The 461,373-nt window shown below is 56.4% G+C and carries 400 protein-coding genes, 6 tRNA genes, 1 pseudogene and 3 riboswitches (2 of these 410 cut by a window edge); of the genes and pseudogenes, 231 read left to right on the top strand and 176 right to left on the bottom strand.

The genetic code is table 11. The features are described from left to right. The 9 genes from CFT68_RS15250 to CFT68_RS15210 form a co-directional block, all read right to left on the bottom strand. Window positions 1–208, bottom strand: partial view of a murein hydrolase activator EnvC family protein gene (locus tag CFT68_RS15250; RefSeq protein ID WP_245815405.1) — the 5' portion only. The gene continues 1,160 nt to the left of window position 1, outside the view; 208 of the gene's 1,368 nt are visible here — the first part of the coding sequence; the start codon lies at window positions 206–208; its stop codon lies off the left edge, out of view. 13 nt (window positions 209–221) lie between these two features. Next, entirely contained in the window at window positions 222–992 is a 771-nt protein-coding gene (locus CFT68_RS15245) for a DUF4292 domain-containing protein (RefSeq protein WP_088844396.1), read from the bottom strand. Next, entirely contained in the window at window positions 985–2,811 is a 1,827-nt protein-coding gene (locus CFT68_RS15240) for a tetratricopeptide repeat protein (RefSeq protein ID WP_088844395.1), read from the bottom strand. The genes CFT68_RS15245 and CFT68_RS15240 overlap by 8 nt, the downstream gene beginning before the upstream one ends. A 114-nt stretch (window positions 2,812–2,925) precedes the next feature. After that, a complete protein-coding gene (locus tag CFT68_RS15235) occupies window positions 2,926–3,936 on the bottom strand; it encodes a sugar nucleotidyltransferase (RefSeq protein WP_088844394.1) in 1,011 nt (336 codons plus the stop codon). A 143-nt stretch (window positions 3,937–4,079) separates the two neighbouring features. Next, the gene (gene dut, locus CFT68_RS15230) at window positions 4,080–4,514 is read right to left on the bottom strand and encodes a dUTP diphosphatase (protein WP_088844393.1); all 435 of its coding nucleotides are present in this window, start codon (window positions 4,512–4,514) and stop codon (window positions 4,080–4,082) included. Window positions 4,515–4,640: 126 nt separating this feature from the next. After that, window positions 4,641–6,143, bottom strand: a complete 1,503-nt coding sequence (locus CFT68_RS15225) for an oligosaccharide flippase family protein (RefSeq protein ID WP_088844392.1) — start codon at window positions 6,141–6,143, stop codon at window positions 4,641–4,643. A gap of 147 nt (window positions 6,144–6,290) precedes the next feature. Next, window positions 6,291–7,079, bottom strand: a complete 789-nt coding sequence (locus CFT68_RS15220) for an enoyl-CoA hydratase/isomerase family protein (protein ID WP_088844391.1) — start codon at window positions 7,077–7,079, stop codon at window positions 6,291–6,293. A gap of 84 nt (window positions 7,080–7,163) precedes the next feature. Next, window positions 7,164–8,102, bottom strand: coding sequence for a hypothetical protein (locus tag CFT68_RS15215; protein WP_141106585.1), 939 nt, complete (start codon window positions 8,100–8,102; stop codon window positions 7,164–7,166). A 14-nt stretch (window positions 8,103–8,116) separates the two neighbouring features. Continuing rightward, entirely contained in the window at window positions 8,117–9,535 is a 1,419-nt protein-coding gene (locus tag CFT68_RS15210; RefSeq protein WP_088844389.1) for an MBOAT family O-acyltransferase, read from the bottom strand. 302 nt (window positions 9,536–9,837) lie between these two features. Between CFT68_RS15210 and mscL the strand changes: the two genes are divergently transcribed. Together mscL and CFT68_RS15200 are read left to right on the top strand one after the other, a co-directional pair. After that, window positions 9,838–10,260: a large conductance mechanosensitive channel protein MscL gene (gene mscL, locus CFT68_RS15205; protein ID WP_088844388.1), complete on the top strand. Its 423-nt coding sequence runs from the start codon at window positions 9,838–9,840 to the stop codon at window positions 10,258–10,260. A 274-nt stretch (window positions 10,261–10,534) separates the two neighbouring features. Beyond that, a complete protein-coding gene (locus CFT68_RS15200) occupies window positions 10,535–10,990 on the top strand; it encodes a hypothetical protein (RefSeq protein WP_088844387.1) in 456 nt (151 codons plus the stop codon). 128 nt (window positions 10,991–11,118) lie between these two features. Here CFT68_RS15200 and CFT68_RS15195 read toward each other — a convergent pair whose 3' ends face one another. The 5 genes from CFT68_RS15195 to CFT68_RS15175 all read right to left on the bottom strand — a co-directional run bounded on the left by CFT68_RS15195 (window position 11,119) and on the right by CFT68_RS15175 (window position 20,842). Further along, on the bottom strand, window positions 11,119–11,640 hold the full coding sequence (locus CFT68_RS15195) for a hypothetical protein (RefSeq protein ID WP_088844386.1): 522 nt from the start codon (window positions 11,638–11,640) through the stop codon (window positions 11,119–11,121). 421 nt (window positions 11,641–12,061) lie between these two features. Further along, complete coding sequence (gene infB, locus CFT68_RS15190; protein ID WP_088844385.1) at window positions 12,062–15,172, bottom strand: translation initiation factor IF-2; 3,111 nt, start codon at window positions 15,170–15,172, stop codon at window positions 12,062–12,064. A 123-nt stretch (window positions 15,173–15,295) separates the two neighbouring features. Continuing rightward, complete coding sequence (gene nusA / locus CFT68_RS15185; protein WP_088844384.1) at window positions 15,296–16,594, bottom strand: transcription termination factor NusA; 1,299 nt, start codon at window positions 16,592–16,594, stop codon at window positions 15,296–15,298. A 145-nt stretch (window positions 16,595–16,739) separates the two neighbouring features. Beyond that, entirely contained in the window at window positions 16,740–17,213 is a 474-nt protein-coding gene (locus tag CFT68_RS15180) for a ribosome maturation factor RimP (RefSeq protein ID WP_245815404.1), read from the bottom strand. A gap of 131 nt (window positions 17,214–17,344) precedes the next feature. Further along, a complete protein-coding gene (locus CFT68_RS15175) occupies window positions 17,345–20,842 on the bottom strand; it encodes a DUF7948 domain-containing protein (protein ID WP_088844382.1) in 3,498 nt (1,165 codons plus the stop codon). A 129-nt stretch (window positions 20,843–20,971) separates the two neighbouring features. Between CFT68_RS15175 and CFT68_RS15170 the strand changes: the two genes are divergently transcribed. The 3 genes from CFT68_RS15170 (at window position 20,972) to CFT68_RS15160 (ending at window position 25,134) form a co-directional block, all read left to right on the top strand. Next, window positions 20,972–22,090, top strand: a complete 1,119-nt coding sequence (locus CFT68_RS15170; RefSeq protein WP_141106584.1) for an endonuclease/exonuclease/phosphatase family protein — start codon at window positions 20,972–20,974, stop codon at window positions 22,088–22,090. Between the two features lie 335 nt (window positions 22,091–22,425). Next, entirely contained in the window at window positions 22,426–23,973 is a 1,548-nt protein-coding gene (gene cysS / locus CFT68_RS15165) for a cysteine--tRNA ligase (protein ID WP_088844380.1), read from the top strand. A gap of 129 nt (window positions 23,974–24,102) precedes the next feature. Continuing rightward, complete coding sequence (locus CFT68_RS15160) at window positions 24,103–25,134, top strand: M28 family peptidase (RefSeq protein ID WP_088844379.1); 1,032 nt, start codon at window positions 24,103–24,105, stop codon at window positions 25,132–25,134. A gap of 164 nt (window positions 25,135–25,298) precedes the next feature. Here the strand turns inward: CFT68_RS15160 and CFT68_RS15155 are convergent, their stop codons facing one another. Both CFT68_RS15155 and CFT68_RS15150 read right to left on the bottom strand, forming a co-directional pair. Continuing rightward, window positions 25,299–25,814 carry a GNAT family N-acetyltransferase gene (locus CFT68_RS15155; protein ID WP_088844378.1) on the bottom strand — a complete coding sequence of 172 codons (516 nt, stop codon included), beginning with the start codon at window positions 25,812–25,814 and terminating at the stop codon, window positions 25,299–25,301. Window positions 25,815–25,829: 15 nt separating this feature from the next. Beyond that, window positions 25,830–26,735, bottom strand: coding sequence for a S66 peptidase family protein (locus CFT68_RS15150; protein WP_088844377.1), 906 nt, complete (start codon window positions 26,733–26,735; stop codon window positions 25,830–25,832). 151 nt (window positions 26,736–26,886) lie between these two features. Between CFT68_RS15150 and CFT68_RS15145 the strand changes: the two genes are divergently transcribed. Next, window positions 26,887–28,116, top strand: a complete 1,230-nt coding sequence (locus CFT68_RS15145; RefSeq protein WP_088844376.1) for an alpha/beta hydrolase — start codon at window positions 26,887–26,889, stop codon at window positions 28,114–28,116. A gap of 17 nt (window positions 28,117–28,133) precedes the next feature. On the opposite strand, the gene CFT68_RS15140 is transcribed toward CFT68_RS15145, so the two are convergent. From CFT68_RS15140 to CFT68_RS15120, 5 genes are all read right to left on the bottom strand, one after another. Continuing rightward, complete coding sequence (locus CFT68_RS15140) at window positions 28,134–28,721, bottom strand: HPP family protein (protein ID WP_088844375.1); 588 nt, start codon at window positions 28,719–28,721, stop codon at window positions 28,134–28,136. 161 nt (window positions 28,722–28,882) lie between these two features. Next, window positions 28,883–30,160 carry a homoserine dehydrogenase gene (locus CFT68_RS15135; RefSeq protein ID WP_088844374.1) on the bottom strand — a complete coding sequence of 426 codons (1,278 nt, stop codon included), beginning with the start codon at window positions 30,158–30,160 and terminating at the stop codon, window positions 28,883–28,885. After that, a complete protein-coding gene (metX, locus tag CFT68_RS15130; protein WP_088844373.1) occupies window positions 30,150–31,187 on the bottom strand; it encodes a homoserine O-acetyltransferase MetX in 1,038 nt (345 codons plus the stop codon). The genes CFT68_RS15135 and metX overlap by 11 nt, the downstream gene beginning before the upstream one ends. Before the next feature lie 320 nt (window positions 31,188–31,507). Further along, the gene (locus CFT68_RS15125; RefSeq protein WP_088844372.1) at window positions 31,508–32,896 is read right to left on the bottom strand and encodes an O-acetylhomoserine aminocarboxypropyltransferase/cysteine synthase family protein; all 1,389 of its coding nucleotides are present in this window, start codon (window positions 32,894–32,896) and stop codon (window positions 31,508–31,510) included. Between the two features lie 393 nt (window positions 32,897–33,289). Then, window positions 33,290–33,403, bottom strand: a riboswitch (SAM riboswitch). Between the two features lie 360 nt (window positions 33,404–33,763). Further along, window positions 33,764–34,063 (bottom strand): LysM peptidoglycan-binding domain-containing protein, encoded by a 300-nt coding sequence (locus tag CFT68_RS15120; RefSeq protein ID WP_088844371.1) that lies wholly within the window; start codon window positions 34,061–34,063, stop codon window positions 33,764–33,766. A 232-nt stretch (window positions 34,064–34,295) separates the two neighbouring features. Here CFT68_RS15120 and CFT68_RS15115 point away from each other — a divergent pair, with 232 nt between their 5' ends. Further along, on the top strand, window positions 34,296–34,712 hold the full coding sequence (locus CFT68_RS15115; protein WP_088844370.1) for a lipocalin family protein: 417 nt from the start codon (window positions 34,296–34,298) through the stop codon (window positions 34,710–34,712). 190 nt (window positions 34,713–34,902) lie between these two features. Continuing rightward, on the top strand, window positions 34,903–37,503 hold the full coding sequence (locus tag CFT68_RS15110) for an erythromycin esterase family protein (protein ID WP_088844369.1): 2,601 nt from the start codon (window positions 34,903–34,905) through the stop codon (window positions 37,501–37,503). A gap of 13 nt (window positions 37,504–37,516) precedes the next feature. Here CFT68_RS15110 and CFT68_RS15105 read toward each other — a convergent pair whose 3' ends face one another. Further along, window positions 37,517–38,602 (bottom strand): lysylphosphatidylglycerol synthase transmembrane domain-containing protein, encoded by a 1,086-nt coding sequence (locus CFT68_RS15105; RefSeq protein WP_088844368.1) that lies wholly within the window; start codon window positions 38,600–38,602, stop codon window positions 37,517–37,519. Window positions 38,603–38,859: 257 nt separating this feature from the next. On the opposite strand from CFT68_RS15105, the gene dxs reads away from it, so the two are divergent. Next, on the top strand, window positions 38,860–40,803 hold the full coding sequence (dxs, locus tag CFT68_RS15100; protein WP_088844367.1) for a 1-deoxy-D-xylulose-5-phosphate synthase: 1,944 nt from the start codon (window positions 38,860–38,862) through the stop codon (window positions 40,801–40,803). Window positions 40,804–40,907: 104 nt separating this feature from the next. On the opposite strand, the gene CFT68_RS15095 is transcribed toward dxs, so the two are convergent. Beyond that, window positions 40,908–44,381 (bottom strand): PAS domain S-box protein, encoded by a 3,474-nt coding sequence (locus tag CFT68_RS15095; RefSeq protein ID WP_141106583.1) that lies wholly within the window; start codon window positions 44,379–44,381, stop codon window positions 40,908–40,910. Between the two features lie 280 nt (window positions 44,382–44,661). Here CFT68_RS15095 and CFT68_RS15090 point away from each other — a divergent pair, with 280 nt between their 5' ends. Continuing rightward, entirely contained in the window at window positions 44,662–45,210 is a 549-nt protein-coding gene (locus tag CFT68_RS15090; RefSeq protein ID WP_088844365.1) for a YceI family protein, read from the top strand. A 185-nt stretch (window positions 45,211–45,395) separates the two neighbouring features. Continuing rightward, window positions 45,396–46,151: an alpha/beta fold hydrolase gene (locus tag CFT68_RS15085; RefSeq protein ID WP_088844364.1), complete on the top strand. Its 756-nt coding sequence runs from the start codon at window positions 45,396–45,398 to the stop codon at window positions 46,149–46,151. Between the two features lie 78 nt (window positions 46,152–46,229). Here the strand turns inward: CFT68_RS15085 and CFT68_RS15080 are convergent, their stop codons facing one another. Together CFT68_RS15080 and CFT68_RS15075 are read right to left on the bottom strand one after the other, a co-directional pair. Beyond that, complete coding sequence (locus CFT68_RS15080; RefSeq protein WP_088844363.1) at window positions 46,230–47,411, bottom strand: TonB family protein; 1,182 nt, start codon at window positions 47,409–47,411, stop codon at window positions 46,230–46,232. 95 nt (window positions 47,412–47,506) lie between these two features. After that, window positions 47,507–48,505 carry an aspartate-semialdehyde dehydrogenase gene (locus CFT68_RS15075; RefSeq protein WP_088844362.1) on the bottom strand — a complete coding sequence of 333 codons (999 nt, stop codon included), beginning with the start codon at window positions 48,503–48,505 and terminating at the stop codon, window positions 47,507–47,509. 144 nt (window positions 48,506–48,649) lie between these two features. Between CFT68_RS15075 and CFT68_RS15070 the strand changes: the two genes are divergently transcribed. The 3 genes from CFT68_RS15070 to CFT68_RS15060 all read left to right on the top strand — a co-directional run bounded on the left by CFT68_RS15070 (window position 48,650) and on the right by CFT68_RS15060 (window position 54,170). After that, a complete protein-coding gene (locus CFT68_RS15070; protein ID WP_088844361.1) occupies window positions 48,650–51,247 on the top strand; it encodes a lamin tail domain-containing protein in 2,598 nt (865 codons plus the stop codon). Window positions 51,248–51,301: 54 nt separating this feature from the next. Further along, on the top strand, window positions 51,302–52,828 hold the full coding sequence (locus CFT68_RS15065; protein WP_088844360.1) for a DUF1800 domain-containing protein: 1,527 nt from the start codon (window positions 51,302–51,304) through the stop codon (window positions 52,826–52,828). Between the two features lie 130 nt (window positions 52,829–52,958). Beyond that, on the top strand, window positions 52,959–54,170 hold the full coding sequence (locus tag CFT68_RS15060; protein ID WP_088844359.1) for a DUF1501 domain-containing protein: 1,212 nt from the start codon (window positions 52,959–52,961) through the stop codon (window positions 54,168–54,170). 235 nt (window positions 54,171–54,405) lie between these two features. On the opposite strand, the gene CFT68_RS15055 is transcribed toward CFT68_RS15060, so the two are convergent. From CFT68_RS15055 to CFT68_RS15045, 3 genes are all read right to left on the bottom strand, one after another. Next, complete coding sequence (locus tag CFT68_RS15055) at window positions 54,406–55,263, bottom strand: transporter (protein WP_088844358.1); 858 nt, start codon at window positions 55,261–55,263, stop codon at window positions 54,406–54,408. A gap of 55 nt (window positions 55,264–55,318) precedes the next feature. Beyond that, a complete protein-coding gene (locus CFT68_RS15050) occupies window positions 55,319–57,787 on the bottom strand; it encodes a TonB-dependent receptor (protein ID WP_088844357.1) in 2,469 nt (822 codons plus the stop codon). An 89-nt stretch (window positions 57,788–57,876) separates the two neighbouring features. Next, window positions 57,877–59,256, bottom strand: coding sequence for an Nramp family divalent metal transporter (locus tag CFT68_RS15045; RefSeq protein WP_088844356.1), 1,380 nt, complete (start codon window positions 59,254–59,256; stop codon window positions 57,877–57,879). A 162-nt stretch (window positions 59,257–59,418) separates the two neighbouring features. Here CFT68_RS15045 and CFT68_RS15040 point away from each other — a divergent pair, with 162 nt between their 5' ends. After that, a complete protein-coding gene (locus CFT68_RS15040) occupies window positions 59,419–60,423 on the top strand; it encodes a cation diffusion facilitator family transporter (protein ID WP_088844355.1) in 1,005 nt (334 codons plus the stop codon). Between the two features lie 86 nt (window positions 60,424–60,509). Here the strand turns inward: CFT68_RS15040 and CFT68_RS22275 are convergent, their stop codons facing one another. Together CFT68_RS22275 and CFT68_RS15035 are read right to left on the bottom strand one after the other, a co-directional pair. Further along, on the bottom strand, window positions 60,510–60,632 hold the full coding sequence (locus CFT68_RS22275) for a hypothetical protein (RefSeq protein WP_262490720.1): 123 nt from the start codon (window positions 60,630–60,632) through the stop codon (window positions 60,510–60,512). Window positions 60,633–60,732: 100 nt separating this feature from the next. Next, window positions 60,733–62,133 (bottom strand): PQQ-dependent sugar dehydrogenase, encoded by a 1,401-nt coding sequence (locus tag CFT68_RS15035; RefSeq protein WP_170934818.1) that lies wholly within the window; start codon window positions 62,131–62,133, stop codon window positions 60,733–60,735. A 144-nt stretch (window positions 62,134–62,277) separates the two neighbouring features. On the opposite strand from CFT68_RS15035, the gene CFT68_RS15030 reads away from it, so the two are divergent. From CFT68_RS15030 to CFT68_RS15010, 5 genes are all read left to right on the top strand, one after another. Then, window positions 62,278–62,712 (top strand): GNAT family N-acetyltransferase, encoded by a 435-nt coding sequence (locus CFT68_RS15030; protein ID WP_088844354.1) that lies wholly within the window; start codon window positions 62,278–62,280, stop codon window positions 62,710–62,712. Window positions 62,713–62,838: 126 nt separating this feature from the next. Further along, window positions 62,839–63,486, top strand: a complete 648-nt coding sequence (locus CFT68_RS15025) for an HD domain-containing protein (protein ID WP_088844353.1) — start codon at window positions 62,839–62,841, stop codon at window positions 63,484–63,486. A 620-nt stretch (window positions 63,487–64,106) separates the two neighbouring features. Then, window positions 64,107–65,129, top strand: coding sequence for a neutral zinc metallopeptidase (locus CFT68_RS15020; RefSeq protein ID WP_141106582.1), 1,023 nt, complete (start codon window positions 64,107–64,109; stop codon window positions 65,127–65,129). A 200-nt stretch (window positions 65,130–65,329) separates the two neighbouring features. Then, entirely contained in the window at window positions 65,330–67,780 is a 2,451-nt protein-coding gene (locus tag CFT68_RS15015) for a prolyl oligopeptidase family serine peptidase (RefSeq protein ID WP_088844351.1), read from the top strand. A gap of 6 nt (window positions 67,781–67,786) precedes the next feature. Further along, window positions 67,787–69,058 carry a hypothetical protein gene (locus CFT68_RS15010; RefSeq protein ID WP_141106581.1) on the top strand — a complete coding sequence of 424 codons (1,272 nt, stop codon included), beginning with the start codon at window positions 67,787–67,789 and terminating at the stop codon, window positions 69,056–69,058. A gap of 7 nt (window positions 69,059–69,065) precedes the next feature. Here the strand turns inward: CFT68_RS15010 and CFT68_RS15005 are convergent, their stop codons facing one another. Then, entirely contained in the window at window positions 69,066–70,505 is a 1,440-nt protein-coding gene (locus CFT68_RS15005; protein WP_088844349.1) for a hypothetical protein, read from the bottom strand. A 259-nt stretch (window positions 70,506–70,764) separates the two neighbouring features. Between CFT68_RS15005 and metK the strand changes: the two genes are divergently transcribed. Next, on the top strand, window positions 70,765–72,027 hold the full coding sequence (gene metK / locus CFT68_RS15000; protein WP_088844348.1) for a methionine adenosyltransferase: 1,263 nt from the start codon (window positions 70,765–70,767) through the stop codon (window positions 72,025–72,027). Between the two features lie 103 nt (window positions 72,028–72,130). Here the strand turns inward: metK and hpf are convergent, their stop codons facing one another. The 4 genes from hpf to CFT68_RS14980 all read right to left on the bottom strand — a co-directional run bounded on the left by hpf (window position 72,131) and on the right by CFT68_RS14980 (window position 74,997). After that, entirely contained in the window at window positions 72,131–72,430 is a 300-nt protein-coding gene (gene hpf / locus CFT68_RS14995; RefSeq protein WP_088844347.1) for a ribosome hibernation-promoting factor, HPF/YfiA family, read from the bottom strand. Between the two features lie 33 nt (window positions 72,431–72,463). Then, window positions 72,464–73,351 carry a tyrosine-type recombinase/integrase gene (locus CFT68_RS14990; protein ID WP_088845096.1) on the bottom strand — a complete coding sequence of 296 codons (888 nt, stop codon included), beginning with the start codon at window positions 73,349–73,351 and terminating at the stop codon, window positions 72,464–72,466. 150 nt (window positions 73,352–73,501) lie between these two features. Continuing rightward, the gene (gene rpsU / locus CFT68_RS14985) at window positions 73,502–73,699 is read right to left on the bottom strand and encodes a 30S ribosomal protein S21 (RefSeq protein ID WP_088844346.1); all 198 of its coding nucleotides are present in this window, start codon (window positions 73,697–73,699) and stop codon (window positions 73,502–73,504) included. A 158-nt stretch (window positions 73,700–73,857) separates the two neighbouring features. Continuing rightward, entirely contained in the window at window positions 73,858–74,997 is a 1,140-nt protein-coding gene (locus tag CFT68_RS14980) for an acyl-CoA dehydrogenase family protein (RefSeq protein ID WP_088844345.1), read from the bottom strand. A 240-nt stretch (window positions 74,998–75,237) separates the two neighbouring features. Here CFT68_RS14980 and CFT68_RS14975 point away from each other — a divergent pair, with 240 nt between their 5' ends. The 11 genes from CFT68_RS14975 (at window position 75,238) to CFT68_RS14925 (ending at window position 87,959) form a co-directional block, all read left to right on the top strand. Next, window positions 75,238–76,197: a polysaccharide biosynthesis/export family protein gene (locus tag CFT68_RS14975; protein ID WP_088844344.1), complete on the top strand. Its 960-nt coding sequence runs from the start codon at window positions 75,238–75,240 to the stop codon at window positions 76,195–76,197. Window positions 76,198–76,239: 42 nt separating this feature from the next. Continuing rightward, entirely contained in the window at window positions 76,240–78,684 is a 2,445-nt protein-coding gene (locus tag CFT68_RS14970; protein WP_170934817.1) for a GumC family protein, read from the top strand. A gap of 17 nt (window positions 78,685–78,701) precedes the next feature. Beyond that, entirely contained in the window at window positions 78,702–79,472 is a 771-nt protein-coding gene (locus CFT68_RS14965) for a tyrosine-protein phosphatase (protein WP_088844342.1), read from the top strand. A gap of 37 nt (window positions 79,473–79,509) precedes the next feature. After that, on the top strand, window positions 79,510–80,526 hold the full coding sequence (locus CFT68_RS14960) for an NAD-dependent epimerase/dehydratase family protein (protein WP_088844341.1): 1,017 nt from the start codon (window positions 79,510–79,512) through the stop codon (window positions 80,524–80,526). A gap of 190 nt (window positions 80,527–80,716) precedes the next feature. Next, window positions 80,717–82,114, top strand: coding sequence for a tetratricopeptide repeat protein (locus CFT68_RS14955; protein ID WP_088844340.1), 1,398 nt, complete (start codon window positions 80,717–80,719; stop codon window positions 82,112–82,114). A 189-nt stretch (window positions 82,115–82,303) separates the two neighbouring features. Beyond that, on the top strand, window positions 82,304–83,134 hold the full coding sequence (locus CFT68_RS14950) for a phosphosulfolactate synthase (protein WP_088844339.1): 831 nt from the start codon (window positions 82,304–82,306) through the stop codon (window positions 83,132–83,134). Between the two features lie 103 nt (window positions 83,135–83,237). After that, window positions 83,238–84,134: an alpha/beta hydrolase gene (locus CFT68_RS14945; protein ID WP_212590418.1), complete on the top strand. Its 897-nt coding sequence runs from the start codon at window positions 83,238–83,240 to the stop codon at window positions 84,132–84,134. Window positions 84,135–84,245: 111 nt separating this feature from the next. Beyond that, window positions 84,246–85,583 (top strand): PQQ-dependent sugar dehydrogenase, encoded by a 1,338-nt coding sequence (locus CFT68_RS14940; protein ID WP_088844337.1) that lies wholly within the window; start codon window positions 84,246–84,248, stop codon window positions 85,581–85,583. Between the two features lie 95 nt (window positions 85,584–85,678). Further along, window positions 85,679–86,347, top strand: a complete 669-nt coding sequence (locus tag CFT68_RS14935; RefSeq protein ID WP_088844336.1) for a spermidine synthase — start codon at window positions 85,679–85,681, stop codon at window positions 86,345–86,347. A gap of 85 nt (window positions 86,348–86,432) precedes the next feature. Continuing rightward, window positions 86,433–87,071: a DedA family protein gene (locus tag CFT68_RS14930; protein ID WP_088844335.1), complete on the top strand. Its 639-nt coding sequence runs from the start codon at window positions 86,433–86,435 to the stop codon at window positions 87,069–87,071. Between the two features lie 150 nt (window positions 87,072–87,221). Then, a complete protein-coding gene (locus CFT68_RS14925; RefSeq protein ID WP_088844334.1) occupies window positions 87,222–87,959 on the top strand; it encodes a shikimate dehydrogenase family protein in 738 nt (245 codons plus the stop codon). 279 nt (window positions 87,960–88,238) lie between these two features. Here the strand turns inward: CFT68_RS14925 and CFT68_RS14920 are convergent, their stop codons facing one another. Continuing rightward, on the bottom strand, window positions 88,239–90,731 hold the full coding sequence (locus CFT68_RS14920; RefSeq protein ID WP_088844333.1) for a TonB-dependent receptor domain-containing protein: 2,493 nt from the start codon (window positions 90,729–90,731) through the stop codon (window positions 88,239–88,241). Between the two features lie 428 nt (window positions 90,732–91,159). Here CFT68_RS14920 and CFT68_RS14915 point away from each other — a divergent pair, with 428 nt between their 5' ends. Then, window positions 91,160–92,299, top strand: a complete 1,140-nt coding sequence (locus CFT68_RS14915) for a sensor histidine kinase (protein WP_088844332.1) — start codon at window positions 91,160–91,162, stop codon at window positions 92,297–92,299. 167 nt (window positions 92,300–92,466) lie between these two features. Then, window positions 92,467–93,213, top strand: a complete 747-nt coding sequence (locus CFT68_RS14910; protein WP_088844331.1) for a LytR/AlgR family response regulator transcription factor — start codon at window positions 92,467–92,469, stop codon at window positions 93,211–93,213. Between the two features lie 212 nt (window positions 93,214–93,425). On the opposite strand, the gene CFT68_RS14905 is transcribed toward CFT68_RS14910, so the two are convergent. The 3 genes from CFT68_RS14905 to CFT68_RS14895 form a co-directional block, all read right to left on the bottom strand. Beyond that, on the bottom strand, window positions 93,426–96,017 hold the full coding sequence (locus CFT68_RS14905; RefSeq protein ID WP_088844330.1) for an outer membrane beta-barrel family protein: 2,592 nt from the start codon (window positions 96,015–96,017) through the stop codon (window positions 93,426–93,428). A gap of 186 nt (window positions 96,018–96,203) precedes the next feature. Next, window positions 96,204–97,046, bottom strand: a complete 843-nt coding sequence (locus CFT68_RS14900; RefSeq protein ID WP_088844329.1) for an ABC transporter permease — start codon at window positions 97,044–97,046, stop codon at window positions 96,204–96,206. Beyond that, window positions 97,043–97,972 carry an ABC transporter ATP-binding protein gene (locus tag CFT68_RS14895; protein ID WP_088844328.1) on the bottom strand — a complete coding sequence of 310 codons (930 nt, stop codon included), beginning with the start codon at window positions 97,970–97,972 and terminating at the stop codon, window positions 97,043–97,045. Before CFT68_RS14895 ends, CFT68_RS14900 begins: the two co-directional genes overlap by 4 nt. Before the next feature lie 273 nt (window positions 97,973–98,245). On the opposite strand from CFT68_RS14895, the gene CFT68_RS14890 reads away from it, so the two are divergent. Beyond that, window positions 98,246–99,478: a sensor histidine kinase gene (locus tag CFT68_RS14890; RefSeq protein ID WP_212590417.1), complete on the top strand. Its 1,233-nt coding sequence runs from the start codon at window positions 98,246–98,248 to the stop codon at window positions 99,476–99,478. Window positions 99,479–99,664: 186 nt separating this feature from the next. Next, a complete protein-coding gene (locus CFT68_RS14885) occupies window positions 99,665–100,414 on the top strand; it encodes a LytR/AlgR family response regulator transcription factor (RefSeq protein WP_088844326.1) in 750 nt (249 codons plus the stop codon). 248 nt (window positions 100,415–100,662) lie between these two features. Here CFT68_RS14885 and wrbA read toward each other — a convergent pair whose 3' ends face one another. Then, entirely contained in the window at window positions 100,663–101,274 is a 612-nt protein-coding gene (gene wrbA, locus CFT68_RS14880) for an NAD(P)H:quinone oxidoreductase (RefSeq protein WP_088844325.1), read from the bottom strand. Window positions 101,275–101,678: 404 nt separating this feature from the next. Here wrbA and CFT68_RS14875 point away from each other — a divergent pair, with 404 nt between their 5' ends. The 6 genes from CFT68_RS14875 to CFT68_RS14850 all read left to right on the top strand — a co-directional run bounded on the left by CFT68_RS14875 (window position 101,679) and on the right by CFT68_RS14850 (window position 107,925). Continuing rightward, window positions 101,679–102,380 (top strand): RNA polymerase sigma factor, encoded by a 702-nt coding sequence (locus CFT68_RS14875; protein WP_088844324.1) that lies wholly within the window; start codon window positions 101,679–101,681, stop codon window positions 102,378–102,380. After that, window positions 102,343–103,989 carry a PorT family protein gene (locus tag CFT68_RS14870; protein WP_141106580.1) on the top strand — a complete coding sequence of 549 codons (1,647 nt, stop codon included), beginning with the start codon at window positions 102,343–102,345 and terminating at the stop codon, window positions 103,987–103,989. The genes CFT68_RS14875 and CFT68_RS14870 overlap by 38 nt, the downstream gene beginning before the upstream one ends. 112 nt (window positions 103,990–104,101) lie before the next feature. Continuing rightward, window positions 104,102–104,464, top strand: coding sequence for a DUF6970 domain-containing protein (locus CFT68_RS14865; protein WP_088844322.1), 363 nt, complete (start codon window positions 104,102–104,104; stop codon window positions 104,462–104,464). A 139-nt stretch (window positions 104,465–104,603) separates the two neighbouring features. Then, entirely contained in the window at window positions 104,604–106,640 is a 2,037-nt protein-coding gene (gene uvrB / locus CFT68_RS14860) for an excinuclease ABC subunit UvrB (protein WP_088844321.1), read from the top strand. 69 nt (window positions 106,641–106,709) lie between these two features. Next, window positions 106,710–107,252 (top strand): hypothetical protein, encoded by a 543-nt coding sequence (locus tag CFT68_RS14855; RefSeq protein ID WP_088844320.1) that lies wholly within the window; start codon window positions 106,710–106,712, stop codon window positions 107,250–107,252. Between the two features lie 148 nt (window positions 107,253–107,400). Continuing rightward, window positions 107,401–107,925: a hypothetical protein gene (locus tag CFT68_RS14850; protein WP_141106579.1), complete on the top strand. Its 525-nt coding sequence runs from the start codon at window positions 107,401–107,403 to the stop codon at window positions 107,923–107,925. A gap of 28 nt (window positions 107,926–107,953) precedes the next feature. Here CFT68_RS14850 and CFT68_RS14845 read toward each other — a convergent pair whose 3' ends face one another. The 3 genes from CFT68_RS14845 to CFT68_RS14835 form a co-directional block, all read right to left on the bottom strand. Then, window positions 107,954–108,457: a DUF421 domain-containing protein gene (locus CFT68_RS14845; protein ID WP_088844318.1), complete on the bottom strand. Its 504-nt coding sequence runs from the start codon at window positions 108,455–108,457 to the stop codon at window positions 107,954–107,956. Window positions 108,458–108,643: 186 nt separating this feature from the next. Next, window positions 108,644–110,188: a DUF6056 family protein gene (locus CFT68_RS14840; RefSeq protein WP_141106578.1), complete on the bottom strand. Its 1,545-nt coding sequence runs from the start codon at window positions 110,186–110,188 to the stop codon at window positions 108,644–108,646. Between the two features lie 127 nt (window positions 110,189–110,315). After that, window positions 110,316–110,388 (bottom strand) — tRNA-Gly (locus CFT68_RS14835). Window positions 110,389–110,567: 179 nt separating this feature from the next. Here CFT68_RS14835 and CFT68_RS14830 point away from each other — a divergent pair. The 3 genes from CFT68_RS14830 to CFT68_RS14820 all read left to right on the top strand — a co-directional run bounded on the left by CFT68_RS14830 (window position 110,568) and on the right by CFT68_RS14820 (window position 112,535). Continuing rightward, entirely contained in the window at window positions 110,568–110,810 is a 243-nt protein-coding gene (locus tag CFT68_RS14830; RefSeq protein ID WP_088844316.1) for a hypothetical protein, read from the top strand. Between the two features lie 41 nt (window positions 110,811–110,851). After that, on the top strand, window positions 110,852–111,388 hold the full coding sequence (locus CFT68_RS14825; RefSeq protein ID WP_088844315.1) for a GNAT family N-acetyltransferase: 537 nt from the start codon (window positions 110,852–110,854) through the stop codon (window positions 111,386–111,388). A gap of 103 nt (window positions 111,389–111,491) precedes the next feature. Next, entirely contained in the window at window positions 111,492–112,535 is a 1,044-nt protein-coding gene (locus CFT68_RS14820) for a dienelactone hydrolase family protein (RefSeq protein ID WP_088844314.1), read from the top strand. Window positions 112,536–112,551: 16 nt separating this feature from the next. On the opposite strand, the gene CFT68_RS22160 is transcribed toward CFT68_RS14820, so the two are convergent. The 3 genes from CFT68_RS22160 to CFT68_RS14800 all read right to left on the bottom strand — a co-directional run bounded on the left by CFT68_RS22160 (window position 112,552) and on the right by CFT68_RS14800 (window position 117,201). Further along, window positions 112,552–114,936 (bottom strand): B12-binding domain-containing radical SAM protein, encoded by a 2,385-nt coding sequence (locus tag CFT68_RS22160; RefSeq protein ID WP_245815403.1) that lies wholly within the window; start codon window positions 114,934–114,936, stop codon window positions 112,552–112,554. A gap of 78 nt (window positions 114,937–115,014) precedes the next feature. Further along, a complete protein-coding gene (locus CFT68_RS14805) occupies window positions 115,015–116,511 on the bottom strand; it encodes a hypothetical protein (RefSeq protein ID WP_088844313.1) in 1,497 nt (498 codons plus the stop codon). Window positions 116,512–116,628: 117 nt separating this feature from the next. Further along, complete coding sequence (locus CFT68_RS14800; protein ID WP_088844312.1) at window positions 116,629–117,201, bottom strand: AraC family transcriptional regulator; 573 nt, start codon at window positions 117,199–117,201, stop codon at window positions 116,629–116,631. Between the two features lie 631 nt (window positions 117,202–117,832). Between CFT68_RS14800 and CFT68_RS14790 the strand changes: the two genes are divergently transcribed. Beyond that, window positions 117,833–118,108: a hypothetical protein gene (locus CFT68_RS14790; RefSeq protein WP_088844310.1), complete on the top strand. Its 276-nt coding sequence runs from the start codon at window positions 117,833–117,835 to the stop codon at window positions 118,106–118,108. A 97-nt stretch (window positions 118,109–118,205) separates the two neighbouring features. Here the strand turns inward: CFT68_RS14790 and CFT68_RS14785 are convergent, their stop codons facing one another. Further along, window positions 118,206–119,303 (bottom strand): YncE family protein, encoded by a 1,098-nt coding sequence (locus CFT68_RS14785; protein WP_088844309.1) that lies wholly within the window; start codon window positions 119,301–119,303, stop codon window positions 118,206–118,208. Window positions 119,304–119,334: 31 nt separating this feature from the next. Further along, window positions 119,335–121,239, bottom strand: coding sequence for a TonB-dependent receptor (locus CFT68_RS14780; protein WP_141106577.1), 1,905 nt, complete (start codon window positions 121,237–121,239; stop codon window positions 119,335–119,337). 226 nt (window positions 121,240–121,465) lie between these two features. Beyond that, window positions 121,466–121,689, bottom strand: a riboswitch (cobalamin riboswitch). A gap of 93 nt (window positions 121,690–121,782) precedes the next feature. Between CFT68_RS14780 and CFT68_RS14775 the strand changes: the two genes are divergently transcribed. Then, window positions 121,783–122,382, top strand: a complete 600-nt coding sequence (locus tag CFT68_RS14775; RefSeq protein ID WP_088844307.1) for a DNA-3-methyladenine glycosylase — start codon at window positions 121,783–121,785, stop codon at window positions 122,380–122,382. Between the two features lie 242 nt (window positions 122,383–122,624). On the opposite strand, the gene CFT68_RS14770 is transcribed toward CFT68_RS14775, so the two are convergent. Continuing rightward, on the bottom strand, window positions 122,625–123,812 hold the full coding sequence (locus CFT68_RS14770; RefSeq protein ID WP_088844306.1) for a class I SAM-dependent methyltransferase: 1,188 nt from the start codon (window positions 123,810–123,812) through the stop codon (window positions 122,625–122,627). 156 nt (window positions 123,813–123,968) lie between these two features. Continuing rightward, window positions 123,969–124,580 (bottom strand): hypothetical protein, encoded by a 612-nt coding sequence (locus tag CFT68_RS14765; protein WP_088844305.1) that lies wholly within the window; start codon window positions 124,578–124,580, stop codon window positions 123,969–123,971. Between the two features lie 176 nt (window positions 124,581–124,756). Here CFT68_RS14765 and CFT68_RS14760 point away from each other — a divergent pair, with 176 nt between their 5' ends. Both CFT68_RS14760 and ahcY read left to right on the top strand, forming a co-directional pair. After that, window positions 124,757–125,476: a DUF4397 domain-containing protein gene (locus tag CFT68_RS14760; RefSeq protein ID WP_088844304.1), complete on the top strand. Its 720-nt coding sequence runs from the start codon at window positions 124,757–124,759 to the stop codon at window positions 125,474–125,476. 152 nt (window positions 125,477–125,628) lie between these two features. Then, complete coding sequence (gene ahcY / locus CFT68_RS14755) at window positions 125,629–126,948, top strand: adenosylhomocysteinase (RefSeq protein WP_088844303.1); 1,320 nt, start codon at window positions 125,629–125,631, stop codon at window positions 126,946–126,948. A gap of 153 nt (window positions 126,949–127,101) precedes the next feature. Here the strand turns inward: ahcY and CFT68_RS14750 are convergent, their stop codons facing one another. Next, entirely contained in the window at window positions 127,102–127,656 is a 555-nt protein-coding gene (locus tag CFT68_RS14750) for a hypothetical protein (protein ID WP_088844302.1), read from the bottom strand. A gap of 139 nt (window positions 127,657–127,795) precedes the next feature. Between CFT68_RS14750 and CFT68_RS14745 the strand changes: the two genes are divergently transcribed. From CFT68_RS14745 to nadD, 7 genes are read left to right on the top strand one after another with little or no spacing between them, the layout of a single operon-like run. Continuing rightward, on the top strand, window positions 127,796–128,557 hold the full coding sequence (locus CFT68_RS14745) for a glycosyltransferase family 2 protein (RefSeq protein ID WP_088844301.1): 762 nt from the start codon (window positions 127,796–127,798) through the stop codon (window positions 128,555–128,557). Continuing rightward, window positions 128,554–129,606, top strand: coding sequence for a glycosyltransferase family 9 protein (locus CFT68_RS14740; protein WP_088844300.1), 1,053 nt, complete (start codon window positions 128,554–128,556; stop codon window positions 129,604–129,606). The genes CFT68_RS14745 and CFT68_RS14740 overlap by 4 nt, the downstream gene beginning before the upstream one ends. Further along, window positions 129,606–130,925, top strand: a complete 1,320-nt coding sequence (locus CFT68_RS14735; RefSeq protein ID WP_088844299.1) for an O-antigen ligase family protein — start codon at window positions 129,606–129,608, stop codon at window positions 130,923–130,925. Before CFT68_RS14740 ends, CFT68_RS14735 begins: the two co-directional genes overlap by 1 nt. A 60-nt stretch (window positions 130,926–130,985) precedes the next feature. Then, window positions 130,986–131,624, top strand: coding sequence for a sigma-70 family RNA polymerase sigma factor (locus CFT68_RS14730; RefSeq protein WP_088844298.1), 639 nt, complete (start codon window positions 130,986–130,988; stop codon window positions 131,622–131,624). Between the two features lie 20 nt (window positions 131,625–131,644). Further along, entirely contained in the window at window positions 131,645–131,929 is a 285-nt protein-coding gene (locus tag CFT68_RS14725; RefSeq protein ID WP_088844297.1) for a hypothetical protein, read from the top strand. A gap of 9 nt (window positions 131,930–131,938) precedes the next feature. Further along, the gene (gmk, locus tag CFT68_RS14720; RefSeq protein ID WP_088844296.1) at window positions 131,939–132,523 is read left to right on the top strand and encodes a guanylate kinase; all 585 of its coding nucleotides are present in this window, start codon (window positions 131,939–131,941) and stop codon (window positions 132,521–132,523) included. Between the two features lie 17 nt (window positions 132,524–132,540). Next, the gene (gene nadD / locus CFT68_RS14715) at window positions 132,541–133,113 is read left to right on the top strand and encodes a nicotinate (nicotinamide) nucleotide adenylyltransferase (RefSeq protein WP_088844295.1); all 573 of its coding nucleotides are present in this window, start codon (window positions 132,541–132,543) and stop codon (window positions 133,111–133,113) included. 76 nt (window positions 133,114–133,189) lie between these two features. Here nadD and frr read toward each other — a convergent pair whose 3' ends face one another. The 3 genes from frr to CFT68_RS14700 form a co-directional block, all read right to left on the bottom strand. After that, window positions 133,190–133,753, bottom strand: coding sequence for a ribosome recycling factor (gene frr, locus CFT68_RS14710; RefSeq protein WP_088845095.1), 564 nt, complete (start codon window positions 133,751–133,753; stop codon window positions 133,190–133,192). 97 nt (window positions 133,754–133,850) lie between these two features. After that, on the bottom strand, window positions 133,851–134,639 hold the full coding sequence (gene pyrH, locus CFT68_RS14705) for a UMP kinase (protein WP_088844294.1): 789 nt from the start codon (window positions 134,637–134,639) through the stop codon (window positions 133,851–133,853). Window positions 134,640–134,742: 103 nt separating this feature from the next. Next, on the bottom strand, window positions 134,743–135,246 hold the full coding sequence (locus CFT68_RS14700; RefSeq protein ID WP_088844293.1) for a biotin/lipoyl-containing protein: 504 nt from the start codon (window positions 135,244–135,246) through the stop codon (window positions 134,743–134,745). 98 nt (window positions 135,247–135,344) lie between these two features. Here CFT68_RS14700 and CFT68_RS14695 point away from each other — a divergent pair, with 98 nt between their 5' ends. From CFT68_RS14695 to CFT68_RS14435, 53 genes and pseudogenes are all read left to right on the top strand, one after another. Beyond that, window positions 135,345–137,945: a M1 family metallopeptidase gene (locus tag CFT68_RS14695; RefSeq protein WP_088844292.1), complete on the top strand. Its 2,601-nt coding sequence runs from the start codon at window positions 135,345–135,347 to the stop codon at window positions 137,943–137,945. A gap of 249 nt (window positions 137,946–138,194) precedes the next feature. Then, window positions 138,195–138,274 (top strand) — tRNA-Tyr (locus CFT68_RS14690). A gap of 71 nt (window positions 138,275–138,345) precedes the next feature. Continuing rightward, a tRNA-Gly gene (locus tag CFT68_RS14685) sits at window positions 138,346–138,418 on the top strand. A gap of 85 nt (window positions 138,419–138,503) precedes the next feature. Then, a tRNA-Thr gene (locus CFT68_RS14680) sits at window positions 138,504–138,575 on the top strand. Between the two features lie 167 nt (window positions 138,576–138,742). Continuing rightward, window positions 138,743–139,930, top strand: a complete 1,188-nt coding sequence (gene tuf / locus CFT68_RS14675; RefSeq protein ID WP_088844291.1) for an elongation factor Tu — start codon at window positions 138,743–138,745, stop codon at window positions 139,928–139,930. 118 nt (window positions 139,931–140,048) lie between these two features. Continuing rightward, window positions 140,049–140,122: transfer RNA gene (locus CFT68_RS14670), tRNA-Trp, on the top strand. Between the two features lie 53 nt (window positions 140,123–140,175). Next, on the top strand, window positions 140,176–140,370 hold the full coding sequence (gene secE / locus CFT68_RS14665) for a preprotein translocase subunit SecE (RefSeq protein ID WP_088844290.1): 195 nt from the start codon (window positions 140,176–140,178) through the stop codon (window positions 140,368–140,370). 21 nt (window positions 140,371–140,391) lie between these two features. Continuing rightward, window positions 140,392–140,958, top strand: a complete 567-nt coding sequence (nusG, locus tag CFT68_RS14660; protein ID WP_088844289.1) for a transcription termination/antitermination protein NusG — start codon at window positions 140,392–140,394, stop codon at window positions 140,956–140,958. 187 nt (window positions 140,959–141,145) lie between these two features. Beyond that, window positions 141,146–141,589, top strand: coding sequence for a 50S ribosomal protein L11 (gene rplK / locus CFT68_RS14655; RefSeq protein ID WP_022822113.1), 444 nt, complete (start codon window positions 141,146–141,148; stop codon window positions 141,587–141,589). 19 nt (window positions 141,590–141,608) lie between these two features. After that, window positions 141,609–142,304 carry a 50S ribosomal protein L1 gene (rplA, locus tag CFT68_RS14650; protein WP_088844288.1) on the top strand — a complete coding sequence of 232 codons (696 nt, stop codon included), beginning with the start codon at window positions 141,609–141,611 and terminating at the stop codon, window positions 142,302–142,304. Window positions 142,305–142,323: 19 nt separating this feature from the next. After that, window positions 142,324–142,878 (top strand): 50S ribosomal protein L10, encoded by a 555-nt coding sequence (gene rplJ / locus CFT68_RS14645; protein ID WP_088844287.1) that lies wholly within the window; start codon window positions 142,324–142,326, stop codon window positions 142,876–142,878. 63 nt (window positions 142,879–142,941) lie between these two features. Next, window positions 142,942–143,319, top strand: a complete 378-nt coding sequence (rplL, locus tag CFT68_RS14640; RefSeq protein ID WP_088844286.1) for a 50S ribosomal protein L7/L12 — start codon at window positions 142,942–142,944, stop codon at window positions 143,317–143,319. Between the two features lie 223 nt (window positions 143,320–143,542). Beyond that, window positions 143,543–147,481 (top strand): DNA-directed RNA polymerase subunit beta, encoded by a 3,939-nt coding sequence (gene rpoB / locus CFT68_RS14635; protein WP_245815402.1) that lies wholly within the window; start codon window positions 143,543–143,545, stop codon window positions 147,479–147,481. A gap of 343 nt (window positions 147,482–147,824) precedes the next feature. Then, the gene (rpoC, locus tag CFT68_RS14630; RefSeq protein WP_088844284.1) at window positions 147,825–152,180 is read left to right on the top strand and encodes a DNA-directed RNA polymerase subunit beta'; all 4,356 of its coding nucleotides are present in this window, start codon (window positions 147,825–147,827) and stop codon (window positions 152,178–152,180) included. Between the two features lie 139 nt (window positions 152,181–152,319). Further along, the gene (locus tag CFT68_RS14625) at window positions 152,320–152,667 is read left to right on the top strand and encodes a DUF3467 domain-containing protein (RefSeq protein WP_088844283.1); all 348 of its coding nucleotides are present in this window, start codon (window positions 152,320–152,322) and stop codon (window positions 152,665–152,667) included. Window positions 152,668–152,783: 116 nt separating this feature from the next. Further along, window positions 152,784–153,665, top strand: a complete 882-nt coding sequence (locus tag CFT68_RS14620) for a hypothetical protein (RefSeq protein WP_088844282.1) — start codon at window positions 152,784–152,786, stop codon at window positions 153,663–153,665. 216 nt (window positions 153,666–153,881) lie between these two features. Continuing rightward, a complete protein-coding gene (gene rpsL, locus CFT68_RS14615) occupies window positions 153,882–154,310 on the top strand; it encodes a 30S ribosomal protein S12 (protein WP_088844281.1) in 429 nt (142 codons plus the stop codon). A gap of 86 nt (window positions 154,311–154,396) precedes the next feature. Further along, the gene (gene rpsG, locus CFT68_RS14610) at window positions 154,397–154,864 is read left to right on the top strand and encodes a 30S ribosomal protein S7 (RefSeq protein ID WP_044003258.1); all 468 of its coding nucleotides are present in this window, start codon (window positions 154,397–154,399) and stop codon (window positions 154,862–154,864) included. Between the two features lie 106 nt (window positions 154,865–154,970). Beyond that, window positions 154,971–157,115, top strand: a complete 2,145-nt coding sequence (gene fusA / locus CFT68_RS14605; RefSeq protein ID WP_088844280.1) for an elongation factor G — start codon at window positions 154,971–154,973, stop codon at window positions 157,113–157,115. 21 nt (window positions 157,116–157,136) lie between these two features. Continuing rightward, window positions 157,137–157,442 (top strand): 30S ribosomal protein S10, encoded by a 306-nt coding sequence (gene rpsJ, locus CFT68_RS14600; RefSeq protein ID WP_022822123.1) that lies wholly within the window; start codon window positions 157,137–157,139, stop codon window positions 157,440–157,442. 615 nt (window positions 157,443–158,057) lie between these two features. Further along, window positions 158,058–158,903 carry an O-antigen ligase family protein gene (locus tag CFT68_RS14595; protein WP_170934816.1) on the top strand — a complete coding sequence of 282 codons (846 nt, stop codon included), beginning with the start codon at window positions 158,058–158,060 and terminating at the stop codon, window positions 158,901–158,903. Between the two features lie 274 nt (window positions 158,904–159,177). Beyond that, entirely contained in the window at window positions 159,178–159,798 is a 621-nt protein-coding gene (gene rplC / locus CFT68_RS14590; RefSeq protein ID WP_088844278.1) for a 50S ribosomal protein L3, read from the top strand. Between the two features lie 8 nt (window positions 159,799–159,806). After that, window positions 159,807–160,445, top strand: a complete 639-nt coding sequence (rplD, locus tag CFT68_RS14585; protein ID WP_088844277.1) for a 50S ribosomal protein L4 — start codon at window positions 159,807–159,809, stop codon at window positions 160,443–160,445. Continuing rightward, on the top strand, window positions 160,445–160,732 hold the full coding sequence (gene rplW / locus CFT68_RS14580; RefSeq protein WP_088844276.1) for a 50S ribosomal protein L23: 288 nt from the start codon (window positions 160,445–160,447) through the stop codon (window positions 160,730–160,732). The genes rplD and rplW overlap by 1 nt, the downstream gene beginning before the upstream one ends. A gap of 40 nt (window positions 160,733–160,772) precedes the next feature. Continuing rightward, window positions 160,773–161,600: a 50S ribosomal protein L2 gene (rplB, locus tag CFT68_RS14575; protein WP_088844275.1), complete on the top strand. Its 828-nt coding sequence runs from the start codon at window positions 160,773–160,775 to the stop codon at window positions 161,598–161,600. A gap of 3 nt (window positions 161,601–161,603) precedes the next feature. Continuing rightward, the gene (gene rpsS / locus CFT68_RS14570; RefSeq protein WP_088844274.1) at window positions 161,604–161,882 is read left to right on the top strand and encodes a 30S ribosomal protein S19; all 279 of its coding nucleotides are present in this window, start codon (window positions 161,604–161,606) and stop codon (window positions 161,880–161,882) included. After that, the gene (gene rplV, locus CFT68_RS14565) at window positions 161,818–162,369 is read left to right on the top strand and encodes a 50S ribosomal protein L22 (RefSeq protein ID WP_394340114.1); all 552 of its coding nucleotides are present in this window, start codon (window positions 161,818–161,820) and stop codon (window positions 162,367–162,369) included. Before rpsS ends, rplV begins: the two co-directional genes overlap by 65 nt. Window positions 162,370–162,374: 5 nt before the next feature. Then, window positions 162,375–163,238 (top strand): 30S ribosomal protein S3, encoded by an 864-nt coding sequence (rpsC, locus tag CFT68_RS14560; protein ID WP_088844272.1) that lies wholly within the window; start codon window positions 162,375–162,377, stop codon window positions 163,236–163,238. A 39-nt stretch (window positions 163,239–163,277) separates the two neighbouring features. After that, window positions 163,278–163,703 (top strand): 50S ribosomal protein L16, encoded by a 426-nt coding sequence (rplP, locus tag CFT68_RS14555; RefSeq protein WP_088844271.1) that lies wholly within the window; start codon window positions 163,278–163,280, stop codon window positions 163,701–163,703. A 1-nt stretch (window position 163,704) separates the two neighbouring features. Continuing rightward, on the top strand, window positions 163,705–163,917 hold the full coding sequence (gene rpmC, locus CFT68_RS14550; protein WP_088844270.1) for a 50S ribosomal protein L29: 213 nt from the start codon (window positions 163,705–163,707) through the stop codon (window positions 163,915–163,917). Window positions 163,918–163,919: 2 nt separating this feature from the next. Continuing rightward, a complete protein-coding gene (gene rpsQ / locus CFT68_RS14545; protein ID WP_088844269.1) occupies window positions 163,920–164,210 on the top strand; it encodes a 30S ribosomal protein S17 in 291 nt (96 codons plus the stop codon). A 1-nt stretch (window position 164,211) separates the two neighbouring features. After that, entirely contained in the window at window positions 164,212–164,580 is a 369-nt protein-coding gene (rplN, locus tag CFT68_RS14540) for a 50S ribosomal protein L14 (RefSeq protein ID WP_044003245.1), read from the top strand. Between the two features lie 3 nt (window positions 164,581–164,583). Continuing rightward, a pseudogene (gene rplX / locus CFT68_RS14535) lies at window positions 164,584–164,832 on the top strand (50S ribosomal protein L24); the annotation flags it as partial. A 29-nt stretch (window positions 164,833–164,861) separates the two neighbouring features. Then, complete coding sequence (rplE, locus tag CFT68_RS14530) at window positions 164,862–165,416, top strand: 50S ribosomal protein L5 (RefSeq protein WP_088844268.1); 555 nt, start codon at window positions 164,862–164,864, stop codon at window positions 165,414–165,416. Continuing rightward, entirely contained in the window at window positions 165,416–165,685 is a 270-nt protein-coding gene (gene rpsN, locus CFT68_RS14525; protein WP_088844267.1) for a 30S ribosomal protein S14, read from the top strand. The genes rplE and rpsN overlap by 1 nt, the downstream gene beginning before the upstream one ends. Window positions 165,686–165,876: 191 nt before the next feature. After that, window positions 165,877–166,275, top strand: coding sequence for a 30S ribosomal protein S8 (gene rpsH / locus CFT68_RS14520; RefSeq protein ID WP_088844266.1), 399 nt, complete (start codon window positions 165,877–165,879; stop codon window positions 166,273–166,275). A gap of 20 nt (window positions 166,276–166,295) precedes the next feature. After that, window positions 166,296–166,850 carry a 50S ribosomal protein L6 gene (rplF, locus tag CFT68_RS14515; RefSeq protein ID WP_088844265.1) on the top strand — a complete coding sequence of 185 codons (555 nt, stop codon included), beginning with the start codon at window positions 166,296–166,298 and terminating at the stop codon, window positions 166,848–166,850. A gap of 9 nt (window positions 166,851–166,859) precedes the next feature. Further along, window positions 166,860–167,210, top strand: a complete 351-nt coding sequence (gene rplR / locus CFT68_RS14510; protein WP_044003239.1) for a 50S ribosomal protein L18 — start codon at window positions 166,860–166,862, stop codon at window positions 167,208–167,210. 6 nt (window positions 167,211–167,216) lie between these two features. Beyond that, the gene (rpsE, locus tag CFT68_RS14505) at window positions 167,217–167,825 is read left to right on the top strand and encodes a 30S ribosomal protein S5 (RefSeq protein ID WP_088844264.1); all 609 of its coding nucleotides are present in this window, start codon (window positions 167,217–167,219) and stop codon (window positions 167,823–167,825) included. A gap of 6 nt (window positions 167,826–167,831) precedes the next feature. After that, window positions 167,832–168,011 carry a 50S ribosomal protein L30 gene (gene rpmD / locus CFT68_RS14500; protein ID WP_088844263.1) on the top strand — a complete coding sequence of 60 codons (180 nt, stop codon included), beginning with the start codon at window positions 167,832–167,834 and terminating at the stop codon, window positions 168,009–168,011. A gap of 13 nt (window positions 168,012–168,024) precedes the next feature. Further along, on the top strand, window positions 168,025–168,471 hold the full coding sequence (gene rplO, locus CFT68_RS14495; RefSeq protein ID WP_088844262.1) for a 50S ribosomal protein L15: 447 nt from the start codon (window positions 168,025–168,027) through the stop codon (window positions 168,469–168,471). A gap of 12 nt (window positions 168,472–168,483) precedes the next feature. Next, window positions 168,484–169,797 (top strand): preprotein translocase subunit SecY, encoded by a 1,314-nt coding sequence (gene secY, locus CFT68_RS14490; protein ID WP_088844261.1) that lies wholly within the window; start codon window positions 168,484–168,486, stop codon window positions 169,795–169,797. A gap of 5 nt (window positions 169,798–169,802) precedes the next feature. Next, the gene (map, locus tag CFT68_RS14485) at window positions 169,803–170,573 is read left to right on the top strand and encodes a type I methionyl aminopeptidase (RefSeq protein ID WP_088844260.1); all 771 of its coding nucleotides are present in this window, start codon (window positions 169,803–169,805) and stop codon (window positions 170,571–170,573) included. A gap of 4 nt (window positions 170,574–170,577) precedes the next feature. Next, window positions 170,578–170,796 carry a translation initiation factor IF-1 gene (gene infA / locus CFT68_RS14480; RefSeq protein WP_022822146.1) on the top strand — a complete coding sequence of 73 codons (219 nt, stop codon included), beginning with the start codon at window positions 170,578–170,580 and terminating at the stop codon, window positions 170,794–170,796. 9 nt (window positions 170,797–170,805) lie between these two features. After that, complete coding sequence (rpmJ, locus tag CFT68_RS14475) at window positions 170,806–170,922, top strand: 50S ribosomal protein L36 (protein WP_044016053.1); 117 nt, start codon at window positions 170,806–170,808, stop codon at window positions 170,920–170,922. Window positions 170,923–171,035: 113 nt separating this feature from the next. Next, window positions 171,036–171,413 carry a 30S ribosomal protein S13 gene (gene rpsM, locus CFT68_RS14470; RefSeq protein ID WP_044016055.1) on the top strand — a complete coding sequence of 126 codons (378 nt, stop codon included), beginning with the start codon at window positions 171,036–171,038 and terminating at the stop codon, window positions 171,411–171,413. Between the two features lie 73 nt (window positions 171,414–171,486). After that, window positions 171,487–171,879, top strand: a complete 393-nt coding sequence (gene rpsK, locus CFT68_RS14465) for a 30S ribosomal protein S11 (RefSeq protein ID WP_022822149.1) — start codon at window positions 171,487–171,489, stop codon at window positions 171,877–171,879. 128 nt (window positions 171,880–172,007) lie between these two features. Continuing rightward, complete coding sequence (gene rpsD / locus CFT68_RS14460; protein WP_088844259.1) at window positions 172,008–172,613, top strand: 30S ribosomal protein S4; 606 nt, start codon at window positions 172,008–172,010, stop codon at window positions 172,611–172,613. 149 nt (window positions 172,614–172,762) lie between these two features. After that, complete coding sequence (locus CFT68_RS14455) at window positions 172,763–173,752, top strand: DNA-directed RNA polymerase subunit alpha (RefSeq protein WP_088844258.1); 990 nt, start codon at window positions 172,763–172,765, stop codon at window positions 173,750–173,752. Window positions 173,753–173,969: 217 nt separating this feature from the next. Beyond that, entirely contained in the window at window positions 173,970–174,542 is a 573-nt protein-coding gene (rplQ, locus tag CFT68_RS14450) for a 50S ribosomal protein L17 (protein ID WP_088844257.1), read from the top strand. A gap of 343 nt (window positions 174,543–174,885) precedes the next feature. Beyond that, window positions 174,886–176,157 (top strand): phosphopyruvate hydratase, encoded by a 1,272-nt coding sequence (gene eno / locus CFT68_RS14445; RefSeq protein WP_088845094.1) that lies wholly within the window; start codon window positions 174,886–174,888, stop codon window positions 176,155–176,157. 154 nt (window positions 176,158–176,311) lie between these two features. Then, window positions 176,312–176,629, top strand: coding sequence for an FtsB family cell division protein (locus CFT68_RS14440; protein ID WP_088844256.1), 318 nt, complete (start codon window positions 176,312–176,314; stop codon window positions 176,627–176,629). Window positions 176,630–176,748: 119 nt separating this feature from the next. Next, on the top strand, window positions 176,749–177,117 hold the full coding sequence (locus CFT68_RS14435; RefSeq protein WP_141106576.1) for a hypothetical protein: 369 nt from the start codon (window positions 176,749–176,751) through the stop codon (window positions 177,115–177,117). Window positions 177,118–177,204: 87 nt separating this feature from the next. Here CFT68_RS14435 and CFT68_RS14430 read toward each other — a convergent pair whose 3' ends face one another. From CFT68_RS14430 to hscA, 4 genes are all read right to left on the bottom strand, one after another. Beyond that, a complete protein-coding gene (locus CFT68_RS14430; protein ID WP_141106575.1) occupies window positions 177,205–178,545 on the bottom strand; it encodes a RagB/SusD family nutrient uptake outer membrane protein in 1,341 nt (446 codons plus the stop codon). A gap of 30 nt (window positions 178,546–178,575) precedes the next feature. Further along, the gene (locus CFT68_RS14425) at window positions 178,576–181,545 is read right to left on the bottom strand and encodes a SusC/RagA family TonB-linked outer membrane protein (RefSeq protein WP_245815401.1); all 2,970 of its coding nucleotides are present in this window, start codon (window positions 181,543–181,545) and stop codon (window positions 178,576–178,578) included. A gap of 192 nt (window positions 181,546–181,737) precedes the next feature. Beyond that, the gene (locus tag CFT68_RS14420; RefSeq protein ID WP_088844253.1) at window positions 181,738–182,946 is read right to left on the bottom strand and encodes an anhydro-N-acetylmuramic acid kinase; all 1,209 of its coding nucleotides are present in this window, start codon (window positions 182,944–182,946) and stop codon (window positions 181,738–181,740) included. Between the two features lie 204 nt (window positions 182,947–183,150). Continuing rightward, the gene (gene hscA, locus CFT68_RS14415) at window positions 183,151–185,010 is read right to left on the bottom strand and encodes a Fe-S protein assembly chaperone HscA (protein WP_088844252.1); all 1,860 of its coding nucleotides are present in this window, start codon (window positions 185,008–185,010) and stop codon (window positions 183,151–183,153) included. Window positions 185,011–185,303: 293 nt separating this feature from the next. Between hscA and CFT68_RS14410 the strand changes: the two genes are divergently transcribed. From CFT68_RS14410 to CFT68_RS14375, 8 genes are all read left to right on the top strand, one after another. Further along, a complete protein-coding gene (locus tag CFT68_RS14410; protein ID WP_088844251.1) occupies window positions 185,304–186,167 on the top strand; it encodes a murein L,D-transpeptidase catalytic domain family protein in 864 nt (287 codons plus the stop codon). A 708-nt stretch (window positions 186,168–186,875) separates the two neighbouring features. Beyond that, window positions 186,876–187,247 carry a metal ABC transporter substrate-binding protein gene (locus CFT68_RS14405; RefSeq protein WP_088844250.1) on the top strand — a complete coding sequence of 124 codons (372 nt, stop codon included), beginning with the start codon at window positions 186,876–186,878 and terminating at the stop codon, window positions 187,245–187,247. Window positions 187,248–187,254: 7 nt separating this feature from the next. After that, the gene (locus tag CFT68_RS14400) at window positions 187,255–187,851 is read left to right on the top strand and encodes a YceI family protein (RefSeq protein WP_245815400.1); all 597 of its coding nucleotides are present in this window, start codon (window positions 187,255–187,257) and stop codon (window positions 187,849–187,851) included. A gap of 67 nt (window positions 187,852–187,918) precedes the next feature. Then, window positions 187,919–188,842, top strand: a complete 924-nt coding sequence (locus CFT68_RS14395; RefSeq protein ID WP_088844249.1) for a DUF5777 family beta-barrel protein — start codon at window positions 187,919–187,921, stop codon at window positions 188,840–188,842. 34 nt (window positions 188,843–188,876) lie between these two features. Next, a complete protein-coding gene (locus CFT68_RS14390; protein WP_088844248.1) occupies window positions 188,877–189,323 on the top strand; it encodes a CHRD domain-containing protein in 447 nt (148 codons plus the stop codon). Between the two features lie 101 nt (window positions 189,324–189,424). After that, window positions 189,425–189,859 carry a heavy-metal-associated domain-containing protein gene (locus CFT68_RS14385; RefSeq protein ID WP_088844247.1) on the top strand — a complete coding sequence of 145 codons (435 nt, stop codon included), beginning with the start codon at window positions 189,425–189,427 and terminating at the stop codon, window positions 189,857–189,859. Between the two features lie 79 nt (window positions 189,860–189,938). Next, complete coding sequence (locus CFT68_RS14380; RefSeq protein WP_141106574.1) at window positions 189,939–190,430, top strand: globin domain-containing protein; 492 nt, start codon at window positions 189,939–189,941, stop codon at window positions 190,428–190,430. A gap of 402 nt (window positions 190,431–190,832) precedes the next feature. Continuing rightward, window positions 190,833–191,681 (top strand): murein L,D-transpeptidase catalytic domain family protein, encoded by an 849-nt coding sequence (locus CFT68_RS14375; protein ID WP_088844245.1) that lies wholly within the window; start codon window positions 190,833–190,835, stop codon window positions 191,679–191,681. A gap of 77 nt (window positions 191,682–191,758) precedes the next feature. On the opposite strand, the gene CFT68_RS14370 is transcribed toward CFT68_RS14375, so the two are convergent. The 3 genes from CFT68_RS14370 to CFT68_RS14360 form a co-directional block, all read right to left on the bottom strand. Then, complete coding sequence (locus tag CFT68_RS14370; protein ID WP_088844244.1) at window positions 191,759–192,826, bottom strand: Ldh family oxidoreductase; 1,068 nt, start codon at window positions 192,824–192,826, stop codon at window positions 191,759–191,761. Between the two features lie 96 nt (window positions 192,827–192,922). Then, window positions 192,923–193,882, bottom strand: coding sequence for a Ppx/GppA phosphatase family protein (locus CFT68_RS14365; protein ID WP_245815399.1), 960 nt, complete (start codon window positions 193,880–193,882; stop codon window positions 192,923–192,925). A gap of 123 nt (window positions 193,883–194,005) precedes the next feature. After that, on the bottom strand, window positions 194,006–194,890 hold the full coding sequence (locus CFT68_RS14360) for a class I SAM-dependent methyltransferase (RefSeq protein WP_088844243.1): 885 nt from the start codon (window positions 194,888–194,890) through the stop codon (window positions 194,006–194,008). 205 nt (window positions 194,891–195,095) lie between these two features. Here CFT68_RS14360 and dapF point away from each other — a divergent pair, with 205 nt between their 5' ends. Then, on the top strand, window positions 195,096–195,896 hold the full coding sequence (gene dapF / locus CFT68_RS14355) for a diaminopimelate epimerase (protein WP_088844242.1): 801 nt from the start codon (window positions 195,096–195,098) through the stop codon (window positions 195,894–195,896). A 177-nt stretch (window positions 195,897–196,073) separates the two neighbouring features. Here dapF and CFT68_RS14350 read toward each other — a convergent pair whose 3' ends face one another. After that, the gene (locus CFT68_RS14350; protein WP_088844241.1) at window positions 196,074–197,093 is read right to left on the bottom strand and encodes an aldo/keto reductase; all 1,020 of its coding nucleotides are present in this window, start codon (window positions 197,091–197,093) and stop codon (window positions 196,074–196,076) included. A gap of 134 nt (window positions 197,094–197,227) precedes the next feature. Here CFT68_RS14350 and CFT68_RS14345 point away from each other — a divergent pair, with 134 nt between their 5' ends. From CFT68_RS14345 to CFT68_RS14295, 11 genes are all read left to right on the top strand, one after another. Beyond that, window positions 197,228–197,752 (top strand): GNAT family N-acetyltransferase, encoded by a 525-nt coding sequence (locus CFT68_RS14345; protein WP_088844240.1) that lies wholly within the window; start codon window positions 197,228–197,230, stop codon window positions 197,750–197,752. A gap of 161 nt (window positions 197,753–197,913) precedes the next feature. Beyond that, window positions 197,914–199,152, top strand: coding sequence for a glycosyltransferase family 1 protein (locus CFT68_RS14340; RefSeq protein WP_088844239.1), 1,239 nt, complete (start codon window positions 197,914–197,916; stop codon window positions 199,150–199,152). Between the two features lie 59 nt (window positions 199,153–199,211). Next, window positions 199,212–200,399: a UDP-galactopyranose mutase gene (gene glf, locus CFT68_RS14335; RefSeq protein WP_088844238.1), complete on the top strand. Its 1,188-nt coding sequence runs from the start codon at window positions 199,212–199,214 to the stop codon at window positions 200,397–200,399. Between the two features lie 191 nt (window positions 200,400–200,590). Continuing rightward, window positions 200,591–201,634: an acyltransferase family protein gene (locus tag CFT68_RS14330; protein ID WP_170934815.1), complete on the top strand. Its 1,044-nt coding sequence runs from the start codon at window positions 200,591–200,593 to the stop codon at window positions 201,632–201,634. A gap of 141 nt (window positions 201,635–201,775) precedes the next feature. Beyond that, window positions 201,776–205,183: a preprotein translocase subunit SecA gene (gene secA / locus CFT68_RS14325; RefSeq protein WP_088844236.1), complete on the top strand. Its 3,408-nt coding sequence runs from the start codon at window positions 201,776–201,778 to the stop codon at window positions 205,181–205,183. Between the two features lie 162 nt (window positions 205,184–205,345). Further along, window positions 205,346–206,017, top strand: coding sequence for a deoxyribose-phosphate aldolase (deoC, locus tag CFT68_RS14320; RefSeq protein WP_088844235.1), 672 nt, complete (start codon window positions 205,346–205,348; stop codon window positions 206,015–206,017). Further along, complete coding sequence (locus CFT68_RS14315) at window positions 205,998–206,549, top strand: DUF3558 domain-containing protein (protein WP_212590416.1); 552 nt, start codon at window positions 205,998–206,000, stop codon at window positions 206,547–206,549. The genes deoC and CFT68_RS14315 overlap by 20 nt, the downstream gene beginning before the upstream one ends. Before the next feature lie 56 nt (window positions 206,550–206,605). Beyond that, window positions 206,606–207,805 carry a M20 metallopeptidase family protein gene (locus CFT68_RS14310; protein WP_088844234.1) on the top strand — a complete coding sequence of 400 codons (1,200 nt, stop codon included), beginning with the start codon at window positions 206,606–206,608 and terminating at the stop codon, window positions 207,803–207,805. Window positions 207,806–207,889: 84 nt separating this feature from the next. Continuing rightward, on the top strand, window positions 207,890–208,663 hold the full coding sequence (locus tag CFT68_RS14305; protein WP_088844233.1) for a hypothetical protein: 774 nt from the start codon (window positions 207,890–207,892) through the stop codon (window positions 208,661–208,663). 370 nt (window positions 208,664–209,033) lie between these two features. Next, window positions 209,034–209,480: an Hsp20/alpha crystallin family protein gene (locus tag CFT68_RS14300; protein WP_170934814.1), complete on the top strand. Its 447-nt coding sequence runs from the start codon at window positions 209,034–209,036 to the stop codon at window positions 209,478–209,480. Window positions 209,481–209,749: 269 nt separating this feature from the next. After that, a complete protein-coding gene (locus CFT68_RS14295; protein WP_245815398.1) occupies window positions 209,750–211,252 on the top strand; it encodes a Do family serine endopeptidase in 1,503 nt (500 codons plus the stop codon). 85 nt (window positions 211,253–211,337) lie between these two features. Here CFT68_RS14295 and CFT68_RS14290 read toward each other — a convergent pair whose 3' ends face one another. After that, window positions 211,338–211,748 (bottom strand): hypothetical protein, encoded by a 411-nt coding sequence (locus tag CFT68_RS14290; RefSeq protein WP_088844231.1) that lies wholly within the window; start codon window positions 211,746–211,748, stop codon window positions 211,338–211,340. Between the two features lie 376 nt (window positions 211,749–212,124). On the opposite strand from CFT68_RS14290, the gene amaB reads away from it, so the two are divergent. Beyond that, a complete protein-coding gene (amaB, locus tag CFT68_RS14285) occupies window positions 212,125–213,720 on the top strand; it encodes an L-piperidine-6-carboxylate dehydrogenase (protein WP_088844230.1) in 1,596 nt (531 codons plus the stop codon). A gap of 83 nt (window positions 213,721–213,803) precedes the next feature. Here the strand turns inward: amaB and CFT68_RS14280 are convergent, their stop codons facing one another. After that, the gene (locus tag CFT68_RS14280; protein WP_088844229.1) at window positions 213,804–214,337 is read right to left on the bottom strand and encodes a hypothetical protein; all 534 of its coding nucleotides are present in this window, start codon (window positions 214,335–214,337) and stop codon (window positions 213,804–213,806) included. 318 nt (window positions 214,338–214,655) lie between these two features. Between CFT68_RS14280 and CFT68_RS14275 the strand changes: the two genes are divergently transcribed. The 5 genes from CFT68_RS14275 to CFT68_RS14255 all read left to right on the top strand — a co-directional run bounded on the left by CFT68_RS14275 (window position 214,656) and on the right by CFT68_RS14255 (window position 218,626). After that, window positions 214,656–215,225, top strand: coding sequence for an RNA polymerase sigma factor (locus CFT68_RS14275; RefSeq protein ID WP_088844228.1), 570 nt, complete (start codon window positions 214,656–214,658; stop codon window positions 215,223–215,225). 129 nt (window positions 215,226–215,354) lie between these two features. Continuing rightward, window positions 215,355–216,116 (top strand): hypothetical protein, encoded by a 762-nt coding sequence (locus CFT68_RS14270; protein ID WP_088844227.1) that lies wholly within the window; start codon window positions 215,355–215,357, stop codon window positions 216,114–216,116. Window positions 216,117–216,120: 4 nt separating this feature from the next. Continuing rightward, window positions 216,121–217,371, top strand: coding sequence for a DUF4097 domain-containing protein (locus tag CFT68_RS14265; RefSeq protein WP_141106573.1), 1,251 nt, complete (start codon window positions 216,121–216,123; stop codon window positions 217,369–217,371). 195 nt (window positions 217,372–217,566) lie between these two features. Then, entirely contained in the window at window positions 217,567–218,040 is a 474-nt protein-coding gene (locus CFT68_RS14260; protein ID WP_245815397.1) for a PPC domain-containing DNA-binding protein, read from the top strand. Between the two features lie 73 nt (window positions 218,041–218,113). Continuing rightward, window positions 218,114–218,626, top strand: a complete 513-nt coding sequence (locus CFT68_RS14255; protein ID WP_245815396.1) for a DUF4442 domain-containing protein — start codon at window positions 218,114–218,116, stop codon at window positions 218,624–218,626. A gap of 6 nt (window positions 218,627–218,632) precedes the next feature. Here CFT68_RS14255 and CFT68_RS14250 read toward each other — a convergent pair whose 3' ends face one another. From CFT68_RS14250 to CFT68_RS14240, 3 genes are all read right to left on the bottom strand, one after another. Beyond that, window positions 218,633–219,253 carry a hypothetical protein gene (locus tag CFT68_RS14250; RefSeq protein ID WP_088844224.1) on the bottom strand — a complete coding sequence of 207 codons (621 nt, stop codon included), beginning with the start codon at window positions 219,251–219,253 and terminating at the stop codon, window positions 218,633–218,635. A gap of 171 nt (window positions 219,254–219,424) precedes the next feature. Beyond that, the gene (locus CFT68_RS14245) at window positions 219,425–220,987 is read right to left on the bottom strand and encodes a DNA integrity scanning protein DisA nucleotide-binding domain protein (protein ID WP_088844223.1); all 1,563 of its coding nucleotides are present in this window, start codon (window positions 220,985–220,987) and stop codon (window positions 219,425–219,427) included. Between the two features lie 162 nt (window positions 220,988–221,149). After that, window positions 221,150–221,944 carry an energy transducer TonB gene (locus tag CFT68_RS14240; protein ID WP_170934813.1) on the bottom strand — a complete coding sequence of 265 codons (795 nt, stop codon included), beginning with the start codon at window positions 221,942–221,944 and terminating at the stop codon, window positions 221,150–221,152. Window positions 221,945–222,055: 111 nt separating this feature from the next. Here CFT68_RS14240 and CFT68_RS14235 point away from each other — a divergent pair, with 111 nt between their 5' ends. From CFT68_RS14235 to CFT68_RS14210, 6 genes are all read left to right on the top strand, one after another. Next, the gene (locus CFT68_RS14235; RefSeq protein ID WP_088844221.1) at window positions 222,056–222,487 is read left to right on the top strand and encodes a RidA family protein; all 432 of its coding nucleotides are present in this window, start codon (window positions 222,056–222,058) and stop codon (window positions 222,485–222,487) included. Window positions 222,488–222,828: 341 nt separating this feature from the next. Next, window positions 222,829–224,673, top strand: a complete 1,845-nt coding sequence (locus tag CFT68_RS14230) for a MutS-related protein (RefSeq protein ID WP_141106572.1) — start codon at window positions 222,829–222,831, stop codon at window positions 224,671–224,673. Between the two features lie 252 nt (window positions 224,674–224,925). Further along, entirely contained in the window at window positions 224,926–225,894 is a 969-nt protein-coding gene (locus tag CFT68_RS14225; protein ID WP_088844219.1) for a bestrophin family protein, read from the top strand. Between the two features lie 79 nt (window positions 225,895–225,973). Continuing rightward, window positions 225,974–227,530 carry an FAD-dependent oxidoreductase gene (locus tag CFT68_RS14220; protein ID WP_088844218.1) on the top strand — a complete coding sequence of 519 codons (1,557 nt, stop codon included), beginning with the start codon at window positions 225,974–225,976 and terminating at the stop codon, window positions 227,528–227,530. Between the two features lie 65 nt (window positions 227,531–227,595). Then, window positions 227,596–228,486, top strand: coding sequence for a cyanophycinase (locus CFT68_RS14215; protein ID WP_088844217.1), 891 nt, complete (start codon window positions 227,596–227,598; stop codon window positions 228,484–228,486). A gap of 153 nt (window positions 228,487–228,639) precedes the next feature. After that, window positions 228,640–230,811: an FUSC family membrane protein gene (locus CFT68_RS14210; RefSeq protein WP_088844216.1), complete on the top strand. Its 2,172-nt coding sequence runs from the start codon at window positions 228,640–228,642 to the stop codon at window positions 230,809–230,811. A 38-nt stretch (window positions 230,812–230,849) separates the two neighbouring features. On the opposite strand, the gene CFT68_RS14205 is transcribed toward CFT68_RS14210, so the two are convergent. The 3 genes from CFT68_RS14205 to CFT68_RS14195 all read right to left on the bottom strand — a co-directional run bounded on the left by CFT68_RS14205 (window position 230,850) and on the right by CFT68_RS14195 (window position 236,396). Then, a complete protein-coding gene (locus CFT68_RS14205) occupies window positions 230,850–232,751 on the bottom strand; it encodes a sensor histidine kinase (protein WP_170934812.1) in 1,902 nt (633 codons plus the stop codon). Window positions 232,752–233,000: 249 nt separating this feature from the next. Beyond that, on the bottom strand, window positions 233,001–234,107 hold the full coding sequence (locus CFT68_RS14200; RefSeq protein WP_141106571.1) for a hypothetical protein: 1,107 nt from the start codon (window positions 234,105–234,107) through the stop codon (window positions 233,001–233,003). A gap of 234 nt (window positions 234,108–234,341) precedes the next feature. Further along, window positions 234,342–236,396 (bottom strand): S9 family peptidase, encoded by a 2,055-nt coding sequence (locus tag CFT68_RS14195; RefSeq protein ID WP_088844213.1) that lies wholly within the window; start codon window positions 236,394–236,396, stop codon window positions 234,342–234,344. A 248-nt stretch (window positions 236,397–236,644) separates the two neighbouring features. Between CFT68_RS14195 and CFT68_RS14190 the strand changes: the two genes are divergently transcribed. Then, window positions 236,645–237,556, top strand: coding sequence for a LysR substrate-binding domain-containing protein (locus CFT68_RS14190; RefSeq protein ID WP_088844212.1), 912 nt, complete (start codon window positions 236,645–236,647; stop codon window positions 237,554–237,556). An 83-nt stretch (window positions 237,557–237,639) separates the two neighbouring features. Continuing rightward, on the top strand, window positions 237,640–238,665 hold the full coding sequence (locus tag CFT68_RS14185; RefSeq protein ID WP_088844211.1) for a YeiH family protein: 1,026 nt from the start codon (window positions 237,640–237,642) through the stop codon (window positions 238,663–238,665). 78 nt (window positions 238,666–238,743) lie between these two features. On the opposite strand, the gene CFT68_RS14180 is transcribed toward CFT68_RS14185, so the two are convergent. Then, window positions 238,744–238,929, bottom strand: a complete 186-nt coding sequence (locus CFT68_RS14180) for a hypothetical protein (protein ID WP_088844210.1) — start codon at window positions 238,927–238,929, stop codon at window positions 238,744–238,746. 149 nt (window positions 238,930–239,078) lie between these two features. Here CFT68_RS14180 and CFT68_RS14175 point away from each other — a divergent pair, with 149 nt between their 5' ends. From CFT68_RS14175 to CFT68_RS14160, 4 genes are read left to right on the top strand one after another with little or no spacing between them, the layout of a single operon-like run. Continuing rightward, on the top strand, window positions 239,079–239,324 hold the full coding sequence (locus CFT68_RS14175; RefSeq protein ID WP_088844209.1) for a hypothetical protein: 246 nt from the start codon (window positions 239,079–239,081) through the stop codon (window positions 239,322–239,324). Window positions 239,325–239,366: 42 nt separating this feature from the next. Next, window positions 239,367–240,095: a glutathione S-transferase family protein gene (locus tag CFT68_RS14170; RefSeq protein WP_141106570.1), complete on the top strand. Its 729-nt coding sequence runs from the start codon at window positions 239,367–239,369 to the stop codon at window positions 240,093–240,095. Between the two features lie 25 nt (window positions 240,096–240,120). Further along, on the top strand, window positions 240,121–241,311 hold the full coding sequence (locus CFT68_RS14165; protein ID WP_088844207.1) for an SHOCT domain-containing protein: 1,191 nt from the start codon (window positions 240,121–240,123) through the stop codon (window positions 241,309–241,311). Window positions 241,312–241,369: 58 nt separating this feature from the next. Further along, on the top strand, window positions 241,370–242,437 hold the full coding sequence (locus tag CFT68_RS14160) for a DUF3089 domain-containing protein (protein WP_088844206.1): 1,068 nt from the start codon (window positions 241,370–241,372) through the stop codon (window positions 242,435–242,437). Window positions 242,438–242,511: 74 nt separating this feature from the next. On the opposite strand, the gene tsf is transcribed toward CFT68_RS14160, so the two are convergent. The 9 genes from tsf to recA all read right to left on the bottom strand — a co-directional run bounded on the left by tsf (window position 242,512) and on the right by recA (window position 250,489). Then, entirely contained in the window at window positions 242,512–243,351 is an 840-nt protein-coding gene (gene tsf, locus CFT68_RS14155) for a translation elongation factor Ts (protein WP_088844205.1), read from the bottom strand. A 162-nt stretch (window positions 243,352–243,513) separates the two neighbouring features. Next, window positions 243,514–244,281, bottom strand: a complete 768-nt coding sequence (gene rpsB, locus CFT68_RS14150; protein ID WP_088844204.1) for a 30S ribosomal protein S2 — start codon at window positions 244,279–244,281, stop codon at window positions 243,514–243,516. Window positions 244,282–244,302: 21 nt separating this feature from the next. Then, on the bottom strand, window positions 244,303–244,689 hold the full coding sequence (gene rpsI / locus CFT68_RS14145) for a 30S ribosomal protein S9 (RefSeq protein ID WP_088844203.1): 387 nt from the start codon (window positions 244,687–244,689) through the stop codon (window positions 244,303–244,305). Between the two features lie 40 nt (window positions 244,690–244,729). Next, window positions 244,730–245,182: a 50S ribosomal protein L13 gene (gene rplM, locus CFT68_RS14140; RefSeq protein ID WP_088844202.1), complete on the bottom strand. Its 453-nt coding sequence runs from the start codon at window positions 245,180–245,182 to the stop codon at window positions 244,730–244,732. A gap of 182 nt (window positions 245,183–245,364) precedes the next feature. Beyond that, window positions 245,365–246,078 (bottom strand): RluA family pseudouridine synthase, encoded by a 714-nt coding sequence (locus CFT68_RS14135; RefSeq protein WP_088844201.1) that lies wholly within the window; start codon window positions 246,076–246,078, stop codon window positions 245,365–245,367. A gap of 120 nt (window positions 246,079–246,198) precedes the next feature. Next, the gene (locus CFT68_RS14130; RefSeq protein WP_088844200.1) at window positions 246,199–247,269 is read right to left on the bottom strand and encodes a sensor histidine kinase; all 1,071 of its coding nucleotides are present in this window, start codon (window positions 247,267–247,269) and stop codon (window positions 246,199–246,201) included. Between the two features lie 134 nt (window positions 247,270–247,403). Further along, window positions 247,404–248,105 (bottom strand): response regulator transcription factor, encoded by a 702-nt coding sequence (locus CFT68_RS14125; RefSeq protein ID WP_245815395.1) that lies wholly within the window; start codon window positions 248,103–248,105, stop codon window positions 247,404–247,406. A gap of 261 nt (window positions 248,106–248,366) precedes the next feature. Continuing rightward, window positions 248,367–249,194 (bottom strand): DUF3108 domain-containing protein, encoded by an 828-nt coding sequence (locus CFT68_RS14120; protein ID WP_088844198.1) that lies wholly within the window; start codon window positions 249,192–249,194, stop codon window positions 248,367–248,369. 203 nt (window positions 249,195–249,397) lie between these two features. Continuing rightward, on the bottom strand, window positions 249,398–250,489 hold the full coding sequence (recA, locus tag CFT68_RS14115; protein ID WP_088844197.1) for a recombinase RecA: 1,092 nt from the start codon (window positions 250,487–250,489) through the stop codon (window positions 249,398–249,400). A gap of 193 nt (window positions 250,490–250,682) precedes the next feature. On the opposite strand from recA, the gene CFT68_RS14110 reads away from it, so the two are divergent. Then, complete coding sequence (locus CFT68_RS14110; protein ID WP_141106569.1) at window positions 250,683–251,852, top strand: hypothetical protein; 1,170 nt, start codon at window positions 250,683–250,685, stop codon at window positions 251,850–251,852. Window positions 251,853–251,885: 33 nt separating this feature from the next. On the opposite strand, the gene CFT68_RS14105 is transcribed toward CFT68_RS14110, so the two are convergent. After that, on the bottom strand, window positions 251,886–252,464 hold the full coding sequence (locus CFT68_RS14105) for a GNAT family N-acetyltransferase (protein WP_141106568.1): 579 nt from the start codon (window positions 252,462–252,464) through the stop codon (window positions 251,886–251,888). 196 nt (window positions 252,465–252,660) lie between these two features. On the opposite strand from CFT68_RS14105, the gene CFT68_RS14100 reads away from it, so the two are divergent. After that, entirely contained in the window at window positions 252,661–253,545 is an 885-nt protein-coding gene (locus CFT68_RS14100; protein ID WP_088844194.1) for an SDR family NAD(P)-dependent oxidoreductase, read from the top strand. 96 nt (window positions 253,546–253,641) lie between these two features. Here CFT68_RS14100 and CFT68_RS14095 read toward each other — a convergent pair whose 3' ends face one another. From CFT68_RS14095 to guaB, 8 genes are all read right to left on the bottom strand, one after another. Further along, the gene (locus CFT68_RS14095) at window positions 253,642–254,079 is read right to left on the bottom strand and encodes a hypothetical protein (RefSeq protein ID WP_088844193.1); all 438 of its coding nucleotides are present in this window, start codon (window positions 254,077–254,079) and stop codon (window positions 253,642–253,644) included. An 88-nt stretch (window positions 254,080–254,167) separates the two neighbouring features. Further along, window positions 254,168–255,136, bottom strand: a complete 969-nt coding sequence (locus CFT68_RS14090; RefSeq protein WP_394340113.1) for an AAA family ATPase — start codon at window positions 255,134–255,136, stop codon at window positions 254,168–254,170. Between the two features lie 118 nt (window positions 255,137–255,254). Next, entirely contained in the window at window positions 255,255–256,643 is a 1,389-nt protein-coding gene (locus CFT68_RS14085; RefSeq protein WP_088845087.1) for a peptidylprolyl isomerase, read from the bottom strand. 272 nt (window positions 256,644–256,915) lie between these two features. Then, window positions 256,916–259,225, bottom strand: coding sequence for a peptidylprolyl isomerase (locus CFT68_RS14080; RefSeq protein ID WP_088844192.1), 2,310 nt, complete (start codon window positions 259,223–259,225; stop codon window positions 256,916–256,918). Between the two features lie 184 nt (window positions 259,226–259,409). Next, the gene (locus CFT68_RS14075) at window positions 259,410–259,823 is read right to left on the bottom strand and encodes an ATP-binding protein (RefSeq protein WP_088844191.1); all 414 of its coding nucleotides are present in this window, start codon (window positions 259,821–259,823) and stop codon (window positions 259,410–259,412) included. 27 nt (window positions 259,824–259,850) lie between these two features. Beyond that, the gene (locus CFT68_RS14070; RefSeq protein WP_088844190.1) at window positions 259,851–260,180 is read right to left on the bottom strand and encodes an STAS domain-containing protein; all 330 of its coding nucleotides are present in this window, start codon (window positions 260,178–260,180) and stop codon (window positions 259,851–259,853) included. 14 nt (window positions 260,181–260,194) lie between these two features. Continuing rightward, the gene (locus CFT68_RS14065) at window positions 260,195–262,261 is read right to left on the bottom strand and encodes a GAF domain-containing SpoIIE family protein phosphatase (protein WP_170934811.1); all 2,067 of its coding nucleotides are present in this window, start codon (window positions 262,259–262,261) and stop codon (window positions 260,195–260,197) included. 244 nt (window positions 262,262–262,505) lie between these two features. Next, complete coding sequence (gene guaB, locus CFT68_RS14060; RefSeq protein WP_088844188.1) at window positions 262,506–263,978, bottom strand: IMP dehydrogenase; 1,473 nt, start codon at window positions 263,976–263,978, stop codon at window positions 262,506–262,508. A gap of 226 nt (window positions 263,979–264,204) precedes the next feature. Here guaB and CFT68_RS14055 point away from each other — a divergent pair, with 226 nt between their 5' ends. Further along, a complete protein-coding gene (locus CFT68_RS14055; protein WP_088844187.1) occupies window positions 264,205–265,050 on the top strand; it encodes an oxidoreductase in 846 nt (281 codons plus the stop codon). 83 nt (window positions 265,051–265,133) lie between these two features. Here the strand turns inward: CFT68_RS14055 and CFT68_RS14050 are convergent, their stop codons facing one another. The 3 genes from CFT68_RS14050 to CFT68_RS14040 form a co-directional block, all read right to left on the bottom strand. After that, window positions 265,134–265,835, bottom strand: coding sequence for a hypothetical protein (locus tag CFT68_RS14050; RefSeq protein ID WP_088844186.1), 702 nt, complete (start codon window positions 265,833–265,835; stop codon window positions 265,134–265,136). A 179-nt stretch (window positions 265,836–266,014) separates the two neighbouring features. Then, the gene (gene hrpB, locus CFT68_RS14045; protein ID WP_088844185.1) at window positions 266,015–268,543 is read right to left on the bottom strand and encodes an ATP-dependent helicase HrpB; all 2,529 of its coding nucleotides are present in this window, start codon (window positions 268,541–268,543) and stop codon (window positions 266,015–266,017) included. 89 nt (window positions 268,544–268,632) lie between these two features. Beyond that, window positions 268,633–268,956 carry a rhodanese-like domain-containing protein gene (locus tag CFT68_RS14040; RefSeq protein ID WP_088844184.1) on the bottom strand — a complete coding sequence of 108 codons (324 nt, stop codon included), beginning with the start codon at window positions 268,954–268,956 and terminating at the stop codon, window positions 268,633–268,635. Window positions 268,957–269,076: 120 nt separating this feature from the next. On the opposite strand from CFT68_RS14040, the gene pnuC reads away from it, so the two are divergent. Genes pnuC through CFT68_RS14020 form a run of 4 tightly spaced genes read left to right on the top strand, consistent with a single transcriptional unit; the run spans window position 269,077 to window position 271,654 of the window. Then, the gene (pnuC, locus tag CFT68_RS14035) at window positions 269,077–269,751 is read left to right on the top strand and encodes a nicotinamide riboside transporter PnuC (RefSeq protein ID WP_170934810.1); all 675 of its coding nucleotides are present in this window, start codon (window positions 269,077–269,079) and stop codon (window positions 269,749–269,751) included. Then, the gene (locus tag CFT68_RS14030) at window positions 269,751–270,305 is read left to right on the top strand and encodes an AAA family ATPase (protein WP_088844182.1); all 555 of its coding nucleotides are present in this window, start codon (window positions 269,751–269,753) and stop codon (window positions 270,303–270,305) included. The genes pnuC and CFT68_RS14030 overlap by 1 nt, the downstream gene beginning before the upstream one ends. A gap of 26 nt (window positions 270,306–270,331) precedes the next feature. Beyond that, window positions 270,332–271,207 carry an aldose 1-epimerase family protein gene (locus tag CFT68_RS14025; RefSeq protein ID WP_088844181.1) on the top strand — a complete coding sequence of 292 codons (876 nt, stop codon included), beginning with the start codon at window positions 270,332–270,334 and terminating at the stop codon, window positions 271,205–271,207. Window positions 271,208–271,222: 15 nt separating this feature from the next. After that, window positions 271,223–271,654, top strand: a complete 432-nt coding sequence (locus CFT68_RS14020; RefSeq protein WP_088844180.1) for a GNAT family N-acetyltransferase — start codon at window positions 271,223–271,225, stop codon at window positions 271,652–271,654. A gap of 176 nt (window positions 271,655–271,830) precedes the next feature. Here CFT68_RS14020 and CFT68_RS14015 read toward each other — a convergent pair whose 3' ends face one another. After that, the gene (locus CFT68_RS14015; protein WP_088844179.1) at window positions 271,831–272,076 is read right to left on the bottom strand and encodes a hypothetical protein; all 246 of its coding nucleotides are present in this window, start codon (window positions 272,074–272,076) and stop codon (window positions 271,831–271,833) included. Between the two features lie 196 nt (window positions 272,077–272,272). Further along, window positions 272,273–272,381: riboswitch (TPP riboswitch) on the top strand. Window positions 272,382–272,441: 60 nt separating this feature from the next. Here CFT68_RS14015 and CFT68_RS14010 point away from each other — a divergent pair. Beyond that, window positions 272,442–274,925, top strand: a complete 2,484-nt coding sequence (locus tag CFT68_RS14010; protein WP_088844178.1) for a TonB-dependent receptor — start codon at window positions 272,442–272,444, stop codon at window positions 274,923–274,925. A gap of 263 nt (window positions 274,926–275,188) precedes the next feature. Here the strand turns inward: CFT68_RS14010 and CFT68_RS14005 are convergent, their stop codons facing one another. Next, on the bottom strand, window positions 275,189–276,928 hold the full coding sequence (locus tag CFT68_RS14005; RefSeq protein WP_088844177.1) for an APC family permease: 1,740 nt from the start codon (window positions 276,926–276,928) through the stop codon (window positions 275,189–275,191). A gap of 686 nt (window positions 276,929–277,614) precedes the next feature. Between CFT68_RS14005 and CFT68_RS14000 the strand changes: the two genes are divergently transcribed. The 3 genes from CFT68_RS14000 (at window position 277,615) to CFT68_RS13990 (ending at window position 280,163) form a co-directional block, all read left to right on the top strand. Continuing rightward, a complete protein-coding gene (locus tag CFT68_RS14000; protein WP_245815394.1) occupies window positions 277,615–278,847 on the top strand; it encodes an acyl-CoA dehydrogenase family protein in 1,233 nt (410 codons plus the stop codon). 70 nt (window positions 278,848–278,917) lie between these two features. Then, entirely contained in the window at window positions 278,918–279,550 is a 633-nt protein-coding gene (locus tag CFT68_RS13995; protein ID WP_088844176.1) for a hypothetical protein, read from the top strand. 382 nt (window positions 279,551–279,932) lie between these two features. Next, a complete protein-coding gene (locus CFT68_RS13990) occupies window positions 279,933–280,163 on the top strand; it encodes a hypothetical protein (protein ID WP_088844175.1) in 231 nt (76 codons plus the stop codon). 5 nt (window positions 280,164–280,168) lie between these two features. Here the strand turns inward: CFT68_RS13990 and CFT68_RS13985 are convergent, their stop codons facing one another. Next, complete coding sequence (locus CFT68_RS13985) at window positions 280,169–280,630, bottom strand: DUF4268 domain-containing protein (protein ID WP_088844174.1); 462 nt, start codon at window positions 280,628–280,630, stop codon at window positions 280,169–280,171. A 127-nt stretch (window positions 280,631–280,757) separates the two neighbouring features. Between CFT68_RS13985 and CFT68_RS13980 the strand changes: the two genes are divergently transcribed. Then, complete coding sequence (locus tag CFT68_RS13980) at window positions 280,758–281,093, top strand: HIRAN domain-containing protein (RefSeq protein WP_088844173.1); 336 nt, start codon at window positions 280,758–280,760, stop codon at window positions 281,091–281,093. A 16-nt stretch (window positions 281,094–281,109) separates the two neighbouring features. Here CFT68_RS13980 and CFT68_RS13975 read toward each other — a convergent pair whose 3' ends face one another. Beyond that, a complete protein-coding gene (locus CFT68_RS13975) occupies window positions 281,110–282,090 on the bottom strand; it encodes a hypothetical protein (RefSeq protein ID WP_088844172.1) in 981 nt (326 codons plus the stop codon). 105 nt (window positions 282,091–282,195) lie between these two features. After that, window positions 282,196–282,891: a DUF3575 domain-containing protein gene (locus CFT68_RS13970; protein WP_170934809.1), complete on the bottom strand. Its 696-nt coding sequence runs from the start codon at window positions 282,889–282,891 to the stop codon at window positions 282,196–282,198. 207 nt (window positions 282,892–283,098) lie between these two features. On the opposite strand from CFT68_RS13970, the gene ruvB reads away from it, so the two are divergent. After that, on the top strand, window positions 283,099–284,142 hold the full coding sequence (ruvB, locus tag CFT68_RS13965; RefSeq protein ID WP_088844170.1) for a Holliday junction branch migration DNA helicase RuvB: 1,044 nt from the start codon (window positions 283,099–283,101) through the stop codon (window positions 284,140–284,142). 162 nt (window positions 284,143–284,304) lie between these two features. Then, window positions 284,305–285,258, top strand: a complete 954-nt coding sequence (gene queG / locus CFT68_RS13960; protein WP_088844169.1) for a tRNA epoxyqueuosine(34) reductase QueG — start codon at window positions 284,305–284,307, stop codon at window positions 285,256–285,258. Between the two features lie 125 nt (window positions 285,259–285,383). On the opposite strand, the gene CFT68_RS13955 is transcribed toward queG, so the two are convergent. The 5 genes from CFT68_RS13955 to CFT68_RS13935 form a co-directional block, all read right to left on the bottom strand. Beyond that, window positions 285,384–285,572: a hypothetical protein gene (locus tag CFT68_RS13955; protein ID WP_088845085.1), complete on the bottom strand. Its 189-nt coding sequence runs from the start codon at window positions 285,570–285,572 to the stop codon at window positions 285,384–285,386. A 273-nt stretch (window positions 285,573–285,845) separates the two neighbouring features. Then, window positions 285,846–286,730 (bottom strand): ferritin-like domain-containing protein, encoded by an 885-nt coding sequence (locus tag CFT68_RS13950; RefSeq protein WP_088844168.1) that lies wholly within the window; start codon window positions 286,728–286,730, stop codon window positions 285,846–285,848. Window positions 286,731–286,742: 12 nt separating this feature from the next. Continuing rightward, entirely contained in the window at window positions 286,743–287,465 is a 723-nt protein-coding gene (locus CFT68_RS13945) for a ferritin-like domain-containing protein (protein ID WP_088844167.1), read from the bottom strand. Between the two features lie 206 nt (window positions 287,466–287,671). Then, entirely contained in the window at window positions 287,672–288,481 is an 810-nt protein-coding gene (locus CFT68_RS13940) for a ferritin-like domain-containing protein (RefSeq protein ID WP_088844166.1), read from the bottom strand. Between the two features lie 27 nt (window positions 288,482–288,508). Continuing rightward, window positions 288,509–289,234: a ferritin-like domain-containing protein gene (locus CFT68_RS13935; RefSeq protein ID WP_088844165.1), complete on the bottom strand. Its 726-nt coding sequence runs from the start codon at window positions 289,232–289,234 to the stop codon at window positions 288,509–288,511. Window positions 289,235–289,485: 251 nt separating this feature from the next. Between CFT68_RS13935 and CFT68_RS13930 the strand changes: the two genes are divergently transcribed. From CFT68_RS13930 to CFT68_RS13920, 3 genes are all read left to right on the top strand, one after another. Further along, window positions 289,486–290,976: a BatD family protein gene (locus tag CFT68_RS13930; protein WP_088844164.1), complete on the top strand. Its 1,491-nt coding sequence runs from the start codon at window positions 289,486–289,488 to the stop codon at window positions 290,974–290,976. 145 nt (window positions 290,977–291,121) lie between these two features. Beyond that, complete coding sequence (gene aroC / locus CFT68_RS13925; protein WP_088844163.1) at window positions 291,122–292,201, top strand: chorismate synthase; 1,080 nt, start codon at window positions 291,122–291,124, stop codon at window positions 292,199–292,201. Window positions 292,202–292,410: 209 nt separating this feature from the next. Continuing rightward, on the top strand, window positions 292,411–293,043 hold the full coding sequence (locus CFT68_RS13920; protein WP_088844162.1) for a NifU family protein: 633 nt from the start codon (window positions 292,411–292,413) through the stop codon (window positions 293,041–293,043). Window positions 293,044–293,136: 93 nt separating this feature from the next. Here CFT68_RS13920 and CFT68_RS13915 read toward each other — a convergent pair whose 3' ends face one another. The 12 genes from CFT68_RS13915 to CFT68_RS13860 form a co-directional block, all read right to left on the bottom strand. Continuing rightward, window positions 293,137–293,589 carry a CHRD domain-containing protein gene (locus tag CFT68_RS13915; RefSeq protein WP_088844161.1) on the bottom strand — a complete coding sequence of 151 codons (453 nt, stop codon included), beginning with the start codon at window positions 293,587–293,589 and terminating at the stop codon, window positions 293,137–293,139. A gap of 42 nt (window positions 293,590–293,631) precedes the next feature. Further along, entirely contained in the window at window positions 293,632–294,543 is a 912-nt protein-coding gene (locus CFT68_RS13910) for a DUF5777 family beta-barrel protein (protein WP_088844160.1), read from the bottom strand. A 12-nt stretch (window positions 294,544–294,555) separates the two neighbouring features. Next, entirely contained in the window at window positions 294,556–295,143 is a 588-nt protein-coding gene (locus tag CFT68_RS13905) for a YceI family protein (protein WP_088844159.1), read from the bottom strand. Window positions 295,144–295,150: 7 nt separating this feature from the next. Next, the gene (locus tag CFT68_RS13900; RefSeq protein ID WP_141106567.1) at window positions 295,151–295,540 is read right to left on the bottom strand and encodes a c-type cytochrome; all 390 of its coding nucleotides are present in this window, start codon (window positions 295,538–295,540) and stop codon (window positions 295,151–295,153) included. A gap of 41 nt (window positions 295,541–295,581) precedes the next feature. Continuing rightward, window positions 295,582–296,472, bottom strand: a complete 891-nt coding sequence (locus CFT68_RS13895; protein WP_170934808.1) for a hypothetical protein — start codon at window positions 296,470–296,472, stop codon at window positions 295,582–295,584. Between the two features lie 148 nt (window positions 296,473–296,620). Then, entirely contained in the window at window positions 296,621–298,042 is a 1,422-nt protein-coding gene (locus CFT68_RS13890; RefSeq protein ID WP_088844156.1) for an outer membrane beta-barrel protein, read from the bottom strand. Then, window positions 298,017–298,613: an RNA polymerase sigma factor gene (locus tag CFT68_RS13885; protein WP_088844155.1), complete on the bottom strand. Its 597-nt coding sequence runs from the start codon at window positions 298,611–298,613 to the stop codon at window positions 298,017–298,019. The genes CFT68_RS13890 and CFT68_RS13885 overlap by 26 nt, the downstream gene beginning before the upstream one ends. A gap of 146 nt (window positions 298,614–298,759) precedes the next feature. After that, complete coding sequence (secDF, locus tag CFT68_RS13880) at window positions 298,760–301,732, bottom strand: protein translocase subunit SecDF (RefSeq protein ID WP_088844154.1); 2,973 nt, start codon at window positions 301,730–301,732, stop codon at window positions 298,760–298,762. 171 nt (window positions 301,733–301,903) lie between these two features. Beyond that, window positions 301,904–302,272, bottom strand: a complete 369-nt coding sequence (locus CFT68_RS13875; protein WP_141106566.1) for a hypothetical protein — start codon at window positions 302,270–302,272, stop codon at window positions 301,904–301,906. Window positions 302,273–302,490: 218 nt separating this feature from the next. After that, window positions 302,491–303,120, bottom strand: a complete 630-nt coding sequence (locus CFT68_RS13870) for a uridine kinase family protein (protein WP_088844152.1) — start codon at window positions 303,118–303,120, stop codon at window positions 302,491–302,493. A gap of 101 nt (window positions 303,121–303,221) precedes the next feature. Next, on the bottom strand, window positions 303,222–303,809 hold the full coding sequence (gene rdgB, locus CFT68_RS13865; RefSeq protein WP_088844151.1) for an RdgB/HAM1 family non-canonical purine NTP pyrophosphatase: 588 nt from the start codon (window positions 303,807–303,809) through the stop codon (window positions 303,222–303,224). Window positions 303,810–303,868: 59 nt separating this feature from the next. Next, on the bottom strand, window positions 303,869–304,258 hold the full coding sequence (locus CFT68_RS13860) for a hypothetical protein (protein WP_088844150.1): 390 nt from the start codon (window positions 304,256–304,258) through the stop codon (window positions 303,869–303,871). Between the two features lie 201 nt (window positions 304,259–304,459). Here CFT68_RS13860 and CFT68_RS13855 point away from each other — a divergent pair, with 201 nt between their 5' ends. The 4 genes from CFT68_RS13855 (at window position 304,460) to hemC (ending at window position 308,503) form a co-directional block, all read left to right on the top strand. After that, window positions 304,460–304,705, top strand: a complete 246-nt coding sequence (locus tag CFT68_RS13855; protein WP_088844149.1) for a type B 50S ribosomal protein L31 — start codon at window positions 304,460–304,462, stop codon at window positions 304,703–304,705. Between the two features lie 202 nt (window positions 304,706–304,907). Continuing rightward, a complete protein-coding gene (locus CFT68_RS13850; protein WP_088844148.1) occupies window positions 304,908–306,146 on the top strand; it encodes a GlmU family protein in 1,239 nt (412 codons plus the stop codon). Window positions 306,147–306,158: 12 nt separating this feature from the next. Next, complete coding sequence (locus CFT68_RS13845) at window positions 306,159–307,295, top strand: DNA polymerase III subunit (protein WP_088844147.1); 1,137 nt, start codon at window positions 306,159–306,161, stop codon at window positions 307,293–307,295. Between the two features lie 260 nt (window positions 307,296–307,555). Further along, on the top strand, window positions 307,556–308,503 hold the full coding sequence (gene hemC / locus CFT68_RS13840; RefSeq protein WP_088844146.1) for a hydroxymethylbilane synthase: 948 nt from the start codon (window positions 307,556–307,558) through the stop codon (window positions 308,501–308,503). 89 nt (window positions 308,504–308,592) lie between these two features. On the opposite strand, the gene CFT68_RS13835 is transcribed toward hemC, so the two are convergent. After that, on the bottom strand, window positions 308,593–309,225 hold the full coding sequence (locus CFT68_RS13835; RefSeq protein WP_088844145.1) for a DUF2238 domain-containing protein: 633 nt from the start codon (window positions 309,223–309,225) through the stop codon (window positions 308,593–308,595). A 119-nt stretch (window positions 309,226–309,344) separates the two neighbouring features. Here CFT68_RS13835 and CFT68_RS13830 point away from each other — a divergent pair, with 119 nt between their 5' ends. From CFT68_RS13830 to CFT68_RS13820, 3 genes are read left to right on the top strand one after another with little or no spacing between them, the layout of a single operon-like run. Next, a complete protein-coding gene (locus CFT68_RS13830) occupies window positions 309,345–309,938 on the top strand; it encodes a GNAT family N-acetyltransferase (protein WP_088844144.1) in 594 nt (197 codons plus the stop codon). A gap of 36 nt (window positions 309,939–309,974) precedes the next feature. Then, window positions 309,975–310,616, top strand: a complete 642-nt coding sequence (locus tag CFT68_RS13825) for a peptidylprolyl isomerase (RefSeq protein WP_088844143.1) — start codon at window positions 309,975–309,977, stop codon at window positions 310,614–310,616. A gap of 18 nt (window positions 310,617–310,634) precedes the next feature. Continuing rightward, window positions 310,635–311,543 carry an SDR family oxidoreductase gene (locus CFT68_RS13820; RefSeq protein WP_088844142.1) on the top strand — a complete coding sequence of 303 codons (909 nt, stop codon included), beginning with the start codon at window positions 310,635–310,637 and terminating at the stop codon, window positions 311,541–311,543. A gap of 152 nt (window positions 311,544–311,695) precedes the next feature. Here the strand turns inward: CFT68_RS13820 and CFT68_RS21545 are convergent, their stop codons facing one another. From CFT68_RS21545 to CFT68_RS13800, 5 genes are all read right to left on the bottom strand, one after another. Next, complete coding sequence (locus CFT68_RS21545) at window positions 311,696–311,917, bottom strand: hypothetical protein (protein ID WP_141106565.1); 222 nt, start codon at window positions 311,915–311,917, stop codon at window positions 311,696–311,698. A 274-nt stretch (window positions 311,918–312,191) separates the two neighbouring features. Beyond that, complete coding sequence (locus tag CFT68_RS13815) at window positions 312,192–313,112, bottom strand: ABC transporter permease (RefSeq protein ID WP_170934807.1); 921 nt, start codon at window positions 313,110–313,112, stop codon at window positions 312,192–312,194. A 68-nt stretch (window positions 313,113–313,180) separates the two neighbouring features. Further along, a complete protein-coding gene (locus CFT68_RS13810) occupies window positions 313,181–314,245 on the bottom strand; it encodes an ABC transporter permease (protein ID WP_088844140.1) in 1,065 nt (354 codons plus the stop codon). After that, window positions 314,245–315,777, bottom strand: coding sequence for an ABC transporter substrate-binding protein (locus CFT68_RS13805; RefSeq protein ID WP_170934806.1), 1,533 nt, complete (start codon window positions 315,775–315,777; stop codon window positions 314,245–314,247). The genes CFT68_RS13810 and CFT68_RS13805 overlap by 1 nt, the downstream gene beginning before the upstream one ends. Before the next feature lie 292 nt (window positions 315,778–316,069). Beyond that, complete coding sequence (locus tag CFT68_RS13800; protein ID WP_088844138.1) at window positions 316,070–316,456, bottom strand: hypothetical protein; 387 nt, start codon at window positions 316,454–316,456, stop codon at window positions 316,070–316,072. A gap of 399 nt (window positions 316,457–316,855) precedes the next feature. Here CFT68_RS13800 and CFT68_RS13795 point away from each other — a divergent pair, with 399 nt between their 5' ends. Further along, window positions 316,856–318,367, top strand: coding sequence for a hypothetical protein (locus tag CFT68_RS13795; RefSeq protein ID WP_141106564.1), 1,512 nt, complete (start codon window positions 316,856–316,858; stop codon window positions 318,365–318,367). Between the two features lie 99 nt (window positions 318,368–318,466). Here CFT68_RS13795 and CFT68_RS13790 read toward each other — a convergent pair whose 3' ends face one another. The 4 genes from CFT68_RS13790 to CFT68_RS13775 all read right to left on the bottom strand — a co-directional run bounded on the left by CFT68_RS13790 (window position 318,467) and on the right by CFT68_RS13775 (window position 322,694). Beyond that, a complete protein-coding gene (locus CFT68_RS13790; protein ID WP_088844136.1) occupies window positions 318,467–318,847 on the bottom strand; it encodes a hypothetical protein in 381 nt (126 codons plus the stop codon). 227 nt (window positions 318,848–319,074) lie between these two features. Continuing rightward, a complete protein-coding gene (locus CFT68_RS13785) occupies window positions 319,075–321,111 on the bottom strand; it encodes an OmpA family protein (protein ID WP_088844135.1) in 2,037 nt (678 codons plus the stop codon). A gap of 79 nt (window positions 321,112–321,190) precedes the next feature. After that, window positions 321,191–322,255 carry a tetratricopeptide repeat protein gene (locus tag CFT68_RS13780; RefSeq protein ID WP_088844134.1) on the bottom strand — a complete coding sequence of 355 codons (1,065 nt, stop codon included), beginning with the start codon at window positions 322,253–322,255 and terminating at the stop codon, window positions 321,191–321,193. Window positions 322,256–322,400: 145 nt separating this feature from the next. Next, complete coding sequence (locus tag CFT68_RS13775) at window positions 322,401–322,694, bottom strand: hypothetical protein (RefSeq protein WP_088844133.1); 294 nt, start codon at window positions 322,692–322,694, stop codon at window positions 322,401–322,403. A gap of 294 nt (window positions 322,695–322,988) precedes the next feature. On the opposite strand from CFT68_RS13775, the gene CFT68_RS13770 reads away from it, so the two are divergent. Then, window positions 322,989–323,411, top strand: a complete 423-nt coding sequence (locus CFT68_RS13770; RefSeq protein WP_088844132.1) for a BrxA/BrxB family bacilliredoxin — start codon at window positions 322,989–322,991, stop codon at window positions 323,409–323,411. A gap of 132 nt (window positions 323,412–323,543) precedes the next feature. Beyond that, entirely contained in the window at window positions 323,544–324,260 is a 717-nt protein-coding gene (locus tag CFT68_RS13765) for a GNAT family N-acetyltransferase (RefSeq protein WP_088844131.1), read from the top strand. 82 nt (window positions 324,261–324,342) lie between these two features. On the opposite strand, the gene recQ is transcribed toward CFT68_RS13765, so the two are convergent. Then, entirely contained in the window at window positions 324,343–326,532 is a 2,190-nt protein-coding gene (gene recQ, locus CFT68_RS13760) for a DNA helicase RecQ (RefSeq protein ID WP_245815393.1), read from the bottom strand. A gap of 175 nt (window positions 326,533–326,707) precedes the next feature. Here recQ and CFT68_RS13755 point away from each other — a divergent pair, with 175 nt between their 5' ends. Together CFT68_RS13755 and CFT68_RS13750 are read left to right on the top strand one after the other, a co-directional pair. Continuing rightward, entirely contained in the window at window positions 326,708–327,685 is a 978-nt protein-coding gene (locus CFT68_RS13755) for a KpsF/GutQ family sugar-phosphate isomerase (RefSeq protein WP_170934805.1), read from the top strand. 172 nt (window positions 327,686–327,857) lie between these two features. Then, window positions 327,858–328,985 carry a mannose-1-phosphate guanylyltransferase gene (locus CFT68_RS13750; protein WP_088844130.1) on the top strand — a complete coding sequence of 376 codons (1,128 nt, stop codon included), beginning with the start codon at window positions 327,858–327,860 and terminating at the stop codon, window positions 328,983–328,985. A 118-nt stretch (window positions 328,986–329,103) separates the two neighbouring features. Here the strand turns inward: CFT68_RS13750 and rlmB are convergent, their stop codons facing one another. The 5 genes from rlmB to CFT68_RS13725 form a co-directional block, all read right to left on the bottom strand. Then, window positions 329,104–330,063, bottom strand: a complete 960-nt coding sequence (rlmB, locus tag CFT68_RS13745) for a 23S rRNA (guanosine(2251)-2'-O)-methyltransferase RlmB (protein WP_317044114.1) — start codon at window positions 330,061–330,063, stop codon at window positions 329,104–329,106. Continuing rightward, window positions 330,027–331,289 carry a GWxTD domain-containing protein gene (locus CFT68_RS13740; RefSeq protein WP_141106563.1) on the bottom strand — a complete coding sequence of 421 codons (1,263 nt, stop codon included), beginning with the start codon at window positions 331,287–331,289 and terminating at the stop codon, window positions 330,027–330,029. Before CFT68_RS13740 ends, rlmB begins: the two co-directional genes overlap by 37 nt. A 267-nt stretch (window positions 331,290–331,556) precedes the next feature. Then, window positions 331,557–334,544: a glycosyltransferase family 117 protein gene (locus CFT68_RS13735; protein WP_088844127.1), complete on the bottom strand. Its 2,988-nt coding sequence runs from the start codon at window positions 334,542–334,544 to the stop codon at window positions 331,557–331,559. 300 nt (window positions 334,545–334,844) lie between these two features. Next, a complete protein-coding gene (locus CFT68_RS13730; protein WP_088844126.1) occupies window positions 334,845–335,369 on the bottom strand; it encodes a T9SS type A sorting domain-containing protein in 525 nt (174 codons plus the stop codon). A gap of 287 nt (window positions 335,370–335,656) precedes the next feature. Further along, window positions 335,657–336,418 carry a biotin--[acetyl-CoA-carboxylase] ligase gene (locus CFT68_RS13725; protein WP_170934804.1) on the bottom strand — a complete coding sequence of 254 codons (762 nt, stop codon included), beginning with the start codon at window positions 336,416–336,418 and terminating at the stop codon, window positions 335,657–335,659. Window positions 336,419–336,460: 42 nt separating this feature from the next. Here CFT68_RS13725 and rsfS point away from each other — a divergent pair, with 42 nt between their 5' ends. After that, complete coding sequence (gene rsfS / locus CFT68_RS13720) at window positions 336,461–336,853, top strand: ribosome silencing factor (protein ID WP_088844124.1); 393 nt, start codon at window positions 336,461–336,463, stop codon at window positions 336,851–336,853. A 100-nt stretch (window positions 336,854–336,953) separates the two neighbouring features. Beyond that, on the top strand, window positions 336,954–339,074 hold the full coding sequence (ftsH, locus tag CFT68_RS13715) for an ATP-dependent zinc metalloprotease FtsH (protein ID WP_088844123.1): 2,121 nt from the start codon (window positions 336,954–336,956) through the stop codon (window positions 339,072–339,074). 74 nt (window positions 339,075–339,148) lie between these two features. Here the strand turns inward: ftsH and CFT68_RS13710 are convergent, their stop codons facing one another. The 3 genes from CFT68_RS13710 to CFT68_RS13700 form a co-directional block, all read right to left on the bottom strand. Continuing rightward, the gene (locus tag CFT68_RS13710) at window positions 339,149–340,177 is read right to left on the bottom strand and encodes a hypothetical protein (protein ID WP_141106562.1); all 1,029 of its coding nucleotides are present in this window, start codon (window positions 340,175–340,177) and stop codon (window positions 339,149–339,151) included. Between the two features lie 186 nt (window positions 340,178–340,363). After that, on the bottom strand, window positions 340,364–341,356 hold the full coding sequence (locus CFT68_RS13705; protein ID WP_088844121.1) for a sulfatase: 993 nt from the start codon (window positions 341,354–341,356) through the stop codon (window positions 340,364–340,366). Window positions 341,357–341,514: 158 nt separating this feature from the next. Next, window positions 341,515–341,958, bottom strand: a complete 444-nt coding sequence (locus CFT68_RS13700) for a hypothetical protein (RefSeq protein ID WP_088844120.1) — start codon at window positions 341,956–341,958, stop codon at window positions 341,515–341,517. 103 nt (window positions 341,959–342,061) lie between these two features. Here CFT68_RS13700 and CFT68_RS13695 point away from each other — a divergent pair, with 103 nt between their 5' ends. From CFT68_RS13695 to CFT68_RS13680, 4 genes are all read left to right on the top strand, one after another. Then, entirely contained in the window at window positions 342,062–342,724 is a 663-nt protein-coding gene (locus CFT68_RS13695) for a LutC/YkgG family protein (RefSeq protein WP_088844119.1), read from the top strand. Continuing rightward, complete coding sequence (locus tag CFT68_RS13690; protein ID WP_088844118.1) at window positions 342,699–343,490, top strand: UDP-2,3-diacylglucosamine diphosphatase; 792 nt, start codon at window positions 342,699–342,701, stop codon at window positions 343,488–343,490. Before CFT68_RS13695 ends, CFT68_RS13690 begins: the two co-directional genes overlap by 26 nt. Next, window positions 343,441–344,427 (top strand): hypothetical protein, encoded by a 987-nt coding sequence (locus CFT68_RS13685; protein ID WP_141106561.1) that lies wholly within the window; start codon window positions 343,441–343,443, stop codon window positions 344,425–344,427. Before CFT68_RS13690 ends, CFT68_RS13685 begins: the two co-directional genes overlap by 50 nt. A 337-nt stretch (window positions 344,428–344,764) precedes the next feature. Then, window positions 344,765–347,398, top strand: a complete 2,634-nt coding sequence (locus CFT68_RS13680) for a S8 family serine peptidase (RefSeq protein WP_088844116.1) — start codon at window positions 344,765–344,767, stop codon at window positions 347,396–347,398. A 354-nt stretch (window positions 347,399–347,752) separates the two neighbouring features. Here CFT68_RS13680 and CFT68_RS13675 read toward each other — a convergent pair whose 3' ends face one another. Next, window positions 347,753–348,556: a M57 family metalloprotease gene (locus CFT68_RS13675; RefSeq protein WP_088844115.1), complete on the bottom strand. Its 804-nt coding sequence runs from the start codon at window positions 348,554–348,556 to the stop codon at window positions 347,753–347,755. Window positions 348,557–348,936: 380 nt separating this feature from the next. Here CFT68_RS13675 and ricT point away from each other — a divergent pair, with 380 nt between their 5' ends. Further along, complete coding sequence (ricT, locus tag CFT68_RS13670; protein WP_317044113.1) at window positions 348,937–350,496, top strand: PSP1 domain-containing protein; 1,560 nt, start codon at window positions 348,937–348,939, stop codon at window positions 350,494–350,496. Window positions 350,497–350,499: 3 nt separating this feature from the next. Further along, a complete protein-coding gene (locus CFT68_RS13665; RefSeq protein WP_088844114.1) occupies window positions 350,500–351,006 on the top strand; it encodes a gliding motility lipoprotein GldH in 507 nt (168 codons plus the stop codon). A 287-nt stretch (window positions 351,007–351,293) separates the two neighbouring features. Here CFT68_RS13665 and CFT68_RS13660 read toward each other — a convergent pair whose 3' ends face one another. Further along, window positions 351,294–351,485, bottom strand: a complete 192-nt coding sequence (locus CFT68_RS13660) for a cold-shock protein (protein WP_088844113.1) — start codon at window positions 351,483–351,485, stop codon at window positions 351,294–351,296. Window positions 351,486–351,631: 146 nt separating this feature from the next. On the opposite strand from CFT68_RS13660, the gene CFT68_RS13655 reads away from it, so the two are divergent. Beyond that, entirely contained in the window at window positions 351,632–352,648 is a 1,017-nt protein-coding gene (locus tag CFT68_RS13655) for a hypothetical protein (protein ID WP_088844112.1), read from the top strand. Window positions 352,649–352,725: 77 nt separating this feature from the next. Here the strand turns inward: CFT68_RS13655 and CFT68_RS13650 are convergent, their stop codons facing one another. Beyond that, entirely contained in the window at window positions 352,726–353,592 is an 867-nt protein-coding gene (locus CFT68_RS13650) for a hypothetical protein (RefSeq protein ID WP_088844111.1), read from the bottom strand. 167 nt (window positions 353,593–353,759) lie between these two features. Between CFT68_RS13650 and CFT68_RS13645 the strand changes: the two genes are divergently transcribed. After that, window positions 353,760–354,566, top strand: coding sequence for a phosphatase PAP2 family protein (locus CFT68_RS13645; RefSeq protein WP_088844110.1), 807 nt, complete (start codon window positions 353,760–353,762; stop codon window positions 354,564–354,566). A gap of 11 nt (window positions 354,567–354,577) precedes the next feature. Here CFT68_RS13645 and CFT68_RS13640 read toward each other — a convergent pair whose 3' ends face one another. After that, window positions 354,578–355,627, bottom strand: a complete 1,050-nt coding sequence (locus CFT68_RS13640) for a ComEA family DNA-binding protein (RefSeq protein WP_088844109.1) — start codon at window positions 355,625–355,627, stop codon at window positions 354,578–354,580. Between the two features lie 368 nt (window positions 355,628–355,995). Between CFT68_RS13640 and CFT68_RS13635 the strand changes: the two genes are divergently transcribed. Next, the gene (locus CFT68_RS13635; protein WP_088844108.1) at window positions 355,996–356,589 is read left to right on the top strand and encodes a DinB family protein; all 594 of its coding nucleotides are present in this window, start codon (window positions 355,996–355,998) and stop codon (window positions 356,587–356,589) included. Between the two features lie 85 nt (window positions 356,590–356,674). Here the strand turns inward: CFT68_RS13635 and CFT68_RS13630 are convergent, their stop codons facing one another. Together CFT68_RS13630 and CFT68_RS13625 are read right to left on the bottom strand one after the other, a co-directional pair. Continuing rightward, complete coding sequence (locus CFT68_RS13630) at window positions 356,675–357,442, bottom strand: fatty acid desaturase family protein (protein WP_088844107.1); 768 nt, start codon at window positions 357,440–357,442, stop codon at window positions 356,675–356,677. Window positions 357,443–357,509: 67 nt separating this feature from the next. Then, window positions 357,510–358,010, bottom strand: a complete 501-nt coding sequence (locus CFT68_RS13625) for a DoxX-like family protein (protein WP_141106560.1) — start codon at window positions 358,008–358,010, stop codon at window positions 357,510–357,512. A gap of 190 nt (window positions 358,011–358,200) precedes the next feature. Here CFT68_RS13625 and CFT68_RS13620 point away from each other — a divergent pair, with 190 nt between their 5' ends. Then, window positions 358,201–364,464 carry an alpha-2-macroglobulin family protein gene (locus tag CFT68_RS13620; RefSeq protein ID WP_141106559.1) on the top strand — a complete coding sequence of 2,088 codons (6,264 nt, stop codon included), beginning with the start codon at window positions 358,201–358,203 and terminating at the stop codon, window positions 364,462–364,464. A 219-nt stretch (window positions 364,465–364,683) separates the two neighbouring features. Continuing rightward, window positions 364,684–365,133 carry a hypothetical protein gene (locus tag CFT68_RS13615; protein WP_141106558.1) on the top strand — a complete coding sequence of 150 codons (450 nt, stop codon included), beginning with the start codon at window positions 364,684–364,686 and terminating at the stop codon, window positions 365,131–365,133. 172 nt (window positions 365,134–365,305) lie between these two features. Here CFT68_RS13615 and CFT68_RS13610 read toward each other — a convergent pair whose 3' ends face one another. The 5 genes from CFT68_RS13610 to CFT68_RS13590 all read right to left on the bottom strand — a co-directional run bounded on the left by CFT68_RS13610 (window position 365,306) and on the right by CFT68_RS13590 (window position 368,411). After that, complete coding sequence (locus CFT68_RS13610; RefSeq protein ID WP_088844103.1) at window positions 365,306–365,632, bottom strand: 2Fe-2S iron-sulfur cluster-binding protein; 327 nt, start codon at window positions 365,630–365,632, stop codon at window positions 365,306–365,308. 90 nt (window positions 365,633–365,722) lie between these two features. Then, window positions 365,723–366,736 (bottom strand): NAD(P)/FAD-dependent oxidoreductase, encoded by a 1,014-nt coding sequence (locus CFT68_RS13605; RefSeq protein WP_088844102.1) that lies wholly within the window; start codon window positions 366,734–366,736, stop codon window positions 365,723–365,725. Window positions 366,737–366,884: 148 nt separating this feature from the next. After that, a complete protein-coding gene (locus CFT68_RS13600; protein WP_088844101.1) occupies window positions 366,885–367,292 on the bottom strand; it encodes a hypothetical protein in 408 nt (135 codons plus the stop codon). Window positions 367,293–367,479: 187 nt separating this feature from the next. Further along, window positions 367,480–367,556 (bottom strand) — tRNA-Arg (locus tag CFT68_RS13595). Window positions 367,557–367,700: 144 nt separating this feature from the next. Beyond that, a complete protein-coding gene (locus CFT68_RS13590) occupies window positions 367,701–368,411 on the bottom strand; it encodes a TVP38/TMEM64 family protein (RefSeq protein ID WP_088844100.1) in 711 nt (236 codons plus the stop codon). Between the two features lie 185 nt (window positions 368,412–368,596). Between CFT68_RS13590 and CFT68_RS13585 the strand changes: the two genes are divergently transcribed. From CFT68_RS13585 to CFT68_RS13565, 5 genes are all read left to right on the top strand, one after another. Next, window positions 368,597–369,736 carry a cystathionine gamma-synthase gene (locus tag CFT68_RS13585; protein WP_088844099.1) on the top strand — a complete coding sequence of 380 codons (1,140 nt, stop codon included), beginning with the start codon at window positions 368,597–368,599 and terminating at the stop codon, window positions 369,734–369,736. A gap of 171 nt (window positions 369,737–369,907) precedes the next feature. Beyond that, a complete protein-coding gene (locus CFT68_RS13580; protein ID WP_088844098.1) occupies window positions 369,908–370,621 on the top strand; it encodes an SGNH/GDSL hydrolase family protein in 714 nt (237 codons plus the stop codon). A gap of 55 nt (window positions 370,622–370,676) precedes the next feature. Beyond that, on the top strand, window positions 370,677–371,708 hold the full coding sequence (locus CFT68_RS13575) for an MBL fold metallo-hydrolase (protein WP_088844097.1): 1,032 nt from the start codon (window positions 370,677–370,679) through the stop codon (window positions 371,706–371,708). 512 nt (window positions 371,709–372,220) lie between these two features. After that, window positions 372,221–375,001, top strand: a complete 2,781-nt coding sequence (locus tag CFT68_RS13570; protein ID WP_088844096.1) for a TonB-dependent receptor — start codon at window positions 372,221–372,223, stop codon at window positions 374,999–375,001. A gap of 336 nt (window positions 375,002–375,337) precedes the next feature. Then, window positions 375,338–378,181, top strand: coding sequence for a TonB-dependent receptor (locus tag CFT68_RS13565; RefSeq protein WP_088844095.1), 2,844 nt, complete (start codon window positions 375,338–375,340; stop codon window positions 378,179–378,181). Window positions 378,182–378,260: 79 nt separating this feature from the next. Here CFT68_RS13565 and CFT68_RS13560 read toward each other — a convergent pair whose 3' ends face one another. Next, window positions 378,261–379,688: a hypothetical protein gene (locus tag CFT68_RS13560; RefSeq protein WP_141106557.1), complete on the bottom strand. Its 1,428-nt coding sequence runs from the start codon at window positions 379,686–379,688 to the stop codon at window positions 378,261–378,263. 99 nt (window positions 379,689–379,787) lie between these two features. Further along, window positions 379,788–380,792 (bottom strand): OmpA family protein, encoded by a 1,005-nt coding sequence (locus CFT68_RS13555; protein WP_245815391.1) that lies wholly within the window; start codon window positions 380,790–380,792, stop codon window positions 379,788–379,790. Between the two features lie 166 nt (window positions 380,793–380,958). On the opposite strand from CFT68_RS13555, the gene CFT68_RS13550 reads away from it, so the two are divergent. From CFT68_RS13550 to CFT68_RS13525, 6 genes are all read left to right on the top strand, one after another. Then, the gene (locus CFT68_RS13550; protein ID WP_088844093.1) at window positions 380,959–382,011 is read left to right on the top strand and encodes a class I fructose-bisphosphate aldolase; all 1,053 of its coding nucleotides are present in this window, start codon (window positions 380,959–380,961) and stop codon (window positions 382,009–382,011) included. Between the two features lie 306 nt (window positions 382,012–382,317). Continuing rightward, window positions 382,318–383,208, top strand: coding sequence for an acetyl-CoA carboxylase, carboxyltransferase subunit beta (accD, locus tag CFT68_RS13545; protein WP_088844092.1), 891 nt, complete (start codon window positions 382,318–382,320; stop codon window positions 383,206–383,208). A 252-nt stretch (window positions 383,209–383,460) separates the two neighbouring features. Beyond that, entirely contained in the window at window positions 383,461–384,171 is a 711-nt protein-coding gene (locus CFT68_RS13540) for an OmpA family protein (RefSeq protein WP_088844091.1), read from the top strand. Between the two features lie 381 nt (window positions 384,172–384,552). After that, window positions 384,553–385,272, top strand: a complete 720-nt coding sequence (locus CFT68_RS13535; RefSeq protein WP_088844090.1) for an OmpA family protein — start codon at window positions 384,553–384,555, stop codon at window positions 385,270–385,272. A gap of 127 nt (window positions 385,273–385,399) precedes the next feature. Beyond that, entirely contained in the window at window positions 385,400–386,161 is a 762-nt protein-coding gene (locus CFT68_RS13530; protein WP_088844089.1) for an endonuclease III domain-containing protein, read from the top strand. A gap of 97 nt (window positions 386,162–386,258) precedes the next feature. Next, on the top strand, window positions 386,259–387,242 hold the full coding sequence (locus CFT68_RS13525) for a radical SAM protein (RefSeq protein WP_088844088.1): 984 nt from the start codon (window positions 386,259–386,261) through the stop codon (window positions 387,240–387,242). A gap of 26 nt (window positions 387,243–387,268) precedes the next feature. Here the strand turns inward: CFT68_RS13525 and CFT68_RS13520 are convergent, their stop codons facing one another. Next, on the bottom strand, window positions 387,269–387,691 hold the full coding sequence (locus CFT68_RS13520) for a nuclear transport factor 2 family protein (protein ID WP_088844087.1): 423 nt from the start codon (window positions 387,689–387,691) through the stop codon (window positions 387,269–387,271). Window positions 387,692–387,853: 162 nt separating this feature from the next. Here CFT68_RS13520 and CFT68_RS13515 point away from each other — a divergent pair, with 162 nt between their 5' ends. Next, window positions 387,854–388,375 carry a gamma carbonic anhydrase family protein gene (locus tag CFT68_RS13515; protein WP_088844086.1) on the top strand — a complete coding sequence of 174 codons (522 nt, stop codon included), beginning with the start codon at window positions 387,854–387,856 and terminating at the stop codon, window positions 388,373–388,375. An 85-nt stretch (window positions 388,376–388,460) separates the two neighbouring features. Here CFT68_RS13515 and CFT68_RS13510 read toward each other — a convergent pair whose 3' ends face one another. Next, entirely contained in the window at window positions 388,461–389,792 is a 1,332-nt protein-coding gene (locus tag CFT68_RS13510; RefSeq protein ID WP_088844085.1) for a hemolysin family protein, read from the bottom strand. 217 nt (window positions 389,793–390,009) lie between these two features. Between CFT68_RS13510 and CFT68_RS13505 the strand changes: the two genes are divergently transcribed. Further along, complete coding sequence (locus CFT68_RS13505) at window positions 390,010–392,229, top strand: protein-disulfide reductase DsbD family protein (RefSeq protein ID WP_088844084.1); 2,220 nt, start codon at window positions 390,010–390,012, stop codon at window positions 392,227–392,229. Between the two features lie 621 nt (window positions 392,230–392,850). After that, complete coding sequence (locus tag CFT68_RS13500; RefSeq protein ID WP_088844083.1) at window positions 392,851–393,315, top strand: AsnC family transcriptional regulator; 465 nt, start codon at window positions 392,851–392,853, stop codon at window positions 393,313–393,315. A gap of 78 nt (window positions 393,316–393,393) precedes the next feature. On the opposite strand, the gene CFT68_RS13495 is transcribed toward CFT68_RS13500, so the two are convergent. Continuing rightward, the gene (locus CFT68_RS13495) at window positions 393,394–393,699 is read right to left on the bottom strand and encodes a hypothetical protein (RefSeq protein ID WP_088844082.1); all 306 of its coding nucleotides are present in this window, start codon (window positions 393,697–393,699) and stop codon (window positions 393,394–393,396) included. A 154-nt stretch (window positions 393,700–393,853) separates the two neighbouring features. Between CFT68_RS13495 and CFT68_RS13490 the strand changes: the two genes are divergently transcribed. Next, complete coding sequence (locus tag CFT68_RS13490) at window positions 393,854–394,822, top strand: energy transducer TonB (protein WP_170934803.1); 969 nt, start codon at window positions 393,854–393,856, stop codon at window positions 394,820–394,822. 82 nt (window positions 394,823–394,904) lie between these two features. Here CFT68_RS13490 and trxA read toward each other — a convergent pair whose 3' ends face one another. The 3 genes from trxA to dnaE form a co-directional block, all read right to left on the bottom strand. Beyond that, a complete protein-coding gene (gene trxA / locus CFT68_RS13485; protein ID WP_088844080.1) occupies window positions 394,905–395,237 on the bottom strand; it encodes a thioredoxin in 333 nt (110 codons plus the stop codon). A gap of 208 nt (window positions 395,238–395,445) precedes the next feature. Then, entirely contained in the window at window positions 395,446–396,903 is a 1,458-nt protein-coding gene (locus tag CFT68_RS13480; protein WP_088844079.1) for a hypothetical protein, read from the bottom strand. Between the two features lie 96 nt (window positions 396,904–396,999). After that, a complete protein-coding gene (gene dnaE, locus CFT68_RS13475) occupies window positions 397,000–400,683 on the bottom strand; it encodes a DNA polymerase III subunit alpha (protein WP_088844078.1) in 3,684 nt (1,227 codons plus the stop codon). Between the two features lie 261 nt (window positions 400,684–400,944). Here dnaE and CFT68_RS13470 point away from each other — a divergent pair, with 261 nt between their 5' ends. The 3 genes from CFT68_RS13470 to CFT68_RS13460 all read left to right on the top strand — a co-directional run bounded on the left by CFT68_RS13470 (window position 400,945) and on the right by CFT68_RS13460 (window position 404,625). Next, the gene (locus CFT68_RS13470) at window positions 400,945–402,129 is read left to right on the top strand and encodes a DUF4249 domain-containing protein (RefSeq protein WP_088844077.1); all 1,185 of its coding nucleotides are present in this window, start codon (window positions 400,945–400,947) and stop codon (window positions 402,127–402,129) included. 63 nt (window positions 402,130–402,192) lie between these two features. After that, window positions 402,193–403,377: a DUF4249 domain-containing protein gene (locus tag CFT68_RS13465; protein WP_170934802.1), complete on the top strand. Its 1,185-nt coding sequence runs from the start codon at window positions 402,193–402,195 to the stop codon at window positions 403,375–403,377. 60 nt (window positions 403,378–403,437) lie between these two features. Then, the gene (locus CFT68_RS13460) at window positions 403,438–404,625 is read left to right on the top strand and encodes a DUF4249 domain-containing protein (RefSeq protein ID WP_170934801.1); all 1,188 of its coding nucleotides are present in this window, start codon (window positions 403,438–403,440) and stop codon (window positions 404,623–404,625) included. A gap of 141 nt (window positions 404,626–404,766) precedes the next feature. Here CFT68_RS13460 and CFT68_RS13455 read toward each other — a convergent pair whose 3' ends face one another. The 5 genes from CFT68_RS13455 to CFT68_RS13435 form a co-directional block, all read right to left on the bottom strand. Then, window positions 404,767–405,474, bottom strand: a complete 708-nt coding sequence (locus CFT68_RS13455) for a LysM peptidoglycan-binding domain-containing protein (protein ID WP_170934800.1) — start codon at window positions 405,472–405,474, stop codon at window positions 404,767–404,769. Between the two features lie 114 nt (window positions 405,475–405,588). Next, window positions 405,589–407,757, bottom strand: coding sequence for a LysM peptidoglycan-binding domain-containing protein (locus tag CFT68_RS13450; protein WP_088844073.1), 2,169 nt, complete (start codon window positions 407,755–407,757; stop codon window positions 405,589–405,591). A gap of 267 nt (window positions 407,758–408,024) precedes the next feature. Next, window positions 408,025–410,988: a TonB-dependent receptor gene (locus CFT68_RS13445; protein ID WP_170934799.1), complete on the bottom strand. Its 2,964-nt coding sequence runs from the start codon at window positions 410,986–410,988 to the stop codon at window positions 408,025–408,027. Between the two features lie 128 nt (window positions 410,989–411,116). Next, a complete protein-coding gene (locus CFT68_RS13440) occupies window positions 411,117–411,761 on the bottom strand; it encodes an O-methyltransferase (protein ID WP_088844071.1) in 645 nt (214 codons plus the stop codon). Window positions 411,762–411,800: 39 nt separating this feature from the next. Further along, entirely contained in the window at window positions 411,801–412,256 is a 456-nt protein-coding gene (locus CFT68_RS13435) for a YDG/SRA domain-containing protein (protein ID WP_088844070.1), read from the bottom strand. A 428-nt stretch (window positions 412,257–412,684) separates the two neighbouring features. Between CFT68_RS13435 and kaiC the strand changes: the two genes are divergently transcribed. Genes kaiC through CFT68_RS13415 form a run of 4 tightly spaced genes read left to right on the top strand, consistent with a single transcriptional unit; the run spans window position 412,685 to window position 416,806 of the window. Then, entirely contained in the window at window positions 412,685–414,421 is a 1,737-nt protein-coding gene (gene kaiC, locus CFT68_RS13430) for a circadian clock protein KaiC (protein ID WP_088844069.1), read from the top strand. Window positions 414,422–414,439: 18 nt separating this feature from the next. Continuing rightward, window positions 414,440–414,766: a circadian clock KaiB family protein gene (locus CFT68_RS13425; protein ID WP_088844068.1), complete on the top strand. Its 327-nt coding sequence runs from the start codon at window positions 414,440–414,442 to the stop codon at window positions 414,764–414,766. Beyond that, window positions 414,756–415,094 (top strand): circadian clock KaiB family protein, encoded by a 339-nt coding sequence (locus CFT68_RS13420; RefSeq protein ID WP_088844067.1) that lies wholly within the window; start codon window positions 414,756–414,758, stop codon window positions 415,092–415,094. The genes CFT68_RS13425 and CFT68_RS13420 overlap by 11 nt, the downstream gene beginning before the upstream one ends. Continuing rightward, window positions 415,091–416,806: a sensor histidine kinase gene (locus CFT68_RS13415; RefSeq protein WP_088844066.1), complete on the top strand. Its 1,716-nt coding sequence runs from the start codon at window positions 415,091–415,093 to the stop codon at window positions 416,804–416,806. Before CFT68_RS13420 ends, CFT68_RS13415 begins: the two co-directional genes overlap by 4 nt. A 77-nt stretch (window positions 416,807–416,883) precedes the next feature. On the opposite strand, the gene CFT68_RS13410 is transcribed toward CFT68_RS13415, so the two are convergent. Further along, window positions 416,884–418,116 (bottom strand): M16 family metallopeptidase, encoded by a 1,233-nt coding sequence (locus tag CFT68_RS13410; protein ID WP_088844065.1) that lies wholly within the window; start codon window positions 418,114–418,116, stop codon window positions 416,884–416,886. Between the two features lie 370 nt (window positions 418,117–418,486). After that, on the bottom strand, window positions 418,487–419,530 hold the full coding sequence (locus CFT68_RS13405) for a glycosyltransferase family 9 protein (RefSeq protein ID WP_088844064.1): 1,044 nt from the start codon (window positions 419,528–419,530) through the stop codon (window positions 418,487–418,489). A gap of 292 nt (window positions 419,531–419,822) precedes the next feature. On the opposite strand from CFT68_RS13405, the gene CFT68_RS13400 reads away from it, so the two are divergent. Together CFT68_RS13400 and CFT68_RS22335 are read left to right on the top strand one after the other, a co-directional pair. After that, window positions 419,823–421,118 (top strand): aminopeptidase P N-terminal domain-containing protein, encoded by a 1,296-nt coding sequence (locus tag CFT68_RS13400; RefSeq protein ID WP_088844063.1) that lies wholly within the window; start codon window positions 419,823–419,825, stop codon window positions 421,116–421,118. A gap of 588 nt (window positions 421,119–421,706) precedes the next feature. Continuing rightward, window positions 421,707–423,173 (top strand): OmpA family protein, encoded by a 1,467-nt coding sequence (locus CFT68_RS22335; RefSeq protein WP_088844062.1) that lies wholly within the window; start codon window positions 421,707–421,709, stop codon window positions 423,171–423,173. Between the two features lie 428 nt (window positions 423,174–423,601). On the opposite strand, the gene CFT68_RS13390 is transcribed toward CFT68_RS22335, so the two are convergent. The 5 genes from CFT68_RS13390 to CFT68_RS13370 form a co-directional block, all read right to left on the bottom strand. After that, complete coding sequence (locus CFT68_RS13390) at window positions 423,602–424,162, bottom strand: DUF4252 domain-containing protein (RefSeq protein ID WP_170934798.1); 561 nt, start codon at window positions 424,160–424,162, stop codon at window positions 423,602–423,604. 138 nt (window positions 424,163–424,300) lie between these two features. Next, on the bottom strand, window positions 424,301–425,881 hold the full coding sequence (locus tag CFT68_RS13385) for a hypothetical protein (protein ID WP_088844060.1): 1,581 nt from the start codon (window positions 425,879–425,881) through the stop codon (window positions 424,301–424,303). 193 nt (window positions 425,882–426,074) lie between these two features. Continuing rightward, window positions 426,075–426,482: an EVE domain-containing protein gene (locus CFT68_RS13380; protein WP_088844059.1), complete on the bottom strand. Its 408-nt coding sequence runs from the start codon at window positions 426,480–426,482 to the stop codon at window positions 426,075–426,077. Window positions 426,483–426,516: 34 nt separating this feature from the next. Further along, window positions 426,517–426,894, bottom strand: coding sequence for a hypothetical protein (locus tag CFT68_RS13375; RefSeq protein WP_088844058.1), 378 nt, complete (start codon window positions 426,892–426,894; stop codon window positions 426,517–426,519). Between the two features lie 71 nt (window positions 426,895–426,965). Further along, on the bottom strand, window positions 426,966–427,361 hold the full coding sequence (locus tag CFT68_RS13370; protein WP_088844057.1) for a hypothetical protein: 396 nt from the start codon (window positions 427,359–427,361) through the stop codon (window positions 426,966–426,968). Between the two features lie 213 nt (window positions 427,362–427,574). On the opposite strand from CFT68_RS13370, the gene CFT68_RS13365 reads away from it, so the two are divergent. From CFT68_RS13365 to CFT68_RS13355, 3 genes are all read left to right on the top strand, one after another. Further along, window positions 427,575–429,326: a DNA polymerase/3'-5' exonuclease PolX gene (locus CFT68_RS13365; RefSeq protein ID WP_088845081.1), complete on the top strand. Its 1,752-nt coding sequence runs from the start codon at window positions 427,575–427,577 to the stop codon at window positions 429,324–429,326. A gap of 84 nt (window positions 429,327–429,410) precedes the next feature. Next, window positions 429,411–430,460 (top strand): glycosyltransferase family 9 protein, encoded by a 1,050-nt coding sequence (locus tag CFT68_RS13360; RefSeq protein ID WP_088844056.1) that lies wholly within the window; start codon window positions 429,411–429,413, stop codon window positions 430,458–430,460. A 124-nt stretch (window positions 430,461–430,584) separates the two neighbouring features. Then, window positions 430,585–431,241, top strand: a complete 657-nt coding sequence (locus CFT68_RS13355) for a hypothetical protein (RefSeq protein WP_141106556.1) — start codon at window positions 430,585–430,587, stop codon at window positions 431,239–431,241. Here CFT68_RS13355 and CFT68_RS21825 read toward each other — a convergent pair. Then, complete coding sequence (locus CFT68_RS21825) at window positions 431,231–431,377, bottom strand: hypothetical protein (RefSeq protein WP_170934797.1); 147 nt, start codon at window positions 431,375–431,377, stop codon at window positions 431,231–431,233. The genes CFT68_RS13355 and CFT68_RS21825 overlap by 11 nt on opposite strands. Before the next feature lie 56 nt (window positions 431,378–431,433). Here CFT68_RS21825 and CFT68_RS13350 point away from each other — a divergent pair, with 56 nt between their 5' ends. Continuing rightward, window positions 431,434–431,889, top strand: coding sequence for an OsmC family protein (locus tag CFT68_RS13350; protein WP_088844054.1), 456 nt, complete (start codon window positions 431,434–431,436; stop codon window positions 431,887–431,889). A 29-nt stretch (window positions 431,890–431,918) separates the two neighbouring features. Next, a complete protein-coding gene (locus CFT68_RS13345; RefSeq protein ID WP_088844053.1) occupies window positions 431,919–432,185 on the top strand; it encodes a UBP-type zinc finger domain-containing protein in 267 nt (88 codons plus the stop codon). A 171-nt stretch (window positions 432,186–432,356) separates the two neighbouring features. Here CFT68_RS13345 and serS read toward each other — a convergent pair whose 3' ends face one another. Further along, window positions 432,357–433,631, bottom strand: a complete 1,275-nt coding sequence (gene serS, locus CFT68_RS13340) for a serine--tRNA ligase (RefSeq protein ID WP_088844052.1) — start codon at window positions 433,629–433,631, stop codon at window positions 432,357–432,359. A 675-nt stretch (window positions 433,632–434,306) separates the two neighbouring features. On the opposite strand from serS, the gene rho reads away from it, so the two are divergent. Next, window positions 434,307–436,523 carry a transcription termination factor Rho gene (gene rho / locus CFT68_RS13335; protein ID WP_088844051.1) on the top strand — a complete coding sequence of 739 codons (2,217 nt, stop codon included), beginning with the start codon at window positions 434,307–434,309 and terminating at the stop codon, window positions 436,521–436,523. Window positions 436,524–436,807: 284 nt separating this feature from the next. Here rho and CFT68_RS13330 read toward each other — a convergent pair whose 3' ends face one another. Next, window positions 436,808–438,085 carry a T9SS type A sorting domain-containing protein gene (locus CFT68_RS13330; RefSeq protein WP_088844050.1) on the bottom strand — a complete coding sequence of 426 codons (1,278 nt, stop codon included), beginning with the start codon at window positions 438,083–438,085 and terminating at the stop codon, window positions 436,808–436,810. Window positions 438,086–438,415: 330 nt separating this feature from the next. Next, window positions 438,416–440,677: a T9SS type A sorting domain-containing protein gene (locus CFT68_RS13325; protein WP_170934796.1), complete on the bottom strand. Its 2,262-nt coding sequence runs from the start codon at window positions 440,675–440,677 to the stop codon at window positions 438,416–438,418. A gap of 291 nt (window positions 440,678–440,968) precedes the next feature. On the opposite strand from CFT68_RS13325, the gene CFT68_RS13320 reads away from it, so the two are divergent. Beyond that, window positions 440,969–441,625 carry a DsbA family protein gene (locus CFT68_RS13320; protein WP_088844048.1) on the top strand — a complete coding sequence of 219 codons (657 nt, stop codon included), beginning with the start codon at window positions 440,969–440,971 and terminating at the stop codon, window positions 441,623–441,625. 27 nt (window positions 441,626–441,652) lie between these two features. Here the strand turns inward: CFT68_RS13320 and CFT68_RS13315 are convergent, their stop codons facing one another. The 5 genes from CFT68_RS13315 to CFT68_RS13295 form a co-directional block, all read right to left on the bottom strand. Then, window positions 441,653–442,261: a hypothetical protein gene (locus CFT68_RS13315; protein ID WP_088844047.1), complete on the bottom strand. Its 609-nt coding sequence runs from the start codon at window positions 442,259–442,261 to the stop codon at window positions 441,653–441,655. A gap of 83 nt (window positions 442,262–442,344) precedes the next feature. After that, window positions 442,345–443,226, bottom strand: a complete 882-nt coding sequence (locus CFT68_RS13310) for a UbiA family prenyltransferase (protein WP_088844046.1) — start codon at window positions 443,224–443,226, stop codon at window positions 442,345–442,347. Between the two features lie 67 nt (window positions 443,227–443,293). Then, entirely contained in the window at window positions 443,294–444,094 is an 801-nt protein-coding gene (locus CFT68_RS13305) for an NUDIX hydrolase (protein WP_088844045.1), read from the bottom strand. A 39-nt stretch (window positions 444,095–444,133) separates the two neighbouring features. Beyond that, window positions 444,134–444,556 (bottom strand): hypothetical protein, encoded by a 423-nt coding sequence (locus CFT68_RS13300; RefSeq protein ID WP_141106555.1) that lies wholly within the window; start codon window positions 444,554–444,556, stop codon window positions 444,134–444,136. A 140-nt stretch (window positions 444,557–444,696) separates the two neighbouring features. After that, complete coding sequence (locus CFT68_RS13295) at window positions 444,697–445,209, bottom strand: hypothetical protein (protein ID WP_141106554.1); 513 nt, start codon at window positions 445,207–445,209, stop codon at window positions 444,697–444,699. Between the two features lie 224 nt (window positions 445,210–445,433). On the opposite strand from CFT68_RS13295, the gene CFT68_RS13290 reads away from it, so the two are divergent. The 8 genes from CFT68_RS13290 (at window position 445,434) to CFT68_RS13255 (ending at window position 451,144) form a co-directional block, all read left to right on the top strand. Continuing rightward, a complete protein-coding gene (locus tag CFT68_RS13290; RefSeq protein ID WP_088845080.1) occupies window positions 445,434–446,102 on the top strand; it encodes a hypothetical protein in 669 nt (222 codons plus the stop codon). 91 nt (window positions 446,103–446,193) lie between these two features. Continuing rightward, entirely contained in the window at window positions 446,194–446,493 is a 300-nt protein-coding gene (locus CFT68_RS13285; protein ID WP_088844042.1) for a winged helix-turn-helix domain-containing protein, read from the top strand. A 54-nt stretch (window positions 446,494–446,547) separates the two neighbouring features. Next, window positions 446,548–448,194 (top strand): DUF4153 domain-containing protein, encoded by a 1,647-nt coding sequence (locus CFT68_RS13280; RefSeq protein ID WP_088844041.1) that lies wholly within the window; start codon window positions 446,548–446,550, stop codon window positions 448,192–448,194. Window positions 448,195–448,245: 51 nt separating this feature from the next. Continuing rightward, on the top strand, window positions 448,246–448,491 hold the full coding sequence (locus tag CFT68_RS13275; protein ID WP_088844040.1) for a hypothetical protein: 246 nt from the start codon (window positions 448,246–448,248) through the stop codon (window positions 448,489–448,491). Next, complete coding sequence (locus tag CFT68_RS13270) at window positions 448,488–448,862, top strand: hypothetical protein (protein ID WP_088844039.1); 375 nt, start codon at window positions 448,488–448,490, stop codon at window positions 448,860–448,862. Before CFT68_RS13275 ends, CFT68_RS13270 begins: the two co-directional genes overlap by 4 nt. 41 nt (window positions 448,863–448,903) lie before the next feature. Then, the gene (locus CFT68_RS13265) at window positions 448,904–449,248 is read left to right on the top strand and encodes a hypothetical protein (protein ID WP_088844038.1); all 345 of its coding nucleotides are present in this window, start codon (window positions 448,904–448,906) and stop codon (window positions 449,246–449,248) included. 461 nt (window positions 449,249–449,709) lie between these two features. Then, on the top strand, window positions 449,710–450,351 hold the full coding sequence (locus tag CFT68_RS13260) for a phosphatase PAP2 family protein (protein ID WP_141106553.1): 642 nt from the start codon (window positions 449,710–449,712) through the stop codon (window positions 450,349–450,351). A gap of 76 nt (window positions 450,352–450,427) precedes the next feature. Beyond that, complete coding sequence (locus tag CFT68_RS13255) at window positions 450,428–451,144, top strand: phosphatase PAP2 family protein (RefSeq protein ID WP_088844036.1); 717 nt, start codon at window positions 450,428–450,430, stop codon at window positions 451,142–451,144. A gap of 274 nt (window positions 451,145–451,418) precedes the next feature. Here CFT68_RS13255 and CFT68_RS13250 read toward each other — a convergent pair whose 3' ends face one another. The 3 genes from CFT68_RS13250 to CFT68_RS13240 form a co-directional block, all read right to left on the bottom strand. After that, window positions 451,419–454,580, bottom strand: coding sequence for an efflux RND transporter permease subunit (locus CFT68_RS13250; protein WP_088844035.1), 3,162 nt, complete (start codon window positions 454,578–454,580; stop codon window positions 451,419–451,421). A gap of 168 nt (window positions 454,581–454,748) precedes the next feature. Beyond that, on the bottom strand, window positions 454,749–455,699 hold the full coding sequence (locus tag CFT68_RS13245; protein ID WP_170934795.1) for an efflux RND transporter periplasmic adaptor subunit: 951 nt from the start codon (window positions 455,697–455,699) through the stop codon (window positions 454,749–454,751). Window positions 455,700–455,762: 63 nt separating this feature from the next. Further along, window positions 455,763–457,073 (bottom strand): TolC family protein, encoded by a 1,311-nt coding sequence (locus CFT68_RS13240; protein WP_141106552.1) that lies wholly within the window; start codon window positions 457,071–457,073, stop codon window positions 455,763–455,765. A gap of 166 nt (window positions 457,074–457,239) precedes the next feature. On the opposite strand from CFT68_RS13240, the gene CFT68_RS13235 reads away from it, so the two are divergent. The 3 genes from CFT68_RS13235 to CFT68_RS13225 all read left to right on the top strand — a co-directional run. Beyond that, entirely contained in the window at window positions 457,240–457,917 is a 678-nt protein-coding gene (locus tag CFT68_RS13235; protein WP_088844032.1) for a response regulator transcription factor, read from the top strand. Further along, window positions 457,914–459,161 carry a sensor histidine kinase gene (locus tag CFT68_RS13230; protein ID WP_088844031.1) on the top strand — a complete coding sequence of 416 codons (1,248 nt, stop codon included), beginning with the start codon at window positions 457,914–457,916 and terminating at the stop codon, window positions 459,159–459,161. Before CFT68_RS13235 ends, CFT68_RS13230 begins: the two co-directional genes overlap by 4 nt. Window positions 459,162–459,520: 359 nt before the next feature. Continuing rightward, window positions 459,521–461,373 carry the 5' portion of a transglycosylase domain-containing protein gene (locus CFT68_RS13225; RefSeq protein ID WP_245815390.1) on the top strand. It continues 523 nt past the right edge of the window, so the window shows 1,853 of its 2,376 coding nt (coding positions 1–1,853); the start codon lies at window positions 459,521–459,523; its stop codon lies beyond the right edge, outside the window.

Raw genomic sequence — 461,373 nt, 5'->3', positions numbered from 1 at the left:
CCACGGAAGCCTGCTTCTGCTTCTGGGTCTGCTCCAGAATGCGGCTGGCTTCCTTGATGCGCAACAGAGTTGCCCGCCGTTCCCGCTCCAGTTGGGCCTTGGTTTTGGTAGTTCTGCCGGTACCTGATGATTTAGAAGAGGTGGTGCGCTTGCGCTGCTGGCCTACCGCCGTACTGGCAGGCCCGGCAAGCACAACAAGGAGGGGCAACAGTAGCCACGGCTTACTTCTTCCGCGCATAGCCTTTGGGTACCGAAAAGGGGAAGGAAAGCCGCTCTTTGTCCAGATCGACGTTGCGGTAGTTAACCGTAACGGAAGAAGGCGCGCCTTTCGCCTGCTGTACTTTCAGCAGTGTAGTATGCGCGAAAAGCTGGCTCTGCGGAGTGAGTGGCTGAAAATCGGAATAGTCTACGTTGAGGTTGTTCTGCGTCTGCTGATCCTGGACAGTCAGCTGCTGCACCCTGGACTTCGCCAGATCAATGAGCTGCTGCACCAGCACGCCGCTTTGTTCATACTGCACGCGTTGCGTTCCACCATCAGTACTAATAGTTGGGACGGCAGCGCTGGAAGGGCTGGCCGGCAGATAGTCGCCGAGCAGCAATGCCTGCACCCGCTCAAACGTAACGGGAACGTTCAGCACGCGGCTCAGGTAAGCGTAGTCGCCGGTATAATATTCGCGCTGCAGCGGGAAAAGCACTTTTACTGAGTCGCGGGTGATGTAGGCCCGGAAGCCCTCAATGCCCAACGAAGCCGACATCCAAATAACACTGTCCTTGCGGATGCGCACGTTCAGGTTGGCTGTTTGCTGCACCCCCGGAAAGTCGATGGATACTTTGCCTTTGGCTTTGAGGTAGCTGAACTCAACGTTCGTTGCCTTCACCATTTCTGGTGCTTTAGCCGAACCGGTTTTGGCACCAGTGGGAGCCAGTTTGCGGTGGCAGCTTCCCAATAGCAAAACGGCACTCAGCAGAACCAGCGGAATATATTTACTCATACAGTTTCTTGTCTTTAATCTTGCGGTCAATCAGAGCAGAAGCGCCGCCCTGTTTCTGGGCCCGCTGCCACTCCGCCAGGGCTTTATCCCGCTCGCCCAATTGATAGAGTACGTCGCCGTAATGCTCGATTACGGTTGCATCTTTGGTTGTTTTGAGCGCTAGCTCAAATTGCTGACGAGCGCCAGCATAGTCTTTCATTTTATAGAGCACCCAGCCATACGTATCGAGGTAGGTGTCGTTGTCGGGATTCTGCTTCACGAGCTTCCCGGCCATTTCCTTTGCTTTTGCCAGCTTCTCGCCGCGCAACGAAAGGTAGTAGCTGTAATTGTTGAGCGCCTGGGCGTTGTTGGCGTCAAACACCAGAGCCGCCTCGTAGGCCGCGTCGGATTTGGCGTACTCCTTCACCTCGTGGTAGGCATCGCCAAGCTGGGTGTCAAACTGGGCCAGCAGTTCTGGGTTATCTGTTGCCAGCTTGCGGCCGTATTCCAGCGACTTGATACCTTTCGCGGGCTGCTTCTGCAGCATGTAGGCCACTCCATTGTAGAACCACAGCGACGCCTGGTTCGGGAACAGCTCCAGGGCCTTGTTGGTGTGCTGGAGCATCCCCTCCACATCATTCAGCTCGGCATCAATCAGTACTACCTGCTGCCAGATCTGGAATTTGGTGTTATCCAACTCAATGGCTTTCAGATAGCTGGCGCGGGCATCCTTTTTATGGTCAGTAATGGTCTGGATGTCGCCGGCAATGGAAAAGGCCTTGGCCTCTTTGGGATGCGTGCGCGTGGTGGCCTCCGCCAGCTCCAGCGCCGATTGGTTCAGGGCTGGGTTTGGCAGCTGTTTGATGTAGTCAATTAGGATGCGGACCTTGTTATCGATGTCTAGGCCAGGGTTCTCGAAGGCCAGCTTGATTTGCTTCTGCGACTCCTGCGGATTGTTCTGCTGCCGGTACACGTCGGCCAGAATCATGCGGGCCTGCGGGTTTTCGGGGTCCTGCTTAAGGGCCTGCTGCGCCACCCGAATGGCATCGGGAAAGCGATTGTTTGCGGCGTACATCTGGGCCTGAGCCAGCACGTAGCGCACTTCTTCGGGGTTGGAGGCAATCAGCACTTCGCCTTCCTGCAGGGCCTTGTCGAGGTTGTTCTGCTTGAGGTAAATCTGCTGTTTCTTGAACGATACCTCATCAATGGTCCCGAACTTCTTCTCAGCCTGCTCAAATGTGCTTAGTGCCTCATTGAGCTTGCCCTGGGCCATGTACAGATCGGCCAGGTTAAACAGGTAGTTGCCCGAGTCCGGGACGTCCTTGATAAGGGTTGTGTAGACCTTCGCGGCTTGGTCGTACTGCTTCTGCGAGGTATAGATTTGCGCCAGCAGCAGGTAGTAGTACGCATTCTTGGGGTCTAGCTTTACCGCCGACTGCGCGAAGTTCGTGGCGTCGCTGAGGTTACCGCTGAGCAGGTTGGTTTCAGCTATCTTATAGTTGATAGCGGCATTGGCAGGGCTGAGCGCGTAGGCCTTGAGCAGGCGTTCCAGCGCTTTATTGTAGTCCTCCAGCATGAGGTAGCGTAGGCCATCTACAAAGAAGGCCTCACTCATTTCCTGATCTTTCTCTGATAATGGCCGCTTCTGCAGCTGCATAGCTTCCAGCTCGGCGCGGCGGGAAAGTGCTTTGCGCTCTTTGCGGCTGAGCTTCTTGGCTTTTGGTGGCTTTTCAGTCTTTACAGCGCTTTTGCCAAGCACTTGTGCAGGCTGTTGGGCATGGCCTAGCTCGGCCACCGACAGGCCTAGCAACAGAAGAATAAAGGCACCTTTTCGACTCATGAACGCAGTAGCGCGGGCCCGTAGGCCATAGTTAGGGAAAGCAAGATACACCCTAGCACAACAAGGCAGGCCTAAACAGGTCCGCGCTACTGCAACTTCAGGAGGCGCAAATTATCACACGCGCAATGTGTTGTAATCACCCAGGCTCAAATCGTCTGGCGTACCCGTGACGGTGGCAAAGTTGCCGATCATGGAGTTGGTAACGTTGGCGTGCAGCACCGAAGCCGACTGCTGCACGATGCTGTTCGATACCACTGAGCTGCGCACGTTGCTCTGGTTGCCCAACGATACGTGCGGCCCCACTACCGAATCGGTAATCACGACGCCTTCACCCACATAAACCGGCGGAATCAGTACAGAGTTCGTGACTTTCGCGGATTCTGCTACCAGGTTTTCGCCACGCTCCTGCAGGTACTCCAGGTAGCGCTGGTTAGTAAAGACGGTGGCATCCTTGTTGCCGCAGTCGAGCCACTCCGTAACGCGGCCGGGCACAAACTTAGTACCCTTGCTCTTCATGTTTTCAAGGGCATTGGTGAGCTGGTACTCGCCTTTGTCCTTGATGTCGTTATCGAGCAGGAACTGGAGCTCCTGGCGCAGGTATTCGCCGTCTTGGAAGTAGTAGATGCCGATAATGGCCAGATCCGATACAAACTCCTGTGGCTTCTCCACGAAGTCCGTGATTTCGCCGGCTTCGTTGAGCTTTACTACACCGAAGGGCTTGGGGTCGTCCACGCGCTGCACCCAGATGGTGCCGGGCACGGAGCTATCCAGCGTGAAGTCGGCTTTGAACAGCGTATCGGCGAAGGCCACTACTACCGGGCCAGTCAGGGCCGACTGGGCGCATAGAATAGCATGGGCCGTGCCCAAGGGCTCATCCTGGTAATGGATAGTGCCTTTAGCGCCTACCGATTCGGCAATTTTAACGAGGCTTTTCTCTACCTCCGCACCAAAGCGACCGATGATAAAGGCTACTTCATCTACCTGCTCCCCGCAGACTTTGGCAATGTCTTCTACCAGCCGCTGCACAATGGGTTTGCCCGCAATAGGAATAAGTGGCTTAGGAACTGTGAGCGTGTGGGGGCGCATGCGCTTGCCCATGCCAGCCATCGGGACGATGATTTTCATAAGGAGTAGGTGAGTTTCGGATTTGTGATGTCTAGTACGGAAGGAAAGGCAGCCTGTTTACCCTGACTAGAAAGAACTCAGAATAGAAGCTGATAATCTGTGATTTATGCTGTTGAGAGTGGCCTGGCACTGGTTCTAGGCCACTACTGTACGCCGGTGCTACCGTAGCCGCCGGCACCGCGCTGGGTTTCACTTAGGGTTTCTACAGGTTGCCACTGCACCGTTTCGTGGCGGGCCACTACCAGCTGCGCAATTCGCTCGCCGTCATGCACCACGAACTCCTGGTCAGACAGGTTCACGAGTAGCACTTTCAACTCGCCGCGGTAGTCGGCATCAATGGTGCCAGGGCTATTCACGATGCTGATGCCGTGCTTGTAGGCCAGTCCGCTGCGGGGGCGCACCTGCATTTCGTAGCCCACCGGAATTTCCAGGAACAGGCCCGTTGGGATGAGGGCGCGCTGCAAAGGTTTCAGCGTGATAGAGGCCTCCAGGTTGGCGCGCACATCCATACCGGCGGCGTGGGCCGTCTGGTATTCCGGCAGCGGATGGTGGGAGGTGTTGATGATCGAAATCTGCATGAGAAAACAGCTAGCACAGTCTGGGCGCAAAGATAGGCCTAGGCCTATCTTTGCAGGTGCCTGGTGTAAAAATGTAGGGGTTTTTTTGAAATTTCCAAGTAAGCCCGCCGTGAAATACGGGCTAGGCTAGGCTGTCTGCAACCTATGCGGCCGCTCCACCAGCACCAACAAGGCAATGAACCCTAGGGTGAGCAACGCATGGAACGCATGACGGGTCCAGTACTCCGAGAGCGGCACAAACCAAGCTACGGCCACTACCACGGAGGCCAGGCCAATCCACGTCAGGAGGCGGGCAATGGGGTAGGGCACGGGGAAGTGGTGGTTGCCGAGCCACCAGCACACTGCTGCCATCATGAAGTAGCAGGCCAGCGTAGCCAGTGCCGAGCCCATGTAGCCGAGCACCGGAATCAGCAGGAAGTTGAGGGCAATGGTAAGGATGGCGCCGCCGAAGCCAATATAGGTGCCATAGTACGTTTTGTCGGTGAGCTTAAACCACACCGAGAGGTTCCAGTACACCCCCAAAAACAGGTTGGCCAGCAATAATATGGGCACCACCACCAGGCCTTCCAGATATTCAGCGCGGTGCAGAAACAGGCGGCCGAAGTCCTCCACGTTCACGCTCACCACCACAAAAATTACGGCGCAGCTCAGTGTGAACCACTTCAGCACCATCGCAAACACGCGTGGCGAGTTTTTCTCGGTGCTTTGGGCGAAGAAGAACGGCTCGGCGGCATACTTAAAGGCCTGCGTGACAAGCTGCATGAAAATGCTGAGCTTGTAGCAAGCGCCATATACGCCCACAGCCGTAAGGCTGCTCTGGCCCGGATAGAAGTTCTCGGGCAGCCACTTGGGCAGCAGAATACGGTCGAGGGTTTCGTTTACCATGCCGGCCAGGCCCATCAGCATAATGGGGTAGGCGTACTTCAGCAGCGGCCGCAGCGGCTCCAGCGAAAGGCGGAACCGGAAGTCGGTCAGCTCCCGGCCCAGCAATACCAGCGTCAGAAAGCTGGCCACCAAGTTGGAGAGGAACACGTAGCCCACGCCCATGCTGGGGTCATACACGCGCTCAACAAGGGGCTGTAGGCCAGTCAGGTATTTGCCCGCCAGTACATCGGGGCAGAACACGATGAAAAACAGGTTCAGCACGACGGTAAGCAGGATGTTGGCCATCCGGATGCTGGCAAACTTCTTGGCTTTGTTCTCTAACCGAAGCCGGGCAAACGGGATGGCGGCCAGCGCATCCATGCCCAAAATCAGGGCAATCCAGAACGCATACTGCGCGCTGCTTGCGGGCAGGCCTAGCAGATCCAGCAGCAACGGCGCCTGCCACAGCAGCAGGGCCGTGAGCAGCACGCTGGATACCAGCAGCAGGCTCAAGACCTGGTCGTAGAGCAGGCGGCGGTCGGTACCGGGGCGGTTGGCAAAGCGGAAATACGTCGTCTCCATCCCGTAGGTGAAGATGACGTTCAGGAACGAAACATAGGCGTACAACCCCGTCACGATGCCGTACTGCGCCGCCGCAAAACGCGCGGTATATACCGGTACTAGAAAGTAGGTCAGTATCCGGCCCACAATGCTACTGACGCCGTACACAGCCGTTTGCGAGGCCAGGCGCTTGGCAATACTCATTCAATAAGCGGGTAAAGTGAAAAAGGAAACGGCTAGGCCACTACAAGCCTGGCACAGTGCCACGAAGGACCTTATCAGACCAGAACGATAAATGCTCCAGCTTGATAAGGTCCTTCGTGGCCTGAAAAGTATGGTTAGGCCAGTAGCTTACTTGCCGGTGAATTGCGCCGGGCGCTTCTCCAGAAAAGCACTGCTCCCCTCGCGAAAATCAGCAGTACCGAAGCAGTGCGTGAAGGCATTAGCCTCGGCCTGATAGCCGTTGCGCTCCTTATCGTAATAAGCATTTACGGAATCAATGACCATCCCTAGCGCCAATGGGGCTTTGGTAAGGATGCGGCTCAGAAGCTGCTCCGTGAAGGGCAGCAGCTCCGCCAGCGGCACCACGTGGTTCACGAGGCCCAGGCGCAAGGCCTCATCGGCTTTCACCATGTCGGTGGTCAGCATCAGCTCCAGGGCTTTGCCTTTACCGATAAGCTGGGTAAGGCGCTGGGTGCCGCCGTAGCCCGGTATCAGGCCCAGGTTTACTTCTGGTTGGCCAAAACGGGCGTTTTCGGAGGCGATGCGTATGTGGCAGGCCATAGCCAGCTCGCAGCCACCACCCAACGCAAAGCCATTTACAGCGGCAATAATGGGTTTGGTGCTTCCTTCAATCATGCTGAAGGTTTCCTGGCCGCTCTCAGCCACGTGGCGTGCCGTAATTTCATCCTGGGCTGTCAGCTCCGCAATATCGGCTCCAGCCACAAACGACTTCTCGCCGCTGCCCGTCAGGATAATGCCACGCACGGCTTGGTCGCCGAGGGCCTGCAGCACCGCCACGCGCAACTCCTGAATGGTGGCTACGCTCAGGGCATTGAGCTTGGTGGGGCGGTTGATGGTGAGGCGCAGGATGCCGGTGGCGGCATTCAGCTCATACAGCAGATTATCGAAGGAAGCCATAGAAACCAGAAACGAAGGGGTCAGAGATGGACGCAAAGATAGGAGCAAAGCTACGCCTTCGTATTCGTTGGGGTGGTGAGTGGCCTAGCGAGGCTGGAGCGGCAGTTGTTGGAGCTGCTGCGCTAGCTGCTGGGAAAAGCGCAGGGCGCTGGCATCGGTGAGGTGCAGCCCATCGGTGGTGTAGTATTGGCTGCAGTCGGGGGCAGGCAGGAAGGTGTAAGCTCCAGGTGGGCAAATGGCTTCTACGCGCCGCCGGATGTACTGCATCTTGGCGCCTTCGCAAACCCCGGCATCAACGGGCATCTGAAAGAACACAACGTGGCTACCCTGCTTAGTGAAATAGCGCGCATAGCGTTTCAGAAGCGCCATATTGGCCCCGAACCCCGGTTCCATAGGCAACTCGTTGCCTTCCAGTCGGTTTTGAGCTACTACTTTGGGATTAAGGCTCAGATCTTCGGGTTGCTCCTGCGTAGCTAACGGGACTAGCGGTGTGGTGCCGGCGGCCCGCACCCCCAGCTTCTCCCGGATGTGGCCGGCCGATTTGGGTCGCAGACGCTCTAAGCCAGTGAACCCCAGTGTCAGGAGCTGGTTGAGCGGTTGGTGCCGCTCCTGGAACGCCGGCACCAGGCTCCGCAAGGGGTGCAGCGTAGGGTTGAACAGGTTTTCTATGGTACTGCGGTTAGGCTCCCGGTCCAGCACATCCAGCTCCACCAGTATCAGACGGGGGTGCTGCCCGGAGCGCTTCAGAATTTCAAACCCCTCAAATGCACTTTGGCCACGCAGGGCCAGGTTGTACACGGTGGGCGGCAGTGCCTGGCTACGTAGCTTCGCGGCCAGCGACGAGCCCAGGATAACGGTGCTGTACTGCGAGGCAGGTGCATAGATATACTCCTGCATTTTGATAACATTGTCCTGGTTAATGCCTTGGGGTACTGCTACCTCGCCTGGGTTAAACAGCAGCCAGGTATGGTAGGCCAGTAGCAGCAAGACCGCCGCCAGTACGGAGCGTATAAGTAACCTCATATCGGTTGGCGCAGCTAAAACTGGAAATAGATAAAGTCGCCCGAAGGCCCGGCGTTTGTCAGAATAAGGAACAGCATAAGTGCGTAGGCCAGGTAGGCGTATCGCCGAACCCGTACAGCCCACCCGGACTGGCGCAGCAGATACCAGGCGTGGTAAAGCAAAACCGGGATGGAGTACACCACAATGCACAGCATAGTCAGGTAGCTGAGGGCAGGCGTAGGCAGCTGGGTGTTCTGCCCAATATGCTGCACATAGCTAACGGCCTGATCGAACTGCGGAAGCTTGAACAAGAGCCAGGCCATTGAAACGAATGTAAAGGTGGCCAGCACCGCCAGCGTTTTGCCCGCCCAGGAACGCGGCGCCTGCATGTGCGGCTTCGCAAGGCGCTCAACTGCTAGCGCCAAGCCATGGAAAGAGCCCCACACGGCGTAGCTCCAGGCGGCACCGTGCCATAGGCCACCCAGAAACATTACAATCATCAGGTTGAGGTAGGTGCGCAGATTGCCGTGGCGGTTGCCCCCCAGTGGCACATATAGATACTCGCGCAGAAAGGAGCTGAGCGAAATGTGCCACCTTCGCCAGAACTCCGTTACGGACTGGCTGATGTAGGGAAAGTTGAAGTTATCGGGGAGGCGGTAGCCAAACAGATGCGCCACGCCAATGGCAATGAGCGAATACCCCGCAAAATCGGCGAAAATCTGCATGGAGTAGCCTAGCAGCATCATGAGCAGCAGCGAGGTACTCTGGGTTTCGAAGTATGGGTATGCAATCCAGAAAGTCTGCTCCTTGAGGTTGTCCGCCAGCACCATCTTCAGGAAATAGCCTACCACCACGGCCCTGAAAAATGCCTCCCAGTTGATATCGCGGAAGTATTTTGGCGTAATCTGCGGGATAAAGTCGTGGGCTTTGAGAATAGGCCCGGCAATAAGATGCGGGAAGAAGGCCACGAAGAAAGTAGTGTTGCGCGCATGCTCTACAAATTGGCGCGGCACCAGCTCCTGCTCGGCGTGCATGTCACGCCCCTTATAGGCATCTACCAGCAGGGTAATGCCCTCGAAAGTGTAAAACGAGATGCCAATGGGCAGAGGAATCTGCAGCAAAAACTGCCCTATGCTATCTGTAGGCGCGAATAGTGTGCGGCCTAGTAGCGGGCTGTACTTGAAAAAAGCGAGGATAGCCAAATTGATAACTACCCCAAGCGTAGCATACGCTTTGCGCCGTTCTGGGCGGCCATGCACCACGCCATAACTAGTCGTTACATTAATGGCTGCCGATGCCAGAAATAGCAGCAACAGATTCGGATTGCTCCAGGCATAGAATACCAAGCTGCTGACAATCAGCAGGGGAACTTGCCATCGGCGCATAAAAGGAAGATAATACAACACCACAGTCACCAGCACCAGAATGAGAAACTCAAAGCTGTTGAAGAGCATCTTTTTACAGAATAAGCGTGAGGGAAGATAGAGAATGGATGCAGCGCAGATTCAGCAATGTATAGAATTTATTCATTGATTAATCATAATAAATTGGAAATAAATACAGCTTATGGGCTAACGCTCTTGAGTAAATTCCTATTGGTTTGTGCAGCTGAGATAAGGAGCCAAACTGCAACTCAACAGTCATCTAGAGGCTTTTAGAGATAATGTTCTCCTAAGAATAAATGGTTTGCCAGGATTATAAAAATTATATATTTACTCGGTCTTATTGTTCACCTTCAACTGTACTCTATCTGCTTATGGGATTCATCTCCGAGTTTAAAGAATTCATTTCCAAGGGCAATGTGCTTGATCTAGCAGTTGGGGTAATCATTGGAGGGGCGTTCGGTAAGATCGTCACCTCCCTGACGGATGATATTCTGATGCCTATTCTAAGCCTGCTTACGGGTGGCCTAGATTTCAAGGACTGGTTCCTATCGCTGAATGGTACCACCTACAGAACACTGGAAGAAGCCAAGAAAGCGGGAGTAGCCACTGTCAATTATGGCTTGTTTCTGAATGCTATTATTGTTTTCCTATTGATGGCGTTTGCTATTTTCTGGCTCGTGAAAATTGCTAACCGCTTCAAAAAGCCTCAGGAAGTAGTAGCTGTAGATCCAGGTCCAACCAAAGACCAAGTGCTACTGGCCGAGATTCGGGACAGTTTGCGCAGCCGCGCATAACTCTCAAGCTCAGCCCCGTATTGCTGGCCGACCTTCACAATACGGGGCTGAGCTGAAGTGTACTTACGACTTCGGTTATGTGTAGCTGTAGGAATGCTTTACCGGGTGTAGAATAGGCGCGTAAGAAGTGGCCTACTGGCCTCTATCAGTTCCAGGAAATTTGAACTAACTTAGGTGCCAGCCCGTTGCGGCGCAGTAACTGGTTGAGTTGGCTACATTCTTGTGAGGGCAGATCTGCTCTACCAGATTTCGGCTAAGCCCCCTTTCCGCCTGTATGAAAAAGCTGTTTGTCGTCGCACTATTTGCTGGAGCCGGTTTACTGGCTTCCACTTCTGTTCATGCGCAAGAGGCGCCTCGCGCGGAGTATGCCGGGCAGGTGCGCCAGGGGACTGACACTAGCCCCAAGAAAAAACGCAAGTCGTCAGCTACCGATATTGCGCGTATGCAGCAGCGGATGAGCATGAACCCAAATGAGGTGAAGCGCGACCAGCAGAAGGAAATTCTGGAAGCGCGTTCGGGCGCGGCTACGGCCAACACCAGCTTCGGGCGCTCTGCAGGGCCTAGCCGGCAGTATGAGAAAGGGTCGGGCGGTTTCACGGTCCGGAAGTTCAAAGACAAACGTTTAGGCACGGCCAAACAGAAGCGTGGCCAATCCCGCGCTGGCGGATATGTGAACCCTAAAGGCAAACCTCTTAAGCACAAAAAAACGAAGCACTTTCTGTTCTTCTAAGCGCTAGGCCACTTGGCGCCACAACAACATCAAAAAAGCCTTGACGCAACGCGTCAGGGCTTTTTTGATGTTGTTGTGGGGTTATTCTGTTCTTTACTCATAATCTTAAACCTAATTCTCTTACTCGGCTAAAAGCGACCTGTGAGGCCTAGTTTCAGATAGGTCATATCGTAGCCAGCTTCCAGAAAGCCACCAATATTCTTCGTTAGGAAGTAGCGCCCTCCTACAAATACACCAGTCTCTAGGTGAGCTCCACCGTATTCGGTATCTGTATCGTGCAGTTGCACGCCATCAGAGTCATTATTGCGCGTCTCTATGCGTAGGCCTGCACTGATGCCGGCGTACGTATCCAGCTGAGGAATCTGTAGCAGATCGTAGTGGTACGTGCTACGGGCCAGTAGCATAATGGTGTTCCAGGTCGCTTTAGTGTCGGAGTTTGGAAATTGATAGGAGTAGCCTTTATACCCAATCATGCCGCCCACACCCACCGTACCGGGTCCAATGCCTTCCAACACCCCTTTCTCTGCCGATATGCTGATGGCTGGGCTTGAGTCTAGGCCACTCCCAAAGCTGTAGCCATAGCCAAGGCCCAGCCCCACATTGACCATGGTAGTGCCTTTGTGGTAGAGCCCATCCTGCACGGGCGCCAAAACAGGTGGCCTAGAAGAAGCTTGTGGCGAAGTACCTGCTGGCTCCGTGGCGCGGGGAACTGCAGCTGGCCTTTTCGCCGCCGCTCCGGCGCTTCCTGTTGAGGTAGCAGTACGTGAAGTACTCGTTGACGACGTTTTGGACGTTGACCGGGAAGCTGGCGCTTTTGACTGGCCTACAGCAGAAAATCCTGCGAGTAGGAAAGGCAGGAATGCAAAATGGTAAACACGCATCTTCATGAAGCAGATGAAACAACGGAAGCCCTAGACGCTAAGGGCGTCCGGCAGAAGTCAAGGTAGGGAAAATAGAAATTGCGGTGGCCATCAGCATACGGCTGATAGAGTGGACGCAGTCATACCGGGCCTAACGAAAAAGCCCTGACCTTAGTAGGCCAGGGCTCTTTTTTATTTAGCAACGCAGCCGTTACAGCGTGCGCTTGATTTCCTTCTCTTCGAAGCCTTCAATGTTGTCACCTTCTTGTAGGTCACTGAAGCCTTTCACCGAAATACCGCACTCATAGCCCTGGCGTACTTCCGACACATCGTCTTTGTAACGCTTGAGGTCTTGAATTTCGCCGGCGTACACCACGATACCGTTGCGCACCACCCGAACACGGGTCTTGCGGGTGAAGGTGCCTTCCGTCACCATACAGCCGGCAATAGTGCCCACTTTGGTGATGTTGAACACCTGACGTACCTCGGCGTTGGCTACTACAACTTCCTGCACTGTTGGGGCCAGCATGCCTTCCATGGCATCCTTCACCTCATTGATGGCGTTGTAGATGATCGAGTAGAGGCGGATATCAATCTGCTCCTGCTCAGCTAGCTTACGGGCGCTCAGCGAAGGACGAACCTGGAAGCCGATAATGATGGCGTCGGATGCCGAAGCCAGCAACACATCGGATTCGGAGATGGCACCTACACCTTTGTTGAGGATATTCACGGCCACTTCCGGCGTGCTCAGCTTCAACAGGGAGTCGGCGAGTGCTTCTACCGAGCCGTCCACGTCACCTTTCACAATCACGTTCAGTTCTTTGAACGAACCGATAGCCAGACGGCGACCAATTTCATCCAACGTGATGTGCTTCTTGGTGCGCATGCTCTGCTCACGGGCCAGCTGCTGACGCTGGGTGGCCAGTTCGCGGGCTTCGCGCTCGGTATCCATCACCTGAATCTTATCACCAGCCTGTGGAGCGCCAGTCAGACCAAGCACCTGCACCGGAGTAGCCGGGCCGGCTTGCTTCATCTTCTTGCCGCGGTGGTCCGTCATGGCTTTCACACGACCAAAGTGCGGTCCTGCCAAAACGATATCACCAACTTTCATGGTACCGGTCTGCACCAGAATGGTGGTTACGTAGCCACGTCCTTTATCCAGGGAGGCTTCGATAACGCTACCAATGGCGTTGCGGTCAGGGTTGGCTTTCAGATCCAGAATCTCGGCTTCCAGCAGGACTTTCTCCAGCAGGTCATCGATGCCTAGGCCAGTCTTGGCCGAAACCTCCTGGCTCTGATACTTACCACCCCATTCTTCTACCAGGATGTTGATCACCGACAGCTCCTCACGGACTTTGTCGGGGTTAGCACCGGGCTTATCAATCTTGTTGAGGGCAATTACAATCGGAACGCCAGCTGCTTGCGCGTGGTTGATGGCTTCCTTCGTCTGCGGCATCACCGAGTCGTCGGCGGCTACCACGATGATGGCAATGTCCGTCACCTTGGCACCACGAGCACGCATAGCGGTAAACGCTTCGTGACCCGGCGTATCCAGGAACGTTACGCGCTTGCCTGATTTGGTCATCACGTCATACGCACCGATGTGCTGGGTAATACCGCCGGCTTCGCCTTTGGCCACCGTAGCACTACGGATGTAGTCAAGCAACGACGTTTTACCGTGGTCGACGTGACCCATGATGGTCACAACAGGGGCACGCGGCTGCAGATCCTCTTCAGCATCTACAATCGTAACCTCAGCTTCATCTTCCTCAGCGCTCAGGAATTCAACATCATAGCCGAACTCATCGGCAATAACGGTGATGGCTTCGGCATCCAGACGCTGGTTGATCGAGACGAACATGCCCATGTTCAGGCAGATCTTGATTACCTCGTTCACCGATACGTTCATCAGCGAAGCCAAGTCGTTGGCCGAAATGAACTCGGTTACTTTCAGCGTTTTGGCGTCGAGCTCGTTCTGAGCGCGTTGTGCCTCGCGGTCTTCCGCAACACCAGCTCGCTTGTCGCGGCGGTATTTAGCACGGTTATTCTGGTTGCCACCACGACCACCGCTGAGTTTCGCCAGCGTAGCCTTGATCTGCTCCTGAATCTGCTTTTCAGTTTGCTCTGGCGTAGAAGCCGGTGCGGGAGCTGGGCGGTTGCCACCAGGGCCACCACCGGGACGGTTCTGATATCCACCAGTACCCGTAGGACGGTTGCCACCTGGGCCACCATTTTGACGGTTGGCTGCCTGGCCAGTACCCGTCACCCGAGGGGCTGCCGGAGCACCAGTTTGGCCACCTTGGCCTTGTTGGTTGGAGCCAGGGCCACTCATCGGAATGCGCTGGCGCTTCTTCTTGTCGGCGCCAATGCCGCTCTTGCGAACATCAGAGGAGGCTACGGGGCGTGCACCACGTCCGCCACCACCCCGCCGCGACGAATCGAGGGGAAGTTCAATTTTGCCGAGCACCGTTAAGCCTTTCAGCTGGTCAGCTTTGGCTACAATTGTACCCGCAGCTTCTTCTGAAGAGCCTGCCGAAGCGTCGTCTCCCGAAGCAACTGGTGCTTCAGCTGGCACCGGGGTTGTTGGAGGTGTAGCAGGAGCAGCAGCTACAGGAGCCGCCGGTGCTGGTTTTGGAGTTGGAGCCACTGGCTGCGGTGCTGGAGCTGGCTTAGGGGCTTCCGCAACAGGAGCAGGCGCAGGAGCTGGTTTTGGAGCTTCCGCAACAGGCGCAGGAGTTGGAACTGGAGCAGGAGCCGGCTTAGGGGCTTCTGCAGCAGGTGCTTCAACAACAGGCTTGGGAGCTTCCGGCTCAGGTGCTTTTGGCTGAGGTGCTGGGGCGGCTGCAGCAGGCGCCCCAGCCGCTGGTTTTGGCGGTACCGGGCGTCCCTTGGCATCCAGCTCAATACGGCCCAATACTTTCAGGCCCGGCACACGGCTAGGCTCCTCAACAGGGGCTGCGGGTGCTGGAGCAGCCGCTACGGGAGCAGCAGCTGGGGCCTCGACGGGCTTGGGTGCCGGGGCGGCGGGAGCGGGAGGTGCCGGAGCTGCTTTTGGCGCAACCGGCTCAGCCGGACGTGCCTGGGCAGCGGTTTCCTGCTCAGTCTGGCGCTTGGCCTGGCTGAGCTTTGCGGCTTCCATCTTATCGTGCGCCGACGACTCAAAAGCTTTGTTCAACAGGGAAACCTGTTCCCCCGTCAGCTTTGTCGTAGGTTTATTTTCGATGATATGCCCTTTTCCCGCCAGAAAATCTACAATTGTAGATAAGCCAACGTTCAGGTCTTTGGCCGCCTGATTCAGCCGTTTGGTTGCTGCTTCCGCCATTCTATGCTCGCGAACGATACTCGTATTCAGTTGCAAAGGTACTATATTAAATCTTGCCGGGCGACGTTAAATCGAGCCACCCGGCTCTGATTTAACGCCCTTGCCGTACCGGCCGCCGCGCACTCATTGCGCGTCGCCGGAATTTTGAGTTTCTGCCTGCTCGTCTTCCTCTTGTTCCTCCTGCTCTTCAAACTCCTGGCGAATCACACGGAAGAGATCTTCCACGGTTTCTTCTTCCAGTTCTGTCCGACGCACGAGGTCCTCTTTATTAACGGCTAGTACAGCGCGGCCAGTGTCAAGCCCAATCTTCTTGAGCTCTTCAATAACCCAGCCTTCGATTTCATCGGTGAACTCGCTAAGTGCGATATCCTCTTCAAAATCTTCAGCTTCGCGGAATACGTCGATTTCCATACCTACCAGCCGTGAAGCTAGCTTGATGTTGGCACCGCCGCGGCCGATGGCCAACGAAACCTGGTCTGGCTTCAAGAACACAGAAACCCGGCCAGTTTGTTCGTTTATCTTCATGGAGCCAATCTTCGCCGGCGACAACGCCCGCTGGATATACAGCTCCAGGTTGTTGGTGTAGTTGATGATGTCGATGTTCTCGTTTTCGAGCTCACGCACCACCGCATGAATGCGGGAGCCTTTCATGCCCACGCAGGCACCTACCGGGTCAATACGGTCATCGTAGCTTTCTACGGCTACTTTGGCTCGCTCGCCGGGTTCGCGCACAATATTCTTGATGGTGATGAGGCCATCGAAAATTTCGGGCACTTCCTGCTCCATCAGGCGCTCCAGGAAAGCGGGAGCAGCGCGGGATAGGATAATTTTGGGTGTGCCATTGATGACCTCTACGCGATGCACAACGGCACGCACAGTATCACCTTTACGGTAGCGGTCCTTCGGAATCTGCTCAGCTTTCGGCAGCACCAGCTCGTTCTCATCCTTATCCAGAATGAGCGCTTCGCGGCTCCACACCTGATATACTTCGCCCACAACTACTTCCCCAACCTGGTCCTTGTAGGCCTGGTAGAGGTTGTCGCGCTCTAGGTCCTTCACGCGCTGAATCAGCGTCTGGCGAGCCATAAGCACGGCCCGGCGACCAAAGTCTTCGAGCTTGATTTCCTCAGCCACCGATTCGCCTACTTCATAGTCGGGCTCGATTTTCTGCGCTTCGGCCAACGGAATTTTGTCCAGGTCCCAAATATCTTCCGAGTTGTCGTCCACGATTTCGCGGTTTCGGTAGATTTCCAGGTCGCCCTTGTCCACGTTCAGGATGACGTCGAAGTTGGAATCGTCGTCATATTTCTTGCGAATCATCGTACGGAACACCTCCTCCAGGATGCTCATCATCGTGGGGCGGTCAATGTTCTTGGACCGGGCGAACTCGGCAAATGATTCAATCAGGACGTTGCTGTTCATAAACGCTGATTTTGAGCTGATTTTACTGATTGCGCTGACTTTTCAGGGACTGATTCTGTTAGGCTTCGGCTGCTATAACGGAGGAGCTCAACAAGTGGCCTACGCTACGCAAAAGAAAACAACGGAATGAGGTGAAGATCAGGAATTATTTAAACGAAATGACTACCCGGGCCTCCTGAATATCCTGGAAAGGAATCAGGGTAGTGGGCAATGTTTTCTTTTTGGATTTCTCTTTGATTACTTCCGCCAACTGAATGCCATCGGTCTCAATAGCCTCGAGGGCTCCGGTTTTCTCGGTGCCGTCGGTCATCTTGAGGCTGAGTGTGCGGCCTACGTGGCGGGTGTACTGCCGTGGATCGCGCAGGGGCTGGTCGGCACCGGGGGAGGTGACTTCCAGCGTATAGCTGGCTTCTTCGCCGTAGGCCTCCTCAATGCGGCGGGCAAACCGGCGGCTTACCTGCGCGCACTCGTCAATACCAAAGCCCTGCTCCCCATCCAGAGTTACGGTCACTTTGGGCCGGATGGCATCCGAGACGGTCAGAGACACTACGAACAGACTCCCATCAGTGGGTAGGCTGTCGCGGAGCATTTCGGAAAGTTGTGCTTGGTCGAGTTGCATGAATAGGGTGGCAAAAGAAAGAGGGGACTATCCGTCCCCTCTGTCGTGTTTGTAGTTTGCTGGTGCAAAGATAGGATAAAAACTCGTCGAATCCAACAGGCCGGCCAACTGATAGGCCTAGCGTGAGTGGCCTAGCGCTTCACCTGTACCCACCCTTTTACGGAACGGCCTTCCGCATCGCGCAAGTGATAGTAATACATGCCATCGGGCAGGTTCTCGCCGCGCCAGTCGTTGCGGTAGTTGGCGGTTTCATACACCTTATTACCCCAACGGGAAAAGATGCGCAACGTGGCGGGCTGGCAGCTGAAGCGCGGGATAAACGTATCGTTCTTGTTGTCGTCGCCGGGCGTGATGATGTTGGGGACAAATACGTCGCCGACTACTACCGGTACAAAGCCGGTTTCTACCGTGCAATTGGCGTAGCGTGCTACCAGCTTGACGTTGTAAGTGCCAGGTTGCTCAAATACATGACTGGGCGAGGCCTCCGTGGATTTAGGAGAACCATCACCGAAGTCCCACTCATAGATGCCTCCTGCTAGTACCGGCTCAAACTGGTGGGTGAAGGGGGCTAGGCCAGTGTACTGTGGGGCAGAAATGCATTCTGGCACATTCAGCGGAAAACTGCTCGTGGGAGACGGCGCTAGCACTATCTGCTTAGTGGCTGTTGCCACGCACCCATTCTGATTATAAGAATAGGTAAGTGTGATGTTTGCGCCTTTCAGGTTGGTGTTGGGTGGCGTAAACAAACCGCTAGGCGTCACGCCGGGGCCGCTCCAGGTGCCACCCGCCGGGCTAGCTCCCAAGAGCTGAATAGCCTGCGTTTCGTAGGCGCATAGCGTGAGAGGGGCACCAGCTGTTACCTGCGGGAGGGCACGTACTATGATCTGCCGGGTGGCCACGCCGCAACCCAGCGTATCGGACATGGTATAGGTAATGGTGTGCGTACCGACCCCGGCTTGGCGCGGACTGAATATATTGCCCAGTACACCGGGGCCGCTCCAGGTGCCCCCCGTGGGTGTAGCCTGCACCGTTATATTGGTAGCATCAATGCACAACTCGGGAATTGGCGCAATGCTAACCGCTACATCTGGCAACACGGTAATGCGCAATGGGCGCCGACTGACGCAGATACCCGTGGAGGCTACGGCATAGGTGAGCACCTGGCGGCCTACCAGACCGGCGGTGGGGGTGAAGCGGAAACCGCCGCCGGGGTTGGCCGATACGCCGGGGCCGCTCCAGGTGCCGCCGGCCGGGCTGCCGCCCAACACAATGGGCGCGCTACTGGCGCACACGTAGCGCGCTAGGCCAGGGTCGGCTACTACAATCCCAAAATCCATCTTGAAAGCCGCATTGTTGCAGTTAAAGCTGCCATTGCGGGTGCTGTAGTAGGAAGCGCCGGGCGGAACCGGAAAGCCTTGGGTGCCACTACAGCCACCGCACACGGCCTGATACACCATGCCCCGTTTATCGAAGCGGGAGGTGCCGCCATCTACGTGCTCCCCGCGGCCGCCATTCTCTCCGAAGAATGTAGCGTATTCGAGGCTGGCCATGCCGGGCGTAAACTCGGCCAAGTAGAAATCGGAGCCGTCGGTGTTGCGCTGTACTGCATCGTTGGTGACGGGTAGGCCAGTAGTAGAGCTGCTGCCGAGGCCGTAGCCAGCATTGGTGCTTCCGCCCCAGCCGCACACGTAGATTCTCTCGCAGTCATCAACCAGGAAAGCAGTGGGAGAGAAGTCGTAGGAAAGTCGGCCGGTACCGAATACAGTGGAGTAGGCCGTTTGGCTGAGCGTCGGGTTGAGCTTATGGATGAACTGGTGGCTGCCCGCCCGCGAGTAGCGCCCAGCCGTGACGGGGTAGTTGCCGGAGCTTTGGCCCAGCAGGTACACGTTGTCATCGGCATCAAGCTGCGCAAAATACGCTTGGTCGTTGCCAGGGGTACCGATGTAGGTGGCCTGGGTAATGGAGTTGCCGGCCGGCGCAATGCGGGCCACAAACCCGTTTACGCCCGCCGGAGCCGTGGTCATGAGGCTGCCGGCCGTGACGGGGAAGTTGGTGCTGGTGGTGCCGCCTGCTACTACTACGGAGCGGGCCGGGCCCAGCTGAATGGAGTAAGCGGCCTCAGCACCACTGCCGCCCAGATAGTTGCTCCACACCAAGGTGCTCAGATCGGCTGTAAGCTTGCTCACCACCGCATTCGCGCCTACTGGGGCGGTAGTGCCAAAGCCATTGCGGGTCGGGAAGTTGGTGCTGAGCGTGGTAGACGCCAGGTACACGTTGTTGTCCGAGTCGGTAATGACGTCGCCCCGAAACTGGTCGCCGTAGTTGTTCACGAGGCTGCCCGTTAGGTTCAGGCCGTCGTTGGCGCTGCCGCCCAAATAGGTAGAGGCCACCAGCGTGCCACCGTTGGCGCTGAGCGTCGAGATAACCAAGTCGGAGCCGTTGGCATATTGCAGGTACTCTGCGCTGCCCTCATTGAGTGGGTCCGTGAACTGGCCACCACTGAAGCTGCGAGCAAAGGCCTTAGTCGTTACCGGGTAATTGTTAGAGCCCGTGGTGCCCAGAATCACCAGTTCGTTGCGGTTATTTACTACCAAGCTGTGTGGCACCTCTACCTGGCCCCCGCCTAAGTAAGTGGCGTACAGACGAGAGGTACTGCCGGCCACGGCTGTATTGTACTTAATGATGGCAATATCGGCTATGCCCGCGAAGGTAGTTTGTACTGCCCCGGTGGTAGTAGGGTAGCCCAGACTAAAGGCTACGCCGCCCGAGTACATATTGCCCTGGGCATCGTAAGTAGCCGTGAAGCCCCAGTTATCGGCCGTAGAACCCGTGAACGAGGAGAAGACCACAGTCGGGTCGATGATTAGCGGCAGCTTCCGGTCGTAGTTGCCTAGGCGGAAGGAAAGCACATTGTCGCGGAGCTGAAAGGCGCACTCTACGGGCACCTGCTCACCATTGGGGCGGATTTGCCAGGCCTTCGGCGCCTGTTCCAGCACGTCGCCCACCGAAGTCCGGATGCGTAGGCCACCTTCCGGCGTCAGGCTTACAGACTGAGCGCCTTGGTAGCGCAACCGGATGGCTTCCGGCTTGGCGCCAGCGCGTACGGTAAAGTCGTATTCCAGCGTCTGGGACGCGTTTTCATACAGATGCACATCAATGCCCGGATACACAGCGCGGTACCGCACCTGCCGGAAGCTGCCTACCTGGCTGGCCCAGTGGCTGGGGTCTTTGCCCAGGAAATAGTTGCGAACCTCAGCGGTGGCTTCTTCTCCTTCAATAATAGCCTTGGAGTTGCCGCCCTCGAAGCTCACTCGGTACGAATGGGTGCGTAGGCCACGCTGGCCAGGGGGGGTAGCGTCGGTGCGCTTGTGCTCGTGATAAGCACGAAGGGCAACCGGGTCGGCGAAGGAGTAGCTGAAGCCTGTGCTGGTCAGGAACAGACGACCGGCGGGCAGATCGGCCGCGAAGTGCGCCTGGGCATCCCACTGGCCCTTGTTCTGCACAAACTCCAGGCCCTTAGGCGCAGGCGCAACGGCTGAGGTAGTGGGTTTGGCCTGAAGGGTAGTGGAAAGTGCCGGTAGGCCTAGTAAACCGAGTAATAAGTAAAGGCGAAACGTAAAAACGGGCATAGGCGAGGTAGAAAAAATAAACGGAGGGAAAGATACTCAGAAAGCAGCCTAACTTCCGTAGGAACTGGCGCCCTACACCGGAACTTCTACCTTTGCCCACGAGGCTTCTTCACGGGATAAAATTTGGCTGTGCGTCGTTCGTTTGCTTTCAAGTGTACTGTACTCGTAATTCTGTGGCTGCTGGCGGCCATTGCCTGCGTGCAGATTCCGGGGTACGCGTTCTGGCCAGCTGCTTTCGGCGCCCTCACGCTGCCGGCGGCTCTGGTCCTCAATCTGCTGCTGGCTTTCTACTGGCTCCTGCGCGACTGGCGGGTAGCAGCGCTACCCTTGGCCGTGGCGTTTCTTACCTGGCCCCACTTCCAGCGTGGCCTGGCGGTGCACCCGTTGCGGGTAGTATCGGCCGCCGAAGGCCAGCCGGGCCAGAAGGTGCGCGTGCTGTCTTCCAATGTGCGCATCTTTAATGTGTACCCACAGCTGCGCGATGCCGGCCTGAAATCCTCCCGAAACATGGTGAAATTTCTGGCCGAGAGCCCCGCCGATGTGCTGTGCCTGCAGGAGTTCTATAATGAGCCCGCCGGTACTCGTTCGCAAGACGGCAACGTGTTCCGGACCGTAGAGAAAATTGGGAAGGATGCCGGTAGGGAATCTTTCCTCTCAAAAACGCTCACGAATACTGCCGGTGCCGAATTTGGAATGGCCATTTTCTCGCGTTTTCCCATCGTTAATAAAGGCACCATCCAATTCGGTAAGCTCAGCCAGAACCACGCCATGTGGGTTGATTTGCGCCTGCCTTCCCAGGATACTATTCGGGTGTACAACTTCCATTTGCAGAGCATGAGCATGGATGAGCGCGACATCGTGGATAGTTACTCCAGCAAGGCCGGGCTCCGACGCAAGGGCGTAGGCCTGTTGCGCCGCTTCAAGCGGGGCCTGGTGGCTCGCAATGCCCAGGTCGATACACTGATCAATCGGTTTGAGCTTTGTCCGTACCCCATCCTGATGTGCGCCGACCTCAACGACGTGCCCTACAGCTACAGCTACGACCAGCTGGCCGACCGTTTCCAGAACGCCTGGGCTACGGTAGGAAACGGCGTGGGCAGCACCTACAACGGAAAGCTCCCCTTCGTACGCATCGACAACCAGTTTGCTGGCCCCGAGTTCCAGGTTGACGATTTCTGGGTGCATTACGAAATTCCCTACTCCGACCACTTTCCAACCATGGCGAGCTACCGGCTGGTGAAGAAGTAGGAGGCCTAATCTGTCATCCCGAGCGAAGCGAAGAATCTGGGGTTGCTTCTAGGCCAGTACCCAGATTCCTCGCTCGGCTCGGAATGACTCTTATAGTTATATACTGTCAGCCCTCTGCTTTGTACCCCTAAGGGAACTTTATAAACTGGGCTAGCCAGGTTTTGTGCCCTCCGTTGAACCTTTTGTACTTGGTTACGCAAAATTCGGGCGCTTTTGCAGCCATTTCGTTGAGTTATGTGTTGAAGACAACTCCATGAGTGGCCTAGGCTGCGTTTGCGTTACAAAATCTGCGCAATCCGCTGAAGCCGTCTTAATCCGTGATACTTTTGTCTCCTATGCAGCACCCACTCTCGCTCTACAACACCCTCACCCGCCGGAAAGCCCTGTTTGAACCGCTCCACGCTCCTTTCGTGGGAGTGTACCTGTGCGGACCAACGGTGTATAACGAAGCCCATATTGGCAACGCCCGCGGACCGGTGGTGTTTGATGTGCTGACGCGCTACCTGCGCCACCTAGGTTACACTGTGCGCTACGTGCGCAACATCACCGACGTAGGCCACTTGGAAGGCGACGCCGACGAAGGAGAAGACAAAATCGGGAAGATTGCTCGCGCCCGTCAGGTAGAGCCCATGCAGGTAGCTGAAGGCTATACCAACCTCTACCAAACGCACGTGGAGGCCCTAGGCTGCTTGCCCCCCGATATTACGCCCCGCGCCAGCGGCCATATTATAGAGCAGATTCAGATGATTGAGGAAATCATCGGGAATGGCTTTGCCTATGAGTCCAATGGCTCGGTGTACTTTGATGTACCGGCCTACAACGCCGCCGGCCGTGGCTACGGCAAGCTCTCCAACCGCGTGGTAGAGGAACTGCTGGCTGGCTCCCGCGACAATCTCGCTGGCCAGGAAGAGAAGCGCAGCCCCCTTGATTTTGCCCTTTGGAAGAAGGCCGATGAGCGCCACCTGATGCGCTGGCCCTCGCCTTGGAGCGACGGTTTCCCGGGCTGGCACCTCGAGTGCTCGGCCATGAGCCGCAAGTACCTCGGCGCCGAATTCGACATTCATGGCGGTGGTCTAGACCTGATGTTTCCACACCACGAGTGCGAAATTGCCCAAAGCCAGGCCTGCAACCACCCCACCAACGAGGCACAGGTGTGGATGCACAACAACATGATTACGGTGAATGGCCAGAAGATGAGCAAGTCGCTCGGCAACTTCATCACCATCAGTCAGCTGTTCGAGGGCTCCAACAACACCCTGGCACAGGCCTACTCGCCCATGACGGCCCGTTTCTTCCTGCTCCAGGCCCATTATCGCAGCACCGTGGATATCACGGATGAAGGCTTGCAAGCTGCCCGCAAAGGCTACCGCAAGCTGATGAATGGCCTACGCCTCCTCGAAAAGCTCGACGAAGCCAGTCTGTCGCCGGAAGTTATCAAGGCCCGCACCGTGCAGCCACTCACGGAAGGCCAGGCCCCTGATACCACAAAGGCCGACGACGAGCTGCGCAAGCTGGTAGCCGACTGCTTTGCGGGCCTTAATGATGACCTGAACACCGCCAAGGCCATTGCCAGCCTGTTTAATCTGCTGCGCAAGCTCAATGGTTTCGCGGCTAACCCCGCCACATTGGCTACGGTAAGCTCGGCGGCTTTGCAGGAAGCCACTCAGGCCTACCAGACCCTTGTGCAAGATGTGCTAGGCCTAGTAGACGAGCCCCGCGCCAGCGCCGAAGACCTACTGCGCCTCACGCTGGAGTTCTATCAGGAAGCCAAAGTCACGAAGGCCTACGATAAAGTAGACCAAATTCGGGCGGCACTCAAAGAGCAAGGCATTGTGGTGAAAGATACCAAAGCCGGCATCGACTGGGCCTACAGCGAAGAGTAAATTGGTAGCCCGAAGCTCCAGCTTTGGGCCTCGTTGAACGAGCGGAAACGCCTCCGTCGCAACGAGCATCGTTCAACGTCAGCCACGAGTCGCGAAGCTGGAGCTTCGCGCCACCTGTCACTCTCCTCCATGTACCTCTCCCGTCTTGCTCCTGCCGCGCTGGCTGCTCTCCTGATGCTTACCGGCTGTCCGGAAAAGAAAAGCACCACCGAAACGGCCGAAACGCTCGAGCAGCCCGCCGTGCCGAAAGCCCCGGCCTTCAACGCCGACTCTGCCTATGCCTTCACGGCTAAGCAGGTGGCCTTTGGACCGCGCGTGCCCAACACTCCAGCGCACGTAAAAACCGCCGACTGGATCATTGCCAAGTTCAAGGCCCTGGGCCTATCGGTGAAGGAGCAGCCGTTTCAGGCTATGGCGTTTGATGGCAAAATGCTGCGCTCCCGCAACATCATTGCCCAATACCAGCCGCAGGCTACGCGCCGCGTCGCCATTTTCAGCCACTGGGATACGCGCCCCTTCGCCGACAAAGACAAGACCAACAAGAATGCCCCGCTCGATGGCGCTTCTGATGGCGCCAGCGGCGTGGGTATTGCTCTAGAAATGGCCCGCGTGCTAGCCGCCCAAAAAGATAGCCTTGCCCCAGGCGTGGGTGTCGATTTTATTCTCTTCGACTCTGAAGATTACGGCTACGACGGCAGCACGCAAAGCGAAAAGGAGAACCTGCTGGCTCGCCAGGAGGCCGCTGGCGAATCGAGCTGGTGCCTGGGCTCGCAGTATTGGGCCAAAAACATTCTGCCCGTTGGCTACAAGCCCAGCTACGGCATTCTGCTGGATATGGTAGGAGCCAAAAACGCCAAGTTCAGCCGTGAAGAACTCTCCCGCCAGCAGGCCCGCGACGTGGTGGATAAGGTCTGGAATACGGCCTCGCAGCTCGGCTTCTCCGACTACTTCCTCTTTAACGACAGCTACGGCATCACCGATGACCACGTGTACACCAACAAAGCCGGCGTGCGCACCATCGATATCATCGACCACGTGCCGGTAGGAGAAGAGTACTTCCCCGCTTACCACCACACCACGCAGGACAACATGAGCATCATCGACAAACGGACGCTCAAAGCCGTAGGCCAGACCGTGCTCACCACCATTTACGGCGAGTAATAAAAAACTGTCATTCCGAGCTGAGGGAGGAATCTGGTTCAGATTTTAGGTCCTAGGCCAGTAACCCAGATTCCTCCCTCAGCTCGGAATGACAGTTTATTACGTAACCAAAAAGGCCCCGGCAACATGCGTTGCCGGGGCCTTTTTGTATGTCAGAAAACGTGCTAGGCCAGGAGCTTGTAGTACACCACCGTTGGCTCTAGTGCGCCGCTGGCCACGCGGGCAAAAGCTGGAATAGCGCCTGCTGCCGTGTAGCCTAACTGCTGATACAGCAGTTCCGACGGCTCACCTTGCAAGGTGTCCAGCACCAGTGTGGTGCGCTGCAGCCGTTGGGCTTCTGCTTCCAGGGTCCGCATGAGTTGCTGGGCAATGCCTTGCCGCCGGGCTTGCGTGTGCACGAGCAGCTTGGCGACTTCGGCGCGGTGCAGGCCGTTGGGTTTGGTGGCTAAATCTAGCTGTACGGTGCCCAGCGCGCGGCCATCTTGCTCGGCAATCCAGAGAAGGCGGTGGCCGGTTTGCAGGGCATCGGCTACGCCGTTCCAGAAATCAGTAGCTACTGCTGGGGCAAGTGGCGGCAGAAACCCGACAGAGGCGCCGGTGTCTACGGCATCTTGTAGCAGCTGCGTCAGGCTTTCCAGGTACCGCGGCAGCTCGTCGGCAGATATCGTTCGGATAGTCATCGTGTTAGAATAGACCTAGAGGTAAGTGAGGTGGGCGCCCGTTTCCTCTACCACCAGCCGCGCTTCGCGGCCACAGATGAGGGCCATGTTCTGGGGCTCGTGGCCTACGGGGAAGTGATGGGCAATGGGGAAACCGTATTTGCCGGCGTAATGGTCGATGATTTCGTTGGGCGTCTGGCCGTACGGAATAGTGTTATCCTGGGGGTTAGTGAAGTGGCCTACGAGCAGGCCGGCCAGGTGCTGGAGCTTGCTGGTACGCTCCAGGTGCACCATCATGCGGTCGATGGCATACAGGTACTCATCGATGTCTTCCAAAAACAGGATGCGGCCGGCGGTGGGACATTCGGAGCGGGTGCCGGTGAGGGTTTGGAGCAGGCTCAGGTTGCCTCCCGTCAGCTCGCCGGTAGCGGTGCCCAGGCGGTTGAGGGCGTGGGCCGGCGCGCTGTAGGCCACCTCCTCGCCAAACAACGCCCGCCGCAGGCTCTCCAACGACTCTTCGCCACTTTCCTGATGAAACAGCATCGGCATCACGCCATGTATGCTCTGGTGGCCTAGGGCCAGCAAATGGCTGTTGAGGGCGGTGATATCAGAGAAGCCGGCTACCCATTTGGGGTCTTGTGCGAAGCGCGAAAAGTCCAGCTGATCAATGATGCGGGTGGTGCCGTAGCCGCCGCGCGCGCACAGAATCGCCCGGATGCTGGGGTCGTTGAGCTGGCGCTGCAGGTCGCGGGCACGCACCTCATCGGAGCCTCCAAACTGATGCTGCGCGGCGGTAGTGCTTTCGCCCAGCACCACCTCTAGGTCCCAGCTTTGCAGGGTGGCTACGGCCGCGGCCAACTCCTCAGCCGAGGCTTTTCGGGCCGGACAAACAATCGCGACTTTGTCGCCGGAACGAAGGGGAGCGGGGGCAGTAGTGGCCATGCGTGGTCGGGGAAAGTGAAAATTTTCGCCGGTAAACCTACACAACTTCGGCAACCGTTGCAGCCGAAATCAACTCAAAGAGCAGTGGCCTACGGAGTATCTTTGTGGTGGCTGCCGCTTGATATGGGCTGGCCGAGTTAATAAACCGGACATGAAATACTTCTGGCTGCTGGCAATACTGGGGGCGTTGCTGACATCGGTGGCCGCGCAGGCACAAATTGATACGACACGAGGCCGCTACTACCAGCCGCGCTTCCGGCAGGTGACAGTTCAGCGGGGCGTAGAGTTTGGGCAGGCCACTACGTTCCTAGGCCAGACCCAGACGCTTTACATGGATGTATACCAGCCTACCAGCGACACCGTGCGTCGCCGCCCGCTGATTGTGCTGGCCCACGAGGGTGGCTTCCTGACCGGCACCCGCGACGATGCCGTGATGACGGCCCTTTGCACCCGCCTGGCCCGCCTGGGCTACGTCACGGCCAGCATCGACTACCGTTTGTATTTCTTTCCTTTTGATACGGTGGGCATCGGCCGGGCTGCTTTCCGGGCCACGCAGGATATGCGGGCGGCCATCCGTTTCTTCCGCCATGATGCCGCTACGGCCCGTAAGTTTCGGGTGCATCCGCAGTACATTTTTGTGGGTGGCAGCTCAGCCGGGGGCTTTATGTCGCTGCTCACCGCTTACATGGATAAGCCCGCTGAGGTGCCCGCTTATCTGGACTTAGCCAGCCTGGGTGGCCTAGAAGGCAATGGGGGCCACCTGCGTTACAGCAGTCGCCCGAGAGGCGTGGTAAATATGTGCGGCGCCCTGGCCGACGTGCGCTGGCTCCAACCCAGCGACATTCCCGTTTGCAACATCCATGGCACCCGGGATGGACTAGTGCCTTACGGCCGCGGCCGGGTAGGAACACCTTTGCCCGCGCAACGCGTAGGTGGAGGTGGCGCCATTAGTACCCGCGCTACAGCAGTGGGCGTGCCCAACGTGCTGCGTCGCCTGCGTGGCGCAGGCCATGTGCCGTATTCGGTAGAGCCAGTTTATCTGGATACTGTATTCACCACTGCCCGCGACTTTCTGCGGCCCTTATTAGGTGCTGGCCAGCCGGGCCCTCTGCTGGCGGCTGCCCTGAAACCGCAGCCTAGGCCAGTAGCCTTTCTGAAGCCCCGGTTGGTTATGCCCTTCAGGCCCGATATACCAGCCGGCTTGCCACTGCAACTCGCGCAGTTTTCTCCTGCTGCACCAGATAGTACCCAGCTGACTGGTAAGCCAGTAACGGAACCGCAGAGCACAGCGGACAGTCCGCCAGAGCCGGGTTTGCCGGCTCAGTCCGCAACAGCTACACCCATACCAACTACTACCTCTACGCCTGGCCAGCCGAAGTAAGCAATAGGCCTAGGCGGCTAGGTTCTGCCATAGCCGCGTTGCCAGACTTTATACCAGTATTTATTGGTTGGGTAGCGGCGACTGGAAGTAGCATTGTTGAAGAGGAGGGCTACCAGCAACAGGATACTAATGCCCGACAGCACTGGCATTACCATATACCAATAACCCAGGGCCTTCAGCTGCGGCGAGCCGATGGTGGCAATAAGTGCCGTAGCGCCACCCGGCGGGTGCAGTGTTTTGGTTATTTGCATCCCGATGATGGACAAGGACACCGCCAGCGCGGCTGCCAGCCATAGCTCCCCCGGCACCAGCTTGTACACCGTCACGCCAACAAATGCACTCAGCAAATGGCCCCCAATCAGGTTGCGTGGCTGAGCCAGCGGGCTATTGATGATACCATATATCAGCACCGACGACGCCCCAAAGGAGCCTACCAGCAGCATCGTATCATTAGCGCCCAGAAAGTAGCGGTTCAGTAGCCCAATAAGGGCAATACCAGCGAAGGAGCCCAGAAAAGTCCAGACGTGCTCCTTGAAATCAAACAGGGTTTCCTGATATAGAATGTAGCGCGCCTGCCGCGCATGTTTCCGCAATTTTTGTCGCATGCTATGCTGATAAATTCTGAGTAGCACCTATGCACAGCTACTCAGCACTATAGGCCTAGTAGGGCCCAAAAAGGCTGCAAAGGTACTCCAAACAGAAAACCCCTTATCCGGCAGGAGCCAAACAAGGGGTTCTGTACAGAGCTTACGATGGCCGCCAACTGTTAAAAGGACTCCTCTTCCACCACCGCCGCTACAGCCGTGCTGATGGGCCGTAGCTGCCCGGTACGCACAATAAAGGCGCCGTACTTGCGCAGCGTGTCGCGGTGACGGATGAGGTTTTCCAGCGCCACAAAACCTACCACGTACTCATCCTCGTCGGCTTCTTCTGAAATCTCGCTGAAGTCAAGCAGGTCGATGATGCGTTCTTCGTCAGTGCGCAGGTAGATTTCCACTTCCAGATCGGAAGCGTAGGCCGGAGTGGTGGCGTTGGCTTTGGGATACTGATAGGCAAAGCCCTGGCGCAGCGCGGCCAAATCGGCCAGCACAGCCGAGCCGGTGGGGTGGCCGCCCGCGCCCCGGCCGCGCAGAAACTGCTCACCCGCAAAATCAGCCTCTAGTACCACGCCGTTGAACTCATTGTCCACCGTGTACAGCGGCGACTCCGGCCCCACAAACTGCGGGGTTACCAAGGCCGTTACGCGACCATCGGGGAGGCGCTGTAGGCCTGCCACTACCTTGATTTTCTGGCCTAGCGTGGCAGCAAACGCAATATCAACGGCACTGATGCCCTCAATGCCCAGGTTCAATACCTGCTCTAGCTGCAGAAAAGCGCCATACGCATGAGCCGCCAGCAATACCGCTTTGGAGCGCGGGTCGAAAGCCCCCATATCCAACGACGGATCGGTTTCGGCGAAACCTTTTGCCTGGGCCTCGGCAAGGGCCAGGGCATAGTCGGAGGCGTCCTCGCCCATGCGCGTGAGCACGTAGTTGGAGGAGCCGTTGAGAATGCCCGTGAGGCGGCGCAATGGCTCCACTCCGAAGTAGGCGTCCAGCGTCCGGATAACCGGAATGCTGCCGCACACGGCCGCCTCATATAATAAGGTGCCGTGGCCTTCGTGCTGCAGCTGCACCAGCTCGGGGAGGTGGCGCGCCAGCATAGCTTTGTTGGCCGTAACCACCCGGCGGCCCCGCCGCAGGGCTTCCGCTACCAACCGGAAGGCTTCATCGGCATCATCAATAACTTCTACCAGCACGTCCAGCGTGTCGTCGGCCAGCAGATCATCGGCGTTAAACTCAAACCGATTAGCGGGTAACGGCCGTTCTTTCGTGTGGTTTTTCACCACGATGCGGCTAATGTCGAAACCGGTTTGCGGCTGTTGCTGCAGGATATCGTATAGCCCCTGGCCTACGCAGCCGAAGCCAATCAGGCCCACGCGCCACGGCTGAGCGGCCGTAGTAGCAGGAGTAGCTTGGGAGGTTGTTGGCAGGTTAGTGGACATAAGTCTGGACGTAAAAGCGTTCGAGTAAATGGGTGATTTGCGCCGTTTCAATCAGGAAGCCATCGTGGCCGTACTGCGAATCCATTTCGGCATACATGGCGCCCCGAATGTGGCGGGCCAACAGCTGCTGCTCACTCGTTGGGAACAGCACATCGGAGGTGATACCGATAACCAGCGTCCGCGCCCGAATTCGGCCTAACGCAGCCTTCACGCCCTCCCGGCCCCGGCCTACGTGGTGCGAATCCATAGCCCTCGATAGCGTGACGTAGCTGTGCGCATTGAACCGAGCCACCAGCTTGTCGCCCTGGTAGCGCTGGTAAGAGCTGGCCCGGAAATCCGTGATTACGGCATCATCGGGCTCGGTTTGCGCGCTTTCGTAGGCCTCATAGCTGCGGTAGCTGAGCAGGGCCACGGCGCGGGCGGCCCGTAGGCCAGTTGCGCCGCTATCCGGTGTGGCGGTGTAATAAGTTGGGTCGGCCTGAATGGCGAGACGTTGGGCTTCGTTGAAGGCAATGCCCCAGGCTGAGTGCCGGGCGCTGGTGGCCAGCAACACCAAGTTCTCAAATAGCTCGGGGCGCTGAATAGCCCATTCCACAGCTTGTTGTCCGCCCAATGAGCCACCAATTAGCGTATGAATACGCGTCAGGGCCAGGTGTTCCCGCAGCGCCTCGTGCGCCGAAACCAGGTCGCGGATGGTCAGCAGCGGAAAATGCTGGTAGGACACTTTCTCGGTTACAGGGTTTGGCGTGAGTGGGCCGGTGCTGCCGTAGCAGGAGCCCAACACGTTGGCGCACACAATAAACCAATCGGCAGGGTCGAAGTAGGTGTCTTTCCCAAACAAGCCGGGCCACCAGCTTAGCACGTCTGCGTTAGCCGTGAGGGCGTGGCATACCCATACCACGTTGTCGCGGGAGGCATTAAGACGTCCGTAGGTGTGGTAGGCCACTTCCACGTGCGGCAGCACAGCGCCGCTTTCCAGCCGGAGTGGCCTAGGTAACCGAAAAATTTGTTGGTCGATGTCAGACATAGGGCAAAAGCAAAAGCGGAGGCTGGTCTAGGCCAGCCTCCGCTTCGCTGGTCATGCAGTACTAATAAGTATGATTGAGGTATCGCAATTCGCGTTGCTCAATCCATGCGAAGCCGAAGCCTCACATTATTCCTGTTCCAAAGCCCGCGGGCTGAACCAGCAGACGCACTGGTTCAGCCCCGGCTATGGGCGGGCAGCTTAGTTCAACGGGTTCCTCTCTCACAAAAAATCCGTCGGGCTGCCCGCATTACGCCTGCTGAAGGTCAAGTTCTGGCTGTCCCCACGAAGCAGCAGCCACTTGTTCAACCCCTCTCTTGGTCTTAGACCTCCAGCGTAGCGGCGTGTTCTGGTTCCGGCTCGGGCAGCAGCGTGCTGCCATTAGCCTCGGCAGTGAGCGGGGCGGCGTTGCGCACCGCGTCAAAGGCCTGCTGCAAATCGGCGCGGATATCATCAAAATGCTCAATGCCCACCGAAATGCGCAGCAGCGTAGGCGTTACGCCGGCCGAAAGCTGCTCCTGCTCGGATAACTGCTGGTGCGTGGTGGCCGCGGGCTGAATGATGAGCGTTTTGGCGTCGCCTACGTTGGCCAAGTGGCTAATGAGCTTCAGGTTGTCAATGAATTGCGAGGCGGTTTCCTTACTGCCTTTGATGGCGAAAGTCAGCACGCCGCCGTAGCCGCGCTTCAGGTACTTCTGGGCCAGCTTGTGGTAGGGGCTGCTGGGTAGGCCAGGGTAATTCACGGCCTCTACCTGCGGATGCTGCTCCAGCCAGGTAGCTACGCGCAGGGCGTTTTCCACGGTGCGCTCCACGCGCAGGCTCAGCGTTTCGAGGCCCTGAATCAGCAGGAAGGAGTTGAAAGGGCTCTGCGACGGCCCGAAGTCGCGCAGACCTTCCACGCGGGCCCGGATGATGAAGGCGATGTTGCCAAACGGTCCATTCTTGCCGAAGACATCATTGAACACCAGCCCGTGGTAGCCTTCGGATGGCTCCGTGAATTGCGGGAACTTGCCGTTGCCGAAGTCGTATTTGCCGCCATCCACAATCACGCCGCCGATGCTGGTGCCGTGTCCGCCAATCCATTTCGTGGCCGATTCTACCACAATGTGGGCGCCGTGCTCCAAAGGGCGGAACAAGTAGCCACCAGCACCAAACGTGTTGTCTACGATCAGAGGCAGATCATGCTTGTTGGCAATGGCCGCAATGCGCTCAAAATCCGGAATGCTGAAGCTGGGGTTGCCGATGGTTTCCAGGTAGATAGCCTTCGTTTTGTCGTCGATCAGCTTCTCGAACTGCTCGGGCTGGTCGCCATCCGCAAAGCGAACTTCAATGCCCAACCGCTTGAAGGCCACCTTAAACTGGTTGTAGGTGCCGCCATACAAGTGCGAGGTCGAGACGAAGTTGTCACCGGCCTGCAGGATGTTGTTCAAGGCAATGAACTGCGCCGCCTGCCCCGAGGAAACCGCCAAGGCCGCCACACCGCCTTCGAGCGCGGCAATGCGCTGCTCAAACACGTCGGTGGTGGGGTTCATCAGGCGGGTGTAGATGTTGCCGAATTCCTTCAGAGCAAACAGGTTGGCGCCGTGCTCCGCATTCTTAAACACGTAAGAAGTGGTCTGGTACAGCGGAACGGCGCGGGCACCAGTTACGGGGTCGGGCTGCTGGCCAGCGTGGAGTTGCAAAGTCTCGAAGTGAAGGGCTGGAGTTGACATGACGATCTGGTCAGTAAGGAGTTATCGGAAGAAGGATAGAAGTCTGGAAGGGGAGTTGAGGTCACGATGAGACGTAGCGCAGACCGCCCAAAACCGGCTAAAAGTGGCGGTTAGGATGCGATGGGGCCTGTTGAGAGTGGCCTAGATGGCACAAACACTCTGAGGGCAGAACCAGGAAGAGGGGGAGGGGAGTTGTGCGGAGAAACCGGCCTACGGGCGGTTAGCTACAGCAACAACAGGCGCTGCAACAGCAGCGCATTCGCGCAGCAACGGGAGCGGCCACCGAAACGGCGGGAGCAACACAGAAACCCATCGGCGAGGCGGCGTGCAGCAAGGCAGCCGGGGCGGATGAGGTCAAACGGGCGAAAGCGGGGGTGTTTTCCATGGCACTCTGAGTTATATGCCCCGCCAGCAAAAGCTTGGTCGGGCAGGAATTGGCACCTTTCGCGCGGTCGAAGGTTGCCAGCGGGTCAGGGAGCCTGTTCTCTCGCCGCTTCTGTATAAATCCTATGAAAACTACTCTGCCGCGAGCAGAGGAGTACCGTGTTGGTGTTGCAAATGTATAGCCGGATTTGATATCTGCAATAGATTGGTAAAATATTTTTTCGCAGCGGCGGGTAGTGGCCTAGGCCACGAGCGAGTAAATGCCAGGGTGTGGTAAGTTGTTAGAAATGAGGTTTTAGTAGTTAATATTCGCGTTATGGTTGCTCTCGGCAAGTGCTGCATGCCACTGATCTTAACGGCTTCAGTGACTGCAAAGCCAAGCGAAAAACTTTTTTATTTTCAGTAAAATCGTCTGTTAAAGCATAAAAAAAGCTGCCTTTTGTGAAGGCAGCTTTTAGGATATTTCTAAGGAGGGCGAGTGGCCTAGAGCTTGGGTAGCGTCAGGACTTGGCCTACTTCAATGAGGTCGGGGTTGGAGCCGATAACGCCTTTGTTGGCGTCATAGATCTGGTGCCATTTGGCGGCATCGCCATAGTGGTGCTTGGCAATTTTGGAGAGCGAATCGCCGCTTACTACGGTGTAGGTATCGCCGGCGGCAGCGGTATTGCTGGCTGCGTTGGCATTGTTGCCGAAGAAATCGGTACCACCGCCAGCAGCGGGCTTATTAGCAGGCTCAACAGGTTTTTTATCGCCTTCGTTGGAGAGAAAATCAAACAGTCCCATAGCTAGTGCAAGTTAAAGGTGAGGAGAGGAAAAGGCCGGTTATCAAGCAGATGCAGGATGTCGGTAGTGCGTCTTACGCTAAGGCCTTTCAATAAGTTGTAAGGTTATGGAGGAGCTTAAGCTTAGTTGAACATCTTGGCGTAGGCTACCGTAAGAAGCGCAGTATTCGAACTCTCGCTGTCGGGCCTTATACCAGTCTGGCAGTATTCTTTTCATTCATCTCCCTACACCCATGAAAACGCAGTCCATTACCCTCCGCTATCTGGCCAGCCTGCTGATGTTGCTCGCCATTTTTACCACTTCCTGCGGCAGCAAAGAAGGCAAAGTAGAAGGCGTGAATATGCTCTATGGCAAAGACAGCAAAGTCTGGAAAACGGATAAAGAGCTGAGTTCAGCCGGCGACAAGGTGAAGCAAACAGATGCGCAGGAAGATGAGCGCATCACGTTCTTCGCTAACGGCCAGTACAATATGGCTGCACCAACCGGTACGGTAAACGGCAAATATGCCTTCGACCAGACGGCTAAAACCATCACGATGACGCCCGAAGGTGCTGCCGAAAGCAACACGTTCAGTGTAGTAACGCTCACCGATGACAAGCTGACGCTGAAAAGCGCGGCCGGTGCCGAGCTGCGTCTGGAAAAAGAATAGGGTATTGGCTGGAAAAGCCACTCCGAAAAAACACCAAGAGGCCCTTCTGCTACCAAGCGGAAGGGCCTCTTGGTGTTTGTGGCAACGGCTATATGCTGGTGAGGTAGTGAAACCAGAATCTTAATATCTGAGGAATACTATACCTTGCTCAACAGTTACGGTAGTAACAATAATTATCCAAGTAGATTATATGGTGAAGAATTTTCGGCGCTTGCTGGCGTCTGGCTTGCTAGCAGTAAGTGCTATTACAACGGGTCTAGGCCAGTCGGCTATTACAACTACAACCACTCGGTCGAAGCTTCCGGTACATGCACTCCGCAGCATCAGCGCCACCGATACCAACTTTTCTGATCTGGAATTTTTGGTGCAGGAAATAGGCAGCGCGCGGGTAGTAATGCTGGGCGAGCCCACCCACGGCGAGGGCAATGTAACGGAGGCTAAAATCCGCCTCCTGCGCTTCCTGAAAGAGCGTATGGGCTTTACCACCGTGGCCTTTGAAAGCGGGTTTTATGAATTGGACAGAGCGCAGCGCGATATAAATGCCGGAGTGACAGTGCCGGAAGCACTGGAAAACAGCGTTTTTCCCATCTGGACTAGCACACAGGAGTTTCAGGGTATTCTGCCGCTGCTGGGCAAAGGTGGCCTACGCGTGGCCGGCTTTGATGGGCAGCTGGGCGGCGACTATCGCGACGAGCTGGTGGAGGAATTACAGGAGTTTCTACGCCCAGAAAAAGGTGCCAACACTATTGGCTACGACTATTTAGAGGAAGTGGTAGCAGCGCTAGGCCACTTCGTAGTACCCCAAAACTTTCAACCGGCTTTATTCGAAAGCCAGTTAGCCAAAGCCAGCAAGCTGCTGCAAAAAATAGCGGCCGGCCCCGATATTCCACGTCGGACTCGGGCCGCCTTCTGGCTCCAAAACTTACGCAGCATGCAGGCCATGGCCCGCAGCTATGCCGCCAACGACTTATCCATAAAGTCAGAAGCGGGGTTTAAAGCCGTCGACAACAACCCCCGCGATGCCCAGATGGCCGACAACCTGCTTTGGTACCTAGGCCAGCATTCGCAGGAAAAAGTGGTGTGCTGGGGCGCACTGCCACACCTGGCCAATAAGCTGGAAGTACTCAACAACGAAGAAATACAGGCATTTCGGCCCATGGGCCGCGCCGTGCAGGCTGCTCTACGGCCCCACGATGTGTATGTGCTTGGTACGCTGGCCGGTGGTGGCACCTACCAGCGGGTAGGGGAGTTGCGCACGGTGCCGGTGCCACAGGCTGGGAGTTTGGAGGCGGAGTTGCTAGGCCAGGGCAGCGAGTACGCTTTCGTGAGCCTGAAGCATGATGCGCCCAAGGCTATCCTTACTACCTCCGCCATCGATTACACCCCTCTGGCCGGGCCCTGGAGCGAAGTAGTTGATGGGTTTCTGTTTCTGAAAAGCGTACATCCACCTCACCAAGGTGAAGGCAGCGCTGAGCCTGCTCCGGCTGTAGCGGCGGTTGCAGGAGCCTCCTCACAGGTGCCTCTAAGCCAGTTGAACCCCGCCATACAACGGAAGGGTTCGGCAAGTACAGTAGGGACACTCGCGCGAGTTCAAGGCACAGTTTTGGACCGCAAAACGGGCGCAGTAGTGCCATTTGCAACAGTGGCAGTTCCTGGCCGCGCTACCGGCACCGTTGCCAATGCGCAAGGCCATTTTGAGTTGACGGCCGGCCGCGCAGAAATACTGCAAATCACGAGTGTAGGCTACCAGACGGCCAACGTACCGGCAACAGCTACGGCAGGTTCACTGGTAATCAGACTGGAGCCGGCCGCCTACGCCCTGGCCGATGTGCGCGTGAGTGCGCAATCGCAGAATCCGGCGAAGATTATGAAGAAGGTGATTAAGGCCATTCCGCAGAACTATCGTTTTGCCGACGATGCCACAGAAGTGTACACCCACCGCCGCATCAGCAACTTCGATACGGTACAGTATGAGATAGAGTACTTGGCCGATGCCTTTGTGCCGGCCGGTTTCCGCAGCTACCACAGCATCATGGGGCCCAGCCCCAAGCTACGAGTGCACAACGCACATGTTCTCAGAGGTAGGCAGGAGCCCGTGTTGCAGGATGCACTGTTCGGCGGGGTTGGCGGCTCCGTGCACTCCTCTGACCCGGTCCGAGTTTCGCCCTTGTTTCAGGCCCGTGCCCTAAGTAAGTACAGCCTGCGGTTTGATACTATTCTGCAAAGTGGCGCTGTTACTACCTATGTTATCAGCTTCAAGGCCAAAAAGGCCAACTCCCGCACAACGGGCTTATATCTCGCGTCGGGCTATGAAGGCCGGTTGTTTATTAACACCGACACCTACGCCGTGACGCAGTATGAGGCGTTGTGGCAGGAAGATACCATTCATCATAACATGGTGGCGCACAAGTACCATGGCAGCCAGTTGGGCCGGGCCGGGACCATTGCCAACCTGTACAGCTCCGTTTATTCTGATTGGCGAAGTGCTCATGCCGTACACTACGAGCGCGCAGCTGATGGCCGCTATCAAGTGGCTGTTAGTCAGATGCAGGCCATCATGATTGGGCGGCATCTGAAAAAAGGGCCTTTTCATTACCAGATAGCAACCACCCTATACCCGCACGCTGCCCGGCTTACTACTGTAGCTGAGTTGAGCCCAAAAGAGGCGAAGTTTGAGTGGGAGCCCTCGCAATTGCCCAAAGCTCCTTCCGATGCGGCCCTATGGCAGACCTACCAGCGCCCCGTGCCGCCGGCCGCCGCTACGCCAAGCTTAGAAAGCCGGCGGCCCTAGCTGCTGCCTAAGGTTACTCGCTGAGAATCTCTTCCGCCTCTTTCTTGCCGAAAATGCGTGTAATCCAGCGGGGCAGGAAGATGGCGCCCAGCACCAGATACAGGTAATACGTCACGATGCGGTAGAGCAGCACCATGAAGTTCGTCATGGTGGCCGTACCGATAAACTTGCCGAAGAAAGTAGGGAAAGCGCCTTCCGCAATGCCCGCGCCGCCGGGTGTGATGGCAATCAGCAGGATAACTTTATAGGTGAGGTTGCGGCCGAAAATCAGCCAAAATTCTGCCCAGGTTACATCAATAAACGCCGAAATCAGGCAGCCGATAACCAGGTATCGCGCCGTCCAGACGAAAGCCGTGCTGAAGGATGCCCGCAGCCAGTAGGCCACTCCGTTGCCGCGCAGCTGGGCCGAGGCCAGCACCAGCTCGTTGCCGTGCTGGTAAGCTTTGTTGCGCCAGCGCCGTAGGCCAGTAAGCGAGAATAAGCGGATAAATATCCGCTTCACCGATCTGGGGTTCACGAAGATGGCGTACACCATCAGGAAGGCATACGCCGAGACGAAAACGTAGCTGGCAATAAAAGCCACCCGCAACGTCGCTACTAGGCCACCCTGTAGCGCCTCGTGCGGGTAAAGCGCATCGCCCCCAATGAGCACGACCAGCGGCACGGCCAGCACATAATACAGGTTGTCGAGCATGGCCGTAGCCATGATGTAGGCCACTGATTTGCCCAGCGGAATACCTTCTTTGTGCAGCAGCACCGGCGCAACGGCCGTACCACCCACCGCCGAGGGGAGCACGCACGAGGAAAACTCCCAGAGCATAATCACATCGAGGCTGGCGCGCCAGCTCAGTACTTTCTGGGTGAGGTAGCGGATGCGGTACACGTAGCCAGCATCGCGCGCGACCAGCACTACGGCCATAACCAGCAGCCACAGCGGCTTGGCATTAGCCAGTGGAGCAAGGTCGCCGGGCTTGTAGCTGCGCCAGAACATGAAACCCACTACACTCAGGCCAATGAGAACCGGCAGGATAATGCGCGAGGGCCGAAGCTTGTGCAGCAACTGCTGTTCCTCGTTCTGCGGTTCCGTGAGCTGGGGCATGGGCAAAAGGGCTAAGGTGGGCGGGTAAAGGTAATGATTAGCGGTAGCGACGACGTTAAAGGAGTGTTAATTGAGAAAGGGTTGCCTGTGATCGGTCTGCTCCGCTCTCAATGCCATAACCTTCCTGTTTCGCGTTGAACCGGTCGAACAGAAAACCCGTAACTTTGGCAGTTGTACGTGGTGAGGTTCCGGCAGATGCTAACCTTTTGCGTCAGCTATCTGTTGCCCTGCTACATATCTCATTTGCCCCTGCCCTTATGATTGTCGAACCTGGTGAATTGCTGGCGGCTATAGACTCGCCCAACGACCTGAAAAAACTCAGTCCCGACCAATTGGTGCAACTGAGCCAGGAGTTACGACAGTTTATTATCGATTCGGTTTCGATTTACGGCGGCCATTTCGGGGCCTCCCTGGGCGTAGTGGAGCTGACGGTGGCGCTGCACTACGTCTTCAATACGCCCTATGACCAATTGGTGTGGGACGTAGGCCACCAGGCCTACGGTCACAAAATCCTGACGGGCCGCCGCGAGAAATTTCCCACCAACCGCCGCTACCACGGCATGTCGGGTTTCCCGAAGCGCAGCGAAAGTGAGTACGATGCTTTCGGCGTAGGCCACAGCAGCACCAGCATCGGCGCTGCCCTGGGCATGGCCGTAGCTTCTGATTACAAAGGGGAGTTCGACCGCCAGCACATTGCCGTAATTGGCGATGGAGCCATGACAGCCGGTATGGCCTTCGAGGCCCTGAACCACGCGGGCGTGGAGAAGTCCAACCTGCTGGTAATCCTTAATGATAACTGCATGAGCATCGACCCCAACGTGGGCGCGCTCAAGGAATACCTTACTGATATCACCACCTCGCGCACCTATAATAAAGTGCGCGATGAACTCTGGAATGTGCTGGGCAAACTCAGCAAGTTTGGCCCCAACCCCCAGCAGATTGCCCGTAAAGTGGAGCAGGCCATGAAGGCCACACTCATGAAGCAGAGCAACCTGTTTGAGGCCCTGAACTTCCGCTATTTCGGCCCCGTGGATGGTCACGATGTGCAGCATCTGGCTACCATCCTCAACGACCTCAAGAGTATTCCGGGTCCCAAAATCCTGCACTGTGTTACGGTGAAGGGCAAAGGCTACGCACTGGCCGAGAAAGACCAGACTCTGTGGCACGCTCCCGGCCTGTTTGATAAGGTGACCGGCGAAATCCACAAAAAGACCTACGACAAGCCCCAAGCGCCCAAGTATCAGGATGTGTTCGGCGAAACCATGGTGGAGCTGGCCGAGCAGAACGATAAAATCATGGGCGTGACGCCGGCCATGCCCTCGGGCTCGTCGCTGAACATCATGATGAAGGCCATGCCCGACCGCGCTTTCGATGTGGGCATTGCCGAGCAGCACGCCGTCACGTTCTCGGCGGGCCTGGCCACGCAAGGACTGGTGCCTTTCTGCAACATCTACTCCTCGTTCATGCAGCGCGCCTACGACCAGGTACTGCACGACGTGGCCCTGCAGAATCTGCATGTAGTGTTTTGCCTCGACCGCGCCGGTTTTGCCGGTGCCGATGGGCCTACGCACCACGGCTGCTACGACCTGGCCTACATGCGTTGCATCCCGAACATGGTGGTTTCGGCTCCCATGAATGAGGAAGAGCTGCGCAACCTGATGTACACGGCCACCCTGCCCGAAAACGCTGGCCCGTTCAGCATCCGTTACCCGCGCGGTGAAGGCGTAATGCCGGAGTGGCGCAAGCCCCTGAAAAAGCTCATCATCGGCACCGGCCGTGTGGTGCGCGAGGGCGAAGGAGTGGCAGTGCTCAGCATCGGTCACATCGGCAACTACGCCGTGAAAGCCACCCAGAAGCTCGCCGCCGAAGGCCTCAACCCCGGCCACTACGATATGCGCTTCTGCAAGCCACTAGATGAGGAAATGCTGCACAACATTGCGCGCCAGTACAAAGCCATTGTAACTGTAGAAGATGGCTGCCTGCCCGGTGGCTTCGGCGCGGCCGTATTGGAATTCCTGGCTGATAATGGCTACGCTATTCCAGTTCGTCGCCTCGGTATCCCGGACCGTATTGTGGAGCACGGCTCCCAGGATGAGCTCTACAAAGAGTGTGGTTTTGATGCCGACGGCATTGCGGCTGCCCTCCGCGAAATGGCCGGCAAAGTAGCCGCCATCACGCCCGCAGAAAGGGTACTGCTGTAACCTGCTAGGCCAGTATAGAAAAAGAAAAGCCCCGCCGGATTCGTCCGGCGGGGCTTTTTGCTAGTAGCTGATATGCCTAAAACGGTGTATAAAGTGGCCTAGCGCTACTCCAGTTCCGCCCGAAGCGTGTGCAGCTCCTGCATCATTTGCTCCGTGAGTTGCTGGAGCAGCTTGGTCGCTTCCGCTACCATACTCGGGATAATGGTGGCGTCGAAGGCGGCGTGCCAGGAGTCTAATGTGGCGATGAGAGGGAGGAGGCGGTGCACCTGCAAATGCTCTAGGCTGGGCTTGAGCTTATGGGTTGCGGCGCGTAGCGCTACTACATCTTGGGCGGCGGTGGCAGCCTGCAGCTCCAGCACCGCCTCCGTGCAGCCCTCAATAAACGACTCTAGCATCAGGGTCGTAAAGGAAGCATCACCCTGCCCAATCTTGCGCACAATATCCAGGTTGTAAAACGGCGGGGCGGCCGTGTCGTCGGGTGGGAGAGTAAGGGCGGGCTCGGTTAGCGAAGCCGCCTGAGCGGCTTCCGGCAAAATCCAGCGGCAAAGTATTTTCAGGAGGTCGTCTTCCTGGAAAGGCTTAGGCAAGTAGTCATTCATGCCGGCCTCCAGACATTTCTCCCGTTCCCCCTTAACGGCGTTGGCAGTAAGCGCAATGATAGGGGTGGTAAAGTTCAGCTCTTGGCGCAGATAGGCGGTGGCCTCCAGGCCATTCATAATGGGCATCTGCACATCCATGAGTACGGCGTCGAAGGACTGCTGATGGATTAGCTCCACGGCTATGGCCCCATTCTCAGCCTCTACAACTTCCAGGCCGGCGTTATGCAGGAAACCCTTGGCAATCTGGCGGTTGAAGGTATTGTCCTCCACCAGCAGAATCCGCTGGTTGCGGAGCTGCTCCCGGATGCCGTCCGTGACCAGGGTCTTCTGCGGCAGATCCTCGGGGCTTCCAACGGGCAGGCGCAGCGTGAAGTAGCTGTGCGTACCTTCGTGCTTCTGGCTTTCGATGCTGATTTCGCCGCCCATCAGGTGCACCAGCTGGCGGCTGATGCTGAGGCCTAGGCCTGTGCCACCGAACTTGCGGGTCACGGAGGAATCTTCCTGGCTGAACTCCTTGAAGATATCCTCTAGGTAGTCGGCATCAATGCCAATGCCGGTATCGGCCACCAAAAAGCGCAGGTCTACGTACTCGGGCGTGGCCTGCTCCAGGGTGCAAGAAACCGCTACGGAGCCTTTTTCGGTGAACTTCACAGAGTTGCCGGCCAGATTTAGCAGCACCTGCGTGATGCGGTACGGGTCGCCGAGTAGCACGGCCGGGATGCGCTCATCGGCCTGGGTATGGAAGGAGAGGCCCTTTTCTTCGGCCTTGAAGTGCAGACTTCTCTCCACCTGATGCAGCAGGTCGGTGATGCTAAAGCCGATGTTCTCGATAAGCAGCTGGCTAGCCCCGATTTTGGAGAGGTCCAAGATGTCGTTGAGAATTACCAGCAGGTTTTCGCCGGAGGTGGCAATAGCCCGCAGGTAGGCGTGCTGGTCGGCGTCGAGCGGGGTTTTGGCCAGCAGCTGCCCCATACCCAGGATAGCATTCATGGGCGTCCGAATCTCGTGGCTCATGTTGGCCAGAAACAGCTCCTTCGCCCGCGCCGATTCTTCGGCCTGCTCCTTGGCATTGCGCAGGTGACTTTCCAGCTGCTTTTGGTGCGTAATGTCCAGGAAAATACCAATACTGCCGTAGGCCTGTCGGTGGTCGTTGTAGAGGGGGGCCGCGCTTACCAGCAGCCATTTCAGCTGGCCATCCTTGCTGATAATGGGCAGCTCGTAGGTTTCGAAGATTCCCTGCTCGCGCAGCTGGTTGCGCTGCTGCATCTTGTTGAGTTCCTCGGGGCTTAGCAGCCGGGCCATAAGTGCCGGGTCGTCGAGCTCCTGGTTGTGGTAGCCGGTGGTGTCGCGAAAGGTCTGGTTGGTGAACAGCACCCGGTTCTCGAAATCCATCTCTACCAAGCCCATATTCATGTTCTCGATGATGCCGCGGTACTTTTCCTCGCGGCGCCGCAGGGCATCGTCGCTGCTCTTGCGCTCCGTAATGTCCTGGAATTTCCAGAGGTGCCCAATGTAGCGCTCGGCCACGAAGATGGGTACAAAGTCGCCCTGCACGGTGCGGCCATCGGCCAGCTCAAACAGCTCCGCCGTCACCAGCTGCCGCTCCCGCACAATGGTTTCGTAGCGGGCAGTAAACTCCTCGGGGTATCGGAAGTGCTGCTGAATGGCTTGGCTCAGCAAGCTGGTGTTGTAGCCGATGAGCTGCTCGGGCGTGACCTCCAGACCAAAAATGCGGCACAAAGCGGCGTTGGCCAGCACTACTCGCTGGTGCTCATCTTCCAGCATAATGCCTTCCTGAAAGTTGGCAATAGTAGTAGAAAAGCGCAGCATACTGGCCTCCAGCGCCGCGGTAGCCTGTTTCACAGCCGATATATCGGTGTGCACGCCCGTCATGATAAGGGGCTGGCCCTGCTCGTCGCGTTGGGTAACGAGGCCGCGGGTAAGCACCCATTTATACTGCCCATTGCTGCAGCGCAGGCGTCGCTCTACGGAGTAAATCGGTACTTCGTCGCGCAGATATGCTGCGGCGGCTTCCATGCTCGGCGCGTGGTCGTCGGGGTGCACATGGTCCTGCCATGATGTAAGGGCCGGTTCCAGGGCATCGGGCGGGTAGCCCAGCATGGTGTAGTAGGTATTGGAGAAGTACTCCTCGCCGGTATGGTAATTGAACTCCCAGGCCCCGTCACCGAACCGTTCTATGGCTAGGCGCCAGCGCTGCTCATTGGCCTGCACCGTTTCCTCGGCCTGCTTCAGCGCCGTGATATCCGTCAGGATGCCGCTGTAGAGGTAGTTGTCCTCGTCTGACTCGGCCAGCTGGGCGCTGCCTCGAAACCAGCGCATCGGCTGCCCCGGCACTAGCAGGCGCCCTTCAAATAGCCAGTCGGTTTTGTGCTGGTAGGTATGCTGCACAGTGTTTTCCCACTGCAGGCGGTCATCCGGGTGCACGTAGCTAATGAACTGATCTGACTGCTCCGGGGGAATGCCGAAAATGGTGTGCAGCTGCGGACTGATATAGCTCAGGCCAGATTTTCCCGTGCGGGTGCTGCGCCACTGAAACAGCACGCCCGGAATGTTCTCCGTGAGGTAGCGAAAGCGCTCCTGCTGCTCCAGCGCGGCCTGCTGGCGCGTGGTAATGTCCTCTAATAGGCCTAGAAATAAGCCCGACGAATGCCGGCGCAGCTTCAGATGCACCCAAACTTCCTGGCCATCAGGGCGGGGCAACGGCACGTCGAAGCGCGGGAGGGTAGCGGCTTGCAACTGGTGTCGCAACTCAGCGGGCGAAACGCCACTGGCGGCCAGCGCGGTCAGCAGGTAGTCGGGGGTAGGGGTGCTAAGCCCAATGAGCTGCCCGAATCCGCTGCCTGCCCAGGTCAGATTGCCCTCAGCCGTGAGCAATACTACGGCATCGAAGATTTCTTCCAGCAAAGCAACATCCGGTAGCGCGGTTGTGGGCGCCGAGCTGGCAGAGAATGGATTCACAGAATATAAAATAGCAAGTGAAAAGCAGCGGCGGGTTGCTGACGCAGTGGAGAAAGTTACTAATTACCGGTGGGGGAACAAGGAAGAATATGGTGGCCTAGCAGAAACTACCAGTGCTTAATCGATCAGATGGCGAAGCGAAAAGAAAAATAAACTATGTAGGTACATTGTTTTAAATTGTTCTCGTATCTTTGTCGGGGCGGTTTGGCAGAAGCTACACTCTTCGTGTAACGGCTGGCCTCCTGTAAATCCAACATCTACGCTAAACTTTTCCTGTCGTATGGCCACTACCACTTGGGTTCTCGATCCTACCCACTCCGAAGTACAGTTCAAAGTAAAGCACTTGGTTATCTCGACGGTAACGGGCTCGTTCAAGCAGTTTGAGGGTCAGGCCGTGACCAACGGCGAAGGCTTCGAAAACGCACAAGTGCGCTTCACGGCCAAAATCGATAGCATTGATACCAACCAGGAGCAGCGCGACGAGCACCTGAAGGGCGCCGATTTCTTTGACGCGGCCACGTATCCGGAGCTGACGGTTGTCTCGACTTCCTTCGTGAAAACCGGCGACGACGAGTTCAAACTCACCGCCGATGTGACCCTGCATGGCGTTACCAAGTCTGTAGTATTTGACGTGGAATACGGCGGAGAAGCCGGCGACTTCTACGGCAACCACAAAGCCGGTTTCGACGTGACGGGCAAAATCAGCCGCAAAGATTTCGGCCTGACCTGGAGCGGCGTAACCGAGGCCGGTTCCATCGTGGTAAGCGACGACGTGAAGCTCTCCGCCAGCCTGCAGTTTGCGAAGCAAGCTGAAGCGGTTGCCGTTTAAGTAAACGACCAGTTCATAAAAGGACGAGCCACCTATTTGGGTGGCTCGTCCTTTTTTAGCGTAGGGCAGTGGCAGTAGGCCTAGTGGTGTCGGCTTCGCAGCGGCGGCGGATACTGTGGGAATAGATCAGGATAAGAACAAACAGGGCAAATGTGCGTAATTGAGCCGATTCCAGCACTCTGCTTATGCCGACTACACCCACTATTGTTTTCCTGCACGGCTTCGCCGAATCGCGCGCTATCTGGACGGAGTTCACTCGCGGATTCTCAAAAGACTATCAGCTACTGTTGCTAGATCTGCTGGGGCACGGCGAGAATACGGAGGGCGTTCAGGACTACAGCATGGAGGCGCAGGCTAGCTATGTAGCCGAGCAGCTGCAGCAACAATCCGTGACGCAAGCGCTGGTAGTAGGCCACAGCATGGGCGGCTACGTGGCGCTGGCCCTGGCGGAGGCGCATCCGGAGATGGTAAGTGGCCTAGTGCTCTTCCACTCAACCGCTCTGCCGGATACCGACGAGAAAAAGGCTAACCGCGACAAAAACCACGATTTTGTGCAACGCCACGGCGTAAAGAAATTCATGGATTCCTTTATCCGGCCGCTGTTCGCACCCGCCAACCGCGACCGGCTGCCAGAGGCACAAACACTGCTCGAAGATATCGGGAAGGCTACCCCCAAGGCTACCATACTAGGTGGCCTAGAGGCCATGAAAAACCGCCCCGACCGCACGCAGGTGCTAAAAAATGCACAATTTCCGGTGCTCTTTATAGGGGGGCAGGATGATGTAGCGGTAGCCATCGAGAGCCTGCTGCCCCAGCTGGCGCTACCAGCTCAGAGCCATGCCTTGCTACTGGCCGATGTAGGCCACCTAGGTTATCTGGAGCGGCCTATGGATACCCGCAGGGCTATTGAACAGTTTGCAGAGGTAGTGTTTGGCAAGTAGCCGTCAGGATAGTAAAAAAGTCACTGAGCCCCTGCAGAAGAGATGCAGGGGCTCAGTGACTTTTTCAGGAAACGCACATTAGCGAATGGCGAAGTTTACGGGAGCCGTGAAGAATACTTTCACGGGTTTGCCTTGGTGCATAGGTGGCGTACTGGCCGGTAGTGCTTGAATAACGCGCAGTGCTTCTGCGTCCAGCAACGGATCAACTGACCGGATAACCTCAGCCTGCTCTACCCGGCCTTGCTCATTCACCACGAAGTAGATCAGTACTTCGCCCTGAACCTGACGACGTAATGCTTCAGCAGGGTATCGGATTCCCTGGTACATACTGCCCGCAAGTTTTCCTTGGTTGCCTATAGACCCCGGCATCTGATCGGCATAAGCATACACGGGTGCGGGTGCGGTAGCCGGCGCCGTGGCATAGAAATCTACCGGCACGGTCATGCTGCTGGCAATAGCTTTTCCATTTTGAAAAGCAGGTTTCCAGCTGGGCATGTCGGTTACTAGTTGCGTGGCAGCCAGAAGCAGCTGCATATCGGCTGTTTGTTTAGATAGAGTTGATGTTGTTTCGGCTGCTTTGCGCCGTTGAAGAGCTTTGGTGGGGAGAATAGTTTTGGGGGTGATAGCAGCTACTTGTTCTACTTTGCCGCTGGCACTCACCTGAAAACGCACATACACCCGGCCTTCCGCCTGCGTGGCGCGGGCGCCCTCTGGGTAAGGCACAGCACTCAGATACGCAGCCAGTGCTTCTGGTCCACCCGGGAAGCGCGCATAATCCGAGGTTACTGAAGCTGCAGAAGCTGTAGCCGGTTTACCAGCTCGTGCGGCCAGAATCTCTTCTACGTTCTGTGGAATTTTGAAAATAATAGGTAGCGTAAAGGCTACTGGTACCGCCCGGCCATTCTGCCGGCCCGGAGAGAAAGCCGGCAACGCGCTGACGGCCCGAACGGCTTCGGCATCCAGCAGCGGATGCAGGCTTTGAGTAACTCTTGCATCCTGCGCCTGCCCCGAAGTACCGACTACGAACTGCACAAATACCCGTCCTTCCAGACGCTGTTCCAAGGCCTCAGTTGGGTAATTGACAGTTTCGCCGATGGTCTGTAGTAAGGCCTGCTGACCACCTGGGAACACCGGCATCTGCTCTACATAGGTGTAAACAGCTGCGTTTGCCGGCGCTTTGGGTGTAGCAACTGTTTGTGCCCGTCCGGAATGGCCTAGCAGAGAAACAAGGGCAAGGGATAAGAGTAGCGTGTGTTTCATGTAAGAATGAATGGGTATAGAAAGTAATTGCCCTGCTTCAGTTGGCAGACTCGCCACCGAAGTAGGGCAATTTTAGGTAGATAATATATGCATGCCTAGCGTTGCAATAAACCCATTTGCAGCATTTTCTCGGCAATCTGGACGGCGTTGGTGGCGGCGCCTTTGCGCAGGTTGTCGGCCACTACCCACATGTTGAGGGTTTTGGGCTGAGTTTCGTCGCGGCGCAGGCGGCCTACGAGCACGGCGTCGCGGCCGTGGGCGTCTTTGGGCATGGGATACACGTTGTTCTGCACGTCGTCTACCAGCTCCACGCCTTCGGTCTGACGCAGGATTTCGCGCACTTCCGCAAGGTCAAATTCCTGAGCGAATTCCACGTTTACGGCTTCGGAGTGGCCGCCCATTACCGGAATGCGCACCGTGGTAGCGGTTACGCGGATAGAATCGTCGCCGAAGATTTTCTTGGTTTCCTTCACCATCTTCATCTCCTCCTTCGTGTAGCCGTTGTCCTCAAACACATCAATATGCGGCAGCACGTTCAAGTCGATGCGGTGGGGATAGGCGGGGTTGGTGGGCGTCTGGCCGGCGCGCTCTTCCAGGAGCTGATCGACGGCTTTTTTGCCGGTACCCGTTACGCTCTGGTAGGTGCTCACCACAATACGCTCCACCTTGTAGCGCTCGTGCAGCTTATTGAGGGCCACCACCATCTGAATGGTGGAACAGTTCGGGTTGGCAATAATTTTATCCTCCGAGGTCAGCTCTTTAGCGTTGATTTCGGGCACCACCAGCTTCTTGGTAGGGTCCATGCGCCAGGCCGAGGAATTATCAATAACAACGGTGCCAACTGCGGCGAAGCGCGGAGCTTCTTCCTTGGAAATGGAGCCACCCGCTGAGAAAATGGCTACGGCCGGGCGCGCCGCAATGGCGTCGTCCATGCTCACCACCTTGTATTTCTTGCCCTGAAATTCGATTTCCTGGCCTACCGATTTGGCGGAGGCAACGGGGAGGAGTTCCGTGACCGGGAAGTTGCGCTCGGCCAACACTTTCAGCATCTCGGTGCCTACCAAACCGGTGGCACCTACTACGGCTACTTTCATGAGGTATCTGAGTTAGCTGGTAAAGGTAAAGCAGTTATCTTTCATCCCGTAATTTCTCCCAGAGGTTCGCGGCGGGAAAATGAAGAGGAATAACTTCTCCTGTTCTGCCCGAAACTCCGGGAGAAAAGTCTATAGCAATTACTTGTGAAGAAATTATTAGTCCTGCCGCTGCTCCTTTGCGCGGCCGCTGCTTCCGCACAGCTCACTGACTCTTTCACCGACGGTAACTTCACCCAAAACCCGCCCTGGTCTGGCGACGCGGCCTCCTTTCAGGTAAACACGGCTCAGCAGCTCCAATCCAACGGCCCCGCCACTACCGGTACCGTGTTGCAGCTCGTAACGCCCTGCGCGGCCACTACCGGCACCACGTGGGAGCTTTGGGCCAATCTGAAACTGGCCACCAGCAGCGGCAACTACGCCGATGTATGGCTGATGGCCGATCAGGCCGACCTAAAAGCCAGCGGTACTAAGGGCTACTTCGTGCGCCTCGGCGGCACCCCCGACGAGGTGGCGCTTTTCCGGAAAGACGCCACGGGCAGCCCCGTGTATGTGATTAACGGACAGGATGCTACTCTGAATTCGGTGAATAACAACCTCGTGCGGGTGCGGGTAACGAGGACCGTGCAGAACCAATGGAAGCTGGAGCGCGACCTGACTGGCGGAGTGGCCTACACGAGCGAGGGCACCGCTACCGACGCAACCTACCAGCGCAGTGCCTGGTTTGGCATTATGCTGACGTACTCGGCGGCGAACAGCAAGGCCTTTTACTTCGATGATTTCCGGGTGACGGACGCCACGCCGCCGCTCTTGGGTAGAGCAACGGTGCCCGCCGCCCAACAGCTCGACCTGACCTTCAACGAAGCGGTTGCCCTAGGCCAGTCGGCAGCCAACTACCGCCTCAGCACTGGCCTGGTCGCCCTCACCGCCCAGCTCGATGCCACTGACCCCACGATAGTACACCTGACCTTTGCGGCTGATTTGCCGATAGGAAGCCTGACCGTGGAGGCCCGCAACGTGGCCGACCAGTTTGGCAATGTGGCCGCTGGCCCGCTTACGGCCACTGTGCAGAACAACGGCTTCCCGGTGGCCCCGAAACTCAATCAGGTACTTATCACCGAGATTCTGGCCGACGAGATACCCGTCGTAGGCCTGCCTGCCTCGGAGTATATCGAGATTCATAACCCATCAGCTACCGCCTTGCTGGATCTGGCAGGTGTGCGCCTGCTCAAGCCGGGTGGAACTCCGGCCGTGTTTCCGGCGGGAGCGGTATTGCTGCCCGGCGAGTATGCGGTGGTATGCGGCAGCACCCGGGCCGCACAATTTGGGGCCTACAGAAAGGTGTTCGGCCTCAGTAACTTCCCGAGCCTCACAAATTCTGGCGACCAGCTGGTGTTGCGCGGCAAGGATGGCCGTACGTTGTTTGAAGTCAGCTATGCGGATACCTGGTACAAGGATACACGCAAGAAAGACGGCGGCTGGACGCTGGAAATGATAGACACCGCCAACCCTTGCGGTGGCCTGGAAAACTGGACGGCTAGCCTCGATGCCAGCGGCGGCACACCCGGCCGCGCCAATTCTGTGCGCGCCGCAAACCCCGACCGCACAGCACCCAAGCTACTACGGACACTGGCGCTATCGGCCTCCTCGGTGCGGTTGTTTTTCGGGGAGAAGCTGGATAGCACGGCGGCCGCAAACCCCGCCCTCTATGCACTAAGCGCTGGACCGACTATTACGGGAGCCGCCCCCGTAGGCCCCGATTTTCGGGTGGTGGATCTTTCGCTGGGTAGCCCGCTTACGGCAAACCAGCCGCTGACTATTACGGTGCAACGCGCTGTGGATTGCGCCGGGAATGCCGCCGGCCCGGCTTCCTCTGCTATGTTTGCGCTGCCCGTTCCTGTGTCATCGGGCGATGTGGTCATCAACGAAATCCTGTTTAATCCGCGCTCCGGTGGCGTTGATTTTGTGGAGTTGCTGAACCGCTCCACCAAGTACCTTGACCTGCGTGGCTGGCAGCTCGGCGGCCTGAAAACCGACGGCTCAATAGGCCTGGAAGCCATCAGTCCGGAGTCGTATGTGCTGGGGCCGGGCCAGTTCGTGGTTCTTACCACGCGCCCCGACCTAGTACAGGCGCAGTACCCAGCCAACAATCTGGCAGCATTTCTGACCATGTCAGCTTTCCCCTCTTACCCCGATGATGCCGGGACTGTGGTGGTCCAGAATGCGCTGGGGCAGGAGTTGGACCGCTATGCTTACACCGAAAAGCAGCACCTGGCCCTGCTGGATTCGCGGGATGGTGTGTCATTGGAACGCATTCGGGCTACCGGGCCGAGCCTGCCGGTGAACTTCCATTCGGCGGCCAGCAGCGTGGGCTACGCCACACCGGGCCGGCCTAACTCGCAGCAGCAACCAGACCCCACGGGTACGGGTGTGCTTACGCTGGAGCCTGAAATCTTTACACCCGATGAAGATGGGCAGCAGGACTTCACGACGCTTAGCTACCAGCTCGATCAGCCGGGCTACGCCGGAACCGTCACGATTTACGATGCGCAGGGCCGCCTAGTGCGCCGGCTGGTGCGCAACGAAACGTTGGCCACTACCGGCTTCTGGCAATGGGACGGCCTCAACGATAAAGCCCAGAAAGCTGCCGTGGGCTATTATGTGCTGCTGGTAGAGCTGTTTCGGGCCAGCGGCGGCGAGAAGCGGGAGTACCGCAAAACGGTGGTAGTGGGCGCACGATTCTGAGTCTGGAGTGGCCTAGAGGTTAAACCTCTCGTCACCAGTGGCGTCCAACCCAGCATGAAGACGACGCAACAGCAGCTGCAGCATCTCTATTGGCGAGCCGGCTTCGGGCCGAGGGCACAGGACCTGGCTACCGATGGCTCGGTGCGCAAAGCGTGGCGCCGGATACTGCATGATTCTGAACCGTATGAGCCGCTGGCAAGTCCGCAGATGGCCTACGCCGAGCAGCCGGAGCCGCCAATGGTGCCCGCGCCTGCCGCGGGCACGCCGCAAACCAGCATGACCACCACGCCCGACCAGACGAGTGGCCTGGCAACTGCAGCGCCTACCGCTGGGGCAAGCGTAGGCCAGTTGCGGAAGCGTGCTCTGACGCCGGAGCAGCGCAAGCAGCAGAACCAGAACATTCGGGCGGCTTTTTATGCCATGAACACTGGCTGGCTTGACCGGATGGCCAACTCGCCGGCTCAGCTGCGCGAGAAACTCACGTTCTTCTGGCATGGCCATTTTTCCTGCCGCGTGCGCCGGCCCGATGCGGCACTGCAGCTGCATAATACTATCAGGAGGCTGGCCCTGGGCAAATTTGCTGATCTGCTGCTGGCCGTGAGCCAGGAGGCGGCCATGCTGCAATTTCTCAACAACCAGCAAAACCGCAAGCAGCGCCCCAACGAGAACTTCGCCCGCGAGCTGATGGAGCTGTTCACGCTGGGCCGCGGCCACTACACCGAGCAGGATGTGAAGGAAGCCGCCCGCGCCTTTACCGGCTGGAGCGCCGATGCCCAGAACCGCTTCGTGTTTCGGCCCAAGCTGCACGACGACGGCCCCAAAACCTTCCTGGGTCAGACCGGCAACTTCGGCGGCGAAGACATCCTGCGCATCATTTTGCAGCAGCCCCAAACGGCGGAGTTTATCACCACGAAGCTCTACCGTTTCTTCGTGAACGATACGCCCGATCCGGCCCGTATCAAGCCGCTGGCCCAGGAGTTCTATAAAAGTCAGTACGATATCAGTGGCCTACTGGAGCGCATGTTTCTGGCCGATTGGTTTTACGCGGCGCCTAATGTGGGCACGCGCATCAAGTCGCCGGTGGAGCTGCTGGCGGGCATGAAGCGCACCTTTGGGGTTCAGCTGGTCGATGACAAGCCGCTGATTGTGTTTCAGAAAGCGCTTGGTCAGACCTTATTTCAGCCGCCGAACGTGGCTGGCTGGCCCGGCGGCCGCAGCTGGATTGATTCGTCATCGTTGCTGTACCGGCTGCAGCTGCCCTCAGTACTATTCCGGAACGCAGAGTTTCGGGTGGCCCTGAAGGAGGACGAGAACGACCTGGCCCCGCAGGTTTCCCGCGCCGACCGCACCTTCAACCAGCCCGTGAAAACCACCGTGAAGCTCGCGCCCATTCGGGAACTGCTCAGCCAGACCCCCGCGCCTCAGCAAGCTGCCCCTTTGGCTGATTTTGTGCTGCAGACGCCTATTCGGCCCGAGAACATGACGCTGGTGCAAGCCGCTGGTGACAAAGCGCCCGAGGAAGGCCGCCTGCGCACCATGGTAACGGCCCTGCTGAGCCTGCCGGAATACCAGTTGATGTAATTACTCCATAGAAAACAACGTCATCCTGAGCTTGCGAAGGATCTTCCCACGGTAGCACGAGGCGCTAGGCCAGTCGGTCAGGTGTGGTAAGATCCTTCGCAAGCTCAGGATGACGTAAAAAAATACGTTTATGACCACTCGCCGCGACTTTCTGAAGACTTCCGTGCTGGCCAGCTCACTGCTGTTCGTGCCGAAATTCCTGCATGCGCTAGACCAGCAGGGGCTGCAAACGCTGCACAATTCCAACGGGCGGCGGCTGGTGGTAGTGCAGCTGGGCGGCGGCAACGATGGCCTGAACACCATCATCCCGTACCGCAACGATATATACTACAAGTCGCGGCCGACGCTGGGGATACGGGAGCAGAGCGGGATTCTTACGCTCGGTCAGGACCTGGGCTTCAACCCGACCATGACGCAGCTCAAAGGCCTCTACGACCAAGGCCAGATGGGCATTCTGAACGCCGTGGGCTACCCCAATCCCGACCGGTCGCACTTCCGCTCCATGGATATCTGGCAGAGCGCTTCTGACTCCGATAAGTACGTGGGCACCGGCTGGCTCGGGCGCTACCTCGACTCGAACTGCGCCGACTGCCAACTGCCCTACAACGGCTTGGAGGTAGACGATACGCTGAGTCTGGCCATGAAAGGTGGCCTACGCAAAGGGTTGTCGTTGAAGAGCCCGGAGAAATTCCACCAGCTGACGCAAAACCGCTTTATCGCGCAGGTAAGCCAGCAGAAGTCGTCAAATGCAGCCGGCTCGGAGCTGGATTATCTGTACAAGACGTTGGCGGAAACCACCTCATCGGCCGACTATCTGTACCATACTTCTAAAGTGTATAAGTCGGGAGTGGCCTACCCGAATACGGAGTTCAGCAAGAACCTGAAAACCGCCGCCGAGCTGATCAATTCCGGTATTGAGTCCCGTGTGTTTTACGTTTCTCTCACGGGCTTCGATACGCACGTGCGCCAGCAGGAGCAGCAGGGCAAGCTCCTGCAAGACCTGAGCAGTGGCCTAGGCGCCTTTGCTGAGGACCTGCAGAAAGCTGGCAACTTCGATGATACGCTGATTCTGGTGTTCTCAGAGTTTGGGCGCCGCGTAAGCCAGAATGCCAGCAACGGCACCGACCACGGCACTGCCAACAACGTGCTGCTGCTGGGCGGCGGCCTGAAGCAGAAAGGCATCCTAAACGCCGCCCCCGATTTGCTCAACCTCGACCAAGGCGACCTGCGCTACCAGCTCGATTTCCGCAGCATCTACGCCACCGTGCTCCGCGACTGGCTGGGCGCCGACGACACGGCCATTCTGGGCCGGGAGTTCCAGCGGTTGAGTGGCCTGGTGTAAACTGAATGGCAAAAAAAGCTGATTTGCTCTCGTAAGGTGTTGGGGAGTAGTAACATTATTCGCGTTTTTGGCGACGTAGGAAAGGATATTCTTTCTCTCCCATAATGGCCTGATGCCCAACCACCAATAAGCCAACTGGGTTTGTGAGCAATGAAACATCCCGCAGCCAGTGAGGCTGCGGGATGTTTTTGTTGTAGGCCAGTAGTTGATGATGCAGGCTCAGTGGCGAGAGGGCTTACCGCCGGAACGTGACACCCACAAAGAACTCACGATCAGATTCCCTGCTTAGGGCTAGGTGAGTACCGAAATCAAACTGCAGATTATCGTTGACGCTGAAAATGGGGGCAATATTTACGGAGGAGCGCCAGCCAGAGTGCTCCGCATCCCACTGCGTTACCCCTTCCACCAAGAAACTGAAGACGTCGCTGAACTCATGATCCAGCGCCACGGAGGGCATCACGCGCATGTAGTGGTTGTCCTGCTCACGGTCGTAGTTTACATCAGATTCTATTTGCACATCAAGGTTCCATTTGTGCGGCAGCATGATATTAACGGGCAAAATCAGGCCGCCTTCTACGGCCCCGCTGCCAGCTTTACCACCTGTGGGCAGGCGCGTATAGGCCACTACTCCCATTGATATGGGCCCCTTTTGGTCGTTGCCAAGGAAATTGTGCTTCACCCGAATGGCCAGGTCGCCGAAACCACGGTTATGGTCCCAGTCAGTTTGTCGCTCACCGCGTTGCTTGCTGATGCTGTAGAGCGGTACTTCCACTTGCAAATCGGTACGGCGGCTCAGGCCCATTTTGGCTACGGCGTAGGCTACGTGAAAATCGCGGTTACGCATCGTGTCCTCACGGGAGTTGATAAGACGCAGGGCATCAGTTTCCAACTGAAAATGTCCGGCATCTACCGTAAACGGGCTTTCCGTTACGCCGGGCCGGTCGGGGCGCATCTCTCGCAGCTGTTTACGGGGCACGGGGTGAAACAGGTCGAAATGGGCCGAATCGTAAGGACAGGATTTCTTCAGATCCTGCGCGGCCAGCTGCAAGGGCAGCAGCGCCCCGAGCAGCAGGAGAGTGGTACGAGTAAACATGAGGGGAGGAGTAAGAGGGCGTATGCGCCGCCTACGCAAACGCCCGCCGAGTGGCCTAGAACGACAGCGTTATTTTCAGACTCAGGTTACGCCCTTGGTTGTAGATGCCCGCCCGGCCGTTGGCCGAAGCCGCGTAATACTCGAAGTATTTCAGTCGGTTAAGGTGCGACTGGTAGGTGGTGTTGAATGCATTATCGAGCTGCAAAAAAAACTGCAGCCATTCGCGTTTTTCCGGGCCGCTGGCTAGGCCAGTTCCCAGGCCCAGGCCCACCAGAGCATAGCCCTCCGTGCGGGTTTCGGTGTTATCCACGGCATAAAACCGGTTCTGGGGCGCATTGTAGTCGAGCACGGCACGTACGTAGGGCTGCCTGAGCGACCCCCAGGGCTGCTGCTTGCTGAGGCGCACTTCGGAGCGGGTCCGCAGGGGCGGAATGAAGGGCAGGTACCTGGCGTCCGCACCATTTTCCTGCAGTAAACTAGTTTCCCGGTTGAGGCCCGTTACGTAGGCCAGGCTGTTGTTGAAGGCCAGCGCCGGCCACGCCTTCGGGTGCAGATTCACGGTAGCCTCAAAGCCGTAGAGCTGCGCCCGGCCCTGTTGGTATTGGTAAGTAGCGTTGCCGGGCACCAGCACCACGGGCTGCCCATTAGCATCGTTGAGGCGAGCCTGGTAGATGTAGTTGTTGATGTTGTTGTTGAACACGCTGGCACTCAGCTCGGCATCGGGCAAGTAAGCGCTCAGACCGAGGTCTTCCTGCAGGCTGAACTCCGGCCCAAATGTGCGGTTGCCGAGGTACACGATGTGGGCGCCGGGGTCGAGGCCGTTGGAGCCTACTTCCGTGATGTTGGGCGCCCGGTAGCCCCGCGCCACGTTAGCCCGCAGCAGCAGTCTATCCGACAAATTATAGGTGGCGCCCACGCTGGCCGAAGCCCCGCGGTACGTAGCCCGAAACGCCGGAAACTGCGGCTCCAGGCCACTCACAGCGGGTACCTGCTGCGAAAACCCCGTAGCCGGATTCAGGCCCACGGCAAAATCAGACCAGTGGAGCAGGCGTGTATCGTAGCGTAGGCCACCCGAGAGGTCGAGCTTGCCGAAGCTCCTTTTCAGAAACGCGTAGCCACCTACATCGAATAAAGAATAGTCGGGAATGGGGAAGTCAGTGGCGTCGCGGTTGCGGTTGAGCTGGTACATGCCATTGAGGCCCAGCGTGGCTTCTAGGCCGTGCCAAGTAGGGGCGGCGTAGCGCACATCGTAGTTGTAGGTATTCAAGGCCACGGCCAGGCCAGGTTGCGCGGGTGCAGTAGGATGGTTGTACTCGCGGCGGATATTCTGCTGGGCGCCCAGCAGTGCGTGCAGCTCCCCACTGCCTACCCGCAGCCGCGTGCGGCTCAGCAGGCGGTAGTGCTGAATGTGCTGGTGCAAGGGGTTGATGCGGTAGGTAGCCAGCTCGGCAGTGGGCACAATGGGTCGGTGCTTGATAATATCCAGCCCACTTTCCAGCACTTGGCGCGTAAACCGCCTGCTCAGGGAGTCGCGGCTGCCATCCGGAATTTCCTGTAGGTTATCATACAGCGTGGCGTATAGCTGCAAGGAGCCCCAGGTTTTCTCTAGGCCTGCCATGGCCGTAAGATTCAGCTCCCGGAAAGCCGTGCCGTACACGCGGCCTTCCAGGGCGTTGCGGTAGGCCTGTGCCAAGCGGTAGGAGCCCCGCCCCGCATACTGCCAGCCAGCCTTGTTGTAGTTCAGCCCCAAGGAAGTCCCGATCAGGTTATTGTTGGTCTGGTATTCCGTCAGTACGTCGCCCTGCAGTTGGCCTACGGGGCCGTTGGGCAGGCGCGGCAGCATATTGATTACGCCGGCTACGGCATCGGAGCCATAAATCAGGCTGGCGGGGCCTTTCACTACCTCAATCCGGTCGATATCATACTGGTCGATTTCGATGCCGTGCTCATCGCCCCACTGCTGGCCCTCCTGGCGTAGGCCATTGTACAGTGTGAGTACGCGGTTGTAGCCTAGGCCTCTTATGAAGGGCTTGCTGATATTCGGGCCAGTAGTCACAGCACTTAGGCCGGGTACGCCTTTCACGGCGGCATCAATCACGTTGTTGCTGCCATTCAGGTTCACTTCGCGCCGGCTCAGTACTGCCACCGGTACGGGGCTTTTGCGCAGTTCCGTGGCTCTCGATACGCCTGTTACTACCACTTCCTGCAAGGCGGCTGGGCTAGGTGAAAGGCGGGCGGAAACCTCGGTGGTTTGGCCTTCTGCCACGGCCAGCCGCTGCCGCTTGCCCTGAAACCCTAAGCTGGAAAACACCACGTCATGGACTCCGGCGGGTATTCCGTGCAGCTCGTAGCGGCCCTGAGCATCGGTAGCGGTACCGAAGGAGGTGCCTGGCAGCACCACCGTAGCCAGTTCCAGTGGCCTGCCTTCGGCTAGCACCTGCCCCCGAATACTGCCCGTCTGGGCCGTGGCCAGCGAAACTGGAAGTAGCAAGAGCCAGGTAATATACAAGACGAAGTGTTTCATGATTTTGATTGACCTATTATTTTTATTTAGATAAGTCTAAATCTTTAGGCCCGAAAAAGGCGCGAGAGGTATCCCGCGCCTTCGTTCTCTTAGCCGAAGAAGGTTTCGTAAAGCAGATAGAGGTTGAGCACGATGATGATGGCGGATACTATCCAGGCCACCACCTGCACCCACGGCCGGTTTACAAACACGCCCATTTTGAGCTTGCTACTCGTGAACATTACCAGGGGCACCACCGCAAAGCTGAGCTGAAACGACAGAATAACCTGGCTGAGCACCAGCAGCTCGCCAGTGCCTTTCTCCCCATAAATCAGCGTCACGATGAGGGCCGGTATTACGGCAATGGCGCGCGTGATGAGGCGGCGCACCCAGGGCTTCAGCTGCAGGTTCAGGAAGCCTTCCATCACAATCTGGCCGGCCAGCGTGCCCGTGAGCGTAGAGTTCTGGCCCGACGCCAACAGCGCCACGGCAAACACGATGCTGGCCGCGCCCGCGCCCAGCACCGGCGCCAGCAGCTCATAAGCTTGGTTGATATCGGCTACATCGTGGCGGCCGTTTTTGTGGAAAGCCGCAGCGGCCGTTATCAGGATGGCCGCATTCACGAAGAAGGCCAGGAACAGGGCCACTGTGGAATCGATGGTGGCGAACTTGATGGCTTCGCGCTTGGCGGGCTCATCCTGGCCGTAAGCGCGGGTCTGGACAATGCTGGAGTGCAGGTACAGGTTGTGCGGCATCACGGTAGCGCCCAGTATTCCGATGGCTACGTAGAGCATGCCGGGGTTCGTGACTACCTCGGGCTGGGGCACCATGCCAGCCAGAATCCCGAAATAATCGGGGTGCGAAACGATGATTTCGTAAAGGAAACAGCCAAAAATTACCACAATCAGGCCGGCCACGATGCTTTCCAGCACCCGGAAGCCTTTGTGCTGAAACATGAGCACCACCAGCACATCCAGAATCGTGAGCACCACGCCCCAGGGCAAGGGCAAACCGAACAGCAAATTGAGCGCAATGGCCGAGCCGATAACCTCGGCCAGGTCGCAGGCAGCAATGGCTATTTCGCATAGAAACCACAACACCATGCTTACCGGCTTCGAGAAATGGTCGCGGCAGGCTTGGGCCAGGTCGCGGCCTGTCACGATGCCCAGCTTGGCGGCCAGGTGCTGTAGCAGCATGGCAAACAGGTTGGATATCAGGATGACGGAAAGCAGCGTATAGCCGTAGCGCGAGCCGCCGGCAATATCCGTAGCCCAGTTGCCGGGGTCCATGTATCCCACGGCCACCATCAGGCCCGGCCCCCAGAACGCCATCAGCTTGCGCCAGAAAGAAGCATCCCGCGCCGGCACTTTTATAGAAGCATATACCTCCGCCAAGGAGTTGTTCTTCCGGGCGCGCCTCCAACCCGTAGCGGCCTGCGTGGCAGCTTCAGAAGCAGGAGCAACGGGAGGAGGTTGTATGGCTGGAGGCATAGGGTCAGGAATAGCAGAATTCACAAAGTAAACGTTTTTAGGCTTGTCTAAATTTATTTTTAAGACAGGTTAATTACTCCTTTTGTTTCAAAAAGTTGTGGCATCGGTGGCCGGCCGGGTTTTTTACCTGAATTTTGTGGCTCGTCCCACGGTTACGTCTCTATGTTTTCACTTCCTCTCAAGACGCGCTACGGACTATTGTCGCTGGTAGTTAGCGTAGTACTGGTGGCTATCAAGTTCTACGCCTACCTGCTCACCCGCTCGCAGGCCGTGCTTACGGATGCCCTGGAGTCCATCATCAACGTGGTGACGAGTGGCTTTGCGCTTTACAGCATCTACCTGGCCAGCCTGCCCAAGGATGAAAATCACCCCTACGGTCACGGCAAAATCGAGTACCTCTCCATTGGGTTCGAAGGCGCCCTGATTCTGATTGCGGGTGTCTATATCTTCCGCTCGGCTATTCAGGCTTTACTGAACCCACACGCGGTAGAGCGGCCCGATTGGGGTATGGCGCTGCTGGCCATCACGGCCATTGTAAACCTGGTAGTGGGGTTCCTGCTGGTGCGGGCCGGCCGCCAACACAACTCGGTGGCGCTGGTGGGCGATGGGCAGCACCTGTACATGGACTCCGTGAGCACGCTGGTGTCGTGCCTGGCGCTGCTGCTGGTGCTGTTTACCGGTAATGAAGTATTTGACTCGGGCGCGGCTTTGCTGCTGGGCGTGTTCATTGTCGTGAACGGCTACCGCATGCTGCGCCGCTCCATTGGTGGCCTGATGGATGAGTCGGATGTGAAGACCGTGAAGCAGGTGATTTCGGAGCTACAGGCGCACCGCCAGCCTTCCTGGATTGATGTGCACAACCTGCGTGTGCTGCGCTACGGCTCCGATCTGCACGTCGATTGCCACGTCACGATGCCTTATTACTTCACCCTCGATGAAACGCACGCCCAGGTGCATCGCATTGAGGAGTTTGTGGCTAGCAAGTTTGATGTAGAGGTAGAAATGTTCGTGCACGCCGACCCCTGCACCTTCGCGGCCTGCTCGCACTGCCACATGCCCGACTGCCCGGTGCGGCAGCATTCCTTCAGCCAGGAAATACCCTGGACGGTAGCCAATACCGTGAAGAACGAGCGGCACCAGCTGCTTTTGGAGGAAGAGGAGCAATAGGCCCGCTAGGAGTGGCCTAGGCCAGTAACCTATCGAAAGGCCCGCACTTCTCCTGAGGTACGGGCCTTTGATTTTCGGTAGAAAGCCTACTTATCGGAAAACCAGGAATACAGAAACCAGAGCAGCGTCATCAGTCCAAACACATACCAGATCCATTTCGTGGATTCGGGGTCAGAGTCGGGGCCGTGCGTCCGCTCGCGGCGTCTCATGAAAGGAGGAAGCATACTCGGTTGCTTGTGAGGTGGAATACGAAGCAGCCTTTTCTTACGGACCGAACGCATAGGACGTTTTGGAGCAGCTTAGCTAGGCCTATTCCACCAGCAGGCGCTGCGTGATGCGCCCAGCGGCAGTCAGAACCTGCGCCGAGTACACGCCCGGCCGCAGCCCCGCCAACGATATTTCTATGGCTGACTGCCCCGCAGCAAAACGGCTCGTCCTGACCACCCGGCCCAGTGCATCGCGCAGTTCCAGGGGCGCCGGGGTGCTGGTGGGCGCGGGCAGCCTGAGCGTAACGCTGTGGCGGGCCGGGTTGGGCCATAGGCCTAGAGCTTCCTGGCGGACGGCAGTAGTGGGCGTGGCTACGTAGGCCAGGTTTTCCAGCACCAGAATCCGGTCGTCGGTAGAGGCAGGGTTGCCGCGGCCATCCTGGTTGCTGGTGCCCACGTACACGCGCCCCTGCGGCGACACGCAGATAGCCCGCAGCCGCCCAAACGACGTGAGGCTGAACACTCCCTCACCGGCGGTAGTACCCGTTGCGTTGAGCGGAATTTGGGTGAGCTTGCTGCCGCGCAGTGTAGCCGCCAGCAAACTGTTTCGCCAGCCCGGAATGGCTGGGTGGTCATAGTATGTGAGGGCAGCTACTCCCACGGTAGGAGCCCAAGTGAAAATGGGCTCCCGCACGTTGTTGGCAGTACAGTAGGCCTGTTCGGCGCTAAGGTTGCACAGGCCCTCCACGGTAGGCCAGCCATAGTTGCGGTTGGGCTCAATGATGTTCACTTCATCTTCCGCGTTTTCGCCGTGCTCTGAGCTATATAGCAGTCCATTGGAGCCCCGCACTAAGCCTTGGGGGTTACGGTGCCCGAAGGTGTAGCTGTAATTGCTGGCTACCGGGTTATCGGCCGGAATAGAGCCATCGAGGTTGAGGCGCAGAATCTTGCCATTCAGCGAGGCCCGGTCTTGGGCAGCGGGGCGGTCCTGTGCGTCGCCGGTAGTCATAAGCAGGGTGCGGTCGGGCAGAATGAGCAAACGAGAGCCGCTGTGGGTGCTGGTGGCCGCAATGTTGCCCAGCAGTACCAGCGGCTGGCCTAGCGTGCCATTGGCATAGGTCAGGCGCACCAGCTTTTCCTTGTAGCCATTGTCGTTGTAGTTGTAGACCACATAGACGTAGGGCGAGGTCGTGAAATCGGGGTGGAGCGCCATGCCCAGTAGGCCACCCTCGGAGCTCGTGGCCACATCCGGGAGCGTGATGAGCGGCGAAACGGCGCCAGTAGTGGGGTTCACGCGGCTGATGCGGCCGCCGCGTTCTGTCATCCAGATGAAGTTATCGGGCCCCCATACCAGTTCCCACGGCACCTGCAGGCCCGTGCTTAAGGCCGAAACCGTGACGGTAGAATTGCCCACCGGAAAAGTCGTCAGGACGGGTAGCGTTTGGGCCGAGGTGGAGCATGTAAACAGAGCACCTGCGAGAAATAGAGTAACCAGAAGTTTCATAGTCAAGGGGTTAGGAGAGGCCTAGGCAGCCTACTAGATCAACGGATTATTCTGCCCACCGGATGAGCGTAAGCCATACTTTCGCGGTGTAACTTTCCGTGCTCCACCTACTGGCCTACAGAGCCGTTTTTCGTCCGCTTACTTATGTTCACTATCAGCACCGACCCTGCCCGCCTCGATGTTTCCGTTATCCACCGCTACTTGTCGCAGGAGTCGTACTGGGCGCAAGGCATTCCGCTGGAAACGGTGCAGCGTGCCATAGTGAACTCGCTGAACTTTGGCGTGTATGCTCCCGTTGGCCGGCAGGTGGCCTACGCCCGCGTCGTCACCGACAAAGCTACGTTTGCCTGGCTCTGCGACGTATTCGTGCTGCCGGAGTTTCAGGGCCAGGGCATTGGGAAGCAGCTGCAGTCCGAAATCTGGCAGCACCGAGAGTTGCAGGGGTTGCGCCGCTACCTGCTGGCCACGCTGGATGCCCACGGCCTGTATCGGCAGTTCGGCTTCCAGGACCTCGCCGCACCGGAGCGCTACCTGGAAATAAAGCGAGCTAATCCGTATGGCACGCCTACCGCAAATTAGTGGGTTGATAGTCAGTGGATTTGCAGAAAAAGCGAGCTTTTGGCCGAAAATGGGCACTACAGGGCCTTTTTATGCGTCAGGTAAGTAGTATATTCCTTATCACTCGCTATCCGTCTGCTCTATCCGATGAATACGACCCTGGCCTCCCGCTGGTACCGCCTCACCACGCCCCTCCTTGCCGATGCCGCGTGCCGGACGGCCATGCTGCAGCAGCTCACCCTGGCCTACGAAGGCTCCGACCGTCATTACCATTCCCTGAAACACATCAAAACCCTGCTCGACAGCGCCCAACAGCACGCGGCCGGGCTGCAGGATGCGGAAGTGGTACAGCTGGCCATCTGGTTTCATGATGCGGTGTACAGCACGCGCCGCGACGACAACGAGAAGCGGAGCGCCGCACTGGCCCTGGAATTCCTAGGCCACACCAGCCTATCAGAGCAGCGCCGTCAGCGCGTGGCCTACCTGATTGAGCGAACCAAAGACCACACCCAGCCCCAGCCCGCCACCGACTCCGACCTGCACTTTTTTCTTGATGCGGACCTACAAATCCTCGGTGCTCCGGAGGCCGACTATTGGCAATACGCCCGCCAGGTGCGACAGGAGTACCGTTTCGCGCCCGATTTTATGTATCGCCGTGGCCGCCGCAAGGTGCTGGAGAAGCTGCTGAACTGCCCCCTGCTCTACCAAACGGCCCTCTTCCGCGACAAGCTGGATGCGCAAGCCCGCCGCAACCTGCAGGCCGAATTGAAAGCCTGGGAGAACGGTGGCGTGTAGGCTCAAAATAAGCATTGCAAGCTCAACCGTTTGTACCCTAGTGAGTTTCTATAACGGCTGGCATAATCTTTAAACCAGTCAGGGCGCTAGTAGGAGCAAATAAGGCGGAAAGCAAAGCAGAGAATGCTTTTTAGCATGTATTAAAACTAGTTTAGGCCAGAATCTTTACTCGATATCGCACCAGATAGTTACTCTCTTGCAGCCTCTTTAGTAAGCAGGTTGACTACCCTCAAACACCTCAGCTTTACAGTTGAGGTGTTTTCGTTTACGGGTTATGTATATGAGCAAGAAAAATCTATATGATTAGTCTATTTCAAGATCTTATTATACTTTGTGGTAAGATTGATAAGTAATAGCAAGTTTTGTTGTAATATTTTAACAAGTATATACTATGATTTTGAGCCGTGGTATAGGCCTCTTTCGCTCCTTTCTTCTCCTCATATTTTCCACCCCAACCCTCCGCGTTTATGAAGCAGCTTAAAGTTCTGGCAGCATTCTTTGCCACCTCTTTCGTCCTATTAACAGGTTGCCAAAAAGAAATTGATAGTTCGGTGAAGCCAGCAACGGCTAGCCAATCATCTAACCTCTCCGTCAGCGACGCCCGGGAAAAGCTCGAGCAGATGCGCGCTTCTATGCCCGCCGGCTTTGATGCTAAGCTCAAACAACACTCAGCCCTGCTGCTGAAAAACGATCCGCAGTACCGTGACATGGCTCGCCGGGCGCTAGGCCTAGAAGCCACAACGTGTGATGATAACACGCTTGTAAATCAGTGGCTTGGCAAAGAACTATCCGACTGGAAAGGTGCCGGCTACTACGTGAACTATACGGCCATGCTGGATGTGCCTACCTATGATGCATTACTATTTGAGAACAGCTCTGCTAACCAAACCTTTGGCCCCAACGGCGAATACACGCAGCGCCTGACCAAGACATTTAAAGACCTGCAGCGTTTCTGGAACATCCAGTCAAGTGATATTGTGCTGGCTGCTATGCATGGCAGCACCCTGCGCGACCGGAATAAGCTCATCAGAACCTACGAAGCCGGGTTTGGTCTGAACGAAGAAGATGCAGTGTATTATGCCGATCTGGTATTGCTGATTCTACAAGCCTTCCCAGAGTTGCGCAACGGCGACCATCCCATCTTCACCTTCAATGCTTTTGCTCAGGAAGGCTTCGAATTTCCTCCCTACGGCACTATCCCCAGCAAGATTATCATGGGTGATGGTATCATGCAGGCCTACACGGGTATTGGGTTCGGTGATGTAGCTCCCCAGGCCATCTTAGCTCACGAATTCGGTCACCAAATTCAATTTCAACTGAACCTATTTGGCGACGACAACACCCCTGAAGCTACTCGCCGCACTGAACTGATGGCGGACGCCTATTCGGCGTACTTCCTGTCACATTCGCGAGGCGCTGCTATGCAGTGGAAGCGGGTGCAGCAGTTCCTTCAGGTGTTCTTCAACATCGGCGACTGTTCATTCAACAGCACCGGGCACCACGGCACGCCTACCCAACGCATGGCCGCCGCTGAATGGGGCTACAACCTAGCCAACAACGCTCAGAAGCAGGGCCACATCCTCACTAGCCAGGAGTTTACCAAGCTGTTTGAGGCACAGCTGCCTGTGCTGGTAAAGAAATAACCAGTAATCACAGCCATAAGTAAGGCGCCCATAGCAGTAGTGCGAATAGAGATATTCGCCTACTCTATGGGCGCCTTTTTTTGGTATCTAGCACGGCTACGTAAGCATTCAGAATACCCACTGTGCAACGCCTACGCCTAAGCTATGTCCATTGGCTGCCGTGGCGTAAGTTGCAGTCCGGCTTATCCCACCGCTCCCCTATGCTGAAACGTCTTCTCTTGCTGCTAGCCGCTGGGCCAGCTTTCTACTCGGTAGCCAATGCTCAACAGCTGGTGCCGCTCACCGTTGAAAAAATCATGCGCGACCCGGCCCAGTGGCTGGGGAATTCGCCCACGAACATCTACTGGGCTGAGGATGGCAAGCGCATTTACTTCAACTGGAACCCCGAAAAAGCCCGACGCGACTCGCTTTACAGCATCAGCCCCAGCGGCGGTACGGCCCGCAAAGTCAGCATCCGAGACCAGCAAAATCTGCCCGCCGCCACGGGCGAGTACGACCAGGCCTACACACGCAAAGTGTATGAGAAGGACGGCGACATTTACCTGCTCGACCTCAAAACCCAGCGTGCCCGCCGCGTAACCAGCACGGCCGAGCGGGAAACCGACCCCACGTTTGCGCTCCAGGGCAAGCTCATCAGCTACTCGCGCGCCAACAACCTCTATACCTGGGACCCCGCCACCGGCGAAACCGTACAGCGCACCGATTTCCGCCGCGGCAACAGGCCTACAGATGCCTCCACGGATAAGGCGGAGAAGTTTCTGAAGGCGCAGCAGCTGGCCCTGTTCGATATTATCAAGCTGAAAGACCAGGATGCCAAAGCCCGGCAGCGCCAGCAGAAAGCCCTGGCCAAGCTGCGGCCCAAAGCCATTTGGGTCGGCCAGCAGTCGGTGCGCAACCTGCGCCTCTCGCCTGATGGCCGCTACGTGACCTACACCCTGGCCCAGGAGCCCAGCGCCGAGAAAGTGGCGCTGGTGCCCAACTTCGTGACGGCTTCCGGCTTCACTGAGGATATCAGCACCCGCACTAAAGTAGGCGCTTCGCAAACGGCGTATCAGCTAGGCCTGTATGATATCGGGCGCGACACGACGTTCGTGCTGGGCTACCGCGAATTGAAGGGCCTCGATGAGCAGCCAGCCTACCGCAAAGAGTATCAACTACCTGCGAAAGCGCCTATGCCCGCCGACTCTGCGAAAGCAGCTACCGCGGCCAAAAAGGAAAAGCCAGCCACCGAGCTGCGCCGCGTAATTCCGTTCGGCCCGTTCTGGTCAGAGGATGGCAAGCGAGCTTTCCTGGTCATTCGGAGCACCGATAACAAGGACCGCTGGATTGTAGGCCTCGACCCTGCTACCCAGAAAATCAACATGCTTGACCGCCAGCACGACGACGCCTGGATCAACGGCCCCGGCATTGGCTACGATGAAGGCAACGTGGGCTGGATGCCAGACTCGCGCCGCATGTGGTTCCAGAGCGAGGAAACCGGCTACTCGCACCTCTACACCGTGGATGTGACCAATGGCCAGAAAAAGGCCCTGACCAGCGGCAAGTTTGAAGTGCAAAAGGCTCAACTCAGCCGCGACAAAAAAACGTGGTACCTCACTGCTAACAAAACCCATCCTGGCGAGCAGCACTTCTACCGCATGCCCCTGAACGGCGGCTCTATGACCCAAATTACCACTTTGGCAGGCGGAAACGAAGTTACGCTCTCACCCGATGAGAAGACGCTGGCCGTGCGTTACAGCACCGCCAATACGCCCTGGGAGCTGTACGTGATGGACAACAAGCCCGGCGCCAAAATGCGCCGCCTCACCCACAGCACCACGCCGGAGTTCGAGAGCTACGCCTGGCGCACGCCCGAAGTCATTACCATCAAAGCCCGCGACGGAGCCGATGTATATGCCCGCCTATACAGGCCTAGCAGCCCGCAGGCGCAGGGCCCAGCGGTTATTTTTGTGCACGGAGCGGGTTATCTGCAGAACGCGCATAAATGGTGGAGCACCTACTTCCGTGAGTACATGTTCCACAATTTGCTGGTGGATAAAGGCTACACCGTGCTCGATATCGACTACCGCGGCTCTGCCGGCTACGGCCGCGATGTGCGCACGGGCATCTACCGCTACATGGGCGGCAAAGACCTCACCGATCAGGTAGACGGAGCCAAGCTGCTCACCGATAAATATGGCGTCAGCCCTCAGCGCATAGGCATATATGGTGGCAGCTACGGCGGCTTCATCACCCTGATGGCTATGTTCACACAACCCGATGTGTTCAAGGCCGGTGCCGCCCTGCGCTCCGTTACGGACTGGGCCCACTACAACCACGGCTACACCGACAACATCCTTAACGAGCCCTACAACGACTCGGTGGCCTACGCCCGTTCGTCGCCGATTTACTACGCCAACGGCCTGAAAGGGTCCCTGCTCATGTGCCACGGCATGGTCGATACGAACGTGCACTTCCAGGACATTGTGCGCCTCTCGCAGCGCCTCATTGAGCTGCACAAAGAGAATTGGGAACTAGCCGTGTACCCCGTAGAAGACCACGGCTTCATCGAACCCAGCTCCTGGACCGATGAGTACAAGCGCATTCTGAAGCTGTTTGAAACCAATCTGAAGCCATCAACCTCCGCTGGCGGTAGCACTGGCGGGCAGTAGCAAGGAATGAAGCCCTTTACTGGTATGCTCCGGCAGGTAGTCGGTTGCACACTTCTGATTCTGCTGGTTACTGTATCGTTTCTGTTTTCGCCTCCTCCGCGTACCAATGATGTATACTGCGGCACCTATCTGCATCTAACGGCTTACGCAGGGTTCACAGACAATTGTGATAGTGGGGTGTATATAGAGAATGCGCGGCATCCGGCGCGGTTGCTGGAGCCGAACGAAGTCCGGCAGTCGCGGCCGTTGTTTATTCTGCTGGGCACGGCCGTAGGATATCCGTGCACGTGGGTGCTACAACTTCTGTCCAATTCCGAGCGGCCGGCACTACAGTTTCTGCTGCATGTGCCCACCAAATATCAGCTAGCACTAGGGTTTTACGTAGGCTACGTCCTCCTCAACTACGTTGTGCTGTTGGGGAGCCTGCTGCTGTTTATAGCTCTGTACGGGCGCCTCACGCAGGGGCAAGGCAGCCGGGTGGTGTTAGGTGGCCTACTGGTGTTTTTAGTGTCCAACCCAGTCACGAAAGCCTTCTTCTGGACGGTGCATCAGCAGATGTTTACGTTTTTCACGCCGCTATTCTGCCTGTATCTGCTCATAAGGCTTAATGAAAAGAATTTTTCGGGCCGGATGTTGGTGAGCCTCGCACTAGGTACGGGCAGTTTGTGCCTGGTATACGGCAGCTTCGTACTGGGGCTGCCGTGCTTGCTGGTGGCACTCTACTTCTGGCGAAAAAGCCATTCGCCCACGCGTTTGTGGGTGCTTGGAGGTGCTGTAAGCAGCGCCTTCTTACTGCCAACAGTTCTCTGGATAGCAGGCTTACGGCTTTTCGGTATTCACTACTACAACCACGAGGTCAAGACGTATCGGCAATTCATTTGGTTGAAAGATGCCCTTCTGGAGCCTGATCAACATCTATACACGAGCGTGGTCAGCAATTTGGCGCAGTTTGGAACTACACTGCCGGCTATCATGGGCTTCTTGTCTGGAGCGCTGGCTTTGTACCTGTGGTTTAGCTGGCGTCAGGCAAGAACTGGATGGCGTGAGCTAGAGCTACCGGGCCAACTCACGCTAGGCCTCTTGACGCTTTTTACGGTCTTTTTCGCCTTGTTGGGCTTTTATCAGGGGCGGCTTACATTCACACTGGTGCCATTAGTACTCTGCTTCATCGGCTGTATTCTGCACCGGATACGGCTGCCCCAACTATCCTGGGGAGTGGTAGCAGTGGCCTTTCTGTGGCATTGCTGGCAAGTAGTGGCCTACGGTCCTTATTCTTGAGCAGAGCTTACTGATCGGTGTTGCGGTTAAGGCGGTAGGCCACTTGTAACTGCACCTGCTGCGTGCGGTAGCGGTAGGTGGTGGTATTGATGGCCAGCAATTGGTTGTCCGAGCTGGCGTAAACCACAGAGCTGATGGTGGATAAGTCGCGCGCAAAATCGGAAAAATAGCGCCAGTTTACAGTGCCTGTGAAGCGGCCTCGGCGGTAGCCCAGCTCCAGGTAAGGGCCAATCTGCGTTTGGGTCGTTTCCATCACCCGAATATCAGGCAATGCTTTCCCCTGGAACTGGCGAGCCGAGCCACCCGGGAAGTCTATTTGAGGCGAAAGCGCCGAGTTAAGCTGCGCTGCTGCGCCGGCACCTGCCAGCAACTGGCCTAGCCCCACGGGCCGCAACACCCGAAACCCCAGCGCGACCGTAGGCACCAGAGCCGAGCCGAACGTGTAGGTTTTCGTTGGATAAGCTGATTGGCCGGTGGAGAGCGTGGCAGTAGAACGGCTGCGCGAACGGACCTGGCCCTCTGCATGAACCGAAAACCGGCGTCCGGGAAAGAGTGCATCGAGGTAGCCGCCCACCATTGGTCGCACTGTCTGCTCCACATGCTGGTTGTTCAGATAAGGCCTTTCCAGATCAGCTTGCGCTATAGCTTGCGTGGGGCTAGAAGGCTCGTCAAGCTTTAAAAAAGCATCAGATGGATCAGTAAAACGACTGCTGGTAAAGGAGCCACCCAAAAAGACACCTGCCTCCAGCCGGAGGCCACTACCTTTCTGCGCTGGCTGAGCAGCGGCCACCTTTGCTACGCTCGCCGGCTGGCCTAGGCAAGCCACTGCATAAGCACTCAGATATTCGCGCAGGGCACCCGCCTCAAACCGTAATCGGCTCAGGCCCTGCGATGCGGCTGGGCAATCAGGCTGCAGGTATTGCCGCAGCTGCTCCCGAAAATCATTGGCGGTGCTCAACATCTGCCGGCCTTCGGCATTGGTACGAAGGAAGAGGCGGTTTACCAGCTCCAACGGCGGCTGCCCTGCCCGTTGCACAAAGTAGTGTGGAGTAGTGCTCTGAAACGCTACCGACAGGCCTAGTGGGCCATCTAGAAGTACTTCCGTCAGCAAGGTGTCTGTTACAAGACGAGTGCGCGGGGCATCGGGCCGCACAAAGTCGCGGCGGCTTTCGGCTGCGGCATCGTAGGTTAGCACCTGTGCCCGCCAGCGCCGTCCGTTGCGTAGGCCAAAGCTTTGCAAGCTTCGCGTAGGCCAGGTCTGGATAGGCCCGGTAGGCTGCTCCCGAAAACGGAGCGAGGCCGGAGCCTCTTCCCAAAACCCGTTTTCGAGCTCCCCGCGCACGGTATCGCCTGAAAGCCGCACTAAGTAGCCCGGCTCAAAACGTTGCGCCTGTGCCTGAGCAGTGTAGAAAGTGGCAACAACCAAAAACAGAACCGCCTTACGCATATCGGTAGAAAGTAAAATAAGCAGTTAAAAGCCTGCAAGAATACTGGAAAAGCGTCAGGTTAGCCTAAATGCGTGCTATGAAGTCCTTGGCCAGCCCAGTAAAGTGAGCTGTTAGAGGATAGTAGATACAATTTCCACGAATTGCCAGACTACTTCTGCAGCCATTTAGAAAACTCGTAGCTTTGCTGCCCTGCCAATTCAATTACATATTGCAGGGCAGGGGCTGCCGGCCTCTGACGTACTCCTACCTTATAAGCTGATGCCGTACCTGTTCACCTCCGAATCTGTTTCGGAGGGCCACCCCGATAAAGTAGCTGACCAGATTTCCGACGCCATTCTCGACGAGTATCTGCGACAGGATCCTGCGGCCAAAGTGGCCTGCGAAACACTGGTTACTACTGACTTTGCGCTGGTTGCCGGCGAAATCAAATCGAAAGCCCATGTAGAGGCTGAGCCCATCATTCGGGAGGTGATTCGCCGCATCGGCTACAACAAGCCTGAATACCTGTTCAATGCCGATACCTGCGAGGTGATGAACCGCTTGCACGAGCAATCGGCCGATATCAACCAGGGTGTGGAGCGTGCCAAGCCCGAAGAGCAAGGCGCCGGCGACCAAGGAATGATGTTCGGATACGCCACCCGCGAAACCGAAAACTATATGCCGCTGGCCCTCGACCTCTCGCACCGTTTGTTGCGGGAGCTGTCGGCCATCCGCAAAGCTGGTCAGGAAATGACCTACCTGCGCCCCGACGCGAAAAGCCAGGTAACTATTCGCTACGCCGACGACAACACGCCCGAGGCCATCGAAACCATTGTGGTCAGCACTCAGCATGATGAGTTCGATCAGGATGAGCAGGTAATGCTGAAGCAGATTGAGCAGGATATCAAGAACATTCTGGTACCGCGCGTAAAGGCTCAGCTAGGCCAGGAAGTGCAGGCACTCTTCACCGACGATATTACTTACCACATCAACCCCACTGGCAAGTTTGTCATTGGCGGGCCTCACGGCGATTCTGGCCTTACGGGCCGTAAAATCATTGTGGATACGTACGGCGGTAAAGGGGCTCACGGTGGTGGCGCCTTCTCGGGCAAAGACTCGTCTAAAGTAGACCGTTCGGCAGCCTACGCGGCCCGCCATATCGCCAAAAACCTGGTAGCTGCCGGCGTTGCCGACCAAGTGCTAGTGCAGGTGGCCTACGCCATCGGCGTGGCCGAGCCGGTAGGCGTATTCGTGACCACCTACGGTACTACGAAAGTCAACGGCTCCTTCGGGCACTTGCTCACCGACGGAGAAATTGCCGCTAAAGTGCAGCGCATCTTCGACCTGCGCCCGTACGCAATTGTACAGCGCCTAGGCCTGCAAAACCCTATTTTTGCTGAGTCCGCCGCCTATGGCCATATGGGCCGGCAGCCGGGCACTAAGCAAGTACAGCAACCCGATGGCACCACGAAAACTGTGGAGACTTTCACATGGGAAAAGCTGGACTATGTAGATAAAATCAAGGCTGAATTTGGCCTGTAGAGTGGCCTAGCGCCACCTTCTAACAACAACGCCCCGGCTACCATTAGTGGTAACCGGGGCGTTGTTGTTAGAAGGTGGCGCTAGGCCACTCTCGGTCTATAAATCAGTGGCTAACCAGCTTCTCTTTATACTTAGTAATCTGGCGTTTCAGGCTATCGGCAGCGGCATCGGCAGCAGCTTCAAAGGTGCCAGCATCTTCCTGTGCGAAGAGCGTAGTGCCGGGGACGCGGACCTTCACTTCTACCGTTTTATTGGCAATACCATCTTTGTTATTCAGTCGCATAATCACTTCGCCTTCCGTCACGTGGTCATAGAAGGTTTCGAGTTTATCGAGGCGCTTCTGGATGAAGTCAATCAGTTTTTGGTCGGCGTCGAAATGCACCGATTGCATCTGTACTTTCATCGGATGTGGAATTAAGGGTAGAAAGAAAGAAACTCAGGCCTTTGGGTGGGCCTTTTCAAAGACAGATTTGAGCTTGTCAATACTTAAGTGCGTGTACACTTGGGTGGCGGCCAGGTTAGCATGGCCTAGCAACTCCTTAATTGCATTCAGATCAGCACCTTTGCCTAACAGATGCGTAGCAAACGAGTGGCGCAGCACGTGCGGATGCTGCTGGCCCGAAGCCGTGGTAATCTGACTCAAATAGTGCTTCACCGTGCGGTACACGAACTTTTCGTAGAGCGGTTCGCCTTTGTCCGTAACGAGTAGTGCCCGCCGGGCGTTGCTATCCGGACCAAATTCGCGTTGCTTATGCACTATATAGCGTTCTATAACTACTAGCAGCGTGGGGTTGAGCGGTACCAGGCGTTGTTTGTTGCCTTTACCCGTTACGCGCACCATGCGGCCAGGCAAACTGATGTCCTCAGGCCCAATGCCAATCAGCTCCGACAGGCGGATGCCGGTACCATACAGCATTTCCAAAATCAGCTGGTCGCGGGAGCCTGCCAGCGTATCCGGAAACTCAAAGGAGTTCAGCAGACCATTCAAAGAATCCTCCGGTACAAAGTCGGGCAGCTTCTTGGCAATCTTCGGCGACGTGATACGCAGCATGGGGTTTTTCTGGATGGCTCCCGTCTGCAACAAGTACTTATAATAGGAGCGCAAACAGGCAATCTTGCGGTTCACGGTGCGAGGGTCGTTGTGCTGCTGCATCAAAGACACCACCCAAGAACGGATCAGCATATGGTCTGCCTGCGTCGGGTCAGTTTGCTCGAATGATGCAACGAGAAACTCCGAAAACTGACGTAGGTCGGTTTGATACGAGAGCACCGTATGCGGGCTGTAGCGCCGCTCAAACCGTAAATAATCAAAAAACAATTCCATATTCTTAGTTTCAACAGCTGAGCTGTAGATACCCAATGTAGGGAATTCGGAGGAAGAATAAAACGGAAAATATAGGCACGAAAAAGCCGGCTGCTGCGCTATAAAACGCATATCAGCCGGCTTTTCTAGCTTACGGGAAGCTCTTCGTGACTATTGGCTAGCCTCGTTACCGTACGTTACCTGCTTGTAGATAGCTTTCTGCTTCTGCTTGCGGTTCGTAATAGAAGGCTTCTGGAAGAACGTACGACGACGCAGCTCTTTCAGGACGCCGGTGCGCTCGAACTTCTTCTTAAAGCGCTTGAGCGCACGGTCAACCGACTCGTTTTCTTTGATTTGGACGATGATCATATCTTCAGTGAGGTTGAAAACTTTCCTGGCTAGAGGGCTGCAAAGATAGGCAATGATTCTGCAGAATTGAAAATGATTCCGTGTATTTTCCGCGTAGGCCTGTTGATACAGCCCGGATAATCAGCGAAATCAGCACAGAGCCTGCAGAATCAACGGTTCTACTTCAGCAAGGTTCGGGCAATAACCAGCTTCTGAATTTCCGACGTGCCTTCGCCAATAGTGCACAGCTTAGCATCACGGTAGTACTTCTCAGCCGGGTAATCTTTGGTGTAGCCATAACCCCCGAAGATCTGTACACCCTCGTTGGCAGTGCGCACCGCCACCTCCGAAGCATACAGCTTGGCCATAGCCGACTCCTTATTTACGTTCAGGCCACGGTCCTTCATATCAGCTGCCCGATAGGTAAGCAGGGACGCTGCCTCAATTTCGGTCGCCATATCCGCCAGCTTAAACCCAATGCCCTGGAAGTTGCTGATTGGCTGATTGAACTGATGGCGCTCCTTGGAATACTGCAGAGCAGCTTCGTAGGCCCCTTGCGCAATGCCCAGGCTCAAAGCTGCAATACTGATGCGGCCACCATCCAACACCTTTAGCGCCTGCACGAAACCGTCGCCTACTTTACCAATAACATTTTCCTTGGGTACGCGGCAGTCAGTAAAAATCAGTTCTGTCGTTTCTGAAGCCCGCATGCCCAGCTTGTCTTCCTTGCGGCCAGCCTCAAAGCCTGGCGTTCCACGCTCAATGATGAAAGCCGTCATGGCATGTGAATCGCCAACTTCGCCAGTACGAGCGATAACCACGGCTACATTACCGCTCTTGCCGTGCGTGATAAAGTTTTTGGCTCCGTTCAATATATAAGAGTCGCCATCTTCCACGGCCACAGTGCGCATGTTGCCGGCATCAGAACCAGTGTTGGGCTCTGTAAGGCCCCAGGCGCCAATCCATTCACCCGAAGCCAGCTTCGGCAGATATTTCTGCTTTTGCTCTTCTGAAGCATGCTGCAGGATATGTCCGGTACAAAGTGAGTTGTGGGCTGCCATGCTCAGACCAATGCTGCCATCAATTTTCGATAGCTCTGCAATGGCCGTGACATACTCTACGTACCCAAAGCCAGCTCCTCCGTATTGCTGAGGTACCAGTACCCCCATCAGACCTAGTTCGCCAAGCTTGTGGAAAACGTCAACGGGAAACTCCTGCGACTCATCCCACTTCATCATGTGGGGCTTGATATACTGCGCGCCGAAGTCGCGCACCATCTGAGCAATCATTGTCTGGTTTTCAGTAGCGACCAGTTCCATAGGGGGTGGGAGTAAGGGTGATGGGTGGGATATAGCAACAAAACAGAACAATGCCCGTTTTGGGTTTGCAAAAGTACAATTATATGCACCCTAAAACCAGTATAGGATTTGGGTTCATAATGGCTCGGATTTTGAAAGGGCGCACCGATTCGGTTACTTTGATAGTTCTTTAGGAGAGTTTCTCTTAAAAATTCAGGATTTCTACGTAACCATTACTCTGAGTCCGACTAGCCAGTTTGCATGCCAAAACAACCATTCTATCGTCTCCTGCGCTTGTGGCTTCCCTGCTTGTTAGTTGCGCTCATTTCAGCATCGTGTGCAACATCTCGTCTACGGCAGCAGAATATCCTACTGCGAACCTCCGGAGCTGGTGGATTAGATACTGCGCGTCTGCGTGATGTTGTTAACCGTGCAGAGCGGAACTATATCATCCAGCCGAATGATTACCTATACGTTCAGGTAAATACTAACAAAGGTGAGCGAATCATAGATCCTAACGGAGAGCTCATGTTTGGTTATCCTGGTGGTGTTGGTGGAGGAAATAATAATCGGCAATCTATCGGTCAGCGTAGCTCTGGTGGCGGTCGAGCCAACATACAGCAGGGGCAGCAGGGTCAACAGGGTTCAGGACAGAACGACTTTTTGGTACAGCATGATGGTATGATTACGCTGCCAATGATCGAGCCTCTGAAAATAGCAGGTTACACATTGCTCCAAGCAGATAGTGTTCTGCAACAGAAATACAGTGTCTATTACAAAGATGTCTTCGTCCTAACCAGGGTTACCAATAATCGTGTGATAGTTATGGGAGCAGTTGCTGGTGGACCCGGCCAAGTGATTCCTCTTTATAACGACAACATGAACTTGCTGGAAATACTTGCTTCAGCAGGGGGCATAACTGGTGGCTATGTGGGGCCTACCGCTCAAGGTGGGCAAGCCGGACGAGCTGATAACATTCGTCTTATTCGGGGTAGCCTAAAGAACCCTCAAGTACAGATCATCGACCTGACTACGATAGATGGCATGCGTCGGGCTAGCCTTCAGGTTGAGCCTAACGATATTATCTATGTGGAGCCTATTCGTCGCCCGTTATACGAAACGCTAAGTGATGCTCAGCCTTACTTTACTCTGTTCGCGACTTTAACGGGTGTTTTTACTACGTTTTTCCTGATTCGGAACGCTATCATCAGCAACCCGTAACGGATACGTTGTTTTACTTAATGAGCCTCTGCCTACATGGCTGTGAACGAAGACATTGAATTAGAAGAACTAATCCGTGGCGCCGGAGGCGATGCGGAGGAGGATCAAGGTGGTGGGCTAGACTTGACTACCCTCTTAATGGTAGCTCGTAAGAGTTTGCCTTGGGTATTGTTGCTTATTAGCTTGGGTTTGCTAGCCTCTTGGCTGTTTCTACGCTATACCAGTCCGGTATATCAGTCTTCATCGACCTTGAAGATCGACGAAAAGACGGAAGCAGGAGTGCTTGGCCTGGAAGGATTAGGCAAAATGGTGGAGCAGAAGCAAACAATGACGCAACTTTCAGGCGAAATTGAATTAATTAAATCTGATCTTATTTATCGTCGTTTGCGCGATTCTTTGGACTTAGAAGTTAATTATTATGCTGAAGGTACCGTATTAGAAACTGAATTATATCGAGCTTCGCCATTCAAGGTAGAATATCAAACGAAAGGAGGAGGGCAATATAATACTAAGTTTGGGTTGCGCTTTCTTACCCCTCAGCAGATAGAGCTAACTTATCAGGAAAACGGACAGGAAGTAATTCAAAAAGCAATATTAGGCAATCAAATTGAAACGTTGGGATTTTGGTTTAGGATATATCCTACTTCTCTATTTCGTCCAAGTGATACTGAGCGAAATTTCTATTTCGTAATTAGAGATGAGGGTTTTATTAACCAGTACCTAAGCTCAAATCTTCAGGTGCAGATAATTAATCCTGACGCAAACACGATTAGTATATCTTTTACAGACAATAATTCCCTTAAGGCTCATGATATTGTAAATAAAGTAGACACCGCATATTTAGTTGAGAAGATACAACGTAAGCAGGAGCAGTCTGCCAAAACACTACGGTATTTAGCAGACCAGTCGAATGATAACCGACAGCTTTTGCGCCAGGCAGAAGAACAACTACAGGAGTTTATGAAACAGAATCGGCTTTTCGACGCTGAAACTGAACTAGGAAGCCTCACCACTATACTTACGACTCAACAAGAGGAAAGGCAAAAGCTTCAGGAACAATTAACGCTCCTTCGAAGTCTTAATAGTCAAATTGCGCAAAATCGAATTGTTGCAAGCGAAGAACGCTCAGCTGAACAAAGTATCCCTGCATTGGCTGAATTAAAAGCACCAGAGCTTGCCGCTAGAATAGGAGAATTATACGATTTGCAATTGCAAATTAATAGAGTTTCAAATTCTTACACTCCAGAGACACAAACTATTAAAAATCTCCAAGGCCAAATTACATTTACCAAGCAAAATATTAACCAGCTTCTGCGTCAGAACGAACAGTTATTACAACGCCAACTTAATGAGATGGACAACAAAGCCAACTCATTGCAAGGTCGTTTAGCAGAGTTGCCGGAATTAAAAACCCAAATAGAGCGCTTAAAGCGCCCGAGGGAGCTGTATGAAAAATACAGTTTGCTGATGATGGACAAAACGCTGGAGTATAATATAGCTCGCGCTGGAATTACAGCGGACTTCCAAGTATTGTCACCGGCTAACCTCCCTTCTCTACCTATTTCGCCTATTAAGTTGATGGCGTATGCCATTGGTTTGGCATCTGGCTTGGTGTTAGGTATTGGACTGATTGCTGTGCGTTACTTACTGCACAATACTGTTACCAGTGTAGGAGAATTAGAACGCAACACACTTTCTTCTGTTTTAGGTGTTATCCCAACCTATGACAGAGAAAAAATGTCGGTTTCTAAATTAGTTGTAGATAAAAATCCTAAATCTGCTATCTCAGAAGCTATTCGCTCCATTCGTACTAACCTTGAGTTTATGGCTTCTTCAAAAAGGAAGCGTATGATTTCAGTTACATCCACAATTAGTGGGGAAGGAAAGACATTTGTTACGGTCAACTTAGCAGGTATTATTGCTGCATCGGATCAGCGCGTAGTAATTCTGGATTTAGATATGCGAAAGCCCAAAGTGAATTTGGCTTTCGATGCAGAAAATATCAAAGGAGTTAGCACCATCCTGATTGAGAAACACACGTGGCAGGAATGTATTCAGCATACTACTATTCCTACGCTTGACTTTATCTCAGCTGGGCCAACCCCTCCGAATCCATCAGAATTAATTCTGAGCCCCAAGTTTGATGAGATGTTGGAGCATTTGTATCAGAGCTATGATGTTATCATTATTGATACACCGCCCGTAGGTTTGGTTACAGATGGTATTTTGATCATGCGGAAAGCAGATGTGCCGATTTATATTGTTCGGGCTAATTATTCTAAGAAAGCATTTCTAAAGAATATCAATAAGCTCGTGCGGACAAATGGGTTTACAAAGCTCACTACGATCCTCAACGATGCCAAAGCCGGCGGAATGCAAGGCTACGGCTATGGCTATGGCTATGGCTACGGATATGGACAAGGTTACTACGAAGAGCCCCAGCCACAAAGTGGAGTGGTGAACCGTCTGCGGAAGCGTTTCTCCTGAGCTAGGTGGCAAGTAGTATGTCCTCCTTCTTTCAGAAGCTTTTTAGCTCTCAGACCTCTAACCTAACTGATGCTGCTCTAACATTAGCCGCGCTGGGTACAGACATGCACTCACACCTGTTGCCGGGGCTTGATGATGGTGCGGAAACTATTGAGCAATCTGTAGAACTGGTAAAAGCCTTGCAAAAGCTAGGCTACCACAAACTGGTGATGACTCCTCACATTATGGGAGACTTTTACCGGAACACACCAGATGGAATTCAGGCGTCCTTGCAGCAGTTGCGCCAAGCAGTAGCCACCGCCGGAATAACGGGGATGACCCTGGATTGCGCGGCTGAATATTACTTGGACGAATGGTTTGCTGAGAAACTACAGGCGACAGAGCCTCTGTTGAGCTTTGGGGGGGATAATCGGTATGTGCTGGTTGAAACCTCTTATATCAATGAGCCATTCAACTTTGCGGAAACGATGTTTCAGTTGAAGGCTTCGGGCTATCAGCCGGTATTGGCCCACCCGGAACGCTATACGTATTTGTATGGCAAATTTGCAGACTTGGAAGCAATCCGGGAAAGTGGGGTGCTTCTTCAGGTAAACCTAAATTCTCTGGTAGGGTACTATTCCGCTGGTGCCAAAAAGGTAGCAGAAAAGCTTATTGACGCCGGGTTGGTAGATATGGTTGGAACCGATGCTCACCACATGAAACATGCCGAAACTATCCGAACCAAAGTGCTGAGCAGCGAATATGTGCAGAAGGTTCTTGCATTGCCGTTGCTCAACAACACACTCTGAGTTTCCTGTTCATAACAGCTTGTTTTAGCGCACGTACATGGTATTCGTTACGGGGGGTAGTGGCCTAGTGGGTCGTTTTCTTATTGCTGCGCTTGTAGCGAGAGGCCTGCCAGTACGGGCACTATATCGCGACAAAGTGCCTGCAATTCCGTCGGCTGATCAGGTGGAGTGGGTAGAAGGCGACATTCGCGATGCGCTAGGCCTACAGGTGGCGTTGCAAGATGTAACGCATGTGTTCCATTGCGCCGGATTGGTCTCCTATGCTCCGCAGGATGAGGATGCCTTGCAGCAAGTGAATGTAGAAGGCACTGCTAATATTGTTGATGCTTGTCTGGAAAGACCGGGTATCCGGTTGGGGTATGTGTCGTCGGTGGCCGCTTTGGGAAGTAAAACGGGGGAGCGTGCTGAGCAAGCAGGGCTGCCGGTGCAACTGGACGAGTCGGCCAAATGGGACCTGGGGGCGGCGCACAATGCGTATTCGACTTCCAAATACCTGGCGGAGTTGGAGGTATGGCGCGGCATATCTGAAGGGCTACAGGCCGTGATAGTCAACCCCTCCGTAATTCTGGGACCCGCCGATTGGAACCGCAGTAGCACGCGGCTCTTGCAGTATGCCTATAATCAACATACCTTCTATACGCCGGGCAATATCAATTTGGTAGATGTACGTGACGTGGTAGACATGCTGATGCGGCTTACCCTCAATACCCCTATCAAAGGCGAGCGGTTTGTGTTGAGCGCTGGGGTAGTACCTTTGCGCGACTTGCTAGGCCAGGCGGCGGCCTGTTTCGGGCGCAAGCCCCCCACAGTGGCCGTGCCCGACTGGGCCGCCGAAACAATCTGGCGACTGGAGCATGTGCGTTCCTTGCTGACGGGGGCTCGGCCGCTCATCACGAAGGATACGGCCAGGGCCGGCCGGCGGCCAGTGGAGTACCGCACCGATAAAGTGCAGAAGACGCTAGGCCAGTCCTTTCGTCCGGTAGCCGAGACGGTGGCGTGGTGCTGTGCTCAGCTATTGGCCCAGCGTCAGGAAATGACGCAGCTTAGTAGCTAACCTGGCCTAGGGCACTGTGGGGCCGCCGGAAGAGAAGAACCTTGCCAGATAGATTTCTAGCCTGAACCCATGTGGCTCCGGTGTGGTTGTTGTATATTCAGGGCGGGCGTCTTTTTCCAAGAAAGTAGTCCGCTCACCCTCGCGAAGTCTGCCAAGTTGGCGGCTGCGTGCCGATTGTAGCAGCATGAGAATGAATGAGAATTTTGAAGACCGGGACGAAGTACTGGACACCGTGCGCCGCTTTGAGCAAATGGTAGCCCACAACGAACCCGTGTTTTTTGACTTGGGCGATTTTGAAAACATCATCGACCACTATACGACGAACACCCAGTACGATAAAGCCCTGCAAGCCTGCGAGGCGGCCATTGCCCAGTACCCGTTTAGCACGGAACTGCTCATTGATCGCTCGCAGGTACTGGCCATGAAAGGCGAGTACCTTGCTGCTGCTCAGCAGATTGAAGATGTGGCTCAGCTCGATCCGGATAACCCCGATGTGGCAGTTACGCGCGGCATTATCTCTACCCAAAAGGGGGAGTTTGCTGAAGCGGTAGCCTTTTTTCTGCAGGCTGCGGAGCGCACCCAGGACCGTGACGACATTTTCTTCAACCTCGGACTGGCCTACCAGAGCTGGCAGAAGTTCAAGAGTGCGGCCAAGTACTACAAGCAAAGCCTACGCCTGAACCCCGACAACGAGGTGGCCGTGCAGGAGCTGTTGTATTGCCTGGAGGTGAGCGAACGGCTGGAAAAGAACCTGGAGTTCTTCCGCCGCTTCACCGACGAGGATCCGTATTCGGCTATTGCCTGGTACAATCTGGGCCAAGCCTATTACCGCGCCAATAAGTACGACGACGCTATCAGCGCCTTCGACTATGCCATCCTGATCGATGGGAAATTCTATGATGCGCATGGGTTTCTGGCTAGCACCTACGTAAGTCTGGAGCGCTACCGCAAGGCCATTGAGGAGTTTGAGCTCAGCTACTCGGAAGGGCAGCCGACGCCGGAAGCCCTGTGCAACATTGGCGAGTGCTATGAGAAGCTGGCCGATTGGGACAACGCACGCCGCTTTTACCAGCAGGCCATTGATCTGGACGCGACGATTGACGAAGCCTGGTTCGGCATCGGCATCGTGATGAACGCGCAGGAGCGGTATTTCGAGGCAATTCATTTCTTCCGGAAGGCCGTGAGCCTGTACGGCGAAAGCGTGGAATACTGGCTGGCCCTAGCTGCTGCTGAATACCAGTTGGGCAACGTGGTGTCCTCGATAGAGGCCTACGACAAAGCCACGCAAGTAGCCCCCGACAATAAGGACGCCTGGCTGAACTGGAGTATTATCCTCTACGAACAAGGCAATTTCGATGGCGCCATTGACCTCATGCGCAATGCCGTAGAAATCCAGCCGGTTGAGGCCGAGCTGCACTACCGGCTATGCGCCTATCTGCTGGCAGCAGGGCGCTACCGCGAAGCCTACCAATGCTTGGAAAATGCTTTGGTGCTGGACTTTGATAAGCACCGGCTGCTGTTCGAGTACTTCCCGGAGCTGGAGTCGCAGAAGGCGCTGGCTCGCCTCATTGATCAGTATCGGAAATAAGTGGCCTAGCGGCCATGACCAACAAGGCCCCGCGGGCATGGTGACGACTCACCGAAACCGCGGGGCCTTGGCTTTTTCTAACGTTACAGAATTCGGGCGTACTTTTGAGCCCAATGCTAAGCCACGCAAGCGCGGCCGTTGCGACCTTTCATCCCGTTCTTCCATTCGCAAGACCTAAGAAAACTAAGAATGAATTACAGCCTCAATCAACTCCCCGAGCGCACCGAAAAACCCCGCGAACAAGGCTTTACCATGGTAATGGACAAAGGCCTGAGCGTGCGGGAAGTGGAAGATTTCCTGGAAGTAGGCGCGCCGTACACCGATATCGTAAAGCTGGGCTGGGCCACATCTTTCGTGACGCCGAACCTAAAGCGTAAGCTGGACGCTTATAAAGAGGCGGGCATTCCGGTGTATTTTGGTGGGACGCTGTTTGAGGCCTTCATCATTCGCAATCAGTTTGACGACTACCGTCGGTTGCTGGATCAGTATGGCATGGAGTACGCCGAAGTATCGGATGGCTCTATTGACCTGAACCACGACCGGAAGCTGGAGTATATCCGGGAGCTGTCTAAAGACGTGAAAGTACTGTCTGAAGTAGGCTCCAAGGATGCGGAGAAGATCATTCCGCCTTACAAGTGGATTTCGCAGATGAAAACGGAGCTGGAAGCTGGCGCCATCAAAGTAATCGGCGAGGCCCGCGAAGCTGGCAACGTAGGCCTGTTCCGTAGCACCGGCGAAGTCCGCTCGGGTCTGGTAGAAGAGATTCTGACCCAGATTCCGTTTGAGAAAATTCTGTGGGAAGCTCCCCAGAAAGCCCAGCAAGTGTGGTTCATTAAGCTGCTCGGCGCCAACGTAAACCTGGGCAACATCGCGCCTAACGAAATCGTGAGCCTCGAAACCATCCGTCTGGGCCTGCGCGGCGACACGTTCACGCACTTCCTCGATATGGATGCCGTGCACGAAGATTTCCGCCCCGAGAAGCCGACTGGCAAGCCCGGTACTTCGATGCCCCGCGGCTAGGTAACCACTGGCCTAGCAAGAATACACCAGCCCATCAGACAGCAGTTTTGCTTGTAGGATGGGCTGGTTTTGTATTACTAATCTTCCTGCTGTCTTTTCAGTTATGCGTATCCGTGTATTCTTACTTCTGGTAGCCGTGCTACTGGCCTACACCACTCCAGCGCAACCAGCCCCCGGCCGCGTGGAGCACCTGGCCAGTTTCCCCTCGAAGCTGGTGAAACCGCGAAATGTAGATGTGTGGCTGCCGGCCGGCTACCCTAAGCCCGGCAAGCGCTACCCTGTGCTCTACATGCACGATGGGCAGAATCTGTTCAGCCCTAAAACCTCTTATGGCGGCACGGCCTGGGAGGTTGATAGTGTGCTGAGCCAACTGATACAGGACGGAAAGGCCCGCGAATGTATTGTGGTAGGTATCTGGAATACCGATTTGCGCTTTCGGGAGTACGCGCCTGCCAAGCCGTATGCTCGTTTGAGCGCCGCCCAGCAACAGCCGTATGCCCAAGTAGTACCCGCTGCACCGCTATCTGATGTCTACCTGAAGTTTCTGGTGACGGAGCTTAAGCCCTTCATTGACAAGAAGTACGCCACGGCGCCCAAGCGGGCTGATACGTTTATAGCCGGCTCCAGCATGGGTGGTCTTATTTCCTTGTACGCTGTGCTGGAATACCCGCAGGTATTTGGCGGCGCGGCCTGTATTTCTACCCACTGGCCGCTTAGCGTGCAGCAGGATAGCAACGATTTTACGGAGGTCATGGTGGCCTACATGCAGCAGAAGCTGCCGCGCCGTATGCGCCCAAAGCTGTACTTCGACTACGGCACCACCACCCTCGACGCGTGGTATGAGCCGCACCAGTTGCGGGCAGATAGTGTGCTGCGTGCTGCTGGCTATACTAGCACCAATTGGCTGACGCGCAAGTACGAAGGCGCTGCCCACAACGAGGCGGCCTGGCAACAACGGGTAGCTGTGCCGCTGCAGTTTTTGCTGGCTCCCAAGCCCTAAGCCTAGGCACCGGGCGTAACAAACTCAACAGAAAGCAGTAAGACTAAACCGGCCGGCGCCCGCTGAAGGGAGCAGGCCGGTTTTGTATTATACCCTCGATTTTCTGTTGAAATGAATAAGTCTGTTTTCCAGTTGCCCTTGCTTGGCCTAGGCCTGCTAGTTGCCTGCGGTGGCCCCTCCAAAGAAGAAAAGGCCGAAGCCCAGGCCGATACGCCTGCCGATACTGTTGCCACTGCCACCACCGCTGTAAAGCTGCCGGAACCCTACGCCACCGAATCAACTACGAAGCGGAGCAAGGTGATTGGCTGGCCCAAAGGCAGAACGCCAGTGGTGCCTGCGGGCTTCACTATTCAGGAATACGCCGGCAATTTCCAGAGCCCGCGCTGGGCCTACGTTACGCCGAACGGCGACGTGCTGGTAGCCGAATCCAACACGGTGCCCACCAATCCGAAGAAGAAAGTAGTGGCCGCGCTGGATCTGGATCCTTCCAAATCGTTGCGGGCTACCAGTGCCAACCGCATCACGCTGCTCCGTGACACCAACAAAGACGGCAAGCCCGATGTGCGCGAAACCTTCCTGAGTAACCTTAGCCAGCCGCTTGGTATGCTGGTGCTAGGCCAGTACTTCTATGTAGGGAATACCGATGGCGTGTGGCGTTACCCGTACCAGGCCGGCCAAACCAAGATTACGGGCAAGGGTGAGAAAATCTTGAGCCTGCCCGCCGGTGGCTACAACAACCACTGGACCCGCAACCTGCTGGCTGGCCCCGATGGCAAGAAGATCTATATCTCCGTAGGCTCGGGCTCCAATGTGGCGGAGAACGGCATCGATAAAGAGGAGCGCCGGGCTAATATTCTGGAAATCAACCCCGATGGTTCTGGTGAAAAAATATACGCCAGTGGCCTACGCAACCCTGTGGGTATGGATTGGGTGAAAGGCACCGGCAAACTCTGGACCGCCGTGAATGAGCGCGATGAACTCGGCGACGAGCTGGTACCCGACTACCTGACCAGTGTGCAGGAAGGTGCTTTCTATGGCTGGCCGTACTCGTATTTTGGACAGCACGAAGACCCGCGCCGCAAAAACGAGCGCCCCGATCTGGTGAAGAAGGCCGTAGTGCCCGACGTGCCATTGGGGCCACATACTGCTTCGCTGGGCCTCGCAATTTATGATGGACAAGCCTTCCCGGCTAAGTATCAGGGTGGGGCCTTCATTGGGCAACACGGGTCCTGGAACCGCTCCAGTTTTTCGGGCTACAAAGTGGTGTTCGTACCCTTCCAGAATGGTAAGCCCAACGGCGGCATGGAAGATTTCGTGACGGGCTTCGTGGCCAATGAAAAGGAGAAAGAAGTGTACGGTCGCCCGGTGGGCGTAACCGAAATGCCCGATGGCTCTCTGCTGGTGCTAGATGATGCCGGGGAGAAGGTCTGGCGCGTTGCAGCTCAGTAACAATTTTAGAAAGCTAATCAGATGAGTGGCCTACGGCGCAATGGCGTTGCCGTAGGCCACTTTCGGTTTCATTCCTGCCGTATCTTGGGCGCCAGATGAAGCAACTACTTACGGCCCTGCGCCGGCTGATAAGCTACGTACTACCGCTCACGCGCCGGGTGCACTCCGCATACAGCGGACCACTGGAAATCACGCTTTCCGGAGGGCGCAAAGTGCTGGATACCGCCCACGCCAACTATTCGTACGGCTCTTTGCAGCGGGTACTGGCCTACGGCCTGCGGTTTACCCAGCCCGAAACAGCTACGCACGTGTTGGTGCTGGGCCTGGGCGGCGGCGGCATCGTCCAGACGCTGCGGCAGACGCCGGAGTTTGCGGCAGCCATTACAGCCATTGAGCTTGATCCGGTCATTATCCAGTTGGCCGATGAAGAATTCGATATCCGGCCCGATGCGAAGCTGGACATTGTCTGCGCTGATGCGTTTGCCTGGGTAGCCACGGCCCCCGCGGAGTCCTTCGACCTGATGGTAATTGATCTGTTCCTGGACCTCGCGCTGCCAGCCGGACTGGGTACATCGGGTTTCTGGGAGCATATTTGGCGGCTGCTGGCGCCCAGTGGCTACATCCTGCTCAATACCCTCACCGCCGAAAATGCCCTGGTAGATGGCCGCCCCGCCCCGGAACATTGGGAGCGGCAGGGCTTTAGCGTGAAAGAGCTGGAAGTAGAATCCCTGAACCTGCTCTACATCCTGCACAAAGTGGCCTAGGTTAGTAGTATTTCGGTGGCCTGTCCCGGTGGGTGCCGGTGGTTTGGGAGCCAAGTGCTTTCTTTGTGGGCTTAAACCCTATTCTATGGAAATTGTTGATTTCGTCCTGCACCTGGATAAGCACTTAGCTGCTCTGATTCAGGACTATGGTGCCTGGACCTACGCCATTCTGTTCCTCATCATCTTTGTGGAAACTGGCGTAGTGGTGCTGCCCTTCCTGCCCGGCGACTCTCTGCTGTTCGCGGCCGGCTCCTTGGCCGCGCTGCCCGGCTCCCCCCTGAATGTGTGGGTGATGATGGGCCTGCTTATCCTGGCTGCCGTGCTCGGCGATACCCTCAACTACCACATCGGCGATTATCTGGGGCCGCGCGTATTCACTGGCAGCTCGCGCTTCCTGAAGCGGGAGCATCTGGAAAAAACACAGGCTTTCTATCAGAAGCACGGTGCCAAAACCATCATTCTGGCGCGTTTCATCCCCATTATCCGCACGTTTGCGCCGTTTGTGGCCGGCGTAGGCACCATGAGCTACACCAAGTTTCTTTCCTACAATGTGGTAGGTGCCGTAGCGTGGGTGGTACTACTGACCGGGGCTGGCTACTTCTTCGGCTCGATGCCTTTCGTGCAGAAAAACTTCTCGTTGGTGGTAGTTGCCATCATCGTGCTGTCGGTGCTGCCGGCGGTGTGGGAGTTTTTCAAAGCCCGCCGCGCACCGGTAACGCGTTAGACACGGAAGTGGCCTAGGCCACTAGCTGGCTGGTTGCGAAACGTCGGACCGCCGTAACCAGCCACATAAACTGCAGAAACCACTCCGCTCGCCTTGGGCCGGGGTGGTTTTTTTTGTTGCTTTGAGCGGGCTCAACAACAGCTCTATTGTATGCGCGAATTTGGCCTGATTGGTCGCACCCTGCGGCACTCGTTTTCTCAAACCTATTTCTCTCAGAAGTTTGATAGCCTCGGCTTAGCCGATCATCAATACGGCCTTTTTGAGCTGTCTTCCATCCAGGAGTTTCCAGACCTGATAGCCCAGCACCCCAACCTGTACGGCCTGAACGTGACCATTCCGTACAAGGAAAAAGTATGGCCGTTTTTGAGTGAAGTAGCCCCCTCAGCCGCACGGGTAGGTGCCGTAAACACCATTGAGTTTACCGCCGATGGCCGCCTCGTGGGCCACAACACCGACATGATTGGCTTCCGCGACTCGCTCCGGAATTGGCTGCCAGCCGGCTTTCAGGGCCGGGCGCTGGTGTTGGGCAGCGGTGGCGGCTCCAAAGCCGTGGAAGTAGCCCTGCGCGACCTAGGCATCGGGTACTGGGTGGTATCGCGCAACCCTCTAGGCCAGGGCCTAACATACGACGACCTGACGCCCGAGGTCCTGCAGGAGCACACGCTCATCGTGAATACCACGCCGCTAGGCACCGTGCCCGACGTGCACGAATGCCCGCCCATTCCGTACGAGGCCCTCACCAGCCAGCACTTCCTCTACGACCTCATCTATAATCCCCGCGAAACCGAGTTCATGAAGCGCGGGCAGGCCATTGGTGCTCAGGCCAAAAACGGTTTCGAAATGCTCTGCATCCAAGCCGAAGAAGCCTGGAAAATCTGGAATCGGTGAAAGGTGAAGTTGCGAAATGATGAAGTTGTGAAATGGCCTACAACACTGTCATTGCGAGGAGGCACGACGAAGTAATCTTTCCTTTGCCTCTCACTGAATCCTGTATAAACAAGAAGCCCTTACCTCCACAGTGGAAGTAAGGGCTTTTCAGTGGGCCAGCAGTGGGCGCAACCGGAAGGAAAAATTGCTTCGACACTGGCTTGATGCGCCACATGCTCGCCATGACAGCAGGGTGGCCTAGGCCTGTCAACAGAACATCATCTCACCACTTCCCCTCCGCTAGCCGCCCTGCTGCCCGCCGCCGCTGCCGCCACCTTTGGAGTCGTCGTTGCGGATGGTTTTGCGCTGGCGCTGGCCGCCCTCGAGCTTGCCGAAGCGGTAGTTGAAGGACAGGCGGACGTTGCGCTGGTAGGAGTAGAAGCTGCCCTCATTGCGGAACTGGGGAGTGATGGTGGTGCTGGTAAACTCGCGGCCGGGTGCCAGGAAGTTGTTGGCCCCCAGCGTGAGGTCGGCCTTTTCTTTCAGTAGTAGCTTCTTCAGGCTAAGGCCGTAGTACACACCGCCGGAGTAGCGCGTCTGGAGCTGTACACCGCCGGTCCAGAAGCCGCCGTAGCCTTGGGCCGTGTAGGTTTTGCCCAGCTTCAGAGAGGAATTCACGTTCATATACACGCTGGCGCGGCTGGCCACACGGTCCAGAATGGGGCTGCGCAAGCGGGTATAGTCGCCGCTGAGGTTAGAGCTCAGGTCCCAGTTCTTAATTGGTTTCCAGGAGCCATACAGGTTTATACCGTAAATATTCACGGTAGCCAGGTTACCGTAGGTGGTTTCGTTGCGAGCCAGGGCCTCATTGAAAGAGCTGAACCGCTCGATGGAGTTGCCAGTGTGCCGCACGAAACCGGAGGCGTTAAGCGAGGTTTTCTCGCCGAAAGTGCCATAGGTCAGTTCCACCAAATCGGCCAGCTCAGGGCGCAATTCAGGGTTGCCGAAATTTACAGAGTTAGGCGTTACTTGGTTTATGTAGGGGTTCAGGAAGTAAATCTGGGGGCGCTGGATGCGGCGGGAGTAGCTCAGGCGCAGCGTCTGGCCTTCTTTCTTGAGTGTGCGGGTGGCGCTCAGGTTGGGCAGCACATTTAGGTAGTCGTTCTCGAATCGGCCAGCCTCGCCTTGAAATTCGCCGGCAATGGCTGTGCGCTCCAGACGTGTGCCTAGGCTAAAGGCGTTCTTCTTACCCAGCGCAAAGTTGTAGGTGCCATAGGCCGCCAGCACGTTTTGGCTGTAGTCGAAGCGGTTGGAGCGAAGCGCGCTGCGCACAAAGTCGGGCTGCACGCTGGTCAGCAACGTGTCCACGGTGTAGTCGCTGCTCACTTGGCGGCGGATGTGCTTGGCGCCGGTTTCCAGCGTATTCTTTTCTCCGAAAGGCAGCGTGTAATCAGTCTGAAAAGTGGTTTCCAGGTTTCGGGCCAGGTTTAGGCTGGCTTCTTGGTACTCAATGGCCGCACCGCGCACCTCGGGGCTCGGGAACTGGTCGAGGCGGTATTGCTCGTGGCTGCGGTTGCTGGTATGCTGGGCCAGCACGCTCCACTCGCGGCGGGGCTGCTTCTCCCCGAAGGTGCGGGTGTAGCCGGCGTTCAGGTCAAAATTGCGGCTCTCGTCCTGCCGGTTGATGTCGCGCGTGTAGAGCGTGTCAAGCGCCGACTGGCCTAGGTATTGATTGAAGAGCTGTTGGGGGGCACTGCTGTTGTAAAGGTTGCCGTTGCCGCTAAGCGTGAAGCTATGCAGGGGCGAAGGGTCGTAGGTGATTTCTACTTGCCCGTAGCCGCCCTGGCCCTGGTTGCGCGAGGTAGTGCGCTCCGTAAGTAGGCCCGTGCTGCCATCTGCCGCATAATTGGTGCGAATGGTGCTGCTCTTGAATGGGTAAAGGCTGCGGAAGCTGCTGAGCTTGGTATTGAGGCCCAGCTTGCCGCGCTTGGCATTCAGGCTGGTATTGATTCCCTGGTTGCGGTTGCCGGCGTTAGCGCCTACGCTGCCACTCATCCCCTGTAGGCTGTTTTTCTTCAAGACAATATTGATAACCCCGCCCGATCCTTCCGCATCATACTTCGCCGACGGTGCTGTCACGACTTCAATGGCTTTGATCTGATCAGCCGGAATCTGTTTGAGCGCCTCAGCCAGGTTGCCGGAAAGCAATGCCGAGGGTTTATTATTGATCAGGATACGCACGTTGCTGGTGCCGCGCAGTTGCACGTTGCCTTCCCCGTCCAGATTCACCAGAGGCGTTTTGCGCAGCACATCAGCTGCATTGCCGCCGGTGTTGCTAGCATCCTGCTCGGCGTTGTAGATGAGGCGGTCGGGCTTGGTTTCTACCATCGGCTTTTCGCCCGTTACGGTTACGCCCGCCAGGTTTTGGGCCGAAGCAGTAAGCGTGAGCGAGCCAACATCAGCCCCGGCGTCCGTAACCGTGACAGACTCCAGCCGCGTGGCATAGCCCACAAAGCTGAGCTGTAGCCGGTACGTGCCCGCCGCTAAGCTCTTCAGCTCAAAGCGGCCTTGCTCATCGCAGGTGGCGCCCGTGAGCGGCGCAGTGCCCGTGGCTGGGAGCAGCGCCACGGTGGCATACTCAATGGGCTTTTGGGTGGCAGCATCCAGCACGCGGCCTGTTAGCCGGGCAGTGCCTGTAGCAGTCGTAGAAGACGGAGCCGGAGAGGTGCTTTGCGCCTGAATAGCACACACCGGCAGCATCGCCAGCAACACTAGCGTAACGAATTGTTTCATCTAGAAAACAGAAAAAGGATAGTCGGCGAAGGATAAGGATAGCCGCAGGTAAGAGCCGCGCATACGCCGAATGGTGGCACAACGGCTCAAACTTACTGCTTCTTATGGCTGAGCTGTCTAAAATTCAACCAACTTCAACTTCATAACATACTAACCTGGATTTAGCCCCTACCAGTGTGAAATGTGGACCCCACCCCCGGCCCACCCTGGCTTGATGCGCCACATCCTCCGGGAGAGGGTCTCCAGCCGTGAGCCGTTCCAGAACGCACCCCTCTCCCAACGGGGAGGGGCCGGGGGTGGGGTCCACATTTCACTGATACCAAAACCTTATTGATTGAAGCGCACCTGAGGCTGGTTGAAAACCAGTGCCCGAGTGGCCTACGAATGGTTACTTTGGAGGCTAGGAGGCGTGTTGCCTCCGTTACTGCATGCCATTACTGTTTTCTGCTTCGCGCCGCCCTATACAGCTGCCCCGGTTATTGAAGAGCCTGCCGTGGCCGCATCTGGTCTGGCTAGGCCTGTTGCTGTACTTCGATGTGCAGCTGCGGCTGCTGCGCGTAGGTCCGTTTCTGCCGGCGCTGGAAGAGCACTTCTGGCTCAACGCCTTCCTGACGGATGTACTGGACTCCGGCCTGTTCTACCTGAACTGGCTCCTGATGCCGCACCTGTTTGTGCGGACCCGGCTGCCAGCGTATTTTCTGGCGCTAGGCCTAGGATTGGCCGCGTTTGCTGCCACCCGCATTGGGCTGAGCTACCTGTTTGAGGAAGTCAAAATACAGGGCATACCCCAAACACTGGCCTACTACGTGCAGGTGCTGCAGGCCTACTACCTGTTGCTGGGCGGTCAGATTCTGCTGCTGAGCTTTTTTCTGCGCCTAGCCGGCGACTATCTCCGCGAGCGGGACAACCGGCGTGAGCTGGAACAGCAGCACCTGCGCACTGAGCTGGCCCTGCTCAAAACGCAACTGCACCCGCACTTCCTCTTCAATACGCTCAACAACATCTATTCTCTCACGCTCAACGCCTCTCCGCAGGCGCCCGAAGCGGTGCTGCGCCTCTCGGAGCTGATGCGCTACCAGCTCTACGACAGCGCCGCCGACACCGTGCCGCTGGCCCGCGAAATCAGCCACCTCCAAAGCTTCCTGACGCTGCAGCACCTGCGCCTTCCACCTGATGAAGCCGATGAGGCCATCCAGTTTACGGTGCTGTTGCCGCCCGGTGCTGAGCACGCCTACCAGTTGCCGCCCATGCTGCTGCTGCCGCTGGTAGAAAATGCCTTTAAGCACGGTGACCTAACCGCTAGGCCCCACGTGGTGCGCCTTTCCCTGCAGCTGGCCGATGACGGGCAGCTACACTTCTCCGTCCGTAACCGACTGGCCTACGGCAGTGCACCCGTGGCACCCGGCGGTATGGGCCTTGCCAACCTCAAGCGCCGTCTCACGCTGCTCTACCCCGAGCGCCACGCCTTGGTAGTTGTAGAAAACAACGAAGAATACTCCGTGAGAATGACCCTGCAGCTTAGCCGAAACGCTATAAGTGCCCTCAAAACCATTAGCACGTCATCCTGAGAGAAGCGAAGGATGTTCTCACCTATCAACGACTGGCCTAGCGCTTCGTGCTATCGTGACAAGAACCTTCGCTTTTCTCAGGATGACGTGCTAATAGGTAAACGAACGTCAAACTGGGTAAAAGGACATCAAGCTCACTATTTTACTAAAGCACTAACCCACCTCCCATGGAGCCCAACGCACCGCGCCGTCCGCTTACTTGCGCCATAGTCGATGATGAGCATCTGGCCCTGAACGTGCTGGCGGAGTATTGCGGGCAGGTGCCGTTTCTGGAGCTGAAAGGGCAGTTTAGTGATGCGCTGGCGGCCGTGGCTTTTCTGCAGGATAACCCCGTGGATGTAGTGTTTCTGGATATTCAGATGCCGCGCCTGATGGGCCTACAGTTGGCTCAGCTGCTGCCCCAACCTGGCCCTCGCATCATCTTCACCACGGCCCACCCCGACTACGCCGTGCAGAGCTACGAGCTGCCCGCCCTGGATTATTTGCTGAAACCGATTTCGTTTGAGCGGTTTGTGCAGGCCGCGCACCGCGCCCGCGCCGCCCTAGGCCAGTCGGCAGTTACCATAGCTCCTGCGGAAGCACCTGCCGAAGCAGGCGAGGCCCTGTTCGTGCGTCACGATAACCGCTTGCGCCGCGTGCCGGTAGCCGACATTTTCTACGTGGAGGGCCAAAAGGAATACCTGATGCTCTACACCGGCGGCGGCAAAATCCTGACGCTGCAATCTTTCCGGAAGCTAGAGGAACTGCTGCCCCCTGGCCGCTTTGCCCGCATCCACAAGTCCTACCTCATCAGCCTGCGCCACCTGGAGTACGTGGAGCGCACCCGCGTGCAAGTGCACGGCACGTCCCTTCCCATCGGCGAAACCTACCGCGACGCCTTCATGGAAATGCTGCGGTATCATGGCAAAATGTGATTTGAGGTGATGAAGTAATGGGGTGACGAAGTGGCCTAGCGTGATGAGCCGGAGGCGAATCATATGGATGACGGTATAGCCAATTCTTACAAATCGACTTGCTAAGCCCTTGCAACGAAAAGCCCTTACCTCCGCTATGGAAGTAAGGGCTGTTAAGTAGGTCAGGACGACGTGCTATTTACCTCGTCACAAATTCACCTCATCACCAAAAACTACTGCTGTCCTTGGCCGGTGCTGTCGCCGCCTTGCTTGGTGTCGTCGTTTTGGATGCTGCGACGGCGCTTCTGGGGCTGGGCGGTGGTTTTGCCGAAGCGGTAGTTGAAGGCCAGACGCACGCCGCGCAGATAGATGTAGTTGTCGCTTACTTGGCGGAACTGGCCGGGGCTATTGAGTTCGAGGCTCAGGTTACGCGTGGCCGAGAGGAAGTTGTCGGCGTTCAGGGTTAGGTCGGCCTTATCCTTGAGCAGGTTTTTGCGCAGACCCACGGAGTAGAACGTCCAGGCGGCTTGCTTGCCCTGCAGCTGCACCCGTGGCGAGTTGAGGCCCCCAAAGAACTGCAGGCTCAGGCCCTTCTCGAATTTGTAGCTGGAGTTCAGGTTCAGGTTGTACATCACCCCATCGTTGTTGAAACCCAGTGCGGGGCTTTTCAGCGACACGTAGTACACGTTTACGTTGCCGCTCAAATCCCACTTCGGAATGGGCTTCACCGAGGTAAACAGCGACACCCCATAGGTTGCGTTGCGCCCAATGTTGCGGAAAGTCTGGTTATTGACGCCAAACTCATCCACAAAGCGGTACGACTCAATGGCCTTATTCGTGCGACGGGCATAGGTCGAGATGTTTACCACCGAGCCTTTGATGAAGGTAGTATAGTTCAGCTCGAAGCTATGCGTCAGCTCAGGGCGCAACTCGGGGTTACCGTAGCTCACGTTGAGCGTATCGGTGGTGTTGCGGAAGGGGTTCAGGTAGAAAATCTGGGGGCGCTGAATGCGGGTGGAGTAGGCTAGGCGCACGGTTTGGCCGGGCTTCTTGGGGTTCTGGGGCTGGTAGCTCAGGCTCACGTTCGGCAGCACGTTGGTGTAGATCTGCTTCAGGCCAGAGTTTTCGCTGAGTTGCTGGGCAAAGCGGCCATCGATGCGCGTGTTTTCGGCCCGTGCCCCGATGCGGGTGCTGAGCTTTTTGCTCAGGTTGAAGCCATACGTGCCGTACGCCGACACCACGTCCTGGTCGTAATCAAACACATTGGAGCGGGTGTTGCTCCGAATGAGCGGCCCGTTGCCAGTCTGGTCTTCCGACACGTCATAGTCGCTGCTCACGCGGCGCATGATGGCTTTGGCACCGGTTTCCAGCGTGGCCGTTTCCGAGAAGGGATGTACGTAGTCGGTTTGGAGTGTGGTCTCCAGATTTTTGGCCAAGTTCAGGCTCCGCTCGCGGTAATCGACGCCGGTTCCGGGACCATAGCCAAACCCTTCGTTGTTGAATTGGTCGAGGGCGTACTCCTGGTTGTTGCGGTTACGGGTGTGCTGGGCCAGCACACTCCACTCGCGGCGCTTCTGCTCGAAGGTGCGGGTGTAGCTGCCACTTACATCGTAGCTCTGGGTGTGGAACTTCCGGTCGAAGTCGCGCAGAAACTCTTGCCGTACTGGGAAGAGGCTGTTGTTGTAGAGGCTTTGGTCGCCGCTGTTGCGGAACAGGTTGCCCTGCACGCTTAGGGTCAGATTATGGTACTTGGCCGGGTCATAATCGAGGCCTAGGCGCCCAAAGCCGCCACCCCCGATGGTGTTGCCATCTCCGTTCTGCGTCAGAGCAAGCGTTTCCTCCCCACCAACTCCGGGCAGGTAACGGCGCAATTCGCTGCGGTTGGGGCTGTAGAAGGCAAAGCCGCTCACAGAGCTGCTCAGGCCCACTTTGCCTTTGCGGTAGTTGAGGGTGGCGTTGCCATTGGAGCTGCGCGTGCCACCTGCTAGGCCTACCGAGCCGTTCAGACCTTCGAGGTTGTTCTTCTTCAGAATGATGTTGATGATGCCGCCGGTGCCTTCCGCATCATATTTCGCCGAGGGCGTGGTAATTACCTCTACGCTCTTGATCTGGTCGGCCGGAATCTGCTTCATGGCATCGGCCACCGAGGAGGCCACAATGCCGGATGGCTTGTTGTTGATGAGCACGCGCACGTTGCTGGTGCCGCGCAGCTCCACGTTGCCATCGGGGTCTACATTCACCAGGGGCACTTTGCGCAGTACATCGGCCGCCGTACCACCCGAGTTGGTGATGTCCTTGTCAGCATTGTATACAATACGGTCGGGCTTGGTTTCTACCACGTCCCGCTCGCCGGTTACGGTTACTTCGCCCAGCTTCTGCGCCGCCGATTGTAGCGTCAGGGTGCCCAGATCGGTAGCGCCATCGGTAATGGTTACGTTCTCGGTGCGGGTAGTGTAGCCCAGGAAGCTCACCTGCACCCGATACGTGCCGGCAGCCAGGCCTTTTAGGTTGAAGCGGCCCCGTTCATCGCAGACTGTTCCATCAATAGGCGTATTGCTGGCCGCGGGCAGCAAGGCCACGGTGGCGTATTCTACTGGCTTTTTAGTGGTAGCATCCAGAATGATACCCGTCAGGCGGCCGGCTCCCTGCGGAGCTTGCGGCAGGAGTGGCCTAGCAGCGGGCGTCTGGCCAGGGGCGCTGGGCACACCAGCGGGGCGAGGGCCAGCCGCGGGCGTACCAGCAGGAGGCGTGGTGGTTTGGGCCAGAGTAGGCGCGGCCAGGAGGCCAGTTAGCAATACGGATAGCGGCAGATAAGCGTTTTTCATGATTCAGAAAGCAGATTGCGGTAGCAAAGAGCGGGAAAGGAGAAGTCGTAAAAAAGTAGAAGTGGCTGGACCGTCAGAAATGGGAGCTGAACGGTAGAATAGCCAGCCTGAAGCAGCGAAGTGGCCTAGAGGCACAGTTGAGCTTGCTGAGGTTGCACCAAAAGGAGCAGCAGTGGCCTAGGCCAGTTAATCGGCGCGGCGCAGGTGCAGCAGTACGTATCCGATGAGCAGTGCTCCGGCAAACCAGGCCAGGCTATACCACTCGTGCTTGGCTAGCTCGTGGGCCACTTGTAGGCCACTGGTTTTGTCCATTTTCATCAGCATGGTGGTGCCAATAGGGGCCGAATAGGGAATCTTATCTACATGCTCCCACTTCAGGAGCGCAATAGTAGCTACCACCGCACCCATGCCCACGCCCACTGGCACTACAAAGGAGCGCCAATACAGGCTCACGATGTACTGCACGGCCAGCAGGCCTAGCGTGGCCACAAACGTGTGGGCCAGCATCCAGAGCACTGTTTGCAGGGGCGGCTCATGCGTCTGAAAACCCAACCCCGGTTTCACTAGTCCCAGCAATGTGCCAGCGCCTATCAGCAGCAGCACAAACAGCACTAGCGCCACAGCATTTAGGCTTAGTAGTACCAGCAGCTTAGAAGTAAACACGGCCCCACGACCCACGGGCAAGGCATAGAGATGTTTCCAGGCTGCCGATTTGGTTTCCACATTCACAATCAGACTAGTAAGCAACACCACAAACAGGGGCAGCAACAAGGTACCCGCCGTTTGCCAAGCCATACTCACGAACTGGGGCCACGGATCAATGCCGCCTTTGATGATGTACTGACCCTTGAAGTAGAAAATGCAGAACGTGAGCAGTACCGGCAGCACCCCGCTAAATAGCGTCAGGCGTAAAGCAGCCGTGCGGCGCAGCTTTAGGATATCAGCGGAAAGGATGCGCTGCAACTGCAGCAGGGGAGAAGGGGTAGCAGGCAGCGCTACTAGCATCTCGGGAGTAAGGGTGGCGCTCATATAGCGGCGTTGGTTTCGGTGAGGTGGAGGAAGGTGTCTTCGAGGCTAGGTTGCTCGGGGCGCAAGCCGTAGATGGGCTGGCCTGCTGCTACCAGCGCTTCAGCCAGAGCGGCCACTTGCTCGCGGGAGTGGAAGGGGATGCGCAAGGTGCCTAGGCCTGTCACGGTAGCCTCAGAGAGCAGCTGAGGCAGTAGGTTGCGGCAGGTATCGGCGCTTTCGGTTTCCAGCACCAGCTGGGCCCGGCCGCTCTGCAGACGCTGCAAATCGGGGAGGCTGCCTTGGAACACCAACTTGCCTAGTTGTATAACGCCCACATGCGTGGCTACTTTCTCAATCTCACTGATGAGGTGGCTGGACAGCAAAATGGTTTTGCCCTGGCTTTGCAAACGACGCAGCAGCTCACGCATCTCCATAATGCCGTTCGGGTCGAGGCCGTTGGTGGGCTCATCCAGCATCAGCAGATCGGGGTTGGGCAGCAGGGCCAGCGCGAGCCCTAGGCGCTGGCGCATGCCCAGCGAGTATTCCTTGGCCGGGCGCCGTGCCGAGTCAGGGCTTAGGCCTACCAGTTCCAGCACCTCAGCCGTACGGCTAGCGGGCAGGCCCCGCAGCTTCCGAGTGGCTTCAATGTTTTCGTAGCCCGTGAGGTGGTCGTAGAGCGAGGGGTTTTCGATGAGGGCGCCCACGCGGCTGAGCAGGGCCACGCGGTGCCGGGCGAGGTCGTGTCCGAAGAGCTGCACCGTGCCAGCCGCCGGCCGCAACAGGCCTAGCAGCAGCCGCATGGTGGTGCTTTTGCCGGCTCCGTTAGGCCCCAGAAACCCGTAGATGCTGCCGACGGGCACCTGTAGGTTGATATCGTGTAAAATAGGCCGCTTGCCGAAGCGGAAGGATAGGCCCTGCGTTTCCAGCAGGAGAGCTGTTGTTGTCATAGCGCAGAAAGAACAAGTCAGATATGCAGCAAACGTAGGGGCTGCACTATATCTCTATCCTGCTATTCAACCAACCCAAAGTACCAGCCCCGTAACGGCCAGATTTCGCTCCCAAACCCGACGGTAGGCTACTTACACTGGCCTAGAACAGGTTAACCCGAGCCGCTGGCCCGTTGGCGGGTGTGGCAGCCGTGTTCATTGAATAGGAAGTGGTTTGGAAGGGGGCAAATCGTATTTTTCGGAATGGAAGTATCGTCCGTTTCTCTTAGCGCCTTGGATGCAGCAGAACCCATAGCTCGGCGCGGCTGGCGGACGCGGCTGCGTTCCTTCCTGCGGCCCACCAACTGGTCGGCGGCGCCGGAAGCCCGGCAGGTGCCGCGCTGGGTACATATACTACTCTGGGTGTGGCTGCTGGCCATTGATGCTCTGAAGCTCGCCAGCCCGGTTTCTAAGTTGCCCCACTTCCTGGGCACTGCCTCCGATTGGCAGCCGCTGCTGCCGCTGCTAGGCCGCCTAGTACTAGAAGATGCCGCAGCCGCCGCGTTGTTTTACCTCACGTGGCGCTGGCTTATTCCGCGCACACTGGGTCGGGCGCAGGTAGGCCAGTATGTGCTGCTCTCCGCTTTCCTCGTGATTCCGTACGCACTGATAGTAGGCGGCATCACCTACCAGACTTCGCCCAAAAAAGCAACCAACCGCACTATTCGCGTCACGGAAACGGCTCCCGGTCAGAAAAAGCCCGTCACTACGGTCATAAAGCCTACGGATTCGTCTATTCCGGAAGCCTGGATGCGGGTGCTGGCCGCTGGGTTTGTGGGAGCCTTCATTGTGGGCAGTAGCTCGGCCCTGCGCGTCACCGGCGACTACATTCGGGGGCAGCGCAACCGCCGCGAAATGGAGCGCCAGCAGCTGCTCACGGAGCTGGCCATGCTTAAAACGCAAATCAACCCGCACTTCCTGTTCAATACACTCAACAATATTTACTCACTCACCAGCCGTAAGTCGGATAAGGCCCCGGAAGCAGTGCTGCGCCTCGCCGAGATTATGCGTTACCTGCTCTACGAGAGCAGTACTGACACGGTGCCGCTGAGCCGTGAAGTAGCGCACCTGAACGCGTTTCTGGACCTGCAGCGCCTGCGCCTGCCGGCTTCGGCTCCCGATGCTATCCGGCTAGATATCACGGGCACGCCGCCTGATTGTACGCAGCCCATTGCACCGCTCATGCTGCTGCCGCTGGTAGAAAATGCCTTTAAGCACGGCGACCTGGCCGCTAGGCCTGTAGCCGTGCACATCAAGCTGGATTTGGCTACTGATGGCATGATTCGGTTTTCGGTGCACAACTTCGTGGCTTCTTCTGACGCTACCCGCGACCTACCCAAGCAACCTGGTGGCGTAGGCCTCGTGAATCTGCGCCGCCGCTTAGAGCTGCTCTACCCCAACCGGTACTCGCTGGAAGTAGAAGCCTCTGCGGAGCAGCACAAGGTCACGCTCACCTTATTAAGTTGAGGCCCAGGCAACCCAAACCAGGATATTGTCATCCTGAGTGAAGAGGCCGCTTATTGACTGTGATGAAGAGGTGTATTTGCCTTTGCAGGAACAGCTATCTACTATAAAAGCCCGGCATGACTTGGCATGACGGCCCCGTACTCACTATTGCCCATTGCTCATTCCACTACTACACCACTACACCTCATGACCTGCGCAATTCTGGATGATGAACCGCTGGCCCTTGATCTGCTGGCCGATTACTGCGCCCAAGTGCCGGGCCTAGAGCTAAAAGGCCAGTTTGATGATGCCCTGGCTGGCTTGGCCTTCCTGCAGGATAACCCCGTGGATCTGGTGTTTCTGGATATTCATATGCCGCGCCTGACTGGCCTCCAGCTGGCCCAGCTGTTGCCCCAACCTGGCCCGCGCATCATCTTCACCACGGCCTACGACCAGTATGCCGTGCGCAGCTACGACCTGAACGCCTCCGATTATCTACTCAAGCCCATTGCTTTTGAGCGGTTCCTGCAGGCTGTACAGAAAGTGCGGCAGCAGCTGGCTGCCCCAGTTAGTGCCGCGCCAAGTGGCCTAGCGCCCGCACCAGCCGCTGCCCCGGAGCAGCCTCAGCCTGCTTCTTCCGATGCCATGTTCGTGAAAAACGAGCACCGACTGCAGCGCGTGGCCTTCAATGATATTCTATACATCGAAGGCATGAAGGAGTATCTGATGATTTACACCACCACGGGCAAGGTGCTCACGCTGCAATCGTTCCGGCGGGTAGAGGAGGTGCTGCCACCCGACCGCTTCGCCCGTATTCATAAATCGTTTCTGGTGGCCCTGAGCCGCATTGAGCATCTGGAGCGCGGCAAAGTGCAGGTAGCGGGCCGCCTCCTGCCCATCGGCGACACGTATCGGGAGTCGTTTGCTGGCCTGATTAAGGCATATAATCAGCTGTAGGCGAGTGGTGATTTGGCCGTGCTGACTGGCCTAGATCGCCCTGTCATTGCGAGCAGCGCGAAGCGATCTTTCCTCCTAGCCGCGCCACCTGCTGGCTTAAGAAAAGCCCTTACTTCCACTTAGGAGGTAAGGGCTTCGTGTTTCTTCAGGATTTGGCGAGATACGAAGGAAAGATTGCTTCGCCCTTCATCCTCGCAATGACAGGGCTATCTAGGCCAGTCAGCACGGCCAAAGCACCACTTCACCGCTTACCGCGCCAGCTTGCTGGCAATTTCGGCGGTGTGGCGGCCTTGGAAACGAGCACCTTCCAGCTCGTTCTCGCTGGGCATCCGCTCGCCCTGGCCACCCGTGATGGTGGAAGCGCCGTACGGTGAGCCGCCCGTAATTTCAGCAATATTCATTTGGCCCTGCCAAGCGTAGGGCAGGCCTACGATGACGAAACCGTGGTGCAACATGAGCGTATGGGCTGCCCGAATGGTGGTTTCCTGGCCGCCGTGTTGGGTGGCCGTGCTGGCGAATACGCCGCCCACTTTTCCAATAAGTGCGCCTTTGGCCCATAGGCCACCCGTGCCATCCCAGAACGACTGAATCTGGCCGCACATGTTGCCGTAGCGGGTAGGCACGCCCAGAATAATGGCATCATAATCCGTTAGCTCCTCAATAGTAGCCACCGGCACATGCGCGAAGGCTTTCTGCGCCTCGGTAGCCCCAATCTGGTCGAGGATGGCTTGCGGGAGGGTTTCCGGCACGCGCTTTATCACTACCTCGTTACCGCCTACCTGGCGGGCGCCTTCAGCTACGGCCTCCGCCATTTTCCAGATGTGACCATAGGTGGAGTAAAACAGAACGAGAGTCTTCATACGAATGCTGGTTTTATGGGTGAGGGTAATAAAAGTAGACTTGCCAACGGCCCAGCTACCTCCAAGGTTTTCTAGGGGCAGGGGCCGATAGAACTACTAATGTATGTACATGATACAGGTAGTTAAGGTTGTGGTTTGTGCTATCTTTCAAGGAGTAAGGGAAAGATAAGGATTGCCTCGATGCAGAAAATGAAAATTCTTGATAGGACTGTGCAACCAACTGAGCCCCGCTTGTCCTCTTGCTATCAGAATGCCGGCACCGGCGTTCCATCTATTAAGGTATTACTCTAGTTATCTGACTTGCGGCATATGCAGCATTCTACCCCAAGCGAAACCCAGGCCTTCGGGCACAGCGGCGCCGCTCATGAGCTACTAAATACCGGCCTGCTGGGTCGGCAGGCCCGATGAGCGCGCTATCGGCGTCGTTGGGGATGGAGGGCGGATTGCGCAGCCTGTTGCCAGGCAAAAGCGCAGCTCCGGCGGCCCAGGCCCAATCTTACTCGTCGTCGTTATCCGCTCCTGTGCGTACTCTTACCCCGCCTTCCCAGCTCTCCGACATCGAGCTGATTGACGGTTGCCTGGCTGGTAGCCGCTTGATGCAGAAATACCTCTACGAACGGTTTGCAGGCCGCATGATGGCCGTGTGCATGCGCTATGCGCAGACCACCTTCGAGGCCGAAGACGTGCTACAGGATGGGTTTCTGACGGTGTTCAAGAACCTGAGCAGCTTCCGGCGGGAGTGCCCCCTGGAATTCTGGATTCGCCGTATCATGGTAAACGCGGCCCTGCGCCAGCACCGCCGCAATGCCCCGTTGGTGGCCGTCAGCGACGGAGGCGAATACCCCGAGGACCTAGCCGGCGAAGAATTCACGCTTTCCAACTACAATTTCGAAGAACTACTGGCCATGATTCAGGATTTGGCGCCGCGCTACCGCATGGTGTTCAACCTGTTCGCCGTAGAAGGCTACGGGCACAAGGAAATCGGCGAGATGCTGGGTATTTCCGAAGGCACCAGTAAGTCGCAGTACTCCCGCGCGCGGGCAATTTTGAAAAGCAAACTGGAGCGTCTTGACGCTCATCGTACTCATGGCAGCTTCCGCTCCTAACAATATGCCCCACGACCCGCGCCCCACCGGCGACCTGGAACACCTGTTCCGGCAAACCTTTGCGGAGGCCGAGATACAGCCGCGCACCAGCCTCTGGGAGCAGCTCGACCACGAATTGGTAGTACAGCAGAATGATACCTACCGCAAACGGCTGGTGGTGCACCGCTGGGTAGCCGCGGCTTGCCTGCTGCTGGCCCTGGGTTTCGGTGGCTGGGCCGCGCTACGGCAGCTCGGCAAAGGACCCTCTGCTGAGTTGGCTGTTGCTACCGGCAGCGCTGGTTCGCGTTCAACTGATTTTGGCGCTACTACGCAGGCTGAAACTTCAGCAGCAACTCGTCGTGGCACGTCCTCATCTGCTTTGGGTGGCCTAGGCCAGTCGGCAGCAGCTACGGAGGAAAGTGCTGGCATGCTGGCCGCAGCGCTAGGCCAGTCGGGTGCCTCTGCTTCGGCTGAAGCAACTGCTCCTGGCTCCCGATACTCGCACTACTCCTCTGCTGATGGCTACACGGCGGCTGGCGCTGGCAATGAAGTGGCCTACGAAGGCGGGCGCTTAGGTGGCAGCTATACGTCGGCAGCGGCAGCAAATGGCTACAGCGGCAGCCAGCACGGGATTAATTATGGTTTTGCTTCCCAAGGACAATATGGCGCTGGCACTTCTTCCACTGATATTTTAAGTCTGGCTTATCTGCAGGCACGGCTGCGCAATTCGCTTGGCTTGGGCCTACCCGATACGCTAAAGCCCTCTTTGCTGGCCCGGCCGAATTCTGCCGCAGCACAGCTGGCCTCCGTAGCAGCTCCCACCCCAGAGCAGCCTCAAACTACCCCCAAGCTCTGGCACCGCCTGAAGTTGGGAGGTACTTACGCGGCTTCTTCTTACAATCCCAATATCAACTTCTCGCAGGCTGATGGCCGGCAGAACGCCGATGCTGTGACGATGGCTCTCAACCGCTACTACCGCGAAGATGCCGAAACCGAGTACCGTAGCAACCTGCGGCCGGGCCTGGGCCAGCGCCTCGCCCTCACGGTGGACTATGCCCTCAACAAAAGCCTGCGCCTGGGTAGCGGGATAGAAGTAGCCGAGCAGCGCTCCACTTCCGCCACGTCCTACGGATTCCTGGATGGCCAGCAGCCCGCCACCAGCAGCAGCAATTTGTTCCGGGCAGCCCCCAGCAACTATGCTGCCGCCCCGCAGGTGGCCCGCGCCACCTCCTTCCGCTACCGGAGCGTGGGCGTGCCCGTAACGCTGCATTATGGTTCTACCAAGGCTGGCGCCTCGCTCTACGCCAAAGTAGGTGCCGCCGTCAACCTGTTGATGAGCACCCACTCGGAGCTGGAAGGCTCGCCGGAAGCCACCCGCACCTACACCCGCTCATCTTCCGATTTGCCTTACCGCAAGGTGATGGCCTCCCTGCGGGGTGGAGCTGGCGTACGGTACCAGCCCGCCACTGCCACCTGGAGCATGGCCATCGGCCCTGTAGCCGAAGCGGGCCTGACTACGCTCAACGCCAACCCAAACCAGGCCACGCTGCACCAGAGCCGGCCCTACAGCTTCGGTATTGAGGCCAGCGTAGAGTTTGGCGCCACACGGCCGGTGGTAGCGCTGCATTAAACAACTGCCTGGCGTGCCTGGGAGCAAGGCGCTAGGCCTCTTATCTCTGAGTATCGGAGAGTGGCCTAGGCCGGTGCCTGCGCTCTTCCCTCAATCTGCTTTTCTCCGTCGAATGAATAGAATTTTTACCCTATTGGCAGTCTTGCTGCTACCTTTTCTGGCGGCTTGCAGCGGTGTCCTCAACGACAACGACGCCAAAGTATGCCCCAGCGACTTCTCCACAGTTCTCATTGAGCAGCTCAAGCAGCAGCCCAAGCAAACGCCTGCCGCCGAGGTAACGCAGTATACGTACCAGGGCCGCACCGTGTACCTCGTGACGGGTGGCTGCTGCGACAACTACAACTACCTATTTGATACGTGCGGCAACGTACTGTGCGCCGCCAGTGGTGGCCAGTCGGGCAATGGCGACGGCCGTTGCGCCGACTTCTCCAAGAACGCCTCCAACCCCGTGCTGCTCTGGCACGACCCGCGGTGAGCTGGTGAACGGGTGAGCTTACTGTCAGACTGGCCTATGCTAGGCAGAACGACAAACGCGCCATTTCACTATATCACCGAACCAGAAAGGTAGTTTTGCAGTTATCATAGGCTAGCTTTTTCGGCCTATATTTCCCTGCATGAACTATCAACTTACTTCAGAGTTCAAACCCACCGGCGACCAGCCCAAAGCCATTGCGCAGCTCGTAGAAGGCGTCAACAATGGCGAGCCGGCGCAGGTGCTGCTGGGTGCTACCGGCACGGGCAAGACCTTTACCATGGCCAACGTAATTGCCGAAACCGGCAAGCCGGCCCTGGTACTTTGCCACAACAAAACCCTGGCGGCCCAGCTCTACGGCGAATTCAAGCAGTTTTTCCCGAACAACGCCGTCGAGTACTACATCAGCTACTACGACTACTACCAGCCAGAGGCCTACATAGCTAGTACCGATGTGTTCATCGAGAAGGACTTGGCTATTAATCAGGAGATTGAGAAACTGCGGCTGCACTGCACTTCCACGCTGCTCAGCGGCCGCCGCGATGTGATTGTGGTGGCGTCGGTGTCGTGCATTTATGGCATCGGCAACCCCGAGGAGTTCAGTAAAAACGTGATTTATCTGGCCCCTGGCCTGCGGTATTCGCGCAACAACCTGCTCTATTCTTTCGTGCAGATATTGTACTCGCGCACCGAAATGGAGTTTACGCGCGGCTCGTTCCGGGTGAAGGGCGACACCGTGGACATCTTCCCGGCCTACGCCGACCATGCCTACCGCATTTTCTTCTACGGCGACGAAATCGAGGCTATTCATAAAATTGATCCGCAAAGCGGCAAGAAGCTCGCCGACGAAAAATCGGTGACGCTGTACCCGGCCAACCTGTTCGTGACCGGCAAAGACACCTTAAACCAGGCCATCAAGGAAATTCAGTTCGATCTGGTGCAGCAGCACGCCTACTTCGAGAAAGAAGGCCGTGACTCTGAAGCCAAGCGCATCATGGAGCGCACGGAGTTTGACTTAGAGATGATCCGGGAACTGGGCTACTGCTCCGGCATTGAGAACTACTCGCGCTACTTCGATGGTCGGGAACCCGGTTCGCGTCCGTTCTGTCTGCTCGATTATTTTCCGAATGATTACCTGTTGGTAGTCGATGAGAGCCACGCTACCATGCCCCAGATTCGGGCCATGTGGGGCGGCGACCGGAGCCGCAAGGCCGCGCTCATTGAGTACGGTTTCCGTTTGCCCTCGGCCTTCGATAACCGCCCGCTTACGTTCAACGAGTTCGAGAGCATGTACCGGCAGGCCGTGTTCGTGAGTGCCACGCCCGCTGACTATGAGCTGACCCAGGCCAACGGTGTGGTAGTAGAGCAAATTATACGCCCGACTGGCCTACTGGACCCCGAAATCGACATTCGTCCCAGCGGCAACCAGATCGACGACTTGCTGGACGAAGTAGACAACCGCGTGAAAATGGGCGACCGGGTGCTGGTAACGACGCTCACCAAGCGCATGGCCGAGGAGCTGCAGAAATACATGGAGCGCCTGGGCATCAAATCGAGCTACGTGCACTCCGATGTGAAGACGCTGGACCGCGTGGAAATCCTGCGCCAGTTGCGCCTCGGCGAAATTGACGTCCTGATCGGCGTAAACCTGCTCCGCGAAGGCCTTGACCTGCCGGAAGTAAGCCTCGTGGCTATTCTCGACGCCGACAAGGAAGGCTTCCTGCGCGACCAGCGCAGCCTCATCCAGACGATGGGCCGCGCCGCGCGTAACGACCGGGGCAAGGTGATTATGTATGCCGACCGCATGACGGGCTCGATGCAGCGCGCCATTGATGAAACCAACCGTCGCCGCGCCACCCAACTGGCCTACAATGAGGAGCACGGCATCACGCCGCGTACGGTGCGGAAGAGCCATGCCGAAATCATGGGTCAGACCTCGCTATCCGATTACCGCGTGGTAGAAGCACAAGGCTACGCTGGTCCCGATGGGGATGTGGCCCTAGCCATTGCTGCCGAACCGGTGGTGTCCATGATGAACAAGGTGGATCTGGAGAAGCTCATCAAGCAGACCGAAAAGCAGATGGAAGCCGCCGCCAAAGACCTCGACTTCCTGACCGCCGCCAAGCTCCGCGACGAGCTGGCCGCGCTCAAGCAAGTGCTCAAAACCAAGCGCGACTAGTGGCCTAGGCCACTTCTGAAGGAGAATTGGGCTTATATTGGTGTGTTTATTTTACCTAACACATCCATAATGAACCCAATTCTTCGTGCGTTTAGTGTTTTGCTAGTTGTAGCTGGCTTGCTCCAGACAAGGTCCGTGCAAGCGCAGAAGGCCGGTGAGTATATGCAGCTGTTTTACTATGGTCCGCAAGCTGCTCTTACTGGTCCGATTGGTCGCTTTAGCCCGGCGTTTAAGGGCAAGTCAGAAATTAAGCTGGCCAATCAGGAGGAGTATATGAAGCAGATATCGCCGATGACTACCCTTTCATTGCCCAGCGGGGTAATAGAGGCAGAGTCGGTGGTGACGACCGACACGGAGTCAGGTGAATCAATACTATATGTCAAGGGTAAACGTCTGACACCTGCTGAAGCAGAAAAATATCATAAAGAGCAAAATGCCAAGCAAACCGCTAATCAGCAGGCCTACCTCAATAAAATTTCTCAGTATGTAGACAAGGTGACCAACGAGGTAAGCAAAGCTTTGAATGAGGCGGCCGCCGACGGCTGGGAAGTAACACAGATGGCCTCCTTACCGAACGGCGGGCTGGTGTATCTGATGCGCAAAGGCAAGTAGCCAAACAGGCCCACGAGAAAACAGGCGGCGACTATATAGCAGTAGTTAGGTGTTTCGGCACGAAAGTAGAACAGAGGTACGGGCCGATGGGTAGCTGCAACAGCTGCTCGTCGGCCCGTACTTCTTATCTATCTGGCTCTACCAACTTATGAAGTTTCCGTTACGCCTCTGCCTGTTTCTGCCCGCCATATTGGGGCTGAGAATGGCGGCCGCCCAACAAGGGCCGCCCGCTTCCAAAACGCAGCCGTCCCCGTTAGCGCCGCTCCCCGAAATGGCCCTGCAACCCACCATGACTACCTCGGTGCTGCCGGCTGCGGGTGGCCTACGGTACCGCTACCAGCAGGTGCGGGCCTACAATGATGAGTGCGTGTATCTGGCGCCAGCCTGGCACGGACAAAGCAAGCTACAGCCCCGTAAACAGAGCCTATTTGCGGGACCAGACCGGGCCGAACTGGATGCCTTGCTGCTGAGCACTCTGAATGAGCTGGCCGAAGACGGCTGGGAGCTGGTAGAAATCCAGAGCTCCGCGCTGCCCATTCGGGCCACTCAAAAAGTAGAAACCGAACTGGCCTACAACGACCCAAACCGGCCGGTGTACACCGGCACCACTTCCATCGAAACGCGCACGCAGACTCGCTATCTGTTTCGCAAACCGTTGCCTAACCAGCGCTAGGCCACTCACCGGAATGGTCTGGCCGATTTCAGGCTGATTTTTTGGGTTGTACACTGATACTGCCGTTACGCTCCAAATAGGCCTGTTGCACCTGCTCGGTATCGTCGAGGTTGCCATTGTTGCGCAGGCCTTCGTGTAGGTCTTTTTCTGAGATGCTGGCCCGCTGCAGATTGGCGTGCAAAACGGTGCCGTTTTCTATCAAAGGCAGTGCATCGCCCTTCACAAGTTGGCCGAGTCCATCCCATAAAAACGTAGCGTAGGCCAGTAGCCGGTAAAGTGCTATCAGAACGGCGCCGGCTAGCAGCGTAGCGCCAAAAGGGGAAGCCGCTACAATGGCACGGCTCAGAACCGCTCCGAATATCACTTTCAGAACCATATCCAGGGCGCTTCCGCTGCCAAATGAACGGTTTCCGGCCAGCCGCAGAAGCAGCAGCGCCCACAAGAACACGATAATAGCACGCATGCACATCTGCAGCGCGCTGATGTTGTGGGAGCTGGCGTGCAGGCCTAGCAACTCGTTCAGAAAATGCATAGCGGGAGGGGAGTGTTGAGCAGAGCGTATACCGGGTTTTATACCCCGCTTTATACCCGCAAGTTGTGCCTGCTACTCCTTGATTTCCGTTGTTTATAGTGTATTCGAGAGAAGGGTGAAGCTTGCCCAACACCAGAGTGGCCTAGGCCGGTAGTTGCGCCGGATACGGGCCGCTACCGCTGGAAACTACGGTTGCGGTGCCACTGGCGGCGCCGAAAGGTAGACGCACGGAACGCCATAGTAGTGCGCCAGTAACTGGTTGTTTTTCTGCGTGTAGTCGGTGGAAAGCTCCAGGTTCACATCGGCACGCTGGCGCGCCGACGGTATCGGAACCAGTACGCCAGTGGCGTCGGGCAGCTGCAGAGGCGCCAATATGGCTTGCGGGGCGTGGCGGCGGCGTGCATCATCCAGTATTTGGTAGCGGCTGTGCATCTGCTGGTTGTAGCCTGGCGCTACGAGCAGCAGCTCCTGCCAGGCCCGGCGCGTCTGGCCCGTGAGCAGAAGCAGCAATGCCAAGGCCGGTAATACCACGGCGGCGCGCAACTTGGGCGGCAGTGGCGGTAACCACGGGCGGGCCCACAGCATCAGTGCGGCAGTCGAAATCAGGAGTTGCAGCACCAGATAGTTTACTACCCGGCCTGGCAGCGCTTCCACCCATAGGTCGCGCATAAAGGTGATTTTTAGGAAAGCCACCCCCAGTGAGTTAAGCAGCACAAAGACCCCGAGGACCCCGGCCAGTTCCCACCGCTTTGGCCGTGGTATGGGCGCTCCGGCAGTCGTGAGCCAGATAGAGCCTACCAGTATCACCAACGCACCCGCTACGGGTGGCCTAGCCGCCAGGCGCGCGGTGGCCAGGGCCGTGCGCGGAGCCAGCAGTGCCAGCCGATGCGGCCACGTCCCAAAATCTGCGCCGGAATCAACCAGCACAAAACCGAGGCGGTTCCAGTTGCCAGGGGCACCCAAAAAGAGCCCGGCCGCTACTAGGCCTGCTACCATCCAAATCCACCATACCCTGCGGGCGGCCAGCTGGCTAGGCCTATCGGAGATATATACCCAGACCCCCAGTCCTACCAGCAGCAACCCGCAAGCCAGCAACGACAGCTCGCCGCCACCCATTGCGCCCACCAAGCAGAGGCCAGCAACCAGTGTCCACTTCCTACGGGTAGGCTCACCGGGAGGCAAGTGCAACGTACGCAAAGCCCCCGCACAAAAGCCTAATACGAAGATGAGCGGCAGCAGATAATTCAGGACGCCGCTGTACCAATAGAGTAGCGTAAAGGGCTCTGGTAATGCATTCAGGCCCAAGGCCAGCACGGCCAGTGCAAGCGCCCAGGCGAGGCGGCTTGGTGGGAATGCTGCGCCCTCAGGTTTAGGTAGCACTAACAGTAGCGCCTGAAAGAACTGCTGCACGGAGGCAATCAGTACGGCCCCCGACAGCAGCAACATGCCACGCAGCACTAGCAGCCCCGCTGGTGCTGCCCCTGCAGAGGGCGCGTAGGAAAGCGGATTCAGCCACGTAGAGAGCCCAATGGTTACGTAGCGCCCCGACCAATGCGTGTACCAGTACCATAGGGCGCCCCCACGTCCCATCTTCGCTGCCGTAGCTGCATTGTCAAAATCATCAATAGCCGGATGCGCATAGCACATCAGCCCCAAAAAGGGTAGAAGAGCCAGCAACAGGACTCCAACGTAAACCGGGCGAGTGAAGAGAAAACGGGAGTTCTGGGGCATACTGCCGCAAAGATGGGTGGCCTAGAGCAGATTGTGCTTTAAGATTCCTGGATGCTAGAGCACCGAAAGTGATTATCCTCAACAAAAAAGCCACTCACCTCTACAGGCAAGTGGCTGATTCTGAATGAGCGAGAAACGAGGCTCGAACTCGCGACCCTCAGCTTGGGAAGCTGATGCTCTACCAACTGAGCTACTCTCGCGGATAAAGGTTGGTAAGTTGGTAAAGCAAAAATACGCGGGCTAAATCAATATGCAACTGCAATTGGAAAGAGGGATGGTTACTTTTCGCTGCGAAGACCAGAATCTTCGTATTAGATAAGGCCTGGGGGTGTTCCAACTACTGCTAGGCCACTTCCTTCCAACGTCAACGTCTTTGCTTATGCCTTGGCCGCTTTCGCCCGCTACACGTCGCCTCGTGGGGCTGATGTTTCTGCTTTCTGGTGCCCTGCTCGTGATAGGGCAGGTGCTGCGCATGTATGTGATGTACACGCTCTACTCCGAAAGTGGGCCCGAGTCCGTGACATCGGTGCAGTTGGTCATAAACCTGAGTATGCTGGTGCTTGGGCTGCTGCTGTTGCGTTATGGGTGGCGCGAACGGCGCGGAAATGATACCGTGGACTAAGGCCTGTTACCTTTGCGGCTCTTCGTCGATTCCGTTTTCTTATGACTTCTCCGCTCCGCATCATTGTAGCCAAGCGCTCTGCGGCCACAGCTGCTCAACTCGCCGCCTTGGGCCGGCAAACTTTTCACGAAACCTTCGCGGCCCAAAACAGCGCGGCGGACATGACGGCCTACCTCGACGCTAACTTCAGCCCGGAGGCGCAATTAGCCGAGCTACAGGATCCCAATACTATTTTCCTGTTGGCCCAGATGGTGCAGGAAGTGGTGGGCTACGCGAAGCTGCGGCTGCACTCAACGCTAGGCCTAGAGCCGGACAAAACGCCCGAAGACCGACTGGAAGTGGAGCGCCTGTATATACTGGAAGACTGGATCGGGACTGGCCTGGGCGCCACGCTTATGCGCCGTGTTATCGAAGAAGCTCGGCAGCAAAAGGCACGGGCCGTGGTGCTGGGAGTGTGGGAGAAGAACACGCGGGCCATCGAATTCTACCGCCGTTTCGGGTTTAAAACCATCGGGCAGCACGAGTTTGTACTGGGCCATGATGTGCAGAATGACCTGATCCTGCGCAAAGGCCTGTAGCCCAAGCGCCCACTGCCTACCTTTACGCCTTGTACCTCTTAGCTGCTTGCTCTTGAAATCAGTGTGGTCCACTTGCTTAGTAAAGCCTGCTGCTGCTTCGTCAATGATGCAGGAGTGCCGATGGTGGGTGGGCGCGGCAGCCTTTCTGCTGGCTTCTTGCTCCTCCGAAACCTCCCGCAACGAGTCGGCAGTACCGCTGCCAACCGGCCACTATGAAGGGCCTATCAATTACCGGGGCTCGCAACTGCGCGTCGCGCTGGATCTGCGAGAAGCCGCGCCGGGGCAATTGCAAGGGGATGTGAGTTTCCCGGAAAACCCAGGGATGTCGTTTCCGGCGGAGCAGTTGCGCTACAAAGAGCCGCAGTTGCGGGTAGATCAAGGCCTAGGCCAGTCGGGCGGCATCAGCCTCCAGGCCATCCGAGAAGGAGATTTTCTGCGCGGGGTGCTGAGCTGGGATAGTGTGCAGGCCGATTTTGTGTGGGTGCGCCGGGGAGAAGCTGCGCCGCGCGGCTACCGTGAGCAGCGCCTGAAGCTAGGAAGCCAAACGGCTACCCTGCGCCTGCCCGAAGACACCCTGGCCACGCATCCGGCCGTTGTGTTGCTCAATATTCCGGCTGGTCAGGCGGCACGCCTGACGCAACAGGGCTACGTCACGCTTCTGCTGCCGCTGCCCGCCGCTCCCGATTCATCTTTGGTGCAAACGGTAGGTACCGCTCTCACAGCGCTTCGAGCACAGCCCGCCGTTGATTCCAGCCGCGTAGGCCTCTGGAGCCGGGGGCGGGTGGCACCGTGGGTGGTGGAAGCGGCTACGCAAACCCAGCCCCAAGCCGCGTTTGTAGTGCTGGAAGGAGCTCCCGCGAATACTATGGCCGAAGCAAAAGTGTACCGGGCGCTCAGCCAGCAGCGCATCCCGACGCTAGGCCTATATGCCGCCCTCGATACAGCAGTAAACGTGCGCGAAAGCTCCCGCCGCTTGCGTACTGCCCTGGCTTTCCGCCGCAGCGGCATGGTGCGTACTTACCCCAAAGCCACCCCTGATTTTACAGTGCCCGGCCGCGCCGATAGCAACGGCCAGTGGCAGTGGCCTACGCCTGCCCCAGGCTATTGGGACGGCCTCACCGACTGGCTGCGACTGGTAACAAAGTAAGGACGCCGGAAGTGGCCTACAGAATCAGCAGGCCCTTCTCGCGCAACGTTTGCCACGCCTGCGACTGCAGAAACTGCTCGAACGACTGGCCTACCGGGAACGTCCGGGCCGCATCTTTCAACAGAATTTTCGTGTCGTAGTCGTGGGTCAGGCTACTCAGCAGCTCCTGGAGCCACGGGCCAAGAGCGGCAGGTACTTTCACTTCAAAGTCCTCGGCCTGCTCATAAAACGTCAGGACCGCGCGTGAGCCTTTTTTATTGGCTTCAATAGTCAGTTCCGGCGCATTGCCCAGCCAGAACAAACGCTGATTCTGCTTCGCGAAATCGGGCTTAACGGGCTCCTGCAGGGCCTGCTGAATCAGGTGGCGCGGTACCGTGGGCTTGGGTACCCGGAAATCGAACCAGAAGCTGAGCGGCTCATTGAGCGCCACGCCGTGCAGATAATTGTAGAGCGCCTTCGCCAAGCCGGGGCCGAACAGCTCGTGGTCGGTGCCGGTGGGGTCGTCGTGCCAGAGGTCGTTCCAGGCAAAGGGGCCGGGCTCGGGGCCGATGGGCAGCACCTTATATTTCTCGGGGTTTTTGCCGACGGGCGAGTGGGCTGTCATGGAGAACCGATGCCAATAGCCGCTCTGCACAATACCGGCCCCGAATAGCTGCCGTACGATTTCCAACGAGTCCACCGTTTCCTGGGTGGTTTCCGTCGGGAAGCCATACATCAGGTAGGCATGCACCATGATGCCCGCCTGCGTGAACCCATCCGTCACGCGCGCAACCTGGGCAATGGTCACGCCCTTTTCCATCAGGGCCAGCAGCCGGTCAGAAGCTACCTCTAGGCCACCCGAAACTGCTATGCAGCCCGAAGCGGCCAGCAGGCGGCACAGATCGGGCGAGAAGGTTTTCTCAAAGCGGATGTTGCCCCACCAGGTAATATTTACCTGCCGTTTCAGGAGCTCGATGGCCAAATCGCGCAGGGCCAGGGGCGGGGCGGCCTCATCCACGAAGTGGAAGCCGGTCTGGCCGGTTTGCTGCACAATCTGATCGATGCGGTCCACTAGCAAAGTGCTAGGGGCGGTTTCGTAGCGCGAGATATAGTCCAGCGTCACATCGCAGAAGGAGCAGCGTTTCCAGTAGCAGCCGTGCGCCACCGTGAGCTTATTCCAGCGCCCGTCGCTCCAGAGGCGGTGCATAGGGTTCAGCACTTCAATCACGGAGAGATATTCCGTCAGCGGCAGATCAGAATAGTCGGGGGTGCCTACTTCCTGGTGCGGAACATCGGGGTAGGGCTGATTGATGTAGGCCACTTCGCCGGCCTCGGTGCGCAGGAAAGTGCGCTGGAAGGGTAGCTCAGAAAGCGAAATCGGCTGCGTAGAGTCGACTGAAGTAGCTTTAGTTATGACGTTATCTGCATAACCGTCATGCTGAGCCTGTCGAAGCATCTCTATCGCTTCGCCTGCCAAATTGGAGTTAGCCAGCGGTAGAGATGCTTCGACAAAGTGGACGCCAGATAGAGCATGACGTTCTACTACTGGAGCAAACTGCCGTTCTTTTTCCTCGCTCAAGTACTCAAGCAGGCGCAGCCATGGGCCTTCGCCATCATCCAGCGTCAGGAAATCAATGTAGTTGAAGAAGCGCGGCTCCTTGATTTGGCGCAGTTCCGTGTTGGGGTAGCCGCCGCCCATTAGCGTTCTGGCGGAAGGGCGCAACTCCTTCACGCGCCCGGCCAGGCGCAGAGCGCCATAGAGGTTGCCGGGGAAAGGTACCGTGAAGCCCACCACATCGGGTTCCGTGCGTGCCACCAGTTCATCCAGCAGCTCCAACAGCATCTGATCCAGTAGGTTAGGGGCAGCATTCAGCGCACCTTGTAGGCCATCAAACGTGGTAGCCGACATAGCTAGCTTCTCCGCGTAGCGCGAAAAGCCGAACTGCGGGCCTACGGTTTCCTTGATCAGGTCGCCGAGGTCTTCGAGGTAGAGCGTGGCGAGGTGGCGCGCCTGATCTGTGAGGCCCATCGTGCCGAAAGCACTTTCCAGATCCGCCACGTTATCAAACCGGCTGGCTTCGGGCAGGAAGCGGCTGTGGCAAATGCGCGGGGCCAGCGTGTTGTCCTTGTTCTGCAGAAACCGAATGACCGGGCCTATGGTGCTCAGGTAGCTGCGGCGCAGGCGCACCATGCGTTTGGCATTGTCGCTGAGGGGGAAGTTGCCGGTCTCAATAGCATCGAAAACCCGCGCTAGGCCACTCCGCGAGAACAGCTTCAAGACCAACTCCAGGCCCAGGTCAGCCTGCGTGGCTGCGTAGCCGCGCGCACCCAAAAAGCCCTTTAGGTAGGCTGTGGCCGGGTAGGGCGTGTTCAGCTGCGTGAGCGGCGGAGTAATGAGCAGAATGCGAAGGGCAGAAGACACAGCAACACGAAATCAGAAACGAACCACAAAGATACGGCGCCTGACAACGAAGGCTAACGCCTGTGTGTTCCTTTGCTCTTACATCCGCTTCATCAGGGAAGGGTTCAGCCGCAGGTACACCTGCGCCGATACGGGCGTACGGCCGTAGAAATAGCGCAAATCAGAATCCGGGCGGTACACGGTGGCCTGGGCCCCCAGCGTGAAATCGGTGTTGGCTACTTGGGCCACGCGGTAGTTGGCACCGACGGTCAGGCCATGCACGTTATAGTTGGCCGTAACTTCTTCATCAGCGGGCCCGAAGAGTGGAATGCCCAGCTCCTCATTGGATTTCTGCACGAACTCGTAGCGGCCATACACGGCGGGCTTGCCCAGCTGCACGTTGGTTTCGGCCAGTACCGAGTGCGAGGCTTTGCCGTGCTGATGGCCGTCGGCCTCCTGGTGCTGGTTCATACCCCACACCAGTGCCGAGGTGATATAACGGTAATCACCCCACTGGTTGCTCTGAATAATGGAAGCCGTAGTGCGCTTCACGTCTTCATCCAGGTGCAGCTCTTCGGGGCTTTTGATGAAAGCGCGGCTTACCTGCAGGGCCAGCGCCGGCGTAGGGTTCCAGTTCAGGCGACCCGCCCACGAGTCGGCGCGGGGCTTATCGAAGCCGTAGCGGTGCTCATCGGGCTCACGGCCCGTGAAGTTGGAGCCTTCCAGCTTGAACTGTTTGTAGCGTAGGCCTATCGTGGCTACCCCGAAGGCAATGTGCGTGGCATCCTGCCAGTGGTGGCCTAGCGCGGCATCAGGGTTGGGCATGGACGAAATCCGGTGCATGAAGGCCACCGGCCCGATGGCTGGCTCGCCGGGGTAGCCCACGTAGGCCGTCAGGTCGATATCTTCCGTGAAAGCGTGCGTGTAACCGATGCTCAAAGCCGAGAACAAGTCGTGTGGGTGCTGGCGGTCTACTAGTGGGCGCCCCTTGTAGGCCTCTCCACTCTGGAAAAGCAGCGGGTAGCCGTTGCCGCCTTCCGTGAGCGGGTCCAGGGAAATCATGGCCGTGAGGTTCAGCAGGCCTTTCTGCCCAATGTTGCGTTGGGCCATAGTCATAAACCAGTTCGGAGCATCAAAGGTGCTGCCACCGCGCTGCCCGCTGCTACGCCCGATATTCTGGTTGGTGTAGCGCAGGTTCAGGGCGCCGTGGTTCATAATCATCCACTGCCCTTTGTGGTGCATCCACATGAACATGGGCGTATTGTCGGGGTTCCAGGCGGTGCCGGAGCCGTTGCGGCTCATGGGCAGATTGCGGGAATAGGCATGGCTCATGTACATACCGCCGTGGTCCATGCCCGCCATGCTGCTCATATCGTGGCCCGAGTGGTCCAAGCCCGGCATCGGCTGGGTCTTGCGGGTGGTATCGGGCGCGGCCATGCCGGGCATAGAGTGGCCTACGTGTTGGCTATGGTCAGCTGGTTTTTTGGCGCGGGCCGTATCAGCGGCGGGCGTTGCCATTTTGTGCATATCGTGCTGGGCCTGGGCCGTGGCAGATAGCAGCAGTAAAGCGGGCAGGAGTAAACGGGCAGAACGCATATAAAAACAAGTCGGGGTACTACAGCAGAAGTGTTCTGCAATAGTACCCCGACTTGGGCGGCAAAGTTTTACACGATTTGCGCCGGGCGCGTGCAAGGTTGTGCCTCACGGAGTGGCCTAGGCCAGTTGATCCAGAGATAAGCGCTTCGGCATCAGGTCGCGGCGGAACTCGCTTACGGAGCGGCCCGTCACTTGCCGGAACTGGTTGCTGAGGTGCTGGCCGCTGCTGTAGCGCATATGCTCAGCTATTTCACTCAGCGTCATTTCATTGTAGCTCAGCATCTCTTTCACGCGCTCAATTTTCAAGCGAATGAGGTACTTCTCGATGGTGAGGTTTGCCGTGCGCGAAAATACCTTGCTCAGGTGCGAGTAGGTGGCCGCAAACCGCTCCGTCAGAAACGCCGATGTCGTCAGGGGCATACGAGCCGTACGGAGGTGCTCCAAGTATTCAACTAGCGCGGCTTTGATTTGCTCCGTGAGCTGGTCGGCGCGGCCGAGAAGTACATCGAAGCCCGCTTCGCGCAGGATAGGGGCCACAGAAGCCGGATCAACGGGGGTACTCTGGTCTAGTTGGGCCTGGCCGAGTTTCACGTCGGTAGCATGGTAGCCAGCTTGCTCTAGGAGGGTGCGCACGGCATCAATGCAGCGTGGGCAAACCATATTTTTGATGTGGAGGAGCGTCGTTTTCACCGGTTTTTAGTTGAGTCCAACCGCGTAGCGGTCCGCGTGGGTTTACGAGTAGGAGAAGCGGCAACACGTGGCTTAGGCCGCCGGATAGGTTCCGTCGATTCCTCTGCCCATGTCTTGCCAAACCAACTGGTAGCTGCCCAACTTACAAAAGGCATAATGCCCAGGAAAGTGACAGCCAACAGCCAGAAAAATACGAAAAATGCGCCAAACAGGCGACCGAAGAAATGGTCTTGTACGCCAAACAAATATGCTACCAGCAACAGAGCAAGCCCCAGGCTCACAGCGGCCAGAATTCCCGTTTGTCGGAGAATTGGTTTGTACGTAACAGGCCAGGTGGGGGTACGGTTCATAAGCAGCCCAATGAGGGGCAGCAAATATATTAGTTACACGACTTTCTGCAGAACACGTCGGGTGGAGCGTTGGGCCGGAGTGGCCGGTGAGCGTAGAGTATAGACATGGCTGTGACGGGTTAAATAAGACAAATCAGAACGGGAGACCTAGGTATAGCCGGCAGCCGACCGGGTGGAAGACGGGCTGTTTTACCGAGGAACTGATTGTACGCAAAAACCACGGACGAGGTCAGCCGTACAGCAGAATTGTTTTCTGTCTTCCTGCTTCCTACCACTTCTCCATGAAAACCCTTCTCTCCCTCCGCTCAGCAGCCGTTGCGTTGCTGCTCAGCACAGCCCTTTTCACTACGGCCTGCGATACTGGCACCGGCACCGGCGAAACCAACGTAGAGCGCGGCGACAACAAGCGCAAAGACCCTGACCCCGGCCAGACTACCAACTCAGATTCGGCTACCGCTGGCCTACGCCGCGACACCACCGGCCGCCCTACAGGCCGCCAGCAGTACGAAGCCGCCAGCGAAGCCAAAGACCGCAACCGCGATGGCCTAGCCGATTAACGCTATTTCCGCCGCCACAACCTCGTGGCACTTAAAAACAAAAAGGCCGACTCCAGAAGAGCCGGCCTTTTTTGCGCACAAAAAATTACTTTATTGATTAATAAAATACGAAGCCATTCGGGGAGATACCGACCGCTGCGGAATCAAGCGCGACCCCGCTGGTATTGTAGCGGACCATGCGGCCGGGCCCGTTGTAGGAGAGGGCTAGGCCACCATAAATAGTGTTGTCGTTGGGGTCGATATCGAGACCGTAGAAGCCGCGCCGGATGAAAGGCGTAGTGGGCACGGCCGCATCGGCAATGCCCATGCGGAACACGCCGCTGCCGCTTTTGATGTAGAGCTGGTCGCCGGTGCCGTTGCGGCGCAGGCGGGAGCCGAAGCCGGGCGTGAAGCTCAGGTCACGCTTACGGGCCGTATAGGGCGCCACGTTCAGGAAATCAACTAAGCTGCCTTTTATGGATTTTGTGGCGTCCACGTAGTCGGTTTTGCCGGCGCACAGCACCCACACGCGCCCGTCGCGGTCCAGCGCAAAGCTGGAGGGCGAAGCACCTACCGTGAGCGTCGTTTCTACCGCATCCGTAGCGGTGTTGATAACCGTTACGGTGCTTTCCTCGGCGTTTGCCACGAACAGCTTGCCATTGGCCACCAGCATTTCCTCGGGGCCTTTGCCCACCGGAATAGTTTTGGTGATGGTATTCGTCTTCAGATCCAGCACGGCTACCCGCCCAATTACGGGTGTGGGGTACGTCGGCTGCACCCATTCGCTGATATAAGCCTTATCAGCGCTGGCGCCCACGATATAGCGTGGCTGGGCCAGCACGTTCTCGATGGTCGTTACCTTCTTGAAATCGGGCAACGATACCACGGTCAGCTTGCTGTTCTGGTTGCCCACAATGTAGCCCCGGTTGCCCACAACGGTCATCGACTGGGCCACATCAGCCAGCAAAGGTTGGCTGTTGGCCGCCTGGAATACATCGAGCGCTGTAATTTTCTTGCTCGGCACATCGAACAAGCTCACGGTGCCATCGGGCGTGCCGTAGCTGCCTTCGTTTACCACAAACACGCTGTTGGTTTGCGCGGCGGGTGTGGGCGTATTCGGATTGTCAGGGTCGCAGGCAGTCAGAAAGGCGAGAGTGCCGGTCGTTAGGAGTGCGGCCCGTTGCCACTGCTTCAATAAGAACAGATTGGAATACATAAAATGGAATGAAGGAAAAGAAAGAAAGACGTTAGTGCCAGGCTACACGCACGCTCAGCTGCGCCGAGCGCGGCGGCATAGCTCGGTAGAGGTAGTTCTGGTAAGATTGATTGGTGAGGTTGCGGCCCTGCGCCAGCACCGTGAGGGCCAGCGAGCTGCGGAGCATGCGCCAAGTGTAGCCCAGGCGGGCGTCGAGCAAGCCGTAGGAAGGCAGAAAGTTGTTGCCCTCATCTTCCACGTAGCGGAATCCTGTCAGGGTGAAAGAGGAGCCAGCCTGCCACTTGTTCCAGGTGCCATCGAGCGTGGCGGCGCCTGTGTGCTGGGGTGTGTACACCAGCTGCCGGCCGGAAAGCGTGGCTGTCGTCAGCTCGTCGCGGGTTTTGTAGGCGCGGGTATAGCCGTAGGCCACTCTGCCCGACACAGAATAGGCCGTGGTGCGCCATTTCAGCTCCGAGGTTGCTTCCAGACCATAGGTGCGCACCTGCCGCAGGTTGCGCGGGCTCACGAAGTTTTGCCCCGGCTTCGGCCACCACATCACCCAGTTATCTACTAGCTGCTGGTAGCCGGTTACTTCGCTGTGCAGCGTGAGGCTGAGTTGCTCTAGGCCAGTCCACTCGTGGCGTAGGCCACCCTCGTAGCCAAAGCTGCTTTCGGGCAGCAGGTTTGGGTCGCCGCCGGGTTGGTAGTAGCGCTCATTGAGGGTAGGAGCCCGGTAGCCGCGCGCCGCGCTGGCCTTTAGCAGCCACTTGTTGGTAGCCGATTCGCGGAACTGCCACTCCGCGCCCAGCACCGGCGTAAGCGGTGGCCGCCGCCCCGGCAGCAGCGCCTGCCGCAAGGTGCCCGACAAATGCAGGGTAGGCCACGGGTCGTAGCGCAGGAGGGCATAGCCGGCAAAGCGGTTCTCCGCCAGGTCGCGGCCATAGTCCGACATCTGCACCGCGAAATGCTGCGCTTCGGCTCCTACCCGCAAGCTAGTGACGGGCCCGAACCGAAGCGTATGGCTGGCCTGGGCCTGGGTGGTGCGCACGCGGGAGTCGCTGCGGAAAGCGTCGGTGCTGTAGTTCAGGATGTCTTCGAACCAAGCCACCCGCACTGCCGACTCATGACGGTTCGTTACGCGCTCATAACCTAATAGTAGCCGGCGGCTCTGGTCACGCTGGCGGGCATGGTCGTTTTGGGTGCCGATGGCGGGCTGAATCTGGCGGTCGGAGTCGGTGAGCCAGGCGGCGGCCTGTAGTTGGCCCTGCTGGCCTAGGCGCCACGTTACGTCCTGCGCCAGGCTGCCTTGCCAGAAAGCCGCGTTGGTTTGGCGCGGCCGCCCGCCGCCGGGCAAATCAAACGGGAAATCGTTGGTGGCATGCCGGTAGGTGGCGCTGGTGCGCACGGCTACCCGCTCGTCGCTGAAGCCGCCTTCCAGGTTGCCGGCCCGTAGGCCAAAGCTGCCCGCATCTGCCTGGCCCGCAGCCGTAAAACCAGCTCCCCAGCGTACCGGCGAAGACAGCAAAATAGAGCCGCCTACCGCCCCCGAGCCGTACAGGCCACTTGTGGGGCCCGGCTGAATATCTATCTGCGTGGCGCCGCTCACGGGCAGCAAGGCAAAATCGTTCTGCCCCAGCGTAGGCAGCATAATATTAAAGCCATTCCAGAGCACAGCTGTATGCTGGGCCGAAGTGCCGCGCATGGTGATGGTGCTGAGCTGACCGGGGCCGTAGTTTTTCAGGTACAGCGGCGTACGTGCCGCCAAGGCCTCCGAGAGCATACCCGTGCGGTAAGGCGCCAGCGCTGCAGAATCCAGGGTGATGATGCGGGTGCCGGTGGCAAAGCGGTTGGGCCGCTCCACCTGAATATGCACCGCGGGCAGCGCCTGCACCGAGTCGGTGGCGTGCGTAGTGGCCTGCTGGCCTAGCACGGCGGCAGGCAGTAGGAGCAAACCCATGGACCCCAGCCGGCTGAGGGTACTCAGGGAGGTGGTAAAGGGCCGCTTGGCGAAAAGGGTACTGATGAGAACCAAAATTTCCGGGATAGGAAAAGTCAGTTCAAAACTTCTGGCACTGCCTTCCGAAACCGGAATGCCCTACCGAAGCCGAGTCCGAATACAGGAAATCAAGCCGCCCGAGGGCCGCTTACTGCAATCGTTCTCCGCCCTTCCTCCGAAGGCGCTGAACATAGGAAATGCAAAGGCAGGTCTCCTGGCTTGCTTCGGGTCGGTCGCCTTCCCATTTCTTTGCCGGCTACTAAGTGGCCTACATCAAAACAGTGGCAGGGGGAATGACCGCCTGGTAAAAAGAAGCGTACAGTTGCGGGGACAGCTCCGGAATTAAACCGGATTCCCTTTTCAGCCTCGCCCCCCAATCGGAGTCCGGCCACCTTTACGCAGGCAAAGATAAGGCAATTATCGATGCGCTGAGGAAGATGAGCCGCAAGTGGCTAGGTCAGTAGTGGCCTAGCGCCGCTATTTCTTCTCCTGCCCAACAACCGCATGAAACTCCCCCTCGACTTTTACCGCCGCCCCGACCCCGTAGGAATTGCCCGTGAGCTAATCGGGAAACACCTGTTTACGCGCATTGATGGTGTGCTCACGGGTGGCCGAATCGTGGAAACAGAGGCCTACGCCCACCTCAACGACCAAGCCTGCCATTCGCATTTGGGTCGCTACACGGCCCGCACGAAAATCATGTACGAGCCCGGCGGAGTGGCCTACACCTATCTGATTTATGGCCGCTACACCTTGTTTAATATTATCACCAATGAAGCCGGCAAAGCCGATGCCGTCCTGATCAGAGGGCTAGAGCCGTTGGAAGGCATTCCGGAAATGCTGCTTCGCCGGGGTATTACGGCAGTGCAGCGTAACCTCACCTCCGGCCCCGGCCTGCTCACGCAAGCCCTCGGCATCACAACCGCCCATTACGGCACAGACCTCACCGGCAATTTTATCTGGATGGAAGACCAAGGAGAGAAAGTGGCCTACGAAGACATAATAGCCTCTCCCAGAGTCGGCATCGATTACGCCGGCGAGGATGCTGCCTTACCGTGGCGCTTTCGCCTAAAAGACAGCAAGTGGGTAAGCCCGGCGAAGTGAGGTAGGAACTATTGGATCAAGTGGCCTAGAAGGGTTGTCATTGCGAGGAGGCACGACGAAGCAATCCTTCCTTGGCGTAGGCAGTACATCTGTCGAAAATGAAAAGCCCTTACTTCTCCCATGGAAGTAAGGGCTTTCAGTTATTCAGTATTTCGTGCAATGTTAAAGCAAAGATTGTTTCGTCGTGCCTCCTCGCAATGACAAGGCAGGCCTAGGCCAGTCAGAACGACCAACTCATTAGTTCACAGCTTCTCACACACCAGCACCATTAGCTTGCCTTCCAGATTGGTGGTAGCAAACAGGTACAGGTCGCCGCCCTCCCGAATGCCGGTACGGTGCCGGAACTCCGCTACAGTATCGGGGAAGTTGCGGGTAGTGACGTGGGCCCGCACCTCGGGGCCTAAGTAAGTGCGCAGGGCTTGGCCATCGTATTTCTCCGTGCCCCGAATCCGGAAAATGCGGCCCGGGAACTGTGGGTGCAGTGTGTCAGAAGTATAGAGGTGGCTGTGCTGGTGGAGCTTCAGCATCTCGAAGGCAGTACCGATGCTGCGGAATCCGCCGGCTTTCAGCACGGCCACGTTGGGCTCGTAGAGGTACTCCTGCGGCAAGGCATACCGCGCAATGGCCCGGCTTTCCCGGGCGCGGTTCAGCCGAAACTCCTGCTGCTGCCCGTTGCGGAGCAAATTCACCGTGAAACGCTCGGGGTCTACAGCCGGCTCGGGGCCCAGTTCATACAGCACCTCTTTGCACTCATTGTCTACGGCTACCACCCATAGGCGGCGTACGTGGCGCAGCTCCTGCAAGGCCTGCTCGATATCGAGCATGGGCGAGGTTTTGAGTAGTACGCTGCGGCTTTTGTGCAGCAGGAGCGGCATAATGCGCAGCACATCGGGCTCACAGTCCTGCAGCCGGAAAATCTTGCGGGCAGCCGTGTCGCGTCGGGCCGGGTCGAGGTAGATCCAGTCGAACGTATCGGGCGTGCTGCGCAGGAAGTTCACGGCATCGTCGTTGTGACACTGCACATTCTCGATACCGAGTTGCTGCAGGTTGTAGCGCACTACCTCTACCAGGCCCAGGTTGCGCTCCACATAATGAACCTCGGGTACAGTGGCCGCAAAATGCGCCGCATCTACTCCGAAGCCGCCTGTAATGTCAGCCAAACGCTGCCCGCGTACCAAACTGGCTTTGTAAGCCGCCGTACGGTCAGAAGAGGCCTGCTCCACGGAGAGAGCAGGCGGGAAAATCAGGTCCGGATTTTCGGCCCAGGCCGGCAGTTTGGCGCGGGCTTTCTGGCGCGCCTGAATCTGACGCACGAGGTCCGGAACGGGTAGGCCAGGATAACGGCGGGCCTGCAGCGCCAGTTGAGCGGGGTCGTCGTGCAGATGCTCGGCTACGTATTGCCGGGCCGCTGCCGGCAGCGGGTATTCCATGTAGGGTTCCTACGAAAAAACAATGGCCGCAGTCAGCAACTGCGGCAGAAAGTATCCTCAAACGTAAGAAGGAATCCGGCAGCCGACCCCAACATGGGGCACCAGCTGCCGGATTCCTTCTGAAAAGTCGGCTGAAAAAAGGAAACGCGAACAGGCCTAGCGTAGGTTCCAGCGTAACGCCAGCAGCGGCTGCCCTGTCTGGCTGGCCGATAGGCCTAGCGCGCTCGGGCGCAGCTGCTGCAACATACCCGTACGGGCAGCCGGCAGGCCAGCGTTGTGCGCTTCTATAGCCCGCTGTATGTGCTCGTTGGTATGGCGAGAAATGAAAATGTTTGAGAGCAAGCTTGCTGCCGCCACGCCAACGGCCACTTTCTGGGTGTTGTTGTGGTACTGCTGATACTCCGTTTTGGCAAGAACCTGCTGGCTGTACAGGCCTACAGCACTCACAAACGTGAGGCGCTCGGCGAGAAACAGCCACTTCTGCCGGCGATACCGGTTCAGATTGTCAAGAGCTTCTTCGTTGCCAGCCAGATAAGGGCGTAGCTTCTGGCCAAAAAATCCAGCGCTCTGATAATCAGATGGTTTTCCCTGTAGGCCAGTCGTGAAAAAGAAATTCTTTTGCACACCGTTCAGGCCCCGCTCCCTGTCTTCAGGGCTGAGGCGAATGATAGTAGTAGGTGCCTGCTGCGCGTGGGCCGCCAACGAGCCAAACACAAACGGTAAGACAAAAGCAAAGCGGCGTGCAGAACCAAAAATAGCACTCTTCATCAGTAGGGGCATGGGTACAAAATTACCATTCTAAGCTACAGCACCCTAAGCCTCTTACCGAGAAAAAAGTGCAATCCATCGACGAAAAGTTTAGTTCGTCGTCCAACAAAAAGCGCGGGGGTTACGTTGTGTCGGCATCTTACCCGAGTTTTTTCCATTCAACCCGCTTGTCTACTATGAAAACCCTGACCTCCCTGCTCCGCCGCTCCGTGGTATTCGCGGCTCTGCCGGCCGCCCTGGCTTTCAGCTCCTGCTCCAACGACGATAAAGCCGACCCAATCCCTGATCAGGGGCGGGTGTTAGCCGTGCATGCAGCTCCAAATGCTAATGTGAAAGTATCAGTGCTTGCCGACGAACAAGCTATTAAGGATCTGAACTACGGCGAAAATTCCGGCTATCAGGTACTCAATGCCGGCAGTAAAGTGTTTAAGGTAAATGTGGCTGGCACCACTACCACAGTAGCTACGGCAACCCAAACAGTAGCCAAAGACAAGAATTACTCTCTGTTTGCTTACAGCCCTTCCAACCAAGCTAACTCAGTTGCCCCTCTATGGGTAGAGGATGACCTGACGGCTCCAGCTGCTGGAAAAGCTAAAATCCGGGTGGTGCACGTAGGCCAGGGTGCCGCTTCGCCCCTTACGCTATATCGTACTGAGTCCACTGGTACTGCTACCCTACTGATTCCGAACATTTCTTTCGGTAATGCTTCGGCCTTCACGGAAATTGACGCCAACACGGCAAATCTGTACTTGTCGAATTCCAGTAATGTGCCGGTTATTATCATTGGTAGCAAAGTGCTGGCTGCTGGCAAAATCTACACATTGGTAGTTCGAGGCTCCTCGACAGGCTTGACGACGGATCTGCAGGTGAAAGCCGATTTCATTGAGAATAATTAGGCCTAACTAGCCCAGCAACATGAAAAACCCGTTTCGGCTTCGGCCGGAACGGGTTCTTTGTTTAAGGCGTTGGGCTACAACCGTTGATAGCGAAGGATAACAAATCAACTATCTTTGTGGTTGAAACGCCACACGCACTTGCTACCTCTATTATGGTTGAGACGAAGACCACGGCATACGTTCCGTACAAAGTAAAAGACATGAGCCTCGCTGCCTGGGGCCGTAAAGAAATCCGCTTGGCCGAGGCTGAAATGCCGGGCCTGATGGCACTGCGCGAAGAGTTTGGCGCTTCTAAGCCGCTCAAAGGCGCTCGGATTGCCGGCTGCCTGCATATGACCATCCAGACCGCTGTGCTCATCGAGACGCTGATTGCGCTGGGTGCTGATGTAACCTGGTCGTCGTGCAACATCTTCTCTACCCAAGACCACGCTGCCGCTGCCATTGCTGCGGCTGGCATTCCGGTTTACGCCTGGAAAGAGATGACGGAAGAGGAATTCAACTGGTGCATTGAGCAGACGCTGTTCTTCGGCGAGAAGCGCGAGCCTCTGAACATGATCCTCGACGACGGTGGCGACCTGACCAACATGGTGCTGAACCAGTTCCCGGAGCTGGCCGCTGGAATCAAAGGCATCTCGGAGGAAACTACAACGGGTGTGTTGCGCCTGCTGGACCGCGTAAAGAACGGTACGCTGCCCATGCCTGCCTTCAACGTAAACGACTCGGTTACCAAGTCGAAGTTCGATAACAAGTACGGCTGCAAAGAGTCGGCGGTAGATGCTATCCGTCGGGCTACCGACGTAATGATGGCCGGCAAAATTGCGGTAGTAGCCGGCTACGGCGACGTAGGAAAAGGTACTGCTGCTTCGCTGCGTGGTGCAGGTGCCCGCGTTATCGTGACGGAAATTGACCCTATCTGCGCTCTGCAGGCCGCTATGGACGGCTATGCGGTGAAGAAGATGGAAAACGCCATCAAGGAGGCTGATATCGTAGTAACTGCTACCGGCAACTGCGACATCATCACGGAGAGTGCCTTCCGCTCCCTGAAAGACAAAGCCATTGTCTGCAACATCGGTCACTTCGATGATGAAATTGACATGGCTTGGCTGAACAAAAACTACGGCGACACCAAAGACACGGTGAAGCCACAGGTTGACATCTACAACATCGACGGTAAAGAGGTCATCATCCTCGCCGAAGGCCGCCTCGTAAACCTGGGCTGCGCTACGGGCCACCCCTCGTTCGTAATGTCGAACTCGTTTACGAACCAGACGCTGGCGCAGCTGGAGCTGTGGCAGAACGCTGCCAATTACGAGAACAAAGTGTACACCCTGCCCAAGCACCTCGATGAGAAGGTAGCCCGCCTGCACCTCGCCAAAATTGGTGTGGAGCTAGACGAGTTGAAGCCTAAGCAGGCAGATTATATCAACGTGTCAGTAGAAGGCCCTTTCAAGTCGGACCTGTACCGTTACTAGGCCTCTAGGCCACCCCATACAGAAAAGCCCCGCCTGCAGTTTGCAGGCGGGGCTTTTTGCTGTTAGTGCCACTTCAGTCTTGTAGAGGTAATAGACCCCTGTATTCTTCCATATCGGTATTTATGGTCGTGCCTAACAAGAGCCGGTCATGCTTCACAAAACAGCAGTAACCCGCGAAGGCGTAGTGCGATACACGGGAAAGCTGTCGATTTCCGACGCGTAAAATTCCCGCAACTGCCTGGCATCAAACCGTACCCGAGTGGAATCATTGATGAGGTTTCGGTAGCGCACTAGCTCGGGAAATCTACCTTGCTTAATGGCCTGCGATAAATCCGACATCTGTTCCCAACCGGAAGCTAGTCCTTGCACCTCGTTGCCGCGGATCCGGATGGCATGCACCCAGCAGCCGGCCTTTGGTTGCTCCTGCACCAAATAGTAGAGCCGACGGTAACGCAGAGCGGTAGCTTCTAGAAGCGTGTCGCCGGTAGCAGTATAGGTGATGATATTGCGCTGAGTAGCCGCGTCAAAATGCACGCTTAGATTCAGCGTATCGGTAGCAGAAAGCAACTGAAGCCGGGAGCCTAAATGCCGCTCCAGGTTCTGGGGACGAGCAATGCGGAAAGCATCGAATGTGGCACTTGGACTCTCGCAGCCCGTGAGCCCGCCCAACACCAATCCACTGAGTAGCAAAAAACGGAGCTGGTGCATAAGAAGCAGCGGATAAGATGTTTGAGCGTTCTTTTGATGCCTGATTTGGCCAAAAAGTAACCCAGGAATTGCTCTTGGGTAGGCAACTGCATCACCGTGAAACCGATTAGCGGTCAAAATCCGGATATTTGTAGTTCCTATGCCTGCCATTCAGCTATCCGTCGTCATCATCACCTACAACGAAGAGCGCAATATTGCCCGCTGTCTGGAGGCCGTGCGTGGCGTGGCCGATGAGGTGGTCGTCGTCGATTCTTTCTCTACCGATGCTACCGTGGCTATCAGTCGGCAGCACGGCGCCCGTGTGGTGCAGCACGCGTTTGAAGGCTACGTGCAGCAGAAAAACTTTGCTACTGCTGAAGCCCGATATGAGCATGTGCTACAGCTCGATGCCGATGAAGTGCTAACGGAAGAGCTGCGCCAGAGTATTCTGGCAGCTAAAAACGATTGGCAAGGTGCCGGCTACACCTTGGCTCGCCTAACCAATTACTGCGGCTCCTGGGTGCGCCACGGTGGCTGGTACCCCGACCGCAAACTGCGCCTCTATGACCGGCGCCTAGGCCAGTGGGAGGGTCTGCTCCTGCACGAGCGGTATGAAGTAGCCGCAGGCCAGCCCGTAGGCCAGTTACGTGGCGATGCCCTGCACTATTCCTACGACTCTGTGGAGCAGCATGTGCAGCAACTAAACCGCTTCACGAGTATCGCGGCCGATGAGCTTTGGCTGCGCGGCAAGCGCAACGTCACGGTCTTTCATTTGCTCCTGAAGCCTTGGTGGAAATTCGTGCACGGCTACTTCTTCCGGCTGGGTTTCTTGGATGGGTTTGCGGGGTTGAGCATTGCCACGATATCGGCCTGGGGAGTGTTTCTGAAATTCGCGAAGCTGAAAACCAAAGCTGCCGCATGAAAACCTTCCTGATCAGCCGTACCGATGCTATCGGGGATGTCGTCCTCACGCTGCCTGTTGCGGGCTGGCTCAAGCAGCTGTTTCCAGGGTGCCGCGTAGTGCTCCTTGGGCGTACCTATACTGAGGCTGTTGCCGAAGCCTGCCCGTGGGTTGATGCGTTCCTGAATCTGGACGAGTTGCTGCGACTAGTGCCCGGCGAGCAGGTAGCCACTCTTCAAGCCCAGCAGGTCGATGTGATTTTGCACGTCTTCCCAAACAAAGCAGTTGCGCGCTTAGCCAAGCAGGCCAAAATCCCGGTGCGTATTGGCACCCGCAACCGCATCTTTCACTGGTTTACCTGCAACCGATTGGTGGCCCTAAGCCGGCGCCACTCTCCTTTGCATGAGGCGCAGCTTAACCTGGAGTTGCTACGGCCCTTAGGCCACTTCGAGGCCCTAACGCTTCCCGAGGTTGCTGCATTAACCCAACTCCAGCCTTCTGCTGCCTTACCTAGGCCATTAGCTTCCTTGCTGGCAGCTCGGCAGCCTGGGCAGCTCAATGTAGTGCTGCATCCACGAAGCCGAGGCAGTGCCCGGGAATGGGGCCTTCCACATTTTGGGGCGCTGGCTCGTTTGCTCCACCAAGCCGGGCACCGCGTATTCGTGACCGGTACTGCCGCCGAAGGGGAGGAGCTGCACGAGTGGCTTTCGGAATACAAGGCTTTCATTACCGCAGAGTTTACCGGCCAGCTTAGCTTACCCGAACTACTGGCTTTCATTGGGGCTACTGATGGCTTAGTGGCCGGGAGTACCGGACCTTTGCACTTGGCCGCCGCGCTGGGCCGGCATGCGCTAGGCCTCTATCCGCCCATCAAGCCAATGCATCCCGGCCGGTGGGCTCCGCTTGGCCCCCATGCCGAGTATCTGGTATTCGACAAGCCCGACTGTCAGGATTGTCGGGCGCAGCCTGCGGCCTGTACGTGTATTAAGGCACTGGAACCTTTGCAAGCTTTGGCCCGCATTCAGACTTGGCAGCCGTTGTCTGTTCCTTTACCTACTCGCCCGGATTAATGGGTACTCCCGCAATGGAACCGCAGCGAAATGCATCGGGGTGGCACTGGTGGTGGCGTACGGGCCGTTTGTCGCAATATTTGCTGCTGCTGGCCTGCGCGGCAGGAGTTGCCGGGCTGCTGGCGTCGCGCGCTTTGGTAGCCCTGAGCCCAGTGGTAGGCGTGTTTGCTGCTCTCGCAAATCCGGCGCTAGGCCAGTCTGTAGCTAAGTGGCTGCGGTTGCGCACCGTATGGGCACCGGCCGCGCTGTACGCCTTGCTGATATTGAGTGGCTTCTATACCCAGGAGTGGGCCGTGTGGCGCCACGAAACCTACCGCTTACTGCCTTGGCTGGGCGTGCCGCTGGCCTTTGGCGTGGCCGTGCCCCTCAGTCGCCGCCAGCGTTTCGGAATTGGCTGTCTATATGTAGGAGGCACTGCCCTCGTTGGGCTAGCCACGCTAGGCCAGTATTTCGTGCACCCTGCCGCCGCCAACGAGTCGTTTGGGATTGGCCAAAGTATGCCTTCCATCACCGGTATCTTTCACATCCATTTCGGGCTGATGCTCGCCCTGGCCGCCTTCTTTGCGGTGTTGCTGCGGCGCAATGCACAAGCCACTCCTTTCCTGAAAGTACTGCTGGTTGTGGCGGCAGCTAGCTGCGTTATAACGTTGCATCTGCTAGCCTACCGTACGGGGCTGCTGGTATTCTACGTTATGGCTTTGCTGGATGTGGTGCATCTGCTTCTGCGCCGCCGTCTGGTGCTGGGGCTACTGGCGCTGCTCCTGCTGGGGGTAGTGCCGTGGGTGGCCTACCAGACTTTGGAGCCGGTGCAGCAGCGCGTGCATGCCACCATATGGGACCTATTCCAGTTCCGCGATGGGAATGATATCAACCAGTATTCTCTGTCCCGCCGCATTGCCGCCTGGCAGAACGCGCTTGCAATAGCTCAGCAGCATCCGTTGCTGGGAGTAGGCCCCGCGGATACCTATCGAGCCATGATGGAGCAATACAGCTGGAAAGATTTCGGTCTTCTGCCCGAAAACCGCGTAATGGTGCATAACCAGTATCTCCACCAGCTCATTGGTGGCGGTATTGTGGGGCTGGGTTTGTGGTTGCTGGTGCTATTTGGCCCTTTCATGAAACCCGCCTTGCGTCGCAATCCGTACGTGTATCATTTTCTATGCATGCAGGCTACCGCAATGTTGGTAGATTCGCTGCTTGAATTACAGATCGGGTTCAACTTGTTTGTGTTCTGCTACGGCTTCATTGTGGTGGCCGCCGAACGATGCGCAACCTCACCTATAGAAACGGGTAAACCTTCCGCCTTGCGGATGGTATAAACCTTAACATTTGTCTACCGGCTGTATTTTTTTGATATTCAGCCGCAATTTTCAGCGTTTATGAGCGACTCTCCCGAACGGGTTCCCAAACTGAGCAAAGAGGAAAAAGACCGGCGTTTTCAGGCCGAACTGATGCCTGTGCTCGATTCGCTGTACAACTTCGCCTTTCGCCTCACGCTGGACGAAGATGACGCAAATGACCTCGTACAGGAAACTTATCTGAAAGCATATCGCTTCTTTGAGTACTTCGAGCAAGGAACAAACGCCAAAGCGTGGCTGTTTCGCATCCTGAAAAACTCGTTCATCAACGATTTCCGCAAAAAAAGTAAGCAGCCTGCCAAGGTTGATTACAGCGAAATCGAAGGGTACTACAACTCGGAAGATGTGGAGGCCGACGGCGACGCCGGCAGCACTTCCTCCGACATGCGGCAGCAGTCCGTGCGCGACCTCATCGGCGACGAGGTGGCCAGCGCACTCAACTCACTGCCCGTGGATTTTCGCACCGTCATTATCCTCTGCGACCTGGAAGGGTTCACGTACGAGGAAATGGCAAAAGTGCTCGATATCCCTATTGGGACGGTGCGCTCTCGCTTACACCGGGCGCGTAACTTCCTGAAGGACAAGTTGGAAAGATACGCCAAGTCGATGGGCTACGGCTCCGAAGACGGCGACGATAGTAATTCAGACGAAACCGAATAATCTCCTGCCAGGACTTAGCTATGGAAACTACTTCTACAAAAACCAACCAGAGCGGGGCTACTACCAGTGCCCCCGACTGTGAACGCGTGAATACAATACTTGACCAAATTATCGTAGGCCAGGAGCCCACGGCCGAAGACGAAGATTACTTCGTTAGTCATGCCGAAGACTGCTCACCTTGCTTCGACAGTATCGATAAGCAGCGCATTTTCGTTGACTTTTTGTCGCAGCATGTGGGCCGCAAAGGAGCCCCTTCTTCACTCCCTAACGCAATTCTTGCGCGCGTTCAGGCAGAAATGGCCTAATTTTACCCCATGCAGGGTAAAATCATCGTTTTTTCGGCTCCCTCCGGAGCCGGTAAGACTACTATTGTTCATCGGCTGCTGGAGCGTATTCCGGAGCTAAGTTTCTCGATATCAGCCTGTACGCGCGACAAGCGCGGCCGGACTGAAGCAAACGGGAAAGACTACTACTTCATCTCCGTCCAAGAATTCCAGGAGAAAATCCGTCACGATGAGTTCGTGGAGTGGGAGGAAGTATACGAAGGTGCTTTCTACGGTACGCTTAAGTCAGAAATTGAGCGCATCTGGGAAAACGACCACCATGCCGTGCTCGACGTGGATGTAAAAGGTGGCCTGAGCATCAAGGAGTTTTACAAAGACCGGGCATTGGCCGTGTTTGTAAAACCGCCTTCCATAGAAATACTGGAGCAACGCCTGCGCAAGCGCGCTACCGACTCAGCAGCTAGTATCTCGTCTCGGGTATACAAAGCAAACTTCGAGCTCACGTTTGAAGACCGCTTTGATGTGACCATCGTCAACGACGATCTGGAACAGGCCATTGATGAAGCCGAAAAGCTGGTGCGCAAGTTTATCATGGCCGATTCTGAGCTACTGTGAGCAGCCCTGCTTCGGAAATGAAGATAGGCTTGCTGTTCGGCTCATTTAATCCTATCCATACGGGCCATCTTATCTTGGCAAACTTCATGGCTACGCATACCGATCTGGATGCTGTGTGGCTAGTAGTATCTCCTCAAAGCCCCTTCAAGGTGGGACAGGAAATGCTACCGGAAGCCGCGCGCTATGAGTTGGTGCAGCTAGCCATAGCGGGCAACGCACGTTTGCGCGCGTTGGACATTGAGTTTGCTATGCCCAAGCCCAGCTATACTATCAATACGCTGGATGAGCTGCGTCGTCTGCACCCCGCGCACCGGTTTGTGCTCCTGATGGGCGAGGACAATCTACCTGGCCTCCCAAACTGGAAAAACGCTGACCGCATCTTGGCTGAAAACGAAGTCTATGTGTATCCGAGGCCAGGAGTTGACGCTACTGCCGTGAACGCACATCCTGGTGTAAAAGTGGTAGATGCGCCACTGCTAGATATATCCGCTACGTTTATTCGGGACTGCGTACGGGCTCACAAGTCTATCCGCTACTTGGTTCCGGAGGCTGTTGAGGCAAAAATTGAACTTGCTGGATACTGGCAATAGGCCTAGCGAAATGCTTATTACAACAAAAAGCCCGCTCAGTATACTGAGCGGGCTTTTTGTTGTAGTTCAGTCGAAATCAGATGGTCATGATTTCTGATTCCTTCTTGCTTAGCAAGTCATCTACTTTGATGATGTAGGAATCTGTTGCCTTCTGCACTTTCGCTTCAGCATCTTTGATGGCATCCTCAGAAGCACCTTCCTTCAGGAGTTTGCGTAAGGCCTCATTCACATCCTTGCGGATACCACGAATGCGAACTTTACCGCCTTCTGATTCCACTTTCGCTTGCTTTACTAGTTCGCGGCGGCGTTCCTCAGTCATGGCCGGAATATTCAGGCGTACGCCTTCGGCATCTGATTGCGGATTGAGGCCTAGGTCACTGTTTTTAATGGCCTTGGCAATCTCGCTGATCATGTTTTTCTCCCACGGCTTGATGAACAGCGTACGGGCATCTGGCGCCGATACGTTGGCCACCTGCGCTACAGGAGTAGGCGTGCCATAGTAATCTACACGCAAGGAATCGAGCATAGCTGGTGAAGCCTTGCCTGCCCGGATGCGCGTCAGCTCCACACCAGTGTGCTGCAGGGCCTTGCCCATCGATTCTTCCGCCTCGTCCAGATAAAACTTAATTTCTTCGTCCACTTCTGAAAGGTTAAGTGTTGAAAGTTGAGTGTTGAAAGCTTGGTAAGACAGGCTGATCAAGAAACTAATTATGATGCATCAGCCTGCCAGAAGATGTTTATATCTGCTCGCCAGGAGTCTCTTTGCTGACGGGCTGTAGGCCACTATGCTTAGCTTCTAACGCCGCAGCTGTTGAGCTGCTCATCGTCACGAGAGTGCCCACAGTTTCGCCCTCAATGAGGCGCTGCAGATTGCCTTCCTTGTTCATGTCGAATACAATGATGGGCAGATTATTCTCCTTGCAAAGAGTGAAAGCCGTCATGTCCATTACGTTGAGGTTCTTTTCCATTACCTCATCAAACGTAATTTCCGGATAGCGCACTGCCGACGGGTCCTTCTCGGGGTCGGCGGTATAAATGCCATCAACCCGGGTGCCCTTTAGCACTACATCGGCCTCAATCTCGATGGCCCGCAGCGAAGCAGCCGAATCGGTAGTGAAGTACGGTGAACCGATGCCGGCGCCAAAAATCACCACACGGCCCTTCTCCAGATGGCGTAACGCTCTCCGCCGAATGTATGGCTCGCATACTCGCTGGATAGTTACTCCGGAAAGCAGACGTGTGTTTACGTTCAGCTTTTCGAGCGCACTTTGCAAGGCCATTGAGTTGATGACCGTGGCCAGCATGCCCATATAGTCACCCTGTACGCGGTCTAGGCCAAACGCTTCCGCCTGTACGCCCCGGAAAATATTGCCGCCACCAATGACTACCGCTATTTGGGTACCAGTAGCCGCTGCTGTCTTAATTTCCTCCGCGTACTGCATCAGTCGGACGGCATCGATACCGTACTGTTGCTGGCCCATGAGAGCTTCGCCGCTCAACTTTAGCAGGATTCGTTTGTACTTCAAAACAAATGGGGTTAAGCGTTAAACGCAGTATTGAAAGCTGTTCGTAGGCCACTACCTGCCCAGGAGGCAAAGGTACCGGATACCTGTGTCTGCAAAAAGTGGCCTAGCTGAACTGAATCAGTACTTGGCCCTTCGTTACGTTGTCGCGCAGATTTACCTTGATGGCGGAAATGGTGCCTTCACCGGGCGCTTTCAGGATGTTCTCCATCTTCATAGCTTCCAGTACCAGCAATGGGTCTCCTTTCTGCACAACTTGTCCTTGGCTTACGCGGATATCAACGATAAGGCCAGGCATAGGGGCTTTTAACTCATTGACTTTGCTGGCCGCCGTATTGCTCATGCCCAACTTATCGAGCAGCAGATCAAACCGATCTTTGGCCTGCAGCTCCATGCGTTGCCCGTTCAGTTTTAGCACCAGCGTTTTGGTCTGGTATTCCACGGAGAGCAGCTCTGCGGCAAACGATTTTCCCGCGTACAGGATATGATAACAACCATCTCCCAAAGCAGCCAGGTCCCACTCAAAGGCTTGGCCATTCACGGTAATAGGTCCGCCGGAGCGGTAATCGATGTCCCAGAGTTGATCGGGACCAGTACGTACCTGTAGCATGGGAGAGAGGGCAGGGTGGGGCGGAAAAGGGCTTAAAGATAGGTCAAATCTGAAATAAATTCGGAACTTGACCCTTCAATCCCCTATTGATTTCCTACATGAAATATCCGGTCCTCGGTGCTCTCAGCCTGATTCTGACCTGTTATGTAATGGCTCCGGCTCAAACGGTTAAGCCGTCGGGCGCAGCTACTGCCAAACCAGCAGCCCGCAAAAAAACAGTCGCTCCTGCCCAGGCAGCTCCATCTTCGATACCCGCTCAGCTACCCGTTCCTAACTGGTTGCCTCCTACCAATCCTGTGCAACCGGCTGCTGCCATCGTTCATGATCTGCTGGATACCAAGCTGGATGTTCGCTTCGATTGGGCCAAGCAGTGGCTGCTAGGAACTGCTACCCTCACTGTAAGGCCTCACTTCTATCCTCAGTCACAGTTAACGCTCGATGCGAAAGGCTTTGACATAAAGAGCGTGGAGCTGGTAAACGGCCCCTCCAAAAAGGGCAAAGACCTTAAATTTAGCTACGATAAAAAGCGTCTGAACATCGCCCTAGATCGGTCTTACACCCGCACGGAGCTTTACCAAGTCCGCATTCAGTACATAGCAAAGCCTAATGAGTTGCCCTCTACTGGTGGCAGCGAGGCCATCACCGGCGACAAAGGGCTATACTTCATTAACCCGCTCGGTACCGATAAGACCAAACCCCGGCAAGTCTGGACACAAGGAGAATCGGAAGCTAGTTCGTGTTGGTTTCCAACTATTGACAAGCCCAACCAGCGGATGACGCAGGAAATCAGTATCACGGTAGAAAGTGGCCTAAAGACCCTTTCTAATGGCCTACTGACTTCTTCCCAGCGGAATCCGGATGGAACTCGCACCGATGTTTGGAAGCAAATCTTGCCAGCTGCGCCCTACCTAACCATGCTAGCCGCCGGCGACTTTGCCGTGGTTGCCGACACTTGGCGGAATAAAACGGTCAATTACTACGTCGATCCGTCATATCAGCACACAGCCAAGCAGATTTTTGGCAATACACCCGCCATGATGGACTTCTTCTCCAAGAAGCTTGGAGTTGATTTTCCTTGGGAAAAGTACTCGCAGGTGGCCGTGCACGACTTCGTGTCGGGGGCCATGGAAAATACCTCTGCAACTACAATTCAGGAACAATTGGTGCAGTTTACTAACCGCGAGCTGCCTGATGTCACCTACGAAACAGAAGCCGTAATTGCTCACGAGCTGTTCCACCAGTGGTTTGGCGACTATGTCACCTCGGAGTCATGGTCTAACCTGCCCTTGAACGAGTCGTTTGCTGACTATTCAGAACTTCTCTGGGCTGAGCAAAAGTATGGTGCCGATGCAGCTGGCCTAGTGCAACAAACCAAACTCCGCAATTACTTGCAGGAGGCCCAAACTAAGCGTGAGCCACTAATTCGGTACCGCTATGCCAATAGGGAGGATATGTTTGACCGTCACTCCTACGATAAAGGAGGGCGAGTGCTGCATATGCTGCGCAATCAAGTTGGCGATGAAGCCTTCTTCGCGGCGCTTAATCGCTACCTGACGCAAAACAAGTTTTCGGCTTCTGAAATAGCTAAGCTGCGTCTGGCTTTTGAGGAGGTCACTGGCGAAGACCTCATGTGGTTTTTCGACCAGTGGTTTATGCAGCGCGGCCACCCAGAGTTGCGCGTCACCCATAGCTACGACAACGGCCAGGTCGCTCTACGGGTACAACAAGTCCAAGACACGTTGTTCCAGCCCGTGTTTCGCCTGCCAGTCACCGTTACTACTTGGGCTAACAACCAGCCCACCGACCACCGTATAGTAGTAACGAAGGCCGACCAAACATTTCGTCTGCCTGCTATGCAGAGGCCTAGCTTGGTGAAGTTTGATAGTGATGGTATTCTGTTGGCCCAGATAGACGAAGAGCGTACCCAAGAAGAACTGGTTTACCAGTATTATCATGCCCGCAACTATTTGCAGAAATACGAAGCCATAGATGGCCTACGCAGCAAAACAGCTGACTTGGGTGTAAGCGCACTATTCCGAAATGCTCTGACTGATAACTTCTGGGCTATCCGGCAAGCTGCTCTGGAGGGCCTACGCCGGTACAAAGGCTCTGAAGGCAACGCCATTCGCAAGGAAATTCAGCGAGTAGCTCTGAATGAGAAAAAAGGAGTTGTTCGGGCTACGGCAATTGGCACTTTGGCTTCCTTCCCAAATGAAGATTTCAATGAAGTGTATTCTGCGGCGCTGCGAGATAGTTCTTATCTGGTAGTTGGAGCTGCAGTAGACGCCTTGGCAAAAGCCCCTACTGTAGCAACTCGCGAGTATATCAATGCCCTTCAGGATACCAAGAATGCGGCACTGCTAACGGCTCTCTCCAATTATTACGCGCTCAATGGCACTGCTGATCAGTACCAATGGTTCCTAAATAAGAGCAAAGATGCCCCAAGCGAAGTGTTGTACACCTTATTAGAAAACTTTGGCACCCTTATGCAGCGGATGCCGCCCATTGAGCGGGAAAAAGGAATACAACGGCTCGAAACGCTGGCACGTACCCATCCTATGTACTACGTGCGCTTGGGGGCCTACAAAGGGTTGAACGAATTAGTAGGGAGTATGCCAGTCCTGAAAACGACCCTGCAAGACATTAGAGCAAAGGAAAAGGACGAGCGACTGACTTCAATCTATAGCTTAATTCAGTAAACTAGATTTTTTTTCGTGGTGAAGTTAGGGAGGCCTAGGGCTTGCTTTTCATAGATAATCAGCTGTTTGTAGTGCAAAATGCGGTTTGTGCATCAAGGCAATGAAGAAAAAAGTAGAAACCTTTTTGCCGGAAGGCTTGACTTACATCATAAAGCCCCTAATTTTGCAGCTCCAATCACAACCCGAACGGCCTATGCCACTGGAATGATCGGAGGGTTTCTTTGCAACAGGCAGAGGAATACATAAACTGGGGGCGTCGCATAGCGGCAATTGCGGGTGACTGTAACTCACCTCCTTCGGGTTCAAAGGTTCGAGTCCTTTCGCCCCCACAGCATATGAACGAATAGAAAACGGCGGGCAAGACGTATGGCTTGCAGATTGTTTTTGTTGGTTCAGTTACGCGGGAGTAGCTCAGTTGGTAGAGCGGCAGCCTTCCAAGCTGCAGGTCGCGGGTTCGAACCTCGTCTCCCGCTCAGTGTAAGGTTTCACTGGTGTTAGATTGTCCATCCGGGATAAATATCTTTCGCTGGCGTATCTTTGCCTAAATTCAAAGCATAAGCCGTTTTAGCTCAGTGGTAGAGCACTTCCTTGGTAAGGAAGAGGTCATGGGTTCAAATCCCATAAATGGCTCAGAATTACGAACACCAACGGAATAGCTAGACTATTCGGTTGGATCTGTCAGACAAGTAAAGCGACGTGCAGTCCTCACTAAACGGAGCTGCGTTTCGCTTTCTTGCAGTATAGCCACATTACGTTTTTCCCCCTCTTTACTTCAAAGTCTCTTAATCTCTGTTACAATGGCCAAAGAAAATTTTGATCGTTCCAAGCCGCACGTGAACATCGGTACGATCGGGCACGTCGACCACGGCAAAACCACCCTGACCGCTGCAATCACCATGGTTCTGGCGAACAAAGGTCTGGCCGCTAAGCGTGACTTCTCGTCGATCGACAACGCTCCCGAAGAAAAAGAGCGTGGTATCACGATCAACACCTCGCACGTTGAGTACGCTACCGAAAACCGTCACTACGCTCACGTTGACTGCCCTGGTCACGCTGACTATGTGAAGAACATGGTGACGGGTGCTGCCCAGATGGACGGCGCTATCCTCGTGGTTGCTGCTACCGACGGTCCAATGCCCCAGACTCGTGAGCACATCCTGCTCGCTCGTCAGGTAGGTGTACCTCAGCTAGTAGTGTTCATGAACAAAGTGGACATGGTGGATGATCCCGAGCTGCTCGAGCTGGTGGAAATGGAAATCCGTGAGCTGCTCTCGTTCTACGACTTCGACGGCGACAACATTCCAGTTATCCAAGGCTCGGCTTTGGGTGGCTTGAACGGCGACGCTAACTGGGTTCCCAAGATTGAGGAGCTGATGGCTGCAGTTGATAGCTATATTCCAATTCCTGCTCGTCTGACTGACCTGCCCTTCCTGATGCCAGTAGAGGACGTGTTCTCTATCACGGGTCGTGGAACGGTTGCTACCGGCCGTATCGAGCGTGGTATCATCAACTCGGGTGAGCAAGTAGAAATCCTCGGTATGGGTGCTGAGAACCTCAAGTCGACCGTAACTGGTGTTGAGATGTTCCGCAAAATCCTTGACCGTGGTGAAGCTGGCGACAACGTAGGTCTTCTGCTCCGCGGTATTGAAAAAGAAGCCATCCGTCGTGGTATGGTTATTTGCAAGCCGGGTTCAGTTAAGCCTCACCAGAAGTTCAAAGCTGAGGTGTACGTGCTGTCGAAAGAAGAAGGTGGCCGTCACACGCCGTTCTTCAACAACTACCGTCCCCAGTTCTATTTCCGCACCACCGACGTAACCGGCATCATCTCGCTGGGCGAAGGCGTGGAAATGGTAATGCCTGGCGACAACGTAACTATCTCGGTTGAGTTGATCAACTCGGTAGCTATGGAGAAAGGTCTGCGTTTCGCTATCCGCGAAGGTGGCCGTACCGTAGGTGCTGGTCAGGTTACTGAAATCCTCGACTAGTTTCTGCTAGAATAAGACAATCCGCCCTCGATATTTTTCGGGGGCGGATTTGTTTTGTCTAAACACTTCAGTACATTTGCAGTCCCAATCCAGCACCTTGACGGGTAGGGACGCATACACGGGCGTAGTTCAAGGGTAGAATAGAGGTCTCCAAAACCTTTGATGGGAGTTCGAATCTCTCCGCCCGTGCCATAAATAAGGCTGCCAGTGCAGCCGCACCTACCAAGCCTAACCGGTGCCGCATCATGAGTAAGCTGACAAACTATTTCCGCGAGACCTCTGAGGAGATGCGTTACAAAGTAACGTGGCCTTCTCTTGAAGAACTGCAAAAGAGTGCTGGCCTAGTATTACTAGGGTCTCTTCTGTTTGCTGCGGTAGTTGGCGTTATGGATGTGGCGTTCAGCAAAAGCCTAGAGGCGTTTTATACTTCGTTCCGGTAAGCGGCAGAATACACGACGACAATGGGCGAATTAAAGTGGTATGTAGTCCGCTCAGTTAGCGGACAAGAGAAGAAAGCCAAAACTTACTTGGAAACAGAAATCGGCCGTCATGGTCTTTCTGATTTAGTGCCTCAGGTACTGATTCCGGTAGAGAAGGTGTTCGAAATGCGCAACGGCAAGAAGCGTGTACGCGAACGGAACCTGTATCCTGGCTACATCATCATCCATGCTGATCTGACCCACGGAGAAGTAGACCACATTATCACTAGCACACCTGGTGTAATCGGTTTCCTGAGTGATAAAGAAGGCAAGGCGGCCAATCAGAATACTAAGCCTGTTCCACTGCATATTTCAGAAGTGAACCGAATACTCGGTATCGTGGACGAAGCAGAAGAACAAACAGCTACTCTCGAAACTCCTTTCGTAGTAAACGAACTGGTAAAGATTGTAGATGGCGGTTTCGCCGGTATGTCGGGTACAGTTTCAGAGGTTTTCGAAGAGCGTAAAAAACTCAACGTTATCGTAAAAATATTTGGCCGTAGTACTCCAATGGAGCTCAGCTACACGCAGGTCGAAAAAGAATCATAAGCTGAAGATAGAGCGTGAAGCTTAGCACTTAGAATCTTCTGACTCTGAGTGCTAAGCTTTAAATCTAAATTTTGCGCAAGCAACGTCGCCAGTTATCCGCTCCGGATTGGCGGTGCTTCCACTAGGAGCAATCAAAAACTGAGGATGCTGCGTGTTACGATGCAGGGTCCGAAGCCTTTCAAATTCAATGGCCAAGGAAATTAGAGGTTATCTGAAGCTTCAGATAAAGGGAGGCGCCGCGAACCCCGCGCCGCCGGTTGGACCTGCACTTGGTAGCAAAGGCCTTAACATCATGGAATTTTGCAAGCAGTTCAATGCTCGCACCCAAGATAAGGCCGGCCAAGTTTGTCCTGTACTCATCACCATGTACACCGACAAGTCATTCGACTTCGTTGTAAAAACTCCTCCGGTGCCAGTTCTCCTAATGGAGGCTGCTAAGCTTCAGAGCGGTTCAAAAGAGCCTAACCGTAACAAGGTTGGTTCTGTGTCATGGGACCAGGTACGCACCATCGCTGAGACGAAGATGCCAGACCTGAATGCTTTCAAAGTGGAGTCGGCAATGCTGCAGGTAGCCGGTACGGCTCGTAGCATGGGCATCACTGTGTCAGGCACTTCTCCTTTCGCTGAATAATTTAACGACGGAGTAAGACATGGCACAAGTAAGCAAAAAGCGCAAGGAAGCCCTTGCCAAGCATGACCTAACCGAAGTTCGGAATCTGGTAGAAGCTGCCAAAGTGGTAAAGGATATTACCTATACCAAATTTGATGCTTCTGTAGATATCGACGTTCGTTTAGGCGTGGATCCCCGTAAAGCTGACCAAATGGTTCGTGGCGTAGCAACGCTGCCCCATGGCACTGGCAAAACCGTTCGTGTTCTGGCCTTGGTTACCGCTGACAAAGAAGCCGAAGCTACTGCAGCAGGTGCTGATTTCGTTGGTCTGGATGACTATATCGCCAAGATCGAAAAGGGTTGGACTGACATTGACGTAATCATCACTATGCCATCAGTAATGGCTAAAGTTGGTCGTCTGGGTCGTGTACTTGGCCCACGTGGTTTGATGCCTAACCCTAAGTCGGGTACGGTAACAACCGATGTAGCTAAAGCTGTTCAAGAAGTGAAAGCTGGTAAAATCGACTTCAAAGTTGACAAGACTGGTATCATTCACTGTTCAGTTGGCAAAGTGTCGTTCGATGATCAGAAGCTTGCTGAAAACGCTATTGAAGTAATTCAGACGCTGATTCGTCTGAAGCCTTCTTCTGCTAAAGGCACGTACATCAAGAGCATCACGTTGTCGAGCACGATGTCGCCTGCCGTTCCGGTTGACACGTCGGTAACTTCCGCATAATTTTAATCAACACGACGATATGATCCGGGAAGACAAACAAGCCCTCGTCGACGAGTTGAGCGAGAAGTTCCAATCGCACAACGCGTTCTACATTGCCGATGCTTCGGGAATGTCGGTGGCGAAAATCAACGAATTCCGTCGCCTGTGCTTCAACCGCGGCATGGAGTTCAAAGTTTACAAGAATACGTTCATCCGTAAGGCACTTGATACCCTCGGTACCGACACTTCGGAGATGGATGCTGCTCTTGTAGGCCAGTCGGGTATCCTGTTCTCAAAAGAGTCAGGTAATGCTCCGGCAAAACTGTTGCAAGACTTCTACAAGGCGCAGAACTACGGTAAGAACGTAGAACCCCGCCCTGCACTGAAAGGTGCTTATGTAGATGCTGGCATCTACATCGGTGCTAACCAGCTCAGCAGCCTCAGCACGCTGAAAGGCAAGAATGAGCTCATCGGTGAAGTTATCGGTCTGCTTCAGTCGCCTGCCAAAAATGTTATCTCTGCTCTGTCGAGCGGCGGTACCAAACTGGCTGGTATCCTCAAAACGCTTTCCGAAAAAGAAGAGGTTGCAGGCTAACCGCTGCTCATCTTTTTCAAATTCAATTTCCTTCAACAACCCCCTTTTTAACAATCTACAGAAATGGCAGATTTGAAAGCATTCGCCGAGCAGCTCGTTAGCCTGACGGTAAAAGAAGTAAACGAACTGGCTACTATCCTGAAAGACGAGTATGGCATTGAGCCTGCTGCTGCTGCTCCGGTAATGATGGCTGGCGGTGGCGCTGCTGCTGCTGATGCTCCTGAGGAAAAAACCACGTTCGACGTGATCCTGAAGGCTGCTGGTGGTCAGAAACTGGCTGTTGTGAAATTGGTAAAAGACCTGACCGGTCTTGGCCTGAAAGAAGCCAAAGAGCTGGTTGACGGTGCTCCTAAGGCCCTGAAAGAAGGTGTTGCCAAAGACGAAGCTGAGTCGCTGAAAAAGCAACTGGAAGAAGCCGGCGCTGAAGTAGAAGTTAAGTAATTTCTGCTGCCTGCTCTTAAAACCAGCAAATAAGGAGAGGCCTGGCAACTAAGCCAGGTCTTTTCCTGTTTGTAGGCAACAAACTAGTCGGAAGTTCGTTTGCACGCCGCTTTGCGGCTTTTCGTGCCTACGGACGCCAGAAGCGCAAGGTTCTGCTTTGCGCTTTCGTGCGCCCAATACTTCCAAATATTTTTCAAGGTAGCGGCTCTGCATCTACCCTGTTATGGATTCTCTCTGTATCCATTTCCTAACCCCACATACATTGGCTACACCGAAAGCAACAGGTCTGCAAAAATTGCAGGCGGCTGACGAGCGGATCAACTTCGCCAAGATTAAAAAGGTTATTGAGTACCCGGATTTCCTGGACGTGCAGGTTCGCTCGTTCATGGATTTCTTCCAGTTGGAAACGGCTGCCGAGAACCGTACCGATGAGGGTCTGTTCAAAGTATTTGCCGAGAACTTTCCGATTTCGGACTCGCGCGAGAACTTCGTGCTAACCTTTCTCGACTATCACGTTGACCCTCCGAAGTACTCTGTAGACGAGTGCATCGACCGGGGACTGACGTATTCGGTACCACTGAAAGCTAAGTTGCGTCTGGTCTGCAATGACTCGGACAACGAAGATTTCGAAACGATTGAGCAGGAAGTGTTCTTGGGAAATATTCCCTACATGACCGAGAAGGGCTCGTTTGTTATCAACGGTGCTGAGCGCGTTATCGTGTCGCAGTTGCACCGTTCGCCGGGTGTATTCTTTGCTCAGAGCAAGCACACGAACGGTACTAAGCTGTATTCGGCTCGTATTATTCCGTTCAAAGGCTCGTGGATTGAATTTGCCACGGACGTGAACAACGTGATGTACGCCTACATTGACCGCAAGAAGAAATTCCCGGTTACTACGCTGCTTCGCGCTATCGGTTATGGTACTGACAAAGACATACTGGATCTGTTCGGTTTATCGGAGGAAGTAAAGGCTGATAAGAAGAATCTGAAGAAAGCAGTAGGCCGTAAGCTGGCTGCTCGGGTACTTCGTACGTGGACAGAAGACTTTGTGGACGAGGATACCGGTGAAGTAGTATCTATTGACCGGAACGAAGTTCTATTAGAGCGCGACTCTACAATTGAGGAGGAGGACATCGACGTGATCCTGAATGCCGGGGCCAAGTCGGTAATTCTGCACCGCGAGAACGTAAACATTGCTGACTACGCAATCATTTACAACACGCTGCAGAAGGACAACTCTAACTCGGAGAAAGAGGCCGTGGAGCAAATCTATCGTCAGCTTCGGAATACAGAAGCTCCTGACGAAGAGACGGCCCGCGACATTATCCAAAAGCTATTCTTCTCGGATAAGCGCTACGACCTTGGTGACGTAGGCCGCTACCGTATCAATAAAAAGCTGGGTATCGATACTGGTTGGGACGCCCGCGTTCTGACTAATGAGGACATTGTTCTCATCGTGAAATACCTAATCGGTCTGATCAACTCGAAGGCCATTGTCGATGACATTGACCACTTGAGCAACCGTCGTGTGCGCACGGTAGGGGAGCAGCTATATGCCCAGTTTGGCGTAGGTCTGGCCCGTATGGCGCGTACTATCAAGGAGCGCATGAACGTGCGCGACAACGAGGACTTCAAGCCAGTTGACCTGATCAATGCCCGTACGCTTTCGTCGGTAATCAACTCGTTCTTCGGTACGAACCAGTTGTCGCAGTTCATGGACCAGACCAACCCGCTGGCTGAGGTGACGCATAAGCGTCGCGTATCGGCACTGGGGCCAGGAGGTCTGTCGCGTGAGCGCGCTGGTTTCGAAGTACGTGACGTTCATTACACGCACTACGGTCGTCTTTGCACCATCGAAACGCCGGAAGGACCAAACATCGGTCTGATTTCGTCGCTTTGCGTGCATGCCCGTGTGAACTCAATGGGCTTCATTGAGACGCCATACCGTACGGTAGAGAACGGCAAAGTGGATACCACTGAGCACGTGAAATACCTGACGGCTGAGGAAGAAGACACTCACCACATCGCACAGGCCAACGCCCGCATTGATGATGAAGGTAACTTCATCAACGAACTGGTGAAAGGTCGTTTCGAAGGTGACTTCCCGGTTGTAGGTCCGGATGAATACAGCTACATGGACGTAGCCCCGAACCAGATTGTGTCGGTGGCTGCTTCGCTGATTCCGTTCCTGGAGCACGACGATGCTAACCGTGCCCTGATGGGTTCGAACATGCAACGTCAGGCAGTTCCGCTTTTGAAAGCTGAGGCGCCTATTGTAGGTACTGGCCTAGAAGGTCGTGTAGCTACTGACTCGCGTACTCTTGTAGTAGCAGAAGGTGACGGCGTGATTGACTACGTGGACGCTAACCGCATCGTCGTGAAATACGACCTGACGGAAGATGACGTGCTCGTAAGCTTCGACGCGGAGAAGATTTCTTATGATCTGATCAAGTTCCGTCGTACTAACCAGGACACCTGCATCAACCTGACGCCACTCGTTAAGAATGGTGAGCGAGTAGTGAAGGGCCAGGTTCTATGCGAAGGCTATGGCACCAACAAAGGTGAGCTGGCCCTGGGCCGGAACATGCAGGTGGCGTTCATGCCGTGGCAGGGCTACAACTTCGAGGATGCTATCGTAATCTCGGAGAAAGTAGTTCGCGACGACATCTTCACTTCGATTCACATAGAAGAGTTTGAACTGGAAGTACGTGAGACCAAGCGTGGCGAAGAAGAGCTGACCTCGGAAATTCCGAACGTGAGCGAAGAAGCCGTGCGTAACCTCGACGACAACGGTATCATCCGTCTGGGAGCTGAGGTGAAGGAAGGTGACATTCTGATTGGTAAGATCACGCCAAAAGGCGAGACCGACCCAACTCCGGAAGAGAAGCTGCTCCGCGCCATTTTCGGTGACAAAGCCGGCGATGTGAAGGATGCCTCACTTAAGGCGCCGCCATCATTACAGGGTGTTGTTATCGGTACTAAGCTGTTCTCGCGTCCGAAGAAAGACAAAAACCTACGGGCTAAGTCGAAGAAGGAAGTAGAAGAGCTAAAGGATTCTTATGCGAAAGAGCTTCGTGGTATCAAAACCGTGATGATCGAAAAGCTGATCCAACTGCTGGAAGGCAAAACTTCGCAGGGTATCAAGCATAAGTTTGGCGACGAAATCCTGACCAAGGGTGTGAAATTCGGGAAGAAGAACATCACGGAAGCGTTGTTCCCCGAAAAGAACCCTTATAAGGACGAGAGCAACTATGCCGTACCTGAGGAGGTGAACATGTTCAAAGACCTCGTGCTGGAAGGCTGGACAGCCGACGCCCGGGTGAACGGGATGGTGCTGAGCCTAGTGAAGAACTACGCCAAGAAGCGCAACACTATCACGGCCCGCTTCAAGCGCGACCGGTTCACGCTGGAAGTTGGTGACGAACTCCCCGCTGGTATCGTACAGCTGGCCAAAGTATATATCGCCAAGAAGCGCAAGCTGAAGGTGGGTGATAAAATGGCAGGCCGTCACGGTAACAAAGGTGTAGTAGCCCGCATCGTGCGCGATGAGGATATGCCTTTCCTGCCCGACGGTACTCCGATGGACATCGTGCTCAACCCGCTTGGTGTACCAAGCCGGATGAACATCGGTCAGATCTATGAGACGGTACTGGGCTGGGCTGGTCTCAAACTGGGCCGTACCTATGCTACCCCGATTTTCGACGGTGCTACCGAAGAGGAGGTATCGAAGGAGCTGACGGAAGCTGGCCTACCAACATTCGGTCGTGCTTACCTACACGACGGTCTGACTGGTCAGCGTTTCGATCAGCCTGTAACTGTTGGTGTGATTTACATGCTGAAGCTAGGCCACTTGGTTGATGACAAGATGCACGCCCGTTCAATCGGACCGTACTCGCTCATCACCCAGCAGCCGCTTGGTGGTAAAGCCCAGTTTGGTGGTCAGCGCTTCGGTGAGATGGAAGTGTGGGCTCTTGAGGCCTTCGGTGCTTCCAACGTCCTCCAGGAAATCCTAACGGTTAAGTCGGATGACGTGGTAGGCCGTGCCAAAGCGTACGAAGCCATTGTAAAAGGCGACGTACTGCCCAAGCCGAATATCCCCGAGTCATTCAACGTACTCATCCACGAGTTGCGCGGTCTGGCCTTGGAAATCACGCTTGACTAAGGTTTGAAAGTAGTGGCTGCTGATGCGCAAGTATCGGCAGCCACTTTTCAAGTCCTCTATAATTAGAACACCCGCGGTTCGGGAAACCGATAACAACATTTGCTGGCGTCGTTCCGAGATATGGTCAGAACGACACATAGGCCTAGAAGAAGTTGGCCGCAACTTGATTCAGGTTCTGAATCATTCGATTACTAGACCTGGCGGAAAACTACTGCGCGGCGTACCTATCCGACCCGCAGAGCACTTTTCGCAGAGTCGAACTGTTACGTTCTTTCCGACCACTCTTAAGACTGGCGGAACCAACGGACAGATAAAAGCCACCAGCTAACAACAGCTACTCTACATGGCGTTTGCAAAAAACAAAAAACTGGTACAGGACTTCTCGAAAGTTACCATTTCGCTGGCCTCGCCCGAATCCATTCTGGAGCGGTCGAACGGTGAAGTTGTAAAGCCTGAGACGATCAACTACCGGACCTACAAGCCCGAAATGGGTGGCTTGTTCTGCGAGCGGATTTTCGGTCCTGTGAAGGACTGGGAATGCCACTGCGGTAAATACAAGCGCATTCGGTACAAAGGCATCATCTGCGATCGTTGCGGCGTAGAGGTGACCGAGAAGAAAGTACGTCGGGAGCGGATGGGCCACATCGAACTGGTGGTGCCCGTTGCGCATATCTGGTACTTCAAGTCCCTGCCCAATAAGATCGGCTATCTGCTAGGCCTGCCTACCAAGAAGCTTGATCAGATTATTTACTATGAGCGCTACGTAGTAGTGCAGCCGGGTGTACTGGGCGAAGAAGGCGTGCAGCAGCTCGACTTCCTCACCGAGGACGAATACCTCGACATCATCGACAAGCTCCCCCGTGAGAACCAGATGCTGCCAAACGAGGACCCGAATAAATTCATTGCCCGCATGGGTGCTGATGCTCTGCAGCTGTTGCTGGAGCGCATCAACCTCGACGAGCTGTCGTACTCGCTGCGTGACTCTGCTGCGCACGAGACTTCGCAGCAGCGTAAGGCTGAGGCCTTGAAGCGTCTGCGCGTAGTGGAAGCTTTCCGCGACGCTGCAACCCGCGTGGAGAACAAGCCTGAGTGGATGGTAATCCGCATGGTGCCAGTTATTCCCCCGGAATTGCGTCCGCTCGTTCCGCTGGATGGTGGCCGTTTCGCTACTTCCGACTTGAACGACCTGTACCGTCGCGTTATCATCCGTAACAACCGCCTCAAGCGCCTGATCGAGATCAAGGCACCTGAAGTGATTCTGCGGAACGAGAAGCGCATGCTGCAGGAAGCTGTGGATTCGCTCTTCGACAACTCACGTAAGGTTAACGCCGTGCGTGCTGAAGGTAACCGTGCACTGAAGTCGCTGTCTGACATGCTGAAAGGCAAGCAGGGCCGCTTCCGTCAGAACCTGCTCGGTAAGCGTGTTGACTACTCTGGCCGTTCGGTTATTGTAGTAGGCCCCGAGCTGAAACTGCACGAGTGCGGTCTGCCCAAAAACATGGCAGCTGAGCTGTTCAAGCCGTTCATCATCCGTAAGCTCATCGAGCGCGGTATCGTGAAAACGGTTAAATCAGCTAAGAAAATCGTTGACCGCAAGGACGCCGTAGTATGGGACATCCTGGAAAATGTGCTGAAAGGCCACCCAGTGCTCCTGAACCGTGCTCCTACGCTGCACCGCTTGGGTATCCAGGCGTTCCAGCCCCGCCTCATTGAGGGTAAAGCTATCCAGCTGCACCCACTGGTGTGTACGGCCTTCAACGCTGACTTTGACGGTGACCAGATGGCTGTGCACGTTCCGTTAGGACCGGCCGCTATCCTGGAAGCCTCTATGCTGATGCTAGCCTCGCACAACATCCTGAACCCTGCCAACGGCGCGCCCATCGCGGTACCGTCGCAGGACATGGTTCTAGGCCTGTACTACGTTACCAAAGGCAAGCGCAGCACTGAAGAGGAGAGCATTCAAGGCGAAGGCCGGATCTTCTACTCCGACGAAGAAGTTGTTATTGCTATCAACGAAGGTCAGCTTTCGAAGCACGCCTATATTAAGGTGCGCACGAAGGTTCGTGATGAGGAGGATAACCTCGTAACGAAGATCATCGAGACGGTTGCCGGCCGCGTGCTGTTCAACCAGCTCGTACCAGAAGAAGTAGGTTTCGTGGATGAGCTGCTGACGAAGAAGAAGCTTCAGCAGATCATTTCGATGGTATTCAAACGTACGGGCATGGCTCGCACGGCGCAGTTCCTCGATGACATCAAGACGCTGGGCTTCCAGTCGGCTTACAAAGGTGGTCTGTCGATGGGTCTGGGCGACATCCAGATTCCGAAAGAGAAAGATGCTCTGGTTCTGCAAGCGCAGAACGACGTGAAGGCCGTTACTCAGAACTACCAGATGGGTCTGATTACCGACAACGAGCGTTACAACCAGGTTATCGATATCTGGACCCGCATCAACAACCAAATCACTGAAACCCTCATGGGCCGCCTCGAAAAGGAGAACCAGGGCTTCAACTCGATTTACATGATGATGCACTCCGGTGCTCGTGGCTCGCGTGAGCAGATTCGTCAGCTCGGCGGTATGCGGGGTCTGATGGCTAAGCCACAGAAGTCGCTGCAGGGCTCGGTAGGTGAGATTATCGAAAACCCGATTCTGTCTAACTTCAAAGAAGGCCTAGACGTAATCGAGTACTTCATCTCAACCCACGGTGCTCGTAAGGGTCTGGCCGATACCGCTCTGAAGACGGCTGACGCCGGCTACCTGACGCGCCGTCTGGTTGACGTATCGCAGGACGTTATCGTAAACGAAAATGACTGTGGTACTCTCCGTGGCATCGAAACCTTCGCTCTGAAGGATAACGAGGACATCGTGGAGCCGCTGGCTGAGCGTATCCTAGGTCGTGTAGCAGTACACGATATCATTGATCCGCTGACCGACGAAGTAATCCTGACGGCTGGTGACGAAATCACCGAAGAGATTACGCGTCGCATCGACAACACTAGCATCGAATCGGTGGAAATCCGTTCGGTACTGACTTGCGAATCGAAGCGTGGTATCTGCGCCCGTTGCTACGGTCGTAACCTGTCGTCGGGCCGCATGGTACAGAAAGGTGAGGCTGTAGGCGTAATTGCTGCTCAGTCGATCGGTGAACCCGGCACCCAGCTGACCCTGCGTACCTTCCACGTAGGTGGTACTGCCTCGAACATTGCCGTTGAAGCGAGCATCCGTGCTAAGTTCGCTGGTGTGGTTGAGTTCGAAGATATCCGTACTGTAGAAACCGCTAACGCTGATGGCGAGCCGGTGAAAGTGGTTATGGGTCGTTCGGGCGAGATTCGTATCGTGGAGAAAGGCACTGGCAAGGTGTTCATCTCGAACCACGTTCCTTACGGCTCGTTCCTGCTGGTTGAAGAAGGCCAGGAGGTAGAGAAAGGCGCTGAACTGAACAACTGGGACCCCTACAACGCCGTTATTTTGGCCGAGTTTGATGGTACCATTCAGTATGACGCCATCACCGAAGGCATTACTTACCGTGAGGAGTCAGACGAACAGACTGGTCACCGCGAGAAAGTGATTATCGAATCGAAAGCCAAGGATCAGAACCCCTCGATCATCGTGCGCCCCGGCAAGAAGGGCGACATGGAAGGCTCGAAGGGCTACAACATCCCGGTAGGTTCGCACTTGAACGTTGAGAACGGCGAGAAAATCAAGGCTGGTCAAATTCTGGCCAAGATTCCGCGTGCCGTGGGCAAAACCCGCGACATTACCGGTGGTCTGCCCCGTGTTACGGAGCTCTTCGAAGCCCGTAACCCTTCGAACCCAGCTGTAGTAGCTGAAATCGACGGTGTGGTAACCTACGGTACCGTGAAGCGTGGTAACCGTGAGATCTTCGTGGAGTCGAAAGACGGCGTCAAGAAGAAGTACATGGTGCCGCTGTCCAAGCACATTCTGGTGCAGGACAACGACTTCATCCGGGCCGGTATGCCGCTTTCTGATGGTGCTATAACGCCGTCCGATATCCTGAGCATTCAGGGTCCTGGCGCGGTGCAGGAGTACCTCGTGAACGAGATTCAGGAAGTATACCGTTTGCAGGGTGTGAAGATCAACGACAAGCACATCGAGGTGGTAGTTCGCCAGATGATGCAGAAAGTGGTGATCCTCGACGCCGGCGATACGACCTTCCTGGAGCACCAGGTTATCGACAAAATCGTGTTCATGGAAGAAAACGATACCATCATCGACATGAAGGTGGTAACGAATGCCGGCGACTCGACCAACTTGAAGCCTGGCCAGATTGTGAGTGCTCGTCGCCTGCGCGATGAAAACTCCAGCCTGCGTCGTCGTGACTTGGCACTGGTAGAAGTACGCGATGCTCAGCCATCCGTATCTCGTCCTACGCTGCAGGGTATCACGCAAGCGTCGTTGGGTACGCAGTCGTTCATCTCGGCCGCTTCCTTCCAAGAGACGACCAAGGTGCTGTCGGAAGCTGCCATCCGTGGCAAGGCCGACGAACTGCTGGGCCTGAAGGAGAACGTAATCGTAGGTCACCTCATTCCGGCAGGTACCGGTCTGCGCGAATACACGCGTCAGATTGTGGGCTCGAAAGAGGACTTCGAAGCCGCTCAGGCAGCTGCGAAGGCCGACGAAACCGCTGCTCCTGCCAAGCGCCCCGCCCGGGCCTCGCGTCGCGAGTCCGTATCGGAGTAGTTCTGAAATAGCGTAAACAGGAAAAGCCGGTCGAAGCAATTCGACCGGCTTTTTCTGTTAATTGCGGGATATAAAACGAACGTCACTCAACAGCCTACTAGATTCATTGCTGGTAGGAGTTAACACTTAGATCGTCCGAATGAACCAGCCCAACCAACCTTCCGACCCCAACGCCCCACAGCAGCCACAGGACCCAAATGCCATCAGCATTGAGCTATCGGAGGAAATAGCCGAAGGGCAGTACGCCAACCTGGCGATGATAGCGCACAGCAGCAGCGAGTTTGTGGTAGACTTTATCCGGCTGATGCCAGGTCTCCCGAAAGCCAAGGTGAAAGCGCGTATTGTGATTACACCCGAGCACGCCAAGCGTTTGGTTGCGGCCTTGTCGGAGAATATTGAGAAGTACGAACAGGCTTACGGACCTATTAAAGTGCAGCCAGATGCCCAAGGTTACCCGATGGGTTTTGGAAAAATGGGAGAGGCCTAGAAGGAGAATAATCCAGCGCATGAAGCGGCTTTTACCGGGTTGGTAGAAGCCGCTTCTTGTTTATGTTCTATCGTAGGCCAGTCGTAACACCGATTTCCATCTTCTACCTTCGTGATATGAACTACCTGATTTATCTGGCTTACGGCTTGGCCGATATTCGCAATGAAGCATTCTGCAGCATCCTTTCTTATGATGAGGTAGCACCTCGACGAGCAGATACCAGGCTACTCATTTATACCGATGATGCCGCGGCCTTTCAGCAAGTGCTAGGCCACCGGGAAGACATAATCTATCCGGCGGTTGAGCCTGAACAATGGCAGACTTGGCGCGGTGCAGTGAACAAAGTGTATCTGCTGAAGATAGGAATACTGGAGCATGCCGCTACTCACTATCCTGGCAACCTGCTTTTCCTCGATACCGATACAATCTGGCGGCTAGACCCTAGGCCACTTTTTGCGCAGATTGAGGCAGGTAATTTTTTCATGCATCAAAATGAGGGTCGCTTAGCCATTGGGAACACACTCAGCCGCAAAGTATATAAACATTTGGGGGGCTTAGAGTGGCCTAGCGGAGGGCACATACTGCGCGTGACGCCCAATACGGAGCTGTTTAATTCCGGGATTATTGCTTTCCGCAGTGATAAGGCATATCTATTACAGCAAGTTATGACGTTGGCTGAACAGCTCTACGCGGCGTACAACAAGCACATGATGGAGCAACTGGCGTGGAGCTTACGCTTCGCCGCGGAAGGGCCAATTGCAGATGTTCCAAACTACTTGTGGCACTATTGGAATCTGAAAGACGCTAGGCCAGTCATTACGCAGGTAGTGAGCAAGTACGCCGAGAGTTCACACCAGGAATTGTTGCGCCAACTCCAGAAGCTAAACTTGCCAGCTTTGCATCAGCAGGAGCTGGCCTACCGCAATCTGCCGGGTTGGAAGCGGACTCTGCGCAAGCTCATCGGGCGGCGCTGGAAGATGCCGGAGTTCGATATTTAGTTCCACATTAGGGAAGGAGCGAGTTGAAGATGGATGGGTAAGCGTAATGAAGTGGCGCTTGAGCTCCACCATTCCCTAGGCCAGTGTGGCTTCAAAATGCCGTATTCGCTGCTCTAAAATTATCTATTTCAACCCGTTTGCTATTTCACCCCAACTTCTATACCTTTGCAAGCCTAATTTTTGGGAGAGAACCCTCCTTGACAAAACATTCCATAAATGCCTACTATCAACCAGTTAGTACGAAAAGGCCGCGAGAAGCTGACGACGAAGTCGAAGTCGCCCGCCCTTGATTCGTGCCCGCAGCGCCGTGGCGTTTGCACCCGTGTGTATACCACCACGCCTAAGAAGCCGAACTCGGCTATGCGTAAAGTTGCCCGCGTGCGTCTCACCAACGGCAAAGAAGTTAACGCCTACATCCCGGGTGAAGGCCACAACCTGCAGGAGCACAGCATCGTGCTGATCCGTGGTGGCCGTGTGAAAGACCTTCCCGGTGTGCGTTACCACATCATTCGTGGTGCTTTGGATACTGCCGGTGTAAACGGTCGTACCCAGCGTCGCTCGAAGTATGGCGCTAAGCGTCCGAAGCCAGGCCAGCCAGCAGCAGCTGGTAAGGGCGGCAAACCAGCACCCGGCAAGAAAAAGTAATTGAAACCGAGTGAGGTAGTGCGAAGTGCTGGATAGCACATGGTTCTTATCCCACTTCCCGCTACCGAACACTCATTTCTATACCCATGAGAAAGTCAAAACCAAAGAAGCGCATCCTCCTGCCCGACCCTAAATTCAAGGAGACGCTGGTTACCCGTTTCGTTAACTACATGATGTACGACGGGAAGAAAAACCTGGCCTACACCATTTTCTACGATGCTTGCGAGCTAGTAGAGCAGCGCACCAAAGAGAGCGGTGTAGAGATGTGGCGCAAGGCCCTGAACAACGTAATGCCAACTGTAGAAGTGAAGAGCCGCCGCGTAGGTGGTGCTACCTTCCAGGTGCCTACCGAAGTTCGCCCCGACCGTCGTATTGCTGTAGGTTCGAAGTGGTTGATCCAGTACGCTCGTCGTCGTGGTGAGAAAACCATGAAAGACAAGCTGGCTGGCGAAATCATTGCCGCTGCAAAAGGTGAAGGTGCTGCCGTTAAGAAAAAAGACGACACCCACCGGATGGCAGAAGCCAACAAGGCCTTCTCGCACTTCCGCTTCTAATTAAGACAGACAGGGGCTTTAGAAGTTGAGCGCTCCGGGAATGAGAAAAGAGATTTTCGCGTTCTGCCAGCTCAACTACTGAAGTCCCTACGTCACAAAAAAAGCAATGGCTGTTAACAAAGACCTGCAATACCTCCGGAACATCGGGATTATGGCGCACATCGACGCTGGTAAGACCACGACGTCGGAGCGCATTCTCTACTACACCGGAAAAACCCACAAAATCGGGGAAGTGCACGAAGGTGCTGCCACGATGGACTGGATGGAGCAGGAGCAGGAGCGTGGTATCACTATCACGTCGGCTGCTACTACTACCTTCTGGAACTACCCTACCGATGCTAACGGTGATCCGACTTCGGAGACCAAGCAATATAAAATCAACCTGATTGATACTCCCGGCCACGTAGACTTCACCGTAGAGGTGGAGCGTTCCTTGCGTGTTCTGGACGGTGCCGTTGCTCTGTTCTGCGCCGTTTCGGGCGTTGAGCCGCAGTCGGAGACCGTATGGCGTCAGGCTGACAAATACAAAGTGCCGCGCATCTGCTTCGTCAACAAGATGGACCGCGCCGGTGCTGACTTCTTCAAGGCTGTAAATGAGATTAAGGACAAATTGGGTGCAAACCCAGTGCCTCTACAAATCCCAATCGGTGCTGAAGAAACCTTCAAAGGTGTTGTCGATCTGCTGACCGGCAAGGCTATCGTATGGGATGATGCTACCCAAGGCAAGTCGTACCACGAAATCCCGGTTCCCGAGGATCTGGTGGATACCGTAGCCGAGTGGCGTCAGAAGCTCATCGAAAGCGTTGCTGAGTATGACGACCGTCTGTTGGAGAAGTTCTTCGAAGATCCAGAGAGCATCACCCGCGATGAAATGATGGTTGTTATCCGCCAGGCGGTTATCGACATGAAGTTCTCGCCCGTAATGTGCGGATCGGCCTTTAAAAACAAAGGTGTACAGTCGATGCTGGACGGCGTAATGGCCTACTTGCCTTCGCCACTGGACATGCCTGCTATCATCGGTACCAACCCCGACACTGGTGAGGAAATCGAGCGTCACCCTGACAACTCGGAGCCCTTTACCGCGCTGGCATTCAAAATTGCCACCGACCCGTTCGTAGGCCGTCTGTGCTTCTTCCGCTGCTACAGCGGTGTGCTCGACGCTGGCTCGTACGTGTTCAACAACCGCACCGGCAAGAAGGAGCGTATCTCGCGCCTGATGCAGATGCACTCCAACAAGCAGAACCCGATTGATAAAATCCAGGCGGGTGATATTGCTGCAGGTGTTGGTTTCAAGGACATCAAGACGGGTGATACGCTGACCGACGAAAAGTCGCGCATCGTACTCGAGTCGATGTCGTTCCCTGAGCCTGTTATCGGTTACGCCATTGAGCCCAAAACTCAGGCTGACGTTGACAAAATGGGTATGGCTATTGCCAAACTCGTTGAAGAAGATCCTACCCTCGTAGTTCAGACTGACCCCGAGACGGGCCAGACCGTACTGAAAGGTATGGGCGAGCTTCACCTTGAAATCATCATCGACCGTATGCGTCGTGAGTTCAAAGTGGAAATCAACCAGGGCGCCCCAATGGTGGCCTACAAGGAGATTCTGACTAAGACGGTTGAGCACCGCGAAACTTACAAGAAGCAGACCGGTGGTCGTGGTAAGTTCGGCGACATCGTATTCGAACTCGGTCCGAAACTGACCGATCCGGAGAAGCCAGGTCTGGAGTTCGTAAACGATATCACCGGTGGTGTTATCCCCCGCGAATTCATCGCACCAGTTCAGAAAGGTTTCGAAGAAGCCATGAAGAACGGTCCTCTGGCTGGCTTCCCCATTGAAGGCATGCGTGTACGCCTGTACTACGGTTCTTACCACGATGTTGACTCGGATGCTCTGTCGTTCGAACTTGCAGCGCGCGGTGGTTTCCGTGAGGCAGGCCGTCAGGCTGGTCCGAAACTGCTCGAGCCAATCATGGCGGTAGAAGTAGTTTCTCCTGATGAGTACACCGGCTCGGTAACGGGTGACTTAAACCGTCGTCGGGGTATCATGAAAGGCATGGACACGAAAGGTGGTGCTAACGTGATTAAGGCTGACGTTCCGCTGTCGGAACTGTTCGGTTACGTAACCACGCTGCGTACTATCTCTTCGGGCCGTGCTTCAGCTTCGCTGACTTTCTCGCACTACGATCAGGTTCCCAACAACCTTGCTGAAGCTATCATCGCCAAGCAAAAGGGTAACGCCATTCGCTAATACCGCTTTCATTCAAAAGACATGAACCAGAAGATTCGCATTAAACTCAAATCCTACGACCACAACTTGGTTGACAAATCGTCGGAGAAGATTGTGAAGGCGGTGAAGGCTACGGGCGCTATCGTAAGCGGCCCTATCCCATTGCCAACCGACAAGGAGAAGTTCACCGTACTTCGTTCGCCCCACGTGAACAAGAAGTCGCGTGAGCAGTTCCAGCTCTGCACCTACAAGCGACTCGTTGATATCTACTCGACTTCTTCGAAGACGGTAGATGCTCTGATGAAGCTGGAGTTGCCGAGCGGCGTAGACGTTGAAATCAAAGTCTGAGGACTGATTTCCCGACTAATTAGGAAAAACACCCCATCGATTCTCCGGAATCGGTGGGGTGTTTTCATTTTTATCGATGCAACTTGTGCCAAAAGATGAAAGCTCTACTGTAGAGTAAAAGCCTTTTAAGGTCGTCAGCTTTGCCTGCGGCCTGTACATTCCGTATTCGCTTGCATGCTTTCTTCACTCAGTTCACTACTGACTTTACCCAGGCTTCTAATAGCAGCCACTATATTTTGCGCCTGCATTATCACGGGGCTTTTCACGAGCACGTTTTTCCGGATTTTACCAAGTATTGGAATTGTAGGAGTATTCCTGACTGGCCTACTCAGCTACCTGTTACATCGCTCTGCCTACACGCGCAGAAATACAGCAGCCTACTTGTCTTTCGTCCTTGTATATGTGATTCACCTCGGGTCAGGCCTGTTGACAAACACAACGAACCTGAGCGATTATAAGCGCGATGTGGTATTGCAGCTGCCTTTTCTGGCTTTACCTCTTGGCTTTTGGCTACTTCCTCCAATCCCTACACAGCATGTAAGGCGGCTCTGGCTTCTCTTGGTATTAGTGACGGTAGTAAGCGCCTTGCTAAGCACCGGAAACTACTTGCTACACATGGAGGAGATAAATGCTATGTATCTCCAGTCGAAAGTAATGCCAACAGAGCCCGACCATATCCGATTCAGCCTCATAATCACACTGGCAGTCGGAGCAGCTACACTTTTGGTAAGCAACCCTGGACTCGGGAGTAAGCTTAGGCCTTGGTTAATAGCTGCCATTATAGGCCTAGCGTTTTATCAGCATCTACTGGCAGTACGTAGTGGCCTAGTAACGCTTTATGCCCTGGGAGGTCTAGGAATACTATGGCTGATCTTTCGCCTACGTCACTATAGAAAAGCAGCAGCACTGGCACTCGCCCTGATTCTATTGCCTCTGTTCAGCTATGTCTTCTTTCCTACTTTCCGGAATAAATCGGCAAATACAAGAGAAGACGTAGGCAGAGTAAGCCAAACATCCTCCGCCAACAACTATTCATTAGTAGGACGAGTGTACTCCTACAAAGTAGCCTTAATGGTTATTGAAGATAATCCATGGTTTGGCGTAGGAAAAGCCGATATGGAGCAGGAACTGGCTACCCATTATGAAAGTGAATTTCCTAACATCCAACCCGAAGCCTATATACTACCGCACAACCAATACCTGTATGTAGCGGTAGCGTTCGGTATTGTAGGCCTATTGCTATTTATCGTTAGCTTCTATTATGCGGGGTTAACTACTTGGCCTCGCTACTCGCCATTATTATTCATACAGTATCTGATTGTGACTTTGTCATTTCTGGTTGAGTACACCTTGGAAACTCAAATTGGCATTGCTTTTTCGTTATTCTTTCTGCTTTTGGCTCTAGAAGGCCCCAAAGAGCAAACACAAAATGCAGACAGCACATTCTGGCGGCCTGCGTAGGCCACTCTCCGATAACAGCGAATGACCCCGCTAGAATATTAGGAGGGATATCTAGTTGAGCCTATAAAGACAGAATAAGATAGGGGTATGCAACTCAATTCAAGAAGCCGCTGATTTGCAAGAGAGTAAAATGGAGAGAAGCTAACCAAGTGAGTTTTAAAATATTTCGAAACACAGGTAGCTTACTACCAAACAATTTCCTAGCTTTGCACTCCATTTCCGAAAACGCCACTCGGGCGTTTTCAAGTGTGTCTTTTTCTAAAACCCCAATCGAATGCCTGGCATCATCGGTAAAAAAATCGGTATGACAAGCCTCTTCACTCCGGACGGGAAGAATATTCCCTGCACGCTCATTGAAGCGGGTCCGTGCGTAGTGACGCAGGTTAAGACCATCGAAACGGACGGCTATACGGCCATCCAGCTCGGCTACGGCGAGAAAAAAGCAAAGAATACCACCAAAGCAATGGCTGGTCACTTCGCTAAAGCCGGAACCACCCCCAAGAAAAAACTCGTTGAGTTCCGTACCGACGAGGTTGCCAATTTCGCCGCTGGCGCTACCATCGACGCTACTCTTTTCGAGGAAGGCGAATTCGTTGACGTAGTTGGTACCTCAAAAGGTAAAGGTTTCCAGGGCGTTGTGAAACGCTACAACTTTGCCGGTGTTGGTGGCCAGACTCACGGTCAGCACAACCGTCTGCGTCACCCCGGTTCTATCGGTGCCTGCTCATGGCCTTCGCGCGTATTCAAAGGAATGCGCATGGGTGGCCGCATGGGTAACGACCGGGTGAAAGTGCAAAACCTGAAGGTAATGCGCGTTGTAGCCGACAAAAACCTCATCCTGGTGAGCGGCTCGGTTCCCGGTGCCAAGAACTCTTTCGTGGTCCTGGAAAAATAACCTAGCAAATGGAACTGTCAGTATATAACATCAAAGGCGAAGACACAGGCCGCAAGGTTACCCTGTCTGACGCCATCTTCGGTCTGGAGCCGAACGAGCACGTGATGTATCTCGACGTGAAGCAGTACTTGGCTAACCAGCGCCAGGGCACGCACAAGTCGAAGCAGCGCAACGAAGTGCACGGCACTACCAAGAAACTAAAGAAGCAGAAAGGCACCGGTGGTGCTCGTGCCGGCTCAATGAAGTCGGGTGTATTCGTAGGTGGTGGCCGCATGTTCGGTCCTCAGCCCCGCGATTACGGCTTCAAACTGAACAAAAAGACTAAGCGTCTTGCCCGTCTGTCGGCTCTCTCGAGCTTGGCTAAAGATGGCAAAGTAGCGCTGGTGGAAAACATCACGCTGTCGGCACCCAAGACCAAGGATTTCCTAGACATCCTGAACGGTCTGAAGCTGAACAACGGCAAGAAGACGCTGCTCGTAACGGGCGCAGTTGATAAAAACGTGGTGCTGTCGGCCCGCAACATCCAGAAAGTAAGTGTTTCTACTCCGGTAGCTTTGAACACGCACGATCTGCTGAACACCGACACGCTGCTGCTGTCGGAGGATGGCCTGACGGCATTGGAACAACTCTATACCACTGCTGAGTAATGAGCATCCTGAAGAAGCCCATCGTGACCGAGAAGGCCACGGCTCTGAACGAAAAAGGCCAGTATGCCTTTGAAGTAGCGATTGACGCTAACAAGGTTCAGATCAAAAAAGAGATTGAGCAACTGTACGGTGTAACGGTAACGGGCATTAGTACGATCCGCACCATCGGCAAGCTGAAATCTAAGTTCACGAAAGGCGGATCAGTATCCGGCCGTCGTGCACACGGCAAGCGTGCCGTGGTAACCGTGAAGGAAGGCGACGTTATCGACTTCTATAGCGGCCTGTAGGCCTCGCCTTTTCGCAAAGAGCATTTTCTAAGCTAGAGTAATGGCACTCAAAAAACTAAGACCAACATCACCGGGTCAGCGCTTCCGCATTGCACCGGCCTTCGACGAAATCACTTCGTCGACGCCGGAGAAGTCGCTGTTGGCACCCATGAAAAACTCCGGTGGCCGTAACAACTCGGGCAAAATGTCTAACCGCTACATCGGTGGTGGACATAAAGCCAAGTATCGTATCATCGACTTCAAACGTGACAAAGCTGGTGTTCCAGCTACGGTGAAGACAATTGAGTACGACCCTAACCGTACGGCGCGTATTGCTCTGCTGAGCTACGCCGACGGTGAAAAGCGCTACATTATTGCTCCCGCCGGTGTTACCGTAGGTGCAACAGTAGTGTCGGGTACGGGTGTGGCCCCGGAAGTAGGCAATGCCCTTCCCCTCCGCGAGATTCCGCTGGGAACTATCGTCCACAACATCGAGTTGATGCCCGGCAACGGTGCAGCAATGGCTCGGTCGGCTGGAACGTACGCTCAGTTGGTAGCCCGCGAAGACAAGTACGCCACCCTGAAACTGCCTTCCGGCGAGATGCGCATGGTACTTGTTACCTGCATGGCTACAGTAGGTACTGTGTCGAATGGTGACCACATGAACGTACGTCTCGGCAAAGCCGGTCGTAACCGTTGGTTGGGTCGTCGTCCACGCGTTCGTGGTGTTGCAATGAACCCTGTCGATCACCCAATGGGTGGTGGTGAAGGTAAATCGTCGGGTGGTCACCCGCGTAGCCGTAACGGCATCTTCGCTAAAGGTCAGAAGACCCGCAACAAGAACAAGTACTCCGAGCAGCTCATCGTTAACCGCAAAGGCAAGAAGTAATCAATGGCACGTTCACTAAAAAAAGGGCCGTACATTGACTTCCGGCTCGAGAAGAAAGTAACGGCAATGGAAGAAACCGGTAAAAAATCGGTGGTGAAGACTTGGTCTCGCCGCTCGATGATTTCTCCGGACTTCGTAGGCCACACGTTCGCCGTTCACAACGGCAATAAGTTCATCCCGGTATATGTAACGGAGAACATGGTAGGCCACAAACTCGGTGAGTTTGCTCCTACTCGTAACTTCCGCGGTCATATCGCCAAGAAAGATAAAGGCAAGCGCTAAGATGGAAGCAGTAGCTAAACTCCGTAATGTGCCTACCTCGCCTCGCAAGATGCGCATGGTAGCCAACATGGTGCGCGGTCAGAAAGTGACTCGGGCGCTAGGCCTGCTAAAGTTCGAGGCTAACTCGGGCGCCGCTCGCATCGAAAAACTGCTCTTGTCGGCTCTGGCCAACTGGCAGCAGAAGAACGAGGATGAGCGCATTGAAGATGCGAACCTCTATATCAAAGAGATTTTCGTGGATGAAGGCCGTCAGCTGAAGCGTCTGCGTCCCGCCCCCCAGGGTCGTGGCCACCGCATCCGCAAGCGCAGCAACCACGTGACGTTGGTGATTGATTCTAAAGTAGTACCGCTGGGTAGCAAAGCTGCCACTCTGCAGGCTGCTGAGAGCAAGCCCGCCGCCACTACTGCTGAAGCCGCTCCGAAGAAAACTCGTCGTAGCAGCGCAGCCAAGAAATCCACTGAAACCACGGCGGAAGCCACCGCATAAGCACTATGGGACAGAAAGTAAATCCGGTTGGCTTCCGTTTGGGCGTCATCAAAGGATGGGACTCGAACTGGTACGGCGGCAAGGACTTTGCCGACAAACTGGTGGAGGACGAGAAAATCCGCAAATACATCAACGCTCGTATCCCGAAGGGTGGCATCAGCCGCATCGTTATCGAGCGTACACTGAAGCGTGTCACTATCACTATCAACACGGCTCGTCCGGGTGTAGTAATCGGTAAGGGCGGTGCTGAAGTTGACAAGATCAAAGACGAGCTGAAGCAGATCACTGGCAAAGACGTTCAGATCAATATCTTTGAAATTAAGCGTCCTGAACTCGACGCGAAACTGGTAGGTGAGAGCATTGCTCAGCAGCTACAGGCTCGTATCTCGTTCCGTCGCGCTATGAAGATGGCCATCCAGGCTGCTATCCGCGTTGGTGCCGAAGGCATCAAGATTCAGTGCGGTGGCCGTTTGGGCGGTGCTGAGATTGCTCGTTCCGAGCAGTACAAAGAAGGCCGCACTCCGCTTCACACGCTGCGCGCTGACATCGACTATGCTCTGTCGGAAGCTCAGACCGTGTATGGTAAAATCGGTATCAAGGTGTGGGTAATGCGTGGTGAAGTGTTCGGCAAGCCCGACCTGTCGCCAAACCAGGTTCCTGCTAACCAAGGTAACGACAGCCGTGGTGGCGACCGTGGTCCACGTAATGACCGTGGTGGTGACCGTGGTCCTCGTCGTGACCGCAACGACCGTGGTGGCGAAGGCCGTGGCGGTGATAACCGTGGTGGCCAAGGTGCAGGTGGACAGCGTCGCGGTGGCGGCGGTGCTCCAAACCGTGGTGGCCAGGGTGGCGGTGCTCCCCGTCGCTAGCCTTTTTCTCTTTCCCCGAATTTCAATTCAAGATATCTCATGTTACAACCGAAAAGGACCAAGTATCGCAAGATGCAAAAGGGTCGCGTGCATGGCCTAGCCCATCGCGGCAGCTCCATTGACTTCGGTTCGTTCGCTATCAAGTCGCTGGAACAGGCTTGGATTACGGCTCGCCAGATTGAGGCTGCCCGTATTGCCATGACCCGCGCCATGAAACGCGAAGGTCAAGTTTGGATCCGCATTTTCCCTGATAAGCCGATCACTAAGAAGCCTGCTGAAGTGCGGATGGGTAAGGGTAAAGGTTCGCCCGAGTATTGGGTGGCCGTAGTTAAGCCCGGTACCATCATGTTCGAATCAGATGGCGTTAGCCTAGAAGTAGCACAAGAGTCGCTGCGTCTGGCCGCTCAGAAGCTGCCGGTTCGGACTTCATTTGTTGTTCGTCGCGACTACGTAGAAAGCAAGTAAGATGAAGAACGCTGAAATCCGCGCCCTCTCTCTGGAGGACCTCAAAAATCAGATCAAAGCTGAACAGACCAACGGTCAGAGCATGCGTTTTGCGCACGCTATTTCTCCCCTGGAGAATCCGATTCGTCTGAAGCATGCCCGCAAAAATGTCGCCCGTCTGCTGACCGAGTTGAAGCGTCGCGAGAACGAGCAGGCAACTAACACTGCTAACTAACGATGGCAAGCAACGAAGAACAGCAGGCAACGACCGCAACCGAGCGGAACCTGCGTAAAGAAATCATCGGCCGCGTTTCCTCCTCCAAGATGGATAAGTCCATCACGGTAGTAGTGGAAAGCAAAATGAAACACCCGATCTACGGCAAGTTCGTTACCAAGTCGACCAAGTTTATGGCTCACGACGAGAACAACGAATGCGGCGAAGGCGATACGGTTCGCATCATGTCGACCCGTCCGCTGAGCAAGAACAAGCGGTGGAGACTGGTAGAAATTGTAGAACGCGCCAAATAAGATGATACAGCAAGAATCCCGTCTGACCGTCGCTGATAACAGCGGCGCCAAAGAAGTTCTCTGCATTCGTGTCCTCGGTGGCACGGGCAAGAAATACGCCAGCGTAGGCGACAAGATTGTAGTAGCAATCAAGTCGGCTATTCCTTCCGGCAACGCCAAAAAAGGCACTGTATCGAAGGCTGTTGTAGTTCGCACGAAGAAGGAAGTACGTCGTAAGGACGGTTCCTATATTCGTTTCGACGACAACGCCGCTGTACTGCTCAACAATAACGACGAGCCCCGCGGTACCCGCATCTTCGGCCCCGTGGCCCGTGAACTTCGCGAGAAGCAGTTCATGAAGATCGTTTCGCTGGCTCCTGAAGTTCTCTAAGCAATGGCAACGAAAACGAAAGCAACGCCCGCGAAACTGCATGTGAAGACTGGTGACACCGTTCTGGTGATTGCCGGCGACGAGAAAGGTAAAACCGGTGTAATTAAGTCGGTGAACCGTTCTACGCAGCGTGTTATCGTGGAAGGCCTAAACCTGGTCACTAAGCACAACAAGCCTAGTGCTAAGAATCCCCAGGGCGGCATCACCAAGATCGAGTCACCTATTCACGTGAGCAACGTGAAGCGTGCTGATTCGACGAACGCCTAATCCGCTCTACGACCATGGCTCGACTCAAAGACAAATACAAAAAAGAAGTAGTACCAGCGCTCCAGGAGAAATTCCAGTTCAAGAGCATCATGCAAGTACCGCGCATCACCAAAATCTGCATCAACCGCGGTATTGGTGCAGCTGTTGCTGACAAGAAGCTTGTTGACAATGGTGTAGATGAGCTGACGACTATCACTGGTCAGAAGGCTGTCCCTACCATCGCTAAGCGTTCGGTTTCAAACTTCAAGCTGCGTGAGGGTATGCCTATCGGCGCACGTGTTACCCTACGTGGCGAGCAGATGTACGAATTCCTGGACCGTCTGTTGACAGTAGCTCTGCCCCGCGTTCGTGACTTCAAAGGCATTAACGATAAAGGCTTCGATGGCCGTGGTAACTATACCTTGGGCATCAAAGAGCAAATCATTTTCCCAGAAATCTCGATCGATAAGATCAAATCGATTTCGGGTATGGACATCACCTTCGTAACGACCGCTGAAAACGACGAGCAGAGCTATGAGCTGCTGAAAGCTTTCGGTATGCCGTTCGCTAACGCTAAGAAACAAAGCTAATGGCTAAGGAATCCATCAAAGCCCGCGAGCGGAAGCGCATCGCAATGGTTGCTCGCTACGCTGAGAAGCGTAAGGCCCTCAAAGCTGCCGGCGACCTCGAAGGTCTGGACAAGCTGCCCCGTAACTCATCGCCTGTGCGTCTGCACAATCGTGACAAGATCGACGGCCGTCCTCGTGGTTATATGCGTAAATTCGGTATCAGCCGTGTGCGTTTCCGCGAAATGGCTTTAGCCGGTAAGATTCCCGGTGTAACGAAGTCTAGCTGGTAAAACAGTTATTTGCTGTCGAATGAATTTCATCAAACAGCATCATTTGGCAGGTTGCCGAAAGAAACCATTGGCCGAGCCTAAATAAGTCGAGCCGAGTAGTCTTAACCGAAAATTTCGTCGCCACTTTCCGTGGCGGCGAAATTTTCCTATCTTTGCGGCTCCCTAAAAATGGGCGCCTCTTTTCTACAGAAATGAATACAGATCCAATTGCCGACTACCTGACCCGGGTACGCAATGCCATCAAGGCAAACCACCGGGTAGTAGAAATCCCGGCCAGCAACATCAAAAAGGAGATTACGAAGGTACTCTATAAGAAGGGCTACATTCAGAGCTACCGTTTTGATGACAGCGCAGTACAAGGCACGATCAAAATCGCGCTGAAGTATAACCCTGCTACTAAGCAGCCTGCTATCACAAAGCTGGAGCGTGTAAGCACGCCTGGCCTGCGTAAGTATGCTCACGTAGAAAACCTTCCCCGTGTACTGAGCGGTTTGGGTGTTGCAATTCTGTCGACGTCGAAGGGCGTAATGACAGAGAAAGAGGCGAAAGCCGAGAACGTGGGCGGCGAAGTGCTGTGCTACGTCTACTAATCTGAAAGGAAAACGAGACTATGTCACGCATTGGTAAACTGCCCATCAGCCTGCCCGCCAACGTGCAGGTTGAAGTGAGCAACGAAAACACGGTAACCGTGAAGGGCCCAAAAGGCACTTTAGTGGTTCCAGTTGACCGAGACATCACCGTAGCTACCGAAGATGGTCAGCTGGTGGTATCACGCCCAACCGAACAGAAGCGTCACAAGGCTATGCATGGCCTGTACCGCTCATTGCTCAACAACGCTATCAGCGGTGTTAGCAACGGTTTGGAGGAGAAACTGGAACTGGTAGGTGTAGGTTACAAAGCCGCTATGGCTGGCACAACCCTTGAGCTCTCGTTAGGTTACTCGCATAATATCTTCTTGGCTCTGCCTAAAGAAGTAACTGCAACGGCAGTAACTGAAAAGGGTAAAAACCCTATCGTTACGCTGACTAGCATTGATAAGCAACTGCTAGGCCAAGTGGCCGCCAAGATTCGCTCGTTGCGCAAAGTTGAGCCTTACAAAGGCAAAGGCGTGCGCTTCGTGGGTGAGCAAATTCGTCGTAAGGCTGGTAAAACGGCTTCGAAATAACATCACACCATGGCTTTCGATAAAGCAACTAGAAGAAAACGGATCCAGCGCATCATCCGCACCAAGGTGGCTGGCACGTCCGAGCGTCCGCGTTTGTCGGTATTTCGCAGCAATACGGGCATCTATGCTCAGATTATTGACGACACGACAGGTCACACGTTGGCGTCTGCTTCCTCGAAGCACGTTTCGGTGGAAGGGGGCAACGGAGTAGCCCTCGCTGCCGCAGTCGGCAAAGAACTTGCTGCCCGTGCTACAGGAAAAGGAATTTCGAAAGTGGTATTTGACCGTTCCGGTTACCTCTACCACGGCCGCGTAAAATCATTGGCAGAAGGAGCCCGCGAAGGCGGCCTCAATTTCTAAATCATCATGGCAGAATTTAACAACGGCCCTCGTGGTGGTAGCGGCGATAACCGTGGCGGTGGCAATGACCGTCGTGGTGGTGGCAATGACCGTCGCGGCAATGACCGTAACAATGACCAGTCGCGCACTGGTGATTCCGATCTCAAAGAAAAAGTTGTTGCTATCAACCGCGTAGCCAAAGTAGTAAAAGGCGGTCGTCGCTTCAGCTTCTCGGCTATTGTAGTAGTAGGTGACGGCAACGGCACTGTTGGCTATGGCCTAGGCAAAGCCAATGAAGTAACGGACGCTATTGCTAAAGGCATTGACGACGCTAAGAAAAATCTCGTGAAAGTGCCGCTGTATAAGCACACTGTTCCTCACGTGATGGAAGGTAAGTACTCGGGTGGTTTTGTGCTGGTTCAGCCGGCAGCCGCTGGTACTGGTGTAATTGCAGGTGGTGCTATGCGCGCCGTTTTTGAAAGCGCTGGTATCAAAGATGTGCTTGCAAAATCTAAGGGTTCTTCTAACCCACACAACGTGGTTAAGGCAACCTTTGATGCTCTTCTGAAAATGCGTGATCCTATGCAGATCGCACAGGCTCGTGGCATTACTCTCTCCCAAGTATTTAACGGTTAAGAGAAGATGGCGCAGATCCACATTAAATTAGTAAAGAGCGTTATTGACCGCCCTGAGCGTCAGAAACGCACGATTAAGGCCCTAGGCCTAGGCAAGATCGGCAGCAGCAAAGAAGTAGAAAATACTCCTCAGGTTGCTGGTATGGTAAATGCCGTGAAGCACCTGTTGGAAGTAACCGAACTATAGGAATCTCCCGAAAATGAATCTCAGCAATCTCTCACCCGCCGTTGGCTCTACTCGCAATGAAAAGCGTGTAGGCCGTGGTACGGGTTCAGGCCGTGGCGGCACATCGACGCGCGGTCACAAAGGTGCCAAGTCCCGTTCGGGTTACTCTAAGAAGTCTGGCTTCGAAGGTGGCCAGATGCCTTTGCAGCGTCGTATTCCTAAGTTCGGCTTTACCAACATTAACCGTGTTGAGTACAAAGCTGTAAACTTGGACGTATTGGCTGCTCTGACTGAAAACGGTAGCACTACTACGCTTGACAAAGATTTCTTTGTAAATGCTGGTCTGGCTTCTAAGAATGCCAAGATCAAAGTTCTAGGCCGTGGTGAAATCACCAAAGCTTTAGAAGTACATGCCCATGCTTTCTCTAAGTCTGCTGTTGAAGCTATTGAGAAGGCAGGTGGTAAAGCTGTGACGCTGTAAGCCTGATTGGCAATGAACAAGTTCATCACTACGATTAAGAACATTTTTGCGATTGAAGATCTGCGTATGCGGATCTTCAATACGCTTTTCTTCATTGCCATATATCGGCTGGGTTCTTACGTGGTGCTGCCCGGGGTAGATCCGAATCGGTTGACAAATAACGCAGGCGGTGTGCTCGGTATCTTAGATACTTTGCTAGGCGGCGCGTTCAGTCACGCTTCGGTTTTTGCTCTAGGCATCATGCCTTATATCTCAGCTTCTATCGTGCTGCAGCTGCTCACGATAGCAGTGCCTTACTTCCAAAAGCTACAGAAGGAGGGAGAATCGGGACGTAAGAAGATAAACCAATACACGCGGCTCCTCACTATACCTATCGTTGCCTTACAATCCGTTGGATTTATCGCAACCATTAATGCTGAGGCTATCACTAATCCGGGCCTATTCTTTACAATTTCGACAGCCATGATTGTCACGGCTGGCACATTGTTCTGTATGTGGCTCGGAGAAAAAATCACTGACAAAGGGATTGGTAACGGTATTTCCATGATCATCATGATCGGGATTGTATCGCGACTCCCCGGTGCTTTGATTGGAGAAGCAACAGCTCGTACTATGCGTGGCTCGTTGATTTTCTTGATAGAACTAGCCGTACTGTTCCTGGTCGTAATGGCCGTGATCATTCTTACGCAAGCAGTCCGTCAAATACCAGTACAGTACGCCAAGCAAGTTGGAGGTGCAGCGCAGCTTAGTTCGCAGCGCCAGTACATTCCAATGAAAGTAAATGCGGCTGGCGTTATGCCCATCATCTTTGCTCAATCATTGATGTTTGTGCCTGCTATCGCAGCTTCAGCTTGGAATAAGGACAGTGAGACTGCTGGTCTTATTGGTACTTGGTTTCAGCCGAATCACTGGGTATACAATGTGGTATTTGGTCTGTTAATTATCATCTTCACGTACTTCTATACTGCTATCAGCGTCAACCCCAATCAGATTGCGGATGACCTGAAGCGTAGTGGTGGCTTCATTCCTGGGGTTAAGCCAGGTCGTGACACGTCAGAGTACATTGATGAGGTATTAACGCGTATCACTTTGCCTGGTGCAGTTGCTTTGGCTGCCATAGCTATCTTGCCTTCCCTAGCAACTGTAGCTGGCGTTACTCGTCCTTTCGCTCAGTTCTATGGTGGAACTTCGCTGATCATTATGGTTGGTGTTGTACTAGATACCATGAACCAGGTGAAAAGCTACTTGCTCATGCGTCATTACGATGGCATGATGAAATCAGGTAAAGTACGAGGCCGTTCACAAAACATTGCTCTTGCTTCGTAACCAAGATGATTGTTTACAAGACAGAGGAAGAAATCGAACTCATGAGAGCTAGCGCGAAAGTGCTAGCTCAGGCCCACGGAGAAGTAGCTGGCATGATCCGAGAAGGTGTTACAACGCGAGAGCTTGATAAGCGCGCAGAGGAATTCATTCGGGATCATGGAGCACACCCTTCTTTCAAAGGGTACAATGGGTTTGAGTATAGCCTGTGTATTTCACCTAATGCAGTTGTAGTACATGGCTTTCCTGGAGACTACACTCTGAAAAGCGGTGATATTATATCGGTAGACGCTGGGGTTTTACTCAACGGCTATCATTCCGACAGTGCTTATACCTACCCTGTGGGGGAAGTAGCACCAGAGGTAATTAAGTTGCTTGAAGAAACCAAAAAGTCGCTGTATCTGGGCATTGAACAGGCAGTGGCAGGCAACCGGATGGGCGACATCAGCTTTGCTATTCAGGACCATGTTGAGAAGCAGGGTTATGGAGTAGTGAGGGAACTTGTAGGTCACGGAATTGGTAAGAAGCTGCACGAGCGGCCAGAGGTGCCTAACTACGGTAAACGTGGTTCGGGACTTAAGCTGCAGACAGGGTTGACTCTTGCTATTGAGCCTATGGTGAATCTTGGCACTAAGAGTGTGGTACAGGAAAAGGATGGCTGGACTATCCGGACCAAAGACCAAAAGCCCTCAGCGCATTTTGAGCATACAGTAGTTGTTCGCAAAGACAAGGCGGAAATACTTACCTCCTTCGAATACATAGAAAAAGCCTTACAGTAGCCTTATGGCCAAACAAACTTCCATTGAGCAGGACGGTGTCATCCTGGAAGCCCTTTCCAACGCCATGTTCCGAGTGGAACTGGAAAACGGTCACCAGTTGATTGCCCACATTTCGGGTAAGATGCGGATGCACTATATTAAAATTCTGCCGGGAGATAAGGTTAAGTTGGAAATGTCGCCCTACGATCTGTCGAAGGGCCGAATTGTGTACCGTTACAAATAACCCGACGACATGAAAGTCAAAACCTCGGTTAAGAAGCGTAGTGTTGACTGCAAGCTGGTCCGCCGCAACGGCAAGCTCTACGTTATCAACAAAAAGAACCCTCGCTACAAACAGCGTCAGGGCTAGTCAACTGGAAGTTGGGGACTTCGGGTCCTAAGGACTTGGTTTTTGAAGGAAAACTGTCCTAACCTAAACCAGGTCCCCAAGACCCTAACTCGCCAAAAACCCAAACTCAACACATGGCTCGTATTGCAGGGGTAGACATCCCAGACAACAAGCGCGGTGAAATCGCGCTGACCTACATTTTCGGCATCGGTCGTCCTTCGGCCCAGCAGATCCTAACGAAAGCAGGTGTAGACCTGAATAAGAAGGTGAAAGACTGGACAGAAGCAGAGGCTGGTGAAATCCGTAGCGTAATTGCTGCTGAATTCAAAACCGAAGGTGTGCTGCGCTCAGAAGTGCAGCTGAACATTAAGCGCCTGATGGACATCGGTTGCTACCGTGGTCTGCGTCATCGCAAAGGTCTGCCAGTTCGTGGTCAGCGTACCAAGAACAACTCGCGTACCCGTAAGGGCAAGCGTAAGACCGTTGCTGGCAAGAAGAAGGCTACTAAATAAACCTTAACGGGAATCGAAGTGCAGTTTTTCAAAGCTGCACTTCAACAACTCCTGTAGATTTTGCGATAACCAAATGGCACAAAAAAGAAAAGACAAAGCCAAGAAGCGCGTTGTCGTTGTTGAGCCAGTAGGCCAGGTTCACATCAAGGCCTCGTTCAACAACATCATCATCTCCATTACCAACAACAATGGTCAGGTAATCTCCTGGGCTTCGGCTGGTAAGATGGGATTCCGGGGTTCTAAGAAGAACACCCCCTATGCAGCTCAAATGGCTGCTACGGACTGCGGCAAAGTAGCTCATGATTTGGGCATGCGTAAAGCCGAGGTATTCGTGAAGGGTCCGGGCGCAGGCCGTGAGTCGGCTATTCGTACGCTGGGTAACGTGGGTATTGAGGTAACGACCATCAAGGACGTGACGCCGCTGCCCCACAATGGCTGCCGTCCTCCCAAACGTCGTCGCGTTTAGTTAATTGAACAGGCCTACGTTGTAGGCCACCGGTGTCGGATTTCTGATGCGCTTTTTCTCCTTTGTAAGGTGCGCCTCCGAGGTCCGACACACGCGGTTCAACCCCCACATCACACAACATCCCCGAAATGGCACGTTATACTGGTCCTAAAACCAAGATTGCCCGTCGCTTCAATGAGCCGATCTTCGGCCCAAGCAAGGCACTCACCAAGAAAGCATACCCCCCCGGCCAACATGGTCGTGGCCGTCGTAAGAAACAGAGCGAGTACGCTGTCCAGTTGATGGAGAAGCAGAAAGTGAAGTACATGTATGGCGTCCTGGAAAAGCAGTTTGAGAACCTGTTCCACAAAGCTGCTACCATGCCTGGCATCACCGGCGATAACCTGCTGGCTTTGCTGGAGGCTCGTCTGGACAACACGGTATACCGTTTGGGCATTGCTCCAACACGCCGTGCTGCTCGTCAGCTCGTTCTGCACAAGCACATCACCGTTAACGGCGAGGTAGTAAACATTGCTTCGTACAAACTCCGTGCTGGCGACGTTGTTGCCGTTCGTGAGAAGTCGAAGTCGTTGGAGGCTATCGTTACCAGCCTAAGCGCCCGCAATGCCCGTGCTTTCTCGTGGCTGGAGTGGGACGGCAAGGATATGGTGGGCAAGTTCCTCAACGCCCCCTCGCGTGACCTGATTCCGGAGAAAATCACGGAGCAGCTCATCGTCGAGCTTTACTCGAAGTAATAACGAAAGCGGCCCAGGATCCTGGGCCGTTTTCCTGCTTCGACTTTTTTCCTTGTTATAAATGGATTTGGGTAGCAGGCGGTAAGGAATTAGGCTAGATTAGTCGCATTCTTACCACCTGCTATTCACTACTTCAAACCGCCCCACTTATGTCAATCTTAGCTTTTCAAATGCCGGAGAAGGTCGTGATGGAGAAATCTGACGACTTCTACGGAACGTTTGAATTTAAACCGCTGGAGAAAGGCTACGGCGTCACGATCGGCAACGCTTTGCGCCGCATCCTGCTGTCGTCGCTAGAGGGCTACGCCATCACGTCGGTCCGCACCAGCAGCGTTCTGCATGAGTTCATGACCATCGAAGGGGTGATTGAGGATATGTCCGAGATCATTCTGAACTTGAAGCAAGTGCGCTTCAAGAAGGTCAGCGACGCCATTGAGGACAAAATCACGGTTCGTATCAAGGGCCAGGATACATTCACGGCGGGTGAAATCAACAAGTTCACCAATGGTTTCCAGGTGCTTAACCCGGACTTGGTAATTTGTAACATTGACCCCAATATCGAACTCGAGTTTGAGTTTACGGTACAGAAAGGTCGTGGCTACGTTCCTGCCGAGGAAAACAAGCCTGCTGACCAGATCTTCGGTCAGATTGCTATCGATGCCATCTTTACGCCTATCAAAAACGTAAAGTATAGCATCGAGAATACTCGCGTGGAGCAAAAGACTGACTATGAGAAGCTCTTGATCGAGATTCACACAGACGGTTCTATCCACCCAGAGGATGCGCTGAAAGGTGCGGCCAACATTCTCATTCAGCACTTCATGCTGTTCTCGGACAGCACGATGACCTTCGAAACAGCAAAAGCTGAAGAAGAAGAGACGGTGGATGAAGAGACGCTGCACATGCGTAAAGTTCTGAAGACGCCACTGGCGGACATGGACTTGAGCGTACGCGCTTACAACTGCCTCAAGGCCGCTGACATCAAGACGCTCGGCGACCTTGTGCAGCTGGACATGGCGGACATGATGAAGTTCCGCAACTTCGGTAAGAAGTCGCTGACTGAGCTGGAAAACCTCGTAGAGGAGAAAGGCCTAACCTTCGGCATGGACCTGGGCAAGTACAAGCTCGACGAAGAATAGAGTTCTTTAAAGAAAGGTGCTGAGAATGAGAAGGTGGCCTAGCGCACTATTTCATCTCAGCACCTTTTTTGTGTCTGGGTATTCTGTACCTTTGCACTCCAATTTCATACTTCCCTTAACTAGTGAGCCCAAGGGATGACGGTTCTAATGAGAAAGTGGCCTAGCGCCTTGCTTTCCGCCGTGGTCGTCGTTCGCAAGCCCACACATTCTTTTTTTTATGCGTCACGGTAAAACCATCAACCACCTCGGCCGCACGGCCTCGCACCGCAATGCCATGCTTTCGAACATGGCTTCTTCGCTGATCATGCACAAGCGCGTGACCACGACGGTTGCTAAAGCTAAAGCTCTGCGCAAGTTCGTTGAGCCCCTGCTGACCAAAGCCAAGAGCGATACTACGCATTCACGTCGTCTTGTTTTCTCAGTTCTGGAGAACAAAGAGACCCTGAAAGAGCTGTTCGGCACGGTATCCGCTAAAATCGGTACCCGTCCCGGTGGCTATACCCGCATCATCAAGCTGAGCGCTACCCGTCTGGGTGACAACGCTGAGATGTGCATCATCGAGCTAGTAGACTTCAACGAGACGTTGTTGGAGACTAAGACTGCTGGTGAAGCTAAGGCTACCACTACGCGTCGTTCGCGCAGCAAGAAAAAGGCTGATGCTCCTGCTGGCGAAGCGGTAGCTCCGGCTGCTGTAGTTGAAACTGCTGCTCCCGCTGATACTGCTACCACTACGGTAAAAGAAGGCGAGACTCGCGACGAAGCTAAAGCTGACGAGGAAGCTGCTTCGTAAGGTTAGCAATTCTTAAGAAAGAAAAAGGGACGTGCCGTGAGGTACGTCCCTTTTTCTTTCTAGGCCAGTTATACCAGCACGGCGCCCTATCGATATCACTCAAAATACCTATTGCCTAGTTATGCAGTAAGGAAAAGGCCGTCAGCGATAGTAGAGGGAAGGACAGGTGGACTACACTGTGCCCTCTTGTCTTTTTCTGATGCTGGCTTTGCACTACCCGGATTTCGTACTGGGCAAAAAGGTCCAATTGAGTACCTTGCCGCCCCAACGCAACCAGGCTAACATAGTCGTGGGTTGTGAAAATTCCCAAGCCACTCTATTCTTCCAATTCAACCCATTTCTCATGAGCATTATCACCGAAATCCACGCCCGGCAGATTTTCGATTCGCGCGGTAACCCAACCATTGAGGTGGACGTGACCACTGAAAGCGGCACCGTAGGCCGTGCTGCTGTACCCTCTGGAGCTTCTACTGGCAAACATGAAGCCGTAGAGCTGCGCGACGACGATAAGTCGAAGTACATGGGCAAAGGGGTGCTGAAGGCTGTGGAAAACGTGAACAGCAAAATTGCTGAAGAGCTAATCGGATTCTCGGTGTTTGAGCAAGGCTTGCTCGACAAAATCATGCTGGAGATGGACGGTACGCCCAATAAGGCGAACCTGGGCGCTAACGCCATTCTAGGTGCTTCGTTGGCTATTGCCCGTGCTGCTGCCGCTGAGGCTGGCATGCCGCTGTACCGCTACGTGGGCGGCGTAAATGCTACCACGCTGCCCGTTCCGATGATGAACATCCTAAATGGTGGCTCACACGCTGACAACAGCATCGACTTCCAGGAGTTCATGATTATGCCGGTGGGTGCTCCATCGTTCTCGGAGGCGCTGCGCTGGGGTACCGAAATCTTCCATCACCTCAAAAATGTGCTCAAGAAGCAAGGCCTAAGCACGAACGTGGGCGATGAAGGCGGTTTCGCTCCGAACATCAAATCCAACGAAGACGCTATTAAGATTGTCATCCAGGCCATTGAAACGGCTGGCTACAAGCCCGGCGACGACGTGATGATTGCCATGGATGCAGCGGCGTCTGAGTTCTACTCTGATGGGCATTACCACTTCAAGAAGAGCACCGGCGACAAGCTGACGTCATCGGAGATGGTGGCCTACTGGACCGACTGGACCAAGAAGTACCCCATCGTGAGCATCGAAGATGGCATGGACGAGGACGACTGGAGCGGCTGGAAAGACCTCACCAACAGCATCGGCTCGACTACGCAACTGGTAGGCGACGACCTGTTTGTGACCAACGTAAACCGCCTGCAGCGGGGCATTGATGAGCAGATTGCCAACGCCATCCTCATCAAAGTAAACCAGATCGGTACGCTGTCGGAAACTATCGACGCCATCAACCTGGGCCGTCGCAACGGCTACAAGAGCATCATGAGTCACCGCTCGGGTGAGACTGAAGACAACACTATTGCTGACCTGGCAGTAGCGCTGAACACGGGCCAGATCAAGACAGGCTCGGCTTCGCGTTCTGACCGGATGTCGAAGTACAACCAACTCCTCCGCATTGAGGAGGAACTGGGTGAAGTGGCCTACTTCCCAGGCCGCAAAATGTAATTCGGCGGCTTACCGAAGTCACTGATGTAAGCGGTGCCGTTGCCTTCGGGTGGCGGCACCGTTTTGTGTTGCGGTGGTATTGGCCGAAATCATGATATTTGTAGAGTCAGGCAATCGAAACGCCGCAACTTCTATTCATTCCGTCCTTCTTGCTATGAGCTTCTCCGATGCATTCAGCCGGGTGCCGCGCTTTCTGCGCAGCTTCTACTTCCTGGCCGGTCTGGGTTTTCTGGTCTGGATGTTCGTGTTCGATGCCAACGACTTCGTGAAGCAGTACGACATGTACGCCAAATGGCAGGAGCTACGCACGGACAAGGAGTACTACCTGCGCGAAATCGACAAGGTGAAAAAAGACCGGGCGGAACTGCTCAGCAGCCCGGAACTTCTGGAAAAGTTTGCCCGGGAAAAGTACATTATGAAGCGCCCTGGCGAAGACGTATTCGTGCTGGTGCCACAGGAAAAGCAAGACTAGGCCCCCTTTGCTTGTGGCGTGGTAGTTGCCCTCCGTGCTGGATGATTGTATTTCGAAAAAGCGCTGCATGGCTGATCGTACTAGGGCTGTTCTCGTTCGGGCCTCTACTGGCACGACCGGTGCAAACGCCCGCCTCACAAATACAGGTGGCCCGGCAGTTTCTGCTGGCCGTGGCCCGTGGCGAATGGGCAGTGGCCTACGGCTGTTTGGCGCCTGAAGTACGGCAAGGCCTATCCGTGCAGCAATTTCGCGTGGCCGCCGATCCGCTTTATCAGCAGGCGAAGCAGTTTGGGCCTACCATTAGCCTGTATAAGCTAGGCTACCGCCTCCGCGATACGCAAAAGCCACAGCCATTTGTAGCGTTTTCTTTCAAAGCAGATACGGTGCAGGCATATCCACACTTCCAGCTTGACGTTACCTTCCGCGACTCTACAGCCCGGCAAATACTAGGCTTCGGCTTAGTGCCGCTGGTAGCGCCACCGAAGTAAATTGTAGCTTTCTAGGCCACCTCTTCTAATGACAAGGCCCTTTCCAAATTGCTGGGAAGGGCCTTGTGGTGTAGAGGAAGCAACTCGTTAGATGGCAGGGTCAGCTGGCGTATTGGGGTTGTTGACGCGCTCTTGCTGCGGATATGGGTAGAAATTGCGGGTGCGCTCAGTGAGCGTAGTCGGTGGGGCCGGCCGGCCAAAGCGGCGGCTGTCGTCCAGGCGTAGGCCACTCAGGAACAGCTCGGCGCTCCGTTGCTTGTACACTTCCAGCAGCAGGGCATCTACCGTTTGCGGGCCCGAATAAGCGGGTAGGGCAGCATACACGCCAAATGGGTCGCCGGTAGTTTGGGTGCGCACGGCATTGATGTCGGTGAGGGCTGCCGCAATATTGGGCGTAGCGGCCCGCAGGTTCGCCTCTGCCCGAATCAGGCGCATTTCGTCGGGCAGGTAGGCTGGAATGGGGCTGGTCTGGCTGGTGAAGAAGCCAGCGAGGCTGCGGATGTTATCTGTGCTACCGTTGTTGTTGTCTGCTACTACGGGGCCAGTCAGGTAAAACGCCAAGCGGCCGTCGCCGGACTCTACGAGGCTAGCAGGCAGGCCAAACCGGTCGCGGGGGCGGAAGTTGGTGCCGGGCAGAATAGTGAACTGGTAGACCGGATTTGGGTTTTGCGTGGAATAAGTGAAAGCCGAACGCACTGTCAGGTTCACCAGGTTGGCAGCAGCCAAGGCAGCTGTGTAGTTGCCGGCCATCAGGTTGAAGCGGGCCCTGTAGGCCTGTACCGTATTCGGTAGGTTAAAATCGGGCCCTATTACCTGCGTGTTAAATTCTGCAGAAGGTGGGGTAGTGGCCAACTCCTGGGCCGCCAAATCAAGCAGGCGAATAGCTTCCTGCAAAAGCTGTTGCCGCGGCACAAATGTGGGCGCTGCTTCGGCGCTTAGCGGCCCCTGCTCAAAGCCCAGTGCCACGCCGGCCAGGGCCGCCGCTTTAAACAAGTAGGCATGGGACAGTACACCGCTGCGGGCCGCAGCATCAGCCGAAAATACTATGGGAGCGGCCGCAATCAGTTGGTCTGCAATGAGCACAACCCGGTAATTGCGAGCGAACAGGGCCGAGGTATTCGCGTTGCTGGGGGAAAGCTGCGCCCCACCTTGCTCCAACTCGGTGATATTGAAAAAAGTGGTAATGCCTTTTACCTCCCGGCTGGTGGTGCCAGTAGTCAGGATGATGGGCTCCAGGGCTGCCGTAGAGTAAATTTGGCGTAGGCCTACACTCAAGGCAAAAAGACCTTCACGCGTGGTGAGCGTTTGCGCGTCGGTGGCAGCGTTAGGGTTAGCAAGTTCTAGGTCGCAAGCAGCGGTGCCCAGCAGCAGCCCTCCGAGCAGTAAGGCGGCCAGCAGGCGACGTGGCCTAGGTAGAAAGTGACGCATATCGGTAGAAAAGCAAAGTCAGAGAATTAGTTAAAACGACGCGTTGAAGCCCACCGACACGGAGCGGGGGATGGGCACCTCCACGAAGTCAAAGCCACGTACGGCATTGCTCTGGCCGGCGGCACTTACTTCGGGGTCGTAGCCGCTGTAGTCGGTAATCACCCACAGGTTGCGGCCGGCCACGGAAAAGCGCAGGTCCCGCATGCCCAGAAATTTGGGCTTGAGCAGGTAACTGATGGAGGCTTCACGCAGCTTGATGAAAGAACCATCTTCAATCCACCGATCGAAGGTGTTGTAAGTGGCCACGCTGGTACCCTTCGGTACGTCGCCGCGCAGCTCTGGCTCATACTGAGCTAGGCCTCCGAAAATATCACGGCTGCCCACGCGCTGGGTGAAGTTGAACACGTCGAAATCCTGCTGGGTATCAAACTGCACCCGTAAGGAAAGGCGGCCATTGAGCAAGCCCACCTCGTTGATGAGCGAGGCCACGTAGCGCGGGTTCGGGTCGCCGAGCACGCCGTTCAGTAGCGCGCCCGAGGGCTGGCCATCGGCGGCCCGCTGCGGCGTGTTGGCGGCCCCGAAGGTGCCTTGTACGCCTCGTTCGCGCTGGGGTAGGCCGCCCGGTGTGAGCAACAGAGACCCATCGGGGTTGCGGGCCGAGTAAGTGCCGTAGTAAGTGCCCAGCGGATAACCCTCAACTCCCGCCACCAGTCCGAACCCGTTGGGGAAAGTCACGACCCCGCCTGGAATGTTGGTGATGCGGTTCTTATTATGCGTAAACGTGCCCGTAATGTTCCAGGTAACGGCCTCCGATTTTACGGCCGTAGCGCGCACCAGCAGTTCTACGCCCCGGTTGCGCATGTTGCCAATATTATCGAAACGGTTGAGAAAGCCCGAGCTGAAGTTCAGGTCGCGCTGCAGCAGCAGGTCCTGCACCCGCTTATTATAGTAAGAAAACTCAATGCCTATCCGGTCGTTGAGCAAACTCAGATCGGTACCGAATTCAAACTCTTTCTGGCGCTCCGGCTTCAGGTTGTTGTTGCCTTGCAGGGTAGAGGTGCCCAGGCCCGGCAGCGTCCCCTGAATCAAGGGGTTGAAGTTGGTGAAGCGCTGGTAAGAGCCAATGGCCGTGAGGTTGCCGGCTTCGCCGTAGGAAGCGCGCAGCTTGAACTGCGGAATGAGGCGGGCTAGGCCACCTTCCTTCCAGAAATTCTCCTCCGATACCACGTAGGAGCCGCTGAGCTTGGGGTAAAACTGCGTGCGGTTGTTTGCGCCGTACACCGAGGCGGCATCCACGCGAGCGGCTGCAGTCAGGAACAGCCGGTTATAGAACCCAAACGTCTGCTGGATAAAGGCGCCCTGAATGGTACGCTCCGTGCGCTCTTCCCCGGCTACTGTCGTGCCATTGATGACTTCTACCACCGGCGCCAGATTGATGGACTGAATACCGGTAGAAAGGGCCCGCTCATACTGCAGTGTGCCGCCGGCCGTGGTAGTGCTGGCCAGCCACTCCGTAAAATCGCGCTTGTAGCTGAAGGTCAGGTCATTGTTGACAAGGAAGGAGGTGCGGTCGGCGCGGCGGGCTAGGCCAGTGGTATAGGTCGGCGCCGTGCTGTTGGTCGGGATGAAGCCGGTAGCTACCTGGGTGCTGGCGTCATAGCCCAGCACATAGTCGATGGTGAAGCCGGCGAAGGGCGTTAGGTTCAGCTGCGCATCGCCGATGAAGCGGGAGGTGCGCTGGCGGAAGTTGAAGCGGTTGATGGCCTCTAGGGGGTTCGTGCGCGCAATGTTCAGCGCGGTGCTGGGGTAGCGGCCGGTAATGGGGTCGGGGCTGGGGTCAATGAAGTTGTTAGAGAAGATAAAGCCCGTGAGGGCGCCATAGGCCTCATTGATGCCGCCGTTCGGCACTTCCCGGCTTTGGCTCAGCGAATAGTTGGTACCTACGCTCAGGCTGGCTTTCGAGCCTAGCGTTTGCTGTAGCCGCAGCCGGCCGCCCCCGCGGTTGAAATCGGTGCTCTTGACAATACCCTGGTTATTGAAATAGTTGCCAGAGGCAAAATACTTAGTGCCCGTACTGCCGCCCGTCACCGATACGTAGTTATCCGTGCCGATTGCGGTGCGGAAAATATCCTTTTGGTAGTCGTAGCGCTGCACCGGCACTTGGCTCAAATCAGTGGCAATCGTGTTGGTGAAGCGGAAGGGATACTGGTTGTAGTCTAGGGTTTTACGGATTTGGGAGGTCAAGAACTGCGACGATACCGTGACCTGAGGCTTACCTTCCTTGCCGCGCTTCGTGAAAATCTGCACTACCCCGTTGGATGCCCGCGACCCATAGATAGCCGCCGCTGCCGCCCCCTTAATCACCTCAATCCGGTCAATATCGTTGGGGCTGATATCAACGAGGCGGTTTTGGGCGTAGCCGCCCAAGTCGAGCAGCTGAGGCGAGTCGTTGTTAATGATAACCCCGTCGATTATGTAGAGTGGGTCGGAGGAGCCCGCCACGGTGCTAGGCCCACGCAGGCGCACCGAAATGCCGCCGGCCGGATTTCCCGAGTTCTGGGTAATCTGCACTCCCGCAAACTTACCCTGCAACGCCTGATCAATCTGGGTGGGCACCGTCGTGCGTAGTTGTTCTCCCGAAACGGTGGCAATGGTATTGCCGAGCTGCTTCTTGCTGGTGGCCACAGAAGTGCCCGTCACTACGATATCATTGAGCTGAACCAGATCTTCGTTCAAGGTCACGTCCGGAACCGTGACGGTGGTTTCCGTGCCTAATGTCACTCTCCGCCGCACGGGGCTGTAGCCCACCGAGCTGATTTCCAGCTGGTAGTTGCCGGGTGCCAGGCTGGATGTCACCTCAAAGCGGCCCTCTACATCGGAGCTGGCCCCCAGCACCGTGTTGAGCAGGCGCACCGTAGCGCCTGGCAGCGGTTCAGAGCGAGCATCCAGTACGCGGCCCCGAATGGTGTAGCGGGTATTCTGCGCTGCGGCTGGCAGCACCAGTCCAAGCAAAAGCAGGAGCAGAGCTAGCCGCCAAGTCCAATGACTCTGGCGCCCGGCAGGAGGGTAGGCGTGTGGCATAGGGAGAGAGTTACGGTGAAAAAGAACGGCTTGCTACTGGCCTAGAAAAGCCGGCAGCAAGCCATTAAACATAGTAAAAAGAAGGATTAATTGTGCTTTATAATGTAAGTCTTATCCAGGAAAAGAAATTTTGCCCATACTCACGGCCGGCACCCGTTGCCGACCGGCACCTATACTCACGGGCTGGCCGGCTACAGCTTCATTGGCTAGCAGCGCAAACAGAATGGCCTCCTTGGCATCGGGCAGCACGCCCAGCACGTCGGTAGTAGCAAATCGGCAGGCTGGGAGATGCCGCCGCAAGGCTGACTGTAATGCCGGGTTATGGGCACCGCCTCCACTGGCATACACGGCCAGCGCGGGCTTAGAGCCAAACACTTGCTTGGCTGCCTGCGCTACCCCGTGGGCGCTCAGCTCCGTGAGAGTCGCCAGCGTATCTTCCAGCCCTAGGCCAGTGGTGCCGGTGCGTTCCTGCGCCTGTTGCAGATAAGCGGGGCCAAATAGCTCCGGGCCGGTGGTTTTAGGCAGCGTGGCCGCGAAGAATGGGTGGCCTAGCAACTCGTTCAACAGTCCCTCATGTACCTGGCCTAGGCTGGCTAAGCGCCCGTCCTCATCGTAGGCCAGTTCGGGACGGTGGGCACGCACGGTGGCATCAAGCAGGGTATTGCCGGGGCCCGTATCGGTGCTGAAGGCGGTGCTGGCATCCTGGCCAGCGCGGGGCAGGTAGGTGAAGTTGGCAATACCGCCGAGGTTGAGCAACAGGCGTTCTTCCTCGGCGCTGCTGAGGAGAAGGTAGTCGCCGTAAGCGGCCAGCGGGGCCCCTTCACCGCCAGCGGCAATGTGCTTCTGCCGAAAGTCGCTGAGCGTAATGATGCCGGTGCGCACCGCCACCTGGTCTCCGTCGCCGATTTGCAGGGTGGCATTCAACGGAAAGTCAGGGTTCTGGTGCTGATGCTGGGGCGCGTGGTACACCGTTTGGCCGTGACTGGCTACCAGGTCTACTTCCTGCGGGGAAATATGCCACTTTAGCAGGCATTGCAGAATCATATCGGCGTGCAACTGGCCTAGCCACGGGTTCAGCAGCGTCAGGTATTCCAGGCTCACCTGCGGCCGCGCAAACACCTGCCGAATGCGGTAGCGCACATCTTCATCGTAGGCCACTGTCGCAAACTGCTCTAGCTCCAGCCGCGTATTGGTGCCGTGCCCATGCAGGCGGCACAGCGCCACATCCAGCCCATCCAGGGAAGTGCCAGACATGAGCCCAATAATGCGCCGACTTGGCTGCTGAGCAATTTTATACAAGCGGGCGAGGTGCTGGTTCATATGTGAAGCATTGATTTGTGCCGTTTACTACTGGGTTCCCTAGCCTAAAATATATTTTGTACCACTTATTACTAAATCGGGGCTTGGTAGGGGCATAGCAGAACGTAAAGAAAGCAAAAGGGCTCTACCAGCATGCGGTAGAGCCCTTCCGTATAAACGCGCTATAGTGAGTGGCTGTGTAGCCTTTTGCTCACTTGTTATCAATTATTCGATCTTCTTACCGGCCATAGCCTGGCTGATGCTGATGTTCATCACACGCTCAGCAAACGGACGAGTCAGTTCTTCCAGTTCATCCACCGCCTTCAGAATGGTGTCCTTATCCTGCGTGGCAAGCGCAGCCTTAAGTTTTTCCACGCCGGCATTGGTTTGGGTAGTTTCCTCAGAAGTGAGGTGCTGGCCGTTTTTGCTCACGAAGCGCTCTACTTGGTAAAGCATCTGCTCGGCCACGGTGCGGGCCTCAATTACCATGCGGGCCGCAATATCCTCGCGGGCGTGGGTCATCGAGTCCATCAGCATCTGCTCCACCTGCTCATCGGTGAGGCCATACTGCGGCTTGATTTCCACGGCCTGGCGCGTATTAGAGCGTAGCTCGATAGCTTCTACTTTCAGGATGCCGTCGGCGTTCAGGATAAAATTCACGTCTACCTTCGGAAGGCCAGCCGGCATAGCCGGAATGCCGCGCAGGTCGAACTCGGCCAGTTTGCGGTTTTCCTTCACCAAATCCCGTTCACCCTGGTACACCGATATCTTCAGGTTCACCTGTCCATCTACCGAGGTAGTGTATTGGCGGCCGGCTTTGGTCGGGATTTTGGAGTTGCGCGGGATGATGGGGTCCATCAGGCCACCCAGCGTTTCGATGCCTAGCGTCAGGGGCGTTACGTCGAGCAGCAGCACGTCGCGGCGGTTGCCGGCCAAGATGTCGGCCTGGATGGCTGCACCCAGGGCCACCACTTCGTCGGGGTTCAGGGAATTGTTGGCCGGCTGCTGGAAGAACTCCGAAACAGAATCGTACACCAGCGGCACGCGGGTAGAGCCGCCTACGAGCAGCACGGCATTCAGGTCTTGTGGCGTCAGTTTGGCATCGGCCAGGGCCTGCCGGCACGATACCAAGGTGCGCTCCACCAAGGGCCCTACCAGCTCATTGAACTTGGCCTTAGTGAGCGGCAGCGTAGTGCCGCCAAACTCCGCCGAAAAATCTTCATTCTGGCTCAGGTGCTTCTTAGCTGACTCGGCCAGCAGCCGCAACTCCTGCTGAGCGCCACCATTATTGAACAGCACTGTGGAGAGCTGGTATTCGCCGCTCCAATAGTCGATGATGGCGCGGTCAATATCATCACCGCCGAGGTAAGTGTCACCGTTGGTGCTCAGTACTTCAAAAATGCCCTGCTGAATCCGCAGAATGCTTACGTCAAAAGTGCCGCCTCCCAGGTCGTACACGGCCACAGTTTTCTCCTCATCCGGCGAAAGACCAATGCCGTAGGCCAGTGCCGCGGCGGTAGGCTCATTCACAATGCGCAAAACCTCCAGGCCAGCCAAGCGGCCGGCATCGCGGGTGGCTTGGCGCTGGGAATCATTAAAGTAAGCCGGCACCGTAATCACGGCCTTGTTCACGGGCGTTTTGAGGGCGTGCTCGGCGCGGGTGCGCAGCTCCTTCAGGATCTCCGCCGATAGCTCGATAGGAGAGTAGAACTTATCACCGACCCGGATTTTCACTAGGCTTTCGGAGTTGTCGTCGATGACCTTATAGCCCAAATCAGCCGCGTGCTGGCCTAGGTCCTGGTACGACTTGCCCAACAGGCGCTTCACAGAATAAATTGTGTTCTGTGGGTCGGTGAGCAGGTAGCTCTTGGCATCGGTGCCCACAATAGGGTCTTCGCCACCCTGCGGAAAGTGCACCACCGAAGGCACGATGGTACCGCGTCCCTGGTCATTGATGGCCAGCGGCTGGCGGGTGTCGGGGTGGATGTAGGCCACCAGGGAGTTGGTGGTGCCCAGGTCGATACCAACGATGATTTCTTCCTGTTGCAGGCTCCCGGTAGAAAGATTAATTGCGACTTTGGCCATAGGTGAGCGGCGCGCAATAGCACGCGGAATAAGCGAAATGAGGGGCGAAAAAAGCTACAACAGCCAACCCGCCCGGAAAGCACAAAAGTAGCGAAGAAAACGGCCTGCCGGGCGGTGGGTTTCGAGCGGCCTAGGCCTATCGGGCCTGGGTGTTCCTGTCCGTCGCCTCCTTTCCTACAACACCTAAGCTGCTTTCTAGGCCACTCTGATGCCTTGCATCGGCAATCCGGAGTCAGCAGGCTTGTATTCGGACAGGCAAATCCGGACTTTCGGGCAGAATCGTGTTGCGCGCTATGAACCCACTGCTCCGTTTGCTACCCGCTAGGCCTGTACAGTGGGCCGCTACCCTTAGCCTGTTATGCCTCTTGCCAGCCTGCCAGACTTCAGTAGGCGAAACTACTGCAGGAACTGCCGCTGCCACAAAAGCCTATAGCACCTCGGCAATAGCCCCCGATTCTGTTGCTACTGCGTCTTCAGACTCGTTGCAGCCTGTGCCTGTTGCGTTGCTGCCCAATGTTCCTGGTGCCGTGCATCAGCAAATCCAGGAGCTCTACAGCGCTTTCGGTGCAGAGGCTACTGGCCTACGGCTAGCTGTATTCGAGCGGGCCTGCATCGGCTACCTGAATCTGCGCAAAGCCGGCCGCCTGAGCCAACCCGGTATCCTGGCCGTTGCCGATATGGACATGCCTTCTTCTGAAAAACGCTTGTGGGTGCTGGATCTGAAGGCCGGTAAAGTCCTGCATCGGAGCCATGTGGCGCATGGGCGTGGTTCCGGCAAGCTGCGCGCGGAGCGCTTTTCCAACGTAATGAAATCGGCCTGCACCGCCATGGGGTTCTACCGCACACAGGATACCTACCACGGCAAGCATGGCCTCTCGCGCCGGTTGCGTGGCCTGGATGTAGGCCAGAACGACAATGCCCTGCGCCGCTATGTGGTGCTACACGCCGCTGACTACGTGAGCCAACAATACCTGCAGCGCTATGGACAAGCAGGGTACAGCCGCGGCTGCCCTGCCTTGCCACCTGATAAGTACCGCGCCATTATTGAGACAGTAGGAGAAGGAGGATGCCTATACTTGAGCGGTCCAAGCGTTGTGTCTAAATGGTTAGATACAACCATAGCCGCTGAGCAGCTTGCTGCGCACGGGTGGCACTAATGTGCTGAGCTCAACAATAAATAGTAGCATTCCGATGTATTATAGATTATTCTCTTGTTCGAGCAAACCACTTACTAGCTATTACCCGTATATAGTACCATTTTATAATATCATAACTAAATGATAATCAAGTAGTTAACTTTTTTAATTAATACTATTAAATAAAATATTGAAATAATTATAATTCATCTAATGTATGTTCACAGCGAAGAAGTATTACTTCACCGTGTGAATTATACAGTTCAGCTAAAAAAACTGGAATATTTAGGGTCTGGGAAGCGGAGGAATTAGCTTTGATAATCAATATGGGAAGTGATATTACCAAAACGAGTCTTACTCAAACAATTTTTGGTAAAGGACTGTATTACTCCAAAATAGCAATATACAGTCTTTAAACCTGCTTTTTGGTGGGCTCAATAGATTTTAGAAGTGCCCTTTTGTAGGATGATTGTTTCAGCAAGAATAAAAGTTCAATTATTTATTCCCGTTTTGAAACAAACAATCGACACAGTTGTATTTATGACCCAACCGTTGTAAAAATCCGGGTTGGTTCACGGGAAGCTAGCTATAGCTAACCAGTGAAAAGTACCAGTTTCACCCGAAACAACTCCTTCATTTCTCTCAACTAGACCATCAGCCTGATGGCCTGTGTAGCACCTGTGTGCCTTTGCTGAAGCACAAGGGTTCTATTATCTAAACCACCGCTCAATGATTAAAGCCTTTACCCGCCTGTGCGCCTTATTGAGTATTCTGTTAAGCAGTTGTGCCTATGAAAAGGCCGACGAAATAGCTACTCCCAAGGTGGTATGCACCACACCCAGTGTGGTTTCCTATAGTATTTCCATTTCGCCTATTCTGGACCGGAACTGCCGAAGCTGCCACAATCCGGCCCTGCTGACCGGAGGCGTAAACCTGGAAGATTTTGCTGTCATCAAGCAGCACGTAAACTCAGGTGTGCTGATGGGTAACGTGAAGCACCTGCCCGGCTACATGCCCATGCCGCAAAACGCCGCCAAGCTTTCAGACTGCGATATTGACCTGTTGCAGAAGTGGGTAGATGCTGGCGCGCCCAATAATTAATAGGGCCATGCGCAGTTTGTATCACTACGTACGCCTGCTGTTTTGTGTACTGCTGGTTCTGGGCGGAGGGGGCATTTCCTCGGGGCAGGCCCAAGGCAAGTACATGACCCAGAAGGGCCTGGTGAGTTTCTTCTCTACCAGCATCATCGAGGACATTGAGGCGCATACGGAGCAGGCCGCCGCCGTCCTCGACCTGCAAACTCAGCAGCTGGCCTTCAGTATTCCCATCAAGTCGTTCCAGTTCAAGCGCAGCCTCATGCAGGAGCACTTCAACGAGAACTACATGGAGTCAGACCGCTTTGCGAAATCTACTTTCAAGGGCCATATACTGGATTTTGATGCCAGTGCGCTGGCAAAAGGGCTTCCGCAGCGCATAACCGTGGAAGGCGACCTGACCATTCATGGTGTAACCAAGCACGTAACCGTAACGGGGGGCCTAGAACAGCAAAAAGGAACACTGCTGGTAAACGCCTATTTCAGCGTAGCTCCCGCCGATTACAATATTGAGATTCCGCTGCTGGTGCGGGAAAATATTGCCAAGACCGTCGGCATCAAAGTAGCCATAAGCTGCGACCCGGTTTCGCAGCTGACCATCAATAAATAAGCTTTCTACAGATCTGCTGGCTTCGGAGCGCCCGAGGCTGTTCCCTCTCTTGCTTTCACTCGTTTCTATGCCCTTTACTTTTCCTCCATGTTCGGGCCGGTTGGCCCTTTTGCTCAGTACCCTTTTAGCCCTGTGGTCGGCACCGGCGCAGGCCCAGGACGATCTACTAGGCCAGTTGGAAAGCCAGGCGCCCAAAGAAGCGCCGGCGCAGGTGGCAGCCACCTTCAAAAGCACGCGCCTGATTAACGGGCACACCGTAGAAACGCCCGGCCAGGGCACCATGGTGTTCCTGATTTCGCACCGGTTCGGTACCCTCAACAGTGGGGCGTATAACTTCTTTGGTCTCGACCAGGCCAGCATTCGCCTAGGCCTAGAGTATGCCCTCACCGATCAGCTGGAAATAGGCATCGGGCGCAGCTCGCTGGAAAAAACGCTGGATGGCTTCGCGAAATACCGGGCCGTGCGCCAAAGCTCGGGGCCTGGCGCCATGCCAATCAGCGTGACGCTGTTTGCCAGCTCGGCCCTCACCACGCTGCGCTACAATGATAACGTAGACTATACAGTGCCGCGCCGCCTCAACTTCACGTATCAGGCCCTGCTGGCCCGCAAATTCAGCTCCGATCTGTCGTTGCAGCTCATGCCTACGCTGATCCACCGCAACTTGGTGGCTACCAAAACCGACCCGAACGATGTGTATGCCATCGGGTTCGGCGGCCGCCAGAAGCTCTCCAAGCGCACCTCGCTGAATGCCGAATACTACTATCTGCTGCCGGGCTCTAGGCCTACCGGGGTGCGCAATGCGCTGGCCCTGGGCTTTGATATTGAGACGGGCGGCCACGTGTTTCAGCTGCACGTCACCAACTCGCAGGGCATGATTGAGAAGTTCTTCGTGGCCAACACGCGTGGCAACTTCTTCGATGGCGACATCTACTTCGGCTTCAATGTGAACCGCAATTTCACCGTGCGCCCCAAAGAAGGCTTCCGCAAATAATTCTATATCAACCCACTTTCACACACACCACAGTATGAACCTGAAAATTACTGCATTGGCTTTGCTCCTGATGGGCTCCGCCTCTTTCTCCGCCTGCAAAAAGGACGATGACAACAAACCGGCCGCGTCCAATACGGTACAGCTGAAGGCTACCATCAACGCGCAGCAGGAAGTACCCACCAACAACTCCACCGCTACCGGCGCCATGACCGGCAGCTACGACAAAACCACGCGTGTCCTAACCTACACCGTTACTTACCAGGGCATCACCCCACTGGCTGGCCATATTCACCAGGCAGCACCCGGTGTTAATGGCGGCGTAATTGTGCCATTTGCCAGCGTGGCTTCTTCGCCTATTACGGGCACGGCTACTCTTTCAGAGGCTGATGGTGCCAAGCTGCTGGCCGGCGAAACGTACGTGAACTTCCACACGCAGGCTAACAAGGACGGCGAAATCCGGGGCAACATCTCGGTTCAGTAGGCCTAGGCCACTCCTGAGCGCTTTCTCGTCTGACTACAGAGGTATTTTTCTGCCTGACTAAGTGGGCAGCCTGGAAAGTGTGTGTCTCTTTCTAGCGAACTATGAAAAAAGGCAAGAGAATCATCCGGGTAAGCCTGGTGGTACTATGCGTCTTACTGCTATGGGGAAGCTGGGAAAATCCTAACCTGCACGAATATGCCCGCCCGGTAACTATGCTGCAGCTACAGGTAGAAGGTCTGCAAGATCCCAAGCAGAGTGCTACTGCTCAGCAACAGGTAGCTGCCATGGAAGGCGTAGCCGCCTGCGTTATCAATGTTAAAACGCAGGTGGCTACCGTGCTTTTCCACGAAGCCGATATATCGGAGCAGGACATAGAACGGGTACTATCCGTGGGCGGGACTTTCAAAGTGACTCGCCCGGTAATGGTGGCGCGCGTTCCTACTGGCCGCGGGTGCCCGGTGCCGGCCAGCTACCTGGAAATGCTGGAGCGCATTCGCTTCGCATTTAATCTGCGGCGGCTCTTCATTACGGTCTGATCAGCTTATCACGGCCACCTGATTGCAGTAACTGTCCGTTAGCTTCCTCTAGGTTATTCTTCCCTTCACTCAGTACTTTATGCAATTACCTCAACTCAAATTTGCCGTCGCGTTGCTCTTGGGCGGTACCTTATTATGTACATCAGCCTGCGGGTCCAAGGAAACCGACCCGGCGACGCCTACCTTATATGAGCGGATGGGCGAACTAAAAGGTATAGAAGGATTCGTGGACGTGCTGATGGCCAATGTGGCCGCCGAAACGGCCGTGCAGAACTCTTCCATGCTACGCACACACAGCCCGCTGCTCAACGACCCCGACAAACCCGCCCGCCTGGCTCGCCTGCGCAACAACTTCATCAATCAAATGGGGGAAGCCACTGGCGGCCCATTGAAGTATACCGGTCTCTCCATGCTTTCGGCTCATAAAGGCATGATGATTACCGAAAAAGAATGGTCAGTGTGGCGCCAGGCCGCCGATGCTTCTATGGAGACCAATAAGCTGGGCGCCAAAGAAAGGGCCGAGCTTGCTACCATCTTAGATGAGATGAAAGCTGCCACGGTAGGCCACTAGGCCACCCCGCATTTTTACTGGAAAAGCTCCGCTGCTTAAGCAGCGGAGCTTTTTGTTTTGGGTACTACAAAGTGGCCTAGCAGCCAGTGGTGCTTACGGTTTCGAAACAATTGGGAATCAAAATTCTAGCAACTTATAGAGAGGAGAATATATTTTTTAGATACTATTTCATCAGATAATACGGATAAGTAAATTTTGACGTTCTTATCATCGGTAGCGGGGGAGAGCAGCTCTGTTGAAAGCCCGCCGGGAACTCTGGAGTGCTAGTACAGGGTTAAATACATGGAAGTCGCTATGTCTGGTAGGGGATATGTATGTATCGTTTGCTGAAATAGCGCGTATACTTCTTCGGATATGGGCCTGCTAGCAGGCCCATGTTCACAACTGAAACCTTTCGTGTCAATGGAAAAGAAGAGTGTAGTTAGTCGTCAGCGCCTGAAGCGCCGGGCCCGCAGGATGGCCCGTCGGGTGCTCCCGTTTGTGGCTTCTTTGTTCTTGGCTACGCCGTTAGCGGCTCCTATTGCCCGTACCCAGGCCGCTACGCCCAAAACCACCGCGCGCATGCCGGTAGCACCGGTTGTGGCGACTGTTCTTACGAAAGAAGCGCAGTTTGATCAGCGAATGGAAACGCTGTATCGTGAGCTGAACCTAGCCGAACAAGGCCTGCGTTACGATGTGTTTGAGAAGGCCGTAACCGGCTATCTGAACCTGGAAAACGCTGGTAAGCTCAACAACGATAAGCAGCTGCTGACCGTGGTTGACTTCAGCCTGCCTTCTACTCAAAAGCGCCTCTGGGTGCTTGATCTGGGAGCCAAGCAGGTGAAATTCCATACGCTAGTGGCCCATGGCCACAACTCCGGCGAGAACATGGCGACGAACTTCTCCAACAAGAACGAGTCGAATATGAGCAGCTTGGGCTTTTATGTAACTAAAGGCGAGTACAACGGCAAGCACGGCCGCTCCCTCAAGCTGCAGGGCGTAGATGAAGGCTACAATACCAATGCACTCATGCGGGCCGTGGTTATGCACGGTGCCGATTATGTCAGCGAGGACTTCATTAAGCAGTATGGCCGCCTCGGCCGCAGCCTGGGTTGCCCCGCGCTTCCTATGGATCAGAAAGATGCCATTATTGAAGCTGTAAACGGTGGCACCTGCCTGTTCCTGAATGGCCCCGACACGCAGTACTCGTCGAAATACCTGAACGAAGATGTGGCCATGAGCAAACTGCTCGACGATGCCCAGATGATTTAACTGGCCTAGGCCAGTCCGGAAAAACAGAACGCCCGACCAATTGGTCGGGCGTTCTGTTTTTCCGGGAAGATGATGCGTTATAGCTTCACCCCGAATTTGGCGCCTACCGTTTCCAAATCCTGAATAACGGGGTCGAGCAGCGGAATGCCATCGAGCAGTCTTACGGCCGATACTTCCCGCTCCGGGTCGCCGGGGATGAGCACGTGCTGGCCTTCCACGGCGCGGGCATTGCGGAAGGTCGTAATCCAGTTGTCCATGTGGGCCTTGAACTCGGCGGCCGGGCGAAACGCATCGACGCGCATGGCCCCAAAAAAGTGGCCTAGGCCCTGGCCCACCGGATTAGCCGAGGGCTGCAGGAACGCCACGAATGGCGGAACCCACGGACCATAATTTGCCCCGCTAAGAACCGCCGAGAAAATATCGACCACCGAACCGAGCCCGTAGCCCTTATGGGAGCCGGTGGCGCCACCAAGCGGCAGCAGAGCACCCCCGTTTTTTACAGCATTCGGGTCAGTGGAGCCTATACCTTCGGCAGTCTGGGCCCAACCTTCCGGGATAGGAATGTTCTTGCGTTGGGCAATTTCCAGCTTGCCATTAGCCGCGGTAGTAGTGGCCATGTCCAGCACGAAATCGGGCTCGTCGCCGGCGGGTACGGCCACGGCAATGGGGTTGGTGCCTAGCAGCCGGTCCAGGGAGTACGTGGGTGCCACCAGGGGAGAGGCATTGGTCATGGCAATGCCAATCATATCGTGGGCCAGGGCCTTCATGGCGTGGTAGCCCGCAATACCGAAGTGGTTGGAGTTCTTCACCGAAACCCAGCCAGTGCCTACCTGCTGCGCTTTCTCAATAGCCACCCGCATAGCTTTCGGGCCTACCACTAGGCCTAGACCACCATCACCATCTACCACGGCCGTACTGGGCGTTTCGTAGGTCACGCCCACGCGTGGCGTGGCATTGATGCGGCCCGCTTCCCAGAGGCGCACATATCCCACCAAGCGCGCTACGCCGTGTGAGTCTATGCCGCGCAGATCTGCCGACAGCAGGGTTTCGGTAGCCAGAGTGGCATCTTCCTCGGAGCAGCTCATGCTGCGGAAAACGGCTTCGGTAAAGGAAAAAAGCTGGGTGTAGGAAAGCGTAGTGGCCATAGGAAGAGGAAAGCCAGCAGGAGGTGTGGCCTAGTGTTGGGGAATAGAGCGGCTGCCAAGCAACACGCGCGGCGTATGCGTTGTGGTGCTGCCGGTTTAGTGGCCTAGCATCTCGCTCAGCAGGCCTTCTTTGAGCGCGTAGGCGGAGGCCGTAATATGGACGAGTCCGTACGTTGTCAGCACGAAATCAATCAGCACGCAGGCCACCACAATCATATCGGCGCGCATGGGCGTCATGCCGGGCAAGGCGAGGCGGCCGGCGTGGTCCAGCGTCAGGAGCTGCTCATAGCTGGTGCGGAAACTATCGAAGGAAATGCGGGTTCCGGGCGCCTGGTGGCCTACCAGCTCGGGCTGGCCAGCGCGGGCCGCTTGCAGGTCGCAGAGCGTATCGAAGGTGCCAGATGCGCCCACCAAGGCCACGGGTTGCCACTCGCGCACGGCGGCCGTAAGCGGAGCCAGAACCTCGGCGAGGTAGGCCTGTTGGGCCTGCACGGCGGTTGCCGGAAGTGGGTCGGCGGTGTAAAACTTATCAAGAAGGCGTTGGGCGCCAATCTCGAAGCTCTGTTTCCATAGTGTGTTCTGTTCATCAGCCAGGATGAACTCTACCGAGCCGCCGCCAATATCCATCAGTAGGTGTGGTGCATTGCCCAGGGGCACGGCCTGCCGGATGCCCTTGGCAATAAGCTCCGCCTCCCGCTCACCCGGAATCACCTCCACCTCAATACCCGTTTGCTCGAAGATTTCCTTCACGAGCTCCGGTCCGTTTTTGGCCACGCGCATGGCGCTGGTAGCCGTGGCCCGCACTTCCGTTACCTGGTGTAGCTCAATCTCCTCCTTGAAGCCCGTAAGCGTGTGCAGGGCGCGGGCGTAGGCCTCCGGTGCAATGTAGCCGGCACTGATGCCGCCTTCCCCCAACCGCACGCCCACTTTGGTGCGCAGCAGCGTTATGGGCTCCTGATGGCGGGGCTCGGGCAGCTCCACAATCAGCAGATGAAAGGTATTGGTGCCCATGTCAATAAGGGCCAGGCGACGGTGGCGGGAAGAAGGCAGCGACACAGGAAAAAGTGATGAGGTGATGGGTGATGAGGTACTGAACGGTAATGAGGCGAAGGAAGAACAGCGAAAGGCTACTATTTTTTCAGCCCGTCACTTTTCATTATTTACCTCATCCTGTTCACCTCAGGTAGCAAACCGGCAAAACGTACCGAGCGGGAGCTTGCGCGCACCGGCATCGTGCAGATAGATTTCGCCGATTTCGCGCTTTTGCTGCATGCCTGGGAAGATTTCGGAAACCAGGTTGTCCAGAATAAGAGCCGAGAACCCCAGGGAATACAGGTTCACGAGGAAGAAATGGTCTTCGGGGTCGAGGAGCTCTTTGCAGAGCTTGAGCATTTCGTTCAGCTCATCTTCCAGCTGCCATTTTTCGCCGTTTGGACCACGCCCGTAGGCCGGAGGGTCGAGGATGAGGCCTTGGTATTTGCTGCCGCGCTTCACTTCGCGTCGCACGTATTTCATGGCATCTTCCACCAGCCAGCGCACCCCATCAATTCCGGAAGCTTCCATGTTGTCGCGGGCCCAGAAGTTCACCTGCTTCACCGAGTCGAGGTGCGTTACGTCGGCGCCGGCGGCGCGGGCGGCCAGGGTGGCCGCGCCCGTGTAGGCAAACAGGTTGAGCACGCGCGGCTGGGCGGCTTTGCGCTTGCGGGTCTGGTTGTAGATGAACTGCCAGTTGGGGTCCTGCTCCGGAAACAGGCCTACGTGCTTGAAGGAGGAAAGCCCCAGCCGAAACCGCAGATTCAGGCCCTCAGGCCGCTCATAGTTAATCAGCCACTGCTCGGGCGTGCCGGGCTTTATCTTCCACTGGCCACGCTCCTGGCTGCCCTTCTCGCGGGTAAAAGTGGCGTGGGCGCGCTGCCACTCGCTTTGCGCCAAGTGCGGGTCCCAGATAGCCTGCGGCTCGGGCCGGGCCAGAATATGCGTGCCAAAGCGCTCCAGCTTTTCGAAATTGCCGGCATCAAGCAGCTCGTAATCGGCCCAGGGGCTGGTCGTCAGGAAAGTATACATGCAGTTGGAATAAGGCTGCAAAGGTAGGAGGGGAGAGGTGAAATGGTGAACTTGTGCAATAGCGAGCCGATGGCTGGTGGCCTAGCCCTATATACCGTGGCATTGCGAGGAGGCAGAACCCAGTAAAATAGGCCTAGGCCACCAGAGCGTCACTTCCCAACTTGCCATTTCTCCCAGTCGCCTACCCGTATCTTTGTAGTTACTTATGAATACTATGCTGCACTTCCACAAATACCAAGGCACCGGCAACGACTTCGTGATGGTGGACGACCGCGCCCACACCTTCGACGAGCATAACCACCAACTCGTGCGCTTCCTCTGCGACAGGCGCCGCGGCATCGGGGCCGATGGCCTGATTCTGCTGCGCCTGCATCCGCAGTACGATTTTGAGATGGTGTACTTCAACGCCGATGGCTACCTGGGCTCCATGTGTGGCAACGGTGGCCGGTGCACGGTAGCCTTCGCGCATCAGCTGGGTGTAATGCAGCAGCAAACCAAATTTATGGCTGCCGATGGCCCACATGAAGCCAGCATTGAGGCCGACGGCACCGTGCACCTGCGCATGCAGGATGTGCTAGGCCAGCAGGAAGTAGACGAATACGGCATTTTCCTTAACACTGGTTCGCCGCATCTGGTCCGCTTTCAGCCGATGAGTACGCTGGCCGAGCTGAACGTTTTCGCCGAAGGCCGTGCCATTCGCTACAATGACCGTTTCCGGGAGAAAGGCACCAACATCAACTTCGTGGAAGCCCCTGCCGTGCCCGGCCAGCCTTGGCAGGTGCGCACCTATGAGCGCGGCGTAGAAGACGAAACCCTGAGCTGTGGCACCGGCGTAACGGCCGTAGCCCTGGCCGCTTCCCGCCGCGGCGCCGTAAGCCCCGTGCACCTGCGCACCCCCGGCGGCGACCTGCGCGTGTCCTTCGACTCCAAGCCCGATGGCTCCTTTACCAATGTCTTCCTGAGTGGCCCTGCTACGCGCGTGTTTGAGGGTACTATTGAGGTGTAAGCCTAAAGGTGTAAAAAGGACAGTTCGAAGGAAAAGACAACTTGGATATAAAAAGCCCGTCATGCTGAGCTTGTCGAAGCATCTCTACCGGAGCTAATCAAAGGAGTTAGCACTGCAGTAGAGATGCTTCGACAAGCTCAGCATGACGGGCTTGATTTAAATAGTAACTTGATATGGCTAGGCCTGCCGGTCGCCTTTCGTGAAGTCCAGCATCCAGCCGGGGTACTCCGGGGCTAGTTGGCTGATTTCGGCTAGCTTCTGAAGATCTTCCGGCGTCAGCTGTACGTCCACTGCTTTCAGATTGTCTTCGAGTTGCTCCATTTTCTTGGCGCCAATAATGACGCTCGTAACTACCGGATGATGCAGCAGCCACGCTAAGGCCACTTGCGCCACCGAAACTCCTTTCGCTTCAGCCATCGGGCGCAACACATCCAGAATATCAAAGGCCTTGTCTTTGTCCACGGGTGGGAAGTCGAAGCCCGTGCGGCGGGCGCCTTCCTCGTTCTGACTTTCCCGGGTGAATTTGCCGCTCAGGAAACCACCGGCCAACGGGCTCCATACCATCAGGCCTACTTTCTGGTCTTGCAACAGCGGCACCAGTTCCCGCTCCAGGTCGCGGCCGGCTACGGTGTAGTAGGCCTGTAGCGAGACGTACTTCTCCACGTGGTTGTAGGTAGAGTAGCTCAGGGCCTTCATGAGCTGCCAAGCCGCCAGATTGCTGGCCCCGATGTAGCGCACCTTGCCGCTGCGCACCAGGTCATCAAGGGCGCGCAGAGTTTCTTCCAGCGGCGTGAGTGGGTCGTAGCTGTGCGTTTGGTAGAGGTCGATGTAGTCGGTTTTGAGGCGGCGCAGGCTGTCATCTACCTGCTGGAAGATGTGCTTGCGCGTGAGGCCGGCATCGTTAGGGCCTTCGCCCATTTTGCCGCGCACTTTGGTGGCCAGCACCAGGTCGTGGCGGGAGAGGCCTAGGTTGTGAATCGATTGGCCCGTAAGCTCCTCCGACAGCCCTTCGGAGTACACATTAGCGGTATCAATGAAGTTGATGCCCGCCTCCACGGCTCGTTTTACTTGTTCATCCACGGCTTGCTGATCCAGATTACCGATGGCAGCGGCCCATCCTTTGCCGCCGTAGGTCATCGTACCCAGACATAATTCCGATACTTTAAGGCCCGTGTTGCCCAGTAGGTTATATTTCATCTTGGCAGGTAGTTAAAAGCGTGAGCTTTCTTAAACCTGCTGATGGAAGTGAAAGTTGACGTAAAATTGTGGGGTCCTGCTCTGTGTACTCCAACTGCCAGCCGCGCTAGGCCTGTTCATCGATACCTTCCGCCATGCTTTCTTCCGACCTCGTTTTTCTGCGCCCTCTCGAAGCCGACGACCTCGACTTTCTGTATGCGCTGGAAAACGACCCAGCCGTGTGGGGCGTTTCGGACACGCTGGCGCCGGTTTCCCGGCACACGCTACGCCAGTACCTGGATAACGCCGGCGCCGATTTCCATGAGGTGCGGCAGTTGCGGCTGGTGCTATGCGCCCAGGCTACGCGGGAGCCTGTCGGCACCGTTGATATTTTTGACTTTGACCCTTTACACCAGCGGGCCGGCGTAGGCATCATGGTGCTAGGCCAGTTCCGACGGCGCGGCTATGCCCGCGCTGCATTGGATTTATTGGTGACCTACGCGTGGCAAGTGTTACGTCTGCATCAGATATATTGCACTATATCGATATTGAACCGGTCGAGTGTAAGATTATTCAAAACGTCTGGTTTTACGAAAATAGGCGTACGGCGAGAGTGGCTCCGAACGGCCGAGGGCTGGCAGGACGTGGTAGAAATGCAGCGACTTTTAAGCCCGGCCTAGTGGCCTACGACAGGACGAAACAGGACTTATAGCACTTGCCTCAGCTCGACTATATCCTTTTGTAGATAAGGGCGTATAGGCATAAACCAGATGCGCACTGCCAATTATTGCTGGCTTGTACGGGGCAGTGTCATCGGTTTTACGTCTTATTCTGCCTCTTTATGTCGCTGTCGCCACCAGCGGAGTCACCCGCACGTGCCTCTGCCTCCCCTTCCTCCACGACCTCCGCTTCTGCCCAATCCATACGCTACACCCTGCCCGATCTAGTCTGCTTTGCTCACTTGCACTGGGACTTTGTATGGCAGCGCCCCCAACACCTATTGTCGCGCTTCGCCCAGCAAGGCCGCGTATTTTACGTAGAAGAAGCCTTTTATCACGCCGACGACCTGATTGAACCTCACATGGAGGTGAAGGAGCGGCATAATGGTGTGAAAGTGCTGGTGGTCCATCTTCCAGATCGGTTACGCCATCAGGAAAAGGAATCGGAGCAAATACAGGAAGCTGTATTGAGCGACTTCTTTCAAGAAAACAACATTAATCAGTACATTTTTTGGTATTACACGCCCATGGCTCTGGGCAAGTCGCGCTCTTTCACGCCGCAGCTTACCGTATATGATTGTATGGATGAGCTGGCGGCGTTCAAGTTTGCCCCGCCAATGTTGCGCGAGCGGGAGCAGGAGCTGTTTGGAAAGGCCGACTTGGTGTTTACAGGCGGCCACACGCTCTACGAGGCCAAGAGCCAGCAGCACGCCGATGCGCACCCTTTTCCCAGCAGCATCGACAAGGACCACTTTGGTCAGGCTCGCCAGGAAATGCCCGAACCCGCCGATCAGGCCGGTATTGCGTACCCACGAGTGGGCTTCTTCGGGGTAGTGGATGAGCGCTTGGATATCGAGCTGCTTCGCCAGCTGGCCGATGCACATCCGGAATGGCAATTTGTCATTATCGGGCCAGTCGTGAAAATCGATCCGGCTATTTTACCACGTCAGCAGAACGTGCATTATCTCGGCAGCAAGGACTATCAGGAACTGCCAGCGTATTTGCGGGGTTGGGATGTAGCTACGTTGCTCTTCGCTGATAACGAGAGTACAAAATTTATCTCGCCCACCAAAACACCGGAATACCTGGCCGCTGGCCGACCCGTGGTGAGCACCCCTATTCGCGATGTAGTGCGGCCCTATGGTGAGCTAAACCTCGTCCAGATTGCGGCCACGGCCGATGAGTTCGGTCAGGCCATTGGAAAGGCCCTTACTCAAACGCAGGATGCCGACTGGCGCCAGCGTACCGACGATTACCTGGCTACTATTTCCTGGGACTTAACCTGGGAACAGATGGTAGCCCTGATGCAGCAAAAGTTGACGGCGAACACGAGTCCGTCGCGTTCCGCCTCTGGTGCATAGTTCCCGCTCACGACCCTACCCATTACTCCCTCAACCTTCCTTCTAAACTTCTCTTCGCTATGTTCGATTATCTCATCGTAGGGGCCGGCTTCGCTGGCAGCGTGCTGGCCGAGCGGCTGGCCACGCGTTCCAATAAAAAGGTTCTGGTAGTTGACAAGCGCAACCACATTGCGGGCAATGCCTACGACCATTATAACGAGGAAGGTATTCTGGTTCACAAGTACGGGCCGCACATCTTCCACACCAATTCCAAGGACGTATTCGAGTATCTCTCCGACTTCACGGATTGGCGCCCGTATGAGCACCGGGTTCTGGCTTCTGTAGACGGCCAGCACGTGCCGATGCCCATCAACCTAGACACTATCAATATGCTCTATGGCCTCTCGCTGAACAGCTTTGAGGTAGAGCAGTTTCTGGAGTCTTTGGCCGAAAGCATTCCGGTTATCAAGACGTCGGAAGATGTGGTGGTGAGCAAAGTAGGCCGGGAGTTGTATGAGAAGTTCTTCCGCAACTACACCCGCAAGCAGTGGGGCATGGACCCCTCGGAGCTGGACAAGTCCGTAACGAGCCGCGTGCCCACCCGCACCAACCGCGACAACCGTTACTTTACGGATACTTACCAGGCCATGCCGCTGCACGGCTATACGCGCATGTTTGAGCGCATGCTGGACCATCCGAACATCAAGGTGATGCTCAATACCGACTACCATGACATCATGGATTTCATTCCCTTCAAGGAAATGATCTTCACGGGTCCGGTAGATGAGTATTTCGACTTCAAGTTTGGCAAACTGCCCTACCGCTCGCTGGAGTTCAAGCACGAAACGCTCAGCACCGAGCAGTTCCTGCCCGCTCCGGTAGTAAACTACCCCAACGAGCACCTCTACACCCGCGTAACGGAGTTCAAGCAGCTTACGGGCCAGCAGCACCCCAAAACGAGCGTGGTGTATGAGTATCCGAAAGCCGAGGGCGACCCTTACTACCCCGTGCCGCGCCTGGAAAACGCTGAGCTGTACAATAAGTACAAGAAGCTGGCCGACGAAACCCCCAATGTGCACTTTGTAGGCCGCCTAGCTACCTACAAGTATTACAATATGGACCAAGTGGTAGCGCAGGCTCTCACGCTTTATAAGAAGCTCACGGAGAAAACCGAAGAAGCCCAAAAAACAGTTGTGAAACCAGCCATTACGGGCTCGGCTTCTATTCTGGATAAGCTCGTGCCCCGCGACCCGGCCAAAAAGCCGTAAGCCATAGGCCAGCTATTTCGTTGAGTAAGTTTATCAGCCATCCTGCGCAAGCGTAGGATGGCTGTTTTGCGTTTTCAGCGGGCTGCTAGGCCACTTCGCTCGTTGGTGGTCTTATAGTACTACCATGAATGCATGCAGTAGGAGTTGAGGCAAGCGCGTATTTTGCACCTCCTTTTCTCCAAGCCTCTCGCATGCAAAACAACTTCGACGCGGTGCGGCTAAGCTTGGCACTGATTGTTGTATTATGTCATTTAGCGGTGCTGTCCGAGGTGCCGGCCTTTCAGCCTTTCCTCACCTATCTATCGGCTGATTTTGCCGTGAAAGGATTCTTTGTCATCAGTGGCTGCTTGGTTACTCGCAGTTTTCTGAGTAGCGCCTCTGGCCTGGAGTATGCCGAAAAGCGTGCGCGCCGTATTTATCCGGCTTACTTCGTGACTATATGCGTGGCGTGGCTGATAGGCCTAGCTGCGACAACGCTGCCTGTAAGGGAGTTTTTGCATACGCCGGCAACCTACAAGCACCTGTTAGCCAACGCCAGCTTCCTCAACTTCCTGCAGCCTACGTTGCCGGGAGTATTCGAGCAGCATCCGGTGCCCGTCATGAATGCTTCGCTCTGGACTATCAAAGTGGAGCTGTGCCTGTATGGCTGCGTGCCCGTACTGGTGCTGCTGTTCCGCCGGATGGGGCCATATGCTACGATGCTTTTAGCCTTTGCCGTAGCCCTGTCCTGGGAGCTTCTGTTGCCGCATATACCGGGCCTCAGCTCAAAAATGCAGGCTGAACTGGGCCGGCAATTTCCAGGAGCGTTGCACCTTTTTGCGTTAGGAGCCTTGTTCACCATAGAAGAGCAGCGTCTAGGCCACTACTTGGGCCGGATTGCGCTGGCCTCGGTTCTGGCGTTCTGGTTGTTGCATGATAGTGGCCTACGCCTAGTAGTAGAGCCGGTGTGTTACGCCGCCTGTGTGCTGTTTTTAGCCACTAGATTGCCTTTCCGTATTCCGGTAGGGCAATGGGGCGATTTATCGTATGGCACCTATTTGCTGCACTTTCCGCTTATTCAGTTATTCATTGCCCTAGGCTCGTTTCATCAGCAGTCGTGGGGCGGCTTAGCGCTGTTGCTGCTGGTGGTGCTAGGGGCGGCTTTCTTGCTGTGGCACAGTGTGGAAAAGCCTTTTCTGAAACGAAATTCGCACTACGTTCCGGCAGAAAATGTTACGGCATCAGCCAAAATTTAAGCGCCGAAAGCAATTTCTCGGTTCTGGGTGCTATTCGGGAAAATCGGCCAGATTGGCGGTGCGTTATGATATGGGGCGGTTTTGGCTAGAAATCTTGTAAATTTGGGTTGCGCCCAGGCGTTTCAATTAAGGTAAACCAGCATGTTTGATTTTCTAGGGAAAACTGTCGCCAAGATTTTCGGTTCTAAATCGGACCGGGACTTGAAGGAGATTGTTCCGTATGTGGCGTTGATTAATGCCGAATATGCCAATCTGGCACAACTCAGCGACGATGAGCTGCGCGCCCGCACCAATGAGGTTCGGGCCCGGATTGATGCCCACCTCAAGGGCATTGATGACCAGATTGCCGCCCTACATCAGCGTGTGAACGAAGATGCTTCGCTGGATGCTATCCAGAAGGAGCAACTCTTCGACCAGATTGATGCCCTGGAAAAGCAGCGCAACAAAGAGTTGGAGGTGGTGCTGATGGAAGTGCTGCCCGTTTCCTTTGCCATCACCAAAGAAACTGCCCGCCGCTACGCCCAAAACGGCCAGTTGGTAGTAACTGCTACTGACTACGACCGGGAGTACGCTAGCCGCAAAGGCAACGTAACCATTCAGGGTGATAAAGCTATCTGGAGCAACAAGTGGCTCGCGGCCGGCGCCGAAATCACCTGGGATATGGTGCACTACGATGTGCAGCTGATTGGCGGCGTAGTGCTGCACCAAGGTAAGATTTCGGAAATGGCTACGGGCGAAGGTAAAACCCTCGTTTCGACGCTGCCCGCATTCCTGAACGCCTTGGCTAAGCGCGGTGTGCACTTGGTAACGGTAAACGATTACCTCGCCAAGCGTGACTCGGAGTGGAACGCGCCGCTGTTCGAATTCCACGGCATCACCGTGGACTGCATCGATAAGCACCAGCCCAATACCGATGCCCGCCGCAAGGCCTACCTCGCTGATATCACCTACGGTACCAACAACGAGTTCGGTTTCGACTACCTGCGCGACAACATGGCCCGCGACCCCGAGGAGCTGGTGCAGCGCAAGCACCACTACGCCATGGTCGACGAAGTAGACTCCGTACTGATTGACGATGCCCGTACGCCGCTCATCATCTCCGGCCCCGTGCCGCGCGGCGATGTGCACGAGTTCTATATCCTGAAGCCCCGCATTCAGATGCTGGTGGACGCGCAGAAAAAGCAGGTACAGAACTACCTGGTAGAAGCGCGTAAGCTCATCAAGGAAGGCAAAGACGGCCCGAAAGAAGGGGAGGGTGGCCTAGCGCTGTTCCGCGCCTACCGCGGCCTTCCCAAGAGCAAGCCACTCATCAAGTTCCTGTCGGAAACTGGCATGCGCGCTGTGCTCCAGAAAACGGAGAACCATTACCTGCAGGACAACCAGCGCCAGATGCCCCAGGCCGATATGCCGCTGTTCTTCACCATTGATGAGAAGAACAACCAGATCGAGCTGACGGAAAAAGGCATTGACCTGATTACCGGCCAGGGCGAAGACCATCAGTTCTTCATCATGCCCGACATTGGCTCGGAGTTGGCGGTTATTGAAAACAACAAGGAGCTGAGCGGCGAAGACAAGCTGCACCAGAAGGAGAAGGTGATGGACGACTTCCAGGAGAAGTCGGAGCGGATCCACACCATCAACCAGCTCCTGAAGGCCTATACGCTGTTTGAGAAGGATGACCAGTATATCCTCACCGACGACGGCAAAGTAAAAATTGTAGATGAGCAGACCGGCCGTGTCATGGAAGGTCGTCGTTACTCCGATGGCCTGCACCAGGCCATTGAGGCCAAGGAAAACGTGCGCGTAGAAGACGCCACGCAGACCTACGCCACTGTAACGCTGCAGAACTACTTCCGCATGTACCACAAGCTGGGCGGCATGACGGGTACGGCTGAAACCGAAGCCGGCGAGTTCTGGGAAATCTATAAGCTCGACGTGGTAGTAATTCCTACCAACCGCGGCATTGCCCGCAAAGACGAGCACGACAAAGTATTCAAGACCGTTCGGGAGAAATATAACGCCGTAGCCGAGGAAATTCAGACGCTGGTGCAAGCTGGCCGCCCCGTGCTGGTAGGTACTACATCGGTAGAAATTTCTGAGCTGGTGAGCCGCATGCTGAAGCTGCGCGGTATTCCTCACCAGGTACTGAATGCCAAGCAAAACCAGCGCGAAGCTGAGATTGTGGCAGGTGCCGGCTACCCTGGCACCGTGACCATTGCCACCAACATGGCTGGCCGTGGTACCGACATCAAGCTCAAGGAAACCTCCAAAGAGTCGGGTGGCCTAGCCATCATCGGCACGGAGCGCCACGAGTCGCGGCGCGTTGACCGCCAGCTGCGTGGTCGGGCCGGCCGTCAGGGCGACCCAGGATCTTCGCAGTTCTTCGTGAGCTTGGAGGATAACCTGATGCGTCTGTTCGGCTCCGACCGGATTGCCAAACTCATGGACCGTATGGGCCTGGAAGAAGGCGAGGTGATTCAGCACTCCATGATTACTTCTTCTATTGAGCGTGCTCAGAAGAAAGTAGAAGAAAACAACTTCGGCACTCGAAAGCGTTTGCTGGAGTATGATGACGTGATGAACGCCCAGCGCGAAGTGGTGTACAAGCGCCGCCGCAACGCCCTGCACGGTGAGCGTTTGGAGCTGGATATCTGGAACATGATTTACGATGTTTGCGAAGACATCGTGGTAGGCCACAAAGGCACCAACGACTTCGAAGACTTCAAGCTGGCCGTTATTCGGGTGTTCGGTTACGACACCCACCTGACGGCGCAGGAGCTGAGCGGTATGCAGCCCGGTCCGCTCACGCAGAAGCTGTATGATGAGGCCCTCGGCTACTACCAGAGCAAGAACGACTTCATTGCCGGCAACAACATGCCGCTGATCAATGACCTGCTCAGCCAGAACTCGCCCTACGAGAACATTGCCATTCCATTCACCGATGGTCGTAAGCAGATTCAGGCAATTGCCAACCTGCGCCGCGCCCAGGCCACGGGTGGCCACGATGTAATTCGGGGCATGGAAAAAGTGGTGGTGCTGTCGGTTATCGATGAGGCCTGGACCAAGCACCTACGCGCCATGGACGACCTGAAGCAGGTAGTACAGAACGCGGTGTACGAGCAGAAAGACCCGCTGTTGGTGTACAAGTTCGAGTCATTCGAGTTGTTCAAGCAGATGATCGGGAAGGTAAACGAAGACACCATCCAGTTCCTGTTCCGCGCCGATGTGCCCATGCAGGCTGGCCAGGATGGCTACGACGAGCCCGAGTACTTCACCGAAGACGAGCTGCCCGTAGCGCCGCCCATGCCCAAGCTGAAGGCCGAGAAAGAAATTTCTTCCGTATCGCTAGGGGCCGGCCCCGAGGATCTAGAGCAGGCGGGCATTTCGCCACAGGTGCTGGAAAAGCAGCAGCCGGCTAAGTCGCAGAAAGTGGCGAACCGCAACGATAAAGTGAGCGTGCAGTACATGGATGGCCGCATCGTGCGCGACGTAAAGTTCAAGTCAGTAGAAGACGACTTGCTAAATGATCGTTGCGTGCTGGTCGACTAGGCCACTCGATTGTAAGTAAACGGGCCGCGTTTCCACTCCGGAAGCGCGGCCCGTTTGTTGTGAGGCAGTAGCGCTAACTTGGTGTTTGCGTAGGCCTGTCCGAAAAAGACGGCCCGCCAAGGCAACGACCAAGTACGTGCTACATCCAACTACCTTTGCCCTGTGAATCTAGCTTCCTACATCGACCACACCCTTCTGAAGCCTGACGCTCTGCCGGAGCAGATTACGCAGCTTTGCCAGGAGGCCGCCGACCAGCAGTTTGCCAGCGTATGTGTGCCGCCCTGCTATGTGCGGCTGGCGGTAGAAAACCTGCTGGGTACGGGCGTGCCGGTGTGCACCGTCATCGGGTTTCCGCTGGGCTACGGGTTGGCTAAGGTGAAGTTCTTTGAAGGTCACCAGGCTTTGACGGAAGGCGCCACGGAGCTGGACATGGTTATCAATGTCGGGGCTTTTAAAGCGGGCCGGCTGGAAGAAGTGGAGGAGGAAATTGGGCAGTTGGCGGAGCTTTGCCATCTGCGCGGTGCTATTCTGAAAGTCATTATTGAAACCGCGCTGCTCACGGAAGATGAGATAGTGCTGGCCTGCGAATTGTGCACCGAAGCCGGCGCCGACTTCGTGAAGACGTCTACGGGCTTTGCCAGCCGTGGCGCTTCAGTGGCTGATATTGTGCTGATGCGCCGCTCTTTGCCCCATCATATTCGTATCAAAGCATCCGGCGGCATTCGTACGCGGGTGGCGGCACTGGCCCTCATTGCGGCTGGCGCCGACCGGATTGGCTCCTCTAATAGTCTGGTTCTGCTGGAAGACAACTCCCATGAAACACTTGCTTCGTAACGTGCTGCTGCTTTCCACTCTGTTTTCGCTGGGCGCCTGCGCGTCATCAGGGCCTGGCAAGCCTGCGGCTTCTTCTGCCCCCGACACAGCCCGTCGAACCACCTCGTCGTCTGCTCCAGCAGAAGACCTGAGCCGCTACCGGCCCGTTTTTGCGGCGCCCAAAGTGCCTATGGTTGTGCACGTGGCCCCGGCTAGGCCAGTTGCTCCAACCAACCACGTAAACGCCCAGATTGAGCAGCGCCTGCGCGACCAATCCTACACAAATAAGAACGTGAAGTATGCGCAGGGTTTCCGGATACTGGCCTACGTGGGCCTGGAGAAGGACCAGGCCATGAGCATCCGGCGCACCATTATTAGCCGCTACCCCGAAGAAACTGACTACCTGGCCTATAAACAGCCCATTTTCCGCCTCTGGATTGGCGACTATACCACGCGCCTTGAAGCGGAGCAAGCCTTGCAGCGCATCCGTTCTTTGGCGCCTAAGGCGCAGCTGGAGTCGGCGCAGGTCGTGCTCAATAAAACGTCGTTTTAGCTTTTGCTGGCGTTTCCTGCCCACAGGGTGGATCAGCGCCAAAACAGATATTCTTCATGCAACACCTTATATCCCGCGTCCAGACGCTGGCTGCCGCCGCTGCAGCGGAAACGGTTGCGCTTCGTGAGCACCTGCACGCCAACCCCGAGCTTTCGTTTCAGGAGTTCAATACGGTGGCCTACGTCACGAATCAGCTGCAGCAGCTGGGCCTGCAAACGCAGCCCATTGCCAATACCGGCGTCGTAGCCATCATCGAAGGCCGTAACCCTGGTTCGTGCACGGTGGCGCTGCGCGCCGATATGGATGCGCTGCCCATCACGGAGCTGAACGAAGTGGCCTATAAGTCTACCAACCCCGGTGTGATGCACGCCTGCGGCCACGATGTGCACACTTCGTCGTTGCTGGGTACGGCTCGTATTCTGACGCAGCTGCGCGACGAGTTTGAGGGCACCGTGAAGCTGATGTTTCAGCCGGGTGAGGAGGTGCTGCCGGGGGGCGCTTCTCTGATGATTAAGGAAGGAGTGCTGGAAAACCCGAAGCCCGCCAGCGTGCTGGGTCAGCACGTGTTTCCGAGGCTGCCCGCCGGCAAAGTGGGCATTCGGGCGGGCCGCTACATGGCCAGCACCGACGAGCTGTACCTGACCGTGCGCGGCAAAGGTGGTCACGGGGCCATGCCCGAGCAAAACCTCGACCCCGTGCTGGTAGCGGCCCATATTATTGTGGCCGCTCAGCAGATTGTGAGCCGCCGTGCCAATCCGAAGTTGCCATCGGTGCTGTCGTTCGGCAAAGTCATTGCCCAGGGCGCTACCAACGTCATTCCAAACGAGGTGTACATGGAAGGCACCTTCCGGACGCTGAATGAGGAGTGGCGCAACGAGGCGCACGCCCACTTGCGCCGCCTCTGCGAAGGCCTGGCCGAGAGCATGGGCGCCACCTGCGAGCTGGAAATCCGGCGCGGCTATCCGTATCTGGAGAACGAGCCAGCCCTCACCAGCCGTGTAGAGCAAGCTGCTGTAGAATATCTGGGCCGCGAAAACGTGGTGGAACTGGATCAGTGGATGGCCGCCGAAGACTTCGCCTACTTCTCGCAGGCTGCCAGCGCGTGCTTCTACCGCCTCGGTACGGCTGCCGCCGATGGCAGCGGCCGGTTCACGTCTTCTGTGCACACACCTACCTTCGATATCGATACCAAAGCGCTGGAAACCGGACCAGGCCTGATGGCTTGGCTGACCTTGCACGAGCTGTCCCGGCGCTAGGCCACTAGTTATATTCTGCCATTTTACACCTACTTGATGCGTACCTCCGCTTATCTTCTATTACCCGCATTACTTCTGGCGAGTTTGACCGCCTCGGCCCAGCGCCGCATTGAGGCCAATACCGCCTTTATTCCGGAGGTGCAGGCTGAGTGGGCACTGAACGGCAACGATTACCTGATGGCGGGCTTCAATGTGGTAGCGCAAAAACTTGGGGAAAACAGCTCGGTTTTCGGTGGGCAGCTGCGCCTAGGCTACGAGCATTTCTGGAACGAGCAATGGAGCTGGGGAGGTACCCTGCGGCTGCTGCGCGGGATGGACCAGCGGTATGGCGACTTCCTAGGCCAGCCCGGCAACGTAACTCCGGGCCTGTTGCTGCGGCATTCGGGCAAAATTGGCTCCCTGAATTTCGGGCAGCGCCTGGGTGTGGAGTACGCCATATCTACCAGTGATGCGCTTTCCATTGCCAACCAAAACCGTGGGCTGGCCCGCTTACGCTTGGATCTGGAGCGACAGTTTCCGTTAGGTGCAACCATCGCGCTACGTCCCCGACTGGCCTACGAAGTTGGTGCCTATACGCGCCTGCAGCGAGATGAAACTGAGTTAAAAGAGCGGGTAGTCGATTTTGGCTCGCTCCGCGGCGAGGTAGGTATTCGGGTTTCATCCCATATAGATGTTACGCCCTGGGTGGCGTCGCAAACCAGCTACAACAACTTTTTGCCCCAGTATGACGCTGCCGGGAAGCAGGTCAGTGGCGGCCGCACTAATATCATCACCCCGGTTTTTGGGCTAGATGCCCGGTTTACGGTGTTCCGCGACGAGCCGTCGCCGGAACGTAAGCAGCTGCCAACGCAGCATTAAGAATCCGATAGGATTCGTCGGAAGTTACTCCGGATACTGGCCTAGGCCACTTGGTAAGGACGCGCAGCAGCTGCAGCCTCACTAAGTGGCCTAGTAAGTTTTAGTATTTAGTATAGTGTTACTGACATATTAGCGGCGCTTAATGCCAGAATGTCTGTTTGTGTTTAGCGAAGAAAAGGCGTGTTGGAGCTCGTAAATGCCGTTTATCCTCAATTAGGAAAAAATGACTCATAATCTAAATGACAAAATAATGACTTTTTGTCTTGATATAGTCTGATAAAATCGGTTGGTACAGAATTTACTAGGATAGGGTGTGTCGGCAACGACATTCATGTATAAGACTCTAACCTTCAAAACAGTAGTACCAACCATGGCAACGCTTCTGTATAATAACCTGCCCGCTCTCCGTCCTACTCGTGCTATCAACTCGGTACTGAATGAGATGCTGCGCGAAACGCTTCCATCTTCTCAAAAGCAGCCTTCTACTGCCTTTGTTCCGCAGGCCGATGTGCTGGAATCGGCGCAGGGCTTTGAGTTGCACTTGCTGCTGCCCGGCGTAGCGAAAGAGGCCGTAAAAATTGATTTCCAGGAAGGCCAGCTCACGGTAAGCGGCGAGCGGAAAGCGCCCGAAGCCTCGGAAGAAGCACCCAAATTCCGCCGGGTAGAATCGGGCTACGGTACCTTCTCCCGCACCTTCCGCTTGCCTGACACAGTGGATGTTACCGCCATTGATGCGCAGTTGGCCGATGGCGTGCTCCGCCTCACGCTGCCCTTCGACAGTAAAAAGGTGACCAAGCATCAGATTGAAATCCGCTAGGCCAGTCGAATCTGCAAAAAAGGCACCCGATTGGGTGCCTTTTTTCGTGGCGCGCGTGTTGTAGTAATAACTGCAGAAGGTCGGCCGTAAGGCCTGCTCGGGAAATACTCTACCAACGGGCTGTTTTCCTCCTTCAACAGGCATGCAACCGAATACCAGAGGCTTTGCCTCTTGCGTTAAGTAAGTAACAGCAGATTCATGGTGCATTCACCTTTCTGTTGTATTTTCAGTTCTGACTTTAAATTTCAATTCAACCTCTTTTACTACCCATGCAAGCAAAACAAATGATGCTCGGCCTGCTTAGCTCCGCCATTCTAGGTGGCGGTGTGGCCGTTGGTGGGTACAAGCTGCTGGAGCCGGAGCGCAATAACGCCCCGCAATCCGTAGCCTCTGACCCCAATGTCCGGTACACCAGTGAGTTGCGTAGCAGTACGTATGCCGTGCCCGAAGGCCTCAACTTCACGGCAGCAGCGGCTTCCGTGACGCCCGCTGTAGTGCACGTAATGACCGAGTACGCCCCAAAGGCCGGCGACAACAGCGCGATGCGTATGGATCCGTTCCTGCGTCAGTTTTTCGGGGATGATATGGAGCAATACCATGGCCGCTCCCAGGGTCCGCAGCAGGGCTCGGGTTCCGGCGTAATTATTGCCGCCAACGGCTATATCGTTACGAATAACCACGTGGTAGATAAGGCCGATAAGATTGAGGTGGTTCTTGATGACAAGCGCAAGTACAAGGCTACGCTCGTCGGTACCGACCCCAATACTGACTTGGCCTTGCTGAAAGTAGAAGCCGACAATTTGCCTTTCATCCGGTACGGCAACTCTGATAATGTGAAAGTAGGGGAATGGGTATTGGCCGTGGGCAACCCATTCAACCTGAACTCGACCGTTACGGCTGGTATTATCTCGGCAAAAGGTCGGAACATCAATATTCTGCGCCGCGAAGACGGTATGGGCGTGGAGTCGTTCTTGCAGACCGATGCCGTGGTAAACCCCGGCAACTCGGGTGGTGCGCTGGTAAACCTGAACGGCGACCTGATCGGTATCAACTCCGCCATTGCTTCGCAGACCGGCTCTTTCGTGGGCTACTCGTTTGCGGTGCCCAGCTCAATCGTGAGCAAGGTGATTGACGACCTGCTGAAGTACAAAGTGGTGCAACGTGCACTGCTAGGCGTACAGATTCGGGAAGTAGATGCCACGCTGGCTTCGGAGAAAAAGCTGAAGTCGTTGAATGGGGTGTACGTGATGGGTCTGGGCAAGAACAGCTCGGCGGCCGCTGCGGGCATCAAGGAAGGCGACATCATCACGGAAATTAACGGCGTGAACGTAAACACCTCCTCGCAGCTGCAGGAGCAAGTGGCCCGCTTCCGCCCCGGCGACAAAATCAAGGTGACGTATCTGCGCGGTACGGACAAGAGCACCGCGCTGGCCACCCTCCGCAACTCAACCGGCACCACCGATATCATTCGGGAGGAAGTAGCTTCTACGGTGAAGTATGAAGGTGCTACGCTGGTTCCGGTGGCCCGCCAGGAGCAGAACAAGCTCGGCATTGAGGGTGGGGCCAAAATCAACGGCATCAAGGATTCCAACTTCCGCGAAACCGGCATTGCCGATGGCTTCATCATCACCCGCATCGATAAGAACAAGGTGAGCAAGCCCCAGGACGTGCAGCGCTACCTCGAAGCCGCTAAGGAAACCCAAGGCGCGCTGGTAGAAGGTGTATACCCCGATGGCCGCAAAGCTTACTACCCCATTGGGCAGGCTGAATAACCCACCGACTGGTCTACAATAAAAAAGCCCTCTGCAGCTCTGCAGAGGGCTTTTTTATGCAAGGATGTGGCCGCGTTGTTAGCCGCTAGGCCAGTAGCCAGTCGTTGGCTTCGCCTTCGTTGTTGAAAATGGCTACATCATACCCACGCTCTGGGCTGGAAGCCGCCTGCACGCTGGCTTGCAGGGCAGGGCTGGCCTTTAGCGACTCTTCGCGGCTGGGCGAAATCAGGTAGGCCAGTCGGGGGCGACGCGGGGCCAGGGTGGCTACTACTTGCGGCAACCACACATTGGCGGCCCAATCGGCCATATCGGGAGCAGGGTGGGGGCGGCGGCGCACGTCAATAAGCCAGCGCGGCGTTTCATATGCCTGGGCTTCCTGCAGAATAGTCGTGTAGTCTTGCTGAAATTGGTCAGATCGTAATTCAGATAACCAGCGGACGGTGAGTATATCTAGGTCGGGGCGGTACTGAATATCGAGAGTAGGCGACGAATACATGAGGCAAGCAAGGAAAACAAGACAAGGCCGAATGGTCTGGCTGTGCATACTACAGCCAAGCGGCTCGGATGTTCTGTGGGCTCGGCTGGTTGCTTACATGCAACCAGCCGAGCGGTGCATCTGAAAGCAAAGCTACCCTTTTCCCTATAGGTAATGTTGAGCTTACCGGAGCCGGAATTTTGCGCACGCTGTTTTCTCTGGAGCAGCAACGCTGCCGCCAAGGCGGTTCTGGTGTAGTCTATAAGAGCCGCTAGGCCACTGCTACCTGCTAGCCCCCGATTTTAGTAGCTTTGCTTGCCGAGGCTCGCGGGCCCTAGGCCAGTAGTGCCAGCCTTTGGCTACCTCATCGCCATTCCACCCAATCCCATATTTTTCCATGAAACAAGCCTTCGAAGAAGCGGCCGCCACCGGCACCGACGTGCAGGACCACGACCACCACGGCATCCGGCAGGTCCTACGCGAACTGGGTGTAGAAGCCCACAACGCCGCCTGGAGCACTGGCCTACAGTGGGGCGGCGCCGACGGAAACATGCGCGCCATCCACTCACCCACCGATGGGCACCTGATTGGCTCCGTGGCCTTTGCTACAGTCGCTGATTACAACCATGTGGTAGAGAAAGCGCAGGAAGCGTTCAAAACCTGGCGCTTGGTGCCCGCTCCCAAGCGCGGCGAAATCGTGCGCCAGATTGGCAACAAGCTGCGCGAATACAAGGAGCCGCTGGGCAAACTGGTGAGCTACGAGATGGGCAAGATTCTGCAGGAAGGCCTGGGCGAGGTGCAGGAGATGATTGATATCTGCGACTTCGCGGTAGGTCTCTCGCGCCAGCTGACGGGCTTCACCATGCACTCGGAGCGGCCCGCGCACCGCATGTACGAGCAGTACCACCCGCTGGGCGTGGTGGGCATTATCTCGGCCTTCAACTTCCCAGTGGCCGTGTGGAGCTGGAACGCCATGCTGGCCGCCGTATGCGGCGATGTGAGCATCTGGAAGCCCTCCGAGAAAACTCCGCTGGTAGCCGTGGCCGTGCAGCACATCATCAAAGACGTACTGCAGGAAAATGAGCTACCCGAAGGCATCTTCAACCTGGTAATCGGCGACGCGGAAATTGGTGCCGCCATGGCCGCCGACGGACGCGTGCCGCTGGTATCGGCTACGGGTAGCACCCGCATGGGCAAAAAAGTGGGCGAGGTAGTGGGTGGCCGCCTAGGCCGCGCGCTGCTGGAACTGGGCGGCAACAACGCTATCCTGCTCACCGAGCACGCTGATCTGGATATGGCCATGCGCGCCGTGGTATTCGGAGCCGTGGGCACGGCCGGGCAGCGCTGCACCACCACCCGCCGTCTCATCATCCACGAAAGCATTTTCGAGGATGTGAAGGCTCGTCTGCTTAAAATCTACCCTAACCTTCCCATAGGCCACCCGCTCAAGGACGGCAACCTCGTAGGCCCCCTCATTGATAAAGCGGCTGTAGAGTCGTTCACAAAAGCCCTGGCTGCTGTGCAGCAGGAAGGCGGCAAGCTCCTCATCGGGGGCGAAGTGCTGGAAGGCACCGGCTATGAAACCGGTACCTACGTGAAGCCCGCGCTGGTAGAAGCCCAGAACGAGTACCACACGGTGCAGGAAGAAACCTTCGCGCCCATTCTGTACCTCATCAAGTACAGCGGTGGTGTGGAAGAAGGCATTGCGGTGCAGAATGGGGTTCGGCAGGGCCTCTCGTCCAGCATTTTCTCCCTGAATATGCGCGAAACCGAAACCTACCTCAGCCACGCCGGCTCCGACTGCGGCATTGCCAACGTGAACATCGGCACGAGTGGCGCCGAAATTGGCGGTGCTTTCGGGGGCGAAAAGGAAACCGGCGGTGGCCGGGAGTCCGGCTCCGACGCCTGGCGCATCTACATGCGCCGCCAGACCAACACCATCAACTACTCCGACCAGCTGCCACTGGCTCAGGGTATCAAGTTTGATGTGTAGAGTGGCCTAGCGCTGATAAATTCGAGTCACATAAAAAGCCCGACTGGTTTTACAGTCGGGCTTTTTATGTGTAGGCCTATAGGTTACATGCTAATCTGAATATCGCCGTGGCCTTTTAAATGCAGCGTTGCTGGAGATTTAGTATAAAGGATGTAGTACATCCGGTAAATAGTATTCGGTGTGAACTTATCGGCAGGAAATTCAAAACCGAATAGAACGTCGGAAACCTGAAAAGGGCCATATTCCAGCCGCTCCACTACTTTATAGTTTTTATCGACGAAGACCATCTGCCACATAGCGCCAAATGGGATGCCATAGAAGCCAAATGCACCATGTCTCTTGCTAGTAATTGGGTTAGGAAAGAGCCCACGCGGCTGGATGCTCCGCGGAGAAGGCACACTTAAATCGACCGGAACCGTGAAGAGCTTCTGTTCCTGTTTCGTCCAAGTCTCATCGGCGGTCCAGTCAGTAGGGTCAAGGGTGCCATAGGGTTGGTTGCTGTCATCGCGTTGCGTAATGCCCGTATTAGGGCCAAAATCGATAGTTGGCTCGGCCTCTCTCTTGCCGCATGCGCTTATAGCAGCTAGGATAGAAACACTGAGGAGAAGTTTTTTCATTGGTTGATAACAGTAGATAGAAAGAGAATATTTTGGATAAAGAAACAGAGATTGGAATAGAAAGCGTCATCACGTAACACAAAGACAACAGCTAGGCCTGTTAGCTGAAAAAGTGGCAATGCAACGTATTCATGATTAGGCGTTTCAGGTTAGTGAACATTCCCTAATTATCAGGTGTCTTGTAAGCGAAGTGCAACCCCACTGGCCTAGGCCTGTCTTTCACTTGCTTACCTGATAGCACGAGCCGTTTTAGCCCGGAAAAAGTTGGATATTTACGATTCACCCGTTTCCGAACCCCCGCCAACCCAGACGCAACCCATGGAGGCATTTGCATATACCGACATCAACGCCCCGCTGGTAGAGCGGTGCCGCCTCGGCGACCGAAGGGCGCAGGCTGAAATATATAAGCGCTACTCGAAAGCCATGTTCAACGCTTCCTTGCGCATCACCGGCGACTTTGCCGAGGCCGAGGACGTGTTGCAGGAATCGTTCCTGAGTGCTTTCCGGGAGCTGCACAGCTACAAAGGCGACTCGTCGTTTGGCTCCTGGCTCAAGCGCATCGTTATCAACAAAAGCATCAACTGCCTGCGCAACCGGCGCCTGCATCTGGTACCCCTGGCAGATCAGCATGATAACGCCGCCATCGACCACGATGACCACAGCGGTGGCTTAGACCCCGAAGATTTGTCGTGGCGGGCCGATGTGGTGCGGCGCTGCGTGCAGGAGCTGCCTGATGGTTACCGCGTAGTGCTGAGCCTGTACCTGCTGGAAGGCTACGACCACGCCGAAATTGCCAGCATTTTGCATATCACCGAATCCACTTCGAAGTCGCAATACAGCCGGGCCCGTAAAAAGCTCCTGGAACTAGCCCGCCAGCATGGCCTCTAGTTCGTATTTCGCTTAAGATTTACTTTTTGCCCCGATCTAACTCCGGGTTCTGTTTTTAGCCTCGCATCGCCCACCCCAACACCCCTGACGATGCCTAGCTACCTGGCCTAGAGCGTATCACCACCTGACATGAACGAGAAGAAAACCGGACTTGAATCCTTTGTTGAGCGTCATCGCGCCGACTTTGATGCGTTCGAGCCGCGCCCTAGTCTCTGGGACGACATCGAACAAGACCTTGCTGCCCCGGAGGCTTCCGTTGAGGAGGAGGCCCCGTTGCGCATAGTTGCTTTATACCCCGAAGATGCGCCGGCCCAGCCGGTGCCCGTCTTGCCCATCTCAACCGCCGAGGAAGTTCGTGCGGCCCGACCCTACGGCATTGCTGCCGCTGTGGCTACGCTGCTGTTGTTAGGCGGATACTTCTGGCAAAACCACCAGCCTGCCACTATCTGGACGCGCTCTGGTGCCGTGGCTACGGTACCTGCTCCGGCCTCCAGCCCGGCGCAGAACTTCTATACGGGCCCCGGCCTAACGGCTACGGCCGCTACCGATAGCCCGGAGCAGCGGCTGAAAAGCGCGGTAAAGCGCATGGAGGCTTACTATGCTACCCAAATTGCCGAGCGTCAGCAGGAGCTCTCCACGCTGGATGCTGAAACTACCTCCGCCGCTCCCCAGGCCGATTGGAAGCACGAGCTAACCTCGCTGGATTCAACCTACCGTCAGCTAACCGTGGAGCTTTACCGCAATCCGGAGCCCGATGTGGTGCTGGATGCCATGAACCGCAACCTGCAAATCCGGCTGGACTTACTCACGCAGCAGCTCCGCACGCGCGAGCGGATTCGGGATTATCATAACCAACCTTACATGGTGGCCGACAGCCGCCGGATGCCCTAGTTCTATGAGCTCCCGTCGTTCCTTTACCGTATCGGGCCGTTGGCCATGGCGTATGCTGCCGCTAGCAGGGTTGCTGGCAGCGGCCGTTGTGCCGGCGGGTGCTCAGGTAGTACAGGATCCGCTTGCCGGGGCGCCTGTGCAGTATTACCAGGGCCCCCGAGATACGGCATTGCCCCAAGGGCAGGCCGGCCCGAACGATGCCTGCCAGGGCAGCACCGCCCAAGGCCCTCAGGACGACGCTCAGGTACCAGCCGTAGAGAAAGTGCGCAAGCTGAGCCGCACGTTTGCGGCCAACGGCCGGCCTTTCGTGCTGGATACCCGCTATGGCCGGGTGCAGGTGAATGTGTGGAGCCGCAACGAAATTCGCACCGACGTCGACATCATCACGCGCTCCGACACCGAGGAGAAGGCCCAGCAGCTGCAGGAAATGATTCAGGTACAGGTGCAGGACAATGATCCTGTGGTAGAAGGCGTCAGCGCTAAGTCGCGCTTTGGCGCTATGCCACGGGAATGCTGGAGCCGCACCAAGCTCTACGAGGTAAACTACACAGTGTGGGTGCCCAAAAACACTCCGCTCAAGGTGTACAACACGTTTGGCGAAGTAATTCTGACCGGGGACATGAGTGGCGCTATGGAGCTAGCCGTGGAATACGGCAGTCTACGCACTGCGCGTCTGGAAGGACTGCGCAATCTGGTGCGCGTAGGGAACGGGCAATGTGCCATTCCGTATGTGCGCAAAGCCAGCATCGATGCTTCCTATTCCAAGCTGCGCCTGACGGCGGGCGAAATAGTGGATTTGCGCAACAACTCCTCCGATATCGACATTGGAACGGTACAGGATCTGACGGTGCACAGCAAATACGGCGACGTAGCGCTAGGCAACGTGCGCAACCTGCGCGGCACCTCCGGCTACTCCAAATTCAGCATCGATAAGCTCAGCAACCAGCTGGACATGACGGTGCAGTATTGCCCCAATTTTGAAGTGCGCAGCACCGGCAAAAACTTCCGTCAGATAAATCTCGATGGAGGCTACAGCACCTTCCAGCTTAACTTCCCCGATGAAGCGGCCTTCAAGTTTGATGTAAACACCGACCACGGCAAACTCCTGGTAGACAAACGTCTGGTGCGGGTAGCGTCTGAAGAAAGCAGTGCCTCTTCCAGTGATATGCAAGGCAGTTTCGGGGGCGCATCTGCGCGAGCCGCTGGCAACGTGAACATCAAAGTGCGCTACGGCAACGTGAGCTTCAATAAGTAAACGCCCTATTACATTCGCTAGGCCACTTAGCTGGCCTAAGACCCAACAGAAAGCCCTTGCTCTAACCAAGCAGGGGCTTTTTGTTGGGCCCTAGGCCAGTGTAGCTTTCTTTACCTTACCCGCATGATTCGATTTGCCTTATCTGGGCTTCTGGCCTTAACCGCTCTAGTAGCCCAGGCCCAATCTCCCGCTGTTATGTCTGATACGCCTGCTGCTGCGTCGTCCTCACTGCGCACGTACGCTCTCCGCCTCCGCCCCGGCGACGATCTGCGCAAAGAGCTGCTGCGCTTCACGGAGCAACACCAGATGCGCGCGGCCATGGTGCTTACCTGTGTGGGCAGCCTCACCACTACCAACCTGCGCCTGGCTAATCAGGAGGGGCCCACGGAATACAAAGGCCACTTCGAAATTGTGTCGTTGGTAGGTACGCTCTCCATCAATGGCAGTCACCTGCACCTCTCCGTCGCCGACTCCACGGGTCGCACCATCGGCGGCCATTTGCTGGATGGCAACCGCGTGTACACCACTGCGGAGCTGGTGATTGGGGAAATGCCGGAGCTGGATTTCCGGCGCGAGACGGATGCTACGTTTGGCTACAAGGAACTGACGGTGTATCCAACGGCGCCTAGGCCAGGCCAGGCCTCGCCCTCTCGCACCAAGCGGAAATAGTGGCCTACGGCGTATGTGCCAGGCTATAAAGTAGGCTTGCCTAACAAATTGTCGCAAATCGATATCTTTCGCCATGACCCCACACGCTCCCGCCTCCACCGATACGCCTCGCATGGTGCAGTTCCGCCGCACCATCCAGAACCCCCTGAAGCTGCGGCTATTCATGCTGAAGAGCCTGCCGATGGCCTACCTGGCAGGCCTGCGCGTGCGCGACCTGTCCGTGGAACGGGCTACTGTGACGGTGCCGTTTAAGTACCTCACCAAAAACCCCTTCCGGAGCATCTACTTTGCGTGCCTGAGCATGGCCGCCGAAATGGCGAGTGGCCTACTGGCCATGATGCACGTGCAAAGTGGTCCGCCGGCCTCCATGCTGGTAGTGGGGATGGAAGCGGAATTCACTAAGAAAGCCGTGGGTCTGATTGCCTTCACCAGCGAAGACGGTGCTGCAATAGGCCAGGCCATAGCGGAAAGCCGCGAAACCGGGGAGGGCCGGACGGTGGTGTGCACCAGCACTGGCCTAGACCAAGCCGGCGACGTCGTAGCCATCTTCCGCATCACTTGGTCGTTTCGGGCAAAGAAGGCTTAGCGCTGGTTATTTGAGCTTGTAGCTAATCAGCTCCCGGCGGCGCTGCAGCTGGGTAGTGTTGCGGTAATACACATCGGCGCGGGCCACGCCTATGTTGGGCACTACCCATTCTTCGCGCTTCTGCGTTTGCACGGAGGCCGGACTGCTGTAGTTGTACTGATACTCTACTTGATATAGGTTGCCCGAAAGCATCTGTCGGGAGTGGGGGATGGGTTTCCGGTCATGGGTAGGCACGGTGTACACCCACAGGTTATAGGTGGGATACACGTAGTTGTAGCCCACGCCTCCCATGTCTCCGCCTTGGTACACGAGCAAGCCCTGGTTGCTGGCGGCATTGTAATAGGCGTAGCCTTGTCTGGCATTCTGCACAATACTCCGGTCGTTGAGGATGTACCACGTGCTCTTGTTGATAACGGTATCGCGCAAGACCGAGCGGGTATAAATGCCCATGGAATCTGTCAGGGATCCATCTCGGTTGTAGAGGTATTCTCTATACTGCCATTCATTACCGACCTGCAAAGGAATGATTTGCTCAATAGGCGGTTGGAGTTCTTCTTCTTTTTGACAGGAGAAAAGCAGCCCGGGCAGGAGCAGGCTGGTAGCGAGAATAAATAACCGGTGATTCATGTAGTAGTAGTGGAATAGTAACTTTACTATCTACCTGAGAGAGTTCACCGCACAAGCGTTGCATGAGCTGCAGAAATAAGTTTTACACTAGTAAAACGGTCGTCGGGCTGGCACAACAAGGGTAGTTGTGCCAGCCCGACGACCGTTTTCAGTAATTCATATTGATTGAGCTTACTCCTCCCGCAGGCTTTCCTTCGTGATGACATCTACCAGGCCGTCTTCGCTTACCACAATGGCAATGCACGGATACGGCGAGCTATCCACGTAGCGAATGGCGGAGTTGTAGCGGGCGCCACGGGTGCTGTTACCGTGGCCCGAGGCTTTCCCATCCAGAATAACGCCAATGGAGTAGCAGTAGGACTCGGGGTCGAGGAGTACGGCCCCATCAATGGCCGTGACCAGACGCGTGATGAGGGGCGTGAGTGGTACGGGCTCAATGAGCGTGCACTGCAGCTTCAGGCGGTCGGCTTCGGCCAGCGCTTCCGTCGTGATGACGAGCAGCGTACCGTGTTTCTGGCGGCTGGCTTCCATCACTACGTCCCATAGTCGTTCAATCTTTTCAGGGTTCGTGAGCTGGAAAGTGCGCTTCAGGTCGCGGCGGAATTTGTTGCGGTTGAGGCGGGTGCGCGGTAGGCTGGGAAGGCCATAATGGGCGCGCATGAGCACCTGCCCATCATGCTGAAACTCCCAGGCATAGTGATTCACGAAGTTGATGACGAACAGGTCTTCGCGGGTGCCGTCGTAGTGGCCTACCTGGCGACCCAGGGCGTATACATTCTCGCCGTCGGCCAGCAAGCTGACATCCTGCGTGGTCATTTCCAGGAGCTTGCGCACGGCCCGATAGTCGGTGAGCGGCGTAGGGCAGGTGAGGGCAAATATCTCGCTGAGATTGGGGTGGCCCCGCCGGGCCAGCAGCAGCTTGCCTACTCCTTCGGCACCCTCGTAACGCAAGGAGGAAATAGTGTTGCAGGTGGTGAAGAGCTTGGTGGCCGATGGGTTCATGCCCACATCCTGCGCCGGGGTGTCCATAAACAGCTTGCCCGCGGCCCGAATCAGCTCGTCGGTGTCGCGGGGGCGCACCAACTGGCCCGAGCCGGGTTCCGGCTCCGTCAAGGATTTCAGGCACTCTTCGTTGAAGCGCACAATAGCCGCCGAAAGCAGAGAATGGGGCAGAATGCGGCCATCGGTGTAGAAGCGGTTGGGCTGCAGCGTAGGGTAGCTGCTCACGATTTTGCGGTTGAGCTGCAGCACCGGAATCACAAAGTGCCGATCAATCTGAATCGGGAAACCCGCGAAGGAAACGCGCTTGCCCTGGTTATCGAGCTCCTCCAGTACTTCCTGCACCGAGTAGCGCAGCCCAATGGCGTGGGCCCGCCGCTGAATCATGGGCTCCGTCATGAGCGTATTCTCGGGGTTCGTCCAGTCGGCCGTGAACTGGATGTGCTGTCCCCGGGCCATGGCCCCCGTGAAAGCCGCCGCATCGAAGCCGCAGTCTTCGGGTTCCAGAAACACATCGGTAGAAACCAGTCCACTTTCATCCTCCGCAGGCAGCGCCAGCAGCAGCACATAAGGGTCCAGGTCTTCGTCGAGCGCCTCAAAAATGCCGTTGGCCACTGCCTGAGCTGCCTGTCGGAACCGCGCCTGGTAAGGCCAGATAGTATATCTATCGGGGAGGGGTAACGGGTTGCCAAAAGCGACGGGCGGGGCCGAGATGAGGGGCAGGGGCGAAAGCATCAGAAAGAGTAGAATAAGTGACCCACATCTGGGGAGCAGGTAGGCCACTAACTCGTTGGCCGGGGTAACCAGGCAGACGATTACGGAACAGATTTACTTTAACGAGCCGCCGAAACGATTTCGCGTTGCAGCCAACACGTAAATTTTAGCTTCGGAACAGGGCTATAACTGGAACACAACAGGCAACACCATCTTTTGCTTCATGGCTTGCCCTTTATAAGTAGCAGGCTCCCATTTCGGCGCAGCTTTAATCAGCCGAATGGCTTCTTCATCGAGGCCCGAGCCCAGGCGCTTAAGCGGCTTGATATCAGTGAGGGTACCGTCTTTCTGAATCACAAATTCCATCATCACGCGGCCCTGAATTTTGCGCTGGCGGGCCAGCGCCGGATATTTCTGATTCTGCTGAATCCACTCAAAAAACGCATCGGTGCCACCTACTGGCCTAGCGGGCTTATCAGGCGTTACAACCTGCGTGGTAGGCCCGGCAGCAGTGCTAGGCGTGGTGCTGGCAGCGGCTGCGCCTTCTGTGCCAGCCGGAATCTGAAACGTGATGGGCACGGATACGCGCTGACGCACCACGCCGCCCCGGTGCTGGGCTGGCGTCCAGCGCGGGCCGCCCTTAATCAGGCGAATAGCCTCGGCGTCTAGCTCCGGGGCCACAGGCTGGGCCACGGCTACATTGGAAATGGAGCCGGTTTTCTCCACCACAAACGTTACGTTCACGGTGCCTTGGGTGCCGGCCTGCAACGCGGCCGTGGGGTACTGTTGCTTATCGGCCAGATACTGTGCGTAGGCCTCTAGGCCACCCAACGGCACGGCGGGTTTCTCTACAGCATCATAAATTTCGTTGGCCGCCGGCTGCTTGGGGTATTTCAGCTTTTGCTGGGCATAAACGGGCGCCAGGCCAACTGTGCTGCAAGCCAGGGCCAGGGCAAAATGGCGGAAAGTGTGCTTCATGGAGTAGCTGGAATGGGAGAATGATGGAGCCATGCCTGGACAAGAACCGCACCAGCTGGCCTAGCGTTCGGCTACAATACGAAAAGTGCCGGTTTTCGGTAGATTTGACGTATGTCGACTGAACCTACTTCCTCTGCCCACAACTCCTCCCGCGCCCCCGAGCCCGTAGGCCTGTATCCGCACGCCCGGCGCGCCGGTAACCTGCTGTTTCTCTCGGGGGTAGGGCCGCGCCAACGGGGCCAGAAGCACGTGCCCGGCGTAGAGCTGGACGAGGACGGCAACATCCTGCGCTACGATTTTGAGAGCCAGTGCCACGCCGTGTTCCAGAACGTGCGCTACATTCTGGAAGAAGCCGGAGCCCGCTGGGAAGACCTCGTGGACGTGACCGTGTACCTAACCAACATGCGCGACGACTTCCACGCCTACAACCGCCTCTACGCAGAGTATTTCCTGAGCAACCAGCCCTGCCGCACTACCGTGGAGATTAACTGCCTTCCCACCCCCATTGCCATTGAGCTGAAATGCATTGCGGTGATGAGGTGAGATGGTGAAATAGTAAGTTTGACGTGCTGACTGGTCTAGGCGGCGCAGTAGGCCACACTTCTGTCATTGCGAGGAGGCACGACGACGCAATCTTTCCTTCCTGTCGTGCCACCTACTGGCCTACTGAAAAGCCCTTACCTCCACAGTGGAAGTAAGGGCTTTATAGCTTCATCAACTGCATTGCTTACGACCAGGAAGGATTGCTTCGTCCTTCGTCCTCGCAACGACAATAGGCTAGGACCACGCCATCTGTGCAAGAGGTGCCGTCAGAACGTCAAACTCACCTCGTCACCATTTCATCCCCTCCCAGTTACCTTCGCAGCTTCACCGACTCTGTTGCTGTGTCTGCTTCTCCCGCTTTTCGTCCGCTTACCGTGCCACCTGCTGAGCTGTTTCAGGAAAACCTGACGCATCATTTAGCGCAGGAAAAATACTTCGCCAGTCGGCACCAGGTGGTGGCGCTGGTACGGCTGCTGGTGTTTGCGGGCGCGGCCATAGGCGGCTGGTTTCTGTTTATGGGCGGCCAGACCGTGGCGGGCTTTGTCCTGCTGTTTGTGGCCTACCTCGTGTTTCTAGGCCTGGTCCGGTGGCACAGCAGCGTGGGCTACCAGCGGGAACATCATCGCCTGCTGGCCCAGCTTAACCGCGACGAGCAGTTGCGGCTGGAAGGCAAGCTCACCGGCTTCGACCCTGGCCTGCGCTACCTCGATACCCAGCACCCGTACGCCGCCGACCTCGACGTATTCGGCAGCCATTCGCTGTTTCAGTTGCTGAACCGCAGCACCTCGCGGCTAGGCCAGGACTGGCTGGCCGGCTGGCTGCTTGAGCCTGGTCCCGCCGCCGCCGTGCGCGCCCGCCAGCAGGCTACCGCCGAGCTGGCCCCCGATGTGGCGTGGCAGCAGGAGTGGCAGGCCCGCGCCCGGCACTACGCCCGCCAGGAATCAGATCCGCGCCAGTTTGCGAGCTGGCTCCAACTGCCCGACTTTTTTGTGGAAAAAGGCTGGCTACTGCCGCTGATGGCGCTGTTGCCGCTCGTAACCGTAGGTGGCCTGGTGGCTGTTTTCAATAGCTACGGAGCGGGATATTTGCTCGTAGGCCTCTTACTGACGGGCATCCTGAATTCACGCTTCAGCACCCAACGCACCAACTACTTCGAGCAGGTAATGGCCATGCGCGACGCCCTTCGCGCGGCCCACGACCAACTCGCCCTTTTCGAGCAGCGCGATTGGCAAGATTCAGCGCTGCGCCGCCTGCACCGCACGCTGCAAGTGGCTGAAGACATTTCTGCCTCGCAGCTGCTAAGCTGGCTGGCCCGAATTGCTGGCTGGTTTTCGTTGCGCCAAAACCCCGCCGTGGCCGGCACCGTGAATGCGCTGCTGCTCTGGGACTTGTGGGGTATGTGGCAGCTGGAACGCTGGAAGCGTAGGCTTGGCGGGAAGCTGGAGCCGCTGCTGGAAGCGGCCGCCGAGCTGGATGCGCTGGTAAGCCTGGCTGCGTTTCGGGCTGCCAACCCTGCGTATTGCGAGCCGGGCCTGAGCACGGAAGCGCTGGAGGTTACTGCCGAGGCGCTAGGCCACCCGCTCATCTTCGACCACCAGCGCATCACGAATGATTTCAGCCTGAGTGGCCTAGGCCGCACGGCCGTGATTACGGGCTCCAATATGGCCGGCAAAAGTACCTTCTTGCGTACCGTAGGCCTCAATCTGGTGCTGGCCCAAGCCGGCGCGGTAGTAGCAGCCGGTAGTTTTCGGTGCAGTCCGGCACAGGTGTACACCGCCATGCGCACCAACGACAACCTTGCGGAAAACACCTCTTCCTTCTACGCTGAGCTAAAGCGCCTGCGCCTGCTGCTAGACTTGGCCGAAGCGCCCAAAGCCGCGCAGCTGCCGGTGTTTTATCTGCTTGATGAAATCCTGAAGGGTACCAACTCCCAGGACCGCCACCGCGGCGCCCGTGCCCTGGTGCACCAGCTGCACAAGCGCCCCGCCAGTGGCCTCATCAGCACCCACGATCTGGAGCTGGCGGCTCTGGAGCAGGAACTGCCGGGCACTGTCAGTAACTTCAGCTTCAACAGCTTCCTGGAGCCCGATGGCACCCTGCGCTTCGACTACCACCTTACGCCGGGCGTATGCCGGGCCTTCAATGCCAGCCAGCTGATGCGCCTGATGGGCATCATGCTGGAATAATCCAACGGCTGTGCAGTGACAGGCAGCCATTCGGAAAGGCCAACTGCTCCTACCAGCATCTGGCAGAAGTAAGCTCAAGCATAACGACAACTTCGTTTCTGATTTAGCCCGACAACTGTTGGGCCGGGTAAGCACGTAGGGTAGAAGCGGCGTACTGCGTAGGCCAGTTTAATGCGAGGTTAATATGGTGCTCGTACTTTGCAGGGCCGGGCTCAGTCTTGGCCTGTCCTTCTGTTCATTAACTGTCTCTTCGTGTACGTTCGTAATAATCTTCGCTGGCGCGTTATCTGGAAGTATGCTTGGAAAAGCCTGCTGCTGTTTACCCTCTATTCGGTAGTAGTGTGCTTTGTGTATGGGCCGCTGCGGCTGCATTCGGTATCTATTCCGTGGCAGCCGGTGTCGTTGCTGGGTACGGCGGTGGCGTTCTACATCGGCTTCAAAAACAACGGCTCCTATGAGCGTTTCTGGGAAGGCCGCAAGCTGTGGGGCGGCATCGTGAACAGCAGCCGCACCTTTGCCGTGGAAGCGCTGGAGTTCGTAACTTCGGTGGTAGATGCCCCCAATGTAGATGCGCCCGCGGCCTCAGCCCAGGAGCTTTCGGTGCGGCACCGGCGGATGGTGTACCGCCAAATTGCGTGGTGCAATGCCCTGCGCCTAAATCTGCGCCGCCAGCCCGAGCAATGGGACGCCGCCGTAGCGCCTTTCCTCGACGAGGAAGAATCGGAAAGACTGCGGAAAATGGGAAACCCTCCGGCCCACCTCATCCGGCAGCAGGCCGCCGACTTGCGCGTGCTCCGCGAGGAGCGTGGCCTGCTCAACGACTTCCAGCACGTGCAGATGATACGGACGCTGGAAATCCTCTACGATCTGCAGGGTGGCTGTGAGCGAATCAAGAACACGCCCTTCCCGCGCCAGTACGCCTTTTTTAGCTACGTGTTTATCTGGATTTTCGTGGGGCTGCTTCCGCTAGGCCTCATTGGCGAGTTTGCCAAAATGGGCCCCGATCATATCTGGCTGACGGTGCCATTTTCGGTGCTGGTTTCGTGGGTGTTCAATACTATTGAAGTGGTAGGCCACACCAGCGAAAACCCCTTCGAGAACGAGATGAACGACGTCCCGATGACGGCCATTTGCCGCTCCATCGAAATCGATCTGCGCCAGATGCTGGGTGAAACCGAGGTGCCGCCCAAGCTGGAGCCCGTGGATGATATCCTGTACTAAGTTGGCAAGCTGAACCTTAACCTGGTGTCAGGACCGGGCGTAGAAAAACGCTATTTCACCGTTTTCTTACTCCAGGCATATGGCTGATACTCCTCACCCAACCCGTACTTCCGGCGCTACCTTTTCCTCCTGGTTCGGCACCACGGAGGCGCTGCCCAAATACCCTTCACTGCGCAAGTCCATTGTGGCCGATGTGGTGGTGGTAGGTGGGGGCATTGCCGGGCTCACTACGGCCTACCTGTTGGGGCGAGAAGGCCTGGAGGTAGTGGTGCTGGAAGATGGAGAGCTGGCGAGTGGCGAAAGTGGCCGCACCACGGCCCACCTTTCCAATGCCCTTGATGACCGCTATACTACTCTGGAGCAGCTATTTGGCGAAGCCGGCGCCCGCCTGGCCGCCGATAGCCATGGGCAGGCTATAGACTGCATTGAAGAAATTGTGCGGCGCGAGCATATCAGCTGCGATTTTACGCGCCTCAATGGGTACTTATTCCTGCCCAAAAATGGGAAGCCCAAAGAACTGGATGAGGAGAAGGCCGCTGCCTACCGGGCGGGCCTCACCGACGTACAGCGCGTGCCCGATGCCGGCGCGAAAGGCTTCCGAACCGGCGAGTGCCTGGTCTTTCCAGATCAGGGCCAGTTTCATATTCTGAAGTATCTGCGGGGTCTTGCCGAGGCGATAGAGCGCCAGGGTGGGAAAATATTTACGCATACCCACGTAGCGGAAGTATATGGCGGCAACCAGGCGCGTGCTGTGATCAGTGACGAGATAGATGTGCAGGCCCGGGCCGTGGTAGTGGCCACCAACACCCCCATGAACGACCGGGTAGTGATGCACACCAAACAGTCACCGTATCGTACGTATGCACTGGCGGCCCGCGTGCCCAAAGGGGCCGTTACGCGGGCGCTGTACTGGGATACTTCCGACCCGTATCACTATATCCGCCTGCAGGAACAGCCCGACTACGACCTGTTGATTGTGGGAGGCGAAGACCACAAAACCGGACAGGAAGACAAGCCCGAGGAGCGCCTGCGCTGCCTGGAAGAGTGGACGCGGGAGCACTTCCCGGCAGTTGAGAGCATTGAGTACCAGTGGTCGGGGCAGGTGATGGAGCCGGTAGATGGCCTAGGCTATGCCGGCCGCAATCCGCTGGATGCTGAAAACGTGTACATCATCACCGGCGACTCGGGCCACGGCATGACGCACAGCACCTTGGGCGCGCAAATCATCACCGACCTTATCCTGGAGCGCCCCAACCCGTGGGCGCACCTCTACGACCCCGGCCGAGTGACGGTACGCCCGGAATCGGTGAAAGAGTTTGTGCGGGAAAACGTGAACGTGGTCGCCGAATACACGGATCTGCTGACGGGTGGCGACGTAAGCAAGCCGGAAGAAATAGCGCCCGGCACCGGGGCGGTGCTGCGCCGCGGCATCACGAAGGTGGCCGTGTACCGCGACGACGCTGGCAACACCCACGAGTGCTCGGCTATCTGCCCGCACCTGGGCTGCGTGGTGCACTGGAATGGCCTGGAGAAAAGCTGGGACTGCCCCTGCCACGGCTCCCGCTTCGACGCCTATGGCCACCTGATGAACGGGCCGGCCAACGCCAACCTCGCCCCCACAAATAGCGCTGAATAGTGGCCTAGAGGCCTGCTAGGCCACTGTCTGAGCTATGTATCTGCTGTTTTTACTAGTCTGAAATCATGCCTGCATCCCGCAAAAAAAGTACGGCCCCTCATCACCCCGCATCGGCTAACTGTCCGCATCCCAAAGGCATTCTGATTCCTATTGGTGGCCACGAGCGCAAAGCAGAAGTATCGGAGGAGGAAGCCGCTGACCGGCCCGATGTGGCGCCTGAGCTCATTTTGCAGCGTTTTGTAGATGAAGTGAAAGGCCCGATTCTGGTGATTCCTACGGCCTCGGAAGAAGCCGAAGCATCTGGCGAAGAGTACGTGGCCATTTTCCAGAAGCTGGGCGCTGGCCCGGTGAAGGTGCTCAATATCCAGGAGCGGGCGGAGGCCAACGACGAGAAGAACCTGAAGCTACTGGAAGAAGCCGGCGGTGTCATGTTCACGGGTGGCGACCAGCTGCGGCTTACCGCGCTGCTGGGCGGCACCATGCTGCAGCGCCGCATGAAAGAGCGCTACACCCACGAGCGGTTTGTAATTGCAGGCACCAGCGCCGGCGCTACCGCCATGAGCACGCCCATGATCTACCAGGGGCGCAACGATGCGGGCATGCTCAAGGACGAAATTCACATCACCACTGGCCTAGAGTTTCTGCACGACGTGGCCATTGACACCCATTTTGTGGCGCGGGGCCGCATCGTGCGCATGGCCCAGATTATAGCCACCAATCCGGCCTGCATTGGGCTGGGCCTGGAAGAAAACACGGGCGTGGTCATCACGAAGGGCCGGGAGCTGGAAGTGATTGGTGATGGACTGGTGGTGGTGGTAGATGGCATGAACTGCTCTTCTACTACCATCCACGAAGTCAAACCCGGCGAGCCATTTACCATCCGCGACCTGCGGGTGCACCTCCTCAGCCGGGGTCAGCACTACTCGCTGCCAATCGTCGAGCAGATGCATGTATAAGTGCTTGGCGGAGGTTGCATGAATATTGTAGTAACTAGGGTCTGCCAACGCAGACCCTTCTTTTTTTCTGGTAGCTTGGCCGCTAGCCCGTAGCCGTTCGTAGGCCACTTACTTTCGTATAGCCGCCCTGAACCCGCCCCGCAGCCCGCTGCAATGAACGACCAGACCCGCAACTTCCAGTACTTCTTCTCCAGCCAGGATTTTTCCGATGGCCTGCGCACTACGCTTTCCATTCTGATTCCGGGCGTTGCGCTGGGCATGATGGGCCAGCTCGAAGCCGGCATGACGGTATCGTTGGGGGCAGTCTGCCTCAGCCTTACCGATTCGCCGGGGCCGGTGGTGCACAAGCGCAACGGCATGCTGGCCGCTATTCTGCTGCTGCCCCTCGTGGCCTTCCTGACGGGAATGGCGGAGCCGAGTATGTGGTTGCTAGGCCTGGAGGTGGGCGTGCTCAGCTTCGTGTTTACGATGTTTCTGGTGTATGGCAACCGCGCCGCCTCAGTAGGCACGGCCGGGCTGCTGCTCATGATTCTGATGATGGACCGCTCGCTCACGCTTCCACAGCTGCTGCGCTACGCGGGCCTCGTGACGGCGGGTGGCATTTGGTACATGCTCGTGAGTTTGCTCACCTACCAGATTCGGCCGTACCGGCCGGCCCAGCAGGCGCTGGGGGAGTGCGTGCGCTCCGTAGCCGATTTTCTGCGCCTCAAGGCCGATTTCTACCGAACCAAAACCAGCCTGGAGGAAGACTACCGGCGCCTGATGACGCAGCAAGTAACCGTGAGTGAGAAGCAGGACGCCGTGCGCGAACTGCTTTTCAAAACCCGCCAGATGATCAAGGAATCTACCGGCAATGGGCGGCGTCTGGTCCTCACGTTCGTGGATGTAGTGGACCTCTACGAGCACATTACCGTCACGTATTATAACTATGAGGCCATTCGGTCGCGGTTTGGGCCGTCGGGGGTGCTGGAAGAGGTGGCCGATTTGGCCGAGCAGATGGCTGGCGAGCTGGAGAACATAGGGTTTGCCATTCAGGCCAACCACGGCTACCAGTCCCAGGTCCGGCTGGCTACTGGCCTAGAGAAGCTGAAAGCCCGCATTGATGCACTGGAAGACCCCGCGCAGCCCGGCCACACGCTGGTGCTGAAGAAGATTCTAGTGAACCTGCGCAACCTCAACCAGCGCCTCCAGGATATTCAGGCCTACTTCTCTGTGAAACCCGTGGCCAGCCTCAGCAACGAGCTGGATCTGGGTCGGTTTGTGGCCCACCAGAGCTTCAGCCTCAGCCAGCTCCGCGACCATCTGACGCCCAGCTCCGGCATATTCCGACACGCCGTACGCATGATGCTGGCCTCCCTGGTGGGCTTTGTGGTGGCGAAAGTAGTGCTGCCCGGCCACCACAGCTACTGGATCTTGATGACCATCACGTACATGCTCAAACCCGCTTTCAGCCTCACCAAGCAGCGTAATTTTGAGCGCGTGGTGGGCACGCTGGTAGGTGGGGTTATTGGGGGAGCGGTGCTCTGGCTGGTGCACGATAAGGCAGTGCTCGTAGGCCTATTGGCGGTATTTATGCTGACCTCATTCAGCTTCTCTCGCAGCAATTACATTATCACTGTCACGTTCATGACACCCTTCGTGCTGATTCTGTTTAGCCTGATGGGGCTGCACTATCTGCAGGTGGTGGAAGAACGCGTGGTAGACACCGTTATTGGGTGCTTGCTGGCTTTTGGATCGGCCTACCTGCTGTTTCCGCGCTGGGAGTCCGATCAGCTGCAGGACTATATGAAGGAGGTACTGCGCGCCAACCTGCGCTACCTGCAGACCCTGAGCGAAGCGCTGAGCGGTTTGCCCGTAGCAGTAGTCGATTACAAACTGGCCCGCAAGCACGTGTATGTAAGCTCCGCCAACCTGGCTGCCGCTTTCCAGCGCATGATGTCGGAGCCGCGGGCCAAACAGCACCGGCCCAGCGAGGTGCATGAGTTTGTGGTGCTGAACCACATTCTTTCTTCTAATGTAGCCTCTATCACCTCCGCCATGCTCACCAGCAGTCAGCGCGTACCCCAGCAGAGTTCCCTGCTGAAACCTGTGCGCCAGGCCCAGCAAGCCCTGCACCGCAGCCTGCGCATCCTCGACCCGGCCGAGCCCGATGTGGCTACGGCTGCCGAGCCTACCGCCCCGGCCGCAACCCAGGCTACTGCCGATGCGCAGCTAATAGAGCAGCTCGATTTCATTCAGAAAGTAAGCAGCGACATTCGCAAAGTGACGGAGGAAACTCTGCTTGCGGAAAACCCGCGGCCCGAGCGTGCCCGACAACTGGCATAAGGAGTGGCCTAGGCGCTTTAAGAATTGAGCCTCAGCTTTCAGCAGGGTAGGAGCACGACAATGCGCGTGCCTTGCGGCGAGCTATCAATGGTCATCTGGCCGTGCAGATACTCGGTGCGGGCGCGCACGCCGCGTAGGCCTATCCCGGTTTGCTGGGTGGGTTGCGTAAAGCCCCGGCCATTATCCTCTACCCTTATTTCCAGCACCGTAGGTTGCCGCTGCAGATGCACTTCTACCTCGGTGGCGCGGGCGTGGCGCACTGCATTGTTCAGCAGCTCGGCCACAATGCGGTAAGCTGCCTGCTGCACCACGGGCGGGAGGTGGTCGAGGTCATCGTCGCAATGCACCTGCACTTTGGGGTTGCCATAGAGATTCAGAAGTTCCCCCAGCGACGCCACCGACTCGGCCAATGAGTCTTGGCCGCGTTCGGCAGGCAGCAGGGCGTGGCTGTACGTGCGCACTTCATCGCGGAGATGTCGTAGCAGCAGCTCCGTTTGGCGGCCCGCCGCCGCCGCTTCCGGTGAGCTGGTAATGGCTTTTTGCACGGCAGGGCCCTGCCAGGCCAGGTGCAGCGCCGCCAGGTTGGGGCCCAGGGCATCGTGCAGCTCCCGGGCTAGCTGGGTGCGCTCTTCTTCCTGCGCCGCAATCAGGCGAGCCCCCAAGGCATTGCGCTGCCGCAGCTGCCGCTCCCGGAGCCGGGCAATCTGGCGCAGCGTATGGCGAAAACGGCCCGTGAGCAAGGCACTCAGTACCAGTAGCTCAAAAAACAGCCCCCAGGCTAGCGGGTTCGGGTAGATGGGGTTGAAGCTGCTCAGCCCCAAATGGTTGCTCCAGAATATTGCAAAACCGATAAAGAAGAGCAGATAGGTAAGTATGTAATAGGCCGCGAGCTGGCGCCGGTGTTTGGAGCGGGCCACCGTAAGTAAAGTAATCCAGCTATAGCCAAACAGGCACAACAACACCAATTCGCGGGTGGTATTCAGGATTTGTAGTAAGGCGAAATGATGGCGTGCGGCCCAGGGAAAGAGTGCCGCATAAATCACCACAAACACAACGGCTAGGCCAGTCAGCCAATTCCCAACCCGGTATAAGCCGGGCCAGTCATTGCGCAACCGCACAAATAGCTGCATCACCCGGATGCCTGCTGCGGCTGCCAGCACCATAAAGTTGAACTGGCCTACGGCCCAGATCAGTTGGTACGGGCTCCTGGGGAGCAGCAGGGCGTCCAGCCCGTCCTCCATCATCAGGAATATGGAAACACAGGCCACGTAGGCCACATACCACAGATAAATCCGGTCGCGCAGGAACGTGAACAGCACGAGGCTGAACAGGGCGCTGCTCATGTAAAACCCCAGCAGCCATACCCAGTGCCGCTCAAACGGAAACGTCATTTCCCAGGCCAGAAAATGCTCGGCCGTTTCTATGTAGGTAGGCAGGTAGAGCGCCCCCGCGTGCAGATCGATGCGCAGAAAGAGCGTGGCCGTTTCGCCGGGCTCCAGGGTAAACGGGAAGCTGAGAGAGCGGGCCTGAATGGGCCGCTCAGAAGCGGGTACCCAGGAGGTGGAAGTGGCCAGCTGCGTGAAACACGCTTCGCCCTGTCGGCGGCAGTACAAGGCAGCGCTATCGGTAAAGTTGAAAATGCTCCAGAAGTAGCGCAGCCGCTGCGCCTCGGTGTTGCGCACCGTCAGGCGCATCCACACGCGCTCATGCAACAGTCCCAGATTGAGGGTTTTATGCCAGGGGCCGGGTCGAAATTTGCCGGCTCGCCACTGGGCCTCTGCCTGCTCGGGGTCGGGGCTGGTGGTAAATGGCTCAGTGTAGTAGCGGTAGGCCTCTGATATGTGCGGGCCTTTCGGGTCTTTCAGCAGCAGCGTATCGCGTACTTCGCCTGCCGGGCTGGCTGCCTTAACCGACTGGCCTAGAGCAAGCTGTATACCCATCAGGAATACAATTAGTAACCGTTGCCACATAGACAGGTGTGTAAATTGAGGGCGTTGCTCTGCTAAATAAATACAATTTCATATAGTTATAAAAATACATTCCCCGGTACCTCGACTGTAGGAAACAGCCGGGGTACCGGGGAAACTGGTAAAGGGAAAATTTCCTGATTCGCAGTATGCTTTACGTGAGAATTCTGCTCAAGCCCTAGTAGTAAAAGTTAGTGTGAGCTATGCTAAAAGCTCACGGCATTAAAAACGTGTGTAATGGTGCTCGTAACGAGTGGTTCTAATGTGCTTAGAATTAATTTGGAAACTAGAGGTTTCATTCAGGAGCAAGCCTTTTGAGGAATAAACATTGTCTTTTACGGTTACCCAAGTATCAACAGTCTGCTTGTTCTCGCTGGAGAGAGATGGGAAAACTGCCGTACGTTCTTCCCGAATAACATTGCCTCGGGCGTCGTATCGGTATGATACCTGACTGGATTGAGATGCTGAAAGAGTCATAGAACCCTTCTCTGTCTCTTGGGTGCCTGATTTCCTTGATAATTCTGCTGGAACACTCATTTCAGAATGTAGCAACCAACCGTTTTTATCAAATAGTGAATGACTAGTGGCCAGGTAAATATCCCGTATCTTACTGCCTAAGCTTAATAGGATGGCAGCATCCGACATGCCTTGGCTACGCCACCGGCGTGCTCTGGCAGAAGTATCTAAAAGTGCCTGCAGCGGTTTCTGAAATGACACCACGCCGCTTTCAATAGCATTCCCATTCCGACGAATGGTATATGTGCTTTGATAGGCCTGGGGCTTATGGAACTCATCGTACCCAAAATGGTCCTGTCGGATAGTATCTCGGCCTACAGAATAGCGGCGGCATGTTACCTGAGTTAGCGTGTAGCCCTGCTGAGGAACTGGCTGATGCAATATCGCCAGACTACTGAGCGTATCGCCGTGCCGCTGTTGGGTCACCGTTAGAAGAGGCACATCCGGGGAGCCTTCTGGCTGCCGGAAAGACGTGTACAGCCCTTTATCCGGGTCCAGGACTTCCCGCATTAGATAAGGATACGATGGCGTTGGCTGTTGAATGCTTTCAAGTAGCCGGCTGAGCTTGTCGAAGCGCCGAACAGTACGGGCCTTAAAATCTGGATTGTAAAGGAGCGTTCTGTTTCCTTGGTGGTCGAACTCGGCGTAATCCACCGTATCAATTTCACCTGATTTGTCAACAACCCTGACCTTCGTTGCGCTACGTATTTTATTCTTTGCGTAGGCCAGACGAGCCAGAGAGTCTTGCTGGTTCAGGCGTAGATCGGTGCCCGGAACGTATGCCGACAGAGACATCTGTATCTGAGCCGACATAGTAACCGTGCGCTTAGTGTCGGGAGCAGAGGTTTGGGCTTGGGTATAACTCGTGAGTAAACACAGGCCAATGAGGCTGGTCAGTCGGAATAAGAAATGCATCGAAAAGGAAGGAGTTAATCAGATGATACTATAGCACTGCCTATAAAGGTAGTATTCAGTCTTTTTGGCTAAGTACTAAGTAAGAGGTCCTTCTGATAGAACAGAAGGACCTCTTACTTACTGTAGCAATAACTATTTGGCCGCCTGGACATCAGGCTTCAGCGCGCGAGCGAGCCAGTCAAAGAACACTCGGTTCCAGAGCATCGCATTCTGCGGCTTTGAAATCCAGTGGCCTTCGTTGGGGAAGTACAGGAAGCGGCTCGGTATGCCGCGCAGCTGCGCCGTGCCGAAGGCTTCCATTCCCTGGCCTTCCGGCACCCGGAAATCCTTGCCGCCATGTATCACCAGAATTGGCGTATCCCAGTTTTTGGCGAACAACTGCGGGTTGAAATCGGTGTAGCTTTTGGGGAGCGGGTTGTCCCAAGGTGCGCCGCCCATGTCATGCTTGGCGAAGAACATTTCCTCGGTGCTGGGGTACCAACTGGTGAGGTTGTAGAGGCCGGCATGCGCAATAAAGGTCTTGAAGCGACCCTCATGCTTGCCCGCCAACTGATACACGGAGTAGCCGCCGTAGCTAGCGCCCACGCAGCCGCGGCGGTCCTTATCCACGTAGGGCTCCTGGCTCACGGCATCAATGGCGGAGAGGTAGTCTTGAATGGGCTGGCCACCCCAATCGCCGGAGATGCTGTTGTTCCACTCAGTTCCGAAGCCTGGTAGGCCACGGCGGTTGGGGGCCACCACAATGTAGCCGTTGGCCGCCAGCAGCTGGAAATTCCAGCGGTAGCTCCAGCTTTGTGTAACGGGGCTTTGTGGGCCGCCCTGGCAGTAAAGCAGCGTCGGGTACTTCTTGCTGGCATCGAAATCGGGCGGATAAATCACGTACACCTGCATCTGCTTGCCATCGGTCGTCTTTACCCACCGGGCTTCCGATTTGCCGGTTTTCACGCCCGTCAGCTCCTGCTGATTGATGCTGGTTAGGGTGGTTTCGCGGCCCGTTTTCAGGTCGATGCGCACGAGGTCGGCGGGCGTGGCCTGGGTGGTTTTGTTAGCAATAGCTACGTTATTGCCAGCCAGCTCGAAGCTGTTGTAGTTCTGGGCGCCCTTGGTCAATTGCTTAATCTTGCCGCCTTTGCTCGGGATAGAAAACAGCTGCTCAGTGCCTTCCAGCACGCTCACGAAGTATATGGTTTTGCCATCTTGGCTCCAGCGGATGTTGCCGGCGGCCTGCTCCGAGCCTTTCGTGATGTCCTCGCGCTTCTTGGTCTTGAAGTCATATACCACAATGCCGTTGCGGTCCGACTCAAAACCCGGTGTGGCCATGCTTAGCCAGGCTACTTGGGAGCCGTCTGGCGAGAAGCTGGGCTCAATGTCGTAGCCGCCAAGGCCTTCGCTCAGGTTCTGGGTTTTGCCCTCCCGGATGTCGTAGAGGTAGATATCGGAGTTGGTGCTTTCGGCCTCGGCCTTGCCATAGAGCTTGCGCGAGGTGTAGGCCAGTCGGTAGCCATCCGGCGAAAACGCCAGCTGCTCCGAGCCGCCCAGCGGCGCCAGTGGAGCGTCGAACTTCTCGCCGGGCATCACGTCCTTACCGTAGCCGGTGGGCTTGCCATCTTCGCCAATGGGCTGGAAGAATACGTGCGTCGATTTGAAATCATCCCACGCATTCCAGTGGCGGTAGTTCAGGTCGTCGATGAGCTTGGCGTCGGCCTTCGGCAGATCCGGGTACCAGTCTTGCACCGATTTGCCGGTTTTAACGTCCTGCGTGTACAGAATGAACTTGCCGGTGGGAGCATATTTGAGGTTGCTGAGACCTTCTTCGGGAAACTCGCTGAGCTTCTGCTTACCCGAGCCGTCGGCATTCATCACATAGAGCTGGTCGGAGCCGCCTTCCCCAGAAAGGAACGTGAGCTTGCCATCGGGCCGCCAGTTGATGGTGCTTTCGGAACCAGACGTGTTAGTTAGCTGCTTCGCCGCGCCGCCCGCCACGGGCACTACCCAGATATCGGTGTTGCCTTTATTCTCGCTCAGGTTGTAGCGCGTGATGGTGTAGGCCACCTGCTTGCGGTCCGGCGACACCTGCATCTCACCCAGCCGGCCCAGTTTCATGAGCAGCTCGGGTGTATAAGTGGTTTGTTGGGCTGAAGCGGCCAGCGGCAGGAAAGCCAGCGCGGTCAGGAAGGTTTTTTTCATCGGGAGTAGGCTGGGAATAGAAAGGAGCAAGTTAGCCAGAAGTGGCCTAGCAGGAAATGTATTAGCCTAAGTGAACAGTTGGTAAAAAGAATGTCATGCTGAGCCTGTCGAAGCATCTCGCTGGAAGCTAACCACTGGCCTAGCAACCACTCGCTCATGCGTGAAAAGGTCCTTCCTGCGTCAGGATGGCGGACTAGGGTTACTGGCTAACTATTTCCTGGCGTCAAACAGCCGCGTACCTTGCGCTCATGCCCGATTTTCGTCTGCGTGTTTTTCAGTCGGTAGCCCGCCACCTCAGCTTTACCAAGGCTGCCCAGGAGCTGTTCATCACCCAACCGGCTATTACCAAGCACATCCGGGAGCTGGAGCGCAGCTACGCCCAGCGCCTGTTTGAGCGGCGCGGTAACCGCATCAGCCTCACCGAAGCAGGTAAGCTACTGCTGCTGCACGCCGATGAAGTGGAGAACCTGCACCAGCAGCTTACGGAGCAGCTGTATGCACTTCACGGGGCCGCCCGCGGGCGGCTGCGCCTCGGCGCCAGCACCACGCTCACCCAATACGTGCTGCCGCCGCTGCTACCCGGCTTCCAGGCGCGCTACCCTCACATAGAGCTGACGCTGCTCAATGGCAACTCCGAGCAGATTGCCGAGGCACTCCTGCAAGGCCACCTGGACCTGGCCTTCGTGGAAGGGCGCAGCAAAAGCCGCGACCTGCATTATGAGCTGTTGCAGGAGGATGAGCTGGTGGCAGTACGACGCCCAGATACCGCCTCGCCACCGCACCTGACGGTGGCCGAAGTAGCCCGGCACCCCCTGGTGCTGCGAGAACGTGGTTCCGGCACCCTGGAGGTGCTGGAGTATGCCTTGAAAGCACATCAGCTGAAAGTATCAGAATTAACAGTGGCCTTTTACTTTGACAGTACCGAAGCTATCAAGCTGTATCTGGCGGCGGCGCCAGCCTGTCTGGGGTTTGTGTCGAGGAGGGCGCTGGTGAAAGAGCTGGCCGCCGGCGAGCTGGAAATTGTAGAGGTGCCAGAGCTGCAACTGGCCCGGCAGTTCGAGGCCGTGTGGGTGCAAGGGCAGCCTCTTTCGGCTGCAGCTACTCGTTTTCTGGCTTACGCTCACCAGCATAGTGGCGGTAACACTCCTCATTCAGTATAACTTATAGTAATAAGGGATAACAATTATTGGTTATCCGTAGGGCAGGGAGTGGCGTACCTTTGGGGTAGAGTACCACCCGCCCCATGAAAACCTCCTTACAACGTCCGCCCGAAGCGGCCAAGCCCGGCCACCTGCTCACCCACTTCAGTCAGCACCTCGAACAACCTCACCGCGTACTAGGCCACTCCATTACGGGGCGGCAGGTGTTGTTTGGGGTTTTTCTGGTGTTTTGCCTCACGCCCTGGGCCTCACCGCCAGTAGCGCTGGCACTAGGCCTAGTGCTGGCCCAAACCGTTGGCAACCCCTTCCTCACCCAAACCCGCGCCCTCACCGCCAAGCTGCTGCAATACTCCGTGATAGGCCTAGGCTTCGGGATGAATGCCCACGCCGCCGTGCAGGCGGGCCGCGAAGGGGTATTGTTCACCGTAGCTTCTATCACCGGAACGCTGGTATTAGGGTTCTTTGCCGGGCGTTGGCTGGGCCTGGGCCGGCACGTGACGCACCTGATTTCCTGCGGCACCGCTATCTGTGGCGGCAGCGCTATTGCGGCCGTGGGGCCGGTGCTGCGGGCTAAGGAAGAAGAGCTGTCCGTAGCGCTGGGTACCGTGTTCATCCTCAACGCTATTGCGCTGTTCGCTTTTCCGCCGCTAGGCCACCTGCTCAGCATGACCCAGAACCAGTTCGGCCTCTGGTGCGCCATTGCCATCCATGATACCAGCTCTGTGGTAGGGGCCGCCGCTGCCTACGGCGACCAGGCCCTGCAGGTAGCTACCACCGTGAAGCTGGCCCGCGCCCTCTGGATCATTCCCGTTGCGCTGGGTACGGCCGTGGTGTTCAAGCAGAAGGATGTGAAGGTGAAGGTTCCCTACTTCATTCTGGGCTTCATCGGGGCAATGCTCCTGAATACGTATGTGCCCGCCGTGCATGTTGCCGGCCCCGCTGTGGTATATCTGGCAAAGCTGGGCCTCACGGTTACCTTGTTTTTTATTGGTGCAGGGCTCTCGGCAAAGGCTATCAAAGCAGTCGGCCCGAAGCCGTTTGTGCTGGGTACGCTGCTTTGGCTTGTTATATCGGTGGTGTCGCTCTATGTAATTCTGCACACGGTATAGGCCTAGGCCACTCCAAAACATAAAAAAGCGGCTGCCTCTTACAAGGAGGTAGCCGCTTTTTTGCGTGTAATACACTACTTACTTATCGGCTTTCTTACGGCCGGAGCCGCTTTTCTTGCCGCCGCCATCGGTTTTATTAACGGTGGCCCAGGCGCGCTTTTCGGCTTCTTCTTCCGGAACGCCGCGCTTCTCGTAGCTTTCTTCAATGTGTTCAGCCTGCCGTTTCTGCTTGTCGGTATAGGCCGATTTATCTCCTTGTGGCATAAGTGAAAGGGAAGGAAAAGAGGTGAAACAACGGATAGGAGAGAGGTATACTCTGTACGATGGTGGTGGCAAGGTGTTATGACGAGCTTGCGCCTACGGTTGGGCGGCCACTGCCTATCTTCGCGCCGTCATTCTACCTGCCGCCTGCTATGCGCCAACTTGCTATCATTCCGCACCCCGACGCCAAAATCACGCTTTTCTCTTGGAACGGGAAGTACCTCATCAAGCTGGAAAAAGGCCCGCTGGAGCAAACCTACAAGGTGAGCGAGCTGGACCTGACCGGCGAGGAGGATATCCATCTGCTCCTCGACGATGAGTTTGTGCAGGCGGCCGTACGGCGCTTTGCCGCCATGCAGCAGGATTTGCAGGCCGCCTTCGACCGGCACGGTATCTGATGGCCGCTTAATGGCCTTTCTCTCACTCCTGATTTTATGCCCATGAAACGGTTTACTACGCGCTTATTCTCCTTGCTAGGCCTGTTGCTTTCCACGTCTGCTGTGCAGGCGCAGCTTTATGAAGTGCGGACCAGCAGCGTCAATTACGAGCGCAAAGAGCGCGATGCCGTGAAGGTGCAGATAGACGGCACGGCTCAATGGACGCGCGACTACTGGCAGACCTGGCTCAAGGACACCTACAACATCCGGCTGAAAGGCTCCGGCGTGTTAGGCGTGGGCAAAAAGGATGTGCTGGTGGCCAAGCAGGCACCCATGTCGAGCGTTTCGGGCAAGCTGATTGACCTGTATTCTACCGTTACGGCGCCTTCTGATTCCGTGGCGGAGCTATCGGTGTGGGCAGCCCTCGGCCCCGATTCTTTCCTGTCGGCCGGTGGCACGCCTTCGGAGTTTAGCTCCCTGCGCAACATTACGCAGAGCTTTGCTGCTGCTGCCCGCGTAAAATCGTATCGGGAGCAGATTGAGGAAGCGGAAAAACAGTTCAAGGAATCGGAAAAGGAAAAGGATAAGTTGGAGAAGGAGAGGGCCTCGCTGGCCAACAACACGCAGAATAATCTGGAGAAAATTGAGCAGCTCAAAAAGCAAAACGCCGACAATAAGCTCAAGCAGGCCGAAGACTCCGTAAAGCTCATTGACAACGCGCGCCTGCTGGAATTGCGTAAAGCGCAGGTGGAGCGCCGCCGCGCCCGCCTCACCAACCTCGACCGCAAATAACTCCTGCCGCTGCCTGTTTTCTCCCATGGATAAAGATCCTTCTCCCCTCGATACCCTGCGCCAGCTGAAAGAGTGGCTGGATGCCGGTACCATTACCCCGCAGGAATTTGCCACGCTAAAGCAAAAGCTACTTTTCAGCGAAACCCCCGGGACCCCCGAGGTGCCTGCTCCGGCACAGCCGAAAGCCGAAGAAACGCTTCCCACGCAGACCATTTTATCGGATCAAACGCCCGCTAGGCCACCTGTTTCGTTCACGGAGCCTACCGTTACAAGCGGACCTGTCGAGGAGCCTCTGCTGCCTCCAGTAACACACCAGTTCACTTCTCCCGCGCCTGAAACGCCGCCTGCCCCCATTGCGCCAGGGTATTCGCATCCCATCGAAGTTGGTCGCCCCGGCGCCTCGCCTACGGAGCAGGAGCAAGTGGCCTACGCTCCGGTAGAAGAGCTTTATGAAGAAGAAATGCCGGCCGCGCCCTACACCGCGCCGGCCCGTAGTCCGCTCGCTACGGTCTTGATAGTGGGGGGGATTTTGGCTTTGCTGGCGATAGTGGCCTACCTGATGCTCGGCAACCGCGAATCAGAACGCCTCACCAGCACCACCCTGACGGCCGCCGATACGCTCACCTCGAAGCCCGAAACCGGCCCACAAGCGGAACAGATTGACCTGCCACCTGCCGCCGCCCCCGAAACCATACGGGTAGCTCCCGTGGTGCCGCCCACTCCCTCCTCTCCCGATTCGGTGGTGGAATCCGCTACTCCTGCGCCTGCACCTACTCCTGCCGCTACGGAACCTGCCGTACCCAATCCAGCTACCGAGGAAGCGGCTCAGACGCGTGTGCTAGGCATTCTGAATGCTTACTACGAGGATCTGAAAACCGCTCCATTTGCGGCTGCCACCTTTTTTGCGCCTCAGGTTGAGCGGTTTTATACCATGCAGAATACTACGCCGGCCGCCATCAACGACGAGCTGACCAGGTCGCACTTTCCGGAGTTTTTGGAAGCCGAAAGCCAGATCGAACCGGGCACGCTGAAAGTGAGTGCGCCCGTGAGTGATGGTTCGCGCGTGGTAACGTACACCGAGAAAAGCCGGGCCTTGCGACAGTCGCTGCAGAAGCGTCAGCAGACAAGGGCGCTGGTAAGGATACGTTTCGACAAGAATTTCAAAATCGTCTATCTGCGTCAGGAGAAGCTGCTCGAAAATACATTTAGCGAATAACCCTTTCCGTATCGGCCTCACAGTGATACTAAGTTCTGTGTAGGCCAGTTCTCGCCCTATGCCTGCTGATTTTTTTGTGTTGCGCGCGTGGCGTTTTGTCCTGCTGACGCCTCTCTTTTTCTTAAGTTCCTGCCTGGGCGTTTTGCGGCCCGCTCATCAGTTTGCCCCGGCCAAAGACGTATCAGAAGCGCCTGATTACCGGATGGAGGATAACTGGGCGGCCCTGCCAGACCGCCCAGATTCTGCCGATGCAGTGCCCCAAGGCACACTCCTGCACGATCGGCAGCGCGATGCCCCAGTTGATGTATTCTTCGTGCATCCCACTACCCATCTGGGCCGTGGCCAATGGAACGCTGACCTCACTAACAAAGCGCTGAACCACATCACGGACGTCACGACCATCCGGAAGCAAGCCTCCGTGTTCAATAGCACGGGGCGTATCTACGCGCCGCGTTATCGGCAGGCTACTCTCTATTCCTTTTTCGACGAGAAAACTAAGAACGGCGACGAAGCCATCGAGCTGGCCTACAGTGATGTGAAAGCGGCATTTCAGTACTATCTCGATAATTATAATCGCGGTAGGCCTATCATTCTGGCCGGCCACAGCCAAGGTACCCGCCACCTCACGCACATTCTGCACGACTTCTTTGATAACGACCCGAAGCTGCGTCAGCGCTTGGTAGCTGCCTACCTCATCGGTTTCAACGTGCCGGAAGATGCCTTACAAGTCATCCGGCCCTGCGAAGACTCTACCCAAACCGGCTGCTATGTAGCCTGGAACACCGCCGATTGGGGCCAGGAATATGCGCCGTACAAAAACAGCGTCGCCACCAATCCGCTTACCTGGACGCGCGACACCGTTACGGCCGAAGCCCGCCTGAACCTCGGCGGGGTACCTAGCTCCTTCAACCGCCGCGATACGCGCGTGGTAGATGCCAAAGTGCACAACGGCCTGCTTTGGGTGCACAAACCCATCCGCGACGGCTACCCGCGCTTCCTGCTGCCCGGCCGCCCCGAGCTGCGCCATTCGTTCCATATCGCCGACTACAGTCTGTTTTACTACAACATCCGCCAGAACGCCGAGGCACGAGTCAGAGCGTACCGGATGAAGATGAGTAGGGGGTAGGCACCCTATACCCATACAAAAAGCCCCGCCGGCAGTATGCCAGCGGGGCTTTTTGTTACTTAAACTCTGAGAGCTTAGCCTACAATGGCTACGCGCTTGAAGTCAGAGATGGTCAGACCCTTCTGCGTCTTCTCGAGCAGCTGAGCGATGGTAACCGAACCGTCCTTCACGAACTCCTGGTTCAACAGGGTGTTCTCTTTGTAGAACTTGTTCAGCTTGCCCTGAGCAATTTTCTCCAGCATAGCTTCTGGCTTGCCTTCTGAGCGAGCCTGCTCTTTGCCGATTTCAATTTCGCGCTCAACCGTAGCCGAATCCACGCCGTCTTTGTCAAGAGCAACAGGCTTCATAGCTACAATTTGCATGGCTACGTCGCGGCCTACTGCAGCTACGTCGGCACCGCCCACGTTCTTCATAGCTACTAGTACGCCTTTCTTGTTGTCGGAGTGGATGTAAGAAGCAACCTTCTCAGCGGTTACGTTCTCGTAGGCCACTACGTCCAGCTTCTCACCGATTTTGCCCATCAGGTCGGTGATGTGCTCCTGCAGGGAGCGGCCATCTTCCTGAACAGACGCCAACAGTTCTTCTTTGGAAGCAGCGTTCGACTTCACAGCCGTAGCCAGGATCTGCTGCGCCAGGTTTTTGAAGTCTTCTACTTTTGCAACCGGCTCAGTTTCGCAAGCCAAGGCAATCAGTTTGCCGTTGGTGCCATCTTCGCTAACGGCAGCCAGTACTACGCCTTCCGACGTAGCATTCTCAGCGCGCTTGTCAGCGATTTTCTGACCCTGCTTACGCAAAATGTCACGAGCGGCTTCGAAGTCGCCTTCGGCTTCCGTCAGAGCTTTTTTGCAATCCATCATGCCCGCGCCAGTCATGGTGCGGAGCTTATTCACGTCTGCGGCGGTAATTGCTGCCATTGTTGTGAGAGTATATGAGGGTGTGAGATGTACCGAGTTAAACACTGCCTGATGCAACTAACCACTAGTAGCTACTGGCCTAGCAGGATCAGGCAGGTAAAGAAAAAGGGAACATCGGAGCCGAGCGCTTCGCATGTTCCCTTTTTTCAATGAACAGGCAGACTATTCGTCAGCGTTCTGTTTTTCCTGAATGCCTTCGTCTTCAGCTTGCTTCTTGTCAACCTCCTCTTTGTCGACTTTCCGCTCTGAGAGGCCGTCCTCGATAGCCTTACCCATGGCGCCCACGATGAGCTGGATAGACTTCGAAGCGTCGTCGTTAGCAGGAATCGGGAACTGCACCAGCTCAGGGTTCGAGTTCGTGTCGCAGATAGCAAACACTGGGATACCCAATTTCTGGGCTTCCTTCACAGCGATGTGCTCACGCTTCACATCAATCACGAACAGAGCAGCGGGCAGACGGCTCAGGTCGGCAATGCCGCCCAGAACACGCTCCAGTTTCTCACGCTCACGCGACATCATCAGCTTCTCGCGCTTTGCGAGGGCGGCGTATGCCGTGTTCTCTTTCACCATCTTATCGATGGTGCTCATTTTCTTCAACGACTTACGAACAGTCGTGAAGTTAGTGAGCATACCACCCAACCAACGGTCGGTCACGAACGGCATTTTGAGACGCTTAGCCTCTTCCGTTACGATTTCCTGCGCTTGTTTCTTCGTAGCCACGAACAGAACCTTACGGCCGCTCTTGGCGATGTTGCGGATGGCCGCAGTCGCCTGCTCGAGCGAAACGAGGGTTTTGTTCAGGTCAATAATATGGATGCCGTTCTTCTCCATGAAGATGTACGGCGCCATTTTCGGATCCCACTTGCGCGTAAGGTGACCAAAGTGGGCACCGGCGTCAAGCAGTTCTTTATATGTGGTGGTCTGAGCCATGATAGGGGTTCCTCTGGAAGATTAGCGTTTCGAGAACTGGAACGAACGACGAGCTTTGCGCTTACCGAATTTCTTACGTTCCACCATGCGCGGGTCACGGGTCAGGAAGCCTTCTTTCTTCAATGCGGGACGAACCTCTTCATTGTCGCCTACGAGGGCCTTCGAGATAGCCAGACGGATGGCCTCAGCCTGAGCCGAGATGCCACCACCGTGCACGTTTACCTTGATGTCATACTGGCCGACTTGCTCGACAGTAGCCAAAGGCTGGTTCACGATGTTCTCCAGGAGTTCGTTACCGAAGTAAGTCTTCATGTCCCGGCCGTTGATAGTGATATTCCCTTGCCCGGCCTGCATGTAAATGCGGGCCACCGAGGTTTTTCTTCTACCAGAGGTGTTGGAAATTTCCATTAAATAGGATGAGTTAGAGAAATTGGACGGCCTTAGTGGCCTAGAGGTTGGTGAGTTCAACAGCTTTGGGCTGCTGAGCTTCGTGTGGGTGCTCTGCACCAGCGTACACGAACAGGTTGCGGAATTGCTCACGGCCGAGACGGTTGCCTTGCAGCATGCCCTTCACAGCGTGTTCAATTACACTGGCCGAGTTTTTAGCCTTCTTGTCGCGCAGGTTAATGCGCTTCTGACCGCCCGGGTAGCCCGAGTGCGAGATGTAAATCTTGTCGGTCAGTTTTTTGCCGGTTACGCGCAGCTTGTCAGCGTTGATAACGATAACGTTGTCACCGCAGTCGGAGTTGGGCGTGAAGGATGGCTTGTGCTTGCCACGCAGCATGTTGGCAATCTGGCTGGCCAGACGGCCCAGCGGCGCAACACTGGCATCAACCACAACCCAGGCCTTGTCGGCATTGGCTTTGTTGACGGATACCGTCTTGAAGCTCAGATGATCCATTGGGTAGGAGGATAAGCGTTTGGAAATGAGGAGAAACCGAACACGGGTCCGGGAAAAACGGACACAAAGTTACCGCCTTCACCCGAATATTCAAAGCTGGCTGGTAATAATTGTGCCTGAAACACTGACTGTTTCCTTAAGAACACCTGCGAAACAACCTCTGGTGTGGCCCGCAAAGTGGCCTAGCGATACTGTTGGAGATTCTCAACCAGCACCCGGAAATCTTTGGGATAAGGTGCCTCCACGGTCACTGAGTCGCCATTCAGAAGGCTGAACGTGAGCTGGCGGGCGTGCAGCGCAAAGCGCTTAATGAACGGCTGCTCTTCCTCGCCCTGCTTCATATTGAATTTCTTCTTGAGTGAAGAGAGGTAGAAATTCTCGCCGCCGTACATGGTGTCGCCCACGATGGGCGCCTGTAGGTAGGCCAGGTGCAAACGGATTTGGTGCATGCGGCCCGTAATGGGCTGGCACTCCAGCAGCGTGTGGCGCGTGTAGGTTTCCAGGGTGCGCACCAGCGTAACAGCGGGCTTGCCCTTGTAGGCCAGTCGGGCCTTGCCTTTGGTGGTGGTTTCGATGCTGCGGTCTACTTCCAGACCTTCATACTCATGCACACCCCACGACACGGCGTGGTACACTTTCTTCACCTTGCGGTCCTCGAACTGCATGGCCAGATGGCGATAGGCCTCCGGGTTTTTGGCTAAGGCCAGCGAGCCGCTGGTTTCCTTATCGAGGCGGTGGCAGGCCTGGATGTCGTCGTACTGCTCACGGGCCAGGCGCAGGATGTTGGGTGCGCCGCCAAATCGCTCGTCGAGCGTGGCCAGGAATGGAGGTTTGTTGATGACGATATAGTCCTCGTCTTCGAACAGAATCAGGTCTTTAAACTCAGGTAGCTTCATAGAGAGCTACAAAGGTACGGAAGGTGAAACTGTGAAGTGATGAGATAATGAAATAGGGAGTTGACGTTCGTTTGGCCTAGACTGCGCAATCCGGACCGACAGAAGGTCAAACTCACCACTTCACAAATTCACCCTTGCCCGCGGCTTCGGGAGCTTAAATTCCAGCGCAGTGCCCTGGCCGGGCTCGCTTTGCACCCGAATGCTGGACTTGTGCGCTTCGACAATATGCTTACTGATAGCTAGGCCTAGGCCACTCCCACCCGCCTCCCGCGACTCGCGGGTGCGGCTCTTGTCGATACGGTAGAAACGCTCAAAAATGCGGTTGTGGTGCTGCTTCGGGATGCCTTCGCCATCGTCCTGCACGCTCACCCTGATGCTTTTGCCACTTTCCGATAGCGCAACCGTTACGTGGCCGTTTTCCCGACCGTATTTAATTGCGTTATCGATGAGGTTGATGAGCACCTGCCGGATACGGTTTCGGTCAGCTATTACGTGTAGGCCACCTGCTGGAAAATCTGGCGGAGAAAGGGCCAACTGCACATGGCGGCGAGCGGCTTTCAGCTCCAACTGCTCAAAAATATCGTGCACCAGCTGTACCAGATCGAAGTTCTGACGGCGCATGCGCACTACGCCTTTTTCCAGCTGCGAAATCGAGACCAGGTCCTGCACCAGCGTATCTAAGGCATCAAGGCTGGAAGCAGCCTTTTGCAGAAACCTCTTGCGCGTGAACTCGTCTATATCATCGTCTTCCAGAATGGTATGAACGAAGCCCTGGGCCGCGAAAATGGGCGTTTTCAGCTCGTGCGATACATCAGCCAGGAACTCGCGGCGTAATACCTGCAGGCGTTTCAGCTCGTCAATCTCTTGTTGCTTGCGCTGAGCCATGTCCAGAATCTCGTCGCGCATGCGCTTCAATGGCTCCGGCCGGAACAGGAACTTGTTCGACATGCGCCGGAATTCCTTGCGCTTGATGTGCTCCAGGCCCTCATAGATGTTGTTGATTTCCTGAAAGATCAGGGCTTCAAACATCAGATACAACAGCAAGAAGCAGGCGGCAATGGTAATGCCCGCCGCCAGCGCGCCCTGCTGCAATGGCAACGATGGCCCGAGCCAAGCCAGTATTCCTAGTGCCGTGGCAACCAGCAGGGAGAGAATAATGGCAATGGTGCGGGAGGAAAGATTGAGCCGCATAGAAGGTGCCTACTAGTAAAACAGGTATATACTGAGCGGAGCCGAACCATCCCTATCATTCCGCTAGGCCAGTATAGGCACGGTAGAGATGCTTCGACTCCGCTCAGTATGACAAAAAATCTTCTTCTAGGCCACTAGTTATCGGTGTTGAACTTGTAGCCTACGCCTTTAATGGTCTGGATGTGGTGGTCACCGACTTTCTCGCGCACTTTGCGCACGTGCACATCCACGGTGCGAGCCAGCACAAACACATCATTGCCCCAGATGTTCTGAAGCAGTTCCTCACGGCCAAATACTTTGTGGGGTGAGGCAGCCAGGAAAGCTAACAGCTCAAACTCCTTTTTCGGAAGGTTGATTTTGCGACCATTCTGGAACACGGCGAAACCAGTGCGGTCAATCTTGAGGCCGTTGATTTCGATGCTATCCGTCTGGACTAATGGGTCTTTGTCGCGGCGCACGAAGGCGGCCAGGCGGCTCATGAGGGCGCGGGGCTTGATGGGCTTGGCAATGAAGTCATCTGCGCCCGCCTCGAAGGCGGCTACTTCCGAAAACTCCTCGGCGCGGGCCGTCAGGAAGATGATATACGTCTCTTTGAACTTGGGCATCTCGCGCAGCTGGCGGCAGGCCGCAATGCCGTCGAGGTTGGGCATCATCACATCCAGCAGAATGATATCGGGGCCAAACTGTGGCGCTATTTCCAGGGCCTTGCGGCCATCGGGCGCGGAGGCTACCTCGTAGCCTTCCTTGCGTAGGTTGTACTCCAGCAGCTCCACGATATCAGGATCGTCGTCGACTACCAGAATTTTGTACGCGTTGGGGTTGGCGGTTGGTTGCACAGAACGGGGAGGTTTGGGGTAAAACAGAATACGCGAAGACAAAAGTATCGCTGGCCGACGGGCCCGGCGTGTTACGGTTTCGTGACCACTCGTTTTGGAGGCTTGTGGCACTGAGGCTGCTGACTTAAACTGTAGAAGGCTACTCTGCATCTTCAGGAATCATTTGCGTAAGGTGTGCCGGGTGCTTGAGGAGACTGCTTGTGCAGGAGTGGAAAGGGTAGGAACAAAAAAAAGCGACCCACACGGAGTCGCTTTTCAACATCAATTTTTAGCTACCAGATTAAGACGGTTTCGCAGGCCTTGATATTTATACATATCAACTTTCACTGCCCCCAGAACCAGTTCGGCCTGAATCAGGACCGGAATTTTATTGCGGTCGTCGGAGAGGTACACCGAAACGGCGTTTTCTCCTCGGAACAGCTTGTTGTCGGGCAGTTTCGGGACAAGGCGGATGGCACGTATGACGCCTGCTTTGGTTTCCACAGTTTCGCGGCCTTTGTAAATCACGTCCAAGTTAAACACTTCTTCATCGAAAAAGCCCTGCACCTTGATGACTTCGCCCACGCGTCGGGAGTCATAATTGAGCGTTCGGAGGAAGTAGAAGCCGCTCACAATGTCTTGCACGTTGTTGGGCGTTTTGAACGTACCCCGCTTGATCTTATTCTTGTCCCGTTTGTGGCTTTCCACGCTGGCCACATCCTTCAAGTGGTCGAAGTCAACGGTTTCGTTCTTGCGGTAGTTCTTTTCCTCAATGTTGCGGAAAAAACGATGCGGCAGAATACTGGTGGTATCGATGTAGGAGCGCCACGTATCCCGGATGCGCAAGAAGTAATCGAAGGAGCCCGTGGTGCGGCCCGTGACGGTGGCCCGGTAGCAGGGCCGCTCATTCACGCGGTGAACATCGTCGGACAGCTCAATGGTAGCATCCGCCGCGTTTATCAGCCCATAGTGAACTCGGTACTGAAGTACTTCGCCTGTTTTAAAGCAGGTGTTCGGGACGGTACGCGTCGCATCGGAAGGGCCGAAAGCCGTAAGCAAGGCCGCCAGAGGCAGCAGCAACGAAGGAAACAGGAGCCAGCGGCGAGTCATGTAATAACGGCGAAATAGGGGTTAGCCGGTGCCTTCTCAAATGCGATGCCAGCAAATATACAGGATTCAGACCGGGCGCGGATGAGTCTGTACGGAAAGCGCCGAAAGATTGATTTGGTTGAAATTCAATCAGCCAGATATAATACAAAAAAAAGCTCCACCGGCTATACGGTGGAGCTTTCTGGTGAGCTTTAGCGAGTGGCCTAGAGCTCTATCGTATCGTCGTCTTCGTCAATAGAGCGGTCTTCCGGAATAGCAGCCAAGGCAGCTTCCGGCTCACCTTTCACCTTGGCACGGATTTGTGCCTCGATCTTGTCAGCCAGCTCTGGGTTGTCCTGCAGAATGGTTTTTACACCCTCGCGGCCCTGGCCCAGGCGGTTGCCATCGTAAGAGAACCAGGAGCCCGACTTGGCAATAATGCCCATGTCAACGCCCAGGTCGAGAATCTCGCCTACTTTCGAAATGCCTTCGTTGTAGATGATGTCGAACTCAATCACCTTGAAGGGTGGCGCTACTTTGTTCTTGACAATCTTCACCTTGGTGCGGTTGCCGGTCACGTTGTCCTTGTCTTCCTTGATCTGGCCAATCCGACGGATGTCGAGACGCACCGAAGCGTAGAATTTTAGGGCGTTACCACCGGTAGTAGTTTCGGGCGAGCCGAACATCACGCCGATTTTCTCACGCAGCTGGTTGATGAAAATGCAGCAGCAGCCGGTCTTATTAATAGTACCGGTCAGCTTACGCAGTGCCTGCGACATCAGACGAGCGTGCAGACCCATTTTGGAGTCACCCATATCGCCTTCCAGCTCTGCTTTGGGCACTAGGGCCGCTACGGAGTCAATAACGATGATATCAATGGCGCCGGAGGAAATCAGCTGGTCGGCTATTTCCAGGGCTTGCTCACCGTTGTCGGGCTGCGCAATCAGCAGGTTTTCGGTATCGATGCCCAGCTTTTTGGCATACAATGGATCGAATGCGTGCTCGGCGTCAATGAAAGCAGCCATGCCGCCTTTCTTTTGCGCCTCGGCAATGCAGTGCATCGTGAGGGTGGTTTTACCCGACGATTCAGGGCCATAGATTTCGATGATGCGACCTTTTGGCACGCCACCTACACCTAGGGCAATATCCAGGCCCAGCGAGCCGGTGCTGATGACTTCGACGTCCATCACCTTGTTGTCGCTGAGCTTCATCACGGTGCCTTTTCCGTAGCTTTTGTCGAGCTTGTCCAGCGTCAGCTGGAGGGCTTTCATTTTCTCGGCGTTGGCGTTGACGGCCTTGTCAGTGGTTGCAGCCATTCTATAGAGGGGTTATTTGGAAATGCTTACGTTTGGTGAATGTAGGCCTTTTGGCGGGCCTACACAACGGCGCAGGTGGCCTAGGAGCTCTACATAGCCGGGCCCTTTTGGGGTCGGCTCATGGTAACGCCGCCGGGCTATATTTTGTGCCCACAATGCTAAAAAAATTCGTCGGGTTTAGGATGTTTTTTCTGTGCTAAAATTTTTAGGAAAAGGACGAATTTCTACCGCCCTGATACTGACGTTGGTAGGGTGGTTGGGTGGCCTAGGCCAAGCGTGGGCCCAGCTCGATAACCGAGCCTTTACGCACCCACTGCCGCTAGGCCCTTCCTACGAGCACCAGCTTCGTCTGGATGTGCAGGGTTTCCTGTTCAATAAGGACAACGAGTATTTCAACAAGATTGATCCGGGCCTGACGTACTTCGGCGCCCAGTTGGCACCGCGCCTGGTGTATTTCCCTTCGGCCAATCTGCGCCTGGAGGCAGGCGTATTTCTGTGGAAAGATTACGGTACGCCCCGGTTGCGGCAAGTGCGCCCATTATTCACCGTTAAGTACCAGCAGGGGCCACACAGCCTGATTTTCGGCAACACGGAGGGCAACCTGCAGCACGGCTACATTGAGCCGCTCTTCGATTTTGAACGCGTTATTACCAACCGGCTGGAGGAGGGCGTGCAGTACCGCTACCAGACGCCTCGCACCACCCTCGATGCCTGGGTGAACTGGCAGCGCCAACAGTACCGCTTCAGCAATTTCCAGGAAGAAGTGGCCGGCGGCCTGACTACCGAGCACCGCCTGCTCGGCGACTCTACGGGGTGGTTGGTGCGGCTGCCGTTCCAGTTTACGGCCACACACCGCGGAGGCCAGCTCGATACCATTGATGTGCCTCTCCAAACGCTTTTCAATGTGGCCACTGGCCTACGCGTCCGGAAAGCATTGCCTTATGACTTTGTACAGGCTGTACACTTCGATGGCTACGTAACGTATTTCCACGATTACTCTTTCACTGACGTATTGCCTTTCGATAAAGGAACTGGCCTCTACCTGAATGCCGGCCTCGACACGCGCCTGTCGAACCTGCAACTGGCCTACTGGCACGGCAATGGCTTCATTTCGCCGTTAGGAGGGCGCCTGTACCGGTCAATATCCGTTTCAACAGCTGACCCTGATTACACCGAAAAGCAGCGCCAGCTCCTGATTCTGCGCGTGCTGCGCGACTACAAGCTGCCGGGCAACCTGATCCTGACCACCCGCTTCGAGCCGCTCTACGACCTCAACAACGGGCTGTTCGACTTCTCCTTTGCGCTGTACCTCAACTTCAACCAGAGCTTCTTGCTTTCCACCCTTCGCCGCGGCGCTGACTAATAGCAGCGCAAAACCAAAGAGGCGCTAGGCCACTCAGAGGGGTTCCTCGCGCTTGCGGATGTAGTACAGGATAGATTGATCAGTGAAAGCACGCAAAAGCTTAGGGCGTGGGGGCAGGGGAGCAAACCCCGCTGATTCGGCTACGGCGCAACTACGCGGATTATCGGCGCGGCAGCGGATAAGGAGCCGGCTGGCCTCTAGCATAGTAAACCCAAAGTGCAGCACGGCCTGCAGAGCTTCGCGGGCATAGCCCTGGCCTTCGGCAGAAGCGGCCAGATAGTAGCCTATTTCGGCGGTGACGGGCTCCGTCCAGTTGGGCTTGAGGCTGATGTCGCCGAGGTAGGCCTGTGTGTCGGTGTTCCAGATGCCCAGTACGTAAAGCCGCCCGCTCGTCCAGTCCTGCTCAAATACGGCAAGCACCTGGGCCGCATCATCGGGCGTTTGTACACTCATTTCGCGGGTAGGGAAAGCCGGGCGCAGGCGGGGGCGGTCTTCATCAATGAGCTGGAAAAAAGCGTTGACGTCGGAGGGCAGGTATGGGCGCAGCGTAAGGCGGGCGGAGCACAACGGCGCGCGGCTAGGAGTGAAGCGGGACGAAAATCTGGCGTACATGATTTTGGGCAGGCGCAAGCCAAACGTCAGGCTGCAAAGCTAGAGAAGGCGAATGGGTTCCTGAGTGGCCTACGCAAGAGAAACCTGGTGGGCTGCGCTTCGTTCAGTAAAACAGCTTTTCCGCCTTCGGGCGGCAGGCGCACACTGTGTAGGCGACTGGGCTACTGTTCTTTTTTTACTTATAATTCTTACTCCGATGAAAGGTAGACTCGAAAATAAGGTAGCTATTGTAACTGGCGGTGGTTCCGGTATTGGTGAAGCCATCAGCAAGAAATTTGCCCGCGAAGGTGCTTCCGTAGTAGTGGTAGGCCTGGATTCTGATCCGGTACGCGAAGTAGTAGATGAGATTCTGGCCGCCGGCGGCCGGGCCATTGGCTACCTCGCCGATATCTCGCTGCAGGAAGCCGCAGAGGCCTGCGTGAAAACGGCCGTGAAGGAGTTCGGCAAACTCGATATCCTGGTGAACAACGCGGGCGTATTCCCCGCCACCGCCGAGCTGGATAAATACCCCGTAGATGCGTTCGAGTACATGATCAAGAACAACATCTACTCGGTATTCATGATGTCGAGGGCGGCTTTGCCGGAACTGCAAAAAACGAAAGGCAACATCGTGTCGGCGGGCTCCGAAGCCGGGCAAATGGGCTCTCCCATGATTACGCCCTACGGTGGCACCAAAGCCTGGGTGATGACCTTCAGCAAAGGCTTAGCCGTGGAGCAGGCCAAACACGGCGTGCGCGTAAACTGCGTAGGACCGGGCCCCATCGATACGGCCTGGACGCACAAGGAAACCGGCCCCATGAATCAGAAAATGGAGAAAAACACGGTGGATGGCGTACCGCTCGGCCGTCGGGGCACACCAGAAGAAGTAGCCAATGTGTACCTGTTCCTGGCCTCCGATGAAGCCAGCTACGTAACCGGCGCTACGTATTTCGTAGATGGCGGCGTCACGGTTTCCAAGAGCTTAGCGGGCGAGGAAGTGCCTTCCCGCCTGAAGCAGGAGCCATCCGGCGAGTTGCAACTGAGCCACTCCAAAGAAGGCAACACGAAAATACGCGAAGCCGCTGCGGCCTCCATGTCGTAGGCCAGTCTAACTTAGCACAAACAAGAAAGAGCCTCCTGGTATCAGGAGGCTCTTTCTTGTTTGTGGCCTAGGCCACTAATTATGCGTCCGGAGAAGTTATTTCTGCAGCGCTGCACCGTTGCCGGAGCGCGACTGGGGCGGGCTGCCTAAGGCGTGCTGAATACGCATCACGTTTACCAGGCGAGCTGCCTCATTGAAGAACTCCAGCCGGCGAATCAGCATTTCCTTAGTCAGAACGCGGCCTTCGGGCGTGCGCATCACGGCCTTCTTGTCGTCAAGGATGCGGCGCATCGTGGCTTCTGTGGCCGACTCATGCTGCAGGTACTGTGCTTCGAACTCCTGCAGACGGTCGAGGCCCTCCGTAGTGAGGCGAAAATGCTCGCCGCCCTGGTTGAGCACTTCGCAGAGCACATATACCTCAATGGGGAGGGAGGTGCCCAGGTGCGTGGTGCGAATGTCGAGGCCCGCGCGCAAGGCATCCAGAATGATTTCTACGTTGCGCTCAAACTGCTGATAGTAGCCGGCTGCTTCCATTATATAGGGTATTGGGGACTTAAGTTTTAGGTCTCGGGGACGGAGACAAGCACAAGCAGGCTTGGATTGCCCTTGGGCTGGTCTGGCCTTACAACAACTCTTTTACAATTTGCTCCACCGTGATGCCTTCGGCCTCAGCCTTGAAGTTGCGCACCAAGCGGTGGCGCAGAATAGGTAGCGCTACGGCTTTCACGTCTTCAATATCGGGCGAGTACTTGCCGTTGAGCAGGGCGTTGCACTTGGCGCCTACAATCAGGTGCTGAGAGGCCCGTGGGCCAGCACCCCACTCCAGGAGCTGCGTAGCGCGGGCGCCAGCCCGCTCAGTGCCGGGGCGCGTCTTGTGCACGAGGCTTACGGCGTATTCCACCACATTATCCGCAACGGGCACACGGCGCACCAAATGCTGGTAGGCCTGTATCTCGCTGGCGTGCAGGATTTTTGACACCGAAGGCTTTGTGTCCGATGTCGTGTTCTTCACTATTTGTAGTTCCGCCTCGTAGCTCGGGTAGTCCAACTCAATATTGAACATGAAACGGTCCAGCTGCGCTTCGGGAAGCGGGTAGGTACCTTCCTGCTCAATGGGGTTTTGGGTGGCCAGCACGAAAAACGGCCGCTCCAGCGGGTAGCGCTTACCGGCCACCGTTACGGCGTATTCCTGCATGCTTTCCAGCAGAGCCGCCTGGGTTTTAGGGGGCGTCCGGTTGATTTCGTCGGCCAGTACAATGTTGGCGAAGATGGGGCCCGGCACAAAGTGGAAGTCACGCTGCTGATTCATCGTCTCGGAGCCCACAATGTCAGAAGGCATCAGGTCAGGCGTGAACTGCACCCGGTTGAACGACAGATCCAGCGAGTCGGCAATGGTCTGGATGAGCAGCGTTTTGGCTAGGCCAGGTACGCCCACCAGCAAGCAATGGCCCTGCGAAAACACGGCCGTCAGCACCAACTTCACTACTTCGTCTTGCCCAATAATTACTTTGCCGATTTCCTTACGCAGTGCCTGGTAGGCCTGCGCCAACGAGTCGGCCGCTTCTTTATCAGATGAAAATTGTATAGCCATGAGTAGGGAGATAGAAGAAGTGAGACTGACGCTTGAGGCGGCCTAAAGCTGCATCAGGCGCTTAATGCCAGAAGACACGAGAAGGCCTGCTTCTCGTGTCTTCTGCTTCACTTCTGCCTTAGTTTACGGTGCTTAGCACTTTGCAGTCGGCGTACTGCGGGTCTACCTCTAGGTAAACGGTGCCGCGGTTCTGTGCAAACCACTCATCCAGCGCCTTGGTTTTTTTCTCGTTGAGCGCGGCGGCCGCAATCTTCTGATAGTCGTCGGTGAGGTTGGCTTGGTGCGGCGGCGTGTTCGACTTCAGCCACAGAATACGCATAGCATCCTTGCCATCATCGGTGCGGTAGGGCATGGGAGCCGTGATGCTGCCCACCTTCATGGTATCAATGGCGAAGAAGATAGCCGGATCGAGCTTGTCGAGGGGCAAGTAGGTGCTGCCATCCTGGCGGTTTGCAATCAGGCCGCCGTTGCCGCCCGACGTCTTATCGTCAGAGTTATCCTTTGCGGCTTTGGCAAACGTGATGCTGTCGGAGAGAATTCGCTGACGCAATTTGGTGAGCTCCTGAGCGGCTTCGCTCACATCGTTGGCACCGGTTTCAGGCTTCAACAGAATGTGACGGCTGCTGAAACTGTCGCCCTTGCGCTCAATCAGCTGAATCAGGTGAAAGCCAAACGGCGACTCTACTACCGGGGAAAGCTGACCAGGCTCGAGGCGCAACGCAGCGGCTTCGTATTCGGGCACCAGCTCGCGGCGCTTAAAGAAGCCCAAGTAGCCACCTTCAGCGGCCGAACCGGGGTCTTGGGAAAACTGCTTGGCCAGCGTAGCGAAATCTTCGCCGCCCTGAATGCGGGCACGTAGCTCGTTGAGCTTGGCCTGGGCGGCCTGTTTGGCCTTGGAGTTGGTTTTGGCGAACCGGATGATCTGCCCTACCTCTACCTCCGTGGAGTAGTAGGGAAGGCTGTCCTTGGGGATACGGCTGAAAAACTGGCGCACTTCGCGGGGTGTCACGGAAACTTTGCCGGAAATCTTATCCTGCATTTCCTGCTGCACCAGCTGCTCCTTCACCTGAATGCGCAACTCTTCCTTGAGTTGCTTCACGGGCTTGTTATAAAATTCTTCCAGCTTCTTCTCCGAGCCGATTTGCTGGATGAAGTAGGCCATGCGGCGGTCCAGCTCGCTTTTCACGCGGGTATCTTCCACCACCACGGAGTCGACCTCCGCTTTGGCCAGCATGAGTTTATTGAGGGCCAAGCTCTGCAGGATGCGGCAGCGCAAATCGGGCGGCAATGGTTTGCCTTCGGCGCGGGCTGTTTCCTGAGCGTACAAGGCCTCTACGTCGGAGCGCAGCACAATCTGGTTATCGACCTTGGCCACAATGCCGTCCAGAATCTGACGGCCCTGCGGGCGGGTCATGCCTAGCTGAGCGTAGCTGGCCGTAACCGAAGCAGTCAGTAAGGCGGCACCCAAAAGCACCCCGCGCACCGACGTATGCAAAAATTGAATCATGGAATCTTTACCAGTAATGCCCGCATCAGCTCCAAAGCTCCACAGGCCAGACAGCAGGCAAAACGCCAAAAGCTGCCCGTAAATTTCATCATAAATACTTTCTCCGGCAAAAACCGCCGGCATGCCCTGAGAAAGTGCTGCTTTAAATCGTAGAGCCCGATGAGTGGCCTAGCGTTGCATAGCCCGCAAAAGAAGCCCGGCGCCAGAGGCCAGAATGGCACTGTGTCCATTCCAGCGCCTGACGCCGGGCCCAAAAGGTGGCCTAGGCCACGCTATTTCGTAATCAGCTTATCTACTTCTGCCTGATTAATGGTCACCGGATATTTCTCGCGAAGCTGCTCAATCCACTGCTTTTCCAGGTAGTTCTGGTAGTCGGAAGTAGCTTGTCCGCGGGCCTCCGCCAGGGTTTTGGGGCCGGCCGGCAGCGTTTTCTCGATCTGAACGGAGTAATAGCGGCCGTCTTTTTGGGTGGTGTAGGTGCCAGGGCCGTTGGTCATGAACTCATCCACTGCCTTGTTTTCGCCTTTCTGGAAGCCGCGCTGCTGAATCTGGACAGCCAGCGGGTTCTTCTCGTTGAGAATGCCTTCCAGTACTAACGGGCTGGTAGTTGTCAGCTCGAACGATACGGTGCTGGCAGCGGCGCGGGTCTCGGCGGCTGCCGTAACCCGATTGGCCGCTACGCCTTTGCCACGCAGGTACGCTACGGCGCGGTCGGCACGGCGGCGAGCCAATGCAGAGGCTTCACCTTTCTTCACGTGGCCTACGATTTTCACGGTCAGCGTTTCGTCGGCGCCCAAGCGGTAGGCCAGTTCGTCAAGCGCTGGCACAGAGGCCGGCAGCTCCACCGAGTTGGCGCGGAAGGCAATAGGGGCCGGCAGGTTGTTCTTCAGCTGGAAGCGACCAGCTTTCTGCAGCTGCAAGGCCTGCTTCAGCAAATCCGGCGAGGCGGCGCTGATAACGGTGCCCTGCACGCGAGGTTCCCACTGATACTTGGCCTGGTTAGCCGCGAAGTACTGCTGCAGGCCTACGGTATCCTCAATGGCTTTGCTCCACACTTTCTCGTCCATGAGCTGGAACAACAGAATACCGTCGCGGTACTCCTTCACGAGCATGCGGTAGTCCTCGTACTTGGTTTCCAGATTGGCCTTCTCGAACTCCGTCAGAGTCTCATCCACATACTGGTCGTAGAGTTGTTGCATCGTGAAGCGGGCGTCGGAGCCGGGTCGCGCTTTCTGGTGCTGCTGCGCGTAGGCCAAGAAGTCGGAAACCAGATACGGTTTGCCTTGCACCGTAAACAGCGTCTGGGCATCGCCGACGGCGGCTTTCTTGCCTTTGGTTGGCGTTGCAGGAGCAACTGGCGCTACATACTTGAAGCGGCCATTCACCAGCGCCGTATCAGCCTTCGTGAAGGCGTACTCTTTGCCGGCGGTATTTTCCGTGAAGTTGTTCTCAGTGCGCACGCGCTTCAGGAAAGCCGCGCGGTTGAGCTCCGAACGGGAATCCTTGGAAACCTTGCTTTTCAGCGTGGGCTCCATGGCCTCAAATGTCGGGATAGGCTGCTTCTCAATCAGACGAATGATGTGCCAGCCGTACGGCGTTTGTACTGGCCTAGACAGGTCGCCGGGCTTCTGCAGCTTGAAGGCGGCTTCCTCGAAGCTCGGAATCATGCGGCCCGTGCCAAAAGGGGGCAGCTCGCCGCTATTCGCCGCCGAGCCGGCATCTTCCGAAAACTGCGCTACCAGCTTCTCCCAGTTCTCTTTGCGCTGAGTGAGGCGGCTGTACAGCTCGTCGATTTTCTTCTTAACCGTAACAGAATCTGCCTTGGGCATGCCGGGCGTAGCCCGAATCATGAGGTGAGCCACCTTGATTTCTCCCTGCGCGGCACGCACATCATTGACCTTAATAATGTGGTAGCCGAAGCGCGTGCGCACCGGCTGCGACACCTGGCCTACGGGCGTGTTGTAGGCCACCGACTCAAACGGATACACCATCTGCATGGCCGTGAAGTAGCCCAGGCGGCCGGCATTGTCGCGGGCTGAGGGGTCTTCGGAGGTCTCGCGGGCTACTTTGGCAAAGTCCTCGCCGCCAGTTACGCGCTGCCGCAGTGCTGTGGCTTTCTGGTAGGCCGCCAGCGTGTCTTTGGGGTCGGCATCGGGTTGCACCCGAATGAGGATGTGGGAGGCGCTTACCTCCTTGCTCATGCGGTCGTAGGCCTCTCGCACCAGTTTATCTGTCACGCTTTTCTCCGTGAGGTAAGGCTGAGCTAGTTGCTGCTTGTAGCCGTCCAGCTCGCGCTTGAACGCCTGCGTGGTATCAAGGCCGCGCTGCTCCGCTTCCAGCACCTTCAGCTTGAAGTTGGTGTACAGATCCAGGTATTCTGCTACGCTGGCTTTAGTCCCAAATTCCGGGGCTGAGCTGTTGTTCTTACGATAAACATAGCTGAACTCCGACGCCGGTACCTGGGTGGTTCCCAGCGTTTCTACAACGGGCTGCTTGGCAGCTGAAGTGGTAGGTTTTGTGGACTGGCAGCCGGCTAACAGCGCGACAGCGGCCGTACCAGCAAACAGAAAGCGGTTGTGCATACAGGAGGAAAGGATTCTACTAAGCGCTTCAGCCGGCCGGAGTGTGCCCCGGACAGGAACAGCTGACAAACGCAATTTTACGGATTTTTTTCCGCCAAGCGGTTTCCGTACTACTGGCCTAGAGACACTAAAAAAGCACCCTAGGTTCAGGGTGCTTTTCTGGTTTCTTCTAAAGAACGATGGCCTAGGCCAGTTTCTTATATAACCGGCAAACGTTGTGGTGGCCTACCGTGGTAAACTCTACCCGGTCCATGATGCGGTTCACGAGCATCATGCCCACGCCGCCTTTCTTCCCGATGCGCACGAACTCCTGCAAATCAGGCTCGCGGTAGCTGGTAGGAGAGTAGCTGGTGGGGCTGTGGTCTTCTATCTCAATTCCGAACTCGTGGTCGTGCATATTGAGGCGCACGTCTAGAAACCGCGATTCGTCCTCACTGTTGCCATGAATGATGAGGTTGGCCACTACTTCATCCACGGCCAGCACTACCTGGTTGATGTGTAATTCTGACAAGCGAAAGCCTTCCAGAAATTCGCTCACGAAGTCACGCACGACCTTGAGGTTGCGGCGAGTGCAGCTGACTCGGATGGCGTTTTTCATTCCCTACTGATAGCCCTGTGAAGTAGTTTAGATAGCCGTGGCCTCGGCTTCCGATGGCACGATAGTTAACAAAGCATCCAGACCTAGAATCTCAAATACGTTGTGCACTTTTTCCTGCATGTTGAAGAACACCAGCTTCACGTTGGCATCCTGAAACCGCTGCAGGTGCGAGATAAACACGCCTAAGCCAGCGGAGGAAATATAGTTCAGGCGCTGGCAGTCAATCAGAACCTTCTGGTAGTTCAGAATGGTGGGCTGGTTGAGTTCGTTATCAAGTAAAACAGACGAGCTGGCATCCAGTTCGCCATCAAGGATGAGCGTAAGCGTATGATCGGTGGCGTGTTGCGTTATTTTCATATCCCAAGGCTACGTTAAAGGGGAATATCGGGTTGGGACTCTTTGAATTTAATGACGAGCAAGGTTTGGTCGTCGTGCATGGGCTGGCCGCGGCTGAACTCCTCCAAGTCGCTGAGGATGCGCTCCTTGATGGCGCCAGCATCGAGGTAATACGTCTGCTCCAGCATGTATTTAAGTCGGTCTTCGCCGTACTCATCTCCGGCCGCGTTACGCGCCTCCACAATGCCATCGGTGTAAATCACCATGACGTCGCTGGGGTTGTAATCGTAAAACTGGTTCTTGATGTGCTTCTCGTAGGTATCGTTCCGGATGATACCCAAGCCTAAGCCAGCCGTCTGGAAGTACGATACTTCCTCCTTGATGGAGTGATAGTACAGCGTGTGGCAGTGGCCCGCGCGAGCAAACACAAAGCCGCCATGCTCATAATCAATAATGTAGAGCGAGGCCGTAATAAAGGCAGATCGTTCGAGGCAGCGCGCCAGGGCATTATTGGCTTGGGCCATGAACTTGCTGGGCACCGGGAATTTCTCCCGCTCATTTCGCGCCAGAGGGTTTTCCTGCATCAGGGCATGGAAAATGCCTTTCATCTGGGCCACGTGGAACGCCGCCGTGATGCCCTTGCCGGATACGTCGCCGATGAGCACGGCCAAGCGCCGGCCGGGTAGGTGCAGGAAGTCGTAGAAGTCGCCGCCTACTTCCTTAGCCGCCATAGCGTGCGAGCTAATTTCAAACCAGTTGTCAATCGGCAAGTCCTTCGGAATCAGGCTTTCCTGGACTGAGGAGGCAATTTTAAGCTCCTCCTGCACTAGCTGGTTCTGAATAGAGGCCTGCATCAGCTGCAGATTCTCGATGCTCAGCACGGTCTGGCTCGTGAAAGTCTGCAGAATGCTTAGGTTTTCGCGGTCGAAGCCCTGGCGCTGCTCCTTCAGCATAAACAACGAGCCGTAGGGCCGCTTGCTGGAGCGGAGTGGCATCACGATGAGGGAGCCGTATGGGAGATTTAGGCTTCGAAAACCGGCGCTGTTCGGTAGGTCGTTGTTGAGGTACTCAATGTGGCCCAGGTTATACTCCGTGAGGAGTTGCTGAATGGCCGATGCCTGCTCAAGGCTGATGTGGTAGTACTGGCCCTTGTAGTCTGTATCAGGGGTTTCTACCTCCAGCCAGGCAGCATCGGCATCCACGGTCTGAATAGCCGAGTCGAAGAGCATGCTGTACACCTCCTGCGGCGTCTGGCTTTTCTGGATAAGCTGGGTGAGGCGCTGTAGGCTCAGGATTTCTTCGCGCTTCTGCTCAAACACGCTGGCGGTAGGTAGGTTGAAGAACGTCACCATCAGCCCCATAAACGCATAGAAGCCGGCGAAAAAGGCGTTCAGCACCAGGAAAGCGTGCTGTGGAGCCGGCGCCACCAACAAAGGGTCTTGCTGGGTTTGCAGGAAATAGGCGGCAAAGATGGCCATGGCCATAATCACGCTGATTTGTAGTACCACTGCCTGCACCTTCTGGCGACGGTTGAGGTAGGCCACCCATTTCTGGTGGCTGCTGATATACACGCCAAACACCGCTAGGCCACCCAATAAAGCTGTGGTAAGGCTATAGGGCAACGACCGTGGTATCAGGCTCAGCAGCAGTGTAGCGCCCAGCATCAGCTCAAACCATTCCCACACCCGCCGCAACCGCGCCGACGACCGGAACAGCACCAACGACCGCCACGTGTAGTTTGTGCGGGCCAGGAACAGGATGAATAGGCCTACATTAAGTGTGTAGAGGACGGTGAAGAACAGCGGATGGGTGGTAGGAGCTTCGGCCCTTACTATGCGTTCTATCAGGTGCAACGCCACACAGATAGTGGCCAATAGGCCCGGGCCCAGAATCAGCTTGCGCAATAGGCCCACGAAATCCAGACCCCGCAACCGATCGGGGCGGGCACGTTCCTGCAGAAAGACCAACGCCGCAAATACTGCCTGAGCTCCCAGCAGGAGCCCGCCGGATGGTGTGCCCACGCCGGGCGCCAAATCAGGGCGCGCGTAAAGCAACGTACAAACCAAGAGCCCTACCCAACTAAGCAGAGCTAACGGCGGCATAAAGGAAGTTAGCTTCCGAAGGAAGGACATGAAACCGGTTTAGGTGCGGGTGCTTTGCTGACGGATGCAGTAGTCAAAAAGGACAGCCAAGATACACGGCGAATTACTAATTCCAGCTCTTTGCTAACGGAATTAGGGAAGCGCACAAAGCTAATAGCCTGTGTATGCGCTAGCAAAAAACAAATTTGCCGATGACCTTCTGTAGGCCACCGGCAAATGATGTCAGGCAGCAAGGGGGCTGCGCTTAGCGGCTGCTGTAGTTGGGCGCCTCGCGGGTAATCTGTACATCGTGGGGGTGCGACTCGCGTAGGCCGGCTCCCGTAATACGCACGAATCGAGCGGTTTGCAGGGCCTCAATGCTGCCGGCACCGCAGTAGCCCATACCGGCCCGTAGGCCACCCGTGAGCTGATACAGCACCTCAGCGGCCAAGCCTTTGTAGGGCACACGGCCCACAATGCCTTCCGGCACCAGCTTCTTCACGTCGTCCTCGGCATCCTGGAAGTAGCGGTCTTTGGAGCCGTCTTCCATGGCTTCTACTGAGCCCATACCGCGGTAGCTCTTGTATTTGCGGCCTTCGAAGAGCGTGACCTCACCCGGAGCTTCTTCGGTGCCAGCCAGTAAAGAGCCAATCATGATGGTACCGGCGCCGGCGGCCAGGGCCTTCACTACGTCGCCGGAGTATTTGATGCCACCGTCGGCAATCAGCGGTACGCCGGTGCCTTCTAGGCCACGAGCCGCTTCCATTACGGCCGAAAGCTGCGGAACCCCAATGCCCGCAATGATGCGGGTAGTGCAGATGGAGCCCGGACCTACGCCCACTTTCACGGCATCGGCACCGGCATCGGCGAGGGCGCGCGCACCTTCGGCGGTGGCTACGTTGCCGGCAATTACTTCGAGGTTAGGGTAGTGCTTTTTGAGGTTGCGCACGGCATCCAGCACGCCTTTGCTGTGGCCGTGGGCGGTATCCACGCTAACCACATCTACGCCGGCTTCTACCAGAGCGGCTACGCGGTCCAGCAAATCGGGCGTTACACCTACTGCGGCTCCTACGCGCAAGCGGCCAAACTCGTCCTTACAGGCGTTGGGCGTACGGCGGCGCTTCCGGATATCCTTATAGGTAATGAGGCCTACGAGGCGCCCTTCAGTATCCACCACCGGCAGCTTCTCCACCTTAGACTCCTGCAGAATATCCTCGGCCAGGCTCTGATCCGTACCGGCTTCTGCGGTTACGAGGTTTTCGCTGGTCATTACCTCCGAAACCGAGCGGGTCATGTCTTTCTCGAAACGCAGGTCGCGGTTGGTCAGGATGCCTTTCAGGCGACGGTCTCCGTCCACAATCGGGATGCCCCCGATGTTGTTGTTACGCATCAGCTTCTTGGCATCGGCCAGGGTAGCGGTTTCTTCCAGCGTGAAGGGGTCGAGGATCATGCCGCTCTCGGAGCGCTTCACACGGCGCACAAGCTCGGCCTGGGCCTTGATGCTCATGTTCTTGTGAATCATGCCGATGCCGCCCTCCTGGGCCATGGCAATAGCCATTTCGGCTTCGGTCACGGTATCCATAGCCGCCGAAACGAAGGGGAGCTTAAGCCGGATGTTGCGGGTGAGCTGGGAGCTGGGGTCGGCGTCGCGAGGCAGTACTTCCGAGTAACCGGGCAGTAGCAGGACGTCGTCGTAGGTGAGGGCCTCGAAGGCAATTTTGGCAGCGTAGTCGGCCATGGCAACAAGTAGGTTAGGTTCCGCTTATTGCCAGGTAAAATTACGGCGAATATTTGGGTTTACGATTGTACGCCTGCTTATTTCCACATTGTGCTTGTGTTACCGCACCTCTGCACACTGCCCCGCCCTTTTCCACCGGGCCACCTAAACCCCTAGGCCACTTCCCGAGTTATACTTCCCAGCCACCCGAAACCGGGTCGGCTTCTTTCATCATTCCCCTCGATATATGGCAACCACTAAAAACTGGTTCATTACCGGCGTCAGCACCGGTTTCGGCAAAGAGCTGGCCGAATACTGCCTCAGCCAAGGCGACAAAGTAGCCGCTACTTTCCGCAAGCAAGAGCAAGCCGACGAATTCACGCAGAAATCGGGAGGCGAAGGCCACGGCTTTGTCTGCGATGTGGTAGATGAGCAGCAGGTAAAGCAGGCCGTAGAGGCCGCTATTCAGCAGCTAGGCCACTTAGATGTGATTGTGAACAACGCCGGCTACGGCTCCCTGGGCAGTATCGAAGAAATCGACGACGCTGAGGTGCAGCGCCAGTTCGATGTAAACGTGTTTGGCCCATTGCGCGTGCTGCGGGCCGTGTTGCCTCACCTGCGCGAGCGGAAAAGCGGCCATGTGCTCAACATCACCAGCATCGGCGGCCTCAAAACCTTCCCCGGCGTGGGCGTGTACAACGCCAGCAAATTTGCCCTCGAAGCTATTGGCGAAAGCCTGGCCCAGCAGGTAGCGCCACTCGGCATTAAGGTCACGAACATTGAGCCCAGCGGCTTCCGCACAGAATGGGCCGGCAGTTCCGCTACGTATGTGGATACAAACATTGAGGATTACCGCGCCACCGTGGGCGAAAACCTCAAAGGTATTCAGGGCTACAGTGGCCGCCAGCCCGGCGACCCACAGCGCGCCGCCAAAATTATGTTTGATGTAGTACGGCAGGAAAATCCGCCGCTGCACCTGCCCCTCGGCAAAGCCGCCGTGAAGGGCGCCCGCGAGAAGTTTACTGGTCTAGTGAAAGACCTGGAAGCCGTTGCCAGCCTCGGCGACTCCGCCGATTTTCCGGCCGGCGAATAGTTAAATCAGCCTCAGCCAAAAAAAAGCCCCGCAGCTACGTGCTGCGGGGCTTTTGTTGCTTTTATGAGGAAAAGCTAGGCTCGTTAAAACTTAGCCCCGATACCCAGCTGAAACTCCCGAATCCGGTACTCTGCGTCGTACGTGTAGGGGCCGTTGAGCACGCCTTCGAAGTGCGAAGCACCTGGGATAAGCACGTTGTAAGGCGTGTCGGAAACGGTAGCGGAAAGTAGGAGCCGGTCGGTGGTGAAATAGAGGCCAGGCTGTATGAACGTGTAGCTGTAGCCATCTTTGCTGAGGTTCACCATCTGCCCCACCGATACGCCGGGCATCAGGTGCCCAGAGGCACCTATATTGAACTGATAGTGAATGCCCCAGTCGGCGCGGGCCCGGGTTAGCAAGCGGCTGATGTGCTGATTGTCGTAGGCCGTAATGGTGTTGTTGACAACCGTTTGGGTGTAGCCCGTTTTGTAATTCAGGTGCTGCATATCCAGCCCCAGCGTACCCGAAAGTACCACATGTTCCGATAGAGGCTTGAAGGCTTTCACCTGCATAAAGCCCGAAAACGTGTTCCGTATGGTGACTCTGCGGTCAGCTTCTGAGAAGGAGGGAGAAGCTGACTGCGGACGGTAAGTTCCGCCGTAAGACATGGCGCGGAAGTCGCTGATTTTGGGGCCGGCCTCAAAAAAGAATTGCCACTTTGTAGGAGAGTCCTGGGCGGCACTCTGACGGCCCAGCAGGGTACCAGCTAAGGTCAGTAAAAGAGCGGGGATATAGGTTTTGATCATAAAATGGAAAGGATAAGAAAAACAAAAAGCGGTTGGATGGACACCGTAAACTCAAGTATAATGCCGGAACATAGGCTCCAAAGACTATTTTAGAAAATAGTTCCCGACGGTAATAAAATTTCAACGCTCCGGCTATTTAGGAACTTAGGAAAGTGGCCTAGGAGCCGCTGTGCCGTGGCCTACAGTCCGTTCTGCTTTTTAGTGCCTCGTATGGCTTGGGCTTCCAGCGGATTTTCGGGCCAGTAATGCTTGGGGTAACGGCCGCGCAGCTCCTTGCGCACCTCAAAGTAGCTACTGGTCCAGAAGCTGCGCAAATCGCGCGTTACCTGGGCGGGCCGGTAGCCGGGCGAGAGCAGGTGCAGCGTGAGGGGCACGCGCCCACCGCCTACCGTAGGCGTATCCAACAGGCCAAATACCTCCTGCAGGCGCACGGCCAGCACGGGAGTAGCGGCATCGGAGTAATCGAGGCGGATATTGGAGCCGGTGGGTACTTCCAAGTGCGACGGGGCGAGGCGGTCCAACTCCTGGCGCTGCGCCCAGCCGCCCGGCAACTGGCCTAGCAGCGCCTCTCCAAAATCAACGCGGCCCAAGTCGGCCAACGACTTAACGTTGGTCAAGTATGGCCCCAGCCAGTCTTCCAGGGTGTTCAGCAACTCTGTATCTGAGACGCTAGGCCAGTTTTCGGGTAGGAGATGATGGAGAAAGGCCAGCCGCTCCCGTAGCTGGGTTGCACTTTCGCTCCAGGGCAAACGGGCAATGCCCGTAGTCCGAATTCCGTCCAGCAACGCGCTCATCAGCAATGCCGGATCAGGGGCGGCCAGAGAGGTGTCGGAGAGGACCAAAGCGCCAAGCCGCCGCAACCGCCGCGCCGTGACGCGGCCCGCTGCCTCGTCCCAGCGCACTTCATCTCGGTTTTCGAGCTGCTCCGCGAAGTATTCTTCCAGCTCTGCCCGGCTCAGAGGAGCGGCTAGACTGGCGCGTGGCTGCGCCGCCAGGCCATCAAGCGCCGCTACCGCAAAAAACTGGTCTTGCTGCCCGAAGAACTCGGCTGGGAGGGTAGCGCGCTGGCCGCTTACCAGGCGTACTCTTTCGGGCGTTTCGCGCTGGGCGAGGCGGTCGGGGTAGGCCAGGGCGGCCAGTAGGCCAGCTACATCCGGCTCAATCTCGCCCTGGGCTCCGGCGCGGCGGCGCAATACGGCCGCGGCCTCCCGCACGCGCCGAACAGCAGCGGCATCAGGCACCAGACCAGGCAGCGGCGCCCGGCCCGTAGCCAAGGCCTCTAGGCGCAGGCGCAAATCAGGCGGCCCGAAAGAGCCATCGGCAGGGCGCAGAATATCGCGCTCCGTGAGCAGGGCCGCTAAAGCGCAGGCGGTAGCGCCGTGCCCGATTTCCTGACCACGCGCTACCAAATGTGCCAGTCTTGGGGCCAGGCCCAGGCCTGCCAGGGAGCGGCCGTGAGCGGTAGGGTGGCCAGCAGGCGTGAGGGCTTGCAGGCGCACCAGCAGCTCACGCGCCTGAGCCAGGGCCGGAACAGGCGGTGCATCGAGCCAGCGCAGAGTGGTTGCATCTTGGGTGCCCCACAAGGCAAGTTCCAGCGCCAGTGGGCTGAGGTCGGCGGTGAGGATTTCGGGGGCAAGATGATGAGGCAACTCCCGGTACTCTGCTTCGGTCCAGAGGCGGTAGCAGGTGCCGGGTCCGAGGCGGCCAGCGCGGCCCCGGCGCTGGTCGGCGGCGGCTTGGCTTACGGGCTCAGTGCCCAGCGTGGTGAGACCCGTACGCGGCTCGAAGCGCGGCACGCGGGCATAGCCGCCATCCACCACAATCGTGACGCCTTCAATGGTTAAGCTGGTTTCCGCAATGCTGGTGGCCAATACAACCTTGCGTCGGCCTTGCGGGGCGGGGCGTAGGGCGGCGTCCTGCTGCTCGGCGGGCAGCTCGCCGTGGAGTGTGTGGATATCAATATGGGCTGGCAAGGAAGCCAATTTATCAGCCACGCGGCGCTGGTCGGCGAGGCCCGGCAGAAACACCAGCACGTCGCCGGTAGCATGTTCTTGCAGTGCCTCCCGGATGATGGCGGGCGTGAGGTCCTGCAGTTTTTCATGTGGCCTACGGCTTACCGTGGCAGCCCGCTGGGGGCTTAGGTAATGAGTTTCCACGGGGTACATGCGGCCCAGACTCCGCACTACGGGCGCGCCCAGCCAGGCTCCCAGCCGGTCAGCATCCAGCGTCGCTGACATCACCAGAATCCGCAGATCGGGCCGGAGCACGCTTTGCGCATCCAGGGCCAGGGCTAGGCCTAAGTCGGCTTGCAGACTGCGCTCATGAAACTCATCAAACAACACCGCCGCCACGCCTTCCAGCGCCGGGTCTTCCTGGAGCTGGCGAGTCAGGATAACTTCCGTCACTACCTCAATGCGCGTCTTGGCCGACACCTTGCTCTCCAGTCGCATCCGGTAGCCGACGGTCTGGCCGACGGGCTCGCCCAGCAATTGCGCCATGCGCGTTGCCGCGGCCCGCGCCGCCAGCCGCCGGGGCTCCAGCACAATGATGCGGCCATCCTCGCGCCACGCCGCCTCCAGCAAGGCCAGCGGCACCACGGTGGTTTTGCCGGCGCCGGGCGGGGCCTGTAGCACGGCCACATTGTGCGTCTCCAGCGTGTGGAGCAGCTCGGGTAGCGCGTCTGTTATGGGGAGGGCGGGGAGGAACATATCAGATGTTCAGGCAGTTTCAGCCTGCAGAGGGCGCGGTGTTTTCGCAGAGGGCGCTGAGTTGTTCTTGGCAGGGAAACCCGACTGGCCTAGTATATGGCTACCGACGGATCGACGCGCACACTCCAGGCGTGAATGCCGCCGCGCAGGTTCAGCAGGTTCGTCATTTCGTGGCGGTGCTGCAGGTAGGCCAGGGCCTGCATAGAGCGCACGCCGTGGTGGCAGATGAGCACCGTAGGCCGGTCGGGGTCTATTTCCTGGACCCGGCTGGCCAGCTCGCCCAGCGGAATCAGCTGGCTGCCTTCAATGCGGCAGTAGGCGTACTCCTCGGGCTGGCGCACATCAATGAGCTGAAGGTCGTCGCCGCGCTGGAGGCGGGCGTGCAGGTCTTCGGGCGTGAGTTCGGGGAGCATAGAATGGGTAGAAAAAGAGGAAGCTGCCGCAAAATTAACCCGTTGCTCGTTAGCTTTGACCTTTGCTTCACTGCCCGGCAGCTTCAGGGTGGCCTACGTTGTTCTTTAGCGCTTTCTGTTTTGTCGCAGTCGTTGTACGAAGTCCTGACCGCCGCCATTGGCAATACGCCGCTGGAGTGGGTAGCCGTGCTCACGGGATTTGCCTGCGTATGGTTGGCGGCCCGCGAGTCGCTCTGGAATTTCCCGGTGGCCATCTTCAGCTGCACGCTCTACATTTTCATCTACCACGGCGCCAAGCTCTACTCCGACCGTAATCTACAGGTGCTCTTTATTGCCTTGAGTGTGTATGGGTGGTATGAGTGGCTGTACGGAGGCCGCAGCAAGACCGAGCTACACGTGTCGCGCACTTCGCGGCTGGAGTGGATTGCCTGCGCCTTGTTTGTGCCGCTGTTTACGCTGGGTTTCGGCTACTACCTCACGCATTTCACCGATGCGGTAGTGCAGCACGCAAGCGGCTCTACTACGCTCTTGGCCCGCCTGATGCCCTTCATCGACAGCTTTACCACTGCTGCCAGCTTGGCCGCACAATTTCTGCTGATGCGTAAGCGGCTGGAAAACTGGTGGATCTGGATTATGGTCGACATCATTTATGTGCCCGTGCTCTGGTATAAGGAGCTTTTCCCGACCTCCGGGCTGTATGCGCTATACCTGGGCCTGGCGGTATACGGCTACTTGGAGTGGCGCCGTGCAATGCAGAAACAGGCCGCTTCGGCCACTTTACCCGTTTCGGTCTAATGTTGCGCGTAGCTCTTACCGGTCCCGAATCGACGGGCAAAACTACCCTCAGCCGCCAGCTGGCCGAACACTACCAGACCGTGTGGGCGCCCGAGTATGCCCGGCAGTATCTGGAGGTACATGGCCCCAACTACACGCTTCCCGACCTCGAAAAGATAGCGCTAGGCCAGTTGCAGGCCGAAACCACGGCCGCTGAGCAAGCTGCCCAGCTCGGTAGGCCAGTCGTGTTCTTCGATACTGATTTGCTGGTGATAAAAATCTGGTCGGAGCACGCCTTTGGGCACTGCCCCGATTGGGTATTGCACCGCATTGCGCAGCAACACTACGATTTGGTCTTGCTGCTGGGCGTGGATTTGCCCTGGGAACCAGACCCCTTGCGTGAGCATCCGAATCATCGGCAGTACTTTTACGATCTGTACCAGCGGGAATTACGCAGTCAGCTCTCGAACTTTGCGGAAATCAGTGGCACCCCGGCCCAACGGCTGGAGCAGGCCTGCTTCCATATTGATGAGGTCCTGGCCGCCACCGCATCCCATGGCGCTCATCTGTCGTAAGGCCGCTGAACGCTACTTGCTATTGAATGACGTATTTCCTCGAAAACGAACAATGCCGTGTGGGCATCAACTCCCACGGGGCGGAGCTCAGCAGCTTCATCCGCAAAGACCTCGATAATCTGGAGTATATCTGGGCCGCCGACCCCGCCGTGTGGGGCCGCCACGCGCCCGTGCTGTTCCCCATTGTAGGCCGCCTGCCGAACGATGCGTTTACGCACGAAGGCCAGACGTATGGCCTAGGCCAGCACGGTTTCGCCCGCGACCGGGAGTTTACGTTGCACAGCCACTCGGGCACCGCCATCGCCTTTGAGCTACTCGCCGATGCGGAAAGCCGCAAGATGTACCCCTTCGATTTTGTACTGCGCATCAGCTACCGGCTGGCGGGCACCATGCTCACTATTGGTTGGGATATCGAAAACCCCGGCACCGATGAGCTGTTGTTCAGCATTGGGGCACACCCCGCGTTCCGCTGCCCGTTGGTAGAAGGCGAAACCTTCGAAGATTACGATTTTGTCTTCGATCAGCCCGTCACGGCCGAGCGGTATTTGCTGGATGGTGGCCTGCTGAACGGCCTAACCGCGCCGCTGCTGGAGCAACAAGACACCCTACCGCTGAGCTACGAGCTATTTGCCCAAGATGCCTTGGTGCTCCAGCACTTCGACTTCACGCACGTAACGCTGCGCAGCCGACGCTCCGGCCGCGGCGTGCGGGTGCGCTTCGATGGTTTTCCGTACCTGGGGCTCTGGACGAAAGGCCCGCAGGCGCCTTTTGTGTGCATTGAGCCCTGGCACGGTATTGCCAGCTCTACTTCCGAAACCGGGGAGCTAGCCGACAAAGAAGGGATTCTGACGCTGGCTCCTCACCAACAATTTTCAACCTCCTACAGCATCACTGCGGAGTAATTTTTTCAGGTCTGAATGTCAACCATAGTGCAAATTCGTCCCATTACGGCTACCGAAACGTATCCACTCCGTCATCAAGTGCTCTGGCCCCAGGAAACGCTTGAATATGTTAAGCTGAACTCCGACGACCAGGGCCACCATTTCGGGGCTTTCAGCAATGGCCTGCTGGTGTCGGTTATTTCCCTGTTCATTGAAGGCAACGTGGCCCGGTTCCGCAAGTTCGCCACCCGCCCCGACTGCCAGGGTAAGGGTATTGGCTCGCAGCTCTTGCGCCACGTAATGGAATATGCCCGCACTAAAGGCGCTAAGCGTATCTGGTGCGACGCCCGCGCCGTGAATGAAGCCTTCTACCGCGCCTTTGGCCTGGAGCCGGAAGGCAACCGCTTCCACCGGGGTACCATTCCCTACATGCGCATGGCCCGTGACCTGAACGACCCGATTATCTAGCCCTAGGCCTGTGGGCCAGCGGCGTGTGGTATAGGTAAAAACCAGACCGTCATGCTGAGCTTGTCGAAGCATCTCTACCGCCGTGCTAACTCTTTTGATTAGCCTCGGTAGAGATGCTTCGACAAGCTCAGCATGACGGTCTGGTTTTAACTGTTTCTACGCTTCTCCGAAGTGGCCTAGAGCAGCATAGGCTCGGTGGGGCGGACGGGAGTAGGAGGGCGCCGGCCGTAGTCTGGTTCCCAGTCGTTGATGGGGCGCGTAATACCAGGGGGGAGGTCGAGGTCGGGTAGGCCATCATCGAGCGGTTCGCCGCCATCGTCGTCGTTGTCGGGGGAAGGAGGCTGCCGGAAACGGCGGCGCGGCGACAGAAGGAAGTAGACCAGAATGGCCAAAACCACGAGCATATAAACGATGATGTTCATGGCGGTTAGAGGTTAAAAGTCGGACGGATGGGACACGACGCGCTATAGCAGATTAACGCAGACGCGGGGATAGTTGTTTATCTGTGGGCTGGTTTTCTGCGTAGGAGAGTGTCACCTAAGGTACATGATTATCAGGCGAAAGTAAAGTAGATAGGGCCTAGGCTTGCAAGTGGCCTAGCAGCGGCTACCTTTGCGCCAGAAGTTTTAGGGGTGCCTCCAGGCCAGCAATGGCCCCGGCGGCTGAGATCATACCCATTGAACCTGCCCGGGTAATGCCGGCGAAGGGAACAAACGATCCGCGAGCGAAAAACCGAAGGTGCCGACCCCTGGCATCTGGTCCGTTCCACTTTTTCCATTTTTCACCGTTGAAAAATTTCCTGACTACCGGAGTGGCCCTGCTGGCTCTCTCCGGCACGGCATGGGCGCAAGGGCCTGTGTCCGGCACCATCCTGGATGCCCGCACCGGTACGCCCCTGCCCGGCGCCACCGTGCTGCTCGATGGCGCTGCCGTAGCTGCTGCCTCAGATGGTTCCTTCACGCTGCCCGCCGTGGCCGCTGGCGCGCACGAGCTGCGCATTACGTTTGTGGGCTATGAGCCACTGGTCAGCCGGGTGCTAGGCCAGGAAGCACCGCAACAGCTGCGGCTCACGCTCCAACCCGGCGGCATCCTGACGGGTGAAGCCCTCGTAACGGCTTCCCGCGCCAATGAGCGTACCGCCACGGCCTACACCAACGTGAGCAAGCAGGCCCTGGCCAAACGGAATTTCGGGCAGGATCTGCCGTATCTGCTGGACCAGACGCCTTCAGTGGTAGTGAATTCCGATGCCGGCGCGGGCGTGGGCTACACCGATATCCGCATTCGCGGCACGAGCAACACGGGCATCAACATGACCATCAATGGGGTGCCGCTGAACGATGCCGAGTCGCACGGCTCCTTTCTGGTGAATCTGCCCGATCTGTCGTCGTCCATCAGCAGCCTGCAGGTGCAGCGCGGCGTGGGCACCAGCCAAAACGGCGGGGCAGCCTTTGGCGCTAGCATCAACATTTCTACGCTGGAAAGCCGCCAGGAGGCCTACGCCGAAACCCAGAACACGTTCGGCTCCTTCAACACCTGGAAAAACAACGTGTCGTTCGGGACCGGCCTACTAGGCAAGCACTTCACGGTAGATGGCCGGTTGTCGCGGATTGCAACGGACGGCTACATGAACCGCGCTTCCTCGGATCTGAAGTCGTATTACCTCTCGGCGGGATATCAGGCCAAGAACACGTTGCTCAAGTTCATCACCTTCTCGGGCCGTGAGAAAACCTACCAGGCCTGGAACGGCGTGCCCGAGCCTGCCATTACCGGCGACCAAAAGTTGCTGCAGCAGTACATCGATAACGGCGAGCTAAGCGAAGCCGATGCCCAGCGCGTGCGCCAGGAAGGCCGCCGCTACAGCTACTATACCTACGACAACCAGACGGACAATTACCAGCAAAACCACTACCAGCTGCACCTCTCACAGGGCCTGGACCAGGACTGGAACATCGGTGCGGCCTTGCACCTAACCCGGGGTTTTGGCTACTACGAGAGCTACCGCGCGCGGCGCAAATTCGTGGATTACGGGCTGGAGGACGTGGTGATTGGCGGCCAAACCATTACGCGCACCAACCTCGTTGACCGCAAGTGGCTGGATAACTACTTCTACGGCGGCACCTTCGCGCTCAACTACCAGCCCAAGGACAACGACAAGCTGCAGGCCACCCTGGGCGGCGCCTGGAACCAGTTCACCAACGACCATTACGGCGAGGTCATCTGGGCGCAGTATGCGTCTAACAGCAACATCCGCCAGCGCTACTACTTCAACGATGCCCTCAAAACCGACTACAACGCCTACGCTCGCGCCACTTGGCAGGTGCTGCCCAAGCTAGGGGTGTACGGTGATGTGCAGGTACGCCAGATCAAGTATGATATCAATGGCGTAGAAGACGACCAAAACGACGTAACCACGCGTGCGCGCTACACCTTCATCAACCCCAAAGCCGGCGCTACCTTCACCCTAAGCGAAGGCCAGCAGCTGTACGCCAGCTATGCCGTAGGCCAGCGCGAGCCCGTCCGGTCCGACTTCACCGACCGCCCCTCCGGTGACCAAAGCGCTAAGCCGGAGCGCCTAGATGATTATGAAGGTGGCTACCGCCTGTCGTTGCCGAATACCAATTGGCTGGGCTCCAACACGGCCGTGCGCTTCGAGGCCAACTATTTCTACATGAACTACCGCAACCAGCTGGTAGCCACCGGCCAGCTGAACGATGTAGGAACGGCCCTGCGCACTAACGTAGCACGCAGCTACCGCACGGGCCTGGAGCTAACCGGCTTTGCCTCCGCCGATGATAAAATCAGCCTGAGCAGCACGCTAACGCTCAGCCGCAACCAAATTCTGAACTACCGCGACGTAATCTATGATGCCGACTATAACCCCGTTATAGCCTCTGAGGCCCGCACCACCACGGTATCGTATTCGCCGTCGGTGATTTCGGCGCATACGTTGGAAGGACAGCCGCTGAGTGGCCTACGCGTGGCCCTGCTCTACAAAACCGTGAGCCGCCAATACCTCGATAACTCGACCAGCGAAGACCGCCGCATCAAGCCCTACCAAGTGCTGGATTTCCGGGTGCGCTATGCCTTGCATCCGGTGTTCGTGAAGGAGATTGAGCTGGGCCTGTTGGTGAATAATGTGCTCAACCGCCGCTACGTGGCCAATGGCTATACCTACGGCTACCCCGGCGCCGATGGCCAGCAGCAGACCTTCAACTGGTATTTCCCCCAAGCCACCCGCAATTTTCTGGCCTCCGTGGGCGTGAAGTTTTAGGTAGTTGATGTGGCCTAGGCCAGTTGTGTCATTACGAGCAAGTGGCGCATCAAGCCAGTGTCGAAGCAATCTTTCCTTCCAGTCGCGCCAATTGTTAGCTAACTGAAAAGCCCTTACCTCCACAGTGGATATAAGGCCTTTTTAGCTTCTTGAGAAGTCGTGCTTACGACAAGGAAAGATTGCTTCGTCCTTCGTCCTCGCAATGACAACTGGCCTAGGTTACTGTGTGCCTTCTCGGAATGACAACAACGGCCTAGGCCTCATCAAATGATCAATCGGACGCCGCCCAGCTCAGAAATTTGGTAGGGAAACCGGTCGCCGGGGGAGCCGATGAACATAAAGTTTTTCGGGATTTGCCACTGCTTTGAGAGTTTGTCAATGAGTTCCGGGCCGAAGTGGCCAACCATGGGCACAAACTCTACCTCAATCTGCTCATAGGCCCGGTCCAGCACTTGAATATCTTTCAGCAAATCCTCCGGAAACGTTTCGCCCTCATTGAGTAACGTCACGATTTTGAGGCGGTTGGTAAACTCGTTTTCCACCACGTAGGCCATCACCTTGTTGAGGTTCGAGACGTTGTCGCCTTTCGTGAAAAACACGAATTCCTGCTGGTGCAGCTGCTGGAGCTTGCGCTGCACCATAATGCGGCCCAGACGCGAAAACCGGGGCGAATGCTCGGCAAAGGAATTGATGGCGGCCAGCCCCAGGTTCAGAATGGAAATCCGGTTCAGCATGACGGACACCAATAGCATCGTCGGCAGGAAATACTGCAGAAACACAATCAGGTAGTCGGGGTGCAGCTTGATGTTGCCGTACAGAGCTAGCAAAATACTGATGAGCGCCACCGAAACCGTCAGGACGCCCGCATATACTGGCCTAGGCAGGAAAGGTCGCTTGCTCTTCAGCAGGAAGTTGCCCAACGCAAAAAACGCCATTACTGCCAGAAACGAAATGGTATACACGCCCGACAGCGGCCCCAGCTGCCCGTTGGTAATCATGAGCACCGACACGCAAAGCAGGAAGAAGACAATGAGGATGAGGTAGTTGCTGCCGCGCTTGTTCTCTTTCAGAAATGCCTGCGGCAGAATGCGGTCCAGCGTCATGCGCTTCATCAGGCCGCTTACACCCACGAAGGAGGTAAGCACGGCGCCGCTCAGTACGGCCACAGCATCTACTGAAATTAGGGTGCCCAGCCAGGTACCGCCGGTTTTCGTGCCCAGGTAAGAGAGTAGAGTTTCGGTGTTGGGGCCTACTTCGGCCAGCGGCAGCGCCGCCACGGCCAGAAAGGCAATAACGGGATTGAAGAAGCTGACCACCACCCACATGTTGCGCAGGGTTTTGCCGAACACGCCCGGCGCTTGCTCCTCCACGAAGTTGGCGGAACTCTCAAACCCCGAAATACCCAACATAGCCGCGCTAAACCCAAAGAATAGCGCCGTGAGCAAATGTCCGCCGGGTATCGGCTGCTGAAAATTGAACGACAGCGTGCTGATGCCGTTGTTGAACAAGAACCAGATGGTAGCTCCTACCAGCAGCGTAAGTGAAATCAGATGGACCAGAAAAATACCTACTGCCACCTTCGCCGATTCTGATATGCCCAGAATGGTGAGGGCCAGAAACAGGCCTAGCAGCCCCAGCGTAGCCCCAATAATGGGCAGTCCGTGCCAGAGTGTGTGCAGATAATGCATGGCCTCGCTGGCCGAAATAACCGCCGTGGCCATGTACGACAGAATGGTAAGGCAGGCGGCCAGCGCCGCATTACGCTTGCTGGTCGTGTTCAGGAGTACGTTGTAGGCCCCGCCGTTTAGTGGCAAGGCTCCCACCACTTCGCCGTAAATCTTGCGGAACAAGAACAGCACGGCGCCCACCAGTAGGAGGGCCATCCAGGCGTACTGCCCCGCATAGGCAATGGCTAGCGCCGATACATACAGACACGAGGAGGAAATGTCATTGCCGCAAATGGCCGTGGCTTCCAGTTCATTCAACTTTTTCTCGTGGCTCATGGCAGGTGGTGGGAGTGAGGTGGGCCCGGGTTCTACGGAAAGAATTGAATTCTATGTAGCAAGGTGGCTAAAGTAGTGGTTTTGCTTACGTAATACAGCGCAACTGAGTGGCCTACGGAATGCCTTCACTAGGCATGATACCCAGCGGAAATACTGCGGCGCTTTTTAGAGCTGTATAAAGTGTAGCGCGAAGCTTATGCTGCGCGTATCGTTGCTCAACTGGCCTAGAGCCGGGCCTAGCGAGACCCTAGGCCAAGGTTTTGCGCCATACTTTATGGCATGCTGAAAACCGTTGGTAAGTCGGAAGCTGCTGAACAGTGGGCGTATTGTCAGTGTTGTGGAAGTGGCAAGTAGAGCAGCTTTTTAAGCGTTAACCTCAACAGTTTGTAAGGAATTTGGTAAAAAGGTACTTTATTTATAAAAATTAGCGCAAAGCTATTTTCCGGCACACACTTTGCCAGATATCTCTGTTCGACATGTCCCGATCAGGAATCTGCCTCCTGGTCTTTTTTGGTGCTTATCCCGGTTTGGCTAAGGCATTCCCACTCTGGCAGCTCGCACCACAAAGCCCTGACTAGTCCCCTTTCTGGTCAGGGTTTTTTGCGTCTGGGCCAGTCAGGCCGGTGGGATGAGCTTCCTGCCTGAAATGCCTATCTTTGGAGAGTAAACCCCACCCACTTTTCACTATGTCTTCGCAAGCTGACGTTCTCTCGCCCAAGGCTCAGGTACAGCAAAACAAAGGCTCCCTGAATGCCGCTGGCTTCACTGATTATTACGACATCGACGGCCTGCTCACGGAAGAGCACAAGCTCATTCGCCAGAGTATCCGCGACTTCGTGAAGAAGGAAATTTCGCCTAATATCGAGCAGTGGGCCCAGCAGGCGCACTTTCCCTCCGAGATTGTGCGCAAGTTTGGTGAAGTGGGCGCGTTCGGGCCTACCATCCCTACGGAGTACGGCGGCGGTGGCCTAGACTACATCAGCTATGGCCTGATTATGCAGGAAATTGAGCGCGGCGACTCCGGTATGCGCTCCACGGCTTCGGTGCAGGGCTCCTTGGTCATGTTCCCGATCTATCAGTACGGGTCGGAGGAGCAGCGCCGCAAGTTCCTGCCCAAGCTGGCTTCCGGCGAATGGCTGGGCTGCTTCGGCCTCACGGAGCCTGACCACGGCTCCAACCCCGGCGGCATGACCACCAATATCAAGGATATGGGTGATTATTACCTGCTGAACGGTGCGAAGCTCTGGATATCTAACTCGCCCGAGTGCCAGGTGGCCGTGGTGTGGGCCAAAGACGACAACGGCCGCATTCGCGGGGTTATCGTGGAGCGCGGGATGGAAGGTTTCACCACCCCCGAAATCCATAACAAATGGAGCCTGCGCGCTAGCACCACCGGCGAGCTGGTGTTCGAGGACGTGCGCATTCCCAAAGAAAACATCCTGCCCAACATCGACGGCCTCAAAGGCCCGCTCTCCTGCCTCGATTCGGCTCGCTACGGCATTGCCTGGGGCGCGTTGGGGGCGGCTATCGACTGTTACGAGTCGGCACTGAAGTACTCCTTACAGCGCGAGCAGTTCGGTAAGCCGATTGCCTCGTTCCAGCTGCAACAGAAGAAGCTGGCCGAAATGATTACCGAAATCACGAAAGCCCAGCTAATGGTGTGGCGCCTGGGCATGCTCAAAAACGAAGGCAAAGCCACCTCGGCCCAGATTTCGATGGCCAAGCGCAACTCCGTAGAAATTGCCCTGCACATTGCCCGCGAAGCCCGGCAGATTCACGGCGGCATGGGCATCACGGGCGAGTACCCCATCATGCGCCACATGATGAACTTGGAGTCGGTAGTGACCTACGAAGGCACCCACGACATCCACCTGCTCATCACGGGTGCTGATATCACCGGTATTCAGGCGTTCAAGTAAGCTTGAGAAATACTACATTGAAACGGCCGTTCTGGAAGCAGAGCGGCCGTTTTCATTTATGTTTACTGCTATGAAGAACCTGCTCATGATAGGTTTGCTGGTGCTATGGAAAGTTAGTGCTTGCTACGGACAGAAAGTGCCAGAAGCTCTGCAGTATCAGCTTGCTTCTACCATCGTCGAAGATTTACGTCCAATATCCGTTTTAGTACCTGCGCAATTGCCCGATACGTTAGGGGTAAGAGTATATCTATCGGCTCATCCAAACTCATACTATTTCACGCAAACTGAGAAGTTTATGCTGTCTGGTAAAGAGACAGATCAATTTAATTCTTTGCTTCGCTACTTCAAGCCAGCTGATATACTCTATATGCAACAGCAATTGCCAGCTGTTCGAGAGTTTAAATTTAAACTAGGCCGCTTCCCGCAAAACTGGGTGCATATAATTACGAAAGATACTCTTACACCACTTGGTGCCCAGTATAACAAAAGACTGGAGTCGAGTGAAGAGTATAAGCGTTATGACTCCCTGCTCCATCTATACGGCTCTAACCGTAGGTTCGAGATTTGGGGAATGTTGTTCTCACGCGACTTCAAAAGCGCAGTGGTGTCGGTGAGTTACTATGATGGATGGGACATATGGGTTTATAAAAAAGGCCCAAATGGATGGCGTCGAGAAGGTAAACTGTATTCTGTAATCGAGTGATTAAACAGATATAGTATAACGATTCATGGGACTTGATTCAGTCGAGCTGCTTGTAGCTTTTGAAAGATTCTTCGGCCTGTCGGTGCCTGACCGAGTAGCGGAAGGACTCTCGCAGGTGGGAAAAGTTGCTGCCTACTTTACGCAGCAACTTGGCTGCAACTCCAGTCCAGCACGAACTAATGCGCACTCTCTTTTGCTGGCTCAGGTAGTCCAGTGCATAACGGATGAAAACAACCCAGTATCCGGGGCCTCCTCTCTGCAGGCTTTGTGGCCTATGCCCAACCGGCGCGCCATACGCCAACAGCTTCAGACTTATACAGACTTAGAGGTTCCAGATCTATCAGAGCCTGTAGCCACACAGGTTAAGTCCTGGTGGCATCGGGTGCTGCATTCCACAACCGTTCCGGCCCGCCCACATAAGCATACAGATTACACCCTGGATGACCTAGTAGACTGGCTGCTTTCTGAAAACTACCAGCAGTTGCTTTCTGAGCCCACGAGTCTGTACGAGGTGCAACGGGTAGTAGTAGGTATCACTGCAGATAATTGCGGCATTGGTGTACCCAAAATTCTGCTTACGGATAGCTTCACCATGGATTTGGGTATTAGCTAAGTGGCCTAACGCAACTCATCAAACGCGTATTGGGCCGTGCTCCAGAACTCATCCAGGGCTATCAGGCGGGGTTTGAAGAAGGAGATGAGCCTAGGCCAGTCGTCGCGGCTGAACAGGTTGGCAGGGCGCAGCTCTTGGTAAATCCGGCTGATGGAGTGGCCGTTGGCATCTTCCGCAGCGGGCTCCCAGATCCACTGCTCTCCTACAGTTTCGTGCAGCACCAACTTCAGTGCCTCAAACTGCTCGAAAAACAGCTCCCTGATATCGGAGTCAGGATGCGTCAGCTCGATGCCGATGGTGGCGTGGCGGCCGTCGGCGTGCAGGCGGAAGTACACGTGCTTGAGGCCGGTTTTGTAGTTAATCCAGTTGGTGGGTACGCCTTCGGCCGAAGGCACTGGCTGCATATACTGCCCAAAGGTGGTCCAGAAGGCCTGGCGTAGTTGGGTGACTTCCGTTTTGCTATACATAGAACACACAGGTACTTTGACCGCGAAAATAGGTTGTGCAGCGGGGCCTAGAGTGGCCTAGAACAGGCCGACGAAGAAATTGTGGCGAGTAGGCGTATTTTACGGCCTCAATCTTCACTTGCACCCTATGTCCACGTCTACGCCCGAGTCTTTGGTTTTGCTTGAATGTCTGGTGGCCGGTACTACCCACCGTACTGGCCTACGGGAACTGGAGCCGCAGTTGCAGCCCAATCAGCCGCTGATGCTGCAGCGCGAAGCTGACAGTGCCTACGACGACTGGGCTGTGCGGGTGTACACTGCCGGCCCCGACGCCTTCTGGCTCGGCTACCTGCCCGAAGGCCGCAACGAAACCGTGGCGCGCCTACTCGATGCGGGCTACCCCGTAGCGGCCCGACTCACGCACAAAGCCTGGGAAGACGAGTGGCTGCATCTGGAGATAGAAGTGCTGCTGGAGCGCGCCTAGGCCACTTTCTACTGGCCTACAGCAAATCGGCCAGGGCCAACACTTCCTCGCGAGCTTGCGCAATTTCGGGCGAATCGGGGAAGGTATGCTGCACCCAGCGCGTGAAACCGGTCACCATTTCGCCCACGGCCTGGCGGTGGCTGGCGGGCGCGGCTTCGGTGGTAGCGGCGTCGGCATCGGCGGGCAGCGTCGGAAAAAGCTCTTCCAGGCCAATGCGCGCCATCACATCCGATACGAACACCATCCCGCACACCTGCATGCCCTGGTACAGCTGAATCAGCTCGGGCATAGTGAGGGTAAGCTGCTCCTGTGCGTGAGCCCGGCCCAAATGCTCCAGCAGCGGCTCCAGCGCTTCGGGCTGCAGGTTCTTGAACTGGCCTACGGCACGCATAAATGGGTGGTCGGCGGCTTGGGGCAGGCTATGTACCAACAGTAGCGAGAGGCGCAGCATCTGCAGCTGCGGCTCCGTCAGGCGCAGGTTAGCCGCTGGCGGCACCGGCACGGGTATCTGAGCCACGTACTCGGCGAAAATTTCCTCCACTCGCAGCCGATGCAGGCCTAGGGAAGCCGCCCCCGCCGGAGCAGGCAAATGCTCTTCCAATGTCGTCAGGAAAGCGCCGCTGAGCTCCAGGCAATAGTTGTTCAGGGTGTGCAACTGCTCTTCTGAAATGGTCATCTGTTGCTGCACATAGGCCAGTACAGGCGTCGCCAACGACGTTTCCAGGGTGAGTCGGCCCAACAGCAGCAGATGATACAACGCCAGCGGCTCGGTGCGGAGCGCTGCCAGCAGCTGCTCATGGTTCTGAATTTCGTTAAGCCGCTGCACATCTGCGGAGCGTAGGCCAGTCAGGTCCGTCAGTTGCTGCGTGAGGGCTGTGGCCGGGCGGCTAAGCAGCTCGGCGGCCGCCATGCCGTGCAGGCTCAGGCAGTGCGCCAGCTGGTCGTAGAAATCAAGCGGAAGGGTATCGAGCCAGGAAGGGGAAGCGGATGAGGGCATGCAACAGAAACTGATGGAGGCGCAAGTTACGGGCCGACAGTTAGGGAGCTACTGACGCTTGCGTAAAGCCAAAAAGCTGTTCTGCCAGTCTAGGCCACTCTTTTACTACTTCAGGATGCTGTAGGCCACCCGTAATGCTAGGGCAGGATGCACGGTTTTCTTCACGCCAGGGTCGGGTGTTTTGCTCAGAAAGTTCTGCTCCGGCGCATCGTAGAGGTAGTCGCCGGCGCGCTCGTTTTGGGTAGTATACACGGTTTCAATGCGCCGGAAGCCCAGGCCCAGGGCCGCATCCAGCCAGAAACGCTGACCCAGGCGGCGCATCATGCCGGCTTTCAGGGCGCCGCCTTCAATCGTTTTTTCGATGTGGGCCTGCTCGTAGGCGCGGAACTCGCCGTTGCGGTAGAAGTTGCTGTTGCGCAGGTCATATTCCTCGGGCACATAAAAGCCTTCGGCCGCTATGTACCATTGTTTTTGCTCGGTGCGCGGGAAGTAAAAGCGACCTTCAGCTTTAAACTTCTGGTAGCGCATATTTTCTTTCTTGATGTTCCAATTGAATACCCGCAAAGGCGTAAACCGGAAGCCATAATCCAGCTCCAACCCAACGCGCGGCACCGGCCGAAACTCCACGCCCAAGAGCAATGCGCTGGTATTAGGATCAAAGAGAGTGAGCGGTGCCAGTTTCAGCAGCAGCCGTTCAGTAGGCATGAGGCGCGGCGTTACTGATTGTGCCGAAACCCGGAAAGAAACAGCCAGCAAAACCAAAAAGAACAACAGACGACGCATCAGGAAAAAAGTAAGCATGTGCAGGCTTAGAAAGCGAATCAGCCGCTTAAAATAGACAAAGCAAGCCATCGAGCCTATTCTTACAGGCATTGCAGTTGAGCTAAAAACCACTATTGCTAATGATATTAGTTTAAATAGCTATTGGACAATATTTTTTGCTAAAAAAGGCACAAACCCGGTGCTTCGGGTGTTACCTTTCGACACACACAGAACCGACTTACGCTTATGCGCGAACCGTATATGACGGGTGGTAACGAACACTTCGACGCCACCGACAAAGACATTGACAAGGCCTTGCGCCCGCTTTCCTTCGATGACTTCACGGGGCAGGGCAAGGTGGTCGAGAACCTGAAAGTATTCGTGGCGGCCGCCAAACACCGCGGCGAGGCCCTCGATCACGTGTTGCTGCACGGACCTCCCGGCCTGGGCAAAACCACGCTTTCGCACATCATCGCTAACGAGCTGGAAGCTGGCATTAAAATGACCAGCGGCCCGGTGCTCGACAAGCCTTCCGACCTGGCCGGCCTGCTCACCAACTTGGAGCCGAATGACGTGCTCTTCATTGATGAGATTCACCGCCTGAACCCGGTGGTGGAAGAGTACCTGTACTCGGCCATGGAGGACTACCGCATCGACATCATGCTCGATTCGGGTCCGAATGCGCGTTCCGTGCAGATTTCGCTGTCGCCCTTCACGCTGATTGGCGCCACCACGCGCTCCGGCATGCTCACTTCACCGCTACGGGCGCGTTTCGGTATCAGCTCCCGTTTGGAGTATTATGATTCCAAGCTGCTGACTAGTATCGTGAAGCGCTCGGCTGAGATTCTGGGTACCCCGATTTACGACGACGCGGCCTTTGAAATTGCCCGCCGCTCGCGCGGTACGCCGCGTATCGCCAACAATCTGCTGCGTCGTACCCGCGACTTTGCCCAGATCAAAGGTACCGGCACTATCACGCAGGACATTGCCCACTTCGCCCTGAACGCCTTGGACGTAGACCAGAACGGCCTCGACGAAATGGACATCCGCATCCTGACCACCATCATCGATAAGTTCAAAGGCGGCCCCGTAGGCCTATCCACCATCGCCACGGCTTGCGGCGATGAGGCTGAAACAATCGAGGAAGTGTACGAGCCATTCCTGATTCAGGAAGGCTTTATCAAGCGCACCAGCCGCGGCCGCGAGGCTACGGAAAACGCGTACAAGCACCTCGGCCGCCCCATGCCCCAGCACCTGCGCGGTAATGTAGCCGGCGACTTGTTCGAGTAGGCCTAGGCCAGAACTAAAGCCATAGTAAAAGATCGTCATCCTGAGCAGAGCGAAGGATCTTATAACGTAAGCACGAGAGGCTAGGCCAGTCGTTCAGTTGTTATAAGTTCCTTCGCTCTGCTCAGGATGACGTATTTTTGTAGATAGCCCGCCGATAGTACCATGCTTCCCACCGCTCATTATACTGCTTTCATTAAGCGCCGCGCGGCGGAGCTGGGCTTTATGTACTGCGGTATCTCGAAGGCGGACTTTCTGGAGGAAGAAGCGCCGCGGCTGGAGAACTGGCTGAATGGCCAGATGCACGGGCAGATGGCCTACATGGCCAACCACTTCGATAAGCGCCTTGACCCGCGCCTGCTGGTAGATGGGGCCAAGTCGGTGATTTCGCTGCTGCTCAACTACTACCCGCCCGAAGAAACCCAGCAGCCCGACGACACGCTCAAAGTCAGCAAATACGCCTACGGCCGCGACTACCACTTCGTCATTAAAGACAAGCTCAAGACCCTGCTACATGATATGCAGGAGGAGATAGGAGAGGTAGGCGGGCGGTGCTTCGTGGATTCGGCGCCGGTGATGGATAAGGCGTGGGCCAAGAAGAGTGGCCTAGGTTGGGTAGGTAAGAATAGCAACCTCATCCGGCCCGGCGTAGGCTCGTTCTTCTTCATTGCCGAACTGATCGTGGATGTAGAACTGGCCTACGACGGTCCCATTAAGGACTACTGCGGCACCTGCACCAAGTGTATGGACGCTTGCCCGACCCAGGCCATCACGGAGCCCTACGTCGTCGATGGCAGCAAGTGCATCAGCTACTTCACCATTGAGCTGAAGGACCAGATACCGCGGGAAGTAGAAGGCAAATTTGGGAACTGGGTGTTCGGCTGCGACATCTGCCAGGACGTGTGCCCCTGGAACCGCTTCTCGAAGCCCCACCAGGAGCCGCAGTTCAACGCCCACCCTGGCCTCAAGGACCTCACGGCCGGCGACTGGCGCGAAATCACGCACGAGTTGTTCTCGGAGCTATTTCGGCAGTCGGCGGTGAAGCGTACGGGCTACGCGGGCCTCACGCGCAACATCAAGTTCGTGACGGGCGAGGATGTGCCCGATAGGACGTTGTAGAAGTGGCCTAGGCCTGTCCCGAAAGCATCTGAAAAACGGAACCCCCGTCCGGTTCGCCCAGAGCTGCCGTGGCAACTGGAGCGAACCGGACGGGGGCCGGTTGTTGGTAGAGCTTTGCTGAAGCCCTACGCCGTCTGCACAAACACGCGGTTCAAAATGCGGCTGTACACCTTCGAGAATTGCTGGTAGCACCAGGATTTCAGCTCCGATAATTCCATCGGAACCAACATCCGCAGGGCCTTACGCAATTCCTTTTCGAACAAGATTTTGTCGAAGCTCACTTTGAGCAGGATGGTTTTGGCGTACTCAAGCATGGTGAAGTTGGTTTTCAAAAAAGCGGGTTAGAACAGAACGTTTCATCCGGAATTGGGCCTCTATACGGATAAGCTTAAAAATGGCTTAAGTGTATAAATTCCCTTTTGCCAAGATGAATGAAAGATACAAAAGTTTGTTTGATGAATACAAACTAACGGGTGTTAGTAGTTCACTTTCTTTAACGGATAAACAAAAAAAAGAGACGACTTAGTCGTCCCTTTCTTTGGGTAGGCCACTTCTTATTTCTTGTTATGAAATGATGAAATGTTGAGCTAGTAGATAAACTGACCAAGTATGGTGCCTGCTGCCTGGGCCGTGATGGGCTCATCGAAGGCCTCGGCCACCTTTGCCAAGATAGCGGCTTGCGAAAGCGGCGGCGTGGCAACGTTAATCGGCAGCGAATCGGTGAAGGGAACCGGGTTGTTGTTGGCCAAGTATTGCACGGAGCTTTCTTCTCCGGCGTAGGCCGTAGCGGCAATGGTGCCGGCCGCTCCAAGAGGAGTGTCAGAGGGGCTTACCCAACTCTTAACCGTGGCGCCGCGCTGCCGCCGCATGGTCCGGATATGAGAAGAATGGCGCGCCTCCGTAGAGTGAACGCGCAGGGCAGTTTCCAGCAGGTAGTTGTCGTACTGAATATATTCTACCTGGCCTTTGTAGGCCCGTACGCCGGCATCTTCTAATAGCTGGGCTACTTTCAGAAAGGTATCGAAGTTCGTGAAAACATCGGGGAACAACGTGGCCTGGGTGCCGTTCTTGCTGCCTGTAAAATCAAAACGAGGCACTGCATCCAGGGTACCACCCGAGTTTTGGATCAGGCGGGTGAATAAGGCTATGTGCTGCTGCTCGTGGAGCTGCATGGTTTGGATAGCGGCCTTGTTTTCGGCAGTCCCCAGGAACGCATCAGCATTGGAGAGGCCTAGCGCCCGGGAATACAGCTCATTCTCTAGCTGGCTTAGCGTAAGTCCTAGTTTCAGGACATCGAGTACTGTGGGCACGTCGCGAGCTACCACTGGCTGGGGTAGGACAGTAAGCACGGCCGGCAATACAGCCGTTCCGGCCTGCGCCAACCGGCGCAAGGCAGTGCGGCGCGGACCGGCCACGTTCAGCTGCTGCGGATTTAGTTCGGCCAACTGGGCCAGGAGTTTCAGCAATTTCATGAGCAAGGCAGCTTAACTAACGGGAAGGCCCGTGGCCACAAGGGTAACCGGCAAGAACTTGGCAATCAGCTCGGCTACTTCAACAGGAGTCTTTACAATATCAAGGCCGGCAGAGTCGCCGGTGGTAGCCACCACATCGGAAGCCGCGAAGGAGCCGGGCTGGGCCTGGTCGCGCACAAAGGCGGCGTGGCGCGCTTCTACGGAAGCAATTTTGCCTAGCAAACGAAGGTTGGTACCTTCACTGATGAGCTTACCAGCGCCATTGTAAGCCGCTACACCTACATCCTCTAGGGTGCGCGCGGCGGCATACACACCAGCGCGAGTGGTAAGCGTAAACGACGAGAAATCAAAGACCAAGGCAGTGCCAATGTTCGCATCATAAGCAGTGGTACCCAGCGCATACCGCAGAAACTCCCGGTGGATAACCTCATGGTCGCGCAGGTCTACGAAAGCGGCTTTGTCGTCGGCGGTGAAGTCAGTGGGGAAGGCATCCACCACTTTCTGGTAGAATGCGGCTTCTAGTTGCTCCAGTAGGTAGGCGTAGTTCAGTAGCCCACTGTCGCCGCTGCCCAAATTGAGGGTATTGGCAGTTGTAACCGGCGTAGGGTCGGGGTCATCGTTGCAACCGGCCAGCACCAGCGTGGTAGCGGCAGCAGTGGCCCCCACTACCCGAAAGAACGAGCGGCGGCGCACCGTGCGGGCCAGAAAAGAAGTAGAAAATAGTGGCTCAGACATGCGTAAATTACTCAGCGGGCTCATCTCGGGAACCCGGCAGCGGGCCCCTACTAACAAATGTACTCCGATAAACCGGGATGCACTACCTACCAGAGCCATAGGCCACCCGAAAGGTTGCCAGGCAGGTAAGCGCTACCCGAAACAACATAAAAAAAGCTGACCCGCGAACAGGTCAGCTTTTTTGTATTTACAGCAAGTGGGCTGTACTAGCCTACTAGGCCACCAGCACGTGAAGCATCTAGTACTTCGGGCTTGGTCAGGATTTCGTCGAATGCTGCGGCAGCATCGTTGGCACTGTAGCCAGCACCCAGCTTGGTGATGTCTACACCCGCTTGCATAACGTTGCTTTCGGGAGTAGCACCCGTGTACACTGGGCCAAGCGGAGCGGGCAGGCTAGAGTCCGAAGCCGGAATCCAGGGAGCCTGCATACGCATAGTACGAATGTGTGCCGCGTGACGAGCTTCTACTGAGTGAATCTGGAGAGCTACCTGAAGCAGGCTGGTGGTGCCAGCCATTGCGCCAATCAGGTTGCCGGCCTGGCCTTTGTAGGCCCGTACGCCAGTATCTTCCAGTGCCTGCGCTACTACCAACTGGGTAGCATAGTCGGCTGGGAATGCCGAAGCTTTGAACTTGGTGCCGCTTACAGGCATGCCTTGCAGCGCCTTGATGGTATCAGTCAGCAGTTTTACGTGAGCCGTTTCATGCTTTAGGATCAAAGCAATAGCGCCCTGAGGTGCACCAGTTGGCACCTTGCCAGCAGCTGTCATTTGCTTGTAGAAGTCTTCCTCAAGCTGCTCCAGCGTCAGGGCGTAGTTCAGTACGTCAAGTACAGCCGAGTTGGTCGTCTGGCCATAGGCCTTCTGGAACAACGAAGAGACAAAAACAGGAGCAGAAGCCAAGGCACCCATTTTGGCAGTGTTGCCGAGGGCCTTGAAAACGGAGCGACGGGAGTCGAAACGTCCCAGGACGTCGGCATCTACCTCCGACAGTTGCTCGATAATGCGAAATATATTCATGATGGAGTGTCGTTAAACGGAGGAGAATTACTTGCCTACGCTGGTAGCATCAAGCTTTTGTTGAACAAACGGCTGAGCGGCAGCAATTACGTCTACCGGCTCCATGGCCTTGTCTAGGCCAGTAGTGGCATCGATAATGGTGTCATCGGCGAAGCTACCGTTCGCAATCAGGTCGCGTACATAGGCGGCGTGGCGAGCCTCAACAGAGACAATCTTACCAGCTACTACCAGGTAATCGGCCGTCTTGATGTATTTGCCTGCTCCGTTATAAGCAGCTACTCCCAGATCTTCGAACGTTTTGGCGGTAGCCAATACCGAAGCACGCTTGGTGAAGTCGATGCTAGTGAAAATAGGGGTCAGGTCCTGAATGATCTTGCCAGGGGCATCGCGGTTGATGGCTGCCTTGAAGAAGTCGCGGTGAATGGCTTCGTGGGCGGCTACCTGCGAGAAGTAATCCTTTTCAACGGCCGAGAAATCGGCGGCTGGGGTTGCCTTTACTTGTGCATAGAAAGCGGCTTCCAGCTGCTCCAGTGCATACGCGAAGTTCAATACTCCTACATCACCTGAACCCAGGTTGACCATGCCGGAGTTATTGTCCGTGTCGTTGTCATCGTCGTCGCAACCCGAGAGCAGCAGAGCGGTAGCACCAGCAGTAGCGCCGGCATACATGAAGAAGGAGCGGCGCTTAATGGGCGTATACAGCGGCTTTGCGAATTCCGCGTCGTCTCCACCAGATTGGGTGATTTTAGACATAGGAAAGAAATGATTAGGGTGAGAAGAAAGTAAAGGCAATACCCAGCCAGCCCACTTCAGAAGTGGTTTTTCGGGATTTTAGAATGATCTTGGAGGCTAACTGTGGAGAATTACGGGGCGCGTGCCAAAGCGGATTTAAAAAGGCCCAAATCTTGTAACAATCATTTTTGATAGACTGGTAACCTCAGCAGTAAACTAAACCAGCGTCAAGCTTTTATGTAGCTTTGGCGCTTTCCCCTTGCGTGCTGCCCATGCAGACTTTCTTGCGACTATCCGGGCTCTTTCTGCTCTTCTTACTTTCAGTTTTTATAGAGTTGCCGGCCACGGCGCAGCCAGTAGCACCGGTGGCAGAGGCCGAAATCGTGCTCGGCCCGCCCAGTTTCTCCATCAATGAGTACTTCACCATCAGCTTTTTGCTGCGTGGGGCACCGCTGGAGCGTTACTCGGCTTTTCCGGAAATTGAGGGATTCAAAAAAAGTGGCAAATCCAGCACCACTACCACGCGCATTGTGGCCGGCGCCCGCTCCACGGAGCTTACCATCACGCAGCGCTATGCGGCGTACGCCGAAGGCGAGTTCGCGCTGAAGCCATTTACCATGACCATCAATGGCCTGACCGTGCGCTCCGCTGGCCTGGCGCTGAAGGTTGGGCCCGCCGCCGCTGCGGCTCCTGCGCCTCCGGGTGGGGTCACGCCGCCCGGCATAGGCCTACTAGATCAGCTATTTGGGAAGCCCAAGGTGCAGGACTATGTAGAACCCAAGGACCAGGCATTTTTGGCGCTGGTGCCCGATAAGGAGAAAGTATATGTGGGCCAAGGCCTGCACATTGGGCTGTACTTCTATCTCACGCCCCAGGACCAGGGTATCCTGGAGTTCTACGATTTCGCGGGGCAGCTGCCCAACATCATCCGGCAGCTACGGCAGCGCACCGTATGGGAAGAGACCTTTGATGAGCAGGAAATTGTGCCCGAAAACGTGCAGGTAGGTGGCAAGCCATTTCTGCGCTACCGCCTGTATGAAGCAGAGCTGTACCCCTTGAATGCCCAGCCACTCAGCTTTCCGGTAGTACCGCTACGCATGGTGAAATACCGCGTCGCGAAAAAGCCTGAGGCAGGCCTAGACAACCGTATGGAGGGCTACAAAACGTATTTCACGGCGCCGCGTAATATTGCCGTGCTACCCTTGCCGCCGCACCCACTACGCGATGTGGTGCCGGTAGGGAGCTACCGGTTGCGCGAAGCCATTGACCGCACCAGCTTTCGCACCGGGCAGGCGTTTACTTACTCCTTTATATTAGAAGGCGAAGGTAACCTCTCGGCTCTCACGCTGCCGGCCCCGGCGCCCTACACTGGCCTAGAGGTGTACGGGCCCGATGTGGAGCAGAACCTGACCCGCCAGGGCGGGCGCGTAGGAGGCCGCAAAACCTTCCGCTACCGCCTGATTGCGCGTAGGCCAGGTGCGGTTCCGCTGGATAGCCTGTTTTCGCTGGTTGCGTTCAACCCCGCCACAGCCCGCTACGATACGCTGCGGGCCACCCTGCATCCGGTAGTAAAAGGTCCGGTGCGGGAAGCCGCCACGTTCCGCCCGCGCCCCACCGATCCGTTTTATCAAGAGGCCCTGCGCGACGCCGACAATACTCCGCAGAAGATTACCGTGTACCAGGATGTGCGCCGCTATGCCAATGTGTTGCTGCTCGTGTTGCTGGTCGGCGCAGGAATAGGCTGGTGGCGAGCCAAACGGTGAAGTGGTGAAAGGTGAAGCGGTGAAAAGTCTGGTCTTGCCGGAACCAGCTATACCTTTACGGCAGCGGCCCGCCCGCTGTGCTCTGCAAAAAGCCTGTTAGCAATTCTGTAGGCCACTTCACAACTTCACCTTTCACCACTTCACCATGTCTAATACCTTCGGCACCCTGTTTCGCATTACCACATTTGGCGAGTCGCATGGGCCGGGAATTGGGGTCGTGGTTGATGGGTGTCCGGCAGGCCTGGCGGTGGAGGTGGCCGATATTCAGGCGGCGCTGGACCGCCGTAGGCCAGGGCAAAGCGACCTGACCACGCCGCGCAAGGAAGCCGACCAAGTGGAGGTACTGTCGGGCTTGTTTCAGGGCTACACCACGGGCACGCCCATCGGCTTGTTCATCCGCAACCAGGACCAGGCCAGCCACGATTACTCGCACATCGAGCACGCCTACCGGCCCTCGCACGCCGACTACACCTACGACCAGAAGTACGGCCGGCGCGACTACCGGGGCGGCGGCCGCAGTTCGGCCCGCGAAACGGCGGCGCGGGTGGCTGCCGGCGTTATTGCCCAGAAGCTGCTGGCGCAACACGGCATTCAGGTGAGCAGCTACGTTTCGCAGGTAGGCGCCATACAGGTTCCGGTCGGGTATGAAGCCCTTGACCTAGGCCTCATCGACTCGAACCCGGTACGCTGCCCGCACCCCGAAACGGCGGAGCGTATGGCCGACCTCATCCGCCAGACCCGCGACCGGCACGATACCGTAGGCGGCGTGGTAACGGGCGTCGCGAAAGGCGTGCCTGTAGGCCTGGGCGAGCCGGTTTTTGATAGGCTCCATGCTGAGCTAGGCCACGCTATGCTGAGTATTAATGCCGTAAAAGGCTTTGAGTATGGCTCCGGCTTTAGTGGGGTGTTGCTGTTCGGCTCCGAGCATAATGATGCGTTTTACACCGATGAAGCTGGGCAGGTACGCACGCGCACCAATCACTCGGGCGGCATTCAGGGCGGCATCAGCAATGGGCAGGATATCTACTTCCGGGTGGCGTTTAAGCCAGTAGCCACCATTCTGCAGCCGCAGGCCACCATCAACGACCAGGGCGAGGAAATTACGCTGGCCGGCAAAGGCCGCCACGACCCGTGCGTGCTGCCCCGCGCCGTGCCCATCGTAGATGCCATGACTAGCCTAGTGCTGGCCGATATGCTGCTGCGGGCCCGCAGCAATAAGGCCTGAGCGGTGAATTTTCTGCGCCAGAATATAGTTTACAGGATATGCTACGGTGGTTTCTGAGGAAACGAGTGGCCTAGCGCAATGCAGGCCATACCCTTCGGCAATGCATACTTGCGTACTTTTGTAACTTCTACCGCTTTCCGCGGTTTTACCTACCAGCCCGGCGCCTCAGCCGACTGATCTTCTCCCGCTTGTCTCCAAGTCTTTCAAACATGGCTGAACAACTCACTGCCCCCGCTGCGCCGGTTTCTATCTACGCCGAAGCCAGCCCCAACCCCGAATCCATGAAGTTTGTGCTCAATACCCATCTGCTGGCAGATGGCGTGAGCGTAGACTATCCTAACGCGGAAGCCGCCGCCAACTCGCCGTTGGCCCAGGAGCTTTTCCAGTTCGATTACGTGAACCGCGTATTCATTGCCCAGAACTTTGTTACGGTAACTAAAGGCACTGACCATCAGTGGGCCCAGCTTATTCCTGAGCTGCGCACCTTCCTGAAGTCGTACGTAGAGGCCGGCGGCCCAATCTTCACCGTTGACCCTGCTGCGGAGCAAGCTGCTGCTCAGCAAGCTGCTGCCACCGGTAGCTCGTCGGAAGCCGACCAGCAAACCAGCCAGAAAATCATCGACCTGCTCGATAACTACGTGCGCCCCGCCGTGGAGCAGGACGGTGGCAACATCACCTTCAAGAGCTACCATGATGGCATCGTGACCGTGAACCTGCAGGGTTCGTGCTCGGGCTGTCCATCAGCTACCGTTACGCTGAAATCAGGCATCGAAAACCTGCTCAAGCGCATGGTGCCCGAGGTGAAAGAGGTAGTAGCAGAAGGTATCACGGCCAGCTTCTAGTATTTGCTGGAGCGTTATATCAACACAGAAGCCCGGCCAATTGGTCGGGCTTCTGTGCGTTTAGGGGGCACTAGGCCACTTTGCATTGGCTGGCTATTTCACCGTAATGTTGCCACGTATCTCGCCGCCCGGAAAGGCAGGTGTGTGCAGATTAGTGTACGTTTCGCCGGCCAGTAGCTTGACCGCATCTGCTTCTGATAGCGTAGCGGTGCCCGAAATGGGGGAGGTGGCTACGCTAGCAAAGGGCACGATGATGGGCCCGTTTACGCCAGGTGCTGCCTGATGAATGTGTCCTGCTGAAGGCGTGATGCCTTGGTACGTAACGGTGTACGTAAGCAGCCGCGTTACTTTATCGAAGCTACCGGTCATGGTGCCGGTGGCGGCAGAAGGAGTAGCGGGCACTTCCTGCTGGGCATTAAGCGTGGCCTGGAGCTGCACGGTGGTGCTGGGTGTGGGGTTATTGTTGTCATCGTCGTCATCATTGCAGGCGGGCACGGCGGCCACTACAAAAAGCAGCATAAACAGGCGAAAGAGGTTGGTTTTCATGATAGGGGTTGAGAAAGGTGAAAGAAGTGCCGAAGCCTGTTGCTAGCGGAAGCTATCAGCAGGCTGCAGCGTGAAGTTGCGGGCTACATTAAAGCCGAAGTAGATGTCGCCCTTGAAGAAGTCGCCGCTGGTGCGCGGTACAAACAGGGGCTCAATCATGCCCTTGGAATTCGTGACGTGCAGCTGAAAAACATGGCCACCGGTCTCGATATCTATGCCGGCCGCCAGGGCGTCGCGTAGGCCACTGGCGCGGGAGTTGGGCAGCCGGTAGTAGTATTCCAGCGTGAAAGCCAGCCGTTTGGTGAGCTTCTGTCGGCCCGCAAACCCCAGCGCATACACGTCGTTGTCATCCGCCTCAGCATCTACCAGATTGCGGTGCACCACCGTGGGGCTGAGTTGCAACGAAAGACTGGAGTTGATTTTGCGCGCCACCAGCGCCTGCCAGGTGTAAGTGAGGCGCCTCGGGAAGGAATGGTCAAACCCCTCATCAGCGTAGCGCAGACTGGTAAGAGCCGTAGCACTCAGCAGCGTAACGCTCACCGGCGAGGCCGCTCGGCCAGTGCTTTGCCGCAGCGCCCGGTATTTCAGGAAGCCATCGAAGGTTTTTTCCAGGGAGCTACGCCCTACACCTACCGTCAGGCGGTCGGTGAGGCCATATTCCAGCCCAAGCCGAATGGTAGCTTGGTCGAGCCCGAAGAAGTTGTAGGCACCACTGTTGAGGGTTCCGAAGCGGTGCGAAATCAGGAAAATCAGGGTGCCTGCGCCAGGCGTTTCTACGGAGTGCCCGTTTACCACGCGCGTGCCTTTGAAGGTGGCCGCTACTGGCTGACGCTGGAGGCTGTCGGTGGTTTGCTGCTCTAGGTCGCGGAGCAGATTATCCTGCGCTAGGCCAGGTTGGGCCACCCCGAGCAGGCCTAGCAGCCCCAGCAGCCGATGAATGGGAGCGTAATGCATAAGGGCTAGGGGTTAGGGTTTGGCAGCTGTATCGCGCACAGGCGCGGCAGCCAGGCGTACACTCACCTGCACGCTTTTGGCAATATGGTCGCGCACGAGGGCCGGAATCTCAATCTTGTATTCGGCGGGCGCTACCGTAAAAGTGGCCTGCACCAGCAGCTGCCCGTTTTGGAGCTGTAGCGTACCCGGTACCCGCACGTGTCGCGTCACGCCATGAATGGTTAGGTCGCCGTCGGCCGTTACTGTTTGGGCCGCGGCAGTTTCGCGCAACTCGGCCGGTTTAGCATCCAGCAGGTGGCCTACAAACGTGGCCTTCGGGTAGCGCTCCGACTCCAGGTAGTTCTCATTGAAGTGCTCCTGCATGAGGCTGCGCTTGAACTGGAAAGACCGAATAGGCAGGCTAAACGCCAACTGACTGGTTTGCAAATCGAGCAGCGCCGAGGTTTGCTGGCTGCGGGCCTCTATATTTTCCAGCGGGCTGGCCGAAAAAAACGACGTGGTGCCGGTGCGCGTCTGATACCGCGCGTCCTGGGCCCAGGCCGTAGTAGCGCCCAGCAGCAAACAGCCCACAAGTGCGAGAAAGCGGGAAAGCGTTTTCATAGGCCAGTTAGTTGTTAGGCATGCCGGAGCGCACCCACTGCCGAATGCGTGCTATTTCACAATCGGAAAGCTTGGGGCCATTCTGGGGCATGGGCGGGTAGCCTTGGGCATGCGTTATCACGCCTACCAGCCGACCATCGGTGGCCACGCGCTGCACCTGGGCGTAGGTTTCCAGGCTTACATCGCCGTTGCGCAGGGCCGTGTTGTGGCAACTCACGCACCGCTGCTGCAACAGCGGTGCGACGGAGGCGGCGAAGGTGACGGCCAATGAATCGCAGGCGGGAGCTGGGGGCGCCTGGCTCAGCAGCTCTTCTGCGCTATCGTAGGTGCAGGCCGACAGGGCTACCAAAACGGGTAGCAGCCATCGGCAGTGGCGGGCTACAGGCGTCAGGGTCAAACGCCTGTTGGCTTGCCAGCCAGCTGAAACGGGTTGCGGCCTCATGGGGTAGCTACAAACCAAACGTCTCCTTCACTTAATAAGCCGTGCCCCTCCACTTGTCCGCGAGTCTGGTTGTCGCCGGCATAGTAGTACAGTGGCTTGCCCTTGTAGGCCAGTTGCTGATTCGTGACGGTACCATCGCCATAAGGGCCTGTATTGTTGGTTGTGCGCGTGATGGTGGTAAAGTCGCTGCCTTTGAGCGCTGTGTGCAAGGTGCGGCTAGCCGTGTAAAAGGGCGGCCATATGGTGGCGCAATTATCCACACAGTTAGTAGGCAGCGTGGTGGGGTTGCGGGCGTCTTTCTGGAACGTGTACAGCGTGCGTCCTTTCGAGTCGATCAGGAAGTTCTTGGTTTCCGATTGGTTAGTGGTTTTGTTGAGGACACTCTTGGTAGCCACCATCAGGGAGTAGGTCGGGTTGACGACATACCACACGTTGCCTACCCCGTTACCGGTAGTCTGGCCGGTGGCTTCGCGGGCATTCTGGCCGTTCACGAGGGGGGCGTAGTAGTACAGCGGCCAGCCTTTGTACACGGTCTGGGGTTGGCCACTAGGCGTTGTATGGGTAGTAAAGTCGCTGGCCTGCAGGTCGCCGCTCACCTGAATGTCAGGCTCATAGAAAATGGGCCAGACGGGCGCGTAACCGCCCGTACATACGTTTTTGCCTTCTACATCCCGGGTGAAATAATACAGGGTATTGCCATCCTTATCGGTCAGGAAAGAGCCCAGATCAGCCGAAGAAGCCAGTTTAATCGTCGGATCAGGCGCGACGGTTTGATCATCCTTGGAATCACTTCCGCAACTGCTCAGCAGTGGTGCCCCACAGAGCAGAAAAAAGGTGAGGAGCCCGGCGGCCCTGCGGGCCACCCGAAGAGGGGAGGAGTAGAACATGGCTGTGCTGGATAAGGGTGAAAGAATAGCGCGAGCTGGCGGCATGAGCAAGCCAGGAAAAGGCATAGTGAGCCTGGGACATCGGTTTTTCGAAGTCAGGCAGTTGGTTTTGATCGGGTCAAAACCTGTTAAAAAGGATGGAAGTGGCCTACGGGGCCAACTTGGAGGCCGGGGCGCGGCCTAGGCCATAGCGTAGGCCAAACAGCAGGCCGGTGCTGCTCAGGCGCATGCGCCCAAACCCAACTCCGCTCAGCGGAACATTCACAAACGGCTCAGCTTGCAACACCCATCGGGGCGCCACGCTGCGCTCATAGCCAGCCGCCAACCGCAGCATTTGCAGGGCTTGGTTGCCGCCATTGGGGCGGCTCCAGGTGCGCTCCAGATACTGCCCGTTTAGCTCATAGTGGTACGTGTACCGCTCGTTGCGCAGAACCAGGGAAGTAAGGCCGGCGCTGGCGTAGAACGAATACGTAGCGCGCGGCAGCAGATCGTAGCGGAAATCCAGCGGAATTTCCAGGATGCGGCAGTTGGCATCTACCTCTTCAATGGGAGTTTTCCAGGTCCAGTAGCCAGCCGGTGGCCGGTAGTCGGAGCCCCGGGCACCATAGCGCTTCACGCTGCGCAATAGGCCAGTGCGCACCCGTAGCCTATCGGTAAGGCGGTACTCCACCACGGCGCCCACCGTACCGCCCGTGCGGAGGCTTGGGCTCGGTAGCACCGCCGATAGCTCAGGGCCGCCCACTACGCCCACCAGCAGGCGGTAAGCAGGACGTTTTGGCCGGGGCGGTGGCTGGCTAGAATCAGCAGGAGAGGTGAGGACGGAAGGCACTGCCGGAGCTACCTCTTGGCAGGCAGCTGTGGCAGTAGAATCGGGGGCGAAGGGAATTGCAGCCGAAACGGGTGGTGCCTCCGTACGTGATGGGATATCTGTCATCGGTACTGCTAGGCCACCAGCCGGTATAAATTGCTCGCCAATTTGTACAGCAGTGGGCTTCTCAGCTGAGGATACAACAACCAAACGGTAAGGGCGGGAGCTGCCCGCTGCCAGACTGGCAACTCCCGCAAACGGCATCTTCGCGCGTGAAATTCGAAGAGGCCGACCTGACCGGACACTGCTGTTAGCGGCAGTGCCAAACGCTTCTGATGTAGCTACTCCATGCTCAGCAACCGACGCTAACTGGCCTAGAGGTATTTCGTGGCTCGCTAGGCCAAGTTCCGGATGCCGGTTGGAGCGAGACGGTGAGGAAGCAATATGAGCTTCATTGCGCGGGTTTATTACTTCGTTGGATGTGGTTGTGGACGATGGCTCTGGCCTACCGGACTGGCCTAGGCCACCGGCATCGGGCATAAGCCATATAGAAAGGAATAGCACCACTACGGCCAGCTCAGCCACAAACAGGCCGGCCACGCGCTGCCACAGTTGCCGGCGCTGGAGCTGCTGGCGCGTTATTTCTTCCAGTTGCGTTTCCAGGCGCAGCCAGCCAGCCATCGGGGCCTCATCAGGGAAGGCCTCGGCACCGCGCTGAAACAGCCGGTCTAGCTCTTCATCTGATATATCCGGCGTACGCATGATGTTGTTGGTGTTTGAGCAGCAGTTTGAGCTGAGCTCGGGCTTTAAATAGATTTGATTTGGAGGTGCCTACTGAAATGCCGAGTTGCTCCGCAATTTCCTCATGAGTGTAGCCATCAATCACAAACAGGTTAAAAACCGCCCGATAAGCCGGCGGCAATTGCCCAATGAAGCCTAGCAGCTCCTCGAAAGAAAGGGTGTCCAGCGGCGAGCAGGTAGTATCGTGCAAATCAGGAGCAGCCTCCAGTTCCGTTTGAAACGCGTGGCGGTTGGCTGCCCGGAAATGGTCGATGGCGGTATGTACCATTAGGCGCCGCAACCAACCCCGGAAGGAACCCACCACATCAGGGAACCGGCTGGCATCAAAGCGCGGCAGCTCCTGCAGCACTTTCAGAAAGCCGTCGTTCACGGCTTCCTGGGCGGCGTCGCGGTCGTGGAGGTAGCGCAGGCAGATACTGAAGGCATAGGCATAGTAGCGCAGATACAGCTGCCGCTGACTGGTCCGGTCTTGCTCCCGGCATCGGGCGAGCAACTCGGTAAAGAGCGCAAGTTCTGAGTCGGGAGTAACCACGGCAACGGAGCGTCTATCTACTAGGCCACTCGGAGCAGCCCACCAAAAGGTTGCCTGAGTATTCAGAAAATTTAATAAAAAAAGCCCGGTCCTCAGGACCGGGCTTTTTACTGGAAAGCAGAGTGGCCTAGGCCACCTGATTCTTATTAACTGTTTGCTGTCGAGAGCTTAGGAGCACCCGCATCGGTAGCGGTATTAAGGTGGGCCTTCTCCTTGCGGCCGTACGTGTCCAGGATCAGCGGAGCCGCAATGAACAGCGAAGAGTAGGTACCGTAGATGATACCGATCAGCATGGCGAAAGAGAACGAGCGCAGCGTTTCACCACCGAATACATACAGTACGCCTACTACTAGGAATACCGTCGTGAACGTAATCATGGTGCGGGAGAACGTGCTGTTTAGAGCGGGGTTTACCACCTGCGCAAACGTGAGGTGCTTATTCTCGCGCAGATATTCCCGTATTCGGTCATAGATAACGATGGTATCGTTCATCGAGAAGCCGATTACCGTCAGCAGAGCAGCTACAAATACCTGGTCCATTTCGTAGTTGACGCCCAAGGCGCGCGCAATGGGGTAAGTTGCCAGCACGAGCAGAGCATCGTGGAACAGTGCCACAACGGCTGCCATGGAGTACTGCCACTTCTCGAAGCGGAACAATACGTACACGAAGATGGCCAGCAGCGTCAGACCCAGGCTTACTACCGAGGTCTTCTTGATGTCATCAGCAATGGTAGCGCCTACTTTGGAAGTGCTCTTAATGGTTGGGTTATTAGCCGCGTATTTCTTGGCTAGGCCAGTCTCCAGCGCGGTACGCACTTGCTTGTCCGCATCGGTGCTTTCGTCGGCTGCCAAATAGCCCGTCGTGATACGCAGACGGTTGGCGTTGCCGTAGGTTTTCACCTCCGTACCGGCTCCGCCGAAGTAGTCCTTGGTCAGCACGTCGCGCACATCGGAAGCCGGAACGGCTTTGTTGAAGTCCACGATAAACTCGCGGCCACCGCGGAAGTCAACGCCCAAGTTCGGGCCGCCTTGCATAGCCATCAGGGCAAAGCCCGTCACGATAACGATAGTGGAAGCGATGTAAGCATACTTGCGCTTACCCACAATATCGAAGTTGGTGCCTTTGAACAGGTGACGCGAAATAGCCGTGTCGAATGTCAGCGAGCTGGCAGACTTGCCTTTGGTCATGCGCTCAATGATGAGGCGCGACACATACACCGCCGACAGGAATGAGGTGAATACACCAATACCCAGCGTGATGGCGAAGTTCTGTACCGGACCCGTACCAAAGAAGCCCAGAATCAGGGCAATGATCAGTGTGGTAACGTTGGAGTCGAAGATAGCCGAGAAAGCACGGCCGTAGCCCTTGGCAATGGCATCTTGCGGCTGCAAGCCGTGGTCGAGCTCTTCCCGGATACGCTCAAAGATCAGTACGTTGGCATCTACCGAAGTACCAATTACGAGCACCAGACCGGCAATACCCGGCAGCGTGAGAGCAAAGGAGAACTGGGCCAGAATGCCCAGAATCAGGAACATGTTGAAGAGCAGGGCAGCATCGGCCACCATACCAGCGCGGCCGTAGTACACGGCCATGAAGATCATGATAATCACGAGGCCAGCCAGCGAGGAGTACAGACCCTGGTTGGTAGCTTCCTGACCCAGCGAAGGGCCTACAACGGCTTCTTCCACAATGCGGGTAGGAGCGGGGAGCTTACCAGCCTTCAGGATGTTGGCCAGGTCTTGCGCTTCTTCAATAGTGAAGTTGCCCGAGATGCTGGAGTTGCCACCGGCAATTTCAGCCTGCACCACCGGAGCGGAGTACACATAGTCATCAAGCACGATAGCTACCTGACGGCCAATGTTGGCCGCCGTCAGCTTCTGCCACTTGCGGCCACCGCCGGGCGTCATTTGCATCGATACTTCGGCGCGGCCACTCATCTGGTCGAAGTCGCCGCGAGCATCGCTGATAACTTCACCGCCAATGGGCGCATCAACACCACCAGCTTTGCGAATAGCATAGAGCTGCAGGTATTCCTGGCCCTCAATTACGTCAGGCTTCACGCCCCACAGGAAGGTCAGGTTTGAAGGCAATACCGCGCGGGTATCGGGGCTGCGCAATACAGCATTTACACGGGCTGTGTCGCGCACATTGGCACCCAGCGTGCCAGGCATCGTGAACAGGGTAGCCAGTACGTTTTTCTTAGGAGCAGCCGAATCGGTTTTGGCCGTAGCGGCGCCTTTCTTGGCGAGCTGGCTGGCCAGGGAAGTTGAGTCGCCGGCTGCAGCTTTCGTGGTGTCGGTAGTAGCGGTAGTGTTGGCAGCAACCGGAGCCGTAGTGGCTTCCTTCGCGCTCAGCACGTCGTTGAGCTGGTTCAGGTAAGGGGCAAACTCATCGGTACGCCACACTTCCCAGAACTCCAGCTTGGCCTGGCCCTGCAGCAGCTTACGCACGCGGTCGGGGTTATCGACACCGGGCAATTCTACCTGGATGCGGCCCGTGCCTTTCACCCGCTGAATGTTGGGCTGGCTGGTGCCGAATTTGTCGATACGGGAACGCAGGATGTTGAACGAGCGGTCAATGGCTTCCTCAATCTCCTTGTTGATAGCGCCCAGTACTTTCGCATCTGTCGAGTTGATGTCGATGTTGCGGCTCTTGTTCAGCGTGTTGGCAAAAATAGAAGCCAGCTTGCCGTTCGGCGCCGCGTCGCGGTACGTCTGGGCAAACAGGGTGGTGAAGGGTGTAGAAGGGTTGGTCTTCTGCAGCTCCTGGGCCTGGGCAATAGCCTTATTGAAGGCGGGGTCTTTGGAGTTGGCCGACATAGCCCGCACAATTTCCACTGGCGATACTTCCAGCGTCACGTGCATACCACCGTTCAGGTCAAGGCCGAGGCCTAGCTCCGAAGTGCGCACATCTTTATAGGTAAGCGGGCCGAACACGGGCGCGCGCCATACCGAGTCGAGGTAGTGCTGGCGCTTAGGTTCCACGAGTTTGCCCCCGCGGCTGGCGTAGGCCACCGCGTCGCGCTGCACCCCTCGGGATACGAAGGTGAGCGTCAGGAAGTAGATGCACAACGCCGACACAAGTAATGTCAGCGTAATGACGAGTCCTTTATTTCGCATTAGTTAAAAAGTAGGTATTCTAAAATCCGGTGAAGGCTGATGCGGCGCGGCGGAGCTACTGAAAGCATGGGTTGATGCGGCTGTAGGCCAGTAGTTCCGGGCCGCATCAGCTACGGCAGGAAAGCAAGGTGGCCTAGAAATACATCTGCTACTCAGCAGATCAACTCCGCACTAAGGCGCGTGCGGCGACAGGGCGGCAACAAGCAGCCGGCTACGGAACAAATCCGGTACGGCGCTGGGACGGGGCTGCGGCGCTACTAAGAGGGCTCGGAGCGAATGAAATCCTACCTGCGGAACGGGTAGGGGAAACCAGGCATCAACCGCCGGCGCCAGGAAAACACCCAGCGGCGAAGTTGCTTCGAATGTTACACGCTGCTTTACTACCGCGGCCCGCGGGCCAGCATCTACCCGCGTAGCCTTGCCGGCCGGCACCATCCGCAGCGTGGCTACGGCTTGGTGGTTCAGCGACAGCACAAACAGCACCGTGGCTGTGAGCAGCGCGAAACGCAAGCGAGGGAAAAAAGCGGATAGTAAACGCAACAGTTCAGAGGTAAGGAATACAAATATACCTTTTTGACCCTCCCGGCGCAAAGTATCCTGCAACAGTGGCCTAGATGATAGGTTTGAGGTGCTCCTTGGAGCGTAAATGAAAGTGCGTGAAAGCAACTAAATTGTGCAATCAGCTAGAATAAAAAAAGCCCTGCCGCTACCCAAAAGGCAACGGCAGGGCTTTAAAATCTTAGAGCGCTAGGCCAGTATTAAGAGGCGTTGGCGGCTATTTTACCCTTTAGATATCCCACCAGCACATCCAGACCGCGCTCGAAATGGCGGTTGTTAGGGATGATAATGTCGGCGTCGTGCTTGAAGGGCTTGATGTATTTCTCGTAAGTGGGCGCTACGTGGTTGGTGTAGCGGTACAGCACGTCTTCCAGGTCGTAGCCGCGCTCATCCCGGTCGCGGACGATGCGGCGCTGCAGTTTCACGTGCTCCCGCGCATCGATATACACTTTCAGATCCAGCAACTTGGCTACCGCCTCAAAGTAAAAGACAAAGATGCCTTCTACTACTACAATAGGAGCGGGCCGGAATACTAGCTCGGAAGGCGCTACATTGGGGTTGTTGAACGTGTACTCCTGGCGGCGCACTTCCAGGCCTTGGCTGATGCGCAATACGTCGGCTGCGTAGGCCTCTGAATCGATGCTGGAAGGGAGGTCGAAATTGGTGACACCTTGGGAGTCAACCTGCTGGCTTTCACGCGGATGATAGTAGTTGTCCTGGGAAATCAGGCAAATATCTTCTTCGGGAAACGAAGCCAGTAGCCGGCGCAAAAAAGTAGTCTTACCGGAGGCGCTACCGCCCGTGATACCGACGATGAAAGGGTGTTGCATTGGGGGTGGGAATAGGCCCGTACCGGCGGGGCCAACCCTGCAAAAGTAAGAAGTTTGGCGCTCAGTCGGTGAAAACCCAGGGAAACCAGCCCGCTAAAAGTCTATTTCAGGCGCAGGTTCAGGAAGCGCACCAGCTTCTGTACGGCCCGGCTACGGTGGCTAATACCGTTTTTTTCGGCCAGCGTCATCTCTGCAAAAGTGCGCCCGTTGCCCTCAATCGGACAAAAAACCGGGTCGTAGCCGAAGCCCTCGTGCCCGCGCACTTCTCCTACAATGGTGCCTTCTACCACGCCCGCAAATTCCTGCACTTCCTCGCCCGGCAGCACCAGCGCTATCACGGTGCGGAAGCGGGCGGAGCGGTCGGAGCGGCCCATGAGTTCCTGCAGCAGCTTCTGCACATTATCCTGGGCAGAGCGCTGCGGCCCCGCATACCGCGCCGAGTACACGCCGGGCTCCCCGTTCAGGGCCGTCACTTCCAGGCCCGTATCATCGGCGAAGCAGGCCACCCCATAATGGTCCCACACATACTGCGCCTTCTGGCGGGCGTTGCCTTCCAGCGTATCCTGCGTTTCTGGCAACTCCTCCTCGCAGCCAATATCCGCCAGACTAAGCAGCTCGATAGAAGCTGGCAAAAGCGGCTGGATTTCGTCGAGCTTATGGGCATTGTTAGAGGCGAAGCAAAGGCGCATAGGAGGGAAGTGGGGAGAGAAGTAGAACGTCAGAGTATCGGGTGTAGGCCACTTACAGGCTACCGGAACATCGATTTGATGGTGCTCCAGGAGCGTTCTACGGCACCCGGTGTACTGTCTGGGGAAGTTTGAAATGGCTCCTGCCTGGCCTTGGGGCGCACCTCCAAGCGGTGAGAAAAGGGGCTGCTCAAGCCATGGTAGGTGCTCTGGCCTCTGTACTCGTACTGCGACTGGTTGGTGGGCTCCAGGCTGGCCAACATGTGGAACGCAGGCGAGATGGTGGCCTTACGCAGCACGGCATATTGTTGCTTGTCGCTGTCACTGGGTGCTTTCCAGCCCAACCTAGTAGTGCCAGCATAACCGGTCTGAAATAGGCCAGTTAGGGCGCTGTAGGCCAGTAGGCCACTACTGCCAAGCAGCAAAAAGCACACAAAGCATAGGCGGATCATAGGCAAAGCAGGGTAGTAGAGCCGGGTAGATATAGATAAAGTAGCGGCCCAAACATAAGCAATTCCAAGAGCCTGGGCGGGGGTAAGAGGTTGCATAGGCGGAAAAGTTGGCTTACATTTTTGATATTCGAGCGTAACATGTACTTTTGCAGTCCCTTCCGCAAAATCGGCAGGCACTCAGGTACAAACGGTATTATACCCATGAAAAAGGACATCCACCCCGAGTATCGCGAAGTTGTGTTCCAGGACACTTCCAGCGGCTTCAAATTCGTCACCCGTTCGACGATGAACTCTAGCGAGAACATCACGTTGGAAGATGGCAAGACTTACCCCGTTATCAAGGTGGAAGTTAGCAGCGAATCGCACCCCTTCTACACCGGCAAAAACGTGCTTCTTGACACGGCTGGCCGCGTAGAGAAGTTCCGCAACCGTTACCAGAAGAAGTAGTCTTCCCTGACTACTGGCTGATAGCCGTTTGCTTGTATAAAGAAGCTCCTTTCAGCAATGGAAGGAGCTTTTCTATTTTCTGCTATACGTACCTCGCTAGTCGTATTTTTGCGGGGTACTACCGCGTATGCGTGTAGCTTCGTGCTGGTAAGTGGCCTAGGCCACTGCTTTTGCGCTGTACCTGCTAATCTCCTTGTTTGCTATGACCATCCTGCTTTTCGACGACCCAGCTATCCGGCCGCGCCTGCTTCCGTTCACCTTCACGCGCCCGGTGGCTGCGTTGCGTTGCGGTATCCTTACCATTGCCGAAAAATGGCAGATCCGGTTGGGCAGCGAGCAAGTGGGTTACCTAACGGAAACGTATCTGCAAGCCAAGTTCCCGGCCGGCCCTACGCAAGGCCCCGCCCTGATTATCAATGGCGCCGTGTGCCCCGATGACGTACTGGCGCAGCAGGTACAGGAGCTGCAGCCCGGTGAGGCACTGTTTGACGAAGAAATGTTGGTGGCGGCTCACCTCTTCGATGCCTCACAAGTAGCAGAGCTGATCCAGGATGGCTTCCAGAAAACGCGCGACGTGGTGGAGCCCGTGACGGTTATCCGGGAGGTGTGGCACCTGTTTCTGCGCAACGGCGCCGAAATCCGCCGCGACTTCGACCTGCTCACGAAAGGCCGTCAGTCGCAGCCCGTGAACGATGCGCATACCATCGTGTACGCGCCGGAAAACATCTTTATTGAGGAAGGCGTGAAGATTCGGGCCGCCATTCTGAACGCTGAGGATGGGCCCATTTACCTCGGCAAAAACAGCCAGGTGCACGAAGGCGCCATCATCAAAGGCCCACTGGCCCTGTGCGAAGGCTCCCACATCAACTCCGGCGCCAAAATGCGCGGCGACAACACCGTAGGCCCCTTCAGCAAGGTGGGCGGCGAAGTCGGCAACAGCATTCTGCTTGGCTTCAGCAACAAAGGCCACGACGGCTACCTCGGCAACTCCGTGATTGGCGAATGGTGCAACCTGGGCGCTGATACCAACACCTCGAACCTGAAGAACAACTACGCCCCCGTGAAAATCTGGAGCCATTCTTCGGGCCGATTTGTGAATACCGGACAGCAGTTCTGCGGCCTGATGATGGGCGACCATAGCAAGTGCGGCATCAATACCATGTTCAACACGGGCACCGTGGTAGGTGTGGGCGCCAACATCTTCGGGGCCGGTTTTCCGCGCACCTTCATTCCGAGCTTCAGCTGGGGCGGTGCGGCCGGTTTCGAAACATTCCGCCTCCCCAAAGTAGCCGAAGTAGCCGAGCGCGTAATGGCGCGCCGCCACCTGGCCTACGATCAAACGGAACAGGAAATCATGCGCCATGTGTACGACGCCACGGCCAAAGACCGGGTGTGGGAGCGAGTGGCGCCTGCCGCGCCAGAAGCAGGAGTGCAGCTTTAGAAATTTATACGAATGCGATTTTCTGATATTCCCGGCCAACAAGGTGTGAAGCAGCTGCTAGTGCAGTCGGTGCAGCGGCAGCATGTGGCGCACGCGCAGTTGTTTCGTGGGGCCGAGGGCTCGGCGGCGCTGGCGCTGGCACTGGCCTACGCGGCATTACTCAACTGCGAAAACCGGCCGGCGGAAGCAGAAGACTCCTGCGGCCACTGCCCGAGCTGTCAGAAAATAGATAAGCTGATTCATCCCGACCTGAACTTCATTGTGCCCGTCACGAGCACGAAGGCAGTGCCCAAGGATGCCGTCAGCAGCAAGTTTGCGGCCGACTGGCGGGCTTTTGTGCTGGAGAATCCCTATCAGGGCCTCAACGACTGGATGCAGCACATCGGCGCCGATAACAAGCAGGGCAGTATCTCCAAGGAGGAAAGTCTGCAGCTGCTGAAGCTGGTTTCGTTGAAGGCGTTTGAGGCCAAATTTAAGCTGGTGGTAATCTGGCTCCCGGAGCTAATGCACCCAGCGGCCTCCAATGCGGTGCTGAAGCTGCTGGAAGAGCCGCCACCGGCCACCGTGTTTCTGCTGGTGAGCAATGCGCCGGAGCAACTCCTGCCCACCATCATCAGCCGCGTGCAGCCCGTGGTAGTGCGCCCACTTTCGGAGCCGGAGCTTACGGATTGGCTGTACCAAGAGCACCAAGTGCCCGAAGCCAAGGCCCGCCAACTAGCGCAATTAGCCGAGGGAAACCCCGGCGCAGCGCTAGCCGCCAAAGACGCCGCCAGCGCCGACAACGACTACTTTACCTTCTTTGCACGCTGGATGCGCTTGTGCTACAGCAACAACGTAGGCGATATGCTCAGCATCAGTGACGAATTTCAGAAGCTGGGCCGCGAGAACCAGAAGGAGCAACTGCAGTACTCTCTGAGTCTGCTGCGCAAGGTGCTGCTGTTTGGCCTCGACCCAAAACTGGTGCCGCACCTGCCCGCCAGCGAGCAGCAGTTTGTGCAAGGCTTCAGCCGCTTCGTGACGCCCCGCAATGCCGACCCTATAACCCGCGAGTTGAATGAAGCGCACTATCATGTAGAGCGCAATGCCAACCCGCGCATGGTCTTCATCGATACCTCGCTACGGGTAGCCGAGCTGCTAAAAGTGGCCTAGAAAGCGCGTATGGGTCAAAAATACAGCTTGGTCAAAAGCTATAGTAGGTGCTAAATGTGCTATAGTCGCCTGTAAGGAAAAGCACCTTGTATCTTTGTCAGGGCGTCTTTTGCCAAGGCCATTTTCTGCTTGCTTCTGGAAGGAAGTAATAAAGGGATTCCCCAAAACAAGCTGTGGAACCTGGCCTATGAGAGCGACTGTTGCCAGTCGGTTATCCAAATAAACACGACTTTTTTTAATTTCTAACGCGAAATTCTCTCTTGAAAAAGCCCATCCGCATCGGAACGCGCGGCAGCAAGCTGGCCTTGTGGCAAGCGCACCACGTAGCCGCTCGTCTGGAGCAGGCCGGTTTGCCTTCTGAAATCGTGATTATTACTACCCGCGGCGACGTGGTGCTTGACCGCTCTCTGGATAAGATTGGCGCGAAGGGCGTATTCACGGAAGAGCTAGAGGAAAGCCTGCGCACGGGCCATATTGATATTGCGGTGCACAGCGCCAAAGACGTACAAAGTTCTATTCCGGATGATTTGGAGCTGCTGGCTTTCATGGAGCGTGAGCAGGTGAACGACGTCATTGTAAGCTTCGACGAGAGCCTCGACCTGCAGCGCCCAGACCTGATATTGGGCACCAGCAGCACGCGCCGCAAGGCCATGCTCAAGCGCTTCCTGCCCCACGCTGCCACCGCCGAGGCCCGTGGCAACCTGCAAACCCGCCTGCGCAAGCTAGAGGAAGGCCAATACCATGGCCTGGTACTGGCCTACGCGGGCGTGCACCGCATGGAATACGATGGTTTGATTCGCTACATCCTGCCCGAAACCCAATACATTCCGGCCACCGGGCAGGGCAGCGTAGCCATTGAGTCGGCGCGCAACCTGGAGCCCGCTTTAAAAGCAGAACTGAAACGAGTACTCGACCATCCGGCTACGCACATCTGCCTGGCAGCCGAGCGTGCTTTCCTGCGCACGATGGAAGGCGGCTGCAGCATCCCCTCTTTTGCACTGGCTACTCTTATGGCAGACGGCAAAGTGCATCTGCATGGCGGCCTCATCAGCCTCGATGGCCAGCAGTTCATTGAGGAAAAGCAAACGGCACCAGCCACAGAGGCAGAAGGCTTGGGCATCGGCATTGCGGAAACAGTGCTAGCGCGCGGCGGCCAACGGATTCTGGATGATATCCGGCAGGTCCGGGACGCCGAGAATGTGGCCTAGACGCCAATGGTAATCAGCTATAAACCAGAAGAGGCCTACGCAATTTGCGTAGGCCTCTTCTGGTTTTGATGGAATAGAAAAGGATAAGCCTAGGCCACTTCCCGGCGCGGGCCACGCCCGAATAGCGCATACAACACCAAGGCGATGATGGCGCCGCTGGTATCAGCCAGCATGTCTTTCTGGGCATCCCAAATGTCGCCCTGGCTACCCAGGAAGGCCGCGCCAGCTTCGCCGCCGGCTTTCACGGCATAAATCCACTCAATGATTTCGTAGGTCATGGCGATGGTACCGATGACGCAGAGGGGAAAGGCATAGCTGATGAAGCGGCTACGGATGGTGCCGTTGCGGTCAGTCAGCTCGATGATGGCGTAGGCGTAGAACCCCACCGTGACGTGCGCTACCCGATCATACATGTTGCGCTTGAACCCAAAAAGATTGTTAAACCAATCGAACGGCACTTTCTCAAAGGTGTAGTGGCCGCCGATGGTGTGCATGAACAGCAGCACGCTCATGAGAGCGTAGGCCAGGTTTGAGAACCGCACGCCCCGGATATAGAGTACGGTAAGGGCCACCACAATCAAAAAAATCGGAATGTTCTCGGCCCACCACGTGCCACGTTCTGCCGGGTGCAGGCCTAGCGCCACAAACTCAATCAGGTAAATTACCAGCAGTAGCTTCGGAAACCAGTGCGGGGGAGGGGTAGTAGTAAGAGTGTCGGGCATACGAAAAAAGTAAGGAAATAAGGAGGAGCTTGGGCCACATACGCGAAGCCCGCAAAATGGCTGAAAATTGTGCAGGAAATTTCCGCTCTTCGTGGCTGTTAGCGTACTTATAGATACTTATGAGCTTGCCCGATGTATCTCCCGAACTGCTGCTGACTACCCGGCGGCTGCACCTGCGCACCTGGCGTGCTCCTGATGCCCTACCGCTGCATGTGCTGCTGCAGAAAAACCACGAGCGGCTGCGCCTCAACTTCCCGAAAACATTGGCGGCCAACCGTACCCTGGAAGATACCGCCAGCTTTATTCGGGAGCGGCAGCGCGAGTGGCAGCAGCGGCATGCTTTCCAGCTAGGCCTCTGGCACCCCGAAACGCAGCAGTTGCTAGGCCTGGTAAGTTTGCGCAATGTGGCCTGGGAAATCCCGAAAGCGGAGCTGGCCTACCTGCTCGATGCCGAAGTAGAAGGGCAGGGCCTGATGCAGGAGGCCTTGCAGGAAATGCTGGAGTGGGCCTTTAAAGAAGTGGGGCTTACCCGCATTTATTGCCAGCTGCGCCCCGAAAACCGGCGCAGTGCCCGCTTGGTGCAGCGCGCCGGTTTCCGACACGAAGGCTGCTTCCGCCAGGATTACCGTGGCGCCGATGGTCGCCTCCACGACCTGGACCAATACGCCCTGTTGCGCGCCGACTACCTATCCTTAGCCCCCGAAACCACGTAACTTCGCTTTCACATCCGTTTTCAATCCTGTTTTTGCATGAAGGTATTATCTCGCCTCACGCTGGTGGTGTGGGCTTTGCTGCTTTTCGCCCCTGGCCTACAAGCCGCCAAAGGCCCTCGGAAAAGCAAAAAAGATCAGCTCGTTACCATCAGTACACCCCAAGGTGATATCCGTCTGATCCTGTTTGACCAAACGCCCCGGCACAAGGCCAATTTTCTGAAGCTGGCGGAAAGTGGCTTTTATAACAGCACTACGTTTCACCGCATCATCCCCAACTTCATGATTCAGGGCGGCGATGCCAACTCCAAAGATGCGGACCCGAACAACGATGGCGCCGGCTCGCCCGATCAAAAGATGATTCCGGCCGAAATTCGGCCCGAGCTACTCCACAAGTACGGAGCCCTAGCCGCCGCCCGCAGCGGCGACATGGTGAATCCCGAGCGAGCCAGTAGCGCCTCCCAGTTCTACATTGTGCAAAACCACAACGGCACTCCGCACCTAAACGGCGCCTATACTGTGTTCGGGCAGGTAATCAGTGGCTTGGAGGTAGTGGATAAAATTGCTCAACAGCCCGTAGCTGACCGCAACCGACCGACTACCGACATCAGGATGACGGTGAAAGTGGAGAAGCTGAAGAAAAAGAAAATCACGGAGCTATATGGCTACCAGTATCCATAACCGATAGGCCTACACTCCATGAAAATCCTTCTGACTGGCTCCAACGGGCTGCTGGGCCAAAAGCTGGTGGCACTACTGCGCAAGGAGCCCGGCGTGCAGCTGGTAGCCACGTCGCGCGGCGAAAACAAGCTGGCGGCGCTCTATCCAGAGGTGCAGTTTGTGCCCCTGGATGTGACAGACCGCGCCCACGTGCAGCAGGTAGTGGCACAGCAGCGGCCTACGCACCTCATCCATACCGCCGCCATGACCAACGTGGACGAGTGCCAACTTAACCAGGAGGCTTGCTCGCAGCAGAACGTGACGGCTACAGAATATCTGGTGGAAGCCTGCGAGCAGAATGCCGTTCATCTGCTCCACCTCAGCACCGATTTTATCTTTAGTGGCGAGCACGGCCCTCTGGCCGAAGATGCCTTGCCAGGGCCCATTAACTTTTACGGGGAAAGCAAGCTGGCCGCTGAGAAAGCCGTGCAGGCCTGCCGTGTGCCCTGGGCCATTCTGCGCACGGTGCTAGTATATGGCACTGCCCACGACTACGGCCGTACCAACATTGTGCTCTGGGTGCGCGACTCGCTCCGCGCCGGTAGGCCTATCAAAGTGGTAGATGACCAGCTTCGGACGCCAACCCTGGCCGAGGATCTTGCCCAAGGGTGCTGGCTGGCCGCCCAAAAGCACGCCACCGGCATCTACCACATCAGTGGCCGCGAACTGCTGACGCCCTACCAGATGGCCCTGCAGGTGGCCGATTACTTTGGGTTGGATAGCGGCCTGATTGAGAAGGTAGATGCCAGCACCTTCACGCAGCCAGCTAAACGGCCGGCCCGCACTGGCTTTATCATCAGCAAAGCCGAAGAGGAACTGGCCTACAGTCCCCATTCTTTTTCGGAAGGAATTGCGTTGCTGGCCCAGCAGACGGAAGGAGTGGCCTAGGCTACTGCTGAGGGTTGAGGTAGACGCCCGCATAAAAGCATAAAAAAACCCGTAGACAATGCCCACGGGATTTTCACACACCTATTGCAACAACCTGTAGATTCGGGCCGCACCACGAGCAGCTGCAGGGGCACCGAATCAAAATTTCTATGTTAATCTATTACGTCTTGCGACAGAACCGCTCCGACGAGCAGTCCACCAATTAGCACCGCCGTTCCGTTGCGGATGGCAGCTTCACCAGCCACATACGATACGACTTCTCCATCTATAGTCGTGTAGCTTTCTGCTACCGCAACTGTTTGATGAAAGGCTACTTCTAGCATTAAAGCTCGAAAAGCCTGCGTTCGACGACGCTGTAAAAAAAGGGAAGCCATACTCAACGCACCTGACAAGCAGCTGTTTAAAACGGGTTCTCTTCTCCTATGTGCCGTTCCACATATCAATATTAGCACCCTAATAAGGCGTTGTAAAGGACACTTTGCTCTAAATTGTGACTTGTATTAATCCGATATACTGTATAAAATAATTGAAGCTTAAAACTGACTTAAATTCTTCTGTTCAGTTTCATCCGCTTTTAATCAGGAATCTAGAGAGAAGAGTTGCCGGCTGGGGAAGCGTTTGCTACTAAGTTGCCTGTGAAAAAAGTGCTCATTTTGTGACATTATCTCTAGTCATACTCCGCACTTTATTTTCCTGAGCCAGCCGTTGCAAACTCCATATAGTGAGGAATAGAGTGGTTCCGGGGCATACAACCAGCCACCAGGCCGTAGGAGCCAGCCGCGAAGAAGCAAGCAGCCGCCCCCAGCTGGGAGTTTCAGGCGGCATGCCTATACCGAGGAAAGACAGGGTGGTTTCCAAGCCGATAATAAGGGCAATGCTAAGGGGAATCCGGACCAGCAGCACCGGCCAAACCATGGGCCACACATGCCTGCGCACAATGCGGAGCGGAGGAAGCCCAATTGCCTCGGCCGCCGCTATGAAAGGCAGTGGCACTACGCGCAGGGTGGCGGCACGAAGCACGCGGGCGGGCGTAGTCCAGCAGGTAGCCGTGAGCAGAACCACCAACCCAAGAGGGGAGGGCCGCTGAATAGCTGCTACCGTCAGGACCAGGACCAGCAGCGGCACAGAGTCTAGTAGGCCAATAAGCGCCTGCACCACGTCATCTAAGGGAAAGAATACAGGTTTTTGGCCCCACCGCAAGTGGCCTAGCAGGCGGCCCAGCAAAGCCCCCAGGAGCAAAAGTGCCGCTACCCCTAAGCCAGGGGAAGCCCAGAAGTGGCCTACAAAACTTCCGGCCGCTACCACCGATAGAAGCGCGGCTACTACCCAGCCCCGGAGTATCCGGATGCGAGTGTTTCCGAAAAAACCTGCCAAAACGCCTAGTAGGCCACCTAGTAGGTTAGCGCACAAAGCAGCCGGCAGACTAATAAAGATGGCCGAACGGGCACCACTAAGCAGGCTCGTCAGTACATCGTAGCCTACCGGATCGGTGCCGAGCCAGTGTTCTGCCTGGAATGGCGGAGTGGTGGTTTGCAGCAAATTGGGTGAGGGAAGGGTAGTAGGAGCCAAAAAGGCAGCCAGGAGCACCAGAAGCAGCCAGCATACTGCAAGGAAAAAACCAACGGAGCGCTTCCAGCTCATACGGAAAGCCGAATGCGTGGATCGGCCCATTGGTACAGCAAATCGGTAAGCAATTGGCTAAGTAGGCGGACCAGCGCAACCAGCAGCACGGCGCCCAGCAGCACGGGAAAATCCTGGGTAGAGGCGGCTTCTGCCAACAGGCGCCCCATACCGGGCAGCGCATAAATCATCTCTACCACTACCGAGCCGGCCACCATATTGGGGAGGAGCTCCGTAAGCAACGGCAACACTGGCAGCAGGGCATTGCGCACAATATGCTTTCTGATGACGACCCGAGGAGGTGCGCCCTTGGCCCGAGCGGTGGCCACATACAGGGACGGCAACTCCTGCTGAATAGAAGCATCCAGCTGGATAATCAGGCCCGGAATACTCACCAGCACCAAACTGAACAGAGGCAGCGCCACGTGATACAGGTACTGGCCTAGGTCATGTGCCCACGGGCTGGCCGCCTCATCATTACCCAGCCCGTAGGCCGGAAACCACGCCAGCACATCGGGGTTGGCCAGCAACAGAAGCAGGCCTAGCGCAATAACGAACAGCGGCAACGACTGTATCGCGTGCAGAAAGGCCAAAACCGGCTGTCGCCAACGCGGATGATAGCCCAACCAAATGCTTAATTCCAACGTGATAAGAAGCGAAAAAAATGCGGCCAGCGCAGTAAGAGGCAGGGTATACTGCAGGGCAGCGGCCAGTAGGCCAGTCACGGGTGCGTCTTCGCGGTAGGACGTGCCCAAATCTCCCCGAAGCAGGTTGGTCAGCCAGCGGTGGTACTGATTGGGAGTGCCATGCCATTGCCAAGCCGGTGGAATCTGGCCGTGGGCAGGCGAAATGGAAAAGTAGAACAGCGGCACATCCAGGCCATAGCGTTGCCGAAGCCGGTTTTCTGCCTGCGCCTTCTCGGTGGCTGAGATAGTGGGGCTAAAGGTGCTTCCGTCGAAGGCTGCACGAACCACATCGTCCTGGGAGGTCAGGCGGGATAGTAAGAAGATGCAGGACAGAATGGCCCAGGCCGCCAGCCCCACGAGCGCCAGCCGTAGCAGGAGGTATCGGCTCCACTGCATCAGGGCTTGACAGGAGTAGGTCGAATATCCGTAACAATATACCCCGGCATAAGCCCCGATACGGGAACAGTACCCAGCCGGCGGGCCGCTGCAATGCGGTATTGCAGGAAATACAGCACGGCCAATGGCCTCTCCACATACAGCACCCGCTGAAACTGCCGCAGCAGCTTGGCTTTCTTGGTCAGGTTGTTTTCCTGAGCAATGGCCTCAATCAGATGGTCGCTGGCAGGAGTGCCAAACCCCGTGGTGTTGTACAGCTTGGTGCTGCCCGAGTGCAGAATGGGTGTGAAGTCGTAGGCAAACGGCTGGCCATTCATATTGCGCAGGCTGATTTCGGTTTCGCCCTGCAAGAGCTGCCGACTGAGCAGCGAAGCTTCCGTTGGGCGCAGCTCAATAGGAATACCCAACAAAGCAGCGGCCGACCGAAATTGCAAAGCAGTGGTTTCGAAAGCGGGCTCTCCGGCGCGGTAACTGATACTCAGGCGCAGTTGCTGCGTGCTGCCTCCAGAAGCCCGGGTCCAGCCTTGCTCCGACTGTTGCCAGCCAGCTTGCTTGAGCAATCGGGTGGCCTGTGCTGGGCTATAGGTCAGGGGAGGGAGGCTGTCGTTGTAATAGCGCTTGATGCGCGGACTGATGAGGCCTATGCTTGGTGTTGCCTGGCCTAGCTGCGTAGCTTTAATGAGGGCCGAGACATCAAACAAATAAGTAAGTGCCTGCCGGGTTAAGCGGTCTTGCAGCTGGGGCTTGCGGGTGTTGAAGTTTGCCGTAAGGCACTCGTAAGAGTCGGCGGTGGAAAAGCGCAGCTGCTCACGATCTGTTGGTGACTGTTGCAGACGGGCAAATTCCGGCGCCGGCATCAAGCTATACAAGTCGATATCACCGCGACGCAACGCCAGTACGGCGGTAGCAGCATCAGGAATTATCTGGAAGTTGATGCGACGCGGGAAAGCGCGCAGAGCGGGTGGTGGCGTAAGCAGTTTATCAGCCCACCAATTGGGTTTGCGCACAAGCGTAAGCTGCCGGCCCGGTTGCCAGCTTTGTAGCTGGTACGCGCTACAACCAGGCACGCGCTCGGGGTGTCGGGCCAGCTGCGCGGCCAGGTAGCGCTGCGCAAATTGCTGAACTACGGGCAAATTTTTGCCCATATCGGCTACGGCCAAGCCCCGCAAAGTGGCCTGGGGGTCCAGTACGTATTCGGGCAGAATACTGAAGTCGCCGGAGCTGCGCACAAAATCGATGGACTGGCCGCGACACAGCAGGGAAAAACGGCGCGGATCAGTGGAATCGGGCCGCAGATCGAGCACAAAGCCAAAGCGAGCCTGCGCCATTTCGGTCGGCAAGCCCGCGCAATGCATCGTTTTCAGGGTGAAGGCCACGTCGCGGGCCAGCACAGGGGCGCCATTGTCCCAGGTAGCCTCTGGCCGAATGCGGTAGGAAACCAGCATAAGCGAGTCGCCGATGCGCGTTACGCCTGGAAGTGCTTCTGCCAGCCAAGGCGTAAAGTCGCCCTTCTGCTCATCGGCTCGCAACAAACTGCAATGCAGCAGATTGTTGATCTCAAGCGAGCCGGAAGTTTTAACAATAAGAGGGTCTAAGTTTTCCGGATCTCGGGCCCACCGGATGCGCACGGCATCCGGAGCCGATGATACCGATGCGGAGCAAGCAGCTAAAGCGCTCCACAGTAGTAAAAAAAGACCAGATTGGATTCGATTCATGAACGGACAACTGCACAGGCATTGCTACCAGGCAAGTTACCACGTTTTGATACTAGATAGTTGAGTTGGAATAAAAGTGGCGCTTTCATACGGCTGCCAGAGGATCATATTAGGCCGTCAAATATCCATCGCCCCAGCCGCTCGTGCCATGCTCTGCGGCTGCCAAATACCCATCGCCCCAACCACTCGTACCGTGGTCTGCGGCTGCCAAATATCCATCACCCCAGCCGCTGGTGCCGTGGTCTGTGGCTGCCAGGTAGCCATCACCCCAACCACTCGTGCCATGCTCTACAACTGCCGTTAAGTAACCGTCGCCCCAACCGCTGGTGCCGTGGTCTGCGGCCGCCAGGTAACCATCACCCCAGCCGCTCGTGCCGTGGTCGGCAGTAGATAGGGCCTGCTTGGGTGCCTGCTTCTCAATAGCGGTTTCAATAGTAGCAACAGAAATAGTCAGGCTGGAAACTTGCAGCAGAGCAATGGCGATGAAGTTTAACATGGTATGGGAAATATTTGTGGTTCAAGTGATTGACTGACACAAATGTGGGGACCAAACCAGCCGGCGTAAAGGAAAGAAACCGGGTAAACGTGACGTGAAAAAGCGCCCTGTTTCCCAGGAAACTCTTTGGATGAAATGTCATCTAATAGCAGAAAATGCCATTTATGCGCTCGAGAGCGGAGGAAATACAGGTCGTTTTATAGCAATATTGTGACATAATAGAACCTAAATAATTATAATTTATCGTTTACAAAGATGGGCCATGAGAAAGAAGAGGTAAAGGATATTCGTCTCGTTTTTGTGACATAGATATTAAGTCGGCAGATATTAGTATAATGGGCTTAAATACCTCAAAAAGGCCATTATTAGATGGATGAACTGACTACATTGGTGAAAATTGTGACAGATCGCCGACTGGCGGTGTTACCATTTCTGGATTTTTCTGACCGCAATGCGACCAGCAAGGACCTGCAGTTGGTGCGTCTGTTGGAGGGTGACCCAAACATTACGCAGAACAAGATAGTCAAAACCTTATATGGTAGCACAGAAGCGAAAAGCCAAACCACTTTTCGAAAGCTAAAATCCAGGGTACAGCAGAAGTTACTGAACCACTTATACTTCCTTGATCACACGGATGAGCGCCATGTGGTATCCCGGCGCCATGAGCAGCACTGCCTAGGCCTGTTGCATCAGGCCAAAATTCTAAGCGGCGAAGCGGAATATAAGCTGGCGGAGAAGCTCTATAGAAAAGCGCTGACGGTGGCTACTGAGGCCGAGCTGACGCAATATGCCGTAATGTGTGCCCGAACCCTACGCATTCTGTATGCCGAAATGCGAAATCCGGCGCGGTTCAAGGTGATGAACAAGCAGCTGGACGAATGGCAGAAGCTACTGGCTCTGGAAGACGAGGCCGAACAGCTGTACTACGAGATAAAAGTATTCTCTCAGCACAAAGTGCGGTGGCGCCAGTTTATTCTAAAGCAATTGCCCAGCTATCTGGAGCGGCTGGAGGAGCTGCACAAAAAGGCCAAGAGCTACAATACATTTTACTTCCTGTACGTGACCAAAATGTCCAGGGAAGAGCTAACGGGTAACTACGAAGAGATTATCCGGCTCACGACGGCCACCGAAAAGGCCCGTAAAGCTGGAAAAATCAACGAAAAGCGTTTCGATAAGCGTTTCAATAACTACATGAGCGTGTATGCACACCTGCAGTGCCGCCGCGCCCAAAAAGGTCTGCAACTAGCCGAAGAATACTTCAAGGATTTTCATTACTCTTCCGGCAACTGGTTCTATTACCTGGAGATTTATCTGCTGCTGGCTATGCACGCCGCGCAGTATGGACAGGCCTACGACTTGCTGCAGCAGGCGCGCCGCAACCCCTATTACCGCAAGCAGCGCCCTGCGGCTCAGCAGCGCTGGGAGTTATATGAGGCCTATCTGCAGCTGATGCAGCCGGAACAGTCGCCGGTGAAAATGCGCCACTTTGCCCAATTGGTGCAAACCGTACCAGACTACAGCCGCGACAAACAGGGCTACAACGTCGCCATCCTGATTCTTCAGTTTCTGTATTTTCTGCAGCGCCGAGATATTGAGGGTCTCCTGGCGCGCCTGGAGGGTTTGCGCAAATACGAGCAGCGGCATTTGCGCAACCCCGCAACCTTGCGCAGCCAATTGTTCTTCCGGATGCTGCTGCTCACGGTAAAAGAAAACTTTGTTTCGGGTACCTGCGAGCAAAAGGCTATGCCCTTGCTGGAGCGCCTGAAAGTGGCACCGCAGCCAGGAGAGGCCTACGGCGAGATTGAGATCATTCCCTACGAAAATCTGTGGCAGTTTGCTTTGGGCATTCTGCGCAAGCTGGAAGCGGAGCAGCAAGCCGCCGAACAGGCTCAGCGCAACCATGTAGGCTAACAGCAAACCGCCCTAAACGCCCAGAGGACCTGGCCTAGAACCGCTTGCGTGCAGTTTCTAGGCCAGGTCCTCTGGGCGTTTAGGGCGGTTTGCCGGTGCTTAGGGACGAGTGTTTCCTGATACCAGAGCCTGGTTTTCGGGAGCCACAGCCAGCTGGGCTAAGTAGCGCTGATACTGCGAATCTGTAAGGACAGACTTAAGCTTTTCGCTGTATTCCTGTTCCAGCACGCGCGCCTTGTTTTGGAGCATGCTGGGGTCGTTGGCGTACAGCTGCTGCAAGTCACTTTCCTGCGTTAGGCGTTCCAACGTCAGGCGGCGCACTTGCATGGTACGCGCATCATCCAGCGAAATGCGGGCGGCAAGCTTTTGGGTAGCTTCCATTGCTTGGCTTTTTAGCGTGGCAGGGCTTTGCTGGGCTAGCGCAGTGTGCGTGCAGCCTAAGACAACCATCGTAACCAGAGCAACAGAGAGCTTTTTCATGAGCAGCAACAGGATTTTGTTTATGAGGGGAGAATGAATAGGCGAATGTAAAACAAAATATTGTATGTTAAATACTATATTATTGAAATTGCTATAAATATCCTGCTATATGTTCAACCAATGAAAAGTGGCTTTCTGAGGTATGTAAAAACGCACAAGAGGCGGCCGCACAGGAATCGTTTTCCTTGTGCGGCCGCCTCTTGTGCAGTGCTAAATCTTCCCTAGGCCTATTTGCCGGTCACTTTGAACTCGGTGCGACGGTTAAGCTGCCGTCCGGCTTTGGTAGTATTTGGTGCGACAGGCTGCGTGTCGCCGTAGCCCGCAAAAGTCAGGCGGTCTTTACTGATGCCATTTTGCACCAGATAATCCACTACCGCTTTGGCTCGCCGCTGGCTCAGGTCTTTGTTGTAGGCAGCGTTACCGACGTTATCAGTGTGGCCCGAAATCTCCAGGCGCAGAGCCGGAGTTTCCGTCAGGAGTTTCTGCAGGCGCTCTAGCTCACTGGTGCTTTCCTTGCGCAGAGTAGCCTTATCGAAATCGAAGAAAATGTTGTTCAACACCACTTTCACGCCCACATCCAGCTTCTTCAACGCAATGTCTTTCACTACCTCGGAGTAGGCAGCGCCGGCTGGTAGGTCAAAGTTTTCGGAGTGGAACAAGTAGCCTTCCTGCCGCACCACAATGCCGTAGTTGATACCGGAAGGCAACGACACCAGATAGCGGCCCGACTGTGCATTGGCCCGGAAGGAGGCAATTACCTGATTGCGGGAGTTATCAATTACATCAATGGTGGCCTCCAGCGGCTCCTTGGTTTTATCGTCCGTTACGGTGCCTTTCAGAATGGTTACCTGGGCGGAAGCAATGGCTACCGGCGGCGCCAACAGCGTCTCCTTCACGGGCTGCACCCGCGATGCCAATAACTGGTCTTCCTGGCTTAATAAAGGCTGTTTCTCCGCTCCCAGGAAAGTAATCTGGTAGATATCCTTGGAGCCTAGGCCATCATCCCGAAACGAGGAATAATAGCCATGCCGGCCCGAAGCCGAAATCACGAAGAACACGTCATCATCGGGCGTATTGATAGGCCACCCCAGGTTTTCGGGGGCACTCCATTTGCCGTTTTCGTATACCGATTTAAAGATATCGTAGCCGCCCATCGAGTTATGGCCCTCCGAGGAGAAGTACATCGTTTTGCCATCGGGATGCAGAAAAACGCCTTCCTCGCCGTACTGGGTGTTGATGGTGGAGCCCAGGTTTACGGCTTGCCCACGGCCATCAATCTCAATTTTATAGATGTCGCGCGAGCCTAGGCCACCTTCCTTGTCCGTGACGAAGTACAGACTGCGCCCATCGGGCGTGTAGGCCGCCGACGACTCGTGGGAGCGGCTGTTGATGCGGGAACCCAGTTTCTGCGGTTTGCGCCATTGCACGCCACGCAAGTCGGCCTCGTGCAGGTCGCCGCCGTTGTCTTCCATGTACACCAGCATGCGCTGCCCATCCGGAGCGAGGCCCACGGTGGCGTCGTGGCCATCGGTATTCACTGGGTCGCCGAGGTTGCGCGCCGCCGACCACTCGCCTTGGCTGTTGCGGCTGCTCTGGTAGATGTCCTCGAAGAAGCCACCCGTTTCGGGGTCATGCTGGCCACCGGTAGAGTTGTCGCGCCGCGAGGTAAACAGAATCACCGATTCATCGGCCGTAATAACCGGGCCGTAATCGGGATAAGGCGAGTTTACCCCAGGTCCGGCGTTATCAATAAACACGCGGCTGGGCTTAGCCGCCAGTTTCTTGCCGTTTTCACACTCCCTTATTTTCTTTTGAATATCAGTGGTGAAAGCTGCCGTGTTTTTGGAGCCGCTGGCCGGAGTAGCGCGCTTGTATTCCGCAATGGCCTCGGTCCACTTGGCATTCAGGTGTAGGCCACGGCCCAACAGGTAATGAATGCGCGGGTCTACATCGGGGTTGAGTTGGTAGGCCTTCTGCAAATACTCCAGCGCGCGTGGCTTAAAGCCGGAGTGCAGGTAGCTGTCGCCGATGCGCAGGTTGAGCTCGGCATTATTGGGGTTGAACTTCTGCGCCGCGAGGTAGTGGCCTAGCGCCTGCTCATAGCGCGGTGGGTCCATCTCGTACCACTCATCACCAGCCTTTATTTCCTTAAGAGCGGCTTTCAGTCCGTCCTTGTCGTTGCCAAATCGGTCTTTGCTGAACTCAACATTCTGGGCCTGCGTAGCAGAAGCCAGGAGTAGAAAAGCGAGTAGGTATTTATACATGTACCGGTCAATCTGAAGTTGATGCTACCGGGCCAGCTCGGGGAAGAGCGGGCCCAGAGACGTATGCTGTGCCTGTCGGCTATTCGGCGCCGCAGCCCGAGTTGGCCGCGTAAGTGGTGCCTACTTCCAGGCCTAGCTCGGCGGCTTTGCGCCAGTCCTGGCAAGCCTGGTCTGGGTGGCGCAGCATTTCGCGGGCGTGGCCCCGGTTGAGATAAGCCTCAGCATACTGCGCATTCAGGCCAATAGCTTTGGAGGCATCGGCTTCCGCTTTGGCATAGTCTTCTAACTTGAGGTACGCCGCGGCCCGGTTGTTCCAGGCAAAAGCGTAATCCGCTTTCAGGGCAACTGCCTTCGAGAAATCCTCTACGGCACCTTTATAATCTCCCTGCTCGAAACGGGTGCTGCCGCGGTTGGTGTAGGCCAGGGCGTTGTCCTGCTTTTTGCTCAGATAGTCGCTGTAGTCCTGTAGGGCGCCTTTTAGGTCGCCGGCGCGGCGCTTCGTGGCGGCGCGGTTTAGGAGCGCGGGCAGCAATTCCGGCTGTAGGCTCAGGGCTTTGGTGTAATCCTGAATAGCGGCCGGCAGATTATTGAGCTGGCGCTGAGCACTGGCGCGGTCGTGCCAGGCATACGCATAAGCCGGGTCGGCCTTAATGGCCTGATCGAAATCTGTTTTAGCCGCCTGATAATCTCCCTTTTCGAAGCGCAGTGCTCCGCGGTAGTACCACGAAGGCGCATAATCGGTCTTCAGCTCGGCCGCTTTACCATAGTCCTGCTCTGCCTCCGCCGACTGGCCTAGCGCCTCTTTAGCCTGCGCCCGCCCAAAATATGGCCCGAAGGTGGCGGGGTCGAGCTTGATGGCCTGGTCGTAGTCCTGCACGGCTGGCTGATAGTCTTTCAGCTCGTAGCGGGTGGTGGCCCGGTTGTAATAGGCTTTGGCAAAATCAGGCTTTGCCGCCAAGGCTTTATCAAAGTCCAGAATGGCAGCTCGGTAGCTTTTTTGGTTGTACTTCGCCACCCCGCTATTGTACAGCTTCTCCGCCAACTGAGCCGGCGGCAATGTAGAGGCCCGGACAGTATCAACCTGTGCCTGGGCAGATGCGGCAGTAAGGCCCAGGGCCGTAGCCAATAGTAAGGTTTTATACATGATAACACGCCAGTTTCATTGACGCGGTTTAAATATAATTTTAATTGAGCGATACCCGACTGATTAATCTATTAATTATTATATAGTTGGATTATACTAATTTGGAATAGGCCTACTGCAAGCTGCTGAGTTGCTTCCTCAAGGCTTAGCCTGCAAACTGAGACCTGACCATGGCCTGCCATTCCTCGCGTAGGCCACCCGTGTGCACCGGCTGGCCCGCCCGCCGATACCAATACGCGGCATTGCCGGCATCACCTTCCTGGCGATGCAGAAACGCGTGCAGCCAATTATGTAGCGGGTCGTGGTCATTGTCCTGCGCAATGGCGTGGGCGTGGTGCCACTCGTCGCGGCCGGCATACCACAGCGCCTCCAATAGCGGCGAAAGTCCGGCCGGAGCTTGTGGCTGGGTCTGGGAAGCAAGAAACTCAGAATAGGTCATGGAATAAAAACTAAAGAGTAAGAGGCTGCCAGCTACACCATTTTTACGAAAGTTAATGGTTGCTGGCCATTCGCTATTGGCAGAAAATCAGGTATCTAGGCCAGTCGAAAGGCAAACCAATTAGGTCTGAGCGTAATGCTTCGCTTGAAAAAAGAGGCCAACCGCAAACTTCCGGCCGCAACTTAAGGTTGATGGGCTGACTGATGGTTGGGCAGCAGGATTTGCGTAATTTTGCACTTCCGACAGGCCTAGCTATCTAGCCCTCGTTTTTCATTCAAAGCCTAGCTTTCTCCTATGGCCACGTACCCAGAATACATGGTAGCGCCGATTCGCCAAGACCTCGTAGAGGCCGGTTTCGAGCAACTGATGACCCCCGAAGAAGTAGATGCCGTGCTCAATGAGCAGAGCGGCACCGTACTGGTAGCCGTGAACTCGGTGTGTGGCTGCGCCGCTGGCAAAGCCCGCCCAGCCCTTAAAATGGCCGTTTCCAGCTCCGACAAAAAGCCCAATAAGCTCGTGACGGTATTTGCCGGCATGGAAACGGAAGCCGTAGCAAAGGTGCGCGAGCATTTGCTGCCCTATCCGCCTAGCAGCCCCTGCATCGCCCTGTTCAAAGACGGTGAGCTGGTGCACATGATTGAGCGCTACCACATTGAAGGCAATGACCTGATGCGCATTGCTAATAACTTGCAGGGCGCTTTCGAAGAGTACTGCTAAGTTGTGAAAGTAAGTGGCCTAGGCCACTGGCTCTAGCTCAGAAAGCCAGCCATAACGATTCGTTATGGCTGGCTTTCTTGCTTTCTGTACCTTGCTTTTCTGCAATTATGCTGGATAGCCGATACATGTGTTATGAGTTTTGTGATTGAACATCAGGCGTGGGATAGTAAGCTGATGGGCTTTCCGGTGGGCCGCTTAGTGGGTTTCCGGTTGTCGGAAACAGAGTTGCGCCCTATTCTGTGTGGGGCCCAGCAAGAGGGCTGGCGGCTGCTCTACTGGTCCGTGGACCCCGACGATAGTATTTCTAACCGCAGCGCCCGAGCCACCAAGGCCTTTCTTGCCGATCGGAAGGTGCGCTTTGTGCAGGACGTGCTCCTCCGGCCCCAACCCTTGCCTCCCACCATTGTACCCGCCCAAACCCTTACTCCGCGCCTGCTGGAGCTGGCCTGGCAAAGTGGCCACCAGTCGCGCTTTCGCCTCGACCCCGGTTTCGCTCCTGGCGTGTATGAGCAGCTATATGAGCAATGGCTCCGCAACAGCCTCAGCGGCGAAAAGGCGCGCCTGGTACTACAGCACCCGGCCGCTCCCGATGCTGAAGCTACTGGCCTAGTAACGCTGGAAGTACGCCCTGGGCGCGCCGACATTGGCTTGCTGGCCGTGCATAGCTCCGCCCGTCGCCAAGGCATCGGGAGGCAACTGGTACAGGCGGCCCGGCATTACGCTCGCGCCTTGCAACTGCCGCAACTGCAGGTGGTTACGCAGCGTGCAAATCAGGAAGCCTTCCAGTTTTATCAAAAGGAAGGCTTTCGACTGGAGCATGAAGAAGTGGTGTATCACTTTTGGCTCTAGCCTACTGGCCTAGACGTAAAAGAAAAGCCCTTCCTGCAGGTCAGGAAGGGCTTTTCTTTTACGTCTAGGCCAGTAGCAGCGGTTAGTTGGCGTATTCGCTCAGGAACTTGATGCGCATAAGGCGCAAGTCTTCCTCCGTGTACTCATCGGCGCCCAGCTCTTTTAAGGCTACCGCAATGTTGTCGGTGCTGGCCTGCAGGAAGTAGTCCGTAATTTCTTCCTGGCGGTCCTGGTCCAGAACACCATCGATGTAATAGTCGAGGTTGAGCTTGGTGCCGGAGTAGCAGATGTGCTCAATCTCCTCCATTAGCTCCCGCATGTCAATGCCCTTGGAAGAAGCAATTTCTTCCAGATCCATCTTCTTATCGATCTGCTGAATGATGTAAATCTTGATTTTTGACTTGTTAACGGCCGATTTTACTACCACATCGGCAGCCGTTATAATGTCGTTATCCTCAACGTACTTCTGAATGAGGGCCAGGAAGGGCGCCCCAAACTTCTGCGCTTTGCCCTGTCCTACGCCACCCACATGGGAGAGGTCGTCCATCTTCACGGGGAAGGTGGTCGCCATTTCCTTCAGCGACGGGTCCTGGAAAAGCACGTAGGGCGGCAGGTTTTTCTGCTGAGCAATTTTCTTGCGCAGGCCCTTCAGCATCTCGAACAGCGCTTCGTCGTGACCGGCGGCTTGCTGTACTTCCTCTTGTTCCTGTTCCTCTTTCACCTCTTCCTCGTAGTTGTGGTCCTTGGTGAGCTTTATTGAATGCGGAGCCTCGATAAAATCGATTCCCTTTTGCGCGATTTTAATTACGCCAAAATTTTCAATATCCTTCTCAAGATAACCCGCCAATAAAGTTTGGCGCAACAAAGAATGCCAGAATTGGGCGTCGTGGTCTTTGCCTTGGCCATACACTGTAAGCTTATCATGGCCGTAGCTTTCCACGTGCGGGTTGTTCATGCCCATCAGCACCGTCCCGATGTGGTCTAGGCCAAAGCGCTCTTCCGTTTGCACCACAGCCTTGAGGGCCATGAGCACTTCATTCTTTGCCTCGAACCGCTCCTTCGGGTGCTTGCAGTTGTCACAGAATCCGCAATCAGTAGGATACCGCTCACCAAAATAATGGAGCAACTGCTTGCGGCGGCACACAGCCGAGTCGGCGTAGTTGGCCATTTCCTGCAGCAACTGCTTGGAGTTGTCGCGCTCCGTAACCGGCTTGTCTTTGTTGAATTTCTCCAGCTTCACGATGTCATCGTAGCTGTAGAACATCAGACAGTCACCTTCTAGGCCATCCCGACCGCCGCGGCCGGTTTCCTGGTAGTAGCCTTCAATACTCTTGGGCGTATCAAAGTGAATCACAAAGCGCACATCGGGCTTATCGATGCCCATGCCGAAGGCGATGGTGGCCACAATTACGTCGCAGTCCTCATTCAGGAAAGCATCCTGGTTGGCCATGCGCACGTGCGGGTCCAGGCCGGCGTGGTAGGGCAGGGCGCGCACATCGTTTACGCGCAGCAGCTCGGCTATTTCCTCCACCTTCTTGCGACTGAGGCAATACACAATGCCCGCCAGGCCCTTACGCTGCTTCACGTACTGGATCAGCTGCTTCTTGGTGTTGTGCTTTGGCCGAACCTCGTAGTAAAGATTAGTGCGGTTAAACGACGTCTTGAACACCGAGGCGTCGTCCATCTGCAGGTTCTTCTGGATATCCTGCTGCACTTTGGGGGTGGCGGTAGCCGTGAGGGCAATAACAGGCACCTGCACGCCTAGGCCATCAATAATGCTGCGGATCTTACGATACTCCGGCCGGAAGTCGTGGCCCCATTCCGAGATGCAGTGCGCCTCATCAATAGCCACGAAGCTGATAGTTGCTTTATTGAGAAACTCGATGGTTTCTTCTTTGGTCAAGGACTCAGGCGCCACATAGAGCAGCTTCACTTCGCCGCTGATTACGTCCTTCTTTACTCGGTTCATCTCCGACTTCGATAAGGTCGAGTTCAGAAACTGAGCATTTACCCCAAAGGCGTTCAGCTGATCCACCTGATTTTTCATCAGGGCAATAAGGGGCGAGATTACAATGGCAGTGCCTGGCAGCACAAGTGCCGGGAGCTGGTAGCACAGGCTTTTGCCCGCGCCTGTAGGCATAATGACAAAGGTGTTATGCCCCTGAATGACGTTCTGGATAATGTCCTCCTGCACGCCCCGAAACTGACCGTACCCGAAAACTTCCTTTAACTTGCCTTTCAGATCAGCCCCTTGCTTCACTTGATTTTTCACGGCTGGCATAGACATCCTCACTTACGCTGATTGGGGTTGCAGACTGGAGCACACACTCTGGGAGGTGCATTCCTAATCTAGACAAATTTAAGATAGATAGTACAGAGTAGCGCGAGATAATACCAAATGCTTCCTGCTTGCTTCTCTCCGCTGTCTATTTGATATCAAATTTAGATTGAAACAGCAGAACGACCCCATCCTGATTGCAAAAAAAGTGCTTCAGCAAGAAGCTGAGGCTATTCAGGGGGTAGCCGATGGTCTCGGTAATACTCCCGATTTTGCACTATGCATAGCTGCTATACTCTCTTTACGGGGTAGGGTAGTAGTTACAGGCATCGGCAAGAGCGCCCACATCGCTAACAAAATTGTGGCTACTCTTAACTCAACCGGTACTCCGGCGCTTTTCATGCATGCTGCCGACGCTATTCATGGCGACTTGGGCATGATTCAGCCGGAAGATTTTGTCATTGCCATCAGCAAGAGCGGCGACACTCCCGAGATAAAAGTGCTGGTTCCGCTGCTCAAGCGCAAAGGGGTACCGCTGGCAGCACTGGTCAGCAATGCCGATTCTTACCTAGCTGTGCAAGCCGATTACGTGCTGCATGCTCCTGTAACGCGCGAAGCCTGCCCCCATAACCTGGCCCCAACCACCAGCACCACGGTAGCACTGGCCCTGGGCGACGCCTTAGCGGTATGCTTGCTGGAAAGCCGGGCCTTTAGCCGCCAGGATTTTGCGCAGCTGCACCCAGGAGGCACGTTGGGCAAGGAGCTCTACCTGAAAGTAGGCGACCTGAGCCGCCAAAATCAGCAACCCCAGGTAGCCGACGATGCTCCGCTGAAGGATATAATTCTGGAAATATCCGGAAAACGCCTGGGTGCTACTGCCGTGCTCAATGCGGCCGGGCAACTTATTGGCATCATCACCGATGGGGATTTGCGCCGCATGCTGACTACGTTTGAGGGCCGGCTGGACAGGGTAACGGCACGGGATATTCTAACCCCAGCTCCGGTTACCATTGATGAAGATGACTTTGCAGTAGAAGCGTTAGCACGTATGCAAGCGCGCAACATTACCCAGCTGGTAGTAACAAATGCAGAGCGCTTCAGCGGCTTCATTCATCTGCACGATTTACTACGGGAAGGTCTGGTTTAATGAAAATTTAATAGTTAATATTGATTATTTTACATTTATTGTTACTTATTACGGTAAGTGGAATTGGGTCAGGTTTCGGGTTTAACTTGTAATACCAGGTGCTGATGCCTTTTATCTCAGTAGTACTCTATATTTCTCTCCAACTCTGTAGGGCCTCGCGTCTATTCTCCTAATGGAACAGCATACATATTTAGTGGTGATGGCAGGCGGTATCGGTAGCCGGTTCTGGCCATTTAGCCGCACACATCATCCCAAGCAGTTTCATGATGTGCTTGGGATGGGCCGGTCTATGCTGCAACTCACAGTCGATCGGTTCCGGGGGATTTGCCCGCCCGAAAATGTATTTGTGGTAACCAACCGCGACTATACCGATCTGGTCCAGCAGCATCTGCCGGAACTGCCGGAAAATCAGATTTTGGGCGAGCCAATTGGGCGCAATACGGCTCCCTGTATTGCGTATGCCAGCTACCGTATTGCGCAGCGCGACCCAGAGGCCGTGATAGTCGTAACGCCCGCCGATCATGCGGTAATGCATGAGGAAACTTTCCGTGAAGCAATTCGCACGGCTATTGGCGCGGCCAGCAAGCATGATGTCCTCATTACGCTCGGAATCCAACCCTCTCGCCCTGACACGGGCTACGGCTACATTCAATATATCGATGAAGATATAAAGCCGCAGAATGTGAAAATGGCGGCCGGAAACGAGCCCAGCGACTTTCCAAACAGCTTGTTCAAAGTGAAAACCTTCACGGAGAAGCCCAATCTTGAACTCGCCAAGATGTTTGTAGCCAGTGGTGATTTCCTCTGGAACTCTGGTCTGTTTGTTTGGCGGGCCGATGCCATTATCAATGCTTTCCACCACTATCTCAGCGATATTGCCGAGGTATTTGATGAAGGATACAAGGAACTAGGCACAGACCTGGAAGAAGGATTTATCACGAAGGCCTACACCCGCTGCCGCAACATCAGCATTGATTATGGGGTGATGGAAAAGGCCGACAACGTGTATGTACTGCCCGCCGACTTTGGCTGGAGCGATCTGGGTACATGGGACTCCCTGCACCGCATGGGCCAGCACGATGCCGACGAGAACGTAGTGGACGGTAACGCCCTGCTCTACGACACGAAAGAATGCGTTATCAAAACTCCATCGGAGCGGCTGGTGGTAGTGCAGGGGCTGGAAGGCTACATTGTGGCCGAGTACGACAACGTGCTGCTCATCTGCAAACGCACGGAAGAGCAGCGTGTGAAGGATTTCGTGGCCGATGTCAAATCAAAGAAAGGCCTGGGATACAATTAACTGGTAGCACGCAGCAGCCTATTTCTGGCCTAGGCCTGTAAAGAAAGCCCCTACTTCCACACAGGAGGTAGGGGCTTTCTTTATAGGCCTAGGCCAGAAAATCGGACAATAAGACCAGTTAGCTTTTTACCAGCCGCTGACGCAGTACCTCGTAGAGCATAATGCCGCTGGCTACGGATACGTTGAGGGAGCTGATCTGGCCGGCCATTGGAATGCGCAGCTTGTGGTCGGCGAGGCGTAGGTACTCGGGGCTGATGCCATCTTCTTCGCTGCCCATCAGGATGGCAAGCGGGCCAGTGAGGTCTACTGAACCGGTTTCCAGGCTGGTATCTGTTTTTTCGGTACAAGCCACCACCTGCACCCCCGATTCGCGGAGAAACGTGAGCGTGTCTTTCAGATTGGCCTCGCGGCACACTGGAATCAAGTTAAGAGCACCAGCCGAGGTTTTGAGCGCGTCGCCGTTGATTTGGGCTGCTCCGTTACTGGGCACCACAATAGCATGCACGCCTAAGCACTCCGCATTCCGGGCAATTGAACCAAAGTTGCGCACGTCCGTGATGCGGTCCAAGACCAGCAGCAGCGGGGTTTTGCCTTCCTCATACAGACCGGCCAGAATGCTGTCCAGCGGCATGTAATCGATGGGCGAGACGTAGGCCACTGCCCCCTGGTGGTTTTTCTTCGTGATACCGTCGAGCTTTTCCACGGGCACCATCGACATAGGAATGTTGGCCGCTTTGGCCAGCACCTGAATGTCCTGGGTCATGGAGTTCTTCGTGCCGCGCAGCAGGAAAATCTTATCCAACGTCCGACCCGCGTTCAAGGCTTCCAAAATCGGGCGCAGACCAAAAATCATATCAATGCTGCGGTCGGCAGCCGGGCGGTGGGGGTAGCGCGGACGGTCGTCGCGGCGGCTGCCTTCCTCGCGGCGCTCGGGCCGGTCGTCGCGGCGTTCTGCACGTTCCTCCCGCGACTCGCCCTCGCGAGCGGGACGGCGCGGCGTTACGGGCCGATTTTCGGAATCAAAAAATTGGCGACGCTCATTTAGCGGCCGGTCCGGACGGTTATTCCTTTTCTCCATTGCTCGACGGCGGCATACCAGAGACGTTCGTACTCGGGGCGGCGCACCAATTCATAGTGTTCGGGAGCAAAGGTACTGGGTTTAGCGCGGAACGTATACGTGGCTGCGCGGTCTGGGTCGCTGCGATACACCCATTGCTCCTCGCCGGCCGCGCGGTATACTGATTCCGGCGGCCCCATCACCAGATAAATCAAGCCCCGATCTGTGAGCCAGCCGGCTTTGTGGGCGGAGAAAAGGCGGTTGGCTTCCATCACCCGATCATAATACGTGCGGATCAGGTTACGCGCTATCGGTTGGTTGCCGCCGGCCAGATCGAGCCAGAATTTATCCACGGCCTTCTTCGGGTCAGGGGCCTCAAACAGCTTTTTGCGCTCGGCTGATGTAGTCAGGAACGTAAGCGGGGCAATCAGCTCATCGGCGCTGGTGAGTTCCGGAAACTGGTTTTCCTCAACCAGTAGGCCACTCCAAACCGCTGTACTGCCGGCCCGCAATAAATACAAGCCGGATGTCAGGCGCAGGAGCTGCCCCGCCTCGTAGGTGGCAGAGTCTAACAGGCCTAGCGTGCGGGGCTGGGTCCGCGCCGCTGGGTTCGACATGGGCGGTAGGGACGGCTGGGAGCTGAGGGGGTAGCGGCGGACCTGTACCGGCTGATCAGTGCCGTAGCTGGCCACCCCAAATACTTCATTTGCCCGCACAAACCGGCGCAACAAAGGCTGGCCGAGCGAATCGGTCAGGATGTAAGGCTGTTGAAGCCGGGCTGTTGTGATTTGTAGCCACAAGGCGCCATCCGTATAATCAGAAGAAGGTGGGGGTAAAAGGGGAGGACCGTCTGACTTTGTGCCGGCGGCAGAAGCCAGAATGGTGCTGGGCTGAATGCTGATGAGTTGCCCGGCGGGCAAGCGGCTGCTCAGCACGGCAATATCTACCCAGGCGCCGTCCGTTTGCTGGCGGAAGTGGCCCGGCCGGAGCCGCACCGGCAGCTGCCAATTAGGGCGCTTGGCTGCATAATTGGTCCAGGAAGCCACGTATAGTAGCTGGCCCGGTTGAAAAGCGCGGCCCGGAAACCGCAGAAAAAACCGCAGACTGTCGCCTTCCCGGCGGGTATCAACCAGAATCTGTCGACCAGCCCGATACTGCTCTGCAAAGTCGCGGCGCGGCGCGGCATCAGCACCATATCGGCCGCATAGAGTCAGCAACAGGACCAGAAAAAGGCAAGTAGATTTCACAGGCGGGAGAGGAAAGGGCCGATACCCAAGATACGGAATCACGGAGTTGAGGGGCAATGTACAGGCAGAAGGCTAATTGTACACTGGTTATCACATCAGGGTGTTTAGAAGTAAGAAAGACTGGCCTAGAACTCCCGTAATCCGGAAAGGAAAAGGCTTTCCTGCTACGCTTTAGCTACGCCAGGCTGCCGCCGGCTAAAACGCAAAAACGCCAGCTCCGAATTTAGAGCTGGCGTTTTAGAGTTGATCAGTAAGCAGGCGAGTGGCCTAGCGCTGCGGCATATACTGCTGCAATAGGCCTAGCGCTTTAGTAGCGCGTTGCTGGTCACCGATTTGTTGGGCGGCGCGGCCTACGCTGTTGAGGGAAAGCAAATAGGTCTGGAATTCCTGATCGAACATGGAGCTGTTGTGGGTGCTGTAGTAGGCCAGTGCCTGCTCCGCGCGGCCTGTCATGGTGTCCATGATTTCGTTGGCGCGCTGCTTTTCTCCTACTTCAACCAGGGCCGGGATGAACTGCGGCACATAGTAATCGTAAGGCACGGCCTTGTCAGGCATCACTTCGAAGCACTTGTCAATCACCTGCTTGGCGCGAGCTTTGTCGCCGGAAGCCAGTAGGGAATTTGCTAGGCGCGAGAACTTGTCGCGGTAGTTGGCCGGGAAGCGCAGGTTGTTTTCGTCGTAGAAGATGTTGGGGTCATTCAGCCCACGGTAGGCGAAAGTTTTCATTAGCTTCTCGTACATCAGGTCGTTGGTCACGTAGCCTTCTTCGCCACGCTCCTCGTAGTTGGGGTCTTTGGCGGGCAGAATGCGGTAGGCCATGCCTTCTAGCTGGAAGTAGGGCTGCAGACCCATAAAGTCGCGCGAATCGACGGTGCTGGAGAAGTACACCGGGCGCTGCCAGTTATTGGTGGCCAGAATGTCCAGAATCACGAGGCTTTTCTTCTCGATGGCGCCCTTGCTTACATCCCACTCCATGCGCGGCACCAGCTGCTTGCGGCGCTCAGCCGGAATAATACCCATTTTTTCTACGGCAGCCGTGTCAATTGGCAGGTAGAATTTGCGGGAAGGAAAGGACAAGAGAGACTTCGAGCCGTCGCCGTACGATACTTTCAGCAGGTCGCTGTTTTGGTTTACCAGCTGCATGAACTGACGCACATCAATTTCCTTTACCGCCGGGTTTTCAGCGTAGGGCAGGTAATCGTTGGTGCCCTGCGCGTAGTTGGCATTTTCCATCGAGATGGGCAGCGGCTGCGACTTGTAAGCGCGGCGCTTCATCTGGTCGATGTACCAGTCGGTGTTCAGGTAGCTGAGTACCGCCACGCGCACGTCGGTCCGGATGCCTTCTACTTCCTGGGCATACCAAAGCGGGAACGTGTCGTTGTCGCCGTTGGTGAACAGAATAGCGTTCGGGGCGCAGGAGTTCAGCAGGTTTTTGGCCGAATCGACGGAGTTGTAGCGGTCGGAACGGTCGTGGTCGTCCCAGCCCTGCGCCACCATGATGCCCGGTACCACCAGGCCCAGCAGCGTAGCGACGGCCGCCCGGGAGGTATCGGTTTTGAGTACGTTCTTGAGCAGATCCGCCAGGGCCAGTACGCCGAGGCCGATCCAGATGGCGAAGGCAAACGTGGCGCCGGCAAAGGTATAGTCCCGCTCGCGGGGCTCGATGGGCGGCTGGTTCAGGTAGAGTACAATGGCCAAACCCGTGAACAGGAACAGCAGGCCTACGATGAAGGCGTTGCGGCCATCGCGGCGTACCTGATAGAACAGGCCCAGGATGCCCAGAATCAGGGGCAGAGCGAAGAAGCTGTTGCGGGCCTCGCTATCGGCCATCCGCTCGGGCAGACCGGTGCTGCTGGCACCGGGCCACAGAATACCGGCTTGTTGAATGTCACTTTCGCGGCCCACGTAGTTCCACAGGAAGTAGCGCCAGAACATGTGGCCCATCTGGTAGCGCGTCAGGAACGAGAGGTTCTGGCCCATCGTCGGCTTCACGCCTTCCTGAATATCCACCCACTTTTTGTAGTAGGCCATGTGCATCGGGTCGCTGCTGTAGAGGCGGGGTAGCAGCATCTTGTCCTCGGCGCGGTACTCCAGCTCGGGGCGGTACTCGGCCACCACGTATTTGTCGCCTTTGCGCACGTAACGCGGGGCGCCTTCATTCTGGGCCACGGGCTGCGCATTGAACTGCGGGCCGTAGAGTAGCGGCCGGTCGCCGTACTGCTCCCGCTTCAGGTAGCTTACGAAAGACAGGACATCCTCCGGATCGTTTTCGTTGATGGTGGGGTGGTAGCTGCTCCGGATAGGAACGATGAGGTAGGAAGAGTAGCCAATCAGGATGAACACAAAGGCCAACATGGCCGTGTTCAGCAGGCGGCTGCGGCGCTGGAACGATTGGCGGAAACCAAACCAGATTAGGCCTACAAACACCACCAGGAAAATCACGAGGCCCCAGTTGAAGGGCAGGCCTACCGTGTTCACAAAGAACACCTCGAAGCTACCGGCCAGCGTGGGCAGGCCCGGAATGATGCCGGCCAGAATCAGGCCTACAATCACGCTGCTAATGGCCAGCGTGGCAATACCGCCCGTAAGCGTAGGGTTTTTCGTGCGACGATAGTAGTAGATGAAACCCAGCGCTGGAATAGCCAGCAGGTTCAATAAGTGAACCCCTATGCTCAGACCAATAACGTAGGCAATGAGTACCAGCCAGCGGTCAGAATCGGCCTCGTCGGCGCGGTTTTCCCACTTCAGCATCAGCCACACCACGGCCGCCGTACACAACGACGACATGGCGTACACTTCTGCCTCAACGGCGTTGAACCAGAACGAATCGGAGAAGGCGTAGGCTAGGGCGCCTACGGCGCCAGCGCCCAGTATCAGCCAGGTTTGGCCGGTGGTAGGCTCCAGGTTGCGGTCGTCGTTCATGCCGGGGCGGTGCAGCACCAGCTTCTTGCCCATCATGGTGATGATCCAGAACAGGAACAAGACGGTGAAGGACGAGCTCAGGGCCGAGAGCATGTTCACCAGCACTGATACTTTGGTTACATCCCCAAACGAAAGCAACGAGAACAGGCGGCCTAACAGCAGAAACGTAGGAGCCCCAGGAGGGTGAGGCACCAGTAGCTTGTAAGAGCAGGCGATAAACTCGCCGCAGTCCCAGAACGAGGCCGTGGGCTCCAGTGTGAGGATGTAGGTGATGGTGGCAAGGGCAAATACCAACCAGCCGACTAGGTTATTCAGGCTTTTGTAACTCCGCATAAGGATTGAGGTGGGGCGGGGCGAGGTCCGCCCGTCGTAGCACGACGGGTTTTTAAGTCAGAGATAAGAAACCAGTGAAAGACCAAAAGTAGACAATAAGTAGCTAGACAACTCCTATCTAATCAACCAACGCAGCAAACGCTTTCAACCAACCCATTGAACTTCCTCAACCAACTGGCGTGGCATACGCTGCGCTGGTCTGCCTCTTGATGAAAACAAGTAATTGATAACCAGTTACAAGAAAAAAGCAGCCCCAGGATGGAGCTGCTTTTCGAAAGCAAATCAGGAAGTGGCCTAGGCCTAGTTCTGGAGCACCAGGCGGCGGGTGCTCATGACTTTGTTATCGAGCACCAGGCTGTAGAAGTACATACCTGCGGGTAAATCGGAAAGATTGAGGGCCATGCCACCATCAGCGGCTTCGGGGCGCAGCGAGATGGTGCGCACTTCCCGGCCAATGATGTTGTTGAGGCGCAGCTTATAGTCGGCAGTGAATTTCTGGCCTAGCGAAACCGTAACCAAGCCACGAGCCGGGTTAGGATATACTGAAAGAACCGGAGAAAGGGAGCGAGTCGCTGCAGTAGGCGCTACCGTAGCCGAGGCCGCTCCTACACCCTGCTCTACATTCAGGAAAGAAGTAAAGCGAGGCATGCCATAAGCCGAAAATGAGTACCAGTTACGGTCTAGGCCAGTAGTTAAAAAGGTAGTAGTCTGCTTCTTGTGCCAGGAGGCAACGCCCCCCTGCTGTAACCTGACGGTGGCAGCCACCATCGGAAACTGCAGGAGTAGCAGCAAGGCCAGAGAAAGTAAACGAGTAAATATGTTCATGGCATTAAGTCAGGAAAAGCGGGCCATGAGAAAGACAGGCCGTTATGGAAAGGCAAATTACTTTAAAAATGGCAGCTAGGCCACTCTACACTCCATAACGCAAGCACCATGCCCGTTTTAGGAAGTCAATTAGCCCCGTATTGCGCTACAGATACCTATTTAGAGCAGAAAGTTGCCCGAAGGTTTAAAGCAGTACGAGCGGCAGTAAGGATCGTTGAACAAATATATAGATAAAATCTTGTTGTTGAGCCGAATAGGTCGAGGGCAAGTGCTGATTAATCAATGGGTTATAAATAACGGATTTCTTTCAAATCGAAATGGCGTAGCTGCCCCGCAATCTGAACAGCCAGGCGACCGGCATCATCTACGCCCAAGATTATGCCCCGCACGCGGCGGCCATCTACCTCATAGTCGTGCTCTTCTTGGTACCGATATAAGGCCTGTAGGTAGTCAAAGCGGAGCGTCCCCACCTTGCCCGCTCGCAGTTGCAGATAGCGCCGTTCTAGGCTTTCCAACAGTCTCGCCACCAAGGCCGGGAGCGAATATTTGCGGCCCGTAAGCTGCGCCATTGAGGTAGCGGTTGGCACGCCAAACTCTTGCTGGTTGATATTTAATCCTATTCCGACGATGCTATACTGAATCTTCGGGCCGTTAAGTGTGTTCTCAATCAGGATGCCGCCCAGCTTTTGCGTGCCGAAAAAAATATCGTTCGGCCACTTAATACGCAGGACCGGATCCGGACCTAGCAGCGCTGTGGCCCAATCGTGCACGGCCAGCGCTACGGCTTGGCTGAGTTGAAACTGGTCGGGAGCTGGCAGAAAGGAAGGCTGCCAAACCACTGACATCGTCAGGTTTTCGCCGGGTGCGGCTTCCCATTGGTTGCCGCGTTGGCCCCGGCCGGCGGTCTGTTTGTCGGTTATGACGCAGCAGCCATCCGTGGCCCGGTTTTGGCCAATTAACATCTGTGCCTCCGTGTTTGTAGAGGCACATTCGGGCAACCAGACAAGCTGTTGGCCCGTGAAGAGAGTTTGGGGGGATATAGCGTCCACCTGATTTTCGTACTTTGTGACGTTCAAACCTAACAATACCCCATGAAAAGTACCCTGGTTCGGCAGGATTCGGACAAGTTGGCAGATGTAGTAGTACGCGGCATGCAAGAGAAGAAGGCAGTCGATATCGTAGTACTCAATCTAAAGGAGCTAAAAAATGCTGTGGCGGATTATTTTGTTATCTGCTCTGCATCCTCAGATACACAGCTGGACGCTATTGCGCGCTCAGTAGAAGAAGAAGTTGAAAAGCTTACCGGCCAGAACCCCTGGCAGACTGAAGGCCGAATGAACCGTGAGTGGGTGCTGCTCGACTACGTAGATGTAGTAGTGCACGTATTCCTGCGCGACCGTCGGCAATTCTACTCGCTCGAAGAGCTGTGGGGTGATGCCGAAATTACGCACGTGGCAGAAGAAACTGCGGTTGCCGTAAAGTAAACGTCGGCTGGTTGCGTCTTGGTAGCTGAGAGGGATCTACGCCAACAAACGCACATGTGGCGTGTTCCGCTTTTGTTTCTCGTCTTAGTAACTACTATTCATGTCTGATACGACTCCCAAAAAGAAAAAGCCTATGCTGCCCAACCCGGCGCCTAAACCGGGGATGCAGCTATGGGTGCTGACGGGGCTGGTAGTATTCATCCTCGGGATGATCTACCTGAACCGCAGCAATACCCTAACTGAAATTAAGCAGCGGGATTTTGAACAGATGTTGGTGGCCGGCGACGTTTCTGACGTTTCGTTGGTGAACGACCGGCAGGTGAAAGTCTCGCTTAAGCGCGAGGCCCTCACCAAGCCGGAGTACAAGCAGAAGCTGGCACCCCGTAGCCCCCTAACAGTTCCTAACGAGCCCGGTCCTCAGTTCAGCTTCCGGGTGGTGGACGGTAAAACCTTCAAGGCCGACCTCGACAAGCTACAGGCAACACTTCCCGCCGACCGCCAGGTAGGCCTACGCGTGGCCGATGAAACCAGCTATGGTGACTACGTGACCACGTGGGGGTTCATGATTCTGCTGTTCGTGGGTTTCTGGTTCCTGATGCGCCGCATGAGCGGTGCGGGCGGACCTGGCGGCCAGATCTTCAACATCGGTAAGTCGCGTGCTGCGCTTTTTGAAGGCGGCGACAAGGTGAAAATCACTTTCAAAGATGTAGCTGGCCTAGAGGAAGCCAAGGAAGAAGTACAAGAGATTGTAGAGTTTCTGAAGCACCCAGCCAAGTTTACCATCCTCGGCGGTAAAATCCCGAAGGGTGCGCTGCTGGTAGGCCCTCCCGGCACGGGTAAAACATTGCTAGCGAAAGCTGTAGCCGGTGAAGCTGATGTTCCGTTCTTCTCGCTTTCGGGTTCTGACTTCGTAGAGATGTTCGTAGGTGTGGGTGCTGCCCGTGTCCGCGACCTGTTCAAGCAGGCCAAGGCCAAGGCGCCTTGTATCATCTTCATCGATGAGATTGATGCTATTGGTCGGAGCCGCTCACGTGGCAACGTACCCGGTGGCAACGATGAGCGCGAAAACACGCTGAACTCGCTACTGGTGGAAATGGACGGTTTCGGTACCGACTCGGGTGTTATCATCCTGGCCGCTACCAACCGCCCCGATACGCTGGACTCGGCCCTGCTGCGTCCTGGTCGTTTCGACCGTCAGATTTCTATTGACAAGCCGGATATTAATGGCCGCACGGAGATTTTCAACGTGCACCTGAAGCCACTGACGCTGGGCCCCGATGTGGAAGCTAAGAAGCTGGCCGCTCAAACGCCTGGTTTTGCCGGTGCCGAAATTGCCAACGTCTGCAACGAAGCTGCCCTGATTGCCGCCCGCCGCGACAAGAAGATGGTGACTATGCTGGACTTCACGGACGCTGTTGACCGTGTCATTGGTGGCCTAGAGAAGAAAAATAAGATTATCAGCCCTGGCGAGAAACGCATAGTGGCCTACCACGAAGCTGGTCACGCTATTGCTGGCTGGTTCTTGGAGCACGCTGACCCGTTGGTGAAAGTGAGCATTGTGCCACGCGGCGTGGCGGCACTGGGTTACGCCCAGTATCTGCCCCGTGAACAGTTCCTATACAACACCGAGCAGCTCATGGACGAAATGTGCATGACGCTGGGTGGCCGCGCTGCCGAGGAGCTGGTGTTCGGTAAAATCTCGACTGGTGCCCTAAGTGACCTGGAGCGTATCACAAAGATGGCCTACAGCATCGTGACGATGTACGGCATGAACAACAAGCTCGGCAATATCTCTTATTACGACTCTAAGGGGCAGAATGAGTACGGTTTCTCGAAGCCGTATTCGGAAGCTACCTCGCAGATGATTGATGAGGAAGTACGTGGTATCATCGAAGGCGCTTACATCCGCACGAAGGAGCTTCTCACGGAGCGCCGTCATGAATTGGAAGTAATTGCCAAGGAGTTGCTGGAGAAAGAGATTCTGCAACAGGATGACTTGGTTCGCCTAGTAGGTCCTCGTCCTTTCGATAGCCAAACGACTTACCAGGCCCACATGGCCGGTACTGACCGTAGCGAAACCCTCAGCGAGCTGAAGCAGGAGCACCCGCTGCCCCTTGGCAACGACCTGCCGGAGCTGAACCTGCCCGGGGTTGATAACGGACAGCAAGGAGCCTCGAATGCACCTACGGAGCCAAGCGGCAGTGCCGTAACGCCAGTATAGCTGCTCCGCTTATAGAAATTGAAAGCCAGCCCTTATGGGCTGGCTTTTTTTATGCCATATGTTCTAACTACTTACTAAAGCCCTTTGATGTTGGTGTACTGTTTCTCGTTCCGGCGCCCCACTCGCACTATGTTGCGCTCAAAATCTTTCGGATCATTCAGAGTCTTGTAGAAATCTTCCAGAAACCGGGAAGCAAATAGCTTTTCATCCTTGCTTAGATAAGGACACAGCTCATATATGTTGTAAAAGGCCTTTTGATGATCATTGAACAGTGTGCGCGTTTCTTTGTAAATCTCTTCTGAGAAACCATAGCCCCGAAAAAGCCGCTGCCGCACCGACGTGATACCGAGTTGCGGTGGAGGCTCGGCGTAGGGCGTCATCACTAGGCCACAATAGTCAAAATCGTAAGGTACCGGAATGCAGGTAGCATTTTTATCGGGGGAGAGCAGTCGGATATTATGCCTATAAGGTACCGACCAGTCTGTATTCCCGATCATATATTGGAAGAAGGCTACCATTGCCATCTTGCGCTGGTCGGTGTGCTGCATGCCAATAAAGAAGAGCTTGGGAATGATAGTCGCCTTGTTGCGCAGAGCCATAGCCGAGGCCTCTTCCAGTAAAAATGATTGATGCTCCGCAGATTTGCGCTTGCCGTTGGCATCCTGGTAGGTAACCCGGCATAGCCTGGCCCGGAAACTCATGGTAGTAAGCGCATTGTAGAGCTTATACACCAGGTACTCCCGCAGCACATAGCTGTCCTCCAGGCAGTGGGTCGTCATTTTGAGCTCCTGCACTTTCCCGAAAGGAGTGGAGGCACTAAAGGCTTTTGGAAAGCTGATGAGTAGTGGTGGAAAATCGCAGACGGTAGGGTCTTTTCTTCGGTTTCCTCGAACCCGAACCTGCACGGGTAGCGAGGTCTTTTTACCGGTTTCGTCCTGATACAGGAGTGTAGCAGCGTGCAATGCAGGATTGGCTCCCCGGTCACGCAGAATATCATCTATCGGAAGCACGAGCGTGAAACGGAACTCTTGCTCGCTGGTGAAAAAAGGATTTTCGCCGGCGAGTTCCTGGGCCAGAGTACCTTGGGCAGGCGCACTCTGCATAGTAGCCCGGACTGGCCCAGGCAGCCAGAACAGCCAAAGCAGAAAGCCAAGGCGAAATGCAGAGTAGAGCACCCTTGTCATGACAAGAGAAGTAAAGAAGTTGCCTTTGAGCAGATAGTCTTTCGGCGCACCACGCTGGGTGCCGCACATGCAACTCCGCCTTCTCCGGGCGCGAGGCTAAAAGGGTTAGCGCTTCATCAGGCTCTGCATTGGCTTTCCTTGGCTTTGCTCAAACGGAAAACCCAGTAGGTAGGCCACGGTAGGAGCCAAGTCTACCAATGTATGCTGTTCTGCCAGCGTGAGGCCACTCCTGAAATCGGGGCCCAGGGCCAGGAGGCTAATATGCCGGCAGCCCAGGCAGTCGTCGCCGTGCTCCATGTAGCCCGAGTCGATGCCATTGAGGTGGCGGCCATGGTCGTTGGTAATAAGTAGGGTGGTGTTGTTTCGGTAGGTCTTGCTCCGGCGCAGGAAGTTGTAGAGCTCCATCACGTACCGATCATCGCGCGCAATGCCGCGCAGATAAAACGGCCAGTTGCCGGCATGGGCAAAGCCATCGGGCTCCATGAAATTGATCAGGACTAAGTTGGGTTTGTGCTCCGTCAGGATGCGCTTGACAGCTATTAGCGTCAGGGAGTCGGAGCGGTAGCCGCTGCCAGGACCGCTAATGCCACAATCAATGGAAGGCATGTACTGGTCTTTCCACTCCGGGTTCAGGGTATTGGCCAGAATATGCAGCTTGTCTTTGCTGGTAATAAGCCAGGCCGCCGTGGCGGGCTTGCCGGTAGCTTTGCGCCAGCACTGGAAGATGGACGGCTGCTGCGGCAACTCCTGGCCAAAATTATCGATGGGCTGATTGATACCCGTAGTGATGGCCGCATGGCCGGAGTTGGTATACGTAAACCCGTTGTTGAAGAAGTTAGGCAGAAAAACCCCTCTAGGCCTCAACCGGGTGGCCATATTTGGAATAAGCCCCGGTATACTGTCCCAGGTTTCGGAAAACCGCGGCCCATCAATAACAACAATGATAACGTTGCGCGTCTTGAGGCCTTTTTTAGGGGCATCAGGTGGGGCTGGCGAAAATGAAAACAGCAGCAACAGCCACAAGCCCCAGACATACTGCCGCCTGCCGGTGCCAGAGAAGAGGCGGCCCCGCCGCCCGAAGGGTGCGAAGAATGGCATGAGACTGAGCGGAATAGAAAGCAGTGGCTGCTATCAGGTGTTATTAAATATACAATAAAAAATATATAATTTCCTGGATGCTTTCCGGGTAGCCTAGGCTTATAAGCAGAAGGGCCACCCAAAGTTGGGCGGCCCTTCTGCTTATAAGCCTAGGCCACTTAGTTGATCGTAATCTGGCTTACAATTACTCCATTAGGCGTATCAGGATTGAGCGTAGCCGACTGCGTGACGGGAGCAGTAAGCGTTAAGGACTGGCCCGTGGTCAGGGGCTTATCGGCTGTTACGTACACCCAAAGCTTCTCACCTTTAACTCGGTTCAGCAACTGAAATGTTTTGGGCTCTTTGCCGCCGCCTGTTTCGGCCCACGTGATAGTGCCCGTCAGCTCACTGCCGGTTTTGGCTTCCGCTTCTGCCTGCGTTTTGGCTACTCCAAAGCTGCCAATGGTGCTGGACTGTGCAAACCCCTTCATCGAGAAGCTCACAATAACATTTTGCGTGGCCTGTACAACCGGGGTAGGAGTAGGAGAGTTGTCGTCGCAACCCGTAAAGCTAAAGGCAAGGAGGCCTAGAAAGGCCAGAGGATATAACCGCTGTAGTAGCATGGAATAAGAAAGGAAAGTTTGTCGAAGATAAGCAAACCAACCCTTACTAAGACTAATGCTGCAACCACCGCGGCTTCTTCCTGCCAACTGCTACCTTTGCGCCATGGCCGATACCTCCCGCGACATCATCCTGCGCCGCATCCGCGAGTCGTTGCAGAAGCCGGCGGAGCAACCTGCCCGCCCCGATTTCAGCGCGCCCCTGCATCCTAGGCCAGGCCCCGAGGATGATCTGGCCATTGCCTTCGCCCAAAGCTTCGTGCGGGTAGGGGGTGTGTTCTACTTCTGCGAGTCAGAAGAGCACTTCTACGACCAACTGTTCACCTATAAAAAGGAGAAAGGCCTGGAGCGGTTATTTGTGTGGGAGCCGGAGCTGAAAAAGCTGCTGCACGCAGGAGACTTAGTATTTCAGGGTGATGAAACGGAATTTCTGGCTCACGCCGACGCCGGCCTGACTTCCTGCGAAGCCCTGGTGGCGCGCACTGGCAGCGTGCTGGTAAGTGCCGCCAGCAGTAGCGGCCGCCGCCTCAGCATCTACCCCGATCAGCACCTGGTGCTGGCCCGAACTTCCCAGGTAGTGGCCGACATTGGGGACGCGCTGAAGCTGGTGCAGCAGAAGTATGGGGCCGACCACCTGCCTTCTATGATTTCCCTGACTACGGGGCCGAGCAGGACGGCCGATATTGAAAAAACGCTGGTACTCGGAGCCCACGGCCCGCGCAGCATTGTGTTGTTTTTGCTGGATGACGCGCCCGCCGCAACTACCTGATCTTGCGCTGCCGCCCGGCCGCAAAGTGTATTTCGCTTCCGACTTTCACTTAGGCGCCCCCGATGCCGCCCGCTCCCTGGAGCGGGAGCGGCGCATTGTGCGCTGGCTAACCGAAGCGGCCAAAGATGCCGCCGCCATTTACCTGCTGGGCGATATTTTCGACTTTTGGTTTGAGTACCGGCACGCTATTCCGCGCGGCTTTATCCGGTTGCAGGGCAAGCTGGCCGAACTCACCGACGCTGGCATTCCGGTTATCTTCTTCACCGGCAACCACGACATGTGGATGTTCGATTACTTCACGAAGGAGCTCGGCATTCCGATTCTGCGCAACCCCATCAGCCAGCGGATTGGGGGCCACTTATTCCACATCGGGCACGGAGACGGCCTGGGCCCCGGCGACCATACCTACAAGCTGCTGAAGCGCGTGTTCACCTCGCCGGTGGCGCAGTGGCTGTTTGCGCGAATACACCCCAACGTAGGTATTGGGATAGCCAACCGCTGGAGCCGCCACAGCCGCCTGCAAAATGGAGCAGCCGACAGCACCTATTTCGGGGAAGACGAGTGGCTGCTGACCTATTGCCGGGAGATAGAGCAGGCCTACCACCACGAGTATTATATCTTCGGCCATCGGCACCTGCCGCTTGATGTATCGGTGGCCCCCGGCAGCCGCTACATCAACCTAGGCGAGTGGGTCAATTATTGCTCCTATGGTGTCTATGATGGTTCTGAACTGGTTCTGCGGCATTTCGATAAAGAGAACGGATAAGCGCAAGTTCCGCCGCCTAAGCCAGTGGCCTACAGACCGCGTCCTGCGTTTGGCCCTGGCGGCTGGCTTGCTAACGGTGTCCGTTAGTGGCCTAGCCCAAACCACAGCTCCCGCGGCCGGCTCGGTGGCGCCGGCTGCGCAGGCCTCGCCGGTCCTGACGGTTCCCGCCGATACCAAGGCCGCCCAGCCTGGCGCCTGGCAGCTGGTGCGCACTGTGGCCCTGGCCCAGCCTGGCCCCGCCTCCCTGGACCGGCGCGGCAACCTTTACGTAACCGATGGGCAAAACAACCTCCATCAATACGGCCCCGATGGGCAGACCCTGAACACCTTCTCGCCACCGCTACCGGGCCACACGGCGCAGGTAGAGGCCTGGAATACCACCAAGGTGCTGGTGTTTTATGACGACCGGCAGGAGCTAGTGCTGCTCGATAGGTTTATGGCGCCCATCACGAAGCTCACGCTGCTCGATTTTTTCGATGGCATGGTGCGCGCCGCCACCCTGGCCCCCGACGACCGGTACTGGCTCCTCAACGAATCGGACCTGACACTGCGCCAGTTAGATGCCTCGGTGGGGCGCTTCACCATCACCACGCCGCTCGATATTCTTATCGGGCGCAGCCGCCCCGACTTTCGATTTCTGCGCGAATACCAGAACAACCTCTATCTCGTCGATCATAACAACGGGATCTATGTGTTCGATAACCTTGGTAATTACCGCAAGAAGCTGCCTTTTTCCGGCCTCAGCACCATCGGCTTCCGCGGCGACGAGCTGTATTTTCTGGCCAACGACGGCATGCACTTCTTTCACCTCTACAACCTCACGGAGCGCACCGTAGCGTTGCCGGCAGCACAGCCCGGCAGTATCCGGCAGGTGCTGATGGGCGAGCAGTATGCCTATGTCTTCACGGGCAGTGGCCTACAGGTGTATCATTTATAAAATAACCGGTTTAGAGCCCGGCTCCATCTTCGGAAAAACTAAGTCAGGCTCGAATATTACGCCCAAAAGGCAGTTGTGCAGTAACCCAGACCCGGCTTGGGCCGTTAGGGGGTAAGCCTGCAAGGGCTCAATAGCTGATAAATATATTCAGGTAAAAGTGGAGTTGAAGCCGTGAGTAAGGGCTTGACTCCGTGCAAAAAGGGCTGGCTTTTTAGTCAGCCTTTTTTGTTGTGTGGCCGAGAAGCGGCATCTGCGCCGAAGGGCAATTATGTCTATATTTGAAAGGATGACCTTGGGTCATCTGCCGCCCTGTCCTTGCCACAACTAAACTCCTGCTATGTCTGCTGCTTTTCCGGCTTGCCGGGCTTTTCGTCGTATTCTGGTTGCAGTGGTTTGCAGTATTGCCGTGAGCTCCTGGCCCGGCATCAGCAAAGCCCAAACTACCCCCACGCCGCCGATAAGCCGCCGCATAGCCCCAGGAATGTTGGCCGGACGAGCGCCCCACACAGTACGGGTAAGCGTATCTGACGCAGCCGCGTTTCGGCAGTGGCTGGCCCGTGAGAAACCCGAAGCCACGGTAACCGCTGAACCGCATCATCCGGCCCTGTTGCGGGTGCAGGGTGCGAGCCCGTCAGTATTAGCCGCCTGCCCCTGGATAACTTTTGTGGACAAAGCCAGCCGGCAGGCTCACGACGAAATCCGGCTCAGTGGCTCCGATTTTGGTCTCAATAAGGTGAGCCCCGTGCATAGCCGCTACCCCAGCCTAACGGGCAGTGGCCTAGCGGTTTCAATAAAGGAAAACCCCCTCGATATCCAGGATATTGACTTTAAAGGGCGGTTACTGAACCCCGACCCGAAGGCCGCTATGCAGTCGTCGCACTCCACCATTATGGCTACCCTGATTGCTGGTGGCGGCAATTCCTCTCCGGATGGCAAGGGAGCCGCCTGGCAGGCCCGCATCGCGCAATCAGACTACAGCAATCTGTTGCCTGATGATGGCGCTGTGCTGGCGCAACAGGGCGTAACGGTACAAAATCACTCCTACGGAGTCGGCATCGAAAATTATTATGGTCTAGAAGCCCAGGCCTACGACGAGCAAACCCGGCAGTATCCGGCGCTGCTGCATGTTTTTTCGTCCGGCAACTCCGGCAATCAAACCAGCTCCAGTGGCCCCTACAGTGGCCTAGCTGCCGTGGCCAACCTGACGGGGCAGTTTAAGATGGCCAAAAACGTGCTGCTGGTAGGGGCTACCGATGCGCTAGGCCAGGTCTCGCCCCTTAGTTCTCGGGGTCCGGCGTATGATGGCCGCATAAAGCCGGAGCTGGTGGCCTACGGCGATGGTGGCTCCTCGGAAGCGGCGGCCTTAGTATCGGGCATCAGCCTCCTGGTGCAGCAGGCCTACCGCGAGAAGCAGGGCAGCGTGCCGCCCGCCGCGCTGGTGAAAGCCGTACTCCTGAACAGTGCCGATGATGCTGGCCGCCCGGCCGTTGATTTTGAGTCTGGCTACGGACAGGCCGATGCGCTGGGAGCCGTGCAAACCATGCTGGAAAATCGGTTTATGCAAGGCAGCGTAGGCCAGGGGCAGGAGCAGGTGTTGCAGATAACGGTGCCAGCGGGCACGCAGCACCTGAAAGTTACGCTGGCATGGGCTGACCCCGCAGCTGCGGCCAATGCCTCACGCGCCCTGCTCAACGACCTCGACCTTACCCTCGTGCGCCCCACTGATGGGCAGCGCTGGCTCCCCTGGACGCTGAGCAGCTATGCGCACCCAGATTCGTTGCGCCTACCGGCCCGCCGCCGTCCCGACCATCTCAATAACGCCGAGCAAATCACGCTGGACGTGCCGGGCCCCGGAATTTATGAGTTGCACGTGGGTGGCAACCAAGTGCCGCAGGGCCCACAGTCTTTCAGTGTGGCCTACGAGTTTGGGCAACTCTTTTCCTGGACGCAGCCCACCTCGGCGCGTAACCTGCCCGCTGCCTCTATTGCCTTGCTCCGCTGGCAGTGGGCCGGCCCGGCCACGGCCGCCCGACTGGAGTATCGGCCGATAGGCCAGCGCCAGTGGCAGGTGCTCAGCCCGTCTATAGATCTGGCGAAACAATACTTCAGGTGGTCTACGCCCGATACGACGGCTCCCATGCAGGTTCGGCTACTCACCGGGGCGGCCTCTTATGAGTCGGATACGTTCTTTGTGGCCCGGCCGCTGGCCCTGCAGGTCGGCTACAACTGCCCCGAAGAAACGCTCCTGACCTGGGCCCGTGTGCCCGGCGCCACGCACTACCAGGTATATGTGCTGGGGGAAACCCAACTGGAGCCTTTCCGAACCTTGCCAGACACGGTGCTCTTCCTGACACCCGGCGAGGTGGCCCGCGGCTACTACGCTGTGGCACCCGTGGTGCAAGGCCTAGTGGGAGAGCGTGGCAGCACGCCCAATATCCGGCAGGAAGCCTATGGCTGCTATATCCGGTCCTTCATTCCACAGCAGCTGGTGTCCGATACCGTTCGATTGCAATTGCAGCTGGGCACTACTTTCCGGCTGAAAACCACGCAGCTGCAGCGCCGCGAAGCTGATGGCACGTTCCGCACCGTCCAGACTGTGCCCGCTGCCCTTGCCCAAACCCTCACCGATGCTTCCCCGGTACCTGGGCGGGCTGAATACCGCGCTAAGCTGGAGGCCGATGGAGGCCGCGTGTACTATAGTGCCGTAGAGGAGGTGTTCTTCGTGCGCCCCAATGATGTGCTAGTGTACCCTGTGCCGGCCGCGCAAGGCGCCCCGCTCACGGTGGTAGGCCCCAAAGACAAGGCTTTGCGCGTGCGCGTGTTTGATATGCTAGGCCGCCTTCGGGGCGAAGTGAAGGCCGACGGGACCATTAATTCGGTGGTGCTGCCCATACTCGGCAAAGGAACTTTCCTGCTCCGGATAAGCGCGGGCAATGGCCCCGAGCAAACGCGCCGCATCCTAGTGCTGTAGGCCACTCTATACTTGGTGCGAGACGGCGGAAGGTAAGTCAGGCCTGCCACTGATGCGGTTTAGAACGGGCCATAAGTCCACGGTTAATATCATGCGGAGCTTGCCGATGCTTCTTGCGTGCTGGCGTTCTGTGGTCAGCTGGCTAGTTTCTGGCCAGATGCTTCGGCTGCGTTCAGCATGATGGTTTTCTTGCTTGTCTGAAGTAAAAGACATAAATAATAGGCCTACAAGCCCCTCCAGCTTTGGCAGATACGGCCCATCAGCCCGCAGGCCCACGAGTATAAGGCACAACAAAAAGCCCCGCCTCAGCTGAGGCGGGGCTTTGGGTAAGCAGTGGGCCAAGTGGCCTAGGGCTTAGTACAGGTAGTTGAGAGCCGTACGGTCGTTGGTGTTGAACGGACGGTTTACACCCGTACCGATGCAAGCCAGCATCCAGGAGTTCGGGTCAGGACCGGAAGGAGTACCGGGGACCAGGATAGCGCCAACCGTGCTGGCACCTTCGTTTACTGCCGAGCCACCGCAGCTATACTGACGGCTCATGTAGTCGGTGTGGCGGAAGCCGATGCAGTGACCGATTTCGTGGGCCAGTACCGAGGCGATAGTAGTAGTAGCGTAGCTGGTGCCCAAAGCATCAGAGTTTACCAATACCTGGTTGTAAGGATTGCCACCCGATGGGAAGCCAGCCGATGCCAGGTAGCTAGCGCCTGATGGAGATTTTGTCAGGACGATGCTGCCACCAGAAGTTACCCGAGAGAACTTGATACGGAGGTTTTCAGCGTTGTAGCGGCGAATAGCCTCGTCGGCGGCGGTAACGTACGCCGAAGGCAAGGTAGTCGATACACGAACCGTGATGGTACGGGGCAAGCCAGTTACTAGGTTCGTGGTGCGGTACTGCTCATCTTCACCAACGCGCATCATCTTGTAATCGGGGGTGCTGGCGAGCATTTCGTCGGTGAGCATGATGTCACCTTCTACTAGTACACCGCCCTCTACCTTCTTGGCTTCTGTGGCCGAGAAACCTAGCGCCTTAATCTGGCTGACGGTCGATTCTGATACTTCGTTCTTTACTTCAACATTGGCTTTTTCCTGGCAGGAGGAAAGCGAGAGTGCCGCGACGGCAAACATCGCGAGGGGGGCGAGTAGTCTTGTGGTTTTCATGTGTTTTGGTTGTGGTTAGTGAAAAGATCGATGAAAAGGTAGGTATTTATTGTTGAATCATCAAAATGGCTGAGGTTATTTTGCCAAAATTATATACTAATATTTAAAGGCAGGTAGGAGATAAAGATGGGTTGAGTCATTCTGGGATATTGAATTTTTCCGTTTTGAGAAAAATTCGAAAAAGTGAAACCATAGCCCATATTATTTCCGTTTAAGGCCGCTGTATTTTGGAGAGGTGAGCCGGCCGCATGTTCCTTCTGTAAGTAGAAATGCCTCTATAAAGAGCAGTCGGCCTTGCGCCGCCTAATTCTGTATCTTTGTACAAGACCCTTTCCGTGCGGAATCCCTTTCCTCCGCCTTACCTATAGATTCTACAAGCCGTGGCTTGCACATCCTGCTCCTCCGGTGGAGGCTGCTCCACTACTTCTGCTTCGGGCTGCGGCTCGAAAGGCAGCTGTAGTAGCGGCTGTACCCGCCTCAATGTATTCGACTGGCTTCAGGACCTCGACCTGCCCAGCGACTTTAAAGAATTCGACATCGTCGAGATCCGCTTCAAAGGCGGCCGCAAAGACTTCTTCCGCAATACCAGCCGCCTGCCCCTCATCACTGGCGATGCCGTGGTGGTGGAGGCTGCCAGCAATGGCTGGCACTTAGGCCATGTTTCGCTGAAAGGCGAGCTGGTGCGCCTGCAGATGAAGAAGAAGAAGGTGCCCCTTGATTCCAAGGACATCAAAGGCATTCTGCGCGTGGCCACCGACCAAGATGTGGAGCGCTGGAACGCCGTCCGCGACCTGGAAACGGGCACCATGTTCCGGGCCCGCTCCGTGGTAGATGAGCTGCGCCTCAAAATGAAGCTCTCCGATGTGGAGTATCAGGCTGACCGTACCCGCGCTACTTTCTTCTATTCTGCCGAAGACCGGGTGGATTTCCGGGACCTGATCAAGCGCCTGGCCGATGAGTTTCGGGTGCGCGTAGAGATGCGTCAGATCTCCCTGCGCCACGAGGCCGGCCGCCTGGGCGGTATCGGCTCCTGCGGGCGGGAACTGTGCTGCTCCACCTGGCTCACCGATTTCAAGAGCGTAAGCACTACTGCGGCTCGCTACCAGAACCTGAGCCTGAACCCCGCCAAGCTCTCGGGACAGTGCGGCCGCCTCAAGTGCTGCCTCAACTACGAGCTGGATACATACCTCGATGCCCTCAAGGACATTCCGCAGGTGCAGCGCCCCTTGCTCACGGAGAAAGGCGACTACGTACTGCAGAAGACCGATATCTTCAAGCGCAAAATGTGGTTTGCCGTGCGCGGCGACAACAACTGGGTGGTCCTCCCGACCGAGCGCGTGCGCGAAGTACAGGAGATGAACAAGCGCGGCGAAAAGCCCGATAACCTCTTGGCGCCGGTGCGCGAGGAGGAGAAGGCGCCCGAAGTAACCGCCATTGTGGAAGGTTCATTAGAGCGTCTCGACGATAAAATAAAGGGTTCGAAGCGTACCAAGCGCAAAAAGACCAAGGAGAAGCCTGTCGCTTCGGCCGCCGCTCCAGCGGGCACCAAGGCCCCGCGTCCTGCAACTCCTAAAGCCACTACTGCCGAGCCGGATGAATCGGTTTCGTCGGAAGCGGGTGAAGCGGCCGAAGGCAGCAGCGGCGAAACCCGGCGCCCGCGTGGTGCCGCAGCTCGCCCCCTGAACCGCCGCGGCCGCGGTCGGGGAGAAGGCAAACGCAACGACGCCCCCCGGGCGGAAGGCGAAGCACCAGCCGGCGACGCTAGGCCACCTCGCAACAGCGAAGGCCGCCCACCGCGCAATGCTGCTCCAGGCTCCGATGCCGCTAAGGGCACCGGCGAGCCGGGTGGTGAGCGGCGTGGCGGGCGTAACTCCCGGCGCGGGGGCTCCCGCTCCGGCGGGCCAGCGGGTGGGGCCACTCCTCCAACCCCTGCTTCTTAGCCTATGCGCGCCGTATTCCGCTTTCTGCCGGTAGCAGGCCTGCTAGGCCTGTTGCTCACGGCCTGCGACTCCGGGCAGGTGTATGAAAAAAACACCGACCTAAAATCGCCGTCTGGTGAGGCCTACGTGTGGGCTGTGCAGGAAAAACCCACGTTTGAGTTTGATATTCCGGACACCACGCAGCGCTACGATGTATATTTCAACGTGCGCAATGCTTCTGCCTATGAGTACTACAACTTGTATGTGAAGCATACGCTCACGGGCCCCGATGGGAAACCCATTTCGCGGCTTCTGCACGAGATGCTCCTGATGGACCCTAAAACCGGAGAGCCGCGCGGCCAAGGCACCGGCGACATATACGACCATCAGTTTCTGGCCCTACCGAATCAGCATTTCAGCCAGACTGGCACCTATAAAATTATGCTGGAGCAGTATATGCGCCAGGATCAGCTGCCGGGCATCATGGCCGTTGGGGTGCGGGTTTCCAAGCACGAAGGCGCCAGTAAATAGGCCTAGAATATAGCAGCAGTGCCCCATTTGAACGCCGGTGCCAGCAGTATCTTCGGATGCGGGCTGCCACCGGCGTTTTCTATTCTGGTATGCCCGAAGGAAACTAGGTCTGACAGGCCGGGTTGGCTACGGTCTTTCCTTGTTCTGCGCCGATAATCCTAACCCCGTCTCACACAATAAGAACGGCCGTAGAGGTGGCCTAGGCCACTCAAAAAGAAAGCTCCATCCTGAAACTGGGGTACAGTTTCGAGATGGAGCGAACAATAGGCGGATGCAGAGTGGAAAAGCTAGATACGCTCTACTTTAACAGCGTTTTGGCCTTTTTTGCCGTCAATAATTTCGAATGATACATTATCATTCTCACGGATTTCGTGAATCAGGCCGGTTTGGTGCACGAAGATTTCCTGACCATTCTCATCCTGCACGATGAAACCGTAGCCTTTGGATTCATTGAAAAATTTCACTTTGCCAGTTTTCATAGCAGGTGTTGATAGTTGTAGGGTGAAAGAATACGGTAAAACTAACGCCTATTTCCAAACTTTGGAAACCTGGCACTTGGTAGAAAGGAACATGGCGCGCGGCAGTGCGTATGAATTTAAGCATCCCATTCTAATGCCTACTATCCATGCCAGAGCAACCTACTTCCCCCAACCAGAATTCTGCGCCCGATACTGACCCGCAAAAGCCCGCTTCGGCCCCGGCCGCTTCCGGTCAGTTTGTGGACGAGTCGGAGATGAGACAGGAACTCCCTCATAACCAGGCGCCGGAAGAGCAGCCAGACCAGGAAGCGGCTCCTCATAATCTGCAGACGCCGGCCAACACCGTAGCGCAGCAGCCTTTCGCCAACGATTTCAACCACGATGAAAACGAACTGCAAGGCCCGAGCCGTGGTGAGTTTGGCCGCCAGTCGGGCCAAGGCTACACGCAGGGCGGCTACGGCAACGAGCGCAGCCGCGGCCCCGAATCCTATGCCGGAGCCCTGAACACGCCGGCTGCTACCACGGGTTATGATGGGGAGCGGGAGCAGAAACCAGCGGGTTTTGTGGAGCCGATGGGCAGCCGCTACGGTTCGGAGTTACCATCTTCGGAAACCCAGAAGCCTTCCTCCGTGAGTTCGGGGTTTGCCAATGATAATGCCGCCCCCAAAGGCCCTGATTCAGGCTACAGCGAGAATTACGGCACGTCGTCGTTGGGTGGAGCCGGGGCCTCTAGCGCAGAAGCACAGCCCGAGGCGCATCATCGTAATCAGCGTGAAGACTACACTCCAGGGCACCCCGAGGGTGGCCCCGGTGGCCTACACACTGGCCTAGGAGCCAGCGGCCCGGCTACCGGAGAGCAGGAGGCGGGCACCAGCGAAACCCAAGGCAACCGCAGCGGCTACAATGCCACCGGCAACAGCGCCCAGGGCAGCGAGCAAAAAGGTTTCGGCACCAAAGGCGGCTCCTATAATGATGAGTACGACTCGGCTAACGATGCGGCACAAGCAGGCTCGCCCTCCCGCGGTGACTATGACAAGCAGGATGCCGCCCAGAACTACGGCGGCGCTGCCAGCGACCGAACGGACAACCCCGACTCGCCAGACTACGGCGCCGCCCCGCGCCGTGCCGAATCGCATACCGGCGGAGAAGATCGGCCGGAGTAATCACTCAGGCTAATAAAAAAGGCCCTTCGCTTATACCAGCGAAGGGCCTTTTTTATGTGCTCAGGCTTTCTAGGCCACTACTTCTTTTTGGTAGCGCGGTAGAGGCGCCCTTTCTCATTGCTGAAGATGAAGTCCTGGTTATTGACGAAAACCAACGCCTCGGCCTGGCCTGTGGTAGCAGTGGGCAAGCACGTTTTCAGGCCATCGAAGAGGCGGCGGCCGGGCAGGCGCTGAAACAGGTACACGTGCCCATAGCCCAGCAGCGCTACCTGGCGGCCATCGGGGCTGATATCGGCTGCGGTAATCCAGGTATTTATTTTCAGGCTATCTGCGAGGCGGGCGGTATGGCGGCCGGGTTGAGCTGGTAGCACGTACTGCTTTACCCAGTGACTTTTGCTGCGATTTTTCGTGAACAGGTACAGGCTGTCCTGGTAATAATAGAACGCCTCACAGTCGAAATTGCGGTCTGCTTTGCGTGGCGGAAAGGCCCGCTGATCCGGGTAGTCGAAGCGAATGGTATCTACCTGTCGCAAATCGGGCCCGCTTAGACGGTAGATGCAGAGGTTGCGGCGCTTGTTCTGGTTGTTGCCAAAGTCGCCGATGTACAGCCGTTGTTCATCATCCTGCGCAATATCTTCCCAGTCGATATTCACCAGCGGCGAAAGTTCCAGCGTTTGCAGCAGGTCGCCCTGGGGCGTGACTTTGTAGAGGCGGGCCGTATTGCCGCCGTCGCCGTGGGTCCATAGGTCGCCTTCGGCATCGGCCAGCTCCAGACCCGAGTTTTCCACCACCTTTTCGCGGTCTAGGCGCCCTACCTGCTCCACCTTGTACTCCTTCTGCACCTGCCGAAACTCACCCCGGCCCTGATCGGAGCTACAGCCACAGATGACGGACTGCAGAAAGACGAGGATCGGGAACAGCTTATCGCGCAGCAGAAATAACATAGGCAGATGGGTGGCCGCTGCTTCAGATCAACGGAGAAGATGGTTGTGTACCGAGTGAAAGAGCATTGCCGACAGCAAATACGGGCTTTTTGCCGGAACGGCAGACCAAAGCCTCTGTAAACCTACTATCTTGTTATTGGTCAGCTAGGCTACTTTATTTCCTGGAAATGCGTTTTGTCTTTTGCTTCATCCTGCTAGCCTCCTTGTCGGGGCAGTCTGTTTTTGCTCAACAACTGCTTTCCCCGGCCACCCCAACAGACAGCACAGGAACAGCTGGCTCCGTGCCTGCGCACCGGCTGGGTACGTGGCTGAAGCGGCCAGTAGTGTGGCACACGGCCGTTCCAGTGGGGCTGATAGGCCTAGGCTACCTCAGCCGCAATGAAAATGTGCTGGACGAGGCCAAGGAAATGATGCGCGAGGAAACCACCGAAAACTTCCCCCGCTTCCATACTTCCCTCGACGATTACAGCCGCCACCTGCCCATCGTAGTGGCCTACGGGCTCTACGCCGGCGGCATGAAGGGCGAGCGAGGCGTAGTGCCTTTCACTATCATCTACGGGTTGTCGCATGCGCTGAGCACGGGCGTAGTGAGCCAGCTGAAAAGCACCAGCCACACCAAGCGCCCCGATAATGCCCAAGACTTCAGCTCATTTCCCTCGGCGCATACGGCAGAGGCCTTCATGACGGCGACCTTGTTGTATGAGCAGTTCGGGCGCACGCGCCCTTGGCTGGCGGTGGGCGGCTACACCATTGCCACGGCCACCGGCGCCATGCGGATGCTTAATAACCGCCATTGGGTTACGGATGTGCTGGCCGGAGCCAGCATTGGCGCACTTTCCGCCGAAGCCGTTTGGCGGCTGTACCCGGCCGTAGCCCGTTTGCTGCCGGGCCGCGTAGGTCAGAAGCTGCTGCTGGTGCCCACCTACGCACCGGGCGGCGCGGTAGGTTTCGCCCTGGCGGTTAAGAATATCTGAGCAGGAGTGGCCTAGTCGAACCGCAGATAGGGGCGGAGCTTTTCCACGGTAGCCTCATCCATGATTCTGATCTGCCGTAAGTCGTTGGCTTGCTTGAAAGGACCGTGCTGCTGGCGGTAGGCCACTACCACGCGGGCCAGCCGCTTGCCCATGTACGGGTGCGCCTGCAGCACCTCAAAGGGCTCCGAGTTTATATTGATGGTGGCGGGAGCAAAGGCCGGTCCCACAAACGTGTATTTGCGCAGGCTATCTACCAGGTCAGGGGCATCGCGGAAGCTGTAGATTTCGGCCAACTGAACTTCACGCAGGAAGCCACCCAGCCGCTGTCGGTACTCTACTACGCGCCGCGCATAGCCGCGCCCAATGCCCCGAATCTGCATGAGCTGCGTCGTATCGGCCCGGTTCAGGTCGAAAGAGGCCAGATGCGTGGGCTTGCGGGCAAAGTGCCCAGGGCCGGTTTCCTCAAAGGGTCTGCGGGCCGGAAAACGAGAATTAGAGTTGGCATATTGCCTAGCTTCGCGGGGCGGCAGTTGGTCGGGCAACTGGATGTAAGGCGCCAAACGCGCATACACGGAGTCCTCTAGGCCATACGTGCGGCGTATTTGCTCCTTAGCTTTGAAGCCGCCGATTACGGTGCCATAGTGCACAATGCGGCGCGCCACGTACGCTGGTAGGCCACGTGCCTGCCAGTCCAGTTCAGTAAGCGCATTTGGGTTGAAAGGGGCCAGGGCTATCTGAGGCACGCTAGGCCGGGCCGCATAGGGCCGGCGGGGGTAGCGCGAGGCATAAGTGCGCGGCTGCCGCTGGGCCGCCAGCTCCGCCGCCAGGGCGTCGAGGCGGGCTTGGTCGGGGGCGGGGTCGTAGTGGGGCAGGGCCGGACGCAGCAACGTAGGCAGCCACAACCATATCACCATCAGCAGAAGCAGGAGAACAAAGCCCGACGTTTCGCGGCGCGAGAAGCCAAACCGGCGGCGCATAGCCCGTTGAAAAGACGCCAGCAGCGAAGAGTTGCCCGCAGGAGGTGTGGCAGGCTTCGGACGGGTAGTGCGGGGCGCGACCATCAGGGGAAAGCGGATAAATAGAAATAAAGGATATGGACCGAGGCAATACTGTTCTGCTTCTTCAGTAAAGGGCAGAAATAAGGGGTTAAGTATAAGGAGAAAAGCAGGAATATAAGGTGATAACGCCTGCTTGTTTCTTCGATTTTTACCAGTGCCTCGTAAGAGTACCACAGTAGCTAGTCAAGTGGCCTAGCGCCTCATTCAGGCTGTTGTCGAAAGGTTCTGTCTAGGCCGACTGCCCAGAAAGCTTAGGTGAATGAGAGGCGCTGTACTGGCCTATTTATATAGTCTAACGGCAGGTGGCGTTGGCTAAACGGCGCTATCGGCGTATCATTACATCTGCAATCCGACTTACTCCCATCCTTGCCATGTCTGCACCCGCCCGCCGTACTACCGAGTTTCTGGATTCTCTGGTTGCTGATTTGCGCCAGGTGCGCGAAACGGTAGACCAGCGCTTCCGGCCTCTCACCGACGACCAGCTCAACCGTGGGCCCGGGCCCGGCAAGTGGAGCGTAGGCCAGTGCCTGGAGCATCTCAACATCATTGGGGGCTTGTATCTGCCCGTGATGAGCAAGAAAATAAAGGCCGCGAAGGAGCGCGGCTCCGCGCCTGCTGAAACCGTGGTACATGGCTACTTTGGCAAAAAGATGACAGAAGCCATGCGGGTGCCGGCCTCTGAAAAAGCCGTAAAAGCGCCGCAGCAATATGCGCCCAGCGGTATGCGCCTGCCCCGCACCGTGCTGGAGGTTTTCGGCCGCCAGCTGGATGAGCTGGAAGGCCTCATTGAGCAGACGCGCAGCGTCAATGCCAACACCATCAGGATTCCGAACCCCATAATTCCGCTGTTGCTGCCGCGCCTCACCGATGCGCTGGAGCTGTTGGTAGTACACATGCAGCGCCATATTGTCCAGGCCGAGCGGGTGCTGGAAGGGCAAGGAGCTCTGAAGAACGTAGCCGAATAAACCACCCTAAAGGTATCGTAGGCCACCTTATTGGGTTTAAAACCCAGCAAGGTGGCCTACTGCATTGTAGACTATTGGTTGCTGATTAGTGGTGATGCAATTTCTCCGGGGGCGCCGGAAGCTCGGCAGCTGCGCGGTACAATAAGGCAGTAGGCACACGGGGGTAGTGGTGGTGCACGTGGTGAAAGGCAAACGATGACACCACCGGCGTCCAGAGCTGGGCAACGGCGGCGGCGGCGCGCGCCGCGGGGTTGCGCGAAGCTACGTGGTGCGGAATATAAGAGGCCCAAACGGGCATAGTGGCGCTCATAAAGAAAGCTACGCCCCAATAAACCAGGCCAGCCAACGAGCCCGTCAGGAAATACAGCGCCACGAACGCCGCCAGTAGCAGCACCGTGAAGGCGGTTTCCAGCAATTGAATTCGGCGGGTGTTGGGCGCAATGCGCAATGATTCTCGGCGGAGCATGAGAATATGCCAAGGGCCCTGCCACAGCACCCGCGAGAATTTCCAGGTGGCCGGGGCGCCTTCGGGGTCATCTTCGGTGAGGCAGCGGCCGTGGTGGCGCAGGTGCGTGACCTGCAGGGCGTGGCCGCTTTTCAGAATGAGCAGGCCGCTCATCGTCAGGATGCGCTCATTAATGGGCTTGGATAGGCCTAGCGCATTGTGCATGGCATCGTGCATCTGCACAAAAGCCGCCAGGCACACGGCCACCGCCACCGGCACGGCCAGCCACCACCAGCCGACCATGGCCAGGCCTATATAGAGGGCGGCCAGTACCCAGGGGCGCGCCAGCTCCACGTAGCGCTGGCTGGGCGTAAGCTGTAAATGAGCCGATATGGCAGTGCTTTTCATCCGGATAGTGTTAAAAAAGATCGATAGATTATGGAAGTGTCTGACGCTGACCACAGCTCAGTCCTGGTTATTCATCCGGAATCGTGAGCAGGCCTACGGCGGCCAGCGCCATCATCGAAAGGTTGAGCGAGAACGGGTTGAAAGGGGCCGAAAACACTGCCGGCTGACTAACCAGCACTCCTATACCTAAGCCCAGTAAGCCCACTATATTCAACCAATAGGCCACTTGTAGGCCACCTCGCGGCAGCACCCAGAATAGTAGGCCAAAGAGTATTTCGCCTATTCCTACTGCAAGCGCAACGTGGTGAGTGGCGGCTGGTGAAAATCCCAGGCTCTGTACCATCCGCAACTCACCAGTGTCTGGAAACAGCAGCTTGGGCACTACGCCCTGATAGATCCAGCATAGGCCTAGCACCAGGCGCATCAGCCGTTGCGTGAGAGCCAACCGCATAGCAGCGGCGCGCGGCAGGGCCTTTCCCGGATGCCGCGGTGGTTGTGGCACGTGCGCCACAAGCGCTTCGTTGGCGCTCTTCAGGTGCACTTGGCTATAGGTAAGAAGATTTCGCAAAAGTATAGGACTACCCAGAAATTAGTAGCCAAGAAAGGTACTACTGCCTCGGTGATAAGCCAAGCCATAAAGCCGATTTTAGCCTTGACTAGCAGGAGGCTATACTATTTTTCAGGAGCTAGCGTGTGGAATCGGGCAGGGTAAAGCATCTATGTTTTTACCAACTTGCTCCCATCATCCTCTCCACGCTATGCGCTCCTTCCTGTTCAGCTTACTGCTCCTGCTGATGTTGTTCTCCTCCGGCTCCTCTCAAAACACCCCACCCGGCGACGGAAAGGGCAACCACGCGGCTACCTGGAAGAAGATTGATCTGCTTCTGGCCAAAGATCAAACGGCCTCGGCTGCCAAACTGCTGGAACCCATCTACCAGGTGGCCCGCCAGCGCCAGGATACGCCGGAATACCTGCGGGCACTGCTCTACAAGCTGCGGCTGCTGGAGGCCAAGGAAGAGGAAGCCGACGAAAAAGCCATTGCCTTGGTCGAAGCTGATCTGAAAACGGCCAAATTTCCGGCTAGGCCTATCCTGCACAGCCTGCTAGGCCAGCTCTACGCGCAGTATTATCAGCAGCACCGCTACCAGCTCTACGACCGCACCCGCGCCGCCGCACCTGACCCCGACGATGCCAGCACCGCCGACATCCGCACCTGGGATGCCGCGCGCCTCGGCAGCGCCGTGGTGCAACACTTCCGCGCCTCTCTCCAAGAAGAACCCCAGCGCCAGCAGCAACTCAAGCTGGCCGCGCTGGGTTACGCCGTGCGGGGCGGCGATGCCGAAGGCCTTGCCCTGCGCCCCACGCTCTACGATTTGCTGGCGCACCGCGCCGCCGACGGCCTGCAGAATGAGGAATTCTATGTCACGCGTCCGGCAGAGCAGTTCGAGCTGACGCGCCCTGCCTTGTTCGGGCCTGCCGAGGAATTTGCACGCCTCAAGCTCACCGCTCCCCAAGCCGATTCGCTGAATGGCCAGTTTCATGCGCTGCAAATATTGCAGCAGCTCACCCAATTTCGGCTGCCGGATGCTAAGAACCAAGCCGCCCTGGCCGATGTGGAGCTGCAGCGCCTGCGGTTCGTGCGGCAACACAGTCGCTTTGCCAACGCCGATTCGCTTTACCGCCGGGCGCTGGCCCGCTCCGCCGAAACGTTCCGGGCGCTGCCCATCAGTGCTGAGTTTGTAGTGGAAGAAGCCGTAACCTGGGAAGCAAGCCAACCTGCAAAAGCCCGCGAGCTGGCGCTGGAAGCCGAAAGGCGCTTCCCCAAATCGCGCGGTGGCCAGCAGGCCGCTACTTTGCGGCGGCGCCTTGAGCAAGTAGCCCTCAGCTTTACTACCGAGGAGGTTGTGCTGCCCAACCAGCCGTGGCTCCTAAAGCTGGAAGTGCGCAACGCGCCGAAGCTTTACGCTAAAGCCTATCGCCTGACCACGGCCCAGGCTGTGCGCCAGCTTGAAAGCCCTCGTGAAACAGATGGTACGGCGGCCAGCTTCCGCAAAACCTACGCCCGCGCCCTGGCCGCCGCTCCCGTGGCTTCCTGGACCCTGGCTGTACCCGGCCCCCCCGATTACAAGACGCACGCGGTGCAACAGGCAGGTCCTGCGCTGCCGCTAGGCCACTATCTGATAGTGCTGAGCACCTCAAATGACAACCCCACTAAAGAACAGCCTGACCTCACAACGGCCTACACTCGGTTGGCGGTGAGTGAGCTAAGCCAAGTGCGGCGCAATGCTGCAGCTACCGATGGCCCTGAGCTGCTCGTGTTGCATAGGCAAAGCGGGCAGCCGCTCTCTAGCGTGCGGGTGCTGCCCTTTTTTCAGTATTATAACCAAACCTCGCGCAGCTACGAGCAACGGCGCGGTAAGCTCCTGACCACTACCGCAGAAGGCCAGGTGCAGATTCCGGTAGGCCTGACCTCGGGCCAGAATACCATGCTGCGGGCGGTACTACTTACCCTGGGCCAGGACTCGTTGCTCAGCGAAGGCGGCGGGTATTACGGCTCGCGCCAGTCCAACCGCGACCAGGAGCAGCCCCAGCGCCGCACGTTTCTCTACACCGACCGAGCCATCTACCGGCCCGGCCAAACGCTGTACTTCAAAGGCATCCTGACCGAAACCCGCGCCGGCAAGTCGGAGCTGCTCCGGAAGCAGTCTGTATCGGTTCGCCTCGTGGACGTGAATGGTCAGACGGTCCAGACGCTGCCTTTCACCACTTCCGATTTTGGCTCCTTCCACGGCTCTCTGCTGCTCCCGACTGGTCTACTGAATGGCGAAATGAGCCTGCAAACGGACGACGGCAGCGCGAGCTTCGCGGTGGAAGACTACAAGCGCCCCACGTTCCAGGTTACGTTTGAGCCCGTGAAGGGCACGCCCGTGCTAGGCCAGTCCGTGACGGTACGAGGCAAGGCAGTGGCCTACGCTGGCCAGCCTGTAGATGGGGCTACGGTGCAATACCGCGTGGTGCGCCGCACCTTCTGGCCTATGTTCGGGCGCGGCTACGGCGGTGGGCAGCCTGAAGTGGAAATCCTCAACGGCACCGCCCAAACGGATTCCGTGGGCGGCTTCAACATCACCTTTATGGCGAAAGGGGAGGCGCTAGGCCAGTCGAAGCGCGGGCCGTGGCTGCCCGGCTACGTGTTTGAGGTGACGGCCGATGTAACCGACGCGGCCGGAGAAACCCGCACCGGCCTGCAGCACATCAGCCTCGGCACCAACGCCCTGACCCTGCATCTGGAGCTGCCGCAACTGCTTAACCGTGAGCAAGTGCCTACGCTGCGGTTGCTCAGCACCAATGCTACCGGCGAAGCCCTGCCCGCCCGCGGCCAGCTAAAGCTTTACCGCCTCACGCCGCCCGCTACTGGCCTACGTTCCCGCGTCTGGGAACGGCCCGAGCGGGAAGCCCTCAGCAGCGCCGAATTCAAGCGTCAGTTTCCGCTCGATGCTTATGGGCAGGAAGACAATGACAGCACCTGGACCCGCACGCTGGTGCTGGAACAGGCCTTCGATACTGAGAAAACCACCGCGCTACTTGGCCTACAAACTGCGCTAGGCCAGCAGCAGCCCGGTCGCTACGTGCTGGAAGCCACCGCCCCGGCAGCCGGGAGCGCGCCGCTGGTTACGGCGGAAGCGCGGTTTACGCTATACTCAGCTACCAGCAGGCAGCTGCCAGTACCCACGCCCGACTGGTTTGTGAGCCTGCAGGATAGTGTACTGCCCGGCCAGCCGGCGCGATTCTTGGTGGGTAGCTCCGAAGCTGGGGCCCGCGTACTGCTACAGGCCGAAGCCAAAGGCGAAACATTGCGCCAGGAGTGGCTCACGCTGGCTGCCGGGGAGCAGCGCGTAGTGGAAATTCCCGTTCCAGCCGCTCTAGATGGTACCCATCTCTACGTTCACCTCACGCAGGTGCGCGACAACCGCCTGTACCTGCACTCGGCCACCGTGCAGGTGGCCACGCCGCCCGCGCCGCTGGTGCTCAGCATTGCTACCTTTCGAGACAAGCTTCAGCCCGGCCAGAAGGAAACCTGGCGCGTTACCATTCACCAAACCGGCGGCAAGCCTGCCCAAGCGGAACTGCTGGCCACGCTGTATGATAAGTCGTTGGATGTTTTCCGGCCACATTCTTTCACGGGTCTGGATTTCGCGAAACCGTATTACCCGGCTGTGCTCGCCTGGCAGGGGCGCTTCGGGACAGAGGAATCGAATGAGTTGTTTGGAACAACTCTGTCTGACCCAGATAGTGAAATGCTTTACCCTCATTTGAATTGGTGGGGATATTCACTTGGAGATGGGGAAAGCCAGAATGACTATAAGCTACTCCCCAAAAACACGAGCATAAAATTTACGCCTCCTATTATTAAAAGGGACGAAGAATCAACGGCCGGTACGCGAGTAACACTTCGGGGCAGCAGAAGTGTAGCGGCCCCTGCCGCCATGAAGATGGCTGACTCAAGCCTGAGCGAGGTAGTAGTAGTAGGCAACAATACACAACAGCGCCAGACTATAACAGGAAGCGTTGCAACGGAAAAGCAAGCCCAACCTGACCTCTCCGCCGTGCAGGCCCGCTCGGATTTCCGCGAAACGGCTTTCTGGATGCCCGCGCTACGCACCAATGCCCAGGGGGAAACCGTGCTGGAATTCCAGATGCCCGAGGCCGTGACGCGCTGGCAGCTGCTGGCCCTAGGCCACGACCAACAGCTGCACAGTGGCCTACTGGCCAGGGAGTTAGTAACGCAGAAGCAGTTGCAGGTAACGCCCAACGCCCCGCGCTTCTTCCGCGAAGGCGACCAACTGCGCCTCACGGCCAAGCTCAGCAACCTCACCGCGCAACCCATGAGCGGCACGGCTCAGCTCTTCCTCTTCGATGCCCGCACCCAACAGCCGCTGGATAGCAAACTGCTGAAAAGCGCCGGTCAGGTTAAGTTTGACCTTAAGGCCAACCAGAGCAGTGGCCTAGGATGGGATATTGCGATACCGGAAACTGCCGAAGGACAAGTGCCGCTGGAAGCTATAACCTACCGCGTGGTAGCGCAAACGGATGCGCCGAAAAAGCAGCGTCGCAAAGCCAAAGCAGCACCTATTGAAGTGTTTTCTGACGGTGAGGAGAACACGCTGCCCGTGCTGCCCAACCGGATTCTTATTACCGAAAGCCTGCCGTTGCCCATTGTGGGTCCAACTACGCGGGAGTTCGAACTAAAGAAGCTGACGAGCACCACCTCGGCCACGCGCCGTAACTACTCGCTCACGCTGGAAATGACCCAAAACCCGGCCTGGTATGCCGTGCAGGCGCTGCCCTACCTCACAGAGTACCCCTATGAGTGCTCGGAGCAGGTGTTCAGTCGTCTCTACGCCAACCTGCTGGCCGCCAAAATTCTGCAGAGTAACCCGCGCCTCAAAACCATGCTGGCTGAGTGGCAGCGCGCCGCCCAGGCCGGCGACAAAACGGCCCTAACCAGCAAGCTGGAGCAAAATCAGGAGCTCAAAAACCTGCTGCTTCAAGAAACGCCTTGGGTGCGGGATGCCCAATCAGAAACCGAACAGATGCGTCGCCTAACGGAGCTATTTGATGCGCCCCGTCTCGAGGCCGAAACGGCCCGCGCACTCACCAAGCTGGCCAAAATGCAGCAGCCAAACGGTGCCTTCCCGTGGTTCGAACGTATGCCCGACGACCGGTATATCACCCAACTCATCTTGGCCGGCTTCGGTAAGCTGCAGAAGCTGGGCGCGCTGAACCTGAAGCAAAACGCCTCGGCTCAGGAAATTTTGCGGAAAGCTCTCGGTTACCTTGATGGGGAGCTGGCGCGTGACTACACCAATCTGCGCAAGCAGCCGAAAGTTGATCTGAAACAGCAGCATCTATCGGATCTGCAGATTCAGGCTTTGTATGCGCGCAGCTTCTGGTTGGAGCAAGCCGTGCCCAAAGCCACGCAGCCTGCCCTGGCCTACTACCAGCAGCAAGCCGCCACCTATTGGAAAGACCAGACCCGCTACCTCCAGGCCCAAATTGCGCTAGGCCTGCATCGGCAGAAAACCCAGCCCGTCGCAGTACGCACCATTCTGCAGGCACTCAGCGAAAACGCCTTGCACTCCGCAGAGCTGGGCATGTATTGGAAGGAAGTGCGCGGCGGCTACTACTGGCGCGAGGCGCCCACCGAAACCCAGGCCACCCTCATAGAGGCCTACGACGAAATTCAGCAGGACCAAAAGTCGGTGGATGAAATGAAGCTGTGGCTCCTGAAGCAGAAGCAAACCCAAAACTGGGAAAGCACCCGCGCCACCGCCGATGCCTGCTACGCCCTGCTGCTGCGCGGCTCCGACTGGCTCCAGCCCACGCAGCCCATTCAGGTAACCGTAGGCCAGTCGGCAGTGGTGCCGACCGCCCAGCAGGCTGGCACCGGCTACTTCAAAACCACCTGGACTGCTGCCGACGTCAAGCCCGCCCAGGGCAAGGTAACGTTGCAGAAAACCGATGCGGGAGTGGCCTGGGGCGCGCTTTACTGGCAGTATTTCGAGCAGATTGATAAGATAACGCCCGCCGCCACGCCCCTTAACCTGGAGCGCCAGCTCTACCGTGAGCAGCGCACCGCCGGCGGCCCCGTGCTGGAGCGCCTTACGGCCGCCACCCCGCTACGGGTGGGTGATGTGCTGGTGGTGCGCCTCGTGTTGCGCTCCGACCGCGACCTGGAATATGTGCACCTGAAAGACCAGCGCGCCGCTGGCCTGGAGCTCATCAGTCAAACATCGGGCTATCATTACCAGAGTGGCCTAGGCTACTACGAAAGCCCCCGCGACGCGGCCACCAACTTTTTCATGAGCTATTTCCCCAAAGGCACGCACACCTTTGAGTACCGACTGCGGGCTGCCCAGAGCGGAAAATTCAGCGGTGGCCTCTCGCAGTTGCAGTGCCTCTATGCCCCCGAGTTTACGGCCCACTCCGCCGGCACGCGCGTACAAATTGCCTCGCAACCATAAGAAGTACGTCGGCCGGAAAGAGCTGGCTGGTAAGTAGAATTATTGCTTTTATAAATTGTAACAAGCGGGACCTGCCTCGGGGCGGGTTCCGCTTTTTTGCTGTCGAAATGCCGTTTGCAGCTGTCCAATAGAGGTTTATGGACGTCAAATGTTTTTTAGGGTTGAGTCTGAGCCCAACAGCTTGTACCTTTGCAGCCCGTTTTACTGCTTAGAAAGATGATGATGCGTAAGCTATATGTGTTGCTGGTAGGCCTGCTGTTGGGAAGCGCGCCGGTTCTGGCGCAAGGTGAAAAACAGTCTTCGGTTTCTGCTACCGTAACGCCTACTGCCCTGCCGGGTGAAGAAAGATTATCTGCTCAGGAAAGAGCGGAGCGCGATTTTCTGATGCCGGTGCGGCGCAAACAGGCGGCGGCGTTGCGCACCCGTTCGCAGGAAGAAGGTACCACCCAGCCTGCGCTGGAAGCAGTGGTCCGGACCCTGGAAGAAGCTACTGCCCCTAAGCCCGAAGTTGAGGAAAAGACTGCCGCTTCCCCCACGTATCACCGCCGGAGCACTTCGTCTTCCTCGCGCCATCGTACCACGCACCGGAGCAGCTCCAGCCACAAGACAACGAGCAAGCGGAAGACCACTTCCTCCAAGAAGAAATCTACTCACCATCGACGGCGTTAGAAAAGCCTGCCACTGGCCTACAGTATAGTGGCAGCGTAATTAGCTAGGCTTGGTGCCGCTACAGATACTGTACGGTCACTTTAGTAAGATTAAATAAAAAAGCCCCGGCCCAAACCAGTTAAGGTTTGGGCCGGGGCTTTTCGCTTAGGCTGCTTGCGGAAGCAGCAGTGGCCTAGGCCAGTTGGGGCATCAGGCGCAGCACCAAGCCATCGAGGCGGGGCGTTACGCGCACCTGGCAGGAAAGGCGGCTGCCCTGGCTCATTACTGGCAGGCTTTCCAGCATGTACAGCTCTTCATCGGAAGGCTCGTCTAGGGCTGGGCCCGCCAGAACCTCAATGTGGCAGGTGCCGCACAAAGCCATACCGCCGCAGGTAGCCTGAATATCGTAGCCAGAGGCTTTCAGAACTTCCATCAGGCTCAGGCCCATATCGGTGGGGGCCACTACTTCGCGCCGGTGGCCGGGCGACTCTTCCACATAGATGCGTACTTCGTCGGTCATATATTTTTAATTGCCTGTTATCAGTAGCCAGTTATGGGTTGCCAGTGATTGTTCTTACTGGCAACTGGCAACCCATAACTGGTAACAGAATTACAGCGTAGGAACCCCGTTTACGGTGGTGTACTTGAGCACGTACTTCTTATCGGGATTGATGTATTTGAAGGCACCCTGGCACATCAGCGCGGCCTCATGGAAACCGCAAAGGATGAGCTTGAGCTTGCCGGGATACGTGTTGATGTCGCCGATGGCGAAGATACCGGGCTCCGAGGTGGAGTAATCCATGGTATTCACCTTCACCGCATCATCTTCCAGCTCCAGGCCCCATTCGCCGATAGGCCCCAGCTTCGGCGTGAGGCCGAACAGCGGAATAAACGAATCGACGTGCAGGGTTTCGGGCTCTCCGCTATTTGGCGTAATGGTCACGGCCTCTAGGTTGTCGGGGCCGTGCACATGGGTCACGTTCGAGGATAGCACCAGGCGTACCTTGCCGGCATCGTGCAGGTTTTTCACTTTCTCGGCCGAGTCGGCGGCGCCCCGGAACGTGGTGCCGCGGTGTACCAGCGTTACTTCTTTGGCCACATCAGCCAGGAAAATAGTCCAGTCGAGGGCCGAGTCGCCACCACCGGCAATAACCAGGCGCTTATCGCGGAACGTTTCGGGGTCGCGCACCATGTAGTACACGCCTTTGCCGCTTTCGTAGCTTTCTAGGCTTTCGATAGCCGGCTTACGCGGCTCAAACGAGCCTAGGCCACCCGCGATGGCAATAGCCTTACACAGAATCTCGGTGCCATCGGTCGTGAACAGCTGGAAAGAGCCGTCTTCGAGTTTGGCAAAGCGCTCCACCCGCTCACCAAGCGTAAACGTGGGGTGGAAAGGCTCAATCTGGCGCATCAGGTTCTGCACCAGGTCGCCGGCCAGCACCTCCGGGAACCCCGGAATATCGTAGATAGGCTTCTTAGGATATATCTCGGAGAGCTGACCGCCTACCTGGGGCAGTGCATCTACCACGTGGCAGCGCAGCTTCAGCAATCCGGCTTCGAATACGGCGAACAGCCCCACCGGGCCGGCCCCGATAATGCAGATATCGGTGGAAATGGAATTCATCAGCAAAAAGTGAAAACAAACAAACGGCCGCACGGCCTAGTAGGCAGATAACAGCTAACCGGCCTAAATCGTTGGGCCTATACGCCTACGCGGGCGCAAAGATAGGCACCCGGCGCCAGTGGCACACGCTCCGAAGTATATATGCTAGCTAAGATGCCGCTGTAGTGCTGTAACTCTGCAGAAAACCCTCAGCGTCGGCCAGATCGGTGAACTGGCGAGTGGGCAGCGGCGACAATTGCCGCAGCTTCTGGCTCACAGCCATCCGCGTTGGCCCATCGGGATATACTTCGGCCATTACCGCTATGCCCGCTGCCAGCATCAACTCGTAGGCGCGTAGAAAAGTGGGCAATACTGTGGTGTTCGGGCCCAACGTTAGGCGGACATCACAGAGGACCGTAAAGCCCGGACGTACTTTCGTCAGAGCCCGTTGCCAGTCAAGTAGATAGTAGGGTAGTTCGGTGGCAAACGTCAACTCCTCCAGGCGCTCATACAAGAGCATATTTCGGGACTCGTCAAAATAAAGCCGGTATTCAGATCGGTAAGCAATAAGGTGCATGTGAAGGTAGCCTCAGAAACAGAACAGGTTCAGGCTAACACACATATTGGGAAATAAGTCCCAAGCCGGGAAAATCTGCAACACGAAACGGCAGTGGCCTAGGCTAAGCTATCTGCAGACAGTTCTGTGCACGAACGCAGATAGTATTAGATATAAAAAAAGCCCTTAGCAGAAGCTAAGGGCTTTTTGGTGGTCGTGTAAGGAGTCGAACCTTAAACCTTCTGATTCGTAGTCAGATGCTCTATCCAATTGAGCTACACAACCATTTTCGCCAATTCGAGGAGCGTTTCTTCGTTTTGGTTGTGCAAAGATAGCGGGTAAATTTCTGGCTGTGCAAGTATGGGCCAGTATTTAGCCCTCAATTTTTCTGGAAAAGACTGCAAGGTGCTGAAATTCAGGGAAATTTTTTTAGCCTTTTCCTACGCCTTTGTTGAGTGCACGCTGCAAAGCACGGTTGAAAAGGTAATAAAGGCCAAACAACGAAACGGCGACCAGACCAATGACCAGTAGCTTGCCCGTCGTACCCGTATCGGGGTCCTGGAGCAGAGAAAATACGTCCTGCGCTTTGGTGCCGAGCCAATAGAAGAATAGGCTGCGCGGCAGCATCCCGATGATGGAAGCTATCAGAAAGCGCCGCTTATCCACGCGCATCACGGCCAATACAAACGTCATGAGGGCAAACGGCAGCACCGGCGAGATACGCGTCAGGATGATGAGCTGCCAGCTTTGCGTTTTCAGCTCCTGCATCACGGCATCGGCCTTCGGGAAATGGTGCAGGAAGTGCAGCATCTTGCCGTGGTCGAGGGAGGCGGCAATTCGGTACCCAATTAGGGCTGCCAGTCCGTAGGCCACTACCATGCCCGGAAGGCCACTCCACCCCAGATAAAAGCCCGTCACGAGGGCCACAAAGGTGGTGGGCGTGAAGGCAAAGGCCATGGTAAAGGCAATGACTACAAAGTAGAAAATGCTCTGTAGAGGCGTCAGGTGCTCCAGCAGCTCGCGGTTGTTGTAGAGCAGCAGGCTCAGCGAGGAGCTTCCCAGCACCGGCAGCGCCACCAGCAGAAACATGGAAAGCAGGGTGGAGGTATTCTTCTGAAAAAGCTCTTTGAGAAACGCCATAGGCAATAAAAAAGAATCGGGCCGGCTTTGTGCAGCCGGCCCGAAGGTAAGAACGTAAGATGGCTCCGGAAGGCTACATTATGAGAGTGGCCTAGGTCACTAGCTGTACAGCGCCGCGCACATGCCGTACATTCCTACCTTTGCGCCAGTGTTTTCGAGACGTTAACCTCTCCGTATCCTGCCCTATGAAATTCGGAACCAAAGCAATTCATGCCGGTGTGCATCCTGACCCTACTACCGGGGCCATCATGACGCCTATTTACCAGACTTCAACCTATGTGCAACGCTCGCCCGGCGACCACAAAGGCTTTGAATATTCCCGCACCCATAACCCCACTCGCTCGCAACTGCAGGACGCGCTGGCAGCCCTCGACAATGGCAAGCACGGCTTGGCCTTCGCCACGGGCATGGCGGCTATTGATTGCATTGTGAAGCTGCTGCAGCCCGGCGACGAGGTGATTTCGACCAACGACCTGTACGGCGGCTCGTATCGCCTCTTCACGAAAGTGTACGCGGCCTACGGCATCAAATTTCACTTTGTGCCGATGCACGATATGTCGGCCGTAGAAGCTGCCGTGACGGAGCGCACCAAGCTGATCTGGGTAGAAACGCCTACCAATCCGCTGCTGAACGTGATTGACATTGCCGCCGCCTCGGCCGTGGCCAAGAAAGCCGGCGCCCTGCTGGTTGTCGATAACACCTTCGCGACGCCTTACCTCCAAACCCCGCTGGAGCTGGGCGCCGATATGGTGATGTACTCGCTCACCAAATACATGGCCGGCCACTCCGATACCGTGATGGGCGCCGTGATTGTGAACGATGACGAGCTGCACCAGCGCCTGAGTTTCTACCAGAACGCCTGCGGTGGCACGCCCGGCCCCCAGGACTGCTTCCTGGTGCTGCGCGGCCTCAAAACCCTGCACGTACGCATGCAGCGCCACTGCGAAAACGGCCGCGCCGTAGCTGAGTTCCTGAAAAACCACCCGAAAGTGGGCAAAGTGTACTGGCCTGGCTTCTCCGATCATCCGAACCACGACATTGCGGCCAAGCAGATGCGGGGCTTCGGCGGCATGATTTCCTTTGTGCTGGAAGGCGACCGGAAAGAGGATGCCATTGCGGTGCTGGAAAAATTTGAGCTGTTCTCGCTGGCCGAAAGCCTCGGCGGCGTAGAAAGCCTCTCGGGCCACCCCGCCACCATGACGCACGCCAGCATTCCGGCCGAAGAACGCCGCAAAGCCGGCCTCTCCGATTCGCTGATTCGCCTAAGCGTGGGCATTGAGGATGTGGAGGATTTGATCGAAGACCTGAAGCAGGCTATTGGCTAGGCCACTGGCAATAAAATTTGTAACCGCCCGGCCAGATGGTCGGGCGGTTCTGTTATAAGGGCAGGCATGTACGCTAAAAGTGGCCTAGCGCAGAAGGAATGCGTGCGAGGCAATCTGTGTTACGGCTCTATCCCGTAGATGCTGGCCTCTCTTCTTTCTGTTTGTTTTCGAATGCGGATTCTCCTTTTTCTTTCCCTGCTGCTGAGCTTTGGCTGCGCGCAGCCTTCTGATGATCCGACTCCGAAAAGTAGCCCGACTACGCCGGCTCCCGCGCCAACCCCTGCGGCTGCCACCGTCAGTATTTTATCCCTCGGCGACTCCTATACCATTGGGCAAAGTATAAGCGAGGCCGACCGCTGGAGCGTGCAGCTGGCTCGCCTGGGCCAGCAAGATGGCTTGCAGAAGCCCGATATCATTGCCCAAACCGGCTGGACTACGGCCGAGCTGCAGCAGGCCATCAAAACCAGCAACAACCAGAAAACCTACGAGCTGGTGTCGCTGATGATTGGCGTGAACAACCAATTCCGGGGACAGCCTCTCATAGTGTACCGCACGGAGTTTCGGGAGTTGCTGCAGACTTCTGTCCGGTACGCTGGCAACCGGCCGGGGCGCGTGTTCGTGCTGTCTATTCCCGATTGGGGTCAGTCGCCGTACGGCGTAAGCTTTAGCCGCACCCAGATTTCCAGCGAGATAGATCAGTTCAATGCCGTTGCCAAACAGGAATGCACGCAGGCGGGAGTGGCCTACATCGATATCACGGACCTCACGCGGGCCGCGGCCAACGATGGCACCCAGTTTGCCCCCGACGGTCTGCATTATTCCGGCAAGCACATGCAGCAGTGGGCCGAGCGAGTTTTGCCCGTTGTGCGACTGCTGCTAAAGTAAACGGCCCGCCAGAACGTCTGCCATAGAGCGCGGCACAGGCTCGCCTTCCTATATCATGAAAACTCCTTCCCGCTTCGACGGCAAAAAATACCTGAACACTGTTCCCACCAGCATGTCGGGAGACTATGGGCTGATGCTGCGCCGTTGGCTGACGGGCAAAGAAGAGCGCGAGCCCCGTAGGCCACTAGGCCCCTTCCGGGCTGATGCGGCCGCGTTGCAAGAGCCCGTGCCAGCTGAGGCGTTGCGCGTTACGTGGTTCGGCCATTCTTCCACGCTCATCGAACTAGATGGCCTGCGCTTCCTTACAGACCCCGTGTGGCGCCTGCGTGCCTCGCCGGTAGCGCTGGGCCCGAAGCGGTTCTTCGCGCCGCCTTTACCCTTGGCAGAATTACCGAAGCTCGATGGCGTCATCCTTTCTCACGACCACTACGACCACCTCGATAAAGACGCCATTCGAGAACTGGCCCGCACGGGCGTGCCGTTTTTTTGCCCCTTGGGCGTGGGCGGGCACCTGCGCCGCTGGGGCGTGGCAACTGCGCAAATTACGGAACTCGACTGGTGGCAGGAAGTGCCTGTAGGCCACTCGCACCGGCTGGCGGCCACGCCGGCCCGCCACTTCACCGGCCGCGGCCTCACCCGCGACAACATGCTCTGGGCCTCCTGGTGCATCCTCGGGCCCAAGCACCGCGCCTTCTTCGGCGGCGACTCTGGTCCCTATGAAACCGGCTTCCGTGAGATAGGAGAGGCCTACGGACCCTTTGATGTGGTGATGCTGGAAATAGGGGCCTACGACGACCAATGGGCCGATATTCATATGGGCCCTAGCCATGCCCTGGCCGCGCACAAAGCCCTCGGCGGCGGAGCATTGCTGCCCCTGCACTGGGCCACCTTCAACCTAGCTTTCCACAGCTGGCACGAGCCCGCCGACCGCTTGGTGGCCGAGGCAGACCCTGGCACAACACTGCTGCTGCCAGCCCCCGGGCAACGGGTGAATGTGGCCGATGGCGTGCTGCCGGGAAGGTGGTGGGAGGCCTACCGTGGAGTAGCAACAAGTGCTCCTGCGGCAGGGGTATTCGCAGCTCGGTGAAATACTGCAAAACAAATTGTTAGCTTATCTGTAGTTGATAACCCGTTCCGAAGAAACGCCGTGTGCTTCTTCGGAACGGGTTACTTTACTTTTGCCGCGTGAAAAATACTTCCTCAGCCGCCTGCTACGCGCAGAAACGCCGGCTGAATGCTACCTGCTTTTTTCCTCTCAGTACTGCTCAGTTGGCGCTTTCTTGCGCAGCGGTGGCTGGGTGTTGTTGTTGCTAGTGTGATGGGCTGCCGATGCGCAGCAAGGGCGTAAACACGCCATGTATTCTCTTCTTTCCGGGGTGCCATCAACAAGCTAGATGCTGTCAGCTTTTATGGGCTGCTGTGCGTATGTGCCACTAAACTAGTTGTGGAACTCCGGGATGACACTTGCAGAGTAGGCAGGTGCAGCGCTGCTGATGTGGGAAGAGGAGATTAAAACAGTCTTGAAAATTCATCTTCTATTGCTAGGCCAGTCTAGAGTGGCCTAGTGACTTGCGTAGTCGTTTCTTTTTTGCTTTTGATATGAAAAACTTGTTCTCCGCCCAATTAGGGCTGGTTACAGCCTTGTCGCTGACCAGCTTTGTGGCAGTAGCCCAAAACGTGACCGTAACGGGTCGCGTTATGAATACCGCTGGCCAGGCTCAGCCCGGCGTAACGGTGCTGGAGCGTGGCACCACCAACGGCACCAGCACCGATGCGGATGGCCGCTTCAGCCTAAGCGTTTCGCCGACGGCTACGCTCACGGTATCGGCTATTGGCTCCACCACGCAGCAAATTCCGGTGAACGGCCGCACCAACCTGGATGTACGCCTGGCTGATAATGAAACGACGCTGAATGAGGTGGTTGTAACCGGCTCACGCGCCACGGAAGGCCGCTCCAATATCCTGACCACCTCGCCCGTCGATGTTATTTCGGCCCGCGAAATCAAGGCCTACGCCCAAACCGATGTCACGCAGATTCTGACGTACATCGCGCCTTCCTTCCAGAGCACGCGCCAAACCGTAACGGACGGCACCGACTTCGTGGACCCGGCAACGCTAAGAGGCCTAGGTCCCGATCAAGTGCTGGTGCTGGTGAACGGCAAGCGCCGCCATACTTCAGCCCTGGTGAACATCAACGGCACCCCCGGCCGGGGCTCGGTGGGTACCGATATGAACGTGATTCCGCCGGCGGCCATCAAGCGTATTGAAGTGCTGCGCGAAGGCGCAGCGGCCCAATACGGCTCCGATGCCATTGCGGGCGTTATCAATATTCAACTGAAGGATGACACGACGGGCGTAAACGCCAGCAGCACCGTAGGCCAGACGGTAGAAGGCGACGGCGAGCTATTTCAGGCCGATGCCAATGCCGGTTTCGGGCTAGGCGGCCGCGGTTTTGTGGATGTGAGCGGGCAGTTTAGCAACCGCAGCTACTTCGACCGCAGCGGCCGCGACACGGCCCCGCTCATCTACAAAGGCACCAGCGGTGGCAACTACCCCGGTGGCCTTTCCAACGACCAGAAGCTCGCCCTCAAAGCCCAGGACGACGCGCTGATTGCGCAAAACGGCTTCAACCGCCGCGATATTCGGGTGGGTGCTTCTGATACGCGCACCTACGGCGGCTTCCTGAACGCGGCCTACACCCTGGCCCCCGCGAGTGGCCTAGAAGCCTACGTGGCCGGCGGCATCACGCGGCGCACCGGCCGGGGTGGGGCCCTCTACCGGCTGCCCACCCAAACCACCCAAATCGACCTGAGCATCTACCCGAATGGCTTCTTGCCCTTCATCAATAGCACCGTCGATGACCAGTCAGTTATTACTGGCCTACGCGGCAAGGTGCTGGGTTTTCAGGCTGATCTGAGCAACACCTTCGGCCGCAACAGCCTGCGCTACGACATCACCAACACGCTCAACGCCTCGCTGCCGCTGGGCACCAGCCCCACGGAGTTTTACGCCGGCACGCTCGTGTTTCAGCAGAACACCGTGAACTTGGGCTTCTCGCGCAAATTCACCAGCGTGCCTGTTCTAAGCACCCTGAACGTAGCCTTTGGCGGCGAGTATCGGGTAGATAATTTCCAGATCAAGGCCGGAGAGTTGGGCTCATATGCCAACGGCATCAATGAGCAGGGCCGCGTGATTACGCCCGCCAGCGGCAACACGGCCGCTACCTTCGCGTCGGCAGGCTCGCAGGGCTTTGCAGGCTACCGGCCTTCCGATGCCACGGACCGCTCCCGCAACAACGTGGCCGGGTACGTTGATCTGGAAAGCGACATCACCGAAAAGCTGCTGGTGAGCACGGCCGTCCGCGCCGAGCGCTACAGCGACTTTGGCAACAACGTAAGCGGCAAGCTGGCGGCGCGCTACAGCATTTTGCCCGATCTGGCCATCCGGGGCAATATTGGCAATGGCTTCCGGGCGCCCTCGTTGCAGCAGCGCTACTTCACCAACTCCAGCACCCAGTTTACCAGTGGAGAGCTGCGCGAAGTGCTGACCACCAACAACGACAACCCGCTCACGCGCGCCTTCGGTATTGGCTCCCTGAAGCAGGAGAAGTCGAAGAACTACAGCCTGGGCCTCACGGCGCGGGTGCTCCGCAGCATTACGCTCACGGTGGATGCCTACCAGATTGATATCGACGACCGGATTGTGCTCAGCAGCCAGTACAACCGCGACAACGCTACGGTAAACCAGATTCTGGGCACGTTGCCAGTGCAGGGCATTCAGTTCTTCGCCAACGCCGTGAATACCCGCACCCGCGGCCTCGATATTGTGGCCAATGAGCGCTTGAACCTGGGTGCTGATAGTCGCCTGACCCTGACAGCGGCGGCCAACTTCAACGAAACTACGGTGCGCGGCTTCAACAGCTCCGATATCATCGACAACAATCCTACGCTGCAAAACACACTGTTTGACCGTGCTCAGCGCGCCCGCCTCACGAATGGCCAGCCCCGCAGCAAAATCAACCTGAGTGCCGACTACGGCTACAAGATTTTCAGTGCCAATCTGCGGACGGTGCGCTTCGGGGAGGTGCAAACCAAGGACAGTAACCCCAACCGCGCCTTCATTGACCAGACCTTCTCAGCCAAATGGGTGACGGACCTCGTGCTCAGCGCCCAGGTAATCAAGAATCTGGGCGTAAGCATTGGCGTGAACAACCTGTTCAACGTGTACCCCGACCGCCTCTACCAGGACCCCAACAACAACGAGCAGAGCCTGGCCTATAGCACCCTCGATGCCACTAACCGCGGCCGTTTCCAATACAGCTCCAACCAGTTCGGCTTCACTGGCTCCTTCTATTTTGCCCGCTTGAATTTCACGCTCTAGGCCTATCGGCTACTAGAAAAGTTTACGAAAAAGCCGCCTCTGCAACAGCAGAGGCGGCTTTTTTCGTCTAGGCCACTCTGGCTCATGTAGTACCCAGAGCGGGTGCTACTACTCGCGCGAGGCCCTCACCCAGATTGCTCATTGGTTAATGCGTGACATATTCCAAGGCAAACGAATGGTTTGTAGAGGGTTAGAAATATTAAAATATTATTTATTACTATTCAATGATTATATTGACTCGATTCCTGCACTCCTCATTCTGCTACAACCCACCGATAGTTGGTGCCATCTGATTTCTCATTGATTCCTCTATTCACTTAAGTATCTCCTTGTGGTATGCAGAAACTTCTACTTTTCCCCGCAGTAGCCTTTGCTCTCGTGAGTCAGGCGCAGGCCCAAAACACCACCGTAACGGGGCGGGTGGTGGATAGCAATGGCACCGCCCAACCCGGCGTGACGATCTTGGAACGCGGCACTTCCAACGGAACCAGTACCGATGCCAGCGGCCGGTTTAGTTTGAGCGTTCCACCTACCGCTACGCTGGTTATTTCGGCCGTAGGTTCTGCTACCCAGCAAATTCCGCTGAATGGACGCAGCACGATTGATGTGCGGCTGGTGGACAACGAAACGGCCCTGAATGAAGTGGTGGTAACGGGCTCCCGGGCCTCGGAAGGCCGCTCCAATATTCAAACCACTTCGCCGGTCGATGTTATTTCGGCCCGCGAAATCAAGGTCTTTGCCCAAACCGATGTTTCGCAGATTCTGACGTACATCGCGCCGTCGTTTCAGTCGTCGCGGCAAGCTATTTCCGATGGCACCGACCACGTAGACCCGGCTTCGTTGCGCGGCCTGGGTCCCGACCAGGTGCTGGTGCTGGTGAACGGCAAGCGGCGGCATTCGTCGGCGCTGGTGAACATCAATGGCACCGTGGGGCGCGGTTCCGTGGGTACCGACCTGAACACGATTCCGAATGCCTCCATCAAGCGCATTGAGGTGCTCCGTGATGGAGCGGCGGCCCAATACGGCTCCGATGCTATTGCGGGCGTTATCAACATCCAGCTGAAAGACGACACTACCGGCGTGCAGGCCAGCACTACCATCGGCGAAACGTATAAAGGCGACGGCGAGCTGTACCAGGCCGACGCCAACGTGGGCATTGGCCTGAACGGACGCGGCTACCTCGACCTGAGCGGGCAGTTCAGCAACCGCAGCTACACCAATCGTACCGGCGAGGATACGGCCCCGCTCATTTACCTGGGCGGCAATAGCGGCAACTACCCAAGCAGCGCCAATACCGAGCAGCTTCGGCGTAACCTGAAAGCCCAGGATGATGCGCTGGTGGCCCAGAACAGCTACTACCGCAAAAACCTGCGCCTAGGCCAGTCGGAGGCGCGCAACTACGGCGGCTTCCTGAACTTCGGCTACAAGGTGCTGCCCGCCATAGGCCTAGAGGCCTATGCGACGGCCGGCGCCATGCAGCGCACGGGCAAAGCGGCTGGTTTCTACCGCCTGCCCAACCAAATTACCCAGACCGACGCCACGCTCTACCCAAATGGCTTTCTTCCCTTCATCAACACCCTGATTAATGATCAGTCGATTATTACGGGGCTCCGGGCGCGGGCTTTGGGGTTTGATATTGACCTGAGCAACACCTTCGGGCGCAACGAAATACGGTTTGATATCAGCAACACGCTCAATGCGTCGTTGCCCGTAGGTCTGAGCCCCACCAACTTCTACGCCGGTACCATTGCGTTTCGGCAGAACACCAGCAACCTGAACTTCACGCGGCGCTTTACCAACGTAGCTGCCCTGAGCACGCTCAACGTGGCTTTCGGGGCAGAGTACCGCGACGATAACTACCAGATTCGGGCTGGCGAGCGGGGCTCTTATGAGAACTATGGCCGCATCATTACGCCGGGAACCCCGCCTACGTTTGCTGCCGCCGGCGCCCAGGTTTTCCCCGGTTATCAACCTTCCGATGCCCTGAACCGCTCCCGCCACAACGTAGCGGGCTATGTAGATCTGGAAAGCGACATCACGGAAAACTTTCTGGTAGGCATAGCCGGCCGCGCCGAGGACTACAGTGACTTTGGTTCGAACGTGAGCGGCAAGCTGGCGGCGCGCTACAATATTCTGCCTGATTTTGCGGTGCGCGGCGCTCTTAGCAATGGTTTCCGAGCTCCCTCTCTGCAGCAGCGCTACTTCACCAATACCAGCACGCAGTTTGTGCAGGGGGCGCCCAACCAAGTGCTCACCGTCAGCAACGACGACCAAATCGTGCGCAATGGCTTCACGTCGGGCGGCACCGGCCAGCAGGGCTTTGGAGTGGCCGCTCTAAAACAGGAGAAGTCTACGAACTACAGCCTGGGCCTCACGGCACGCATCCTGAAATCGGGCACGGTGACGGTGGACGCCTACCAGATCGATATCAAGGACCGAATTGTGCTTTCGTCGCAGTTTAGCCGCGCCAATGCAACCGTGAATCAGATTCTGGGCACGTTGCCGGTAAGTCAGGTACAGTTCTTTGCGAATGCCGTGAACACCCGCACCCGCGGTATTGATATCGTGGCTAACCAGCGCATGCTACTTGGTCCCGGCAACCTCAGCCTGACAGTGGCTGCCAACTTCAACGAAACGGAGGTGCGCAAAGTGAACAGCTCGCCCACCATCGATGCCGACCAGACTGGCCTACAGAACACCCTGTTTGATAGGCAGCAGCGTGGCCGCCTCGAAACAGCGCAGCCCCGCAGCAAAATCAACCTGACGGCTGGTTACTCATTGGGTATTTTCAGCGTGGAAGCGCGCACGGTGCGTTTCGGGGCGGTGCAGTACAAGGATGCCCGCCTGGGTAGCCCGGCCGGCAACCCCAACTTCCTATACTCCTCCATCGACCAGACCTTCTCGGCCAAATGGATAACGGACCTTACGCTCAGCGCCCAGGTAAGCAAGCAAATCGGCCTGACGATAGGCGCCAACAACATCTTCAACGTGTATCCGGATAAGTTCAAGGTCGATCCGAGGAACAGCGCCACCAACTTCTCCGTCGACCCCTTGCTCAACTACAACTCCAGCCTCGACAACACCAACCGCGGCCGGACAATCTACAATCCCAACCAGTTTGGCTACAATGGCGGCTTCTACTTCGCCCGCCTCATCGTGAACCTGCCCACGTCAAACTAGACTGGCCTAGGACACTTCACAAACCAACAGCGCCGACTCCTGGGAGTCGGCGCTGTTGGTTTTAGCCAGTTCGGTTGTACTACTCGCGCACTAGCCGCACAAGTTGCTTGCCGTCGGCGGTGCGGGCGAAGTACAGGCCGGGCGCTACGGCGGCGGCAGGCTGCCAGGTTACGGTGCCATCGGGGCGGCTCTTCAGGTGAGCAATGGCGCGGCCTAGGCCATCGAACACCACTACGGGCTGCGGCTTTGCTACTTGGAAAGACACTTGGCTTTGGAAGGGATTGGGGCTGGCCGAGAGCAGGAGTGGCCTACGGGGGCCAGTAGCCAGCACCTGGTTGGTTACCAGGAACGTGATGGTCCGCACTTCGCTGGCATTGGTGGGGCAGCCATTGTCGGCCACGCCTACCGTGAGGCGGTACCGGCCCAGCGGAAGCGTGCTGGGTACACTCCAGGTCAGGCGGGCCTGGGTAGCGTTTAAGGTTTGCAGGGTGGTGCCCGGCACAACATCCGGTACATCACTCACGAAGCGTAAGGCTTGCCCGGCGTCGGGGTCGGTAGCAGTCAGCGTCAGGGCCACGGTCTGGCCCGGATTCACCCGAATAATCTGCTCAAGGGGTTGCGTAGTGGTGCTGCTATTGACGGTGAGGCCTGTGAAGGTAGGGTTGAGGTTGGTGCTATTGTAGGCCCTATATACTTGCTCACGGGTTACGCTGCCAATCTTCGTCCAGACACTGTTGAGCTTCCGATACTCATCTACCCGAATAGGCATTACATAATCACCAAGCTCTACGGCCGCAGAAGTTGAGCGCAGCGCGCCCGTTGCAGCATCTACCGTAAAGTTAGGAGCCGGTATGTAAAACGAGATTTCATTGCTGCAACCGAATTGCTGTATGGCCGCTGCCTTATTTTCTCTTGGCGCTGCCACTTGGTAGACCAATGAGTCACCGTCAATATCAAAGGCGCTGGAGCTGTATTGGTGAGCTTGGTTGCTACTGAGATACGGCAGCTTGTAAGTCGTGAACTTGGGGGAAGAGTTCACTAGGCCACTAGAATTATCCAGAAAGGACTCTATATGCAAATTGTGTGAGTCTGACAGGCTAATGTTGCGAATACTTATTGAGCGATTCTCCTGCAAAGTACTCAGCAGCCAACGGCTGGGAGGCAGCGTTACATCTCCCTCGTACATATTTATTTCATTCACGACTGCTCCACACCTGATAGCATCAGGATCAGTGCGCTTGGTACGGGTCAGTTGTACCACAAAGCTTCCGGCAGAAGCAACATCGCAGCCGTTCTTCGCGCAAAACAGCGGAATAGACTCGGCAAAGTCAACGGTCGTAGCTTCTGTGCCCCTGAACAACCGGACGGTGATGTGATAACGATCTGCTGAGCCCGTGAGAGGCGCATATAGAATTTCACCTCCAGCAGCATGCGAGGCCCAGGCTTGGGTAGATAGAAGTAGCCAGCCCAGCAGTAGTGACCAGAATCGGAGGGTAAGATTTTTCATAAGGCACAGATAAGTAGAGGAATAAGATGGGGCAATATACCAAAAGAGCGGGGCCAATATAGCTGGCCCCGCTCTTTTGCATGGTGAAGTGGCCTAGGCCTATTGTCCGCTCGAGGAGTTCGTGTCGAGAATCTTGAACAGCTCGTCGAGCTTTGGCGTCAGAATGATTTCGGTGCGACGGTTCAGGGCCTTGTTGGCAGGCGAGTCGTTGGGCGCTACAGGCACGTACTGGGAGCGGCCCGAGGCCGTTACTCGCTGAGGCTGAATGCCGCCCGTAGTGAGCAGACGCGCAATTTCGGTGGCGCGCAGCACGCTCAGGTCCCAGTTGTCTTGCATGGCCGCGGTAGGCCGCGTGAAGGCTACGTTATCGGTGTGGCCTTCTACTACCACGTTCACATCGGGCTGGTTCTGGAGGGCGGCGGCTAGCTGCTTCAAAGCCTCTTGGCCTTTGGGGTCTACTTTAGTTGAACCCGTTTTGAACAGCAGCTGCTCCGAAAGCGACACGTACACTTTGCCGTCCTTCATCTTCACCTCTAAGTCGGTGCCTTTGAAGCCGCGCAGCGCGTTGCTTACGCTGGCTTTCAGGTCGTTCACGGCCTTGTCTTTCTGGGCCAGCGCTTTCTGCAGCTCCGCCAGGCGAGCCTCGCGGGCCGTGAGGTCGGCGGTGAGCTTATCGATATCGGCGCGGCTCTTTTTCAGGTTGGTATCCAGCTCGCCCAGCTCGGCCTCGCGGCGGGCCAGGTCTTTGGCTATCTTGTTATAGTCGGCGTTTTTATCGGCAATGGTGCGGTCGGAGTTCTTCAGCAGCTTGTCGTAGCTATCGGTGAGCTGCGTGTTGAGCTGGCGGGTGCGGCGCAGGTTACGGCCGGTTTCGGTAGAGTCGTCTACTAGGCGGCGCGCCTGCAGGCGCAGCTCAGCCAGCTCATCAGTGGTCTTTTTTAGCTCCGAAACGGCCTGGCGCTGCTGGCGCTCGATATCGGCTTTGGCCTGCTCGGTGGCAGCTTGGCGAGCCTTGAGGTCGTCGTATTTTTTGGAAGCTACGCAGCCCGGCAGCGCCGTGGCAGCCAGCAGAGCGCAGAGAGCCAGAGAAGAAAATTTTTTCACGAAAAAGACACGTTTCAGACCGAAATTCGGGGTGCTAGGCCACTCGGCGTCGCTTGCCCCCAGCAAGGTAACGCACTACCGGCAGATGTTGCAATCGGGGCCGTGCCCCAATAGCCGTTCGGGTTATCTTTGGTGTAGTTGCTGTCCATCCTAACCGCTTGTTTTTATGGCTTCTATCACGGAAAATCTTTCGGCCGAAACGGCTCCCCTCTTAGCGCACGAGTGCAGCACCATTCCCAAAGAGCAGCTCCACGCGCCCGGCCCCGATTTCATGGACCGGTGCTTCCTTCCCTCCAGCCGACCGCCGCAGGTGTTGCGCAGCCTAGGCCAGTTATACAACCACGGCCGCCTCAGTGGCACCGGCTACCTCAGCATTCTGCCCGTCGATCAAGGTATTGAGCACACGGCCGGCGCTTCCTTTGGTCCAAATCCCCTGTACTTCGATCCGGAAAACATCATCAAACTAGCAGTAGAAGGTGGTTGCAATGCCGTAGCTACCACGTTCGGTACCTTCGGGACGGTGGCGCGGCGCTATGCCCACAAAATTCCGTTTCTGGTGAAAATTAACCACAACGAGTTGCTGACGTACCCCAATAAGTACGACCAGATCTTGTTCGGCTCGGTGGAAGAGGCCTGGAACCTGGGCGCAACGGCCGTAGGAGCCACTGTTTATTTCGGCTCGGAAGAATCGGGGAGGCAGCTGCAGGAAGTAGCCCACGCCTTTGAGCGTGCCCACGAGCTGGGCATGGCCACGGTGCTCTGGTGCTACACGCGCAACAACGCCTTCAAAACCCAGGACAAAGATTTTCACGTTTCCGCCGACCTTACCGGGCAGGCCAACCACCTGGGCGTCACCATTGGGGCCGATATCATCAAGCAGAAGCTGCCCGAAAACAACGGCGGCTTCAGCACCCTGAAATTCGGCAAAACGCACCCTGCCATGTACGACAAGCTCGCCACCGACCACCCCATCGACCTGACGCGCTACCAAGTGGCTAACTGCTATATGGGCCGCATCGGGCTCATCAACTCCGGCGGCGAAAGCCTGGGCGCCGGCGACCGGGATGCCGCCATCCGGACGGCCATCATTAATAAGCGCGCCGGCGGCCAGGGCCTGATTTCGGGTCGGAAAGCCTTTCAGCGGCCTTTCGCGGAAGGCGTTGATTTGCTGCACGTCATTCAAGATGTGTACCTGGATAAGGCTATTACCCTGGCCTAGGAAAGGAAAAGTGAGCCGATAGGTGTGAAGTATATTCGCTCGAATTCGTGAGCACCGCGCAGAACCTGATTCTGTCGGAACGTGATGCTCTAGGCCAGTTGCGCTGGCGTGATACGGGCGTTGGTTATGCGCCGGACGACAGCCGGATTCAAGTCCTTTACTTTCCAACTCACTAAATCACCCCCTCACCTTTCACCACTCCTGGAATCTACCGTAACTTGCACCTTAGAAGAAGCCCGACAGTGGCAGCAGTTTATGGTCGCAGACCGGCTTTTTCGTCCCCTCACGTCTCATTTAAGAAGAAATATGTCTTGGTTTAAGCGCGTAGAGAAAGGCATCGTCACCCCGACGGAGCAGAAGAAAGAGACGCCCGACGGCCTGTGGTATAAGTGCCCCGAGTGCAAAACCGTAGCCACCATGGCTGAGCACAAGCGCCTGCTCTACACCTGCGCCAAGTGCAACCACCACGACCGCGTTGACGCAGCCGACTACTTCGACTTTTTGTTCGATGAACAGGCCTACACGGAGCTGGATGCCGATATGCACTCCGCCGACCCCCTGAATTTTGTGGATACCAAAGGCTATCCGCAGCGCGTGGCGGCCACCGAGAAAGCTACGGGACTGAAGGACGCTGTACGCTCAGCCCACGGCCAGATGAACGGCCAAGGCTTGGTGGTAGCGGCCATGGACTTCAAGTTTATTGGGGGCTCGATGGGCTCCGTGGTAGGGGAGAAGATTGCCCGGGCCATCGACTATGCCCGCCACAACCGTCTGCCCTTCCTGATGATTTCGCGCTCCGGTGGCGCCCGCATGATGGAGGCTGGGTACTCCTTGATGCAGATGGCGAAAACCTCCGCCAAGCTGGCTATGCTTTCGGAGGCTGGCATTCCGTATATTTCCCTGCTCACCGACCCCACTACGGGCGGCGTAACGGCTTCCTTCGCCATGCTCGGCGACTTCAATATTGCCGAGCCAGGCGCCCTGATCGGCTTTGCCGGGCCGCGCGTAATCAAGGAAACCATTGGCAAAGACTTGCCCAAGGGCTTCCAGAGTGCCGAGTTCGTGCTGGAGCACGGCTTCCTCGATTTCATTGTGGACCGCAAAGACCTCAAGCAGAAGCTCACCGATTTAATCACGATGCTTAAGCCAGTGGAAGTGCCTGTGAAAGAGGCAGCCAACTCTGCTTCTCGCATTTAGTCGAGCGCCTGAAGGATATTCGGCAAGCTTTTTGAAAAAGGCCTAACAGAAGTGTATTTCACACTTTCGTTGGGCTTTTTTTCTTTTGGCGCAAAACGCTGGAGCCGCCAGATCAGGAATAGGGATCTGGCTATATTTCTCCAACTTTTTACAACAAACTTCAGTAAAGAAGCCCAACCGTCTGTTTCTCTTTTTTTCTCTCCACCTAAAATCAATCAGATGAAATCTCGTAGTTCACTTCTTTCAGTGCTGATGGCCTTGTTGCTTTTCGTAAGCTCTTGCGCTTCTACCAGCACTCGTAACCCTAACATTCCGGAGGCTGATACAAACGGCACGGGTCCGCGCAAAACGGGCATGAGCAAGACCGCTAAAGGTGGCCTGCTGGGTGCTGGTGGTGGTGCCGTAGTAGGTGGCGTACTGGGCCGCGTAATTGGCGGTAAGAGTGGTACAGCTGCCGGGGCTATTATTGGTGCTACTGTGGGTGGTGCTGGTGGTGCCCTCATTGGCCGCAAAATGGACAAGCAGGCTGAAGAACTGCAGAAAGACATGCAGAACGCCAAAGTTGAGCGCGTAGGCGAAGGCATCAAAATCACCTTCGACTCGGGCATCCTGTTCGACACCAACAAATCGGATCTGCGTGCGGCTTCGATGACCGAAATCACGAAAATGGCTGAGGTACTGAAGAAGTACCCCGACACGAACGTATTGGTAGAAGGTCACACTGACAACAGCGGTTCGGATGCCATCAACCAGCCTCTTTCGGAGCGCCGTGCTCAGGCTGTAGCCAACTACGCTCAGCAGCAAGGTGTTGATGCTTCGCGCTTCACGGTTTCGGGCTACGGCTCTACGCAGCCTATTGCCGACAACACGACTGTAGAAGGTAAGCAGGCAAACCGTCGGGTAGAAATTGCTATCTACGCCAACGACAAAATGAAAAAAGCTGCCGAAGAAGGCCGTCTGTAGGCTTTCAGCGAGTTTCTGATGAAAAGGGCTGCCCACCATGGGCAGCCCTTTTTTGTTTGGCTGGAAGTGGCCTAAACAGCTTCTAGGCCTATAGTCTGATGGGAGGGAAAGAGGATTTTTTGTAGAAAGTAGCAGCTCATGCTTCAACTAGAAACCTGCTGAAAAAGAGCTTGTTTTGCTGACGGCTAACTCCACTGTACAGGGCGAATGCTAGGAAGAAATGCCCTCCAGAATAATTTTTATGCAGTTTCATCGTTTTTGGCAAGATGGTTGCAAAATGCCGGGTAGCAGTCCAGTTGTTTTACGTGATATTTGCACCCGGCAACTATACAGACTGCCATTTCGCATTTTCAACCCAAGACACCCCAAACTCTTTCCATCATGACGAATCTTCGTTCGTATTTCACCCTGTTGCTGGCCCTGCTCTTGTTTGGTAGCAGCTTCGCTCAGGCCCAAACCACTACCACGACTACTACCACTACCAAGAAGCCAATGAGCAAAACCCTGAAGGGTGGGCTGTTGGGTGCTGGCGGCGGTGCCGTAGTGGGTGGCGTATTGGGCCGCGTAATTGGTGGTAAAAACAGCACCGCTGGTGGTGCTATCATCGGAGCTGCCGTAGGTGGTGGTGCTGGTGCCCTCATCGGCCGCCGCATGGATAAGCAGGCTGCTGAGCTGAAGAAGGAAATGGCTGGCGCCAAAGTAGAGCGCGTAGGTGAAGGCATCAAGATCACCTTCGACTCGGGTATCCTGTTCGCTAAGAACTCTGCCGCGCTGACCGCTACGGCTCAGGACAACATCAATGAGCTGGCTAAAACCCTCATTAAGTACGGCGACACCAACGTGATTGTGGAAGGCCACACCGATACCAGCGGTTCGGATGCCATCAACAACCCGCTTTCGCAGCGTCGTGCGCAGGCCGTGGCCAACTATGCGCAGCAGAAAGGCGTGGAGTCTTCGCGCTTCACCGTAACGGGCTACGGCTCGACCCAGCCTATTGCTGACAACTCGACGGAAGCTGGCCGCATTGCCAACCGCCGTGTAGAGGTAGCCATTTTCGCCAACGAGAAGCTGAAGAAGGCTGCTGAGAAAGGCACCATCTAAGCAAGGCTGCCCCTCAGCGCAATCTTAAAGAAAACCGGCGGTGCTCCTGGAGCACCGCCGGTTTTTTTGTGGCCTAGGCCAGTTCGATTAGTGCAACCCGAAGCTAGGCCAGTAGGTACAACCGCCTATGGCTACAACCTACACCTCGCCGCCCGCCGAGAAAACCTGGCAGGATCATTTGCTGCTAAACGAGTTTTTTGAGCCGCTCACGCTGGAACAGCCACGTCGCACGCCCATGCGGGAGCTGATTTCTACCATTCTCTCGCACCGCACCACGCACGCCGATGAGGAACTGGCCTACGACCGGATGCTGGAAGCCTTCGGCGACTGGCAGGGCGTTCTGGATGCGCCCACGGCCGACCTGGCCCACGCCATCCGAACTACGCGCTGGCCCGATACGCAGGCGCCCCGCATTCAGGAAGTGCTGCGCCGCATTAAGGCTGAGCGGGGCGAGTTTACCCTTGATTTTCTGGCGGAGTGGCCTACAGAGCAGGGCCTGCAGTGGCTGACGGATATGCCCGGCATTGGCCTGAAAACAGCCTCCCTGGTGCTGCTGTTCAATTTTCATAAACCCGTGCTGCCCATCGATACGCACGTACACCGCATTGCCCAGCGCGTAGGCCAGATCGGCCCGAAGGCTTCGGCCGATAAAGCGCATAAGGTGCTGCTGGAGCATCTGCCCAAGGATGCCTTGGTGCTGCTCAACTTTCACAAGCACAATTATTGGCTAGGCCAGCGTGTGTGTCTGTTTGCCAAGCCCGACTGCCCCCGCTGCCCCCTCAAAGGCTTCTGCAACTATTATCTGGAGCATTATGGACCAGCTACTGCAGAAGCCCTGGCCGCTACGCCCCGCAAATGGGATACGGCTTGGGGGAAGCTCCCTCACTAGCCTTTCTAGACCTAGCCAAACCATACGCAGCCGACGGGCAAAAAAGCCTTTGTAGCTTGCGGCGGTTAGCTACTACTCATCAGCCGACGCCCTTCCTATGCGCCTTGTTCGTCATCCGGTTCTGTGCAATTACTACGTTACCTACCGGTGTAACGCGCGCTGCTCTTTCTGTGATATCTGGGAGAAACCCTCACCTTATATCACGCTGGAAGATGTCACCCAGAACCTGCGCGACCTGAAAAAACTGGGCGTTTCGGTGGTGGACTTTACGGGTGGCGAGCCGCTGCTGCACCGCCAGATTCATGAGTTTGTAGGCCTGGCCCACGATATGGGCTTTATCACAACGCTCACCACGAACTGCCTGCTCTATCCCAAGTATGCTGAAAGGCTGCGCGGCAAGGTCGATATGCTGCACTTTTCGCTGGATGCTTCCGAAAAGGAAGTGCACGACAAGGGGAGGGGAGTGGCCTGCTACGATTTTGTGCTGGAAAGCATTCGGGTAGCAAAGGAGTTGGGCGAGCGGCCCGATATCCTGTTCACGGTATTTCGGGAGAATCTGAAGGACCTGGAGGCCGTGTACCGCGACATCACGCAGCCCAATAAGCTGGTTCTGATTCTCAATCCGGCCTTCGAATACAACACCGTGGCAACCGGCGAACAGCTCACGGAGGAAGAACTGGATTACCTTTCGGCGTTCGGTAAGCGCAAGGGCGTATATCTCAACGAAGCCTTTGTGCAGCTACGCCGAGATGGTGGCAACCATGTAGCCGCACCCGTTTGTCGGGCTGCCAGCACCACGCTGGTCATTTCGCCTTCCAACGAGCTGGTGCTGCCCTGCTACCATTTAGGCGAGCAGAAATTTCCGATTGAAGGCCGCCTGCACGAGCTCTACCACTCTGAGCCGGTGCAGCAGTTAGCCGCCCTGGAAGGCCGCCTACCCCAGTGCGAAGGCTGCACCATTAACTGTTATATGCAGCCCAGTTTCGCCGTCGAGACCAGCAAGTACTTCTGGCAGGCGCTGCCCAGTACCCTGAAATATAACTGGGACAAAGGCACCTGGAAGCGCATGCTGACGCGGTAATGCAGAAGCAGTTATAGTACTTTGGGTCAGTGGGCCACGGCTTTGCGCGCTTGAAAAGCTTGGCTGGTAGCCGCAGTATCCGTGAAAATCTGGAAACGGCTGACCTTGCCTTCGCGCATGACAAAGGCATGGGCCCACTCTTCCTCGTGTGGTTGATCATTGGCCCGAACCCGTGCTTTAGAGTAGCCCAGTACCACTACTTTGTCTTCCTGAACGATATAGTCGACGGGTTCAAATCGATCAAATACAATAGCATCGTGTACTTTAGAGAAGAAATCGGCTACCTGCTCTAGCCCCCGATATACCCCGGCATAGGGAATAATATCCGATGGGCCGGGCACGATAAACTCAACATCTTCTGTGTAGAGTTTCAGCAGGTTCGGAATGTTTCCCTGGTTGAAAAGCGCATATCCTTCCTGCACTACCTGGACGTTTTGCTGCTCATTCATGGCCGTAGCAATTCTGCACTGGTGAAGGGCTGCATGTCAAAAGTCATCCTTTGCATCAGCCCTATCCGCAAAAGGTGGCTTATGGGTAGGCATTATGCTGTAAATGAATAAGATGCAGCATTAATTGGCCTTGTTTAATATAACGAATTACTGGTAAACTTCATGCCTCCACTCATACTGCCTGTGCAAGGCAAACACCCTGAAATTGCGCCTGACTGCTACCTAGCAGACAATGCCACCGTTGTAGGCGATGTTACGCTTGGGGCCAAGTGTACCGTGTGGTTCAATGCCGTAATCCGCGGTGATGTGAACAGTATCCGCATCGGTGAGCAGACCAATGTTCAGGACGGCGCCGTTATTCATTGTACCTATCAGAAGGCGGCTACTACTATTGGCGCCCGCGTGAGCATCGGCCACAAGGCCATTGTGCATGGCTGTTCCTTGGAAGATGATGTGCTGATTGGCATGGGCGCCATCGTGATGGACCGGGCTGTGGTGGGCCAGGGCTGCATTATTGCGGCCGGCGCCGTAGTGCTGGAAAACACCCAGTGCGAGCCCGGCTACCTGTATGCGGGTATCCCGGCTCGAAAAATCAAGCCCGTAACTGAGGAGCAGCGCGCAACCATCCAGCGCACCGCAGATAACTATGTGCTATACGCCAGCTGGTTTACACACGAAGTATAGCACTAGGCCACTAAGCATAACAAAAAAGCCCTCCAAGTGAGGGCTTTTTTGTTATGCTTAGTGGCCTAGCACCTGAGCTACTGGCCTAGAGGCTCAACTCTTCATTGGCTTCTTCTTCGCGCTCAGCCTGCGTGGTTACGCGGAGCTGTACCAGCTCTACGGCCCGGCGGGAGCGTTTCAGCACCCGGAACTCGTAGTTATCGAGCACGGCCACGTCGCCTACTTCCGGAATGTTACCGTAGATAACGTTCAGTAGGCCACCTACCGACTCATAGTCGTCGCCTTCGGGTAAGGGGAAGGGCAGGTACTCGTTGGCGTCGGAGATAGGCGTGGCCGTGTTTACGCGGTATTCCAGGTCGGAGACCTTTTCTACCACGGGTACTTCGTTGTCGTACTCATCCTGGATTTCGCCTACCAGCTCCTCCATAATATCTTCAATCGTCACGATGCCCGACACGCCCCCGAACTCGTCGCTGACCACGGCCATGTGCATGTGTTTGCGCTGAAACTGGCGCAGCAACCGGTTGATCTTCTTGGTTTCGGGCACGAAATAGGCCGGCCGCATGATCTTCTCCACCAGAATCGGCTCGTTCCGACGAATTATCTGCAGCAAGTCCTTCACATACAGCACTCCCACGATGTTATCGATGTTGCCTTCGTACACCGGAATGCGCGAGTAGCCTTCGTTGTACACGGTTTCCAATAGGGCATCCTGCGACAAGTTCACATCGATGGCGGCAATCTTGGTGCGGGGCACCATGATCTGCTTCACCATGCGGTCGTTAAACTGAAAGACGTTCTCAATCAACTCGTGCTCGGAGTCCTGAATCTCGCCGCTCTGCTTGCTTTGATCCAACAGCAACCGCAGCTCATCGGCAGAGTGGGCTTCGGAGCCGTGAGTAACCTCACCGCCAAACATACCCGCCACCATGTTGGAAAGCTTGTTCAGCACCCAAATGGCCGGAAACGTGATAAAGGCGAAAGCCCGCAGCGGAATGGCAATGGCCATAGTGGTGTTTTCGGGCTTCTGAATAGCCAGCACCTTAGGTGCCTGCTCACCCAGCACAATGTGCAGAACCGTAATAATGGAAAACGATGTGACCAGCGAAATCTGGTGCACGGCCGTAGCCGAAAGTGTGATGTGAAACTGATCAATGAGGGCCATGACCACTTCGGCCACCACGCTTTCACCAATCCAACCCAGCGCCAGTGAAGCCAGCGTAATACCCAGCTGCGTAGCCGACAAATAATAATTCAGGTCTTGCAGCATGTTCTGCACGAGCTTAGCCAGCCGGTTGCCGCTCTGTGCCTTTATCTCAATCTGCGAGATACGAACCTTGACGAAAGCAAACTCTGCCGCCACAAAAAAGCCGTTCAGCAGCACTAGCAGAACGGTAAGTAAGATATTTAAGATCATAGATGCGGGGCACGGCTCGACCGGCCTGGCTCCCTTTATGTAACAAAAGTACGAGAATCCGGACAAGCGGTTCGGATGAGGTTCTTCCAACGCTTCTGCAAGCCCCGAAAACCTGCCGGCGCTGGGCCGGTTGGAGGAGCGGTAGGTGGGAACTATGGCGGGTACTAACGTACTTTGTCAGCTTGCTGCCTTCCTTGTCCAGATTCTTCTCTGTCTCATGCAATATTTAAAAATTCTTTTCCTGGTTCCTTTGCTGGTGCTCTCCGGTGCGCTGCGTTCGGTAGGCCAGGTGCTCACGCCCACCAAGCTTAGTGTTGCCGTCGGTAAGACCGCCCTGAAGGTGGGCGAGGAAACCGACCTCATCGTGAATGCCACGATTCAGAACACGTGGCACCTCTACGCCACCGACTTCGACCCCGACCTGGGCCCTACGGTATTTAGCTTCACGTTCACCAAAAGCCCCGCATACGAGTTGGTGGGCAAGCCCAAATCAGTAGGTGCGCAAAAGCATTTCGATGAGGTGTTCAAAGGCGACGTCACGTATTTCGAAAAAACCGGCCTCATTAAGCAGCGCATTCGGGTGCTACAGCCCGGTGCCCTCACCATCAAGGCCGATGTAGAATACCAGAGCTGCACGGATGTAGATGGCCGCTGCATTCCCGGCAACGAAACGCTCAGCTTCGGGCCACTGCAAGTAACCGGCACCGCAGCTGCTCCAGCGGCCAACCCGGCCTCGGGTACTGGCCTAGGGGCCGCGCCTGCCACTGCTCCAGCCGCAACAGCCTCCTCGTCTTCCCCAGCTACTACGCCAGTGGCTTCAGCAGAGCCGCTAGCTACGCCTGATACCGCTACTACTGCAACAGCCGCAACCTCCGCCGAGGCCACTGTGGTGGCGCCGGCCACTTCCGCAGCGGTTGGCACGGCAGCTGTGGCTGTGCAAAGCAACCAGGCGGCCGGTACGGCCATCAGCCTCTGGAAATACCTGCTGCTGGCCTTTGGAGCTGGCCTAGTGGCTGTGCTGATGCCGTGCGTGTACCCCATGCTCCCCATGACGGTGTCGTACTTCACCAACAACAGCCGCAGCCGCGGCGAGGCCATCAGTAAGGCCTTGGTGTATGGCCTTTCCATTATCAGCATTTACACGGGAGTAGGAGTAGTGCTCAGCTTGCTTTTCGGGGCCGATGCCGCTAACCTCATCAGCTCACACTGGCTCCCGAATCTGCTGTCGTTCGTCATCTTCATCATCTTCGGGATGTCGTTCCTAGGGTTGTTTGAAATCAACGCACCGAGTGGCTTAGTGAACAAAGTAGATGCCCAGGCCGACAAAGGTGGCTGGTCGGGTCTGTTCTTTATGGCCGCTACGCTCGTGCTGGTGTCGTTTTCCTGCACGGTACCTATCGTTGGCTCGGTAGCTATTGCTGCCGCCAACGGGGAGTTGCTGCGCCCTACGCTGGGCATGCTGGCCTTCTCTACCGCGTTTGCTTTGCCCTTCGTGCTGTTTGCTCTGTTCCCTACCTGGCTGAAGTCGATGCCCCGCTCGGGCGGCTGGCTGAACACGTTGAAAGTGGTGCTGGGTTTTGTAGAGTTGGGCATGGCCTTCAAGTTCCTGAGCTCCGCTGATTTGTCGTACCACTGGGGGCTGCTGCCGCGCCCCATTTTCCTGGCCATCTGGATTGTGCTGGCGGGCCTGCTAGGCCTGTATCTGCTCGGTAAGTTCCGCCTTTCCCACGACAGCGAAACCACGCACGTAAGTGTGCCGCGCCTGCTGATGTCGGCGGTGGCGTTTTCCTTTATGCTGTATATGGTGCCCGGCCTGTTTGGGGCGCCGCTCAACGGCCTTTCGGCGCTGGCACCACCCGCTACTCGCCAGGATTATGCCTGGCTGAATGCCAATGGAGCACCGGCCGTTTCGACGGCTTCTACGCTGTGCACCAACCCCCGCTTTGCCGATGAGCTGGAGCTGCCCCATAACCTAAGCGGTTATTTCACGCTCCAGGAAGCGCTGGCCTGCGCCCGTCAGCAAAACAAACCCGTATTTGTTGACTTCACAGGGCACAATTGCGGCAACTGCCGCGTGATGGAAGCCACCGTCTGGAGCGACCCCCGAGTGCTGAAGCGCCTGCAGGAAAACTTCGTGATAGTGGCCCTTTATGCCGATGACAAGACGGAGCTGCCCGCCAGCCAATGGTACACCTCCACCCGCGACCAGCGCGTGAAAAAGACCTTAGGTGAGCAAAACCTGGATTTCCAGATCAGCCGCTTCAACATGAACGCTCAGCCCTACTACACCCTCCTGGACCCCAGCAGCACGCTGGAGAAACCCGTTGCCCTGGCCTCCGCAGTTGCCTACGAGTCCGATGTCAACAAATTCATAGAGTTCCTGGATGCCGGGGTGGCTCGCTACAAGCAGCAAAACCAGTCCGTAGCTCAGCAATAAGGCTTTGCTGCCACCGGGAGTGGCCTAGAGCAATTAAGTAGCTCTAGGCCACTCCCGGTGGCCAAATGAGACGCAATGTCTGTAGCTTTGCTGTTGTGCTACAAAAGCCAAAAATCCCGCTAAGCCTCTTTACTGGCCTAGCGGGATTTTTTATGATGATAAGGCAAAGGGCCGCAAAAATGGCGTTCTTTGCACCCGATTTGCAAATCGTTGCGAAGTAGAAACTGTCCTGATAGAAACAACAAAAGGCGGCACCCACCCAGATGCCGCCTCTCACGTTAGGAACGCACCCACCCAGATACGTCCCGTTTTTCCCTCCTCACGATAATCCACCCAAAGAAGAAAAAGCTGTAGAAGAAGGATTCGAACCTCCACGGAGTAGTTAGCCGGCCGCCGGACCAGTTTTTCCCGAATCTCCACCCCCGAGAGAGGAGGGTATGTCTGCCAGTTTCATCATTCTACAGTGTAGGATTCTGCTCCTCTGCCGTTCGCATTGGATTATGACAAATGTAGGTTGTTGGTTAATATTATAAAATAATTTCAGACATTTGAGGGAAAATTTACATTGTTTTTAATATTATAATCTCAGGATTGAAATATTTTCAATCAAAATACTGAAAAATGGCTCGTAATTACGAACTTGACGACACCGACCGCAACATCCTGGCGCTTCTCATTGATGATGCCAAAATGCCTTACACCGAAATTGCGCGCAAAGTGCATGTATCGGGCGGTACAGTGCACGTGCGCATGGCGCGCTTAGAAGAACTAGGCATCGTACAGGGAGCTACTCTTAAAATTGATTACCAGAAGCTGGGCTATGGTGTGCGGGCCTTCCTGGGGATTTACCTGCAGAAAAGTTCCGTGTATGAAGGCGTGGTAACTGCCTTGCGCCAGATTCCAGAAGTGGTCAGCATTGACTTCACCACCGGAGCTTACGGCATTTTCGCTCGCATTATCTGCCGCGATACCAACCATTTGCGGGATGTGTTGCACGGCCAGATCCAGCTCATTGAAGGTATTGAGCGCACGGAAACCCTGATTTCGCTGGAAGAAGCCTTCAATCGGCCTATCCAATTGCTGTAAAGCAGCAGCGCGTAGCTCAACGTGGAAAGGCCGTTTCTTGTGGGAAACGGCCTTTCCACGTTGAGCTACGCGCTGCTGCTAGCGGTGCGTAACCGTAGTTTTGGTGGCAGTGGTCTTATTGGCCTTATAGCGCATATCGGCGGTTCCGTCCGCTTTCTTTGGCCCGGTGGTTTTAGAGGTCGTCGTCATCTTGTTCTCCTTGTAACGCCGGTCCGGGGTGCCATCTGACTTCGTTTTGACGGTTGCAGTAGACTTGGCTGTTGTTTTCTGGGCGCTTGACTTGGTTACAGTAGCGCTAGAAGTGCGGGCAGGAGCCGTTTGAGCCTGCGAGATGCTAGCCATTAATAGGCTTAGCAGGAATAAAAGGGGAAGGAGCTTTCTCATGGGAGGGTCTGAAAGAGAGGGGAATGAGGCGAGTAATTGACTGAGATTCAGGAAATATAGTACTTTTCAAGCCTTAGCGCAATAGGGTTTGGGACGAGGGAGGGAAGTAGGTATATTTCGTGGAACCCGCTGCATGCGGCTAAGCCCAGAACCTATGAAAGCTCGTTATAGTGCGTTGCTCGTGTTGACCTGCCTTCCGTTCTGGGCCGCTGCCCAAACCCTGCCCGCAGTCTACCTCAACGACCATGACGAGGCAACGGTGCCGGACAGCGCCACACACTACCGCCTGATAGAACGGAAAAACGAGCTGCTGGGTACTTATGCCATGCGCGAATATGCCCTGAACGGCACGCTGCTGCTGCGCGGTACACTCACCTCCATCGAGCCGCCCGTTAAAAATGGGCTGCTCACCTGGTACCACCCGGCTGGCGCCAAGGCCGGGCAAGTGCATTATCGAAACAATGAAGCGAATGGCCTCTACGTAGGCTGGTACGAGGATGGCAAAGTCAGTCAGCGCGGGGAATACAATGATGGGCAGCGCGTAGGCCGTTGGATTAGTGTGCACCGCAACGGGCAAAAACGCTCTGAGGGCCGCTACAACGCCGGCCGATCAGTAGGTGAATGGCATTACTATTACGATACGGGCCAGCTAAGCGCCATTGAGTTGCCTGACCGCCAGGGGAAACCGCTGGCATTGGCCTTTTTCAATGAGGATGGCTCTCCTTATATGGGCAAAGTGCAGGCCCGGCAGCTGCCTCAGTTTCCGGGCGGCCAGGAAGCGCTACTGGCCTACGTAGCCCGGAATACCGCTTACCCCAAAAACTCCCGCCGCAAAGGCATCACGGGCACGGTGCAGGTAAGCTACACTGTAGACGAGAACGGACGTGTAGGCCAGGTGCAGGTAGTACGGGGCCTCTCGCCCGATGTCGACCAGGAAGCGCGGCGGGTGGTAGCCAGCCTGCCCACGTTTGAGCCGGGCCGGGAGTACAACCTACCCACCGCCATGACCTTCACAATGCCGATACACTTTGCGCCCAACTTCACGCTGTTCGGCGGCATCAAGCCCCCCGGCAAGGCCTCGCCCACCGAAGCCCGCGCCAGCAACCCCGACGACGAGCCTTAAGCCACTCCAGGTAGGCCAGTAAAGCAACAGCCCCGCTCTCCTTAAGGAGGGCGGGGCTGTTACGCTCAGTGAGCAGTCTTGATTACGCAGTGGTTACTTGCGCATCCAGTTTCTGAGCCAGTACGTGCTTCGGAACAGCACCTACCTGCTTATCTACAATCTGGCCGTTCTTGAACACGAGCAGCGTCGGGATGCTGCGGATGCCGAACTTAGCCGAGGTCTGCGGATTGGAGTCTACGTCGACTTTGCCAATGATGGCTTTACCTTCATATTCGCCGGCCAGCTCTTCTACTACCGGGCCTACCATGCGGCACGGGCCACACCATTCGGCCCAGAAATCCACGAGCACGGGCTTATCGGAGTTGATGATCTGGTCGAAGTTAGCATCGGTAATTTCGATGGCTTTATGTCCCATAACAGTAGGGGGTTTAATGGAATGTGTATGCTGTTTACGGTCAACCGGGCCGCAAGGTAGCAGATTGCGATTCAACAAGCCACGAGCCAGAAAGTTCATTCGGCCAGAGTGGCAGTTCCGTCGGCCAATAGAGTGTTAATACCAAGTGTAGCAGAACAGTGTGGTTTGGCTAGCGTGCCAATTTGCTAGGCTTCTTTGTGTTAGCTAGTTACTTGGCTTTCAAGGGGCTAAGCTTATCAATGGCATCAAGCTCTTTTTCTCCCTGCTCTGGCCGCACCAGTTGGATACTCGGGCGCAGAGAAGTTGCCGTATTCGTCATGATACGTACGTAATTAAGCTGGCTAGTATTCGGTATCAGGAGTTGCGCCGCCTGCTTGCCAGCCGTCTGTACACCCAAGCGCATTACCCGGGCATAGTAAGGCCACGGAATTTCTAGATACTCATTTGAGCGAAGCTGGCCTACCTGCCTGTCTCCCAAAAACACGGGCACCGGCTCCGCCAAGCTGTCGGCCGTGCGGTACACATATACATAGGCCGTATCGGTTTTAGCTGGATATGGGCGCATAGGGTCAGGGTAGGGGGCGAGGTGGCCTGTGCGCATATCCACGGCATAGCCGGTTGGCTCATCGGTGTGGTTCTGCTCTCGCACGGTAGCTACCCCAATAACTCCGGTTCGCATTTGAGCCTGGGAGCGGGCGCGCATATATTCCAGGTCAGGCTGAGCTTCTCCAACGAATGTGAAGAAGTTGCGCTGACGCACCAAGGGAAAATAGCGCCCTTGATATTGCACGTAAACTTGCTGACCGTCAGAAAAGCCCCAAATGTCCTTCGGAACCGAGCGCCGTTTCTCTGCTTCTACAATTTGTGGGCGAATCCTGGCAACGCCCTGCCATTGCTCTCGGGCCGTTGGTCCGGCAAGGCCTACATGTATTGTATCAAGTAAGATAGAATGCGTGGCATCTGCCTGGTTGGCGAGAAACTGTGCAAAGCTGTAATAAATGCCTCTGCGTGGGGCTTCGCGAATAATGGCAGGTGTTGATGAGATGCCAGTGCTTGTGGTAGTTACAAGGGTGGCATTCTTTGTAAGTTGGGCTAGTGTGAGAGGTGGCCTAGCGGTGGCTTCCTGCCAAGATGCCGACTGAAGTTGTTCAAGACATTGCTGTAGAAGCTGTGCCACTTGGTTATCGTGGCGGTAAGTAGTTTCGAGGGCCCGTTCGGAGGTGCGGGCCGCCACACTTTGCACAAAGTGGTAGCCATCGGGCAGATGAGCGTACACGTCCGCGGCTAAATCAGCGCTGGCTTCTTCCGTAAACCCGTTAAGAACTTCACTTATCCGGAGCTGACGCAGGCAGAGCACTATAGCTTGGTCAGTAGAACGAGCTGGAAGTTGCTTTTGCAGAAAAGAGGTTAGCTCCGTCTCTAGGCCATCACGGAATAGCACGGCGGCCGGGCGGTTGTCTAGACCTCTGTATACAAGGCCAATAGTAGGCTTGCCGGGGCGGCCATCAACTACCTTTCCCACATAATATGTGCGGTTGGGTAAGTTGATGTGCTGCTTCTCTAAACTCAAATAATACTGCTGCGCCTGCCCTGGAAGGGCATATAGGCCTAGAAACACGAAGGCAAGTAGAAAAACCTGATACTGCTTAGATAGCTGTTTATTCATGTAGGAAGTAAAGGTGTGTATAGCCGACAAAGCAAGCCGCTGATTCCAACGAAACCTATCGTTGAAATCAGCGGCGTTTAAGCTCTCGGTACTCTATTAAATCAATTGACAGGCGTCAATTTCCATCTCGCGCATCTTCCGGATAAATTCCTTTGGCTCGATGCGGTAGCGCCGAGAATACGTGTCCACGGCTAGGTGCTCGTGAGGCTCGGCAAACTTGATTTCAAGCTTCTTCGAGCCCGCGCAGCCTTCCACGGCTTCCATAAAGCGGTCCATGAAGGGCTCCGTGATAGTGCGTAGGTCCAGCTGCACCCGCACGCCGTTGGCGAGCTTCTCGGCCACGTTGAACAGCGGCTCCATGGTCATGATCTTGAACTCGAACTGGTCAGAGTCGCGGAAGCGCTGGGCATATTTGCCGCGGATAAACATGGGTGGCACCTGCTCCTTGTCGTAGTTCCGTGGGTTGATGATGCTGGAGAATTTCGTGTAGTCGTCGCGGAACAGCGCCAGGTTTAGGCTGCTTTCGTAGTCTTCAATATTGAAGCTCACGAAGGGCTGGCCCGTTTTGGTGGTCTTGAACAGCACGTTCGAAATCAAGCCAGCCACGGTTACGTCGCGGTTTTTGTAGTTCTCCACCTTGTCTAGGCCACAGGTGCAGTACGAGTCGATTTCCAGCTTGAAGTCATCGAGTGGGTGACCGGAAAGATAGAAGCCTACTACTTCCTTTTCGCGGCGCAGCTTCTCCGTAGGGCTCCATAGTTCCATGTCCTGGATCTTAGGCATCGGAATGGCCATCATGTCGCCGCCACCACCAAAGAGGCTCTGCTGGGCCGACTCCTTGGCAGCCTGATGCTGCTGGCCCACCTTCATGGCCTTCTCGATGACGTTTTGGTCGCCGGTGGGTGCCTCGATGTACTGGCGGCGGTGGTAGCGCTCGAACGAATCGAAGGCGCCGGCCTGGGCCATGCTCTCGAAGGTTTTCTTGTTCACGGCCCGCAGGTTTACGCGGCGCGAGAAGTCGAAAATATCGGCGTACGGCCCGTTTTTGTCGCGTTCCTGCACAATCTCTTCCACGGCGGCCTCGCCGGCACCCTTCACGGCGGCCATCCCGAAACGAATCTGGCCTTGTGTGTTCACGTTGAACTTCAGGATGGATTCGTTCACGTCGGGGCCGAGCACGGCTACGCCCTGCTTGCGGGCCTCCTCAATAAAGAACGTCACCTTCTTGATGTCGCCCATGTTGTTGGTCAGCACGGCAGCCATGTACTCCGCCGGGTAATGGGCCTTGAGGTAGCCGGTCTGGTAGGCCACTACGGAGTAGGCGGCGGAGTGGGAGCGGTTGAAGCCATAAGCCGCAAACTTCTCCATCACGTCGAATACCTCGTTGGCTTTCTTGGCCTTGATGCCGTGCAGCTTCTCGGCGCCTTCGCAGAATTTCTCCCGCTCCAGGGCCATCTTCTTCATGTCCTTCTTACCCATGGCCCGGCGCAGCAAGTCGGCGCCGCCGAGGGAGTAGCCGGCCAGAATCTGAGCCGTCTGCATGATCTGCTCCTGGTACACCATAATGCCCTGGGAGTAGTTCAGGATAGGTTCCAGCAGCTCGTGCGGGTAGTCCACCGTTTCGCGGCCGTGCTTGCGGTTGATGAAGTTCGGGATGAACTGCATCGGGCCCGGCCGGTACAGGGCGTTCATGGCAATCAGGTCCTCAATGTTGGTGGGCTTGAGGTCCTTGAGGTACATGCGCATGCCCTCCGATTCAAACTGGAACGTGCCGATGGTGTCGCCGCGCTGGTAGAGCTCGTAGGTTTTCTGGTCGTCAATCGGAATCTCGTCGATGTCAATTTTAACGCCGTGGTTGCGCTCAATCAGGTTGATGGCATCGACGATGATGGTCAGGGTTTTGAGCCCCAGAAAGTCCATCTTCAGCATCCCTGCCGACTCAATCACCTTGCCATCAAACTGCGTGATGAGCAGGTCCGAGTCTTTGGACGTAGAAACCGGAATGTACTTTGTGATGTCGTCGGGAGCGATAATAACGCCGGCCGCGTGGATACCGGTGTTGCGTACTGAGCCTTCGAGCTTCTCGGCGAGGCGCAGAATCTGGCCGCGCAGGTTGTCGGGCGCGTCGTCGCGCCGAATCATGTCCAGCTCCTGGTTCTCGGCAAAGGCCTTGGCCAGCGTAGTGCCCACCTGGTCCGGCACCATCTTTACCAAGTCGTTGGCCACCGGCAGCGGCAAATCCATGGCCCGCGACACGTCCTTGATGCTGGACTTGGCGGCCATGGTACCGAAGGTGATAATCTGGGCTACCTGAGTTTTGCCATACTTATCTACCACATAATCAATGACTCGCTGACGGTTCACGTCGTCGAAGTCAATATCAATATCGGGCATGGATACCCGCTCCGGATTCAGAAAACGCTCGAATAGGAGCGAGTACTTAATCGGGTCGATGTTAGTGATGCCAATGCAGTAGGCCACTGCCGAGCCTGCCGCCGAGCCCCGGCCGGGGCCTACGGCCACACCAATGCTGCGGCCATGGTTGATGAAGTCCTGGGTGATGAGGAAGTAGCCCGCAAAGCCCATCGTCTCAATCACGCGCAGCTCGTAATCCAGGCGCTCCTCAATCTCGGGAGTACGGTCGGAATAGCGCCGCTTGGGGCCTTCAAAAGCGCCTTTATAGGTAAGGTGGCGCAGGAAGGCGTCAGCGGTTGGGTGCTCGGGAGGAAGAGGGAAGTTGGGGAGCAGAATATCACGCTGCAGCTTGGGCGGCGTGATCTTATCCACAATTTCGTTGGTGTTGTCCACGCTTTCCGGCACATCGGAGAACAACAGGTTCATCTCGGCCTGCGTCTTGAAATAGAACTGGTCGTTGGCGAAGCCGAAGCGCGCCCGCGGCTTAGGCGACTGGGCTTCCTCGTCAATGCGCTGCAGCTGGCGGCGGATGGTGGCATCCTGGCTGGCCAGCGGGCGCAGGTTATCGAGGTGGTCGTAGTGAACCTTGCTGTCCTGGGAAATCAGGCGGAAATACTGGGTCTGGAAGTCGCCGACTGGGATGCTGTGCTCCTCACCCGTATTCACGCAGAGCAGAATATCGTGCGGCGCAAAGTCCGTCTGATCTACGTAGTGCGAGTCGTTGGTGCAGATGACCTTCACATTGTACTTTTTGGCCAGGCCTAGCAGTACTTGGTTTACGTCTTCCTGGCTCTTGCCGGTGCCATCGAAGTTCATCAGGCCATGCCGCTGAATCTCGATGTAGTAATCGTCCTCGAACACATCCAGCCACCACTTCAGCAGCTCCTCCGCCTTGGCCTCGCTCTCAAACAGAATGGCCTGCGGAATCTCGGCGCCAATACAGCAGGAGGTAGCAATCAGGCCCTTGTGGTACTTGAGCAGAATCTCCTTATCGATGCGCGGAAACTTACTATACACGCCCTCAATGAAGCTCATGGAGCAGAGCTTGCTCAGGTTGTGGTAGCCATCCTGGTCTTTGGCCAGCAGAAGCTGGTGGTAGCGCTTATCCCGCTCGCCTTTCTCGCGGCTAAAGGCCTTTTTGTGGCGGTCGGCCACCATGTAGAACTCGCAGCCCACAATCGGCTTCACGTTGTACTTGTTGGCCTCGGCCACAAAGTTGAACGCCCCGAACATATTGCCGTGGTCGGTGAGAGCTACGGCCGGCATCCCATCAGCCTGGGCCTTTTTCATGAGGGCGCCAATGCTGGCCTGGCCATCAAGAAGGGAATATTGGGTGTGGGAGTGAAGGTGCGAGAAAACGGGCATGGCAGGCGGGCTTCGCGCCGTTAGGGCGCGTTGCGAACAGTAAAGTTACCGCCGCTGGGCGGGAAAGGAAAGTTGTAAAAGCGGTGCTTTTTGCTTAATCAGATAGAAGCCTTGTATAAGAGCTTAGCCACCTACTACTGGGCTAATAAAATAATGGGGCCGAGTATTTTTCCTAGGCCTAGTGAGCTAATCGCCAAGTAAGCAGAACAGCTGCGTATATTTAGCCATTCTATATTTTATTACTGATTCAGCTCCATTCATATGGTCGTATGGTTACGCCGGTATTCTTTTCTACTCCTCTTCTTTTGCGTGAGTGGCTGCATCGAGCCCTTTGAGCCCAAGGTAACCGACAAATCGACGGATTATCTGGTAGTAGATGGCGCTATTAATAGCCAGGGTATGACGGTTATCCGGCTTTCGCGCACCACTGGCCTAGCCCAAAATGCCAAGGTGCCGATTGAAGGAAAAGCCCGTGTGTTTATTGAAGAAGAAGCGGGTAAGCAATATCCTCTCTTGGAAGGTCCGGTGGGTACCTACACTTCGGCGGCCCTTACGTTGCCCGCCGGAAAGGCAGTACGCTTGCATTTTACTACGGTAGGAGGACGAGAGTATGCCTCCGACTTTACCCCCGTCAAGACGACACCGGCTATTGATTCGGTGACGTGGAGGGCCCGGCAGGAGGGGGTACAGATCTATGTGAATGCGCATGATGACACGCAGCAGTCACGCTACTACCGCTGGACCTACGATGAGACGTGGGAATTTACCTCGGGCTTTCTATCGGTTATCAAATACGATCGGGGAAATATGGTGTACCGCACTGCCAGTGAGGATATCTACCACTGTTGGTCCAGTGCCGTATCCACGGCCATCAAGTTGGGGACTACTACGAAGCTAGGCCAGGATGTGGTGTCGCAGCAACCCATAACGCTTCTACCGCCAAACTCTACAAAGCTGCGCTACAAGTATAGCATCCTGGTAAAACAGTACGCTCAGACGCTGGAAGAGTACCAGTATTGGGAGGCTCTGCGTAAGAACACGGAGAACATCGGCACCCTTTTCGACCCACTGCCCACCCAAACGGTGGGCAACGTGCACAACTTGGCCAATAAATCGGAGGTCGTGATTGGGTTTGTAGGGGCACAGTCGGTAACGGAAAAGCGCATCTTCATCGACGAAGCCAGACTGCCCCACGACTGGACCTATATCACGGGCTACGAAAACTGCATCGTGCCAGACACTATGGAACGCCCCTTCACAGGTGGCGGGGCTGCGGTTCCGCTTACCCAGCAGCAAAAGATAGACTTCTTCAAGGCTGGGGTAGATATACCAATTGATGAATATGTGCGCCCTGGCACAAGTACGGTCAATTACCTGTACTCTACCGCTGAGTGTGTGGATTGCCGTCGGCGCGGCACCAATGTGCGCCCCAGCTTCTGGCGATAGGCCTAGGCCACTCTTTTGTGTTGTTGACTTGAATGCTACTAGGTGGCTCCTACTGATATGAATATGATTTTCACGAGCGCTAAGCAATGCAGTTGGTGGGTGGCGTTGTTGCTCCTGATGACGGGTTGTGTCGAGGCGTTTGAGCCAAAAGTTACCAGCAGCTCCAGCAGCTTTCTGGTGGTGGATGGCGCCATTAACACGCAGGGTATTACCACGATTCGGCTGTCGCGCACTGCTGGCCTAGTACAAAATTCCCAAGCTCCGGTAGAGGGCAAAGCGCGGGTGTTTATTGAGGAAGAAGGCGGGCGGCAGTATGCCCTGACGGAAGGCGTGAGTGGAATATATAAATCGGCTGTGCTGGCGCTGCCGGCTGGTAAACAGGTACGCCTCCGCTTCTCCACGGCCGGCGGCCGAGAGTACGTATCCGACTTCACCAGTGCCAAGGCCACGCCACCTATCGATTCCATTACCTGGCGGCCAACCACGCAAGGGCTGCAGATTTACGTGAATGCCCACGACGAAACGCAGCAGGCACGCTATTACCGCTGGACTTACGATGAGACGTGGCAGTTTACCTCCGCTTACCAATCGGTGCTGGAGTTCCGGAATGGGGTGTTTCTGCCGCGTCAGGAGGATATTTTTCACTGCTGGGGCACGGAGCAGCCCAGCGCCATAAAGGTGGGTACTACGGTAAAGCTAGGCCAGGATGTGGTGGCGCAACAGCCACTAGCCCTGCTGCCGCAGAACTCCGTGAAGCTGCGATACAAATACAGTATTCTGGTTAAGCAGTACGCCCTCTCGCCGGAAGAGTACCAGTATTGGGAGTCGTTGCGCAAGAACACAGAGAACATCGGTACACTCTTCGATCCGCTGCCCACCCAGCTCACGGGCAACGTACATGCCGTGCTAGATCCGGCCGAGCAGGTGATAGGGTTTGTAGGGGCACAATCCGTAACGGAAAAGCGCATCTTTATCGCCAAAACCGAGCTGCCTGCGAGCTGGAAATTTGCCACGGGCTACGAAACCTGTCTGCTCGATACTATTCCTAGGCCAAGTGCTCCGGCAATTCCGCCCCCACCGACGGAAGCACAGGTATTGGAGTTTTTCCAAGGTGGAGCGCCGTTTCCGGTGGATGTATTTAAGATATCCGGCGACCCGAATAATAGAAATTATTACCTGTTTTCCTCGCCTGATTGTGTAGACTGCCGCAAGCGCGGCACCAATGTGCGGCCCAGCTTCTGGAAGTAGCGCTAGGCTACTTTATGTTGTTATTGTCTTGAAAAATAATGGGTTTCAATTGATATGAATATGTCTTTTTGTAGTGCTAAACCGTGCAGTTGGTTGGTGGTATTTTTTCTGCTAACAACGAGCTGTATCGAAACATTTGAGCCGAAAGTAACGAAGGGCATACCCAATTTTTTGGTAGTGGATGGTGCCATCAACGCGCAAGGTATTAGTACTATTCGGTTGTCGCGCACTACTGGCCTAGCGCAGAATGGCCAGGCTCTGGTGGAAGGCAAAGCGCGGGCCTTTATTGAAGAGGAGAGCGGGCGGCAATACCTGCTGACAGAAAGCCCGGCCGGCACTTATACTTCCGCTTCCTTGGTGCTACCCGAGGGAAAGCCCGTACGGCTGCACTTCACCACCGCTGGTGGCCGCGAGTACGTCTCGGATTATACCAGCGCAAAGTATACCCCGCCTATTGACTCTATCACGTGGCGGCCAACAAGCTTAGGCCTACAGCTGTACGTGAGCACACACGATGCCAATGATCAGTTGCGCTACTACCGCTGGTCATATGATGAAACTTGGGAGTTTACCTCGGCTTATACGTCCACTTTCAAATATGAAAACGGGAAAATTGTAGAGCGAGACCCGCTGGAAGATATCTATCACTGTTGGACGTCTGAAAACTCAACGAGAATTCGTGTCAGTACAACACAGAAGCTGGAGCAGGCAGTGGTATCGGAATCTCCCCTGACTTTGCTGCCGTTTACTTCTACCAAGCTGCGCTACAAGTATAGCATCCGGGCAAAGCAGTACGCGCTTTCGCAGGAAGAGTACGCATATTGGGATGCGCTCAGCAAGAACACCGAAACCCTTGGGACCCTTTTTGATCCGCTGCCTTCTCAGCTGAGCGGTAATGTACATAGTCTAACAGATGCCTCTGAGGTTGTAGTGGGTTTCATAGGGGCTCAGTCGATAACGGAGAAGCGGATTTTTATTGACCGCAGCGAGCTGCCGAAAGACTGGGTAGCGGAAACCGGCTATGAAAGGTGCGGCGTCGATACCATGCTGCGCCCCCACGGTATCTATCCGAACCCACGGCCTACCCCAGCCGATGTAATCCAGTTTTTTGCCGACGGACAGCACATTCCGATTGAAGATCTGCAGCAGGATCCCCGCAACCCCGAGCGCTATTACCTCTACAGTGTGGCTGAGTGTGTGGACTGCCGGAAGCGCGGCACGAACGTACGGCCCAGCTTTTGGAAGTAGCGGTAGGCCACTATTATCAGAACAAGCCAGGGAATGTCGGCGTGGTAAGCTCGCGCCTGACCAGACGTGATGGTTCTACTTGACAGAAAGCAAAAAGGCTACCCGTACGGGTAGCCTTTGTTGTAAGGAAGTGGCCTAGGCCTATTTGGTGGCCTCAACCACCAATACTTCACCAGCCTTCACATCACCACTAGCCTTATCATTCAGGGCCTGGAGCTGGGCCGGTGTAATGCCGTAATGCTGGGCTATGCTATAGAGCGTTTCGCCCTTTTGCACGGTGTGCTTTGTTTGAGGCGTTGGGCTCACTGCCATGGCTGGAGCTGCCGCTGGTTTAGGCGAGGCGGCTGCCTGGCTTATGGTAGGGGCGGGGCTGGTGGCCGACCGGGCCGTTGTTGCCGCTGCTGCTACGGCCTTCGGGCTGCCCACAAACCCAGTGGCTTTTAAGCGGGTAGAGGCTTCCTGGAGAGCTGGGTTTTTAGCGGCGCGGGCATCGAAACCGCGAAACTGGGGGCTCCGCAATAACGTGCGGAGCTCTACTTGCCAGGGTTGCTGGCGGAGGCGCTGGGCCAGGGCGGCTTGCTGCTCCTGTGGAAGGCTGGCCGTGTAGTGGCTCAGGCGCTGGTTAAGTGCCGGAATGTCTTGCAGCGCCGTGTTGATCAGCTCGACGGCATGCGCATCGTTGGGCTCGAAATAGATGCTGCGCAACTGCCTGACACTGCTTTGCACCAAACCAGACATTACCCGAACAGAATCTTCGGATAGTGGTGCGGGAACCACCTGCTGCGCCCGCAACGACAAAGAGCCCAGCAGCAAACCGGCCAACAGCGAGAGAGTAAAAGAAAAACGCATTCGAAAAAAGCGGTAAAGTGTAATCAGTAAGGAAAAGTATAATGACAATGAAAAGTCATGCATATGCCTTACCTGTAAGCTTTCAGGTGAGGCAGGAAACTTAAAAGAAGTGGCCTAGGGCTGTTTCGTAGGGGTCACGAGGAGCACTTCCCCAATCCGGACACCACCATCTGCTTTGCTGTTCCACTCCTGAAGCTGGGCCGGCGTAACACCATAGCGCCGCGAAATGCTGTAGAGCGTCTCGCCTTTCTGCACGGTGTGGCGAATGGTTTGGGTGGCTGCCGGAACAGGTTGCGCTGCTTGTGGTTTGGCACTCGGCTGAGCAGCAGGCGTGGCGGGCATGGCCATATCTGCTGGCGCCGCCACGCGCAGTATCTGCCCAATGCGCAAAGCCGGGTTTTGCGGCAGGTTGTTCCAGAGCACGATATCGGCCGGCCGCAGGTTGAAGCGGCGGGCTACTGAATACAGATTCTCTTTGGGCTCTACTGTGTGTAGGCCACTCGCCGGCACCGGCTGCACCACTGTAGGTACTGGCACTACTGGAGTTGCGACAGGTGCTGCGGCAGATACTGGCGCTGGCTTAGTGGCCGGCGCTGTGTTGCTGGTAGCGGGTGCGGTGGTAGGTTCCGAAACCGTATCATCTTCCCGAGGTTCATCGGCAATGGGAGCCGCCGCTGGAAGTGGCTTTTTAGGCGTAGGAGCGGCCGGGCGCGTGGCGGCCGGCTGGCCGGCGTAGGTGCCAGCCGAAGCGGCTGGCTTAGTGGGCTGGGTGGGAGCCGGTGGCAGGTCGTTGAGGTTTTCGGTGTGCTCGTCGGTGGCACTATCGGGCTGCACGACTGTAGTGCTCGTGCTGGCTGGCTCGGTTTGCTCTTCGGTGGCGTCTTCCAGAACGCGGGTGGCACCGGCGGTGCGTCCTTTGTAGGGTTCCGGCTCATCATCCGTGCGGCGGGCCTTAGCTGGTTTGGTAGAGGTTGGTGCTGGTGTTGTAGAAGGGCGCTCGAAGGCGGCCAGGGCCGGGGCATTATTGCCATCGGCATATTCTACGGGTACGTTTTTGGGGCGTGTGTGCTGCAGCCATAGCACCCGGCCGGCGCGCAGTTCCTCGTTGCGGGGCATGCGGTTCTTGCTCCAGATGGCTTTTGCCCGGATGCCGTACTTCTGCGAAACCGTGGCTACACTCTCGCCGGGGCGGGCTACATGGTATTCCACGGCAGCCTTGTCGCGCTTCTTCTGCACGAAATAGGGCTGGCCGGTTACAATGTTGTCGAAGGCAAACAGGTCATTAAACTGCATGAACTTGCGCATCTTCAGCTTGCCACGCTTAGCCAGGATTTCCTTGGTGTCGCCGGGCAGAGCAATGAGGGCGCGTAGGCCATTCACCCGCACAAAATCCACATTCTCGGGGTCGGGCTGGGGCGCATTGAGCAACTCACCTGAGGCGGCGGTTTTCTGCTGAGAGGCCAGAGCCGTGAGTTGCAGTGGGTCCGTAATCGGGACCAGCATGGTGTACACGCGGTCGGTGGGTACGGTAGGGGCCAGGAGCCAGCGGTTGTATTTCGCCAGCTCGTTGGGGTCTTGCTGCATGGCCTGCGCCATCACGGAGAGGGGCCGGCCGGCGGGGGCCGGAAACTCCTGCAGCATCAGCGGAGGCTTGGTGTTCAGGCCAATAGCCGGTTCGTAGGCCAGTTTGTGGGCCAGAAACGTGAGAATATAAGCGTTGGTCTGCTCGGTAATCTCGATGTTCGTGGCATCATAATCCGTGGGCAGGGTGTAGGGCTTGGTGCCCGTGAGGCCCAGGTTGTAGCTCAGCAGCGAGTTGATCCAATTGTGGAAGGTCTTGTTGTTGCGCAGCAGGTATTGCGCCGCTGCTTTCGAGGAGGCCGTCAGGTGCTTGCGCTCATCTACGGCGTCGTTCATTACCAGCCCAAAATCAACCGCCGACTCCCGCTTAAACTGCCAGTAGCCTACGGCATCATGTATGCTCTGGGCATCGCCCTGTAGGCCACTCTCCTGCAAGGCCAGAAAGTGAAAATCGAGCGGGAGGCCTTCTTGCTGAAATACGCGGTCAATCAGCGGGAAATAGGCATCGGCGAGGGCCACGCGGGCCTGGAACGATGCCGGGTGGCGGCGTAGCGCATCTACTTTCTGCTGCACAGCGGTGCGGCCGGCTGGCGTAAAACGCAGGTGCAGACCTGCTACATCGAGGTTCGTGGGAACGGGAACAGACTGCGCGGCTGCCAGCCAGGGCAGCAGTCCACACAGGAAGAGTACAAGTCGTTTCATGAAGGGCAAGCAACATTTAGGGTCCCGAGTATTTGCTTCGCGGGCCGCTATGCTTACAAAGTAGGGGAAAAATTAAGTGAATAGTGCCCTTCCTGTAGCAAGTCCAAAAGAATGGCAGAATACTACTTGCGGGTTGGGCGCCTAAGCCAGTGCCTTCACCTTCGCAACCCAGGTCAGGAAACAACTCAAAACCAGAAGCGCCCGCAACAGGGCTGTTGCGGGCGCTTCTGGTTTAGAAAAGGGAGGCGATAGGGCGTGGGCAGTGGCCTACATGCCGCCACCGGGAGGGGTGCCCATGCCGCCCGGCGCGCCAAAGCCACCACGGCGTGGCCCGTCAGGGCGCTGGCGCTGTCCGTCAGTGGGCAGGGCATCGTTGCCGGCGCCCCCGAAGTTGCGGATGTTGTAGGTAAACATCAGCATCAGATACCGCTGCAGAATATTGGTTTGGGTGGTTTCGAAGTACGCTGCATTGGTGGTGGGCGTAATGTTGTTGTTCTGTTTCAACAGGTCGTAGGCGTAGAGTTTCACCTCAGCCTGCTGCTTGGCACCCAGCTTTTTGCCCACAGAGGCATTCCAGAGCACAAAGTTCTGATTGTAGCCCGCGCCTAGGCCAGTGTAGAGCTGGTGGCTGACATCCGACTGAATCGTGATGCCCTTCAGCACAATCCAGTTGAGGCGCAGGGCCGTGCTCTGGCGGAAGTATTGGCGGTTTACCTGCGTAGAGAGGCTGTTGCGCACGTAGCTCTGGCTGGAGTTGGAGGAAATAGTGAAATCCAGCTCCGGACTGATGTTACTGCTAAGCACCACGCCCAAACCCGCGCTGGGCGTGCGGCTGTAGTTCAACTCATTGAACACCAAGCCTGGTGTCTGGGAGTAAGTGGCGTTGGCGTTCAGGTTCAGGTTTGATTTGATAAAGGCCAGTGGCAGGCTGTAGTTCATGAACGAGCGCACCGAATACTGCTGATCCAAGTTGACGGGTCGCGTGAGCTGGCCGCCCGCCGGAATCACAATGCCATCCAGCGTAATCGGGCCGCCAGCGGCATAGATGGTGCTGTTGGTGATGTAGTTATTGGTGTAAGAGCCGCCAATCAGGGCAAAGAAGGATGTGGATTTCTCCGGCACCGCAGAGGAGTAGCGGAAGTTCAGGTTGTGCTGGTTTTCCTGTCGGAGGTTGGGGTTGCCGGTGGTCAACTGCAGCGGGTTGGCATTGTTCACTACCTCCTGCAGTTGGCTGATGTTGGGGGAGTTGGTGCGCATCTGATAGTTCACGCGCAGGTTTTGCTGCTTCGAGAAATTGTAGCGCACCATGGCGTTGGGCAGCACGTTCAGGAAGTTGCGCTCCGTCAGAGACGCCCGCGGAAACTCCTGGTCGCTGTGGAGCTGGGCGTATTGCACCGTAGCGCCTACCATCCACTGCACGTCTTTGTTCTGGAAGCGGTAGCTCAGGCCACCGGAGTTGGTCAGGTAGCGGCTGTCGAACACGCTGCTGAGTGTATCGTTGAGGATGGAATACCGCTGCTCGCCCGGCGAGAAGTTGTAGGTTCTTTTATCGGAGCTATTAGGCGTGTACGACACCCGATATTCCGCCTGCAGCTGGCTATACTGGCCTAGCGGCTCCGTATAGTTCAGGTTGCCGTTCCAGGCCCAGCCCTTCTGCGTCAGCTCCGAAAATTGGTTTAGTAGCGCGGTTTGCGTAGCCCCCGTAGTATCTACTGAGGAGGTTGAAGACAGCAGGTTATTGTCGCCGTCCTTGTTATTATAGGTAGTGTTGAGGCCTACCGATGCCGTGCGTCCGCGCTTCTGAAAGCGGTGGCGGTAGAGCAGCTGGTTGCCGGCCGTGATGCCCGTGAGGGCCGAACGGTAGCTGCTGGTGTTGCCGCCCAAGGTGTTTTCCTGATTTTCAAGCGCCAGCGCCTCAAAGGTGCGGCCATCCAAGGTGCTGTTTCCGGTGTTGCGCTGCACCGAAAGGCTCGGCCGCCACAGAACAGAGTTCAACGAGTCAAACTTGTGGTCGAGGCGCAGATTGAAGCGGTTGTTGATGTTGCGGCTCGTATTCAGGGAGTTCTCCGTGTAGCGCAAATCCTGCGGAGAGCCACCTTGTGCCACGTAGTTGCGCAGCAAGTTGGTGCGGGCCGTATTGTCGCTTAGGTTGAAGAAGTAGCTGCCCTGCACGTCGGTTTTGGTGCCCCAGGTGTCGGAGTAGTTCAGACCGATGGCGTGAGTTTTAGAGATACCGCCCTGTTTGCCCACCAGAAAGTCGCCGGCATTGCCGCCGCCGCCGCCCTGGTTACCACCGCCGCCGGCCCGGCCACCGCCGCCTCGCTGGCCCTGGCCACCGCCGCCCTGGCGCGAAGTGCCCACTACGCCTAGCAAATCCTCGGTTCCGAAGTTCTGCTCGTTCACGTTGTTGCTTTGCGCCACCACCGAGAGGCGCTGCTTGCCCTTAAACTGGTTGAGGTTGCCGCTGAGGCGGTACCGGTCGTCCTGGGGGCCGTAGCCAGCCAGTACCCGCCCAAACTGGCCGTTGCGGAACTGGGGCTTCGTGATGATATTGATGGTTTTCTGCTGGTTGCCATCGTCGAAGCCCGTAAACTGAGCCTGATCGGAGGCGCGGTCATACACCTGAATCTTATCAATTACCTCGGCCGGAATATTCTTGAGCACAGCATCGGGGTCGTTGCCGAAAAACTCTTTCCCGTCTACCAATACGCGCTGCACCTGCTCGCCCTGGGCCTGCACCTTGCCGGTGGTGGGGTCTACTACCACGCCGGGCATTTTGGTGATAAGGTCCTGGGCGTTGGCGTCGGGGTTGGTTTTGTAGGAGCCAGCGTTAAACTGAGCGGTGTCGCCTTTCTGCACGGCCGCCGCGGCTTTGCCCACCACTTCCACGCCCTTCAGGGTCACGCCGCCCGGGGCCATGGTCAGGTTGCCCAGGGCTACAGGCTGGCCGGCCAGTGTAAGCTGGCGCTGCAAGGTCTGGTAGCCCAGGAAAGAAACCGTGAGCTCGTAGCGGCCGGCCGGTAGGCCAGTCACGCTGAAATTCCCCTCGGCATCAGCGGCGGCACCGCTTTTTACCGAGTCGGCGGAGAGGCCGCGCACCAGCACGTTGGCCCCAATCAGCGGCGACTGGTCCGTGCCGTCAAGCACGCGCCCGCTCACCGATGATTGGGCCTGAGCGGCTCCCAGGCTCGCCCACAATAGCGCAATGAAAAATAGAAAACGTATAGGCATGAAGCTGACAGAATAGACCATTAGCCGGAATAGACGCAAAATGCAGCCCGACGTTTACCCGGCTCCCTAAAATATCTGAAATAATAGATAGTGTATAATGAATATACGGCGCTGTAGAAGGCGTAGGCCTATAGCTTGCGCACCAGCAGCAATCCGTCGCGCAGGGGCAGAAACACGTTTTCCACGCGGGCATCGGCCTGCACCTTGTCGTTGAAAGCGCGCACGGCGTGAGTGTCTTTGTCCGAAGGCTTGATGGGGTAGGAGGGCAGGACTTTGTCACCCCACAGCACGTTGTCAATCAGCAGGAAGCCACCGGGCCGCACGTGCGGCAGCACCAGCTCGTAGTAGGTGTCGTTGTTGATTTTATCGGCATCAATAAATACCAGGTCCCAGGTTTCCTGTAGGCCACTCACTACGGCGCGGGCATCCCCAATATGCAGCCGAATCCGGTCTTCATGACCCGCCTCCCGGATGTAGCGCCGAATGCGGGTTTCCAGCTCGGGGTTTTGCTCCACGGTGTGCATTAGGCCACTTTCCGCTAAGCCCTCCGCCAGACACAATGCCGAGTACCCCGTGAAGGTACCCAGCTCCAGCACCCGGCGCGGCCGAACCATGTGGCTCAGCATGCTCAGCAGGCGGCCCTGGGCGTGGCCGGAAAGCATGCGCGCATGAAGCAGCTGCACATGCGTTTCGCGGTTGAGGCGGGCTAGCAGCGGGCTTTCGGGCGTGGTGTGCTGGTCAGCGTAGGCCTGGGCTTCGTCGGAGGAGTACATGCAGAGTAAGAAAAATAGACACTAGGCTACTCCGCGCCACTACGCGGGAGCCACAGGAAAGGGAACGAGCCGGAACTTCCAGACCTTGAACCCAGACTTTCCGGCCTCAAAAGTAGCGCCTACCACCTGATATAAGCCTTCGTAACGGTACACCAAGTTGCCTTCGTGGGCTACTTTACGCACCACGCGCACCGGCAAGCCCGTAGCTTGGCTTTTCAGAAGGGCCTGATTTTTCGGGCTCAGCTCCTGGTCGGTTACCTGATGGCCGGTTTCACGGTCGCGGCCGCCGTGGCCGGCATACATCAAATAATCTTCCTCAAACACGTCGTCTTCATACTGATCGGCCAGTACAATGGAATCGGCGCCTTCCGCAGCGGAACCGCTGATGCCCGCCCGTGTAGGCCTATGCACCCCGGCCCGACTCAGGGCTATGCGGTGGTTGAACACGTCGCCGGGTAAGTAATAGCTGATGTGACCAAAAACGCGAGGAGGCATAAAATAGCTTGGCTGGCTTTACATAGCAGTGGCCTAGCCGATACGTAGCAAAGCCGCTGACGGTGAAAACGATTTATTGATGTGTGTAAGCTCATCTGTAGGCCGCCTGATAGGTGTTGCGTACGTAACACTATGCAGGAATCCGGTACTTTTACTTTCTGCTCTTCTACGTTGCTGGCCTACAGGTACACTTGATACACAAGTAGGCCAGATGCCGGCTCCAGCTTTTGCTGCCCCGCTTCGGCTTGCCGGAATGGTTTAGCCTGAAAGTGAGATTCTAACGTAAGCTGAACGGTCTGCACCAAGTGTAGGCCTGTGTAGGCGCTTTTCCCTGAATAGATTATTTGGGTCGCTCTAGTGCCCCACTGCGCGGCTCTGCGGCATAGTGGCCTAGGCCAAGCTTTCATTATCCGATACGGTTTCCTTGCATGCTTAAGAACAATCCTTCTTCCGCTATCAGCCTTCCCCGGTTGCCCAAAGCCCTGACGGGTATTGATGGGCTAGATGAAATTACGGAAGGCGGCCTGCCACTAGGACGCCCTACGTTGGTGTGTGGCAGCGCGGGCTGCGGCAAAACGCTTATGGGGGTGGAGTTTCTGGTGCGCGGCATCACGGAGTTCGATGAGCCGGGTGTGCTGATGGCCTTCGAGGAAACCGCCGAAGAGCTGGCCGCCAACGTCACGTCCCTGGGCTTCGATCTGCTAGGCCTGCAGGAAGCCGGCAAGCTCCGCCTCGACCACGTGCACATCGACCGCTCTGAGATTGAAGAAACCGGCGAGTACGACCTCGAAGGCTTGTTCATCCGGCTGGGCTACGCTATTGACTCCATTGGAGCTAAGCGCGTGGTACTGGATACTATTGAGGCACTATTCTCGGGCTTTCCCAACCAGGCTATCCTGCGTTCCGAAATCCGGCGCCTGTTCCGTTGGCTGAAGGATAAAGGCGTGACCACCATCATCACGGCGGAGCGCGGCGACGGCACCCTTACGCGCCAGGGGCTGGAAGAATATGTATCGGACTGCGTGATTCTGCTGGATAACCGTGTGATTGACCAAATCACGACCCGCCGGCTGCGCATTGTAAAGTACCGCGGCAGCACCCACGGCACCAACGAATACCCCTACCTCATTACGCAGGAAGGCATTTCCGTGGTGCCCGTTACGTCTCTCAAGCTGGCCCACGAGGTTTCCGACGAGCTAGTTTCTACGGGGGTGCCCGCCCTCGATGAAATGTTTGGGCTCAAGGGCTTCTACCGGGGCAGCAGCGTGCTTATAACGGGCACCGCAGGCACGGCCAAAACCACACTTGGGGCAGCGTTTGCCAACGAAATCTGCCAGAAAGGGGGGCGCTGTCTGTTCTTCGCCTTCGAGGAGTCGCCGCAGCAACTGGTGCGCAACATGGCCTCCGTAGGCATGGACCTCAATCCGTGGCTAGATCAAGGCCTGCTCCAGATTGAAGCGTCGCGGCCTACGCTCAATGGCCTGGAAAAGCACTTGGTAACCATCCATAAGCTCATCAGTGTACATAAGCCCGATGCGGTAGTAATCGACCCCATCAGCAACCTCATCACGGTGGGCAACATTGCGGAGGTCCGCAACATGCTCACCCGCCTGATAGACTTTCTGAAGGTAAATAACATCACGGCCGTGTTCACCTCCCTGATCAGTGGCCGCAACATTCAGCAGGAGATGACCGAGGAAGGCGTTTCGTCGCTGGTGGATACTTGGATAAGTGTGCGCGACCTGGAGGGGATTGGAGAGCGAAACCGCGGCATCAGTATTCTGAAGGCGCGCGGTATGGCCCACTCCAACCAAGTGCGTGAGTTTATCGTTACGAACCACGGCATTCAGCTGCTAGATGTCGTGATTGGTCCCGAAGGCATTGTCACGGGCGCCAGCCGCCTCACGCAACAGCTGCAGGAGCAGGCTCAGGCCTTGGCAATTCAGCAGGAGCTGGAGCGCAAAGACCGGGAGCTGGCCCGCAAGCGCCTGGTGCTGGAGGCCACTATCGCCAACCTACGCACCGAGTTTGAATCGGTGGAAGATGAACTCCGCAAAATCAGCTACGAAGAGCAAAACCGCCAGCAACTGCTGAGTGCCGGCCGAAAGCAGGTAGCCGGAACCACCGGCACCGGACAAGAGCACGCAGCCCCCACTGCCGAATAACCCTTTAACACAATCGGCATGATGACTGAAGTCGACCCTACTGCCTCGCCCTCACCCGCAGAAGAAACCTGGGAGCTGCGCCTATACGTTGCGGGCCAAACCCCCAAATCGGTGACGGCCCTGGCCAACCTGAAGAAATACTGCGAGGAATTTCTGAAAGGCCGCTACCAGCTGGAAGTGATTGACCTGTTGCAAAACCCCCAGCTAGCCGCCGGCGACCAGATTCTGGCCATCCCGACGCTAGTGCGGAAAGTGCCCGTCCCGATCCGTAAAATCATCGGAGACCTGTCGAATCAGGAGCGGGTATTGGTAGGATTGGATATTCGGGCGGTTGATGGGAAATAACTTTACCCCAGTAGCCACTGGGGAGGAGGAGACGCCAGCTGAGTATATATTTCATTTATATATTACAGGAGCCACTCCCAACTCTACCAGGGCAGTTCGTAACATCAAAGAAATTTGTGAGTTGCACCTGAAAGGGCGTTACGAGTTGCTTATCATGGATATCTATCAACAACCCGAGCTAGCCATGCAGGACCAGATTGTGGCGGCGCCCACGCTCATCAAGAAATTGCCGTTGCCTGCCCGGCGCCTGATCGGTGACCTCTCGGAGCGGACACGGGTATTGGCGGCCCTTGGTTTGCCAGAACTGCCCCCTTCGCCACAACCATGAGTGAGAAGTCTGCGGAGCTATATGCTGACTTAGTCAGGAAAAACGAGGAACTACGGCGGCAACTGGAGGAAGCGGAGGAGCTTATTTCCGCTATCCGGACCGGCGCCGTAGATGCCCTGGCCGTTCAGGGAGCCGATGGACCGCAGATTTTTACCCTCCAAAGCGCCGACCAAGGTTACCGCACCCTCATTGAGCAGATGAACGAAGGGGCGCTGCTCCTAAGCGATGATGCTACGGTTCTCTACTGCAATGCCTGCCTGGCCAGCTGGCTGCAGTACGCGCTGGAAGAAGTAATTGGTAGCTCGTTTGAAGCGTTTATTCCGGCTGCTTTTCACGCCTACTGGGCGAGCTTACTGGAAGAAGGCTGGGCTGGCAAAAGCCGCGGCGAGCTGCCGCTACAAACCCGAAATGCATTGTTGCAGCCGTTCTCCTTGTCCATGAACCGCCTGCAGTTTAATGATGCGCCGGTGCTGGCCGTGATTGTTACGGACTTATCGGCGCAACAAAAAATCAGCCACATACAGGCACTGGTAGCGGAGCAAAACGAGGTTATCGACCGCAAAAACGAGGAGCTGGAACTGGAATCAGCGGCCCGCTTGGCCGTAGAGCAGGCCGCCGCGGAAGCGCAGCGTATGCTGGAAGGCATTCCGCAGATAGCCTGGACTGCCAGCCCAACCGGGGAGAATACCTACCTCAACCGGCGGTGGGTTGACTACGCCGGCCTGAACGAGGCGGTACCTCTGGCGGCCTGGTTGCAGCAGTGCATTCATCCGGATGATATCAGCGCCGCAGAGACCACGTGGCGGAAAAGCCTGAGCTCTGAAGAAGCGCTAGAAGTGGAGTGCCGTATCCGCAACAAGCATGGCCAGTACCGCTGGATGCTGGGCCGGGCGCTACCTTCCCGCAACAGCGAAAACAAGATTATTCAGTGGATAGGCACCTACACCGATATCCATGAGCACAAGCTGGCCCAGGAGCGCATCGACCAGGCCCAGCAGCAGCTGCAGGAGAATAATGAGCAGCTCACCCGCGCCAATATCGACCTCGATAACTTTATCTACACTGCTTCTCACGACCTGAAAGCCCCCATCAATAACATTGAGGGCCTGCTGCATGCCCTTCTTTCGGAGCTGCCGGAGCATAGCCTCGAAACCGATCAGGTACAGCCTATAGTGGATATGATGCAGGATTCGGTGGAGCGTTTCAAGCGCACCATAGAGCACCTTACGGAGGTTACAAAACTGCAAAAGGAGAACGACCAGCCCGCGACCCTCATTACCCTGGCTAGCGTCATAGAAGATGTCAGCTTAGATCTGGTACCGCTTTTTCAGGCGTCGGGGGCCGTGCTGGAGGTAAATGTGCAAGGCTGCCCCACCATATCCTTCTCAGAGAAAAACCTACGCAGCGTGGTTTACAATCTGCTGAGCAATGCCCTCAAATATTACTCAACGGAGCGCCAGTCGTGGGTCCGCATCAGCTGCCATCAGGCCGACGAGTACGTGGTGCTAACCGTGCAGGACAATGGCCTAGGCCTCAATATGAGCAATAGCCAGAAGCTGTTTACCATGTTTCAGCGCTTCCACGACCACATAGAAGGCAGCGGCATCGGGCTTTACATGGTGAAGAAAATTATGGAAAATGCCGGCGGGCGGATTGAAGTGCAGAGCGAACTGGGGGTGGGCTCCACCTTCTCCGCTTACTTCAAGCGCTAGGCCACCTACAACCAACAAGAGCGCCTCTACTAATTGCAGAGACGCTCTTGTTGGTTGTAGGTGGCCTAGCAAGTGGCCTACTCTGGCAGGTACTGCAAGGTGCTCAGACGGTCTTCGTGCAGCACCTCGTTGGCCAGCTCCAGCAGCTCCGACGACGTGATGCGGCGCACCCGGTCAAAGATTTCATTGATGGACTCTACCCGGCCCAGGTCAAGGGTGCTTTTGGCCAGCAGCTGCATCAGGCCGCTGTTGCTTTCCTCGGCCATGGCCAACTGGCCCATGAGCTGCTCCTTGGAGGTATGCAGCTGCGCTGTGCCCAGCGCTTGCTCACGCAGGCGCTTGAGTTCCTTGTGTACCAGTGAGATAGTGCGGTTTACTTGCTTTTTCTCGGTACCAAAATAGATGCCGAACAGGCCGGAATCGGTGTAGGGTGAGTAGCTGGAGTCGATGGTGTACACGAGGCCGTACTTTTCGCGCACGGCTAGGTTGAGGCGCGAGTTCATGCCCGGGCCACCGAGCAGATTGTTGAGCAGGAAAAACGGAATCCGGCACTCGTCTTCCAAAGCGTAGGCCGGGCCGCCGATAAGGCAATGGGCCTGCGTGATGGGTTTGCGCTCCGTACGGTCCAGGCGCTGATAGGCCCCAAACGGCGTGCGCGGCCGCGCGCCCAGCTTGGCGGGCAGCGGCGCCAGGTATTTATGGGCCAGGCGCTTCACTTCCGAAAACGGCAGGTTGCTCACGGAGCTAAACACCAGCCGGTCGGTGCGCACGTTTTCGCCCAGGAACTTGAAAAAGTCTTCCTGCTGGAAACTGCTCACACTTTCGCGCGTGCCCAATATGTTGTGGCCTAGCGAGTGGTTGCCGAACACTACCTCGTCGAAATCGTCCACAATAGCGTCTTCAGGCGCGTCGTGGTACATCGACATTTCTTCCAGAATTACGCCGCGCTCCTTCTCTATTTCCTTTTCCGGAAACACGGAATGAAACGTGAGGTCGGTGAGCAGCTCGAAAGCCCGCTCAAAGTGCGTGCTGAGCAGCGAGGCGTAGAAACAGATTTTCTCCTTGGTGGTGTACGCGTTCAGCTCGCCGCCTACGGTTTCGAGGCGGTTGAGGATGTGAAAGCTCTTGCGCTTTTCGGTGCCCTTAAAGGCCATATGCTCCCAGAAGTGAGCCAGGCCCTGCTGGGCGGGCTTTTCGTCGCGGGAGCCAATATCCAGCAGGAAGCCACAATGCGCGATTTTGGTATGCGGAACGGTTTTATGCAGAACCCGGATGCCGTTGGGCAACTCGTACAGGTCGTATTCAGACATTAGGTAGGATCTTAGAAACGTAGGGCCACGGGCGGCTGCGTGCAGGTATCCCGGCCCTGTATAACCACATAGCTAGGCCAGTGGTTGCAAAGGTACGAGCCGGGAAGTGGCGAAGAGGTGAGATTGTGGTTTAGTGGCCTAGCGCGTGTCATTGCGAGGACGAAGGACAAAGCCATCCTTCCCTATCGTTGCGCCAACTACTAGCCTACAGAAACGGCCTTACTTCTATGGTGGATGGCTTTTGGTTTCTGCAGTACTTGACGCTAGAGGAAAGATTGACGCCGCTTAATGCGCGGAATGTCGTGCTTCCTCGCAATGACAGCGCAGCCTAGGCCAGTCTGAACATCCAGCTCACCATTTTACCACTTCACTATCTCACCGTTGCCACCTCACTTTCGGCCAAGGCCGCCAGTAGTTGGCTGGTCTGGATGCCGTGGGCGCAATGGAAGTGGCCTAGCGGGCACTTGCGGTAGCCGTGCAAGCCGCAGGGTTGGCATTCCAGTTCTTCCTCCAGTTGTACTACCCGCGAAAACGGGCTCAGTGGACCAAACCCGAAATACGGCACCGTAGAACAGTACACGGCACAAACCGGCGCGCCCACCGCCGAACATAAATGCATGGGTGCCGAGTCGTTGACGTAGTTGAGCTGGGCCCCGCGCATGAGCGCCGCCGAAGCCAGCAACGACAGTTTACCGGCCAGATTAATAACCTGCGGCCGGTTGCTGGCCTGCCTGATTCGCTCGCAGGCTGCCACATCGGGTGGGCCGCCGAGCAGGAACACGGTGTACTTAGGAGGCAGTGCCGCCAGCAGCTTCAGCCACTGCTCCTCCGGAAACTGCTTGGTAAACCAGACCGAGGTAGGCGCAATACAGATATACGTTCCGCCATTGGCGCTGCTGGCGGCCTGGGCCGCGGCAGCCTCATCGGTAGGAGAGGGGAAGAGGCGCGGGGGCACTATGGGGCCTTCGTAGGCCGGATCGAGCAGGTGCAGATTGCGGGATACCTCGTGTACCCCGGCCCCAATGATATGGTCAATGGCCCGCGTAAACCGAAACGCAAACGGATTTTTCCGGAATCCAATCCGCTCCGGCGCTCCTGAAAATGCGGTAAGAAAGCCAGTGGAGGCGAAGCGCTGCATCGTCACGACGCGGCCATAATCGGCCTGCCGGATCTGCTGAAGCAGGCGCCATAAGCCCTGGTATTTGTCCTGTTGCTTATCCCAGATCAGGAGCTGGCGCACGTACGGATGCCCTTTCAAAAGGCCCTCATTGCCTTTACGGACCAGAAAATCGACGGGCGTGGCCGGTTCCGTGCGGTGCAGGTACTCCAGCAGCGCCGTCGCCAGAATAACATCCCCGATAAAGGCTGTTTGGATAAGCAGAATGGCGGGGCGGTCGGCTACTGAATCGGGCATGGAGCAATTGTAATTTGCAAAGATATCGTGCCGGCAGATGCCTACCAATACATAGCCAGATATTAGCCTAGAGAGTGTGCATTAGCGAAGCAGGGCAACGGGAAAGCAGCGCAGTTGTACAACCCCAGATCGGTACTCTGCAGGAGCCTGCTATAGTGGCCTAGAAACCAGCTGTTGCCCACCCAGGAATTGCTGAATGATAGCCAAAGACGCGCGGAACTGCCTAACTTGCCCGGCCGCTTCGGCGGTTTCCTTTGGTTTCCGTTTGTGCCACTTTTCCTTGTTTCCGCCCATGCGCTACGGCTCTATTTCGCCCGATCTGTTTATTGAGAACCGCCGCCGCTTCACCCAGCAGCTGCCTGCCGCTTCCCTGGCTATTTTTCAGTCCAACGACGTTATGCCCACCAATGCGGACGGCACCATGGCGTTTCGCCAGAACAACGACCTGTTTTACCTCTCCGGGGTAGATCAGGAAGAGAGCATACTGGTCATCTTCCCCGATGCCGTGTTGCCCCAATACCGCGAAATCCTGTTTCTGAAAGAAACCAGCGACCATATTCTGGTGTGGGAAGGCTACAAGCTCACCAAAGAGCAGGCCCGCGAGCAAACCGGCGTTCAGACCATTATGTGGCTCGATTCCTTCAAAACGGTGTTGCCTGCCCTCATGAACGAGGCCGAAAACGTGTTCCTGAATGCCAACGAGCACATCCGCTCCGTGGTGGAAGTCGAAACCCGCGATGCCCGCTTCGTCAAGTGGATCAGGGAGGCCTACCCGCTGCATACCTATCGGCGCGTGGCCCCCATTATGCACAACCTGCGCGCCATCAAGAGCAACGAGGAAATCCGGCTGATGCGCCGCGCCGCCGATATCACGGAGAAGGCTTTTCGCCGGTTGCTAGGCTTCGTGAAGCCGGGTGTGATGGAGTATGAGATTGAGGCCGAGCTCTACCACGAGTTTTTGCGCAATGCCTCCCGCGGACCGGCCTACGGCAGCATCATCGCCTCGGGCGCCAACGCCTGCATTCTGCACTATGTGAGCAACGACCGGGAGTGCCAGGATGGCGACGTGCTGCTGATGGATTTCGGAGCCGAATTCGCCAATTACGCCGCCGACCTGTCGCGTTCTATTCCTGTGAATGGCACCTTCACGAAGCGCCAGCGCGATGTGTATGAAGCCGTACTGCGCGTTATGAAATCAGCTACTTCTCAGCTGGTGGCCGGCAACAACATAGAGGCCTACCATGCTGCCGTGGGTCGCACTATGGAGCAAGAACTCATTAAGCTGCACTTGCTCAATGAGCAGGATGTGAAGAACCAGGACCCCGCCGCACCGCTTTATAAGAAGTACTTCATGCACGGTACCAGCCACTACCTCGGCCTCGATGTGCACGACGTGGGCAATAAGTACCGCGTGTTTGAGCCAGGTATGGTGTACACCTGCGAGCCGGGCATTTACATCCGGGAAGAAGGCCTGGGCATCCGCCTGGAGAATGATATTCTCATCACGCGCACCGGCAACGAGGACCTGATGAAGAACATTCCGCTGGAGGCTGATGACATTGAGCGGCTCATGCGGGAAAGTCGCTAGCCAGCGGCAGATTGAGCGCAAAAAAAGAGGGTGGTCTAGCACTAGGCCACCCTCTTTTTTTGCGCTCAATCTGCCACCGCCATTTCGGGATTGAGTGTGGGCAGAAAGGTTGATTTAGTGGAAGCGTATAAATAAATAATCCTGAAATCATATTCTCAAAAGCTGCTGGCAGTTACGTTAAGCAGGCGGATAGCAGCAAAAGGGCCTACAGGCAGCACTAGGGTCAAGGAGGAGGCTTTACCAACGGAAAACGTACCTGCACCGGCCTATCTTCCCTGAAAGGAAGATTTTTGTGGGCAGTTTTCAGAAGAACATAACTTTATTTTCGGAGAAGAGGTATAGTCCTGTTTCTGTGAAAATTCATATAAAACTAAGTCGCGTTCAGGAGAAATAAATAATCTATTTGCTCTATATAAGGCTTTGTCGTTGTTATACTTATCCGGCCTCTGGAGCCTGTGTAGATGGTTTTATCCGGCCTCGGATACAACTTTATTTGGCGAAGAAAGTATAGGCAGCTAAGCTGTGCTTGTCCTGTTTCGGTAGGGCGGGTCTATGGCTGTGCTATTTCGTTCACCTAATTTCGCCCATATGAGACACCTTTTGACAACCTCAACGGCCCTGGGTCTGACGCTTCTGGCGCTAGCTCCGCGGGCACAGGCCCAAACGTCAGACCGCAAAACGGCCATTAGCCTTACCGGCAACGCCTTCCAGTACAAGGGCAGCTTCGGCTCCGATTACTGGAAATGGAAGAGCAACGAGTACGGCCCCGGTATTGCTATCAACCGCTACCTGACGGACGGCCTCGATTTATCGCTAAGCGGTAACTATGTAGAGTTTGCGAAGACGGCTCCGGCGGGCAATCCGTACTTCGGCAGCAACTTCGCTACGAACGTGGTGAACGTAAACCTAGGCCTGAAATTCAAGCTCTTCAGCGAAGACGCCTTTGTGCGGCCTTACCTGTTGGCCGCTCCGGGCTTCACGTACACCAGCCGCGAAGGAACCATTAACCGCAACAACGCCCCCATCCGCACCGACGAAGACAAGACGTACTTCGATCTGTTTGGAGCTGCTGGCTTGGCCTTCCGCCTGACGGACGGCATCGGCTTGTTTGTGCAGACCGGCCAGCACTTCCCCTTGGGCGCCAATATTGATGGCGAGCCAAACCGCGACGACAACAAAATCGACGACCGGTTCCTGCAGCACACGGTAGGCCTCAACTTTGCCTTGGGCAAAGCCAAAGACACTGATGTTGATGGTGTTCCAGACCGCAAAGACAAATGCCCCGACACGCCCGCTGGCGTAGCCGTAGACGAAACCGGTTGCCCACTTGATGGCGACAAAGACGGTGTTCCAGATTATCAGGATCAGTGCCCCACCGAAGCCGGTACCGCTGCTATGCAGGGCTGCCCCGATAAGGATGGCGACGGTGTAGCTGACAAAGATGACCAGTGCCCCGACCAGGCTGGTACTGCCGCACTCCGTGGCTGCCCAGATGCTGACAACGACGGCGTAGCCGACAAAGACGACAAGTGCCCCGATACCCCAGCCGGCACGCAGGTTGATGCCACGGGTTGCCCCTTGGTAGTTGACGCCGACGGCGACGGTATCATGGACAACGTGGACAAGTGCCCCGGTACGCCAGCCAACACCCGTGTAGACTCTACGGGTTGCCCCATGGTAATTGATCCGGCTATCAAGAAGCTCGAGCAGCCAATCCGCTTCGAGACCAACAGCACCGTGATCAAAAAAACCTCGTACCCAGCCCTGAACAAGATGATTCAGGCGCTGAAAGATCACCCAGAGTATAGCATCCGGGTGGTAGGCCACGCTGACTCGCGCGGTACCGACGAGTACAACCAGGCTCTCTCGGAGCGCCGTGCTGGCTCGGTGAAGCGCTACTTTACTGGCAAGCAGGTTGATCCGGCCCGCGTGGTGACGGAAGGCAAAGGCGAATCGGAGCCCGCTGCTCCTAACACTTCGTCTAAGAACATGTCGCAGAACCGTCGGGTAGAATTCCACTTCGAATTCTTCATCCCGAACGCTCCCCAGCCCTAACCGGCCGGAGTAGCAAGCAAAAAGCGGCGTACCGAAAGGTGCGCCGCTTTTTTTGTGCTTATACCTGAAGCAGGAGTGGCCCAGTGGAGCGTGAGGAGTAGGCGTTTCTGCCTGGCGCTAGGCCACTATACAGAACGAGTCCTCTACTGTGCGGACGGCTTACCCCGCCCCAACCCCTCCCCGCTGGGAGAGGAGCTTAAGGTAGCATTACAACGACTTCTCTAGCTGACGTTGCAATAGTAGTTTAGGTCCCTATCCCGCAGGGGAGGGGGTGGGGTGGGGTTGCGGCAGAGCGTCACAGGCACCACTTTGTTATAGCGTTTTCTATCGGATATCTATTCGCTTGGTACAGTAGAATGCAGGCTATGCACAACAAAAAACGGCTGCCCGCGAGGGCAGCCGTTTGTATAATGGTTTACAGGAAAGCTTTATCTGGAAAGCTCGCCGGCTACGCTAGGCAGGATCTTGGTGAGCTGGTTGAACTGCTCCTGGGTGAAATTGCCTCCCACCGAAATCAGCATAAAGGAATCGGGCGCGCCTTGGACGTTGCCGGTGGCCACAAATTCCGTGATTCGGTCGCCTTGCTTGCGGGTGGCATAGCGGAGTACGGTAGTGCGATCGGTGTTATCGAGGGCAAGCGGGGTGTAGCGCTCATTAGACAGCAGGCCATCTACTTCCTTGGTCAGGCCTTCGGCTACCAAATCGCGGGCGCTGCCGGTTGTGGGGGCAAACGTGAGCACCTTGGCGCTCCGCACGGAGCTAAGCGCCTGGGTCAGGTCGCTGTCGCCGCCGAGCTTGCCCAGGCGGCCTAGCAGCAGGCGCGTCGTGAGTCCGGCCGACCAATCGGTGGCTTTAAAGCCGGGGCGGTTTTCATACTTGTTGAAGAATTCGGCGACGGTGCGGGCCGGCTGGCCAGGACCACCGGCGCGGCAGCCAGCCAGCAGAAGCAGGGCCAGAGCCGTCAGGAAGGAGAGGGTACGGAGTTTCATAGAGTGCAAATGAACAGGATGTGCCCCTGACATACGTAGTTGAGGGCATCCCGTTCGGTGCAGCCTGCGCAAAGGTGGCCTAGGGTCTGTTTCCAGCAGGCAACCAAGCGTGCCGGCTCCGGGGCAGGCAGCTTCCGGCTACTCGAAAGCTATACTATTGATAAAGAATACACTTCGGGCATTATTGTCGGCGGAGCGCACGCGCTGGTAGCCGTAGGCCAGGAAGCGGCTCCCGTACCACGCCTGCAGCTCCGACTGAGACGTGTCGAGGGTTTTTTCCGGCTTTCCTTTTGTTTCCTGCGCTGTGCGCAGAGGAGCGGCCAAATCGTTGGGAGCCGGGGCGGCCTGGTCGATTATTTTGTAGCGCAGCTTGTCTTCGTAGAGGTAGCTCAGCACCAACCGCTTGCCATCGGGCATGGGGCGCACCCGTACCGTTTCGGCCAGCTCGCCGGTTTCCACATCTTTCAGCAGAAAGGAATTGTCCCAGAGCAGGTTGCCGTACCGGTCGAAGGCGCACACTAGCGCGTGCGTAAAACGGTAGCCGTCTACGTTGCGGTTGTAGCGGTTAGCGTTGTAGGGGCCAGATAGCTGACTGTACATGGGCATATAGGCCGCCGCGTTGTAGTAGGTGCCATAGCCGTACTGATAGCGCGGATAATACACCTCCGCCACCAGCACGTAGCCGCCCTGAAACGGAATCATATCGTGCATGAGCAGGCGGTAGCGCAGGCGGTATTGGCGGGCGGTGCCCTTGAGGCGCTGGCTCCGCTGGCGCAGGCGTTCCACCCGCGCCGGCTTCATGAAATCAAAGAAGTGCTTCAGGTTCAGGAAATCGTAGAAGCGCAGGGAGTGCCGCTGACCGGTTTCGGTGGTGCCAACGGTCAGGTCGGTGGCAAATAGGCCTTGGGAGTAGCGAGAGTCGCGGAGGGTATAGGTGCCGGCCAGCAGTCGGGCGGCGCTGTCGCCGGGGCTGAGTTGAGCCGAGATGAGGCCTCGCTCGCTCTCTGCCTGCACAAACTCGGAGTGAAGCAGCTTGCCCTGGTCGGAGAGCTGCTTTACCTGTAGGCGCGATTTAAAGCCATTGGATTCGCTCAGGATAAACTCGGCGCGCTTCGTAACCGAGTCGGCCAGGAACGTAAGCGTAGCGGGCAAGGGTTCATATACGGAAGGCAGAAACCTGAACTTGGCAGTGTGCAGATCCAGCAGCAGTACGGTGAGGTGTTGCTCCAGGCCTACCGTCACGAACAGGTTGCCACCCAAGGCTTTGAGGTTGTGCACGTGGCGCACCAGCTTGGTTTCAAACTCGGCCTTGGCTACCTCTCCGGTGCGCGTGTCGTAGGCCACTATCCAGAGCTTGTCTGGCTCCGATTCGGAGTGAAACAACGCGTACACATCTGTGCCCTCCGAGCAAATCTGGCTGAACTCATACTGGCGAGGAACATCAAGGGGCAGCTTGGCTCCGGGCTGCAGCTGGTGGTTATAGCGCTGAAAATAAAACTCCGGCTTGGTGGAAAGCATGGCCTCCTTCTCTACCAGCAACACCAGGCTGCTGTCTTCGGGAATGGCCTGCAGGTGTACTTCGCTGTTGTACACTTCCAGAGGGAGCTCCAAGCGCGCTGGTTGCTGGGGCACCGGGGCTATGGCGTCAGTTTGGGCCTGCACGGGACCCAACCAGCAGCCAACCAGCAGCAGAAACAAGGTACAGTAAGCGTATTTCATAAGGCAGAAAGTACGTAGGCCACTAGCGGGCAGTACAAGTAGTTAATATACAGCGAAGAAGCGGCATTATCGAGCAAAGCGCCCGGATTGTTGATGCCGCGTCTTCGGATTTTCCACACGGAACTGAAAAACAAAAAGCGGCAGCCAGTTGTGGCCGCCGCTTGCGTTACGTGGAATAAGGTACGATCAGGTATCAGGCGCCGAGCTCCAGAATTACGTCGAACTCCTCGGCGCGCAGCGGCATCACCGAAAGGCGCGACTGGCGCAACAGGCCTATCTGGTTCAGGCGCTGGTCTTGCTTGATTTGCGCCAACGATACCGGCCGGGCCAGCGGCTCGTGGGGCTTCAGGTGTACAGCCACCCAGCCGCTGCCTGCTTCGGCGGTAGCATCGGGGGCGGCAGCGGCGGCCACCTGCGCCACGCCCACTACCTGCTTATCGCTCACGCTGTGGTAGTAAAGCACCAGGTCGCCGGGCTGCATTTGCTGCAGGAAGTTGCGCGCCTGGTAGTTGCGGACGCCCGTCCAGGCGGTGCCGCCGTCGCGGATGAAATCGGCCCAGGAGTAGGCCGCCGGTTCAGATTTTACAAGCCAATGGTTCATGGCCTGCAAGCTACAACACAGGGCCTAGAGTGGCCTATTCCTCTCGTCGGGCTTTCAGGACATCATGGCTCACTGAACGCAGGTAGAGCGTGTAGCCCTGCCGCTGTGCATCTTCAAACTGAATTTTGTAGGCCTGTTTGCCAGCGGCTTTCCAGGTGCCGGGGCGGGTTTCAGCAGCATCGGCGGGGCCTATGCCATATTCCACGAAAGTGCCGTCGGTGTTCAGCCGAAAGCCTTCATACTGCCACCCTTGGCCCTTAGGAACGGGTGTAAACCGGAAAAAGCCCTCCTGTTCCTTTTCATACGTATTGTACCAGGCCCGATCAAATACTTCGGCCGGTACCATAGAATTTTCTTTGCAGCCGCTGACCACCAGCAGTAGGCCTATAATCAGGAAAGAAATAGCACGCATAGCAGGAAGAAAGTCACAATATAAGAGCCTTCTATACAGGAGGCTTGGTTGGCGTTAGAAGTTGCAGTGGCCTACAGATCTATGCGGCGCACTTTCAGGACGTCGTTTTTCAGCGACACCAGTTCCAGTTTATAATCGGGGCTTTTCTTGTCATCGAGGCTGATGCGCAGGGTGTGGTCGTTTTCAGCGGTCCAGCGGCCTTTGTGTCCCTCAATGCCATCGGTAGGAGCAATATCGAACTGCGTGAACAAGCCATTGTGGTCGAAGGCGAAGCCCGTGCGGCCCCTCGACGGCGGAAAGGTGTAGGTATTCGGCCGGTACACCACAGTGTCGCCCTGGTCTTCTTCGTGGGCATGGAGCCAGGTGCGTTCCAGCAATTGCAGCTGGATGGCAGCTTTTGCATCGGGCTTGCAGGTGGCGGCCAAGAGCAGAACGCTTAGGCAGGCTAGGAGAGTGAAGGCACGCATACGGAAGGAAGGTAGTGGGTTGGGAGCTGCTTTTGACCACAGCCTGAGCTGATGAATAACGGTAAAAAGCGGATTGCGTTAGTAAGCGGAGCGTGTTGAAGACGCGGCAGCAACTTCTTGGCGGGTAACCGCCGCAACAACCGGCCGCCAATCTACAACTTTGCCCCGTACCTTTGCCTGGCCCTCATCCTTCCGCCCTCTACTCTACTTCCCGTGGATAACCGCGCCCTTGTTCGTGCCTTCCGTCTGGCTGCTCAGTTACTGGAGCTGCACGACGAAAATCAGTTTAAAATTCGGGCCTATGAAGGTACCGCCAGTGCTTTGGAAGCGCTTAGCTTTCCGGTTTCGGATGTGGAGCGCACTGGCCTGCCCGACCGCACCGGACTAAGCAAAACCGCCGCCGCCCGCGTGGCCGAAATGCTGGATACCGGCACCTTCGAGGAGCTCACGCGCCTGCTCAGCATCACGCCCCCCGGTGTGGTAGAGCTGCTGCAGGTGAAAGGCATCGGGCCCAAAAAAATCCGGGCCTTGTGGAAGGAGCTGGGCGTAGAAGGCCCCGAGCAACTGCGGGAAGCCGCCGAAAATGATGAGGTAAGCAAGTTGAAAGGCTTCGGTAAGAAAACCCAGGACGCTATTCTGGCCGCGCTGGAATTCTCCAGCCAGAGCCAGGGCAAGCTCCTGTATCCGCAGGCTGAGCAACTCGCCGAAGACCTGGCCAAGCGCCTGCAGGAAGCCCTGAAAACCGAGCAGGTAGCAGTAGGTGGGGAAGTGCGCCGCCGTCTCGAAACCGTAGAAACCATTACGCTGGTAGCCGCCACTCAGCACCCCGATGCGGCTCACGAGCTGCTAGGCCACCTGGATGGCCTCACGCCCGACCCGCGCCGGTCCGGGCCGTTTGCATGGCGCGGAACGGCGGCCCCTTCGGGCCTGAAAGTAGAGGTGATACTGGTGAAGCCCGCCGATTTCACCAACCAGCTTTTCCTGCACTCCGCCGCCGAAGCCCACCTCTCGGAAGCCTTGGCCGAGGTACCCGCTGGCCGTCCGGCCACGTTGCGCCAGCTGCTAAAGAAGGAGCGGTTTGAGCAGGAGGCCAGCATCTATGAGAAGGCCGGCCTACAATATGTAGAGCCCGAAATGCGCGAGGGCCTGGGTGAGCTGAAGCTGGCCCAGGAGCACAAGCTGCCCCGGCTGCTGGAAGACGCCGACCTGCGCGGCTCTCTGCACAACCACAGCACCTACTCCGATGGCAGCCACACGCTACGCGAAATGGCCACATTCCTGCGCGACAACGGCTACGAGTACCTCGGCATCTGCGACCATTCGCAAGCGGCGCACTATGCCAATGGCCTACAGCCGGAGCGCGTGCGCCAGCAGCAGCGCGAAATTGATGAGCTAAACAAGGAACTGGCGCCCTTCCGCATCTTCAAAGGCATCGAGTCGGACATCCTTAGTGATGGTTCGCTGGACTACACGCCCACCGTGCTGGAAACCTTCGATTTTGTGGTGGCTTCCGTGCACAGCAACCTGCGCATGGATGAGCGCAAGGCCACCACGCGAGTGCTCAGGGCTATTGAGAACCCTTATACCACCATGCTAGGCCACCCCACTGGCCGCTTGCTACTGCGCCGCGAAGGCTACCCCCTCGACCATAAGGCCGTGATTGATGCCTGCGCAAAGCACAACGTCATCATCGAAATCAACGCCAACCCGTGGCGGCTTGACCTGGACTGGCGCTGGGTGCACTACGCGTTGGAGCAGGGTGTCATGCTCAGCATCAACCCCGATGCCCACCACACCAATGGCTATGCCGATATGCGCTACGGCGTGTTTATGGGTCGCAAGGGTGGCCTAACGAAGGAAATGACCTTCAACACCAAGTCGGCGGCGGAAGCAGCGGAGTATTTTGCCCAGCGCAAAGCCACCATCAAGCCCCCGCTGGAATTCAAGGATTCCCTGTTCGGGTAGGCTGTTCGGTAAAAAATAAAGGCGGTGTCATGCGTCAGCACAGTTGGCGCTTGATACCGGTTTGCTCGCGTTCCTTCACCTTCGATGAAAATTCTCGTTCTGCGCTTTTCCTCCATCGGCGACATCGTCCTGACGACGCCTGTGCTCCGTGGCCTGAAGCTGCAGGTGCCCGGCGCGATGGTGCATATGGCCACTAAACCGGCCTACCGGGGCATCATCGAGTCGAACCCGCACGTAGACAAAGGGCATTACCTGACCGGAGGCCTCAAAGAGCTGGTGGCGGAGCTGAAGGCGGAGAAGTTTGACTTTATCGTCGATCTGCACAACAATCTGCGCACTTCGCTCATCAAACTGCAGCTCGGCGTGAAATCGGCCAGCTTCGATAAGCTGAACTGGCGCAAATGGCTCCTGGTAAACCTGAAGCTGGACACCATGCCCCGCGTGCACATCGTGGACCGATATCTGGCCGCAGCCGCTCCTTTAGGGGTAAAAAACGATGGCCTAGGCCTCGATTATTTCATTCCGGCTAAGGATGAAGTTCACTTGGCCACGCTTCCCGCAGGGTTTCAGCACGGGTACGTGGCGTTTGCCATTGGCGCCCAGCACGCTACCAAGCGCCTGCCAGTGGAGCGCATCATTGAGCTGTGCGGGCTGCTGCGGCAACCAGTGGTGCTCCTGGGTGGCCCAGAAGACGAGAGCACCGGCCACATCATTGAGCTGGCCTTCGAGAAGCAGGTGGCTGTGTCGCCGCCCGCACCCGGCCGCATACCCGAAAACCCCTATTATTTTCCGGCTACGGCTGCCCTAGGCCAGTCTGCCCGCACCACCATCTTCAACGCCTGCGGGAAGTTCTCCCTCAACCAATCGGCCTCTCTGGTGCGGCAGGCGCGGTTTGTCGTGAGCCACGATACGGGCCTGATGCACATTGCCGCTGCCTTCCGTAAGGAAATCTACAGCGTGTGGGGCAACACTGTACCGGAATTTGGCATGTACCCCTACCGCACGGAGTTCCGGGTGCTGGAGGTGAAGGGCTTAGCCTGTAGGCCATGCTCCAAAATCGGGTACGAGAAATGTCCGCAGGGCCACTTCCGCTGCATGCGTGACATTCAGTTTAACCTCGATTTGCCGGCGTAGTACGGATTGTTGAATAAAAAGTTTCGTGGGAAGAGAGGAAAAAATAGAATTATCCTGTCAAAGTTGTAAAATTGCTGCAATTCTAACAGGCAAAGTCCTATTTAACTCCACTTACGTTTACTGTATGCGCATTTCTACTTCCCGATTTTTGCTAATGCTTGTGCTGTCAGCTTGGCTGACCTCTTGCGGCCCAAGTATTTATCTGGCGCAGGACTTCCGGGCCTACGCTCCCAAGCATAAGACCATTGCTATTCTGCCTGCTGCCGTAACGATGCAGCTGCGCCCCAACCAGGCCCGCAACACTTCGGCGCAGCAATTGCTGCAGCTGGAGCAGCAAAGCGGCGCCGATTTTCAGGACAAAATTTACTCCTGGCTGCTGCGCCGCACTACCCAGCGCGGCTACACCGTGCAGTTTCAGGATGTGATGAAAACCAACTCGATCCTGCGGGAAAGCGGTATTCCGTACCAGGAGCTGCGGAGCCACTCCCCACAGGAGCTAGCCAAGATTTTGGGCGTAGATGCCGTATTGACCACCAGCGTGCGGACCAGCAAACCCATGAGCGACGGCGCTGCTGTAGCCGTAGGCCTATTGGTAGGAGCGTGGGGTGCCACCAACCAGGCTAATATTACCGTGAATATTCACGAGTCGGACGCGGGTAAGCTGCTTTGGAAGTACGATTACGTAGCCGCTGGCTCGGTAGGAAGCTCTACGGAAGGCATGGTAAACGTGCTGATGCGCAATGCTTCCAAGAAATTTCCCTATACCCCCATCAAATCGTAAGGCGCACCTCGCCTGATCGGTAAAAGGGCCGCTTCTGCTGGGTGCAGGAGCGGCCCTTCTTGCGGGCGCATACGCCCTTTGTAGGCCTATCACTCAGAATATCAGTAGGCCTAGGCCAGAGAGAAGTTGCAAACAATACCTTCGAGTTGCTGTATTTCCTGAACTCAATTTCAAAGGTCCTATATTGAATATATGTCGAATCCTCAAACACCTGCCGTTGCTGCCTCCGTAGTAGTGAAAGTTGGCCCTGAAGCGCTGTTGGCTGAAATTCAGGCTGGTACCCATACCTATTTCGTGGATGAACCTGTGGCGGTAGGCGGCCAGGATAGAGGCCCCACACCTTATGATCTGCTGCTTTCGGCGCTGGGCGCCTGCACGGCCATCACGCTGCGTATCTACGCCACCCAGAAAAAATGGCCTCTAGAGGGCATTGAGGTGCATTTGCGCCACCAACGCGTCCATCGCCTCGACTGCGACAAGTGTGAGTCGGCGGGGGAAATGCTGGAAGAGGTGCAGAAAGAGCTGGTGTTGCACGGCCCGCTTACGGCTGAGCAGCGCCAGCGCCTGCATACTATCTCCGAAAAATGCCCGGTGCAGAAAACACTTACCAGTGGCACCTTGCGCGTTGTCACGAAGCTACTAGAGTAGAAAAACCGTCACGCTAAGCTTACCTGTTTATGGCCCTCTGCACTCACCTTCAAGTCGTTAAAACGTTGCTGCCCGCTCCTGCGGAGCATATTTGCCCGGAATGTGTTGCCCTCGGCGACCAATGGGTGCATCTGCGGGTCTGCCAGACCTGCGGCCACGTAGGCTGCTGCGATTCATCCAAGAACAAGCACGCTACTCAACATTTCCGAGCCACACAGCACCCCGTCGTCACCTCGGCCGAGCCCGGCGAGCAGTGGGCCTGGTGCTACCTGGATAGCGAGATGGCGGAATATTGAAAGGCAGTAGCGAGAAAAGAAAATTGTCATTCTGAATGCAGGGAGGAATCTGAGGACTGACCTAGGGCTAACCTAGATTCCTCCCTGCGTTCGGAATGACAAAGAGAAAGCCCGTTTCTGCACAGAGACGGGCTTTCTCTTTTATGAATAAGTGGCCTAGGCCTGTTTCGATTAGCCGATGGTATCGAACCCGCAATAGGAGTGCAGCGCTTTCGGCAGGCGGATGCCCTCCGGCGTCTGGTTGTTTTCCAGCAGTGCCGCTACAATACGAGGTAGCGCCAGGGCCGAACCATTGAGCGTGTGCAAAAGCTGAGTCTTGCCGTTTTCGGTGCGGAAACGCAGTTTCAGGCGGTTGGCCTGGTACGTCTCGAAGTTCGAGCAAGAAGACACTTCCAGCCAGCGGCCCTGGGCGGCGCTCCATACTTCCAGATCGTAGGTGAGGGCCGAGGTAAAGCCCATGTCGCCGCCGCAGAGGCGCAGCACGCGGTAGGGGAGCTCTAGCTTCTGCAGCAGGCCTTCAATGTGGCCTAGCATCTCTTCCAGCTGTGTGTAGCTCTGGTCAGGATGCGCAATCTGCACGATTTCTACCTTGTCGAACTGGTGCAGGCGGTTAAGACCGCGCACATCGGCGCCCCAGCTGCCGGCCTCGCGGCGGAAGCACGGCGTGTGGCCCGCATTGCGAATCGGCAGGCGCTCAGGCGCCACAATCTCGTCGCGGTAGAGGTTGGTAATCGGTACCTCGGCCGTCGGAATCAAGTAGAGGTTGTCCTGAGCATCGTGGTACATCTGGCCCTCCTTGTCGGGGAGCTGGCCTGTGCCGTAGCCCGAGGCTTCGTTTACCAGAATAGGCGGCTGCACCTCATCGTAGCCAGCGTTGCGGGCCTCATCCAGGAAAAAGTTGATGAGGGCGCGCTGCAAACGGGCGCCCTGCTTTTTGTACACCGGGAAGCCTGCGCCGGTAATTTTATTGCCGAGCTCGAAATCGATGATATCATACTTCTTGATGAGCTCCCAGTGGGGGAGAGCATCGGCGGGCAGCTCGGGCACCTGGCCTACCTCGCGCACTACCTCATTGTCCTGAGCGGTGCGGCCTTCCGGCACGCTGCTGTGGGGCAGGTTCGGGAGCTTATAAAGCGTCTGCTGCAGGGCAAACTCCACCTGGCCTAGCTCATCGGCGTGGGCTTTGGTTTGCTGCTTTAGCTCGGCGGTGCGCAGCTTCAGGGTTTCGGCGCCGGCCTTGTCGCCAGATTTCATCAGGGCCCCAATCTGGCGGGCGAGGTCGTTGGCTTCCGCCTGCGCCGAGTCGTGCTCGGTCTGGAGCTGGCGGCGGCGCTGGTCCAGGTCGAGAATGGCTTGTACGTCGGCCTCGGCCGTTTTATAATGCTTTTTGGCCAGACCGGCCAGCACCGCATCGGTGTGCTCTCTCAATACAGAAACTTGCAGCATAACGGCAGAAAACGCGGATTAGGAAGAGCAAAAGTAGGAAGATGAATCGCAGATGTTGCAGATTAATCAGATTAAGCGAAACCTGCGCGTCGTTAACAGGCCTAGGCCAGTAGAAAGCGAGCTGGAACAGCAGTAGCACGAGCCCGTTCTGACCAACTGCTAGTGTTCTTTTGTGCCTCGATGGGCATCACCAACAAATACAGTTTGTACCATGCTGGCCGAGGCTTTCGTTTTCCTGGATGGTTGAAACTTAAATCGGAAACCAACGCGTTAGCAACACAGGAGTAGTGGCCTACGCCATAAATTGTACGGCTGGTAATCTGTTGTTTAGCGTTGTTTGCCCGGAAAATTGCGGCTGCAATTACTGGAAATCGTACAGTGGACAAACCGGATAAAATCTGGGGAGAAAATTCCCGTATCCGATTTGGCAGTTCCCCCGTATTACCCTAACATTGCGTTAGCAAGCCGGCGGTTGAAACCGGGCCCGCAGTTAGTTTTTACTCTCGCGTACGGTCCGCTCTATTTTCAGCGCCTCCCGCTACCACCCTCCGTATTCTCCTCTAGAATCCTGTTGATTGCGCAACCCTCTGCGGTTGGCTTTGTGTCCGGATTGGCCCGTGCTGCCTCCCCCATTTTGGCTTTGTGCCCCGCCTGATTTTTCGCCCAGCTTCTTATATGTACACTATCGAAGAGTTGAAGGACCGTCTGCTGTCCGATCTAAAGGAAATTGCAGAACAACTGAACGTCGGTAACTTCAAAAAACTCAGTAAGCAGGATCTGATTTACAAGATCCTGGACCAACAAGCTATTACACCGCAGGACAAGCTTCCCAAAAAAGTGAAACCCGCTGCTGGTAAGTCTGGCGCGCCCACTGAGGATATTGCCCCCGTAGCTGAAGTGGCAGAAGCTGCTGCTCCGGCTGCCCGCCCTGCGCGGGCCCCACGGCCGGCCCGTGCTGCGGCTCCTAAAGTGGCTAAACCAGCCGCTGTAGCTCCCGAGGTTGTAGCCGCACCAGTTGTGGAAGCATCTATTGCCCTCGCACCTGAGCCGGTGGCACGAGTGGTAGCCGAGCAGCCCGCCGTAGCGGCCGAGCTTGTAGAAGCTCCTGCCGTGGCGGTGGCTGAGCCTGCTCCAAGCGAAAACGGCTCTGACCGCCCAATTAAAGTATATCAGCGCCCGGAGCGCCGCCAGCGCACCGACCGCAACGGGCGGCCTATGCCCGCTGCTAATGGCGCTGAAACCCTGCAGGCTGATGCTGCAATAGAAGGTGCAGCTCCAGCCGTAGAAACTGTGCCAGTTGCACCCGTAGGCCAGGAAGGGGCAGTTGCTCCAGTTGCTGTACCGCAGAGTTTACCCCGCGAGCTGCGCCCCATTGATCCAACGGCGCCGGCGCCGTTGCGCGATGGTCGGGAGCAGCGTTTCAGCCGCGAAGGCCGCAACGACGGGCGCGAGCCCCGCGAAGGTCGTCAGGAGTTCGGCCAGAACGGCCGGGAGCCGCGCCCGGATGGTCGTACGGACCAGCCCCGGGAGTTTCGCAACGATGCCCCTCGCGCCCTGCGCGATGGTGGCCAGCGCGAGGCCGTGGTGCGCCCCGATGGCCGCGAAGGCCGCGAGCAGCGGCGTGAAGAGCGGTATGCCGCTCGTGAACTGCAGCGCCAGCAGCGGCTTACGGAACGCCTGGAGCAGCGCCAGGGTGAGCCCCGCGTGGCTGGCGAGCCGCGTCAGTCTGGTGAGCTTCGCCAGAATGTAGAGCAGCGTCCTGCTCGCCCAGAGTTTGAAATCACGATTCCGGGAGATGGTACGCTGGAAATGATGCCCGACGGTGGTTATGGTTTCCTACGCAGCCCCTTCTACAATTACTTGGCTTCGCCCGATGATATTTATGTTTCGCCGCAGCAGGTGAAGCAGTTCGGTCTCAAAGCCGGCGACACGGTGAAGTGCACCATCCGGCCGCCTCGCGAAGGCGAAAAATACTTCGCACTGGTAGGAGTGGAGGGCATCAACGGTCGCTCAGTAGAAGAGGCCCGCGACCGTATTCCCTTTGCTAACCTCACGCCGCTGTTTGCCGAGGAGCGCCTGAAGCTCACGACAAAATCGGGGCAGTACAGCACGCGTATTCTGGATCTGTTCGCTCCTATTGGCAAAGGCCAGCGGGGCCTGATCGTGGCCCAGCCCAAAACGGGTAAGACGGTGCTGCTGCAGGAAATTGCCAACGCTATTTCCGAGAACCACCCTGAGGTGTACCTGATGATTCTGCTCATCGATGAACGCCCGGAAGAAGTTACGGACATGGCCCGCTCGGTGAAAGCCGAAGTGCTCAGCTCCACCTTCGACGAAACGGCTGACCGCCACGTGAAGATTGCCACCATTGCCATGGAAAAGGCCAAGCGCCTTGTGGAGTGTGGTCATGATGTCGTAATCCTGCTCGACTCTATTACGCGTCTGGCCCGGGCCTATAACACGGTGCAGCCTGCATCCGGCAAAATCCTCTCGGGTGGTGTCGATGCCAACGCGCTGCACAAGCCCAAGCGCTTCTTCGGTGCCGCTCGTAACGTAGAAGATGGTGGCTCGCTGACCATTATTGCCACGGCGCTCATCGAGACCGGCTCGAAGATGGACGAGGTAATCTTTGAGGAGTTCAAGGGTACCGGCAACATGGAACTGCAGCTGGACCGCAAGCTGGCCAACAAGCGCATCTTCCCGGCTATTGATGTTCCGGCATCCGGTACGCGTCGCGAAGACCTGCTCATGAGCAAGGACGAGCTTAACCGCATCTGGGTGCTCCGCAAGTTCATGTCGGACATGACGGCCTCCGAAGCCATGGAGTTCCTCAAGGACCGCATGAAAGGCACCAAGGATAATGAAGAATTCCTGATGGCCATGAATGGCTAGGCCATTTGGCCTACACGGTTTTTCTAGGCCAGTAAAAAGCCCGTTCGGTAATTCCGGACGGGCTTTTTACTGGCCTAGAAAAATACTGAGTTTCCTGCATGCCCAGCACATTGAAGTATATCGCTTGCTATATCGGTGGTTATACTGCCTGATGGAAGCAAGATGATTCGGTGTGTTATAGTATCACCTCAGGTAACGCTGCCTCCGAACAACTAGCTAAATAAAGAAAGAGGCCCATTCTGCAGTTGCAGAACGGGCCTCTTTCTTATGACTTGTAGAGCAAATTATTGCTTTACAAAACGCTGCACATTGTGTTTACCAGCAGTGATGAGCTCCAGGAAATAGATGCCAGCAGGTACTTGCTGCAGGCTTACTTCCGAGCCGCCCTGCGCTTCGCCCGTTGCGACGTTCTGGCCAGTAGCAGTGTACACGCGATACTTCACCAAGCCGCTAACAGCAGGCAGAGTAACGAGGCTATTGGACGGGTTGGGGTAAAAAGAAGCCTCAATCTTATCAGCACCCGAAATGGTTACTACTGATGAGTAAGTCTCCGTAGCATCGTTATCTACCTGGCGCAGGCGGTAGTACGAAGTGGCAGCCAGAGGATTGCGGTCCGTGAAGTTATATGAAGCACCCGTAGCAGTAGTACCGTTGCCGGTTACTTTGCCAACCGTCGTGAAGGCCTTGCCATCGTTGCTGCGCTGTACCTCAAAGTAAGCATTGTTCTTCTCCGTTGCCGTAGCCCACTTTACATACACATTGCTCGACTGACGTGAGGCCGTGAAGCTAGTGAGGGTTACGGGAAGTGGAGTCGTACCACTAATAACTACATCATCTATCAGCAGAACCGATTTTGCACTTGCCTCAAGAGTTATACGGAGTTTAGCCGATGTTATGCCGGCAGGTAATGTTAATTGGACAGTGCTAATCCCAGTGCCTGTTCCCAAATATGCACTACTAGCTAAATTATCACTAGCTGGTGCAGGTATTACTGTCACATTAGGATAAGTTGCCTGAGCGATTCCTGTAGCACCGAAATCCCAGTAGGCACCTTTGGAAGCAGGACCTGTTACAGTAATGTAGTCTGTGAAAGTATTATTGTTAAGATTGGTCGCTAAACTCAAAATAGCTCTTCCAGTACTCGTTATTCCGCCAGCATTGCCATCAGAATATGCAGCCAAACGAAAGCTAATCGTGGTGCCTGCTGAACTAATAATATTTACAGGTGAAAAATCTAGTTGTATAACAGGTCTTTGTAGACCTTGGCCATTTGGATTATAAACCCCATATCCCGTTGAAGAACTTACAAAGTTGTTAGGAAAGGGGCTAGTAGCAGTAGGATTAGATGGAAGAGCGTTAGATCCACTAATATTGGACGCATTACCAGTATATGTTTGGCCAGGAATACCGGGGTTGCCTGTAGGTGCAATAGTTGCGGTATATCCTAAGGTAGAGCCTGTTGCTTCAAAGTTCTGTTTGATAGAGTATTGCGCCCAGCTCGCAAAAGGGCACAAGCTTAAAATTAAAGCCAAAGGGAAAAGAGAGAGGAAACGTTGCTTCATGATATGTGTGTGTTAGACGAGTACTAGGTGAGGTTCAGCCAGAAAATTTGTATTAAAGAATCTAACTATCACGAAAGTAGAACATAGTATTGAAGGTTGCTAATTTTCATTCCCATTATTGGGAGATAGTATCATAAGTGGAATTCAAATGGATATATGATTACTTATATCATATTGTGTAAGTACAGCAAATCGGCGTACTATTTAGTTAGGAATACCATAGTCAATTCGAGAACCCTGACATATCTCAATATAACGCTAGGCCAGTAAAAAGCCCGTTTCTCTATAGAGAAACGGGCTTTTTACTGGCCTAGCGTTATTAAGACAAGCTTACAGTTTTACGAAGCGTTGTACATGGTGCTTGTTGTTAGTGATCAGCTCTATAAAGTAAATCCCAGCGGGTACTTTTCTGATGTCAACAGACGAGCTGCCTTGTACTTGGCCGGTAGAAACTTGTTGGCCAGTTGAGGAATAGATACGGTAGGTTACTAGGCCACTGATGGCGGGCAGCGTGAACAAACCGGTGGTAGGATTAGGGTAAACAGCGGCCTCCGGCTTACCGGAGCCGGCCACTGAAACTACAGAGGAATAGGCTTCCGTGGCATCGAGGTTCGCCTGGCGCAGGCGGTAGTAGGCGGTGGCTGCTAGTGGGTTTCGATCGGTGAAGGAGTAGGACGCGCCCGTAGCAGTGGTGCCGTGGCCTTTCACGTTGCCTAGACCCGTAAAGCTCTTGCCATCGGTGCTGCGCTGTACTTCGAAATATGCGTTGTTTTTCTCAGAGGCCGTAGTCCACTTCAGATATACGTTCTGCGACTGACGGGTGGCGGCAAAGGACGTGAGCTCAACTGGCAGCGGGTTGTTGCCGGGGGCCCCGCTCAGCTCTGTGCTGGCTAACACAAAATTGCCGAGCGTATTGAAGAAGGTAGAAGAGGAGATGGCGAAGGTCAGGTACGTGGTGCCATCATCTCCAATCATAGCGCCGCCCAAATCGGTCCAGGTGCCGCCATTGCTTTTGGCTATGCGGAGTTTGCTGGGCGCATCTACCTGGTCATCGGTACCATAGTAGAGCGTGATCTGGCCATTAATAAACGAGGAGCCGCCAGTAGTGCCCACTACGTAATGCCGAACCCGTGATACGCGCTGAATAGTAGCGGTAAGTGCCTGCGTAGGTGGCGGGCCCGGAACTACTTGTGCCGAATAGCCGGTGGCGGTAGCACTGGTTTGGTTGAGGGCCATGGACACCGGGCGGTAAGCACGGGAGTCGCCGATAGGAAAGAACAGGCCGGTTCCGCTGGAAGTGTTCAAGGCTATGGAGCCAGCAGTAGCGTTGGTACGGGTGACAATGCCGGTTACGTAGCTGGAATTACTAACCGTGGTATTGGTAGTGCCGCTAGCAGACGTTACCGTAGCAGAAGTAGGCAATAGCAATTCGGAGCCCGGCGCTACGTTCAGGAGTCCGGCCGAAAGCACTAGGCCACGCGGAACCGTTAGGGATTTTTGCAGGGCAATTCCGCTGCTGTTGCGAACCTCCAACAGCGTGTTCGGGCCAAACGAAATAGTACCGGCCCCGGAAATAGTTTGAGCGGCAACACCGCTTAAAATGAGGCTTGCCGGAATAGTTGGGGCAAACCCCAGGGTGCTGCCACTTGCCACCGTAATGTTTCCATTGACAGTAGTGCCGGCGTTGGCACCACTGATGGCCGCCGAGTTGAAATTGGCCGTAAGGGGCGTGGTACCATTGCCCACCAGCAGGTTGTTGAGAATGGTGGTGTTTTGAGTGCCCGCAATGGGGGTAACTGCCGATGAGGCATTCACAGGAGACGCTAGTAGCTGCAGGTTGCCATACTGCTGGCCTACAAGGGAAAAGATCCCACCCGAATAGGTATAGGTGCTGCCGCTATTGAAAACAGCTACCGGATCAGTTCCACTGCCAAAGGGAGAATCTCCGCTGAGCTGCTCAAATGTAGCTCCGGCATTAAACACAACAGAGCCAGCTGCCGCCGCTACATCGGGGACGACCGCAGAACCGGTAGTGCCCAGTGGGAAGCCGACCACGTTGCGGGAAATAAGGCGGGAATTGTTCTCGAACTGAATGGCGCCGGCACTGGCTGCTACCAAGCGCTGCGGGATAGGTGAGCTGTCGTTGCCATTGAGGCTCACGGTGCCGCCAACCGAACCGGTTGCTCCACTAACTAGGCTAATGACAACGTAGCGGTTGGTACTGGAGGTGGTGGAAAGTACGGTTAAGGTTGACCCAGCTGATACTACAAAGTCGTCGCCTGCCAGCGGGTTGCCGATGGTGAGAGTAGCCGGATTGCTAGCTGTGGTAGGGGCGCGCAGCTCCACATTGGCATTGTTCACCAAGAGTAACTGGCCTACCAGCTGATTGCCGGCTATTGTAAGAGCTTGCGGGCTGGGCGTTTGGTTACCATCAAACACCAATCGGTCGTTTGCGCCAGGAACGGCATTGCCACCTATGGTTGCGTACGTTACGGGGTCGGCTTCTACCCAGCTGGCGGCAGCCGCTATCGATGCCCCCGAGGTGCCCACCCACCGTAGCGTGGCCCCCAACGAGGTGAGAGAACTTCCCAACAGCAAGGCAGAAGCCAGGAGTGTCCCTTTCCGTACAGGAGAGCAGGACGAGTAGTGCTTTGGCATGACAGTAGGGTTTTAGTGATATTATTCAATTAAAACACAGATTCGTTATTTAATTTACCTCTTAAATAGTTCTAAACCATGTAATTAGCAGTGTATTATTATGGCGAAGCCTTCTAAAAACAGGCGTAGCAAACCTCGATTTAAGGGCTCATAAGCAGCCAGATTTCGCTTAAAAGCGCAGAGAAGTTTGCACGGAAGAGCCTTCCCGACGGTTCTTTGTACCCCATGGAACAGCAGTCAACCCTACCCGAGCTCCTCTATATCTATGATGCGTATTGCGGCTGGTGCTACGGTATGAGCACCGTGGTGCAACGCGTGGAGCGCGAGTTTGCCGGGCGCCTTACGGTAGGCGTGCTCAGCGGAGGCATGCTGACGAAAGAAGAAGTAGGCCCCATTGGTCTAGATTGGGAAGAGCGCGCCGGCTATCTGCAACAGGTAGAGCAGGTGGCAGGCGTACAGTTCGGCAACGCCTACCGGCAACTCGGCCAAGAGGGTAGCTATATTCAGCACTCGGAGCCGCCGGCGCGGGCGCTGCATGTGTTTCGCCAGCTGGATCCAGAAGGACGGGCAGTAGATTTTGCCCACGATATCCAGCAGGCACTTTTTGCGCACGGCCAGAACCTGAATGACGTAGCCACTTATGAGGCGCTGATACAGGCCTACGGACTAAACGCTGAAGAATTTCGGCGGCAGTTTTTTCTGCCCGCAACGGCTACCACCGTACAGCAGGAATTTGCGGCTGTTAACCGGATTGGCGTGCAGGGCTTCCCGACCAGCATTCTGCGCGTAGGGGCGCAGGGCTACGTGCTTAGTCGGGGGTATCAGCCCTATGCCGCCTTTGTGCAAGGGCTGGAGCAAGCCTTGCAGCAAGCACAAGAATAGGCCTAGCAAGTTGGCTAGGCCAGTTTACTACTGCAGGCGTACTACTTGTTTGCGCAACGGAGACCAGGCAATAACGCGGCGGTCTTCTTTACCGACGAGGTAATGAAAGCCTAAGGCATCGGAGCGGCGGTGCAGGTCGTCCCAGGCGGCGCGGTCTGCAAGCCCTGGCTGGAAAGTAGCCGCCTTGGGAAGAGCCGGTTTCTGGAAGTTTTTGTCAGCAAAGAATTCCTCCATGCGGCGGCGTACGTAGGCCTCTCGCTCAGCCTGCGTGGCGGTACTTCCCTTCATTTCATATACCAGGGCTGCCTCCAAATCGGGGGCGGTCAGGACTTCGCGGAAGATGACCTGCCCACCGGCTGCCGTAATCGTGAAGGTAGCCTCGCCGCTGAGCAGATTTGGGCCGCGCAGGGCCAGCGTAAATACATCGGGCGTAGAAGGCGACGAAAAGATATGCCGCTTGCGCACCACCTTCAGCGTATCCGATTGCGCGTTGATTGTGGCTGGCCGGGCAGTATCCATAGGCTCAGTGACGAGCTCTGCAGAATCGAGAGGGGCGCTTTCTGAGGTAGTGTTCTGCTCAGGGGAGGTAGAACAGGCGGCCACAACAGGCAGCAGGCAAAGCAGGAAACGACGCATAACGGCTTGGGGCTGGTAGCAAATAGGGAGTTGTTTCTACGAATGGAGGAGCTTCTGGTTCATCAGCAGCAGGCGGGAGTGGCCTAGAGCCAGTGGCGCAGGAGCATCAGCAAGAAGGCCGCGCTTAGGCACAACGAAGAAACCTGGTTCATGCGCATAGTGCGCTCAAAGCTGGCCGCCGCCGGATTTTGCCACACAGCCCGTGCCCAGCCCAGAAAGAGCACCACCACCGGCCCCGTGGCTATCAGGAAAATCAGGAGGTTGGGCAGCTCCTGGCGCCAGATGTAGGCCACTGCCAGGGTGGCGGCGCCGGCCAGCAGGCCCAGGCCCGCAAACACAAACGTGCCCCGGACACCCAGCCGCAGGCTCAGGGTTTGGTCGCCGCGGCGGGAGTCTTCCTGGTGCTGATACACCTGCGTGAGCGGATACGAGCCGCACAGAAACAGACTACTGACCAGCGCCAACAGCAGATTTTGCGGCGTGTGGATTTCGGTAGAGGAAGCGCCTACTCCGATCTGCGTCATCAGAAATGTGTAGGCTCCCTGGAAGACGATGACCACCAGCGTACTAAGCAGTGGGTACTTTTTGAGCCGGATTCCTTCAAAACTATACGCTTTGGATACCAGCAGGTAGCCTATCACCAGCGCCCCAAACCACCAGCTCAGCCACAAGCTGCCCAGCACGGCCAGCGCATCAAAGAGCCACACGAGGTGCAGCAGCTCCGGGGAGACTTTGGGCGGGTGCTTCAGGCCGCCGATGCTGTCCTCGTCACGGTCGTAGTAGCTGTTGTAGCCATTAGAAGCCGGGTAGGCCAGTAGGTGCAGCACCACAAACACGGCTACAGCTCGCCCGATACTGAATGGTTCGCGCAAGGCACTCAGCCCAAACCAATACACGGGCATCAGGTACACAGAGAACGGGATGCGTAGCAGCGGCAGAGCCCGGCGGTAAGCGGCAAGTGGCATGAAAGGCGCGGCCACGCAGAAGGAAGGGGAGAGGCAGGAGGCGGATTCCGGTGGTGCGGGACGCAAGCTACACGTTACGGTCTGTTTTCTTAGGAATGCCCAACAGATACGTAACCTGCGGGCCCCACCAGTGGCGTACTTTGCCCGCCTGCCAGATATAAGAATCTTCCGGATCGGCGCGTTGGGCAAGGGCAAGGAGCTGCTCCGGCGGGTACATACGCAGAATCGAGACGCACCCATCCCAGATGGTGAACAGCGGTATGAGCGGCACTATATAGGTGAAAAACAGCCGGCTGAGCCGAAAGGGCCGAATGAAGGGCGTAATGAGCAGTTGCGCCACCGGCAGCACCGTGAGAGCCAGCAGAACTTCCGCCCAGTGCTTGCCTGCTCCCTCAAATACGCCAACGCCGGCGCGCTGGTGCACGGCATCGGCCAGCAGGGCTTCGGCAACGGCAGGAGGGAAGTGATGAAATGCCGAAAACACCGTGCGAAATCCCCGTAGGCCAGTCGGGACGGCGGTGGCATCGACGGCGCTCGGCTCGAACAGCAAACCGGGCGTACGATGCGCCAGTAGCTGCCAGGCGGCCGGCTGCGGATACAGATCGGTGAGGCAGATGCGCGCTTGCGGTAGGCCAGTAGCCTGCAAAGTGCGCAACACGCCTTCGGTGCCGCCACCCGCGCCGGCGCACAGCTCTAGGATATGGGTGTCTCCGGTTTCCTCCAGGGCGTGCTTGAGCAGCGGCACAATGGGCTGGTAGGTGCCCAGTGCCGAAATCATGAAGCGCAGATAGTCCATCATACCCGTCCGGATGACGCGCGGAAACCAGGGCAGGTCTTCGAATTCAAATAGCTGGAGGCGAAGTTTCACCGGCGTACGTACGCAGAAAACGGCGCGCCGGCTACTGGCCTAGGCGTGGGCTGGCACCGGCCGTTGGGCCGGACCGTAGAGCCAGAGCACCGTAAGAAGGCCTGCGCCCAGGTAAGGCAACGACATTTCCAGTAGGCCACTCAAGGAGCCGATGGGCAGCAGGAGCAGGAGTAAATAATTGGCTACCAGAAAAAACAGGCCTACACCCAATAGGGCCATCGTGCGGCGGGGCCAGTCGGAGCAGCAGCGCGTCATGAGGGCGAAAAACGGGATGACTAGCGGGATAATTGCCAGCGACGCCATGGCGGCCACCAGGCCCGCCAGCAAAGCAATAGAGTAATCATTGAGCCGGTCCAGTGAGAAATCAACCAGAAGCCAAAGCGTGCCGCCTACGTTGCTGAATAGCCACAGCAATAAGGTGCGAATAAGAGTAGCTTGAACGGAGGAGTAATGATAATGCATAAACACATGAGTGAACAACGAACTACTCTCAACTGCAATCAAGAATAGGCGCCAAGTGAATAATCTGGTTCAGCCAGATTTACGAGAGATAAAATGGCGTCGGTTTGCTCTTAAACGGTGTTTTAATGGGAATCGACGCCCTATTTTGAGCCTGCCATTCCCGAAGTTGGAATGGCCGAAAACCAGTCGCGGCAAACCCACCAAGCGGCCACTGGAGCCGTGAGTAGCCAGGGTGCACTCAGGAGAAAGAAAAGCATCAGCATCGGCCTGAACATGCTACTTATATCAGGCCTGAAGCCAACGGCCATGATAACTGCCACGCAAAACAGCACTGAGGCCACGAAAAGCAGCAAGGTCCCCCCTCCCAACCACGCGAACCGAGCAGCAGGAGTAGCAGCAGCCTCTGCCCGGAGCAGCAAATGCCGCATCAGCCACTGGCGGAGCCAATTACCTACCAGCGCGCCTGCTCCTTCCATAAGCACAAACAGGAAAACTGTCTCCAGCTCATCTTGGCTAACTCCGTAACGGCTCTGGGTGAGGTTCTTTAGAAGGATTACCAGGATAAAGCCCACGCTAATTAGAATGGTAAGGCCCATGCCCCATCCCCAAGACAGCCAGAAATACCGCGTAAGGCGTTGTGATATCGTGAGCATAGCAGGCAATAGAGATAATTAAATTAGGCGAGTAACGCCCGGAAGGTAGCCATTGGCGGATTTATGTAGGCTGAAAGTGGCAGTTTGGCCATATGCCCGCTGAAGCAAGCATTCTATCAAGCTGTGTTTGGGTCGCCAGCCCAGCTTCAGAATAAAAAAGAGAGCAGCAGTGCTTGTAAAGCCACTGAAGTTTACTTGCTTTGCAATACAAAGTGCTTTTCGATATGATACAGCCTGCTACCGATCCGCTTGCCCAACTCACCGAGATTCGCGCCATTATGGAGCGCTCCTCGCGCTTCATTTCCTTGAGTGGCCTCTCTGGGGTAGGAGCGGGCGTGGTGGCACTGATAGGGTCTGGTGTAAGCCATTCCTTCCTGGTCAATTGGTTTCCCAGCAGCGAATACGGCTCCGTAGGCTACCTGCGGTTGCTACAAAGCACCGAGGCCGAGCGGCTATTGGTGCTGCCCTACCTGCTGGCGCTGGCCTTCGGGATGATTGGGGTAGCTTTTATTGTGGCTACATTCTTTACGGTGCGGCGGGCACGCCGGGCGGGGCTTCCGGTCTGGAATGCGCTGGGGCGGCGGTTGGCTATTAGTATGGCTATTCCGCTGGTAGCGGGCGGGTTGTTTTGCCTGGCTCTGTTCGTGCGGGGGGCCGTGAGTCTGGTGGTGCCGGGGTTGCTGGTGTTTTACGGCCTTGCTCTGCTCAATGCCAGCAAGTACACCCTAGAGGAAATCCGGTGGCTCGGCCTCACCGAAATCGTGCTTGGGTTGGCGGCTGTGTTGCTCCCTGGGTTCGGGTTGGCGTTCTTTGCGGTTGGGTTTGGGCTAGGCCACATTCTCTACGGCCTGCTCATGTACAACCGCTACGAAAGAGGCGCTGGGAGCCAATAGCAAAGGGATTGAAGCATAAAATTTCCCTTCAACTGCCTGATTCCCTCATTCTCAACTCCTAGCTACCGTCTCCAAACTTCCAGTTCCTCCCTTGAAACACGTTATCCATACGCTCAATAAAGCTTTCGACAACCGCGTGCGGCTGGGCGTGATGGCCGTGCTCATGGCAAATGAGTCGGTGAGTTTTAACGAGCTGAAAGAAGCCCTGGACCTGACCGATGGCAACCTAGCCAGCCACGTGTCGGCACTGGAAAAAGCAGGGTATGTGGCCGTGAGCAAGCAGTTTATCGGCAAGAAGCCGAACACCACCTACTCGGCCTCCAAGGATGGAAAACTTGCCTTTCAGGATCATCTGACGGCTTTGGAAAAATTGCTGCGGCCTAGCAGCTAATTTTTTTGCCTCTATGCTTTGAAATACAAAGTTCTTTTAAAAAATATCTAGCTTATGAATGCCTCTACCACTTGGGCCGTACCGGCGCCTGCAGCCGCTAGGTCGCGCGCGTTGCCACTTTCCTTGAGCACCCTGCAGAAACTGCTCCTGCCACTGGGCACCATTGCCTTCGACGTCCTCTTCTGGAATCAGGAAATCGGGCTGAACCTGGCGCTGTACACACTCCTGATTGTGGCGGGTACGCTGGCGGGCCTGCCGCGCCACGCGCCGCAGTGGCGTTCCGTCGGCTTTTGGGTGCTGCTGCTCGGTACACTGCTGAGTGCGGCCCTGGTGGTAGTGTATGGCTCGGGCGCGGCGCGGCTGGCATGTTTGGCGTCGCTGGTACTGTTTCTGGGTTTTCGAAATCAGCCCCAGCTCCGGCAGGTGGCCTACGCCTTCCTGACGGCCCTGGGCAGTGCCAGCCGCGTTTTGCCGGCGCTACTGCCACTGCTGTGGTTTTCGAGTGGAAGCACCGGCAGCTGGCCGCGCACCCGTTTCTACGGGCGTCTGCTGCTGTTACCCCTTATAATACTGGGGGTGTTTCATGTGCTGTTTTCGCTCGGCAACTCGCAGTATGCGGCGTTGAGCAGCGCCGTGTTTAACAAAATAGGAGAGTGGCTGGCACGGCTGTTTATTGATATATCGGTGCCGCACCTGCTGTTCTTCGTGCTAGGCCTGGTGCTTACGGCCGGCGCGGTGGTACTGGTGCCCATCCATTTCTTTCTGGATCAGGAGTCGCAGTTCGGGGAGTTTGTGCGGCGGCAGCGCGACCGGGTGGCCTCCTTTGCCGTGCGCCGCCCCGATTTTCGCGCCCGAAGCTTCCGCACCCTGGATCTGCGCAAAGAGAACTTGGCCGCGCTGGCCGTGTTTGGGCTCGTGAACGTGCTGCTGCTGGTGGTTAATGCCATTGATATCCACTGGATCTGGTTCGGCTTCACGCCCGCGCCCGGCTTCGACCTGACCCAATTCGTGCACGAAGGTACCTACGTGCTGATTCTGAGTATTCTGGTGGCCATGGGCATTGTGCTGTGGTTTTTCCGCCGCAACCTTAACTTCTACGGCAAAGGCCTGCCCGCGCTGCGCTGGGGTGCTACCATGTGGGTGGTGCAGAACGTGGTGCTGGTGGTATCCGTGGGGCTGCGCAACTACTACTACATTCTGCACACCGGACTGGCCTACAAGCGCATTGGGGTGTACGGTTTTCTGCTCCTAACCTTGTTTGGGCTGGGCACGGTGCTGCTCAAAATCTGGCAGCGCCGCTCGGCTTTCTCGCTGGTGCGCCTGAATGCCTGGGCCGTGTACGCGATAGTGCTCCTGCTGGCCGCCGGCAACTGGGAGGTCTGGATGACGCGCTATAACCTGCAGCCCCGCTTCCGGACCGTTGACCTTGGTTTCCTGCTGGATATGCCCGAGCGCATGCTGCCCGAGCTGGCCGCCCGCGAGTCGGTGCTGGATGGCATGACGCGCATCGTGCTCATCAACCGCTACGGCTACGGCGAAACGGAAATCACGCCGGCCAAAGCCCACGAGTTGGTGCAGAAGCGGCTGCAGCGCTGGCAGAAGGCCTATCCGCAGTACCGCACCTGGCAGAGCTGGACCCTCGCCGAATCGCAGGCTTATCAGGAGCTGTTCGGCGGGCCCAAAGCCGTAGTGGTCCGCTAGGCCATTGCCGCACCTGTATCTACTTCACTTATCATCAACTTCTTTGCTTTCATGACGCTTCTTCCCCTGCTCCTGACCCTTGCGGGCAGCTTGGTGTGCGTGGGCTGCGTGGGTGGCCTGGCCTTCCTGCTCAGCTGGCGCGACCTGGCCGCAACGCCCACCGAGCGTGCCCGGCGCCTCTACCGCGCCTTATTGCCCGGCGCCACCGTGCTGCTAGGCCTGTTGCTCTGGACCATGTTTCAGGTGATGCTGCTGTGGGCCCGTGGGGCATCACCTGCTCTTGCCATAGCACCATGAAATCGGCCTCTGAATTCCCTGTAGGCCAGGTTTCGACGGGCCGAAGCCTGGGCGTGCTTACGCTGGCGCTGGCCACCATCTGGCTCTGGTTCCAGATACCCGGATGGTATGCCCCAAGGCCCCACGATGCGGTGGTTCTGCGCATGCAAGCCTACTGGTTTCAGCCGGCGCTGTTGATTCTGCTGCTGATGGCGCTGAATGTGCTGGTGCTGTTCCAAGCTACGCTGCCGCTGGCCTTGCCCAGTTCGCCGGGCAGCCTGCTCGATGCTCCGCAATGGCCCCGCACGCTCGTTTTCTGGGCCTGCGTGATGTTTCAGGTGGGCAGTTGCGCCGCTTTGGTGAGCCTGATGGCCAGTTGGCTACAGCTATGAACCAGCGGCTCACACCTTGCCTTTCACAATCAGAGCGGCTCTTGTACTTTGCTCTGGACACCGTAGTACCCGCTGCCCCACCTGCACTATGGTGGACGATAGGCCTAGGCCTGTTCAGTGGTCTGAATTTGCTGGCGCTGCGGGAAATCTGGCCGCACACGCCCCACGCTGATGACTGGTTTTTGCTCCTGGGAATCTGCTGTTTCGTGCTGCTGCCGTGGTTGGTGGCACGCACTGCTGGCCGCGTGGCTGCTATGCTGCAGGGCTGCGCGTGGCGGATTGTATGGCGCCTGGCCTCGTGGGGCGCCTACGCGACGGGTGCCGTAGCGCTTATTCCGGGCGCGGTTGTAATAAGTATTATGCTGACAACCCTGCTATTGCGCTAAACCTGTTTGCGGCTGCTTCTGTCCGGCATATCTACAGCACTAACCTGATAACCGCTCTAAGCGGTTGTCGGTGTTCATTTCCGCGGGTCCTACTTCTGCAACCGTAGTGCTGTTATCGGTTTCTGGTGACAGTAGACTGCTTTTCGCCACAAGCAGCAATACGTAATTGGGCTAAAAGCAATTCTGAGCTCCTGATACAGATTTCCTTTAGATTGGCTCCGTATACTCTTTGCCTGCTGGGTTGGCGGGCCATTGAAAGATGTTTTTTTGAGTTTTACGCGTTGAGTTAATGAAGTCTTTTCTCTGTCGCTTGGCGGTGACCATTTCGCTGGCAACGGCCACGCTGACACCCGCCGCTGCCCAGGTGCTCCCCACCGCACCCCCCCGACACTACCCACAAGTTTGAAAACCCAGCCGGCATTCCGGCCGTCGTCAAAAAGCCCTGGTACAAAGGCAAGCTCGTGAAGGCTACCATTGTGCCGGCCCTCATGATTGGCTACGGCGCCTATACGTTCAACGGGGGCGGTTTCTATACCAACCAGCAAGCCAACCGCGATATTCACAAGGTCTTCCCAACTTACCGCTCCGGCCTCGATAACTACCTCATTTTCGCGCCCTACGCCGAGCTGGGGTTGGTGGCGTTGGCGGGTGTGGAGTCGAAGAACGACCGTCTCAACACCTTGCTGGTTATCGGTAAATCGGAGCTGATTATGCTGGCTACCGTGTTTGCGGTCAAGAATCTTTCCCGCGAAACCCGCCCCGATGGCTCCGATAACCTCTCGTTTCCTTCGGGCCACACGGCCCAGGCCTTTTTGGCGGCTAGTATCGTGCACAACGAGTTCCGCGACAAAAGCCAGTGGTACGGCATCGGGGCCTACACCCTGGCCACGAGCGTAGCAGCCCTGCGCATGATCAATACCAAGCACTGGCAGAGTGATGTGGTGGCGGGCGCGGGCTTCGGCATTCTGTCGGCCCACCTAGGCTACCTCACCCACCGCAACCGCTGGGGCCGCCAGCCCCGCGTGCTGCAGGGCACCAGCTTTTCGCCGATGTGGATGCCGGGCGGCATGGGTATGAACGTAGTGTGGCACCCCACGAAGTAAGCAATAACGCCGTTTGCAGTGGTTTCAAGGGCTTCTCAAGGAGCAAGCAGGAAGTTGAAAAAGTAAAATTTGCCCGATGAATAAGCATCTGTTGGGGCTGATACAACTGATCCGAAGGGCGTTGCGGGGACATGGCCCGCTCATTGCGTTGCTGCTGCTCGGAGTTGGAGCGCCTTGGTTCATCTTCGTGGAGGTAGCCGAAGATATCTGGGAAAGCGGGGGCTTCATCGGCGACCAGTCCATTCTGGAGTGGATTCACCACCTAGAAGCGCCTACGCTCGATACCGTTGCGCTGGCTTTCACCACGGCGGGTGGTCCGGAAGTGATGTCGTTGCTGGGTTTGGCACTGGTAGGCCTCCTGTATTGGAAGCGCTGCCGCCACGAAGCGCTGTTCTTTGCTTTGGCAGTATGCGGGGCAGTAGCTCTGAATGTGCTGGCTAAAACGCTTTTCGGTCGGCCCAGGCCAGCGTTGTGGGAGTCTATTGCGCCGGCCAAGTTCTACAGCTTCCCCAGTGGGCATGCAATGGGCTCGGCCGCGCTAGCCGCCGCGCTGGGCTTTTTGCTTTGGCAAAGTCCCTGGCGTTGGCCCGTATGTATTCTAGGCACCTTGTTCACGTTGGGTGTAGGCCTCTCGCGGATGTACCTAGGCGTGCATTACCCCTCCGATGTACTGGCCGGTTGGGTCTGCTCGCTGGGGTGGGTGGCCGGGCTGCACGTTCTACTTTCTCCTGATTTTCAGCAGCTCCAAACGTGGTGGCGCGAGGGGGTGGCCTACTGGAACCGGTCGGTATAAACAGCTCGGAACTCTACGTCAGAACCTGTTTGAGCTAGTTTTTAAGTCTTCATACGACGTAGAGACGCAACACTTCGCGTATCGTCGTTGCAGGGCTGGCCCAGAACGCTGCGAGATAAATACCCTCAGCAATGAGGAGAAGCGAAGTGCCGCGTCTCGACAGGTATAGGGTTCGTGAAACAGCTATAAGTCGTATAAGTAAAAGCCCGGTGCCCGGCAGAAATTTATCTGTCAGGCACCGGGCTTTTTGTTGAATCCGCAAGTCAAAGGTTTCCTAGGCCACTACCAGCATCTTCTCATCTTTCCGCCGGTAGGCCAGGCGCAGCAAGCTCGGCAGTACTACGAGCAGCAGGGGCAGCGCCAGCAGCAGCCCGCCAATTACGGCAATGGCCAGCGGCTGATGCAGCTGCGCGCCGGCCCCGATGCCCAGCGCAAGCGGCAGCAGGGCGGCAATGGCCGATAGCGCCGTCATGAGCTTGGGGCGCAGGCGGGCCGCAATAGCGTAGCCGATGGCCTGCTCTACGGGGGCACTTCGGCGCGCATCATTGAACTGCTGTAGGGTGAAGATGGCGTTTTCGCCAATGATGCCGACCACCATAATCAGGCCGGTGTAGGAGCCTACGTTCAGGGGCGTGTTCGTCAGATACAATGCCAGACTACCTCCGGCCGGGCCCAGCACGGCCACCAGCAGAATCAGGGCCGCCGCTTTCAAATCGCGAAACAGGAACAGGCCTACGGCGAATACCAGCAGGCACGCCGACACCAGAATGGTGAGCAGCTCCTGAAACGACTGCTGCTGCTCGGCATACGAACCCCCGAACTGAATAAAGTAGCCGGGAGGCAGGGGCAGGTCGCGGTCGAGCTTCTGGCGGATTTCGCTCATGGCCGAGCCTAGGTCGCGGCCGTTCAGGCGGGCCGTAATAGCCGTCATGGCCTGCAGGTTCTCCCGCTCCAGCTCCGCGTCGCCGGCCGACACCGTGACCACGGCCAGCTCATCGAGGCGGCGGCGCTGGCCGTTGGGCAGGAAAATGGGCTGCTGCCGTACCTGCTGCAGGCTGATGGTGTTGGCCTGCGGGTAGCGCAGCCGGATGTTCAGCAGCTGTTCACCTTCCAGCACATTGCCCGCTACCACGCCCTCCAGTTGCGTTTGGAGCTGGGCCTGAAAATCGGTGCCCGTAATGCCGAATTGTGCCAGGCGGCGCGGGTCGGGGCGCACATCAATGGAAGGTCCCACGCGCACAATGCCGTCGAATACATCGGCGGTGCCCGGCGTATTTTCCACGATGCCGGCCACCTTCTCTGCCAGGCCGTAGCGGGTAGCCGCATTCGGACCAAAGAGCTTGATTTCAATGGGCTGCACAGTGCTCATCAAGTCCCCCAGCATATCCCCGATAACCTGGCCGAAGTCAATCACCAGGGCTGGCTGGGAGCTTTCGATGCGCTGCCGAATGTCATCAATTACCTCGTCGGTGGTGCGGCTGCGGTCGGTTTTGAGCCGAATGAGGTAGTCGCCACTATTGGGCTCGGTGATGAAAAAGCCCATTTGAGTGCCCGTCCGGCGTGAGTAGCTGGCCACTTCCGGCACTTTCACAATCAGCTTCTCAGCTTGGCGCAGCATCCGGTCGGTTTCCTGGAGCGAGGTGCCCGGTGGCGAGTTGTAGTCGAGCACAATGGCGCCCTCATCCATCTCAGGCAGAAAACCGGTGGCCAGGCGCGGAATGATAAACCACATCAGGGCCACCAGCACCGCCACGCCCACCACCGAGTACGCCGGATGCCGGATAACCGAGCGCACCCACGGAATTTCGTGGTGAGCTGCATCCGTCAGGCCCGGGTCGGCGGCTTCATCAATAAGCACCCCTTCCGGTTGCTCCACCAGCAACGCCGGCGAATCAGTCGGGACGGGCTCGGGCCGATCAATGCGGTCTTTGGTGCGCGCTTCTTTGGGCTGGCCCAGGCCTAGCTGGGTGAGCAGCAGGTAGAGCACCGGCAGGCCTAGCCACGCCACCACGAAGGAGCACAGCAACGCCACTACCATAGTAGTAGCCAGCACGTTGAAATAGGCCCCGGCCACGCCGCCCAGCAGTACGAAGGGCAGAAAGATGACGATAGTACTCAGCGAAGAACCGATGAGGGCGGGCAGCAGGTGCTGCACCGAGCGGGCCACCACCTCTGGGGTAGAGGCATTGGGGTGTTCCTCGCCCACGCGGTGCAGCTGTTCCACCATTACCACCGCGTCGTCAATCATCAGGCCGATGGCGGCGGCTATGGCGCCCAGCGTCATGATGTTGAAGGAGTAGTTCAGCCCGAAATACAGCACGGAAAGCGTGAGGGCCAGTGCCAGCGGAATAGCCAGTAGAATAGTGAGCGAGGCCCGCGCCGACCGCAGAAACAGCGTGGTAACCAGCAGCGCCAGCGCCAGGCCAATCCAGAGGGAATCCTGCACGGAGCGCACCACTTCGCTCACGAAATCCGACTGGTCGTAGTACGGTGCGAGGCGAATGCCGCGTGGTAGGCCTGCCTGCAGGGTTTTGATTTTGGCCCGTACGCCCGCTGCCACTTCCACCACGTTGGCATCGGGCTGACGCAGTACGCCGATAAGCACCGCATCGTGGCCGTTGGCATTTACGCGGGTGTACTCGGGTTGCTCGCCTACGCGCACCGTGGCTACATCGGCCAGGCGCACAATGCGGCGCCCATCATTGCGCAGCACCACGTTTTCTACATCTTGGCGACTAGTAATGGTGGCATCCGTGACGGTAAGGTAGAGGCGCCGGTAGTCGGAGAGGTAGCCGTTCGATTGCACGAAGTTGGTCTGGCCCAGCATGGTGCTCACGTCATTGGGCGTCAGGTTCAGAGCCGCCAATTGGTCGGGCACCAGCTCCACCTCAAACTCCTTGGTGCGCCCGCCCTGAATCTGCACCGCCGACACGCCATCTACCTGCGAAATAAAGGGCTTCACGGTGTAGAGTGCCAGGCGGCGCAGCTCCAACGCCGAGCGGCCCGGCCCTTCCAGGGTGTAACCCATTACGGGCAAAATAGCCGGATTCATGCGCTCTACACTGATTTGCGTGCCCGGCGGCAGGTCGTTTCGAATCTGGTTCAGCCGCGACTCAATGGTTTGCTGGCTCCGAACCACATCGGCATTCCAATCGAGGTAAGCCGATATTTCGCAGCTGCCACGGCTGGTGGTGGAGCGCAGCAGCGTGAGGCCCGGCACCTGCTTCATGGCATCCTCCATGGGCTTGGTCACCGTCACCATCATCCTATTGACGGGCTGCAGGCCATTATCGGCAATAACCTTCACCTTTGGGAACGTCACCTCCGGAAACAGCGCCACCGAAATACGGCGGTAGGCCAGTACACCCAGCCCCAGGGCCAGGGCCAGCACTACCGCTATCGGGGCTTTGTAAGCTTCAAAAATGGAGTTGCGCATTGCGGGATGGGAGGAGGGATGTTCTAATTGATCTCATGCTAATTGACCGTCATGCTGAGCGAAGTCGAAGCATCTCTACCGCTTCGTTGCATCGTTGCTAGGCCAACAGTTCGCCAGAGGTAGAGATGCTTCAACTTCGCTCAGCATGACGGTCTTTTTGCAGCTGCCCTACCGGCTGAGTTGCACGGCGGCCGTGTCGTCGAGGCCGTAGTTGCCGGTCAGGACAATGCGGTCTTTCGGCGAGAAAGCAGGGCTTTGGATAACGATGCGGCCGTTCTGCTCGGCGCCAGTCTTTACCGGCACCTTCACGGCGGTGCTGTCATTGAGCAGGCGCATCACCCAGAAGCTGGTTTGGGTTTCGTCGGTGAGTACGGCCTCGCGGGGGAGGGTGCCGGCCACCTGCGGTGCCGATTTATCGAGGTCAATCGTGACGGTCAGGTTTTCGGGGAGGGGCGGCACTTTCCCGAGGGGCTTGAGGGTGTAGCGCTGGGTCTGGATGCTCACATCGGCGGCAGGCAGCGGTTCCGCCACCTGGCCGGGCAGCACCCGGCCATCGGGTAGCGTGATGCGGCAGCGCTGCCCCGTGTGCACGTAGCGCAGCTGGGTCACGGGCACATCGAGCACAAAGCCAAAGCGCGACTGGTCATACACGGTGCCCAGCTGCTCGCCATCCTGCACATAATCGCCGGCCAGTTTATCCACGGTAGCCATTACGCCGGCCCGGGGGCTGCTGATGCGGATAATGCCGCTGAAACGCAGCTTTGGGTCGCCGGTAAGCTTATCAAGGTGGAGCGTGCGCGACTCCTTGGTTTGCATTGTAAAGACGGTTTGCCCAGCGCCCACCTGCTGGCCGGGTACGGGCGCCGGCGCCATTATGTAGCCGGTGGTGGTAGCCCGCAGCACATCCTTGGCGGGGTAGGCCGTCAGGCCCGTCAGGTGCAGAATATCCGTCACCGTATCGGTCTGGAGGTGGCCTACCGTGACGGCCGCCCGCGCTTTAATTTCTTCTTCGCCGGTATCTTCTTCCGCCGCGGCAGAATCGGGGCCTTGGCACTGCGTACACAGCACCAGCAGCAACAGGCCTACAGCCCACTGGGAGCGGGTGAGGGAACGAGACAACGAGCTAAAGAAAGGGTGATTCATTGGTTTGAAAATCAGAGAACAGCGACCCGCTAGGCCACTTTATTCGCCTAGGTAATCAAGGGCATACAGGTTGCGCAGGCGCTCCGTTTCGGCTTGGGTCAGGCTGAATTGGAAGCCCCGGTAGCTGCTGACCAGCTGCAGATAATCCAGAATGGTAATGTCGCCGGTGGTGAGCTGCTGGCGGCCGGCATCTACGAGGGCCGCCGCAATGCGCAGCTGCTCCCGAATGGTGGCAATCAACTGGTCCGACTCGCGGGTCAGGCCCTCCAGCTGCTGATATTGCTGGCGGCGCTGAGTAGTAAGAAAAGTTCGGTAGGCCACCCGCGTTTGCTCCGATAGCTCAATTCGGGCGTAGTTGAGCTGGCGCTGATGCCCGTCAAAAATGGGCATTGAAAGGGCTAGGCCACCACTAAAGCCAAAGCTACGCCCCAGGTACACCGGCGCCGCCCTCGACGATTGTAGGCCTGCATCAAGCACCCAGCTCAGCTGCGGCCGGTAACGCAAATCCACCGCTTCCCGGTCGAGGCGCAGGCGGAGGCTATCGAGCTGGTATTGGCGCTGGGTGATGGAGCCGAGGCCGGCCAGAGCGCGGTGTGTGGGCGGGTTGGGTGCCTGCAGCCGCACAAGAGCGGTATCAGAGGCGCCGGCCAGGTAGCGCAGGGTGCCCAGCTCGCGGCGGTAGGTAAGGCGGGCTTGCTGGGTGCTTACCTCCTGATTCCGGACGGAGGCATAGAAAGCCAGATACTGGGTTTGCTTGTACACACCGGCATTCACCAGCTGGCGCAATTGCCCATCTTGCTGCCGTAGCTGCCGCAATAGGCTCTGGTTGTAGGTCCATTGCTGCTCGGCGGCGAAGGCCGTCAGAAACTGGTCCGTGATGCTGCGGCGCAAATCGAGGCCGGCCAGCTGGCGGGTATTACGCAGCACCAGTCCCTGGCTTTCCAGAATGCGGTAATCGTTGCGCAGCACGGGGCTATTGAAAATAGGTTGGCTGGCGCTGGCCACGGCCGCATAGTTTCCTCCGTTCGATACGGCCTCATCATAGCCTAGGCCACCTTCGCCATTCGCCCGCCTCCCGATAATGGGCGCTGCTACCGCCGCGCCGGTTCCCACCACCTGGGGCCGCTGCTGGGCCCCACGGATAAGGATGTCAATGCGGTTCTGCGACACTTGGCCGGCGTAGTCGCGCAGCATGGGGCTGGTGCTGCGGGCCAGGGCCAGAAACTCTTCCAGCGTCCGCAGCTCACCAGGCACTTGGGCCCGAAGCTGACCGCTGGTCAGCAGGCAGCACCCGACGAGTAGTACCCAACGTCTGAGGGGGCGGAACGTAGTAAAACGAGGAGGGAGCAAGGCAGCAAGACAGTAGATGAGCGGGACAAAGAAGGTCGGTAATTCTGAGGAAATCTTGAAGTTAGCTCGGCTGCTTTGGCCAGTAGCTCCAGATTATCTTCAGATTCTGCCGCCTATTTGCCGACAACTCCGCTACTGCTACCTGCTAGCACTTACCTTCCCCTCTGTGAAAGTCCTTATTGTTGAAGACGAAGCTCCGCTGCGCAACACGCTGCTGGAATACCTGCGCCACGATGGCTACGTGTGCGAAACCGCCGAAAATTATCAGCAGGCCCACGAGCGGATCAAGCTTTATCAATATGACTGTGTGCTGGTTGATCTGACGCTCCCGGATGGCTCGGGGCTGGACCTGGTCCGGACGCTTAAGGCCGATAGCTCTGCAGCAGGAGTGCTCATCATTTCGGCCCGCGGCTCTCTCGATGACAAGGTGCAGGGCCTGGAGCTTGGCGCCGATGACTACCTACAGAAGCCCTTTCACCTGGCCGAGCTCAACGCCCGCCTGCGCTCCATACTGCGGCGGCGGCAGTTTCAGGGGCAGCGCCATCTGGCCTTCCGCGACCTGACGGTTTTCCCCGATCAGGCCCTGGTGCTGGTGAAGGAGCAGCCCGTTACGCTCACCCGCAAAGAGTATGAGCTGCTGCTGTTTCTGCTGGCCAACCCGAACCGCCTGCTCACCAAAGAGGCTATTGCGGAGCACCTGTGGGGCGATGCTGCCGACGCCGCCGATTCTTTCGACTTTATTTACACCCACCTCAAAAACCTGCGCAAGAAGCTGCAGGAGCTGGGCGCCGATAACTACATCAGAACCGTGTACGGCCTAGGCTACAAGCTGGAAACCGAGTGAAGCTGCTCACTACCACCAACCGCTACTACCTAGCCCTGGCCACCATACTGTTCCTGCTGGGTACGGGGCTGCTGTATGCGGGTATTCAGCGGGCGTTGGCGCATGAGGTGGATGAGCAGCTTTTATTACATCAGGCCTACCTGACGAAACAAATCAAAGAAACGGGCCAGATTCCGGCCGTAACCAACCCGCTGGAGCTGACCATCCGCCGGAAACCGCACCCCGCCGGCCTCTCCGATACGCTCCTGTTCGACCCCGTAGAGCAAACCCAGGTGCCCTTCCGGGAAGTGTCGTTTCCGGTGCAGGTGCAGCATACAAAGTATTGGCTGACACTGCGCAAGTCGCTCATTGAAACGGAGGACGTGCTGGAAGTGGTGCTGGTGGTAATGCTGACGGTCATGCTCCTCTTATTTGGAAGCCTGGTGCTCCTGAATCGGTGGCTGTCGCGGTGGCTGTGGGCGCCGTTCCAGCGGACGCTAGGGTCGTTGCGCGGCTACCAGCTCCAGCAGCCGCAGTCGCTGGAGCTGCCCGTTACGCCCATCGATGAGTTCAGTGAGCTTAACCAAGCCGTAACCCAGCTCACCCAGCGCGTGGCTGCCGACTACCGGGCGCTGAAGGAATTCACCGAAAATGCGGCCCACGAAACCCAGACGCCCCTGGCCATCATGCAGGCGCAACTGGAACAGTTGCTCCAGCTGCCGGAGCTACCCGAAACAGCCGCTACTTCAGTGCATGAACTCTATAAAGCCACACTCCGCCTTTCCCGTCTGCATCAGGCGCTTACGCTGCTGAGTAAAATTGAGAACCGGCAGTTTTCGGGAGCTGTGGCGCTGCCGCTTGATGGCGTAGTACGCGAAAAGCTCCAACAGTTGCAGGATTTCTGGGAGGCCAAGGAGCTGGTGCCTGAAGTAGTGCTGACGGAACGCGTAGTGCGCCAGATGCACCCCGCCCTGGCCGATTCTTTGGTGGGAAATCTGCTGCAGAATGCCGTGAAGCACAATCACCGGGGCGGCAAACTGCGCGTACATCTCAGCCCGACTGGCCTGTCGGTCACCAACACCGGACCCCGCCTCGCCTCTGACCCTATGCTGCTGCTGGAGCGTTTCCGCAAGCACAACGCCGCCTCCGATTCGCCGGGGCTAGGCCTGTCCATCGTGCACCAGATCTGCACGTACTATGGCTTTCAGCTGACTTACTTGTTTGACGAGAACGAAGCGCTGCACACCCTGCAGGTGCGATTCTGAAAAGCCCCATACTATCTGCCACAGCCAAAAGCAGCTCAGGTTTCAGACGTGTCAAGCCACTTATAGCGCATCTAATGCTGCTGTAGCACGAAGCTCCCGCTTCGCGTTTCGTTGAACCTGACCGCCTAGGCCAGTCGGGCGATGATACGTGGAAACGGGAGCTTCGCGTTATTCCATACGACAGCCGGCAAACCATCCGGAGAACTGCTTTAACCGATAAATCAGCTGGGTATGAAGACGGTTCTTCGTAGGGGGCTGCGTGTTAGCAGCTGAGCCGTAGCCGTTGGGCCGCGTTCAACTGGTATATTTGCGGCTCCGAAAACGGTTTTGCCGGTTTCGCTCGTCTCACTGAGCTCTGCATGTCCGCACCCGACTCTCCAAAACAAGTTTCACCCACCCGGCCCGCCCGGAGGTGGCCTAACATTCTTTCGCGTACCCTGTGGGGATTTTTCGTGGTAGGCCTGGGCGTTTTTCTGCTCTATCCTATCCTAGTCAGCATGAACTTCCTGTTCCTGTTTGGCAAGTCGCCGAGCCTGGAGGAGCTGGAAAACCCCAAGGTGGAGCAACCCTCCGAGGTGTATACAGCCGATGGCGTACTGATGGGCCGCTACTTCCGCGAAAACCGCTACCCAGTGCGGCTCAATGAGATGTCGCCCTGGCTGACCAAGGCGCTTATTGCCACTGAGGACGTACGCTACTACGACCATTCCGGCATTGATGCTACCGCCATTGCCCGCGCCGTGGCTGGCGTGGTGCGCGGCGGCAGCGGTGGCGGCTCTACCATCACGCAGCAGCTGGCCAAAAACCTCTATAAAACCCGCCGCGATGAAAATACCGGCGGCCTAGGCCACATTCCGTTGCTGGGTACCGTCATCAGCAAGACCAAAGAATGGCTGACCAGCGTGGAGCTGGAGCGGCGCTACACCAAGGATGAAATCCTGCGCCTCTACCTCAATACCGTGGATTATGGGTCCAGTTCTTTCGGTATTAAGGTAGCCTCTAAAACGTTTTTCAGCACCTCGCCCGACAGCCTGCAGCCCGAGCAGGCCGCCATGCTCATTGGAGCCGTGAATGCCCCCACAGCCTACAACGCCCGCTTCCATCCGGAGGCTGCCATGCGCCGGCGCAACCTCGTGCTCACGCGCATGGGCCAGGCTGGCTATTTAACTCCAGCGCAGGTGCAGGAGTATCAGGCTCGCCCGCTTGGGCTTCGCTACCAGGTTGAAAAGCACGTCGATGGGCCGGAGAACTACTTCCGAGGCGCCATCAGCCAGCAGGTATCGGACTGGTGCAAAGAGAACGGTTACGATATGTACCGGGATGGCTTACGCATCTACACCACCCTCGACTCGCGCATGCAGACCTATGCCGAGGAAGCGGTGCATGAGCGCATGAAAACGCTGCAGCGGCAGTTTGATAACTTCTGGCGCAACCGCGACCAAAACCCGTGGGTAGATGAGAAGGGCAAGGAGATTCCTAATTTCATCGAAACCCAGATCAAGCGCACGGAGCAGTACAAAGAACTGGCCGAGCGCTACAAAGGCCGGCCCGAGGAACTGGAAGCCGCCTTGCACCGCAAACGCAAGATGGCCGTGTTCACTTGGAAAGGCGACGGCGTGGATTCTTTGGAGCTTTCTCCGCTTGATTCCTTAGCATACTACAAGCACTTCCTGCACGCGGGAATGATGACCATGGACCCCTTCACGGGCCAGATCAAGGCGTGGGTAGGTGGCCTAGACTACAAGTTTTTCCAGTACGACCACGTAAAGCAGGGCAAGCGCCAGGCGGGCTCTACCTTCAAGCCCTTTGTGTACCTCACCGCCCTCGACAACGGCTACACGCCCTGCGACCGGATACAGGATAAGCGCGTCACCATCAACTACATCGAGGACGGCAAGCCGATGGAGTGGCAGCCCGACAACGTGACCCGCGAGTACACCGGCATGAACATGACCCTGCGCTACGCCATGGCGCGCTCCGTGAACTCCGTGACGGCCCAGCTCACCGAGAAAGTCGGGTGGGACAACGTGGCCAAGTATGCGCACAAAGTCGGCATCCGGAGCAAGCTGCTACCGGTACCCAGCATAGGCCTAGGCTCCGGTGGCGACGTAAGCGTGTATGAAATGGTGAACGCCTACAGCACGTTCGTGAACCAGGGCTTCCGGCCCGAACCCATGCTCATCACACGCATCGAAGACCAGAACGGCAACGT

Source organism: Hymenobacter gelipurpurascens, assembly GCF_900187375.1.
Classification (GTDB): Bacteria; Bacteroidota; Bacteroidia; order Cytophagales; family Hymenobacteraceae; genus Hymenobacter; species Hymenobacter gelipurpurascens.
This window is presented reverse-complemented; position numbering and strand designations above follow the sequence as displayed.

Excerpts from the sequence above, each read along its gene's own strand:
- CFT68_RS15245 (WP_088844396.1), bottom strand. The coding sequence starts at position 992 with ATGAGTAAATATATTCCGCTGGTTCTGCTGAGTGCCGTTTTGCTATTG.
- CFT68_RS15240 (WP_088844395.1), bottom strand. The coding sequence starts at position 2,811 with ATGAGTCGAAAAGGTGCCTTTATTCTTCTGTTGCTAGGCCTGTCGGTG.
- CFT68_RS15235 (WP_088844394.1), bottom strand. The coding sequence starts at position 3,936 with ATGAAAATCATCGTCCCGATGGCTGGCATGGGCAAGCGCATGCGCCCC.
- dut (WP_088844393.1), bottom strand. The coding sequence starts at position 4,514 with ATGCAGATTTCGATCATCAACACCTCCCACCATCCGCTGCCGGAATAC.
- CFT68_RS15225 (WP_088844392.1), bottom strand. The coding sequence starts at position 6,143 with ATGAGTATTGCCAAGCGCCTGGCCTCGCAAACGGCTGTGTACGGCGTC.
- CFT68_RS15220 (WP_088844391.1), bottom strand. The coding sequence starts at position 7,079 with ATGGCTTCCTTCGATAATCTGCTGTATGAGCTGAATGCCGCCACCGGC.
- CFT68_RS15215 (WP_141106585.1), bottom strand. The coding sequence starts at position 8,102 with ATGAGGTTACTTATACGCTCCGTACTGGCGGCGGTCTTGCTGCTACTG.
- CFT68_RS15210 (WP_088844389.1), bottom strand. The coding sequence starts at position 9,535 with ATGCTCTTCAACAGCTTTGAGTTTCTCATTCTGGTGCTGGTGACTGTG.
- mscL (WP_088844388.1), top strand. The coding sequence starts at position 9,838 with ATGGGATTCATCTCCGAGTTTAAAGAATTCATTTCCAAGGGCAATGTG.
- CFT68_RS15200 (WP_088844387.1), top strand. The coding sequence starts at position 10,535 with ATGAAAAAGCTGTTTGTCGTCGCACTATTTGCTGGAGCCGGTTTACTG.
- infB (WP_088844385.1), bottom strand. The coding sequence starts at position 15,172 with ATGGCGGAAGCAGCAACCAAACGGCTGAATCAGGCGGCCAAAGACCTG.
- nusA (WP_088844384.1), bottom strand. The coding sequence starts at position 16,594 with ATGAACAGCAACGTCCTGATTGAATCATTTGCCGAGTTCGCCCGGTCC.
- CFT68_RS15180 (WP_245815404.1), bottom strand. The coding sequence starts at position 17,213 with ATGCAACTCGACCAAGCACAACTTTCCGAAATGCTCCGCGACAGCCTA.
- CFT68_RS15175 (WP_088844382.1), bottom strand. The coding sequence starts at position 20,842 with ATGCCCGTTTTTACGTTTCGCCTTTACTTATTACTCGGTTTACTAGGC.
- cysS (WP_088844380.1), top strand. The coding sequence starts at position 22,426 with ATGCAGCACCCACTCTCGCTCTACAACACCCTCACCCGCCGGAAAGCC.
- CFT68_RS15160 (WP_088844379.1), top strand. The coding sequence starts at position 24,103 with ATGTACCTCTCCCGTCTTGCTCCTGCCGCGCTGGCTGCTCTCCTGATG.
- CFT68_RS15155 (WP_088844378.1), bottom strand. The coding sequence starts at position 25,814 with ATGACTATCCGAACGATATCTGCCGACGAGCTGCCGCGGTACCTGGAA.
- CFT68_RS15150 (WP_088844377.1), bottom strand. The coding sequence starts at position 26,735 with ATGGCCACTACTGCCCCCGCTCCCCTTCGTTCCGGCGACAAAGTCGCG.
- CFT68_RS15145 (WP_088844376.1), top strand. The coding sequence starts at position 26,887 with ATGAAATACTTCTGGCTGCTGGCAATACTGGGGGCGTTGCTGACATCG.
- CFT68_RS15140 (WP_088844375.1), bottom strand. The coding sequence starts at position 28,721 with ATGCGACAAAAATTGCGGAAACATGCGCGGCAGGCGCGCTACATTCTA.
- CFT68_RS15135 (WP_088844374.1), bottom strand. The coding sequence starts at position 30,160 with ATGTCCACTAACCTGCCAACAACCTCCCAAGCTACTCCTGCTACTACG.
- metX (WP_088844373.1), bottom strand. The coding sequence starts at position 31,187 with ATGTCTGACATCGACCAACAAATTTTTCGGTTACCTAGGCCACTCCGG.
- CFT68_RS15125 (WP_088844372.1), bottom strand. The coding sequence starts at position 32,896 with ATGTCAACTCCAGCCCTTCACTTCGAGACTTTGCAACTCCACGCTGGC.
- CFT68_RS15120 (WP_088844371.1), bottom strand. The coding sequence starts at position 34,063 with ATGGGACTGTTTGATTTTCTCTCCAACGAAGGCGATAAAAAACCTGTT.
- CFT68_RS15115 (WP_088844370.1), top strand. The coding sequence starts at position 34,296 with ATGAAAACGCAGTCCATTACCCTCCGCTATCTGGCCAGCCTGCTGATG.
- CFT68_RS15110 (WP_088844369.1), top strand. The coding sequence starts at position 34,903 with ATGGTGAAGAATTTTCGGCGCTTGCTGGCGTCTGGCTTGCTAGCAGTA.
- CFT68_RS15105 (WP_088844368.1), bottom strand. The coding sequence starts at position 38,602 with ATGCCCCAGCTCACGGAACCGCAGAACGAGGAACAGCAGTTGCTGCAC.
- dxs (WP_088844367.1), top strand. The coding sequence starts at position 38,860 with ATGATTGTCGAACCTGGTGAATTGCTGGCGGCTATAGACTCGCCCAAC.
- CFT68_RS15090 (WP_088844365.1), top strand. The coding sequence starts at position 44,662 with ATGGCCACTACCACTTGGGTTCTCGATCCTACCCACTCCGAAGTACAG.
- CFT68_RS15085 (WP_088844364.1), top strand. The coding sequence starts at position 45,396 with ATGCCGACTACACCCACTATTGTTTTCCTGCACGGCTTCGCCGAATCG.
- CFT68_RS15080 (WP_088844363.1), bottom strand. The coding sequence starts at position 47,411 with ATGAAACACACGCTACTCTTATCCCTTGCCCTTGTTTCTCTGCTAGGC.
- CFT68_RS15075 (WP_088844362.1), bottom strand. The coding sequence starts at position 48,505 with ATGAAAGTAGCCGTAGTAGGTGCCACCGGTTTGGTAGGCACCGAGATG.
- CFT68_RS15065 (WP_088844360.1), top strand. The coding sequence starts at position 51,302 with ATGAAGACGACGCAACAGCAGCTGCAGCATCTCTATTGGCGAGCCGGC.
- CFT68_RS15060 (WP_088844359.1), top strand. The coding sequence starts at position 52,959 with ATGACCACTCGCCGCGACTTTCTGAAGACTTCCGTGCTGGCCAGCTCA.
- CFT68_RS15055 (WP_088844358.1), bottom strand. The coding sequence starts at position 55,263 with ATGTTTACTCGTACCACTCTCCTGCTGCTCGGGGCGCTGCTGCCCTTG.
- CFT68_RS15050 (WP_088844357.1), bottom strand. The coding sequence starts at position 57,787 with ATGAAACACTTCGTCTTGTATATTACCTGGCTCTTGCTACTTCCAGTT.
- CFT68_RS15045 (WP_088844356.1), bottom strand. The coding sequence starts at position 59,256 with ATGCCTCCAGCCATACAACCTCCTCCCGTTGCTCCTGCTTCTGAAGCT.
- CFT68_RS15040 (WP_088844355.1), top strand. The coding sequence starts at position 59,419 with ATGTTTTCACTTCCTCTCAAGACGCGCTACGGACTATTGTCGCTGGTA.
- CFT68_RS22275 (WP_262490720.1), bottom strand. The coding sequence starts at position 60,632 with ATGAGACGCCGCGAGCGGACGCACGGCCCCGACTCTGACCCCGAATCC.
- CFT68_RS15035 (WP_170934818.1), bottom strand. The coding sequence starts at position 62,133 with ATGAAACTTCTGGTTACTCTATTTCTCGCAGGTGCTCTGTTTACATGC.
- CFT68_RS15030 (WP_088844354.1), top strand. The coding sequence starts at position 62,278 with ATGTTCACTATCAGCACCGACCCTGCCCGCCTCGATGTTTCCGTTATC.
- CFT68_RS15025 (WP_088844353.1), top strand. The coding sequence starts at position 62,839 with ATGAATACGACCCTGGCCTCCCGCTGGTACCGCCTCACCACGCCCCTC.
- CFT68_RS15020 (WP_141106582.1), top strand. The coding sequence starts at position 64,107 with ATGCGCGCTTCTATGCCCGCCGGCTTTGATGCTAAGCTCAAACAACAC.
- CFT68_RS15015 (WP_088844351.1), top strand. The coding sequence starts at position 65,330 with ATGCTGAAACGTCTTCTCTTGCTGCTAGCCGCTGGGCCAGCTTTCTAC.
- CFT68_RS15010 (WP_141106581.1), top strand. The coding sequence starts at position 67,787 with ATGAAGCCCTTTACTGGTATGCTCCGGCAGGTAGTCGGTTGCACACTT.
- CFT68_RS15005 (WP_088844349.1), bottom strand. The coding sequence starts at position 70,505 with ATGCGTAAGGCGGTTCTGTTTTTGGTTGTTGCCACTTTCTACACTGCT.
- metK (WP_088844348.1), top strand. The coding sequence starts at position 70,765 with ATGCCGTACCTGTTCACCTCCGAATCTGTTTCGGAGGGCCACCCCGAT.
- hpf (WP_088844347.1), bottom strand. The coding sequence starts at position 72,430 with ATGAAAGTACAGATGCAATCGGTGCATTTCGACGCCGACCAAAAACTG.
- CFT68_RS14990 (WP_088845096.1), bottom strand. The coding sequence starts at position 73,351 with ATGGAATTGTTTTTTGATTATTTACGGTTTGAGCGGCGCTACAGCCCG.
- rpsU (WP_088844346.1), bottom strand. The coding sequence starts at position 73,699 with ATGATCATCGTCCAAATCAAAGAAAACGAGTCGGTTGACCGTGCGCTC.
- CFT68_RS14980 (WP_088844345.1), bottom strand. The coding sequence starts at position 74,997 with ATGGAACTGGTCGCTACTGAAAACCAGACAATGATTGCTCAGATGGTG.
- CFT68_RS14975 (WP_088844344.1), top strand. The coding sequence starts at position 75,238 with ATGCCAAAACAACCATTCTATCGTCTCCTGCGCTTGTGGCTTCCCTGC.
- CFT68_RS14965 (WP_088844342.1), top strand. The coding sequence starts at position 78,702 with ATGTCCTCCTTCTTTCAGAAGCTTTTTAGCTCTCAGACCTCTAACCTA.
- CFT68_RS14960 (WP_088844341.1), top strand. The coding sequence starts at position 79,510 with ATGGTATTCGTTACGGGGGGTAGTGGCCTAGTGGGTCGTTTTCTTATT.
- CFT68_RS14955 (WP_088844340.1), top strand. The coding sequence starts at position 80,717 with ATGAATGAGAATTTTGAAGACCGGGACGAAGTACTGGACACCGTGCGC.
- CFT68_RS14950 (WP_088844339.1), top strand. The coding sequence starts at position 82,304 with ATGAATTACAGCCTCAATCAACTCCCCGAGCGCACCGAAAAACCCCGC.
- CFT68_RS14945 (WP_212590418.1), top strand. The coding sequence starts at position 83,238 with ATGCGTATCCGTGTATTCTTACTTCTGGTAGCCGTGCTACTGGCCTAC.
- CFT68_RS14940 (WP_088844337.1), top strand. The coding sequence starts at position 84,246 with ATGAATAAGTCTGTTTTCCAGTTGCCCTTGCTTGGCCTAGGCCTGCTA.
- CFT68_RS14935 (WP_088844336.1), top strand. The coding sequence starts at position 85,679 with ATGAAGCAACTACTTACGGCCCTGCGCCGGCTGATAAGCTACGTACTA.
- CFT68_RS14930 (WP_088844335.1), top strand. The coding sequence starts at position 86,433 with ATGGAAATTGTTGATTTCGTCCTGCACCTGGATAAGCACTTAGCTGCT.
- CFT68_RS14925 (WP_088844334.1), top strand. The coding sequence starts at position 87,222 with ATGCGCGAATTTGGCCTGATTGGTCGCACCCTGCGGCACTCGTTTTCT.
- CFT68_RS14920 (WP_088844333.1), bottom strand. The coding sequence starts at position 90,731 with ATGAAACAATTCGTTACGCTAGTGTTGCTGGCGATGCTGCCGGTGTGT.
- CFT68_RS14915 (WP_088844332.1), top strand. The coding sequence starts at position 91,160 with ATGCCATTACTGTTTTCTGCTTCGCGCCGCCCTATACAGCTGCCCCGG.
- CFT68_RS14910 (WP_088844331.1), top strand. The coding sequence starts at position 92,467 with ATGGAGCCCAACGCACCGCGCCGTCCGCTTACTTGCGCCATAGTCGAT.
- CFT68_RS14905 (WP_088844330.1), bottom strand. The coding sequence starts at position 96,017 with ATGAAAAACGCTTATCTGCCGCTATCCGTATTGCTAACTGGCCTCCTG.
- CFT68_RS14900 (WP_088844329.1), bottom strand. The coding sequence starts at position 97,046 with ATGAGCGCCACCCTTACTCCCGAGATGCTAGTAGCGCTGCCTGCTACC.
- CFT68_RS14895 (WP_088844328.1), bottom strand. The coding sequence starts at position 97,972 with ATGACAACAACAGCTCTCCTGCTGGAAACGCAGGGCCTATCCTTCCGC.
- CFT68_RS14885 (WP_088844326.1), top strand. The coding sequence starts at position 99,665 with ATGACCTGCGCAATTCTGGATGATGAACCGCTGGCCCTTGATCTGCTG.
- wrbA (WP_088844325.1), bottom strand. The coding sequence starts at position 101,274 with ATGAAGACTCTCGTTCTGTTTTACTCCACCTATGGTCACATCTGGAAA.
- CFT68_RS14875 (WP_088844324.1), top strand. The coding sequence starts at position 101,679 with ATGAGCGCGCTATCGGCGTCGTTGGGGATGGAGGGCGGATTGCGCAGC.
- CFT68_RS14865 (WP_088844322.1), top strand. The coding sequence starts at position 104,102 with ATGAATAGAATTTTTACCCTATTGGCAGTCTTGCTGCTACCTTTTCTG.
- uvrB (WP_088844321.1), top strand. The coding sequence starts at position 104,604 with ATGAACTATCAACTTACTTCAGAGTTCAAACCCACCGGCGACCAGCCC.
- CFT68_RS14855 (WP_088844320.1), top strand. The coding sequence starts at position 106,710 with ATGAACCCAATTCTTCGTGCGTTTAGTGTTTTGCTAGTTGTAGCTGGC.
- CFT68_RS14850 (WP_141106579.1), top strand. The coding sequence starts at position 107,401 with ATGAAGTTTCCGTTACGCCTCTGCCTGTTTCTGCCCGCCATATTGGGG.
- CFT68_RS14845 (WP_088844318.1), bottom strand. The coding sequence starts at position 108,457 with ATGCATTTTCTGAACGAGTTGCTAGGCCTGCACGCCAGCTCCCACAAC.
- CFT68_RS14840 (WP_141106578.1), bottom strand. The coding sequence starts at position 110,188 with ATGCCCCAGAACTCCCGTTTTCTCTTCACTCGCCCGGTTTACGTTGGA.
- CFT68_RS14830 (WP_088844316.1), top strand. The coding sequence starts at position 110,568 with ATGCCTTGGCCGCTTTCGCCCGCTACACGTCGCCTCGTGGGGCTGATG.
- CFT68_RS14825 (WP_088844315.1), top strand. The coding sequence starts at position 110,852 with ATGACTTCTCCGCTCCGCATCATTGTAGCCAAGCGCTCTGCGGCCACA.
- CFT68_RS14820 (WP_088844314.1), top strand. The coding sequence starts at position 111,492 with ATGATGCAGGAGTGCCGATGGTGGGTGGGCGCGGCAGCCTTTCTGCTG.
- CFT68_RS14805 (WP_088844313.1), bottom strand. The coding sequence starts at position 116,511 with ATGCGTTCTGCCCGTTTACTCCTGCCCGCTTTACTGCTGCTATCTGCC.
- CFT68_RS14790 (WP_088844310.1), top strand. The coding sequence starts at position 117,833 with ATGAAAACCCTTCTCTCCCTCCGCTCAGCAGCCGTTGCGTTGCTGCTC.
- CFT68_RS14785 (WP_088844309.1), bottom strand. The coding sequence starts at position 119,303 with ATGTATTCCAATCTGTTCTTATTGAAGCAGTGGCAACGGGCCGCACTC.
- CFT68_RS14780 (WP_141106577.1), bottom strand. The coding sequence starts at position 121,239 with ATGGGTTTGCTCCTACTGCCTGCCGCCGTGCTAGGCCAGCAGGCCACT.
- CFT68_RS14775 (WP_088844307.1), top strand. The coding sequence starts at position 121,783 with ATGAAACTCCCCCTCGACTTTTACCGCCGCCCCGACCCCGTAGGAATT.
- CFT68_RS14770 (WP_088844306.1), bottom strand. The coding sequence starts at position 123,812 with ATGGAATACCCGCTGCCGGCAGCGGCCCGGCAATACGTAGCCGAGCAT.
- CFT68_RS14765 (WP_088844305.1), bottom strand. The coding sequence starts at position 124,580 with ATGAAGAGTGCTATTTTTGGTTCTGCACGCCGCTTTGCTTTTGTCTTA.
- CFT68_RS14760 (WP_088844304.1), top strand. The coding sequence starts at position 124,757 with ATGAAAACCCTGACCTCCCTGCTCCGCCGCTCCGTGGTATTCGCGGCT.
- ahcY (WP_088844303.1), top strand. The coding sequence starts at position 125,629 with ATGGTTGAGACGAAGACCACGGCATACGTTCCGTACAAAGTAAAAGAC.
- CFT68_RS14750 (WP_088844302.1), bottom strand. The coding sequence starts at position 127,656 with ATGCACCAGCTCCGTTTTTTGCTACTCAGTGGATTGGTGTTGGGCGGG.
- CFT68_RS14745 (WP_088844301.1), top strand. The coding sequence starts at position 127,796 with ATGCCTGCCATTCAGCTATCCGTCGTCATCATCACCTACAACGAAGAG.
- CFT68_RS14740 (WP_088844300.1), top strand. The coding sequence starts at position 128,554 with ATGAAAACCTTCCTGATCAGCCGTACCGATGCTATCGGGGATGTCGTC.
- CFT68_RS14735 (WP_088844299.1), top strand. The coding sequence starts at position 129,606 with ATGGGTACTCCCGCAATGGAACCGCAGCGAAATGCATCGGGGTGGCAC.
- CFT68_RS14730 (WP_088844298.1), top strand. The coding sequence starts at position 130,986 with ATGAGCGACTCTCCCGAACGGGTTCCCAAACTGAGCAAAGAGGAAAAA.
- CFT68_RS14725 (WP_088844297.1), top strand. The coding sequence starts at position 131,645 with ATGGAAACTACTTCTACAAAAACCAACCAGAGCGGGGCTACTACCAGT.
- gmk (WP_088844296.1), top strand. The coding sequence starts at position 131,939 with ATGCAGGGTAAAATCATCGTTTTTTCGGCTCCCTCCGGAGCCGGTAAG.
- nadD (WP_088844295.1), top strand. The coding sequence starts at position 132,541 with ATGAAGATAGGCTTGCTGTTCGGCTCATTTAATCCTATCCATACGGGC.
- CFT68_RS14700 (WP_088844293.1), bottom strand. The coding sequence starts at position 135,246 with ATGCTACAGGTACGTACTGGTCCCGATCAACTCTGGGACATCGATTAC.
- CFT68_RS14695 (WP_088844292.1), top strand. The coding sequence starts at position 135,345 with ATGAAATATCCGGTCCTCGGTGCTCTCAGCCTGATTCTGACCTGTTAT.
- tuf (WP_088844291.1), top strand. The coding sequence starts at position 138,743 with ATGGCCAAAGAAAATTTTGATCGTTCCAAGCCGCACGTGAACATCGGT.
- secE (WP_088844290.1), top strand. The coding sequence starts at position 140,176 with ATGAGTAAGCTGACAAACTATTTCCGCGAGACCTCTGAGGAGATGCGT.
- nusG (WP_088844289.1), top strand. The coding sequence starts at position 140,392 with ATGGGCGAATTAAAGTGGTATGTAGTCCGCTCAGTTAGCGGACAAGAG.
- rplK (WP_022822113.1), top strand. The coding sequence starts at position 141,146 with ATGGCCAAGGAAATTAGAGGTTATCTGAAGCTTCAGATAAAGGGAGGC.
- rplA (WP_088844288.1), top strand. The coding sequence starts at position 141,609 with ATGGCACAAGTAAGCAAAAAGCGCAAGGAAGCCCTTGCCAAGCATGAC.
- rplJ (WP_088844287.1), top strand. The coding sequence starts at position 142,324 with ATGATCCGGGAAGACAAACAAGCCCTCGTCGACGAGTTGAGCGAGAAG.
- rplL (WP_088844286.1), top strand. The coding sequence starts at position 142,942 with ATGGCAGATTTGAAAGCATTCGCCGAGCAGCTCGTTAGCCTGACGGTA.
- rpoB (WP_245815402.1), top strand. The coding sequence starts at position 143,543 with ATGGATTCTCTCTGTATCCATTTCCTAACCCCACATACATTGGCTACA.
- rpoC (WP_088844284.1), top strand. The coding sequence starts at position 147,825 with ATGGCGTTTGCAAAAAACAAAAAACTGGTACAGGACTTCTCGAAAGTT.
- CFT68_RS14625 (WP_088844283.1), top strand. The coding sequence starts at position 152,320 with ATGAACCAGCCCAACCAACCTTCCGACCCCAACGCCCCACAGCAGCCA.
- CFT68_RS14620 (WP_088844282.1), top strand. The coding sequence starts at position 152,784 with ATGAACTACCTGATTTATCTGGCTTACGGCTTGGCCGATATTCGCAAT.
- rpsL (WP_088844281.1), top strand. The coding sequence starts at position 153,882 with ATGCCTACTATCAACCAGTTAGTACGAAAAGGCCGCGAGAAGCTGACG.
- rpsG (WP_044003258.1), top strand. The coding sequence starts at position 154,397 with ATGAGAAAGTCAAAACCAAAGAAGCGCATCCTCCTGCCCGACCCTAAA.
- fusA (WP_088844280.1), top strand. The coding sequence starts at position 154,971 with ATGGCTGTTAACAAAGACCTGCAATACCTCCGGAACATCGGGATTATG.
- rpsJ (WP_022822123.1), top strand. The coding sequence starts at position 157,137 with ATGAACCAGAAGATTCGCATTAAACTCAAATCCTACGACCACAACTTG.
- CFT68_RS14595 (WP_170934816.1), top strand. The coding sequence starts at position 158,058 with ATGGAGGAGATAAATGCTATGTATCTCCAGTCGAAAGTAATGCCAACA.
- rplC (WP_088844278.1), top strand. The coding sequence starts at position 159,178 with ATGCCTGGCATCATCGGTAAAAAAATCGGTATGACAAGCCTCTTCACT.
- rplD (WP_088844277.1), top strand. The coding sequence starts at position 159,807 with ATGGAACTGTCAGTATATAACATCAAAGGCGAAGACACAGGCCGCAAG.
- rplW (WP_088844276.1), top strand. The coding sequence starts at position 160,445 with ATGAGCATCCTGAAGAAGCCCATCGTGACCGAGAAGGCCACGGCTCTG.
- rplB (WP_088844275.1), top strand. The coding sequence starts at position 160,773 with ATGGCACTCAAAAAACTAAGACCAACATCACCGGGTCAGCGCTTCCGC.
- rpsS (WP_088844274.1), top strand. The coding sequence starts at position 161,604 with ATGGCACGTTCACTAAAAAAAGGGCCGTACATTGACTTCCGGCTCGAG.
- rpsC (WP_088844272.1), top strand. The coding sequence starts at position 162,375 with ATGGGACAGAAAGTAAATCCGGTTGGCTTCCGTTTGGGCGTCATCAAA.
- rplP (WP_088844271.1), top strand. The coding sequence starts at position 163,278 with ATGTTACAACCGAAAAGGACCAAGTATCGCAAGATGCAAAAGGGTCGC.
- rpmC (WP_088844270.1), top strand. The coding sequence starts at position 163,705 with ATGAAGAACGCTGAAATCCGCGCCCTCTCTCTGGAGGACCTCAAAAAT.
- rpsQ (WP_088844269.1), top strand. The coding sequence starts at position 163,920 with ATGGCAAGCAACGAAGAACAGCAGGCAACGACCGCAACCGAGCGGAAC.
- rplN (WP_044003245.1), top strand. The coding sequence starts at position 164,212 with ATGATACAGCAAGAATCCCGTCTGACCGTCGCTGATAACAGCGGCGCC.
- rplE (WP_088844268.1), top strand. The coding sequence starts at position 164,862 with ATGGCTCGACTCAAAGACAAATACAAAAAAGAAGTAGTACCAGCGCTC.
- rpsN (WP_088844267.1), top strand. The coding sequence starts at position 165,416 with ATGGCTAAGGAATCCATCAAAGCCCGCGAGCGGAAGCGCATCGCAATG.
- rpsH (WP_088844266.1), top strand. The coding sequence starts at position 165,877 with ATGAATACAGATCCAATTGCCGACTACCTGACCCGGGTACGCAATGCC.
- rplF (WP_088844265.1), top strand. The coding sequence starts at position 166,296 with ATGTCACGCATTGGTAAACTGCCCATCAGCCTGCCCGCCAACGTGCAG.
- rplR (WP_044003239.1), top strand. The coding sequence starts at position 166,860 with ATGGCTTTCGATAAAGCAACTAGAAGAAAACGGATCCAGCGCATCATC.
- rpsE (WP_088844264.1), top strand. The coding sequence starts at position 167,217 with ATGGCAGAATTTAACAACGGCCCTCGTGGTGGTAGCGGCGATAACCGT.
- rpmD (WP_088844263.1), top strand. The coding sequence starts at position 167,832 with ATGGCGCAGATCCACATTAAATTAGTAAAGAGCGTTATTGACCGCCCT.
- rplO (WP_088844262.1), top strand. The coding sequence starts at position 168,025 with ATGAATCTCAGCAATCTCTCACCCGCCGTTGGCTCTACTCGCAATGAA.
- secY (WP_088844261.1), top strand. The coding sequence starts at position 168,484 with ATGAACAAGTTCATCACTACGATTAAGAACATTTTTGCGATTGAAGAT.
- map (WP_088844260.1), top strand. The coding sequence starts at position 169,803 with ATGATTGTTTACAAGACAGAGGAAGAAATCGAACTCATGAGAGCTAGC.
- infA (WP_022822146.1), top strand. The coding sequence starts at position 170,578 with ATGGCCAAACAAACTTCCATTGAGCAGGACGGTGTCATCCTGGAAGCC.
- rpmJ (WP_044016053.1), top strand. The coding sequence starts at position 170,806 with ATGAAAGTCAAAACCTCGGTTAAGAAGCGTAGTGTTGACTGCAAGCTG.
- rpsM (WP_044016055.1), top strand. The coding sequence starts at position 171,036 with ATGGCTCGTATTGCAGGGGTAGACATCCCAGACAACAAGCGCGGTGAA.
- rpsK (WP_022822149.1), top strand. The coding sequence starts at position 171,487 with ATGGCACAAAAAAGAAAAGACAAAGCCAAGAAGCGCGTTGTCGTTGTT.
- rpsD (WP_088844259.1), top strand. The coding sequence starts at position 172,008 with ATGGCACGTTATACTGGTCCTAAAACCAAGATTGCCCGTCGCTTCAAT.
- CFT68_RS14455 (WP_088844258.1), top strand. The coding sequence starts at position 172,763 with ATGTCAATCTTAGCTTTTCAAATGCCGGAGAAGGTCGTGATGGAGAAA.
- rplQ (WP_088844257.1), top strand. The coding sequence starts at position 173,970 with ATGCGTCACGGTAAAACCATCAACCACCTCGGCCGCACGGCCTCGCAC.
- eno (WP_088845094.1), top strand. The coding sequence starts at position 174,886 with ATGAGCATTATCACCGAAATCCACGCCCGGCAGATTTTCGATTCGCGC.
- CFT68_RS14440 (WP_088844256.1), top strand. The coding sequence starts at position 176,312 with ATGAGCTTCTCCGATGCATTCAGCCGGGTGCCGCGCTTTCTGCGCAGC.
- CFT68_RS14430 (WP_141106575.1), bottom strand. The coding sequence starts at position 178,545 with ATGCGTCACTTTCTACCTAGGCCACGTCGCCTGCTGGCCGCCTTACTG.
- CFT68_RS14420 (WP_088844253.1), bottom strand. The coding sequence starts at position 182,946 with ATGAACCAGCACCTCGCCCGCTTGTATAAAATTGCTCAGCAGCCAAGT.
- hscA (WP_088844252.1), bottom strand. The coding sequence starts at position 185,010 with ATGGCCAAAGTCGCAATTAATCTTTCTACCGGGAGCCTGCAACAGGAA.
- CFT68_RS14410 (WP_088844251.1), top strand. The coding sequence starts at position 185,304 with ATGAACCCACTGCTCCGTTTGCTACCCGCTAGGCCTGTACAGTGGGCC.
- CFT68_RS14405 (WP_088844250.1), top strand. The coding sequence starts at position 186,876 with ATGATTAAAGCCTTTACCCGCCTGTGCGCCTTATTGAGTATTCTGTTA.
- CFT68_RS14400 (WP_245815400.1), top strand. The coding sequence starts at position 187,255 with ATGCGCAGTTTGTATCACTACGTACGCCTGCTGTTTTGTGTACTGCTG.
- CFT68_RS14395 (WP_088844249.1), top strand. The coding sequence starts at position 187,919 with ATGCCCTTTACTTTTCCTCCATGTTCGGGCCGGTTGGCCCTTTTGCTC.
- CFT68_RS14390 (WP_088844248.1), top strand. The coding sequence starts at position 188,877 with ATGAACCTGAAAATTACTGCATTGGCTTTGCTCCTGATGGGCTCCGCC.
- CFT68_RS14385 (WP_088844247.1), top strand. The coding sequence starts at position 189,425 with ATGAAAAAAGGCAAGAGAATCATCCGGGTAAGCCTGGTGGTACTATGC.
- CFT68_RS14380 (WP_141106574.1), top strand. The coding sequence starts at position 189,939 with ATGCAATTACCTCAACTCAAATTTGCCGTCGCGTTGCTCTTGGGCGGT.
- CFT68_RS14375 (WP_088844245.1), top strand. The coding sequence starts at position 190,833 with ATGGAAAAGAAGAGTGTAGTTAGTCGTCAGCGCCTGAAGCGCCGGGCC.
- CFT68_RS14370 (WP_088844244.1), bottom strand. The coding sequence starts at position 192,826 with ATGGCCACTACGCTTTCCTACACCCAGCTTTTTTCCTTTACCGAAGCC.
- CFT68_RS14360 (WP_088844243.1), bottom strand. The coding sequence starts at position 194,890 with ATGTATACTTTCCTGACGACCAGCCCCTGGGCCGATTACGAGCTGCTT.
- dapF (WP_088844242.1), top strand. The coding sequence starts at position 195,096 with ATGAATACTATGCTGCACTTCCACAAATACCAAGGCACCGGCAACGAC.
- CFT68_RS14350 (WP_088844241.1), bottom strand. The coding sequence starts at position 197,093 with ATGAAATATAACCTACTGGGCAACACGGGCCTTAAAGTATCGGAATTA.
- CFT68_RS14345 (WP_088844240.1), top strand. The coding sequence starts at position 197,228 with ATGCTTTCTTCCGACCTCGTTTTTCTGCGCCCTCTCGAAGCCGACGAC.
- CFT68_RS14340 (WP_088844239.1), top strand. The coding sequence starts at position 197,914 with ATGTCGCTGTCGCCACCAGCGGAGTCACCCGCACGTGCCTCTGCCTCC.
- glf (WP_088844238.1), top strand. The coding sequence starts at position 199,212 with ATGTTCGATTATCTCATCGTAGGGGCCGGCTTCGCTGGCAGCGTGCTG.
- CFT68_RS14330 (WP_170934815.1), top strand. The coding sequence starts at position 200,591 with ATGCAAAACAACTTCGACGCGGTGCGGCTAAGCTTGGCACTGATTGTT.
- secA (WP_088844236.1), top strand. The coding sequence starts at position 201,776 with ATGTTTGATTTTCTAGGGAAAACTGTCGCCAAGATTTTCGGTTCTAAA.
- CFT68_RS14315 (WP_212590416.1), top strand. The coding sequence starts at position 205,998 with ATGAAACACTTGCTTCGTAACGTGCTGCTGCTTTCCACTCTGTTTTCG.
- CFT68_RS14310 (WP_088844234.1), top strand. The coding sequence starts at position 206,606 with ATGCAACACCTTATATCCCGCGTCCAGACGCTGGCTGCCGCCGCTGCA.
- CFT68_RS14300 (WP_170934814.1), top strand. The coding sequence starts at position 209,034 with ATGGCAACGCTTCTGTATAATAACCTGCCCGCTCTCCGTCCTACTCGT.
- CFT68_RS14295 (WP_245815398.1), top strand. The coding sequence starts at position 209,750 with ATGCAAGCAAAACAAATGATGCTCGGCCTGCTTAGCTCCGCCATTCTA.
- CFT68_RS14290 (WP_088844231.1), bottom strand. The coding sequence starts at position 211,748 with ATGTATTCGTCGCCTACTCTCGATATTCAGTACCGCCCCGACCTAGAT.
- amaB (WP_088844230.1), top strand. The coding sequence starts at position 212,125 with ATGAAACAAGCCTTCGAAGAAGCGGCCGCCACCGGCACCGACGTGCAG.
- CFT68_RS14280 (WP_088844229.1), bottom strand. The coding sequence starts at position 214,337 with ATGAAAAAACTTCTCCTCAGTGTTTCTATCCTAGCTGCTATAAGCGCA.
- CFT68_RS14275 (WP_088844228.1), top strand. The coding sequence starts at position 214,656 with ATGGAGGCATTTGCATATACCGACATCAACGCCCCGCTGGTAGAGCGG.
- CFT68_RS14270 (WP_088844227.1), top strand. The coding sequence starts at position 215,355 with ATGAACGAGAAGAAAACCGGACTTGAATCCTTTGTTGAGCGTCATCGC.
- CFT68_RS14265 (WP_141106573.1), top strand. The coding sequence starts at position 216,121 with ATGAGCTCCCGTCGTTCCTTTACCGTATCGGGCCGTTGGCCATGGCGT.
- CFT68_RS14260 (WP_245815397.1), top strand. The coding sequence starts at position 217,567 with ATGTCTGATACGCCTGCTGCTGCGTCGTCCTCACTGCGCACGTACGCT.
- CFT68_RS14255 (WP_245815396.1), top strand. The coding sequence starts at position 218,114 with ATGACCCCACACGCTCCCGCCTCCACCGATACGCCTCGCATGGTGCAG.
- CFT68_RS14250 (WP_088844224.1), bottom strand. The coding sequence starts at position 219,253 with ATGAATCACCGGTTATTTATTCTCGCTACCAGCCTGCTCCTGCCCGGG.
- CFT68_RS14245 (WP_088844223.1), bottom strand. The coding sequence starts at position 220,987 with ATGCTTTCGCCCCTGCCCCTCATCTCGGCCCCGCCCGTCGCTTTTGGC.
- CFT68_RS14240 (WP_170934813.1), bottom strand. The coding sequence starts at position 221,944 with ATGAAGCACACTTTCCGCCATTTTGCCCTGGCCCTGGCTTGCAGCACA.
- CFT68_RS14235 (WP_088844221.1), top strand. The coding sequence starts at position 222,056 with ATGTCGACTGAACCTACTTCCTCTGCCCACAACTCCTCCCGCGCCCCC.
- CFT68_RS14220 (WP_088844218.1), top strand. The coding sequence starts at position 225,974 with ATGGCTGATACTCCTCACCCAACCCGTACTTCCGGCGCTACCTTTTCC.
- CFT68_RS14215 (WP_088844217.1), top strand. The coding sequence starts at position 227,596 with ATGCCTGCATCCCGCAAAAAAAGTACGGCCCCTCATCACCCCGCATCG.
- CFT68_RS14210 (WP_088844216.1), top strand. The coding sequence starts at position 228,640 with ATGAACGACCAGACCCGCAACTTCCAGTACTTCTTCTCCAGCCAGGAT.
- CFT68_RS14205 (WP_170934812.1), bottom strand. The coding sequence starts at position 232,751 with ATGGGTATACAGCTTGCTCTAGGCCAGTCGGTTAAGGCAGCCAGCCCG.
- CFT68_RS14200 (WP_141106571.1), bottom strand. The coding sequence starts at position 234,107 with ATGTCGGCTCAGATACAGATGTCTCTGTCGGCATACGTTCCGGGCACC.
- CFT68_RS14195 (WP_088844213.1), bottom strand. The coding sequence starts at position 236,396 with ATGAAAAAAACCTTCCTGACCGCGCTGGCTTTCCTGCCGCTGGCCGCT.
- CFT68_RS14190 (WP_088844212.1), top strand. The coding sequence starts at position 236,645 with ATGCCCGATTTTCGTCTGCGTGTTTTTCAGTCGGTAGCCCGCCACCTC.
- CFT68_RS14185 (WP_088844211.1), top strand. The coding sequence starts at position 237,640 with ATGAAAACCTCCTTACAACGTCCGCCCGAAGCGGCCAAGCCCGGCCAC.
- CFT68_RS14180 (WP_088844210.1), bottom strand. The coding sequence starts at position 238,929 with ATGCCACAAGGAGATAAATCGGCCTATACCGACAAGCAGAAACGGCAG.
- CFT68_RS14175 (WP_088844209.1), top strand. The coding sequence starts at position 239,079 with ATGCGCCAACTTGCTATCATTCCGCACCCCGACGCCAAAATCACGCTT.
- CFT68_RS14170 (WP_141106570.1), top strand. The coding sequence starts at position 239,367 with ATGAAACGGTTTACTACGCGCTTATTCTCCTTGCTAGGCCTGTTGCTT.
- CFT68_RS14165 (WP_088844207.1), top strand. The coding sequence starts at position 240,121 with ATGGATAAAGATCCTTCTCCCCTCGATACCCTGCGCCAGCTGAAAGAG.
- CFT68_RS14160 (WP_088844206.1), top strand. The coding sequence starts at position 241,370 with ATGCCTGCTGATTTTTTTGTGTTGCGCGCGTGGCGTTTTGTCCTGCTG.
- tsf (WP_088844205.1), bottom strand. The coding sequence starts at position 243,351 with ATGGCAGCAATTACCGCCGCAGACGTGAATAAGCTCCGCACCATGACT.
- rpsB (WP_088844204.1), bottom strand. The coding sequence starts at position 244,281 with ATGGCTCAGACCACCACATATAAAGAACTGCTTGACGCCGGTGCCCAC.
- rpsI (WP_088844203.1), bottom strand. The coding sequence starts at position 244,689 with ATGGAAATTTCCAACACCTCTGGTAGAAGAAAAACCTCGGTGGCCCGC.
- rplM (WP_088844202.1), bottom strand. The coding sequence starts at position 245,182 with ATGGATCATCTGAGCTTCAAGACGGTATCCGTCAACAAAGCCAATGCC.
- CFT68_RS14135 (WP_088844201.1), bottom strand. The coding sequence starts at position 246,078 with ATGAAGCTACCTGAGTTTAAAGACCTGATTCTGTTCGAAGACGAGGAC.
- CFT68_RS14130 (WP_088844200.1), bottom strand. The coding sequence starts at position 247,269 with ATGCGGCTCAATCTTTCCTCCCGCACCATTGCCATTATTCTCTCCCTG.
- CFT68_RS14120 (WP_088844198.1), bottom strand. The coding sequence starts at position 249,194 with ATGACTCGCCGCTGGCTCCTGTTTCCTTCGTTGCTGCTGCCTCTGGCG.
- recA (WP_088844197.1), bottom strand. The coding sequence starts at position 250,489 with ATGGCTGCAACCACTGACAAGGCCGTCAACGCCAACGCCGAGAAAATG.
- CFT68_RS14105 (WP_141106568.1), bottom strand. The coding sequence starts at position 252,464 with ATGTACGCCAGATTTTCGTCCCGCTTCACTCCTAGCCGCGCGCCGTTG.
- CFT68_RS14100 (WP_088844194.1), top strand. The coding sequence starts at position 252,661 with ATGAAAGGTAGACTCGAAAATAAGGTAGCTATTGTAACTGGCGGTGGT.
- CFT68_RS14095 (WP_088844193.1), bottom strand. The coding sequence starts at position 254,079 with ATGGAAGCAGCCGGCTACTATCAGCAGTTTGAGCGCAACGTAGAAATC.
- CFT68_RS14090 (WP_394340113.1), bottom strand. The coding sequence starts at position 255,136 with ATGGCTATACAATTTTCATCTGATAAAGAAGCGGCCGACTCGTTGGCG.
- CFT68_RS14085 (WP_088845087.1), bottom strand. The coding sequence starts at position 256,643 with ATGATTCAATTTTTGCATACGTCGGTGCGCGGGGTGCTTTTGGGTGCC.
- CFT68_RS14080 (WP_088844192.1), bottom strand. The coding sequence starts at position 259,225 with ATGCACAACCGCTTTCTGTTTGCTGGTACGGCCGCTGTCGCGCTGTTA.
- CFT68_RS14075 (WP_088844191.1), bottom strand. The coding sequence starts at position 259,823 with ATGAAAAACGCCATCCGAGTCAGCTGCACTCGCCGCAACCTCAAGGTC.
- CFT68_RS14070 (WP_088844190.1), bottom strand. The coding sequence starts at position 260,180 with ATGAAAATAACGCAACACGCCACCGATCATACGCTTACGCTCATCCTT.
- CFT68_RS14065 (WP_170934811.1), bottom strand. The coding sequence starts at position 262,261 with ATGCCGCCGTTAGCTCTGCTTAGTTGGGTAGGGCTCTTGGTTTGTACG.
- guaB (WP_088844188.1), bottom strand. The coding sequence starts at position 263,978 with ATGGCCGACTACGCTGCCAAAATTGCCTTCGAGGCCCTCACCTACGAC.
- CFT68_RS14055 (WP_088844187.1), top strand. The coding sequence starts at position 264,205 with ATGGCAACCACTAAAAACTGGTTCATTACCGGCGTCAGCACCGGTTTC.
- CFT68_RS14050 (WP_088844186.1), bottom strand. The coding sequence starts at position 265,835 with ATGATCAAAACCTATATCCCCGCTCTTTTACTGACCTTAGCTGGTACC.
- hrpB (WP_088844185.1), bottom strand. The coding sequence starts at position 268,543 with ATGTTCCTCCCCGCCCTCCCCATAACAGACGCGCTACCCGAGCTGCTC.
- CFT68_RS14040 (WP_088844184.1), bottom strand. The coding sequence starts at position 268,956 with ATGCTCCCCGAACTCACGCCCGAAGACCTGCACGCCCGCCTCCAGCGC.
- CFT68_RS14030 (WP_088844182.1), top strand. The coding sequence starts at position 269,751 with ATGTTGCGCGTAGCTCTTACCGGTCCCGAATCGACGGGCAAAACTACC.
- CFT68_RS14025 (WP_088844181.1), top strand. The coding sequence starts at position 270,332 with ATGACGTATTTCCTCGAAAACGAACAATGCCGTGTGGGCATCAACTCC.
- CFT68_RS14020 (WP_088844180.1), top strand. The coding sequence starts at position 271,223 with ATGTCAACCATAGTGCAAATTCGTCCCATTACGGCTACCGAAACGTAT.
- CFT68_RS14015 (WP_088844179.1), bottom strand. The coding sequence starts at position 272,076 with ATGAACATCATCGTTTATATGCTCGTGGTTTTGGCCATTCTGGTCTAC.
- CFT68_RS14005 (WP_088844177.1), bottom strand. The coding sequence starts at position 276,928 with ATGAGCCACGAGAAAAAGTTGAATGAACTGGAAGCCACGGCCATTTGC.
- CFT68_RS14000 (WP_245815394.1), top strand. The coding sequence starts at position 277,615 with ATGTCTTCGCAAGCTGACGTTCTCTCGCCCAAGGCTCAGGTACAGCAA.
- CFT68_RS13995 (WP_088844176.1), top strand. The coding sequence starts at position 278,918 with ATGAAGAACCTGCTCATGATAGGTTTGCTGGTGCTATGGAAAGTTAGT.
- CFT68_RS13985 (WP_088844174.1), bottom strand. The coding sequence starts at position 280,630 with ATGTATAGCAAAACGGAAGTCACCCAACTACGCCAGGCCTTCTGGACC.
- CFT68_RS13980 (WP_088844173.1), top strand. The coding sequence starts at position 280,758 with ATGTCCACGTCTACGCCCGAGTCTTTGGTTTTGCTTGAATGTCTGGTG.
- CFT68_RS13975 (WP_088844172.1), bottom strand. The coding sequence starts at position 282,090 with ATGCCCTCATCCGCTTCCCCTTCCTGGCTCGATACCCTTCCGCTTGAT.
- CFT68_RS13970 (WP_170934809.1), bottom strand. The coding sequence starts at position 282,891 with ATGCTTACTTTTTTCCTGATGCGTCGTCTGTTGTTCTTTTTGGTTTTG.
- ruvB (WP_088844170.1), top strand. The coding sequence starts at position 283,099 with ATGCGCGAACCGTATATGACGGGTGGTAACGAACACTTCGACGCCACC.
- queG (WP_088844169.1), top strand. The coding sequence starts at position 284,305 with ATGCTTCCCACCGCTCATTATACTGCTTTCATTAAGCGCCGCGCGGCG.
- CFT68_RS13955 (WP_088845085.1), bottom strand. The coding sequence starts at position 285,572 with ATGCTTGAGTACGCCAAAACCATCCTGCTCAAAGTGAGCTTCGACAAA.
- CFT68_RS13950 (WP_088844168.1), bottom strand. The coding sequence starts at position 286,730 with ATGAAATTGCTGAAACTCCTGGCCCAGTTGGCCGAACTAAATCCGCAG.
- CFT68_RS13945 (WP_088844167.1), bottom strand. The coding sequence starts at position 287,465 with ATGTCTGAGCCACTATTTTCTACTTCTTTTCTGGCCCGCACGGTGCGC.
- CFT68_RS13940 (WP_088844166.1), bottom strand. The coding sequence starts at position 288,481 with ATGAATATATTTCGCATTATCGAGCAACTGTCGGAGGTAGATGCCGAC.
- CFT68_RS13935 (WP_088844165.1), bottom strand. The coding sequence starts at position 289,234 with ATGTCTAAAATCACCCAATCTGGTGGAGACGACGCGGAATTCGCAAAG.
- CFT68_RS13930 (WP_088844164.1), top strand. The coding sequence starts at position 289,486 with ATGCAGACTTTCTTGCGACTATCCGGGCTCTTTCTGCTCTTCTTACTT.
- aroC (WP_088844163.1), top strand. The coding sequence starts at position 291,122 with ATGTCTAATACCTTCGGCACCCTGTTTCGCATTACCACATTTGGCGAG.
- CFT68_RS13920 (WP_088844162.1), top strand. The coding sequence starts at position 292,411 with ATGGCTGAACAACTCACTGCCCCCGCTGCGCCGGTTTCTATCTACGCC.
- CFT68_RS13915 (WP_088844161.1), bottom strand. The coding sequence starts at position 293,589 with ATGAAAACCAACCTCTTTCGCCTGTTTATGCTGCTTTTTGTAGTGGCC.
- CFT68_RS13910 (WP_088844160.1), bottom strand. The coding sequence starts at position 294,543 with ATGCATTACGCTCCCATTCATCGGCTGCTGGGGCTGCTAGGCCTGCTC.
- CFT68_RS13905 (WP_088844159.1), bottom strand. The coding sequence starts at position 295,143 with ATGAAAACGCTTTCCCGCTTTCTCGCACTTGTGGGCTGTTTGCTGCTG.
- CFT68_RS13895 (WP_170934808.1), bottom strand. The coding sequence starts at position 296,472 with ATGTTCTACTCCTCCCCTCTTCGGGTGGCCCGCAGGGCCGCCGGGCTC.
- CFT68_RS13890 (WP_088844156.1), bottom strand. The coding sequence starts at position 298,042 with ATGCGTACGCCGGATATATCAGATGAAGAGCTAGACCGGCTGTTTCAG.
- secDF (WP_088844154.1), bottom strand. The coding sequence starts at position 301,732 with ATGCGAAATAAAGGACTCGTCATTACGCTGACATTACTTGTGTCGGCG.
- CFT68_RS13870 (WP_088844152.1), bottom strand. The coding sequence starts at position 303,120 with ATGCAACACCCTTTCATCGTCGGTATCACGGGCGGTAGCGCCTCCGGT.
- rdgB (WP_088844151.1), bottom strand. The coding sequence starts at position 303,809 with ATGCGCCTTTGCTTCGCCTCTAACAATGCCCATAAGCTCGACGAAATC.
- CFT68_RS13860 (WP_088844150.1), bottom strand. The coding sequence starts at position 304,258 with ATGATCCGCCTATGCTTTGTGTGCTTTTTGCTGCTTGGCAGTAGTGGC.
- CFT68_RS13855 (WP_088844149.1), top strand. The coding sequence starts at position 304,460 with ATGAAAAAGGACATCCACCCCGAGTATCGCGAAGTTGTGTTCCAGGAC.
- CFT68_RS13850 (WP_088844148.1), top strand. The coding sequence starts at position 304,908 with ATGACCATCCTGCTTTTCGACGACCCAGCTATCCGGCCGCGCCTGCTT.
- CFT68_RS13845 (WP_088844147.1), top strand. The coding sequence starts at position 306,159 with ATGCGATTTTCTGATATTCCCGGCCAACAAGGTGTGAAGCAGCTGCTA.
- CFT68_RS13835 (WP_088844145.1), bottom strand. The coding sequence starts at position 309,225 with ATGCCCGACACTCTTACTACTACCCCTCCCCCGCACTGGTTTCCGAAG.
- CFT68_RS13830 (WP_088844144.1), top strand. The coding sequence starts at position 309,345 with ATGAGCTTGCCCGATGTATCTCCCGAACTGCTGCTGACTACCCGGCGG.
- CFT68_RS13825 (WP_088844143.1), top strand. The coding sequence starts at position 309,975 with ATGAAGGTATTATCTCGCCTCACGCTGGTGGTGTGGGCTTTGCTGCTT.
- CFT68_RS13820 (WP_088844142.1), top strand. The coding sequence starts at position 310,635 with ATGAAAATCCTTCTGACTGGCTCCAACGGGCTGCTGGGCCAAAAGCTG.
- CFT68_RS21545 (WP_141106565.1), bottom strand. The coding sequence starts at position 311,917 with ATGGCTTCCCTTTTTTTACAGCGTCGTCGAACGCAGGCTTTTCGAGCT.
- CFT68_RS13810 (WP_088844140.1), bottom strand. The coding sequence starts at position 314,245 with ATGCAGTGGAGCCGATACCTCCTGCTACGGCTGGCGCTCGTGGGGCTG.
- CFT68_RS13800 (WP_088844138.1), bottom strand. The coding sequence starts at position 316,456 with ATGTTAAACTTCATCGCCATTGCTCTGCTGCAAGTTTCCAGCCTGACT.
- CFT68_RS13790 (WP_088844136.1), bottom strand. The coding sequence starts at position 318,847 with ATGAAAAAGCTCTCTGTTGCTCTGGTTACGATGGTTGTCTTAGGCTGC.
- CFT68_RS13785 (WP_088844135.1), bottom strand. The coding sequence starts at position 321,111 with ATGTATAAATACCTACTCGCTTTTCTACTCCTGGCTTCTGCTACGCAG.
- CFT68_RS13780 (WP_088844134.1), bottom strand. The coding sequence starts at position 322,255 with ATGTATAAAACCTTACTATTGGCTACGGCCCTGGGCCTTACTGCCGCA.
- CFT68_RS13775 (WP_088844133.1), bottom strand. The coding sequence starts at position 322,694 with ATGACCTATTCTGAGTTTCTTGCTTCCCAGACCCAGCCACAAGCTCCG.
- CFT68_RS13770 (WP_088844132.1), top strand. The coding sequence starts at position 322,989 with ATGGCCACGTACCCAGAATACATGGTAGCGCCGATTCGCCAAGACCTC.
- CFT68_RS13765 (WP_088844131.1), top strand. The coding sequence starts at position 323,544 with ATGAGTTTTGTGATTGAACATCAGGCGTGGGATAGTAAGCTGATGGGC.
- CFT68_RS13750 (WP_088844130.1), top strand. The coding sequence starts at position 327,858 with ATGGAACAGCATACATATTTAGTGGTGATGGCAGGCGGTATCGGTAGC.
- rlmB (WP_317044114.1), bottom strand. The coding sequence starts at position 330,063 with ATGGAGAAAAGGAATAACCGTCCGGACCGGCCGCTAAATGAGCGTCGC.
- CFT68_RS13735 (WP_088844127.1), bottom strand. The coding sequence starts at position 334,544 with ATGCGGAGTTACAAAAGCCTGAATAACCTAGTCGGCTGGTTGGTATTT.
- CFT68_RS13730 (WP_088844126.1), bottom strand. The coding sequence starts at position 335,369 with ATGAACATATTTACTCGTTTACTTTCTCTGGCCTTGCTGCTACTCCTG.
- rsfS (WP_088844124.1), top strand. The coding sequence starts at position 336,461 with ATGAAAAGTACCCTGGTTCGGCAGGATTCGGACAAGTTGGCAGATGTA.
- ftsH (WP_088844123.1), top strand. The coding sequence starts at position 336,954 with ATGTCTGATACGACTCCCAAAAAGAAAAAGCCTATGCTGCCCAACCCG.
- CFT68_RS13710 (WP_141106562.1), bottom strand. The coding sequence starts at position 340,177 with ATGCAGAGTGCGCCTGCCCAAGGTACTCTGGCCCAGGAACTCGCCGGC.
- CFT68_RS13705 (WP_088844121.1), bottom strand. The coding sequence starts at position 341,356 with ATGCCATTCTTCGCACCCTTCGGGCGGCGGGGCCGCCTCTTCTCTGGC.
- CFT68_RS13700 (WP_088844120.1), bottom strand. The coding sequence starts at position 341,958 with ATGCTACTACAGCGGTTATATCCTCTGGCCTTTCTAGGCCTCCTTGCC.
- CFT68_RS13695 (WP_088844119.1), top strand. The coding sequence starts at position 342,062 with ATGGCCGATACCTCCCGCGACATCATCCTGCGCCGCATCCGCGAGTCG.
- CFT68_RS13690 (WP_088844118.1), top strand. The coding sequence starts at position 342,699 with ATGACGCGCCCGCCGCAACTACCTGATCTTGCGCTGCCGCCCGGCCGC.
- CFT68_RS13685 (WP_141106561.1), top strand. The coding sequence starts at position 343,441 with ATGATGGTTCTGAACTGGTTCTGCGGCATTTCGATAAAGAGAACGGAT.
- CFT68_RS13680 (WP_088844116.1), top strand. The coding sequence starts at position 344,765 with ATGTCTGCTGCTTTTCCGGCTTGCCGGGCTTTTCGTCGTATTCTGGTT.
- CFT68_RS13675 (WP_088844115.1), bottom strand. The coding sequence starts at position 348,556 with ATGAAAACCACAAGACTACTCGCCCCCCTCGCGATGTTTGCCGTCGCG.
- CFT68_RS13665 (WP_088844114.1), top strand. The coding sequence starts at position 350,500 with ATGCGCGCCGTATTCCGCTTTCTGCCGGTAGCAGGCCTGCTAGGCCTG.
- CFT68_RS13660 (WP_088844113.1), bottom strand. The coding sequence starts at position 351,485 with ATGAAAACTGGCAAAGTGAAATTTTTCAATGAATCCAAAGGCTACGGT.
- CFT68_RS13655 (WP_088844112.1), top strand. The coding sequence starts at position 351,632 with ATGCCAGAGCAACCTACTTCCCCCAACCAGAATTCTGCGCCCGATACT.
- CFT68_RS13650 (WP_088844111.1), bottom strand. The coding sequence starts at position 353,592 with ATGTTATTTCTGCTGCGCGATAAGCTGTTCCCGATCCTCGTCTTTCTG.
- CFT68_RS13645 (WP_088844110.1), top strand. The coding sequence starts at position 353,760 with ATGCGTTTTGTCTTTTGCTTCATCCTGCTAGCCTCCTTGTCGGGGCAG.
- CFT68_RS13640 (WP_088844109.1), bottom strand. The coding sequence starts at position 355,627 with ATGGTCGCGCCCCGCACTACCCGTCCGAAGCCTGCCACACCTCCTGCG.
- CFT68_RS13635 (WP_088844108.1), top strand. The coding sequence starts at position 355,996 with ATGTCTGCACCCGCCCGCCGTACTACCGAGTTTCTGGATTCTCTGGTT.
- CFT68_RS13630 (WP_088844107.1), bottom strand. The coding sequence starts at position 357,442 with ATGAAAAGCACTGCCATATCGGCTCATTTACAGCTTACGCCCAGCCAG.
- CFT68_RS13620 (WP_141106559.1), top strand. The coding sequence starts at position 358,201 with ATGCGCTCCTTCCTGTTCAGCTTACTGCTCCTGCTGATGTTGTTCTCC.
- CFT68_RS13615 (WP_141106558.1), top strand. The coding sequence starts at position 364,684 with ATGATGCGTAAGCTATATGTGTTGCTGGTAGGCCTGCTGTTGGGAAGC.
- CFT68_RS13610 (WP_088844103.1), bottom strand. The coding sequence starts at position 365,632 with ATGACCGACGAAGTACGCATCTATGTGGAAGAGTCGCCCGGCCACCGG.
- CFT68_RS13605 (WP_088844102.1), bottom strand. The coding sequence starts at position 366,736 with ATGAATTCCATTTCCACCGATATCTGCATTATCGGGGCCGGCCCGGTG.
- CFT68_RS13600 (WP_088844101.1), bottom strand. The coding sequence starts at position 367,292 with ATGCACCTTATTGCTTACCGATCTGAATACCGGCTTTATTTTGACGAG.
- CFT68_RS13590 (WP_088844100.1), bottom strand. The coding sequence starts at position 368,411 with ATGGCGTTTCTCAAAGAGCTTTTTCAGAAGAATACCTCCACCCTGCTT.
- CFT68_RS13585 (WP_088844099.1), top strand. The coding sequence starts at position 368,597 with ATGAAATTCGGAACCAAAGCAATTCATGCCGGTGTGCATCCTGACCCT.
- CFT68_RS13580 (WP_088844098.1), top strand. The coding sequence starts at position 369,908 with ATGCGGATTCTCCTTTTTCTTTCCCTGCTGCTGAGCTTTGGCTGCGCG.
- CFT68_RS13575 (WP_088844097.1), top strand. The coding sequence starts at position 370,677 with ATGAAAACTCCTTCCCGCTTCGACGGCAAAAAATACCTGAACACTGTT.
- CFT68_RS13570 (WP_088844096.1), top strand. The coding sequence starts at position 372,221 with ATGAAAAACTTGTTCTCCGCCCAATTAGGGCTGGTTACAGCCTTGTCG.
- CFT68_RS13565 (WP_088844095.1), top strand. The coding sequence starts at position 375,338 with ATGCAGAAACTTCTACTTTTCCCCGCAGTAGCCTTTGCTCTCGTGAGT.
- CFT68_RS13560 (WP_141106557.1), bottom strand. The coding sequence starts at position 379,688 with ATGAAAAATCTTACCCTCCGATTCTGGTCACTACTGCTGGGCTGGCTA.
- CFT68_RS13550 (WP_088844093.1), top strand. The coding sequence starts at position 380,959 with ATGGCTTCTATCACGGAAAATCTTTCGGCCGAAACGGCTCCCCTCTTA.
- accD (WP_088844092.1), top strand. The coding sequence starts at position 382,318 with ATGTCTTGGTTTAAGCGCGTAGAGAAAGGCATCGTCACCCCGACGGAG.
- CFT68_RS13540 (WP_088844091.1), top strand. The coding sequence starts at position 383,461 with ATGGCCTTGTTGCTTTTCGTAAGCTCTTGCGCTTCTACCAGCACTCGT.
- CFT68_RS13535 (WP_088844090.1), top strand. The coding sequence starts at position 384,553 with ATGACGAATCTTCGTTCGTATTTCACCCTGTTGCTGGCCCTGCTCTTG.
- CFT68_RS13530 (WP_088844089.1), top strand. The coding sequence starts at position 385,400 with ATGGCTACAACCTACACCTCGCCGCCCGCCGAGAAAACCTGGCAGGAT.
- CFT68_RS13525 (WP_088844088.1), top strand. The coding sequence starts at position 386,259 with ATGCGCCTTGTTCGTCATCCGGTTCTGTGCAATTACTACGTTACCTAC.
- CFT68_RS13520 (WP_088844087.1), bottom strand. The coding sequence starts at position 387,691 with ATGAATGAGCAGCAAAACGTCCAGGTAGTGCAGGAAGGATATGCGCTT.
- CFT68_RS13515 (WP_088844086.1), top strand. The coding sequence starts at position 387,854 with ATGCCTCCACTCATACTGCCTGTGCAAGGCAAACACCCTGAAATTGCG.
- CFT68_RS13510 (WP_088844085.1), bottom strand. The coding sequence starts at position 389,792 with ATGATCTTAAATATCTTACTTACCGTTCTGCTAGTGCTGCTGAACGGC.
- CFT68_RS13505 (WP_088844084.1), top strand. The coding sequence starts at position 390,010 with ATGCAATATTTAAAAATTCTTTTCCTGGTTCCTTTGCTGGTGCTCTCC.
- CFT68_RS13500 (WP_088844083.1), top strand. The coding sequence starts at position 392,851 with ATGGCTCGTAATTACGAACTTGACGACACCGACCGCAACATCCTGGCG.
- CFT68_RS13495 (WP_088844082.1), bottom strand. The coding sequence starts at position 393,699 with ATGAGAAAGCTCCTTCCCCTTTTATTCCTGCTAAGCCTATTAATGGCT.
- CFT68_RS13490 (WP_170934803.1), top strand. The coding sequence starts at position 393,854 with ATGAAAGCTCGTTATAGTGCGTTGCTCGTGTTGACCTGCCTTCCGTTC.
- trxA (WP_088844080.1), bottom strand. The coding sequence starts at position 395,237 with ATGGGACATAAAGCCATCGAAATTACCGATGCTAACTTCGACCAGATC.
- CFT68_RS13480 (WP_088844079.1), bottom strand. The coding sequence starts at position 396,903 with ATGAATAAACAGCTATCTAAGCAGTATCAGGTTTTTCTACTTGCCTTC.
- dnaE (WP_088844078.1), bottom strand. The coding sequence starts at position 400,683 with ATGCCCGTTTTCTCGCACCTTCACTCCCACACCCAATATTCCCTTCTT.
- CFT68_RS13470 (WP_088844077.1), top strand. The coding sequence starts at position 400,945 with ATGGTCGTATGGTTACGCCGGTATTCTTTTCTACTCCTCTTCTTTTGC.
- CFT68_RS13465 (WP_170934802.1), top strand. The coding sequence starts at position 402,193 with ATGATTTTCACGAGCGCTAAGCAATGCAGTTGGTGGGTGGCGTTGTTG.
- CFT68_RS13460 (WP_170934801.1), top strand. The coding sequence starts at position 403,438 with ATGTCTTTTTGTAGTGCTAAACCGTGCAGTTGGTTGGTGGTATTTTTT.
- CFT68_RS13455 (WP_170934800.1), bottom strand. The coding sequence starts at position 405,474 with ATGCGTTTTTCTTTTACTCTCTCGCTGTTGGCCGGTTTGCTGCTGGGC.
- CFT68_RS13450 (WP_088844073.1), bottom strand. The coding sequence starts at position 407,757 with ATGAAACGACTTGTACTCTTCCTGTGTGGACTGCTGCCCTGGCTGGCA.
- CFT68_RS13445 (WP_170934799.1), bottom strand. The coding sequence starts at position 410,988 with ATGCCTATACGTTTTCTATTTTTCATTGCGCTATTGTGGGCGAGCCTG.
- CFT68_RS13440 (WP_088844071.1), bottom strand. The coding sequence starts at position 411,761 with ATGTACTCCTCCGACGAAGCCCAGGCCTACGCTGACCAGCACACCACG.
- CFT68_RS13435 (WP_088844070.1), bottom strand. The coding sequence starts at position 412,256 with ATGCCTCCTCGCGTTTTTGGTCACATCAGCTATTACTTACCCGGCGAC.
- kaiC (WP_088844069.1), top strand. The coding sequence starts at position 412,685 with ATGCTTAAGAACAATCCTTCTTCCGCTATCAGCCTTCCCCGGTTGCCC.
- CFT68_RS13425 (WP_088844068.1), top strand. The coding sequence starts at position 414,440 with ATGATGACTGAAGTCGACCCTACTGCCTCGCCCTCACCCGCAGAAGAA.
- CFT68_RS13420 (WP_088844067.1), top strand. The coding sequence starts at position 414,756 with ATGGGAAATAACTTTACCCCAGTAGCCACTGGGGAGGAGGAGACGCCA.
- CFT68_RS13415 (WP_088844066.1), top strand. The coding sequence starts at position 415,091 with ATGAGTGAGAAGTCTGCGGAGCTATATGCTGACTTAGTCAGGAAAAAC.
- CFT68_RS13410 (WP_088844065.1), bottom strand. The coding sequence starts at position 418,116 with ATGTCTGAATACGACCTGTACGAGTTGCCCAACGGCATCCGGGTTCTG.
- CFT68_RS13405 (WP_088844064.1), bottom strand. The coding sequence starts at position 419,530 with ATGCCCGATTCAGTAGCCGACCGCCCCGCCATTCTGCTTATCCAAACA.
- CFT68_RS13400 (WP_088844063.1), top strand. The coding sequence starts at position 419,823 with ATGCGCTACGGCTCTATTTCGCCCGATCTGTTTATTGAGAACCGCCGC.
- CFT68_RS22335 (WP_088844062.1), top strand. The coding sequence starts at position 421,707 with ATGAGACACCTTTTGACAACCTCAACGGCCCTGGGTCTGACGCTTCTG.
- CFT68_RS13390 (WP_170934798.1), bottom strand. The coding sequence starts at position 424,162 with ATGAAACTCCGTACCCTCTCCTTCCTGACGGCTCTGGCCCTGCTTCTG.
- CFT68_RS13385 (WP_088844060.1), bottom strand. The coding sequence starts at position 425,881 with ATGAAATACGCTTACTGTACCTTGTTTCTGCTGCTGGTTGGCTGCTGG.
- CFT68_RS13380 (WP_088844059.1), bottom strand. The coding sequence starts at position 426,482 with ATGAACCATTGGCTTGTAAAATCTGAACCGGCGGCCTACTCCTGGGCC.
- CFT68_RS13375 (WP_088844058.1), bottom strand. The coding sequence starts at position 426,894 with ATGCGTGCTATTTCTTTCCTGATTATAGGCCTACTGCTGGTGGTCAGC.
- CFT68_RS13370 (WP_088844057.1), bottom strand. The coding sequence starts at position 427,361 with ATGCGTGCCTTCACTCTCCTAGCCTGCCTAAGCGTTCTGCTCTTGGCC.
- CFT68_RS13360 (WP_088844056.1), top strand. The coding sequence starts at position 429,411 with ATGAAAATTCTCGTTCTGCGCTTTTCCTCCATCGGCGACATCGTCCTG.
- CFT68_RS13355 (WP_141106556.1), top strand. The coding sequence starts at position 430,585 with ATGCGCATTTCTACTTCCCGATTTTTGCTAATGCTTGTGCTGTCAGCT.
- CFT68_RS13350 (WP_088844054.1), top strand. The coding sequence starts at position 431,434 with ATGTCGAATCCTCAAACACCTGCCGTTGCTGCCTCCGTAGTAGTGAAA.
- CFT68_RS13345 (WP_088844053.1), top strand. The coding sequence starts at position 431,919 with ATGGCCCTCTGCACTCACCTTCAAGTCGTTAAAACGTTGCTGCCCGCT.
- serS (WP_088844052.1), bottom strand. The coding sequence starts at position 433,631 with ATGCTGCAAGTTTCTGTATTGAGAGAGCACACCGATGCGGTGCTGGCC.
- rho (WP_088844051.1), top strand. The coding sequence starts at position 434,307 with ATGTACACTATCGAAGAGTTGAAGGACCGTCTGCTGTCCGATCTAAAG.
- CFT68_RS13330 (WP_088844050.1), bottom strand. The coding sequence starts at position 438,085 with ATGAAGCAACGTTTCCTCTCTCTTTTCCCTTTGGCTTTAATTTTAAGC.
- CFT68_RS13320 (WP_088844048.1), top strand. The coding sequence starts at position 440,969 with ATGGAACAGCAGTCAACCCTACCCGAGCTCCTCTATATCTATGATGCG.
- CFT68_RS13315 (WP_088844047.1), bottom strand. The coding sequence starts at position 442,261 with ATGCGTCGTTTCCTGCTTTGCCTGCTGCCTGTTGTGGCCGCCTGTTCT.
- CFT68_RS13310 (WP_088844046.1), bottom strand. The coding sequence starts at position 443,226 with ATGCCACTTGCCGCTTACCGCCGGGCTCTGCCGCTGCTACGCATCCCG.
- CFT68_RS13300 (WP_141106555.1), bottom strand. The coding sequence starts at position 444,556 with ATGCATTATCATTACTCCTCCGTTCAAGCTACTCTTATTCGCACCTTA.
- CFT68_RS13295 (WP_141106554.1), bottom strand. The coding sequence starts at position 445,209 with ATGCTCACGATATCACAACGCCTTACGCGGTATTTCTGGCTGTCTTGG.
- CFT68_RS13290 (WP_088845080.1), top strand. The coding sequence starts at position 445,434 with ATGATACAGCCTGCTACCGATCCGCTTGCCCAACTCACCGAGATTCGC.
- CFT68_RS13280 (WP_088844041.1), top strand. The coding sequence starts at position 446,548 with ATGAATGCCTCTACCACTTGGGCCGTACCGGCGCCTGCAGCCGCTAGG.
- CFT68_RS13275 (WP_088844040.1), top strand. The coding sequence starts at position 448,246 with ATGACGCTTCTTCCCCTGCTCCTGACCCTTGCGGGCAGCTTGGTGTGC.
- CFT68_RS13270 (WP_088844039.1), top strand. The coding sequence starts at position 448,488 with ATGAAATCGGCCTCTGAATTCCCTGTAGGCCAGGTTTCGACGGGCCGA.
- CFT68_RS13255 (WP_088844036.1), top strand. The coding sequence starts at position 450,428 with ATGAATAAGCATCTGTTGGGGCTGATACAACTGATCCGAAGGGCGTTG.
- CFT68_RS13250 (WP_088844035.1), bottom strand. The coding sequence starts at position 454,580 with ATGCGCAACTCCATTTTTGAAGCTTACAAAGCCCCGATAGCGGTAGTG.